The sequence below is a fragment of the Nocardioides sp. L-11A genome, assembly GCA_029961745.1.
GTDB lineage: Bacteria > Actinomycetota > Actinomycetes > Propionibacteriales > Nocardioidaceae > Nocardioides.
This window is the reverse complement of the sequence record CP124680.1, coordinates 2283410-2738986: the sequence shown is the minus strand read 5'-3', so window position 1 is coordinate 2738986 and position 455577 is coordinate 2283410. Positions and strand designations below refer to the sequence as shown.

Genomic DNA, 455577 nt, shown 5'->3' with positions numbered 1-455577 from the left:
GATTGGCCACCCACCCGGCGAGGGTGACGACCTGGCCGACGTGCTCGGCGCGCAACGCGCCGGCACTGTGCGTCCTCATTGGGAGGGTGCGGATCACGAGGATTCCCCTTCAGGAGTGGTGGTGGTGATGACCTGCGGTCGCAGGTCCTGGGTAGGAGGCTGCCAGGTCGCGGGGTCCGCCGCGACCTGGTTCCCGTCGCGGATGTCCTTGACCTCGCCGCGTCCCTCGGCGTCCGGGAACCAGACGTAGGGGATGCCGCGGCGCTCGGCGTGGCGGATCTGCTTGCCGAACTTGGCCGCGCTGGGTGCGACCTCGCACGGGATGCCCCGCGCGCGCAGGGCCGTGGCGACGGCGTCGGCCTCGGCCCGCGTCTCCTCGGCGGTGACCGCGACGACGACCACGCTCGGCACCGAGCGGTCGGCGGTCAGCACGCCGCGCTGGACGAGCGGGACGAGCAGGCGGCTCAGGCCGAGCGAGATGCCCACGCCGGGGTACGTCGTACGGCCGTCGGAGGCGAGGGCGTCGTACCGGCCGCCGGAGCAGATCGAGCCGAGCGACTCGAAACCGTCGAGACGGGTCTCGAAGACGGTGCCCGTGTAGTAGTCGAGACCGCGGGCGATCGACAGGTCGGCCTCGATCCGGGTTCGCTCGGTGACCAGCGGCGCGCAGGCCCGGACGAGCGTGGCGAGCTCGTCGAGGCCCTCGTCCAGCAGCTCGCTCGACACGCCGAGCGCGCGGACCCGGGCGACGAAGGAGTCGTCGGCGGTCCGGATGGTCGCCAGGGCGAGCGCCTTGTCGGCCTGCTCCTCGGTGACGCCCGCCTCGGTGAGCAGCAGCTCGCGGACCAAGGCCTCGTCGAGCTTGTCGAGCTTGTCGACCAGGCGCATGACCTCGTCGATCCCGTGCTCGTCGAGCCCGAGGCCGGCGTAGAAGCCCTGGATCAGCTTGCGGTTGTTGACCTGCAGCCGGAAGCCGGGCAGGAAGTCGAGCTTCGAGAGCGCCTCGAGCATCACCCGGGCGACCTCGACGTCGTGGTGGAAGGCCAGCGTGTCGCGCCCGACGATGTCGATGTCGGCCTGGGTGAACTCGCGGAAGCGGCCCTCCTGGGGCCGCTCGCCGCGCCAGACCTTCTGGATCTGGTAGCGCCGGAAGGGGAACTCCAGCTTGCCGGCGTTCTCGAGCACGTAGCGCGCGAACGGCACAGTCAGGTCGAAGTGGAGGCCGATCCCCTTGTCCTTGCCGCCCTCCTCGTGGAGGCGGCGCAGCACGTAGACCTCCTTGGACGTGTCTCCCTTGCGCAGCAGCTGGTCCATCGGCTCGACGGCGCGGGTCTCGACGTTGCCGAACCCGTGCAGCTCGAAGGTGCGCGCGAGGGTGGCGATCACCTCCTGCTCCACGAAGCGCTGGGCAGGCAGGAACTCGGGGAATCCGCTGAGCGGAGTGGGCTTGGCCATGCGGGTCGTCACAGTCCTCGGGTGACTCGTCCGGCGGACTCGCCGGCGGTCTCGATCAGGTCGAGCAGGAAGGGATTGGTCGCGCGCTCGCGGCCGATGGACGTCTGCTCGCCGTGTCCGGGCAGCACGACGATGTCGTCGGCCAGGGGCAGCACCTTGGCGCTGAGCGAGCGGAGCATCGCGGCGTGGTCGCCGCCGGGCAGGTCGGTGCGGCCGATCGAGCCCTGGAAGAGCAGATCGCCCGAGAACATCACCTCGGAGATCGGCGGACCGTCGGGAGCGTCCCACGGCGTACGGAAGGTCACCGAGCCGGCGGTGTGCCCCGGCGTGTGGTCGATGACGAAGCTCAGGCCGGCCAGCTCGAGCGCGACGCCGTCGGACAGCTCCGCGACGTCGTCGGGCTCGGTGAACTCGTAGTCGCCGCCGAGCAGCATGCCCGCCGACTCGCGCGAGATGCCGGCCATCGGGTCGGCCAGGAGGTGTCGATCGCCGGGATGGATCCAGGCCGTGGCGTCGTAGGCGCCGGCGACGGGCGTCACCGACCACATGTGGTCGATGTGGCCATGGGTCAGCAGGACGGCCACCGGCTTGAGACGGTGCTCCCTGACGACCTCCGCGACGCCGTCCGCGGCATCCTTGCCGGGGTCGATGACGACGCACTCGGCACCCGGTGCCGTGGCCGCGACGTAGCAGTTGGTGCCCCATGGTCCAGCGGGGAAAGCGGCGATCAGCACCGGCCCAGCCTATCGAGGGCTCCGGCTTTGATTAGCATGGGCCATTGTGACTACCTCCGACTGGGGCCGCGTCGGCGACGACGGCACCGTCTACGTGAAGACGACCGACGGCGAGCGGGCGGTCGGGCAGATGCCCGACGCGACGCCCGAGGAGGCTCTGGCCTTCTACACCAAACGGTACGAGAACCTCTCACTCGAGGTGGATCTGCTCCACCAACGGGTGCTGACCGGCGTGCTGTCGCCCGAGGAGGCGACCTCCTCGGTCAAGCTCGTGCGCGAGCAACTCGTCGACGTGCACGCCGTCGGAGACCTCAACGCCTTGGTGCGCAAGCTGGACGAACTCGGGCCCGTGATCGCCACCCAGCGCGACGCCCGGCGTGCGGCCAAGGCCCAGCGCGTCGCCGACGCTCGCGCCGAGAAGGAGCGACTCGCCGGTGAGGCGGAGAAGATCGCCGGCGGCCGCGACTGGCGCAACGGCGCCAACCGGCTGCGCGAGCTTCTCGAGGAGTGGAAGAAGCTCCCCCGCATCGACAAGTCCGCCGACGACGAGCTCTGGCGCCGGTTCTCCTCCGCGCGCTCGGCGTACACCAAGGCGCGCAAGTCGCACTTCGCCGAGCAGGACGAGAAGCGCGAGGGTGCCCGCGTCGTGAAGGAGCGGCTGGTCAAGGAGGCCGAGGCCCTGGCCTCGTCCACCGAGTGGGGTCCGACCTCGGGCCGCTACCGCGACCTGATGCGCGACTGGAAGGCCGCCGGCCCGGCCCCGAAGGCCGTCGACGACGAGCTCTGGCGCCGCTTCCGCGGCGCCCAGGACACCTTCTTCGGCGCCCGCGACGCCGCGAACGCCGCCCTCGACTCGGAGTTCGCCGCGAACGCCGTCGTCAAGGAGGCGCTGCTGGTCGAGGCCGAGGCGATCCTGCCGGTGCTGGAGTCCTCCGGCGACCTCGCCGCCGCCAAGGCGGCCTTCCGGGTCGTCGCCGAGAAGTGGGACGAGGCCGGCAAGGTCCCCCGCGACCGGATCAAGGACCTCGAGGGCCGGATGCGCGCCGTCGAGCAGGTCATCCGGCGCGCCGAGGACGACCAGTGGCGTCGTACCGATCCCGAGAAGTCGGCCCGCGCCGACGACATGGTCACCAAGCTCGAGTCCGCCATCGCCGAGGCCGAGGCCAAGCTCGACGCCGCCCGTGCCCGGGGCGACGAGAAGAGGGTCCGCGAGCTCGAGGAGAACCTCGAGGGACGCCGGTCCTTCCTGGAGATGGCCAAGAAGGCGTCCGCCGACTTCAGCTGAGCTGCTGACTCCTGGTGCAGGAATCGCCGGTCGACCGGCGATTCCTGCACTTGTCGGCCGTTGCAACGCAGGTCAAGCGCAGGAAACACCCGCCAAGTCGCCTCCGATCAGCTCGCGCGCCGCGTGGCACGGGCAACGGACTCGATCAGCGCGCGGATCCGAGCGGCGAGTCGTGCGGGGTCCGCGAGGTCGGTCCACGTGAGCCGCAGGCAGCGCCAGCCAGTCAGCTCGGCCACGCGGTCCTCCCTCAGCTTCTCGCGGACGACCGCATCCGCCGGCGACTCACCCGGCCGCAGGAACCTCTCGTACTTGACTCTGCCGTCGAACTCCAGCCAGATGCCGTGCTCCGGAAGCGCGAAGTCGAGCTTGGCGACGAGCTCGAGACCGTCCCAGATCTCGAACTGAGGGATGGGCTTGGGGAGGCTCGACCGGTACAGGAAGTACAAGGTCCGACTCTCCCCCACTGACTCGATCCGTGGGTCGGCCAGACGCAGGACGACCGGGGTCCCCAGCGACTGCGGCCAGTGGGCCATCACCTCGTCGTAGCGCTCATGCAGCTCTTGTGGCGTCACCAGGCCCCGATGGAGGAAGTCGTTCGCCACCACCAGCGCCGATTCCACCGACGCCACCGTGGCGCACTCGAGGACGGTGCGGGCCGGGGCGCTCACCTGGAAGTCGTGGACGGCGACCACGTCGTCGTCCCGCAACTGCCCTCGGTGCTGCCGCACGCCGCGTTCCTTGCGACCGGTCAGGCCGTCTCGGCGGGTGACGTGGACGTCCTCCAACTGCTGTCCCCAGAGGGGGCCGTCGTGGAAGGGCACGGCCGAGGTGTGACTGAGGATCACCTCGGTGCGCGCCTGGCGCTCGACCGCTCGGGCTCGCACGGCGTACCGCTGCTCGGAGGACAGCTGCGCCCACTCGGCCGCCGAGACGTAGGCACCACGCCGTGGTCGGTCCAGCTCTCCGCGGCGCACGGCTGCGGCCAGCGACCGATCGGTGTGGCCGAGGCGCACGAGGTCGGCGCGAAGATCGATCTGGAGGAGACGCGGGTCATCGGAGGGGATCTGCATGGGAACGACGGTGCACAGCGGTACCGACAGATCGGCCCCGGCAGCGCAGCGGCCTGTGGATACGCCCTGCTCACGGCCTGCTTGACGGCCAGTTCTGTCACTTGTCGCGCGTTGCAACAGCCGTCCAGTGACGGAATCGCCGGTCGACCGGCGATTCCGTCAAAGCCCGCGCCCCCTACTGCGTCACGCGGTAGGCGTCGAAGACACCGGGGACCGAGCGGACGGCGCTGAGGACCGTGTCGAGGTGCTTGGCGTCGGCCATCTCGAAGGTGAAGCGGGACTTCGCGACACGGTCACGCGAGGTCGTGAGGTTCGCCGACAGGATGTTCACGTGGGCGTCGGAGAGCACCATCGTGATGTCCGAGAGCAGCCGCGAGCGATCCAGCGCCTCGACCTGGATGTTGACCAGGAAGGTCGACTGGCCGGTGGGCGCCCACTCGACGTCGACCAGCTTCTCCGGTTGGGCCAGCAGGCTGGCGGCGTTGGTGCAGTCCTTGCGGTGGACCGAGACCCCGCCGCCCTTGGTGACGAAGCCGAGGATGGTGTCGGGGGGCACCGGGGTGCAGCACTTGGCCAGCTTCACCCAGACGTCGGGCGACCCGGTCACGATGACGCCCGCATCGCCCCCGGACGCGCGACTCGGCCGCCCGCGGCGGCCGGTGATGGTGACGGCCTCGGCGAGGTCCTCCTGGGCGCCCTCGTCGCCGCCGTGGAGCTCGATGACCCGGCGGACCACCGTCTGGGCGCCGAGATTGCCCTCGCCGACGGCGGCGTACAGGGCCGAGACGTCGCTGAGCCGGAAGGCGCTGGCGACCAGGGTCAGCGAGTCGTGGGAGAGCAGCCGCTTGAGCGGCAGGCCCTCCTTGCGCATCAGCTTGGCGATCTCGTCCTTGCCGCGCTCGATCGCCTCCTCACGCCGCTCCTTGGTGAACCACTGACGGATCTTGGAGCGGGCGCGCGGGGACTTCACGAAGTTCAGCCAGTCGCGCGACGGCCCGGCGCCCTCGGCCTTGGAGGTGAACACCTCGACGACGTCGCCGTTCTCGAGCGTCGACTCCAGCGGCACCAGACGGCCGTTGACGCGGGCGCCGATGGTGCGGTGGCCGACCTCGGTGTGGACGGCGTACGCGAAGTCGACCGGGGTCGAGCCCGACGGCAGCGCGATCACGTCGCCGCGGGGGGTGAAGACGTAGGTCTCGGCCTGGTTGATCTCGAAGCGCAGCGACTCCAGGAACTCGCCGGGGTCCTCGACCTCGCTCTGCCAGTCGAGCAGCTGGCGCACCCAGCTCATATCGTCGAGATCGCCCGGCCTGTCGGTGTCGTTGCCGGCGCGGCCGTCCTCCTTGTACTTCCAGTGCGCCGCGACGCCGTACTCGGCCCGGCGGTGCATGGCGAAGGTCCGGATCTGCATCTCCACCGGCTTGCCCTGCGGGCCGATCACGGTGGTGTGCAGCGACTGGTACATGTTGAACTTCGGCATCGCGACGTAGTCCTTGAACCGACCCAGGACCGGGTTCCACCGGGAGTGCAGGACGCCGAGGACGCCGTAGCAGTCGCGGTCCTCCTCGACCAGGATGCGGATGCCCACGAGGTCATAGATGTCGGAGAAGTCGCGCCCGCCGACGATCATCTTCTGGTAGATCGAGTAGTAGTGCTTCGGCCGGCCGGTCACCGTCGCCTTGATCTTGGCCTCGCGCAGGTCCTTCTCGACCTGGCTGATCACCTCGGCCAGGAACGAGTCGCGCGAGGGCGCCCGCTCGGCGACCAGGCGCACGATCTCGTCGTAGATCTTCGGGTGGAGGGTCGCGAAGGCGAGGTCCTCGAGCTCCCACTTGATCGTGTTCATGCCGAGCCGGTGGGCCAGCGGGGCGTAGATGTCGAGGGTCTCGCGGGCCTTGCGCTCCTGCGTGGACTGCTTGACGAAGCGCAGCGTGCGCATGTTGTGGAGCCGGTCGGCGAGCTTGATGACCAGCACCCGGATGTCGCGGGACATCGCCACGATCATCTTGCGGATCGTCTCGGCATTGGCCGAGTCGCCGTAGACGACCTTGTCGAGCTTGGTCACTCCGTCGACGAGCAGCGCGACCTCGTCGCCGAAGTCGCGGCGACACTCCTCCAGGGTGTACGGCGTGTCCTCGACGGTGTCGTGCAGCAGCGCGGCGACGAGCGTCGGCTCCGTCATGCCGATGCCGGCGAGGATGGTGGTCACCGCCAGCGGATGGGTGATGTAGGGGTCGCCGCTCTTCCGCTTCTGGTCGGCGTGCAGCCGCTCGGCGGTGACATAGGCGCGCTCCAGCAGTGGGAGGTCGGCCTTCGGGTGGTTGGCGCGGACCGCCCGGAACAGCGGCTCCAGGACCGGGTTGGCGCCCTGGCTGCGGCTGCCCATCCGGGCCAGCCGGGCACGCACACCACGGCCGCCGCCGGGCTCGCTGGGGACCGGGGCGGGCGCGGACGGCACCCGCGGCGATACGCGGGGGGTCGTGCGCTCCTCGGTCATCGCCCCAGTCTAGTGGCGCCCGCGCGGCCCCCGTCGAGCAGTGGCGCGCAGGAGCGCGCTGTGCGTGGTACGACGCCGGCGGAGCGTCACACGGTCAGCAGCGAGCTGACCGGCACGGTGCCCAGGGCGGCGCGCCCGTCGAGGAAGCCGAGCTCCAGCAGCACCGCGAAGGCGGTCGGCTCCGCGCCGCAGCGGCGGACCAGCTCACAGGTCGCGCCCGCGGTGCCGCCGGTGGCGAGCACGTCGTCGACCAGCAGCACCCGCTCCCCCGGCGCGACGGCGTCCTGATGCAGCTCGAGCACCGCCTCGCCGTACTCCAGGGCGTAGTCGACCTGGTGGGTGTGGTGCGGCAGCTTGCCGGCCTTGCGGACCGGCGCGAAGCCGACGCCGAGTGCCAGGGCGACCGGTGCGGCGAGGATGAACCCCCGCGCCTCCATCCCGACGACCTTGTCGACGACGACCTCGCCGCCCGCGCTCCGGCCGGCCTCGGCCATCGCGGCGACCACCGCGCCGAAGCCGGCCGGATCGGCCAGCACCGGCGTGATGTCCTTGAAGACGATCCCCGGCTCCGGGAAGTCCGCGATGTCGCGGACCAGCCGGGTCAGGGCGTCGACCGCGCGGTCCCGGACGTCGCGATCGCCCACCGCGCTACTTCTTGCCGCGCTTGGAGCGCGCCTGGCGCACGGGCTGCTTGCGGCCCGAGCTGCCGCTGTCGCTGACGGGGCGGCTGGCAGTGGGCACCACCCGGCCCTTGCCGACCGCATCCGTCTGCGGTGCCGTACGACGCGGAGTCGGCGGGTCGCCGCCGTCGACCTCGATCTCGAACTCGTCCTCGAGCAGCTCGTCCGGGATGGCGTCGGGGTCGTCGCCACGACGGCCCGCGACGGGTGCATCGTCGGTCGCGACCGGGACCGAGGCATACCGGTCGGCCAGCGCCCGCTGCTTCGCCTTGGCCCGCCGGGCCTGGATCTGCATCTCGGTCTCCTGCATCTTCAGGTGGACCAGGACGCGCGGGGCGAGCATGACCGAGGAGTAGACGCCGACACCCATGCCGACGAACTGCGCGAGCGCGAGGTCCTGCAGCGAGCTGGCGCCCAACTGGACCGCGCTGACGTAGAGGATCGCGCCGATCGGGATGAGCGCGACGATCGAGGTGTTGATCGAGCGCACCAGGGTCTGGTTGACCGCGAGGTTGGCCGCGTCGGCGTACGACTGCGTGTTCTTGCGCAGGGTGGTGGTGTTCTCCTTGACCTTGTCGAACACGACCACCGTGTCGTAGAGCGAGAAGCCGAGGATCGCGAGCACACCGGTCACCGCGGCCGGCGTCACCTGGAAACCGGACAGGGCGTAGACGCCGACGGTGAGCACCACGTCGTGGATCAGCGCCACCAGGGCCGCGACGGACATCCGCCACTCGCGGAAGTAGGCCCAGATGAACAGCACGACGAGCACCAGGAAGATCGCGACACCGATCAGCGCCTTCTTGGCGACCTCCTGGCCCCAGCTCGGTCCGATGTCCTGGATCGAGAGGTCGCCCTGGTCGACCTGCGGGAACTCCTCGTGGACCAGGGCGGTGATCTCACCGCGCTGCTTCTCGCTGAGGTTCTCGACCTGGATGGTCAGGGTCGAGTCGCCCTCGGTCGTGACCGTGGGGTTCTCGGCGTTCTCGATCCCCGAGCCGGCGACCTTCTCGAGCAGGTCGTCGGCGGCAGCCTGCGTGGCGTTGCCCGACCCGACGGGCACCGCGACGGTGGTGCCGCCGGTGAACTCGACGCCCATGTTGAGCGGCTTGAGGAAGAGCACCAGGATCGCGGCGGCGACCAGCACCGCCGAGATGCCGTAGAAGAGCCAGACCTTGCCGACGAAGTCGATCGACTTGCGGCCCTGGTACAGGTCGTTGCCCAGCCGGGACATCTTGCCCATCAGGCGTCACCTCCCGCGACAGCGGCGGGCCGGGAGGGCGTGACATCCATGCCCAGCGTCTCCTTGCTGAGGCCGGACAGCTTGTGCCCGGAGTTGAAGAGCTTGAACTGGGCGAGCCAGGACACCATCGGCTTGGTGAACCAGAACAGCACCGCGAGGTCGATCAGGGTGGTCAGGCCGAGCGCGAAGCCGAAGCCCTTCACCGCGCCGGTGGCGAAGATGTAGAGCACCAGCGCCGAGAGGATCTGGACCGTGTTGGCCGCGACCCGGGTGACCCGGGCCCGGGCCCAGCCGGTCTCCACCGCGACCCGCATCGACTTGCCCTCGCGCATCTCGTCGCGGATGCGTTCGAAGAAGATGACGAACGAGTCGGCGGTGATGCCGACCGCGATGATCAGACCGGCGATGCCGGGCAGGGTCAGCGTGAAGCCGGCGGTCTTGCTCAGCAGCAGCACCATGGCGTAGGTGATGATCGCCGCCACGAAGAGCGAGCTGACCACCACCAGGCCGAGCCCGCGGTAGTAGACGAGGCAGTAGAGCATGACCAGCGCGAGGCCGATCGCGCCTGCGGTCAGGCCCGCGGAGAGCTGGTTGCCGGCCAGCGACGGGCCGATCTCCTCGACGGAGGTCTGCTCGTCGTTGAACTTGATGGGCAGCGCACCGAACTTCAGGCTGTTGGCCAGGTCGAGGGCCTCCTGCTCGGTGAAGTCCCCCTCGATCTGCGAGCGGCCGTCGGTGATGACGCTGTTGAGGACCGGGTAGGTCAGCACCTGGGAGTCGAGGACGACGGCGAACTGCTCGTCGGTGCCTGCGAAGGCGCGGGTGACCGCCTCGAAGTCCGAGGCAGCACCCGGCGAGCCCTTGGGGTGCGCCCGGTCCTTGCTGTTGCCCATCTCGATGGCGACGACCCAGCCGACGCCGTTCTGCGGGGTCTGCGCGCTGGCGTCGTCGAGCTCGGTGCCCTCGACGACGGAGCGGCTCAGCAGGAACTTGATGACGCCGTTGTCCTTGTCGGGCGTCGAGCACACCACGACCGGCTGGTCGGGGTCGTCGGGCAGGTCGGCGGGCTTGCCCTCGGCGTCGACGAGGACGCCCTTCGGGTCACAGGTGTAGGAGTTGAACGCCGTGATCGCCGCCTGGTCGGGCGCGCGGGACCAGGCGATGTCGTCCTCGACGGTCCACTTCTCGCCGTCGCCGGCGGGATCGCCGGCCGCGGGCGCGTCGGTCGGGGTGTCGGCCGGCGCGTCCGTGGGAGCATCCGTGGGCGCGTCGGACGGGGCGTCCGTCGCGCCCTCGGCGGGCGCGTCGGTGGCGGCGTCGCTCGCACCGTCGGTCGGGTCGTCCTCGGCGAGCGAGAGCGGGGCCCGGCCGAGGCCGCCGCCCATCGGATCGGTGCCGGTCCCCGCGGCGCACGCTCCCGGGCGGACGTCGGAGCAGGCGACGAGACGGAAGCGCAGCTGTGCCTGGCGCTTGACGGTGTCCTCGAGCTGGCCGCGGTTCTTGGTCTTGCCGGGCACCTCGACCACGATATTGCGGCCGCCCTGGGTCGTGACCGCGGCCTCGGCGACACCGGAGCCGTTGACGCGCTGGTCGATGATCCGGCGGGCCTCGTCGAGGTTCTCCTTGGAGGGGGCCTTCTCGGCGGTCAGGGTGATGCGAGTGCCGCCCTGGAGGTCGAGGCCCAGCGCCGGGCGCCAGGGCTTCTCCGGCTCCTCGACGCTGGCCTGCGAGAGTGCGGTGAGGCCGTAGAGGATGGCGAGTCCGAGGAAGAAGACGACGAGATTGCGCCCAGGGCGCGGACGGCGGGCCGCCATGGCTCAGCGCTCCTCTTCGTCGTCGGGGAGGTCGTCGGACCGCGACTCGGCGGGCTCCGGCGCGGGCTCGGCCTCGCGGCGCACCGACGCGACGGCGCCGCGCACGACCCGGATCACGACTCCGGGCGCGATCTCGAGCTCGACGTGCTCGTCGGTGGAGCCGGTGATGGTCCCGAAGATTCCGGAGGTCAGCATCACGTCGTCACCGACCGCGAGGGCTGCCTGGAGCTCGGCTGCCTGCTTGCGCTGGCGCGAGGCGGGGCGGATGATCAGCAGCCAGAAAATGGCCGCGATCGCCACGATCGGCAGCAGGGACACAGCGTCTTTCACGGACCAACCTTCTCCACGGGGGCAAGGACGGACGCCGGAGGACATCATCGTCCCCGGGACCGACTGGGAAGTGTAGCGACGGAACCTTGCGCCGCACGGATCGACGGAGAAATCCGTGCTCCCGAGGTCGCGCCCAGCGGCTGCGGGTCAGTCCTCGAAGAGGGTCGGCCCCGACTCGTCGTACGGCAGGGCGGGCGGCGTCAGCCCCAGGTGCGTCCAGGCGGCGGGCGTCGCGATCCGGCCGCGCGGCGTGCGGGCGAGGAAGCCGTTGCGGACCAGGAACGGCTCCGCGACCTCCTCGACCGTCTCGCGCTCCTCCCCGACCGCGACGGCCAGCGTGGAGACGCCCACCGGGCCGCCGCCGAAGCGGCGGCACAGGGCGTCGAGGACGGCGCGGTCGAGCCGGTCGAGGCCGAGCTCGTCGACCTCGTACAGGTCGAGCGCAGCCTGCGCGACGACACGGGTGACGACGCCGTCGGCACGCACCTGGGCGTAGTCGCGGACCCGGCGCAGCAGCCGGTTGGCGATGCGCGGGGTGCCGCGCGAGCGGCCGGCGATCTCGGCCGAGCCGTCGGGGGTGAGCTCGACGCCGAGCAGGCCGGCGGAGCGGTGGACGATCAGGTCGAGCTCGTGCGGCTCGTAGAACTCGAGGTGCGCGGTGAACCCGAACCTGTCGCGCAACGGGCCCGGCAGCAAGCCGGCGCGGGTGGTGGCGCCGACGAGGGTGAACGGCGGGATGTCGAGCGGGATCGCCGTCGCGCCGGGGCCCTTGCCGATGATGACGTCGACGCGGAAGTCCTCCATCGCGAGGTAGAGCATCTCCTCGGCCGGGCGGGACATCCGGTGGATCTCGTCGACGAAGAGCACCTCGCCCTCGTTGAGGCCCGACAGGATCGCCGCGAGATCGCCGGCATGGGTGATCGCCGGTCCGCTGGTGAGCCGCAGAGGGGCGTTCATCTCGTGGGAGATGATCATCGCCAGCGTGGTCTTGCCGAGTCCGGGCGGCCCGGAGAGGAGCACGTGGTCGGGCGCCCTCCCCCGCTGCCGGGCCGCCTCCAGGACCAGCCCGAGCTGGTCGCGGACCCGGCCCTGGCCGACCACCTCGTCGAGGCTGCGGGGCCGCAGCGCGGCTTCCACCGCCCGCTCGTCGCCCTCGGCCTCGGCGGCCGTGAGGGAGCGGAGGTGGACCTCCTCGGCGGCTTCCAGGTCGTCCTCGTGGAAGGGCATGGCTCAGTCTCCGTCAGCTCGCCGGTCAGGCCTTCGAGAGGGTGCGCAGCGCGGCCCGCAGCAGCGCGCGTACGTCGGGCGCGGCGCCCGCCTCGCCGGCGACGGCGTCGACGGCCTTGTCGGCGTCCTTGGCGTTGTAGCCGAGACCGACCAGGCCCTGGTGGACCTGGTCGCGCCAGGCGGCGGCTCCGGCCGGCGAGCCGCCGGAGGTCGCGCCCGTCGCGGCGCCGATGCGGTCCTTGAGCTCGAGGATGATCCGCTGCGCGCCCTTCTGGCCGATGCCCGGGACCTTGGTGAGGGTGCGGACGTCGTCGGAGGCGATGGCGTTGCGGACGCCGTCGGGCGAGAGCACCGCCACGATCGCCTGGGCCAGCTTCGGGCCGACGCCGGAGGCGGTCTGGACGAGCTCGAAGATCGTCTTCTCCTCCTCGTCGGCGAAGCCGTAGAGCGTGAGGGAGTCCTCGCGCACGATCATGCTGGTCGGCAGCGTCGCGGTCGTGCCCGTGCGCAGCTGGGCGAGCGTGCCCGGTGTGCACATCAGCTCCAGCCCGACGCCGCCGACCTCGACGACGGCGCTGCTCAGGGTCAGGGTGGCGACGTTGCCGCGCACGAACGCGATCATCGGACTCCTCCAGAGGTGCGGGTGGGGATGCGGGAGCGGGTCGGGCGGGCCGCGGCGACGGCGGCGTCGATCCGGGCCTGGCTGCCCCCGCGCCAGATGTGGGTGATCGCCAGCGCGAGGGCGTCGGCGGCATCGGCCGGCTTCGGCATCGCGTCCAGGCGCAGGATCCGGGTGACCATCAGGCCGACCTGGGACTTGTCGGCGCGACCGTTGCCGGACACCGCCGCCTTCACCTCGCTCGGGGTGTGCAGGGCGACCGGCAGGCCGCGGCGCGCCGCGCAGACCATGGCGATCCCGGCGGCCTGAGCGGTGCCCATGATCGTGCTCACGTCGGAGCGGGCGAAGATCCGCTCGATCGCGACGGCGTCGGGCGCGTGCTCGTCGAGGCGGGCCTCGATCCCCTTCTCGATGAACACCAGCCGCTCGGGCACCGACCACGCCGAGGGCGTGCGGACCACACCGACGTCGACCAACGCCAACGGCCGGCCGATCGAGCCCTCGACCACGCCGAGCCCGCAGCGGGTCAGCCCCGGGTCGATCCCGAGCACGCGCACGCCATCACCTTCCGTCCGAACATGTGTTCGGAGACCAAGGTAGGCGCTTTCCGTGGGAAAGCCGGCGAGACACGCCCGGGAGCGGCGCTCACTCCTCGATCTGGTCCAGGACGTCGTCGGGGATGTCGGCGTTCGAGAAGACGTTCTGCACGTCGTCGAGATCGTCGACGGCGTCGACGAGCTTGAACACCTTGCCGGCCGCGGCCGGGTCGGCGACCGGGATGTCCATCGAGGCGACGAACTGCACCTCGGCCGACTCGTAGTCGATCCCCGCCTCCTGCAGCGCCGTCCGCACGGCGACGACGTCGGTGGCCTCGGACTGGACCTCGAAGGCCTCGCCCAGGTCGTTGACCTCCTCGGCGCCCGCGTCGAGCGTGGCCTCGAGGATGTCGTCCTCGGAGACGTCCTTGCCCTCCTGGGCCTTGGCGACGACGACGACGCCCTTGCGGTTGAACAGGCGGGAGACGGAGCCCGGGTCGGCCATGGTGCCGCCGTTGCGGGTCACCGCGGTGCGCACCTCCATGGCCGCACGGTTGCGGTTGTCGGTGAGGCACTCGACGAGGAGCGCGACGCCCTGCGGGCCGTAGACCTCGTACATGATCGTCTCGTAGTCGACGCCGCCGCCCTCGAGACCGCCGCCGCGCTTGACCGCGGAGTCGATGTTCTTGTTGGGCACCGACTGCTTCTTCGCCTTCTGGATGGCGTCGAAGAGCGTCGGGTTGCCGGAGGGGTCGGGACCGCCCATCTTGGCGGCGATCTCGATGTTCTTGATGAGCTTCGCGAAGAGCTTGCCGCGCTTCGCGTCGATCACGGCCTTCTTGTGCTTGGTGGTCGCCCACTTGGAGTGGCCAGACATGAGGACTCCTTACATCCCGACAACAGCGGAGAAGTCTACTGCTGCACCAGATCCAGGAAGATCCGGTGCACCCGTCCGTCGCCGTCGACCTCGGGATGGAAGGACGTCGCCATCAGGTGTCCCTGGCGTACGGCGACCGGATGTCCCTGCGCCTCGGCCAGCACCTCGACCCCTGATCCGGTCCGCTCGACCCACGGTGCGCGGATGAACACGGCGTGCACCGGATCGGCCAGTCCCGCGAACGGCAGGTCCGCCTCGAACGAGTCCACCTGACGTCCGAAGGCGTTGCGGCGCACCGTGACGTCGAGGCCGCCGATCGTCTCCTGGTCGGCGGTGCCGCCCTCGATCCGGTCGGCCAGCAGGATCATCCCGGCGCAGGTCCCGAAGGTCGGCATGCCGTCCCCCACCCGTGCCCGCAGTGGCTCGAGCAGCTCGAAGGTGCGCGCCAGCTTGGCCATCGTGGTCGACTCACCTCCGGGCAGCACCAGGCCGTCACAGCGGTCGAGCTCGGCCGGGCGGCGGACCGCGAACGCCTCCGCACCGAGGGCGGTCAGGGTCTGCAGGTGTTCGCGGACGTCGCCCTGGAGGGCGAAGACTCCGATGGCAGGCACAGGCACCGATCCTAGGGCCGCCGCCGCCCTCTGTTGTCAGCGGTCCAGGCCTACACGTGACCGCAGTACGCGACCCAGATGTTGCCGCCCTGGCCCTCCTCGCGGTGGATCGGTGTGACGGTCGTCGGTCCAGTGACACTGTTGTCCGAGATCAGGCGGGTCGTCACCCACACGACGAAGTTCTTCTTGTGGACCTGCCCCTGGCCCCTGGTCGTCGGGATGTCCAGCTGCACCTGCTGTCCCTGTGTCGTGCTCCCGCCGAGGACGCCACTGAGCTGCGGCGGCGGATTGGCGGTGCCGACCGGCGCCGGGGTGCCGTTGAGCTCGCGCACACTCCAGGTGTACTCGTACAGGTCGTTGACGTCGGTCCAGGTCAGCCGGGCGATCCCTCCGGGGCCGCTCTGGGCGCAACCGGGCTGCGCGTGACTCTGCAGTGCCGGGGTCGTCGCCTTGACGGTCGCCACGGCCGAGTCGGTCCAGTACGCCGAGGTGAAGGCCCAGGGCGCGACGCCGCTCGCGCCCAGGCCGGCGCCGAGCGCCACCGTCGAGGCCAGGCCGACCGGCACCAGGCGGTGTCCCCGGCCGAAGCCGATCAGCAGCACGGCCAGCACGAGCAGCGCGGCGGCGGCGAGGCCGAACGGGCTGGCCGCGGCGTTGAGCACGTAGCCGGCGTACGGGACGCCGAGGACGACGCGGTCCGCCTCCTGGACCACATACGGCTGTGCGTCGGCCACGTCGTTCGCGTCACCTCGCAGCGTGAGGACGGTGGCGTCGCCCGCGGCGTCGAGGCCGGTGATCCGGTGGGTGACCCGCCTGCCGTCGGCGTCGAGGACGCTCACGACATCGCCGACGGCCAGGTCGGAGGCGGGGACCTCGCGGGCGATGCCGAGCGCGCCCGCGGCGTAGGCCGGGCTCATCGACCCGGACGAGAAGACCAGCGGCGTGACCTGGAAGAGCCAGCCGGCGAGCAGGGAGAGCAGGCACAGGGTGCCCAGCACTCCCCCGACCCACAGGAGGGTCTCGCGGGCGACCCGCTTCGCGGCGGACATCACTGCTCCTGCCTGGCGGGGAAGGTGAACGTCACGGCTGAGGTCGCGTTCGCGGGGACGCCCGACGGCGACGGCAGCCGTACCTGGATGCAGAGGTCGTGTGACTGCCCCGGCCCGAGGTGGGCGCTGACGACCTCGTCGAATCCGTTGAGCGGGACGCCCGTCCCCCCGACCAGGCTCCCGCCGACGCAGGCGCCGGCGTTGATCGAGCCACCTTGGCGGACGGTGACCCGCAACGCCGCACCCAGGGGGTTCGTCGCGGCGGCCTCGAGGCCGTACGAGAGCGTCGCGTCGCCGATGCTGTTGTTCGAGACCTTCATCAGCGCCACCCTGATGTCGCCGTCGGCCATGCCGGTCAGGTTCAGGTCGGGCCAGTCCGTGATGGTCTCCGGCCTGGTCTGCTGGTTGTCCTCGAGGTCGATGTGGAGCTCGCCGCTGCGGACCGTGACTCCCGGCGCCACCGCGGCATCGGTCCAATAGGCCGAGGTTGCCACCGCACCGGTGCCGAGCAGCAGACCCGCGGAGAGGAGGGCGCGGGTCCGGCCGCGTCCGAACCAGCCGGGACGTGCCAGGCGGTGTCGTGGCACATGCCTAGTCATGGGCAGCCACCTCCTTGCGACGGGCGCGTCGGGGTCGGACGAGCGCGAGACCGGTGCCGACGAGACCGGCGGCCAACCAGAGCAGGCCGGCGCCGACGGCGGAGCCGGCGTCCGGCAGCACTCCGTCGTCCTGACCGCCGACCTCACCCTCGTCCTGCTCACCGGCGATGTCGCCGTCCTCGGACATCGTCAAGCGGACCTCGAAGGACGCCGTCCGGTCCAGGTGCCCCGTCGCCTCCGGTCGGAACGAGCCTCGGACCGACACCGTCGTGTCCGCGCCCCGGGGCACGTCGAGCACGGCCGGCTGCAGCCGCGTCGTGCCGTCCAGGACCTCGGTCCAGGGGCCGTCAGCGACCCGGGCCTCCAGGTGGAAGTCGGATGAGGCGAGCAGCGCCGCCGGATCGGCGGTGACCACGTCGACGGTGACCTCGCCGGCCGACGGGCCACCGTTGCGGACCCGGAAGGAGCGCTCCTCCACGTCGCCCGGCACCCAGCGGAAGCCGGCCGGGTAGAGCGGCGCGGCCAGTTGGGGAACCCAGGTGACGCCGTCCGTGCTGAGGCCGATCTCGTCGGCGGCCTGCGCCGGCGCGGCCGCGATGCCGACAGCCAGCACGGCTGCGGCCACGAGCGAGGCGGGACGGCGGATCATGATCGGGCTTCCTTCGTACGTCGGTTGGGGTGCTTCGGGTGTCGTGGGCGGTTCGGACCTGAACGGCGGGTCCGGCGATGGGCCAGGAGCAGCAGCCCCAGGACCGTCGCCGTCGCCGCGAGCACCGCGACAGGGAGATCCCGTGGGGCGGCGGCGGCCACCGGTGCGGGCGTCGCTGCCGTATCCAGTTGTGGGGTGTGGTCGATCTGCGCGGCCGTGTCGATGTCGATGTCGTCCGCGGGTGCCGCCGGCCCCCCGCGTCGCCGGTCCCGGAGGGCCCCGACGAACATGAACGCCGCATAGCCGACCAGCCCGGTCGAGACCACCAGGACGGCGACCTGCCGCTGTCCGCCGTTCAGCGCACTGTTGACATGTCCGAGATAGGGCACCGCGTACCAGAGGCGTCCCTTGACCTGGACCTCCCTGACCGGCACCGGGTCGACCACGTCGTTGGCGTCGCCCTTGGTCGTGAGGACCACTTCGCCGTCGGACCGGGTGGCCACGGCGACGACCCGGTGGGTGACGACCGTGGCCCTGCCCGACTCCCGCTGGTAGGTGATCACGTCGCCGGTGCCGATCTCATCGACGGCCGCCGGCTTGACGACCACCAGGGTGCCCGGCGGGTAGTCCGGCTGCATCGACCCGGTGAGGACGGTGTAGGGGGTGGCCCCCGCGAGCCGCGGTACGACGACCGCGGCCGCGAGGATCACCACCACGCCGATGATCACCAGCCATGCGACGACCTGACCGATCCACCCGAAGGCAGTGCGCCCACGCCGGACGGCGACCGAGGTCAGTGGAAGTCGACCTGGGTCAGCGTGACTCCGACGGCGGCGAGAGCGGCCGTGACGCCACCGCTGACGTTCGCGCCGTTGTCGATCGCGCCGGCGCCCTGTGCGGGGTCGTCGACCTGGTCGTCGAACGGCCAGGCCGCCACGAAGGTCACCTCGATCGTCTGGCCATCGCTCACCGCGACAGCGCCGCCGGCATAGGCCACGTTGTTGACCTCGATGCTCGACGAGCTGAGGTCGAGCTCCTCGAGCAGATCGGCGTTGCCGGTGAAGCCCGTGCCCTCGTCGATCGTGACCTCGGCCAGGATGTGGTCGCCCACGGCGTCGACCTCGTAGGTGCAGGTCTGGCTGAACGTGTCGCCGGGGACCAGGCGGGTCGCCCCGACGAGCGGGAACTCGTCCGGCGTACCGGCGTCGACCAGCCAGCCGTCGCCGCAGTCCGCGTTGATCAGCTTGAGGTGACCCGTGGTGACCCCGGTGCCGGCCACGGTCGCGTTGTCGGTCCAGTACGCCAGGGTGCCCGCACCACCCATGAGCAGGACGGCCGCGGTGCCTGCCGCGAGCGCGCCCTTCGTCGTCTTCTTCATTTGTTCTCCAGTCCCCATGCCCTGTTGTCCCCAGGTCTGGTTGTCATGGTCGCGACGCAGGGAGCGCCTCGCGATCCACAACGAAGGACAGCACAGGCCGGCACGGCGGGTGACCGGAATCGGGACCAATGTCCCGAGATTTAACCGAGGCCGTGGCGCTGCACGCAGCGCCACGGCCTCGGGTGGTTCGTTCAGGTCCGGCGGGTCACCCCGCCGCGGTCACCAGCCGCGCTCGGAGAGGCGGTGCGGCTGGGCCAGCTCCTCGACATTGATGCCGACCATCGCCTCGCCCAGGCCCCGCGACACCTTCGCGACCACGTCGGGGTCGTCGTAGAACGTCGTCGCCTTCACGATCGCCTCGGCCCGCTGCGCCGGGTTGCCCGACTTGAAGATCCCCGAGCCGACGAACACGCCCTCGGCACCCAGCTGCATCATCATCGCCGCATCCGCCGGAGTCGCGATCCCACCCGCGGTGAACAGCACCACCGGCAGCTTGCCGGTGCGGGCCACCTCGACCACCAGGTCGTACGGCGCCTGCAGCTCCTTCGCGGCCACGTACAGCTCGTCGTCGGCCAGCGACCCCAACCGGCGGATCTCGGCCCGGATGGTGCGCATGTGGGTCACCGCGTTCGACACGTCACCCGTGCCCGCCTCGCCCTTGGACCGGATCATCGCCGCACCCTCGGTGATCCGCCGCAGCGCCTCGCCGAGGTTGGTCGCGCCACACACGAACGGCACCGTGAACGCCCACTTGTCGATGTGGTTGGCGTAGTCGGCCGGGGTCAGCACCTCCGACTCGTCGATGTAGTCCACACCCAGCGACTGCAGCACCTGGGCCTCGGCGAAGTGACCGATCCGGGCCTTGGCCATCACCGGGATCGACACCGCCGCGATGATCCCGTCGATCATGTCCGGGTCACTCATCCGCGACACGCCGCCCTGGGCGCGGATGTCGGCCGGGACCCGCTCCAGCGCCATCACGGCCACCGCGCCGGCATCCTCGGCGATCTTGGCCTGTTCCGGGGTCACCACGTCCATGATGACGCCACCCTTGAGCATCTCGGCCATGCCGCGCTTGACCCGGGTGGTGCCGTGCTCCTGCTGCTCGCTCATGACAGCGAGTCTACGACCCCGGGCGGGCCCGCTACGCCGGAGTCTCACCCTCCGACGCGAGTGCCTGACGGCGTACCTTGAGCACCCGGAAGACCACCGTGTAGGTGCTCGCGAGGGCCAGCGCCCACAGGGTGACGTACATCAGGATCGGCAGGTCGAAGAGGGCCCCGAGACCGGTCATGACGAGGATCGAGACGAGCCGGTCGGCCCGCTCCGCGAGGCCGCCCTTGGCGTCCATGCCGAGGGACTCGGCGCGGGCCCGGGCGTAGGACGTCACCGAGCCCATCACCAGGCACCACAGGGTGACGCACAGGTAGAGGTAGCTGTCGCCCTGGTCCTTGCCGGTGCCGGCGAAGTAGAGGGCGAGTCCGCCGAAGATCGCACCGTCGCCGATCCGGTCGAGGGTGGAGTCCCAGAAGGCCCCGAACTTCGAGACCCGGCCGGTCTCGCGGGCCATCCGGCCGTCGATCAGGTCGCTGAACACGAAGGCGGTGATGAACAGGACGCCGATCAGCAGCTCGCCCTGCGGGAAGAAGATCAGTGCCCCGGCGCAGACGCCGAGCGTGCCGACGAGCGTGACCGCGTCGGGGCTGATGCCCAGCCGGATGAACAGCCGCACCACGGGGTGCAGCACGGTCCCGGCCCAGAACTCCTTGAAGCGATCCAACACGGGTCAGGAACCTACTCGATGGTCACGTCGCGGGCGCCATCTGCCAGGCGTCCGCGAGGAGGCTGCGGGTCTCGCCCAACAGCTGCGGGAGGGTCTTCGTGCCGCCGATGACGGTCATGAAGTTGGCATCGCCGGACCAGCGCGGGACGACGTGCTGGTGCAGGTGGCCCGACAGCGATCCGCCCGCGGCGCCCCCGAGATTGAGGCCGACGTTGAAGGCATGCGGTTGGGCGACCGCGCGGATGGTGCGCAGCGCGGCCTTGGTCAGCGCGGTCACCTCATCGGTCTCCTCGTCGTCGAGGTCGAGGTAGTCGGCGACGTGGCGGTAGGGCAGGACCATCAGGTGGCCGGGGTTGTAGGGGTAGAGGTTGAGCACGACATAGGCCGTGCGTCCCCGGACGACGACCAGCTCGTCGTCGGTCGAGCTCGCCGGGTCCGGCGTGATCCGGCAGAACGGGCAGGCCGGACGCGGCTCGGCGTGCGCGGCCTCCTCGGCAGACTCGGCCTCGCCCCGGACGTAGGCCATCCGGTGCGGCGTCCAGAGCCGCTCGAGCCCGTCGGGCCCGGGGACGCTCATGCCCGCTCCCCCGCGGCCGGGGACGGGGTGGGTGCGTCGGACGGCCCCAGCGCCTGGAGCAGCTCGGCCACGGGCAGATCGGGGAGGCTGAGGCCGCGCCCGAGAGCCATGCCGTTGATCTGCAGCCAGATCGACTCCGCAAGGATGCTGATGCAGGCGTCGATCCCCGGCTCGCGGACCTCGCGCTCCAGCCACCGGCGTACGGCGGCGAAGACCGCGCCGATCATGCCGAACACCCAGGGGTCCAGGGCGGCCCGGTCGTCGTCGGTGAGCTCGACGCCCATCGCCGCGACCACCACGGCCATGATCCCCTCGATGCCCTCGGCGACCTGCTCGACGGCCTGGCTGAGTGGACTCGGTCCCCAGCCGGCGAGGTCGCGCTCGGCGAACCAGTAGAGCGTGGGGTGCGCCTCGGCCCAACGGACGAAGCTGCCGACGATGCGATGGATGATCTGGTCGGGCGTGCCGTCGTAGGACAGCGCGGGCAGCAGCTCGTTGCCGACGTGCTCGCAGATCTGCCGCTGCACGGCCCGGTCGAGGTCGGCCCGGTCCTCGAAGTGACGGTAGATCACGGTGCGGCTCATGCCGGCCTGGTCGGCCACCGCCTGGACCTGGAACTCCTCCCCCGGCGCCTGGCGCTCGAGGACCGCGATCGCCGCGTCGATGATCACCTGCCGGCGCACCTGGTTGTGCTCCTGCCAGCGCCGCCGGCGGCCGTCGAGCGGCTCCGTCTCCACACCCTCCGAGGTCACTGGCAAACCCTCTCATGTCCCGTCACGGGCGCACGCGTGGTCACGTGAACCGGTGGAACCAGCGGCCGAGGTCGGCGGCGATCCCCGGACACGTGAGGTTCTGGTCGCGCTGCTGCTCGACCCACTGTCCCATCACCGCGGTGCCGCCCTGGATCGACCAGTCGGGGCCGCACCGGCTGAGCGCCTCCGCCCGGGAGGTCTGGCCCGCGGCCCGCCACTCCGGCACCCCGCCGAGACGGAGGTCGCCGACCACGCGGCGGTAGAGCGCGGGCGTGGAGTAGACCCCGATCGCGAAGCCCGCGTCGGTGTAGCCGCGGACGACGCCCTCGATCACGGCCGCGTTGGCCTGCAGGTCGCCGCTCCAGTCGAACTTCGGCACCGGCTCGATGTCGATCCACACGATCGGGCTGAGCAGGCCGACCTGGCCCATGGTGCCGATGTTGTAGCGGGCCTGCTGGTAGCCGACATTGCGCAGCCGGCCGAGCCGGTCGGTCGCGTCGAAGGGGCCGTCGGCGCCGTACTCCTCGAGCGTCGCACGGCTGGGATAGCTCGACACGGCGTAGACGGCGACCAGGACGTCGTTGTCCTTGGCCCACGCGACCTGGTCGGCCAGGCACGGGTTCGGGGTGAAGCCGGGGCCGTTGGTCAGTCCGAGGACGACGTACTCCGCCTCGGGCAGCGGCATCGGCATCCCGAGGCCCTGCTTCTCGGGGATGCCTGTGCCGGGCGGGCACTGCGGCCAGCTCACGTCGCCGCCGAGGACCTCGCCGTCGCGCGGGGCGATGTCGCTCGTCGGCCTGCCGCCCTGGCGGGCCGCCTCCTCGGCGAGCTTGGCCAGATCGCCGGCGTCGGCGCCCGGGTCACCCGCGTCGCCCGCGGGCGTCCCCTCGTCGGGGGACTCGGTCGCCGGCGGCGCGCTGGACGGCGGCCGCGGCGGCGCACCGGACGGCGAGGAGCCCCCGCACGCCGTGAGCACAGCGCTCAGCGCCAGGACGGCGCACCCGAGGCCGGCGCGGCGTACGGCGTCCCCCATGACGCCGGTCATCGCTCAGACCTGCTCGCGCGCGTCGACCGCGGCGACCACCCGAGCGACCGCCTCGGCGATCGGGACGCCGTTGTCCTGCCGGCCGTCGCGGTAGCGGAAGCTGACCGCGCCGGCCTCGACGTCCTGGTCACCGGCGATGACCATGAACGGCACCTTCTGCAGCTGGGCGTTGCGGATCTTCTTCTGCATCCGGTCGTCGGACTCGTCGATCTCGACGCGGATCCCGTGCTTCTTCAGCTCGGCGGCCACCTCGTGGAGGTAGTCGACGTGCCGCTCGGCGATCGGGATGCCCTGGACCTGGACGGGGGCCAGCCACGGAGGGAAGGCACCGGCGTAGTGCTCGACGAGCACGCCCATGAAGCGCTCGATCGAGCCGAACTTCGCCGAGTGGATCATCACCGGCTGCTGCCGGGACCCGTCTGCTGCGACGTACTCCAGGTCGAAGCGGTCGGCCGAGGGCTGGTTGAAGTCGTACTGCACCGTGCCCATCTGCCAGGTGCGGCCGATGGCGTCCTTGGCCTGGACCGAGATCTTCGGGCCGTAGTACGCCGCGCCGCCCGGGTCGGGGACGAGCTCGAGCCCGGTCGCGCGGGCGACGTCCTCGAGCACCTGGGTCGCCTTCGCCCAGTCGTCGTCGGAGCCGATGAACTTGTCCTTGGACTCGTCGCGGGTCGACAGCTCCAGGTAGAAGTCCTCGATGCCGAAGTCGCGCAGCAGGCTGAGCATGAAATTGAGCAGATGCTCGACCTCCGCCGGGGCCTGCTCCGGCGTGACGTAGGAGTGCGAGTCGTCCTGCGCGAACCCGCGCACGCGGGTCAGGCCGTGGATCACGCCGGACTTCTCGTGCCGGTAGACGTGGCCGAACTCGAACAGGCGCAGCGGCAGCTCGCGGTAGGAACGCTGCCGGGAGCGGTAGATCAGGTTGTGCATCGGGCAGTTCATCGCCTTGAGGCGGTACTCCATGCCGTCGACATCGAGGGCGGGGTACATCCCCTCGCCGTAGTACGGCAGATGACCGGAGGTGTAGAACAGCCCCTCCTTGGCGATGTGGGGCGTGCCGACGTACTCGAAGCCCTCGGCGATGTGGCGCTCGCGGACGTAGTCCTCCATCGCCCGCTTGATCACGCCGCCCTTGGGATGGAACACCGGCAGCCCGGAGCCGATCTCGTCGGGGAAGCTGAACAGGTCGAGCTCACGACCGAGCTTGCGGTGGTCGCGGCGCTCGGCCTCCTCGAGCCGGTGCAGGTGGGCGTCGAGCTCGTCCTTGCTCGGCCAGGCGGTGCCGTAGATGCGCTGGAGCTGCTTGTTCTTCTCGTCGCCGCGCCAGTACGCCGCCGCGCTGCGCATCAGCTTGAACGCCGGGATCCGCTTGGTGGTCGGCAGGTGCGGGCCGCGGCAGAGGTCCTTCCAGGCGACCTCGCCCTTGCGGTTGATGTTGTCGTAGATGGTCAGCTCGCCGGCGCCGACCTCGGCGCTCGCGCCCTCGGCCGCATCGGCGGCGCTGCCCTTGAGGCCGATCAGCTCGACCTTGTAGGGCTCGTCGGCCAGCTCGACCAGCGCGTCATCGTCGGTGGTCACCCGACGCTCGAAGCGCTGGTTCTCCTTGACGATCTTGCGCATCGCGGTCTCGAGCTTGACGAGGTCCTCGGGCACGAAGGGGGTCGCGACGTCGAAGTCGTAGTAGAAGCCGTCCTGGATCGGCGGGCCGATGCCGAGCTTCGCGTCCGGGAACACCTGCTGAACAGCCTGGGCCAGCACGTGGGCGGTGGAGTGCCGCAGGATGTCGAGGCCGTCGGGGCTGCCGATCAGCACGCCCTCCACCTCGTCGCCGTCGGCCAGCTCGTAGGAGAGGTCCTTGAGCTGTCCGGCCACGCGGGCCGCGATCACGTCCGCCTCGTCGCGGAAGAGCTCCCACGCCTTCGTGCCCGTGGTGACCGTCTGCTCCTGGCGCGCGTCAGGACTGAGTACGGCGACCTTGATGTCGGGCACGGAAGGACTCCCTCGAGTGGTTCACGGGTGGCGGCGCGACCGGTCGGCGCGCCGGTCCCGATCGTACCGAGCCGACCGCATCGGCCGCGCGGGAGTTGCCGACCCGTCTGATCGGGCGGCAACGGCGTACTGAACGTGCATGGCCCACAATCCGACCCTGCACTTCACCACGCCCGGCCTCGACGAGAAGGCCGCCGCCCGCGTCGTCGAACTGCTCCAGAGCCGCCTCGACGCCTGCACCGACCTCCACCTCACGCTCAAGCACGTGCACTGGAACGTCGTCGGTCCGCACTTCATCGCCGTCCACGAGATGCTCGACCCCCAGGTCGACACGGTCCGCGGCTTCGCCGACGACCTCGCCGAGCGGATCGCCACCCTCGGTGGCTCACCCCAGGGCACACCCGGCGCACTCGTCGCCCGCCGCCCCTGGGACGACTACGAGATCGGCCGTGCCACGACCCAGCAGCACCTGGCCGCCCTCGACGTCGTCTACCAGGGGGTGATCTCCACCTACCGCGACGGCATCAAGGAGCTGGACGACCTCGACCTGGTCACCCAGGACATGTTCATCGGGCAGACCGAGCAGCTGGAGCTGTTCCACTGGTTCATCCGCGCGCACCTGGAGGACACCGGTGGCCGGCTCAGCACCGCGGGAGACGCGACTGAGAAGGACGCGGCCGCCGACGCCTGAGCCGGCTCAGAGCTTCTCGCAGGCGATGCCGTCCTTGTCGCGGTCGCTCTTCGCGTTGGCCTTGTAGAGCTTGGCGTTGCGCGTGAAGTTGGTGACCTTGGTTCCCGACGTCTTGTCGACCGCGCCGGGCTTGCCCACGCCGTGTGGGTGCACCTTGTTGAGCGCGGTGCAGTTCCGGTAGGTCTTCGGTGCCGCGGCGTCCGCCGGCGAGGCGAGGGCGAGCGAGGCGGGGGCCACCAGGGCGACGGCGGCGAGGACGGCGGCGATACGACGGCTCTTCACGGCGCCGCAGCCTAGGCCGCCCGGTCTGTCCTGTCCCGGGAATGCGGCAGATCGCGGCGCTCCACCGTGCCGACGTCGGTCCGCCGTACTCTCGTCGCATGCGGTTCTGGGACGACCGGGTCGTGCCGGTCCTGGTCGACAAGACCCTCTCCACGGGCCCCGTGCACAGGGAGCGCCGGGCGGTGTGCGCCGGGCTCTCGGGTCGGGTGCTCGAGATCGGCTTCGGCTCCGGCCTCAACCTCACGCACTATCCGACGGCCGTGAGCGAGGTCGCCGCCGTGGAGCCGTCGGACCGCGGGTGGGAGCTGTCGGGTCGGCGCCGGGCCGCCAGCTCCGTCCCGGTCACCCGGATCGGGCTCGACGGCGAGGACGTCGCGGCCGCCGACCACGGCTTCGACCACGCCCTGGTCACCTTCTCCCTGTGCACGATCCCCGATCCCGCGCGCGCCCTGCGGGAGGTACGTCGGCTGGTGCGGCCGGGCGGCACCCTCGCGTTCCTCGAGCACGGCCTCTCCCCCGACGCCCGGGTCGCCCGCTGGCAGCACCGGCTCGATCCGGTCGAGAGGCGGGTCGCCGGCGGCTGCCACCTGACCCGTGACGTCCCGGCCCTGGTCCGGCACGCCGGATTCGGTGTTGACGACCTGGCCGCGGCGTACCTGCCCGGACCGGCGATCATGCGGCCGTGGGGCTACCTCTACCGGGGCATCGCGACGACCCCAGGATGATCGTCCTGGGAATCAGAACAGCCCCCGGGCCGCTTGCGCGAGCCGGAGGCTGTGGTTCCCGGGTGGGCGATACTGGGTTCGAACCAGTGACCTCTTCGGTGTGAACGAAGCGCGCTACCACTGCGCCAATCGCCCGGGACGGAACCGCGAGGAACCGCGGTCGGAGACTCTAACGCATCCCCCGACCGCGGTTCACATCGGGACCCTCAGCCGAGGTGGTGGACCTCCTGCAGCCGGTGCACCGGGGTGTCGATACCGACGTGGCGGGCCTTCAGCTGGAGCGCGAGGTAGAGCGAGTAGTGCCGCGACTGGTGCAGGTTGCCGCCGTGGAACCAGAGGTTCTGCTGCTGGGTCGGCTTCCACATGTTGCGCTGCTCGCCCTCCCACGGGCCGGGGTCCTTGGTCGTGTCGGAGCCGAGGCCCCACACCTTGCCCACGCGATCCGCGACCTCCTGGCTGATCAGGTCCGCGGCCCAGCCGTTCATCGAGCCGTAGCCGGTGGCGTAGACGACCAGGTCCGCCGGCAGCTCCGTGCCGTCGGCCAGGACGACGGCCGTCTCGGTCAGGTGGTCGACCTGCCCGCGGGCCAGCTTGACGTCGCCACTCGCGACCAGCTCCGCGGCGCCGACGTCGATGTAGTAGCCCGAGCCGCGGCGCAGGTACTTCATGAACAGCCCCGAGCCGTCGTCGCCCCAGTCGAGGTCGAATCCGGCCGCCGTCATCCGGTCGTAGAAGTCCCGGTCCCGCTCGCGCATCCGGTCGTAGAGCGGGATCTGGAACTCGTGCATGATCTTGTACGGCAACGAGGCGAAGATCAGGTCGGCCTTCTCCGTGGTGACGCCGGCCTCGACCGCACGCTCGGAGTAGAGGTCTCCGAGGCCGATATCCATCAGGGTGTCGCTCTTCACGATGTGCGTCGAGGAGCGCTGCACCATGGTCACGTCGGCGCCGGTCTCCCACAGCGCGCCGCAGATGTCGAAGGCGGAGTTGTTGCTGCCGACGACGACGACCCGCTTGCCGGCGTACGCGTCGGGGCCGGGGTGCTGCGAGGAGTGGTGCTGCTCGCCCCGGAACACCTCCGCGCCCGGCACGACGGGGATGTTGGGCTTGCCGGACATGCCGGTCGCCATCACCAGCTGGGTGGGCTTGAGCACCAAGGGCCTGCCCTCGCGCTCGACGTGGACCGTCCACTCCCCCGCCGCCTCGTCGTAGGCGGCCGAGGTGGCGACCGTGTTCGACCAGTACGGCACCTCCATCACCCGGGTGTAGAACTCCAGCCAGTCGCCGACCTTGTCCTTGGGCGCGAAGACCGGCCAGTTGTCGGGGAACTTGAGGTAAGGCAGGTGGTCATACCAGACCGGGTCGTGCAGGCACAGGGACTTGTACCGGTTGCGCCACTGGTCACCGGGGCGCGGATGCTTGTCGACCACGAGCGCCGGTACGCCGAGCTGGCGCAGCCGCGCACCGAGGGCGATACCGCCCTGTCCGCCGCCGATGACGAGCACGTACGGCTGCGTGTCCACGCCCAGCGCGGCGTCCTCCGCCTCGCGCTTCTCCAGCCAGGTCACGCGCTCCCGGGTGGCCCCGTGCTCGGCACCCATCGGACGCCGGGCACCGCGCGGCTCCTCGTGTCCCTTCAGCTCGTAGAGCGTCGTGAGGAAGGTCCACGCCTTGGGCCCGTCCTCGTCGACGACCCGGAGGAGCCCGCGTCCGCGGCCCACGGCGGTCTCGAACTCGAACCAGGCGGTGGTGACGCCGTCGGCGGTGTCGGCCGGCTCGGTCAGCCGGAAGCCGCGCGGGTCGACCCGGTCGAGCGTGCTCGCGAGCAGGTCGGCGACTCCGGCGGGGTCCTCGACGGTGGTGAGGTTCCAGGAGAAGGCGATCAGGTCGCGCCAGAAGCTGGTCGCGGCGAACAGGCCGGCGGCGCGGTCGACGTCGCGGGCGGTGAGAGCGTCCTCGAAGGCCGCGAACCAGGCCGTGGCCGGGTCCTCGATGGATGGAGTGTCGGCCGTCGTGACGGGCCGGTCGTCGAGCTGGGTCATGCCGAGAAGCAGACCGCCGGCGGCGGCGTGCCCGGAACCGTTGCACGTTGTTGCATGTGGCCTCGATCACATGCCAGTGCCTACGGTGGTGCCATGGCCACGCACGACCTCGCGATGCGGGCCCGCGACCTGGTCCGGATCCACGACGCGGTGCTCTCCGGCGCCGCACCGCCGGAGCGCCCGCGGGCCGTCGTCGCACGTTCGTGGAGCCGCGTGATCAGCCTCGGGATCGACCCCGACGGCCGCAACGGCCGCGACCCCCTGACGCCGGCCGACGTCGAGGAGCGGCGGCGTACGTCGCGCCTGGCACTGGTCATCGACGAGATCCGCGAGCTGCTGCTCTCGGCCGCCGACGCTTCGCACTACCTCGTGGTCGTGACCGACGCCGACGGGATCGTGCTCTGGCGCAGCGGCTCGCCCCGGGTGAAGCGCCAGGCCGACGGCCTGGGCTTCGCCGAGGGCGCACTGTGGACCGAGGGCGCGGTCGGCACCAACGCCATCGGCACCGCCCTCGCGGAGGCGGCGCCCGTGCAGCTGTTCTCGGCCGAGCACTTCGAGAACGCGCAGGTGCCCTGGTACTGCACGGCCTCCCCGATCCACGACCCCATCGACGGCTCACTGCTCGGGATCGTCGACGTCAGCGGACCCGCGCTCACCCTGCACCCGGCCATCGAGGCGCTGGTCACCGCGTCGGTCCGACTCGCGGAGGCACGCCTGTGGCGCCACCACGAGGAGCGACTCGAGCAGCTGCGACGTACGGCGGAGCCACTGCTGTCCGGCGCCGACGGACCGCTTCTCGTGGTCGACGACCACGGGTGGGTCGCCGCACACCAGGGCGTCGCCGTGCGCGACCGGGTGGCGGCTCCGCAGGCCGACCGGGCGCTCGCCGTCCCCGGTCTCGGGTTGTGCCTGCCCGAGCGCCTGCGCGGCGGCTGGCTGATCCGGCCGCCGTCGTCGGCCCAGGTGCTCACGGCCGTGCTGGACCTCACGACGTCGCCCGCAACGCTCGAGGTCCGCGGCGGCGACGCGCCCTGGCGGGTCGCGCTCACGCCGCGGCACGCCGAGCTGCTGACGGCCATCGCGGCGGCCGGGCCGGGCGGCGTGTCCGCCGGCCGGCTCAGCACCGCGTTGTACGGCGACGGCGGGCGGCAGGTGACCGTGCGCGCCGAGATCTCCCGGCTGCGCCGCGTGCTCGGCGCCCTGCTCGCCACCAACCCCTACCGGCTCGGCGACGGCGTGGCGCTGACCGTCATCGACCCTCGGGCGCGATGACACGATGACCCGGTGACCCGCGACGTCCTGCTCGTCCTCGCCACGGCGAGCACCGGCCTGTCCGCCGGCGTGTTCCTGCTCTACGCGCACACCGTCATGCCGGGGCTGCGGCGTACCGACGACCGGACCTTCGTCGGCGCCTTCCAGGCGATGGACCGGGCGATCATCAACCCGGTCTTCCTGCTCGGGAGCTTCTTCGGCGCCCCGCTGCTGCTCGCCGCCGGCGCGGCGCTGAGCCTCTCCGGGCCGGAGCAGGACGCGCTCCCGTGGCTGCTCGCGGCCCTCGTCCTGCACCTCGTCGTCGTGGCGATCACCGTCGCCGTGCACCTGCCGCTCAACGACCGGCTCAAGGCCGCGGGCGATCCGGCGGCGATCGACGTCGTCGCCGCGCGGGCGGAGTTCGCGGAGGCGCGGTGGGTACGCGCCAACAACGTCCGCGTGGTGCTGGACGTGGCGGCGTTCGTCGCGACCTGCGTGGCCCTGCTGGCCGGTCGGTGAGCCTCAGCGGTCCAGGCCGAGCAGCTCCGCCTCGCGCTCGCGCCAGGCCGCCGCGGCCTGCTGCGTGACCGGACCGGGCGCGGGCAGTTCCCGGTCGTCCCAGCGGTGCACGCCCTGCACGTCGCGGGTCGTGGACACCAGGAAGACCTCGTCGGCAGCGGCGGCCACGGCCGTCGGCTCATCGACCTCCTTCGCGCCGAACCACTCGAGCACCAGCGCCCGGGTCACTCCGGCCAGGCAGCCGCTCGCCAACGTGGGCGTCCGCACCTCGCCGTCCACCACGTAGAAGACGTTGGTCCCGGTCCCCTCGCACAGGTTGCCCGCCAGGTTGCCGAAGACGGCCTCGCTCGCCCCCTTCTCGCGCGCCGCCGCCAGCGCGACCACGTTCTCGGCGTACGACGTCGTCTTCAGCCCGGCCAGCGCCCCCCGTTCGTTGCGCGGCCACGGCACCGTGATCACCGCCGTCGTCTCCGGAGCCGGCGGCATCGGCGCGGCCACCACGATCACCGTCAGCGGGTCCTCTCCGCGCCCACTGCCCAGCGGCGCGTTGCCGCCCGTGACCGTGATCCGCAACCGGCCGAGCGGCAGCGGGTCGCCGTCGAGGACGGCAGCGACCCCCCGTCGTACGTCGTCGAGGTCGAGGCCGGCCAAGCCCAGACCGCCCGCCGAGCGGGCCAGCCGGTCGAGGTGGCGTCGTAGCGCGAAGGGCTGCCCGTCGACCACCTTGACCGCCTCGAACACCGCGTCCCCCACGGTCAGTCCGTGGTCGGTCACCGGCACCGCCGGAGCCGTCGGGTCGGACAGGACCTGGCCGTTGATCCACACACGCATGGGGCCAGCCTAGGAGGCCCCGACATGCCGAAAGTGGACCCCCGTTTTGGCGCCGTTCTCGGGATCGGCTAATGTTCTCAACCGCACCACCGAGCGGGTCGGAAGGCCAGCAAAAGGGTGCAAAGCGGACGTAGCTCAGTTGGTAGAGCGCAACCTTGCCAAGGTTGAGGTCGCGAGTTCGAGCCTCGTCGTCCGCTCGGAGTGGTCAGACCCACTGCCTGACCAGGCCAGTGTGTAGGGCCATCGCGGTGGGTTGGCCGAGAGGCGAGGCAACGGACTGCAAATCCGTGTACACGGGTTCAAATCCCGTACCCACCTCCACCACAACTCCACAAGGGCGATTGGCGCAGCGGTAGCGCGCTTCCTTGACACGGAAGAGGTCACTGGTTCAAACCCAGTATCGCCCACAGAGAGAGCGAACAGCCCCTGACCTGCGGACGCAGATCGGGGGCTGTCTCGATTTCCGGGACCCGCCATCGACCGGTCACCATCCTTGGCTCCCGGGCCGGGCCGACCGCGCTCGGCGTGGGTGTCTGGTTCAGGAGCAACGCAGGCGCGACCAGCTCCGGGGACTCGGTGAGCTTCAGCTCGGACGGGTCCGGGACCGGGGCGACGGCGGCGACGGTCACATCGGCCACGATGCCGATCCGCCGGACATGACGCTCGTGTCGCCTGGTCCGTCCGCGGGTGCGCCCGGACCCGACCGGGAAAGGCGAAAGGGAACGTTCCGGCGGGACCTCACGGCCCGCCGTCGAGAAGGGGCGACCCGGAGTGGGGTCCAGGTCGCCCCGCGTCGGTGACTGCTCCCCAGGTCAGTTCCCGACCCAAGCGGATCGGCCGCTGCTCCCCAGCACCTCGGGGGAGGTCCCGGCCGGACAAGACCCGCTTGCGGCTCGCCACGCCGATGTTGCCCCGAGGGAGGACTTCGGCGCGGTGGTGAGCCGGCGCCAGTCTCTCCCGCGTCACGGCCGGAACTCCCGGAGCGCCGGCGATCTCCCCCGCCACCTCACCCCACACCGGACACCCTAGAGGCGCGGGCCCGCCTGCCCGGAGCGGTAGGCGGCGAGTGCGGCGTCGACCTGGTCGGTGGGCACGATCTCGCGCCCGAGCGGGAGCAGGCTGACCGGGATCATCTTGAAGTTGGCCACCCCGAGAGGGATCCCGATCACCGTGATGCAGAGCAGCGCGCCGGTGACGGCATGGCCGATCGCCAGCCAGATCCCCGACAGCACCAACCACAGGATGTTCCCGATGCCACTGGGGATGCCGGCGCTCTCCCGCCGTACGACGGTCCTCCCGAACGGCCACAGCGCGTAGAACCCGATCCGGAACGACGCGAGGCCGAACGGGATGCCGATGATCGTGATGCACCACAGCGCGCCCGCGAGCAGATAGCCCAGGAACAGCCAGAAGCCGGAGAGCACCAGCCAGATGACGTTCAGCAGCACCTTCATGGCGCGAGCGTAGGGCCCCTCAGCCCGCGAGGAAGCTGAACCGCACCTCACGCTCGGGGTTGTCGACGTTCAGGTCGACCAGGCAGATGCTCTGCCAGGTGCCGAGGGCCAGGCTGCCGGCGAGCACCGGCACCGTCGCGTACGGCGGCACCAGGGCCGGCAGGACGTGCGAGCGGCCGTGCCCGCGGGTGCCGTGCCGGTGCAGCCAGCGATCATCGGCAGGGAGCACGGTCCGCAGGAGCGCGAGCAGGTCGTCGTCGCTGCCGGCACCGGTCTCGAGGATCGCGATGCCACAGGTCGCGTGCGGAACGAAGACATGGAGCAGACCGTCGCCGCGTCCGGCCGCGAAAGCGACGCAGTCGCGAGTCAGGTCGAGGACGGCGTCGCTGTCGCCGGTGCGGTAGGTGCGGGTCTCGGTGTCCACGGGACCATCATCGCCGTGCGCGCCGAGCCGCCGTCGTCCACTCCGTCACGGGCGCGCTCTTCCCGCGACGGAGCGGACACCCGGAGTTGCCGGGTCCGACAGGCGCTCAGCGGTCTCCCGGAGAGCACCCTCCCGTGGTCAGGCAGAGTGGGGACGCCTCACCATGGCCGGCACACGACAGGGAACGGTCGTGCGCCGGGGAACGGGGGACGCAGGGAACAGCCCGTCGCAGCAGTCGTCGCACGGTGCCCATGCGCGAGAGTCCCTTCATCGTCGCAACCGGTCGATCCCGAGTCCTCGCCTGGTCCTGGCCCCACCATAGGTCCGACCCGAGACACCCGCAGCGGACTCGCGAAGGCTTTACCCGGTCTTTGCCGGGAGACCAAGAACGCCCTGTCCGGCATGCCGGACAGGGCGTCCCGCGCCCGGCGAGTGTGGGGTTCGCCGGGCACGCTGTGGTTGGGGAACCGGGACCGAGAGTAACGGCCGTCGCAGGGGCGCGTGGGGAAAACGGGAGATGACGCCCGACGATTTTTCCCGGTCTCAGCCGACGTCGGAATCAGACCCCTGGCCGGGCCCCACGGGACGCAGCGCCGTGGCTGCCAGCCACTCGGTCACGGCACGGCCCTCGCGGTCGACGTAGGAGACCAGGCCCTCCCAGCCACGCGCGGTGGAGCGCCAGTCCAGCAGGAGCCCGGGCAGCTCGACCGGCACGAAAGCCAGCCTCACCCACACGTGCCGAACCCCCGCCATGGCCGCATCCTATCGAACACCTGTTCGATAGGATGCGGCGGCGAGGGTACCCCTTCGGTCAGTCGCGATCGCCGTCGAGGCGGGGCTCGACGAGGGGGTCGGTCGGGTCGGCCTCGTCCTGCACCGCCCGGGGGTACGACGACAGGTCGCTCCCCCGCGCACGCCGGGCCAGCACCGCGCCGACGACCACGGCCACGCCCACGGCCCCCAGCACCAGCAGCGCCTTGCGACGCCGGCGCCGCGGCTGGGGCAGGTGGTCGGACACCGCGTCGGGCAGTCGGTCGACGACGGAGCCCGGGAGGGCTCCGGGAATGTCGGAGAGGCGTCGTGACAGGGTCTCGGCCGCGTGGCTGCCCTTCTCGACCGCGACGGCGCGTCCCTCGCGCACCAGGGGCGGCGTCCGTTCGGCGATCGTGTGGACGGCGGACTCGACATCGGGCACGACGGCGTCGACGAGGTCGCGCAGGTCGTCCCTCAGCTGTTCGGCCGTGCTCTTGCGGTGCATGGGTGCCTCCTCCTCGGATACGGACTACGCACGCGCAGTACCCGTTCCGTCGCCGGCAACCCGGGGAGCTCAGCCGGCGACCGCGCGGCCGAGGTCCGCGGAGCACTCGTTGCATCGCACCCGGCGCTCGTGCCGCTCGTGCCGCTCGGGCGGCTCCCCCAGCGATCGTCGGTACCAGCGTGTCTGCTCGGTCAGCCGGGAGCACCGGGGGCACCAGTCATGGCACACCCACGGTCCGAAGTCCTTCCCCATGGGACCACCCTGCCGGTTGCGCACGCCCCTGTCGCGGGACGCGGCCGGGATCACCCCGGCACGGGCACAGATCTGCCCGGTCGGCGGCGTACCGCCTAGTCCCGTCGGGCCACTGGTCCCGCCGACGGTCCCGGATCAGGCCTCGTCGGCCGCGAAGTCCTCGTTGTGGGTGCCGGGCCGCGGCGCCCAGGGCAGTTCCTTCGCCGGCCGTACGACGACCAACCGGTCGCCGCGCGCGAGCAGGGTCACCACCGGGTCGAAGTAGCGGTACACCCTCTCGTCGCGGACCACCGCGATCACCTGGTCGGGCAGCGACTGGGGCGGCATGCCGACCTCGTTGACGAGCAGCTCGCGCTCGGCGACCTCGAGCCCCTCGCCATAGGTCAGCAGATCCTCCATCACCGAGCCCAGGGTCGGCGAGAGGGTGGAGAGCCCGAGGAGCCGGCCGACGGCGTCGGAGGAGGTGATGACCGAGTCGGCACCGGACTGGCGCATCAGCGGCGCGTTCTCCTGCTCGCTCACCGCGGCGACGATCCACGCGTCCGGGTTGAGCTGGCGCACGGTGAGGGCGGCGAGCACGTTCGAGTCGTCGCGCCCGGTGGTGATGATCACCTGGTCGGCCTCGGCCACACCCGCCCGCTGCAGGACGCCGCGCCGGGTCGCGTCGCCGGTGACGACGGCCAGCTGGTCGGCATGCGCGTCGGCCAGCGCGACCGGACTGGGGTCGACGACCACCACGTGCTCCCGGTCCAGCCCGTTGTTGACGAGGGTCTCGACCGCGCTGCGACCCTTGGTCCCGTAGCCGATGACGACGACGTGGTGTCCCATGTTCTTCCTCCAGCGGGTGATCCGGAACATCTCGCGACCGCGCTGCGCGAGCACCTCGAGGGTGGTGCCGATCAACAGCACGAGGAACCCGATGCGGGCCGGGGTGATGATGAAGGCGTTGACCAGGCGGGCGCCGTCGCTGACCGGAGTCACGTCGCCGTATCCGGTCGTACTCAGCGTGACGGTCGTGTAGTAGATGGCGTCGATCAGGGTGATCTCGCCATTGGGGCTGGCCTCGGTGGGCACATCCCCGCCGTCGCGGTAGCCGTGCCGGTCGAGGTAGACGAGCAGCACCGTGCCGACCAGGATCCCCAGCGCGAGGAGCAGACGGCGGCCCAGCTGCCACCAGGGCGACCGGATCCGCTCGGGCAGCGCGATCTGCCCCGTGAGGGGGGTCTCCGCCGGTCCTCCGCTCAGCACGCCCACGGCCGGGAACCTACTCCACCGGGTCCGGGTTGCGGCGCAGCAGGCGGTCCAGCAGCTCGCGGCGCGCCCGCTGGGTCGCCTCCTGCGGGAACACCTCGTCGAAGGCGGCGTTGACCCCCGCGCCGATGAGGACGGCGAGTGCCGCGATGTAGAGCCAGATCAAGATGGCGATCGGCGCCGCGAGCGGGCCGTAGATCGAGTGGGAGTCCTCGGCGGTCACCGTGAGCACCCAGCGCAGCAGGTAGGACCCGAGGATCCAGCTGGCGAGCGAGAAGACCGCGCCGGGAAGGTTGAAGCTCCAGTTGGTCCGCACCGGCACCGACACGTGGTACAGCGTCGCCAGGAAGCACACGCACATCACGACGATCAGCGGCCAGTAGAAGCCCATCAGGAACTCCGCGCGGTTCGGCAGCCAGGAGCGGACCAGCTTCGGCCCCGCCACCACGAGCGGCAGCGTGATCGCCCCCGAGATCACCGCGAGGATGTACAGGACGAAGGACAGGGCGCGGGTCCGCACGATCCCGCGGTGCCCGCCCAGCCCGTGCATGATCGTGATGGTGTCGACGAACACGTTGAGCGCCCGCGAGCCGGACCACAGCGCGAGCACGAAGCCCAGCGAGATCACGTCGAACCGGCCGCCCCTGAGGACGTCGTCCATGGTCGGCTTGATGACCTTGTTGACCGCCGTGTCGGTGAGGAAGCGCGAGAACAGGTCGACCACGGCCCGCCGTACCTCCTCCACCTGGGCGGCGGTGAAGTGCTCGGTGACGTAGCCGACGCCGCCGGCCAGGGCGAAGATCAGCGGCGGCACGGACACGACCGCGAAGAACGCGGCCTCGGCTGCCAGCCCGGTCACGCGGTATCTCAGGCACGAGCTCACGGTCGTCACGACCAGGCGCCACACCAGCCGGCCGAGCCGGCGGAGCCACGGCAGGCGCCGCGTGCCCGAGTCCTCCGCCATGGCCCTCACGCTATCCGCCCCGAGCCCCTGCCCGGGGGACCCGGGCGACGCCTCGAACCCGGCGTCGCCGTCCACCGACGTCCCGCTGTCTCGAGCAGCTCGCGGACCACGGCGCAACGACCGAATTCGCGCCCCGGAGCGCCGCGAGAGGACAGGATCGGTTGTTGCGTGGCAGGCGGACTCAGGAGAGGTCGAGACCGGGGTACAGCGGGTGCTTGTCGAGCAGCTCGGCCGACGCCGCGCGGACCCGGTCGGCCACGCCGTCGGCCAGCACGTAGGCGGCCTTCGACGGCGCACCGGCGGACGTCGTACCGGGGCGGGTGTTCTGGAGCACCTCGACGATGAGCTCGGCGACCACGTCGAACTCGGCCGCGCCGAAGCCGCGGCTCGTGAGCGCCGGCGTGCCGACCCGGATGCCGGAGGTGTACCAGGCACCGTTGGGGTCCGCGGGGACCGAGTTGCGGTTGGTCACGACACCGGCGTCGAGCAGCGCGGTCTCGGCCTGGCGGCCGGTGAGGCCGAAGGAGCTGACGTCGAGCAGCACGATGTGGTTGTCGGTGCCGTCGGTGACCAGCCGGGTGCCGCGCTTCATCAGGCCGTCGGCCAGGGCGTGGGCGTTGTCGGCGATGGCCTGGGCGTAGGTGCGGAACTGCGGGGTCCGGGCCTCGGCGAAGGCGACGGCCTTGGCGGCCATCACGTGCGGCAGCGGACCGCCGAGCACCATCGGGCAGCCGCGGTCGACGCTGGGCGCGTACTCCTCGGTGGCCAGGATGAAGCCGCCGCGCGGCCCGCGCAGCGACTTGTGAGAGGTGCTGGTGACGACGTGGGCGTGCGGGATCGGGTCCTCGTCGCCGGTGAACACCTTGCCGGCGACCAGCCCGGCGAAGTGGGCCATGTCGACCATGAGGGTGGCGCCGACCTCGTCGGCGATCTCGCGCATCTTGGCGAAGTTCACCCGGCGCGGGTACGCCGAGTAGCCGGCGACCAGGATGAGCGGCTTGAACTCCTTGGCCTTGGCCCGCAGCGCGTCGTAGTCGAGCAGCCCGGTCTCCGGGTCGGTGCCGTACTGCTGCTGGTGGAACATCTTGCCGCTGATGTTGGGGCGGAAGCCGTGGGTGAGATGACCACCGGCGTCGAGGCTCATGCCGAGCAGCCGCTGGTTGCCGAACTCGTGGCGCAGCCGCTCCCAGTCGCCCTCGGAGAGGTCGTTCATGTTCTTCACGCCGGCGTTCTGGAGCCACGGGCCCTCGACGCGGTGGGCGAGGATCGCCCAGTACGCCGTCAGGTTGGCGTCGATGCCGGAGTGCGGCTGGACATAGGCGTACTCGGCGCCGAACAGCTCGCGGGCGTGCTCGGCGGCGAGCGCCTCGACGGTGTCGACGTTCTGGCAGCCGGCGTAGAAGCGGTGACCGACCGTGCCCTCGGCGTACTTGTCGCTGAACCAGGTGCCCATCGTGAGCAGGACGGCGGGCGAGGCGTAGTTCTCGCTGGCGATGAGTTTGAGCGACGCCCGCTGGTCAGCGAGCTCCTGGCGGGTCGCGGCCGCGACCCGCGGCTCGACCGAGGCGATGACCTCGAGGGCCTGGTGGTAGGCGCTGCTGACGAGTTCGCCGTTGAAGGAGAGGTCGCTCATGGCGCACAGCGTAGTGCCGCACGCGCGGCCCGCTCCGGCGGGCGGTGCCGGGCGGGGTATGCCGAAGCTACTCGCGGGTTGGCAGGCCCCGCCTGGTGTGACCTGCATCGCAGCCCCCGCCTGAACCCACCTGGCCAGAGCCAGCGTGGTCCATATTCCGAGAATGGCATCCACATACTGAGATTCGGATTTGTGGAACAGGCGTCCGAGGGATGAGACTCGTTGACATGGTCACTGCTGCCACTCATGCGCACCTCGTGGTTCGACGCCACGTGGACTTCGGGCGCACGCGCAGCATGATGTGTTGGCCCCGCTGACGTCGCCGCCGCATCCACCCGAGCCGCGCGCCTGCCCGGCGCGCCATCAGCGAAGGACCTCCTCTCCGCATGCCTGACCTGCGCTTCCAGTCCCAGCCGCCGCGCCACACCGAGGTGCCCCGTCCCCGACGGGCCGAGGGCCAGTGGTCCTTCGGTTACAGCGAGCCGCTGAACAAGAACGAGCAGTCCAAGAAGGACGACGACCCGCTCAACGTCGAGAACCGGATCCGGTTCATCTACTCCAAGCGCGGCTTCGACTCCATCGACCCCGCGGACCTGCGCGGCCGCTTCCGCTGGATGGGCCTCTACACCCAGCGCAAGCCCGGCATCGACGGCGGCAAGACCGGGTCGATGGAGGAGGAGGAGCTGGACGACCGCTACTTCATGATGCGGGTCCGCTCCGACGGCAAGCTGCTCGGTGCCGACGCGCTGCGCACGCTCGGCGGCATCTCGACGGACTTCGCCCGGGGCACCGCCGACATCACCGACCGGCAGAACATCCAGTACCACTGGATCGACATCGTCGACGTCCCCGAGATCTGGGAGCGCCTGGCCGCGGTCGGCCTCGACACGCTCGAGGCGTGCGGCGACTGCCCGCGCGGCTTCCTCGGCTCCCCGGTCGCCGGCGTCGCCAAGGACGAGATCCTCGACGGCACGCCCGCGCTCGAGGAGATCCGCCGGCGCTACATCGGCAACCCCGACTACTCGAACCTGCCCCGCAAGTTCAAGACCTCGCTGTCGGGGCACCCGAGCCTGGACGCCGCGCCCGAGATCAACGACGTGTCGTTCGTCGGCGTGATCCACCCCGAGTACGGCCCGGGCTTCGACCTCTGGGTCGGCGGTGGCCTGTCGACCAACCCGATGCTCGCCACCCGCCTCGGCGTGTGGATCCCGGTCGACGAGGTCCCCGACGCCTGGGAGGGCGTGGTCTCGATCTTCCGCGACTACGGCTACCGGCGGCTGCGCTCGCGCGCCCGCCTGAAGTTCCTGGTCGCCGACTGGGGCGCCGACAAGTTCCGCGAGGTCCTCGAGAACGAGTACCTCGGGCGGAAGCTGGTCCGCACCGAGTCACCCGCCTACGCCACGCACAACGGCGACCACATCGGGATCCACGAGCAGAAGGACGGCAACTTCTACATCGGCATCACGCCGACCGTCGGCAGGATCAACGGCGCCGCGCTCACCGCGCTGGGCGACATCGTCGAGAAGTACGGCGTCGCCGGGGCCCGCCTCACGGCGTACCAGAAGGTCGTCGTGCTGGGTGTCGCCCCCGAGCAGGTCGACGACATCGTCGCCGACCTCGACGCGATCGGCTTCTCCGCGAAGCCCTCGCACTGGCGCCGCTCGACGATGGCCTGCACCGGCATCGAGTTCTGCAAGCTGGCGATCGTCGACACCAAGCAGCGCGCGATCGATCTGGTGGGCGAGCTGGAGAAGCGGTTCCCGGACCTCGACACGCCGATCAGCATCAACGTGAACGGCTGCCCGAACGCCTGTGCCCGGACCCAGATCGCCGACATCGGCCTCAAGGGCCAGCTGGTCCTCGACGACGACGGCAACCAGGTCGAGGGCTTCCAGGTCCACCTCGGCGGCGGCATCGGCCTGCACACGACGATCGGCAAGAAGCTGCGCGCCCACAAGGTGACCAGCAAGGGGCTCGACGACTACGTCACGACCGTGGTCTCCAACTACCTCGTCGACCGCGAAGGCCCGCAGGAGAGCTTCGCCCAGTGGGTGGCGCGCACCGACGAGGACCTGCTGCGCGGCGACAAGTCGCTGGCGACGGTCTGAGATCCCGCACGCCATGTCCGAGCGAGCACAGCCCTTCCACTGCCCCTACTGCGGCGGTGAGGACCTGTGGCCCCACGAGGCGGGTCACGGGGCCTGGGAATGCCGTTCGTGCCTGCGTGCCTTCCAGCTGAAGATGCTGGGCATGGTCCGACCGACCCGGCCCGGCACGACGGACGACGGCAGAGAGGGAGGTGCGTCATGACGACCGCCACCACCCGCGCGGCCCGCGAGTTCCGCGGGTCGCACACCGAGGGCCGCTCCCCCGAGGAGCTGCGCGAGCTGGTGTCCCACTGGGGCGCCGAGCTGGAGCTGGCCCCGGCCGAGGTCATCATCGAGTGGGCGGCCGCCACCTTCGGCGAGCGCTTCTGCATCACCTCCTCGATGGGGGACGCCGTCCTGGCGCACCTCGCCGCGAAGGTCGTGCCGGGGGTCGACGTCGTCTTCCTCGACACCGGCTACCACTTCGTCGAGACCATCGGCACGCGCGACGCGGTCGCGGCCACCATGAACGTCAACCTCATCTCGATCACCCCGGTCCAGTCCGTGGCGGAGCAGGACGCCGAGTACGGCCCCGAGCTCTACCGGCGCGACCCGGACCTGTGCTGCGCGCTGCGCAAGGTCAAGCCGCTGGCCGAGTCGCTGGCGCGGTACGACGCCTGGGCGACCGGCCTGCGCCGCGCCGAGACGCACAACCGGGTGATCGCGCCGGTCATCGGCTGGGACGCCAAGAAGCAGAAGGTCAAGGTGTCCCCCATCGCCCGGTGGAGCGACGAGCAGGTCGAGCGCTATATCGCCGAGAACGGCGTGCTCGTCAACCCGCTCGTCTACGACGGCTACCCGTCCATCGGCTGCGCGCCGTGCACCCGCCGGGTGGCCCCCGGTGAGGACCCGCGCAGCGGTCGCTGGGCCGGGACCAACAAGACCGAATGCGGGATCCACTCATGAGGTGGCCCAGTAGCGCCCGCATCCCGGAGGAGAGGGGGAACCGACGATGACCGCCCCGGCACTCATCGCCCTGGCCCACGGCAGCCGCGACCCGCGCTCGGCTGCCACCGTTTCCGCGCTCGTCGACGCGACGAAGGCGTTGCGTCCCGACCTGCGCATCGAGAAGGCGTTCCTCGACCTCGCCAAGCCGAGCTTCCACACGGTGGTCGACCGGCTGGTCAAGGCCGGGTACGACGAGATCGTCGTCGTGCCCCTGCTGCTGGTCGAGGCCTTCCACGCCCGGGTCGACGTGCCCGAGGTCATCGCCGAGGCCACGACCCGGCACCCCGGCCTGCAGATCCGCGCCACCGGCGTCCTCGGCCTCGAGGCCCGCTTCCTCGAGGTGCTCGACGAGCGGCTGCGCGAGGCGCTGCGGTCGGCCCGGGTCCGCGAGCTCGACGCGCTCGTGCTCGCCGCCGCCGGCACGTCGGACCCGCTGGCCAACCAGGCCGTCGCCCGGCTCGCCCGGCTGTGGGGCGCGCACCACAAGCTCCCGGTCACCGCGGCGTACGCCACCAGCGCTCCCCCGGCCACCGGCGAGGCCGTGCGCGCCTTCCGTGCCGAGGGCCGTCGCCACATCGCGGTCGCCTCGCTCTTCCTCGCCCCCGGCAACCTGGTCGACCGGGCCACCGAGCTCGCCCTGGAGGCCGGCGCCGTCGCCGTCTCCGAGCCGCTCGGCGCCCACCCCGAGATCGCCCGCACGATCCTCGCCCGGTACGCCGTCGGCGCGGTCGAGCTGGTCCCGGTCTGATCGACCCGTCGCATCTGAACGCCTGAGAGGTGCCGACCCGTCGCGTTTGAACGCGCCGGGTCGGCGAGGTCAGAGGACCAGCCGCTCCAGGAGGTGCTCGAGGGTCCGGTCCGGGTCGGCAGTGACCCCGCCGTGCACCGGACCGGGCTGCAGCACGGTGCTCCTCGGCGCCTTGAGGAAGCCGAACCGGCTGCTGGCGTCGTCCTTCTGGGCGCGGGAGCCGTAGGCCGTCGCGCGCACGCCCACCCCGAACCCGGCGTGGGCGTCGCCGCGACAGACCCGCTCGACCGCGTCGAGCGCCGCCCGGACCGCGGTCACGTCGATCTCCGCGTCGAGGGCCCGGATCCGCGCCGGGTCGACCGCCGAGCGGGCCCCGAGGAAGTCCTCGGCCGGGCAGTAGAGCACCACACCGACGTTGACGAACTCCTCGCGCTCGACGCGGGGGACGCAGCGCAGGGTGACGTACTGGTACGGGTGGTAGCTCACGCGTCGGCCTCCACCGCGGGCGCACCCGCGGGCAACCAGGCGCGGCCGCCGTCGCGGCGCGCGGCGAGGAAGGCGACGTACCGCTCGCGCAGGGCATCGGGCGTCTCGGCGCCGGGCACCGGCTCCAGCCAGTCGTCGCACACGTCGGCGAGCACACCGGTCAGGGCCGCGTCGGTCAGCCGCGCGGCCAGGGCGGCGTCCTGGGCCACCGCCTGCGCGGCGAACCCACGCAGGACGTGCTCGGACGCGTCGTACGGCTGGGCGGCGAAGCGCGCCGGGTCGCCCGGCCCCCCGGGCCACGAGTGGTGGAAGTACAAGGACGCACCGTGGTCGATCGCATGCAGGGTGCCCCGCCAGACCAGCAGGTTGGGGTTGCGCCAGCTGCGGTCGACATTGGCGGTGAAGGCGTCCAACCACAGCACGCGACCGGCCAGGTCGGCGTCCGGGGCGCCGGTCGGGTCATACCCGAAGGAGCCCGGCAGGAAGTCGATGCCGAGGTTGAGCCCGGTGCTGGCGTTGATCAGGTCCTGCACCTCCTCGTCGGCCTCGTAGCGCGCGATCTCCGGGTCGAGGTCGAGCACCACCTGGTCCGGGGTGGGTACGTCGAGAAGGCGGGCGAGCCCGGCGACGACGACCTCGGCGACCAGCACCCTGGTGCCCTGCCCGGCGCCGCGGAACTTGCAGACGTAGGTGCCCAGGTCCTCGGCCTCGACGATGCCGGGCAGGCTCCCGCCCTCGCGCAGGGGCGTGACGTAGCGGGTGACCCGAACCTGTTCCATGCTCACTCCGCGCTCACTCGGCGCTCACAGCGGCGACTCGTCGAGCAGCCGCCGCCGCTCGTGCTCGACGTCGAAGTCCGCCTTCGGCCAGCCGAGGTCGTAGGACCGCAGCGCGTCGTGGAGCAGGGTGCCGATCGCGAGGTTGCGGTACCACTTCTTGTCGGCGGGGACGACGTGCCACGGCGCCACCTCGGTGTTGGTGCGCTCGATCGCGATCGCGTAGGCCTCCTGATAGGCGGGCCACAGCTCCCGCTCGTCGACGTCGCCCGGGTTGTACTTCCAGTGCTTCGTCTCGTCGTCCAGCCGCGCGAGCAGGCGCTCCTTCTGCTCGGCCGCCGAGATGTGCAGCATGCACTTGATGACCGTGGTGCCCTCGGCGGCCAGCTCGGCCTCCCAGGCGTTGATGGCGTCGTAGCGCCGCTCGATCTCCTCGGGCGGTGCGAGCGAGCGGACCCGGGCGATGAGCACGTCCTCGTAGTGGGACCGGTCGAAGACCCCGATCAGCCCGACCGGCGGCAGCGCTTTGGTGATCCGCCACAGGAAGTCGTGGGAGCGCTCCTCGGGGGTGGGCGCCTTGAACGACGTGATCCGGACTCCCTGCGGGTCGACCAGGCCGACCGTGGAGCGCAGGGTGCCTCCCTTGCCCGAGGTGTCCATGCCCTGCAGGACGAGCAGGATGCTCCGCCGTCCGCCGGACTTGCCGTCGGCGAAGAGGCGCTCCTGCAGGTCGGCGAGTTCCGGACCGAGCCCCAGCAGCGCCTGCTCGCCGTCCTTCTTGTCCCCGTCGAAGCCGGGCGCGACGTCGGTCTCGAGAGCAGCCAGGTCGATGGGGCCGGGCGCGATGCGCAGCGACGCCGTGAGATCCGAGAGTGGAAAGCTCATGGCTGGACCCTAGCCGCCGGACGCGGCACGCTGCCCCGCGGCAGCGGCGCCTGGTAGCTGCCCTCCAGCCGCGCGAGCTTGAGGCCGAGGTGCACCGCGAGCCGCTCGCCGCCGTTCTGGAGATCGAGCCCGGTCAGCTCAGTGAACCGGTTGAGGCGGTAGTAGACGCTCGTCCGGTGGACGTGCAGCAGCTCCACCGTCCGGCGTACGTCGGTGGCTTGGTCCAGCCAGATCTCGACGGTGCGCAGCAGCTCGATGCCCGCCTCGGTCTGCATCAGCTCGTGGATGCCCTCCGGGACGACCCCGCTGGCCAGGCCGGCGCTGGCCAGCTCGGCCAGGGCGCGGTATACTCCGATGCCGCTCCACTCGACGTACGGGCCGAAGCCGGGGACCGCCACGGCGACGTACAGCGCCCGCCGGGACTGGAGATAGCTGTGCCGGACCCGCTGCAGGGTCGAGACCCGGTCACCGACACCGGTGTGGAGATCGCCGTCGACGCCGAGCCCGCGGATCACCTCGGTCCGGATCTGGCTGAGCGTCTGCAGCGTGAGGTCGTACTGGTCCGACGCCTTCGGGTGCAGGATCAGCACGTGGTCGGACCGGGTGAGGTGCACCGTGCCGGGCGCGTGCCGGGTCGCGCGGCGCACCAGGTGGTCGACCACCGCGGTCTGCTCCTCCACCGAGTCGGGGTCCAGCTCGTCGCGGCGCAGCTCCAGCACCGAGACCCGGAAGGGCGGGCGGATGTCGTCGTTCATCGCCGCCAGTGCCCGCCCGGCGACGTCGCGGACCCGGTCGTCCTCCTCGATCAGGTCCCGCAGCAGTGCCCGCACCCGCTCGGCGGCGATGTCGTTGAGCAGCTTCTCCCGGTGCATCACGAGGGCGGCCGAGCGCGCGGTGTCGGCGATCATCTGCCGCTCGGCATCCGAGAGGTTGTCCTCGGCGTCGATCACGATCAGCTGGCCGAGGTGCTCGCCGCCGGCGCGCAGCGGCGCGCAGGCCCGGGCCAGCATCTCCATCTCCGGCACCGCGGGCAGCCGGATGACGTCCTCCCGCTCGCCGCCCAGCCGCAGCGACCGGATGTGCCGGACCACCTCCTCGGCGGGCTGCAGATGGAGGATCGAGTCGAGCCGCACCTTGTCCACGATGCCACGGTGCGAGGTGTAGACGATCAGCCGCAGCTCGGGATCGTCGATGGTCACGCTCCGGCCGAGGCGCTCGGCCAGCGAGTCGATGAGGGCCTGCAGCTCGTCACGCACGGGAGGCAGCCTGCCCTATCTCCGACACCTGTTGGAGGGAGCGCCGCCGATGCTCGACACAGGACGGTGCTGGAGCCGGCGCGAACTGCCTAGATTCGACGCCACCCCGCCCCCTCGAGAAGGACCCGCGATGGACCGTCTGACCTGTGATGCCGTCGTCGTCGGCGCGGGGGTGATCGGCTGCAGCATCGCCTACGAACTCGGCCGTCGTGGCCGCGACGTCGTCGTGGTCGACCGGAGCCGGGGAGCCGGCTCCGGCTCGACCAGCGCCTCCTCCGCCTCGATCCGGTTCAACTACTCCAGCCTGACCGCCGTCGTCACCGCATGGGAGTCCCTGCAGCGCTGGCGCTCCTGGTCGCACCACCTCGGCGCGGCCCCCGGCGAGGATCTCGCCCGCTACCTGCAGACCGGAGGGCTGGTCCTGATGGCACCCGTGCAGGACTGGACGACGGTGCTCGGGCACTTCGACCAGGTCGGCATCCCCTACGAGCAGTGGGGTGCGGCGGAGATCCGCCGGGCGTGTCCGTGGCTGGACACCACCCGGCACTGGCCGCCGAAGCCGGTCGACGCACCGGAGTTCTGGGAGGACCCCCGGCCCGATGCGGCCGAGCTGTCGGGCATCTGGGTACCCGACGCCGGCTTCGTGGACGACCCGCGGCTGGCCGCACAGAACCTGATGCAGGCCGCGCGCCGCCACGGAGTCCGGTTCCGCTTCCGCGCTGAGGTGGTCGAGGTCCCGGCCACCTCGGGACGGGTCCAGGGGGTCAGCCTCGCCGACGGCACCGCGCTCGCCGCGCCCGTCGTCGTGAACGCCTCCGGACCGCACTCCGCGGCCGTCAACGCGCTCGCCGGCGTGCTCGACGACTTCAGCATCCGTACCCGCCCGCTGCGTCAGGAGGTGCACGAGGTGGCGGCCCCGCCGGGGTACGGCGTACCGGGTCCACTCGTCGCCGACCCCGACCTGGGCATCTACTTCCGCGGCACCCCCAGCGGCCGGCTGATCGTCGGCAGCACCGAGCCCGAGTGCGATCCCCTCGACTGGCTCGACGACGCCGACCAGGCCGACCCGCGGGTGAGCACCCGGACCTACGAGGCGCAGGTCTACCGCGCCGCGCGCCGGCTGCCGGAGCTGACCGTGCCCGGCACCCCCAGCGGCATCGCCGGCGTGTACGACGTCACCGACGACTGGGCACCGATCTACGACCGGACCCGGCTGGACGGCTACTACGTCGCGGTCGGCACCAGCGGCAACCAGTTCAAGAACGCCCCGGTGGTGGGCGAGCTGCTGACCCGGCTGATCGAGGCCTGCGAGAGCGGGCACGACCACGACCGGGAGCCGCTGCACGTGGACCTCGGCCACACCGGGCTTCCGGTCGACCTGGGCCGCTACGCGCGGCACCGCCCGGTCGGCCTCGGCACCGGCGTCCTCGGTTGAGTGGAGCACGTCGCTCAGCCTCGGGGCTCAGGGCCGGCTCGGCTCCGCGACGCGCGGTACGCCGCTGCCCAGGTAGCTCTCCACGAGGCCCCAGTCGCCGGCGAACTCGGCGGGCGGCGTCGTGCTCCCCAGCGGCATCTTGATCCCGTTGGACGTCATGATGCAGACCGCGCGGCGCGGCGCCGGCTCCCCGCTGCCGACGAGTCCGCGCAGACCGGCCACGCCGGCCGCGGCGGACAGCTCCGGCCAGAGGCCGGAGTGCGCCAGTGCCCGGGCCGCCGCGGCCAGGTCGGACTCCGCGATGCGCAGCGCCGCTCCCCCGGTCGCCCGGATCGGGTGGATCGCCCGCAGGCCGGTGACCGTGCACGCTATCGACCAGGCGTCGCTGGGCGCCGGGGCGACGCGGCCCCAGTCGGCGCCCGCCTCCATCGCGGCCGCGAGCGGCGCGAGCGCGCCGGGCTCGCAGGCGTACATCCGCGGCACCGCGCACAGGCCGACGGCCGCGAGCTCCTGGAAGCCCTTCGCGACGCCGAACAGCAACTCCCCGTAGCCGGTGGGCACGAAGACGGCGTCCGGCGCCTCGCCGAGCTGCTGGAGCAGCTCGTAGGCGATCGTCTTGTAGCCCTCGGGGCCGTAGGGGTGCCCCGTCGGGACGGGCGTGGTGGAGCTGACGCTGTGGAAGCCGTAGCGTTCGACGATCTGGCGCAGCAGCGGCCAGCGGTCGTCGACGTCAGTCTGCAGCACGAGGGCCCCGTAGGCACCCATCAGCGACGCCATCCCGGCCGGGAGGTCACGGCTGGTCACCACGATGCAGGGCAGTCCGGCCCGGGCGGCGTGGGCCGCGGCGGACGCGCCGTGGTTGCCACTCGAGGCGACCACCACGCCGGGTGCGTCGACGGCGACCGCGGCACTCACCGCGACCGCGTTGAGCCGGTCCTTGTGGCTCCACGTCGGGTTGCGGCTCTCGTCCTTGACCCACACCTCGCCTGGAGAGCCGGCGAAGCGCGCCAGTGCGTCCATGCGGACCAGCGGCGTGCCGCCGACGGCGAGGTCGACGCGCGGGGAGAGCGGCGGGAGGGTGCGCTGCCACCGGTGCAGACCGGGCAGCGGCGGATGGGTCAGGTCGGCGGCGGTGATCCGCGCGACGTCGTACCCGATGTCGAGGGGGTACTGCACCTCGGCGGTGCTGTGCACCGGATCGCCGCCGAGCAGCGGCGGGGTGAGCGGGAAGGTCGTGGTCGGGTCGAGGAGCGAGCGCTGGTGGAGCGCGGCGGACTCTGGCGGAGACAGTTCGGGCATGACACCTCAATCGGCAGGATCGGGACGGTGCGGCCACCCTAGGAACGCGCGGACCCCGGGGGCCAAGGACAGTTGTCGCAGTTCTCAACGTCCCGCTTCGACACCGGTCGGGCGGACGGGATCGGTCTCGCCGACGACCCCGACCTCACCGACCACCGCACCCGCGGCCATCCGCACCGTCCGGTCGCACAGCGCACCCAGGACCCTACGGTCGTGGCTGACGATGACGACCGCGGTGCCCGATGCGGCGGTGCGCCGCAGCACGTGCAGGATGCCCGCGGCCGAGGTGACGTCCAGGCTGGCCGTCGGCTCGTCGGCGACCAGCAGCGCCGGCCGCCCGGCGAGGGCGCGCGCGATGGCCACCCGCTGACACTGGCCGCCGGACAGCTGCGAGGGCAGCGCATGGACGTCCAGGTGCCCGAGTCCGACCTCCGCCAGCAGGCCCTGCGCCAGCTCGGCGCGCTCGGCCCGGGCCAGGCGGCGCCCGACCGTCAGGGGCTCGGTGACCGAGCGCCAGATCGGCCAGCGCGCGTCGAGGCTGGACGTCGGGTCCTGGAAGACCGGCATCACGTACCCCGGGCGCAGCCGTCCGCGCGAGCGACGCGTGCCCCACACGTCCACGCCGCCGAACAGCACGCTGCCCGAGTCGGGCCGCTCGATGCCGGCGACCAGGCGCAGCGCCGTGGACTTCCCGCAGCCGGACAGCCCGGACAGCCCGACCGTCTCGCCCGGCCGGACATGGAGGTCGAGTCCGCGCACGCCACGGATCCCCTGCGCGTCCTCCTGGTAGAGCCGGGTCGCGGCCACCGTGCGGACCACGGCGTCGGTCGGGTCGGGGCGGGTCACGACGCATCCCGGTGGTGGCAGGCGACGCCGTCGACCAGCGCGGGTACGACGCTCGTGCACGCGGAGTCGAGGTGCCCGCAGCGGTCGGCGAACGCGCACCCGGAGATCATGTCCAGGGGACTCGGCGCGGTCCCGGGCAGCTCGTCGGGCAGGCGGTCGCCGCGTGGCGTCGCCGCCAGCAGCGCCACGCTGTAGGGGTGTCGGGGAGCGGTGCGCACCTGGTGCGCGGCGCCCTGCTCGACGATCCGTCCGGCGTACATCACGGCGATCCGGTCGGCGTGCTTCGCGGCCAGGTCGAGGTCGTGCGAGACGAGGAGGAGCGAACGGCTGACCCGGCGCAGCGAGTCGAGCACCTCGTCGGCGTGGTCGGCGTCGAGGGCCGAGGTCGGCTCGTCAGCGACCAGCAGCGCCGGTCCGTAGACCGAGGCGGCCACCGTGGTCGCCCGCTGGAGCATCCCGCCGGACCACTGATGGGGCCGGTCGGCGAGGAGCCGGCGCGGGTGCGGGATGCCGAGCTCGGCCAGCCGCGCCAGATGGTCGGCGGGCGGATGTCGGTCGCCGTGGCACCGCCACGCCTCGGCCACGTGGTGACCGACGGTGCGCAGCGGGTCGCAGGCGGCGAACGGGTCCTGGGCGACATAGCCCACCACCGGCCCGCGGAGCCGGCGCCAGGACCGCGCGGGCAGTCCGAGCAGCTCGTGCTCGCCGAGCCGGACCGATCCGGTCGCCCGCGCGCTCGACGGCAGCAGGCCCACGATCGAGCGCGCCAGGGTCGTCTTGCCGGATCCCGACTCCCCCACCAGCGCCACGCACTCGCCCTCGGCGATGTCCAGGTCGACGCCGCGCAGCGCGGTACCGCCGTTGCCGTAGCCGATCTCCAGGCCGCGGATCGACAGCACCGCCGCTCCGGCCGTCGGTCGTGGCCCGGCCGGCGCCGGGCTCTGCTTGCGTCTCACCACGTTCACTACTGCCTCCTGTGCCTGGTCGGGTCGGCCACGTCACGCAGTGCGTCGCTGAGCAGGAGCATCCCGGCGATGCTCAGACACAGCCCCACCCCCGGCCCCAGCACCAGCCAGGGAGCGATGGTCAGGCTGCTGCGGGTCTCCGCGAGCATCCGTCCCCACTCGGCTGTCGGTGGCTGGGCGCCCAGGCCGAGGAAGCTGAGCCCGGCCAGGGCCAGGACCACCTCGGTGAACGCCGCCGTCACCGCCACGAGCAGGACCAGGACGACATTCGGGACCACGTGCGACCAGGCGATCCGGTACGCCGGCACGCCGGCCATCCGCGCCGCCACCACATCCGGACGGTGGCGGGCCCCGAGCACCTCGTTGCGGGCCAGCCGGGCCAGGAACGCCCAGCCGATCACGGTCAGCGCCAGCACCAGGTTCACCAGTCCCGGGCCGAGGGCGCCGACCACGGCGAGCGCGACGACCAGGGTCGGCAGGCCGAGCAGCACGTCGAAGACCCGGCTCAGGACCTTGTCGACCCACCCGCCGGCGAGGCCGGCCACGAGGCCGAGTACGAGGCCGGTGAGCAGGGTCGTGAGGGAGACCAGGCCCGCGATGCCCAGCGACAGCCGGCCGCCGACCAGCGTGCGGGCCAGCATGTCCCGGCCGGCGAGGTCGGTGCCGAGCGGGTGCTCCCATGACGGCGCGGCCAGCTTGTCGCCGTAGTCGGTGGCGTTGGGGTCGCCGAGCAGCAGCGGGCCGATGCCGATCGCGACGATCACGAGGAGCAGCAGCAGGATGCCCAGTCGACCGCCGCCGTGCCGCCACAGCCGCCGCGCGATCGTGCTGCGGTCGACCCTGCCGACCGCTCCCGTCCTGCTGGCCGCGGCCGCGGGCCGGGACAGCCGTGCCGCGGTCACGACCCGGCCCCGATCAGGGCGCGCTGGGCCGCAGGCGGCCGGACCCGGCGTCGGGGCCGGCGCGCGCCGCGGCGCGGGTCGATGGCCAGGATCGCCAGGTCGACCAGCAGACTGACCACGATGTAGACGGCCACCGAGAGCAGCGTGAACGCCTGCACCACGGGGACGTCGCGGGCAAGGATCGCATCGATCGTGTAGCGGCCGACGCCCGGCCAGGTGAAGATCGCCTCGATCACCGGCGCGCCCGCGAGCAGGCTGGCGGTGCCGACACCCACCACGGTCAGGAACGTCGGCAGCGCGTTCGGCAGCACATGGAGCACGGTCCGGCGCAGCGGGCCCGAGCCGCGGGCCGTACTGACGTCGAGATAGGTCGCCGAGGCCGCCTCCAGCAGGCTGGTGCGCAGGATCCGCGACCAGTAGCCGGCCGTGCCCAGGGCGAGGGCGAGCGCCGGAAGCCCGACGGTGGCGAAGCTGCCATCGGTGACGACGCGACCGAAGCCGAGCCGGCGGACCACGATCTCGAGGAAGACCACGGCGAGCAGGAAGTTGGGCACCACGATGAACGCGGCCGCGGCCAGCCGGGCAGTGTGGTCCAGCGAGGCCCGGCGCCACACCACGGGGACCATCGCGAGCACTGTGGACAGGACCAGCGCGATCACCAGCGCGGTGGCGGCCAGCACCACGGTCGCCGGCAGCCGGTCGAGGAACTCGCCGGCCACGGGGCGGCCGGTCCGCCAGGATGTGCCCAGGTCGCCGTGCAGCACGCCCCATGTCCAGTCGAGATAGCGATGCAGCATGCCGTCGTCCATCCCGTGCTCGGCGCGGAAATCGGCGAGCATCGCCGGGGAGGGGTCGGCGACGCCGCGGGCCTTCAGGATCCGCCGGGCCGGATCGCCCTGGGCGAACAGCTGCAGCGCCCAGACCAGCCCGCTGGCGATGAGCAGCGACACGACCGCCTCGACGACCCGGACCAGGACCGCGCGGATCATGAACCCGAGGCCGCCGTCTCGGCGTCGACCCAGAGGTTGTTCATCGGCACCACGTAGTCGCGCCAGGCGGCCGAGGCGATCACGGAGCTGCGACGCTCGGCCGGGAAGACCCCGTACATCCGCTCGCCGACGCGCTGCTGGATCTCTCGCAGCAGGTCCGCCTGTGCGACGCCGTCCGTCTCGGCCAGGGCCTGGGCGATGAGCCCGTCGAGCTCGGCGTCGTCGATGTGCCCCAGGTTGAGCCGCCCGTCCGAGGCCAGGAACCGCTGGGCGTCGCCGACGTAGTCGGCACCGTAGACGTTGGACATCAAGAACACCGCGCTCCAGTCGTCACCTTCCGTCGCCTCGTAGACGTCGGCGACCTCGTTGATGTCCACCTCCACCCCGAGCTCCTTCAACTGCCCCTGGAGCGCGACGGTCATCGCCTGGAGGTCGGCGATCTGGTCGTCGACCACGAAGGAGAGCCGCAGCCGGCGGCCGTCGCGCTCCCGGACTTCGCCCGACCCCCGCGTCCAGCCCGCGGCATCCAACAGGGCCTCGGCCTCGTCGAGGTCGCTGCGCTGCACCTGCTCCGCGAACGGCAGGTGCGCCGGGTACATCCCCGTCCCGACGTCGAACACCACCGGCAGCACCTGCTCGGCCAGCTCGTCGTAGTCGACGGCCAGACTGATCGCGCGGCGCACGTCCTCCTCCCCGAGCACCGGGTCCTCCTGGTTGAGGATCATCCGGACCGACGAGTGCGGGACCTCCGAGGTGATGAAGGCCGCCTCGTCGCTGCCCTCGAGCACCTGAGCGGCCGCGGAGTCCGGGTAGAGGGCGAGATCGGCCTCACCGCTCTGCACGGCGAGCACCCGGGCCTGAGCGTCGGAGATGAACCGCACGGTGACCTCCTCCAGGCGCGGTGTGCCGCCCCAGTAGTCCGGGTTGCGCTCCATCGTCAGGTCCTCACTGGTGATGGCCGTGACCACGAACGGACCGGTCCAGTACTTCGCGGCGATCTGCGCGGCCACGTCGTCCCCGGCCTGCTCGGCCGCCTCCAGGTCGAAGACCGGCACCATCAGCTCATGCGCGAAAGCCGCCGGGACGGTGCCCGCGGGTCGCGAGGTGGTCAGCTCGACCTCGAGCTCCGACACCGGCGTCGCCTCACCGCCCGGTACGACGGCCTGCAGGTCCTCGTTGGTCGTGAGGTGGTGGTTGAGCAGCGCGCTGAGGGCGGTGGCGTCCAGCGTCCTGCCGTTCTGGAAGGTGATGCCCTCGCGCAGGGTCAGGCGCCAGGTCGTGGGAGCGACCGGCTCCAGCGACTCCAGCAGCCACGGCTCGAGGGTCCCGTCGTCGTGGGCGCGCATCAGCAGCTCGCCGTACCCGAACTCGGGCGCCCAGTAGCCGGAGGCCGCCGGGTCCAGATCGGTGATCTCGTAGGTCGTGGCGATGGTCAGCGAGGTGGTCGAGCCGCCCTGGCCGCCGCTCGCCCCGGTCTCGCACGCGGCGAGGATCAGCGCGAGCGCCAGGGTCAGGACCGCGACGGCCTGCCGGGGTCGCGGGGCCGGTCGGGAGGGAGAGCTTCCTCGGAGCTGGGCGGCCATGTGTTCCTCGATTCGAAGGAGCCTGAACGGCGGTGGCGGGCGGGGACGGCGTTCCCGAGCTGGTGCGGTCCGTGATGCACCATGATGTGATCGGCGTCACGCGTCCGCGACCGACGGCTGTCGAAAGTGGGCCGGGGTGGTCATCGACACCGGTAGGGCGAGGAGACGCCGTTGCGGCACTAGATTCCCGGCATGTCCACCACCAACGCGCCCCGCGGCCCGGGGCCACTTCCGCCCGACCTGTCGGTGGCACCCTGGCCGCTGCCCCTGCTGGCGTCCGAGGTCGTCGAGCACACGATCGTGAGCCAGGCCCTCTGCGACAACCCCCTCGGGGACGCCCACGAGCGCCCGCTGTGGGTCCAGGCTCCGCGCGAGCCGGTGCCGGGACGGCGCTACCCGGTGGCGTACGTGCTGCCGGCCTACAACGGCCACATCACGATGTGGCGCAACCGGCTGCCGTACCGGCTGACCACCATCGAGGAGGTCGAACTGCTCACCGCCGACCCCACGGTGCCTGACCTGATCGTGGTCTACGTCGAGTCCTGGAGCAGGTACGGCGGCAGCCAGTTCGTCGACTCCCCCGGCACCGGCCGGTACGAGAGCTATCTGTGCGACGAGGTCGTCCCGTTCGTCGACGCTCACTATCCGACCCTCACCGCCCCGGAGGGGCGCGCCGTCACCGGCAAGTCGAGCGGCGGCTACGGTGCCCTGGCACTCCCACTGCGCCGCCCCGACCTGTTCGGCTGCCTGGCCAGCCATGCCGGCGACGCGCTCTTCGAGACCTGCTTCCTGCCCGGCTTCCCCCTGGCCGCCCGCGCCCTGGCCGAGTTCGACGGCGACATCCATGCCTACTGGGACGACTTCCGCTCACGGGTCTCCCGGACGAAGCCCTACGACTACCTCGTCGGCATCCTCCTCGGGGTCGCCGCGAGCTTCAGCGCGGCCGACGACGGCGCACCCATCCTCCCCTTCGACCCGCGCAGCGGGCGGCTCCGCCCCGAGGTCTGGCAGCGTTGGCTGGACCGGGACCCGGTGCGGATGCTGGAGCGGCCGGAGTACGCCGCGGCGGGCCGCGGCCTGCATGCGGTCTGGGTCGACGCCGGCACCCGCGACGAGCACTTCCTCGACCTCGGCGCCGCCGCGTTCGTCGATGCACTGACCGCCACCGGACTGCCCGGCGACCGGGTCCACTTCGAGCTGTTCGAGGACGGGCATCCCGCCGTCGAGTACCGCTATCCGCCGGCCTTGCGGTGGCTGGCCGAACGGATGTCCGGCAGCGCGCGCTGAACCGATCCGGAGCCACCTGGCGCACAGCGAGGGGGCCGCGCCTCGGGCGCGGCCCCCTCCCCGGTCAGTCCTCGATCGTGTAGCCGATCTCGGCGATGGCCGCCCTGATCGCGGCGTCGTCGACGGCACCGGTCACCTCCAGGGCGCCGGTGCTCACGTCGACGTCGACGTCGGCCACCCCCTCGACGGCCGTGACGGCCGCGGCGACCTTGTTGACGCAGCCGTTGCAGGTCATCCCGGCCACCGTGTACGTGGCCGTCGCGACGTTGCTCATCTCGTTCCTCTCCTCGACTTCTGGACGTAGATAGGGTACCCCCCTATGGTATTCACGACAAGTGGCAGAACTCTTCGTCAGGAGAACCCATGGCCGATCAGACCAGCCGTCCCGTGACCGTCAAGGCCGTCCAGGACGGACCGCTGCAGATCAAGGGAAGCTTCCGGCTCCTCGACCCGACCGGGGCGGAGTACGACCTGGAGGGGCAGCGCGTGGTCCTGCTGTGTCGCTGCGGGCGTTCTGCGGACCAGCCATTCTGCGACTCGAGCCACCGCACGACGGACTTCCGCAGCGCGGACCGTCCGGCATGCGGGGCCGACGTCGGCTGACCCGCGGCGTGCGGGCGCGGTGCTCAGCCGGCGGTCACGCCCGCACCCCGACCAGCGGCGGGCCCGACGACCAGGGGAAGTCGATCCAGGCCTCGGTGCGCCGCCAGACGTACTCGGGGCGGATCACGGTCCACGGCTTCTCGTAGATCACCGCGGTACGCGCCTCGGCCACGTGGCCGGCGAAGAAGTCCCGGACCACCTCGAGGGTCTTGCCGGTGTCTGCGACGTCGTCGGCGATCAGGACCTTCATGCCGGTCAGGTCGATGGCGGCCGGCGTCGGCGGCAGCATCATGGGCACGTCGAGACGCTCGTTGACGCCGGTGTAGAACTCGACGTTGACCGCCGACAGGTTCTTCACCTCGAGGGCGTAGCCCAGGCCCATCGCCAACCCGAGCCCGCCTCGGGCGATCGCGAGCACGATGTCGGGCTCGAAGCCGTCATCGACGACCTGCTGGGCGAGGTCGCGCACCGCGGTGCCGAAGAGGTCGTAGGTCAGGATCTCGCGCTCGGGCGCCGGGACGTCGGTCGTCACTCCCCCATTGTGCACTGCGCCTCGGCCCCGAGCTCGGACCGCACGACGGCATAGGCGAGCCCCGGGGAGTAGCCCTTGCGGGCGAGCATCCCGACCAGCCTCCGGGCGGCGACCTGCTCGTCGAGGCCGCGCATCGAGCGGAGCTTCTTGCGCACCAGGCCACGCGCCGCCGCCTCCTCCTCACCTGGGTCGACCTCCGCGAGCACCGCCTTCGCCGTCTCGTCGGCGACGCCCTTGCGGCGCAACTCGACCGCGAGCGCGGTCCGGGCCAGGCCGCGACTGCGCTGGCGCCCCTCGACCCAGGCCCGGGCGAAGGCCTCGTCATCGACCAGGCCGACCTCCTCGAACCTGTCGAGCAGCCGTGCGGCCACCTCCGGCGGCACCCGCCGCCGCGCCAGCCGGTCCTCCAGCTCCCGGCGACTGCGCGCCTTGATGCTCAGCTGGTCGAGCAGGATCTTGCGCGCCACCGACTCGGGGTCCGCATCCTCGGTCCAGCCGTCGTCGTCGGGCGGCTCCTCGTCGCGCATCGGTCACGTCCTCCTGTCAGCTGGCTACGGCGGGAACGGCGGGCGAGGAGGCGTAGGAAGCGAGGAACGAGCGACCGGAGCCGACGAGCCCGACGCTTGACGCCGAGCCGTGGTGCTGCCGCCACGCGAAGGCGAGACCTACGGAACTCGACCGCGTGGCCGGCAGCGTGGCGGAGCGAAGCGACGACACGCTCGCGCCCCCAGCGACGGCGCCGGCGGGAACGGCGGGCGAGGAGGCGTAGGAAGCGAGGAACGAGCGACCGGAGCCGACGAGCCCGACGCTTCCCACCGCGCCAACGTGCTGCCGCCACGCGAAGGCGAGACCTACGGAACTCGACCGCGTGGCCGGCAGCGTGGCGGAGCGAAGCGACGACACGCTCGGCCCATCAGAAACTGTCGACACCGATCGGCTCGTCGGAGAGGTCGGTGAACTCGCCATCGACGGTCGGGGTGACGCCGAGCTTCTCGAGGATCTTCTTCTCCAGCTCGTTGGCCAGGTCGGGGTTGTCTTTGAGGAAGCCGCGGGCGTTCTCCTTGCCCTGGCCGAGCTGGTCGCCCTCGTAGGTGTACCAGGCGCCGGCCTTGCGGATCAGGCCCGCCTCGACGCCGACGTCGATCAGGCCGCCCTCGCGGGAGATGCCCTTGCCGTACATGATGTCGAACTCGGCCTGCTTGAAGGGCGGGGCGACCTTGTTCTTGACGACCTTGACCCGGGTCCGGTTGCCGACCATGTCGGTGCCGTCCTTGAGGGTCTCGATGCGGCGGACGTCGAGGCGCACGGAGGAATAGAACTTGAGCGCCCGGCCACCCGTGGTGGTCTCGGGCGAGCCGAACATGACACCGATCTTCTCGCGCAGCTGGTTGATGAAGATGGCGGTCGTCTTGGACTGGTTGAGGGCACCGGTCATCTTGCGCAGCGCCTGGCTCATCAGCCGGGCCTGGAGGCCGACGTGGCTGTCTCCCATCTCGCCCTCGATCTCGGCGCGCGGCACGAGCGCAGCGACCGAGTCGATGACGATCAGGTCGAGCGCGCCGGAGCGGATCAGCATGTCGGCGATCTCGAGCGCCTGCTCGCCGGAGTCGGGCTGGGAGACCAGGAGGGCGTCGGTGTCGACGCCGAGGGCCTTGGCGTAGTCGGGGTCGAGCGCGTGCTCGGCGTCGATGAAGGCCACGATGCCGCCCGCGGCCTGCGCGCTGGCCACCGAGTGCAGCGCGACGGTCGTCTTGCCGCTCGACTCGGGGCCGTAGATCTCCACCACGCGGCCACGCGGGAGACCACCGATGCCGAGCGCCACGTCGAGCGCGATCGACCCGGTCGGAATCACGTCCAGGGGGGCGCGCGAGTCGTCACCGAGTCGCATCACCGAACCCTTGCCGTAGGACTTCTCGATGTTGAGCAGGGCGGTCTCGAGCGCCTTCTGCCGGTCGTCTCCAGCCATGGTCCTCAATCCTTCGTGTCGTGGTGGGCCAGGTACATCGGCGACGCTAGAGCGGGGTCCCGACACAACCTGATCAGTCGTGTCGCGGTTGTGGACAACCCGGCCGGACGTCGTACCTGTGGACAGCCGAAGGACCCGATCGGAACCCGTGCTGCCGTGCGACCCAACCTAGCCGAACAGATGTTCGAAGTCGCGTCAGGCCGGTCGGCGTGTCGTGGCGCCCCGGGACTCGGCGACCGCGCGGGCCGCGCAGCCGAGGACGCCGGCGACGAGCAGCAGGCTGGTCAGGGCGAGGGCGGGATAGCCGGCCGCGCCGACCACCACGCCGGCGACCGCGCCCGCAGCGGCGGCGGTCAACCCCATCACCAGGTCGGAGACGCCCTGCACGTCGGTCCGCACCTGCAGCGGGGCGTGCTCGGCGACCAGGGTCGAGGCCGCGACCATCGCCAGCGACCAGCCGAGACCGAGCAGGAACAGGCCGGCGGTGACCTGCCACGACATCCCGCTGGGCGCGGATGCGCACAGCAGCAGCGCCGTCAGCAGCACGACGCCGCCCGCGGCGAGGACCGGCGGGCGACCGAACCGGTCGGCGAGCATCCCGACGAGCGGCGAGAAGGCGAACATGCCGAGGACGTGCACGCTGATCACGATGCCGATGACCTCGAGGCCGGAGCCGCCGTGCTCCATGTGCAGGGGCGTCATCGTCATCACGCCGATCATCGTGGCGTGGGTGAGCGCGAGGCCCGCGATGGCGTAGCCGAGGACCGGCCGGTCGCGGACCGTCGCAGCGGTCCGGCTCCAGGAGGAGCCGGCGCGCCCGACGGCCGGCTGCCCGCCACCGCCGGCGGCCGCGCGCTGGGCGGTCAGCAGCGGGTCGGGACGCAGCAGCACCGCGACGATCACCGCGGCGGCGAGCATGCCGACCGCGCCGATGGCGAACGGGCCGGTCAGCTCCGGGATGCCGAGGGTGTCGGCGACGGCTCCCGCGGGCCCGGTCAGGTTCGGTCCCGCGACGGCGCCGATCGTGGTCGCCCACACCACCAGCGAGAGCGAGCGGGCGCGGTTGGCGTCGGTGGCGAGATCGGTCGCGGCGTACCGGGCGGCGTTGTTGGCCGAGGTCGCCGCGCCGAGCATCATCGCGCCGACGAGCAGCAGCGCCATCGACCCGACCACGCCGGCCAGCACGGCGGTCAGACCGCCGGCCGAGCCGACGACGTAGCCCGTCATCAGTCCGGTGCGCCGGCCCCGCCGCGCCATCAGCGGCGCCAGCAGGAAGGAGATCACCGCGGCTCCCAGCACCTGGGCGGTCTGGGCCAGCCCGGACTGGGCCTCGGAGCCGGACAGGTCGCGGGCGAGGAGTGACGCGGTGGCGATGCCGATCGTGATGCCGACGGCGCCGACCGCCTGGGTCAGCACGAGGACGCGCACGGTACGACGCTGCACCGCCTCGACGACGAGGTCGGGTTCGACGGGGTCGACCAGGCGGCTCATCCCCCTAGCGCTCGCTCGCCGGCAGCTCCCGGACCTCCCACACCGCGCGCCAGACCTCCTTGGGCGGGACCCCGGCGTCCAGCGCCTCGGTGGCGGTGCGGTGGTCGAGGATGCCGATCACGAAGGTGTCGGCCCACACGCGGGCGTAGCCCTCACCGAGGTGGCGGTCCATGCGTGCCCAGAACTCGGTGTGTCTCACTCCCCCATGATCCACCGCACGTCCCACCGGTGATGCACGAGGTCGTGCAGGTGGTACCGCCCGAGGGTCTCGACCGTGAACACACTGCCGTTGCTGCGGCGGCCGGGGCGATCCCAGGCGTGCGCCGGGACGGCGTCGTAGGCGTCCGCGACGGCGGCGGCCGCCGCCACCAGGTCCGGTACGACGTCCGCGGCGCGCTGCTCGTCGTACCGCTCGGTCACGGCGGTCTCGTCCTGGTCCCAGTTCGCGAACCGGGGGTCGTCCTCGGCGAGCAGCTGGGCGACCCGGCCGGTGAAGACCCGGTTGACGTCGCGCACGTGGCAGCCGTACTCGGTGGGCGACCAGACGTCCGGCGCGGGGCGGGTGCCGGCCCGCGGATCGGCCAGTGCCGTGGCCCAGAAGTCGGCGTTGTCACGGATCGCCGCGCCGAGCGCCGACCGGTCCACCGCGGCGGCGGCGAACCCGCACTCCGGGCAGGGGTGCTCGAGCACCCAGGTCCAGTCCTTGGTGTCGGGGGCGATGATGGCGCTCTCGCTGCTCACCGGGCCATCCTCGGGCGTCGAGCGCCCGGTCACGAGCCGGGTTCCGGTCAATCGCCGTCGAGGACCTGCCAGGTGCCGGTCCGGCGCCGCAGCCGCGCGACCAGACGGGCCCGGCGCTCGGACATCCGGCTCCACACGGCCTGCTGGAAGGCGAGCGTGAGCCAGCCGGCGACGGCCATGCCGGAGACGTTGAGCAGGAGCTGCAGCAGGCTGCCCCGGATCTCGTCGGGAAGCCCGAAGGCCAGGCCCAGCGCCACATTGCCGGCGGCGGGGATGGTGGTGACCGAGATGAAGACCCCGGACAGACCGCCGACCTTCGCCGAGGTGAGGGACAGGGCACCGGCCGCGGCGGCGACGACGGCGACGATGAAGGACCACGTGTCGGGCGTGTAGATGAACCCGGTCGCGGGCCGCGGGGCGGTCACCATGTCCTGGGTGATCCAGCCCAGTGCTCGCGCGAGCAGCGCGGCCGCGGTGGTGACCGCGATGGCGACGGCGAACCCGACGACGAGCGAGCGGGCCGCGAAGCGCAACAGCGACGGGCGACGCCGGACCAGCGCCAGGCCGAGTGCCGCGATCGGCACGAACTCGGGGCCGAGCACCATCGCCCCGATGACCAGGATCTGGGAGTCGAGGATGATCGCGATGCTCGCGATCAGCGTCGCCAGGCTCATGAAGGTCAGGAACGTCCAGTTGAGCTCCGACTCCTCGTAGGCACGCTGCGTCACGTCGGCCCAGACGACGGAGTCGGCCGACGAGCCCGGCGTGAGGCGCTCGGCGTCCAGGCCCGCCTGCGAGAGCCATGTGGTCACGGGGACCACGTGGATCGCCCCCTGCTTCGGAACGCCGATCTCCCGTAGCGCGTCGACGACCTCGTTCACGGCCTCACGGGGCACGTCCGCCTCGACGAGGTCGCCCTCGGGCACGAGCGCCGCTCCCCGCACGCAGGTGAGGCTGGTGACGGCCGGGTCCGCGCGGAGCGCGTCGAGGACGGCAGGGGTGAGAGCCCGCGGGGAGGTGATGCGGAGGTGCTGCACCCGCTCACACTAGAGGCGCCGGCCGGAGATCGACGTCCCTCAGCGGGTCGCCGCCGTCGACGAGCAGCCGGCCGCCCGGAACGAGCGCGGCCGCGATCCGGGGCAGCGCCCGCTCACCGGCCGTCGGATGCCTTCCGTCGAGGGCTCCGACCCGTACCGCGAAGGCCAGGTCGTACGGCGCCTCGCCGGGCAGCAGCACGAGCTCCTCCACCGCGACCCGACGCACGCTGAGTCGCCCGTCGCGGATCTCCTCCGCCGCGTTGCGGCTCGTGAGCGCGATGCCCCTGGCCGACCGGTCGACGACCAGGACGTGGCCGCCGGGGCCGATGCGTCGGGCGACCTCCCGCGCCGCGGCGCCGGGTGCCCCGCCGATCTCGAGCACCCGCATCCCCGTGCGCAGCGGCAGCGCATCGACGACCGCGGCCAGTCGTGGCGAGAGTCCGGACATGCCGGTGAGCCTAGGGATCCCTGGGTCCCGGGCACCCGACCGTTCTTGCGCTCAGCCGCCCCAGGTCCGCGCGACGAGCGGGACGCCCGGCCGGTAGGCGAGGTGGACGTGCGTGGGCGCGTCGAGCAGCATCAGGTCGGCCCGGGCACCCGGTACGACGCGGCCGACGTCGGTGCGGCCCAGCGCGGCGGCTCCGCCGGCGGTCGCTGCCCGGACGGCCTCGGCGGGCGTCATCCCCATCTCGCGCACGGCGAGGGCGATGCAGAACGGCAGCGAGCTCGTGTAGCAGGAGCCCGGGTTGCAGTCGCTCGCGAGTGCGACGGTCACACCGGCGTCGATGAGCCGGCGCCCCGACGGGTAGGGGTGCTTGGTGCTGAACTCGACACCGGGCAGCAGCGTCGCGACGGTGCCGGCCTCGCGCAGGGCGTGGACGTCGTCGTCGCCGAGGTAGGTGCAGTGGTCGACGGCGGTGAGGCCGAGCTCGGCGGCGAGCCGTACGCCGGGGCCCTCGCCGAGCTGGTTGGCGTGCAGCCGGCCCTTCAGGCCGACCGCGGCACCGGCCGCGAGGATCGTGCGGGCCTGGTCCTCGTCGAAGGCGCCGCGCTCGCAGAAGACGTCGATCCAGCGCGCGTGGGGGGCCGCGGCCTCGAGCATCGGACCCGTGACGAGGTCGACGTAGCCGGCCGGGTCGTCGGCGTACTCGGGGGCGACGACGTGGGCGCCGAGGAAGGTCGTCTCGTCGGTGAACTCGCGCGCGATCCGCAGGGAGCGGGCCTCGTCGTCGACGGACAGTCCGTAGCCGGACTTGATCTCGAGCGTGGTCGTGCCCTGACGGCGCATCTCGGCCACGTGGCGCGCGACGCCGGACGCGAGCCGGTCGTCGGACGCGGCGCGGGTGGCGGCGACGGTGGTGCGGATGCCGCCGGCGGCGTAGGACTCCCCCGCCATCCGGGCCTGGAACTCCAGCGACCGGTCGCCGGCGAACACCAGGTGGCTGTGGCTGTCGACGAAGCCGGGCAGGACGGCCCGGTCCTCGGCGTCGAACACCTCGTCGGCGGCGGGCGCGGCGGCGGCGGCGCCGACCCACGAGACCACGCCGCCGGCCAGGACGACGGCCGCGTCGGTGCGGACGCCGAGAAGGTCGTCCGGTCCGGCGGCGGCCGGGTCGTTGGTGACCAGCTCGCCGATATTGGTGATGAGCAGGCTCATGGGTCCCCCGTCGGTCATGTCCACAGCCTTCCGATCACGTCGTCGAGGGATCGCCCGACCGCGCCGTGGTCGCCCTCGAAGACCACCGCGCCGTCGACCATCACGTGCGTGACGTCGGCCGCGGCGGCGGCGAAGACGGCGGTGTGCTCGTCCCGGCCGGTCCCGGCGGTGCGGGGCGAGGCGAGGTCGACGGTGACGAGGTCGGCCCGCTGGCCGACCGCGATCGCGCCGGCGTCGGCGAAGCCGAGGCTGCGGTGCCCGTCGGCGGTGCCGGCGAGCAGCAGCTCGGCCGCCGTCCAGTGGCCGCGGGTCTGGCTGGCGAGGCGCTCGTCCATCTCGACGGCGCGCATCTCCTCGAACGCGTCGATGATCGCGTGGCTGTCGGAGCCGAGGGTGAGCACGGAACCGGCCTCCTGCAGCGCCCGGGCCGGGCCGATGCCGTCGCCGAGGTCGCGCTCGGTGGTGGGGCAGAACGACGCGAACGCGCGCGCCTCGCCCAGTAGCCGGATGTCCTCGTCGGTCAGATGGGTGGCGTGGACGGTGCTCGTCATCGGGCCGAGGACACCGTGGTCGGCGAGCAGCCGGGTCGGCGTGACGCCGTGGGTGGCGACGCAGTCGGCGTTCTCCTTGACCTGCTCGGAGAGGTGCACGTGGATCGGTACGCCGTCCGCGACGTAGGGGGCGAACGCCTTCAGCGCATCGGCCGGCACCGCGCGCACCGAGTGGGCCGCGACGCCGATCGCCCCCTCCGCCCCGAGCGGCACCGACAGCGCGGCGACCCGCTCCTGCCAGGCCTTCGCGGTGCCGTCGGAGAAGCGGCGCTGCGCGCCCTCCGGTGCGGCGCCGAAGCCGCTCGACAGGTAGAGCGTGTCGAGCAGCGTGATCCGGATGCCGGCGTCACGTGCGGCGGCGAGGAGCGCGTGGCCCATCGCGTTGGGCTCGTCGTACGGCGTCCCGTCGGGCTGGTGGTGGAGGTAGTGGAACTCCCCCACCGCGGTGTAGCCCGCCGCCACCATCTCGGCGTAGGTCGCCTTGGCCAGCTCGTAGTAGGTGTCGGGATCGAGCCGCCCGGCGACGGCGTACATCTGCTCGCGCCAGGTCCAGAACGTGCCGCGGTCGGTCTGCGTGCGCCCGCGCAGGGCCCGGTGGAAGGCGTGGCTGTGGGTGTTGGCGAGGCCGGGCAGGGTGAGCCCGCGCAGCGGGATGCCGGTGGTCGTGGCGTCGGGCTCGACGGAGGTGATCCGCCCGTGCTCGACCTCGATCCGGACCGTGTCCCGGACCCGGCCGTCGACCCAGGCGCGCTCGAGAAGGTACGCGGTCACGGCCGCTGGACCAGCCCGGTGAGCGCGTCGGCGAGGGCCTCCACGCCGGCCAGGCAGTCGGCCGTCTCGGCGGACTCGTAGGGCGAGTGCGAGACGCCCGACGGGTTGCGCACGAACAGCATGGCGGTGGGGATGCCCGCGTCCTGCAGGATCCCCGCGTCGTGACCGGCCTGGGTCGGCAGCACCGGCACTCCCCCGAGCCGCGCGACGAGCTCGTCGCGCAGGGCGGTGTCGAACGCGACCTCGCCGCTGACCGACTCGGGCGTGACCGTGACGGTCGTGCCGTCGCGGCCCGCGCGGTCCACGGCCTGCTTCTCGACGGCGGCCACGAGCGCGCCCAGCGCGTCGTCGGACGCGGCCCGGGCATCGAGCCATGCGGTGACGTGGGAGGGCACGGCGTTGGTGCCGTTGGGGCGGACGTCGATGCGGCCGAACGTCGCGCGCTGCCCCGAGAGCCGGGCCTGCTTGTTGGCCGCGAGCGCGGTCATCGCGTAGGTCAGCATCGGGTCGGCGCGGTCCTCCATGCGGGTGGTGCCGGCGTGGTCGGCGCGGCCGGCGATGTCGTAGCGGTAGCGCCCGTGCGGCCAGATCGCGTCGTGGACGCCGACCGGCGCGTCGAGGTCGATCAGGCCGCGACCCTGCTCGACGTGGAGCTCGACATAGGTCGCAACGCCGTCGAGGAGGGTGGAGGTGCCGCCCTCGATGACGTCGCCGAGACGGACGCCGTCGCGGTCGGTGAGCTCACGCGCGTCGGCCCAGGTGGTCGCGCCCACGGCGAGTCGCGAGCCGAGGCAGGCCCGGCCGAAGCGCGAGCCCTCCTCCTCGACGAACGCGGAGACGCCGAGCCGCCGGGTGGGCGCCACGCCGCGCGAGCGCATCAGGTCGAGCGCCGCGAAGGAGGAGACGACACCGAGCGGGCCGTCGTACGCACCGCCGTCGAGGACCGAGTCGAGGTGCGAGCCGGTGAGCACCTTGTCCGTGCCCGAGCCGAGGCTCTCCGGCCCCCACCAGGCGACCAGGTTGCCGAACGGGTCCTCCTCGAGCTCGAGCCCACGGGCCGTGGCGGCCTCGCGGAACCACGCCCGCAGCTCGAGCTCGGCGGAGTGCCACGGCAAGCGGTTGTAGCCGCCGGAGGACGCCGAGCGTCCGACGGGCGCGAGGTCGCGCCACATCTGCTCGAAGTCGGCAACCTGGGTCACGGCTCTCAGCCCTCCTGCATCGGGATCCGGACGCCGCGCTCGGCGGCCACCTCAGCGGCGCGGTCGTAGCCCGCGTCGACGTGGCGGATGACGCCCATGCCCGGATCGTTGGTCAGCACGGCCTCGATCTTGGCAGCAGCCAGCTCGGTGCCGTCGGCGACGCACACCTGGCCGGAGTGGATCGAGCGGCCCATGCCGACGCCGCCGCCGTGGTGCAGCGACACCCAGGTGGCGCCGGAGGCGGTGGCCGTCATCGCGTTGAGCAGCGGCCAGTCGGCGATCGCGTCGGAGCCGTCGAGCATGGCCTCGGTCTCACGGTAGGGCGAGGCGACCGAGCCGCAGTCGAGATGGTCGCGACCGATCACGATGGGCGCCTTCAGCTCGCCGTTCTCGACCATCTCGTTGAACTTGAGACCCGCCAGGTGGCGCTCGCCGTAGCCGAGCCAGCAGATCCGCGCCGGGAGACCCTGGTAGTGCACGCGCTCCTGGGCCATGCCGATCCACTTGTGGAGCCGCTCGTTCTCGGGGAAGAGCTCGAGGATCGCCTTGTCGGTGGCGGCGATGTCGGCCGGGTCGCCGGACAGCGCGGCCCACCGGAAGGGGCCCTTGCCCTCGCAGAAGAGCGGGCGGATGTAGGCCGGCACGAAGCCCGGGAACTCGAACGCCCGGTCGTAGCCGCCCTTGCGCGCCTCGTCGCGGATCGAGTTGCCGTAGTCGAAGACCTCGGCACCGGCGTCCTGGAACTCCACCATCGCCCGCACGTGCGCCGCCATCGACGCCTGCGCGTCCTTGGTGAATCCCTCCGGGTCGCGCTCGGCGGCCTGGTGCCAGTCGTCGAAGGGGACGCCGACAGGCAGGTAAGAGAGCGGGTCGTGCGCCGAGGTCTGGTCGGTGACGACGTCGATCGGCGCCTTCATCTCCAGCAGCTTCGGGAAGATCTCGGCGGCGTTGCCGAGCAGGCCGATGGACAGGCCCCGGCGCTCGTCGCGTGCGGCCACGGCCAGCTCGAGCGCGTGGTCGAGGTCGTCGGCCTGGACGTCGAGGTAGCGGTGCTCGATGCGGCGGGTGATCCGGCTCTGGTCGACGTCGACGCAGATCGCGACGCCGTCGTTCATCGTGACCGCGAGCGGCTGCGCGCCGCCCATGCCGCCGAGGCCGGCGGTCAGCGTGATCGTGCCGGCGAGCGTGCCACCGAAGCGCTTGTCGGCGACGGCCGCGAAGGTCTCGAACGTGCCCTGGAGGATGCCCTGGGTGCCGATGTAGATCCACGATCCGGCCGTCATCTGGCCGTACATCGTGAGACCGAGCTCCTCGAGCCGGCGGAACTCCTCCCAGTTGGCCCAGTCGCCCACCAGGTTGGAGTTGGCGATGAGCACACGCGGCGCCCACCTGTTGGTCTTGAAGACGCCGACCGGCTTGCCGCTCTGGACGAGCATCGTCTCGTCGTCCTCGAGGTCGCGCAGGGTGCGCACGAGGGCGTCGTACGCCTCCCAGTTGCGGGCTGCCTTTCCGGTGCCGCCGTAGACGACGAGGTCCTCGGGCCGCTCGGCGTTCTCGGGGTCGAGGTTGTTCATCAGCATCCGTAGCGGGGCCTCGGTCTGCCACGACTTCGCGGTCAGCTCGGTGCCGGTCGCGGCATGGATGGGGAGGCGCGGGTTGTCCTGCTGGGTGGTCATGCGAGTTCTCCGATCGCGTTCGCGACGGCCGCGGTGACGGAGCGGTCGGCGACGAGGTGGTAGGCGGTGTCGATCTCGGGGGCGAGGAAGCGGTCGGTGCCGGGGCCGCCGACGCCCGCGTCGCGGAGCAGGTCCACGACGGCACCGGTGGCGGGGCTGGGGGTGAGCGGGGCGCGCAGGTTGAGCGCCCGGGCCGCGGTCATCAGCTCGATGGCGAGCACGCGGGTGAGACCGTCGACGGACCTGCGCAGCTTGCGCGCGGACGACCAGCCCATCGAGACGTGGTCCTCCTGCATGGCGCTCGACGGGATCGAGTCGACGCTGGCGGGGTTGGCCAGGCGCTTGAGCTCGGAGACGATCGCGGCCTGGGTGTACTGCGCGATCATCAGGCCGGAGTCGACGCCGGGGTCGTCGGCCAGGAACGGCGGGAGCCCGTGGTTGCGGGCCTTGTCGAGGAAGCGGTCGGTACGCCGCTCCGCGATCGAGGCGACGTCGGCCGCGACGATCGCGAGGAAGTCGAGCACATAGGCGACGGGCGCGCCGTGGAAGTTGCCGTTGGACTCGACCCGGCCCTGGTCGGCCAGCACGACGGGGTTGTCGACCGCCGAGGCCAGCTCCCGGGACGCGACCGACACCGCGTGCGCGACCGTGTCCCGCGCGCCGCCGTGCACCTGGGGCGAGCAGCGCAGCGAGTAGGCGTCCTGGACCCGGTTGCAGTCGGGCCCGCGGTGCGAGGCGACGACGCCGGAGTCGCGCAGCAGCGCGGTGAGGTTGGCCGCGGACGCCGCCTGCCCGGGGTGGGGGCGGATCGCCTGCAGCTCGGGCGCGAACACGCGGTCGGTGCCGAGCTGGCCCTCGACGGACATGGCGGCCGAGATGTCGGCGACCTTGAGCAGCTCGGTGAGGTCGTGGATCGCGAGCACCAGCATGCCGAGCATGCCGTCGGTGCCGTTGATGAGGGCCAGGCCCTCCTTCTCCTGCAGCTCGACCGGCGTGAGGCCGGCCGCGGCGAGAGCGGTCGCGGCGTCGGTGAGCTCACCGTCGGCGGTGCGGACCGGACCCTCGCCCATCAGCGCGAGCGCGCAGTGGGCCAGCGGCGCCAGGTCGCCGGAGCAGCCGAGCGAGCCGTACTCGTGCACCACGGGGGTGATGCCGTGGGTGAGCAGGCCGGCGAGCAGCTCGGCCGTCTCGCGGCGTACGCCGGTGTGGCCGGTGGCGAGCGTCGAGAGGCGCAGCAGCATGAGGCCGCGAACGACCTCGCGCTCCACCTCGGGGCCGCTGCCGGCGGCGTGCGAGCGGACCAGCGAGCGCTGCAGCTGGGCGCGCAGCTCGGGCGCGATGTGCCGGGTGGCGAGGGCGCCGAAGCCGGTGGAGACGCCGTAATGGGGCGTCGGGGACGCCGCGAGGTCCTCGATGACCGCGCGCGCCTTGTCGATCGCGGCGAGGGCCTCGTCGCTGAGCACAACACCGGCGCCACCGCGGGCGACCGCAACCACGTCGTCGAACGAGACCGCGCCCGTTCCGACCGTCACTGTGTCCATGCCCTGATTCCACTCCGTCGACGTGACACTCGCCAGGGCGAACCGGCATCATGAGTCTCAGATCTGAGACAGATGGCAAGGGAGGACGACGATGGCCCAGGTTCCCGCGGCCACTCGCGCGCTGCGCGTACTGCGCTTCCTGGCCGGGCAGCCGGAGCCGGTCGCGGTCGAGCGGATCGCGCGGGAGCTGGAGATCCCGCGGTCCACGACGTACCACCTGCTCCAGGCGATGGCCGACGAGGGATTCGTCGTGCACCTGGCCGACGAGCGCCGCTACGGCCTGGGGGTGGCGGCCTTCGAGGTCGGGTCGGGGTACGCCCGCCAGGCGCCGTTGCAGCGCCTGGCTCGGCGCCCCCTCGCCACCCTGGTCGACCGGACCGGGCACAGCGCGCACCTCGCCGTACCCCACGGCCGCGACGTTCTCTACGTCGTCGAGGAGCGGGCGCCGGGCCGGCCGCCGTTGGTGACCGACGTCGGCGTCCGGTTGCCCTCTCACCTGACCGCCAGCGGACGGGCGATCCTGGCGCACCTGCCCGCGAGCCAGGTGCGCGCGCTCTACCCCGACCGCACCGCGTTCGTGGACCGCACCGGGGTCGGGCCGGGCTCCCCCACGGCCCTGCGGTCGGTCTTGTCCGAGACCCGGCAGCGGGGCTACGCCACCGAGGACAGTGAGGTCACCGCGGGCATGGCGAGCGTCGCGGCGGCGGTCCTCGACCACAACGGACTGCCGGTCGCGGGAGTGGCGGTCACCTTCCCGACCGAGGAGCTCGACCAACGCCAGCGCGAGCGGCTGGCCGATGCGGTCGTGGCCACCGCCGACGCCCTCGGCCGGCGACTCCGGGGGCGTTGACGCCCGCTCGCGGACGACCTCAGAAGTCATCAGGAGTTATCACGGGTTTCATCCGCGCTGTTCCTGGGCATCGATCGCTGCACCGCGGACTCCCCCCGAACGAGTCCCGACGAGACATCTGGAGCACCCATGCGACTTCTGACCTCAGGGCCCTCCGCCCTGCTGCTGGCCGCCTCGCTGACCCTGGCGGGCCCGGCCATCGCCACGACGTCGGAGCCCGCGGCCGGTGCCTCGGCCGGGGGGCCGGCCATCAGCATCGCCGCCAAGAGCATGCAGGTCGAGCGCGGCAAGAAGGTCGTCGTGACCGGCGCGGTCGCGAACAAGAGGATCACCCGGGTGACCCTCCAGCAGAAGCGCGTGGGCACGAAGTGGAAGGCCCAGGCCACCGCGAAGGTCAAGGCCGACGGCAGCTACAAGCTCAAGGACAAGACCACCACCGCGGTGACCCGCAAGTACCGCGTGATCAGCGCGGCGGGCCCGAAGCAGAAGTCCGCCAAGGTGACGGTCGGCGTCTACGAGTGGCGTGACCTGACCAAGATGCAGCCCCGCGTCAGGAACGGATGGACCGTCGAGAAGACCGTGAGCATCAACGGAGTCGCCTACGGCCCGGCCTACCGCGGATGGGTCTACCCCACCGTTTCGTCGCTCGTCGACTACAACCTCAACCGCGACTGCGTCTCCCTGCGGGCGCGGTTCGGTGTGAGCGACGCCTCCGACCTCGCCGGCCGCGCGACGATCTCCGTCGCCGGCGACGACGTCGCGGTCTACTCGAAGTCCTTCGGCATCACCCAGTCGGAGTACGTCACCGTGCCGCTCGGTGCGCCCTTCCGGGTCGGCATGAGCTTCACGGTGGAGAACCCCGGCGGACTCCCGACGACGCCCAACGTCATCCCGGTCGTCGCCCAGCCCGAGGTGTTCTGCACCTCGACGAAGTAGCGGCTGCCTGCCACTCACCCAGCAGCGAGGTCGGTGACGGGGTTGCCCCCGAAGCCGACCTCGTTGCCGTCGGCGTCCCGGTAGATCACCTTCCGGACGCCGTCGCCGTAGGTCTCCTCCGCGGCCGGCTCGATCCCGCGGGCGGCGATGCCGGCCACCCGGTCCTCGAGGTCGTCGACGAAGACCGTCTGTGTGCCGTAGCCCGCGCGCTCCGGGCGCTGCTCGACCACCAGCCACCGGTGCGGGGCCAGCTCCCAGACCGCCTCGGTGTCGTGAGCGAGGAACGACGGGGGCGCTCCGAGCAGCGCCTCGTACCACGGTCGTGCCTGCGCGTAGTCGCGCACGCAGACTCCCGCGAACAGCTCGACCCCGTCAGCCAGGAACTCGCTCATGCCGGGACAGACCGGGCGCGGGCACCGGACTCATCGCCGCGGCGGCGCTGAGGCCGAACCCGGCGAGCGGTTTCCGCGACCGGGGGCAGGGGAACCGATCCGCGTGGGACCGTGGCCCCCGGCCCGAGCCCCGTCCGATCTCGAAGGGAATCCCGTGCGCGCACTCGCCACCGGCTCATCGGCCCTACTGCTCACCGCCGTCCTGGTCGCGGCGATGCCGTCCTCACTCGCGGCGCTCCCGCACGCGGCGCAGACCGTCGCCACCACCTCGGAGCCCGCGCATCGCGCCGTACCGGCGATCACCATCGCCGCCAGGAGCACCGAGGTCGAGCGCGGCAAGAAGGTCGTCGTGACGGGCACCGTGAAGAGCCGGCGGATCACCCGGGTGTCGCTGCAGCAGCGACAAGCCGGCTCCCGGTGGCGAACCCAGCGCACGACGCACGTCCGGAGCGACGGCAGCTACCGGCTCGAGGACCGGACCACCGCGGCGGCCATCCGCCGCTACCGCGTGGTCAGCGCGAGCGGACCGAGGACGAGGTCAGCCGAGATCAAGGTCGGCGTCTACGCGTGGCGGGACCTCACCCTGATGTCCAGTACGCACATCGGCTCGATGGTGCCAGGGACGACACCGCCGACGACCACACAGGTCGGCGGGGTCGTCTACGCCCCCGCTCTGGTCGGGTCCTGGGAACGGCCACCCGCGGAGCAGGTCAAGAGCTACGCGTTCGCCCACAACTGCGTGGCGGTCCGTGGCCGGTTCGGTCTCAGCGACGGCTCCGACGCCCGGGTCCGCGCGACCGTGACGGTTCTCGGCGACGACCTGCCGTTCTACGCGAGGAGCTTCGGGCGGGGCGAGTCGGAGTACGCCACGGTCCCGCTGGGGCGGCCGACCCAGATGGCGCTGCGCTTCACCCTCGAGGACACCGGGCCGAGCCCGACACCGCTGACCACCGGCGGCAGCGCCGTCGTGATCGCGCCCGAGGTGTTCTGCACCTCCCGCTAGGCACGTCCGCCATCGTCGTCGGGCCGGCGCCGGACGCGCCCCCACCACCATGCGTACGACGCCGGGTCGGCGCCGTACGCAGCGCTCATCGCCCGGCCGGTGGCGGCGAGCAGGTCCGGCCGCTCCGCGTCCGTCGCCCGCTGAGCGGCGCACGCCCACGCCGCCCCCTCGGCCCAGGCTGCCTCGTCGGTCGGCAGCGGCAGGGCGGCGAGCTGGCGGGCGCTGACCTTCACCGAGCCAGGCGTGAGGCCGCTGCCGAGGTAGCGGCTCGCGGCGTGGGCGACGAGCGGTGGGGCCAGCGTGACCGCGAGCAGCCGCCACAGGTCGGCGGGGTCGTGCGGGACGACGCTCACGACGGGCACCGACGGCAGCCAGGCGCCGTGCTCGTCGGCCACGGCCTCGATGACGCGGCCCTGTCCGGCCACCAGCAGCTTGGGCACCAGGCGCGCGTCGGCCCACCTGGCCAGTGCTCCGTCGGCACGCAGCGCGGCGAGGTCGACAGACGGGGCGTCGTACTGCCGGCGGGCGAAGCGGGTCGGCACCCGTCCCCAGCGGGATTCCGCGGGCTCGATCAGGCCCGTGGTGACCAGCGGGGTGCCGTCGCGGAGACCGTCGCCGACGAAGGGCGCGAGGCCGTAGTACTGGTCCCGGAAGTCGGCGGTGCAGGTCGCCCGCTCCCCGAGCGTGCCGGTGCCGTCGGGTAGGGCGACGGAGGGGATCCCGAAGGCCGGCGCCGCGAGCGCGCCCCACCCGTCGGGGTCGGTCGCGGGGCCCGCGCCGATCCGGACCACGGGGACGCAGGTGAGCACCGGCGTCCCGTCGAAGACCGGTCGCTCGCTGCACCAGAAGTCCGTGACCGCACCGCGACCGGCGACCGCGGCGCGGACCGGTCCCGCGTCGCGAGCGGCCAGCACCGAGATCGGCTGCACCAGGGCGACCGTCCCGCCGGTGCCGGCGAGATCGAGCGCGCGGTGCAGGAACACGGCACTGGTGTCGGTGTAGGCGCCCAGGCCGCGGCGGTGCTCCTCGCTCCGTCCCGCGGAGTGTCGCCGGAGCTGCCCGAGGAAGGGCGGGTTGCCGACGACCGCGTCGAAGGTGCGGCCCTCCCACGCCGTCAGCCCGTCGGCCACGACCACCCGGCGTTCGATCTCAGCGCGCGGCACCGCCGGGTCCACCGCGTGCAGGCGGTCGCGGGCGATCCGCACCGCCTCCGGGTCGAGGTCGGAGCCGTGGACGGCGCGGACGCCGACCCGGCGGGCCGCCGCGACCAGGAAGTGTCCCGTTCCGCAGGCGGGGTCGAGCACGCTCCCCGCCGCCGGCAGCGCCCGGTCGAGCACCCAGGCGACCAGCTCGGGCGGCGTGTAGAAGGCGCCCTGGGCACGGCGCCGGTCGCGGTCGTGGTCGGCGAGGTGCCGCTCGTAGGCGTCGGCGGCCTCGTCCGCCTCCGTCCGCCGCGCCATGCTGGGGACCCTAGACGAGTCCTGTTATGGTCACAATGACTACAACATCGAGGAGCCGCGATGGACCGCCCCGTCCAGCCCACCACCGGACTGCTCACCGACCGCTACGAGCTCACCATGCTCGACTCCTTCGTGCGCGACGGCAGCGCCGGCCGCCCCGCGGTCTTCGAGGCGTTCGCCCGCCGGCTGCCCGAGGGTCGCCGCTACGGCATGCTCGGGGGGCTCGGCCGCCTCCTCGAGGCGATCGAGCGGTTCTCGTACGACGCGGCCGAGCTCGCCTGGCTGCAGGAGCAGGGTGTGATCGGTGCCGCGACTGCCCGGTGGCTCGCGGACTTCCGGTTCTCCGGCGATATCGACGGCTACCGGGAGGGCGACCTCTACTTCCCCGGCAGCCCGGTCCTCACCGTCACCGGCTCGCTCGGCGAGTGCCTGGTGCTGGAGACCCTGGTCCTCAGCGTCCTCAACCACGACACGGCGATCGCCAGCGCCGCGGCCCGGATGGTCGACGCCGCCCGCACCGCGACCGGACCGGGCCGGCCGCTCATCGAGATGGGCGGCCGGCGTACCCACGAGGAAGCGGCGGTCGCGACCGCGCGGGCGGCGTACCTCGCGGGCTTCGCGACGACCAGCAACCTCGCTGCCGGCCGACGGTACGGCATCCCGACCGCCGGCACCGCCGCGCACGCCTTCACGCTGGCCCACGACACCGAGGCCGACGCGTTCCGCAGCCAGGTGGAGGCTCTCGGCGTCGGCACGACGCTGCTGGTCGACACCTACGACATCGCCGAGGGCATCCGCACGGCCGTCGAGGTGGCGGGCCCCGGGCTCGGCGCGGTGCGGATCGACTCCGGCGACCTCGGCGAGGAGTCACACAAGGCGCGCCAGCTGCTCGACCGCCTCGGCGCGACCGGCACCCGGATCGTGGTCACCAGTGACCTCGACGAGTTCGTCATCACCGCCCTCGCCGACGCCCCCATCGACGGCTACGGCGTCGGCACCCGCGTCGCCACAGGCTCGGGCCACCCGACCGCGAGCATGGTCTACAAGCTGGTCGCGATCGCCGACGCACCGGGCGAGCCGCTGCGCGCGGTGGCCAAGAAGTCCCAGGACAAGGGCTCGGTCGGCGGGCGCAAGCAGCCCTTCCGCGAGTACGACGACCAGGGGATCCTCGTCGCTGAGTGGTTCGCCGCCCAGGACGCTCCCCCACCGGGCCCCGGCGCCCGGCCGGTCCAGGTCGCACTGGTCCGCGCCGGGGAGGTCGTGCACCGCCCGGACCTCGGCCAGATCCGCGACTTCGCGGCCGCGACCCTCGACACCCTCCCGGCCGAGGCGCGCACCGTCGCCGCCGGGCCGGCGTACCTCACCGCATCGCTACGACAGGAGAGCACGATGACCGACACCCCCACGACGGCACTGCGCGGACTGATCGTCGTCGACGTCCAGAACGACTTCGTCGAGGGCGGTTCGCTCGGCGTCACCGGCGGCCGGGAGGTGGCCGGCCGGATCAGCGCGCACCTCGCCGCCCACGCCGGCGACTACGCCGTGATCGCCGCGTCCCGGGACTGGCACCGCGGCGGTCACGAGACGGGCGAGACGAACGGCGGCCACTTCCACGCCCCCGGGGAGGAGCCGGACTTCGTGACCACCTGGCCGGTGCACTGCGTGCAGGGCGAGACCGGGTCGGCGTACGCTCCGGAGCTCGTGACGTCCGCGGTCACGCACCACGTGGTCAAGGGCATGGGCGAGCCGGCGTACTCCGCCTTCGAGGGGGTCACCCCCGCGGGCGAGCGGTTGGCGGACCTGTTGCGCGACGCCGGCGTCACCGACCTCGACGTCGCCGGCATCGCCACCGACTACTGCGTGCGCGCGACCGCGCTCGACGCGGTGCGGGCGGGCTTCCGGGTGCGCCTCCTGGACGGACTGCACGCCGGCGTCGCCCCGGACTCGTCGGTGCGGGCGCTCGAGGAGCTGGCGGCGGCCGGCGTGGAGGTGCACCGGTGAGCGCCTCCGGGCACCCGCCGTTCGCGGTCGCCGTCGACCTGGCCGTGTTCACCATCCGCGACGGCGCGCTCGCCGTCCTGCTCGTCGAGCGCGGCGAGGAGCCGTTCGCCGGCTCGTGGGCACTGCCGGGCGGCTTCGTCGAGCCCGACGAGGACGCCGAGCAGGCTGCCTGGCGCGAGCTGCGCGAGGAGACCGGCATGGAGCGCTTCCCGGGCCATCTCGAACAGCTCCGGACCTACTCCGCACCCGACCGCGACCCCCGCCAGCGGGTCGTGTCCATCGCCCATGTCGCCCTCGCCCCCGACCTGCCCGAGCCGCAGGCCGGCACCGACGCCGCGGACGCCCGGTGGTGGGTGGTCGACGACCTGCTGGAGGGGCCGGACGCGGACGGGCCGGCCCTCGCCTTCGACCACCGCCGGATCCTCCTCGACGCCCGGGAGCGGGTGCGGGCCAAGCTGGAGTACACCACCTTGGCCACCGAGTTCGTCGCCGAGCCGTTCACCCTCCCCGAGCTGCGCCGGGTGTACGCCGCCGTCTGGGGCACGCCCCCCGACCTCGGCAACTTCCGCCGCAAGGTGCTCGGCACCGACGGGTTCGTGGTGCCGACCGACGTCCGCGGCGAGGCGACCGAGGCCGGCGGGCGGCCGGCGCTGCTCTACCGGCGCGGCCCCGCGACCGTCGTACAGCCGCCGATGGCGCGCGGCTGAGCAGGCGCGGCGCGCAACGTCATACGTTCGGTGGGCTCAAGCCCACAGGACGTATGACGCTACGCACGGAACTCAACCAGATGGTTGACAAAGGCACCGCTCCCGGCATTTAATCAACCACATGGTTGAGCAAGACGACCGGCTGTCGCGGGTGTTCGGCGCCCTGGCCGACCCGACCCGGCGCGACATGGTGGCCCGACTGGCGGCGGGCGACGCGACGGTGAGCGAGCTGGCGGCGCCGTACGACGTCTCGCTCCAGGCCGTCTCCAAACACCTCAAGGTGCTCGAGGAGGCCGGCCTGGTCCACCGCAGCCGCGACGCACAGCGGCGGCCGGTCCATCTGGACGCGGAGGTGTTCGACCTGATGACGAAGTGGATCGAGCGCTATCGGCGCCAGGCCGAGGAGCGCTACCGACGACTGGACCAGGTCCTCGCCCGGATGCAGGGCAAGGACACCGGCACCACCGACCGACCGAACGACACCGAGCAGCAGCACCGACCCGAAGGAGCAGCAGGATGAACACGAGCACCGGCAGCACCGCGCCCGAGGCCCTCATCGAGGCCGACCCGGACGTCCCCACCGTACGGATCGTCCGGGAGTTCGACGCGCCGCGCGAGCTCGTCTACCGCGCCCACGTCGAGCCCGAGCTGGTGAGGCAGTGGATGGGCCCCGACTCGATCGGGATGGAGATCGACGTGTGGGACATCCGCACCGGCGGCGAATACCGCTACACCGCGGTCCGCGACGGCGTCGAGATCGCCCATTTCTACGGCGCCGTCCACCGGGTCACCGAGAACGAGAAGATCGTGCAGACCTTCGGGTTCGAGGAGATGCCCGACGCGGTCAGTCTCGAGACGATGGTCTTCGTCGAGTTGCCCGGCGGCCGCACCCGCCTCGAGGGGCTGTCGGTGGTCTACGACTTCGAGTCGCGCGCCGGCATGCTCGCCAGCGGCATGGAGGTCGGCATCAACGAGGGGTACGCCGCCCTCGACCGCCTGCTCGCCTCGCTGGCGGGAGCGCAGGGGTGATCCCCGACGACCCGGCCGAGGAGCACCGCAGCATCGCGGGCGCCTTCGGCGAGCGGGTCCGCGGGGTCCCCGCCGACGGCTGGGACGCGCCCACACCTGTCGCGGAATGGGAGGCCCGCGACGTCGTACGCCACCTCGTGGAGTGGTTCCCGGCGTTCCTCGCCGACGGCTCCGGCCTGCGCCTGCCGCCCGGACCATCAGTGGACGACGACCCGGTCGCAGCCTGGGAGCACCACGCCGCGGCCGTCCAGGCCGTCCTCGACGACCCGGCGAGCACCGAGGTGACCTTCGCCCACCCACGGCTCCCCGCGATGCCACTCCCCCGCGCCATCGCCGAGTTCTACACCGGCGACGTCTTCATGCACACCTGGGACCTCGCCCGCGCCACCGGGCAGGACGACACCCTCGACCCGGCTCGCTGCCAGCGGATGGTCACGGGCATGGAGCCGCTCGACGAGATGCTGCGGCAGAGCGGGCAGTACGGCGCGCGGGTGCCGGTCGCCGACGACGCGCCCTGGCAGGACCGGCTGATCGGCTTCATCGGGCGCGACCCGTCCTGGCAGCGGTCGTAATCGGCTGGAGCGCTGTCCGTGGCGGGTTCTAGCCTCCTGTCATGGCGTACGACGACGAGCTGGCCGGGCGGCTCCGCGACCTCCTTGCGGAGGAGCCCGCCGCGGCAGGCCTGGAGCTGACCGAGAAGAGGATGTTCGGCGGCCTGGGCTTCATGGTCGGCGGCCACATGGCCGTCGCCGCGAGCGGCCAGGGCGGCCTGATGGTCCGGGTCGACCCGGCCGCGGGCGAGCAGTTGGCGGCCACGACCCCGGCGTACCCGATGGAGATGCGGGGGCGGACGATGAGCGGCTGGCTGCGCGTCGACCTCGCGGACCTGGCCACGGACGAGGCGCTGGGCGCGTGGGTGCACCGCGGCGCGGCGTACGTCGCCGGGCTGCCGCCCAAGTCCGCCGGACGGTGAGGTCGTTCTGGGCCGCCCTGCCCACGGAGGGCCGGTGGCTGCTGTCGACCGTCGCGATCCAGACCCTGGGCCGCGGCCTGACCCTGCCGTTCACGCTGATCTACCTGCACGAGGTCCGCGGCTTCGAGCTCGGTCTGTCCGGGACCCTGATGGCGCTGATCGCCGTCGTCGGCTTCCTGGTCACCGGCCCCGGCGGTGCGCTCGTCGACAGGTACGGCGCCCGCGCGGTGCTGCTCGTCGGCATCGCCGCGATGATCGCCGGCAACCTGATCCTCGCCTTCGCGACCACCCCGGCGGTCGCGGCGCTCGCGCTCGTCCTGGTCGGCTTCAACTTCGGGGTGTCGTGGCCGGCCTTCAACTCGCTGATCGCGGCGGTCGTCACCGGTGACCTGCGCCAGCAGTACTTCGGCATCAACTTCGCCCTCGTCAACCTCGGCATCGGCGTCGGCGGCGTCGTCGGCGGCCTGTTCGCCGACGTCGACCGGCCGAGCACGTTCACCGCGATCTTCGTCGGCGACGCGGTGAGCGGACTGGTGCCGCTCGCGCTGCTCCTCGGTCCGCTGCGGCACGTCCACGGCCGAGCGACGGCACCGGAGGACGGGACGACACCGGCCACCGTCGGATACCTGACGATCCTCAAGCAGCCGGCCGTGCGGTGGCTGACCCTGCTCACCTTCGTCGGCACGTTCATCGGCTACGGCCAGCACGAGGCCGGCTTCCCGGGATTCGCCCGCCAGGCCGCCGAGGTCTCCACCCGCACGATCGGGCTGGCCTTCGCGGTCAACACGGTGGTCATCGTGGTGCTCCAGTTCTCGGTGCTGAACCGGATCAAGCGCCATCTCCGCACCCGCGTCATGGTGGCGATGGCGGCGATCTGGGCCGTGGCGTGGGGGATCCTCGGTCTGGCGGGCGTCGTCCCCGGGGGCGGCGTCGCGATCGCGGGCGTGCTCGCCTACATGGCCGTCTTCGCGCTCGGTGAGACGCTGCTCCAGCCGACGGTGCCCGCGATGGCCAACGACCTCGCCACCGACCACACCCGCGGCCGCTACAACGCGATCACCGCGGCGGCCTTCCAGGGCGGCGCGGTGGCCGGGCCGGTCGTCGCCGGCTTCCTGCTCCAGCACGACCTCGCGCCGGCGTACATCGCGGTCATGGTCGCGGGCTGCGTGGCGATCGCCGTGATGGCGCTGATCCTCGAACGCCATGTCCCGGCGGCCGCCAACGGCGGCCCGGTCGTGGCATCCGCCACAACCGGGGACGGATGACGCCGCACGATTTCCGGGCCGTCCGACGCCGGTCGTAAAGTTTTCAACCGTGAAGCACACGGTCCACGCATGATCTCGATGAAGTCGTTCTGGACCGCACTTCCCACCGAGGGCCGGTGGCTGCTGTCCACCGTCGCGGTCTCCACCCTGGGCCGCGGTCTGGTCCTGCCCTTCACCCTGATCTACCTGCACGAGGTGCGCGGGTTCGGTCTCGGCGTCTCGGGTCTGCTGATGGCGGTGATCGCCGCCGCGGCCTTCGTGGTGACGGCACCGAGCGGCGCCCTCGTCGACAGGTACGGCGCCCGCGTGGTGCTGCTCGCCGGGCAGTCCGCCATGGTGGCCGGCACCCTGCTGCTGGCGTTCGCGACCACCCCCGCGGCCGCGACGGTCGCGCTCGTCCTGATCGGCATCAACTTCGGCGCCTCGTGGCCGGCCTTCAACTCCCTGATCGCCACCGTCGTCGAGGGCGAGACGCGCCAGCAGTACTTCGGCGTCAACTTCGCCCTGACCAACCTCGGCCTCGGGGTGGGCGGCATCGTCGGCGGCCTGTTCGCGGACGTCGACCGGCCGGAGACGTTCACCGCGATCTACGTCGCGGACGCGCTCGCCGGCCTGGTGCCGCTCGCGCTCTTCCTCGGCCCGCTCCGGCACCTGCACGGCCGGGTCCTGCATCCGCCCCGCGACCTCCTGTCCGGCGCCCTCTCCGGCCCCGCCGCCGGCTACCGCGCCATCCTGCGCAGCCCGGCAGTGCGCTGGCTGACCCTGCTGACCTTCGTCGCCACGTTCATCGGCTACGGCCAGTTCGAGGCCGGGCTGCCGGCCTTCGCCCGGACCGAGGCCGGGCTGTCGACCGGCGTCATCGGGTTCGCCTTCGCCCTCAACACCTTCGTCATCGTGGCCCTCCAGTTCACCGTGATGGGCCGGATCCGCGGACGCCGCCGCACCCGGGTGCTGACGGTGATGGCCGCCCTGTGGGCGTTCGCCTGGCTGCTCGTCGGCACCGGCGCCCTCGCGCCCGGCAGCGCCCTCGCGGTGACCGGCCTGCTCGGGTTCGGCCTGGTCTTCGGGATCGGCGAGACCCTGCTGCAGCCGACGCTGCCCGCCATCAACAACGACCTGGCCGCCGACCACCTCCGCGGGCGCTACAACGCGCTCAACTCGGCCGCCGTCCAGGCCGGGACCGTCGCCGGCCCGATCGTCGCCGGGTTCCTGCTCGAGCACGGTCACGCGTCCACGCTGATCGCGCTCATGGTCGCCGGGTGCGGCGCGATCGCCATCGTCGCGACCGTGCTGGAGCGGCACCTGCCCGCTGCGGTCAACGGCCGGCCCGCCGTCGTACCTGAGCCGGTCAGGTAGCCGCCCCGGACCGACCGGCGAACCACAGGGTGCGGTGCGTCCAGTCGCCCGGTCCTCGTCGCTGCCCGGAGCAGACCACGATGACGACCTCGGCCGGCCCGTCGACCGCGTCCCAGCCGGGGAAGCCGTCGCGGGCCAGGACCTCGCTCCGCTCGGTCACCGTGTAGCAGGCGACCTGGCGCTCGGCGCCCTTCCCGGTCGCCAGCACGATCCGGCCGCCGACGGCGAGGCCGGCGAGCAGCCTGTTGCCCATCGCGGAGCCGTCGGGCCAGGTGTGGGTGTTGAGCAGCACGTGGCCCTGCGCGGAACCGGGCTCGACGCCCCCGCGGTCCCAGGCGAAGGACAGCTTGTCGGACACCGGCGGCACTCCGGGCACACCGGCCGCGTCGCGGGGCAGCGCCAGGACCCGGGCCCCCTTCGCGACCCCGGGGACGGTGATCGAGGTCGGTGCGAAGCCGCTGAGCGCCTGGCGGGCACAGGGATCGGTCGGAGTGGGTGCCGGCGCGGGGGTCGGGGTCGGCATCGCGACCGGCGTGGGTACGGCGGCCGGCGGCTCCGGCGCTTCGTCATCGCGCAGCAGCAGCCACGCGACCAGGAGCGCCACGACGAGCCCGACCACGCCCGACACCAGTGCGAGATCGCGCCGTCGATGCCCCTCCTCCACAGCCACCCGCCCATTGTGCCCCGCGACTGTCGCGGTGGTGTCGGTGCCGTGCGGGAGGATGGCGCCATGGTGGACGTCCGGCAGTCGGATCCGCCGGGCGATCCGCTCGGCCGGTTCAGCGAGGCGACGCGCGCTTGGTTCCGTGCAGCCTTCGCGGAGCCGACCGCCGCCCAGGCCGGTGCGTGGGACGCGATCGCCCGCGACCGGCACACCCTGGTCGTCGCGCCCACGGGATCGGGCAAGACCCTCAGTGCCTTCCTCGCCGGCCTCGACCGGCTGCTCACCACTGCGCCACCCGATGACCGGCTGCACCGCACCCGCGTGCTCTACGTCTCCCCGCTCAAGGCGCTCGCCGTCGACGTCGAGCGCAACCTGCGTGCTCCGCTGACCGGCATCCGGCAGACCGCGGAGCGCCTCGATCCCGGCCGCCCGCTGCCCGAGATCACCGTCGGCATCCGCTCCGGCGACACGCCCGACAGCGAGCGCCGGCGCCTCGCCACCCGGCCGCCCGATGTCCTCATCACCACTCCCGAGTCGCTCTTCCTCATCCTCACCAGCCAGGCCCGCGAGACCCTGCGCGGCATCGAGACCGTGATCGTCGACGAGGTGCATGCGGTCGCGGGCACCAAGCGCGGCGCCCATCTCGCGCTCAGCCTCGAGCGCCTCGACGCCCTCCTGCCCGGGCCGGCACAGCGCATCGGACTGTCCGCGACGGTGCGGCCCACCGAGGAGGTCGCCCGCTTCCTCGGCGGCACCGCACCGGTCGAGATCGTCGCCCCGCCCACCCACAAGGAGTGGGACCTGCGCGTCGAGGTCCCGGTCGAGGACATGACCGAGCTCGGCCAGGTGGTCGAGGACGACGACCCGACCGCACCCCCGGCCCGGGCCAGCATCTGGCCCCATGTCGAGCAGCGGGTCGCCGAGCTGATCGGCGAGCACCGCTCGACGATCGTGTTCACCAACGGACGGCGCACGGCGGAGCGGCTGACCGCGCGGCTCAACGAGATCGCCACCGAGGTGACCACAGAGGGCCTCACGCCCCCCGCCCAGATCATGGCGCAGTCCGGCGCCGCTGCGGGGGCGGCCCCCGTGCTGGCCCGCACCCACCACGGCTCGGTGTCCAAGGAGCAGCGCGCCCTGGTCGAGGACGACCTCAAGTCCGGGCGGCTCCCGGCGGTCGTCGCCACCAGCAGCCTGGAGCTCGGCATCGACATGGGCGCGGTCGACCTGGTGCTGCAGATCGCCTCGCCACCCAGCGTGGCGAGTGCGCTGCAGCGCGTCGGACGGGCCGGCCACCAGGTCGGGGAGACCTCGGCGGGCGTGTTCTTCCCCCAGCACCGCGGCGACCTCGCGCCCGCCGCGGTCGCCGTCGCCCGGATGCGCACCGGCGGCATCGAGGCGCTGCGCGTCCCCGCCAACCCTCTCGACGTGCTCGCCCAACAGGTCGTCGCCGCGACCGCGGCCGACGAATGGGACGTCGACGAGCTGTTCGCGCTGGTGCGCCGCAGCGCTCCCTACGCCCAGCTCCCCCGCTCGGCCTACGACGCCGTGCTCGATCTGCTGGCCGGCCGCTATCCCTCCGACGAGTTCGCCGAGCTCCGCCCGCGCATCACCTGGGACCGCGTCACCGGCGTGATCAGCGGCCGGCCCGGCGCCCAGCGGCTCGCCGTGACCAGCGGCGGCACCATCCCCGACCGGGGCCTCTACGGCGTCTTCCTCGCCGGCGAGGGCACCAACCGGCGCGTCGGCGAGCTCGACGAGGAGATGGTCTACGAGAGCCGGGTCGGCGACGTGTTCGCCCTCGGTGCCACCAGCTGGCGGATCGAGGACATCACCCACGACCGGGTGATCGTGACCCCGGCGCCGGGTGTGCCCGGACGGCTGCCGTTCTGGAAGGGCGACACCGCCGGGCGTCCGACCGAGCTCGGCGAGGCGATCGGCGCGTTCACCCGCGAGCTGGCCGCGGTGCCCGCCGCCGAGGCCGAGGCGCGCGCCCGCGAGGTGGGACTCGACGACAACGCCGCCGCCAACCTGGTCGCCTACCTCCGCGAGCAGGTCGAGGCGACGCGCGTGCTGCCCAGCGACACGACGGTCCTGGTCGAGAGGTTCCGCGACGAGCTGGGCGACTGGCGCCTCGCGGTGCACTCGCCCTACGGCACCGCCGTGCACTCCCCGTGGGCGCTCGCGATCAACGCCCGGCTGCGCGAGCGCTACGGCATCGACGGCCAGGCGCTGGCCTCCGACGACGGCATCGTGATCCGGATCCCCGACACCGACGCCGAGCCGCCCGGTGCCGACCTGATCGCGTTCGAGCCCGACGAGATCGAGGAGATCGTCACCCGCGAGGTCGGCGGGTCGGCGCTCTTCGCGGCGCGGTTCCGCGAGTGCGCGGCGCGCGCCCTCCTGCTGCCCCGCCGCGACCCCGGGCGCCGATCCCCGCTGTGGCAGCAGCGGCAGCGCGCGGCCTCGCTGCTCGAGGTCGCCGCTCGCTATCCCGCGTTCCCGATCGTCCTCGAGACGGTCCGCGAGGTGCTCAACGACGTCTACGACCTGCCGGGCCTGACCACGCTCCTGCGCCGCGTCGACCAGCGCGCGGTCACGGTCACCGAGGTCGAGACGACCCAGCCGTCGCCGTACGCGCGGACGCTGATGTTCGGCTATGTCGCCCAGTTCGTCTACGAGGGCGACTCCCCTCTCGCCGAGCGCCGCGCCGCCGCGCTCACCCTCGATCAGGGGCTGCTCGCGGAGCTCCTCGGGCGGGCCGAGCTGCGCGAGCTGCTCGATCCCGACGTGCTGGCCGAGGTCGAGGCCGAGCTGCAGCGCACCACCCCCGAGCGCCGAGCGCGCGACGCCGAGGGCCTGGTCGACCTGCTCCGCCTGCTCGGGCCGCTCACCGCGGACGAGGTGGCCCGGCGCGCCCGCGAGGACGCGCCGGTCGCCGAGTGGCTGGCCGACCTCGTCGCCGCCCGCCGGGTGGTCGAGGTCCGGATGGCATACGGCCACGCGTGGGCCGTCGTCGAGGACGTCGCCCGACTGCGCGACGGTCTCGGCGTCCCCGCCCCGCCCGGCACTCCCGCCGCGTTCACCGAGCCGGTCGACGACCCGCTCGCCGACCTGGTGGGCCGCTACGCCCGCACCCACGGCCCGTTCACCGTCGACCAGGTCGCGACCCGGCTCGGCCTCGGCGTCGCCGTCGTCCGGCACACCCTGCAGCGGCTGGAGGCGCAGGGTCGGGTGCTGTCCGGCGAGTTCCGGCCGGTCGCCGTGTCGTTGGACGGCGAGGAATGGTGCGACGTCGAGGTGCTGCGCCGGCTGCGGCGCCGCTCACTGGCCCGACTGCGCCACGAGATCGAGCCGGTGGAGCCGACGACGCTGGCCCGGTTCTCGACCGCGTGGCACCAGATCACACCGAGTTCGACGAGAGGGGCGAAGGGCCCGCGCGGGGTCGACGGGCTGCTGCACACCGTCGAGCAGCTCGCCGGCGCACCGATGCCGGCGAGCGCCCTGGAGTCGCTGGTGCTGCCGGCCCGGGTCCGTGACTACGAACCGGCCCTGCTCGACGAGCTGACCGCGACCGGCGAGGTCGTCTGGTCCGGGCACGGCGCGCTGCCGGGCAGCGACGGCTGGGTCTCGCTCCATCTCGTCGATCGGGCCCACCTCACGCTGCCGGAGCCCGGCCCGGTCGAGGATCCCCTCCATCAGCGGGTGCTCGACGTGCTCGCGCCCGGCGGCGCCTGGTTCTTCCGCCAGGTCGCCGACCAGGTCGCGCGCGCCTGCCGCGACGCCGGAGAGGACACTCCCCTCGACGAGGCGGTCAGCGCCGCGCTGTGGGCACTCGTGTGGGCTGGGCACCTCACCAACGACACGCTGACCCCGCTGCGGGCGCTCACCCGCTCGGGGCGTGCGGCGCACCGCACCCGCCGCGCGCCGGCACGCCCCGGCCGCGTCGCCCGCACCGGTCCGCCCGAGACGGCGGGTCGCTGGGCGCTCCTACCGGCCATCGACACCGACCCGACCCGACGCGCCCACGCCGCCGCGGAGCAGCTGCTCGAGCGGCACGGCCTCGTGACCCGCGGCGCGGTGGTCAACGAACGCGTGCCCGGCGGGTTCGCGGCGGTCTACAAGGTGCTGAGCGCGTTCGAGGACGCCGGACGCTGCCGCCGGGGCTACTTCGTCGAGGGCCTCGGCGCCGCCCAGTTCGGCACCGCCGGCGCCGTCGACAGGCTGCGCTCCTTCGGTGCCCCGGCCGGCGGCGAGGCTCCCGACGCCAAGCCGGTCGCCGTCGCCCTCGCCGCGACCGATCCGGCCAACCCCTACGGCGCCGCCCTGCCCTGGCCCGCGGCCGACCGGGAGCAGGACGGCGGGCACCGCCCCGGTCGCAAGGCAGGGGCGCTGGTCGTCCTCGTCGACGGCGCCCTGACCCTCTACGTCGAGCGCGGCGGGCGCACGCTGCTCACCTGGACCGAGGAGCCCGAGCGGCTCGGCCCGGCCGCGGAGGCGCTGTCCACGGCAGTGCGCCGCGGCACACTGGGGCAGCTGACCGTCGAGAAGGCCGACGGCACCGCCCTGCTCGGAAGCGGCGGCCCGCTGCGCGACGCGCTCGCGGCGGCCGGTTTCGTGGCCACTCCCCGCGGCCTGCGGATCCGGGCCTGAGGTGGGCCGTGCCTGAAGGAGACGCGGTCCGCCGTACTGCCGACCGGCTGGACCGGGCGCTGGCGGGTCAGCTGCTCACCGGCTCCGACCTGCGGGTCCCCCGGCTCGCGACCACCGACCTGACCGGCGCCGTCGTCGAGCTGACCGCGACCCACGGCAAGCACCTGCTCACCCGGATGACCATGCCGGACGGCGCCCCGCTCACCCTGCACACGCACCTCAAGATGGAAGGAAGCTGGCGGGTGATCGCGCCCGGCGAGCGCTGGCCCGGCCCGGCTGCGGACGCGCGCGTGGTGCTCCGCAGCGAGCGGGCCGAGGCGATCGGCTTCCGGCTCGGGCTGGTCGAGCTGCTCCCCACAGCCGCGGAGGCGTCCGTCGTCGGGCACCTCGGTCCCGACCTGCTCGGGGCGTGGACCGACGCCGACCGCGCCGAGGCGGTCGCTCGCCTGACCACCCGCCCGGACCGCGTGCTGGGCGAGGCTCTCCTCGACCAGACGGTGGTCGCGGGCATCGGCACGATCTGGCTCGCGGAGAGCTGCTTCGTCCACGGCGTGTGCCCGATCGGACCGGTCGCCGGCCTCACCGATCCCGCTCGCTTCCTCAACCGTGCGCGCCAGATGCTGCAGGCGGCGATGCGCACAGGACGCCCCCTCACGACAGGCGACCGGCGCAACCCGGTCTGGGTCTACCGGCGCCAGCGGCAGCCGTGCCTGCGCTGCCGCACGATCATCGAGGCCGGGTCGGTGGGCCAGCCCGGCCGGGAGCGCACGACGTACTGGTGCCCACGCTGTCAGCCCCGCTGACCGACCGGCCGCGGTCCGGGCGTTCGGTGGGTGCCGCTGCCGTGGGATTCATCAGGGGATGTAGGCGAATGCCCGCTTCTGTAGCGGAGTTCCCCTACAGAACCTCGGATTCGCCTACATCCCGTGATGAATCCACACCCGCCACGTGACCCGGGTCTCGCCGGACGTGCGGAACGCGGCACCCACCGCCATTCGTTGACCTGGCATGCACCGCCATTTCAACGGCCTCAAGACCGCCGGCCTGTTCGGCGCCATCTTCGCGCTGCTGCTCGCGGTCGGCGGCCTGATCGCGGCCGCGACCGGCAGCTCCGCGTTCATCTGGATCTTCGCGCTGATCGGCGTCGGGACCACGGCGTACGGCTATTGGAACTCCGACAAGCTCGCGATCAAGGCGATGCGCGCCTACCCGGTCTCGGAATCGCAGCAGCCGGCGATGTACCGGATCGTGCGGGAGCTCTCCGAGCGCGCTGGCCAGCCGATGCCGGCGCTCTACGTCTCCCCGACCCAGGCGCCCAACGCCTTCGCGACCGGGCGCAACCCGCAGCATGCCGCGGTGTGCTGCACCGAGGGCATCCTCGGCCTCCTCGACGAGCGCGAGCTGCGCGGTGTGCTCGGCCACGAGCTGATGCACGTCTACAACCGCGACATCCTCACCGGCTCGGTGGCCGCCGCCGTCGCCGGCGTGATCAGCTCGGTCGCCCAGTTCCTGGCGTTCTCGTCGATCTTCGGCGGCGGCAGCAACGAAGAGCGCCCGAACCCGCTGGTCATGATCGGCACCGCCCTGCTCGCGCCGTTCGCGGCCGCGGTCATCCAGATGGCGATCAGCCGTACCCGGGAGTACGACGCCGACGAGGACGGTGCCCGGCTCACCGGCGACCCGCTCGCCCTCGCCTCGGCGCTGCGCAAGCTGGAGACCGGCACCGCCCGCGCTCCCCTGGCGCCGACCCCGCAGCTGCAGAACGCCAGCCACATGATGATCGCCAACCCGTTCCGCGCGGCGGACGTGCAGAAGATGTTCTCCACCCACCCGCCGATGGCCGACCGGATCGCCCGGCTGGAGGCGATGGCGGGCCGCTGAGCGCGGGCCGAGCCCGTCAGGCGGCGGAGGCGACGACCTCGCCGGCCCGGCGGGGCGTGATCGGGGTGGGCGCGGCGGCCAGCAGGGCCGCGGCCTCCTCGAGCGCCACCGCGTCGGCGACCTCCCGGAGCACGTCGGACAGCGGCATCTCGAGCGCGTCGCACAGCGACGCCAGCAGCTCCGAGGACGCCTCCTTCTGGCCACGCTCGATCTCGGAGATGTAGCCCAGGCTCACCCGGGCCGACCCGGAGACCTCACGGAGGGTCAGACCCAGCTCGGCACGACGACTCCGCAGGATGTCACCGAGCGATCGGCGAAAGAGCACCATCGCGATCTCCTCTCCGTCGTTGGGCTGGGTGGGTGGTCCGGTCCTGGGCACAACGCTACCCGAGCCCCGAATCTTCCGGGGGCTGCCCGGTCCTTGAGCGCGCCGCGGCCAGCTCAGCGGCCAGTGTCTCGATCGCGGCGTCGACCGTCGCGTCCTGGATCGCGGACCGGTCGCCGGAGAGGTCCAGCGCCACGGCCCGGGTGCCGGCGGGACCGGCCAGGCCGACGTACACGGTGCCGACCGGCTGATCCTCCTGCCGGTCGGGACCGGCCACCCCCGTCGTGCTCAGCGCGTACGCCGTCCCGAGCAGCCGCCGGGCGCCGTCGGCCATCGCCTGGGCACACTCCGCCGACACCACGCCATGGTCGTCGACCACGCGCTGCGGGACGCCGAGCACCTCGACCTTGATGTGGGTCTGGTAGCTGACCACGCCGCCGGCGTACACGACCGAGGAGCCGGGCACCTCGGTCAGCCGGGCCGCGAGCCGCCCCCCGGTCAGCGACTCCGCCGTGGCCACGCTCGCGGCTGCGTCGCGCAGGGCGTGGACGAGGGCCTCGGCCGGTGACTCCATGACCGCATCGTGTCACGGAGCACCGACCGAGGCCCTGTGTCCCCAGCACCCGGTCAGTCGCGTCGGGTCAGCGGCGGACGACCAGGATCTTCTTGACGATCTTGGCCGGCTCCTGGCTGGCGCTGCCGAGGTAGACGACCTTGATCTTCTTGACCCCCAGTGAAGTGAACGCCTTCAGCTTCACCTTCGCCTTGCCGTTCACGACCGCGACGGTCCGGGCCTTCTGCCCCTTGACCTTGACCTTGACCTGCCCGGTGACCGGCTTCCCATCGGCGCCGACGACCGTCACCTTGACCTTGGGCCGGGTCTTGCCGACCTTGACCTTCTTACCGGGCTTGACCTTGGCACTCAGCGCGGCCGCCCCCTTGCTCACGGTCACCGGGACCCGGGCCTGGGTCCCGGTCTGGGCACCGACCAGGGTCAGCGTCTGCGTGCCGGCGGGCGTCGACGACGGCAGGACGACATCGACCCGCGCGGTGCCGGTCTTGTCGATCGCGACAGCGTTGACGGAGTTGTCGAGCGTCGCCTTCCCGAGCAGGCTCCCACCCAGCCGGACCTCGATCTCCGTGTCCTTGACGTCCGTCGCGTTGGACATGCTCCACGACTCGACATCGAAGGCCACCCGGCCGCCAGCCCGGTAGCTCGCGGCGACGTTGTGCACCTCGACGGCGCGCTGGGAGTAGTCGACCGGCAGCGCCGGACCGCCGGCATCGGTGTTGACGTCCATGTAGTGCGTCATCGCCTGGAGGTCGGACACACCCCATTCCGCCTTGCCCTAAGCGTTGCGGAACTCCCAGAACGAGTCACCCCCGCCGGCCAGGAAGGCATTGGCGGTCACCGAATAGGTCTGGGTGGGCACGATGGGTTCGCCGTTCAGCCACATCCCCGTGACATCGCCCACCCAGGTGTCGACCGGGGTGCCACCACCCTGCACCGGTACGGCCGGTGCCGGCACCTCACGGTAGGTGTAGGTGAAGCCCTTCGAGACACCCAGCCGCAGGAAGTAGCGGGTCAGCCCGGAGGGGATCTGGGTGCCGTCCGGCGTACGGGACCACTGCTGCTCGAGGATCTTCTCGATCTGGGCGCCGGTCAGGTCCATGTTGACCAGGCCGTTGGCGAACGGCTGGACGTTGGCCGCCTGGCGGTAGGTCAGGTTGCGGACGTCTCCGGCGACGGAGCCCTCCATCTCGGCACGGAGCCCACCCGGGTTCATGAAGGCGATCTGTGCGCCGCCCTGCTCCGCGGGCGTCTCCGCCCGCTGGACCTCGGCGACCAGATTGCCGAGGGTCGATTCGCCACCGCGGTTCTCAGAGCCGTTGGCCACCTTGGCCCGGTTGAACGGAGCGGCGATCGGGCCGAGTACCTGCTCGCCGATCGGCGTGGCGACGTCGACAGCCTCCTGCACGATCGGCACGACCAGAGGGTCGGGCGTGTACGGCGTGCAGGCGGTGTCGTTGCTGCAGGTCTTGAGGTCGATGATCGACTGGCTCTTCGCCTGGACGTCGCCGGTGTCCGGGTCGACGCTGAAGACGAGCCTGTTGAGCTTCTGGCCGTACTGACCTGCCGAGACCACCGGCCGGTCGGTGACGGGCCGAGCCGCGTCGACCCAGTCCTGGACCGGGAAGCTGCAGTCGTAGGCCAGGTGGGTGTGCCCGGACACGATGGCATCCACATCGGAGGAGACGTTGTTGATGATCTCGGCCCACGGACCCGAGTCGTCCATCGTCGCGCAGTTGGTCGACGGCGCACCCTCGTGGACCAGCATCACGACGAGGTCGACGTTCGCGTCCTCGACCAGGCGGGTCGCCTCGGCGTTGACGGAGTCGACAATGCTCTGCACCTCGATGTCGGCGATGCCGTCGGGAGAGACCAGTGTCGGCAGCGCCTCGGTCACGGCCCCGACGAAGCCGACGTCGACGCCGGCCATCTCCTTGACCCAGGACGCCGGGACGGCGTCATCACCGGTGGCGCGCATCTTCAGGTTGGCCGCGACATACTCCCACTCGGCGCCGCCTTCGGGATTCATCGTCGGGTCGTAGGCGGCCATCACGCGGTCGATGAGGTCGTCGTAGCCCTGGTCGAGCTCGTGGTTGCCCACGGCGGACACCTCGAGGCCGGCCGCGTTGAGCGCATCGATGGTCGGCTTGTCGTTCGAGACGAAGGACTCGAAGGTCGAGGCGCCGATCAGGTCACCGGCGGCGGCGAAAACCGTGTTGGGGTTCGCCGCGCGCAGCTCCTTGACCGCCGCCGACATGATCGCGGCGCCGGCAGCCGCCGAGGTCGGCTCGTTGAGGATCCGACCGTGGAAGTCGTTGGTCCCGATGATCTGGATGTCGACCGGGTCGGCGGCCCGCGCCGGCGGTGCCGCGAGCGCGCTCAGGCCGGAGACGGCTAGGCCGATCCCGAGCGAGCCGAGGAGTAGTTGTTTGGCTGATCGCATGTGCCCCTCCCGAGGACTGTTCGCTGGACTTGAGAAGACGGTGGCTGGACCGGTCGTCACCGGCCCATCTCAGCGCCGGACCACCCACACCGTCGTCACGCTCTTGGCGGGTGCGAGCAGGGCGCTGCCGGAGTAGCCGATCTTGATCCGCTTGGCTCCGGTGGAGGTGAACGCCTTCAGCTTCACCTTCGCCTTGCCGTTCACGACCGCGACGGTCCGGGCCTTCTGCCCCTTGGCCTTGATCGTCACGCTGTCCGTGACCGCGACGCCGTCCTGGGTCGTGACGGTGACCACCACCTTGGCCTTCGTCTTGCGGAGCTTGATCTTCTTGGGCTTGGTCTTGACCGCAACCGTGGCCGATCCCTTGGCCACCGGACCGACCTGGGCCGAGATCGCGGTGGCGTCGGCATGACCCGCGGCGTGGGCGGTCACCGCGACGGTGATCCTGGTGCCGACCTGCCCGCTTCCCAGGACCAGCGTGCGGCCGGTGGCGCCGGGGATCGGCGCACCGTCGGCGTACCACTGGTAGGCGACCGAGCTGGGCTGGGGCTGCCACGTACCGGCACTCGCGGTCAGGGTCTGGCCGATCCGCGCCGTTCCGGAGACCGACGGCGGCACCTGGTTGACGACGGGCGTCTCGGTCGGCTCCTGTCCACCCGCGATCTGGACGACCACGGGGATCGAAGTGCCTGTCGTGACCCCAGAGACCGTCAGCTCGGTCGCTCCGTTGAAGACGTCATTCGGAAGGGTCACCGACACCGACGAGGTGCCGTACCTGTCGTAGGGCTGGTTGCCGACGGCGTTGTCGACCGCGAAGGTGCCGAGCACAGTCCCGCTGAGCCGGACCTCCAGCTCGCTGTCGTGCTGGTCGCCCGGAGCCGACATCGTCCACGATCCGACCTCGAACTCGACCGTATCGCCCGGGCCGTACGACGCCGGGGCGTCGTCGGGCAAGGTGATCTCGACGCCGCGCTGGCTGTAGTCGACCGGCAGAGGGTCGGTGGCGTACTGCTTCATGTAGTCGACCATCGCCTCGAGGTCCACCTTGCCGGTGTCGACCTTCTGGGCGCCGTCGGCGAACGTCCAGAAGTTGTCGCCGCCACCGCCGAGGAACGAGTTGACCGTGACCGAGTAGACCTGCGCCGCGTCGACGGGCTCTCCGTCGAGCCACATCCCGGTCACCTCGCCCTGGAAGGTCTGCACCGGGGCCGAGTTCGGCGCCGTGACGGTCACGGGCGTCTCGTCGTAGGTATAGGTGAAGCCCTGGGACACGCCGAGCCGCAGGAACGGCCGCGACGGCACGCTCCCCGTCGCCGTGCGCTGCCACTGCTGCTCGAGGATCTCCTCGAGCTGGGCCCCGGTGAGCTTCATGTTGACCAGCGTGTTGGCGAACGGCTGCACGTCCGCGGCCTCACGGAAGCTGAGGTTCACGCCCGCGCCGGTGTCGGTGCCGTCCATGTCGGCGCGGAGGCCGCCCGGGTTCATGAACGCGATGTCGGTCTCGATTCCGGCCGCGTCCGTGGCCCAGCGCTGCACCTCGGCGATCTGGTTCGACAGGGTCGACTCGCCGCCCCGATTCTCCGTGGCGCCGGCCGAGGAGGTGTACGTCGCCCGCTTGAACGGCCCGGTCATCTTGCCGAGGATCGTGGCGCCCTCCGCGGCGGCGTAGTCCACCGCGTCGTCCACGATCGCCTGCACGGTCGGGTCCGGGGCGTAGCCGACACCGGCGGCGGCGATCACGTCCTGGCCGATCGCCTTCAGGTCGCCGGAGCTCTCGTCGAACTTGAAGACGAGCTGGTTGAGGTTGGTGCCGTACTGACCGGCCGAGACGACAGGCCGCTTCTTGACGGTGCGACTGCTGTCGGCCTGCCAGTCGGGCACGGGATAGCGGCAGTTGTAGGCCAGGTGCGTGTGCCCCGAGATGATCGCGTCGACGTCGGCGGACGTGTTCTGGACGATATTGCCCCACACTGTCGCCGGGTCGGTGAAGCTGGCCGAGTTGCAGTCGGTGGTCGGCGCGCCCTCGTGGACCAGCAGGATGACGATCTCCGCGCCCGCGGTCTTCAGTGCGTCCGCGGCGGCGTTGGTCGCGTCGACCACGTCGGTGACGGTGATGTCCTCGATGCCCTCGGGATTGACGAGACCGGGCAGGTCCTCGGTCACCGCACCCACGAAGCCGACCTCGACGCCGTCGAGCGTGGTCGTCCAGGTCTCGGCGAGCTTGTCGCTCTCGGCGACGTCGGGCGCGTAGTCGAGGTTGGCCGCGATGTACTCCCAGTCGGCCAGGCCCCGGATCCGGTCCGCGAGGTCGGTGTATCCCCGGTCGAACTCATGGTTGCCGGCCGCGGAGACATCGAGGCCCATCGCGTTGAGGGCGTCGATCGTCGGCTCGTCGTCCTGGATGAAGGACTCGAAGGTGGAGGCTCCGACCAGGTCGCCGGCCGCCACGAATGCGGTGGCTCCGGGCGGGAACTGACCCTCGAGGTCCTTGACGGCGGTCGCGAACGGGGCGGCACCGGCGGCGTTGCCGGCGTCGGGCAGCAGCCGGCCGTGGAAGTCGTTGGTGCCGATCACCTGGATCTCCTTGTAGGAGGTCGGGGTGAAGTCGGGGACGTCGAGGCCGACGATCTCCGGGTTGTGGTCGGAGGTCGCCCACGGCTGGTTGGGCAGCCAGAAGTCGGTGACGTTGTAGTTGTAGCGGCTGTACTGGAAGGACGCGGCCTCGTTGGCGTTGATCTCCCAGATGTCGGCGCCGGTCACCATGTCCATGGCTGCCTGGTTGCCGAGCACATGGTCGAGGGAGCCGGACAGGCCCTGGTAGGAGTAGCTCTCGTCGCCCTCGTCGTTCGACTCGATCAGCGTGTAGTCCGCCGCGGTGAGGACGCCGATCGGGTCCTCCTTCGTGTACGAGTTGAAGTCACCGGCGAGGAAGACCGCGTCGACCTCCCTCTCGGCGGCGAAGTCCTCCGCGAACTGCACCAGACGGGTCGCCTGGCGGACCCGGTCGCCGTTGAACGCGCCGACCTCGCCGTTCTGCGCGTTGTCACCGGTCGCCGGCGGGATCGGTGCCTGGTTGTCGCCCTTGGACTTGAAGTGGTTGACGATCACCGCGAAGCCGTCGCTGTCGGGCGCGCCCTTGGCCTTGAAGACCTGGGCGAGTGGCTCGCGGGCGTTGGCGAACTCGGTGGTGCCGAACAGGATGTCCGACCCGCCGACCGGCTCGACCTTCGCGACCTTGTAGATGAACGCCGGGCGGATCACGTCCTGCTCGGCGACGGCCGCCGCGGTCAGCGCCTCGCCCGGGCTCTTCACGTAGGCCCAGGTGTCTGCCCCCGGCGCGGCGTTGAGGATGTCGACCAGCCGGGCGACGGCGTCGTCCCGGTTGGTCTCGCCGGGGAGCTTGATCGAGTTCTCGACCTCCTCGAGGCCGACGACGTCGGCACCGAGCGCGTTGATCGTGTGGACCAGCTTGGCCTCCTGGCGCGCCAGGCTGGCGGCGGTCGCCGCCCCGCGGGGGCCGCGGCCGTCGTTGTCCTTCGACTCGTCCTTGTCCGGCGTCGTCGGGTCGTCGAGCAGACGGACGCCACAGGAGTTGTTGCCGATCCGAGCGCCGTTGACCGACGGCGGACCCGGGTCACCGCGGTCGGTGTAGTAGGTGCAGAAGGTGTCCAGGGGCGGTTCCTGCAGCGGTCCGGCAGCCGAGTAGGCCTCGCCGGTCGTGTTGAAGTAGTTGAGGACGTTGAAGGTCGCGATCTTGAGATCGCCGGTGCGCCCCGGCGTCATAGTCAGCACGTCAGCGGGCGTCGCGTCGGCCGCCCGCGTGTCCTCGAAGGTCGCCACGGAGGCCCCGTTGGTGGTGACCTGACTCTGGGGCTGGAACTTCCAGATGTCGTTGCGCCAGTCGAACACCACGTCGGACTGGAACTCCACGCCCGCGCCGACCCGCGGCGGCGCGGCCACCGCGTTGCCGTCCGATCCGGTGAGCCACGGGAGTGGCTGCGCCTTGGTGGCCTGGCTGGAGAGGTACCGGGTGGTCGAGCCGTCATCGAGCGCCACAGCCCGGCGCGCATTCTCGTTTCGCACCGCCTGGAGCGCATCGGGGTCTGACGCGTCGGCGAACTCGCTCGGCTGCTTGAGCGGGCCTTCTCCCGACGCGAGGGTGATCTCGCCGAAGTCGTTGGTGGAGTAGACGTTGCTGACCGTGAACGTGCCCTGCGGGTCGACCAGCTCGCCCTCGTACTTCTCCCGCTCCTCGTCGGTCGTCGGGTACGTGAAGGCGCGCGGCGTGACGGTGCCGAGCGACGTACCGAGGACAGTCACTCCCCCGGCGCCGGGCACGATCTGGGTCAGGTTGTAGAACTCCGCGATCCGGCCGGTCACCCGCACCGAGTCGCCGACCTGGATGCCCGCCGGGATGTTGGCATTGGTCGTGCCCCCGTAGACGAAAAGGCCGTCCGAGGCATCGGGCGTGTCGACGCCGGGTGTCTGGATGTACATGCCGTTGAAGCCGCCGGTGTAATAGACGGCGGTCACGACCCCCTCGGTCGCCTTGACCTCGGCGCCTTGGCCGTTGCCCGTCTCCGGCGCGAAGGGCGAGCGGGCGCCCGTGCCCTGGATCTCCGCGATCGGGGTGACCGCGAGCTGCTCGTCGATCTGGATCGTGAAGGTCGCCGTCGCGGTCGCCGGGGTCGGCGTCGCGGAGTCGGTGGCCGTCACGGTGATCTCGACGGGACTCGGGGTGACGGTCGTCGGCGTGCCGCCGATCTGGTTGCCGGCGAGCTCCAGCCCGTCCGGAAGCGTCCCTGCGGTCACAGCCCAGGTGTACGGCGACGTGCCGCCGCTCGCCTGCAGCGTGATCGGTGAGATCGCCTGGTTCCGGGTGAAGGTCTTGTTGCCGGGATTCGTGGCCGACAGCGGCTGCGCGATCGCGCCCAGCCCTTCGGGGCTGGGAGTCGCGGGCGCGTTGAAGTCGGTGGCGTTGTTGTCGCCATCGGTGGTGTTCTTGCGCTGGACCGAGGTCGTTGTCGACAGAGCGCCGGCCGGCGCCGTCTCTGATGAGCTCGCAGTGCCGTAGCCGACGAAGTCGACGACGTTGGCCGCGGTGTGCATCGACGTCCCGACCGCCGTGACCGCGGCGACCCCCTGAACCAGCATCACCTGTCCGTTGGAGCCTGCCATGTTCAAGGCTGTGCCGCTGTAGTCCGGCGCAGGCACGTCAGCGCCACCGCACGGGTTCCCACTGCAGTTGTTCGGGTTGCTCACCTGGACGAGGTACTTGCTTCCGGCAGGCACACTCACGTCCGGCAACGGCAGGACCGAGACGGTGCCGGTGCCACCGTAGGTCGCGCTCCGGTACTGCAGGCTCAGTCCGTTGAGCGGCTGCGCTGTCCCGGTCGGATTCAGCAGCTCGACGAAGTCGGACTTGTAGGCGGCCGATGCGGACGTCGAACCACCCCCGCCGTAAACCTCGTTGATGATCATCCCGGTGCTGGCGGCCTGAGCCGTGCCCGCGGTGAGAACCGCGACACCGGACAGCGCGAGGGCCGCACCGAGGGAGCCGAAGAGGAACTGCTTCGCTGAACGCATGAGCTACTTCCGAGGTCGTCAAAGCGGCAAGGGACAACCGTGCACGCGCGCACCCGAGAGAAGTTGGCGAGAACGGCAGGGAAGGGTCCTTAACCTAGGCTGATCTCAGGCACCGCTGGCAAGGGGCTGAGGAAAACCAAGTGACGAAAAGGTGACGACAAGCCGTCAGATTTTGCTCTTGCGGGATGGAGCACCGCAGGATCTACGTCGCGGGCCAGGTCGCGGTCAGGCTGAGCGCGACGTCCGGATGTCGTGGCGCTGCTTCCAGACGTCACGGAAGAACTCATAGCCCGACCACAGGGTCAGCGCGAAGGCGACGAGCAGCAGTGCGATCGCGACGCCGTAGGTGATCTCGCCGGGCACGTCGAGCCAGCCCACCTCGTCACCGACCTCGAGCAGCGGCAGGGTGAGCAGGCCCAGGGCCAGCGCCTGGGCGGCGGTCTTCCACTTGCCGCTCTGGGCGGCCGCGATGACGACGGCCTTGAGGACCGAGAGCCGCAGCAGCGTCACGGCCCACTCGCGGACCAGGACCACGACCGTGATCGTCCACATCCACCAGGTGTCCATGATGATCGACAGACCGATGAAGGCCATGCCGGTGATCGCCTTGTCGGCGATCGGGTCGGCGATCTTGCCGAAGTCGGTCACCAGGTTCCGGGCCCGGGCGATGTCGCCGTCGATCTTGTCGGTGACCATGGCGACGAAGAAGATCCCCCACGCCACGGTCCGCCAGGTGATCGAGTCGCCGCCGTCGTGCAGCAGCACCCAGCCGTAGACCGGGACCAGGATGATCCGCAGCGTCGTCAGGGCGTTGGGGAGGTTCCAGTTGCTCGGCTTGGCCGCGGCCGGGGGCGTCCCTGCGCTGGTCCCGGTCATCACTGTCCTCCTGCCGGTTCGGCGATCAGGTCGACGCCGTCGGAGTCGACCACGACGGCCCGCAGGAGGTCGCCGACCCGCGCCCCCGGTACGCCGAGCACTCGGGTGGATCCGTCGACCTCGGGACCCTGCTGGGCGGCGCGTCCCTCGACGGTGCCGTCGCCGGTGCCGTCGGGGTCGACCTCCTCGACGAGCACCTCGACGGTGCTGCCGATCCGCTCCTCCGCACGCTCCGAGGTCAGCTCGGAGACCAGGTCGTTGAGGTGCTGCACCCGGGCGCGGATCTCGTCGTCGTCGAGCTTGCCGTCGAGGTTCGCGGCCTCGGTGCCGTCCTCGTCGGAGTACCCGAAGACACCGGTGACGTCCATCCGCGCGGCGACCAGGAAGTCGCACAGCGTCTGGAACTCCTCCTCGGTCTCTCCCGGGAATCCGACGATGACGTTGGAGCGGACGCCCGCCTCCGGCGCGAGCTCGCGCACCTGGGCGAGCAGCCCCAGGAAGCTCTCCGGGTCGCCGAAGCGGCGCATCCGGCGCAGCACCGTCGCGCTGGCGTGCTGGAAGGAAAGGTCGAAGTACGGCGCCACGCCGGGCGTGGTCGCGATCGCGCGGACCAGTCCCGGCCGGGTCTCGGCCGGCTGCAGGTAGGACACCCGGACCCGCTCGACGCCGTCGACCGCGACCAGCTCGGGCAGCAGCGTCTCGAGCAGGCCGAGGTCGCCGAGGTCCTTGCCGTAGGACGTGGAGTTCTCCGAGACCAGGAAGAGCTCCTTGACGCCCTGCCCGGCGAGCCAGTGGGCCTCCTGCAGCACGTCCGAGGGACGGCGGCTGACGAAGGACCCGCGGAACATGGGGATCGCGCAGAAGGTGCAGCGCCGGTCGCAGCCGCTCGCCAGCTTGAGCGGCGCCATCGGCCCGCCGTCGAGCCGCCGCCGGATCGCGGAGCGACCGGGGATGGCGATCTCGACGTCGGTGTCCGCCGCCGCGGGCGTCTCGACCGCGGCCTGGCGCTCCGCAGGGCTGATCGGGAGCAGCAGCCGACGGTCGCGCGGCGTGTGCGGATGCGGGCGCTCACCGGCGAGGATCGAGCGCAGCCGGCCGGAGATGTCCTGGTAGTCGTCGAAGCCCAGCACGGCGTCGGCCTCGGGCAGCGAGTCGGCCAGCTCCGCGCCGTACCGCTCGGCCAGGCACCCCACCGCGACGACCGCCTGCGGTCGTCCCGTCTCCTTCAGATCTGCCGCGGCGAGCAGGGTGTCGATCGAGTCCTTCTTGGCCGCGTCGACGAAGCCGCAGGTGTTGACCACGACGGTGTCGGCGTCCGCAGGATCCTCGACCAGCGCGAAGCCGTCGGCGGCGAGCCGGCCGGCCAGCTCCTCGGAGTCGACGTCGTTGCGTGCGCAGCCGAGGGTGAGGAGGGCCACCGAGACGGGGTTCGTGGATGTGCTGGTCATGTCCGGTCGAGGATACCGGCGAGCGTGGGCCGGCCGGCATTCCTCGGTGGTGTGATCGCGCCGTCAGGGCGCCACGAGGGTCTTGGAGACCTCGGCACCGGTCTCGCCCAGCGCCTGCGGCTGCCGCCCGCCGATCGCGTAGGTCACCGAGCCGTCGGAGGCCCAGATCCGCACCGGAGGCACCACCTTCAGCTCCGAGGTCTGCCCGAAGGCCAGGTTGCCGTCGAAGACGATCTCCCCCGCCGCGTCGCGGATGACCAACTGGGCTCCGCCACCGGCGGCGGTCAGCGTGAGCTTCACCGGGTCGCCCTTCGCCGCGGCGGCCTGGGAGATGCCGCCGCTCTGGTTCAGGACCGGCGTGTCGCCGACCGGCGCCGGCCCGCCCATGACCAGCTTGGCGACCGACCACACGAGCACCGCGCCCATCACCGCGGCGATGAGTACCGACCAGTTGCGGCCGCCGCGGGTGCTGCGGATCGCACCGCCCGCGCCGGTCGCCAGCTCGGACTCGAACACCCGCCGGGGGTCGACCGGAGCGTCGGCATAGGTCTCGTCGTACGACGCCACGAGCGGTCCGGCGTCGATGCCGAGCACGCGGGCGAGGGTGCGCAGGTGCCCGCGGGCGTAGAAGTCGCCGCCGCACGGGGCGAAGTCGTCGACCTCGATCGCCTCGATGACGTGGGGCCGGATCCGGGTGCGCTCGGAAAGCTGGTCGATCGTGAGGCGGAGCCGGTCGCGGGCGGCGGTCAGCTCCGGGCCGATCACGGGCTGCGCGGCCGGCCGCACGGCCAGGTCGTCGAGGACGACGGTGACCGAGCCGGTGTCGTCGGCGACCGGCCGCGGGGTCTCGACGATCGGGGTCTCGACGATCGGGGTCTCGACGATCGGGGCCCGGACCAGGGTCGGCCGGTCCAGCTCGACCCGTGCGGGCAGCACGGTGGGGCGCTCCGGAGCGGGCGGCTCGTCCTGCTCGTCGCCGTGGTCCTCGACCGCGGCGAACTCGTCGGTGCTCTCCGTGTCGGCGGCCAGGACGACCTCACCGGTGTCCTCGAGGTCGGAGGCGTCCGAGGCGTCGGAGGCAGGCTCGTCGGGCTCGCGCCGCCCGGTCAGGCCGGCGGCGACGCGGGCCGCGATCCCCCGACGCTCCTCGGGAGCGTCGGGCGCCTCGTCGGCGTACAGGTCGCTGAGCTTGGGCACCGACGCGGAGCGCTCGGGGACGTCGTCGGCCAGGTCCGGGACGACCTCGACCACGTCGGCACGGCCGTCGGCGAGCTCGGCCAGGACGTCGCTCAGCGAGCCGGGCTCGGCGCCGACCAGCCGGGTGGCGAGGGTGAGGGGGACGACGAGCTGCTGGTCGTCGTACCCGTCGACGAGGAGGTGCCCGTCGCGAACCAGGCCGCGGCGGGGCAGGTGCTCGAGGCAGTCGATCTCGGGCCAGGCGATCCCCCGCCAGGTCGCGCCCTGGCGCAGCCGGACACCGTGCTCGTCGGCGACCAGGAGCGGCGCCCGGCCGTCGACCAGCGCGGCGAGGTGGGCCAGGGTCACCAGCGCGAGGACGCCGAAGGTCACCCAGTCGAGGGTGGTGCCGCCGGTGAAGGCGCGCACCGCGAAGGCGACCGTGAGCAGCGCGGAGAACCCGCCGACCGAGGCGGACAGGGCGACATTGCGGCGGACCTCGATCCGCTGCGGGGACGACTGGCTCACGCTCTCGGTCATCTCGCTCACCCTTCGCCCTGGATGGTCATGATCACGGCGTCGATCTCGTCGGGCTTGACCAGCACGTCTCGGGCCTTGGATCCCTCGCTGGGACCGACGACTCCTCGGCTCTCGAGGATGTCCATCAGCCGGCCGGCCTTGGCGAAGCCCACCCGGAGCTTGCGCTGCAGCATCGAGGTGGACCCGAACTGGGTGGAGACCACCAGCTCGATCGCCTGGATCACCAGGTCCATGTCGTCGCCGATGTCGTCGTCGAGCACCTTGCTCGACGCCGCCGGCGCGGTGACATCCTCGCGGTAGCTCGGCTCGAGCTGGCCCTTGCAGTGCTTGACGACCTGGTGGATCTCGGGCTCGCTGACCCAGGAGCCCTGCACGCGGATCGGCTTGGAGGCGCCCATCGGCAGGAAGAGCCCGTCGCCCTGGCCGACGAGCTTCTCGGCGCCCGGGGTGTCGAGGATGACCCGGGAGTCGGCGAGGCTGGACGTCGCGAACGCCAGGCGGGACGGGACGTTGGCCTTGATCAGGCCGGTCACGACGTCGACCGACGGGCGCTGCGTGGCGAGCACCAGGTGGATGCCGGCCGCCCGGGCGAGCTGGGTGATCCGGACGATCGAGCCCTCGACGTCACGCGGGGCGACCATCATCAGGTCGGCGAGCTCGTCGACGATCACCAGCAGGTACGGGTACGGCGTGAGCGTGCGCTCGCTGCCCGGCGGGACCTCGACCTTGCCCTCGCGCACGGCCTTGTTGAAGTCGTTGATGTGCCGGAAGCCGAAGTTGGCCAGGTCGTCGTACCGCATGTCCATCTCGCGGCAGACCCACTCGAGTGCCTCGGCGGCCTTCTTGGGGTTGGTGATGATCGGCGTGATCAGGTGCGGCACGCCTTCGTAGGCGTTGAGCTCGACCCGCTTGGGGTCGACCATGATCATCCGCACCTCGTCGGGCGTGGAGCGCATGAGCACCGAGGTGATCATCGAGTTGATGAAGGACGACTTTCCCGAACCGGTCGCACCCGCGACGAGCAGGTGCGGCATCTTCGCCAGGTTGGCGACGACGAAGCCCCCCTCGACGTCCTTGCCCAGGCCGGAGATCAGCGGGTGGTGGTCGTTGCGGGCGATGCTCGAGCGCAGCACGTCGCCGAGGGACACGATCTCCTTGTCGGAGTTCGGGATCTCGACGCCGACCGCGGACTTGCCGGGGATCGGGCTGAGGATCATCACGTCCGAGGTGGCCACCGCGTAGGCGATGTTCTTCTGGATGTTGGTGATCTTCTCGACCTTGACGCCGGTGCCCAGCTCGATCTCGTAGCGGGTGACCGTCGGGCCTCGGGTGTAGCCGGTGACCTGGGCGTCGACGTTGAACTCGTCGAGCACCGTCTGCAGTCGGGCCACGACGTCGTCGCTGGCCTTGGAGCGGGCACGGTGCGGGTCGCCCGGCTTGAGGGCGGTCGCGTCGGGCAGCGTGTAGACGATGTCGCCGGACAGTGCCAGCTGCTCGACGCGCTGCGGCAGGTCGGCGTGCGGCGGCGGCTCCAGGTCGCCGGTCTCGTCGTCGGCAGCGGCGCCCTGCGCCAACCGGCGGGCGATGAGCGCGTTCGAGCCCGCCTCGGGGTCGAGCGGCTCGTCGTCGACGAGCGGGACGTCGATGGGCTCGCGCAGCTCCATCGACTCCTCGGCCGGGCTGGGCTCGTCCTTCTTGCGCCGCCGGCGCTTGGGCTCGGCGACGACGGGCGTGTCGTACGCCGGATCGCCCATCCGCTCGAAGGTGTCGTCGAGGTCGATGGCCTGGGTCGCGTCGTCGTCGGCACCGTGGTGCCGGCCGAGCAGCAGGTCGCCCAGCTCGCGCAGCCGGTCGGGCACGCGGTAGAGCGGCGTGGCGGTGATGACGAGGACACCGAAGAACGCCAGCAGGGCCAGCAGCGGGACGACGACGGCGGGCGCGCGGAGCAGGTCGAGCAGCAGCGCCGAGACGACGTACCCGACGGCTCCGCCGCCGTCGCGCAGCGGCGTCGTGTCGCCCTGCACGGGCTCCGGGCTGCCGTTCGCGATGTGCACGATGCCGAGCAGGCCGAAGGCGAAGGCGGTCCAGCCGATCACCTGACGCCCGGCGGGACCGTTGCCGACCGGGTCGCGCATGACCCGCCAGCCGGCGGCCAGCACGAGGAGCGGGACGAACCAGCCGATCTTGCCGACCGATCCGGACACCGCCGCGCGGGTGAAGTCCATGACGCCGCCGGGCACCTCGAACCAGACCGCGGCCGCGATGACGAGCGACACCGCGACGAGGAGCAGGCCGAAGCCGTCGCGGCGCTGCTCGGGCGCGATGTCCCGGGCGCCGTGCCCGACGCCCCGGCTGACGGCGCCGACGCCGTGGGCGAAGGCGAGCCACAGCGCGACCACTCCCCTGCCGAGCGCGGTGAAGGCGCGCAGCACCGGACCGGGCCCGCTGCGCACGGCACGCGGGGCAGGCCTCTTGGCCGCCGACTTCTTGGCCGGCGGGCGCTTCTTGGTGGTCGTACTCCGGGTACGCGAGCTGGCTGTCTTCTTCACGCCCGAGCGGGAGGAAGAGCTGGTCCTGCTGCGCGACCCCGGCGGGGAAGACGTACGGGTCGCCATGACACCAAACCTAGGCGATCGCCACTCCAGTCACACGGACCACACGGCGGTGTGTCGCCGGAGCCCGGGACGTTCTCCGGTGCCCCGGTCACGGTAAAGGAGAGTTTCCGCCAGACCTCTGGACCGGCCGTATTCCTGCGTCCTAGGGTGCCTGGCAGTGTTCGGAGCGGGCAACACTCGGACCCTGCCGACGACACGTTCTATCTCGAGGAGAACTTTCGTGAGACTCAACCTTCCCGATGCCCTGAGGAAGGGCGTCGGACTCTCGCTCGTCGGGGCGGCCCTGGTCGTCATCCCGTCGGCGCCGGTGACGGCGGCGCCGAACGACCCGTCCGTCGTCCAGCAGATGCGCGGCGAGGCCAGTGGTGACGTCGCGGTGACCATGTCCCCGGCCACCGACCGGCTCGGCTTCATCAGCGCGACCAAGGACCTCTACCCCTCCGAGCGATCGGGTACGACGAGGAGCGGCGCCCAATCGAAGGCGGACGCGTACGTCGCCAAGTACGCCCGCGCGTTCGGCGCGAGCGCCGCCGAGCTCGAGCAGAGCGCGGTCTCCAAGACCGAGGCGGGCTACACCGTCGACTTCGCCCAGCGTCACCAGGGCGTCCCCGTCTTCGGCGCCAAGCTGCGCGCCCAGGTCGACCTCGACGGCGACCTCGTGTCGGTGTCCGGGTACGTCGCGCCGAAGGTCGACGTGGACGTGACGCCTCGCATCGACGAGGCGAGCGCCGAGGCGAAGGCGATCAAGCTCGCCGCGCAGGCACCCGCCGGCGCGGAGGAGGATGCCGCGGTCAAGCCGAAGGCGAGCACCCTGACCGCCGAGGCCACCTTGATGGTCTACCGGATGGGTGCCATCCAGGGCATCGAGGGCCGCAATCTGCTGGCCTGGGTGGTCGAGGTGACCGACGGCAAGCAGACCCGCGAGACCAGCGTGCTCGACGCGATCACCGGCAAGCCGGTCAACCGGTACTCGATGATCGCGCACGCGCTCGATCGCGAGCTGCACGAGCAGTCGATCGAGAACGAGCCGGTGTGGGTCGAGGCGGACGCCCCGGACTGGCCCGAGGGCACCGGGGGCGCCACGCTGACCCAGGACCAGCAGAACGAGGTCCAGGGCACGGGCGAGGCGTACTGGCTCTTCATGAACTCCTTCGGTCGCGACTCCTGGGACGGCGCGGGCGGCAAGATGATCACGGTCAACAACGATCCGACCATCCAGTGCCCCAACGCCAACTGGAACGGGCGGTCGACCAACTACTGCACCGGCGTCTCCTCCGACGACACCGTCGCCCACGAGTGGGGCCACGCCTACACGGAGAAGACCTCCGGCCTGCTCTACCAGTGGCAGCCGGGTGCGATGAACGAGGCCTACTCCGACATCTGGGGCGAGACCGTCGACATGCTCAACGACCGCTTCAACGCGCCCGACGAGGAGACCCCCCGCACCGACGGCAAGTGCTCGGAGGGCACCCGCGGCGACATCACCGTCGTCGTCACGCCGGAAGCCCAGGTCGGCGAGTGCACCGCTGTCGCGGCTTCGTTCGGTCCGATCATCGACGACGTCACCGACGACCTCGTCGTCGGCACCGACGCGGTCGAGGAGGAGGAAGGCGAGGTCGTCGGCACCGACACCGACGGCTGCTCGCCGTTCGACAACGACACCGAGATCGCGGGCAAGTTCGTGTACGTCGACCGGGGCCTGTGCCCCTTCGCCGACAAGATCGCTCACGCGGAGGACGCCGACGCCGTCGGCATCGTCTTCGGCAACAACCAGCCGGGCGTCGCGTCGGTCGCCGGATTCTCCTCCCTCTACGGGGCGATGGTCACCCAGGCCGACGGTGCGGAGATCAAGGCCGCCGCGGGCCCGCTGAGCATCACGCTGACCGACGCCGAGGTGCCGGGCTCGCGCGATGCGAGCTTCCGCTGGCTGTCCGGTGAGGACGACCCCGCCTTCGGTGGCGCCATCCGCGACATGTGGAACCCGAACTGCTACGGCGACCCGGGCAAGGTGTCCGACGAGGAGTACTTCTGCGACACCGACGACAGCGGCGGGGTCCACACCAACTCCGGCGTCGTCAACCACACCTTCGCGCTGCTCGTCGACGGCGGCACCTTCAACGGCGTGACCGTCCCGGGCATCGGGCTGGACAAGGCGGCGCACCTGTTCTGGCGCACGCAGTCCGCCTACCTCACCCCGACCTCCGGCTTCGCCGAGCTGGCCGACGGCCTCGAGGCGTCCTGCGCGATCCTGACCGGCAACACCGCGTTGAAGAAGCTGACCCTCGGCAACAGCGCCACCGGCGGCAGTGCGGCCGACGAGGGCACCATCGCGCCCATCGCCGCCGCGGACTGTGCGGCGGTGACCCAGGCGATCGCCGCCACCGAGCTGCGCAAGGAGCCGGTGCAGTGCAACTTCAAGCCGATGTTCCACGCCGGCAGGGCCGGCTGCGGCGACGACACGGTCACCAAGGACCTGTGGACCGAGGGCTTCGAGTCGGGCATCCCGGCCGGCTGGACGCAGGACGTCGAGTACGCCGACTTCGGTCCTGACGGACACGGCTCCAAGCACTTCGACGCGACGACCACGAGGGACCTCCCCGTCGTGAGCAAGGGAGGCATGCAGCACAAGGGCGGCACGTCGGTGCTCTACTTCGACGACAAGGGGGACGCCGGCAACTTCGGCAGCTGCAACCTCGACGAGGACGACTACTCCTCGCGCGTGGGGATGTCGACGCCGGTCCTCACGGTGCCGGAGGGAGCGCTGCCGCGGCTCTCCTTCGACCACTACGTGGCCACCGAGGTCTCGTTCGACGGCGGCAACGTCAAGGTCAAGGTCAACGGCGCCCCGGAGTTCGAGCTGGTCCCGGACCGGGCCTGGCTCTACAACGCCCCCGGCGGCGAGCTCGACTCCGTGGCGGCCGGCAACACCAACCCGATGGCCGGCGAGCCGGCGTTCACCGGCGCCGACGGCGGACTCCCGACCGGACAGTGGGGCTACTCGGCCATCGACCTGTCGATGATCGCCAAGCCCGGTGACACCGTCCAGTTCCGCTTCGACTTCGGCATGGACGGCTGCAACGGCAACGACGGCTGGTACATCGACAACGTCGCGCTGAGCGTCTGCACCGCGCCGGTCCCGCCCGCCCCGGGCACCGCGACCGTCGCCCCGAAGGCGAGCGCCAAGAAGGGCATCGTCACGATCAAGATCAACACCGCCGGCGGGGTCATGCCCTCCGGCCCCGTGACGGTCGCGATCAAGGGCAGGACCTACACCGGCACCGTGGTCAACGGCGTCCTCAAGGTCAAGGCCAAGAAGCAGCTCAAGAAGCTGTGGCGGCAGGGCAAGCGCAAGGTCAAGGCGACCGTGAGCTACCCCGGCGACGCCAGGATCGCGCCGTTCTCCGGCAAGGTGACGATCAAGCTGAAGGGCAAGCAGTAGCAGTACGCAGGAGAGTGCATGGGTTCTCGGTGGATCGAGGGCTCATGCACTCTCGGCGTCTTTCAGCCTGGCCTCTGCTGATGCGGTTTGGGACCAAACCGCGACAATTCGGGCCAGTCGGATGCGGTCTGTGCCCAATCGCAACACGTTCTAGCCGGCCAGCGGGGCAGACGCGGCGCATGACCATGCATGCGCCGGGGCCACCGCCTACGCCTCGACGACCACCGGGATGATCATCGGCCGCCGCTTGTGGGTGTTGCTCACCCAGCGGCCGATGGTGCGGCGCACCGTCTGCTGCAGCTGATAGGTGTCGGTGCTGCCCTCGGTCAGCGAGCGGTTGACCGCGTCGATGATCGGCTGCTTGATCGACTCGAAGTCCGAGTCGGCCCAGGCGTGGCCGCGGGCATGGATCTCGGGGCCGGCGGAGACCTTGCCGGCGACCGAGTCGACCACGACGATGACCGAGATGAAGCCCTCCTCGCCGAGGATCCGCCGGTCCTTGAGCTCGGACTCGGTGACGTCGCCGACCGACTGCCCGTCGACGAAGACGTAGCCGCACTCGACCTTGCCGACCACCGAGGCGATGCCGTCGACGAGGTCGACGACCACGCCGTCCTCGGCGTAGACGACGTTCTCGACGCCGGTGGCCTTGGCCAGGTCGCCGTTGGCGAGCATGTGCCGCACCTCGCCGTGGACCGGCAGCACGTTGCGGGGCTTGACGATGTTGTAGCAGTAGAGCAGCTCGCCGGCGCTGGCGTGGCCGGAGACGTGGACCAGTGCGTTGCCCTTGTGGACGACGCGGGCGCCGAGTCGGGCCAGGCCGTTGATGACCCGGTAGACGGCGTTCTCGTTGCCGGGGATCAGGCTGGAGGCGAGGACGACGGTGTCGCCCTCCTCGAGGTGCACGAAGTTGTGGTTGCGCTGCGCGATCCGGGCCAGCGCGCTGAGCGGCTCGCCCTGCGAGCCGGTCGAGATGAGCACCTGCCGCTCGGGGGCGAGGTCGGCGAGCTCCTTGGCCTCGACCATCACGCCGGGCGGGACCTTGAGGTAGCCCAGATCGCGGGCGATGGCCATGTTGCGGACCATCGAGCGGCCGACGTACGCGACCTTGCGGTTGTGCTTGACGGCCGCGTCGAGCACCTGCTGGACGCGGTGCACGTGGGAGGCGAAGCAGGCGACGATGATCCGCTGGGTCGACTCGGCGAAGGCCTGCTCGAGCACCGGGGTGATCTTGCGCTCGGCGGTCGTGAAGCCGGGCACCTCGGCGTTGGTGGAGTCGGTGAGGAAGAGGTCGACGCCCTCCTCGCCCAGCCGTGCGAAGGCGCGCAGGTCGGTGATCCGGCCGTCGAGCGGGAGCTGGTCCATCTTGAAGTCGCCGGTGTGGAGCACCAGTCCGGCGCCGGTGCGGATGGCGACCGCCAGCGCGTCGGGGATGGAGTGGTTGACCGCGACGAACTCCAGGTCGAAGGGGCCGAACGAGATCTTGTCGCCCTCCTTGACCGTGTAGAAGGGCGTCTGGCGCAGCCGGTGCTCGCGCAGCTTGGAGTTGACCAGCGCGAGGGTCAGCTCGGAGCCGACGAGCGGGATGTCCTGTCGCTCCCGGAGCAGGTACGGCGTCGCGCCGATGTGGTCCTCGTGACCGTGGGTCAGCACCAGCGCCTCGACCTTGTCGAGTCGGTCCCGGATGGCCGCGAAGTCGGGGAGGATCAGGTCGACGCCGGGCTGGTGGTCGTCGGGGAAGAGCACGCCGCAGTCGACGATGAGCAGCCGGCCGTCGTACTCGAAGACGGTCATGTTGCGGCCGACCTCGCCGAGGCCGCCGAGCGGGATGACCCGCAGGCCGCCCTTGGGCAGCTTCGGGGGCGCGGACAGCTCGGGGTGCGGGTGCGACATCAGAGCAGCCCCGCCGCGGCGAGACCGGTGCGGAGGTCGGCGACCTCGGCGTCGTCGAGCGCCATCAGCGGCGGTCGCACGGTCCGGTTGTCGAGGACGCCGGCGAGCTGGAGGGCGGCCTTGGCCGTCGTCGCGCCGTAGTTGGACACGCCCATGATCGCCTCGAACGCCGGCACCAGGCCGGTGTGGATGCGCAGCGCTGCGGCGTGGTCGCCGGAGCGGAAGGCGTCGATCATGGTGCGCAGCTGAGTGCCGGCGACGTGGCCGACGACCGAGACCAGGCCGACCGCGCCGTAGGCGAGATAGCCGAGGGTGTTGACGTCGTCGCCGGAGTAGACGGCGTAGCCGAGGTCGACCAGCTGGGCGGTGCGCGCCAGGTCGCCCGTGGCCTCCTTGACCGCGATGACGGTGTCCCACTCCTGGGCGGCGGCGTAGGTCTCGAGCGCGATCTTGGTGCCGGTGCGGCCGGGGACGTCGTAGAGCATGACGGGCACGCCGGTCGCCTCGACGACGTGGCGGAAGTGGTTGAGCACGCCGGGCTGGCTGGGCTTGTTGTAGTAGGGCGTCACCAGCAGCAGTCCGTCGGCACCGACCTTCTCGGCCTGCTTGGCCAGCTCGACCGAGTGGCGGGTGTCGTTGGTGCCGACCCCGGCGACGACCTTGGCGCGGTCGCCGACGGCGTCCTTGACCGCGGCCAGCGTCTCGCCGTCCTCGGCCCCGGTGGTGGTCGGCGACTCGCCGGTCGTCCCGGACACGACGATGCCGTCGTTGCCGTTGTCGACGAGGTGCTTGGCGACCTTCTGCACCCCGTCCAGGTCGACGGAGCCGTTCTCGAGGAACGGCGTGACCATGGCGGTCAGCATCGTGCCGAAGGGTGCGGAAGTCATGACCCCCAGCCTATCGTCACAGGTGCGGTAGGACCTCAGCCGCCACGAGGCGGAGGTGGTCGAGATCACCCAGGTCGAGCACCTGGAGGTAGATCCGCTGGGCGCCGAGCATCTCGTAGCGCTTGATCTTGGCGACCACCTCGTCCGGCGTGCCCGCCAGCCCGTTCACGCGCAGCTCGTCGACCTCGCGGCCGATGGCTGCGGCCCGGCGGGCGAGCTCGGCCTCGTCCTGGCCGACGCAGACGACCAGCGCGTTGGACCAGGTGATCGTCGCGGGGTCGCGACCGATCTCCTCCGCGGCCGCGCGAACCCGGCCGAACTGCGCGGCGGTCGTCTCCTCGTCGACGAACGGCAGGTTGAACTCGTCGGCGTACGCCGCGGCGAGCGCCGGCGTCCGCCTCTTCCCGAGTCCGCCGATGAGCACCGGCGGCCCGCCGCGGTGGCCGGTGGCCTGGGCGGGCTTGGGCAGCGCCGGGCTGTCCTTCAGCTGGTAGTGGACGCCGTCGAAGTCGTACCGCTCACCGACCGGCGTGGTCCACAGCCCGGTGATCAGCGCGAGCTGCTCGGCGTACCGCTCGAAGCGCTCGCGGGTGTCGGGGAACGGGATGCCATAGGCCGTGTGCTCCTGGCTGAACCAGCCCGCCCCGAGGCCCAGCTCGATCCGCCCGCCGCTCATCTGGTCGACCTGGGCGACCTGGATCGCGAGCACGCCGGGATGCCGGAATGTCGCGCTGGTCATCAGTGTGCCGAGCCGGATGGTGCTGGTGTCGCGGGCGAGACCGGCGAGCGTGGTCCAGGCGTCGGTCGAGCCGGGCAACCCGTCGCCGCTCATGTGCAGGTAGTGGTCGCTGCGGAAGAACGCGCCGAAGCCGAGACGCTCGGCCTCCTGGGCGACGGCCAGCAGGTCGTCGTACGTCGCGCCCTGCTGCGGTTCGGTGAAGACACGGAGCTCCATGGCTCCTACCCTGCCAGTCGCGTGGTCAGGCGCCCCCACACGCGAAGACGCGCTCCCACCAGACGATGGTGAAACCGTCACGTGGCTCACGTCGCACCTCGTGCCAGCGCTGGGGGCTGAACTCCGGGTAGTGGGTGTCGCCCTCGGGCGAGAGCGGGATCTCGGAGATGATCTGCTCGTCGGCGTACGGCATCGCGGCGGCGTAGACGTGCGCTCCCCCGCCGATCATCACCTGCCGGTCCTCCGGCTGTCCGGCGAGCAGCCGATCGGCCAGGGCGAGCGCGTCGGTGATCGAGTGGGCGACCTCGACGCCCTCGGCGGCGTAGTCGGGGTCGCGGGTGAGCACGACGGTGGTCCGCCCGGGCAGGGGCCGGCCGATGCCCTCGTGCGTGGTGCGGCCCAACACCAGCACGTGACCCATGGTGGTGGCCTTGAAGTGCTGGAAGTCCTCCGAGATCTTCCACGGGATGTCGGCGTCGGCGCCGATCACGCCGTTCTCGGCGACGGCGGCCACCAGGGTGACCCGCCGTCCTGCGGGAGTCGTCATCGTCGTCCTAGACCGCGATCGGGGCCTTGATGGCCGGGTGCGGGTCGTAGCCCTCGACGCTGATGTCCTCGAGCTCGAAGGCGTCGATCTCGGTGACCGCCGGATTGAGCACGAGCGTGGGCAGCGGACGCGGCTCGCGGGTGAGCTGGAGGCGGGCCTGCTCGAGGTGGTTGGAGTAGAGGTGCGCGTCGCCGAGGGTGTGCACGAAGTCCCCGACGCCCAGCCCGGCGACCTGGGCGACCATGTGGGTCAGCAGGGCGTAGGAGGCGATGTTGAACGGGACACCGAGGAAGACGTCCGCCGAGCGCTGGTAGAGCTGGCAGCTGAGCCGGCTGCGTCCCTCGGCGTCCGGGGCGACGTAGAACTGGAACAGGCTGTGGCACGGTGGCAGCGCCATGTCGTCGACCTGGCTGGGGTTCCACGCCGAGACGATGTGGCGGCGGCTGTCGGGGTTGGCGCGGATCTGTGCGATCACCTGCGCGAGCTGGTCGATGTGCCCACCGTCGGGGGTGGGCCAGGAACGCCACTGGGCGCCGTAGACCGGGCCGAGGTCGCCGTTCTCGTCGGCCCACTCGTCCCAGATGGTGATGCCGTGCTCCTGCAGCCAGCGCACGTTGGTGTCGCCCCGCAGGAACCACAGCAGCTCACCGAACACCGAGCGGGTGTGGATCTTCTTCGTCGTCACCAGCGGGAAGCCGGCGGCGAGGTCGAAGCGCATCTGGTGGCCGAACACGCTGAGCGTGCCGGTGCCCGTGCGGTCGCCCTTCTCGGTCCCCTCGTCGAGGATCCGCCGGACGAGGTCGAGGTACGCGCGCACGTCCTCAGCCTAGTTCGGGCCGGCCGGTCACAGCGCGACCGTCCCGCGGATCGTGGTCCGGGTGTCCCCGCCGACCCAGATCGTGCCGTTAGCGGCGGTGTCGACGTGGACCCGCCCTCGCCGGCCGAGGACGGTCCCCTGCGCGGCGACGTACGACGCCGGCAGCACGCCGCCCGCGAGCCACTGCGCGAGCGAGGCGTTGAGCGAGCCGGTGACCGGGTCCTCGGTGCCGGCGGCCTCGTCGGTCACGAACGCGCGGACCTCGACGGCGCACTCCGCACCGTCCGGGTAGGGGCCGACGACGCCGACCTTGCCGGGCAGGTCCGGGAGCGAGGGCCTCAGCGCGAGCACCGCGTCGGCGCTGGCCAGGCGGACGGCGACCCAGCCGGGCCCGTTGTCGGCCCAGGCGAGGTCGACGATCGCCGAGCGGTCGATGCGCAGGCCGGTCGCGATCCGCGCGGCCAGCTCGTCGTCGACCGGACCCGCGCGGATCAGGTCGGGCGCCGCGAACGCCAGTCGGTCGTCGTCGCGGCGCAGCCGGACCAGCCCGACGCCGCACTCCTGCACCACACCCTCCCCCGCCGGCGCGCCGCCGGCCTCCAGCCAGGCGTGCGCCGACCCGAGGGTCGGGTGCCCGGCGAAGGGCAGCTCCTCCTCGGTCGTGAAGATGCGCACCCGGTAGTCGGCCGCGGGGTCCGTCGGTGCGAGCAGGAAGGTGGTCTCGCTGAGGTTGGTCCAGCGCGCGAAGCGCTGCATCTCCTCCTCGCTCATCCCGTCGGCGTCGTGGACCACCGCGAGGGGGTTGCCGAGCAGGGGCTCGGCGGTGAACACGTCGACCTGACGGAAGTCCCGGGTGGGCGGCACAGTCGTCGCCAGGTCCATCAGGCCGAGAGTGACATCGGGCCGTAGACCTCGCGGTCGACCTCGAAGAGCGTCACGTGGGTGACGCCGAGCTCGGCGAGGGCCGCCCAGGTCTCACCGATCCAGGACTCGGCGTCGCCCTGGTTGGGGAACGCCTGGTCGGCGTACTCCTGGGCGTCGGCGCCGGTGAGGGTCACCTCGGCACCCGAGGCGTCCTCGAGACGCCAGTGCCAGGGGTTCTCGGCCGGGGCCGACGGACGGTAGGGAGCGGGCTGCTCGGGCAGGGTCATGGCTCAACTCTCCCTGACGGACGGCTGGACGAACGGCGGCTTGGTGATCTGGAAGACCTCGGGTCGGCCGCGGACGTCGACCATCACCTCGGCCCCGTCGTCGACCACGGTCGAGACCAGGGCGAGGCCGATGCCCTTGCGCATCGTCGGCGAGAAGGTGCCGGAGGTGACCTCGCCCAGGGGGACGTCGCGCAGCAGCCGGACGCTCATGTGCGGGCGCGGGATCGCGCGGCCGGTCGAGACGATCCCGACGAGCTTGCGGCGCGGACCCTCCTCCCGCTCGGCGAGCAGCCGGTCGCGGCCCCAGAAGGCGGGCTTCTTCCAGCCGACCGCCCAGCCGAGGCGGGCCTCGTTGGGCGTGATGTCCGGTGAGATGTCCTGGCCGTGGAGCGGGTAGCCCATCTCGGTGCGCAGCGTGTCGCGGGCACCGAGGCCGGCCGGGACCAGGCCGTGCGCCTCGCCGGCCGCCATCAGTGCGTCCCACAGGGCGGGCGCGACCTCCGACGGGGCGATCAGCTCGTAGCCGCGCTCACCGGTGTAGCCGGTGCGGCACACGACGACCTGCGCGCCCTCGAAGGGCGCCTCGACGAAGGTGAGGTAGTCGTGCCCGACCGGCAGGCCGACCCCGGCGACGACCTCGTCGGACCTCGTGCCCTGGATCGCGAGGACGGCGTAGTCGCGGTGGTGGTCGAGCACCTCGACACCCTCCGGTGCGGCCGCGGCCAGGCGGCGGCGTACCTCGTCGTTGTTGCTGGCGTTCGGTACGACGAGCACGTGGTCGTCGTCGCGGTAGTAGGTGAAGACGTCGTCGACGATGCCGCCCGTCGTGTCGTCGACGACCAGGCTGTACTGCGCCTTGCCGGGACCGATCCGGTGCAGGTCGTTGGTGAGCGTCGCGTTGAGGAACTCCACCGCACCGGGCCCGCGGACGACGAGCTTGCCGAGGTGGCTGACGTCGAAGAGACCGACCGCCTCCCGGACCGCGGCGTGCTCCTTGACCACGCCGGTGGGGTACTCGAGGGGCATCAGCCAGCCGCCGAACTCCGAGAACTTGGCACCGAGCGCCTCGTGCCGGTCGTGCAGGGGTGACTGCTGGGGTGACTGCTGGGGGGTCGCGTCCGCCATGTGGGGCAATCTATCGCCGGGCCGCCTCGATATCCTGCCAGGCGTGACGACTTTCGCGCTCCGTACGGCCAGCCCTGCCAAGACCCGCGCCGAGGCGGTGGTCGTGGGGGTGCTGCCGGACGGCGTGCTGGCGTCGGGTGCCGAGGACGTCGTGGCGGCGTACGGACGCAAGCTGTCCGGCCTGCTCGCGACGGTCGGTGCCAAGGGCGCGCCGGGCGAGGTGGCGAAGATCCCGACCGGCGGCACGATCAACTCTCCGCTCCTCGTCCTCGTCGGCCTGGGCGCCGACCCCGACGCCGCCGCGGTGCGCCGCGCCGCGGGCAACGCCGCGCGCGCCGTGACCAATGCGGCCTCGGTCGCGCTGGCCCTGCCGGCCGACACGCCGGAGCTGGTGCGCGCCGTGGTCGAGGGCTACCGGCTGGGCGGCTACGCCTTCACCTCCTACAAGAGCAAGCCGGCGACGCCGACGACGCCCGCGGAGGTCGTGGTCCTCACGCCGGCCGCGCGCCGCGCCGAGGTGGCCGCCGCCGTCGAGCCGGCCCAGGTGCTGGTCGACGCGGTCGTCGGCGCGCGGGACTGGGTGAACACGCCGCCCGGCGACCTGACGCCCCCCGCCTTCGCCGACGCCATCGCCGCGGCGGTGAAGGAGACCAACAAGGGTCTCGCCAAGGGCCGCGCGAAGGTGAAGGCCGACCTGATCGACGAGACCCGCCTGGCCGAGCTCGGCTGCGGCGGCCTGCTCGGGGTCGGCGCCGGCTCGGCGGCTCCCCCGCGCCTGGTCGAGCTCAGCTACGCGCCGAAGGGCGCGGTCGCCCACGTCGCCCTCGTCGGCAAGGGCATCACCTTCGACTCCGGCGGATTGTGGATCAAGCCCGCCGCGAGCATGGCCACCATGAAGGAGGACATGGCCGGCGCCGCGGCCGTCGTCCAGGCCACCCTCGCCGCGGCCCGGCTCGGCCTCCCCGTCCGGGTCTCGGCGTTCGCCGCACTCGCCGAGAACATGGTCGGCGAGGCCGCGATGCGCCCCGGCGACGTGCTGCGGACCTACGACGGCACCACCGTCGAGGTCACCAACACCGACGCCGAGGGCCGCCTGGTCCTCGCCGACGCGCTCGGCCGCGCCGTCGAGGCGAAGCCCGACACGATCGTGGACATCGCGACGCTCACCGGGCACATGGTGCTGGCGCTGGGTGACAAGCTCGCCGGCGTGCTGGGCGATGACGACGTGGTCGCCCAGGTCATCGCCGCCGGCGCCACCGCCGGCGAGGACGCCTGGCCGATGCCGATCCCCGAGTACATGGACGACCGGATCCACAGCTCGACCGTCGCCGACCTCGCCCAGTACGACGGCATCCGCTGGGGTGGCGGGCTGTTCGCGGCCGCCTTCCTGCGCGAGTTCACCGGGGGCCTGCCGTGGGCGCACCTCGACATCGCCGGACCGACCTTCAACAAGGGCGGCCCGTCGGGTCACCTCACGAGCGGGGCGACGGGCTACGGCGTGGCCACGCTGCTGGAGTACCTCAGGGCTCGCGCCGCTGTCGGTCCCGCTCCTTCTGCGCCTGCCTGACCCGAGAGTTGTAGTCGCGCATCCGTTGGGGCACGCCCACCACGGCGGCGTCGTACGACGGGACCTGGTGACGGTTGCAGAAGTCGTGGGCCCAGTTGATCGACGGGACCCGGCGGCGGGTCCACTCGCCGTCGTGTGCCACCAGGAGCAGGGTGATCTCACTGACCGCCGTGCGCGGCTCGACGAAGCCCTCGACACCGCGCCGCTCCTGGACCCAGGTGCGCAGATGCTCCTCGTCGGCACGGTCGGAGGCGCGCACCCGGGTCGATCCGGTGCGTGCTCCATCCTTGGCCGGGTTACTCATCCGTAGCTTGGAGCCGCCGCGGAACCGGTCGAACAAACCCATGGTTCCAGTGTGCCCGAACCGTGGGTGGCCCGTTGCCTGTTGCGTTGTCGAAGGTGCAAGGATGAGCACCATGGCGACCGAAGTCACTCTCCCCGCGCTCGGTGAGTCCGTCACCGAAGGCACCGTCACCCGCTGGCTCAAGCAGGTCGGCGACCAGATCGCGATCGACGAGCCCCTGCTCGAGGTCAGCACCGACAAGGTGGACACGGAGATCCCGTCCCCCGTCGCCGGCACGCTGGTCGAGATCCGCGCGAACGAGGACGACACGGTCGAGGTCGGCGCCGTACTGGCCGTCGTCGGTGAGGCCGGCGAGACCGCCCCCGCCGCCGAGGCCGCTCCGGCCGCCGAGGCTCCGGCCGAGCCGGAACCCGCTCCCGCAGCCGCCGAGCCCGCACCGGCCGCGCCCGAGCCGGCTCCCGCGCCGGCCGAGGAGGCGCCCGCGTCCGCCGCGCCGGCAGCTCCGGCCGGTGCCGCCGACGGCACCGCCGTCACGCTGCCCGCCCTGGGCGAGTCGGTCACCGAGGGCACCGTCACCCGCTGGCTCAAGCAGGTCGGTGACGCCGTCGCCGTCGACGAGCCGCTGCTCGAGGTGTCCACCGACAAGGTCGACACCGAGATCCCCTCGCCCGTCGCCGGGACGCTGCTCGAGATCAAGGCCGCCGAGGACGAGACCGTCGAGGTCGGGGCCGAGCTCGCCATCATCGGTTCGGGCGAGCCCGCCGCCGCACCCGCAGAACCCGCCGCGTCCGAGCCGGCCCCTGCCGCACCCGCGCCGGCCCCCGCCGCACCCGAGCCGGCCCCTGCCGCACCCGAGCCGGCTCCCGCCGCACCCGCGCCGGCCCCTGCCGCACCCGCGCCGGCCCCTGCCGCACCCGCGCCGGCTCCCGCCGCACCCGCGCCTGCCCCCGCCGCACCCGCGCCTGCCGCCGAGGCCACCGACGGCCCCGGCTACGTCACCCCGCTGGTCCGCAAGCTCGCCGCCCAGCACGGCGTCGACCTCGGCCAGGTCACCGGCTCCGGTGTCGGCGGCCGGATCCGCAAGCAGGACGTCCTCGACGCCGCCGCACCGAAGGCGACGGCCGCGCCCACCGCTGCTGCCACCCCGGCCGCCAGCCCCGCCGCCTCGGCGACTCCGTCGCCGCTGCGCGGCCAGACGGTCAAGGTCAGCCGGCTGCGCAAGATCATCGCCCAGCGGATGGTCGAGTCGCTGCACGTCTCGGCGCAGCTCACCCAGGTGGTGGAGATCGACGTCACCAATATTGCGCGGCTGCGCGAGAGCGTGAAGGCGGAGTTCCAGGCACGCGAGGGCGTCAAGCTGACCTTCCTCCCCTTCTTCACCAAGGCCGCGATCGACACCCTCAAGCAGCACCCGTCGCTCAACGCCAACCTCGACCTCGAGAAGGGCGAGATCACCTACTACGACCGCGAGAACGTCGCCTTCGCCGTCGACACCGAGAAGGGCCTGCTCACTCCGGTCGTCAAGGACGCCGGCGACCTGTCGATCTCCGGGCTGGCCAAGAAGATCGCCGACGTCGCGGAGCGGACCCGGACCAACAAGATCGGTCCCGACGAGCTCTCCGGCGGCACCTTCACCATCACCAACCTGGGCAGCTTCGGCGCGCTGTGGGACACCCCGATCATCAACCAGCCGCAGGTCGCCATCCTCGGCCCCGGTGCCGTGGTCAAGCGTCCCGTGGTGATCGACGACGACGACCTCGGCGAGACCATCGCGGTGCGCCACATGGTCTACTTCGCGCTCACCTACGACCACCGGGTCGTCGACGGCGCCGACGCCGGCCGCTTCCTGCGCGACCTGAAGAAGCGCCTCGAGGCCGGTCAGTTCGAGGTCTGAGGCCACCCGTGCACGTCGTGGTCGCCGGCTCGTCCGGCTTCCTCGGCCGCCGGCTCGTCACCGAGCTGCGCGGCCGGGGCCACGAGGTCACCTGCCTGGTCCGGCGCGCCCCGGAGCGGGGCGAGTCCCGCTGGGACCCGCAGGGCGGTGTGGTCGACGTCGGGCTGGTCCGGTCCGCCGACGTCGTCGTCAACCTCGCGGGCGCGCCCCTGATCGGCAACCCCCACTCGAAGAAGTGGGCGCACGACGTCCTCACCAGCCGGCGCGCCACCACCAGCCTGCTCGCCGGCACCATCGTCGACGCACCCTCACCGCCGGCCCTGATCAACGCCTCCGGCGTCAGTTGGTACGGCGACCACGGCCCCGCCGAGCTCACCGAGGCCTCCGACACCCGCGGCCACGCTCTCCTCACCCGGGTGTGCCGGGAGTGGGAGGCGGCCGCGCACCCCGCGACCGAGGCAGGCGCCCGAGTCGTGCTGCTGCGCACCGCGCCGGTCCAGGACCGGAGCAACCCGCCGCTGCGGCAGCAGCGCCTGCAGTTCCTCGCCGGTCTGGGCGGGCGGCTCGGCAGCGGTCGGCAGCACTACCCCGTGATCTCGCTGCGTGACTGGGTCGGCGCCGCGACCCACCTCGTCGAGCACCCGACCGCGGCGGGACCGGTCAACCTGTGCGCGCCGGTCACGCCGACCAATGCCGAGTTCACCCGCGCGCTGGCCCGGCTGGTCCACCGCCCGGCCCTGCTGCCCGCGCCGGCCGCCGCGATCCGGCTCGCCGCCGGCCCGATGGCCGACGAGGTGCTGGGCTCGCTCAACCTCCGGCCGGCCGCGCTGCTCGACCTCGGCTATCGCTTCGCCGACGCCGACGTGGACGCCGTGCTCGCCACCGGACTCCGCGGCTCGGCCGGCTGAGCCGACGCGAGCAGCCATCGCGCCCCGGCGTGGACGAGCACGAGACGCCGCGTCGTCGGCCCGTCGCGGGGCAGCGCCGTCGGCTCCCCTGGGCCGGCCCGGATCGCGGCCCCGTCGGCCAGTCGGTCGGTGACCACCAGCACGACCCGCCGGTCCGTCCGCCGCCGCAGCTCCACCGCGAGGACCTGCATCTCCAGGCGCTCCACCCGCAGCCCCCGACGCAGCCAGGCACGCAGCATCGCCACGTCGCGGGCGCCTGCCGACGAGCCGGCGACGTAGAGCCGCCGCAGCGCGGCCGGATCGCCCCGCGCCCAGGCCCGTGACCGCGCGCGGTCCCAGTCGCGGAGCACGGCCAGCGCACCCACCGCACGCGCGGCGCCGACCCGACCGGCCGCGGGACCGAGGACGACGACCGGCCCCTCCGGTGGCGGCGCGGCGGGGGCCGACCGCCCGGGCCGCAGCAGCACGCCGGCGACCACCACGGCGATCGTCACGAGGACGGCGGCGGTCCCGGCGAGGGCGGTGCGTGCGGCCGAGATCTGCATGCTCCGATCCTGTCCCGGACCTCCGACAGGCGCATCCGGTCATCCACAGGCGCCGGAGTAGGCTCGACGACGTGACGCTGACCTTCCGCGAGGACGGACTCGGGCCCGACTTCATCGACTACGTCACGGCGTGGGATCTGCAGCGCGCGTTGCACGCGCAGGTCGTCGCCGGCGAGCTGACCGACACCGTCCTCCTCGTCGAGCACCCGCCCGTCTTCACGGCCAGCCGCCGCACCGAGGCGCACGAGCGTCCCGCCGACCCCGGCGGCGCCCCGGTCATCGAGGTCGACCGCGGCGGCAAGATCACCTTCCACGGCCCCGGCCAACTGGTCGGCTACCCGATCGTCCGGCTGGCCGACCACGTCAAGGTCGTCGACTACGTCCGCCGTCTCGAGGAGGCGATCATCGCGGTGTGCGCCGAGTTCGGCGTCACCACGGCCCGGATCCCGGGCCGCACCGGCGTGTGGCTCAAGGCGGACGAGCGGGGCGGCGAACGGAAGATCGCGGCGATCGGCATCAGAGTGCGCAACGGCGTCGCGATGCACGGCTTCGCGCTCAACTGCGACGTCGACCTGAGCTGGTACGACAGGTTCGTGCCCTGCGGCATCTCCGACGCGGGCGTCACCTCACTGAGCGCCGAGCTGGGACGCGACGTACCCGTGCGCGAGGTCCTGGACGCCGTACGCCGGCACCTGGCCGACCTGCTCGCGTGGGGGCCCTACGTCCCCACCCCCGACTACGAGCCGCGTCCGGACCCGGCCAAGGCGGCGGTCCCGGTGCTGGGATATCCCGCCCGCGGAGTAGGCTGACGCAGTGAGTTCAGCACCCGAGGGGCGCAAGCTCCTGCGCCTGGAGGTCCGCAACGCGGAGACCCCGATCGAGCGCAAGCCGTCGTGGATCAAGACCAAGGCGAAGATGGGCCCGGAGTACACCGCCCTGCAGAAGCTGGTGAAGTCCGAGGGGCTCCACACGGTCTGCCAGGAGGCCGGCTGTCCCAACATCTTCGAGTGCTGGGAGGACAAGGAGGCCACCTTCCTCATCGGTGGCGACCAGTGCACCCGGCGCTGCGACTTCTGCCAGATCGACACCGGCAAGCCGCAGCCGCTGGATCGCGACGAGCCGCGCCGGGTCGCGGAGTCGGTGCAGACGATGGGGCTCAAGTACGCCACGATCACCGGCGTCGCGCGCGACGACCTCCCCGACGGCGGCGCCTGGCTGTACGCCGAGACGGTGCGTGCCATCCACGACCTCAACCCCGATACGGGCGTCGAGAACCTGATCCCCGACTTCAACGGCGTCCCCGACCTCCTCACCGAGGTGTTCGAGTCGCGTCCCGAGGTCCTGGCCCACAACGTCGAGACGGTCCCGCGGATCTTCAAGCGTATCCGCCCGGCGTTCCGCTACGAGCGCTCCCTCGACGTCCTCACCCAGGCCCGCGCCTTCGGGCTGGTCACCAAGTCGAACCTGATCCTCGGCATGGGCGAGACCCGCGAGGAGGTCTCCCAGGCGCTGCGTGACCTGCACGACGCGGGCTGCGAGCTCGTCACGATCACCCAGTACCTGCGGCCCTCGGTCCGGCACCACCCCGTCGAGCGCTGGGTCAAGCCCGAGGAGTTCGTCGAGCTCGCCGCCGAGGCCGAGGAGATCGGGTTCAGCGGCGTCCTGTCCGGACCGCTCGTCCGTTCGTCGTACCGGGCCGGACGTCTGTATCGTCAGGCGATGGCCGCGCGGGACGCGCGCGCCGAAGCGACCGCCTGACGTCCGCCGTTCCGCCTGAGGAGACCGCAGCACCCCATGTCGAACACGCCTGTCGATCCGTCCACGCTGAGCCGCCGCCGGCAGATCATCGAGACCTACAAGATGTCTCGGGAGGTCGACCCGGCGATCCGCTGGTGGATGCTCGGCTCCTTCCTGGTCTTCGGCGGTCTCGGCCTGGCGCTGTTCCGCCTGGTCCTGCCCCACAACAACTCGGTCTTCAGCTGGATCCTCGCCGGCATCTCGACCTTCCTCATCGGCCTGCTCGCGCTGATGATCGTCTTCGGCCGCCGCGCCCAGAAGGCGGCGTTCGCCCGGCTCGACGGCCAGCTCGGCGCCGCCGCCCGCGCGCTGACCATGCTGCGCCGCGGCTGGGTCATCGAGGAGGTCGTCGGTTTCACCAAGCAGCAGGACATGGTCCACCGCGTGGTCGGCCCTCCGGGCATCGTCCTCGTCGGCGAGGGCAACCCCGGCCGGCTGAAGGCGCTGATGCTCAGCGAGCACAAGAAGCACGAGCGGGTCGCGGGCGACTACCCGGTGCACGACATCCTGGTCGGCAGCGAGGAGGGGCAGGTCCCGCTCAACAAGCTCGTCCGCCACGTCCAGAAGCTCGGCCGCCAGGTCAAGCCGGCCGAGATCACCGAGATCCGCCAGCGGCTGCGCGCCCTCGACGCCCAGCGCCCGAAGGTGCCGCTCCCCCGCGGCCCGGTGCCCACCTCGATGAAGGGCATGCGCGGCAACCTCCGCGGCCGCTGAGCCACCGCGGGGTACGGGCGAGCCTCCTGGGGCTGGCCCGACCTCTACTTCACCAGGGTGCGCAGCGTCGCGAAGGTGATGGTCGACGTGCCCGCGAGGATGTCGTGCAGACCTCGGCCGTCGGCACGGAACACGAGCGGCGGGATGACCAGCGCGATCATCACCTGCCGCAGCAGCGCCTTGAACGGGTTGAGACGACGCAGGTGACCGTCGGCCGGCACGACGCACAGGCCCGTCAGCAGCTTGCCCGCGGAGCCGCCGGCCAGCCAGGTGAGCAGGGCCGACTCGACGACGTACACCGGCAGGACCAGGAACGAGGCGGTCGAGCCGGGCTCGGTGTAGTCGTCGAGGCCGAACGCCACGATGACCACCAGGGTGCACAGGGTCCAGTCGACCAACAGCGCCAGGATGCGGCGTCCCCAGGAGGCGGTGGGGACCGAGGGAATGTTCACATCAGCGACACGTGGCACGCGTCCCAGCCTAGGCGGGACCGTCGTTCGGACGACCGTCACCCCGCGTGGGGCATCTTGTTACATTCCGGAAACAAAGCGGTCATGGGTGGGAAACTGCGCGACCGGTAAGTTGCTGTCAGCGGCGCTCCGCACAGGCGCGGACCGTCTGCCGCGACCGACCACACCCCCGTCGGGTAACGCCTGAGGGCACGTCCGTAGGAGACGTGCCGAGGAGGAACGAATGTTCAACAACAGCGAAGAGCTGCTCAAGTACATCAAGGACGAGGGCGTCGAGATGATCGACGTCCGCTTCTGCGACCTGCCCGGTGTCATGCAGCACTTCACCGTGCCGGCCTCGTCCTTCGACCAGTCCGTCTTCGACGACGGACTGGGCTTCGACGGCTCCTCGATCCGTGGCTTCCAGGCGATCAACGAGTCGGACATGTCGCTCTTCCCCGACCCGACCACGGCGTACATCGACCCCTTCCGCCGGTCGAAGACGCTGAACGTGAACTTCTTCATCCACGACCCGATCACGGGCGAGGCGTACTCCCGCGACCCGCGCAATATCGCGAAGAAGGCGCTGGCGTACCTCAGCAGCACCGGCATCGCGGACACCGCGTTCTTCGCGCCCGAGGCCGAGTTCTACATCTTCGACAACGTCCGCTACTCCACCGGCGTCAACGAGGGTTACTACCACATCGACTCCGTCGAGGGCTGGTGGAACTCCGGCAAGGCCGACGACACCAACCGCGGCTACAAGACCCGCCTCAAGGGTGGCTACTTCCCCGTCGAGCCGTACGACCACTACAGCGACCTGCGCGCCGACATGGTCAAGAACCTCGAGACCTGCGGCCTCCAGGTCGAGCGCGCCCACCACGAGGTCGGCACTGCCGGCCAGGCGGAGATCAACTACCGCTTCGACACGCTGCTCAAGGCCGCGGACGACGTGATGAAGTTCAAGTACCTCATCAAGAACACCGCCTGGGAGCAGGGCAAGTCCGTCACCTTCATGCCGAAGCCGATCTTCGGCGACAACGGCTCGGGCATGCACGTGCACTCCTCGCTGTGGAAGGACGGCTCGCCGCTCTTCTATGACGAGACCGGCTACGGCGGCCTCTCCGACATGGCCCGCTGGTACATCGGTGGCATCCTCGAGCACGCCCCGGCGCTGCTCGCCTTCACCAACCCGACGGTGAACTCCTTCCACCGCCTGGTCCCCGGCTACGAGGCCCCGATCTCGCTGGTCTACTCCTCGCGCAACCGCTCCGCGTCGATCCGGATCCCGATCACCGGCAGCAACCCCAAGGCCAAGCGCGTCGAGGCCCGCTTCCCCGACCCGTCGGCGAACCCCTACCTCGCCTTCTCGGCCCTGATGCTCGCCGGCCTCGACGGCATCCAGAACAAGACCGAGCCGCCCGCCCCGGTCGACAAGGACATCTACGAGCTCCCGCCGGACGAGATGGCCGAGATCGCCCAGGTGCCGACCTCGCTCGGCGCCGTGCTCGACGAGCTCGAGGCCGACCACGACTTCCTCACCGTCGGCAATGTGTTCACCCCCGACCTCATCGAGACGTGGGTGTCCTACAAGCGCGAGCACGAGATCGCTCCCGTGCAGCTGCGGCCGCACCCTCACGAGTTCGAGCTGTACTACGACATCTGAGTCACATGTAGGACATGTATCCAAACTCAGATTCGGATCGAAGCGAAGGCCCCGGTTATCAAACCGGGGCCTTCGTCGTTCTCGAGCCGAACGCTCCCGACGCCCGAAACTCAGTCCGGCAGGTGCAGCTTCACGCTCGAACCGTGCGTGTGGATCTCGCCCGCCAACACCTCAAACGGTCAGCGAGACGCTGCCGCGACCAACTGTTCGCCCACGACCCCGGTTGCCACCGTTGTTTGCGCGGTCAACTTCTCAGCGCGTGCCAACCGCGCCTCGGCCCCGAGCACCGCGGTCGAGGAGCACTTCTCGCATTGCCGCAGACAGTTCGCTCGGAACTTGTCATCCGAACAACAAACGAACTCGAAACCGCCACCTCGGTCGGAGGCCGCCTCCTAGCCTCGCGCTCATGTACCGCTCGATCACGGCTCTCTTCGCGACGTTCGCGCTGAGCATCGCCGGCACCGCACTCACTCTCGCAACCGCGCAAGCTTCGACCGCCGCAGCAGCGGCGAAGGACATGAACTGCGACGACTTCCCCAACCAAGCAGCAGCCCAGAACTACTTCGTCAACCACGGCGGACCCAACAGTGACCCTGACGGGCTCGACCGCGACGGCGACGGCATTGCCTGCGACTCGAACCCGTGCCCTTGCTCCAGTTCCACGGGTGGTGCGAGTGGGGGCAGTGGCCACAGCACCGGCAGTGGCGGCAGCGGCGGCGCGGGCAAGACCGTTCGACAGGCGGTGAGAGTCGTGAAGGTCATCGACGGCGACACCGTGAGAGTGCGGCTTCCCTCGGGTCGACGGCCCCTGGTCGAGGTGATGGGGTTCGCCGCCCCCTTCAAGGCGGGCCATTGCGGCGTGGCCGAGTCCAAGGCGACTCTCAGCTCGTTGCTCCCGAAGGGCGCCAAGATCGTGCTGACGTCGGATCCGTCGCAGCCCGACAAGATCATCGACGGTCGGCTGTTTCGCTACATCGACAAGGGCGGGAAGGACATCGGCAAGCTGATGCTCAAGAAGGGCTGGGTCAGCCTCTACTTCCACAAGGGCAAGAAGTTCAAGCGGGTCAAGGCCTACCGGAAGGCCCAGCAGCAGGCTCAGGCACACGCGCGCGGCGCCTGGGGCCCCTGCTGACGTCGTCCGCTCTCGGCTGCATTGCCCGCGGCCACGGCACTCGCGGTGACGCCGCTCTCCCGCCTCGATGACCTCGAGCGGGTGAGCGGCGCCCGTCAGCCTCGACGCCCGACGCGCTCGGCGAAGGCGTCGAGCGCGTCGATCACCTCCTGGGCCAGCCAGACGCGGTTGCGCCTGCCGGTGCCGACGGGATCGACGATCCCGGCAGCGGCCAGCTGCTCGACCGCCCGCTGGGCGGCGGACAGGGCGACGCCGGTCGCGGCCTGGGCGTGGGCGACGGTGACGGCCGGCTGGTTGAGCAGGTGCGGGAGCAGCCGTCGCGCCGCGGAGCCTCGCCGCGACGCCAGGCGGTCGGTCCAGCCGTCGTACACCTGCTCCAGCTCGGCGACGAGCTGGCGACCGTTGCCCACCGCGCGGAAGGAGGCGCTGACGAACTGCTGGACGATGGGTTCGACGTCACCGTCGCGGTAGGCGGTCAAGGCGTCGAAGTACGCCGCGGTGTCGGTCAGCAGGCCCGCGGACACGGGCACGGTCAGGCGGCGGGTGACGTCGGAGCGGCGCAGCATCGCGTGCACCAGGGTCCGACCGACGCGGCCGTTGCCGTCGTTGAAGGGGTGGATGGTCTCGAACTGGGCGTGCGCAATCGCGCAGTGGACCAGGACGGGCAGGTCGACGCGGACCACGAAGGCGATCAGGTCCCGCATCGCGTCCTCGACCCGCGCATGGTGCGGCGGGACGAACGAGGCCGCGTGCGGGCTGATCGCGTTGCTGCCGATCCACACCTGGGTCGTGCGGAGCCGGCCGGGGGCGGCGTACTCGTGCCCGGCCAGGAGCGCGTCGTGGGCGGCCAGGATCGATTCGACGCTGATCTGGTCGGCGAGCTCGACCGCGCGCCGCATCGCCACCACGTTGGCGGTGACGAGCTGGGCGTTGGGGCCGGCCTTCGCCTCGATCGCGGCGAGCGCCAGCGCTCGGGCTCCCGCGGTGACGCCCTCGATCTCCGAGGACGAGGCGGACTCGGTCCTCAGCAGCACCGCCGCCAGCGGCGCCAGCTCGGTGGCGACGTCCTCACCCTCGACCTCGGCCCGACGCGCCGCCAGGGCGCCGACCTCGGCGTCGAAGCGGGTGATCTCTCGAACCGCGTCCTCCGCCTCGGCCTGGACCTCGGCGCCCACCCGGACCGGAAGGTCGGCGATGCGTGCGGGAACCGCGGCCTGGTAGGGCCCGCGCGCGGTCAGCCGCTGGCGGCGCGAGGCCGACTGGTCGGGGTCGCTGCGCCAGGGACGGCTCTCGAAGCCGATGGCGAAGCCTCCCTGCGACGCGGTCATACGGCGATGCTACACCACTTTAGGACATTAAAGTGGTGTAAGGACGGATGCTGTCCCTCGGACCGATGAGGAACGACCGACCGTCCGGTCTGCGCCCGGGCGGTCAGGCCGTGGACGCGCGCGGGGCAGCGAAGGAGGTCGTCCGGCGGATGGGGCTCGAGGAGCAGGTGCGCGCGGTGTGCACCCGGACCGCCGGCGCCTACGCAGTGGACGCCGACGGGAAGGTGCTGGAGACGTTCCGCGCGGACGCAGACGGGGGCGACGGGTACATCGCGGAGATCGAGGTCCTGCGCGGCGATCTCTCCCGCGTGCTGTACGACGACACCCGCGGCGACGTCGCGTACGTCTTCGGCGACCGCATCGCCGAGCTCACGCAGGACGCGGATGGTGTCGACGTCACCCTCGCTCGCGGCGGGCGGCGGCGCTTCGACCTGGTGATCGGCGCCGACGGGCTGCACTCGGAGCTGCGGTCGATGGTCTTCGGGCCGCGCGAGCGGTTCGTCCGGCATCTCGGGATGGTGCTGGCCTTCTTCACCGTCCCCGACGGGTTCGGGCTCGACGGATGGGCGCGGGACCACAACGACGCGGGGCGCTCCGCGGGCCTGCGGCCCCTCCCCGACCCCACCCGGGCGATCGCCATGCTCTCCTTCCCCAGTTCCGCCTTCAACATCGACCACCGCGACATCGAGACCCAGAAGCGGCTGTTGCGCGAACAGATGGCCGGCTTCGGCTGGGAGACGGCGCGGATCCTCGAGCACCTGGACGACGCGCCGGACTTCTATCTCGACCAGGTCGCCCAGGTGGTGATGGACCACTGGCACCTCGGACGGGTGGGGCTGCTCGGAGACGCGGCGTTCAGCGCGTCCCCGATGTCCGGCGCGGGCAGCGGCCTGGCGCTGGTCGGTGCCTACCTCCTCGCCGGGGAGCTCGCCGCCGCCGGCTGGGCCCCGGAGGCCGGGTTCACCCGCTACGAGGAGCGGATGCGCGACTATGTGGCGGCCAACCAGGAGATCGGCCGGATGCACGTGCAGATGCTCACGTCCGCCGAGCCGGCTCCCGAGCCCGACATGGAGTCGCTCACCGCCCTGATCGAGCGAGCGGTCGGAGGTCCGGAGCTGCCCGACTACGACGGCGTGGCGGACTCCCGACTCGACCGGCACCCGGACAGCTGATCCGCTCGACCGACCAGATCACCACCTGTCGCGTAGGGTCGAGTCGTCCTTTCATGGGGGACGATCCTTCCTTTCTGGGGGAAGCTGGCCCGCCCGTCTCTTCGGAGGCGGGCGGGCTCGGCAACAACTCCATGGCGTACGACAACGAGGTCGCTCGGCACGCTGACCGCTGAGGTCAAGCGCCTCATGTCCACGACGTCCTCAAGCACGTTCGACGAGTACGCGCGCCGCCGTGGAGCGGCCTGATGTATCTGCTCGCCCCTCCGTTCGACGGCCTCACGAGCGGTCAGTGAACACATGCGGCGACGAGCGCGGCCTGCGCCTCCGCGGCGTCGGAATGCTCCGTCAACGGGTAGTTGTGAGGTGCGTCGACCGCCTTCAGCAAGCGGACCGGCACGTCCGCGGCCGCCGCGGCACCCGCGAGCCTTCGGGCGTCGGGGAAGAGGAGATCAGCCGTGCCGCCGACGAGAGTCAGGGGTGGCAGGCCGGCCATCGTCCCGAGCAGAGGACTGACGGCGGGATGCGCAAGGCCGAGTTCTCCCGCGTACAACTCGCCACATCGGCGCATACCGGCGATCGTGAGCGGTGCGGAGCCCGCCTCGAGCGCAGGCTGTCCCGGATCGACCAACCGAAGGTCGACCCACGGCGAGACAAGGGCGAGCGCCGCGGGGAGCCGCAGCCCACGGCGCGCCATCTCCTGCGTGGCGGCAAGGCTCAGTCCGGCGCCGGCAGAGTCGCCCATCACGACCATGCGCTTCGCCTCGGCATCGTTCACTGCAGCGATGAGCCCGACCAGGTCGTCGACAGCCTGCGCGGCACGCACGCGCGGCAGCAGTGGATAGCACACCACCACGGCTTCGAACCCAGTCTCGTCGGCGAGCTTCTCGACCATCGCCCAGTGGGCTGCGGTGATGGCCCGGACGAATGCACCACCAGGCAGCCAGAGCAGCCGGCCGAACGGCACCAGTCGCGGGCGGTAGCGGAAGACCGACCAGCCCACGGGACTGCGCCACGCCCGGAAGACCGGGGGCGCCGCAGCCGGCGGGTCTGGTCGGACGCGTTGCGCCGCGACCCAACGATCGACCGCGGCGACGGATGCAACAGGAGAGATCATCGGGCAATTCTGCAGAATGTGTTGCAACTGCGTCAAACAGCATCTAGCGTTGCGGTTCGCGAGCGGAAGGAGTCACCTCCCTCGTCGGTCGGCACGAAAGGTCCAAGTCCATGACACGACGCAACCTGGCGATCGTCTTGCTGGGCGCCGCGGCAATCGCTGTGGTCGCCGAGGCGGTCGGTACCAAGTTCATCGACCTCGGCCCCGGCCAGGTCATCCTCTTCCCCATCGTCTGGGCGATCCTGATCGGAGGGCTGATCAGCTTCCAGCGCGTCAAGCCGCTCCCGCGCGAGGCACAACGCGACGCCCTCGAGCTCGTCTCGGTCGGCATCATGGTGTTCCTGGTCCTGGTCGGCATCACCGTGGGCGCCTCGCTCACCGTGCTGCGCGAAGTGACGTGGGCGCTGGCCCTGCAAGAGTTCATGCAGTTGTTCGGCACTGTCGTCGTGGCGCTGCCGATCGCGATCGCCCTGCGCATGGGCCGTGCCTCGATCGGCGCGACCTACTCGATCGACCGCGAGGCCAACCTGGCGTACACCGCAGAGCGGTATGGTCCATCGTCCCCGGAGTACCGCGGCACGCTCGGCGTCTACGTCTTCGGCTCGGTCTTCGGCGCGCTGTACCTGGCGCTCATCGCCGGCTATGTGTCCTCGGCCGGCTGGCTCGACCCGCTCGCACTCGCGATGGGCAGCGGAGTCGGGTCGGGGTCGATGATGGCTGCTGCCTCCGGCGCGATCGCTTCGGCACACCCGGATCTCGAGAACCAGATCCTGGCGTTCGCGGCCGCGTCGAATCTGATGACGCAGACCATCGGCACCTTCGTGACCTGCTTCATCGCGTTGCCGCTGGCCGAGCGCCTCTACCCGATGTGGTGCCGTGCCTTCGGCGTGGCGCAGCGGCTGGAGATCGACGGTGACGTCCGCGAGACTGACGGGCCGGCGAGCTCCGGCGGCGGCACCGGCCCGTCGACGACGATGACCGCCGTCGCGCAGGGTGCCGAGGTTGTCGTACGGCCGCGCATCGGGCTGGCGCGCCTGGCACAGATCCTCGCCGTCTTCGTCGCCCTGATGAGCTTGTCGAACGCGGTCGGCACCCGCTCCTTCGAACTGGACGCCGTGCTCGCCATCGCCGGCATGGGCCTCGTCACCTTCGGGGCTTTCGCGCTCAACCGCGCCGTGCCGCGCATCCCGGTGCTCGTGACGACGGTGGTCGTCGGCATGCTCGTGGCGGCCCCTTTCAGCCCGATCTCCGACCGCGTCGTCGAACTGGTCGCAGGCATCACGTTCTTGTCCCTGGTCACCCCGGTCCTCGCCCTGGTCGGCCTGTCCTTGGGTGCCGAGCGTGAGGCGCTGAAGAACCTCAGTTGGCGCGTCGTCCTGGTGGCTCTCGTCTCGTTCAGTGTGGCGTTCCTGTTGGCCGCCGCGTCCGCTCAGCTGTTCCTCTGATGTCGCGGCTCACCGCTGCGTCGTCTTTCACCAACCACCCGAAGGGAATCCTGTGACCAACGCCAAGCCTTCCGCTCCCACCCACCAGAGGAGTGTGGGCGTCCTCGGCCTGGGCACGATGGGCTCGGGTATGGCCGCCACCCTGCACTCAGCCGGGTGGGACGTGTGTGGCTACGACCCCGCCCCCGAAGCCCGATCGGCGGCAGCGGCAGACGGCGTCCCGGTCGTCGACAGCATCGCCGCGCTCCGAGGCTCGGTGATGGTGATGTCGTTGCCGGGAGCCGACGTCGTCGAGCGTTGCGTGCCGCTCCTCCTCGACGGCCGCCGAGGGCTCGTGATCATCGACACCACGACCTCGCACCCCCGCACCAGCCGGGAGATGGAGGCGCTGTGTGACGCGGCGGACTCGGTGTTCGTGGACGCACCCGTCTCCGGTGGCCGGGTCGGCGCATGGTCCGGCACGCTCACCGCCTTCGTCGGCGGCCGACCGGCCGCAGTCGATGCGGCCGAGCCGGTGCTCGCGAGCCTGACCTCCACGTGGCGACATCTGGGGCCGTCGGGCTCCGGCAACGTCGTGAAGCTCCTCAACAACCTGCTCTGCGCGGCGAATCTGGCGTCCGTGGCGGAGGCCATCGACGTCCTCGACGCGAACGGTCTCGATGTCGCGGCGGGTCTGGACGCCCTGAACGACGGCTCGGGACGCAGCGCGGTCAGTCAGGTCAACTACGCCGGCATACTGCGAGGCGAACTGGTCGGCGGCTTCGCCGTCGGGCTGATGGCACGGGACGTGCGTCTGGGCCTATCGGTCGCCAAGGACTCCGGTGCCACACCCACCGTACTCGCCGCCACCGAGCAGCTGTGGGCGCACGCGCTCGAGGTCCTCGGTCCGCAGGCGGACTGCAACATCGCCCCATCGGCGTTCACAACCGCGACCGACCGCCTCCACCCGCGCCGGCTCGGCGCAGTCGAGGATCCCAGCGCACCCGCTGCAGAGGAGGCACGGGCATGACCACCGTGAACGCCGACGCCGAGCAGCGCGCGTCCATCGTCCGCGACGTCCTCGAGAGCCATCTACCCGACGGCATCGGTATGTCCGCGGGCGCGTCCACCCGGCGCGGCCGGGGAGATTCGGTCGAGCTGCGGGACCCGACGACAGATCACCTGGTCACGACCTGGGCCGACCTGAGTGAAGACCTCGCCTCCGAAGCCGTCGAGCAGGCCGTTCGCGCGCAGCGTGCATGGTGGGCGATGGGTCCGCGCCGCCGAGGCGAGGTGCTGCGCGCCGTCGGTCAGCTGATCCGTTCCAAGGCGCAGGACCTGGCATTGCTCGAGACCCTCACCACGGGCAAGCCCGTGCGGGACACCCGTGCCGAGCTGGGTGCCATCGACCACATGTTCACGATCTACGCAGGCTGGGCAGAACGCATCAACGGCGAGACGCTCGGTGTCGAACCTTCATGGCACACCTACACGCGTCTGGAGCCCTACGGCGTCGTCGTCGCGCTGACACCATGGAACGCCCCCTTGCTGACCGCCTGCGCCAACGCGCTGCCCGCTCTCGCGGCGGGCAACGCGGTGGTCGTCAAGCCCAGCGAGATCACACCGGCCAGCACCATCCGCTTGGCCGGTCTGTTCCACGAGGCCGGCGCCCCCGTGGGCCTGCTGACCGCGGCGCCGGGGCTCGGCCCCACGGTGGGACGCGCCCTCACCGCGCACCCGGCCGTCGGCAAGGTCGTCTTCATCGGCTCGGTCGGCACCGGACGCGCGGTCGCCGCCGCTGCCGCCGGCTCCGGGACTCCCACCATCTTGGAGCTGGGAGGCAAGAGCGCGAACGTCGTCTTCGCCGACGCCGACCTCACGGCTGCTGCGGGTGGCGCCCTGTCCGCGGTCTTCTCCGGCGCCGGACAGTCCTGTCAGGCCGGCTCGCGTCTACTCGTCCACGAAACGATCCACGACGCCCTGGTCGAGAAGATCCGGTCAGGCGCTCGTCGGCTCCGGGTCGGTGACCCGCTCGACCCCGACACCGAGCTGGGACCCATCATCCACCGAGCCCAGCTCGATCGGGTCCGTGCGTTGGTTGACGCGGGCGTGGCCCACGGTGCCCGACGCCTCGACCAGCTTGCCGTGCCGACAGACATCGCCGACGGCCCGCTGCGCGACGGGAACTGGTACATGCCGACGCTTCTCGACGGGGTGGGCCCCGACCACCCTCTCAACGGCACCGAGATCTTCGGGCCGGTCCTGTGCATCGACACCTTCGCTGATGAGGAGGAAGCCCTGGCGAAGGCCAACGGCACCGAGTTCGGGCTCGCCGGCGCAGTGTGGACCAGCGACGTGGCCCGTGCGCACCGCTTCGCCGCCGGCTGCGACGCCGGGACGATCTACGTGAACTGCTACAAGGTCGGGCACCCGCTGGCGCCCTTCGGTGGGTTCAAGTCCTCGGGCTGGGGCCGGGCGAGCGGTCGGGGCGTCGTCGAGGAGTTCGTGCAGTCGAAGGTGGTGTGGCTGCCGACCGAGGCGCTTCCGGCGCCGTTCCCGTCACTGGCGGCGGATCCGATCCCATGAGCGACGGGGACGTACACGGCGACATGGTCCGCGACCTGGGCCGGCTGCAGGAACTCCGTCGCGAGCTGCACTCGATACCGGAGGTCGGCCTCGAGCTGCCGAGCACGCAGTCAGTAGTGAGCCGCGAGCTCGACGCGCTCGGGTTGGATGTCCGGCTCGGACGCCGTTGCAGCTCGGTGGTCGCCGTGATCGAGGGCGCCGAACCCGGCCCCACGGTGCTGCTGCGCGCAGACATGGACGCGCTCCCGATCTCCGAACGCAGCGACGAGCCCTTCGCCGCGACCAACGGCGCGATGCACGCATGCGGTCACGACCTCCACATGGCCGGCCTGCTCGGTGCCGCACGATTCCTCGTGCGGCGTCGCGAGACGATGGCCGGCCGGGTGGCACTGGTCTTCCAGCCTGGCGAGGAGGGCTACGACGGAGCCCAGGTGATGCTCGACGACGGCCTGTTCGACCACCTGGGTGGGCATCCGGTCGCGGCGTACGCCGTCCACGTCGGCGCCGGTGAGCCGGGCACGATGTGGACTCGACCAGGACCGTTGTTGGCGAGCCTCACGGAGCTGGACGTGGAGCTCCGGGGGTCCGGTGGGCACGGTTCGACGCCGCACCTGGCCGACGATCCGGTTGCCGCTCTCGTCGACGTCGCGGCCGCCCTCCACGCCTACGTTCCGCGCCGCTTGGATCCGCTCATGCCGACGGTCGTGTCGATCACTCAGATGAACGCCGGCTCGGCCATCAACGTCATCCCGGACGTGGCGCGGCTGGGAGGAACCGTCCGCACCCTCACCGGGTCCCTCGACTCCCTACGCGACGGACTTGTCGAGACGGTGCGTCTTGCGGCGGCCGCGCACGGGGTAGCAGCCGCGACCACGCTGGTGGAGCGCTATCCGGTCACCGTCAACGATCCGAACGAGACCTCCCGACTCGTCGCGGCCGCCCGGACGATCTGTGGCCCGGACAAGGTCGACGCCGCGCACGAACCGCTGATGGGATCGGAGGACTTCTCCAAGATCCTCCAGCGCGTGCCCGGCGCGATGCTGTTCGTCGCCACCACACCACCCGACCTCGATCCTGCGACAGCTCCCGGTGTCCACACGCCGGATGTGCGCTTCGACGACAGCGTGCTCGCCGCCCAGGCGGCGGTGCTCGCCACCGCGGCCCTGGATCGACTGCACGACTCCCCGCAGATGCGATAACCCCCTAGGAGAGGTAGACACCTATGTCACTCGGCGTACACGAAGCCTTCGAGATGCGCACCGGCTCGGTGCAGGAGACCACCCCCCGCACCGCTGAGGAGCAGCAGGTACGCACCGACCTCGCCGCTGCCTACCAGTTGTGCGCGATGTTCGGCTGGGACGACCTGATCTACACCCATCTGTCCGCACGGGTGCCGGGCAGCGACCACCACTACCTGGTGAACCCGCTCGGTCTGGCGTTCGACGAGATCACCGCGTCCAACCTGATCAAGATCGACCTCGACGGCAACATCATCGGTGACAACCCCCATGGCTTCCGTCCGAACTACGCCGGCTTCGTCATCCACGGCGGGATCCACTCCGCGCGTGAGGACGCCGGCTGCATCATGCACCTGCACACCGAGGCGCAGATGGCGTTGTCCTGCCTCGCCACCGGACTGCTCCCGCTGACGCAGCACGCCATGCGATTCCACGGCCGCGTCGGCTATCACGCCTACGAGGGCATCGCGCTCAGCGAGGACGAACGGCTCCGGTTCATCGCAGACCTCGCCGACCATGCAGTGCTCATCCTCAACAACCACGGCTCGTTGACCGTCGGGAGGACGGTCGCCCAGGCGTTCGTGGAGATGTACTACTTGGAGAAGTCGGCTCGCACCCAACTGCTGGCCCAGGCCACTGGCCAGACACTCGTGATTCCCGACGACGCCGTTGTCGACCTCACCGCCCAGCAGTGGAGCGGAGCGCTCTCGGCAGGTCTGGAGTGGCCGTCGCTGCTGCGTCGGCTGGACCGAGCCGAGTCTGTGTACGCCTCGTGAGCGGCTCGGAGATCGAACGTGCCCGCACCTTCACCGACTGCTGGGACCGGACCGTCGCCCGTGCCGGGGACCGCCCCTTCCTCGTCTTCAGCGATGGGAAAGGCACCACGACCCAGTGGACATACGCCGCCTTCGACGATGTCGTGGCCCGACTCGCGGCAACGTTGAGCGCCGCGGGTGTGGGTCCTGGAACGGGCGTCCACCTCGCACTACGCAACTGCCCGGGCTTCGTCGCCGTGTGGCTGGCGGTCGCCCGGCTCGGTGCGTGGTTCGTTCCGGTCGACCCCTCCTCATCGGCCCGTGACATCCGCAACCAGTGTGAGCGGACCAGTCCGGTCGTCGGTATCTGCGCCGCCAGCCGCGCCGACGTCTACCGCGAGGGTGCCACCTCGGTCTTTGTCGTCCTGGAGCTCTTCGAGGACGCGCGCGACCTCGACCCCGGGTCGGCCCTACTTGCCACCGACCAGCGGGTGGACCGCGCAGGAGGCGGTACCGAGCATGATCGGCTGGCGGTGATGTTCACGTCCGGCACCACCGCCCAGCCGAAGGGCGTCGTGTTGACCCAACACTCCTACGCCCACGTCGCAGCGGTGATGGCTGAGCTGTCGGGCACGACGCCACGTTCGCGATGGTTCGTCACGTTGCCGCTCTTCCATGCCAACGCTCAGTACTACTGTTTCGCGCCGGCCATCGCAGCGGGTGCCAGCGTTGCCCTGACCGCCACCTTCTCGGCGTCGAGGTGGGTGGCACAGGCGCGGGCGATCGCAGCGACGCACGCGAGCTTGTTCGCGGCCCCGATGCGGATGATCCTCGCCCGAACCCCGGCTGTCGAACAACCGCTCACCCTGGAGCACGTCTGGTTCGCCCAGAGCCTCGGAAGCCGTCACTACGAGGACTTTGCGACGCTGGTCGGCTGCCGGCCACGTCAGCTGTACGGCATGACCGAAACAGTCGCGGTCGTCACCATCGACAGCAGTGAACCAGCCACCTACGACGTCATCGGTCGACCGGTCGAAGGTCGTTCCGTCCGGATCGACGGCGTCGGGCTGCATGACGCGGCGGTCGGCGCCACCGGTGAGCTATCCGTTCTCGGCACGCCCGGACAGGACCTCTTCGCGCGGTACCTGGACGACCCTGCGACAACCGAACGAGTGTTGACGCCGGAGCAAGGGCACCGGTGCTGGTTCTCCACCGGCGATGTGGTGGCGGTGCGGGCCGACGGACAGCTCCGATTCCTCGGACGGGTCGATGACGTGGTCAAGGTGGGGGGTGAGAACGTGAGCCTGAGCGAGACCGAAGCGGCGGTCGCCCAAGCGCCTGGCGTTCTCGAGGCAGCGGTCGTGGCGCGCCCCGACCCCGTGCGTGACCACGTCACGGTCGCCTACGTCGTGCCTCGCGATCCGGCTCGCCCACCCGACCCCGATGAACTGGACGCCTGGGCCGCGCGCAACCTGACCGCCGCGGCACGTCCGCGCGAGTGGCACCACATCACCGATCTTCCGCGCACCAGCGTCGGCAAGGTACGGCGGTTCGAGGTCGGTGCCCCATGACACCTCGACCTCATCCGGCAGGGTTGCTCGGCTGTGGCCAGAGGGCCCGTCGTACCGACGGTGACGTGGTGGTCGTGACCGGCGGCACCGGCGGCATCGGACTCGCCGTCGTCGAGCGGCTCCTGGACGACGGGTGGAACGTGCTCGCCGGCGATGTCGCAGATCCTCCCCGCCCGAACTCGCCCCGGCCGGGCCTGGAGAGCACGCAGCTGGACGTTGCCGATCCCGAAGCCGTACGTCGCGTGGCCACGCGACTGGCCGAAGAGGAGCGAGGCGTGGCGGGCCTGGTGAACGTCGCGGGTCTGCTGCAAGATGTCACCGCGCTCGACGCGGTCGACCCGGCGCTCGTCGAGCGGATCTGGTCAGTGAACTATCTCGGCGCGCACCGTTGCATGGTCGAGTTCGCGCGCCTGATGCGCGGCGGTGGCTCCATCGTCAACATCACGTCCATCAACGCCCACCGGCCGCTCCCCCTGCATGCCTACGCCCCGGTGAAGGCAGCGCTCGATGCCGCCACCCGGCTCGCAGCGGGAGAGCTCGGGCGCCGCGGGATCCGGGTCAACGCGGTAGCACCGGGGTTCACCCTCACTCCGGCGCTGGCGGCGAAGATCAAGGTCGGCGCCCGAGACGCCACGTCGATGGAGAGCGCAGCCGCTCTGCAGCGGCTCGTCGACCCGGCCGAGGTCGCTGCCGTCGTTGCGTTCCTGATGAGCGATGACGCCAGCGCAGTGACCGGTACGAGTATCCCCGTCGATGCCGGATGGTTGGCGACCTCGCACTGGATGGACTTCGGGGACCGGCTCGACGGCGGTAGCTGAAGCGGGCAGCGCATCGGTGGAGTCGAGCGGGGCGCCTCAATCCCGTTCGTAGGTGTGCAGCGCCTCCCAACGGCGTCGGGCCTCGGCCAGCCGTTGTCGGGTGGCGCTCGGGTCGCGCTGTGCCAATCCGTCCACGATGCCGTACGTCAACGATGTAGCGGCGGTGACGGACTGGAAGAACGAGACGCCCTCACTCGGCACGACCAGCAGGTGGTCAGCGACCGACCGGAACACCCCCCGTGTGGAGTCCGTGATGACGACGACCCGAGCGCCGGCGTCCTTCGCGACGCGGGCGGCGTTGATCAGGTCTCGGATCGGCCGCCAGACGTTCACGACCACAAGCACGTCGGTAGGCCCGAAGCCCGCCAACGCAGCCGAGAGGTGTACCGCCCCGCGGCCTTCGAAGGCGATCGGATATCCGACCGTCGCTCCCAGATGGGCCAGGACCTGCCCCGGCGCGGTGAAGGTCCCCGTACCGATGACGAGTGTCTGCCGAGCCTCGGCGATCGCGTCGATCACGGCTCGAACCTCCTCTGCGTCGATGGACTCGAGGGCTTCTTTGAGGTTCTGGATGTCCTGGAGGACTGCGCTGTGTCCCGGTCCGGACACCGACGAATCGTGTGTCGAGAACGTCTCCTCCGAGGTCAATGACGCCAGGTATCGCGCCCTGATCTCCCGCTGCAACGCCGGCCACCCGGCGAAGCCGAGCGCCTGTGCGCACCGGACCACCGAACTCCCGTTGACGCCAGCCGTGTCCGCGATCTTCGCGACCTCGCCGTACGAGGCGAGCTTGGGATTCGTCATCAGCACCTTCGACACGCGCTCGAGCGCCGGTGACAGATCTCGTGCCTCGACGAGGTCTCCGAGCCAAGACGCCATGGTGGGTTGCTGCACCCCGCAACTGTAGGTGCAATAGGGCGGTTCTGCACGGCGCACGCCGCTTGCTCAGGACCGGGTGTGGCGGCATTCACGGCCTGGCGTGGGAGCCCATCGACCTAGGAGCGGCGGGTCGCGTCGGAGCGGCGCAGCATCGCGTGCACCAGGGTCCGGAGCTGCCCGACCACGACGGCGTGCCGGACACCGGGCGGGCCGGCCGGTCCCGGTAGCGTCCCCGGGGTGGCCCGTCCTCGCCGATCCCGCCCCCGTCGACGGGGCGCGTCCCCGCGACCGCTGCCGTTCACCGGGCCCGGCGAGCGGCTGTGGGTGCTGGACGTGCCCTACGGCACGCAGGTCGAGGGCGCGAGCTGGCACTCCGCCGTCAAGACCCACCTGTACGTCGGCGCACGGCTCCCCGCGCACCTGCAGCCCTATGCCCCGGGCCCGCACACCCTCGGCCGGTTCATCGAGAACACCCTCAACCCCGACGACCCGATCCCGAATCCCGAGCCGACCGACGCACTCGAGCCCCGGCGGATCCAGTTCGAGGCGGCCGACGCGATCGCGGCGCGGGCGGAGGCGGGCGGGCGGATGTTCCTGCTGGCCGACGAGCCCGGCGTCGGCAAGACGATCTCGGCGGTCCTCGGGGCGACGGCGGTCGGTGACCTGCGCGGCGCGCGCCGGGTGCTGGTCGTGGCCGACCGGCCCGCCGCGATCACGATCGGCCACTGGTGCCGCACGATCACGGCCTTGGGCGACGGCGGTCTCGAATGGGTCGTGATCACCTGGGACCGGTTGGAGAAGGTCAAGGACCACGGCTGGGACGTGATCATCGCGGACGAGGCCCACGCCCTGCGGCGTACGACGACCAAGCGGTGGAAGCACTGGGCGCGGATCTCCGGGCACGGGAAGCCGCACGACACGGCCCCGTTCGTCATCGCGACCACCGCGACGCCCGGCCACACGCCGCTGGAGTTGCCGTACCTCGCTCCGGCGTACGCGCAGGTGCTCGGTGAGCCGATGCGGGACTGGGCCTCCGCCACCCAGCCCGGCCCGGCGTTCGCGGCGGCGCTCGAGCGCCACGGTGTCGGCGTGGAGCAGGGCCGCTACGGCGCGACCTGGACCCCCGATCCGGCACGCCGCGCCGCCGACCTCAAGCTGGTGCGTGGCTGGCTCGCGGAGGAGCGGCCCCCGGCGATGCTGCACCGTGCCGCACCGTGGGGGCCGGTGCCGATCTCCGGGATGCCGGTGGCGCTCACCCCGGCCGAGCGGACGGCGTACGAGGCCGAATGGGGCGAGTTCTGCCGCGAGATGGACATCGCCCGCCGCGGCCGCAATGTCGCGAAGGGCCGGGCCGCGCTGCTGCGGTTCCGGCAGAAGGCCGGGCTGATCCGCGTCGACTCCACCGTCGACTGGATCGCCCAGCAGGTCCGGGCCGAACGGCAGGTCGCGTGCTCCGTCGAGTTCGTCGCGACCGCCGCCGACCCGATCGCCGACCGGCTACGCGAGTCCGGCATCGAGGTCGCCACGATCTACGGACGCGACCGGTTCGACCCCGAGGCCGAACGACTCCGCTTCCAGACCGGGCAGGCCAAGGTCTGCGTCTTCACCACCGTCGCCTCGATCAGCCTGCACGCCGGCGAGACGCTCGCCGACGGCCGCTCGGCCAGCACCGAGCCGCGCGTCGGCATCTTCCACCAGGCCCGCTTCTCAGGCATCGCCGGACGCCAGGTCACCGGCCGCACCCACCGCGACCACCAGGTCTCGCCCTGGCACATCGCCTACGCCGAGGGCACCGTCGAGGAGCAGGTCGGCAAGGTGATGGTCGAGCGGATCGCCGCCGCCTCCGACACCGTCGGCAGCGACACCACCGGCCTCACCGGCCTCGCCCAACTCCTCGGCGCGGATTGGCTGCCGGCGACGCTGTTGACCGAGGACGGTGGCTGACCCGCTCGCCCCGCGGCCTCAGCTCGGCCTCGCGTACGCCGCCACGCCGGTGTCGAGGATGACGCAGGCCTCGTCGCCGACCGTCCACGCGTCGTGGCCAGGATCGAGGTCGATGACGTCGCCGGGACCGATCTCCATCTCCTCGCCGTCGTCGGGCTTGACGGTCATCCGGCCGGAGAGGCAGATGCCGGTGTGGTGGACCTGGCAGGACTCGGTGCCGGCGATCGGCTTCACGTCGTTCGACCAGCGCCACCCCGGTTCGAAGGTGCCGCGGCCGAGGGTGAAGGCGCCGAGGGTGACGACGTCCATCTGGCCGTGTGCCTGGAACGGCCGGCGCTCGTGGGGTGTGTCGATGCTCTGCTTGTCGGACATGGGGCTCTCCTCTGCTGAACGGGGCCGCTCAGACGGTGGCCCGGGGGCGGATGTTCTGGTTGCCGGAGAAGACGTTGCCCGGGTCGTACTCCGACTTGATCGCGACGAGGCGCTCGTACTTCTCGGCACCGAAGGCAGCCCTGATCCGCTCCTCGCCCTCGTCGCCGATGAAGTTGAGGTAGACGCCACCGGTGGTGAAGGGGGCGTTGGCGCGCCGGTAGGCGCGGACCCACGCGACATTGGCGTCGTCGTCCGCGGCGTCCGCCCAGGTGGCGAAGGGGTGGCTGACCCAGCGGGCACCGCGCTGCCCGAGCGGGGTGGAGTCGGGGTCGACGCGGGCGACGGCGCCGCCCCACGGCAGCAGGAGGTGCTGGGTCAGCGGGGAGGGACGCCCCGCGCCGGCGGCGAGGAAGACATCGAGGGCGTCGTCGGGGAAGGCGTCGTGGTGGTCGGCGCTCCAGTACTGCCGCAGACCGGGCGGGTCGTCGATCATCGACTGCAGCTGCGCGTACGGCATCGGACCGACCAGGTCGACGTCCGGGGACAGGTCGCGCAGGACCTGGACCAGGTCCTCCCCCACCCGGTGGTCCCCGGACCAGCAGACAGCGACGGCGATCAGCGGCTCCCCCTGCAGGTACGGCGGGATGAACTCCTCCGGTGGACCGCTGATGACGACCAGGCCGCTGCCGAGCTCGTCGGGGGCGTCGTCGGCCCAGTCCCGGTAGGTCCGGGCGACCTCCGCGCCCCGGGCGAGCGGCCAGGCCAGCAGGCCGCCGAGGATCGTGGGCCCGACCGGGTGCAGCCGGAACTCCAGCGCGGTGACGACGCCGAAGTTGCCACCGCCGCCCTTGCACGCCCAGAGCAGGTCCTGATGCTGGTTCTCGTCGGCGCGGATCTCGCGCCCGTCGGCGGTGACCAGCTCGACCGCCAGCAGGTTGTCGCAGCTGAGGCCGTGCCGGCGCTCCAGCCAGCCCGAACCGCCGCCCAGCGTCAGGCCCGCGACGCCGGTCGTGGAGACCCGACCGCCGGTCGTGGCCAGTCCGTGCTCCTGGGCGACGGCATCGAACTCGCCCCAGGTGCAGCCGCTGCCGACGCGCGCCCGTCGGCCGGCCGCGTCGATCTCGACGCCCTTGAGCGGGCGGACGTCGACCACCAGGCCGTCGTCGTTGGTGGACTGTCCCGCCACCGAGTGCCCACCCGAGCGGACCGCCACCGCGAGGCCGTCGCGGGCAGCGCGGTCCAGCGCCTCCGCGACGTCAGCGGGACTCGTGCAGGCCGCGATGACCCGCGGCCGCCTGTCGATCATCGCGTTGAACAGCGCGCGCTGCTCGTCGTACCCGGCGTCATCGGGCCCGCACCAACGTGTCATGTCGACCTCCGAACTGGCCTCCCCGCTCCCCCCACGCTCCTCCGGCTGCGCTCACGCGGCATCCCACGGAATGGGGAAAGGTGTCGACGGCACCGGCTCAGACGGCGTGGTGGAACCAGCGCATCGCTCCGTCGACGCCCTCGCAGGTCCGCCCGAGCGCGGTCAGGGCGGTCGCCGGGACAGGCTGGGCGGTGTGCGAAGAGGCCCGGCACTACGCTGATGCCGTGCTGTACGAGGTCCTCCACACGACGGTCCCTCCGCTGGCGCGCGCCCTGTGGCGGCCGACCATCGAAGGCGTCGAGAACGTGCCGGCGTCCGGACCCGTGCTGCTCGCGAGCAACCACCTCAGCTTCGCCGACAGCGTGGTGATCCCGATCGTCGCCCCGCGCAAGGTGGTGTTCCTCGCGAAGGCGGAGTACTTCACCGGGTCCGGCCTCCGGGGACGGCTGAGCAGGGCCTGGTTCGAGGGCCTCGGCATGGTGCCGGTCGACCGCACCGACACCCGCGCCGCCCTCAACTCGCTCGATGTGGCCCTCGACGTACTCGGCCGGGGCGAGGCGTTCGGGATCTATCCCGAGGGCACCCGCTCGCGCGACGGACGGCTCTACCGTGGCCGCACCGGGGTCGCGCAGCTGGCCCTGACCGCCGGCGTACCGGTGGTGCCGGTCGGCCTCCTCGGCACCGCGGACCTGCAGCCGCCCGACGCGACCTGGCCCCGACGGGCCAAGGTGACCGTGCGGTTCGGCGCGCCGATCGACTTCACCGGACGCTTCGAGGGCCTCGCCCCCGGTCGGGCCCGGCGGGAGGCGACCGATGAGATCATGACCGCGATCCACGCGCTCACCGGCCAGGAGCTCGCGGGCGTCTACAACGAGCTCCCCGCCGAGGTGTGAGACCGCCGTGGCCGCCGCGCATCCCGCCGTCCGCGTGGCCCACGTGCGCGACGGGCGCCCGGCGACCGGAACCGCGGTCCTGGTCGACCGCCTGTGGCCGCGCGGGCAGAGCAAGGCAGCGGCCCCGTGGGACGTGTGGCTGCGCGACGTGGCGCCGTCGACGGACCTGCGTCGGTGGTACGGCCACGACCCCGACCGCCATGCCGAGTTCGTCCGCCGCTACCGCGCCGAGCTCGGCGGAGGCGAGCAGGCCGCGGCCCTGGCCCGCCTGCGCGCGCTGCTGGCCGCCGGCCCCCTCACGCTCATGACCGCGTCGCGGGACCTCGCCCTGAGCCAGGCCGCGGTCCTCGCGGACCTGCTCGGCGCCGACGCCTAGCCTGGATCAGTCCTCGGCGCGCATCCGCGCCAGCCGGGCCCGCAGGGCCGGCACCCGGTGGGCGTTGCCGTGCAGCTCGAGGTAGCGCTCCCCGTAGACCCACAGCAGGGCGTCGTCGAGGCGGCGGACCGCACCCGGCGGGTAGCGGTAGCCCATCCGCTCGCGCAGGGCGTCGTCGTCGACCGAGCGCAGCGACTCGCCGAGCGCGGCCAGGGAGGTGATGCCGAGCTCGAGGACCAGCGCGGAGATCCAGGTGTAGTGGTCGGTGCGCGACCAGCCGGCGTCGGAGTACTGACCGGCGAGGAAGGCGGCCAGCTCGCGCGGGCTCATCCGCGGGTCGCCGTCCCCCTCGTCGTGCTCGTCGTCGTCGGCCTCCGTCGGGCCGTCGCGGAGCAGGTCACGGATCGTGGAGAACTCGCGGTCGGCCAGCTCGAGGAGACCCGCCGCGAGGGTGAACCGGCGGTCGAGCTCGAGGACGTGCTCGGCGGGGACGGCGCCCTTGTAGCGGGTGTCGTGCTCGAACTCCGCCCACGCGTGCTGCAGCACGGTGCGGATCTGGATCGCCGCCTGGTGCCCCTGGAGCGGGTCGGTCTCGTCGTCGCCGGCGCGGGCGGGGTCGAGGCCGACGATGAGATGGCGACTGGAGTACCCGAAGCGTCCCTCGCTGGCGGTCTCCTGGCCCATGTCGCGGTCGTCGTGGACGACGACCTGGTCGCCGAGGAGGTCGACCACGGCCTGCACGTCGCTCTGCACATAGGTGATCACCCGGACGCCGACCTGGTCGGTGATCTCGCGCAGCGGGTCGGTGTAGAGGGGACGGCCGCCCAGGGTGCGAGCGGCCTTGGCGGCGAAGGACGAGACGCTCTTCGCCCGGCCGGTCACGGTGAGGTAGTTGATGCCGGCCTCGTCGAGGATCGCGGTCACCAGCCGCACGAAGCCGTCGGTCACGTCGCGCAGCGCGGGCTGCAGCTCGGCGTACCGGCGCACGGCGGCGCCGATGTCGGGTGCCGCGGCGGGATCGCGCGCGGGTCGCGGCGCCGGCAGGAGGCCCTCGGGCAGTGTGGGCGTGACGATATAGCCGGTCTCGAGGTCGCCGTAGGTCGTGGTGTCCTCGGGGCGTCGCTCGGCGAACAGCGCGACATAGGCGCACACGACCGCGTCGACCTGGTCCTCGACGACCCGCAGCTCGCTCTTGCGGGTGGCCGTCTCCCCGGCGGAGCGCAGCGCGGTCCACGCCGCCAGGCCCTCGACGTGCAACGGCGGCGCAGCGGCGCCGAGTCCCTCGACCAGGCCGAGCAGGACGAGCAGCTCGGCCCGCAGCTGCTCCAGGTCGCGACCGGGCTTGTTCTTGTACTTCAGGGTGCGACCGAGCCGGAACAGCGCGACGGTCGCCGGGTGCGGATAGACCTCGATCGCCCGCCGGGGCCGACGCGATCGCGGGTTGATGTCGAGCCCGAGCCGGGCGGCGACCCGCGCGGCGCGAGGTTGCTCGCGGAACTCCGGCTTCCCGGTGTTGGCGGGGTGCGCCCCCGCGTCGAAGCGTGCGAAGTCCCTGTTGAGAGCCGCCTCGGCCGGCCGGTTGCCGGTGGCGTTGACGACCACGATGGGCGCATCGATGGCGACCACGCACGCCCCCTCGACGTACGGCGCCAGGGCGGTCGCGATCTCGTCGTCGGTCTGCGCCGCCGCGACGGTCAGCAGCATCCCCTCACCGTCGACGACGGCGAGACCGGTCGGCCGGCGCTCGCCCCAGGCGAGGTCGACCCCCACGAAGTGCTCGACGACGTCGCCCTGTCCGTCCGCACCCATGGGCACGACCCTACCGATCCGCGGCACCCGCGCCCGCTGGGTGAACACGAGGTGAACCTGGCACCATCGTCCGGTGAACACGGTCCCCGTGGCGCTCTGGCGCCTCCTCGTCGCGACCTGCGCGGCGTCGGGAGTCGTCCTCGCCGCCCGGGAGTACGACGTGTGGTGGACCGCCCTCTCGCAGCTCGCCAACCTCACGGTGGCCGTGTGCTTCCTCGGCCTCGCCCTCCGCGAGCCCCGCTCCCCCTGGCTGCGCGGCGCCCTCACCACCGTGATGGTGCTCGTCGGCGTGGCCTACGTGCCGATGCAGAACGGCAACCTCGACCAGCCCTGGTCGCTGCTCGAGCATGTCGTCACCCCGACCCTGGTCGTGCTCGACTTCGTGCTCGTGGGGCGCAACCACCACGAGGTGCGGTGGTGGCACCCCTTGTCATGGCTGGTCCCGCCGGCGGCGTACCTGCTCTGGTACGTCGGGGGCGATCTCGCCGTCTACGGCGCGCTCGACGCGGGCCGGCCCGCGGAGTTCGGCCAGCGGATCACGGTGCTGCTGGGCCTGCTGCTGGCGACCGGCTACGGGCTCTACCGACTGGGCCTGACCCGGCGGGTCCCGGTCGAGTCGCGCTAGCCGGCGAGGGTCTGCGAGGGCAGCTCCTGGTAGGCCGCGCGGTAGGCCTGTGAGAAACGCCCGAGGTGGAAGAACCCCCAGCGGGCCGCGACGTCCGTGACCGAGGTGGTGCTCGGGTCGGCGTCGACGAGGTCGCGGCGCACCCGCTCCATGCGAGTGCGCCGCAGCTGCTCGAGCGGGCTGGTGCCCAGCTCGCGCTGGAAGGCCTCCTGCAGGGTGCGTGCCGAGACGCCGACGTGCCCGGCGAGCTCGGCCAGCCTCCACGCGCGCTCCGGCTCGGACTCGATCAACTGGACCACGGCGCGCACCACCCGGGAGCCCGGAACCGGAGCCGGTGCGATCGTGCCGCTGCTGTTGGGCTGGGCGGCCAGCAGACCGGAGATGAGCGTCTGCTCGAAGTGGGTGGCGGCCAGCGGCGAGCGGAACAGCGCTCCCCCGGCCTCGATGTCGTCGAGGGCGAGGTGGACCAGCCGCAGCCACGCCCGCAGGGACGGGGCCTCCAGGTCCATCATCGGGTCGAAGACCACCGGGGCCGCGCAGCCCTGCCCCTCCCCGGCCAGCTCCTCGACCGCCTGGCGCCGCAGATAGACGAGCAGCTGCTCGCAGCCGTCGCTCCAGAGCATGTCGACCGGCTCGGTCGGCGAGCCCAGCGAGGCGTGCGTGCGGTCCGAGGCCACCACCCGCTCCCCGACCCTGACCCGGGCGGTGCCGGCCAGCGGCACCTGGACCAGGTAGAAGTCGTCGAACCGTCCCGGCGTGATCCGGACCTCGTCGCCGTAGCGCAGGTAGTTGAGGGTCACGTCGCGCCCGATCGCCGCAGCGTTGTGGAGCATGTCCAGCCGTCCGGAGGCCCGGGTCAGCGTGAGCCGGTGCGCGCAGAACCGGCGCGCGACCTCGTCCCGGGCCTGCTCCAGCTCGACGGTGGCGATCTGGCGGTGCCGGGAGAGAAGGGTCGTGGCCATCGGAACGCTCCTGTGGGTCGCTGCTGCCCTATTGCCGCACCCGGAACCGCGGTATGTCAACAGATCCACGGTCGTCGCACGGCACGAATGCGAGGCTCAGCCCCTGGGGCGAACCAGCCGCTCGTCGGGGATGACCGCGACGCCCATGATCTCGATCAGCGCCTCCGGCTGCCACAGCGCGGTCGTGCCGATGCCGGCCATCGCCGGGTAGACCGGGCCGGCGAGCTCGCGCCACGCCCGGCCGATCTCACGCCCGTGGGCCTGATAGTCGGGGATGTCGGTGAGGAAGATGGTGATGCTCACCAGGTCCTCCGGGATGCCGCCGGCCTCGCGCACGGTCGCGAGCACGTTGCCGAACGCCTGGCGGAACTGCTCGACGATGCCGCCGGGGACGATCCGCATCTCCTTGTCGAGCGCCGTCTGACCGCCGAGGTAGAGCGTGTTGCCGCTCAGCGTGCCGTGCGAGAAGCCACTCGGCTCCGGCAGGGCGGCGGGGTTGACGGACAGCGGCATGAGGTCGGTCGGCATCGCGGTCTCCTCGAGGAGTCACAGGGAACTTCGGGCGATCGCCACCGTAGCAATCTATTGACATCACAGCAATGAACGTGTGCAGAATGAAATATCCGTTCGGCCATCTCAGCACACGCCCACCTCAGCAGAAGGAGCACCGGATGCGGCTCGCGAGCGTCACGACCCCCGACGGGGGCACGACCGCCGCCGTCCAGCACCAGGACGACCCCGACAGCCGCTGGCGCGCCCTGCCCGCCCCCGACCTCTCGGCGCTGATCGCCGCCGCGGACGCCGAGGGTGGCTGGGATCCCGCCCGGCTCGCCGACCGGGCCGGCGCGGTCGTGCCGGACGCCGTCCCGGTGCTGCCACTGCCGCGGCCGGGCAAGGTGGTCTGCTGCGGACTCAACTACGGCGAGCACATCGCGGAGACCGGGCGCGAGCTGCCGGCGTACCCGACGCTCTTCGCGAAGTTCGCCGACACCCTGACCGGACCCACCGACGACCTGCTGCTCCCCGCCGGCGTGCAGTGGGACTGGGAGGCCGAGCTCGCGGTGGTCGTCGGCCGGACCCTGCGTCGCGCCGGTCGCGACGAGGCGCTGGCCTCGATCGCGGGCTACACGGTCGCCAACGACCTCTCCGCCCGCGACTGGCAGTACCGCACCCTCCAGTGGCTGCAGGGCAAGGCCTGGGACGCCTCCACGCCCCTCGGCCCGGTCCTGGTCACCCCGGACGCGCTCGACCCGACCGCCGGCGTCGACGTGGTCTGCCGGGTCAACGACGAGGAGGTGCAGCGCGACAGCACCGCGACCCTCGTCTTCGACGCCGCGGACCTGCTCGCCTACGTCTCCACGTTCGCCACCCTGCGCCCGGGCGACCTGGTGCTCACCGGCACGCCCGGCGGCGTCGGCGTGGCCCGCGACCCACAGCGCTTCCTCGCCGACGGGGACATCCTGGAGACCGAGGTCTCCGGCATCGGCACCCTGCGCAACACCGTCCGCCTCGCCCCCGCCCCCACCGCCCTCACCTAGGAGCCCTCATGGAGCCAGACCTCAGCAAGTACGAGCTGATCGGGGACAACTCGGTCTACGCCGACGAGAGCGGCATCGTCGTCCCCGTCGTCACCCGGGCCGGCTTCGAGCCGGACCTGACCGGCCAGAGCGAGGGCGCCACCCGGGTCTCGGGCGTCAGCATCCAGCACACGCCGGCGACGCGGATCTGGTTCGGCAAGGTGCACAACCTCGCCGGCTACCGCTCGGTGCCCCACCACCACGGCGAGGCGGAGACCGGCGGCTACGTGCTGTCCGGCCGGGCCCGGATCTACTTCGGCGAGAAGTTCGAGGACTACCTCGACATGTCCGAGGGCGACTGGGTGTTCGTGCCGCCGTTCATGCCCCACGTCGAGTGCAACCTCGACCGCAACAACCCGCTCACCTGGATGACCACCCGCACCCCCGAGAACATCGTCGTCAACCTCGCCCAGGTCACCGACGGTGAGCTTCCCGACTGGACGGACCGCCCGTGAACCCGACCTCGCAGACCTTCACCGACGCCGTCACGCTCGAGGAGTGCGCCGCCGAGGTCTTCGACCACGCGTTCACGGCGACGACGCAACCCTGCCCGTGGCCGAAGGCGTACGGCGGCGACATGGTGGCCCAGGCACTCGTCGCCGCGTCCCGCACCGTGCCCGGTGGTCCCGGCGGCAAGAGCATGCACTCGATGCACTCCTACTTCATGCGTCCCGTCGACATCGGCGCGGAGGTCCGCTACGAGGTCGAGGTGCTCCGCGACGGCCGCGGCTACAGCACCCGGCAGGTGCGTGCCTTCCAGAACGGCAAGCCGGTCTACGTGTGCCTGGCGAGCTTCGCGGCCGGCGAGCCGGGCGGCTCCTTCCAGGCGCGGATGCCCGCGGGGCTGCCCGGCCCGGAGGCGCTGCCGACCTCGGCGACGTACCTCGCCGACCGCTCGGGCGGCACCATGACGCCGACCTCCAAGGACTACTGGCAGCACGGCCGCAGCTTCGACATGCGCCACGTGCCGGGCCCGGTCTACCTGACCGTCGACGGCGAGCGCACGCCGCACCAGGCCCTCTGGGTGCGCCCCTACGACGCACTGCGCGACGTCGAGGGACTGACGCCCGCGCAGCGCGACACCGCGGCGCTGGCCTACGTCTGCGACTACACGATCCTCGAGCCGGCGCTGCGGGTGCTCGGCCTGGCCTGGGCCGACGAGGGCCTGGTCACGGCGAGCCTCGACCACGCGATGTGGTTCCACCGGCCGGTCCGGATGGACGACTGGCTGCTCTACGCGCAGGAGGCCCTCTCGGTCGAGGACGGCCGAGGCACGGGGGTCGGCCGGTTCTTCACCACCGACGGCACCCTCGTCGCGAGCGTCGTCCAGGAGGGCATGATCCGCGCGGCGGTGCCGTCGTGAGCCCGCTGACCCCGTCGGGGTACGCCGACACCTTCGCCCGCGACCACCTGCCGCCGCGGGCCCAGTGGCCGGTGCTCGAGTTCACGACGCCCCAGCTGGCCTACCCGCCGCGGCTGAACGCGGCGACCGAGCTGATCGATGTCCCCGCGGCCCGGACGCCCGACCGGCCCGCGCTGCGGACCCCCGACGGCACCGTGTGGACCTACGGCGAGCTGCTGGCCCGGGCCAACCAGATCGCGCACGTGCTGGTCGACGACCTCGGCCTGGTCAGCGGCAACCGAGTGCTGCTGCGCTCCCCCAACAACCCGTGGACCGTGGCCGCCTGGCTCGGCGTGCTCAAGGCCGGCGGCATCGTGGTGACCACCATGGCGGCGCTGCGCGCCGCCGAGCTGACGCCCATCGTGGAACGGACCCGGCCGGCCGTCGCGCTGGTCGACCATCGCGTCGCCACCGACGTGTACGCCGTGCGGGATACTGCCGCGCCCGCGCTGACCGTCGTCACCTACGGCAGCGACGCCCCCGACGATCTCGACGACCTCGTGCACCGGTGCGCGGGCAAGCCGACCACCTTCACCGCCGTCGACACCGCGGCCGACGACGTGGCCCTCTTCGCGCCTACCTCCGGCACCACGGGCGTCCCCAAGATCACCACCCACTTCCATCGCGACGTGCTCTCGATCGACAACACCTTCGGGCGCGCCGTCCTCGGCCTCGGCCCCGACGATCTCGTCGCCTGCTCGGCGCCGTTGGCCTTCACCTTCGGACTCGGCATGCTCGTGGTCTTCCCCCTCCGGGCCGGCGCCTGCGCACTGCTCACCGAGGCGGCGGCGCCGACCGAGCTGGCCGACCTGGTCGCCGACCACGGCGTCACCGTGCTCGCGACCGCGCCGACGGCGTACAAGAAGATCCTCCGCTCCGAGCGCGCCGACCGGCTCGCCGGGCTGCGCGTCGCCGTCACCGCCGGCGAGCACATGCCCCGCACGACCCGCGAGGAGCTGCGCGCCGCCACCGGCCTCGACGTGGTCGACGGCATCGGCGGCACCGAGATGCTGCACATCTTCATCTCCGCGGCGGGCGCCGACATCCGGCCCGACACCGTCGGGCGCCCGGTGCCCGGCTTCCGCGCGGCGATCCTCGACCTCGACGGCAACGAGCTGGGACCCGGCGTCGAGGGCCGGCTCGCCGTGATCGGTCCCGTCGGCTGCCGCTACCTCGACGACCGGCGGCAGGCCGACTACGTCGTCGACGGCTGGAACGTCACCGGCGACACCTTCGTCCGCGACGAGGACGGCTACTTCTCCTATCGCGCGCGCACCGACAACATGATCGTCTCCTCGGGCTACAACATCGGCGGCCCGGAGGTGGAGATCGCCCTCGAGTCGCACCCGGACGTCGTCGAGACCGCGGTCGTCGGGCGTCCCGACCACGACCGAGGCGCGGTGGTGTGCGCGTTCGTCGTCCTGCGCGACGGCGTGGCCGGGGATGCGGCCAAGGCCGTCGAGCTCCAGGACCACGTCAAGAGCCTCCTGGCTCCCTTCAAGTACCCACGGGACGTGCGCTTCGTCGCGTCACTGCCCCGCAACGCCAGCGGAAAGCTGCAGCACTTCAAGCTGCGCGAGCTCCTCGGATCGGAGTCCTGACATGAAGATCGCCATCGCCGGCGGCGGGCCCGGGGGGCTCTACTTCGCCGCACTGATGAAGCAGCTCGACCCGGCCCACGAGGTGACGGTCTGGGAGCGCAACGCCCCCGAGGACACCTTCGGCTTCGGCGTCGTGTTCTCCGACGAGACCCTCGGCAGCATCGAGGGCGCCGACCAGGTCGTGCACGACCGGATGGAGGCGCGCTTCGCGCGCTGGACCGACATCGACGTGGACATCGACGGGACGTCGTACACGATCGGCGGGCAGGGCTTCGCGGCGATGAGCCGCAAGGAGCTGCTCCAGATCATGCAGGAGCGGGTCGCCGAGCTCGACGTCACCGTGCACTACCGCACCGAGGCGCCCGACGTCGACGAGCTGCGGGCGTCGTACGACCTGGTGCTGGCCGCCGACGGGCTCAACTCCACGATCCGCACCAAGCACGCCGACGTCTTCGGGCCGACGCTCGACCGCCGGCACAACAAGTACATCTGGCTCGGCACCGACCTGGTCTTCGAGGCGTTCCAGTTCTTCGTGAAGAACACCGAGTGGGGCACCATGCAGATCCACGGCTACCCCTACTCCGACCAGGGCTCGACGTTCATCGTCGAGATGCACGAGGACGTGTGGCGCCGCGCCGGCTTCGACGCCACCGAGCACGAAGTGTTCGCGCCGGGCGTGTCCGACGAGCATGCCGTCGCGCGGATCCGGGAGATCTTCGCGCGCGAGCTCCAGGGCCACGAGATCCTCACCAACAACTCCAAGTGGCTCAGCTTCCACACCGTGCGCAACGAGCGCTGGCACCACGAGAACGTCGTTCTGCTCGGCGACGCGGCGCACACCGCGCACTTCTCGATCGGCTCGGGCACCAAGCTCGCCATGGAGGACGCCCTCGCGCTGGCCGCCTGCCTCCACGAGCACCCGAGCGTCGCCGCCGCGCTGGAGGCCTACCAGGCCGAGCGCAAGCCGGTCGTGGAGTCGACCCAGCGCGCGGCCCAGGCGTCCCTGGAGTGGTTCGAGGACATCGGCCGGTACGCCGACCAGGACCCCACGACCTTCGTGTTCAACCTGCTCACCCGCTCGCGCCGGATCACCTTCGACAACCTCAAGGAGCGCGACCCCGGGTTCGCCGGCGTCGTGGAGCGTGCCTTCTCCGAGCGGTACGGCGCCGGGGACGGCGCGCCCGCGATGTTCCAGCCCGCCCGGATCGGCCCGCTGGAGCTGCCCAACCGGATCATCCTCTCTCCCATGGACATGTACTCCGCGGTCGACGGGGTGCCCGGCGAGTTCCACCTGGTCCACCTCGGCAGCAAGGCGATGGGCGGCGCGGGGCTGGTCATGACCGAGATGACCTGCGTGTCGCCGGAGGGCCGCATCACCCCCGGCTGCCCGGGCCTGTGGACCGACGAGCAGCGCGACGCGTGGGCGCGGATCACCCGCTTCGTGCACGACCGGTCGCACGCCCGGATCGGCGTCCAGATCGGCCATTCCGGCCGCAAGGGCTCGACGAAGCTGATGTGGGAGGGCATGGACGAGCCGCTCGACGAGGGCAACTGGGAGGTCATCGGCCCCTCCACGCTCGCGTACGGCCCCGACTGCCACCTGCCGCGGGAGGCGACCCGGGCCGACCTCGACCAGGTGGTGGCCGACTTCGTCGCCACCGCGCGCCGGGCCGTCGAGGCGGGCTTCGACCTGGTCGAGGTGCACGCCGCCCACGGCTATCTGCTCTCGTCCTTCCTCTCGCCGGTCTCCAACCGCCGCACCGACGAGTACGGCGGCTCGCTGGCGAACCGGCTGCGCTTCCCGCTGGAGGTCTTCGACGCCGTGCGCGCCGTCGTACCGGAGTCGATCCCGGTCACCGTGCGGATCTCCGCGCACGACTGGCTGCCCGACGGCAACACCGACGACGACGCGGTCGAGATCGCCCGTGCGTTCGTCGAGCACGGCGCGGCCGCCATCGACGTGTCGTCCGGGCAGATCAGCAAGGACGAGCGGCCGGCGTTCGGCCGGTCCTACCAGACCCCCTTCGCCGACCGGATCCGGCACGAGGTCGCGGCCCCCGCCGGGGTCGCCGTGATCGCGGTCGGTGCCATCTCGTCGTACGACGACGTCAACTCGATCCTGCTCGCCGGGCGCGCCGACCTGTGCGCGCTGGGGCGCACGCACCTCTACGACCCGCAGTGGACGCTGCACGCCGCGGTCGAGCAGGACTACCAGGGACCGGCCGTGCGGTGGCCCGACCCGTGGAAGGCCGGGCGCCGCCGGCCGCCGACGTCGCGCACCGACAAGATCCCGCCCCGGCTCGAGCTGCTGCGCGACGGCGGCGACGATCTCGTGCACGTGCGCTGGACGCCATGACGGTGAGCGGCACCCACCACGGCCGGGTGGAGTGGATCGACACCGACGCCGCCGGCATCCACCACAACACCGCGATCGTCCGGTACGTCGAGTCCGCGGAGGCCACGCTCGTCCGCGACCTCGGCCTCGACGGCTACTTCCCCGTGGCGCCACGGGTCCGCTACGAGGTCGACTTCGAGGCCCCGCTGCGCTTCGGCGACGAGGTCGCCGCGACGGTGCGGGTGGAGCGGGTGGGCCGCTCCTCCCTCACCCTCGGCTTCGAGGTGTGGGGCGGGCCCGCGGGCACGCCAGCGGTCCGGGTCGCGCGGGGTCGCTACGTCACGGTGCACCTCGACCCCGTCGCCGGGACGGCGGCCGCCTGGCCGGACGCCTGGCGCGCCGCTCTGGGTGCCGACACCTGAGCGGGCGCGTCGGGCACAATGCTCCCGATGAGCACCACGGAACCGGCCCCGACCGAGGCCCGCGGGCGCGGTTCCCGGACCGTGGTCGTGAGCTTCCTGGGCGCCGTCGTGCGCCGGATGGGCAACTGGATGCCCATCGGCGGCAGCATCGACCTGCTCGGCCCGCTCGGCCTCGACGGACCGTCGGTGCGGACCGCCGTCTTCCGGCTCAAGAAGCGCGGCTGGCTCGAGTCCGAGAGCCGTGGCGGGAGTCGCGGCTACGCACTCACCCCCGAGGCGCTGCGCTCCCTCGCCGCCGGTGACGAGGTGATCTGGCACAGCCGGCAGTCCGCGGCCCTCGAGGACGGCTGGTGCATCGTCAACTTCTCCGTCCCCGAGGCGGAGCGCAGCAAACGCCAGCAGTTGCGCGCCCATCTCTCCTCGCTCGGGTTCGGCAACGTCGGCACCGCCATGTGGATCGCCCCGGCCCGGATGCAGGCGGCGGCCGAGCGCGCCATCTCCGAGCTCGGCCTGGCCCGCTACAGCGCGGTCTTCGTCGGCGACCACGTGGCCGGTCAGGACCTCGCCTCGCTGCTCTACGAGAGCTGGGACCTCACCGGCATCGACGCGCGCTATCGCGCGTTCATCGACGAGTTCGGGCCGGTCGCCGATGAGATCGACGCCAGCGGAGTCGTCGACCCGCAACGCGCCTTCACGACCTACCTCACCGCGGTGGACGGCTGGCGCCGGCTCCCCTACCGCGACCCTGGCCTGCCCCGCGAGCTGCTCAGCCCGGACTGGAGCGGACCGGACGCCGCCGCGCTCTTCGAGCGCCTCGTGGCGACCCTGGAGGGCCGTGCGCTGGCCCATGCCGCGCGCCACTGGCCCGTCTCCTGAGAACCTCCCGCGGTTCGCGGATGACGCCCGCGCATTCCGGATAGTGGCGGCCGCCGCCGCTGCCTAGTGTCCCGGTCCACGCGATGTGACGTGCGTCGCAGCGAGGAGCGGAGGACCACCCATGACCGACCTGACCGGCCGGACCGCGATCGTCACCGGCGGCGCCACCCTGCTGGCCCACGGCGTGATCGGTGCCCTGGCCACGGCCGGCGCCCGCGTCGTCGTGGCCGACATCGACGAGGCCGGCGGCACCGCCGCCGAGAAGCTGGGCGACGAGGTCCGGTTCGTCCGGACCGACATCACCGACGACGCCGCGGTCGCGGACCTCGTGGCCGCCACCGTCGAGGGCTTCGGCGGCATCGACATCGTGGTCAATCTCGCCGCGACCTACCTCGACGAGGGCTTCGCGACCAACCGGGCCGACTGGCTCACCGCGCTGAACGTCAACCTGGTCAGCATCGTCGAGGTCGTCCGCGCGGCGTACCCGCACCTGCAGGCCAGCGAGCACGCGGCGGTCGTGAACTTCACCTCGATCTCCAGCAAGGTCGCCCAGACGGGGCGCTGGGTCTACCCCGCCTCCAAGGCGGCGATCGTCCAGCTCACCCGGTCGATGGCCACCGACCTCGCCGGCGACGGCATCCGGGTCAACTCGGTCAGCCCGGGCTGGACCTGGTCGAAGATCATGGACGACCTGTCGGGCAGCGACCGCGCCAAGACCGACCGCGTGGCCGCGCCCTTCCACCTGACCGGCCGGGTCGGTGACGGCGCCGAGATCGGCGAGATCGTCGCCTTCCTCGCCTCGGACGCCGCCTCGATCGTCACCGGCGCCGACTGGGCCGCCGACGGCGGCTACTCCGCGCTCGGCCCCGAGCAGACCGTCCCCGCCATCCCGCAGCTCACCGAGTGAGGACCCCTCCCATGAAGATCGCCATCGTCGGCGCCGGCTTCGCCGGCCTCTCCTCCGCCAAGGTGCTGCGTCAACTCGGGCACGACGTCGTCGTCTTCGAGAAGACCCCGGACGTCGGAGGCGTGTGGAGCGCCACCCGCCGCTACCCCGGCCTGAAGACCCAGAACAACAAGGGGACCTATGCGCTGTCCGACCAGCCGATGCCCAAGGGCTACCCCGAGTGGCCCTCGGGCGAGCAGGTGCAGAGCTACCTCACGTCGTACGCCGAGCGGTTCGGGCTCACGCCGTACCTGCGGCTGGGCACCGAGGTCGAGCTGGCCAACCCGGCCGACGGCGGCGGTTGGGACGTCACCACGGCCTCCGGCACCGAGCACTACGACCACCTGGTGCTGGCCAGCGGCATCTTCTCCCGCCCGTTCATCCCGCCGTTCGAGAACCTCGACCTGTTCGAGAAGCTCGGCGGCGAGGTGATGGCGGCCAGCGACTGGCACGAGCTCGACCAGGTGCGCGACAAGCACACCGTCGTCGTCGGCTACGGCAAGTCGGCGTGCGACATCACCGTGGAGATCTCCAAGGTCGCCGCGTCGACCACCGTCGTGGCGCGCGAGCTGCTCTGGAAGATGCCGCGCAAGGTCAAGGGCGTCCTCAACTACAAGTACCTGATGCTCACCCGGATGGGCGAGGGTCTGTTCCGCTACCGCTCGGTGGCCGGCCCGGAGCGCCTGCTCCACGCCCGGGACTCGGCGATGGCCAACGGCATGCTCGGCAGCGTCGAGAAGGTCACCACCAAGCAGCTCGGGCTCGAGGCCCTCGGGCTGGTGCCCGAGGGCCAGTTCTCCGACATCGCCCGCTCCACGGTGTCCCTGGCCTCCGAGGGCTTCTTCGAGGGCGTCAGCGAGGGCCGGATCGACGTCCAGCGCGACACGATCATCGAGCGCTTCGTCGAGCAGGACGGCAAGCCGTTCGCCGAGCTCAGCAACGGCTCGATCATCCCGGTCGACGTCGTCGTCGCGGCGACGGGCTGGTCCCAGGACCTGCCCTTCCTCCCCCAGGAGGTCATGGACAAGCTGACCGACGAGAACGGCGACTACCTGCTCTACCGGCAGATCCACCCGATCTACCTGCCCGACCTGAGCTTCGCCGGCTACAACTCGTCGTTCTTCTCACCGCTCTCGGCCGAGGTGTCGGCGATCTGGATCGGCTCGATGCTCGGCGGCAACCACACGCTCCCCAGCAGGACGCAGATGCACGTTGCCGTGCGGGACCGGCTCACCTGGATGCGGGAGCGCACCCAGGGCCAGCACGCCCGCGGCACCAACATCATCCCGTTCTCGGTGCACAACATCGACGAGGTGCTCTCGGACGTCGGCCTCAACGTCGGCCCGCTCACCCGGGCCCGCCAGTGGCTGCTGCCGATCAACCCGAGCAACTACCGCAGGATCACGCCGCGGCTGGCCCGCCGGCTCGGCGTGACGGCCTCATGAGCCGCCACTACGACACGATCGTCGTCGGCGCCGGGATCAACGCGCTCGTCGCCGCGGCCGAGCTCGCCGGCGCCGGCTGGCAGGTCGCGGTGGTCGAGGAGCGGGACCGGCTCGGCGGCTTCATCGCCTCCGACGAGCTGACCGCGCCCGGCTTCGTGCACGACACGTTCAGCTCGTGGCACCCGCTCTTCGTCGCGGGCGGCGGCTACGCCACCCTCGGCGCGGACCTGCACCGGCACGGCCTGGTCTACCGCAACGCCGAGGGACCGGTCACCGCGTCGGTCTCCGAGCGGGGCACCGTGATCGCCGACCGCGACCCGGAGAAGACGGCGGTCGACTTCGCCCACGCCGCCGACGCCCGCGCCTACGCCGAGCTGCTGGGCCAGCTCGACCAGTGGGCCCCGCACGTGTTCGGTGCGCTCGGCTCCGAGCTGCGCACCGGCGACCTCGCCCGCCTCGGGTACGGCGCCGTGCGCGGTCTCGGCCGGGACGGCCTGACCGAGCTGATGCGGGTCTCGACCCAGTCCGGCCGCGGCCTGGTCCGCGAGCGCTTCGCCGGCTTCGAGGTCGACCAACTCTGGTCGCCCTGGCTGCTGCACGCCGGCCTCGCCCCCGACCAGGCCACCGGCGGGCTGATGCTGCCGGTGATGGCGTTCACCATGCACGCGATCGGACTGCCGGTCGTCGAGGGTGGGGCGCGCAACTTCGTCGCCGCGTTCGCCGGACTGCTCGCCGAGCGCGGGGTCGACGTCCTGCTCGACACCAGTGTCGACCGGATCGTGGTCCGCGACGGGCGGGCCGTGGCCGTCGAGGCCGGTGGGGAGCGGCTGGTCGCCGGGCGCGCGGTGCTCGCGTCGACGTCGACCGGGCGGCTCTACCAGCAGCTCCTCGCCCCCGACGCGGTGACCGACGCCGGCCGGCAGGCCGTCTCCCGGCATCGGCCGGGGCGTGCGGCCACGCAGATCCACCTCGCGCTCGACCGCCCCGTCCGCTGGAGCGACAGCCGCCTCGACGCCGTACCCCTGATCCATGTCGGCAACGGCGCCGACAGCACCGCGATCGCCTGCGCCCAGGCCGAGGCCGGGCTGCTGCCCTCGGCACCCACCGTGGTGGTCGGCCAGCAGTGCGTGCTCGACCCGACCCGCGCGCCCGAGGGGCAGGCCACGCTGTGGCTGCAGCTCCAGGAGGTGCCGTGGGCACCGGGCGGCGACGCCGCCGGCGAGATCGACGTCAGCGACGGGTGGAGCGCCGAGGTCGCCGACGCCTACACCGACCGGGTCCTGGCCCGCGTAGCCGAGCACGCGCCCGGCCTGGCCGACAGCGTCATCGGCCGCCACGTCATCTCCCCCACCGCCCTCAGCGCCGCCAACGCCAACGCCGTGCACGGCGACCCCTACGGCGGCGCCGCTGAGCTCGACCAGTCGCTCCTGTGGCGCCCCGGCACGGGCACCGGTCACCGCACCGGCGTGGCCGGGCTCTTCCACATCGGGGCGTTCACCCACCCCGGCCCCGGCCTCGGCGGCGGCTCCGGCCACCTCGTCGCCCAGCAGCTCCTCACCCCTCGCGGCCTGCGCCGCCTCCCCGAAAGGTTCCGCCGATGACCACCGCCCCCAGCACCACGACCAGCAGCACCGCCCTCGACGGCCTGCTCACCGCGCTCGCGACCGGCGCCGCGGCCGTCGTCGACCTGACCGCGCCGCTCTCGTCCGAGACGCCGATCCTCCAGCTGCCCGAGCCGTTCGCCAACACGATCCCGCTCTCGCTGGAGAAGGTCAGCGACTTCGACGCCGACGGCCCGTTCTGGGGCTGGCACAACATCCACACCGGCGAGCACACCGGCACCCACCTCGACGCCCCGACCCACTGGGCCACCGGTCGCGACGGCGCCTCGGTCGACCAGATCGCGCCGGGCCGCCTGGTCGGTCCTGCTGTCGTCATGGACTTCACCGCCGAGGCCGAGGCCGACCCCGACCTGCTGCTCGGTCCCGAGCACTTCGAGGCGTACGTCGCCGAGCACGGCCCGCTGCCCGAGGGCGCCTGGCTGCTCTTCCGCACCGGCTGGAGCACGTACAGCCGCGACGCCGTCGCCTTCGCCAACGCCGACGAGAACGGCCCGCACACGCCGGGCGTCTCGGCCGCGGGCGCGCAGTGGCTCGCCGCGTCGTCGATCAGCGGCTTCGGCGTCGAGACCGTCGGCATCGACGCCGGCCAGGCCGGCGGCCTGGAGCCGCCGTTCCCGGTGCACCACTTCCTGCTCGGCGCCGACAAGTACGGCCTGACCCAGCTGCAGAACCTCGACCGGCTGCCCCGCACCGGCGCGGTGATCATCGTCGCGCCGCTCCCGATCGTCGGTGGCACGGGCTCCCCCGCCCGCGCCCTCGCGATCGTCCCGAACTGAAGGTGAGGGCCCGATGGCCGAGCGGTCCTTCGCCGACGAGGTGCTCAAGCTGCGCGCCGGGCAGGGCACGTCCTTCTCCGGCGAGGGCATCCTCGCCGTCACCAAGGCCCTGCTGCAGTCCGGGGTGGCCTACGTCGGCGGCTACCAGGGCGCGCCGATCTCGCACCTCATGGACGTGCTCGGCGACGCGCACGAGATTCTGGAGGAGCTCGGGGTCTACTTCGAGAACAGCGCCTCCGAGGCCACCGCGGCGGCGATGCTCGCCGCGTCGGTGAACTACCCGCTGCGCGGCGCGATCACGTTCAAGTCGACGGTCGGCACCAACGTCGCCTCGGACGCGCTCGCCAACCTCGCCAGCGGCGGGGTGACCGGCGGGGCACTCGTCATCGTCGGCGAGGACTACGGCGAGGGCTCGAGCATCATGCAGGAGCGCTCGCACGCCTTCGCCATGAAGTCGCAGATGTGGCTGCTCGACCCGCGCCCCAACATCAGCGCCATCGTGGACGCCGTCGAGGCGGGCTTCGAGCTCTCCGAGGCGAGCAGCACCCCGGTCATGCTCCAGCTCCGGCTGCGCTCCTGCCACCTCTACGGCACGTTCACCGCCAAGGACAACAAGCGCCCGCCGATGACGGTGACCGAGGCGATCGAGAACCCCGCGCGCCAGCTCGACCGGATCGTGCTGCCGCCGGCCAGCTTCCTGCACGAGAAGGAGAAGATCGAGAACCGCTGGCCCGCCGCGGTCGAGTTCATCAAGAGCCGCGGCCTCAACGAGGTGCTCGGCCCCGACGAGTCAGGCACCTCCGATGTCGGCATCATCGTCCAGGGCGGCGTCTACAACACGCTCAACCGGGCGATGGAGCTGCTCGGCTGCTCTGACGCCTTCGGCAACACCCAGGTGCCGATCTACGTCATGAACGTGACCTACCCGGTCGTCGACGACGAGATCCTCGACTTCTGTGCCGACAAGCGCGCCGTGCTGCTCGTCGAGGAGGGCCAGCCCGACTACATCGAGCAGAACCTCAACGCCATCCTGCGCCGGGCCGGCTCCCCGGTGGCGCTGCACGGCAAGGACCTGCTCCCGGTCGCCGGCGAGTACACCGCGACCGCGGTCACCCGCGGCCTCGACGCCTTCCTGCAGAAGTACGTGCCGGACGTCGTGCGGAGCAGCCCCTCGCTGCTCATGCCCGAGGACGACCCGCGCAGCCCCTTCGCGACCCGCGTGGACGCGGCCGTCGTACGGCCTCGGCCGCCGGGGCTGTGCACCGGCTGCCCGGAGCGGCCGATCTTCAGCGCGCTCAAGCTGGCCGAGAAGGAGACCGGCAAGCAGCACCACGTGAGCGCCGACATCGGCTGCCACCTGTTCGCGATCAACGAGCCGTTCAACCTCGGCGCCACCACGATGGGCTACGGCCTGGGCTCGGCGGGTGCCGCGGCGCTCAACTCCAAGGACGCCGACCGCCGCACGATCGCGGTGATGGGCGACGGCGGCTTCTGGCACAACGGCCTGACCAGCGGCGTCGGCAACGCGGTCTTCAACCAGAACGACCAGCTGCTGCTCGTCGTCGACAACGCCTACAGCGCGGCCACCGGTGGCCAGGACGTGCTCTCCTCCCAGGCCGACAGCGTGCTGCGCTCGACCAAGCACCCGATCGAGAAGGCCGTGCGCGGGGTCGGCGTCAACTGGGTCAGGACGGTCAGCAACACCTACAAGATCGGCGCCCTGCGCGACGTCTTCGTCAAGGCGCTGACCACCAAGGAGGCCGGCCCCAAGGTCGTCGTCGCGCAGAGCGAGTGCCAGCTCAACCGGCAGCGCCGGGTCAAGCCCCAGCGCGCCAAGGCGATCAAGGAGGGCAAGCGGGTCGTCAAGGAGCGCTTCGGCGTCGACGCCGACACCTGCACCGGCGACCACGCGTGCATCCGCGTCTCCGGCTGTCCCTCGCTGACGATCAAGGCCAACCCCGACCCGATGCGCACCGACCCGGTCGCCACCGTGCTCGACTCCTGCGTCGGGTGCGGGGTGTGTGGCGCCAACGCGCACGCGGCGTCCCTGTGCCCGTCCTTCTACCGGACCGACCTGGTCTACAACCCGACCTGGCGCGACCGCCTGCTGAGCCGGATGCGCGGCGGCTGGATCGGCCTTCTCACGTCCGGCGTCGAGCGCCGGGCCGCACGCTACGAGGTGAGTCCCTGATGTCCGCTCCCAGCAGCTGGTCCGCGGGCCGGCGGCCGATCACGATCGCGATCCTGGCGATGGGCGGCGAGGGCGGCGGCGTCCTGGCCGACTGGATCGTCGCGGTCGGCGAGAAGGCCGGCTACCACGCGCAGAACACGTCCGTGGCCGGCGTCGCGCAGCGCACCGGCGCGACCGTCTATTACGTCGAGCTCTACCCACCCTCGGTCGGCGAGCAGCCCGCCGGCGTCCGTACCGAGCCGGTGCTGAGCCTGTTCCCCACGCCCGGCGAGGTCGACGTCGTCATCGCCTCCGAGCTGATGGAGGCCGGTCGCGCCGTCCAGCGCGGGTTCGCCACCCCCGACCGGACCACGCTCATCGCCTCGACCAACCGGGTCTACTCGATGGACGAGCGGCTCGCGCTCGGCGACGGCCGGGTCGACAGCTTCGGCCTGCTGGAGGCGGCGCACGCCGGCTCCCGCAGGCTCATCGCGGCCGACTTCATGAAGCTCGCCGAGGACGCCCGCAGCGTGATCAGCGCCGCCCTCTTCGGCGCCCTGGCCGGCTCCGGCGAACTGCCCTTCGAGCGCGCCGCCTTCGAAGACGCCATCCGCGCCTCCGGCAAGGGCGTCGACGCCTCGCTCGCCGCCTTCGCCTCCGGGTACGACGCCGCCGGCCGCCCGGCGCCCGTCCCGCTGCCGGAGCCCGCCCCGGCTGCCCCGGGGTCCGGCCCGGTCCCGATCACCATCGGCCGGCGCCGTCCGGTCGACCCGGCCGAGGAGGCCGCCGCCGAGGAGGAGCGCCGCCGCGACGAGATCGCCCGGACCCGCCCCGGCCACCTCGTCGGCCCGCACCTGCAGCCCCAGGCCTCCCGGGTCGCGAACGCCTTCCCGGTCGCCGCCCGCTCGATGCTGCTGCACGGCTGCGTCCGCACGGCCGTCTACCAGGACCCGGCGTACGCCGACCGCTACCTCACCCGCGTCGCGCGGCTGGCCGCCGTCGACCCGGACGCCGAGGGTGAGGCCGCCCTGACCACCGAGGCGGCCCGCCACGTCGGGCTCTGGATGACCTACCAGGACACCATCCACGTCGCGCAGCAGAAGATCCGCCGGCGCCGGATCGAGGGCGTACGCGCCGAGGCCAAGGCCGCGCCGGGCCAGCTGGTCGACGTGCGCGAGTACCTCCACCCGCAGGTCCAGGAGATCACCGACACCCTGCCCACGCGCCTGGGCCGCTGGCTGGCCGGCTCGTCCCTCTTCGCCACGATCGTCGGCAAGGTCACCCGCAACGGCATCGTGGTCAACACCACCGGCATCATCGGCTTCACCCTGCTCTGGATGATGGCCCGGTTCCGCCCCCTCCGCCCTCGCTCGCTCCGCTTCGGCCGCGAGCAGGTCGCCATCGACGCCTGGCTCGACCGGGCCGTCGAGGCCGCCGCCACCGACGCCGACCTGGCCCGCGAGATCATCGAGTGCCAGCGCGTGCTCAAGGGCTACGGCGCCACCCACCACCACGGCCAGGAGAGCTTCGGGCTGCTCATGGCGGCCGTCGACACGCTCGCCGGCCGACCCGACGCCACGGCCGCGCTGGCCGGACTCCGCGCGGCCGCCCTCGCCGACGAGGACGGCACCGCACTGGGGATCGCGCTCAGCGCACTCCCCAGGAGTACGTCTGCTTGCGGAGCTTGAGGTAGACGAGGGTCTCGGTCGACAGGACGCCGGGGATGGTGCGGATCCGGCTCGAGATGATCTCCAGCAGGTGCGCGTCGCTCTCGCAGACGACCTCGGCCAGCAGGTCGAAGGAGCCTGCGGTGATGACGACGTAGTCGACCTCCTTCACCTCCGCGAGGGCGTCGGCGATCGGCTCGAGCTCGCCGGTCGCGCGGATGCCGATCATCGCCTGGCGCGCGAAGCCGATCTCGGTCGGATCGGTGACCGCGACGACCTGCATCACGCCGCTGTCGACCAGCCGCTGCACCCGCTGGCGCACCGCGGCCTCGGACAGACCGACCGCCTTGCCGATGGCGGCGTACGAGCGCCGGCCGTCCTCCTGGAGCTCGGCGATGATCGCCTTCGAGACGTCGTCGAGGGGCGTCGGCTTCGGCTTGGACACGGCTCCGATCCTAAGCAAGTGCGGATTTCGTTGCAATCACCTAACTTCCCTTCGGAATCGCTTGTCATGTGACCTATGTCATGTCACGATCGCCTGGTTCCGTTCCTGGGAGGAGGCGATCGGTGGTTTCTGCCCGTCTGAGTCGCAGAGCGGCGCTCCGCGGGGGTGCCGGGCTCCTGGTCGGCGGCGCCAGTCTCGGCGTCCTCCCCCTGTTCGGCACGCCCGACCGCAAGCAGGATCCCGCCTCCTGCCGGACCCGCGACCTGTCCGCCTCGGACCGGCAGCTCGTCGTCTCGAACTGGCCGGGCTATATCGATGAGGACGACGGTGACTACCTCTCGACGCTCACCGAGTTCCAGGAGCGCACGGGGATCCAGGTCAGCTACACCGCCGACGTCAACGACAACCTGGAGTTCTTCGCGAAGGTCGTCAACCAGCTCGGCTCCTGCCAGTCGTCGAAGCGCGACCTGTTCATGCTCACCGACTGGATGGCGGCGCGGATGATCCAGGTCGGTTGGATCCAGCCCCTGGACGCCGCGAAGGTCCCCAACCTGCACACCAACCTGATCGACTCGCTCCAGGGCGTCGGGTGGGATCCCGAGCGCACCTACTCGGCACCGTGGCAGAGCGGCCTGACCGGCATCGCCTACAACAGGTCGAAGGTCGACGAGGTCCGCTCCTTCGAGGAGCTGCTCTCCCGCGACGACCTGCGCGGACGGATCTCGCTGCTGACCGAGATGCGCGACACGATGGGCCTGATCATGCTGGCGCAGGGCGCCGACCCGGCCGACTTCAGCCAGGACGACTGGGACAACGCGATCGATCGGCTGCGCAAGGCCCGCAACGACGGCCAGATCCGAGCGTTCACCGGCAACGACTACATCCAGGATCTCTCGGCCGGCAACATCCTGGCCTGCGAGGCCTGGTCGGGCGACGTCGCGGCGGCGGAGAACGAGGACCTGGTCTTCGTCTCGCCCGAGGAGGGCCAGATGATCTGGTCCGACAACATGCTGGTGCCCAATCTCGCCACCCACCAGGGCAACGCCGAGGAGTGGATCAACTACTACTACGAGCCCGAGGTGGCCGCGAAGCTCGCGGCGTACGTCTGGTACATCTGCCCGGTCAAGGGCGCCCAGGAGGCGATGGAGAAGGTCGACCCGAGCCTCGTCGACAACCAGCTGATCTTCCCCTCCGCCGAGTCACTGAAGACGATGCACTCGTTCATGGCACTCGAGGAGTTCCAGATCCGCGCCTACGAAGGAGATTTCGCCGATGTCATTGGCGGCTGACAGCGGGGGCCGGAGTCTTCGGCTCGCCGCGCTCACCAAGGAGTTCGCCACCTTCACGGCCGTGCGCTCCCTCGACCTGGAGATCCCCGCGGGCACCTTCTTCGCCCTCCTCGGCCCGTCCGGCTGCGGCAAGACGACCACGCTGCGGATGGTGGCCGGCCTCGAGACGCCGACCTCCGGCACGATCCACCTCGGCGACAGCGAGATCACCTACGAGAAGCCGTACCGGCGGCCGGTCAACACCGTCTTCCAGAACTACGCGCTCTTCCCCCATCTCGACATCCACGAGAACGTCGCCTTCGGGCTGCGCCGCCGCAAGGTCAAGGACGTCGACCAGCAGGTACGGGAGATGCTCGCGCTGGTCGAGCTCGAGGCCCAGGCCCGCAAGAAGCCGCCGCAGATGTCGGGCGGCCAGCAGCAGCGGGTCGCGCTGGCACGGGCCCTCATCAACCGTCCCGAGGTGCTCCTGCTCGACGAGCCGCTCGGCGCGCTGGACCTCAAGCTGCGCCGCTCGATGCAGATCGAGCTCAAGCGGATCCAGACCGAGGTCGGCCTCACCTTCGTGCACGTCACGCACGACCAGGAGGAGGCGATGACGATGGCCGACACCATCGCGGTGATGAACGGCGGCCTCATCGAGCAGCTCGGATCCCCCGCGGAGCTCTACGAGAACCCGCGCACCACCTTCGTCGCCAACTTCCTCGGGCAGTCCAACCTGATCCCCGGCACCGTGACCAGCGCCGAGGGCGACGTCGTCCGGGTGGACATGCACGGCACCCAGGTCTCGATCCCCGCCGACCGCGCCCACGTGCACAGCGGCGCGGGCTGGGTCGGCATCCGCCCCGAGAAGGTGCTGGTCGCCCCCGTCGGCGAGCCGATCGACGCGCCCGGCAACCACATGACCGGCGGCGTGATCACCGACGTCAGCTTCGTCGGCGTCAGCACGCAGTACCTCGTGATGATGCCGTGGGGCCAGGAGCTGATGTCCTTCGAGCAGAACACCGGCCGGCGCGCCGTCCTCGCGACGGGCACGAAGGTGGACGTCTCCTGGCGACCGGAGTTCGCCTTCCTGCTGCCGGCCAGCCAGGACGTCAACGCCGGCGTCGTCGAGGAGTCCTGATGCGGCGCGGGCGGTTCACCGGCTACTGGCTGATGCTGCCGGCGGGCCTGTGGCTCGCCCTCTTCTTCGTCATCCCGTTCTACTCGCTGCTCGCGACCAGCCTGTTCGACCCGCAGGGCTCGGTGCTGACGGGCTACGACGTCGACTACCGGTTCGCGAACTTCGTCGACGCGCTCCAGCAGTTCTGGGAGCCCCTGGTCCGGTCGCTGTGGTACGCCGCGGTCGCCACCGCGATCTGCCTGGTGCTGGGCTACGTCCTCGCCTACGCGATCGCGTTCAAGGCCGGAAGGTGGCGCACCCTGCTGCTGGTCCTGGTGATCGCCCCGTTCTTCACCAGCTTCCTGGTCCGCACGCTGTCCTGGAAGCTGATCCTGGCCGACGACGGGTTCGTGGTCGACACTCTGCAGTTCCTGCAGATCCTCGGCGACGACGGGCGGCTCCTCGCGACGCCGGTCGCGGTGATCGCCGGGCTCGTCTACAACTTCCTGCCGTTCATGGTGCTGCCGCTCTACGCCAGCCTGGAGAAGATCGACGGGCGGCTGATCGAGGCCGCCGGCGACCTCTACGCCTCGCCGACCCGCGGCTTCCTCAAGGTGACCCTGCCGCTCTCCAAGCCGGGGGTCGTGGCGGGCACCCTGCTCACCTTCATCCCGGCGGCCGGCGACTACATCAACGCCGCGCTGCTGGGCAGCCCCAACCAGCGCATGGTGGGCAATGTCATCCAGAACCTGTTCACCAGCACCGGCGACTACGCCACCGCCGGAGCGCTGTCGGTGATCCTGATGGTGATCATCGTCGCGATGGTCATGCTCTACATCCGCACGGCCGGGACGGAGGAGCTGGTATGACGGGACTGCAGCGGGCCGGGCGATGGATCGGCGAGCACCTCGTGCTGGCGGCCGGTCTGCTCGTGCTGGTCTACATGTTCGTGCCGATCGCCGTCGTGATGCTGATGAGCTTCAACGACAACAGCGAGTCGCGCAACGTCTATGCGTTCCGGGACTTCACCTGGAGCAACTGGGCCAACCCCTGCCGACCCGACGGCATGTGCGAGGCGGTGGTCCGCAGCATCGAGATCGGGCTGCTCGCGACCCTCGTGGCGACCATCCTGGGCAGCCTGGCCGCCTTCGCGCTGGTCCGCCACGACTTCCTCGGCCGCTCGGTCGCCAACACGGTGATCTTCCTGCCGATGGCCTCACCCGAGATCGTGATGGGCTCCTCGCTGCTCGCCCTGTTCGTCGCCGGCGGATTCGGCGGCCGATTGGGCTTCGTGACGATCTTCATCGCGCACGTGATGTTCTGCCTGTCCTTCGTCATCGTGACGGTGAAGGCCCGACTGTCCGGGCTGGACCAGAATCTCGAGCAGGCCGCGATGGACCTCTACGCCAGCGAGTGGACGACCTTCTGGCGGGTGACCTTCCCGCTGGTGTTCCCCGGTGTCGCCGCCGCGGCGCTGCTGAGCTTCTCGCTGTCCTTCGACGACTTCATCATCACCAACCTCAACGCGGGCCAGACCGTCACCTTCCCGATGTTCGTGTGGGGCGTCGCGCAGCGTGGCATCCCGATGCAGGTCAACGTGGTCGGGACCGTGATGTTCCTGATCTCGCTGTTCCTCGTCGTCGGCAACATGCTGGTCACCCGCAAGCGGGCTGCAGTCTGACGTTGAGTTGCCGCTAACTCACCGTTGAGTTTCCCCTTTCTCGTCATTGAGTGCCCGTCTCCTTGCGAGTCGGGCAGCTCGCACGTCAGGACGCGGCAGCTCAACGGTGGGGAAGGGGCAACTCAACGACGAGGAAGGGGCAACTCAACGGTGAGTTAGCGGCAACTCAACGACGAAGCGGCGGCCCGGGTTCCCCACCTCCCGGACCGCCGCTGGATGCGGTGGTTGCTGCCGAGCGTCCCCGGTTGCTACAGCAGCCCTGCCGCCTCGGTGAGGACCGCGCGGAGCTTCTGCTCGATCTCGTCGAAGTGCTCCTGGCCGCAGATCAGCGGCGGGGAGAGCTGGATGACCGGGTCGCCGCGGTCGTCGGCGCGGCAGTAGAGGCCGGCGTCGTAGAGCGCCTTGGAGAGGAAGCCGCGCAGCAGCCGCTCGGACTCCTCCTCGTCGAAGGTCTCCTTGGTGGCCTTGTCCTTGACCAGCTCGATGCCGTAGAAGTACCCGTCGCCGCGCACGTCGCCGACGATCGGCAGGTCGAGCAGCCGCTCCAGGGTGCCCCGGAAGGCTCCCTCGTTCTCGCGCACGCCCTCGAGGACCTTCTCGTCCTCGAAGATCTCGAAGTTCTTCAGCGCCACGGCCGTGGAGACCGGGTGCCCACCGAAGGTGTAGCCGTGCAGGAAGGTCTCCGTGCCGTGGGCGAAGGGCTCGTAGACCCGGTCGCTGGCGATCATCGCACCCAGCGGCGCGTAGCCGGAGGTGATGCCCTTCGCCGAGGTGATGATGTCGGGCTGGTAGCCGTAGCGCTCGGCGCCGAACATGTGGCCCAGCCGGCCGTAGGCGCAGATCACCTCGTCGGAGACCAGCAGGACGTCGTACTGGTCGCAGATCTCGCGCACCCGCTGGAAGTAGCCCGGCGGCGGCGGGAAGCAGCCACCGGCATTCTGCACCGGCTCGAGGAAGACGGCCGCGACGGTCTCGGGGCCCTCGTTCTCGATGGCGACGGCGATCTGGTCGGCGGCCCAGCGGCCGAACACCTCCGGGTCGACGGCGCCGTCGGCGCCCTCCAGGAACGAGGGAGCGCGGTAGATGTTGGTGTTGGGCACCCGGAAGGTCGAGGGCACCAGCGGCTCGAACGGCGCCTTGAGCCCCGGGAGGCCGGTGATCGACAGGGCGCCCTGGGTCGTGCCGTGGTAGGCGATGGAGCGGCTGATCACCTTGTGCTTCATCGGCTTGCCGACCAGCTTGAAGTAGTTCTTGGCGAGCTTCCACGCCGACTCGACGGCCTCGCCGCCGCCGGAGGTGAAGAAGACCCGGTTGAGGTCGCCCGGCGCGTGCCCGGCGATCTTCGCGGCCAGCTCGATCGCCGTCGGGTGGGCGTAGGACCACAGCGGGAAGAACGCGAGCTCCGCGGCCTGTTTCGCGGCGGCCTCGGCGAGGTCGGTGCGGCCGTGGCCCAGCTGGCTGACGAAGAGTCCGCCGAGGGCGTCGAGGTACTTGCGGCCGTGGGCGTCCCACACGTAGGCGCCGTCACCGCGGACGATGACCGGCACCTCCGCGGTGTCGTACGACGACATGCGGGTGAAGTGCATCCACAGGTGATCCCGGGCGGACTGCTGGAGGGCGTCGTGCGTCGTTGTGTCTACCACCCCTCCATCTTGGCCCTTCACCTCAGAAACAGCAAGTGAATCAGTTGTGATCTGAGCAAATCGCAACGGATTTCGTTGCATCGGGCTTTCGCGGCGACGACATGGTGACTACGCTCGCCAGCCATGACCCCCCTGCGCAACGTCATCGACGGCGCGTCCGTCGACGCCGCCTCCGGAGCCACCTACGACATCGTCAACCCCGCGACCGGCCGTGCCTACGCGACCGCACCCGCCAGCGGCGCCGAGGACGTCGACCGGGCGATGCGGGCCGCCGAGCGCGCTTTCGAGGCGTGGGGTGACACCACCCCCAAGGAGCGGCAGGAGGCACTGCTGCGCATCGCCCAGGCGCTGGAGGACCGTGCCGACGAGTTCGTCCGCGTGGAGTCCGAGAACACCGGCAAGCCGCTCGGTCTGACCGCCGACGAGGAGCTGCCGCCGAGCGTCGACGAGTTCCGCTTCTTCGCCGGTGCGGCCCGCGTCCTCGAGGGGCGCAGCGCGGGCGAGTACCTCAAGGACCACACCTCCTGGGTACGGCGCGAGCCGATCGGGGTGGTCGCCCAGGTGACCCCGTGGAACTACCCGCTGATGATGGCGATCTGGAAGATCGCGCCCGCCCTCGCCGCCGGCAACACCGTGGTCCTCAAGCCGAGCGACACGACGCCCGCCAGCACGGTCCGGCTGGCCGAGCTGGCCGCGGAAATCCTGCCGCCCGGCGTGCTCAACGTCGTGTGCGGCGACCGCGACACCGGCCGCGCCCTGATCGAGCACCGTACGCCGCAGCTGGTCGCGATCACCGGCTCGGTGCGGGCCGGCATCGAGGTCGCCGGGGCCGCGGCGACCGATCTCAAGCGGGTGCACCTGGAGCTGGGCGGCAAGGCGCCGGTCGTGGTGTTCGACGACGCCGACGTCGCGGCGGCCGCGGAGGCGATCGCGACCGCCGGCTACTTCAACGCCGGCCAGGACTGCACGGCCGCTACCCGGGTGCTCGCCGCCGGGGGCATCCACGACGAGCTGGTGGCCGCACTCGCCGAGCAGGCCCGCGCCGCCCGCACCGGGCTCCCCGACGACCCCGACATCCTCTACGGCGCGCTCAACAACCCCGACCAGCTCGCCCGCGTCGCCGGGATGGTCGACCGGCTGCCCGACCACGCCCGGATCGAGGCCGGCGGCACCCGGCCCACGGTCACCGGCGGCGAGGGTGGCTACTACTACGACCCGACGGTCGTCTCCGGGCTCCGCCAGGACGACGAGGTGGTCCAGGACGAGATCTTCGGCCCGGTCATCACCGTGCAGCACTTCGCCGACGAGGCGGAGGCGGTACGCAACGCCAACGACGTGCGCTATGGCCTGTCGTCGAGCGTGTGGACCAGCGACCACGGCCGCGCGATGCGGATGTCGCGCCGGCTCGACTTCGGCGTGGTCTGGATCAACACCCACATCCCCTTCGTCTCCGAGATGCCGCACGGCGGCTTCAAGCACTCCGGCTACGGCAAGGACCTGTCCATGTACGGCCTGGAGGACTACACGCGCATCAAGCACGTGATGTCCTACACGGGGGCGTGATCCGGCGATGACCGGGATGCGGATCCTCCTCGTGGGCGCCGGCGGTGTGGGCGGTGCCTTCGCCGCGATCGCCGCCCGCCGCGACTTCTTCGAGACGATCGTCGTCGCCGACCACGACCCGGCCCGCGCCGAGCAGGCCGCCGCCGTCGACACTCGGTTCACCGCGGCCCGGGTGGACGCCTCGTCCGCGGCAGCGGTGACCGCCCTGTGCCGTGAGCACCGCATCACCCACGTCATGAACGCCGTGGACCCGGTCTTCGACATGCCCGTCTTCGAGGGGGCCTTCGCGGCGGGCGCGGACTATCTCGACATGGCGATGTCGCTCTCGCGGCCGCACCCCGAGACGCCGTACCAGACGACGGGGGTGAAGCTCGGCGACGAGCAGTTCGCCCGCGCCGGCGACTGGGAGGCCGCCGGGCGGTTGGCACTGGTCGGGATCGGCGTGGAGCCGGGTCTCTCCGACGTGTTCGCCCGCTACGCCGCGGACCACCTGTTCGCCGAGATCGACGAGCTCGGCACCCGCGACGGCGCCAACCTGGTCGTGACCGACGACGACGGCAACGAGATCTTCGCGCCGTCGTTCTCCATGTGGACCACGATCGAGGAGTGTCTCAACCCGCCGGTGATCTGGGAGGTCGAGCGCGGCTGGTTCACCACCGCCCCGTTCAGCGAGCCCGAGGTCTTCGACTTCCCGGAGGGGATCGGCCCGGTCGAATGCGTCAACGTCGAGCACGAGGAGGTGCTCCTCATGCCGCGCTGGGTCGACTGCAGGCGGGTGACCTTCAAGTACGGCCTCGGCGAGGAGTTCATCACGATGCTGCGCGTGCTCAACACGCTCGGCCTCGACCGGACCGAGAAGGTGCGGGTCAAGGGAGTCGAGGTCTCGCCGCGCGACGTCGTGGCGGCGGTGCTGCCCGACCCGGCGACGGTGGGGCCGCGGATGACGGGCAAGACCTGTGCGGGCCTGTGGGTCACCGGCACGGGCAAGGACGCCGAGGGCCATCCGACCGGCCCGCGCTCGACCTACCTCTACCACGTGGTCGACAACGCCTGGTCGATGGCGGAGTACGGCCACCAGTGCGTGGTCTGGCAGACCGCGGTCAACCCCGTCGTCGCGCTCGAGCTGCTCGCGACCGGCACCTGGCAGGGCACCGGCGTGCTCGGCCCCGAGGCGTTCGATGCGGTGCCCTTCCTCGACCTGCTGACGGCGTACGGCGCCCCGTGGGGTCAGCGCGAGCAATGACCCTCACGCCCCGGGAGGCCCACGCGCGGGCGGATGCCGCCGCGCCCGCCGTGCTCTGGCTCGACTCCCCCGACCGTCCCGACGCGCGGGTGCCCGTCGGCGATGCGGACGTCGACCTGCTGGTGGTGGGCGGCGGCTTCACCGGCCTCTGGACGGCGCTGCGCGCGCTCGAGCGCGATCCCGGACGCTCGGTGCTGGTCGTCGAGCGGGACCGGCTCGCCGAGCACGCCACCGGGCGCAACGGCGGCTTCTGCGAGGCCAGTCTGACCCACGGCGAGGCCAACGGGCAGGAGCGCTGGCCCGACGAGTACGCGGCGCTGGAGCGGATGGGCCTGGCCAACCTGGACGAGATCGAGGCGACCGTCGCCCGGTACGGGATCTCCTGCGGCTTCGAGCGCACCGGCCAGCTCTCGGTCGCGACCCGCACGCACGAGGTCGACCTGCTCGAGCCCTCCGTGCCCGGCTTCCTCGACGCGACGGCGGTGCAGGCGGCGGTCGACTCCCCCACCTACCTCGCCGGACGCCTGGACGCCGAGGGCTGCGCGATGGTCGACCCCGCCCGGCTGGCGTGGGGCCTGGCCGCCGCTGCGGAGTCCCTCGGGGCGCGGATCGCCGAGGACACGTCCGTCCTACGCCTGCGCCGCCGAGGCACGTCCGTCGAGGCGACGACCTCCCACGGCGTCGTACGGGCCCGGCAGGTCGTGCTCGCGACGAACGTGTTCACCTCGCTGCTGCGACGGATGCGGGCGCGGGTCGTCCCCGTCTACGACCATGTGCTGGCGACCGAGCCGCTCACCGCCGAGCAGCGTGCGGCACTCCGCTGGACGGCACGCTTCGGGGTCGCCGACAGCGGCAACCTCTTCCACTACTACCGGCTGACCGCGGACGACCGGATCCTGTGGGGCGGGTACGACGCCGTCTACCACTTCGGGCGCGGGATGGCGCCCGGGCATGAGCAGCGCCCGGCCACACACCGACTCCTCGCCGAGCACTTCTACGCGACCTTCCCCCAGCTGTCGGAGGTGCGGTTCACCCACCGGTGGGGCGGGGTGATCGACACCTGCACCCGATTCTGCGCGTTCTACGGGCTCGCCCACCGCGGCAGGGTGGCCTACGCGACCGGGTTCACCGGGCTCGGCGTGGGCGCCTCGCGGTTCGCCGCGGACGTGATGCTCGACCTGCTCGAGGGCACGCCGACCGAGCGGACCCGGCTGGCCATGGTGCGCGAGAAGCCGCTGCCCTTCCCGCCCGAGCCCTTCGCCTGGGTCGGCATCCAGCTCACCCGGTGGGCGTCGGCACGCGCCGACGAGACCGGCCGCCGCAACCTGTGGCTGCGGACCATGGACCGGCTGGGACTCGGCTTCGACTCATGAGCAGCCGCCGGCACGGGTGACCTCGAACGGCGGGAGCGCCGGCGGCGCCAGGTCCGCCCAGACCGGCGCGACCCAGGAGGCCACCACCTCCACGATCACCTCGCCGACGTCGAAGCCGGGCCGACCGAGTCCGGGAGCAGGCACGTCGGGCTCGAATCCGTGCTCGCCGTACGTGACACCGAAGAGGTGGCGCACGTCGTCGATCGGCCGGTTGAGCGCGAACGCGTCCGGACCGTCGAACCGGGCCCAGACATCGAAGGCCCCCTCGTCGTCGTCGCCGGGGAAGACCTCGACGGCGATACCGGCCACCGGCTCCCCGGCCGGTCCGGCGGCCACCTCGGCGATGGTGCGCAGCCGCGCGGCCAGGTCTTCGGTGTGGTCGGCCAGGACCCGGCCGAGCCGCTCGCGGTAGGTCTCCTCGTCCACGGCGACCAGCCTAGGCAGGCACTGCGATACTCCGTCCATGAGGCCTGACGCCGGACCGGACGCCTGGCGTCGCTACGACGCGCCGGGCGGTGATGCGGACTACCCGGCCTACGACCCGGCCGCCGAGCGGCGCCGGGTACGACGCCGGGCCGGTGTGCTGGTGGCCGGGGCGCTGGTCGTGCTGGGCGGCACCGGCGCCGGGATCACGGCCCTGGTCGTGAACGCCCTCGACGGCGACAGCGGCACGACCAGGTCGACCACGACCACGACGATCACCACCGACCGCACCGAGATCACGACCCGCGGCGGCGGGGCCGACCTGTTCACCACCGAGGGCACCGCGGCGATGGTCGAGGCCCTGGCGAAGGAGAGCGGGTCCACCTGGGCGTACGAGGTCGTGCTCTTCCAGGGCAACGCCGTGCTGACCGTCCCCGGGGACGGCGGTCCACGGACGCTGCTGTGGGACGGCGTGTCGATGACGGCCGCCGCGGGCGGGGTCTCGCCACGCAAGCCGTTCGATCTCGCCGACCTCGACGGCGCGGTGCTGGCGCCCCTGTGCGGCAACGAGCCGGCCAGCTGCACCGTCCTCGCCGGCCGGCCGCTGCCGGGTACCGGCGACGCCTGGCTGACGGTCGCCGGGTCGGGCGGGGTGCACCTCACCGACCTCGCGGGCAAGGCGGTCTGACCCGGTCAGTCCGCTCGGACGACCGCGGCGGCCACCTCCAGCGGGATCGGCTCCTGCTCCACCCGGCGGTGTCCGGCCCAGACGAAGGAGCACAGCGCGAGGTAGAGCGCCTGCTCCTGCGGCTCCAGCCGTTCGAGCCGGCGCGGCTCCTTCGGCTCGATCCGCGAACCGTCGTCGTTGTCGTCGACCCCGTAGCGCCCCCATCGCTCGTAGGCGGCCAGATCCATGAAGAGCGAGCGGGCCGGCACCCCGCGCACGCGGTAGCTGTCGAGGATCTCGAGCCCCTTGGCATCCATGTCGCCCCAGTACCAGACCACCGCGGCGTCCCTGAGCCACTCGAGGTCGGGGATCGCGCCCGGACCGTTGCCGTCACCCTCGACCGCGATGCCACCGTCGACGGGCGGGAAGAACTGCGCGGTGTCCCGGTTCTCGGAGATCACGACCACGCGCGGCCGATAGGCCAGCACGTCACGGTCGCCGACCGTGACCACATCGTGCCGCCGGGTGCCCGCACGGGCGTTGTGGTCGGGATCGAGATAGGTCACATGGACCCGCGACGGCCGTCCGGGGACGAGACCGAGATCGTCGAGAGCGGCGAGATGACGGACGACGGCGCCACGTCGGGCCAGCCACTTCGTCCCCATGCCCTCGACGCCGACCTGGCGGGCCGTCCTGCCACTGGTCGGGTTCGCGACGAACCAGGCGGCCGCGCGACAGGCCACGTCGAAGTCGGCGTCGGTGTAGCCGTCGACCGCCTTGAGCAGCCGGGCCGGGTCGGCCAGCCCGGGGAACCGCTCGGCCAGGACCACCCGCCGATCACGGGCGCGCGCCAATCGGTCCACCCAGTCGCCGCCCACCAGCCGCGCGGCCGCGTCGACGTCGTCGACGACCAGGCGTGCGGGCAGCCGTTGGGTGGGCGACACGTCCCGCCAGTCGAGCCGGACGCCGGGGATCGGCTCCTGCTCCCAGTCCCACCACTGCATGCGGACCGCGAAGACGTCGTCCCATCGCGCCGCCAACAGGGCGCCCTTGAGCTGCGAGCTGCCCAGGTTGACGTCCGATCGCCAGGTGCCGGTGCCGGCGGCGACCTTGTGCCAGTCGTCGTCGAGTCGCCGCGCGACGGCTCGACGTGCATCCTCAGGCGTCTTCACCGCTACTCCGGGTCGGCGCCTTCCAGCGCATCGGTGATCGGCGTGATCCAGGACTGATGGGTGGTGGTGTTCTTGGTGATCGCGAGCAGCTCGTCCATGTGCGGCTCGAGGCCGGTCACCTTGTCGAGCGGGACGCCGACGATCAGCTGGAACCCGAGGCCCTTCCACGCCTCGACGGCGCGACCGGCGAACTCGGAGTCGGCCTTCACGAAGCCCTCGTCGAGGAACACCGGCGCGAACCTCGGCCGCGAGCGCATCTCGTCGCCGAGCCGGAAACGCAGCGCCGAGCCGACGATGAAGGCCACCAGCTCCTGGCTCTCGCCGCCGGACTTCTCCCCGAGGGTCCGGTACGTCGCGCGCAGCTCGCCGGTGAGGTGGTCGTAGCGCTCGGCGCTGATCTCCACGTGCCGTCGTACGTCGAGCAGCCGGTCGCGGTCGCCGGATCCGGCCGCCTCGCCGGCACCCTGGTCCGCCTTGCGGAGCTGGCGCATGAACCGGCTGAGCTCGGTGAACCTCTTCTCCAGGTCCTCCTCCTTCAGCTCGGTGGTGGCGCCGGCGGACAGCGCGCGCAGCTCCTTCATGAACACCTGGACGTGAGCCGGGGCGAGGCGGCGCAGTCGGATCCGCAGCCGGTCGCCGGAGGCGCCGAACTCGAGCCGGCGCAGGATCGCGTTGATCGGCTCCAGGCGGTCCTCGATCTCCTCGACCGACGACGACATCGCGCCCAGCAGCGGGACGAGGTCCTGGCCGCTCCACTCGGTGAGCCGCCGGCGCCACTCGGCCCGGCGGTCGGCGAGACCCTTGCCGCGGATCTCGTCGAGGATACGGGCGTAGTCGGCGTACGACTCGGCGGTCGCACCGAGGTTGGGCGAGTCCCAGGCGAACTTGTAGCTGCGGAAGATGGTGCCGAGATCGTCGTCGCAGCGCCGGATCTCGGCCTCCGCGTCGGCGAGTGCGGTGCGCAGCCGCTCACCGAGACGCTGGGAGTTGTTGTTGAAGCGGTCCAGGTCCTCCGGGTCGTCCGGCGCAGCCGCCGCGGCGAAGTCGGCGGCCAGCGCGGCCTCCTGCTCCTCGTCGAGGACCACCGCACCGGCCTCCTCGATCGCGAAGACCCGGTCCTTGATGGCGTCCTCGGCGTCATAGAGCTCACGCTGGTCGTCGTGGAGCCGGTCCTTGCGCTGGTCGAGCGAGAAGCGCTCCTTCCGTGCCTGGCCGAGCCGCTCCTCCAGGTCGTCGATCTGCTCCTGAAGCACCTGGAGCCGGTCGTCGGAGGCGAGGATGGCCGCCCGCCGCTCCTCCAGATCGGCGATCCGCCGGTCACTGCCCGCGACGTCGACGTCGTCGAAGCGGACCATGACGATGGCGTCGTACGCCTTGCGCTGGAGGTCGATCAGGCCGGAGCGGCGACCCAGCTCGGCCAGCCGGCCGTCGATCTCGCCGAGCCGGCGCTCGACGTCGGCCAGCTGCGCGTCGATCTCGGCGATCGCATCCTCGCTGGAGAAGCCGATGATGTTGCGGACGTCGTTGCGCCCGTGCGCGCCCCGACGGCCGTTGCGGGTCTGGCCGGCCAGTGTCACCCGGAAGCCGGGCCCGTCGAGCTCGGCGGCGCTGGCGACGCAGAGCGCGTTGCGGGCGGGCTCCTCGACGTGCTGCTGGACCCACCCGGCGAACGGCGAGTCCTTGAAGAGCAGCTTGCCGGCGATCCGCTCGGGGTCGGAGGGGCCGGTGCCGGGCAGGTCGAGCTCGACGCCCTGGAAGGTCAGCCGCGCCGGCAGCCGCAGCTCGTCGATCGCGGCCGAGAAGTCGGACAGCCGGTCGAGCGGCACCAGCATCATCCGGGCACTGCCGCCGAGAACGGTCTCGACCGCGGTGCGCCAGCGGACCTCGTCGGGCGCGACGTCGATCAGCTCCGCGACGAACGGCAGCTCGTCGACGGACAGCCCGCTGGCGCGGGCGACGGCGGTGCGCAGGTCGTGGAGGTAGGACGGCACCCGGCCGGCTCGGCTCTCCAGCGAGGCCCGCTCCTGCTTGAGCACCGCCTGCTCCTGGGTGAGCGGGAACTGCTGCTCGCGCAGCACGGTCTCCCGCTCGGCCTGGAGCCGCTTCTGCTCCTTCTCCCCCGCGGCCACCCGCTCACGGGCCTGCTCCTGCAGGACGGTGAACGCGCCGGCATCCTCCAGCGCGGACTCCAGGTCCGGCGGGTCGATGTCGGGCAGACCGATCAAGGGATAGACCCGCTCCTCGAGCTCGGCGAGCCGGTTGCCGCGCTCCACCCTCAGGTTGCGCTCCGCATCGGCGAGCGCGGCCAGCCGCTGCAGGTCGCCACCACCGGCGTCCCGGTGGGCCTCCTTCGCAGCGTCGAGGTCGCCGGTCAGCTGGAGCTCGGCGGCCTGGGCCGCGGCCAGCGCCTGCACGGTCGAGGACCGGGCCTCGCGGTTGACCGTGACGGCGGTCTCGATCAGGCGCAGGTGGGTGCGCAACAGCCAGTAGCGCAGCGGCGTCTGGTCTCCGGTGAGCGTGATGCCGTAGGAATCGAGCTCGGCGAGACGTGCCGCTGCCGCCGTACGACGCTCGTGCATCTCGGTGATCGGCTCCAGCAGCTCGAGCTTCTGCTGCTCGGTGCGCATCGCGGCATGCGCCGCGTCGAGGTCGTCGAAGTGCTCGATCGCGCGGTCGGCGGCGGCGTAGGTCGCGGGGCGCTCGAGGACCATGTCCTTGTAGAGCTCGTCGACGCTGCGGACCTGGTTGCCGGCCTGGATGCGGGCCAGCAGGCGCAGCGCCTTGGAGCCGTCGCCGTTGGCGCCGATGCCGAGGCGGGCGTGCAGCACGGCCGAGAGGTCGGCGTAGGTGCGGTGGACGCGGATGCCGGGGAAGAGCTTCTTGATCGTGTGGGCGTGGAACTTCTCGGGGACCGCCGCCTCGAGCTTGTCGAGCGGCAGCGCGCCCTCGTGGGTCCACATCTGCATGAGCACGTCGCCGGAGCGCGCCGCGCGGCGGGGGACGTAGTAGGTGCGCAGGGCGGTGAACCGGCCGCCCTGGTCGGAGACGAAGGTCATCGCGACCGCGCCCCAGGTGTCCGCGCCCTTGCCGCGCAGCAGCTTCTCGACCGGCCGCCCGGTCTTGGGGTCGTCGACGACGTCGACGGCACCGCGGAGGTAGGACAGCAGGTTGCGCTGCCCGGCGCTGCGCGCCCGACCCGCGACGGCGTCGTTGGAGGCGCCGTTGAACTTGGTGTCCGACGGCATCATCAGCGCGGTGTAGGCGTCGAGGATGGTGCTCTTGCCGACCCCCGAGGCGCCGGAGATCATCGTGGCGTCGCCGGCGAGCGGCACCGTGGTGAGCCCGCCGAAGCCGCCCCAGTTGACCAGCTGCAACAGCGACGCGCGCCACTGCACGGTGTCGTCGACGGGTGCGGCGACGGTCTGCTCGGCGAAAAGCCCGTCGGCGGCCGCGCCCTCGATCTGCTCGGCCTCGTCGATGCTCATGCGCCGTCCTCCTCGAACAGATCGGCCTCCGCGGTCGCGGGCGTCTCCGGTGCCACCGTGGTGCCGTTGGCCTGCTGCAGTGCCTCCAGGAGCTCCTGGAGCAGCTCCAGCGGCAGCAGCGGCTCGACGGCCTCGCTGATCTCGAAGCGCTCCTCGGACGCGGTCGCGATCAGCAGGCCCGCCTTGACGATGGCGGTCACCGCGTTGCGGGCGCGCTTCTCGTCACCCGACTCGTCGGTCGCGTGGACGGGTCGGTAGCTGGCGACGTAGTCGACGATGTCCTCGCGGTCGACGTACACCCGGGCGTCACCGCCGGCGACCCCGGCGCGGAGGCGGTCGCGCAGGTGCACGAGGACCAGGGTCTCCTCACGCGACCAGGCCGTGTCGTGCAGGAGGGTCGGGAACCGGCCACCCCCCTCGGCCGTGGCCTGGCGCTTCCACGCGACCTCACGGTCGCGGTCGACCTGCAGGTCGAGGAAGAGGTCGTTGAGCCGGGAGCGGAAGACCCGCTCGTGCTCGACCAGCACCTGCCAGTCGCGCGGGTGCGTGCGGGCGCTGATGAACCGCTGCTTGAGCAGCGCGACCAGCGCCTGGCGCTGGGCGTACTCCAGGCCGCCCTCGTCTCCCTCGAAGAGGGACACCGAGCGGTCGTCGACGACCTCGAAGTCCTCGACCTCGTCGTACCCGGACGTGAGGTCGGGGTCGGTGTCGATGCTCATGCGGTGGACTCCTGACGGTCGAGGTCGGGGTCGGGCAGGGGCGTGCGCGGCACCGCGAAGGTCCGCTGCGACCCGTCGGGGCGGACCGCGGCGAACGACTCGACCGCGTCCTCGGTGGCCAGATCGCGGTTGGCGGCGAGGTGCAGCAGGCCGAAGATCTCCACCGGCCGCCGCAGCGACGGCTCGAGGGTGTCGAACAGCTCGCCCAGGGACGCGGCGGGCAGCAGGTCGCGCAGCGCGTCGTCGAGCCGCTGCCGCAGGGACCCGAGCTGGGGACCTCCCTGGGCCATCAGCTCGGCGAGGGACAGGGCGGGCGCGTCGGCCGGGTCGGCGTCGGCGATCCGGTCGGGCAGGACGTCGTCGGCGGGGTCGTAGAACCGCTCACGCAGGTGGTCGACGCCGACCCGGCCCGGGAGCAGCGAGACGTCGTGGGTCGCCCGCGGGCCGGTCTCGGCCATCCACGTCATCAGCTCCGACTCGACCTGGCGCAGGGTCTGCTCCAGCTCGCGGTCGCGCGCGGCGTCGTGGGAGACGATGTACTCCTTCAGCGTCGCCGTCACCCGGCTGCGCTGGGCCAGCACCCGGTCGAGGCCGTCGCGCACCAACCGGACGGTGCCGCGCAGCTCGGCCCGGTCGGCGTCCCCGAGGATCCCGTCGGACAGCGGGTGCTCCAGCAGCGCGGTGAGGTCCTCGCGGAGCTGGGTCACCAGCGCGTCGTCGCGCAGCAGCGCGAACGCCCCCTCGAACGCCCGCCCCTCGTGGGTGGCCGTGATCAGGGCGTCGGCGCGGGCGAGGTACTCGTCGATGACCTCGCCGGCCGGGCGGTCCTCGGCCCGGAAGGCGGCCAGGATCTCGCCACGGATCGTGGCGAACCGCTCCTCGACCCGCGCGAAGTCGCTGGGCAGCGCGCTGATCAGCGACAGCAGCTCGGTGAACCCCTCGACCATGTAGTCCTCGGTGGCGCTCACCAGCTCCGCGCCGTCGACGAGCCGGTCACGCTCGGCCTTGAGCCGGGCGATCTCCTCGTTGAGCAGGCTCACCCGGGCGCCACGGTCGGGGTTCGCCTCGGAGTTGAAGCGGCGTACGGTGCCCAGGATCGTGGCGATCCGGTGCTCGCTGAGGGTGGCGCGGTCGCGGGCGAGGTTCTTGACCAGCTCGAGCGCCTGCTGGGCATGGGAGGTCAGCGAGTAGACCTCGTTGCCCTGCTCGTCGAGCGAGCGCACCAGCCACTGCCCCCGCATCCACCGTTGGCAGATGTCGCGGCCGCTGCCGGCGGGCACCTCGCCCTCACCGGCGAGGGCGATCTCGGCGAGGTGCTCCTCCACCTGGGTGTGCAGCCGGGCGGTCGGAATGGGCTTGTTGTTGCGCCCGAACGCCGCGCGGAAGATCGTGATCACGACCGGCGCCTGGCGCTGATGGAGCAGGGTCAGGGTCGGCTGCGCGAAGGCGCCCTTGACCCGCGCCAGCTCACCGGCGATCTCGCTCACGTCGTCCCCACCTTCCTCCTGGCTCTCGGGGGAGGGAACAGCATTCCAGAGGGGTACGACGGATCCCGGGACCACCCCCGGCCACGGGTAGACAGGCCAGGTCGGGCTGCTTTCTCCACAGGCATGCCATGCGACCTTGACTCGAACATCTGTTCGACTATGATGAGTGGATGGTGACGGACTTCTCGGATCTCGACGCGGCGGCACTGCTCGCCGCTGAGGAGTCCGGGGTGCGCCAGCGACGCCGGAGCGATGTCGACGAGCTGCTGCGCCTGCTCGCCTGGTGCGATCTACACTCCGTCGACCCGCAGTCCCAACCCGGGGCGGTGCCGGTGCGGCTGGGCGGCGACCGGCTCTGCCGGCTCGGCGGCGAGGGCACACCGCAGGTCGCGGAGCTCTGCTTCGCCGAGTTCGCGATCGCCGGCCGGGCCGGGACGATCGCGACCACCCACCGCGCGGCCGCCGCGCTCGACCTGCGTCACCGCCTCCCCCTCCTGTGGCAGCGGGTGCAGAGCCTCGACGTCGAGGTCTGGGTGGCACGCAAGATCGCCGACCTGTCCCGGCCCCTCGCCAAGGACGCCGCCGCCCTCGTCGACGCATCCCTCGCCGCAGCCCACGACCTGCCCGCCGGCAAGCTGATCGAGCTCGCCGAGGCCCGGATCATCGAGGCCGACCCCGACGCCCACCGCGCGCGGATCGCCGCGGAGGAGGCGCGGACCGGCGTCTTCGCCCGCCGACGCCGACCCGGCCAGGCGATCGCGGCCATCGACGGTCAGGCCGACGTCCAGCCGATCACCCTCCGCCTCCCCACCGCCGGCGCCGTCGAGTTCACCACCACCGTCGAGGAGATCGCCACCGCCCTCGCCGACCAACACGTCCCCGAGCACGACGACGACGTCCCGACCATGGACCAGTTCCGCGCCCGCGCCGCCGAGCTGCTCGCCGACCCCTACGCCGCCGTCCGCTTCCTCGAAGGTGCGCGCAGTCCCGAGCCGGATCCGGAGGACACCGCAGCCACAGACTCGCCGCCCCCGCGGTCGGGCGCCGAGCGCAAGGGCGTCGTCTACGTCCATCTCAACGCCGCCGTCCTCGCCGGTCACGCGCAGGGCGTCGCCCGGGTCGAGGACCTCGGCCCGATGCTCCTCGAGCAGCTCGCCGCCCTCCTGCGCCACCGACGGATCGACCTGAAGCCGGTCATCGACCTCAACCTCGGCGCCGCCGTCGACGCCTACGAGCACCCCGCCGCCTGCCGGGAGCGCACCCTGCTCCGCACCGGAGGCGACGTCTTCCCCCACTCCACCTCCCGCACCCGGCGCCTCGACCACGACCACGTCGCCCCCTACGACTCCCACGGCCCTCCCGGCCAGACCGGCGACCACAACGACGCACCCCTCACCCGCCGACATCACCGCACCAAGACCCATCTCCCCTACCGCACCCGGCAACTCGGCCTCGGCGCCTACCGCTGGGAGTCCCCGCATGGGCTGGTCCGGGTGGTCACCCGCTACGGCACCACCCTCGTCGAGGGACTACGCGACCCCGACGGCACCCTGATCGGCGAGGTCTACCCCGCGCGCTACGAGCTGATCCTGGATGAGGCCGCGTTCGGGCGTAGGTGACGCTCGGAGTCTCGGACGGTCGGCCACCGGATCTGAAGGAAGTGGTGCGCGCTGAGACGAGCTCGGCAAGGATCCCGCCATGAACCTCGACCGCATTGCTCAACTCGTCGCCGACGGCCTGATGCCGCTCATCCGCACCGATTTCTCAGCGGACGATGCCTGGCAGCGCGTGGTCGAAGCAGTGTCTCAGGAGTCCGACGGCGTCGCTGACGGGGACGAATACGCTGCACATCAAGCGGCGATCTCAGATCTGGGCTTCGATGCCGTCACTCCGGAGACCCTCGCGAGCGTTTGGCCCAGGGAGCACCCCGGCTATGTCGTCCTCGCGGACCACCGCTCGATGCGAGAGGCGACGTCGGGCGACGATCCGACGGTGGTGTTCGTGGACCTGAGCGCTGAGGATGAGGATGAGGAGGAGTTCGGATGGGTCTTCGGTCAAGCGTTCCGGTGCGTTGCTACCGCGGTCGCCTCGATCGACGACAACCTGTCGATCGCGAACATGGACTTCGCTGAGTTCGCGGATGCCGTGGACGATGACGGAGTCTTCCGAGGCTTCTAGGCCCGCGACCCGACTCGGTCCCGGGCCTACCCAGGCCGCGCGTCGCTCCCCGGCGCGAGGCCCTGGATGCGGAGGGCGAGCGTGCGCGCCGTCAGCGGCGAACCGAGCTCGCGACCTTCTTCAGCACGCCCGCACCGGCGCCGGCACCGCGAGCGATCACGCGATGCGGCTTGCGGTTCGCCAGATCGAGGAGGGAGTCGGCGATCCCCCAGGTGAGCTTGCCCTCGGACAGCTCCACCAGGGTCTCCAGCGGAAGACCGACGGTGAGGTCCTCCAGCTCCTGACGCTCCTTCTCGGTAGCGGTCGGAGGGAGTTGGCGCACGATCATCGCCTTGAACGCGCGCCCGGGCAGAGTCGAGGACAGCTCGAGCACGGTGGACTGGCGGGTGAAGGGGCGCACGGGCTGCGACCGGCTCGGGTCCTGGGGCATGGGGTCTCCTGTCAGGGCGTCGGACCGCGGTGCGGCACCGCGCGACGTACCGCGCATCCTGCCCGACGATCCGCTTCCCCGACTCGGAAACGGCAGGGGGACGACCAGGTCGCCCCAGGACCGCCGCCTAGGCTCGGCGCAGAGCCCACCACGAGGAGGACACGTGCCGACGGACACGAAGAAGACCCAGGCCTTCGAACGGGACATGAACTACATCCCGGACCGGATCACGAAGGTCGAGGGTCGCAGCCAGGATCCGTACGGCGGCAGCGAGCTCGACGTGCCGACGTGGCCGGTGGAGCCGGGACGGTACCGGCTGGTGGCGGCGCGGGCGTGCCCGTGGGCGAACCGCGCGATCATCGTGCGCTCGCTGCTGGGGCTCGAGGAGGTCGTCTCGATGGGACTGACCGGGCCGACCCACGACGAGCGGAGCTGGACCTTCGACCTCGACCCGGACGGGGTGGACCCCGTGCTGGGGTACGAGCGGATCCAGCAGGCCTACTTCGCGCGCTTCCCCGACTATCCGCGGGGCATCACAGTGCCGGCGATGGTGGACGTGCCGACGAGGTCGGTGGTCACCAACGACTTCCCGTGGATCACCCACGACCTCTTCTTCGAGTGGCGCGACCACCATCGCCCCGACGCACCGGACCTGTGGCCCGACGAGTGCCGCGAGGAGATGGAGGAGGTGATGCAGCGGGTCTTCACCGAGCTGAACAACGGCGTGTACCGGTGTGGGTTCGCCGGGTCGCAGGAGGCGTATGAGGCAGCGTACGAGCGACTCTGGGTGGCGATGGACTGGCTCGAGGAGCGGCTCGCGGACCGGCGCTATCTCATGGGCGACCGGATCACCGAGGCCGACGTGCGGCTGTTCACCACGCTGGCGCGCTTCGACGCGGTCTACCACGGGCACTTCAAGTGCAACCGCAACAAGCTGAGCGAGATGCCGGTGCTGTGGGCCTACGCCCGCGACCTGTTCCAGACGCCCGGCTTCGGCGAGACCATCGACTTCGAACAGATCAAACGGCACTACTACGTCGTCCACACCGGCATCAACCCGACGCAGATCGTGCCCGTCGGCCCCGACGAGTCCGGCTGGCACACCCCGCACGGGCGCGACGTGCTCTGACGACCGGTCGGTCGTCAGACCACGGTCGTCCGCTCAGCGGGTCATCCGGTCGACCAGGGCGGTGTCATAGCCCCCCGCGGCGAAACCCGGCTCGGCCAGCACCTCCACGAGAAACGGCAGGTTGGTCACCAGCGGCGCGACAGCGATCTCCTCAAGAGCTTCGGCGGCACGAGCGAGGGCCTCGGCGCGGTCGGCGCCGAGGACGCAGATCTTCGCCACCAGTGGGTCGTAATGGCGCGTCACCTCGTCGCCGGCGACATAGCCTGTGTCGACGCGCAGCCAGGGCCGGTCCGGCACGTTCCAGGTCTCGATCGCTCCGGGCGCCGGGAGGAACCGATGCGGGTCCTCGGCATACAGACGCAGTTCGAGCGCATGGCCCTCGGGTACGACGGTGCCCAGGTCGACGTCCTCCGCCGCGGCGATCCGGAGCTGCAGCTCGACCAGGTCCAGACCCGTGACGAGTTCCGTTACCGGGTGCTCGACCTGGAGCCGGGTGTTCATCTCCAAGAAGACGAACTCCTCCGTCGCCGGATCGAGCAGGAACTCCACGGTGCCGGCGCCGCAGTAGCCCACCGCCTCGGCGGCGGCAACGGCGGCGGCATGCAAGGCGGCTCTGGTCCGCGCGCTCAGCCCGGGTGCCGGCGACTCCTCGACCACCTTCTGGAAGCGACGCTGGACCGAGCAATCGCGCTCTCCCAGCGCCACGACCCTTCCCTTCGCCAGTCCCACGACCTGGACCTCGACGTGACGCGCCGGGCTCACCAGCCGCTCGAGCAGCAGGTCCGGCGATCCGAACATGCGCTCGGCGCGGCCTCGGGCCTGGTCGAAGGCGGCGGCCAGCTGGGCTGGTCCGCTCACCGACGACATCCCGATGCCGCCGCCACCCGCCGCGGCCTTCAGCATCAACGGGTAGCCCACGGATGCCGCCGCGTCCAGGGCCTCCTCGACGGTGCGTGGCGCCTCCCCGCTCCCCCGGGACACGGGCACGCCGGCGGCCAGCATGGTGGCCCGCGCCCGGATCTTGTCGCCCATCGCCTCGATCACGTCCGGGCCGGGACCCACCCACACCAGGCCCGCGGCCCCGACCCGGCGGGCGAACTCCGCATTCTCACTGAGCAGCCCGTAACCGGGATGCACCGCCTCGGCCCCGGCCGCGAGCGCGACGTCGAGCACCTTGTCGAGATTCAGATAGGAATCCTGCACCGCGGCAGGGCCGACTCGCACCGCCTCGTCGGCCATCCGGACATGCAGAGCGTCGCGGTCGGCGTCGGAGTAGACGGCGACGGTGCGGATCCCCATCGCCTGCGCGGTACGCAGTACGCGGACCGCGATCTCGCCACGGTTGGCGACGAGCAGCTTGTTGAACACGTTCTTCTCCTCTGTGCGTTCTCAGGACGGAAGGTCGGCGGCGAGCTGGACAGGCCCCGCCAGGTCCCGCAACTCGGGGCGACGGACCTTCGACGTCGGGGTGCGCGGCAGTACGTCGACCACCTGGACCCAGCGCGGCACCATGAACGGCGCCATCCGCGTCGAGCACCAGTCGGTGAGCCCGGCCAGCGAGGTCCCCGGGCGGGGGACGATGACGGCCTTGACGTCGTGCTCGCCGAGCTCGGATGCGACACCGACGACGCCGACCTCGGCGACCCCGGGGTGCTCCATGAGCACCGACTCCACCTCCTGCGGCGAGACGTTCTCACCGCGGACCCGAATGAACTCGGCCATCCGGTCCCGGAAGGACAGCCAGCCCCGCTCGTCGAGAGTCCCGAGGTCGCCGGTGAGGAACCAGCCGTCCCGCCACGCTGCGGCGGTCCGCTCCGGATCGTCGAGATAGCCCAGCATCATGACGTGCTCCCGCCGGGGGCGGAAGACGATCTGACCCTCGACGCCGGGAGGGCAGAGGATGCCGTGGGCGTCGTGGATCTGGATCTCGAAGTCCGGGTTCGCGGGGCCGCAGCTGCCGTCCGGCAGGTCGAGCTCCACCCGTGGCATCGTGAGGGGTTCCGCCTCGCTCATCCCGTAGGCGTCGAGTAGGGGTACGCCGAAGCGCTCCTCGAAAGTACGCCGCAGCGCGCGCGGAACGTGTCCGGCCACGCCGAGGCGCAGGCGGTGGGCCCGGTCCAGATCGCCGGGTGGGCGGGCGTTGAGCATCTCCAGCACCGAGACGAACCCGCCGAAGACCGTGGCCCCGCTGTCGTGGATCTGCTGCCAGAACCGGCTGGCGGAGAATCCCTCGAACAGGGCGACCGACGCTCCCGCCTGCAGTGCCAAGGCGAAGACGTCGACCTGGGCCGCGACATGGAACCACGGTGCCCAGCAGTGCAGGACGTCGTCCGGTCCGATTCCCCACGCCTCCACGAGGCGGCGCGAGGAGGAGACGAACATGCCGTGCGGGATCACGACGCCCTTGGCGGTACCTGTGGTCCCGGAGCTGAACATGATGGTCGCCGCGTCTCCGGGCTGGACCTCGACGGGAGCCGGCAGCGCGACCGGTCCCTGCCTCGTCGCCGCGTCCACGCCGGAGCCCGCCGCGGAGCCGATCAGCGAGCCGACCCCGTGGTCACCGTCCAGCACCAGCACCCGCGTCTCGGGTCCGGCTGCCCCCTGCAGGGTCGGGGCGCCGTCCGGATCCGCGATCAGTACCGAGGCCCGCGAGCGGCGGACCGCCTCTGCCAGAGGCCGGCCGAGCTGTGCTCGGTTGAGCGTGACGGGCACCAGACCGGCCGCCTGGCTCGCCAGCCATACCAGCACCGCCCCAGGCGAGTTGGCGGCGTAGACAGCAATCCGTCCGCTCCCACCTCCGCGCGAGTCGTGAAGCATGAGGGCGCTGGCCAGCACGCGGACGAGCTCGTCCGCGTGTCCGTAGGTCAGCACCTCTCCTTGCCAGGTCAGGAACGGCGTCTCCGGGCCGGCTGCGGCGCGCCCGTGCAGCAGGCCGGGCAGGCCACCGTCGGTCACGGGTTCATCCGAGCCAGCAACGTCCCGGCCTCGACCGCCTCGCCCTCAGCCACGTCGACGTCTGTCACGGTCCCGTCGTGGGGCGCCTCGATGGGAATCTCCATCTTCATCGACTCCAGGACCATGATCTCCTGGCCCCGGGTCACCTCGGTCCCCGGTTCGGCCAGGATCTTCCAGACGCTGCCGGTCAACTCTGCTCGCAGCTCACTCATGTCGGTTCTCCTCTCGTGCCGACGACACTCGGGTCGGCAATGACGGGCACGCCTCGTGGCGTGCCCCGGGTCAGGGACGCATGCTCCACGGCTTCTGGCGTGGTCCCAGACGGGTACGCATGCCGTGGAGAGAGGCGTTGAGGAACTCCGCGACCACCCGCCGGGTCTCGCGGGGGTCGATCATCATCTCCATCCCGAACGCCTCGACGGTCTTCCACGGATCCGATGCCTCCAACAGCCGTTCCTCGACCTCGCGGCGGAAGGCCTCGGGGTCCTCGGCCTGCTCGATCTCGCGGCGGAAGCCTGCCTCGACGCCGCCCTCGATCGGCATGTCACCCCACTCGGAGCTGGGCCAGGCGATCCGCAGCCCGAGCGCGTCGGGGTCGGAGGTCGCCGACACGGCCATCCCGTACGCCTTGCGGACGTGGATCGTGACCACCGGGACCTCGGCCTCCACCAGCGCCTGGATGGCACGCATCCCCCACCGGACCACGTTGCCCCGCTCGGCCTCGGGACCGACCATGAAGCCGGGCACGTCCACGAAGTGCACGATCGGCAGGTGGAAGGTGGAGCAGAGGTCGGTGAATCGGATCTGCTTCTCCGCGGCACTGGCGTCCAGGGCCCCGGCGAGGTGCATCGGGTTGTTGCCCACCAGACCGACGGGAATGCCGTCGATGCGCGCGAATGCGGTGATGACGGCCCGTCCCCAGTCGACTCCCATCTCGAAGAAGGAGCCGCGGTCGACCACCTCGGCCATCGCGTCCTTCATCCGGTAGGGCCGGCGCCGGTTCTCGGGCACGATCTCCAAGATCGCGTCGCAGGGGCGATCCACCGGATCGGTCCTGCCGCCTCGTGGCGGCAGCTCCCACACGTTCTGCGGCAGGTAGCCGAGCACCGTGCGGATCTGGCTAATCGCGGCCTCCTCGTCGCCCACCAGGTTGTCGACGGCTCCCGAGACCGACGTGTGCATCCGGGCGCCGCCGAGCTCGTGCTTGTCGACGTCGCGGCCGAGGGCGCGACGTACCACCGGAGGTCCTCCGGCGAACAGGACACTGCCTTCGCTGATCACGCTGAAGTGGCTCAGCACCGTCCGGCCGGCCGTGCCGCCGGCGGCCGAGCCGAGAACGGCGACCAGCACCGGAACCTCACCCATCAGCTCGAGGCTGCGCTTCCAGCTCATAGAGCTGACCAGGTAGGAGTGCCCGACCTCGTCCTGCGCCGACACATCTCCCCCGATGCCCTCCATGAACAGGACCAGCGGGATCCGGTACTGATGGGCGAGGTCCTCCACGAAGCCGCCCATGCCCCCCTTGTAGCGGTCCAGGTAGGTCTGCGGGGCGCCGGCGCGGACCGTGAAGTCCTCGCCGCCGATCGCCACCTGCCGGCCGTCGACGGTCGCCAGGCCGCACACATAGCTCGACGAGAGCCGGCCGACGTCGGCGCCGCTGGCGTCCCGCACGGGGAAGCTGGCGAACTCGCCGACCTCGGTGAAGGACTCGGCGATCGTGGCGATCCGCTCCCGGATCGTCAGACGCCCCTGCTCGTGCTGGCGCCCGACCCGTTCCTCGCCGCCGAGGGCACGCGCGACCTGCCGGTGCTCGTCGAGGCGCTCGAGGGCCCGCTGCCAGGTGAAGCTCATCGCTCCACCTCGACGACCGCGTCGGCACCGGCGGCGTCGAGCAGGAAGGGCATGCCTCCCTCCCAGTACTCGGCCGCGTAGTGGGCGAGATAGGCGTCGGCGCCGAAGGCGGCCTCGGGGGCATGGACGCCGACCAGGGCCTCGTCGAGGTGCAGGACGCCGACCACGGCCGGGCGCGCGGTCTCCAGGCTCATCGAGCCGTCAACCGGACCGCCCGGGAACACGACCACGCCGTCGGCGACGCCGTCACGACGCCCCACGGCCGCGGCCCCGATGTTGCGGGGCAGGCGCTCGCCCCACCGGGGGGTGGCGAGATACTCGGGCGCGGCCTCCAGTGCCTCGGCGATCCCGTCGAGCGCAGCCTCGACGCTCAGCTCGCCGGCCGCGACCTGCTCCAGGAAGGGCAGCATCAGCCGGTCGGTGCCGATGTTGACGGTGCCGATGTTGATGCAGTCCCGGGCGCGCGCGGTCTGCGGCACGGTCACCGGCTCGGGGTGTCCGATGACCCGGTAGACGCCGGTCTCGCCACGCGAGGTGGACACCCGGTAGGCGGTGCGCCAGGCGCGCTCGTCGACCAGCCCGCCCGAGCGCCAGACGGGGACCAGCGAGGAGGTCTGCACGATCAGGTGGGTGTACGCCGCCCGGCCGGTGCGGAAAGCGGCGGCGAGTCCGTGGGCGAGCGCCGTCGCCTCGGCCGCCTCCATGCCCTCCCGGGAGTCACCCCAGAACGTGGCGAGCAGGTCGACTTCCTGCAGCTCGCGTGCGGCGACCACGGCCAGGAAGTTGGTCAGTCCGGGGCTGACGCCGAGCCCGACGACGGCGCGGACGCCGGCGGCCCGGGCGGCCGCGTCACGTTCCAGCAGGGCCAGCGTGGGGACGGGATCGTCACAGACGTCGACATAGTCGACGCCGCACTCGATGGCCGCGTCCAGGACGACGGTGCCCCAGCGGTCGAACGGGCCAGAGGTGTTGACGACCACGTCGGCTCCCTCCACTGCTCGGCGCAGAGAGACCGGGTCGGCCAGGTCGAGCTCGACATAGCGCTGCTCGGGGTCGGCGGGCCGCTCGCGGTCGGCGACCGTGGTCGTGACCGACTCGTGCCGGGCGATCTCGCTGACGAAACGGCGGCCGACCCGGCCGCTGCCTCCGATGACGACGACATGCATGGTGTTCTCCTCTGGTGGGTTGCGGGACGGGACGGCGCCGGTACTGGGCGTCACGGACCTCGTCCGGGCACGGCTCCGCCACGGCACCGCGCTGGCGGTGCTCGGCGGGGTAAGTCAGTTCGGTGTGCCGAGGTCCTCGAGATCGACCGTGGCGGCGGTCAGCCCGGAAGGCAGGAGGTGCTTCTGCACCGCGCCGGTGCCGGGGCCGCGGACGAGTCGGTGCTCGTCGACCAGCTCCAGATAGCGGGGGAGGGCGAAACGCGGGAGCTGGGCACGGCAGTGGGCGACGAACGTGCCGGGATCGAATCCGTCGCTCGCGACCAGGACGGCCTTGATGTCGTCCTCGCCGCCCAGTTCGTCTCGGACCGCGACCGCGGCGCACTCACGCACGCCGGGGGCGGTCCGCATGACCGCCTCGAGCTCGAAGGCGGAGATGTTCTCACCACGCCGGCGCAGGCTGTCCGAGCAGCGGCCGGCGTAGTACCAGAAGCCGTCGGCATCGCAGCGGACCAGGTCACCCGTGCGGAACCATCCGTCCGCGAAGGCTGTGGCGGTCGCCTCGGGGGCCCGCCAGTACCCCTGGGCCCGGATGTGCTCCCGGCGTGGTCTCGTCAGCAGCTCGCCGACCTGGCCGGGTTCGACATCGGCACCCTCGACGGTGACCACGCGCAGGTCGAAGTCGGCCCGGGCCCAGCCCATCGCCCCGCGGCGGCGGCGGTCCAGCGTGGAGTAGATGGGCCCGTTGGCCTCGGTCTGGCCGTACATCTGCAGCAACGGCACCTGAAGGGTGTCCTCGAAGAAGGCATACGCGTCGCTCGGGATCGGCGCGGCCAGGATGACGCGCAGCCGGTCGAGCGCCGCAGCCGGTGGCGCGTCCTGCGTGGCCAGGGCGGAGAGCATCGAACCGACGGCGCCGAACCAGGTGGCGCCGAAGTGCTCGACGTCGCTCCAGAACCGACGGACGCTGAACCTCTCCACGAACGCCATCCGGGAGCCGCGACGCAGGCTCGTCGGTACGGCGATGTGGGCGTCGACGTGGAAGAACGGCAGTGTGAAGTAGCAGGTGTCGTCCGGCCCGAGCTCGAGCACCGAGGCGAGCACCGAGGCGAAGTACGAGAAGTAGCCGTGGGGGATCATCACGCCCTTGGACGGTCCGGTCGTGCCTGAGGTGTAGAGCAGGCTCGCCAGGTCCCCTGGACCGGGCAATGTCCCCGGCGGAGTCCAGGAGCGGTCCAGGCGCAGTTCTTCGAGGACCAGTGTGCTCAGCTGGGGCGCCTGGAGGGCCGCCGTGTCGGCCAGCGTCGCGGAGACGACCAGGAGCGCCGGGGCGGAGTCCCTGAGGACGTGCGCCAGGAGCGGCCCCTTCAGCTCGGCGTTGACGGCGACCTCTACGGCGCCGAGCATCCACACGCCGTAGGTGGCGGCCAGGGACGCCGCGCTGTTGGTCGCCATCAGCGCCACGCGGTCCCCGGCGCGGACTCCGGCGTCGTGCAGCTCCGCGGCCGCGGACCGGGCCGCGGCCGCGAACTCGGCTACGGTCCACTCCCCCTCACGCCAGGCCAGGAGCGGACGGTCGGGGGCGGTGGCCTCGGCGTGGGCGAGGTCGTGCAGCGGTCCGAGCTCGCCCCGCGGCGGTTCAGGCGCGGACGAGTGGTCGTGCGTCGCAGTAGTGGTGGGGGTCATGGTGATCCTGAGCCTTCTCGGTCGGAGCCACCGGTGGCCATGCGGACGGCGAACTCGCCGTTGGCCGCTGCCACCGTGGCTGCTGTGGTCCCGCCCTCGGGCCGGAACCACAGCGCGGTGTATTCGCAGACGTTGAGCACGGCGAAAGCGAGTGCGGTGACGTCGGGGACACGGAACTCGCCGGATGCGACGCCGGCGCGCACGATCTCTCGAGCGCGGTCGATGTGCCGCCGGGTCAGGGCGCGGACCTCCTCGAGATGCTCCGGCGACAGATCCGAAGCCAACTGGGTCGACGAGTGAGTCATGGAGAGCACGGCCTGAGCTTGGTCGCGGAACTCGATCTGGGCGCTGGTATGGGCCGTGGCCACGGCCCGGAGACGATCGGTCGGGGTGTCGATCCCGTCGAGAACGGACTCCATGCGCGTGTCGAACAGCTCGAGCCGACTGCGCAGGTACTCGAAGAGGATCTCCTCCTTGGAACCGAAGTGCCAGTACAGCGAGGGCGGGGTGATCCCGACCGCCTTCGCGATGTCGATGACCTTCGTACGGGCGTAACCCCGCTCGGAGAAGAGGCGGGCTGACGCCGTGACGATCGCGTCCTTCGTCTCGGAGTCGGTGGGCTTGGCAGGCCGGTTCATGCTGCTCCCTCTAAGAATCGCTATTCGTGGGCGCAACCATGGTCCTAGACGCCGGTCCGAATCTCGGCGCGACCCTCCAGAAGAGCGAGCTCGACCTGCGTGAGCGGGCGGGGGGCCCGGCGTTCGCGGTCCCAGCCGACCAGGCGGGCTCGTGACGTGGCGTGCAGGTGACCGGTGGCGCCGGCGATCGTCTCGTGGACCTCGTAGCTCCGGGCACTGACCGGTCGTCCGGTCACGGTGATCGCGACCGGGCCGTCCGCGGGCAGGATCTCCCGGTGAAAGGTCAGCTCCTGAGTGGCGACCACATAGCCGGGCCGACCGTCCGGATCCGTCCCTGCGAGCCATTCGACCCGGTTCTCCTCCAACAGCGCGAGGTACGACGAAGCGGTCATGTGTCCCAGGTAGTCGAAGTCCCGGAACCTCAGCGGCACGGATCTGCGCCAGGCGGGCGCGGGCGTCGCGGTCATGATCTCCCCGTCCCCTTCCCCGTCCTGGCTCGGGCGGCATCGGGGGCAGGTGTGGGCGTCTCCGGGTCCTCCCGCCACAGGTACTTCGCGCTCCGCACGAAGAGGGGGATACCGAACACCACGATCAGCGCGACCGCGCCGACCAGGTAGCCGATCGCGATCAGGTCAATGATGCCGATCGCCGACAGCAGCGCCCCCGTTCCGAGCGCGGCGAAGATCACGGCGGTCCGCACGGACGCGCCGATCGCCGGACGCTGTAGCTCGGCGAGGTTGAGGTCGATGCGGACCAGCACGGACTGGATCAGGCCGACGGCCGTGGCCACCAGGGTCCAGCCCACGAGTACGCCGTACAGGACGACGACCCAGCGATCCGCGTCGCTGAGCATGGTCAGCCACGGGACAGGCGCGTCGAAGACCCGTGCCTGCGGGTAGTAGCCCATCAGGGCTACATAGGTGAGGAACCACGGGACCACATACAGGCCGCCGGTGAGCAGGGCGGAGACAGCCGCCTCGCGCCGACTGCGCAGGTGGCGAACGGTGATGAGTGTCGAGGGATAGATGACGAAGCCGAGCCCGACATAGACGGCACCGAGGATGACTGCGTCACCGATGCCGGCATCCGGCTTCAGCGCGTGGTCACCAGAGGAGAAGACGTCACCGATGTGGTCCCACCGGGCGGCAATGACGAGGATCGCGAACAGCACGTAGCCGGCCATCAGGGCGATCGTGCCGATCCCGTTGAAGCGCTCCATCATCTCGGTACCCTGGAAGATGACCCAGGCGGCGATGGCGACGATGATCAGGACTCCGCCCCAGTACGGAACGCCGAGCGTGTCATCGAGGATGTTCCCCGTCGCCGACGTGAGGACTGCCAGGATCGCGAGCGCGAACGGGATGTAGATCGCGTCGAAGAGCCAGTAGGCCCGGCCGATCAGATGCCGGGTCATCGCCCGGTAGTCGAAGAGCCCGTGGCGACGTGCGGTCTCGTAGACGAGGAACGCCAACAGCGCTCCGACCGCGGCCATCGCGGCGCCCGCCGCCCACCCCAGAGCGCCGTACGCGGCGCCGAACTCGATGATCTCCCGTCCTGTCGCGTACGCGCCCCCGATCGCCACCGCCTGGAACATCAGTGCCGGAATCAGGACGCGGGAGACGGACGAGAGTCCGCTGCGTGCCTTGCCGTTCATTCCTCGAACCACCTCGTGCGCTTCCGATCACTCCCGAATAACGAGTATTAGGGGAGAATGTAGCTGCGCATGCGACGGCGCGCAAGAGGGGCACGACGCACGCGCCCGACGCCGCCGAGGACCAGGCCGGGCCTGCTCGACGACACCTCTCGGCCCGGCCGGTCAGAGCGAGGCGGCGCCGACCTCGTTAAACAGCTGGTCGCCGCTGGCGAGGAGGTCGAGCATCGGTCCGGTCTTCGGCAGCTCGTGGGTGAGGAAGTACCGGCCCGCGGCTCGCTTGCCGTCGTAGAACGCACCCTCCTTGCCGTGGGCGGCGACGAGCTGGTCGAGCCAGAGCCACGCGACGACGATGTGGCCGGCCGCCTCCAGGCCGGTGGCGGCGTTGACCAGGGCGGTCCGCGGGTCGCCGGACTCCCAGGCGGCCGCGACGGCGGCCGCGAGCCGGTCGATGGCGGCGCCGACGTGGTCGGCGTGGCCGCGCAGCACGTCGTCACCGGTGACGCGGGCCCGCTCGACGGTCTCGTGGACGGTCTCGACGAGCAACTGCAGGCCGGCGCCGCGGTTCATCACGAGCTTGCGGCCCAGCAGGTCGAGCGCCTGGATGCCGTGGGTGCCCTCGTGGATCGGATTGAGGCGGTTGTCGCGGTAGAGCTGCTCGACGCCGTACTCCCGGGTGTAGCCGTAGCCGCCGTGCACCTGGATCGCGAGGTCGTTGGCGGCCAGGCACCACTGGGAGGGCCAGCTCTTCACGATCGGCGTGAGTACGTCGAGCAGGGCGCCCGCCCGCGCTCGGGTCTCGGCGGAGGGGTGGGTGTGCTGGTCGTCGAGGAGCAGGGCGGCGCGCAGTACGAGCGCGAGCCCGCCCTCGACGTACGACTTCGAGGCCAGCAGCATCCGGCGCACGTCGGCGTGCTCGACGATCGGGACCGGTGCGGCGGCCGGGTCCTTGGCGGCGAGCGGACGCCCCTGGACCCGCTGGCGCGCGTAGTCGAGGGCGCGGAGGTAGCCGGTGTAGCCGAGCGCGACGGCGCCTGCGCCGACACCGATGCGGGCCTCGTTCATCATGTGGAACATCACGGCCAGGCCGCGGCCCTCCTCGCCGACCAGCTCGCCGACGGCGCCGGGAGCCCCGCCGGGCAGGTGCCGGCCCTCGCCGAAGTTGAGGACCGTGTTGACGGTGCCGCGGAAGCCCATCTTGTGGTTGAGGCCGGCCAGGGTGACGTCGTTGCGCTCACCGCGAGCGCCGGACCCGTCGACGACGTACTTCGGCGTGGCGAACAGCGACAGTCCCTTCACGCCCGGCGGCGCGCCCTCGACCCGGGCCAGGACCAGGTGGACGATGTTCTCCCCCAGCTCGTGGTCGCCGCCGGAGATCCACATCTTGTTGCCGAACAGCCGGAAGGTGCCGTCCTCCTGGCGTACGGCGCGGGTCGCGACGTCGGCCAGCGAGGAGCCGGCCTGCGGCTCGGAGAGGCACATGGTGCCGGACCAGCGGCCGTCGAGCATCGGCGGCACGAACCGCGCGACCTGCTCGGGCGCGGCGTGCGCGAGCAGCAGGTTGGCGTTGGCCATGGTGAGCATCGGGTAGCCCGACGTCGCCACATTCGCCGCCTGGAACCAGGCGAAGCAGGCCTGCTGGACGACGCGCGGCAGCTGCCCGCCGCCGACCGACTCGTCCATCGCGGCCGACACCAGGCCGGCCTCGGCGAAGGCGCGCACCGCGGCACCGACCTCCGCGATGATCGTGACCGTCTCGCCGTCGAACTGCGGCTCGTGGGCGTCGCTGAGCGCGTTGTGCGGAGCGAAGTGCTCGGCCGCCAGCTCGGCCGACAGGTCGAGCACCGCATCGAAGGTGTCCCGGCTGTGCTCGGCGTATCGCTCGCGGGCGCACAGCGCCGACACGTCGAGCCACTCGTGGAGCAGGAAATCGAGGTCGCGACGGGCGAGCAGCAGGTCCGGGTTCACCCGGCCAGTCTCTACCCGATCCTGGTGAGGCCGGCGCCCGCCCACCCGGCCTAGCGTCGGGGACGTGGCCGCTCCCCGCGCGCGCGTCCTCGCCCTTCTCCTCGACGGGATCCTCGTCGGGCTGTTCGTGAGCGTGCTCGTCACGCTGCCACCGCCGACCGGGAGCGAGGGGGCCAGGACCTTCACGCCGGCTGTGGCCGGCACCCCGGGCACGCCGTACTCCTGGGGCGGGAACGCGTTCGGCGAGCTCGGCGACGGCACGACGACTCCCCATCGCACCGCGACCGCCCTCGCCGCACCGACCGACGTCGTCGACGTCCACACCGGTCGCGAGCACACCGTGGCGCTGCGTTCCGACGGGACGGTCGTGACCTGGGGCAGCAACCAGATGGGCCAGCTCGGCATCGGCGTGACCGGGGGAACCCGTCCGGCGCCGGTCGCCGTCCCGGGGCTGAGCGACATCACCATGGTCTCGACCGGCCACTACCACTCGCTTGCCCTGCGCGCGGACGGCTCGGTGTGGACCTGGGGCTACAACCACGCCGGGCAGCTCGGCGACGGCACCACCACGACCCGCAACAGCCCGGTTCGCGTCCCCGGCACCCGCACCTACACCGTCGTGGCCGCCGGGCGCGACATGAGCTACGCCGTCGCCACCGACGGCACGGTGTGGGCCTGGGGGCTCAACGGCGACGGCCAGCTCGGCGACGGTACGACGACCAGCCGCGTCACTCCCGTCCGCGTCGGCGGTCCCGGCGGTCTCAGCGGGGTGACGGCCCTCGCCGGCGGCCGGGACCACGGTCTGGCGCTGCGCTCCGACGGGAGCGTATGGGCGTGGGGCTGGAACGCCTACGGGCAGCTCGGCGACGGAACGCTCACCGACCGCACCGCTCCGGTCCAGGTGGCCGGCGACGCGACCGCGGTCGCCGCGGGGGCCCATCACTCCTACGCGCTGCGTGCCGACGGCCGGGTCCTGGCCTGGGGGCGCAACTACCGCAACGAGCTCGGAGACGGCACCACCACGCAGCGGACCCGGCCGGTCACCGTCCTCGGCGTCACCGGGGCGGTCACGATCGGATCGGGCCGCGACCACGGCCTGGCCGCCCTGGCCGACGGGACGGTGCGCGCGTGGGGACACAACTCCTCCGGCCAGCTCGGCGACGGCACGACGACCAGCCGCTCGACCGCGGTGACCGTGGCCGGGATCGCCGATGCGCGCCGGGTGAGCGGGGGCGCGGAGTTCTCGGTCGCGATCTCCGCACCGGAGCGTCCACCGCCACCCCCTCCACCTGACGGCACGACCGAGTTCCGCGCCGTGACAGGGGTGAGCCGCAACGCGACCGGCGCGACCGTCGTCGTCCCGTCCGCCGTCCGGGACGGCGACGTCCTGGTCCTGCTGGTCGCGACGAACCGGCGGGCGACGATCACGACGCCGGCCGGGTGGACCCTGCTCGGCACGGCGACCGACGACGACCTCCGCTCCTGGGTGTTCACCCGCACCGCGGCGCTCGGGACCGCCGGCTCGGCCGTCACGGTCGCCCTCGACGCGACGAGCAAGGTCGACGTGAGCCTGGCGGCCTACGACGGCGCGGCGGTGACGGCCGCGGTCTCCCGGGCAGAGCCCGGCAGCGGCGCGGGGCACATCGCGCCGGCGGCCGCGGTGACGGTGCCCGGCTCCCGGGTGCTCCACCACTGGGTGACCAAGGTCAACACCGCCGTCACCTGGACCGTCCCAGCCGACCTGGTCACACGGCGCACCGGGACGAGCAGCGGCAGCGGTCAGGCGTGCAGCCTGACCGCGGACGGCGGCCCGGCCGACACCGGCACCTGGCCGGCCCACGTCGCGACCGCCGGCGTGGCCTCCGGCAAGGCGATCGGCTGGACCGTCGTCATCGCCCCGCACTGACACCGTCCCGCCGGGTCCGGCTCAGGGCACCGACCGCACCGGCATCCCCGCCAGCGGGGCACCGGCGACCGTGACGACCCCGACCATCCGGGCCGACGGGCCGAGCAGGACGGCGCCCTGGTCGGTGCGCAGGGCCGAGCGCCCGAACCGCACCTCGAGCACCCCGATCCGGAGCCGGCCACCCTCCCGCACCAGCGCCACCTCCCCGCGGCGCGGGCGACGGTCGGTCGACACCAGCAGCTCGGTGCCGGCCGGCCAACCGTGGGAGGCGAGGGCGTCGTTGCGGAGCCGGATCCGCACGTCCTCGCCGTCGGCTATCAGCGCCTCGGGCCGCTGCCGGGCCGGACGCTCCCGGGGCGCCGACGCCACCGGCGGGGGCAGGTCGAGCGGCAGGCACTCCTGGGCCTCCGCGCCACCTCGGACCGAACGCATGTTCGAAGCCTAGCGCGGGATCCGGCCGCACGTCGCCCGCGTCCCTTGAAAGATTGGTAACCCATATGTTACCAAATTGACCATGGACGCGTTCGAGGCGATCGCCGACCCGGTCCGCCGGAGCCTGCTGGACCGGCTCGCGGCCGGGCCGGCCCGCGTGGTCGACCTCGCCGCGGAGCACCCGATCAGCCGCCCGGCGATCAGCAAGCACCTGCGCCTGCTCGTCGAGGCGGGGCTCGTCGCGGCCGAGCAGCGTGGCCGCGAGCGGCACTACCGGCTCCTGCGGGCCGGGCTCGCTCCCGTCCGGAGCTGGGCCGACGGCCTGGGCCGTACCGCTCCCCCGATCCCCGCATCGGCGCTCGACGGCCTCGACCTCGAGGTCCGCCGCACCGGTCGCGAGCGTCGCAGCACCCCGCACCCGCACACCCACGAGGAGACCGCATGACCACCCCCGGCGATCCGACGCCCCCGACCGCCACCGGCCGCCGCCGGGACCTCGACGACGAGACCTACGTCGAGCTCGTCCGCACCTTCCGCGCTCCGATCGAGGACGTCTGGGCGGCCGTGACCGAGTCCGACCGGCTGGCCCGGTGGCTCGGCACCTGGACCGGGGATCCCGCCGACGGCGAGGTGATCTTCCAGATGACCTACGAGGGCGACGACGTGCCCGGGGAGCGGTTCACTATCGACGAGTGCGTGCCGCCGTACCGGCTGCGGATCACGACCTCGATGCCCTACGACGGGGAGAACCCCGAGCAGTGGCAGCTGCGCCTCGATCTCACGGAGGCCGACGGCGTCACGTCGCTGACCTTCGCGCAGAACGTCCCCGACCCCGCCATGGCCGAGAACGTCGGCCCCGGCTGGGACTACTACCTCGACCGGATGGTCGCCGCGGAGACCGGTGCCGACCCCGCCGCGATCGACTTCGACGACTACTACCCGGCCCTCTCCGAGCACTACCGCCGCGCCTTCGGCTGAGGACCAACCGCACCCTAGGATCGACGGGATCGCCATGAATCCCGTCCCGGACCGCCCCCGCAGGCTGCTGCTCGCCGTCGACGCGCCGTCCCTGCTGCACCGCCACCACCACGCGCGCGCCCACACCCGGCACCGCGACCGCGGCGGGCGGCCCGCCTGGGCCCTGCACGGCATGCTGCGCCAGATCATCGAGTCGATCGACTCCTTCGCCCCGGACGCGGTGATCTTCGGCCTCGACGACCGGACCTCCTCCCTGCGCCGCGACACCTACCCGGACTACAAGGCCGGCCGGGCCGAGAAGGACCCCGAGCTGGTCGACCAGCTCGACCGGGCGGGCGCGCTGCTCGACGCGCTCGGCCTGGCCACGCTGACCCCGCCGGGCCTGGAGGCCGACGACGTCAACGCCTCCGCCGCGACCTGGGCCGAGGCCAACGGCTGGAACTGCGTGATCATCACCTCCGACCGCGACTCCTTCGCCCACATCAGCGAGCACACCCGCGTGCTGCGGCTGATCGACGGCGGCATCCACGGCTCTCCCCTGCTCACCCCCGCCCACCTGCGCTCGATGTACGGCGTCCCGGCGGAGCGCTATCTGGAGTTCGCCGCCGTGCGGGGCGATGCCAGCGACAACCTGCCCGGGGTGGCCGGCATCGGCGAGAAGACGGCCGCCTACCTCCTCTCCCACATCGGGTCGATGCGCGAGATCTGGGCCGACATCGAGCATGACGAGGGCCGCTCGGTGGTCGCCGCGTTGGACGCCTGGGCCGAGGAGACCGGCGCCCGCCGCACCGGCGCCACGGTCCTCAAGCGGCTGTCCGCGCCGGGCGCCCGCGCGACCTACGAGTTCAACCTGCGCCTGATGTCCGGTCGCACCGACCTCGACCTCGGACTGACCCCCGACGTGCCCGGCACGCCAGGGCTGCTGCCGCTCGACATCGAGCGGGTCGAGCGGGTGGTCGGCCACCTCAACATGGAGGCCACCACCGTCCTGGCCCTGCGGGTGCTGACCGGCGACCCGGCCTCCGTGCCGCGCGAGTGAGCCGCGGGCTCAGATCCCGTCCCGCTCCACCGGGCAGGTCATGCACCGCGGCCCGCCGCGGCCCCGGCCCAGCTCGCTGCCCGCGATGGTGATCACCTCGACGCCGTGGGCGCGCAGGTGCTCGTTGGTCGCGGCGTTGCGCTCGTAGGCGACCACCACGCCCGGCCGCACGGCCAGCACGTTGCACCCGTCGTCCCACTGCTCGCGCTCGGCGGCGCGGGCGTCCTGGCTCGGCGTCAGCACCCGGATCCGGTCCACGCCGAGCGCCGCCGCGATCGCCGTGTGCAGGCCGCCGGGCGGGTGGGCGGTGACCGCGAGCTCCTGGTCGGTGTCGCCGGGCTCGATCGTGTACGCCGGCAGGTCGCCCAGGCCGGCGTACTGGGTCAGCGTCTCCTCGTCGATCATCGTCAGCACCGTGTCGAGGTGCATGAACGCCCGCCGGCGCGGCAGCGCGACCGCGACGATCCGCCGCGCGCTGCCGGCCGCGAACAGCCGGTGGGCGAGCCGCTCGATGCCCTGGGCCGTGGTCCGCTCGCTCATCCCCACCAGTACCGCGCCGCGGCCCAGCACCAGGATGTCGCCGCCCTCGACGGTCGCCGGCGCATCCGCCGTCCCGTCGGACCACCAGCGGAACCCGGCACCGGCGAACGCCGGATGCCACCGGTAGATCGCCTCGTAGTGCACGGTCTCGCGCATCCGGGCCTGCCTGCTCATCGCGTTGACGCTGACGCCGTCGTAGACCCACGCGGAGGTGTCGCGGGTGAAGAGCTGGTTCGGCAGCGGCGGCACCAGCAGGTCGTCGGCCTCCAGGGTGCGGACGACGACCGAGCGGGGCTCCTCGATCCGCGCCAGCAGCTCGGCGCGGGTCATCCCGCCGACCAGGCAGGCGGCGAGCTCCGTGGCGTCCAGGCCGGCGAACAGGTGGTGCAGGGCGTCGGCGGCGAGCGGCCCGTAGACCCGCTCGTCGAAGGTCGAGGCGAGCACGTGCTCGCGGGCCTGCGGAATCTCCAGTGTCTCGACGAGCAGCCGGTCGAGCAGGTGCACGACCACTCCCTCGGCGCGCAGCGCCGCCGCGAAGGCGTCGTGCTCCTCGCGCGCCCGGCCAACCCACGGCAGGTCGTCGAACAGGTAGTCGTCCTTGTTGGTCGGGGTCAACCGTTCGATCTCGAGGCCCGGGCGGTGCAGGATCGCCTGGCGCAGGGTGCCGACCTCGGATCCGACGTGGAGGGTCATCACCGCACGGTACCCACTGCGCGATGATGGCCGGGTGACCGACGACGCCCCCGCCACCGGCCTGACCGAGCTGCTCGCGCGGCGCTTCCTCACGACCGACGAGGCCCGTGGGGAGAAGGTCGCCCGCTGGCACGCGCGCGGCCGTCGTACCGCCCGGGAGAACATCGCCGACCTCGTCGACGCCGGCTCGTTCGTGGAGTACGGCCGGTTCGTGACCGCGGCCCAGGAGCAGCGCCGGCCCCTGGCCGAGCTGGTCGTCGAGGCACCCGCCGACGGCATCATCGGTGGCACCGCCACCGTCGACGGGCGACCGTGCGCGGTGCTGTCCTACGACTACCTGGTCATGGCGGGCACCCAGGGCATGCGCGGGCATCGCAAGTCCGACCGTCTCGTCGAGCTGATCGGGCGGATGGGACTGCCGACCGTCTTCTTCACCGAGGGCGGCGGCGGCCGTCCCGGCGACGTCGATCTGCCGCTGGTCTCCGCGCTCGATGTGGGCTCGTTCGCCCTGTGGGGCGCCCTGGAGGGGGTGGTACCGCGGCTCGCCGTGGTGTCGGGACGCTGCTTCGCCGGCAACGCGGTGCTCGCCGGCTGTGCGGACCTGCGGATCGCGACACCGGACGCCAACCTCGGCATGGCCGGGCCGGCGATGATCGCGGGCGGCGGGCTCGGGCGGTTCGCCGCCGAGGACATCGGCCCGGTCGAGGTGCAGGCGGCCAACGGGGTCCTCGACGTCGTGGTCGACGACGAGGAGGAGGCGGTCGCCGTCGTCCGACGCATCCTCGGCTACCTCGCGGGGCCGGCTCCCTTCGCCGGAGAAGCCGCGGACCCCGCGGACCTGCGCACCATGCTGCCGGCCAACGACCGCGAGGCCTTCGACGTGCGCCCCGTCGTCGAGACCCTCGCCGACGCGGAGAGCGTGACCTGGCTGCGGGAGGGCTGGGCCCCCGAGCTGGTCACCGCGTTCGCCCGGATCGACGGGATCCCCGTCGGCGTGGTCGCCAACCAGTCGACCCACCTCGCCGGGGCGCTCACCGCCGACGCGTCCGCCAAGGCCGCCGACTTCCTGGGCCTGTGCGAGCGCTGGCGCCTCCCCGTCCTGTCCCTCGTCGACACCCCTGGCTTCATGGTCGGTCCCGATGCCGAGGAGGCCGGACTGGTGCGGCACGCGTCGCGGATGGTCAACGCCGGCGCCCGCCTCACCGTCCCTCTGGTCGGCGTGGTGCTGCGGCGCGGCTACGGGCTGGGAGCGCAGGCGATGCTCGGCGGCAGCACCCACCGGCCGCTGCTCACCGTGGCCTGGCCGGACGCGCACCTCGGTGCGATGGGCCTGGAGGGCGCGGTCCGGCTCTCCCTGGCGCACGAGCTCGCCGCCCTGTCGGAGGACGAGCGCGAGGCGGCGGTCGCCCGGCACACCGCCGAGCTGCGGGCCCACGCCAGCGCCCTCAACGTGGCGCGGGTGTTCGAGATCGACGACGTGATCGACCCGGCCGAGACCCGGGCCGTGGTCGCCGCGACCCTGCGGGCGGCGGGCTAGGAACGGACGCGCGGCACCGTCCAGACCAGCGTGGTCCCGCCGTCCGCCGCGGACTCCACCCGCAGCTCGCCCCCGCGCTGCTCGGCCCGCGCCCGCATGTTCGCGATCCCGCTCTCGGTCACCGCGCCCGCCATCCCGCGGCCGTCGTCGCTGACCGTCAGCACGATCTCGGCACCCGCCTCCAGCATCACCTCGACCGCGCTCGCGCCGGCGTGCCGACTGGCGTTCGACAGGCCCTCGGCCAGGACCGCGAGCAGGTCGGGGACGACGTCGTCGGGGATCAGGGTGCGGACCGGTCCCTCGAAGCGGAGCGCGGGCCGGAACTTCAGCGTCGACGCCGCCCGGTCGACCAGCCGGGTGACCTCCGCCTGGACGTCGCCCGCCGTCTCGACGGTGCTCAGCCCGAAGATCGCGCGCCGGATGTCCTTGATGGTGGCGTCGAGGTCGTCGACCGCCTGCTCGATGCGCGCCGCGACCTCGGGCTTCTGCACCAGGCGGGTCGCTCCCTGCAGGCCGAGGCCGACGGCGAAGAGACGCTGGATGACCAGGTCGTGGAGGTCGCGCCCGATCCGGTCGCGGTCCTCGAGGACCGCGAGCCGGCGCTGGTCCTCGCGTGCCTCGGCCAACTGCAGCGAGAGCGCCGCCTGCTCGGCGTACGCCGCGACGAGCTTCTGGTCGAGCACGTGGTAGCGGTCCTCGTGCTCCGGGGACCAGGCCAGCGACAGCGTGCCGCTCACGTCAGCGGACTGCGCGAAGGGCACCTCCAGGACCGGGCCGTCCCCGTGGTCCTCGACCCCGCTGTGGGCGATCACCGAGGCGACCTCGTCGCCGGGGGTGAGCGTGACCCAGGCGGCATCGGCGCCGGAGAGGTCCCGCGCCTGCGCGGCCAGGCCCGCGACCGGGTCGTCCGCCGGGTCGGGATCGGCCAGCGCCGGTGCGAGCGCGGCCGTGGCGCGGGCCCACGCCTCGCGGGTCGTGGTCTCCTCGTAGAGCCGGGCGTTCTCGATCGCGACGCCGGCCGCCGCGGCGAGCGCGACCACGATCTCCTCGTCCTCCGATGTGAAGTCGCCGCCCCCGGCCTTCTCGGTGAGGTAGAGGTTCCCGAAGACCCGGTCCCGGATCCGCACGGGCACGCCGAGGAAGGAGCTCATCGGCGGGTGGTGCTCGGGGAAGCCGTACGACGCCGGGTGCTCGGCGATGTCGTGCAGGCGCAGCGGCTCGGGCCGGTCGATGATCAGCCCGAGCAGGCCGTGACCGGTGGGCAGGTCGCCGATCTCGGCGGCGAGGTCGGCGGAGATGCCGTGATGGACGAAGGTGCGCAGCCGCCGGCTGCCGCCGGCGCTCAGCACCCCCAGCGCGGCGTACCGCGCGTCGACGAGGCGACTGGCGATGGCGACGATCCGCGCCAGGACGCCGTCGAGGCTGAGGTCCGCCGAGATCGTGACGACGGCGTCGAGGAGGAGCTGCAGGCGCGCCTGCTGGTCCAGCGCGCCGTGCATCCGGTCGAGCACGGCGCGCACCAGGTCCTCGAACTCGACCCCGTCCAGGTCCACCGGCCGGCCGGCGTCCGGCCCGTCCATCCCGTCCGTGCCCCTCATGCCCCCGAACGCTACCGGCAGCGGGCACAAGGACCCGCGGATCTCGGGACTCCCGCACCTGGGCCCGCGGCCGGCCACGGGACAGCATGGAGGCGTCCCCGAGGAGAGGCCCGACGAGGAGGTGGTCCCCGTGCAGGAGTACGACGCCCAGCCCGGCCGGCTGGTGGTGCTGTCCGAGGAGGAGTGCTGGGAGCTCCTCCGTTCGCGTCCCGTCGGCCGGCTCGCCTGGTCCGGCGCGGACGGCGTGTCCGTCATCCCGGTCAACTTCGCCGTCGCCGACGGCGCGGTGCTGCTGCGCACGACGCCCTACTCGCTCATGGCCCGCGACTGCGCCGACCGGGAGGTGGCCTTCGAGGTCGACGACATCGACGAGCAGCGACACGGCGGCTGGAGCGTCCTGGTCCGCGGCCGCTGCGAGCGGGAGCGGGTCGCCTCGGACGGACCGCGGCCCTGGGTGACCGGGCCCCGGGTGCTCGGGCTGCGGATCGCCGTGGGCTCGGTGACCGGCCGCCGCCTGCTCAGCTCGACGGCGGAGCGTGCTTGACCGCGTAGATGGCGGCCTGGGTGCGGCTGGACATGCCGAGCTTGGCGAGCAGCGAGGAGACGTAGTTCTTCACGGTCTTCTCGGCGAGGTGGATCTCGCGGGCGATCTGCCGGTTGGTCAGGCCCTGACCGATCAGGTCGAGGATCCGCAGCTCCTGCTCGGTCAGCGACGAGAGCTCCTTGTTGACCGGCGGGCCGGAGCGGATGCGGTCCAGCACCTGCGCGGTCACCGAGGGGTCGAGGGTCGACTGGCCCGCAGCCACCCGGCGCACGATGTCGAGCAGGTCGTTGCCGCGCACCTGCTTGAGGACGTAGCCGGCGGCACCGGCCATGATCGCGGAGAAGAGCGCGTCATCGTCGTCGTACGACGTCAGGATCAGGGCCTTGATCGACGGGTCCTGGGAGCGCACGTCGCGGCACACGTCGATGCCCGAGCCGTCGGGCAGCCGCCCGTCGAGGATCGCGACGTCCGGGCGCAGCGCGGGGATCCGGCGGGTCGCCTCGTGGGCCGACTCCGACTCGCCGACGACGACGATGTCGCCCTCGCTCTCGAGCAGGTCGCGGATCCCCCGGCGGATCATCTCGTGGTCGTCGAGGAGGTAGACCCGGATCTGGCCGTCGGCCGGCGGCGTCGCATCGTCACTCACCCCACCCACGGTAGCCGCGAACCGGCCCGCCGGGCGAGGACCGCGCACCCACCGGCTCGGGACCTTCGACCCTCCCGCCGGGCGCACCGGCCGAGCAGGCTGGTGCGGAGACCGAGAGGAGCAGTGCCATGAGCAGTCCCGCCGTGCCGCGCACCGAGCCCGCGCCGACGACCGACGTCGAGCGGCTGGTGTCGCTGGCCTGCCTGGCCCCGAGCGTGCACAACACCCAGCCCTGGCGCTGGCGGTACGCCGACGGCCTGCTCACCCTGTCCGCGGACCTCGCCCGCCGACTTCCCGTGGAGGACCCGCGCGGACGCGACCTCACGCTGAGTTGCGGGGCGGCGCTGCACCACCTGCAGTTCGCGGCGCGGGCGCTCGGCTGGGCCACCGCCGTCGAGCGGCTGCCGCCGGGGCCGGACGAGACCGTGCTGGCGCGGGTCCGGGTGCACCGGGCCGGCCGGACGGTCGTCGTACCCGAGGACCTGGAGCTGCTGCGCACCCGCCGCACCGACCGGCGCCGCTTCACCGCCTGGCCGGTCCCCGGGCACCGGCTCGACGACCTGTGCCGCCTCGCCGCGCCGTGGGGTGTGGCCGCTGCCGCGGTGATCGACGACGGCGCCCGCTTCCGGCTCGAGCTACTGGCCAACCAGGCGCTCACCGCGCTGGAGCTCGACGCCCGCCGGCAGGCGGAGCAGGACCACTGGGTGGGTCGCACCGGCGCGGACGGCATCCCCGCCGCCCTGCTGCCCGACGAGCCGGACCCGCTGCAGGCGCGCTCTCGGTTCCGCCCGGGACTGCTGGAGGACACCCGGATGGTGCTCCACGGCGGCGACCGGGTGATCGCCCTCGGCGGCGTCGAGGACGACGTGGCGGGCTGGCTGCGTTCCGGGGAGGCGATGAGCGCGCTGTGGCTGGAGGCCACGCGGGAGGGTCTGTCCGTGGTCCCGATGAGCCAGCCGACCGAGGTGGAGGAGACCCGTCGCGAGATCGGCCGCTCCGTGCTCGGCGGTGCCTTCGAGCCGCACGTCCTGCTCCGGGTGGGCTGGCAGGCGATCGGCCGCGGTGGACTCCCCCGGACCCCACGGCGCGCGCTCGCCGACGTCCTCGAGGTCTGACGGTCCCACCGCCCGGGGGGCCGAAAGTCCCATCGGGTCGGGGAATCCGGCCGTGGGGACGCAGCCCGGGCGCTTCCTAGCGTGGTGCCGTCAGCATCCGCCCCCTGCCAGGAGCACCCGTGGACCCGACCGACATCGCGCGATGGCAGTTCGCCATCACGACCGTCTACCACTTCCTGTTCGTCCCGATCACGATCGGACTCTCGGCGATCATCGCCGGCTACGAGATCACCTGGTTGCGCACCCGGGACGAGCGCTGGCTGCGGCTGACGAAGTTCTTCGGGAAGCTCTTCCTGATCAACTTCGCCATCGGCGTGGTGACCGGCATCGTGCAGGAGTTCCAGTTCGGGATGAACTGGAGCGACTACTCGCGCTTCGTCGGCGACGTGTTCGGCGCGCCCCTCGCGATCGAGGGGCTGCTGGCGTTCTTCCTGGAGTCGACCTTCCTCGGCCTGTGGATCTTCGGCTGGGACCGGCTGAACCCGAGGCTGCACGCGGCCTGCATGGTCCTGGTGCACGTCGGGACCCTGTTCTCGGCGTATTTCATCCTCGCGGCGAACTCGTGGATGCAGCACCCCGTCGGCTACGCCTTCAACCCCGACACGGGACGGGCCGAGATGAACGACTTCGCCGCCGTCCTCCTCAACAAGGTCCAGCTGGTGACGTTCCCGCACGTGGTGCTGTCGGCCTACATGACCGGCGCGGCCTTCGTGGTGGGCATCGCGCTGTGGCACCTGCGCCGGGCCCGGACCGAGGAGGACCGGGCGCTCTACCGCCCCGCGGTGCGCACCGGCGCCTGGATCGTGCTGGTCGCGGCGCTCGGTGTCGCCGTCAGCGGCGATGTGCAGGGCAAGATCATGACCGAGGTCCAGCCGATGAAGATGGCCGCGGCCGAGGGCCTCTACGAGACCGAGGCACCCGCCGACTTCTCCGTCTTCCAGCTCGGGACCCTCGACGGCGAGCACGAGACCTTCTCGATCAAGGTCCCCGGCCTGCTGTCCTTCCTCGCGACGGGGACACCGGGAGGCGAGGTCGAGGGGATCAACGACCTGCGTGAGAAGTACCGGGAGACCTATGGCGCCGACCCGGGCGCGGCGTACTACTCCCCCGGCGACTACACACCGGTGATCCCGGTGACCTACTGGTCGTTCCGGCTGATGATGGGCCTGGGCATGGCCGGCGCCGCGATCGCGGCCTGGATCCTCTGGGCCACCCGGCGGGGCCGCGCCCCTGCCGGGCGGGCCGTGCTCGCCGCGGCGATCGCGCTGCCCTTCCTGCCGCTGTTCGCGAACTCCTTCGGCTGGATCTTCACCGAGCTGGGCCGCCAGCCCTGGGCGGTCTTCGGCCTGATGACGACCGAGCACTCGGTCTCCCCCGGGCTCACGACCGGCGAGGCCTGGACCTCCCTCATCGCGCTGATGGCGGTCTACGGCGTGCTGGCCGTGGTGGAGGTGCGTCTGCTCCTCACCTGGATCCGCAAGGGCGCGGAGGAGCTGCCGCCCGACCTACCGGCCGATGCGGACCGCCCCGGCGAGGACCGCCCCCTCGCCTTCGCCTACTGAGACCTGAGGACCACGCCATGGAGCTCACCACCGTCTGGTTCGTCCTGATCGCCGTCCTGTGGATCGGCTACTTCACCCTCGAGGGATTCGACTTCGGCGTCGGCATGCTGCTGCCGGTCCTGGGCCGCGACGACACCGAGCGGCGCGTCATGATCAACACCATCGGACCCGTGTGGGACGGCAACGAGGTGTGGCTGCTGGTCGCCGGCGGCGCGACCTTCGCCGCGTTCCCGGAGTGGTACGCCACGCTGTTCAGCGGGTTCTACCTCCCGCTGCTGCTGATCCTGCTGGCGCTGATCGTCCGCGGTCTGGCGTTCGAGTACCGCGCCAAGCGCGACGACCTGCGCTGGAAGGGGCGCTGGGACCTGGCCATCATCGTGGGTTCGTTCGTGCCGTCGCTGCTGTGGGGAGTGACGTTCGCGAACATCCTGCGCGGGGTGCCGATCGACGCCGATCTGGAGTACGCCGGCGGCTTCGTCAACCTGCTGAACCCCTACGCGCTGCTCGGCGGCCTGACCACGCTGTCGCTGTTCCTCACCCACGGGGCGCTGTTCCTGGCGCTCAAGACCGACGGGGAGATCCGGCACCGGGCCCGGCGCCTGGCCGTCCCGCTGGTCGGCGTGACCGCGCTCCTGGCGGTCGCCTTCCTCGTCTGGACGCAGCAGCAGACGGGCACGGTCGGCTCCGCGGTCGCCTTCGTGGTGGCGGCGCTGGCCCTGGTCGGCGCGGGTCTGGGGGCCCGCGCCGGCCGGGAGGGCTGGGCCTTCCTCGGCACCTTCCTCGCGATCGGGATCGCGGTCGCCGGGCTCTTCCTCGCGCTCTTCCCCGACGTGATGCCGACGACCCTCGCCGACGGGGCCGGCCTGACGACGACCAACGCCGCCGCGACGGCGTACACGCTGAAGATCATGACGGTCACCGCGGTCGTGTTCACCCCGCTGGTACTGGCCTACCAGGGCTGGACGTACTGGGTGTTCCGCAAGCGGATCGCGACCCACCACATCCCGCCCGCCCCCGCGGCGACGGAGCCCGTGGGCGCCCGATGAGGCCGTCGGACCCGCGCCTGCGCGCGATGCTCACCCCCGCGCGCGCCGGCCTGGCCGGCGTCGTCGCCGCGGGCGTGCTCGGCGGCATCGTCGTGATCGCCCAGGCCTGGGTGGTGACCGGGCTGGTCGTCGCGGTGCTCCGCGACGAGGAGCCGACCGGGTGGGCGCTCGGCGTCGTCGGCGTCCTGACGCTGCGCGCGCTCACCGGCGCCGCCGCCGACCTGTGCGCGGCCCGGGCGGCCGCCGCGGTCAGCACGGCGCTGCGCCGCCGCCTGGTCCGTGCGTACGTCGAGCGGCCCGGCCTCGCCCGGGACCCGGGCGGGGCGGCGGTGCTGGCCACCCGCGGCGTCGCGGCCGCCGAGCCCTATGTCACCCGGTACCTGCCGGCACTCGTCGTCGCGGCCGTGCTCCCACCGCTGACCGTGCTCGTGATCGCCACCCAGGACCTGCTGAGCGCCGTGATCGTGCTCGCCACCCTGCCGCTGGTGCCGGTCTTCGGGGCGCTGGTCGGCCTGGCGACGCGGGACCGCGCCGAGGAGCAGTGGCGCGCGATGGCCTCGCTGTCGGGACACTTCCTCGACGTCGTCCGCGGCCTGCCGACCCTGGTCGCGCACCGTCGCGCCCGGGCACAGTCGGGGCGGATCGCGGAGGTCACCGACCGCTACCGCCGGGCCTCGCTGCGCACCCTGCGGATCGCATTCGCCTCCTCCGCGGTGCTCGAGCTGGTCGCGACGCTGTCGGTCGCGCTGGTCGCGGTCACGATCGGCGTCCGGCTGGCGTCGGGATCGGTCGGGCTGGAGACCGCGCTCGTCATCCTGCTGCTCGCGCCGGAGGCGTACTGGCCGCTGCGGCGGGTCGGCGCGGAGTTCCACGCCGCCGCGGAGGGCGCGGCGACCTTCACCGAGGCGCACGACCTGCTCGCTGGCGGCGCGAGCGTGATCGTCGACGCCGCAGCCCCCGCGGGCGCGCCGCTGGTGCTCGACGGCATCACGGTGACCTACCCCGGTCGGACCGTCCCCGCCGTGGCCGACGCCTCCGCACTCGTCCCCGCCCGCGGGATCACCGCGCTCGTCGGCCCGTCCGGCTGCGGGAAGTCGACCCTGCTCGCGGCCGTCGCCGGTCTGCTGCCGGTCACGGCCGGCACCGTGACCGCCGGCGGGGTCGCCGTGGGCGGTCCCTCCTGGCAGGCGCAGGTCGCCTGGCTGCCGCAGCAGCCGCGGTTCGTCGCCGGCAGCATCGCCGCCAACCTCCGCCTGGCGCGCCCGGACGCCGGCGAGGCCGCTCTGTGGGCGGTGCTGCGCGAGGTCGCCCTCGAGGAGCGGGTCCGCGACCTCCCGCTGGGCCTGGACACGGCGCTGGGCGAGGACGGCACCACGCTGTCGGCCGGCGAGCGCGCCCGGCTCGCACTGGCCCGGGTGGTGCTCGCGGACCGTCCATGGGTCCTGCTCGACGAGCCGACCGCCCATCTCGACGACCTGACCGAGCAGGTCATCGCCGACACCATCGTCGCCCTGGGCCGGCGCAGCGGCGTCCTCGTCGTCGCGCACCGGCCGCGACTGGTCGGGCTGGCCGAGCACCGGATCGTGCTGGCCGCGCCCGCGCCCCGGCCGGCTGCGGAGCCCGGCCCCTCGACCCCGGCCAGGTCCTCGACCGTCGCCGTCCCCCCGCGCTCGGCCGTCGTCCCGGCAGTCGTCCCGGCCGTCGTCCCGGCCGGGCACGAGCGCCGGATGCTCGCCGGTGCCGCGGTGGTCGGCGCGCTGGCCTCCGCGTCCGGGGTGGCGCTCACCGCGACGGCCGGCTGGCTGATCGTCCAGGCGTCGACCCGCCCGCCCGTGCTCACGCTGCTCGTCGCGATCGTCGGCGTCCGTGCCTTCGGCCTGGCCCGGCCAGCGCTGCGCTACGTCGAGCGGCTGCGCGCCCACGACGCCGCCCTGCGGATGCTCGCCCGCCGCCGGGTCGAGGTCTACGACGCCCTGGTCCCGCTGGTGCCCGCCCGGCTCGGCCGGCGCCGTGGCGACGTCCTCAGCGCCGTCGTGGACGACGTCGACAGCGTGGTGGACCGTCAGCTGCGGGTCCGGCTGCCACTGGTCCAGCTCGGTCTGGTCGGCCTGCTGGCGACCGCGGTCGCCACGTTGCTGCACCCGGCGGCCGGGCCGGTCGTAGCCGGCACGGTCCTCGTGGGCGCGCTCGCCTTCCTCGTCGCCCGGCACGGGGCACGCACCGCCGAGCGCCGTCTGGTGGAGCTGCGCGCCGAGCTGTCGGCGTCCGTGGTCGAGGCGGTGCAGGTCGCCGACGAGCTGCGGATGTGGCAGCGCGCGGCGCCGACCGCCGACCGGGTCGCGGCGACGAGCGCCCGGATGGGCGAGGTCGCCGCGGTCGCCGCGCGCTGGCTGACCGCCGCGCGTGGCCTGGTGCTGGTCGGCAGCGGCGCCGGCGTGGCCGCCACCGCCGCGATCACCACGGGCGCCGTCACGGACGGGACCCTCTCCGGGCCGCTGATGGCCCTGCTGGTGCTGCTGCCCCTGGCCCTCGCCGACGTCGCGCTCCCCTGCGCCGACGCGGGTCAGCTCGCCGCCCGCACCGCGGCCGCCGACCAGCGGCTCCGGGCCCTGGAGCGCACGGTGCCGGCCGTTCCCGACATCCCGAGCCGAGCGAACGCGGACGGTCACGACATCGCGCTCGACCGGATGCGCGCCCGCTGGGACACCCGCGCGCCCCTGACCGCGCCGGTCTCGCTCGACCTCGGTCCGGGTGACCGGGTCGCCGTCGTGGGGCCGTCCGGCTCCGGCAAGAGCACGCTCGCCGCCGTCCTGCTGCGCTTCCTGGACCCGGCCGACGGCACCGCGCACCTCGGCGGCGCGCCCCTGGAGCATCTCGGCCCGGACGACGTGCGTCGCCGGGTCGGTCTCGTCGACGACCATCCCCACGTCTTCGCCACCACGGTGGCCGAGAACGTCCGGCTGGCCCGTCCCGAGGCCACCGACGCCGAGGTCGCGACCGCACTGCGCCGGGCGCACCTCGGGGCCTGGCTCGACGCGCTGCCCGATGGGCTCGGCACCTGGATCGGAGCGGGGCATGCGGACGTGTCGGGCGGCGAGCGGGCCCGGATCGGCGTCGCCCGGTCACTGCTGGCCGACCAGCCGGTCCTCGTGCTCGACGAGCCGACCGCCCACCTCGACCACGGGACCGCCGCGGCGCTGGCGCGCGAGGTCCTCGGCGGAGGCCGGGAGCGGGCGGTGCTGTGGATCACCCATGGCGCCGCGGGCCTGGACCTGGTGGACCACACCGTCCGGCTGGAGCCGGGGGCCGAAGGTCCCGCCACCTCCGGGGCCTCGGCCCGTGTCGTCGGCGGCCCGGTCCAGGAAGGCTGGACCCATGACCACGACTGACACCGGCGGGCATCCCGTCGCCGCCACCAGCATCGTCGTCGCCACCGACGGCTCCGACGACGCCGACCGGGCCGTCCGCTGGGCCGCCGAGCAGGCCTTCCTCGAGCGGCGACCGCTGACCGTCGTGACCGCTATCGGCATCCCCGGCGTGCCGGCGGTCGCCTGGAGCGGCGTGGGGGCCGCCTACGCCTACGACCCCGAGCAGCTGCAGGAGAGCGGTCGCGCCATCACCAGCGCGGCGGTCGAGCTCGCCCGACAGCTCCACCCCGACCTCGAGGTCACGAGCGCGGTGCTGCTCGGAGATCCCCGCCACGTGCTCGTCGAGCTCTCCCGGGAGGTCTACCTCATCGTGGTCGGATCCCGCGGGCGGGGCGTGTTCCGCAGCAAGCTCCTGGGCTCGGTCAGCGCGGCGGTCAGCCGCGACGCCGGCTGCCCGGTCGTCGTCTGCCGGCCCCGACCCGAGGAGAGCACGGACGCCGGCATCCTGGTCGGCGCCGACGGCACGCCCGAGTCGCTGCCCGTCATCGAGTTCGCGTTCCGGCAGGCCGCCCTGATGGACCTGCCCCTCACGGTCGTCCACGCCGTCTGGGACGAGGTCGGCGCCGTGCACGGACCGACGCCGGTCTCCCCGCGAGAGGCGGGCCTGGACGAGTACCGCGTCCTCCTCGGAGAGAGCGTCGCCGGGATCTCGTCGAAGTTCTCCGAGGTCCGCGTCGAGCTCCAGCTCGCGCGCGGCATGGCCGAGGACTGCCTGACCGACACCAGTGCGACCTGGGACCTCATCGTCGTCGGGCGGCACCCAGTCGACTCACTGCTCCGTCTGGTCACCGGTGCGGTCGCCACGTCGGTCGTGGAGCGGTCCCGGACCACCGTCGCCGTCGTACCGCAGGCCGACCCGCCTGCCGAGATCTGAGGAGGACCCCATGAACACCATCCGACCGGGCAGCATCGTGGTCGCTGCCGACGGCTCCAAGCACGCCGCCCGCGCCCTGGACTGGGCCGCGCGACAGGCCGCCCTCGAGGCGCGCCCGCTGGTCGTCGTCACCGCCGAGGAGGGCGACGCGCAACGGATCAACGACGCGGCGCTCCGCCAGGCCGAGGAGCTCGCCCCAGGGGTCGACGTGGTCGGCCTGACCTTCCCCGGCGACCCGCGCGGCGTCCTGGTCGACCTCTCCCGCGACGCCCACCTGATGGTGCTCGGCTCCCGGGGCCGCGGCACGGTCCGCACCATGCTGCTCGGCTCGGTGAGCACCGCGGTCAGCCGGCTCGCCGCCTGCCCCGTCGTCGTGTGCCGGCCACAGGCCGAGGAGCAGCGGGGCAAGGGCGTGATCGTCGGCATCGACGGCACCGCATCCTCGCTCCCCGTCCTCGACTTCGCCTTCGCCCAGGCGTCGCTGCGCGGCCAGGGCATCACCGTCGTCCACGTCGTGTGGGACGTCGTGGCCGCCGTCGCCGGACTCCGCAACGTGCGGGTCGACGACCTCGACCTGGGTCCCGAGGACGAGGCGCACCTCCTCCTCGCCGAGTCCGTCGCCGGATTCGGCGAGAAGTACCCCGACGTGCGGGTCACCCTCCGCGTCACGCACGGACTGGTGGACGACGTGCTCGGCAGCCGCACCGCGGCCTGGGACCTGGTCGTCGTCGGTCGGCATCCCCTCGACACCGTCGGACGCCTGGTCACCGGGTCGATCGCCACCGCCGTCGTCGAACGGGCCCGCACCACCGTCGCCGTCGTGCCGGAGCCGTCCGACCGCGGCTGATCAGCACCACGCCCGCCGACCACCCGGGGTGAGGTCCCGGTCGCGCAGCACGATGCCGAGCCGGGCGCCGTAGACCGCGCAGGCCCGCCGGAAGTCCCGGGCGCGGTATTCGACGACCAGCACCCGGTCGCCGTACGACGCGACGTAGCGACCACACTCGTCGTAGCGACCGCACTCCTCGGCGACGGCGAAGTCGAAGCCGAGGGAGCGCCCGTCCAGGTCCGCCCAGTTCTTCTGGGCGATCGCCAGGCCGGCGGCGTGGGCCCGGGCGATCAGCAGCCGGGCATACCTCTTCGCGTGGCCGGGCCGGAGCAGGCCGTGGCTGCGGGAGAAGGAGTCCAGGTTGTCGATCTCGACGGCGTCGTACCCGGCCTGGGCGCAGCCGTCGAGCCAACGGCCCACGATCCGGGCCAGGCGCTCGCGCTTGGCTCCGGTGCGGATGTCGAGCAGCCACTCGCCCCAGGCGTCGTCGACCACCGGGCGGCCACCGTCGCGCAGGACCAGCCCGGGATGCCGGCGCCACCGCCGCCGCTCGTCCGGCTGGGTCTGGAAGCCGTTGACGTAGCAGACGTTGTAGCGCCCCGGCTCCGGCGCCGCCCGCCGGTCCCGGACGACGATGCCGACGGTCGCGGCGGGCGGGACCGCGCCACCGAGCTGGTAGTCGAGGTCCACCCCACCCGGAGGCGGAGTCACCGGCGGGGCCGCCGGCATCGACCCGAGTGCGAGCGCGAGACCGACCAGGAGCGCCGGCAGCATCAGTGGATGAGCTCGCGCCAGTTCAGCGGCACCCGGCCCCGCGGGCCGGGCGCCGGCTGGTCGTCAGGATGACTGGTCGGCCCCGCGAGCTCCGGGCCGGACCCGTAGTCCTGCGCGGCGTAGTCCCAGAACCAGTCCTCACCCGGCTCGAACGACTGGACGACAGGGTGTCCGCTCGCCCGGAAGTGCGCGCTGGCGTGCTGGGCGGGCGAGCTGTCACAGCAGCCCACGTGCCCGCACGCGGCGCACCGCCGCAGGTGCACCCACCAGCCGTCCGCCGCAGCGCAGTCGGCACAGCCAGGCCCGCTGGGTGGGACATCGGTCGCGATCGCGGGGATCTCCTCAGCCATGTCCCGACCCTAGGAACCGGATCAGGGGATGTACAGCGTCGCCTTCACCGGGTTGTGATCGGAGGCCATCGGGGTGGCGTAGCGACCACCCGCGAGCACCGCGATGTTCTCCCACCGCGGCACCGTGATGCCCGGCGAGACGAAGATTCGGTCGACGTGGGTCGGCCAGGTCGACGAGCGCGGCGGGTTGGTCTCGAAGCCGTGCGCCGAGTTGAGGTACGGGTAGGTCAGCTGCGCGGCGATGTCGACGGCGTCGGCGAAGCCGGCCGACTCCATCACCAGGCGCGGGGTGTCGGTCTGGCCGCGGCGGTCCAGGCCGCGGTGGGAGTTGTAGTCGCCCAGCAGCACGGTCGGCACGCCCGGGAACGCGGACGCGACCCGGTCGACGACGTACCTGGTCTCCTGCTGCCGCAGGCCGTCCGCGCCGCCCTTGCCGTCACGGAGGTGCACCGCGCCGACCGCGACCTGCTTGCCGGTGGCCCGGTGCTGGATCAGCGCCTGGCAGAAGCCGTGATCACGGTCGCCGAACATGGTGAACCGGGTGCCCTTGCTGTTCTGCTTCTTGCCGACGACGGCGTACTCGCTGGTGCGCACGTAGGCGGTCTGGCTGAACAGCTTGCGCTTCCTGCTCTTCTGCGTCTGGCAGGCGAGCGCGTAGCCGCGCTTCTTCATGACCTTGCCGATCCAGCGCTTCTTCTTGCCGTACTTGTGGGCGAGGTGACCCTCGACGAACACCATGATGTCGGCATTGACGCGGCCGATGTCCGCGACGACCTTCTTCTGGCGCTTCTTCCACTTCCAGCCCTTGTTGCAGTTCTTCTTGGCACCGCACGCGACGTTGAAGGTGGCCACCGTCGTCGACAGCGCGGTCGGCACCACGGCGCGCGAGGCCGGGGGCGTCACCTTGCAGGAGCGTGCGCCGCCGTTGCCATGGCCCCTGCCGTCGCCGTTGACGACGACTGCGAAGCAGTAGGTGGTGTTCGGGGTCAGCTGCCGGATGTCGGCGTGGTTCCTGGCGAGCCCGCCCAGGGTGACGCGCTGCGGGTCCTCGCCCGGGTAGGTGTCCGGTCCCGCCTTGGAGATCCAGACGTCGTACGACGAGGCGCCGGGCACCGGGTCCCAGTCGAGGTTGACGGTGACGGCACCGCCGACCACCTGCTGGCCGGAGACCCAGGGGGCGTCGGGGGTGGCCGCGGCGCGCGCCGGCGAGGCGGAGGCGAGGGCGGCCAGCCCGAGCGCGAGGGCCGTGAGGAGCACGAGGGCATGACGACGTAGGGGGGTTGTCGAGCTGGGAGCCATAGATCTACCTTCTCGTGAAGTGGCACCAAATGTGGAGCGATCGGGGAATTCCGGCCTTGCCCTGCTTTTCGGCACGCGCGTCACCAAGGTGAGGGCTGGTAGTCCTTGACGAAGCAGCCGTACAGGTCCTCGCCGGCCTCGCCGCGCACGATCGGGTCGTAGACCCGCGCCGCGCCGTCGACCAGGTCGAGGGGTGCGTGCCAGCCCTCGGCGGCGATCCGCAGCTTCTCGTGGTGCGGGCGCTCGTCGGTGATCCAGCCGGTGTCGACGGCCGTCATCAGGATCTTGTCGGTCTCGAACATCTCGCCCGACGACGTGCGGGTCATCATGTTGAGTGCCGCCTTGGCCATGTTGGTGTGCGGATGCCCGGCGCCCTTGTAGCGACGGGAGAACTGGCCCTCCATCGCCGAGACGTTGACGATGTACGCGCGGCGGGCACCGTTGCGCACGGCCGCACGCAGCGCCGGACGCAGCCGGGAGTTGATCAGGAAGGGCGCGATCGAGTTGCAGAACTGCACCTCGAGCAGCTCCAGCGGGTCGACCTCGTCGAGCACCTGGGTCCAGGAGTTGTTGTCCTGGATGTCGGGGATCAACCCGCCCGCGTCGACGGCCGTGCCGGCGAGATGGGCCTCCAGCGAGGCACTGCCGGCCTTGAGCGCCAGTGCGGTGAGGGACGCGGCGTTGTGCGTGGCGAGGGCCGACTCGACCGACTCGCCCTCGTGGTGGGCGACCGCCGTCGACGACAGGGCTCCGGCGATGGCGGCCGGATGCGCCTCGGAGATCCGGTCGAAGGTGACCATCTCCGGCAGTGCCTCCACGCCGAGGGACTCCGCGCTCGGCAACGCGGCGCTCTCGCCGTCGATGAGGTGGGAGTAGGCCCCCGGGAGGCGGCGTACCGTCTGGCAGGCGTTGTTGATGATGATGTCGAGCGGGCCGTCGGCCGCGACGTCGTCGGTCAGCGAGATGACCTGGGTGGGGTCGCGCAGGTCGATCCCGACCACCTTGAGCCGGTGCAGCCAGTCGGCGGAGTCCTCCATCGCGGCGAACCGCCGCACGGCGTCCTTGGGGAAGCGCGTGGTGATCGTGGTGTGCGCGCCGTCGCGGAGCAGCCGCAGCGCGATGTACATGCCGATCTTGGCGCGGCCGCCCGTGAGCAGCGCCCGCTTGCCGGTGAGGTCCGTGCGCTGGTCGCGCTTGGCATGGCTCATCGCGGCGCAGCGGGGGCACAGCCAGTGGTAGAACGCGTCGACGAGGGTGAAGTCCTCCTTGCAGATGTAGCACCCGCGCGGCGTGATCAGCTCACCCGCGAACGCGCCCTGCGCCGTGGAGACCAGCGGGATCCCGGCCGTCTCGTCGTCGATGCGCAGGGCCGAACCGGTCGCCGTGCGCTCGATGATCTCCTGGTCGTGGCGCTGCCGTTCCATCCGGATCTCGGCGCGCCGGGCCCGCTTGATCATCTTGTACATGTACGACGCCGCGCGCTTCACCGTGCGGATGTCGTCGTGGTCCGGGGGCAGCTGCGGCAGCTGGCCGAGGACCTTGAGCGTGATCGCGAGCTCGTCGGGGTCGATCCCGCTCAGCTGTTCGGAGGGATCGACGAAGTACGGGCTGGGCACCGGCGCATCGTACGTGCGGTGCCACCCAAGTCACGGATCCAGGCTAGGCTCGGCGTCGCACAACTGAACATCGCGCCGTTCGAACCCCAGCGGGAGAGCCCCCGTCCCACGAGGACGAGGCGCCGAAGGAGCAAATCTCCCCAAGAATCTCTCAGGCACCCTGACCGCTGGGACGAGGCGAACTCTGGAAAGTCGGGCCGGATCCACCGGCCCGCACCCACGGTGCAAGCCGTCCGATCGGGCGGTGAAGCTCTCAGGTAGCGATGACAGAGCGGGGAGGCAACCCAGCCACGAGCCGGCGTACGCCGTGCTCTCCACGAGGAAGCCTCCCGATGACCACTCCTTCAGGGACCCCGCGGCTCACCCCGCTGCACGACGTCCATGCCGCCCTCGGCGCGTCCTTCACCGACTTCGCGGGCTGGCAGATGCCGGTCCGCTACGGCTCGGAGACCGCGGAGCACCGCGCGGTCCGCACCCGGGCCGGCCTCTTCGACCTGACCCACATGGGCGAGATCGAGCTGACCGGTCCCGGCGCCGGCGCGGCGCTCGACCACGCGCTGGTGAGCCGGCCCTCCGCGATCGGCGTCGGCCGCGCGCGCTACTCGATGATCTGCGCCGAGGACGGCGGGATCATCGACGACCTCGTCGTCTACCGGCTGGCCGAGGAGCACTACCTGGTCGTCGCCAACGCGAGCAATGTCGCCGTCGTGGCACCCGAGCTCGCCGCCCGCGCCGCGGGGTACGACGTCGAGGTCCGCGACACGTCGACCGACTGGGCGCTGCTCGCGGTGCAGGGCCCGGCCTCGGCCGCCATCGTCGCCGGCCTGACCGAGCTCGACGTCCCGTCGCTGCGGTACTACGCCATCGATGCCGGCGTCCTCGCCGGGATCGACGTGCTGCTCGCCCGCACCGGCTACACCGGCGAGGACGGCTTCGAGGTCTACTGCCGGCCGGGGGACGCCGCCACGGTCTGGGCGGCGCTGACCGACGCCGGCGCGGAGCGCGGGCTGGTCCCGGCCGGCCTCGCCTGCCGCGACACGCTGCGCCTGGAGGCCGGGATGCCGCTCTACGGCCACGAGCTGGACCGGGAGACCACGCCCTTCGAGGCGAACCTGGGGCGGGTCGTCGTCCTCGACAAGCCGGAGGGCTTCGTCGGCGACACCGCGCTGGCCCGACGCAAGGAGGAGGGCCCGCAGCGGGTGCTCGTCGGTCTCGTCGCCGAGGGCCGCCGCTCGCCGCGGGCCGGCTACCCGGTGCACGACCCGGCCACCGGCGCCGAGGTCGGCGTCGTCACCAGCGGCGCGCCCTCCCCCACGCTGGAGCGGCCGATCGCGATGGCCTACGTCCCGCCCGCACTCGCCGCGCCGGGGACCCGCCTCGCCGTCTCGCTGCGCGGCACCCTCGAGGCCGCCGAGGTCGTCGAGCTCCCGTTCTACGCCCGCACCCGCTGACCCACCGACCCCACCTCCAGGAGACACCATGAGCAACCCCACGCACCTCCAGTACACGGCCGAGCACGAGTGGATCGCCGTCGACGCCGCGACCAGCGACCTCGCCCGGGTCGGCGTCACCGCGTACGCCGCCGATGCCCTCGGCGACGTCGTCTACGTCGACCTTCCCCAGGTCGGCACCGGCGTCACCGCAGGCGAGACCTGCGGCGAGCTGGAGTCGACCAAGTCGGTCAGCGACCTCTACGCCCCCGTCAGCGGCGAGATCGTCGAGGTCAACGCGGCCGTCGACGCCGACCCCGGCCTGATCAACAGCGACCCGTTCGGCGAGGGCTGGCTGTTCGTCGTCAAGGTCGCCGACAGCCCCGCGCTGCTCGACGCCGCCGCCTACGAAGCCCTCCTGGAGGCCTGAGGTGGCCGGCATGCTGGACCGGTCGCTGGCGAGCTTCGACCCCGACGTCCACACCGCGATCGCCGCCGAGCTGGCCCGCCAGCAGGGCACCCTGGAGCTGATCGCGTCGGAGAACTTCGCCCCCGTCGCGGTGATGGAGGCGCAGGGCTCCGTCCTCACCAACAAGTACGCCGAGGGCTACCCCGGCCGCCGCTACTACGGCGGCTGCGAGCACGTCGACCTCGTCGAGCAGCTCGCCATCGACCGGGTGACGGAGTTGTTCGGCGCCGAGGCCGCGAACGTGCAGCCGCACTCGGGCGCACAGGCCAACGCGGCCGCGATGTTCGCCCTGCTCGACCCGGGCGACACGATCCTCGGCCTCGACCTCGCGCACGGCGGTCACCTGACCCACGGCATGCGGATCAACTTCTCCGGCCGGCTCTACGACGTGGTGGCCTACCACGTCGACGACAAGGACTTCCGGGTCGACCTGGCCGAGGTCGAGCGACTCGCCCTGGAGCACCGGCCGAAGCTGATCGTGGCCGGCTGGTCGGCGTACCCGCGCCGGCTCGACTTCGCCGCCTTCCGCCGCATCGCCGACCTCGTCGGCGCCTACCTCATGGTCGACATGGCCCACTTCGCCGGCCTGGTCGCGGCCGGTCTGCACCCGAGCCCGGTGCCCTACGCCGACATCGTCACGACGACCACCCACAAGACGCTGGGCGGTCCGCGCGGCGGCGTGATCCTGAGCCGGGCCGAGCTGGCCAAGAAGATCAACAGCGCGGTCTTCCCCGGCCAGCAGGGCGGCCCGCTGGAGCATGTCGTCGCGGCCAAGGCCGTGGCGTTCAAGATGGCCGCGTCGCCGGAGTTCAAGGAGCGTCAGGAGCGCACGCTCGAGGGCGCCCGGATCATCGCGGAACGGCTCACCCGGCCCGACGTGGTCGAGGCCGGCGTCTCCGTGCTGACCGGCGGCACCGACGTGCACCTGGTCCTCGTCGACCTGCGCCACTCGGAGCTCGACGGCCGGCAGGCCGAGGACCGGCTGCACGCGATCGGTCTCACGGTCAACCGCAACGCGGTGCCCTTCGACCCGCGGCCGCCCATGGTGACCTCGGGCCTGCGCATCGGCACACCGGCCCTCGCCACGCGCGGCTTCGGCGCGGAGGCGTTCACGGAGGTCGCCGACGTCATCGCCGAGGCGCTCGTGCCGTCGTACGACGAGAGCGTGGGCACCCGCCTCCGCGAGCGGGTCGCGGCCCTCGCCGCAGCGCATCCGCTCTACCCGGGGTTGTCGTGACCCCCGCACCCGCCGGCGCGGCGGTACCGTCGGGTCATGGACCGCAGGAGCCCGTGATCGCATGGCGCTGAGCGTCTTCGACCTCTACTCGATCGGCATCGGGCCGTCGTCCTCCCACACCGTCGGGCCGATGCGGGCCGCCCGCATCTTCGCGGAGGGGCTCGCCGACGACGGCGAGCTCCCCCGCGTGGCGCGGGTCCGGGCCGAGCTGTTCGGCTCGTTGGGCGCGACCGGCCACGGGCACGGGTCCGTGAAGGCCGTCATCCTCGGTCTCGAGGGCGACGACCCGGCGACGACCGACACCTCGACGTACGACGACCGGGTGGCGGCGATCCTCGAGCGCCGGGAGCTGGTCCTGGCCGGTGCCCACCGGATCCGGTTCGAGGCCGACGACGTCGTCATGCACCGGCGCCGGTCCCTGCCCGCGCACCCCAACGGCATGGTCTTCACGGCGTACGACGCGGCGGGCACCGAGCTGCGTGCACGGACCTACTACTCCGTCGGGGGCGGCTTCGTGGTCGACGAGGACCAGGCCGGGGCGGACCGCGTGGTCGCCGACGAGACCGTGCTGCCCTACCCCTTCAGCACGGGCGGGGAGCTGCTCGCCCTCTGCGCGCGCGAGGGCATGTCCGTCTCCGACGTGATGCTCGCCAACGAGCTCACCTGGCGCGAGGAGAGCGAGATCCGGGCCGGGCTCCTGAAGATCTGGCGGGTGATGGCGGCCTGCGTCGAGGAGGGCTGTCACCACGAGGGCGTCCTGCCCGGCGGGCTGAAGGTGCCCCGCCGCGCGCCCGAGCTCTACGCGAAGCTCTGCCGGACCGGGAGCGACGACCCGCTCGACGTCATCGACTGGGTCAACCTGTTCGCGCTGGCCGTCAACGAGCAGAACGCCTCCGGTGGCCGGATCGTCACCGCCCCCACCAACGGGGCCGCCGGCATCGTGCCCGCCGTCCTGCACTACTGGGTGCGGTTCGCGGCGCGGGGCCGCACGCCCGAGCAGGTCGACGACGGCATCGTCCGCTTCCTGCTGACCGGCGCCGCCATCGGCATCCTGGCGAAGATGAACGCCTCCATCTCCGGTGCCGAGGTGGGCTGCCAGGGCGAGGTCGGCTCGGCCTGCGCCATGGCCGCCGGAGCGCTCGCCGAGGTGCTCGGCGGCACGCCCGCGCAGGTGGAGAACGCCGCCGAGGTCGGCATCGAGCACAACCTCGGACTCACCTGCGACCCGGTCGGCGGCCTGGTCCAGATCCCCTGCATCGAGCGCAATGCGATCGCGTCGGTCAAGGCGATCAACGCCGCGCGGCTGGCCATCCACGGCAACGGCTCGCACAAGGTCAGCCTCGACAAGGCGCTCAAGACCATGCGCGAGACCGGCCGCGACATGAAGACGAAGTACAAGGAGACCTCGCGCGGCGGCCTCGCCGTCAACGTGATCGAGTGCTGAGTCCCGACCCCTCCGGTCGGTGGTCCTCCTGCCGATGTGCCCTCTGCAGGCGCCGCTGAACGGCACCCGCAGAGGGGAGCACGAGCCGTGGCACGACACGCCTCTCGTGCGCTGCTGCCCGGGGCCGGGTTCGCCTTCGCCTACACGCTGGCCATCCTCGCCGGCCGGTCGACGCGGGTCGAGGGCAGCGAGGTCTCGCTCGCCTGGCCCGCGGCGGCGGTGGCTGTGCTCTGGTGCCTGCATGCCCGCGACCTGCCCCGCTCCCGGGCGGCGCTGCACGGGGGCGGGCTCGCGATCCTCACCTTCGGCGTCAACCTGGCCACAGGGGCCGGTGTCGGCCTGGCCGCCTGGTTCGTCCTGGTCAACGTCGCCCTCGGCGCCGTGACCGCCGCCGTCCTGCGGTACGGCGAGCGGCCGGCCGCGCTGCGCCAGCCCGCCGATCTGGGTCGGCTGGTCGCCGCGGTGGCTGCGGGGACACTGGTGTCGGCCGCGCTCGCTGTCGTGTGGTTCGCTCACGAGGGCCAGCCGGACCTGCCCCAGACCTTCGCCCTGTTCGCGGTCCGCAACGGTGTGACGGCGCTGGCCGGGGTGGCGGTCGTGCTCCGGCTGCGGGACGCGCAGTGGCGCCGCCCGTCGTTCGCGGTGCGCCGCGTGGCCGAGGCGATCACGTGCATGGGTCTGGTCGGCCTCGTCTTCGTCCGCGTCTTCTGGCTCAACCCCGGCCACCCGAACGCCTTCGGCGTGATGCTGCCCGCGATGTGGGTGTCGCTGCGGTTCTCCACCACGACGAGCACCGTGTTCCTGACCGGCTCGGGCGTCTCGATCATGGCCGCCACGCTGCTCGACCGCGGTGCCCTGCAGGGCGTCACCCCTCAGGAGCAGGCGCTCCTGGCCCAGGGGATGGTGGGCGCGCTGACGGTCGTCGTCTTGACCCTCGCCCTGTTCCGCGACTCCCGCAACGAGCTGATCGCCGAGCTGCGCGAGCTCGCCCAGCACGACCCGCTCACCGGCCTGGCCAACCGGGCGCTGCTCCACCAGCGCCTCGAGCACGCGCTCGCGCGGCATCCGGCGGGCACCGTCGGCGTGGTCCTGCTCGACCTCAACGGCTTCAAGCTGGTCAACGACGCCTGGGGGCACGAGGAGGGGGACCTGCTCCTCGTCGAGATCGCCCGCCGGCTCACCGATCTGGCCGGTCCCCGCGACACAGTCGCCCGGCTGGGCGGCGACGAGTTCGTGGTGCTGTGTCCCGGCATCGACGGCCCGGCCGACCTGGACCTGTCGGTCGAGCGGATCCGCCGCCGGGTCGCCCTGCCCTACGGCCAGTCGTCCGACGCGCCCTACGACCGGATCACGGCCAGCGCCGGTGCCGCCGTCTCGGACCGGTCGAGCACGCCGCGCTCGCTGCTCGCCGCCGCCGACCGGGCCATGTACGACGCGAAGCGGGCCGAGCGCGGCGCCGGGCTCACAGGCCGGGAAGCACCTCCCGCACGATCGCCAGCAGGGCCTCCCTCAGCAGCAGGTGCGCCTGCTCGCGGCTGAGCGTCCGCTCCCGCGACCACTCCCGGATCGCACCCCGGGCCAGCTCGCCGAACGAGCGCACGACGGCCCGTGCTGCGGGGTCCGCCGGGTCGCCGCCGACCATCTCCAGCACCCGACCCGCGGCCAGGTCGTGGGCACCGTCGAGGATCGCGCGCACCTCCGCGTCCTCGCCCACCCCCTCGGCGCCGCGGACGGTGAGATAGGTCGCCCGCTCGGGCGTGATCGAGCCGAGGAACCAGTGCACGGCGGCGTCGACCCGCTCGGTCAGCGAACCGGTCGGCAGCGGCACGTCCTCGAGCGTCGGCAGCAGTGACGCCCGCCGGACCACCTCCAGGTAGAGGGTGCGCTTGTCGCCGAAGTAGTGGTTGAGCAGACCGCGCGCGACCCCGGCCTCACGGGCGATCCCCGTCGTCGCCACGGCGGCGTAGGGCCGTTCGGCGAAGAGCCGCTCGGCGGCGACCAGGATCTGCTCCCGGCGCTGGTCCGGAGGCAGCCGCTGGCGGCGGACGGCGTCGGTCATGGGCCCAACCTACTATTGGCAGCGTGCCAACAAAAGGCTACGTTGACCCTATGGCGACCAACCTCCGGGTCCGCGATCTGCCCGTCCCCGCCGGCTTCGACATGCGCGACCACGTGTCCGGGATCGGCGCCCACCTGGCCGGGCCGGCCAACGTGGTCATGCAGCTGAGCTGGCCCGGTGTCGGGTACGGCGTGATGAACAGCCGGGTGCACGACGGCGCGGCGATGAAGCGTCCCTTCAAGCGCGGCCGGACGACCTTCACCTACCTCGCCGTCGCGCTGCTCGGCACCGACGAGGACCGGGCGGCGTTCCGCAGGGCGGTCAACCGGCAGCACGCCCAGGTCGTGTCCGGGCCCGGCGAGGCGGTCCGCTACCGCGCGATGGACCCGCGACTGCAGACCTGGGTCGCGGCCTGTCTCTACTACGGCACCGTCGACATGATCGAGCGGATGCACGGCCCGCTGCCCGAGGCCGAGGCCGACGCGCTCTACGCCCATTGCGCCCGGTTCGGCACCACGCTGCAGATGCCCGCCGACGCCTGGCCCGCGGACCGGGCGGCCTTCCGCCGCTACTGGGAGGACGCGGAGGCCGAGGTCGACATCGACCCCGCGGTCGCGGCATACCTCATGGACCTGACCCGGCTGCGCAACTTCCCGCGGCCCTTCCACCTGCTGGCCCCCTTCGTGGTCTTCGTGACGACCGGCTTCCTCCCGCCGCTGTTCCGCGACGCGATGGGCCTGTCCTGGACCGACCGTCAGCAGCGCCGCTTCGACCGGCTGCTGCGGACCGCCGGCGCGGTCGAGCGGCGGCTCCCCCGCGTCCTGCGGAACTTCCCGTTCAACCTGTGGCTCGCCGACATGCGACTGCGCCGCCGCCTGGGCCGCCGCCTCGTCTGACCCCCGACAGGAGCACGCGATGGACTTCGACCTGCCCGAGAGCGCCCTGGCCGTCCGCGAGGGCGTCGCCGCCGTCGCGGCGCGGTACGACCACGCCTACTGGTCCCGCTGCGAGGAGGAGCACCGCTTTCCCCGAGAGGTGTTCGACGACCTCGGCGCCGGCGGCTGGTTCGGTCTCTGCGTTCCCGAGGAGTACGGCGGCGGCGGGCAGGGCCTGCTCGAGCTGGCCGTCGCCAACATGACGCTGTGCGCCTCGGGGGGCGTGGCCGGCACCTTCTTCTACGTCACCACGCCGGGCTTCGGCGCGATGACGCTGACCCGGCACGGCACCGCGGAGCAGAAGCAGCAGATCCTGCCTGGACTGGCCACCGGCGACCTGCAGTTCTGCCTCGCGCTCACCGAGCCCGACGCCGGCTCCAACGCGATCGAGATCAAGACCCGGGCCCGACGGGACGGCGACGAGTTCGTCATCAAGGGCCAGAAGGTCTGGATCTCCAACGTCGAGAACGCCGACTGGATGGTCGCGGTCACCCGCACGATCCCCGCCACCGAGACCCGCGAGCGCGGGCTCCCCCGCACCGCGGGGTTCACTCTCTTCCTGGTCGACGTCAAGCAGGCGCTCGCCGACGGCACCCTGTCCTACACGCCGATCCCCAAGATGGGCAGCAACATCCTGCAGTCCAGCCAGGTCTTCCTCGACGACGTCCGGGTGCCCGCGAGCCACGTCGTCGGCGAGGTCGACGCCGGCTTCGCCGTCCTGTGGGACGTGCTCAACCCCGAGCGCATCCTCGCCGCCTCCGGCGGCATCGGCACAGCCGACGCCGCCCTCGCGATCGCCTGCGACTACGCCCGCACCCGGGAGGTCTTCGGTCGCCCGATCGGCGCCAACCAGGGCCTGCAGTTCCCCCTCGCCCAGCTCAAGGCCACGACCGAGCTCGGCCGGCTGATGACCTACCAGGCCGCGTGGCTCTTCGACCAGGGCCGCCCCTGCGGCAACGAGGCCAACGTCGCCAAGCTGACCGGCGCCCAGGTCGGCTGGGAGGCCGCCAACCAGGCCTTCCAGACCCTCGGCGGGATGGCGTACTCCAAGGAGTACCCGATCGAGCGGATCTTCCGCGACGCCCGGATCGCCAAGAACATCCCGGTCGCCGAGGAGCTCATCCTCGCCCACATCGGGACCCAGCTGCTGGGGCTGCCCCGGAGCTACTGAGGCGAGAGCGCCCGGGCCACCATGCCGAGCGACCCCGCGGGCACGCCCGGGCTGTAGCGATAGCCCTGCACCTCGTCGCACCCGCGCCGGCGCAGGTACTGCTCCTGTTCGGCGGTCTCGACGCCCTCCGCGACGACCGTCATGCCCAGAGCGTGCGCCATCACGATGATCGCGTCGACGATGGCGGCGTTCTCGGCCGTGTCGATCTCCCGCACGAAGGAGCGGTCGATCTTGATCCGATCGATGGGGAACCGGGTCAGGTAGGCGAGGCTGCTGTAGCCGCGGCCGAAGTCGTCGACGGCGATGGAGACACCGAGGGAGCGCAGGGACTGGAGCATCGCGACGACGTCGCCGTGGTCCTCGATGAGCAGGCCCTCGGTGATCTCCACCTCGAGCTGCGACGGCTCGATCCCCGCCGTCTCGATCGCGGCGGCGATCTCCTCCAGCCAGGCGCGGCCCCGCATCTGGCGCGGTGAGACGTTGACCGCCAATCGGAGCGGGCGCCCCAGCTGCTCCTGCACCTCCGCCAGCGCGGTGCAGGCCGTGGTCAGGACCCAGGCGCCCAGCTCGGCGATCATCCCGCCGTCCTCGGCGACCGGGATGAACCGGTCAGGCGGTACGGCGCCCAGGCTCGGGCTGGCCCACCGGGCCAGCGCCTCGACGCCGACCACCTCGCCGGTCCCGAGGTCGACCTGGGGCTGGTAGACCAGCGACAGCTCGTCCTGGTCCAGTGCCTGCCGCAGGGCGGCCGAGAGTGCCAGGCGGTCGTTGTTCTCCACCAGCATCGGCGGCTCGAACCAGCGGATCGCGTTCCGGCCGGCGGCCTTCGCCTGGTAGAGCGCGATGTCCACGTGCTTGAGCAGCGTGCCCGGATCGCGGCCGTCGGCGGGGAAGCGCGCCGCGCCGACGCTGCCGGTGACCGCGAGCTCGTAGCCGTGCACCACCACCGGCGCGAGCACGGCGGCCAGCAGCTCCTCCAGGCGCCGGTCCAGGTCGGCGCCGTTCCCCAGGTCCTCGAACACGATCACGAACTCGTCGCCCCCCAGTCGTGCGACGAGGTCGTCCGTGCGGGTCCAGGCCAGCAGCCGCTCCGCGACGACGATGAGCAGCTCGTCGCCGATGTGGTGCCCCAGCGAGTCGTTGACCCGCTTGAAGTGGTCGAGGTCGAGCAGCACCAGCACCAGCTCGAGCGAGCTGTGCTCGGCCCGCTCCACGGCCTGGTCGAGATGGCGCACCAGCAGCGACCGGTTCGGGAGGTTGGTGAGGCTGTCGTGGGTGGCGACGTGCTCGAAGCGCCGGCGGTCCTCGAGCCGGTGGGTGATGTCGAACGCGACGACGAGGAAGCCACCCGCCACCCCCGCCTCGGGCGCGAGCGGGACGATCGCCTCGTAGACCGGCACGGTGCTGCCGTCCGTGCGCCGGTAGGTCCACTCCGCCTCGTCGCCGCCGGCGTGGGCGAGGACCGGGGATCCGTCCGGGTAGCGCTGACGCTCGGCCGCGTCGATCTCGACGAGCGAGCGGCCGACCAGCTCGCACTGTTCGCGGCCGACCAGCGCCGCCGCAGCGGGGTTGGCGATCCGGATCCGCCCGGACGCGTCGGTCGCGAGGATGCTGAACGGGATCGAGTCGACGATCGCGCGCTCGAGCGCACTCCTCTCGCCCCCGGGATCCGTCACCTCTCCCCCATCGGCACGGGACCCGCTGATCGGAGCCGACCGGGACCTTGGTCCCCGGCCGCGTCGCCGAACGGTCGGCATCGCCCGGTTCCGCCACGTACGACGGACGCGCTGCCGGATGATCGACTCCGAAGGGAAGGGGATCTCGTGCGCTGGTTGCAGCGAGCAGTCGGACTGCTCATCCTCGGGACGGCGCTCGCGGGCGCCGGCCTGCTCTGGTGGTCGGTGTCGGACACGGCCCGGGGCCGGGCCGAGCCGTCGGACGGCCTCGTCCTCGGGGCCTGGCACGTCCTCTACGACACGGAGGCACCGACGGTGCCGACCCTCGCGGCCGCCGGGGGCCTGGCCCTGCTGTTCGCCGCGGGCGTCGCCTGGCTGGAGCGACGGATCGCGACCCGGGCCCGCCGTAGCGACGACGGCACCGGGCTCCCCCTGTCCCCCCGCCATGTGATGACCGAGACCCGCGGCGTCTTCCACGGCCCGGTCACCCTCACCGTGCTGGTGCCCGCGCACGACGAGGCGCAGGGCATCGCCGCCACGCTCGCCTCCCTCGCCGGCCAGTCCCGCCCACCCGAGCGGGTCGTCGTCGTGGCCGACAACTGCACCGACGACACCGCGGAGATCGCGCGCCGTTCGGGGGCCGAGGTGGTCGAGAGCGTCGGCAACCGCCACAAGAAGGCCGGCGCGCTCAACCAGGCGCTGGCCCGGATCCTGCCCGGGCAGGGCGAGAACGACCTGGTGATGGTGATGGACGCCGACACCGTGCTCGACGACGGCTTCCTGGACGCCGTGGTGCGCCGGATGACCGACGACCGCGCGCTGATGGCCGTCGGCGGGCTGTTCTACGGCGAGGACGGCAAAGGCCTGATCGGGCAGTTCCAGCGCAACGAGTACACCCGCTACGCCCGTGACCTGCGCCGCCGGCGGGGCCGGGTCTTCGTACTGACCGGCACCGCCACGGTGTTCCGGCCCCGCGCCCTGCGCACCGTCGCCGCGGAGCGGGGCCGGCTGCTGCCCGGCGTCCCCGGTGACGTCTACGACACCCTGGTCCTCACCGAGGACAACGAGATCACGCTCGCCCTCAAGTCGCTCGGCGGCCTGATCCTCTCGCCGGCCGAGTGCACGGTCGTCACCGAGGTGATGCCGACGTGGCGCGCACTGTGGGCCCAGCGGCTGCGCTGGCAGCGCGGCGCCCTGGAGAACCTCGGCGCCTACGGCCTGCGTCCCGCGACCTTCCGCTACTGGGCCCAGCAGCTGGGCATCGGGTACGGCGTCATCGCGCTCTTCTCCTACCTGCTGCTGATGCTCCTCATGGCACTGTCCTTCGACAGCTGGGTCTGGTTCCCGTTCTGGCTGGGCACCGGGCTGGTGTTCACCGTCGAGCGGGTCGTCACGGTCTGGCGCGGTGGCTGGCGGGCCCGGCTGCTCGCGGCGACCCTCTTCCCCGAGCTCGTCTACGCGCTCTTCCTCGACGTCGTCTACCTGAAGGGGATCATCGACATGTCGCTGGGCCGCAACGCCGACTGGAAGCACGTCGTGAGCACCCCGCGCGGCGTCCGGGCGGACGCATGAGCCGCCTGCTCGACAGCCCGCTGCTGGCGACGCTGGGCATCGTCTTCCCCGAGTCCCTGGTGCGCTCGCACGCGTTCGCGGTCCTGGCCGCGTTCGTCGCCATCAACACCATGGTCTACGTGACCCTGGCCGTGGCGAAGACGCTGCCGAAAGTCTACGCGGGCGACCATCTGCCACGGAGCTACGAGCGGTCGGAGACCCGGAGCATCCATCCCGACGGGCCCCGCTGACGGACTGGGCCACCCATGTCTGGGCGTCGGGCCGCGACCTCTGGGGGGGTCGGTCGCGGCCCGACATCGGACATCATGACATACCAACGGTTCATTTGGGCCGGTTGGGTGAGCATTACCTGACACGTGTCCACGTACGTGACCAGCGGCGCCCGGACTACTCCCAGAACACCCGATCGACGACCGCGTGGGCGTGCCGGGTGACCCGTAGATAGTCGTCGAGGAGGCGGTCCGTCTCGGTGAACTGGTAGCCGAGGATCCCCGCCACTGCGCGACGCTCGAGCAGTGCGCGGGGGAACTCGTCGCCCGCGCGCCCGCGCGCGAGGAGCACCGCGTTGCGGACCCGCGTGGCGAGCCGCCAGGAGGTGCCGAGCGTCTGCGCGTCGTCGTGGGTGATCAGGCCGGCCCCGGCCGCCGCCTCCAGCGCGGGGAGGGTCTGGGTCGTGCGCAGGCCGGGGATCTCGGCGCCGTGACGCAGCTGGAGCAGTTGGACCGTCCACTCGATGTCGGCCAGTCCACCGCGGCCCAGCTTGAGGTGCAGAGCCGGGTCGGCCCCCCGCGGGAGGCGCTCCTTGTCGACGCGGCCCTTGATCCGGCGCACCTCGACCACGTCGTCGTCGGTGAGCCCGCCGGCCGGGTAGCGCAGCGGGTCGATGAGGGTGGTGAACCGGTCGCGGAGGCCGGGATCGCCGACGACGGCATCGGCGCGCAGCAGCGCCTGCGCCTCCCACACGTGGGACCACTTGGCGTAGTAGGCGGCGTACGCGTCCAGCGTCCGCACCAGCGGGCCCTGGCGCCCCTCGGGACGCAGGTCGGCGTCGACGACGAGCGCCGGGTCGGGGCCGGGGACGGCGAGCACCCGGCGCACCTCCTCGGCGACGATGCGCGCGAAGGTCGCGGCCTCGTGGGCGTCGGCGCCCTCCTCGGGCTCGTGCACGAAGAGCACGTCGGCGTCGCTGCCGTAGGACAGCTCGAAGCCGCCGTAGCGGCCCATCGCGACGATGGCCATCCGGGTCGGCACGGCGTCGAGCCCGCGCGCCCGGAGCGTCGCCTCGACCGCGCCCTGCAGGGTCGCCTCGAGGGTGGCGTCGGTGAGCCGGGTCAGCGCGCTGCCGACCTCGGCGACGTCGACCAGGCCCAGGACGTCGCCCGCGGCGATGCGCAGCAGCTCGCGGCGGCGCACCGCGCGCAGTGCGCGCACACCCTTCTCGAAACCCTGCTGGCGACGGCCGGTGGCGAGCATCTCCTCGGTCATCGCGGCGGAGCCGAGGGGGCGCAGGTCGCCGCCGAGCAGCCGGACGCCCGCGGGCTCACGCTCCAGGAGGTCGGTGCAGTAGCGGGAGGTGGCGAGCAGGTGGGCGAGCCGCTCGGCGGCCTCGCCCTCGTCACGGAGCGTGGAGAGGTACCACGGCGTGCGGCCCAGGGCCTCGCTGATCCGGCGGAAGCCGAACAGCCCGCCGTCGGGGTCGGAGCACTCGGCGAACCACTGCAGCATCGCGGGCAGCAGGGTGCGCTGGATGGCCGCGGTGCGGCTGACACCGGCGGTCAGCGCCTCCAGGTTGCGCAGCGCGGCCTGCGGGTCGGCGTACCCGAGGGCGGCCAGGCGGGCGCCCGCGGCCTCGGAGGAGAGCCGCACCTCGTCGGAGCCGATCCGGGCCACCGCGGAGAGCAGCGGACGGTAGAAGATCTTCTGGTGCAGCCGGCTGACCTCGCGGCGGTGGTCCTGCCAGGTGTCCTCGAGCTGCTTCTGCGACTCCTTGAAGAAGCCGAGGCTGCGCCCGAGGCGCCGCAGTGACGCCTCGTCGTCCGGTACGACGTGGGTGCGCTGCAGCCGGTGGAGCTGGATCCGGTGCTCCAGCTGCCGCAGGAAGGCGTAGGCGCGGTGCAGCGCCTCGCCGTCCTCGCGGCCGACGTAGCCGCCCTCGGTCAGGCGGGCCAGCGCGCTCAGCGTCGTCGGCGGGCGGATCGACTCGTCGGCGCGGCCGTGGACCAGCTGGAGCAGCTGGACGGCGAACTCGACGTCGCGCAGCCCGCCGGCGCCGAGCTTGAGCTGACGCTCCGCCTCCCGGGCCGGGATGTGGTCGAGGACCCGGCGCCGCATCGCGCGGGCGGCGTCGACGAAGCCCTCGCGGTCCGCCGCCGACCAGACCATCGGCGCGGTCATCGCGACGAACCCGGCGCCGAGCGCCAGGTCGCCGGCGACCGGCCGCGCCTTGAGCAGCGCCTGGAACTCCCATGGCTCGGCCCAGCGCTCGTAGTAGCTCTGGTGGCTGGCGAGGGTCCGGCTCAGCGGGCCCGCCCTGCCCTCGGGACGCAGCGCCGCGTCGACCGGCCAGATGGTGCCCTCAGCGGTGTGGTCGGCGCAGACCTGCATCAGCTGGGCGGCCAGACGCGCGGCGACCCGCTCGTCGCCCTCGTGCACGAAGAGCACGTCGACGTCGGAGACGTAGTTCAGCTCGTGGCCGCCGCACTTGCCCATCGCGACCACCGCCAGCCGGACGTCGGCGGCGTCCGGGCCCAGTCGCGCCCGGGCGACCGCCAGCGCGGCGTCGAGCGTCCCGGCCGCGAGGTCGGACAGCTCCGCCGCCGCGTCGTCGACACCCAGGTGGTGGGTGAGGTCGCGCGCGGCGAGTCGCAGCAGATGACGGCGGTACTCCACGCGCAGCGCGTCGACCGCCTCCCGGTCCGGCTTCCCGGCGACGGCATCGAGGAGCGCCGCGCGCACCGCCCACGCGGCCGGGCGGGTCGACCCGAGCGCCGGATCGGCGAGCTCGCGCCAGTGCGCCGGGTGGGTGGCCAGGTGGTCGGCGAGCGCCACGCTCGCGCCGAGGACACCGAGCAGCCGCATCGCGGTCCCCTCGTCGTCGCGGACGGCGGCCAGCAGCGCGGCGCGCTCGCCGGCGGCATCGGCGGCATCGGCCAGACGGCACAGTCCCCGCAGCGCGGCGTCCGGGTCGGCGGTGCGCCCCAACAGGGCGAGCAGGTCACCGGAGCCCGGCCCCAGGTGGTCGAGATCGACCAGCGCGCGGTCCAGATCGACGAAGCCGAGCCGGAGCAGCTCGGTGCGCGGAGTCGCCCGGTTCACCAGAGCCCCTTCCCTGGTGTTGCCGCCAGGCGGTCGCAAGCATGGGCCCGAAGGGTCCGTGCGCAGCCTTCGATAGCCGACACGCTCGGCCCCAGCATCACAGGACCGGGAGCATGCGGTCCCGTTCGAAGGCCGAGACCTGGCCGCGGTACTCGTCCCACTCGGCGCGCTTGTTGCGCAGGAAGAAGTCGAAGACCTGCTCCCCCAGCGTCTCGGCGAGCAGCTCGGAGTGCTCCGCGATCGCGATCGCGTCGTGCAGGCTCTTCGGGAGGGGCTCGATGCCGAGGCTGCGACGCTCGCGCTCGGTCAGCGCCCAGACGTCGTCCTCGGCCTCGCGGGGCAGCTCGTAGTCGTTCTCGATGCCCTTCATGCCGGCGGCCAGCACGGCGGCGTAGGCGAGATAGGGGTTGCAGGCCGAGTCGATGGTGCGCAGCTCGACGCGGGTCGACTGGCCCTTCATCGGCTTGTACATCGGCACTCGCACCATCGCGGAGCGGTTGTTGTGGCCCCAGCAGATGTAGGACGGCGCCTCGCCGCCGAACATCATCCGCTTGTAGGAGTTGACCCACTGGTTGGTCACGACGCTGATCTCACTGGCGTGGCGCAGGATGCCCGCGATGAACTGGCGACCGGTGCGCGAGAGCTGGTACTCGGCGCCGGCCTCGTAGAAGGCGTTCTGGTCGCCCTCGAACAGGGACAGGTGCGTGTGCATGCCCGAGCCGGGGTGGGTCGTGAACGGCTTGGGCATGAAGGTCGCCCAGATGCCCTGGTTGAGCGCGACCTCCCGGATCACCGTGCGGAAGGTCATGATGTTGTCGGCGGTGGTCAGCGCGTCGGCGTAGCGCAGGTCGATCTCCTGCTGCCCCGGACCACCCTCGTGGTGGCTGAACTCGACCGAGATGCCCATCGCCTCGAGCATCGTGATCGCCTCACGGCGGAAGTCCGAGCCGTGCGAGTGGGCGGCGTGGTCGAAGTAGCCGCTGCGGTCGATCGGCACCGGCTCGTCACCGGCCCGCGGCTCGTCCTTGAACAGGTAGAACTCGATCTCGGGGTGGGTGTAGAACGTGAAGCCCTGCTCGGCCGCCTTGCCCAGGGTGCGCTTGAGCGCGTTGCGCGGGTCGGCGTACGACGGGGACCCGTCGGGCATCACGATGTCGCAGAACATCCGCGCCGTGGCCGGCCCCTCGCTGCTGCGCCAGGGCAGGATCTGGAAGGTCGTGGGGTCGGGCAGCGCGAGCATGTCGGCCTCGTAGACCCGCGCGAAGCCCTCGATCGCGGACCCGTCGAACCCGATGCCCTCGGAGAAGGCGCCCTCGAGCTCCGCCGGGGCGACCGCGACCGACTTGAGGAACCCCAGGACGTCGGTGAACCACAGGCGCACGAACCGGACGTCACGCTCCTCGAGAGCGCGCAGGACGAAGTCCTCTTGCTTACCCATGGCCGCAGCCTAGTGTCGGTCCGTGACCGCCGTGTTGCAGCACGGTGGTTTCTTGAAACATTCCAGTGACGACCCCCGCCCACCCAGGACCATGGTCCCGGCCGGGCACTCCCGGCCCTCGAAGAACCATCAGTGGGGAGAACGCATGTCTGTCTGGAAGAGCCGCACCATCGCTGTCGCCGTCGGAGCCACCCTGGTCGTCGGGCTCGGCGCGAGCGGCTCCGTCGCCGCCGGGCTGATCACGTCCAAGGACATCAAGAACAACACGATCACCTCGAAGGACATCAAGAACGGCGCGATCAAGGCGAAGGACGTCAAGGACGGCTCGCTCGAGGTCGCGGACCTCGCCCCCACGGCCAAGGCCGCGCTGACCACCGGCGTCGGCGGCGTCCAGGTCGCGACGCTGGCCGCGGACACGACGATCGCGAAGATCGGTGGACCGATCAACGACAACAACACCAACCTCAACACCGGCCTGACCCTGCCCGCCGGGAAGTACGTCGTCACGGTCGACGGAGCCTTCGAGAGCGCCGTCGCCTCGTCCTCGGCCGCCGACGTCTTCCCGCAGCTCTCCCTGTGGCTCGACAAGAACGGCGACAACAAGTTCCGCTGGCAGGACGGCGAGGGCGACATCAGCCCCAACGCGCTGATGCCGACCGCCAAGAACCTGCACATCTCGGTCAGCGGCACGACCGTGCTGACGCTGACCCAGCCGACCAGGGTCGGCCTGCTCGCGTTCGGCTACGCCAGCGACCAGAGCGAGGCCCGCAGCGGCGAGATCAAGGTCATCGACGCGACGCTGACCGCGACTCCGCTGTCCTGACACAGCATCCCGGACCGGGGGCGACGGTCTCGACCGCCGCCCCCGGATCCAGCCGGCGGGCCAGCGCGGCGACGAAGCCGTGGTTGACACCGCAGACCAGGCCGCGGTGGTCGGCCGCGAGCCGGTCGAAGGGGCAGTTCGCCAACGCCAGACCGTCCGTGTCGGCGCGGGGCTCGTACCCCAGCACGCTCAGCGCGTCGCCCAGGGAGCACCCGGGCTGCTGCCGCAGTGCCACCTGCTCGGCCGCGTCCTCGGCGGCGGCCGCCAGCGCTTCGGCCATCGGCGCCCCGGACAGGGTGCGCTCCACCGCGTCGGCCAGCACCTGTCCGGCCAGGTCGTAGCGCCGGCTCGGCACACTGACGCTCAGCTCGCGACGCGAGCGGCGGTAGAGCTTCGCCGGACGTCCCGCGCCCGGGCCGGTCCGGCCGGTCAGCCGGCGGAACTCGGCGACCAGCAGCCCCTCCGCGACGAGTCGCTCGAGGTGGAACTTCGCGGTGTGCCGGGGTACGTCGACGCCACTGGCCGCCTGGTCGCGGCTCACCGCGCCGGGCTGCTCGGCGACGAAGCGGTACAGCGCGCGTCGTACCGGATCGGCGAGTGAGCCGACCCGCGCGACCCGCTGCCCGAACGCCTCGTCCATGGCCTGCTCCCTCCCTCGTCTTCTAGCGGACAAGAGTCTTGTCGAAAGATCGCCACGGGTCTACCGTCGATCGTGATGTCCCCCACCACGGGACCGCTCGAGAAAGGGGCCGATCATGGCCAGCACCCACGCGTGGGACCACCTCACCCACGACATGCGCGAGGAGATGCACGACCTCACGCACTTCGCCACCGTCGACGCCGCCCACCAGAGCCGCGTGGCTCTCTGGGCGACCTTCGTCGCGCTCCCCGTCCTGTGGGGACTCGACATGATGACCAACGCCGTCACCGAGAGCACCACGTGGGAGAGCACGATCTCGACGTGGGCCGACAACCTGCTGCCCGGCAGCGCCGCCGACGCGGTGATGTGGGTCGGCGCGATCACCCTGCTGCTCGGACTGCTCGTCGCCGCCGTGCCGCAGTTCGGCGGGGACGTGCTCGGCATCTGGCTCGTCCTGCTCACCGCCAACCTGTTCAGCGTCGACCAGATGGCCCACCTCGGGCTGGGCATGCTCGCGCTGGCCGTGTGCTGCTTCGCGATGGCCCGAATGATGCGCGGCGACCACCGCAGGGAGGCATAGCTCCCGTCACTCCACAGGGACGTCGGCCGCCAGCTCGGCCAGCCAGGCGGCCGGGCTGGCGTCCGACGGCATCCGCCAGTCGCCCCGCGGCGACATGGTGCCGCCGGGGCTGACCTTCGGGCCGTTCGGCAGCGCCGAGCGCTTGAACTGGCTGCTGAAGAAGCGCCGGACGAACACCTCGAGCCACCGGCGGATCGTCGCGAGGTCGTACGACGCCTCGCCGCTCCCCCACGCGTGCTGGGCCAGGAAGGCGATCTTGCCGGGTCGGTAGCCGCGCCGCAGCACGTGGTAGAGCGTGAAGTCCTGCAGGGCGTACGGGCCGACCGAGTCCTCGGTGCGCTGCTCGCCGCCGGGGATCAGCTCGGGGGTGATCTCCTGCTCGAGGATCGCCTGGAGGACCTGATCGGCCTCGTCGTCGTAGTGCCCGTCGTGGAGCTGGTCGGTGTCGATCACCCAACGGATCAGGTGCTGGATCAGGGTCTTCGGCACACCGGCGTTGACGTTGTAGTGCGACATCTGGTCGCCGACACCGTAGGTGCACCAGCCGAGCGCGAGCTCGGACAGGTCGCCGGTGCCGAGCACGATCCCGCCGCGGTGGTTGGCGAGCCGGAAGAGGTAGTCGGTGCGCAGGCCGGCCTGGACGTTCTCGAAGGTGATGTCGTAGACCGGCTCGCCGTCCGCGAACGGATGGCCGAGACCTTCCAGCATGGTCCGCGCGGCCGGCTTGATGTCGAGCTCCTCGAAGGTGCAGCCGAGCGCCTGGGAGAGCCGGGTGGCGTAGGACCTCGTGGTGTCGCCGGTCGCGAAGCCCGGCATGGTGAAGGCGTGGATGTCGCTGCGCGGGCGGCCGAGCCGGTCCATCGCCTTGGCCGCGACGATCAGCGCGTGGGTCGAGTCGAGGCCACCGCTGACGCCGATCACGATCTTCGGCTGACCGATGGCGCGCAGTCGCTGCTCCAGGCCGGAGACCTGGATGTTGTAGGCCTCGTAGCAGTCCTGGTAGAGGCGCACCGGGTCGTCGGGCACGAACGGGAACCGGGCGACCTCGCGCCGCAGCCCGATGTCGCCGACGGGCGGCTCGAGCTCGAACTCCACCCAGGTGAAGTGCGCCGGCTCGACGCCCTCGGCCACCCGGTTGTCGTCGAAGGTGCCCTGGCGCATCCGCTCCTGGCGCAGCCGGTCGAGGTCGACGTCGACCACGGTGGCCCGCGGCCCGTCGGGGAATCGCTCGCTCTGCCCCAGCAGCTCGCCCAGCTCGTAGACCATGGTCTGGCCGTCCCAGGACAGATCGGTCGTCGACTCGCCCTGACCCGCGGCGGCATAGACGTACGCCGCATTGCACCGGGCACTGGCGCTGCGCGCGAGCAGGTGCCGGTCCTCCGCGCGAGCGATCGTGATCGGGCTGCCGGACAGGTTGGCGAGCACGGTGGCGCCGGCGAGCGCGGCGGTCGCACTCGGCGGTACCGGCACCCACATGTCCTCGCAGACCTCGACATGGAGATGGAGACCGCGCACGTCGCTGGCCGAGAAGATGATGTCGTTGCCGAACGGGACGTTCTCGCCGTTGAGCTCGATGACATCCTCGGCGGCGCTTCGCGTCGCCCCGGCCGCGAACCAGCGCGCCTCGTAGAACTCGCGGTAGGTCGGGAGGAACGACTTCGGCGCGACGCCCAGCACCCGCCCCCCGTGGATCACGACCGCGCAGTTGTAGACCCGGTTGCCGTTCGCCAGCGGCGCCCCGACCACCAGCACCGGGCGCAGGTCCGCCGAGGCCACGGTCAGATCGAGGATCGCCTCCCGCACCGCGTCGAGGAGGGTGTCCTGCAGGAACAGGTCGTCCACGGCGTACCCGGTCAGGCCCAGCTCCGGGAACACCGCCACCGCGACCCCGTCGTCGTGGAGGGCGCGCGCCTGCTCGAGGGTGCGGGCGGCATTGGTCGCCGGGTCCGCGATGGCGACGGGCAGCGTCACCGCCGCGACCCTGGCGAACCCGTGGGCGTAGGCCGAGTAGAAGTCCACGGGGCGAGTCTAGGGATCGGCCAGCGCGCCGACCGCGATGCTGGCCACCCGCAGCGCCTCGGAGCCGCTGGTGACCCGCTCGAAGGCGCCGGTGTCCGCATGCCAGACCGCGAGGTACCAGGTCTCGGGTCCGGGCTCCGTGGTCCGATTCGCGATGGGCGAGGCGCGCAGCAGGACGGTGTCGGCATCGAGCAGGTCGACCACAAAGAGGTAGTGCCCGTTGCCGTAGGCGCCGTTCGGGTCAGGGGCGGTCGCGGCGGCGACGAGCTCCCCGCTCGTGGCGTCGAGCAGCAGCGGTCCGGTCGTCTCCAGCGGCAGCCGGGTGCCGGCACCGACGACAGCGACCCGGCCGTACCCGGTCGCGACGCTGTTGGTCCACAGGTTCGACGGCAGGCTGCGCACCTCGCTGCTCCCCTGCCACACGTCGAAGCCGGTGTAGGCCTCGGCCTGCTCGACGATCTCGCCACCGGGCCGCGGGTCGATCCCGAGGCCGAGGCCGTAGCCCGCGCCCCACGGCGGCTTGCGCGAGGAGCCATCGAGCCCCATCACCCAGGTGTCCCGCCAGTGCAGCACGGCCAACTCCTCGCCGCCGGGGAGCCAGCGCAGCTCGGGCGGGCCGTCCGAGGGCGGTGCGATCGGGTCGGGCCAGGGCAGCAGGGTGTCCTCGCCCGTGGTCACGTCCAGCACCCGGAGTCCGTCGTCGCTCGAGAGCGCCAGCCGCCGGCCGTCGTACGCGAGGGCGGTGGTGAGCTTCCGGTCGTCGGTCCCGGGGACGCTGCGCCACTGCCCGCCGGCGCCGAGCAGCAGCACCTCCCGGTTGGGCTCCGCCCAGGCCAGCAGGGCCCGGTCGAGCGGCTGCCGGGCGATGCTCGGAGCGCTCGCCGGCGGCTCGATGCGCTCCGGCAGCAGCGACGTCCGCAGCGGGGCGTCGGGCAGCGTGTGCGGATCCCAGGCGTCGACCCGCACCTCGCTGCCGGTTTCGGTGGTCGCACCGCTCGTGGGCGCGACCGGCGGCGGCTCGGCGTCGCCGCCGCCCCGGGTGACCACCAGGGCGAGCAGCGCGACGAGCACCACGGCGAGCGCCGTACCGCCGACGACCCGCTGCTGGGTACGGCGCTGCCGGGCCTCCCGCGCGGCCACCTCGCCCCGGCCGGTCGGCCGGATCAGGTCGAGGAGCTCCGGCGCCCCGGTGCGCAGCCGGGTCAGCGCGGCGGCGTTCTGGCTCTTCACGGTGCCGACAGCGACGCCGAGGACCTCGGCGGTCTCCCGCTCGGTCAGGTCGTCGAAGTGCCGCAGCACCACGACCGCCCGCTGAGCCGGCGTCAGCCGGGCCAGCGCCTTCTGGACGACGAGCACGGCGTCGGGGTCCGAGGACACCGTGGCCGGCGGGGCGAGCGGATCCGACGCCGGGACCTCACGCCCGGTCCGGCGCCACAGGGACACGTGGTCGCGGGCGATCACCCGCCGCGCGTACGCCGTGGGGTGCCCGCTCCGCAGCCGGCGCCAGCGCAGGGCGACCTTGACCAGGGCCTCCTGGACCAGGTCCTCGGAGCGGTGCAGATCGCCGGTGAGCAGGTACGCCGAGCGCAGCAGCGGCGCCTCGGCGCCTGCGGCCCATGCGTTGAACTCGTCGTCCATCGTGCTCCCGGTGCTCCCCTGCGTCTGCGGTGCTCTGTCCATCCAACGCCACGGGCGGGTCCGATGGTTGGCACGACTTCGCGATGAGTCGGCGGCGCGGCACCGGTCTGCACCGCCATGAGCATCGCGAGCAGCCACATCCAGCCCTGCCTGTGGTTCGACGACGACCTGGAGGAGGCCGTCCGCTTCTACACCGCGATCTTCCCCAACTCCTCGATCGACCACCTCGGGGCGGGCGCCGGCGAGTTCACCCTCGACGGGCTGACCTTCCGGGCGATCAACGGCGGGCCGGCCTTCCCGTTCAGTCAGGCGGTGTCCTTCGCGATCTCCTGCGCCGACCAGTGCGAGGTCGACTACTACTGGGACTCCCTCGCCGACGGCGGCGAGGAGTCGGTGTGCGGGTGGCTCCGGGACCGGTTCGGGTTGTCCTGGCAGGTCGTGCCGGAGCGCCTCTACGAGCTGGTCGCGGACCCGGATCCCGAGCGGGCGCTCGCGGTCGGCCGGGCGATGCTGGGGATGCGCCGGCTCGTCGTCGCGGAACTGGAGGCGGCCGCCGACGCGGCGGGCCCGGGGTGACCGAGCACACAGCGCGCCCGGCCCCTCCGCGCGACTAGCCTCGTCAGTGCCCGTCACACGAACGTGGACCCGCACCAGCGGGCCGCGAGTCACCAGGAACGGAGCTCGACGATGAGCAGCAGTACCCCCGAAGAGACCGCGCCGTACGGCGGCGCCCCCACCCCGGCACCGATCCGGCGGATCCGCACCCACCACCTGCGCGACATGAAGCAGCGCGGCGAGCGCTTCTCCATGCTCACCAGCTACGACCAGCTGACCGCGCAGATCTTCGACGAGGCGGGCATCGAAGTCCTCCTCGTCGGCGACAGCGCGTCCAACAACGTGCTCGGCAACACCACCTCCCTGCCGGTCACGGTCGACGAGCTGATCCCGCTCACGCGGGCGGTCAGTCGCTCGGTCACCCGGGCCCTCGTGGTCGGCGACCTGCCGTTCGGCAGCTACCAGGCCTCGCCCGAGCAGGGCTACCTGACGGCCGCCCGGTTCATGAAGGAGGGCGGAGCCCACTGCGTCAAGCTCGAAGGCGGCGTCGAGATGGCCCCGCAGATCGAGCGGATGACCCGCGGCGGCATCCCGGTGATGGCCCACATCGGCTTCACGCCTCAGTCCGAGCACACCCTCGGCGGCTACCGGGTCCAGGGCCGCGGCGAGGCCGCCGACCGGGTGCTGCGCGACGCCCTCGCGGTGCAGGACGCCGGGGCGTTCTCGGTCGTCATGGAGATGGTGCCCGGCGACGTGGCCGCCGAGGTCACCGCCAAGCTCGAGATCCCGACGATCGGCATCGGCGCCGGCAACCGCTGCGACGGTCAGGTCCTCGTCTGGCAGGACGCCTTCGGGCTGCGCACCGGCAAGATGCCACGCTTCGTCAAGCAGTACGCCGACCTGCGCTCGGTCCTGCTCGACGCCGCGCGGTCCTATGACGCCGAGGTCAAGGACGGCAGCTTCCCCGGCCCGGAGCACACCTTCTGAAGGATCAGGCCCGGTTGAGACCGGCAGGGCGGCGTACCGTCGCTGCATGCGTGCGCGTCCCGCCGTCCTGTCGGTCCTCACCCTGGTCGCGACGCTGGTCGCCGGTACCCTCGTCGCACCACCGGCCGGCGCGACGTCGTTCCGCGTCGAGGTCGTCGCCGGGGGCCTTGACCACCCGTGGGAGGTGGCCGAGCTGCCGACGGGCGACCTGCTCGTCACCCAGCGCGACCGGAGCACCCTGACCTTCGTGCCCTCCGGCGGGGGCGCCCCGCGCGACCTCGACTTCCCGAGCTCCCGGGTCTGGAACCTCGGCGAGACCGGCCTGCTCGGCCTCGCCGTCGACCCCGGCTTCGCGACCAACCGGCGCATCTATACCTGCTCGGGCTGGCTCGCCGACGACGGCGGTCACGACATCAGGGTCAACGCCTGGACCCTCGACGCCGACCTGCGCACCGCGACCCTCGTCGGCCCCCTGATGTCCGGTCTGCCGACGAGTCGGAGCGGACGCCACGGCGGCTGCCGGCTCCTCGTCGCGCGCGATGGCTCGCTGCTCGTCGGCACCGGCGACGCCACGCGGTCCCGCGCCCCGCAGAGCCGGCGCTCGCTCGGCGGCAAGGTGCTGCGCCTCGACCGGTTCACCGGCCGTCCCGATCCGCGCAACCCGTGGGCCGACCGGTCGGGCAAGCGCCGCTACCTGCTCACCTACGGACATCGCAACGTGCAGGGCCTCGCCCAGCGGGCCGACGGCTCCCTGTGGTCGGTCGAGCACGGCACCGACCGCGACGACGAGGTCAACCTGCTGGGTCCCGGCCGCAACTATGGCTGGAACCCCGGCCCGGGCTATGACGAGACCCGCCCGATGACCGACCGCCGCCTGCCCGGGCGCCAGTACGCCGCACGGTGGCGCTCCGGACGCCCCACCATCGCCCCCTCCGGCGCCGCCTTCGTGGCCGGCCCCGGCTGGGGCCGCTTCGCGGGCTGCCTCGCCGTCGCCGTCCTCAAGCGCCAGCGGCTGCTGTTCATCAAGCTCGACGACCGCGGACGGGTGCGGTGGACCCGCGCCCCGCGGGAGCTGCGCCACTTCGGCCGGCTGCGCGACGTCACCGCCGGCTCCGACGGAGCCCTGCTCGTCACCACCGACAACGGTGACGGGCGGGACCTGGTGCTGCGGATCCGGCCGGCCTGAGCGATCCGGGTGGGCCGGCGCGAGCCTCAGGCCAGCCCGCGCCGCGCCAGCAACGGCTCGATCGGTGCCGGCCGGCCGCGCCACGCCTCGTAGGACTCCAGCGGGTCGCGAGTGCCGCCGATGCCGATGACATGGCGCAGGTAGTCCTCGCCATTCGCGCGGGTCAGCCCGCCGTGGTCGCGGAACCAGGCGACGGTGTCGGCGTCGAGGACCTCGCTCCAGATGTAGGAGTAGTACGCCGAGGCGTAGCCGGAGCTGAAGCTGTGAGCGAAGTACGGCGTGGCGTAGCGCGGGGGCACGGCCGGGTTGTCGAGCCCCGCGGCGGCCAGGGCACGTCGCTCGAAGGCGGCCACCTCGGCGGGGTCGGTCGGGACGTCGTCGGGACCGAGCTCGTGCCAGGCGAGGTCGAGCAGCGCCGCGGCGAGGTACTCGCTCGTCGCGAAGCCCTCGTTGAACGTCTCCGCGGCCCGCAGCCGCTCCACGACATCGGCGGGGATCGGCTCGCCGGTCTCGTGGTGCACGGCATAGCTGGCGAGCACCTCCGGCCACAGCACCCACATCTCGTTGACCTGCGAGGGGTACTCCACGAAGTCGCGGAAGACCGCGGTGCCGCCGAACTTCGGGTACGTCGCCCGCGCGAGCAGTCCGTGCAGCGCGTGGCCGAACTCGTGGAACAGGGTGCGCGTCTCGTCCCAGGTCAGCAGGGTCGCCTCCCCCGCGGCCGGCTTGGGCACGTTGAGGTTGTTGACCACGACGGCGGACTCGACGCCGAGCAGGCCGGACTGGGTGACGAAGCTGCTCATCCACGCGCCGCCCCGCTTGGTGTCGCGGGTGTAGAGGTCGAGCAGGTAGAGGCCGATGGGGCTGCCGTCGCGACTCACCTCGAAGACCCGCACGTCGGCGTGGTAGCCCGGCAGGTCCGGGCGCTCCTCGAAGGTCAGGCCGTAGAGCCGACCGGCGGCGAAGAAGACCCCGTCACGCAGGACCCGCTCCGCCTCGAACCACGGGCGCAGCGCGGCCAGGTCGACGTCGTAGCGGGCACTGCGCACCCGCTCGGCGTAGAACGGCCAGTCCCACGGCTCGACCGGGAAGCCGGCCAGCTCCGACACCGCCTCCTGCTCGGCACGCGCGTTGCGGGCGGCCGGGACCGCGAGCCGCTCGAGCAGGGAGCGGACCGCCTTCGGTGTGCCGGCGGTGTTGTCGGCGGTCACGGCGGCAGCGTGGTTGTCGAAGCCGAGCAGCCGGGCCCGCTCGGCGCGCAGCCGCAGGATGTCGAGGGCTATCGCGCGGGTGTCGTGCTCCCCGCCGCGGCTGCCCCGGCTGCGCTGGGCCTCGGACAGCCGGCGGCGCAGGTCGCGGTCGGTGAGCGCGGCGAGGTGCGGGTGGGCGGTCGGGAGCACCAGGGTCAGCAGGTGGCGACCGGCCAGGCCCCGGGTCTCGGCCGCGGCGGCGGCCGCCGAGATCTCCCCCGGCGTCAGGCCGTCGAGCGCGGCCGGGTCGTCGACGACGACCGCGAGATCGTTGCTGTCGGCCTGGAGCGCGAGCTCGAAGGCCGTCTCCTGGCTGGAGATCCGCTCGTTGAGCTCGCGCAGGCGGGTCTTGTCGCCGTCGCCGAGGGCGGCGCCGGCGAGGCGGAACTCGGTGACATAGCGCTCGACGAGGTAGGCCGCCTCCGGATCCAGTCCCGCGCGGTCCGCGGCGACGGCCTGCAGCCGCGACCACAGCGCCGGGTCGAGCAGGATCGCGTCGCCGTGGGCGGCGAGCCGCGGCGCGAACTCCGCGCGGACGGCGTCGACCACCGGGCTGGCGTCGGCGCTGGCCTTGTTCCAGAACACCCGGAGCACCCGCGCCAGGGTCGTCCCGCTGAGCTCCAGCGGGACGAGGGTGTTGGCGAAGGTCGGCGGCTCCGGGTCGGCGCTGATCGCGGCGACCGCGGCGAGCTGCTCCGCCATCGCCGCCTCGATCGCCGGGGCGTAGTCATGATCGTCGATGTCCGCGAACCGCGGCAGTCGGTGCGGGAGGTCGCTGGACCCGAGAAGTGCGTCCGTCGTCACGGACTCACCTTAGGAGATCGGTCCGACCTCCGGCTCGGTCCCGGGCACGATCTCGGCCTCGGCGTCGGCCTCGGCGTCGGCGTCGGTCTCGGCGTCGGTCTCGGCCTCGGTGCCCGCCTCGTCGCCGGGCTCGGTCGCGGGCGTCTGCTCCGCCGCCGTCGCGGGCACCGTGGCGGGCACGGGCTCCGGGGTGGGCTCCGGCTCGGGCTCCGGCTCGGGCTCCGGGTCGGGCTCCGGCTGGGGCTTCGGGTCCGGCTTGGGCTGCGGCGTGGGCCCGGTGGTGGGCGGCGGACCCGCGGCGACCGGTTGCCCGGCCGGCATCGGCGAGGGCTGCGGCAGGCCGACCGGGGCGTTGAGCACCGCGACGACCTGGGCCAGGGTGGAGACGATGTCGGTGCAGGCGCAGACCGGCGGCACCGCGCCATCGAGAGGTGTGGCGACGGGGACGGTCGTCGTCCGGGCGAGCGCCAGCGCGGCCGCCGACATCTCCACCGCCTCGGCCTGGTAGCCGGCGACGAGGCGGCGCACGCTGCGGGGGAAGCCCGGGGAGGCGTCGTAGCCGCGCAGTGCCGCGCCCAGCGCCTCGGCGTCGGACAGGTCCGCACCGCCCGCGCACAGCAGGACCGCCACGCCCAGCGTGGCGTCGTCGATGTCGTTGACGTCGCGCACCGAGTCGCCGTCGGCGTCGACCGCGACCCGGGACCAGACCTCGGGCAGCAGACCCATCGGGCCGACCGGTGCGTCCCAGCGCGGGTTCCCGTCGAGCGCACCGGCGTCGGTGTCGGAGACCCGGCTGCGTCCCGCCCTGCCGTTGAGCGGCCGGCCGACCGCCGGTCCCTGGCCGTGGTTCGAGGCCAGCTTGCCGAGCGCGGCCAGGACCATCCAGTCCAGGTTGCACGGGGCGGCGGCGTTGATGACCGTCGCGGCCCGCTGATAGGCCATGACGACCTCGGTGGGCGCCTCGGCCAGCCGGTCGTCGTACCGGGTGCGGGTCGCGACGCTGCGGACCACGAGGTCCGGGACGCTCTCGGCGGCGGGCTCCAGGGCGGCCGGGGGCACGGGGGCCGGGACGGCCGGGGCGGTGGTCTCCGCCGGGGTCGCGGCGGCCGGGCGGTCGGCGTCGGAGGACGTGCGCCCACCCACGACTCCGGTCGTGGTCAGCACGACGGCGACGGCGGCCAGCACCGACACGATCGTGACGACCCGTCGGACGACACGTCCGGACGGCCGGACGACGACCACCATGGATCCACCTGCTTCCTGGTCAGAGAGTCACTAGTCTCGCTCGAAATCCTGCCGCGCTCACGCAAACCGTCAGAACTTGTCCCGTTGGTCACGAAGTTGTCACCCAGGTGAGGGGCAGAGGAGGATGCGCGGGTGGCCGAGCTGATCTTCCGAACCGGGACGATGGACACGGGGAAGTCGACGCTGGCCCTGCAGACCAACCACAACCACGCGGCGCGCGGGCGGCGGGGCCGGCTGTTCACCTCCCACGACCGGGCCGGCACCGCGATGGTGTCCTCGCGGCTCGGCCTGGTGGCCGACGCGCACGAGGTGGCCCCCGACTTCGACTTCTGGCGCTCCACGGTGGACGCCCTGACCCAGGGCGCCCGGATCGACTACCTCATCTGCGACGAGGCGCAGTTCTACACCGCCGAGCAGATCGACCAGCTGGCCAAGATCGTCGACGAGCTGCAGATCGACGTCTTCTGCTTCGGCATCCTCACCGACTTCCGGACCCGCCTCTTCCCCGGCTCCGCGCGGCTGGTCGAGCTGGCCGACCGCACCGAGGTGCTCCAGGTCGAGGCCCTGTGCTGGTGCGGCAAGCGCGCCACCCACAACGCACGCACCGAGAACGGCGTCATGGTCACCGAGGGCGAGGTGATCGTGGTCGGTGACGTCGACGACGCCGCCGAGCCGGTGCCCGAGGTCGCCGACGACGTCGACGTCGCCTACGAGGTGCTCTGCCGCCAGCACCACCGCCGCGGGCTGACCGCCGCGCGGGCGCGCGCGGTCAGCCTGTCGCCGGAGCCGCTGCCGTTCACCTGACCGGCACCGGTCGCGAGTCTCAGTCGACGAGCACCGGGATCAGCATCTCCTCGGGCGTCAGCGAGCCGTGCATGCCGATCAGCTTGGTCTCATAGGGGAAGCCCTCGGTCGAGAGCACCGCGAACTCGCCCCGGCAGGCCACCACGACGTCCCCGATCCGCGGCAGGACCGACGGGTCGACCGGGCCGAACCAGCCCTGGCCGATCGCCTCGGCCCGGGTCAGCACCTCGGCCCGCTCCCCCAGCCGCTCGCGCCAGGTGGCGACGACGTCGGGCACCGCACCGCCGGTGCAGTAGAGGTGGCGGAACCGCGCCTCACCGCCGACCAGGGCGACGCCTGAGCGCAGGTCGTCGTCGGCGGACACGTCGATGCGGGCCGCTGCCGGCACGTCGACCATCCCGTGGTCCGCGATCACCACCAGCCGCCGGTCGGCCGGCAGTGCCTCGCGCAGTTGCTCGGCCTCGTGGTCGATCATGGCGAGCTGCTGGAGCCACTGGCTGGAGGCCACGCCCCAGCGATGGCCGGTCCAGTCCAGGTCGCCGTCGTAGACGTAGGTCAGGGCGGGCTGCCGCGGCGCGGGGGTGGAGGCGGCCACCACGGCGGCGATCCGCTCGCCGACCCGGTCGACGCCGACGTACTCGGCACCGCGGTGGGCGGCGACGGTGAGGCCGCTCCCGTTGAACTCCCTCTTGTTGACGACCGTGACCCGCACGCCGGCCGCCTGCAGCGACGCGAACGCGGTCGGGTGCGGCTGCCACTCGGTGGGGTCGACGTCGCCGTCCCACAGCAGGGCGTTGAGCAGGTCGCCGGTGCCCGGGATCCGGGTGGTGAAGCCGACCAGGCCGTGCGCGCCCGGGGTGAGACCGGTGCCCAGTGTGGTGAGCGACGTCGAGGTGGTCGACGGGACGCTGGCGGTCGCCGGCGGCGAGGTCTCCAGCAGAGCTGAGAGGTACGGCGCCGCGTGGGCGTACCGCTCGAGCAGCCGAGCGCCGAGCCCGTCGATGAGGAAGACGACGTACGACGACGCGTCGGGCAGCACCAGCCCGGTCGGGGCCGGGCCGAGGGGGCTGCCGAGGGCGTGCGCGGCCGCGGGGACGATGTCCCCGAGCGATCGGTCGCCGTACGCCGGCGCGCAGAAATCCGCGCCCGCCACTAGGGCGTGTCTCCCAAGTCAGCGCCGTCGCGAGCGGCGTTTCCGGCCGATCTGGCAAGGCGGTGGAGCGATGTCGTGCCGGATCGCCCTTCGAGCGACACCAACGCAGCCAGATCGAGTCGGAAACGTCGCGTAGCAGGCGGGGACTTGGGAGACATGGCCTAGGTCAGCCCCTCGTCAGCGCCGAGAGCGACGCGGCGAAGGAGAGGAGGCCGCCGACGGCGTCCTTGCCGTCGGCGGCGGCGGAGACCCGCAGCGAGAAGTCGTCGGAGGACATCGTGCCCGTGTAGCCGTGGTCGGCCTCGCACTGCGGGTCATTGCACCCGGCCGGCTCCAGGTCGACCCGGTTGACCGCGCCCCACCCGATGGTCAGGACCGCCTCGGCGGGAGGCCGCGGGCCCGCGGTGGGGTCGGTCGTCATCCGGGTGACGACGACGGAGGCCACGGAGCGCAGGGTGACCGCCTCGGTCGAGGTCGAGGTGTACGGCTCGGGCAGCAGGTCGTCGCCCGCGTGCTCGTCGGTGTGGGCCAGGATCAGCCGGGAAGGGGTCAGCACGATGACGGTCTGGTGGCGGCGCACCTCGTCGCGCTCGAACGTCGGCTCGTGGTGGACGTAGTACGACACCACCGGCTCGCCCGCGACCGCGTCGACGACCGCGTCGGTGACGACCTCCGGGTAGTAGCCGGTGCGGTTGATCGCGGAGCGCAGGTCGGCGATCCGGTCCCGGTCAGTCATGCGCGCATCCTCGCACGACGGACATGCCGCCCCTGCGGCACCTACTCCGGGATCGTGGTGACCAGGTCCGGCATCCGGCGGACCAGCGAGTCGGGGCGCGGGTCCTTCACGGCCGCGACCCGTGCCGAGGCGGTCAGCACGGACGCCGAGTCGACGCCGGCGAGCACCAGGGACAGCTCGACCGAGCTCACCTGCGGCAGGTCGTTCTGCAGGACCGCGACCCGGGTGATCAGGTCCTCGACCGCCGCGACGTCGACCGGGTCGGCGCCGCGGTAGCCGAACAGCAGCGGCGACGCCTTCACCTCGCGCACCATCGCGGCCACCTCGTGGGCGCCCAGCGGCGGGATCCGGTAGGACCAGTCCCCCACGAGGTCGATGACCGGCCCGGAGACCCCGAAGGACACGACCGGCCCGAACAGCGGGTCCTCGAAGGACCGCACCGCGATGGGTACGCCGGTCGGCGCGTTGCGCTGCACGACGAACCTGCCGACGGCAGGGTCGATCAGCCCGGCCAGGTAGTGCCAGGCCTCCTCCATGTCCTGCGCGTCGGGGATGTTGCGCCACACGTGGATCTGGTCGGGCCGCTCCCGCACCGACGCGAGCGTCGACTTGAGCACCACGTCCCAGCCGAGCCGCTCCCCCGCGGCGACCGCCGCGGGCAGGTCGGCGACCTCCTCGGAGGGCCACAGCTCGATGCCGTAGGCGCGCAGCAGCACCGCCACCTGGTCCTGGTCGAGCTCGACCTCGCGACCGGAGGCCACCACCTCGGGGTCCGCGAGGATCCGGTCCACGAGCCGCTTGGCGCTGCGGGCGTCGACCTCGCCGGCGTCGGCGGCCGGTCCGTCGGGCGCGTGCAGCCACACGGCGTACTCGACGACCCGGGCCAAGGCCCGCACCGCCGCCTCCACCGCGGGGTACGACGGCACCGAGCCGCGTCCCGCCGAGGAGCCCGCGACGTCGGGGACCCGCAGCAGCTCGGGGATGCCCTCCGCACCGAGGAAGGAGGAGACGAGCGGCTTGTCGGACTGCTCGCCCACCGCCGCGAGCACGTTGGCGACCTCCTCGCCGGAAACGTCGAGCGGCGGGATGTAGACGGCGATCACCGAGTCGACGTCGGGATCGTCGATCGCGTCGTCCAGGGCGTCCTCGAAGTCCTCGGCCGTGGCGTCGGCGCCGAGCGCGACCGAGCGGTTGACGACCAGGCCGACGGCGGACGCGGCGTCGGCGGCGAGCAGGCCGAGCGCGTCGGAGTTGCCGACGATGGCCACCCGCCGCCCCCGGGGCAGCGGCTGGTGGGCCAGCAGCTGGGCGACGTCGAACATGTCGTCGAGGGTGTCGACCTGGATCACGCCCGCCTGGCGGAACATGGCGTCGACCGCGGCCTGCGGCGCGCCGATCCGGCGGACGGTGTGGCCCATCGGCACGCCCTGCGTCGTGCGTCCGGAACGGACCGCCACGATCGGCTTGCGGGCCGAGACCCGGCGCGCGATCCGCGAGAACTTGCGCGGGTTTCCGATCGACTCGAGATACATCATGACGACCTCGGTGGCGTCGTCCTCCTCCCAGTACTGCAGCAGGTCGTTGCCGGACACGTCGGCGCGGTTGCCCGCGCTGACGAAGGTCGAGATGCCGAGGCCGCGGTTCTTGACCTTCTCCAGGATCGCCGAGCCGAGGGCGCCGGACTGGCAGAAGAAGCCCGCACGACCTCGAGCCGGCATCACCGACGACAGCGAGGCGTTGACCTGCACGACCGGGTCCGTGTTGAGCACGCCCAGGCAGTTGGGGCCGATCAGGCGCAGGCCGTAGGACCGGCACAGACCGGCCAGGTGGCGCTGACGCTTGCGGCCCTCCTCGCCGGTCTCGGCGAAGCCTGAGGAGATGACGATCAGGCCGTGCACGCCCTTGTTGGCGCAGTCGAGGACCACGTCGGTGACCGCGTCGGCGGGGACGGCGACGATCGCGACGTCGACGTCGTCGGGGATCTCGTTGACGTTCTTGTAGGCCGGGATGCCCGACACGGCGGGAGCGCTGGGGTTGACGACGTAGACCCGGCCGGTGAAGTCGCCGTTGACCAGGTTGCGCACCAGCACCTGCCCGATCGTGTCCTGCCGGCGGCTGGCACCGATGATCGCGACCGAGCGCGGGTGGAAGAAGCGGTGGATCGAGGCGGCCTCCGCGGCGTGCTCGCGGTCGCGCATGACGCCGATGGCGGTGTCGGTCGGGTCGATCGGGAACTCCAGGGTGATGACCCCGTCGTGGTAGCCGCTCACGACCCGGTAGCCCGCGTCGCGGAAAGTCTGGATCATCCGGGAGTTGTCGGGCAGCACCTCCGCGGTGAACCGCTCGACGCCGCGCTCGCGGCCGGCCTGGGCGAGGTGCTCGAGCAGGAGCTGCGCGATGCCGCGCCCCTGGTGCTCGTCCTCCACGAGGAAGGCGACCTCGGCCTCGTTGTCGCCCACGACGTCGTAGCGGCCCACCGCGATCATCCGCTCCTGGAGGATGAGGACCAGGGCCACCCGGTCGCGGTGGTCGACATGGGTGAACCGGCGCACGTCGCGCTCGGAGAGGACCGGCATCGGGGAGAAGAACCGGTAGTACTTCGACTCGTCGGAGACCCGTGCGTAGAACTCGACGAGGAGCGCGTCGTCCTCGGCGCGGATCGGGCGGATGTGCGCCGTGCGGCCGTCCCGGAGCAGGACGTCGCCCTCCCAGTGCGCCGGGGGCGCCTCGATCTCGTCGGTGGGGGTCGGGTCGACGGGGCTCACAGGGAGAAATCTATCGGGTCGCCCGCGAGCCCCCGGCCGGCTCGTCGGGGGCACCCGGAAGAATGAGGCCCATGGCACGGCGTACGAAGCAGGAGCCCCTTCCGGAGGACTTCGAGGAGCACATCCTCGACACCGACATCCGCGACGAGATGCAGTCGTCCTTCCTGGAGTACGCCTACTCCGTCATCTACTCCCGGGCGCTCCCCGATGCGCGCGACGGGCTCAAGCCCGTGCAGCGCCGCATCCTCTACACGATGAACGACATGGGCCTGCGGCCCGATCGCGGTCACTCCAAGTGCGCCCGCATCGTCGGCGAGGTCATGGGTCGCCTGCACCCGCACGGCGACGGTGCGATCTACGACGCCCTGGTGCGCACCGCGCAGCCGTGGGCGCTGCGGCTGCCGATGGTCGACGGCCACGGCAACTTCGGCTCGCCCGGCGGCGAGGATCCGCCCGCCGCGATGCGCTACACCGAGGCCCGGATGGCGCCGCCGGCGGTCGCGATGACCGAGTCGATCGACGAGGACACCGTCGACTTCAAGCCCAACTACGACAGCCGCGAGTACGAGCCGACCGTGCTCCCCTCGGCGATCCCCAACCTGATCGTCAACGGCACCACCGGCATCGCGGTCGGCATGGCGACCAATATGGCGCCGCACAACCTGGTCGAGGTGGTCCAGGCGCTGCGCCACCTGATCCAGCACCCCAAGACCGACCTCGACGGGCTGATGCGGTTCATCCCAGGCCCCGACCTGCCCACCGGCGGCAAGATCGTGGGCCTCGACGGCATCCGCGACGCCTACGAGACCGGCCGCGGCATCTTCAAGATGCGCGCGACCGCCCGGATCGAGACGATCGGCCGGCGCAAGGGCATCGTCGTCACCGAGCTGCCCTACAACATCGGCACCGAGAAGATCGTCGAGCGGATCAAGGTCCTGGTCCAGTCCAAGAAGCTGCAAGGCATCTCCGACATCAAGGACCTCACCGACCGCGAGAACGGCCTGCGGCTGGTCATCGAGGTCAAGAACGGCTTCGTCCCCGAGGCGCTGCTGGAGCAGCTCTACAAGCTCACCCCGCTCGAGGACTCCTTCGGCATCAACAACGTCGCCCTCGTCGACGGCCAGCCGCGGACGATGGGCCTCAAGGAGATGCTGGAGGTCTTCCTCCAGCACCGCTACGACGTCGTCCACCGCCGCTCGCGGTTCCGCCGCGGCAAGAAGGCCGACCGGCTCCACCTCGTCGACGGCCTGCTCATCGCGCTGCTCGACATCGACGAGGTCATCCAGGTCATCCGCACCAGCGACGACTCCGCCGCCGCCAAGGACCGGTTGATGACGGTCTTCGAGCTCTCGCAGATCCAGGCCGAGTACATCCTCGAGATGCAGCTGCGCCGGCTGACCAGGTTCAGCCGCCTCGAGCTGGAGAAGGAGCAGGAGCAGCTGCGCCGCGAGATCGAGGAGCTCGACGCGATCATCAACGACGAGACGCTGCTCAAGAAGCTCGTCTCCTCCGAGCTGGCCGAGGTCGCCAAGACGTTCGGCACCCCGCGCCGCACCGTCCTGCTCGAGTCGGCCGGCAGCACCGCCGTGGCAGCCGCGGCCACGCCCCTCGAGGTCGCCGACGACCCCTGCTTCGCGCTGCTCTCGTCGACCGGCCTGCTGGCCCGCACCAGCAACGCCGACGAGATCGGCACCGGGGGCGGCCGCGCCAACCACGATGTCGTGATCTCGGCGGTCCGGACCTCGGCCCGCTCCGACATCGGCGTGATCACCTCGGCCGGACGACTGCTCCGGCTGGGCGTGCTCGACCTGCCGGCCATCCCGCCGTCGGCGAACGAGCCGAACCTGCAGGGCGGCCTCCCGCTGACCGAGGTGCTCGAGCTCGCCGCCGGCGAGCGGGCGCTGGCCCTGACCACGCTGACCACCGAGGGCCCGGGCCTCGCGCTCGGCACCAGGCAGGGCGTCGTGAAGCGGGTGAACCCCGAGGTGCTCAGCAAGGACGAGTGGGACGTCATCAGCCTCAAGGACGGCGACGAGGTGGTCGGCGCCGTCGAGCTGCGCACCGGGCAGGAGGAGCTGTGCTTCGTCACCTCCGACGCCCAGCTGCTCCACTACACCGCCGACACGGTGCGCCCCCAGGGCCGTTCGGGCGGCGGCATGGCCGGCGTCCGGGTGACCGACGGCGAGCGAGTGGTCTGGTTCGGCGTGCTCGACCTCAACTCGCCCGGCGGCGTCGTCCTGGTGACCGCGTCCGGCTCCTCGACCGCGCTGCCCGGCACCGAGCCGGGCTCGGTCAAGGTGACCGACTTCTGGGAGTACCCCGCCAAGGGCCGGGCCACCGGCGGTGTGCGCTGCCACCGCTTCCTCAAGGGCGAGGACGCCCTGGTGTTCGCCTGGGCCGGGCCGGCGCCCGCGCGCGCCGCGGCGACCAGCGGTGCGCCGGTCGACCTGCCGGAGGCCAACGGCCGGCGCGACGGCTCCGGCGTCCCGGGCAGCCAGGCGCTCGCGGCGGCTGCCGGACCGCTCCAGGTCACCCTGGGTGTGTCAGGGTGAGCGCATGACGACCTCGACCCGCGCGGCCGCCGGCCTGCTCTCCGCACTCGTCGCCGTCGGCGGCCTGACCGCCTGCTCGGGGGGCGAGGACTCCCCCGACGCCACGTCGTGGTCCGACGCCGGCGCGAAGGCCAAGGAGCTGCTCGACGACACCAGCGGCGTCGAGGTGACCCTCTCGACGGGCGACGACCCCGGCGTCGACTACCTCAAGTCCGCGAGCGGCACGATCATCGCCGACCCGGCCGCCTTCGAGGGCGAGGTCAGCGGCAAGGTGGCCGGCTTCTCCGTCAGCGGCGTCCCCGTCATCTCGGTCGACGGCACGCTGTGGATCGAGCACATCGCGCTCGGCGGCTGGAGCGACCGCTTCCAGCCCGAGGACCTCTGCGCCCCCGACCCGGCGAAGCTCCTCGACCCCTCGGTCGGCGTCTCCTCGGTGCTGACCAGCAGCACCGACGTCGAGGCTGGCGAGTCCGAGCGCGGCGGCGAGGACAACAAGGAGGTCTTCCACACCTACTCCGGCACCGCCACGGGCGACTCGATCCGCGCGATCCTGCCCTGTGCCGAGGGCGACGACTTCGAGGCCACCTATCGCGTCGACGACGACGGCTACCTGCGCACCGCCCGGCTGACCGGCGTCTTCTTCCCCGACTCCGAGTCGGTCACCTACACGATCGACATCACGGCGTACGACGTCGAGAAGGACATCACGGCCCCGAAGTGAGGCGGCACCGATGAGCGGGGCGAACCGGCTGCTGCTGACCTTCTGCGCCGTCGCCGTCGCGTTCGCGGCCGTCGACACCTACGTCGTCGTCCTGGCACTGCCGGACATGATGGCCGGTGCCGGGATCCCGGTCGAGGAGCTGCAGCGCGCGGCGCCGATCGTGTCCGGCTTCCTGCTCGGCTACGTCGCGATGCTGCCGCTGATCGGCCGGATCGCCGACCTGCGCGGACAGGTGCCGGTGCTGGCGATGTCGCTGGTCGTGTTCGCCGCGGGCTCACTGGTCACCGCGGTCTCCTACGACCTGCCCAGCATGGTCGCGGGCCGCTTCCTGCAGGGCGTGGGCGGCGGCGGGCTGGTCCCCGCCACGATGTCGCTGGTGGCGGCGCTCTACCCCGTCGACCGGCGCGGCCTGCCGCTCGGCATCGTCTCCGCGGTCCAGGAGTTCGGCAGCGTGCTGGGCCCGCTGTTCGGCGCCTTCGTCCTCTCCTTCACCTCCTGGCGCGGTATCTTCGCGATCAACCTCGCCGTCGGCGCGCTGCTCGTCGCCGCGGTCGGACTCGTGAGCTCGTCGAGTGGACACCGGAGCGACGAAGGAGCGCAGCCGGCGTCTCGAGGCGCTCGCCGCCGCGTTCCCGACCTGGTCGGCCTGCTCCTGCTCGCCGTCACCCTCGGCGCCGGCCTCCTCACCTTCGTCCGGCCCGGCTCCCTGCAGCGCGACCTGAGCTGGGGCCGCCTGTTCATCCCGTACGTCGACGGCGGCAGCCGCTGGGTGACGCCGGTCGGGGTCACGACGATCGCCGCGTTCGTCGTACTCGTCGGGTGGTGCTGGCTGCGGCCGCGTGCCCTCGTCGACCTCCGCGGCTGGCTCGACCACCTGCGTGCGGCCGACCTGCTCGGGGCCGGTCTGCTGGCCGTCGTCCTCGGCGGCATCGTGCTCGCCTTCGCGACGGCCGACCCCGAGGTCGCCGTCTTCTCCCCGCAGGGGCCGTGGTTCCTCACCGGGTCGGCCGTGGCCGTCGTCCTCCTCGTCCTGCACCTGCGCCGGGCCCCGGCGCCGATCGTGCCGCGGGGCACGCTGCGCCCGATGCCGGCGTGGGGCGCCCTCGCGGTCAGCTTCCTGGTCGGCTGGGCGCTGATCGCCGCCCTGGTCGACATCCCGCTCTTCGCGCGCACCACCACCGAGCAGGACTCCCAGCTGGGCGCCGCGCTGGTCCTGCTGCGGTTCCTGGCCGCACTGCCCGTGGGCGCGGTCGTCGGGGGCTGGCTGCTGCGCCGGGTCGACGCCGGCGTCCTGACCGCGGTCGGCATGGCCGCCGCGGGCGGCGCCTTCCTCGCGATGGGCCAGTGGGACGCCGACAGCCTCCACGGGTTCGCCGCCAACATCCCCCTGGTCCTCGGGGGCCTCGGCTTCGGGCTGGCTCTGGCCCCGGTCAACGCCGCCATCCTGGCCGTGACCGACGACGACACCCACGGCCTGGCCAGTGCGCTGGTCGTCGTCGCGCGCATGGTGGGGATGCTGGTCGGGATCTCCGCCCTGACCACGATCGGGCTGCGCCGGCTCTACGCCGCGCAGGAGTCCGACCCCGGCCTCGGCATCACCGAGCTCGGCATCGTCCAGGAGCAGGCGGTCTTCCGGGGCGCCGCCGTCGCGGCCCTCGCCGCGGCCGTGCTCGCCGTGATCGTGCTCTCCCGCGTGCGCACCCAGAACGTGGACACCGCGGAGGCGCTGCGCGCGGGGGGATAACCTGCTGGACATGGGTGATTTCGACGATCTGCTGAAGGCCAACCGCGACTTCGCCGAGACGTTCGACCATGCCGGCTTCGACGGCAAGGCCCATGCCGGCGTCGCGATCGTGACCTGCATGGACTCCCGCATCGACCCGCTGCGGATGCTCGGGCTCGACTACGGCGACGCCAAGATCTTCCGCAACCCCGGTGGCCGGATCACCGAGGCCGCCCTCGAGGCCCTCGTCCTCGGCGCCCACCTGCTCAACGTCGACCGGGTCCTGGTGATCCCGCACACCCGCTGCGCGATGGCGTCGAGCACGGAGGCCGAGATCCACGACAAGATCGGCGCCGCGGTCGGTCACGACGTCACCTGGCACGCCTTCCACGTGATCGCCGACCAGAGGGCAGCGCTGGCCGAGGACGTCCGCAAGGTCACCTCGCACCCGCTCGTCCCCGACTCGGTCAAAGTCGGCGGGTTCATCTACGACGTCGACACCGGGCTGCTCGACCAGGTCGTCTGACCGGCTTCACCCGGGCGCGGTCAGAGCAGGTCGCGCAGGCGCTGGTCCACGAGCGCGCCGGGCAGGTCGCCCAGACGGGCGCCGAGCGCGCCCAGGTCGCCGATGGCGGTGACCCGGTCGAGGAGGGCGGTCGTGGTGCCGACCGGGTCTGCGCCGAGCGGCACGTCCATCAGCAGCGGGCAGTCGACGGCACCGCCGTCCGGCTCGGGCGGCAGCGCGGCGGTCCAGCAGCCGACCTCGAGCCGCAGCGGCGGAGTCGGCCCGTGTCCGTCAGCCAGCACGTCGACATACCAGAACAGCTCACCGGCCGGGATCCGCAGATGCCCCCGCCGAGCCTTCGCGCCCCGCGCCTTGAGCAGCTTGACGAGGGCGGTCCGGTCGGCGCTCATGTCGTCATGCTGACACAGGTCGACACCCACAGACCCGCACCGTCCGACGGATCCACCGCCGCCGCTGGCGTGGGCGTCCTACGCTCGACGTCGTGGTGCATGTCCTGCTGGTGGAAGACGACGAGGCGATCCGCCGGGCTCTCGCCCGCGGGCTGTCCGAGCACGGCGCAGCAGTGACAGCGGTCGGCACCGCGGTCGAGGCGATCAAGGCGGTGTCCACCGACCGCCCCGACGCGGTGATGCTCGACCTGGGGCTGCCCGATCTCGACGGCGCCGACGTCCTGGCCCTGATCCGGGCCCAGGGCGACCTCCCGGTCGTGGTCGCCACCGCCCGCGATGACGACCGCGAGATCGTCCGGCTGCTCAACGCCGGTGCGGACGACTACCTGGTCAAGCCGTTCTCCGCGGCCCAGGCGATGGCCCGGATCGGCGCCGTGCTCCGGCGGGTCGCCCCCAGCACCCCCGAGAGTCGGCGGATCGAGATCGGAGGCCTGGTCATCGACCCGCTCGCCCGGACCAGCACCCTCGACGGGCGCTCCCTCGACCTCAACCGCAAGGAGTTCGACCTGCTGCTCGCCCTGGCGAGTCGGGCCGGGGAGGTCGTGTCGAAGCGTCAGCTGCTCTCCGAGGTGTGGCAGCAACCATGGGGCGGCGCGGACCGAACCGTCGACGTCCACCTGTCCTGGTTGCGCCGCAAGCTCGGGGAGTCCGCGGCCGCGCCGCGGTACCTCCACAGCGTCCGCGGCGTCGGGGTCAAGCTCGTGGCGCCGGACGCGTCGTGACTCTCCGGCTGCGGATCCTCTCGCTGGCGCTCGGCGCCGCATTGGCCGTGCTCCTGCTGTTCGCCGTACCGCTGCTGCTCCTCGAGGCGCGCTCGGCGTCCGACGACCTCGAGCAGTCCGCGACGGCGACGGCGCGCGGCGTGGCCGACTACGTCTCGGCCTCCGGCTCAGACCGCAGCGAGGTCGCGGCCTACGTCGCCCGGGTCAACGAACGTGAGGACGACACCCCGGTGGCCGTCGTCGCCCCCGACGGCACGACGTACGGTGCCGACCTCCCCGGCGCCACGACCGCCGCCGTGTCCGGCACGCCGGACGACCCCGACCCCGACGCCGACGGCGATCGCGACGGCCCGTTCCTGCAACAGAGCGGAGCCGATGTCGTCACGGTCGCCGGCGGCCGCCTGATCCGTGTCCAGGTCCGCACCCAGGGTGCTCCGACAACGGTCCTGGCCTACGTCAGTGACGCTGACGTACGGTCCGCCGCGGCCGCCCACCTGTGGCCGCTGGCCGGCGCGGCCACCCTTCTGGTCCTGCTCGTCGGCAGCGCGGCCGAGCTCGTCTCTCGGCGCCTGGTGCGCGACCTCGACCGGACCGCGGACCTGGCCGACACGATCGCCGCCGGCGACATCGTCGCCCGCGTCCCCGAGACCGGCCCACCCGAGGTGCGGCGCGTCGCGCACGCGCTCAACGGCCTGGCCGGCCGGATCGACGAACTGCTCGCCGCCGAGCGAGAGACCGCCGCCGACCTGTCTCATCGGCTCCGCACACCGCTGACCGCGCTGCGCCTCGACGTGGAGCTCCTCCCGGACGGGCAGCGCACGGACCTGGAGAGCCACGTCGACAACCTCGAGCGGACTCTCACCGCGGTCATCCACGAAGCCCGTCGCACGGCGCGCGAGGGCGCCCGTGCCGGCTGCCGACCAGGACCGGTCCTCACCGCATCCGCGGCCTACTGGCAGCCGCTCATCGAAGACCAGGGACGCCCGGTCGAGGTCGCCGTCGCCGACGAGCTTCCCGAGGTCCGCTGTGCCGCGGAGGACCTGCGCGCCGCCATCGACGCGCTGATCGAGAACGCGATCGCCCACACCCCGGACCGCACTGCCGTCGCCATCCGGGCACGCGTCGATGCGGACGCGCCGCACCTGGTGGTCATCGAGATCGCCGACCGCGGCCCCGGGTTCGCCGCGGACGCCGTCCGTCGCGGACGCAGCGACCGCGGCTCGACCGGCCTGGGGCTCGACATCGCCCGACGCTGCGCTCGCGCCTCCGGCGGCGAGCTGGTCGTGGCACGCGAGGCCGGCTGGACCGTTGTGCGGCTGAGGCTGGGACCCGCGGCCCCCGGACCGGCACAGCAATCGCACAGGGGCATTTGACCTCGATTTGAGATTGCCTTGGCGGCTGTCTGACGTCGTGCGCGCCACGCTCGACGCATGACCGAGCGCCTCTCCAACCAGCGTCGCAACCTGCTCACCCGGGCCCGGGCCGCCAGCGCGGGCGTGCTGATCGCGGCCGCGGCCGCCACCGGACTCCTCACCGTCGCCGCGGCGCATGCCACATCGACCAGCCAGCACGGGGCGAGCACCAGCAGCACCTCAGACTCAGCCACCGGCACCCGCTCCGACACCGCGCCCGGCACCACGGCCGGCAGCTGGAGCAGCGACACCGGCGGCAGAGGCGGACCTGTCGCCGGGAGCCACGCATCATGACCACCCTGCAATGGCGGGACTGGTCCTGCTCGGTCCGTGTCGTCCTCGCCGACGGGCGGTCCCGCGCGTCGGCGCCCGACGAGGAGCGTCTCGTGCGCGGCCTGATGAACGACGTCGCCCGCTCCGTCGATCGGTTCACCCCCACCAGCGATCTCTCCCGGGTCAACGCCGCGGCCGGACGGCTGATCCCGGTCCGCCCGCTGACCCTCGAGCTCGTCGAGCTGGCGCTGGCCACGGCTCGCGACACCGGGGGTGCATGCGACCCGACCGTCGGCAGGCATCTCCTCGCCGCCGGGTACGACGCCGACATCGACGTCCTCCGCACCCGCCCGATCTCCCACCGCACGCCCGCGACCGTGTCGCGCCGGGCCGACTGGCGGACGGTCCGGGTCGACCGGTCACTGCGTCGGCTCGGGCTGCCGGCGGGGCTCGCCCTCGACCTCGGCGCGACCGCGAAGGCGTGGACCGCCGACGAGGCCGCCGCTCGCCTCCAGCACGCCACCGGCATGGCCGCGCTCGTGGCGCTGGGCGGCGACATCGCCGCCCGTGGGCAGGTGGACTGGCGGGTGCTCGTCAGCGAGGACGACGGCGGCCCCGGCCAGATCGTGATCGTGCGCGAGGGCGGACTGGCCACCTCGTCGACCCAGGCACGTCGCTGGCGGGGGCCCTACGGCGAGCGGCATCATGTGATCGACCCCGGCACGGGCGCTCCGACCACAGGTCAGGTACGGACGGCGTCCGTCCTGGCCCCCAGTTGCGTCGCCGCGAACGCGCTGAGCACCGCCGCCCTCGTCTGGGGTGCGACCGCGCCGGACCGGCTCCGGGCACACGCCGCCCGTCTCGTCGACGCGCACGGCTCGGTCACCACCACCGCGACCTGGCCCGTCGACCGGTCCGACGAAGGGACGGCGGCATGACACTGTGGTATCTCGCCCGCGCCGCAGGCTTCGTCGCGCTGCTGACTGCCTCGACCACGGTCGCGCTCGGCGCGCTCGGCACGTCGTCCTGGGACGGACGGCGCATCATGACGCACCTCGTCCACCGCTCCGCAGCCGTGCTCACCCTCGCCATGCTCGGCCTGCACGCGGTGCTCCTCGTCACCGACCGCTACGTCGACGTCGGCGTCGGCGGGGCACTCGTGCCGTTCACGGCCCACTACCGCGGCGTGGCGCTCGGACTCGGCACCCTCGCGGTCTACGGCTTCGCCGTGGTCTCTCTCAGCGGCGCGCTACGGGGTCGGCTGGCCACCAGCACGGCCGCGGTCCGCACCTGGCGCGGCATCCACGTCACGGCGTACGGCGCCTGGGGGCTGGCGATGCTGCACGGCATCCTGGCCGGCACCGACACCGGACTCACCTGGGCGCTTGCTCTCTACGCGGCCTGCGGCGTCCTGGTCGCCGGCGCCGCCGCCGTCCGCCTCAACCGACTGGTCCGCGACCGGCGCCGGCCCCTCGCCCGGGCGCGCCACCGCGCGGCCGTCCCTGTCTCAGGAGGAACCCGATGATCACCACCCCCGTCGCACCCGGCCCGTTGCCCGCTTTGTCGTGGGGCACTGCTCGGCTGCTGGCCGGCACCACCGCCGGCCGCGCCGACCTCGCGGCCCACCGCGCGGCCCACGACCCTGCCCACCCCTACGACCGGAACCGGCTGACCGCCGCCCTCGAGGCGGTCCGTCTGCTGGGGCGCGGCGGAGCGGGCTTCCCGGTCGCCACCAAGCTGCGCGCCACCCGATCGGGCCCCCGCACCTCGGTGGTGGTCAACGGCTCCGAGGGCGAGCCCGCCGGGCACAAGGACCGCACCCTGATGCGCCGCGCACCCCACCTGGTCCTCGACGGCGCCCTCACCGTCGCCAGGGCCCTGGACACCGACCGGGTGCACATCGTGGTGGCCGACCCTGCCGCGTACATCTCGCTCGTAGCCGCTGTACGCGAACGTGAGGACGCACGGACCGTGCGGGTCGTCCCGCACGACCACGGGTACGTCGCCGGCGAGGTCCGCGCCGTCACCCGCGCCCTCTCCGGCGCCCCGGCTCTCCCACCGGGCAGGCGCGTGCTGCCCACCGTGCACGGCGTGCACGGGAGGCCGACGTTCGCCTCGAACGTCGAGACCTTCGCCCAGATCGGGCTGCTCGCCGGCCTCGGCGTCGACGAGTTCGCCTCTGTCGGCGCCTCTGACGAGCCCGGGACGACGCTGCTGACTCTCATCGGCGACGTCCCCCACGCGGGACTGGACGGCGGGGCCGTCGTGGAGGTGCCGACGGGCCTGCCACTCGCTGTCCTCGTCGGTGCGGCGGGGGGCCCGGTGCTGGTGGGCGGCTATCACGGCACCTGGATCGACGGTCCGCGCGACCTGGTACTGAGCCGGCCCACGCTGCGCGCCGCCGGAGTTCCGCTGAACGCCGGCATCCTGGCCCGGCTGCCCACCACCACCTGTGCCCTCGGCGAGGTCACCGCGGTCGCGGGTTGGCTCGCCGGCGAGAGCGCCGGCCAATGCGGTCCTTGCTACTTCGGGCTCCCCACGCTCGCCCGCACCCTGCACCAGCTCCTCGGCGGCGCGCCCGTCGAGGACGAGGTCCGGGCCCGGACCGGGCTGCTCCGCGGTCGTGGCGCCTGTGCCCACCCCGACGGCGCCTCGGCCTTCGTGGCCTCCGCGCTCACCGTGCTGGTCGACGAGGTGCGCGCCCACCGGGCCCACGGCAGCTGCGGCCGCCCCTGGCTCGAGGTCCTGCCCACCCGAGCCACTACCGGAGGTGGGAGATGAACGCCGCCGTCCTCGAGATCGACTGGACCCGCTGCGACGGCCACGGCCTGTGCGCCCGGCTGCTGCCCGAGCGCATCACCCTGGACGAGCACGGATACCCGGTCCTCGGCGAGCGGACCATCCCCGGCCCACTCATCCCTCACGCCCGGCGCGCCGTCGCCGTCTGCCCGCAGCTCGCGCTGCGGCTCGAGCAGCCGGCCGCCCCCAGCTGATGGGCCGAGGGCTCGCACGATCCCGTGGAATCGACGCACTCTAGGCGTCGAGCGTCTCCATGTCGACCTCGTAGGCGCCCTGGATGATGAACTCCTTGCGCGGCGCCACGTCGCTGCCCATCAGCAGCTCGAACACCTCGGAGGCCACCTCGAGCTCGTCGACGGTCAGCCGTCGCAGGGTACGACGGCGCGGGTCCATCGTGGTCTCGGCCAGCTGGTCGGCGTCCATCTCACCGAGGCCCTTGTAGCGCTGGACCGGGTCCTTCCAGCGGACGTTCTTCTTCTTGAGCTCGGCGAGCTTGCGCTGCAACTCGTCGTCGGAGTACGTGTAGACGTACTTGTCCTGGCCCTTCCTGGGGTTCGAGATCTCGATCCGGTGCAGCGGCGGGACGGCCGAGTAGACCCGGCCGGCCTTGACCAGATCGGGCATGTACTTGAAGAAGAGCGTCGCGAGCAGCGTCCGGATGTGCGCGCCGTCGGAGTCGGCGTCGGCCATGAAGATGATCCGGCCGTAGCGCCGGGCGTCGAGCTCGAAGGTGCGCCCGGAGCCGGCGCCGACGACCTGGATGATCGAGGCGCACTCGGCGTTCTTGAGCATGTCGCCCACCGACGCCTTCTGCACGTTGAGGATCTTGCCGCGGATCGGCAGCAACGCCTGGAACTCGGCGTTGCGGGCGAGCTTGGCGGTGCCGAGCGCAGAGTCGCCCTCGACGATGAACAGCTCGGTGCGCTCGTTGTCGCCCGAGCGACAGTCGGCCAGCTTGGCCGGCAGGGTCGAGGACTCCAGAGCGCTCTTGCGGCGCTGGGTCTCCTTGTGCTGGCGCGCCGCGATCCGGGTCTTGGAGGCGGCGACGACCTTCTCCATGAGGAGCTTGGCCTGCGCCTTCTCGGCCCGCTTGGTCGAGGTGAGGAACTCCTTGAGCTCCTTGGCCACGACCTTGCGGACGACGGTCCGGGCGGCCGGCGTGCCGAGGATCTCCTTGGTCTGGCCCTCGAACTGGGGCTCGGCGAGGCGCACCGTGACGACGGCCGTCATCCCCTCGAGGACGTCGTCCTTGATCACGTCGTCGTCGTTGACCTTGAGCGCCTTCGAGGCGCGCATGGCGTCGTTGAAGGTCTTGGTGAGGGCACCCTCGAAGCCGGAGACGTGGGTGCCGCCCTTGGGCGTGGCGATCACGTTGACGAACGAGCGCAACTCGGTGTCGTAGCCGGTGCCCCAGCGGACCGCGACGTCGACGCTCAGCTCGCGCTCGACGTCCTGCGGGGTCATGTGGCCCTGGTCGTCGAGCAGCGGGACGGTCTCGGTGAAGACGTCGCTGCCCTGCAGGCGGAGCACCTCGGTGACCGGCTCGCCGGTGGCGAGGTAGTCGCAGAACTCGCCGATGCCGCCGTCGTGGCGGAACTTCTCCTCGGTCCACTCGGTCTGGTCGGCGGCGCGCCGGTCGCTGATGACCAGCTCGAGGCCGGGGACGATGAAGGACGTCTGCCGGGCGCGCCCGATCAGCCCGTCGAGGACGAACTCGGCGTCCTTGGTGAAGATCTGGCGGTCCGGCCAGAACCGGATCCGGGTGCCCGACCTGCCCTTCGCCACCCGGCCACCCTTGCGGCTGAGGCCGGACTGCGGGGTGAAGGCTGCCTTCGGGCCGTCGCCGTCGAAGACGCCGGGGACGCCGCGCTGGAAGCTGATCCCCTGGCTCGCCGGGGAGCGGTCGACGTCGATGTCCATCCGGCTGGACAGCGCGTTGACGACCGACAGGCCGACGCCGTGCAGGCCGCCCGTGGCGACGTACGAGCCACCGCCGAACTTGCCGCCGGCGTGCAGCTTGGTCGCCACGACCTCGACGCCGGGCAGCCCGGTCTTGGGCTCCTTGTCGGTCGGGATGCCGCGCCCGTCGTCGTACACCTCGACGGAGTCGTCGGCGTGCAGGATGACCTCGACCCGGTGCGCGTTGCCGCCGAGGGCCTCGTCGACGCCGTTGTCGATGATCTCCCACAGGCAGTGCATCAGCCCCCGGGTGTCGGTGGAGCCGATGTACATCCCGGGACGCTTCCGCACGGCTTCGAGGCCCTCGAGGACCAGGAGGTGGGCTGCGTTGTAGGTGTTGTCGGCGATGGCCGGCTCCTCACGGGTGGATCACGGGTGCTTCCAAGGACCTGAATCTACCCGCGACACGCCGGGCGTCGGTGCAGGGACACGGGTGCCGCGCGATGTCGAATGGCGACAGGACCGGGACCGGCCCCGGACGGATCACCCGATCCGCCCGACCCGATGGTCACAAGCTGGTTTCGAGCAGTGGAAAATAGCCGAACGATCCTCGGACGGGTGCTTGGATGGTCGGGAAGAACAAGTGGAATGGACCACACGCGGGCGGGAATCTTTTGCCCCGGCCGCTACGTTGATCCGGACGACACCCGATGAGGATGTCATCGCAACGATTGAGAGGGCCGAGATGACAACTGCTGTTGCTCCCAGCGCCGCGCTGACCGCGGAGGACCGCTGCGACCGTTGTGGTGCCCAGGCCTACCTCCGAGTAGAGCTCGCGTCGGGTGGGGAGCTCCTCTTCTGCGCCCACCACGCCCGCGAGCACGGAGACGCGCTGAAGGACATCGCCGTGCGGTTCCACGACGAGACCCACAAGCTCACCGACAAGCCGGCGCCCGCCGTCGACTGACCGGTCGCCGGCCGGTCAGTCGACCGAGCACCGGCCACCCCCGACCACCGCGCCAGGCCCCGAGCTCCTCGGGGCCTGGCGGCTTTTTGGGATCCCCTCACGCCGACCGCGCCGTGCAGGTTAGCCTTACCTCATGAGAACCCGCCTTGCCGTCGCCGTGGCCGCCAGCCTGGCCCTGGCCCTGTCCGCCTGCTCCTCCGACGTCGCGGACGACGACGGGGCCGAGCCTGCGTCCGGCGCGTCCGCGACGCCCGAGGGCCCGTGGAGCTTCACCGACGGCTCGGGCGAGGTCGTCGAGCTCGACGAGGTGCCGACCCGGATCATCGCGCACGCGCCCGCCGCGGCAGCGCTCATCTCCTACGGCATCCGCCCGGTCGGCATCTACGGCGACGAGCCCGTCAGCACCGACCCGAACCTCGACGGCGTCGACCTGACCGGCATCGAGATCCTCGGCGAGGAGTGGGGCTCGATCGACGTCGCCAAGGCCTCGACCCTCGACGCCGATCTCATCGTGGCCGACTGGTGGCCCGCCGAGAAGGCGCACTCCGGTCTCGAGAACAGCGTGAAGGCGAAGAGCAAGAAGCTCGCCGAGCTGGCGCCGGTCGTCGGGCCGTCGCAGGGCGGGTCCATCCTCAACCTGGCCGAGGGCTACGAGGACCTCGCCGAGAGCCTCGGCGCGGACGTCGAGAACTCCCCGGGCGCCGAGGACAAGGCCGCCTTCGAGGAGGCCCGCGACGCCTTCGCTGCAGCCATGGCCGACAAGGACCTGACCGCCCTGGCCGTCTCGCCGACGGCCGACCTGCTCTACGCCGCCAATCCGGAGTTCGCTCCCGAGCTGCTCGACTTCACCGAGTGGGGCCTCCAGGTCGTCGCGCCGGACGCGCCCGACCCGGACTTCCCGTACTGGGAGAACCTGAGCTGGGAGAACGCCGACAAGTACCAGCCCGACGTGCTCCTCATCGACAGCCGCAGTTTCGAGGAGGCCAAGAAGACCGTCGCGGCCCAGCCGACCTGGACCTCGATCCGCGCCGCCGAGGCCGGCCAGCTCATCGAGTGGCCCGCCTTCTGGCTGCACACCTACGCCGACTACGCCGACGCGTTGACGAAGCTGACCGCCGACCTCGCCGCCGTCGACGACACCATCGGCGACTGATCGCCGGGTGTCCGCAGCAACCACCACCGCCACCGCGGCACCCCGCCGGCGGCGGGCCTCCGGGCTCGCCGCCGGCCTGGCGGCGCTCATCGCGCTCGTCCCGGTGCTGGCGTTCCTCAGCGTCACCCAGGGCTCGCGCGACATCGCGCTGCGCGATGTCCTCGACGCGTTCGGGCACTTCACCCAGTCCTCGTCGGTCGACGACACCGTCACCGTGCGGCTGCGGGTGCCCCGCACCATCCTGGGCCTGCTCGTCGGCGCCGCGCTGGGACTCGCCGGCACCCTGCTCCAGGGGCTGACCCGCAACGCCCTCGCGGACCCGGGGATCATGGGCGTCAACGCGGGCGCCGCCTTCGCCGTCGTCGGGTCGATCACCCTGCTGGGCGTCAGCGGCCTCGCGTTCCACGTCGCCGCGGCGTTCGTCGGCGCCCTCGCCGCCACCGTGCTCGTGTACGCCGTCGGCTCCCTGGGCCGCGATGGCGCGACACCGGTCAAGATGGCCCTGGCCGGTGCCGCGATCACGGCCGGACTGACCGCCGTGACCACCGGTCTGCTGCTCACCGACCTCGCCGCCCAACAGCAGTACCGCTTCTGGCAGGTCGGCTCGCTGGCCGGTCGCTACGCCCCGATCGTCACCGGTGTGGCTCCGTTCCTGCTCGTCGGGCTGGTGCTGGCGCTGCTGTGCGGCCGCTGGCTCAACGCGCTGGCCCTCGGCGACGACGCGGCCCGCGGCCTCGGCGTGTCGCTGACCCGCACCCGGGTGCTGAGCTTCCTGGTCGTCGGCCTGCTCTGCGGCGCCGCGACCGCCGCCTGCGGCCCGATCGTCTTCGTCGGCCTGGTCGTGCCGCACGTCGCGCGCTTCCTGTGCGGCCCCGACTACCGCTGGCTGCTCCCCTACGCCCTGGTGCTCGGCGCGCTGCTGCTGCTCGGCGCCGACATCCTCGGCCGGGTGCTCGGCGGCACCGGCGAGCTCCAGGTCGGCGTGGTCCTCGGCATCCTCGGGGCGCCGTTCTTCGTGCTCCTCGTCCGCTACGCCCGGCTGGCGGAGCTGTGAGCGCCCCCGTTCTCGCGATGGAGTCGACGTCGGAGCCCACGCAGTCCGCCGCGACCGCGCTGCGCCGTACCCGCCGCGGGCGCCGGCTCCGGGCGCGCCTGGTCCCCGCGGCGCTGCTCGCTGTGGCGGCGCTGCTGGCCCTCCTCACGCTGTGCTTCGGCTCGGTCCGGCTCAGCCTCGACCAGGTCGTCGCCTCCCTCCTCGGGACCGGCGACAACGGCGCCGTCGACTTCATCGTCCGCGAGCTGACCGGCCCGCAGGTCAAGGCGGCGCTGTGCGTCGGCCTGGCGCTCGGCGCGGCGGGGACGATCTTCCAGCAGCTGCTGCGCAACCCGCTGGCCTCGCCCGACTTCGTCGGCATCTCGGCGGGCGCGAGCGTCGCGGCGGTGGCCGGCATCGCCGTCCCCGCCTTCGCCGGCGCGAGCCTGCCCGTGCTCGCCTTCGCCGGTGCGCTGGTGACGGCGGCGGCGATGTACGTGCTGGCCTGGCGCGACGGCATCACCGGCTACCGGTTCGTCCTCATCGGCATCGGCACCGCGGCCTTCTGCACGGGGGTCACCGGCTATCTGCTCACCCGCACCTCGCTCACCGAGGCCCGGGCGGCGCTGCACTGGCTGACCGGGTCGATCGGGCAGGCCGGGGACGCCGAGAACGACGTCCTGTTGGTCGCGCTCCTCGTCCTGGTGCCGCTGCTTCCGCTGCTCCAGCGGATGCTGCGCGCCATCGAGCTGGGCGACGACACCGCGCGCGGGCTCGGGGTGCGGATCGAGCCCACCCGGCTCGTCCTCATCGGGGCCGGGGTCCTGCTCACCGCCCTCGCCACGGCGGTCGCGGGCCCGATCACGTTCGTCGCCCTCGTCGCCGGCCCGGTCGCCGACCGGCTGCTCGGCAGTGCCCGCGGCGGGATCGTCGCCGCCGGCGCGGTCGGCGCCATCCTGTGTCTGGTCGCCGACTACGTGGCCCAGTACCTGCTGCCCGTCGAGGTCCCGACGGGTGTCGTCACCGGCGCCGTCGGCGCGCCGTACCTGCTGTGGCTCATCGCCACCACCAACCGGAGAGGAATGGGCGGATGACCCTGACCGAGTCCCCCGCGTCGCCCCGCCTGGCTGCCCGCGGCCTGTCCCTGGGGTACGACGACCGGGTGGTCGTCGACGGCCTGGACCTCGACGTGCTGGACGGCCGGGTCACCGCCATCGTCGGCGCCAACGCGTGCGGCAAGTCGACCCTGCTGCGCGGCCTCGCCCGACTGCTGCGCCCCTCCTCCGGCGAGGTGCTGCTCGACGGCACGCCGATCCTGGACCGCGGCTCCCGCGAGGTCGCCCGGATCCTCGGCCTGCTCCCGCAGACCCCGGTGGCACCCGACGGGATCACCGTCGCCGACCTGGTCTCGCGCGGGCGGCATCCGCACCAGGGGTGGTTCCGCCACTGGAGCGCCCGCGACGAGGCTGCGGTCACCGAGGCCCTCACCGCCGCCGACGTGGTCGAGCTCGTCGACCGGCCGCTGCACGCGCTCTCCGGCGGTCAGCGGCAGCGGGTCTGGATCGCGATGGCGCTGGCGCAGGAGACCGACCTGCTGCTGCTCGACGAGCCGACGACCTACCTCGACATCAGTCATCAGGTCGACCTGCTGCGGCTGCTGCGCAGCCTGAACCGGGCCACCGGGCGCACCATCGTCACCGTGCTGCACGACCTCAACCTCGCCTGCCGCTACAGCGACCACCTCGTCGTGATGGCGGGCGGCCGGATCCTCGCGGAGGGACCGCCGGCCGAGGTCGTCACCGCGGACGTGGTCGAGAGGGCCTTCGGCCTACCCTGCGTGGTCGTCCCGGACCCGGTGGCCGGCACCCCGATGATCGTGCCGGCCGGCGACTGAGCGCGACCTGCGACACGCTCGCGCCGGACGGATTCACGCGCGACCTGCGACACGCTCGCGCCGGACGGATTCAGTCGAGGTAGTCGCGCAGCACCTGGGAGCGCGACGGGTGCCGCAGCTTCGACATCGTCTTGGACTCGATCTGGCGGATCCGCTCGCGGGTCACGCCGTAGACCTTGCCGATCTCGTCGAGGGTCTTCGGCTGGCCGTCGGTGAGGCCGAACCGCATGCTCACCACACCGGCCTCGCGCTCGGAGAGCGTGTCGAGGACGGCGTGCAGCTGCTCCTGCAGGAGCGTGAAGCTGACCGCGTCGGCCGGGACGATCGCCTCGGAGTCCTCGATCAGGTCGCCGAACTCGGAGTCGCCGTCCTCACCGAGCGGGGTGTGCAGCGAGATCGGCTCGCGGCCGTACTTCTGGACCTCGACGACCTTCTCCGGAGTCATGTCGAGCTCCTTGGCGAGCTCCTCCGGGGTGGGCTCGCGACCGAGGTCCTGCAGCATCTGGCGCTGGACGCGGGCGAGCTTGTTGATGACCTCGACCATGTGCACCGGGATCCGGATGGTGCGGGCCTGGTCGGCCATGGCGCGGGTGATCGCCTGCCGGATCCACCAGGTGGCGTACGTCGAGAACTTGTAGCCCTTGGTGTAGTCGAACTTCTCGACCGCGCGGATCAGGCCGAGGTTGCCCTCCTGGATGAGGTCCAAGAAGAGCATCCCGCGACCGGTGTAGCGCTTGGCGAGGGAGACGACGAGGCGCAGGTTGGCCTCGAGCAGGTGGTTCTTGGCGCGGCGTCCGTCCTCCGCGATCCACTCGAGCTCCTCGCTGACCTTGGGCGAGAGCTTGCCGCCCTTGGCGAGCTTCTCGTCCGAGAACAGGCCGGCCTCGATCCGCTTGGCGAGCTCGACCTCCATCTCGGCGTTGAGGAGCGGCACCTTGCCGATCTGCTTGAGGTAGTCCTTGACCGGGTCGGCGGTCGCGCCGGCGACCATCACCTGCTGGGCAGGCTCGTCGGTCTCGTCGGCAGCCGACACCACGAACGAGGACGTGGCGCTGGCCTCCTCCTCGTCCTCCTTGATGGTGGGGTCGGCGGCGACGTCCTTCTCGAACTGCTCGTCGGAGATGTCCGGCAGCACCTTCTTGCCGTCGGGACCCACCGCGGGCGCCTCCGCCTCGCCGGAGCCGGCCTTCGGCGCCGCCGCCTTGGGGGCGGGAGCCGGGGCGGCCTTCTTCGCGGCCGCCGGCGGCTTCGGAGCGGCGGGCGGCTTGGGAGCCGGCGCCTTCTTGGCGGTCGTCGCGGTCGCCGACGCCGGCTTGCGCGCGGCCGCGGCCACGGCGCGCTGCTCGACCGGCGAGCCGAGCTCGACGGAGATGCCGAGGCCCGACAGGTGGGCCATCAGGGCCTTCAGCTGGGCCGGGGCGACCTCAGCGGCGGCGAATGCCTGGCGGAGGTCCTCCGCCGCGACACGACCCACCGGCGCGGCGCGCTCGATCAGCGCGGCGATCGACGGGTGGCTGAGCAGGGCGGGCGGGACCGAACGATGGCTCGAAGACACGAACACCTCTCGATGCTGATGGATCTAGGGCGCGGCAAAGACCGGAGGTGTCAAGACCGCTTCCGTCATTCTGCCACGGCACCCCCAGCCACTCGCGCATCGGGGCTCAGCGCCGGTTCAGCGTCGGCTCAGGGTCCGCTCAGGAACCGGCGGCCTTGGCCTTCGCGGCGGCCTTGATCTCCTTCTTGTGGTCGCGGACCTTCTGCAGGGACACCGGGTCGACCACGTCGGCGACCGAGCGGAAGCCGTCGAGCGCGTAGTCGCCCGCCGCCTTCTCCCAGCCCGCCGGCCGCACGTCGAGCTGCTTGGCCACCAGCGCGACGAAGATCTTCGCCTTCTGGGCACCGAACCCGGGCAGTGCCTGCAGCCGCTTCATCAGGTCCTTGCCGTCGGCGGCCTCGGTCCAGATCCGCTCCGCATGCCCGTCGTACTCCTCGACGACGATGCGCGCCAGCTCCTGCAGCCGCGCCGCCATCGAGCCCGGGAACCGATGGATCGCCGGCGTCGTCGAGCACAGCGCCGCGAACTCCTCGGGATCCGCCACCGCGATGGCGGCCGGGTCGAAGCTGCCGAACCGCCCGATCACCTTCTGCGGGCCCAGGAAGGCGTGCTCCATCGGGTACTGCTGGTCGAGCATCATCCCGACGAGCAGCGCGAACGGATTGGAGCTCAGCAGCTCGTCGGCCGCCGGATCGTCGGTGATGTGGATCGCCATGGGGACATCCTGCCCCACGCCACCGCGACCGCGGCAGCGCCCGCGGAGAGGGCGGCGGCGAGCGCGAAGGGCAGGGCCGCTCCCCCACCGGCGAGCAGTCCCGCGCCCGCGGCGCCGAGGGCGCTGCCGCTGTTGACGCCGACATTGACCCACGTCGACATCTCGGTCCGCCGCTGCGGCGCGACGCGCTCGTCCACGGCGGCGTAGGCGACCACGAACACCGGGGACAGCGCGAGGCCGCCGACCGCCAGCACGACTCCCGCGACGAGCAGGCTGTCGGCAAGCACGACGACGCCCTGGGCGAGTGCGAGGCAGGCGAGGAGCAGGGCGAGCACCCGGCCCGCGGGACGGCTGCGGCCGTGGCGGGCCCAGAGCAGGCCGCCGGCGACCGCGCCGGTGGCGAGGGCGGCCTCGACCGGACCGGCGAGGCCGGGTCGACCCGCCCGGTCCGCCAGGGCGGCGATACCGACGAAGGTGGCCGCGTTACCGGCGCCGAAGAGGAGCAGCGCGGCGACCAGCCCGAGCAGTCCGGATGGACCGGCCCGCGTCGGTACCGGCACCGGCGCGGTGGCGACGGGGTCGCTCGCCCGCGGCCGGTACGGCGAGGCGACCAGCGCGGTGGTGCCGCACCAGACCAGCGCCGCGGCGAGCAGCAGCCCGACCCAGACCGGACCGAGGGCGAGCACCATGCCGGCGACGACCGGCCCGACGAGGTACAGCGCCTCCTCGCCGACCGAGTCGAGGGCGTAGGCGCGGCGGCGCTGCCCTCCCCCGGGCGCGATCTCGCGCCACTGCGCACGCATCGACGGCCCGAGCAGCGGCCCGGTGACACCGAGCAGGAGGGACAGGCCGAGCCAGACGGCGACCGGGTGGTCGCCCTGGGCGAGGAGCGTGGCGGCGACGAGCAGCCCGGACCAGCAGCCGGCGGCGACCGGCAGCACCCGGTGCTGTCCGTGACGGTCGAGCCAGCGGGCCTGGATCGGCATGACGAGGGCCGCGAGCCCGACGGTCGCCGAGCAGGTGGCGGCGACGGCGAACGAGTCGGTCGCGTCGCGGACGGTGAACAGGAAGCAGAGCGGGAGCACGCCGTAGGCGAGCCGGCCGAGCAGCGCACACGCGAAGGTGCGCGCCACGCCGGGGCCGGCGAGAAGCAGGCGGGCGCTCCCGGCGTCGGTGACGCCGGACATGGGGATTCCTCCGGAACGGAAGGGGACGAGGGGACGGTGAAAACGCGGCCGGCGCGAGGCGTCGGGCCGCAGCGGCGTCCTAGTGGTCCCGGGAGGTCATGCCGGCGAGCCTAGCCGCTCCAGGCTCTCGAGGAGGTGCGCCCGCAGCACCGGCCAGGTGGGATGGGCGCCGGCGGCGCCGGGGATGTTGGCGACCACGACGGTGCCCCGGACGGTGGCCATCGCGATCTGGACGAAGTCGGCGAAACCCGCGCGCCCGGCGTACGACGGCAGGGCGGTCGCGGCGAGGTCCTGGACCTCACCCATGCCGCCGCACACGATCTCGGCCACGCGCTTGGCCATGGCCGGCTCGGTGCGAGCGACGTTGAAGAGCTCGAGGACGGCCGGCGTGACCGGGAGGTGGTGGATCTCCCAGATCAGGTCGAGCAGGGCGCCGGCACGTTCGGGCTCGGTGCCGACGTCCAGGCCGCGGGAGACCGCGTCGGCGAGGAGCTGGTCGACGAGGCGGACCATCGCGGCGTCGACGAGAGCGGCCTTGGTGGGGAAGTAGTGCTGCTGCGCGCCCTGGCTGACCCCGGCGCGCTCGGCGACGCGGCGGGTGGTTGTGGCGACGTACCCGTCCTCGGCGAGGCACTCGATGGTCGCGTCGAGGAGCCGTTCGGTGGTCGCGGCGCGGCGGTCGACCTGGCGCCGGCTCGCCCTCGTCCCCGTGCTCATGGCGCGATCGTGGCGCACGTCTCGTCGCATTTGCAAGTCGAATGACTTGTCAAGTCGCCTGACTGGGAACTACGTTCGCGGCCATGAAGGACTTCCGGGACAGGGTCGCCGCCATCACCGGCGCGGGCTCGGGCATCGGCCGGGCCCTCGCGCTGCAACTCGCGGACGAGGGGGCCCGGGTCGCCGTCAGCGACTGGGACGCCGCCGGCCTCGCCGCGACCGTCGCCCTCCTGGAGGGGGCCGGCGCGACGCCGCACAGCACCGTGCTCGACGTACGGGACCGGGCGGCGGTGCACGCGTGGGCCGACGCGGTCGCCGACCACTTCGGTGGCGTGAACCTGGTCGTCAACAACGCCGGCATCACCATCTTCGGCACCGTCGAGGAGAGCCCCTACGAGGACATCGAGAAGGTCCTCGACGTCGACTTCTGGGGCGTCGTGCACGGCACCAAGGCGTTCCTCCCCCACCTGATCGCGTCGGGCGAGGGCCACGTGGTCAACGTCTCCAGCGTGTTCGGGCTGTTCGGCGTGCCGACCCAGAGCTCCTACAACGCCGCCAAGTTCGCGGTCCGCGGGTTCACCGAGGCGCTGCGCCAGGAGATGCTCGTCGACGGTCACCCGGTCGGCGTCACCTGCGTCCACCCGGGCGGGATCCGGACCAATATCGTCAACAACGCCACGGCCAGCAACGCCGCCGACATCTCCGGCATCGCACGCGTCTTCGAGGAGCGGCTGACCCGGACGTCGCCCGAGGCCGCCGCACGCACCATCCTGCGCGGCGTCCGAGCTCGCCGACCCAAGGTGCTCATCGGCGCCGACGCCGTCGCGGTCGACCTCGTCGTACGCGTCCTGGGAGCGGCGTACCAACGCCCGTTCGCGGCCGTGTCCCGCCGCCTCACCGCCTCGCTCAAGGCTCCCGCCGCCCGTCCCGCGGTCCCTCGCTCCCGGAAGAAGGCCTCGGCATGACCACCCACCTCGGCTCCCCCATCGCCCTGCCGCACGGCCAGAAGCTGGCCAACCGGTTCATGAAGTCCGCACTGAGCGAATCGCTCGGCGAGCGCGACGGCGGGCCGTCCGAGCGCCTCGAGCGGCTCTACCGCCGCTGGGCGGACGGCGGCTACGGCCTGGTCGTCACCGGCAACGTGATGGTCGACCGCCGCCACCTCGGCGAGCCCGGCAACGTCGTGATCGAGGACGACCGCCACCTCGACCGGCTGCGGGCCTGGGCCTCCGGCTTCCAGGACGGCGGCACTCCCCTGTGGATGCAGGTCAACCACCCCGGCCGCCAGGCCAACGCCCTCGTCGGGCGCCACCGTCCGGTCGCTCCGAGCGCGGTCCAGGCCAAGGTGCCGGGCTCGGTGAGGCCCCGGGCGCTGGAGGACGCGGAGATCCGCGAGATCGTCGACAGGTACGCCGCCGCGGCCGCCGTCGCCGAGCAGGCGGGCTTCGCGGGCGTGCAGATCCACGGCGCCCACGGCTACCTCGTCACCCAGTTCCTCTCTCCGCGCACCAACCAGCGCGACGACGCGTGGGGCGGCGACCCCGAGCGGCGGCGTCGGTTCGTGCTCGAGGTGCTGCGCGCGATCCGCGCGACGACCTCGCGCGGCTTCGGGGTGGGGATCAAGCTCAACTCCGCGGACTTCCAGCGCGGCGGGTTCACCGAGGAGGAGTCGCGCGAGGTCGTCGCGGCCCTCGTCGCCGACGACATCGACCTGATCGAGATCAGCGGCGGCTCCTACGAGGCGCCCGCGATGATGGGCACCGTCCGCGCCTCCACCGCCGCGCGCGAGGCCTACTTCCTGGAGTACGCCGCGTCGGTGCGCGATCTCGCCGGCGACGTACCCATCGCCGTGACGGGCGGCTTCCGCTCCACCGCGGCCATGGAGTCCGCGATCGCGTCGGGCGACTGCGACCTCGTCGGCCTGGGCCGCCCGACCTGCCTGCTCCCCGACGCCCCCCGCGCGATCCTCCGCGACGGGCTCGCGACGCTGCCCAGCGCCCGGGTGAGGGCCGGCCTGCGGCCGGTGCTCGGCAAGGTGGCGAACCTCAAGCAGCTCGACGGAGCGCTCGACCTGTCCTGGCACACCGACCAGCTGCACCGGCTCGGCGCCGGCAAGGAGCCCGATCCGGGCCGGTCGTGGGCCGAGGCGGCGCTGTGGCTGGGCCTGCGCAACGGACCGGGGGCGTTCCGCGCCCAGCGCGGCTGACACCCGCCGGCCCCGGCGAGTGGGTGGGGCGTCAGGCCCGCCAGTCCAGCAGGATGCCGCCAGCGGTCACGGCGACCCACCACCACAGGAACGAGACGATCCCGAGCACGACCGTGCGCTTCGGGTGCGAGCTCCACCAGACGAAGCACAGCACGAACATGGCCAGCCAGGTCAGCAGCAGGACGACGACCGCCCACGCCGGCGCGAGGAGTCCCGCGGCGGCGTACAGGAAGAACGACGAGACCAGCAGCACCAGACCCACGAACGGCCACGGCGAGATCCGCTGCCCGGTGACAGGGTCGATCGCCACCGGGCGGATCCGGCGGCGGCGGGAGAACGCCAACGGACTACTTGTCCTCGACGTCGTCGTTCCAGGCCGGGTCCTCGTCCCACGCCTCGGTGCGCTCGGCGGCCTTCTCCAGCGCGCGGGCAGCCTCGGCCTGCGTGGGATAGGGACCGAGACGGTCCTTGTTGGGACATCCCTCGACGCCCTCGACCCGGTGGTGGGTCAGGCAGAACCAGTACTCGTCGTCCGCGGACATGACCCGAACCTACTCCAGGCGGCCCGCCAGCCGCTCGACCCGCAGTACGTCGTACTCGTGCTCGGGGTCGCCGGTCATCGCCGCCGCCAGCCGCAGGTGCGGCAGCGCCTCGGCGTACTTCGCCTGGCGCTCCAGCGCCCGCCCGAGCGCGTGCCGGCTCCAGGCGTCGGCCGGGTCGTCGGCGACCAAGCCGGTGAGCTCGTCGGCGGCCTTCTGCAGCTGGGCCCGCATCAGGTAGGCCCACGCCCGCAGCGACCGCAGTCCGCGGTTGTCGGGCTCCTTGTCCAGCGCCGGCTCGAGGACCTCGAGCGCCTCGCGCGGCGCACGGCGGGTGAGGAAGTCGTGGGCGGTCCGGTACGCCACCTCGTGCCGTGCCGTCGTACCCGGGAAGATGATCGGCGGCAGCACCTTGATCTCGGGCATCTCGTTCATGTCGGCCTCAACTGTCCCGGCGGTCCGCTTGTTCCCTAGAGTGTGCGGCGGACGGGCTGGCCGGGCGACCGCGTGATCCATCGCCGCGAGGCGTCGGATCCCGAGGAAAGTCCGGGCTCCACAGAGCAGGGTGGTGGGTAACACCCACCCGGGGTGACCCGCGGGACAGTGCCACAGAGAACAGACCGCCCCACCCCTCTCGAGGGGCGGGGTAAGGGTGAAACGGTGGGGCAAGAGCCCACCAGTGCGCCGGGCGACCGGCGCAGCTAGGCAAACCCCACCCGGAGCAAGACCAGACAGCACACGTTCGAGGGCGGCTCGCCCGAGTGTGCGGGTAGGTCGCTGGAGGCTGTCGGCAACGGCAGCCCTAGATGGATGGTCGCCCCCTTGGAGACAGGGGACAGAACCCGGCTTACAGGCCAGCCCGTCCCCTACTGGCCGGGGCGTCCTGCACCCTCGGGCCCGACGGCGACCCGCTACTCGCCCTCCGCGATCAGCAGTCCCAGCGCCTCGCTGTCCAGCCGCTGATCAGCGGCCGCCACGCCGCCGACGAGCGTCACGCCCTCCTCGCGCAGCAGGTCCGCGGGGTCGCGGTCGTCGTCCGGGTCCGACCACTGGAAGCCGGGGGCGATCCGTCCGTCGGAGGAGAGGACCCGCCACGCGTTGGCGCACTGCGTGCACTTGGAGAGGTGGGCGCCGAGCGGCTGCGGGGCGGTGCCGACGGCGTCCGCGAGGTCGCGGTACGAGGTCCACCGGCCCGGGGGCACGGCTTCGAGGATCTCGTGGAGGCTCGACCAGTCGAATCCCGCCGGCCGGTCCGCCTTCTCCCCGCGGTACTGCGCGCGGACGTCGCCGAGGCGACGACCGTCCTCCAGCAACCAGAAGTTCCAGCCGTTGGCGCCGCGGCCTCCCTTGGCGTGATAGCCGGCGCTCGACGGGCTGGTGTACGTCGTGCCCTCGAATTCGACCTGCCCGTCGGCCAGCACCGTCGCCCGGCGTCCCTCCCACTGCCCGGGACGCGAGTGCAGGACCGTGCCGGCCGGCAGCAGGCCCGCTGCGACGAGATGCTTGACCTCGACCCAGGCGTTCACCTTGGTCGAGCCGTCGCTGATCGCCCCGGTGTGTCCCTCCGGCACAGGCCAGACCGCCAACAGCAGGTCTGTCAGTACGCCAGTGCGCTCGTCGATCGTCGCCTCGTCCCAGCGGTCGGCCTCGCGGAAGTGGCGATTGAGGAGGAAGACGTCGTTCGCGACGACATGCTCCTTCTTGCTGTGCCAGGGACCGTTGGATACGGTGGTGTTGAGACTCGCCGTGAGCAGGGTCAGGTTGCCCAGCCGATGCACGTGCTCGCCCCGGGCGAGCTCGGCCTCGAGTCCCTCGACCGCCCAGTGCGTCTCCCACTTCTGCGGCAGTACGTGCTCGACGTGATAGCCGAGGCGCGGGACCTGGGGGTTGTCGTGGCGGGAGCGCAGGTGGTCCTCGACCGCCTCCAGGTAGAACCGCATCCGAGCGCGGGGGTAGCGGCGGTACGACTGCTCCGTGGCGAGGTGCGAGCGGACCTCGTCGTCGCCGGGCCAGTAGTTGGAGTTCACGTTCAGCCGGGACAGGTGGTGGCGCACGCTGTCGACCAACTCCGCGACCGGCGTGGTGCGGTTGGACTTGATGATCTCGGCGACGATCCGGCCGAGATCCGCCGACGTGAGCCGCAGCAGCTGGCGGCGTACCACCCACGACTCGAGCATCGCGAGGACGTCGTCGGCGACGTCGGACGGGATCTCCCCGGCGGGGTCGTACAGCCAGATGATCGCGGGCTTGAGCACCTCGACCCCGCCGGCGCTCATCCGGTAGAACGCCAGCTCCGGCCGGGTGAGGATCCGCGAGCTGTCGCCGGCGTGCTCGGTCCAGGTGCGATAGAGCCCCGCCTGCTCCTTGATCGCCAGGAGCAGCTCGCCCATCTTCGAACCGGCCTCGTAGTCGACGTACGTCTTGAACCGGATGAAGGTCTGTCGCGGGCTCACCTCCTCGCCGAGCCGGCTGCCCAGCCACTGGCTCAGGAACAGCGATCCGCGGCTCATCGTGTAGCGCCCGACGCTGACCTCCTGCTCCCAGAAGGCGGCCTCGAAGGGCCAGTCCTCGGCATAGGCGCGCCGGGTGTCGGCACCCTCGGCCTCCAGGCGCTGGAAGACGAAGTTCTTGATGAGGTCCGCGGCGGTCAGCGGCGTGCCACGGGCGTTGAGCGTCTCGAAGATCTCCTGCGAGTTCTCCTGCACCTGCAGGTCGATGACGACCAGCTGCAGGCCCTGGCCGACCGCCTGCGCCAGCGCGTCCGCCCGGGACCGAACCTCGTCGCCCGCACCCAGCCACTCGTCGATCCGCGCTGCGAAGAACGCGTGCGCCCGGGTGATCCGCGAGCCCGCATGCGTGAGGGAGGCATGGTGCACGGGCGCCTCCGCGTTCATCACCTCGCGGAACGCGACGCCGTCCTGGTTCGAGTGCACGAGCTTGAGACTGGCCTCGACCACCCCGCCGTAGGCCCGGTTGTGGGTCAGATCGCCGAACTGATCGGCGAGCCCGTCGAACCCCCTGCTCTCGAACACCGCCGCCGAGGCGTCGATGAACAGCTGCAGCGTCGTGAGCCGCTGCTGGCCGTCGATGACGTTCTTCGCCGGCACGGCCCCGTGCTGACCGTCGACCGCCTGCAGCACCACCGCTCCGAGGAAGTGCGACGGCTGCGTGTACGGATCCTTCAGCCGCAGCTCCGCCAGCCGCGCGATGTCCTGCCACAGCGGCAGCCACTGGTCGGCCTCGTCCCAGACATAGGGACGCTGGAACAGCGGTACGACGAGGTGCTGGGGAAGGTAGAACACGGCCTGCGGCGTGAGCACGTCGGTCTTCACGGACGCAGACTATTGAGGAGCCCGCCGGCGTCTCAGCGGTTCGGGCATTTCGCCCGGCCGGCCGCTCTAGGCCCCGTCGGCGTCCGTGAGGTTGATCTCGACCATCAGCTCGTCGGCGAGGGCCTCGAGCATCGAACGCAGGTCGTCCGTGCTCACGGTGGCGGGCGCGCCGAGAACGGCCTTCGCCTCGAACAGCCTCCCGCCGGCCATCGGCGCCTCACGGACGTCGGTGACCAGCTCCTCGATGCTCACTCCCCGGCCGGCGAGAGCGGCGGAGATCTCGGCGACGATGCCCGCGCGGTCGGCCCCCAGCAGCTCCAGGTTGATGCGCAGCGCCGGTTCGTCGACGGGTACGTCGGTCCGCTCGAGCGTCACGAGGAGACCGACGTCCTGCAGCGCGGTCAGCGCGGCGACGAGGTCGTCGGCCTTGGCGTCGGGGACGTCCAGCAGCAGGATCCCGGCGAACTTGCCACCCAGGCGCGCCATCTGGCTGCGGTTCCAGCTCGCACCGTGGGCGTGGATGGGCGCCGACAGGTCCGACACCAGCCCGGGCCGGTCGTCTCCGATGCAGGTCAGCGTGAAGGTCGCCATGAGCGCAGACTACGAGGCGCGCGCCACGAACCGGGTCAGCACCTCCGCGACGGCGACCGGCCCCTCCACCCGGTCGCACTCCACGACGACGCTGCTCTTCACCTGGTAGCCACCCCCGCGGACGTCGGCCTCGGCCACGGTCACCTGCCCCCGGATGCGAGACCCGGAGGGCACGGGAGCGATGAAGCGAACCCGGTCGAGGCCGTAGTTGACCGCCGACTCGGCATCGTCGACCGTGAACGCCTCGAAGAGGAAGCGCGACACCAGCGAGAGGGTGAGATAGCCGTGGGCGATCGTCGTACCGAAGGGACCGGTGGCGGCCCGCTCGGCGTCGACGTGGATCCACTGGTCGTCGAGGGTCGCGTGCGCGAACTCGTCGATGCGGGCCTGGTCGACCTCGATCCAGTCCGAGTGCGGCAGCGGTACGCCGACGAGGTCGGCGAGTCCCGCGCAACTGGTCGCGACCGCGCTCACATCGACATCCCGCCGTCGACGGGGAGGACGACGCCGGTGATGTAGCCGGCCTCCTCCGAGGCCAGGAAGCTCACCGCCGCGCACATCTCCTGCGGCGCGCCGAACCGGCCCAGCGGGATGGCGGCGGCGAGCTCGGCGAGCTTGTCGGCCGGGATGGAGGCGATCATCCGGGTCTCGGCGTTCGGCGAGATCGCGTTGACCGTGACGCCGAATCGGCCGAGCTCCTTGGCCGCGGTCTTCGTGAACCCGATGATCCCGGCCTTGGCCGCGGAGTAGTTCGCCTGCCCCACGTTGCCGCGCAGCCCGCTGTAGGAGGTGACGTTGATGACGCGGCCGCCGCCTTGCGCCCGGAAGTGGGGCACGGCGGCCCGGGTCAGCCGGAACGCACCACCGAGGTGCACCTGCTGGACCAGGTCCCAATCGGCGTCGGAGGTCTTCCACAGGACGCCGTCGCGCAGCAGACCCGCGTTGTTGACCACGATGTCGAGCCGACCGGTCTCCTCGACCGCGGTCGCGACGACGCGCTCGACGTCCTCGGTGTCACTCACGTCGGCGCGCACGCCCACGGCGCCGATCTCGCCGGCGGCAGCCGTGACCGCGGCCTCGTCGACGTCGGCGAGGTAGACGGCGGCGCCGCTGGCCCGCAGGGTCCGGCCGATCTCGAGGCCGATCCCCCGGGCCCCGCCGGTGACGATCGCGGTCCGGCCGGTGAAGTCGAAGCTGATGTTGCCCATGTCGTGTCTATCCCTTCGGTCAGAACCCGAGCTCGCGGCCGATGAGTTCCTTCATGATCTCGTTGGAGCCGGCCCAGATCTTGGTGACGCGGGCGTCGCGCCAGGCCCGGGCGACGCGCTGCTCGTTCATGTAGCCGTAGCCGCCGTACAGCTGGACGCAGTGATCGAGGACCTGGTTCTGGACCTCGGCCGACCACCACTTCGCCTTGGCGGCGTCCACGCTGCTGAGCTCCCCGTGGGTGTGGGCCAGCACGCACTGGTCGACGAACGCCTGGGCGACATCGATCCGGGTGACCAGGTCGGCCAGCAGGAACTTGTTGTGCTGGAAGCTGCCGATGGAGGCGCCGAAGGCCTGGCGCTCCTGGGCGTAGGCGATCGTCTCGGTCAGGATCTGGCGGGCGTGGGCGACATTGGTGACCGCGGACCCGACCCGCTCCTGCGGCAGCCACGACATCATGTGGCCGAAGCCGCCGTCGACGGTGCCGATCACGTTCTCGTCGGGGACGTGGACGTTGTCGAAGAACAGCTCGGCGGTGTCCGCCTCCGGCTGGCCGACCTTGTCGAGCTTGCGGCCACGGCTGAAGCCCTCCATCCCCTGCTCCACCACGAGCAGGCTGATCCCCCTGCTCCGGGTGCCGGGGCTGGTGCGGGCCGCGACGATCACCAGGTCGGCGTTGTAGCCGTTGGTGATGAAGGTCTTGGCCCCGTTGAGGAGCCAGCCACCCGCGACCTTCTCGGCGCTGGTGCGCAGCGCGGCCAGGTCCGAGCCGCCCGACGGCTCGGTCATCCCGATGGCCGTGACGATCTCGCCGGTCGCGCACCCGGGCAGCCAGCGGCGGCGCTGCTCCTCGGTGGTGAGCTTGACCAGATAGGGCATGACGACGTCGAAGTGGATGCCGGTGGAGGACGCGAGCGCCATGTTGACGTGGGCGAACTCCTCGTTGAGGACGGCGTTGAACCGGTAGTCCTCGGCGAGCGACCCGCCGTACTCCTCGGGGATCTCCAGGCCGAGGAAGCCCTGCTTGCCCGCAGCGAGCCAGTAGTCGCGGGGCAGCTGGCGCTGGTCGATGAACTGGTCGACGTGCGGCCAGGCCTCGCGGGCCAGGAACTCGCGGACCGCCGCACGGAAGTCCTCGTGCTCGGTCTCGAAGAGCGTGCGCTTCACCATCAGATCCTCCGGAACAGCGCGGCCAGCGCCTGGCCGCCGCCGATGCACATGGTCACGACACCGAGCTCGAGGTCGCGGCGGGCGAGGTCGTGGACGACGCGCACACTCAGGGTGGCGCCGGTCGCGCCGACCGGGTGCCCCAGCGCGATCGCGCCGCCGTAGGGATTGACCTTCTCCGGGTCGAGCCCGGCGTCGCGGATGACAGCGAGCGCCTGGGCCGCGAAGGCCTCGTTGACCTCGAAGACGTCGATGTCGCCGGGGCCGAGCCCGGTCTGGGCGAAGAGCCGCTTCAGCGCGAACACCGGCGCGTAGCCCATCAGGCCGGGCTCGTTGCCCGCGGTCGCGACGGCCTCGAGCCGCGCCAGGCCCGTCAGGCCGGCCTGCTCGGCGGCCGACGCGCGGGCGAGGACGACGGCCGCGCCGCCGTCGTTGATCCCCGAGGAGTTGCCGGCGGTCACCGAGCCGCCCTCGCGGAAGGCCGGGCGGAGGCCGGCCAGCATCTCCAGGGTCGTCTCGGGGCGGGGGTGCTCGTCGGTCGTGACGGTCGTGCTGCGCCGCCCGCCGGTCTCCACCGGCACGATCTCCTCGGCGAACGCGGCCGTCGCCGCGGGGGTGGCCGCCTTCGCCTGCGAGAGCACGGCGAACTCGTCCTGGTCGCGCCGGGACACGCCGTAGGTCTCGGCGACGTTCTCGGCCGTCACGCCCATCGGCACGTCCAGGAACGGGTCGGTCAGCATCGCGAGCGTGCCGTCGACCAGCCGCCGGTCCCCGAGGCCCTTGCGGCCGCGCGGCGTGAAGTCGTAGAACGGCATCCGCGACATGGACTCGTTGCCGCCGGCCAGCGCGAACGACGATCCGGTGACCTGCAGCTGCATCGCCGCCGACCAGATCGCCTGGAGGCCCGACCCGCACTGGCGGTTCACGCTGTACGACGGGACGCCGTACGGCAGTCCCGCCGCGACGGACACCCGGCGGGCGATCAGCCCGTCCCCGCCGACCTGGCCGATGCAGCCGACGACCACCTCCTCGATGTCCTCGGCCGCCACGCCGGAGCGGGCCAGCGCGCCGCGGGCCGCGGTCGCCCCCAGCTCATGGGCGGGGACGTCGGCGAGCGTGCCGCCGAAGCTGCCGATCGGGGTGCGCGCGCCACCGAGCACGACGATGTCTTCGAGTTCTGCCATGACGTATCCCATCGGGGTCGGAGAAGGTCGGAGAAGAGGGTGCGGCCGGACCGCGTGATTTTCTAAGCGACTGCTTAGATTCCGGGACGATTGGACCGCCTCCGCGCATCCGGCGTCAAGGACGACGGCCTGTGCCACCCGTCACAGCACCCCGGCCACTACAGTCGGCCCGTGGGTGGTCCCACCACGAGACGGGAGCGGAGAGCTGATGTCGCAGAGCCCGGCGCCCGCACGCCGCCGCCGCGGCAACGCGCGCGGCGAGCAGACCCGCTCGGTCCTCCTCGCCGCCGCCGTCCGCGCGTTCGCCGACCGCGGCTTCCACGGCACCAGCACCCGCGACATCGCACTGGCCGCCGACATGAGTCCGGCCGTCATGTACGCGCACTACGCGACCAAGGAGGATCTGCTCTTCGAGCTGTCCCTCGACGGCCACCGCTCGGTCCAGGTCCTGCTCGACGCGGAGGTCGGGCGTCACGCCTCCAACACCGACCGGCTGCGGGCCGCGGCATCCTGCTTCGGGCAGTGGCATGCGGAGTTCCACACCCAGGCGCGCGTCGTCCAGTACGAGCTCAACGCCCTCACCGCGGAGCACCTCGCCGAGGTGACGGTGCTGCGCCGGGCCATCCAGGGGCTCTTCGGGGACCTGATCCGCGCCGGCGTCGACGAGGGCGTGTTCCAGGTCGCCGACGCCGAGATGACCGCGATGAGCCTGACCTCCCTCGGCATCGACGTGGCGCGCTGGTACCGCCCCACCGGGGCCTGGACCCCCGAGCAGATCGGCCACCACCACGGCCGGCTCGCGCTGCGGGCGGTCGGCGTCGCCGACTGAGTCGCAGCCGGGTCCGGCATCCCGGAAAGTCGTGACCAGTGAACCTGCTACCCGGGTCGCCGGGACACCGAGGCTCACACCCATGACCGACATCAAGCCTGCCGCGCTGTCCCGTGCCCTGCTCGCACTGACCACCGCGGCCGTCCTCTCCGCCGGCCTCACCGCGTGCGGCTCCTCCGACGACGAGCCGGTGACCGCGGACCCGGCACCGCCGAGTGCCACCGTGGAGCCGAGCCTCACGGCAGCCCAGCAGGCGGCCTGCGACGGGCTGCTCGAGGCGGCCACGGCACTGCTCGACCTCGGCGGCTCCGGCGACGAGGGCCCGAGTGACGAGCAGCTGACCCAGCTCGGCGACCTCTTCGAGGGCCTCGCCTCCGGGCTGTCCGGCGACGAGCAGACCGCGGCGACCGCGGTCGCGACCACCCTGGACGAGGTGGTGGAGACGGGCAACACGAAGCTGCTCGAGGACGAGAGCCTCCTCGGGAGCATGCTCGCCCCCGCCGCCGCGGGGCGCACCCTGTGCGACTACGCACCCGTCGACTTCATGGCCCACGAGACGCCGGCGGCGAGCGCCGACGGCGATCCCGAGATGGCGTACATGGGCCTGCCCGACGCGCTGCCCGCCGCACGGACGAGCTTCGGGCTGACCAACGAGGGCCAGGACTTCCACGAGGCCCTGATCATGAAGGTCAGCGACTCCTACACCGGGACGATGGACGACCTGCTCCAGCTCGACGACGAGGCGATGATGCAGGCCGCCGAGATCGTCGCGGCGACGATGACCGCGCCGGGTGCGACGGCGTTCACCAACGTCGACCTGACCGCGGGCCGCTATGTCGTGCTGTGTCACATCCCCGTGATGGACGGCGCGGGTCCCGACGCGCAACCGAAGATGGGCGCATCCGGGCCGGTCTGGCACTACACCGTCGGCATGGCGCACGAGGTGACGGTCAGCTGAGCGGCGAGCCCACGGCCAGAGTGGCGCCCATCTGGTCGCGCCGCCGGCTGTTCCGCGCGGTCGGCGGCGCGACGGCGGCGCCGCTGCTCGCCCTCACCGGCTGCGACGACCGAACGGCTCCTGTCCGCCGACCCGCCCCCGCCGGCCGGGGCGGGTCGGCGGCCTACGAGGCGGGGAGCGAGCCCGGTCAGCTCGGTCCGGTCCTGCGGAGCCAGCGGCCCCGGCCCACGCCGTACGTCCGTCCGTTGCCCGTCCCCACGCCGCTGCGGCCGGTCGCCACCACGGCGACCGAGGACGTCTACGACCTGACCGCGCGCCCCGGCACGGTGCGGATCCTCGACGACGTCGACACCCCCGTGTGGGGGTACGACGGCAGCTTCCCCGGTCCGCTGTTCGAGAGTCACCGTGGCCGGTCGGTGCGGGTGCGGCTGCGCAACGAGCTGCCGGTGCCGACCGTGCGGCACCTGCACGGCGGGCACACGCCGCAGGAGTCGGACGGCTACCCCCTCGACTACGTCCTGCCCGCGGGCGCCGCGGCCACCGCCGGGGAGCATCACCTCCATCCCGGCGGCCGGGTCCACCACGGTGCGTTCGACTACGTCTACCCGCTCGACCAGCGGGCCGGGCTGCTCTGGTACCACGACCACCGGATGGACTTCAGCGGTCCGCAGGTGTGGCAGGGGCTGGTCGGGCTGCACGTCCACCGCGACGACGAGGAGGCCGCGCTCGGCCTGCCCGACGGGGACCACGAGATCCCGCTGCTGCTCTGTGACCGCTCCTTCGGCCCGGACGGTCAGCTCAGCTACCCCTCCCTGGACCCGGACCTGGCCAGCACCCCCGGCGTGCTGCCGGAGTTCGCCAACGGCGTCCTCGGCGACACCGTCCTCGTCAACGGCGTGCATGCCCCCTTCCACGAGGTCCGACAGGGGACCTACCGGCTGCGGATCGCGATCGCGAGCAACGCCCGCCACTACCGCATCGGCCTCGACCGGCCGCCCGTGGCCGGGGAGCCGTTCACGATGATCGGCACCGACGGCGGCCTGATGAGCCACCCGATGCCGGTGCGCAGCTTCGTGCTGGCGCCCGCCGAGCGCGTCGACGTGGTCCTCGACCTCACCGGCTACCCGGTCGGGGCGAAGGTCCGCCTGCAGAACCTCTCCGGCGGCAGCGGGACCACCGCCCTGGTCGAGTTCCGCGTGACCGGCCCCGACGACCGGCCGGCCTGGCGCCCGCCGGCCCGGCTCAGCCGAATCGAGCGCCTCGACCCGGCAGCCGCCGTACGCACGCGGTCGTTCTTCTTCAGCAAGGTCCCGACCGCCGGTGGACCGACCTTCCGGATCAGCCACCACATGTTCGATCCGGACCGGGTCGCGGCGGCTCCGCGGCAGGGCGACATCGAGATCTGGGAGCTCACCACGGACCAGCAGCATCCGGTCCATGTCCACAACTGCCACTTCCAGCTCCTCGGCGACGACGGGCCACTCGCCTGGAAGGACGTGGTCAGTCTCGGCGTCAACGACCGACGCCGGATCATCACCCGGTTCGACTCCTACCGGGGTCGCTTCCTGCTGCACTGCCACAACCTCGAGCACGAGGACATGGGGATGATGGCCAACTACGAGATCCGCTGAGGCGCGCTTCCCCTGCCGCGGGGGGCCGGCTCAACGGGCACCGCGCCGTCGTACCCGGCATTCCGGTCCGCCTGCCGGCACTTTCACGACCCGAACGGCGGGTACGACGAGGGCCCCCGGCACAACGGTGCCGGGGGCCCTCTCAAGCGTCAGACGGGGTACGTCAGATCGCGCGGACGTTCTCCGCCTGCGGGCCCTTCGGGCCCTGGGTGACGTCGAACTCGACCTGCTGGTTCTCGTCCAGGGACTTGTAGCCGGTGCCCTGGATGGCCGAGAAGTGGACGAAGACGTCCGGGGTGCCGTCGGCCGGGGCGATGAAGCCGAAGCCCTTCTCGCTGTTGAACCACTTGACGGTGCCCTGAGCCATTTGTTTCTCCTTGGTGTTCGTCACCCGACGACGTGTCGGGCTTGGTGCTGAAGACATCCGTCTTGCCTGATGCCCAGCTGAAACCGAAGACCAAGAGCACAAGATGAGCTGCATCCACTGTGGCTGCAGAAGGCTCCCGGGGGAACCACTTCAACGACGACAACCCTAGCACCGCATCGCCGTACGTCTAGGATCTCGACACAGTCGAAAATCGACTGCCGGACGATGGAGCCGTACCCGGAGCGCGACAAGACGGCCACGAGAGGTGTGGTCGTCGTGGCGTGGTTGGTGTTGACGGTGTCGGGAGTGCTCGAGGCGGTGTGGGCCACGGCCCTGTCCCGGTCCGAGGGATTCAGCAAGGTCGCCCCGTCGGTGGTGTTCCTCGTCGCGCTGGTGGCGAGCATGGTCGGGCTGGGGTACGCGATGCGCACCCTGCCGGTCGGGACGGCCTACGCCGTCTGGGTCGGGATCGGCGCCGCGCTCACCGTGGTCGTCGCCATGGTCAGCGGCGAGGAGCCGGTGAGCGTGCTGCGGATCCTGCTGCTGCTGGGCCTGATCGGCTGTGTGATCGGGCTCAAGCTGGCCCACTGACCGGGTTCCCCGGGCGGTCGCCGGGGTACTGCCCCGGCATGGCCGTCTTCCTCGCCTGGTCCGCCGCAGTCGTGCCCGCGGACGTGAGCGGCCCATGGACACAGCTGCTCCGGCTCGCCGACGGGCTCACGCTGGTCGAGAGCACCGAAGGCCTGTCCCGGGTCTACCACGAGCTGAAGTGGGCGCTGCCCGAGGGGACGGCCCTGCTCGTGGCCCCGCTGGCCGAACGGCCCAAGCTCAAGGGACTGCCGGACGGGACGACGACCTGGCTGCGGGACCGGATCGCCGGTCCAGCCCGCTGAGCAAGCCGTCAGCCGAGCGGCCAGCTCGCGAGGACCCGGCAATCGCCCTCGGCGTACCGGTGCAGCTCGAGCCGCTCGGCGCGGGCCCGCACCGGCAGCAGTCCCGCGAGGTCGGCCGCCACCGAGGCGGTCGACACCGCGGGGCCGAGCCGGTCCAGCGTCAGGTGGGGGACGACGTCCGCGAACTCCCCCGCATAGGGCGGGCATGCCGGGAACTCGCGCCACAGCCGGTCCGTGAGCTCGGCGAACGGCTCGGCGGGCGTGGGGACGGCGTGCACGATCCCGTCCGGGAACGCGGTCACGTCCTCGAGCACGAAGTCGAAGGCCGGGCGGGCGCGGGCGATCGCCGCGACCCGGGCCAGGTCGGTCTCCGACGGCGCCGGCAGGAAGGGCGCCAGTGCGGTGATGTGGGCGTGGGTGAAGGCCGGGTCGCGAGAGACCCAGGCCGGGTCGTAGTGCTCCCAGCGGCCGCGGATGTAGCCCTCCAGGGCGGGTACCGGGACCAGGAGCACGGTGTGGGCCACACGCGGACCTTAATGGCGCGGGGTCGTGCGACCGCCGCCGGCTCCTCGGACCGCGGCGACCGCGGGCCGCGACCAGCCTCGGACCGCGCCCCTGGGGGGAGACCATGACCGCGAAGCTGCCTGAACTGGAGGACGCCGACGAGCACGAGTGGTCGGGCCTGGTGCTCGTCCTCACCCTCCTGGCCCTCTCCGCCGCGCTGGTGATGCTCTTCACCTGAGCGCACGGCCGTGCGGGGCCGCCCCGGCGGTAGCGTTCGGCACCATGAGTGCGATCCCCGCCCCCGATCCCGACGCCCGCTCCGCAGCCGCCGAGCGCCTCGCCGGGCTGGCGACCCCGGCCGGCGCGCTGGGTCGGCTCGGCGACCTCGGCGTCTGGCTCGCGGCCACCCAGGCCGCCGTGCCGCCCCGCCCCCTGGACGACGTCCGACTGGTGATCTTCGCGGGCGACCATGGCGTCGCGCAGCATGGCGTCTCCGCCTATCCCCCGGCGATCACACCCGCGATGGTGCGCACCTTCGTGCTCGGCAAGGCCGGCGTCTCGGCGCTCGCCGCCGCCCACGGTGTCCACGTGCGGGTCCTGGACATCGGCGTCGACGACGACCTGGAGGGGGTGCCGGCGGAGGTCCGGGCCCACAAGGTACGGCGCGGCAGCGGGGCCATCCACGTCGAGGACGCGCTCACGGCCGAGGAGTGCGCACGGGCCTACGCCGCGGGTCGGGCCGTCGCCGGTGAGGAGATCGCCGCGGGCGCGCAGTTGCTGCTGTCGGGCGACATGGGCATCGGCAACACCACGCCGGCCGCCGCGATGGTGGCCGCGGCGCTAGGCCTTCCGGCGGCCGACGTCACCGGCCGCGGCACCGGCGTCGACGACGCCGCGCTGGCGTTCAAGCAGGCCCTCGTCCAGCAGGCGCTGGATCGGGTGGGCGACCGGGCCGACCCCCGCTCCGCGGATCCGCTCGACACCCTCGCCGCGCTGGGCAGCGCCGACCTCGTCGCGACCGTCGGCTACCTCGTCCGGGCGGCCGAGAGCGGCGTACCGGTCCTGCTCGACGGGCTGATGTCCGTCGCCTGCGCCCTGTACGCCGAGCGGATCGCGCCGGGCGCGTCCGCCTGGTTCGCCGCCGGTCACCGCTCGACCGAGCCCGCCCAGGCCCTGGCGCTGGAGAAGCTCGGGCTGGAGCCGGTGCTCGATCTCGGGCTGCGCCTGGGCGAGGGCTCGGGCGCGGTGGCGGCGGTCCCCGTGCTCCGCTCGGCCGTCGCCCTGCTGCGCGACGTCGCGCTGCTCGCCGACCTGATGCCCCCGGCGCAATGAGCGTCGCCGTCGTCGGTCGCAGCCTGCGGCTGTCGATCGGGATGCTGACCGCGCTGCGCGTGCCCGCGGTCCTACGGGTCACGCCCGGCGTCGCCACCGGCGCGCTCCTGCTCGCCCCGCTCGCCGTCCTCCCCCTCGGCGCCGTCGTGGGCGGCGTGATCTGGGCCGGCGGCCGTCTCGACCTGCCCGCGCTCGCGGTGGCGTTCACCGCGCTCGCCGCGCTCGCCGTCGGCAGCCGGGCATTGCATCTCGACGGCCTGTCGGACGTCGCCGACGGGCTCACCGCGTCCTATGACCGGGAGCGGTCGCTGGCCGTCATGAAGGGCGGTACGGCCGGCCCGGCCGGTGTCGCCGCCCTCGTCCTCGTGCTCGGGGCGCAGGCCGCCGGGCTGACCTGGTTCGTCGGCCTCGGCGGGGAGGTGCGCACCGCGGTCGTCGCCGGCGCCGCCGTCTGCGCCTCCCGCGCCGCGCTGTGGATCACCGCCTGCACGCTCGCTCCTCCCGCCCGCGTGGACGGGCTCGGCGTCACCTTCACCCGCCGGGTTCCGGTCCTGGTCGCGGTCGTGGGCTGGGTCGGCCTGGCCGCGCTCGCGGCGCTGGTGGACCCGGTGCGCGGGCCGGTGACCGTGGCCGTCGCGGCGCTGCTCGTCGCGGCCCTGACGGTCCACACCGTCCGCCGCTTCGGCGGGGTGACCGGCGACGTGTTCGGTGCGGGCATCGAGCTCGCGCTGGCGGTGCTGCTGATCGGACTGGCAGGGGTCTAGGACCGCGCGCTGTAACACGCTGTCTCCCCGACTACCCAACGCTTCTCAGCGGATCTCCTGCGAATCTCGGACCGATTCTGCGGACAACCGCCGGACAGACGGGCGGACAGCGTGTTACTGGGGTGGCGCGCCTGGGTCAGAGCTTCAGCACCCGCCCCGCGATCACCAGGTGCACCTCGTCGCAGACCGCCGCGACGCGCTGGTTGATCGTGCCGAGCAGGTCTCGGAAGAGGCGCGCCGACCGGTGCGCGGGTACGACGCCGAGGCCGACCTCGTTGGTCACCAGCACGACCGGGAGCCCCGTCCCCGTCACCGCGGCGAGCAGCGCGTCGAGGTGCCCGAGCACATGGGTCTCGATCTCCCCCGCCGCCGCCTCCCACAGCCCGGCGTCGTCGATCACCCCGGTCAGCCAGGTGCCGAGGCAGTCGACCAGGACGGGGCCGTCGGCCGCGCCGAGCACCCCCGCGACATCCCGGGTCTCGGCGGTGGACCAGGTGACGGGCCGGCGCGCGCGATGGACCGCGATCCGCGCCGCCCAGTCGGCGTCGTCGTACGCGGGTCCGGCAGCGACATAGGTGACGCTGGGGGCGTCGGCGAGCAGGGACTCGGCGTGGCGGGACTTCCCGGACCGGACGCCGCCGGTGACGAGGACCTTCGCCGCCCCGCTCACGGGAGCGTGAAGGCGACCTTGCGGGTCGCCAGGTCGGCGGTGGCGAGGGTGACGGTGACGTCCTCCCCGAGCGGCAGCGGCTGCTCCGAGGTGACGGGGGCCTCGACCCCGACCTCGGCGAGGACGACCACGCCGGTGGTCAGCTCGTCGTCGCGCACACTGGTGACGACGCCGTCGAACTCCTTCCCGACCCGGTCGGCCAGCACCGCCGCCTCGATCAGGTCGAGGACCGCCCGCTCGTAGGACCCGGCCCGGCTGGCGGAGTCCTGCAGCACCTTGGGCAGCCCGGGCAGCGCGGCGGACACCCAGTCGGGGACAGGCGTGCCGGCGCAGATCGCCAGGCAGATCTCGCCGGCGTACCTGTCGCCGAGGCGGCGCAGCGGCGCGGTGACGTGGGCGTACTCGGCGGCGATGGCGGAGTGGCGGCTCTGCTCGGGCAGCTCGCCGTCGAAGGCGGCGTACCCGCTGCCGCGCAGCAGGCGGGTGCAGGCGACCACCATCGCCTGGTGCTGCGAGACCTCCGGATCGAGGGAGCGCACGAACGCCGGGTAGTCCATGTCCTGCGGCCAGGAGATGCGCAGGCCCTTCGCCACGCGGCGCAGCCGGGCGACGTCGCGCGGGTCGGCCGGCGGCAGGGTGCGGAGCATCCCGACCCGGGCCCCGGCCATCAGTGAGGCCGCGGCCATGCCGGTCAGCAGGGAGATCTGCGCATTCCACAGCTCGACCGGCAACTGCTCGCGGAACACCAGCTGGAAGCCGCCGTCGGTCTCGTCGACCTCCTGCTCGGGCAGGGGCAGCGAGATGCCGCCGCGGGCGACCTCCTGCTGCTCGCGGAGCCGGCCGATCTCACGGAGCAGCTCGAGCACCTCCGTTCCGGGGCCGGCGGTGCCGTCGTCGAGCGCCCGCTGCGCCTCGACGTAGGACCACCGGGCGGTCGAGCGCACCCGGGCCCGTTCGACCCGGACATCGACCTGCGCGCCGGTCGCGTCGAGCCGGATCGTCCACAGCAGCGCCGGGCGGACCTGGTCGGGCAGCAGCGACGCCGCGTCCTCGGACAGGACGGGCGGGTGCAGCGGGATCCGGGTGCCGGCGCCGTAGAGCGTCTCGCCGCGCCTGTTGGCCTCCACGTCGACCGGGTCGCCGGGACGGACGAACGCGGCGACGTCGGCGATCGCGTAGTGGACGACGTACCCGCTGTCCTTGTCGCCGGGGCGGCCGCGCTCGAGATGCAGTGCCTGGTCGAGGTCCATCGATCCCTCGGGGTCGATGGTGAGGAAGGGCAGGTCGGTGCGGTCCAGCTCGGGGAGGACGACCTCGTCGGCCGCGCGCTCCGCCGCGGCGGTGACCTCGGCCGGGAAACCGGCCGGCAGGTCGAGCTCCGCGGCGATGGCCGCCAGGCCCTCCTGGATCTCGGGGGAGCTCGCCTTGACCCGGACCACGAGATTGCTCGGCATGCCTGCGACCCTATCCTTGCGCCCGTGCTGATCCTGCTGCCACCGAGCGAGGGCAAGGCCGTTCCGCGACGCGGCCGGGTGCTCGACCTCGCCTCGCTGTCCTCGCCCGCGCTCACCGACGCGCGCGGCGAGGTGCTCGACGCCCTGGTGACGCTGTGCCGGGAGGACCCGGCCAAGGCCGCCGAGGTGCTCGGCCTCTCCGCCGGCCAGGCCGACCTCGTCGCGCGCAACGCGGCCCTGCCCGGCGCGCCGACCGCGCGGGCGGACCGGATCTACACCGGCGTCCTGTACGACGCCCTCGACGTCGCCACGCTGTCGGCCGGCGCCAAGCGGCGGGCCACCGCGCGGGTCGCGGTCGCGTCCAGCCTGTTCGGCATGGTCCGCCTGGGCGACCGGATCCCGTCGTACCGGCTCTCCGGCGACGCCTCCCTCCCCCGCCTCGGTCCGGTCGCCGCGGTCTGGCGCGACGCACTGCCGGACGCGATGGCCGAGGCGCTCGGCCGCGGGCTGCTGGTCGACCTGCGCTCGGGGATGTACGCGAGCTTCTGGAGGCCCGGTCCCGACCTGGCCCCGCGCGTGGCGACCGTGCGGGTGCTGCACGAGCAGGGCGGCACCCGCAAGGTGGTCAGCCACTTCAACAAGGCCACCAAGGGCCGGATCGTGCGGGCATTGCTGGAGGACGGGGCCGATCCGCGCACCCCGGCCGCCCTCGCCGGCACCCTGGAGCGGCTGGGCTGGACCGTCGAGGTCGGTGCGTCCGGCCGGACCGGGACCCAGCTCGACGTGGTCGTCAGCGAACTCTGAACCGTCGTACCGGACATCCCGGTCGCGAATTCGCCCGGATCACGACAGGAATGTCCGGTACGACGGCAGACCGAGCCGCTACCAGCGCCCCGTGTCGCGCAAGGTACGCCGGCCCGGCGCGAGCGCGTTGAAGAACCGCATCGAGCCCTTCTGCTCGCCGGTGCGCGGGTCCGCGTAGAACGCGAGGACGGAGACCGCGGCGGGGGCGAGCTCCATCCGGAACAGCGTCTCCAGCGGGGCGTCGAGCGCGTGCGCGACGAGGGTCTTGATCGGGGTGACGTGGCTGACGAGCACCACGGTGCGGCCGGCGTGGGCCTCCAGCAGCCGGGCCAGGCCGGCCAGCACCCGCTGCTGCACGGTCACGAACGACTCGCCGCCCGGGGGCGCGGCCGTCAGGTCGGCGAACCACGCCTCCATCCGCTCCTTGTCGCGCTCGGCGACCTCGGCGAAGCTCAGCCCGTCCCACTCGCCGAACTCCATCTCGGCGAAGGCCGGCTCCTCCTCGACGCCGAGACCGAGCGCGGCGGCGACGATGTCCGCCGTCTCGCGGGTACGCCGGACCGGCGAGGCCACGACGACGTCGACGCTCTCCTTCAGCTCGGTGAGCCACTGCGCCACCTCGCTGGCCTGCGCGCGGCCCTCCTCCGACAGCGCCGGGTTGTCGCCACCGAGCCCACCGGAGAACCGGCGCCCGGTCGTGTGCGGGGTGACGCCGTGGCGGACCAGCACGATCGTGGTCGCCCGCCCGGGGCCGGTCGAGGGCGACGAGGCCTCCTCGGCCGCGGACTCCGGCTCGTCCGGGATGCCGTCGCCCGGCACGCTGACACCGGAGCGGGTGCCGTCGAGGGCCTCGTTCGCGAGCCGGTCCGCGTCGGCGTTGCGGGCGCGCGGCACCCAGGTGTACGTCGTACCGGCGGGGGCGAGGGCCCGTGCCTCGGCCGCGAGTACCTGCATGTCGGGGTGCTTGATCTTCCAGCGTCCCGACATCTGCTCGACGACGAGCTTGGAGTCCATCCGCACCTCGACCCGCGCGCCGGGCGCGTGCTCGACGGCGAGGGCCAGGCCGGCGACCAGGCCGGAGTACTCCGCGACGTTGTTGGTCGCGATGCCGAGCGTGCGGGCGTCCTCGGCCAGCACCGCCCCGGTGGCCGCGTCGCGCAGCAGGGCGCCGTACGCCGCGGGGCCCGGGTTGCCGCGGGACCCGCCGTCGGCCTCGACGACGACGCGCGACACGGCCCGGTCGGTCACAGACCGCTCTCGGGGGTGCGGACCAGGATCCGCTGGCACTCCTCGTGCCGCAGCACGGTCTCGGCGGGGGTGGCCCGGATGGCCGCGAGCTCGCCGGCGTCGAGGGTGAGCTGGCAGCCGCCGCACTGGCGGGCCCGGAGGGCGCCGACGCCGATGCCGCCCTTGCTGGCACGCAGCTTCTCGTAGAGGGCGAGCAGGTCCGCGGGGATCTCGGCGACGATCGTCTCGCGGCCGCCGGAGACCGTCGCGATCTCGGCGTCGAGGGCGGCGATCTTCTCGTCGCGGGAGGTGGTGAGCACGCCCAGCCTGCCGTCGAGGTCCTCGACCGCGGCGGTCAGCTCGGCCAGCGCCGACTGCGCCTCCTCGAGCTGCTCCATGACCTCGAGCTCCTCGTCCTCCAGGGTCGTGATCCGGCGCTCCAGGGATTCGAGCTCGTGCTGCATGCGCTCGAGGGCCTTGGGGTCGGCGACGGCGCCGGAGTCCATCCGCTCGCGGTCGCGGGTCCGGCGGGCCCGGACCTGCTCGACGTCGGCGTCGGCCTTGGCCTGGGCCGTGGCGAGGTCGTCGACGACGATGCGCTGGTCGCGCAGCCGGCCGTCGACGTCGACCCGCTTGCCGAGCAGGTCCTTGATCTCCGCGGCCTCGGCCGGGTTGCCGCGCTGGTGGCGCAGCTGGTCGACCTGCGCGTCGAGGGCCTGCAGATCGAGCAGGCGGAGCTGGGCGGCGGGGTCGGCGTTCACAGGTGCATCCTCACAGGCGCATTGTCCAAGGGTCGGTGGAGATCGCGCTCACCCGGGTCTCCACCGTCTCGCCGAGCGCCCCGAGCGCACCGCGCAGCAGCTGGTCGACGACGGGCAGCCAGGTCCACTCGGCCGCCCAGTGCGCGACGTCGATGAGCGCGGGGCCGCCCTTCTCGAGGAACTCCGCGGCCGGATGGTGGCGCAGGTCGCTGGTGACGTAGACGTCGGCGTCGGAGCCGGCGAGCCGGTCGAGCAGGAAGTCGCCGGCGCCCCCGCAGACCGCGACCCGGCGTACCGGGCGGTCGGGGTCGCCCGCCACCCGCACGCCGTGCCGGGTCGGCGGAAGCGCCGCGGCGACCGCCTCCGCGAAGCCGGCCAGGGTGGTCGGCTCGACGGTGCCCACGCGACCGGTCCCCACGTCGGCGAGCTGCGGGTCGGCGAGCTCCACGACGTCGTACGCCGGCTCCTCGTAGGGATGGGCCGCGAGCATCGCGCGGACCACGGCCGCCCGGCGTCCGCGTGGCAGGACGACCTCGATCCGGACCTCGTCGACGGTCTCGAGCTCACCGACCGTGCCGATCATCGGGCTGGCGCCGTCGAGAGGCCGGAACCGACCCTCACCGGGAGCGCTGGTGAAGGACGCGAAGTCGTAGTCGCCGATCCGGCCGGCCCCGGCCTCGGCGACCGCGGCCCGCACCGGCGCGGCCGCGTCGGAGGGGACGAAGACGGTGAGCTTGTCGAGCGGCCCCGAGGGCCCCGTCGGCGCCGGGATGATGGGGCTGAGGTCTTTGAGGCCCAGCGCGACGGCGAACGCCTCGGACACGCCGCCGACGGCCTGGTCGGCGTTGGTGTGGGCGGTGAGCAGCGCGCAGTCCGCCTTGGCCAGCGTGTGCAGGGTGCGGCCCTTGGGGGTGGTGGCCGCGACGCCGTGGACGCCCTTGAGGAAGAGCGGGTGGTGGACGAGCAGCAGGTCGGCCTTCCAGTCCGCAGCCTCCGCGGCGACCTCCGGGGTGGGATCGACGGCCAGCAGCACCTTCTTCACCGGCTGCTCCGGGTCGCCGTACACGAGCCCGACCGCGTCCCAGCTGTCGGCGGTCGCGGGCGGGTACCAGCCGTGGACCAGGTCGACGACGTCCTTGAGGGAAGGCATGGCGGTCAGGCTACCGAGAGGTCGCGACGCCGAGGTTGCTATGGTGCCGGTGCCAGCGAAGGGAACCCGGTGTGAGTCCGGGACTGACGCGCAGCGGTGTGGGTGACGGCCGGAGCATTGATGTCACTGGACCTCCAGGGGTCTGGGAAGACGCTCCGAACCGGGTGATCCCGAGTCCGAAGACCTGCTGGCCCTTGCGGCCACCCGTCGCGAGGTCGATGAGGGGCGATCGCGAGGAGCCCCGGCCTCGAAGGACCACCATGGCGCAGACTGCGCGGAGCCGACCCGACCGGTGCCCCGGTGTCGTGCACCCGTGGCCCGCCGACGACGGCGGGCTGGTGCGGATCCGGGTCCCCGGGGGCCGGGTCGCGCTGCCGGCGCTACGGGCGCTGGCCGAGGTCGCCGAGAGGTACGGCGACGGCCGGGTGCGGGTCACCGGGCGGGCCAACCTGCAGGTGCGGGCCATGCCGCTGTCCCCCGCGGGCCTCCTCGACGACGACGCGCTGGCCGCGCTCGAGGCGACCGGACTGCTGCCCTCACGTGCCCACGACCGGGTCCGCAACGTGCTGGTCTCGCCGCAGACCGGTCTCGCCGGCGGCCGCGCCGACCTGCGGCCCGTGCTCGCCGCTCTCGACGCGCTGCTGTTGGCCGACGACGCGCTGGCCGGCCTGCCGGGCCGGTTCCTGTTCACCCTCGACGACGGCCGTGGTGACCTCGCCGACAAGCACCTCGACCTCGGCCTGGTCGCGCTCGACGCCGCGACCGCCCAGCTGCGGGTCGGCGAGCGGTGGGGCGGCGTGGTCCCTCTCCACGACGCGCCCGCCGCCCTGGTCGCGCTGGCGCGGGCCTTCCTCGCCGCCCGCGGCACCGGGCCGCATGCCCCGTGGCACGTCCCCGAGCTGTCCGTCCCCCTCGCGCCGCCCGTCCCGCCCGCACCTGGCGCCGCCGCCGCGACCGGGCCGCTCCCCCTCGGCCCGGTCGCCGGGGGCCGGCATCTCGCCGTCCCCGACGACGGGCTGGACCCGACGACCATCGCGGCCTGGACCGCACCGACCGTGATCGTGACGCCCTGGCACGGCGTGCTCATCCCCGAGGAGAACCGATGACCGAGCTCACCGCTCCCCCGCGACGCTACGACTATGTCGCCGACGGCCCGGCGATCTACGTCGACTCGTTCGCGACCATCCGCCGCGAGTCGGACCTGTCCCGGGTGCCGGCCGAGGCCGAGAAGGTCGCGGTCCGGATGATCCACGGCAGCGGGCAGACCGACCTGGTCCGCGACCTGGTCATCCACCCACGGCTGGTGCCCGCTGCCCGGGCGGCGCTCGACGCCGGCGCGCCGATCCTGTGCGACGCCCGGATGGTCGCGATGGGGATCACCGCCGGCCGTCTGCCCGCCGAGAACCCGGTGCACTGCTTCCTCACCGACGAGCGGGTGCCGTCGCTGGCGGCCACGTGGTCGACGACCCGTACGGCGGCTGCGGTGTCGCTGTGGGAACCGCTCCTCGACGGCGCGGTGGTCGCCATCGGCAACGCCCCCACCGCCCTCTTCCACCTGCTCGAGCTGATCCTGGCCGGTGGCCCGCGACCGGCCGCCGTCGTCGGCTGCCCGGTCGGCTTCATCGGCGCCGCCGAGTCCAAGGACGCACTCGCCTCCTTCGCCGACGAGCACGGAATCGACATCCCGTTCGTCACCGTGCGCGGTCGCCGCGGCGGTTCCGCGATGGCCTCCTCGGCGGTCAACGCCCTCGCCCAGGAGGAGGAGTGACCACGGTGCCCGGCCGCTTCCTCGTCGTCGGCATCGGCCCCGGCGACCCCGAGCTGATCACCCGCAAGGCCGAGCGGCTCATCCGCGCGGCGCCGGTCGTCGCCTTCCACGCCGGCGTGCGCAAGGAGTCCCACGCGCGGCGGATCGCCGCCGGCCTGATCCCCACCGGGGCGATCGAGGAGGAGCTGCGCTACCCGGTCACCACCGGGACCACCGACCACCCCGGCGGGTACGTCGGCGCGCTGGCCGCCTTCTACGACGCCTGCGAGGACCGACTGGCCGCGCACCTGGACGCGGGCCGCGACGTCGTCCTCCTCGCCGAGGGCGACCCGCTGTTCTACGGCTCGTCGATGTACCTCGTCGACCGCTTCCGCGACCGGTTCGAGGTCGAGGTGGTGCCCGGGGTTCCGGCCTTCGCCGCCGCGACCGCGACCGTCCCGGCCCCGCTGGTGCGGCAGACCGACGTGCTCACCGTGCTGCCCGGCACGCTGCCGGAGCCGGAGCTCGCCCGGCGCCTCGCCGACACCGACGGCGCGGTCATCATGAAGCTCGGCCGGACCTTCCCCGCCGTCCGATCCGCGCTCGCCGCCGCGGGCCGGCTGGAGGGCGCGCTGTACGTCGAGCGCGCCTCCCAGCCCGAGGAGCGCTGGCTGCCGGTCGCCGAGGTGGATGCCGACGCGGTGCCGTACTTCTCGCTGATCGTGGTGCCCGGTGACGCGGCCCGCGCGGTCTCGGCGGACCGGATGCGGGCGGGCCGGGAACGCACCGATTGGGCAGAGACTGCAGCTCCAGGGCCCGAAATGTTGCGGTTTGGGACCAAACCGCAGCCCGCGGAGCTCCTCGTCATCGGTCTCGGCCCCGGCCCGGACGGCTGGCTGACCCCCGAGGCGAACGCGGCGCTGGCGGACGTCGAGCACGTGGTCGGCTACGCGCCGTACGTCAACCGGGTGCCCCAGCGCCCCGGACTCCAGCGGCACGCGTCGGGCAACACCGTCGAGGTCGACCGGGCCCGGTTCGCGCTCGACCTCGCGCTGCGCGGCGAGCGGGTGGCCGTGGTGTCCGGCGGCGACGCCGGCGTGTTCGGCATGGCCGCCGCCGTCTTCGAGGCGGCCGCCGACCCGGCGCACCCCGAGCACGCGACCGTGCCGGTCCGCGTCCTCCCGGGCGTGAGCGCGGTGCAGGCCGTCGCCGCTCGCGCGGGCGCCCCGATCGGCGCGGACTTCGCGGTCCTCAGCCTCTCGGACCGGCTCAAGCCGTGGCCGGTCGTCGAGCGCCGGCTGCGCGCGATCGCGGAGGCCGACCTGGTGCTCGGCGTCTACAACCCGGCCTCGCGCTCGCGACGCGAGCAGGTCGTCGAGATGCAGAAGATCCTGCTGGAGCACCGCTCCCCCGACACCGTCGTGATCGTCGGCCGCGACGTGGGCCGCGGCGAGGAGTCGCTGACGGTCACCAGGCTCGGGCTGCTCGACACCGACAGCATCGACATGAAGTGCCTGCTCATCATCGGCGCCTCCTCGACCCGGGTGGAGCCGAACGGCACGGTCTGGACGCCGCGATGGGTGGACTGATCACGGTCGTCGGCATCGGCGCCGACGGCCATCTCCCCCCACCTTCCCGCGGCCTGGTCGGCAGTGCCGAGGTGCTGCTGGGCGGCGAACGTCACCTGGACCTCGTCCCCGACGTGCCGGGCCAGGTACGACGACCGTGGCCGCGCCCGCTCGACGCGCTCCCCGGCGTACTGCGCGAGCATGCCGGCCGCCGCGTCGTCGCGCTGGCGTCGGGCGACCCGCTGGTGTCGGGGATCGGTACGACGCTGGTGCGCCTGCTCGGCGCCGAGGCCGTCGAGATCGTCCCCGCCGTGTCGTCGGCGTCCCTCGCCCGCGCCCGGATGGGCTGGTCCGCCGAGGAGTCCGCGGTCGTCACGCTGGTCGGCCGCGACGTCGACGCGCTGCGCCGCGAACTCGCCCCCGGCCGCCGGCTGCTGGTGCTGTCGTCGGACGAGCGCACCCCCACGGCGGTCGCCGCACTGCTCGCGGACGCCGGGTTCGGCGCGAGCGCGATCCACGTGCTGGGCGATCTGGGCGGCCCGGACGAGAGCCGCACGACGTACCCCGACGGGCCGGTCCCGCGACTGCACGTCCTGGCGATCGAGGTCGCCGGCGAGGGGTTCGCCAGCTGGGCCTCCGGCCTGCCCGACGACGCCTTCGAGCACGACGGCCAGCTCACCAAGCGCGATGTCCGCGCGAGCGCCCTCGCCCGGCTGGCCCCCGCACCCCACCAGCGGCTGTGGGACGTCGGCGCCGGCGCCGGCTCGGTCGCGATCGAGTGGCTGCGCGCACACCCGCTGACCTCGGCCCACGCCGTCGAGTGCAACGAGGAGCGGGCCGAGCGGATCGGCCGCAACGCGAGCCGGCTCGGCGTACCCCGTCTCGACGTCGTCACCGGCCGGGCGCCCGACGCCCTCGCCGCCCTGCCCACCCCCGACGCGGTCTTCGTCGGCGGTGGCGCGACGGCCGACGGACTCCTCGACCTGTGCCGTGATCGGCTCGCGGTCGGCGGCCGGCTGGTCGCGCACGGCGTCACCCTGGAGACCGAACGGATGCTGGTCGACGCCTTCCACCGCCATGGCGGTGAGCTGACCCGGCTGGGCGTCGAGCACGTGACGCCGCTGGGCGGGCGGTTCACCGGCTGGACGCCGGCCCGCGCCGTCGTGCAGTGGTCCTGGACCAAGGAGAGCCAGCAGTGAGCGCCACCGTGCACTTCGTCGGCGCCGGCCCCGGCGCGGCCGACCTGATCACCCTCCGCGCGGCGACCCTGCTCGGTGGGGCGGACGTGGTGCTCTACCCCGGCACCTATGTCGACGCCGAGGTCCTGTCCCACTGCCGCGAGGGCGCACGGCGCATCGACACCCAGGACCTCGACCTCGACCGGATCACCACCGCGATGGTCGAGGCACACGTCGCCGGGCACGACGTCGTCCGGCTGACGTCGGGTGATCCGTCCCTCTACTCCGCACTGCACGAGCAGACCCGCCGCCTCGACGCGGCCGGCGTGCCCTGGGACGTGACACCCGGCGTGCCGGCGTACGCCGCCGCGGCCGCGATCATCGGCCGCGAGCTGACCGTCCCCCTGGTCACGCAGTCGGTCGTGCTGACCCGCACCCAGGCGCGCTCGACGGCCATGCCCGAGGGCGAGTCGCTGGCGGCGTACGCCGCGACCGGCGCCACGCTGGTCCTGCATCTCGCGATCACCCGCACGGCCGCGCTGATGGCCGAGCTCACGCCCCACTACGGCGCCGGCTGCCCCGTCGCGGTCGTCTCCCGTGCCTCGCAGCCCCAGGAGCTGGTGCTGCGCGGCACCGTCGGCACCATCGCCGGCCTCGTCGAGGAGGCCGGTCTCCGCCAGGCCGCCGTGATCCTGGTCGGCCCGGCGCTCGCGCCCGACCGTCAACGGTCCGACGCCGAGTCCTACCTCTACTCGCCCGAACGCGTCGCCCGGAAGGAGCGCCTGCGATGAACCATGCCCCCACGATCGAGCACTTTCCCTTCAGCGCCGTGGTCGGGGCCGACGGTCCCGACGGACCGGACCCGATGGCCCTGGCCCTGATCCTGACCACGATCGCCCCCGATGTCGGCGGCGTACTCGTGCGCGGCGAGAAGGGCACCGCCAAGTCGACGATCGTGCGCGCGCTCGCGGCCGTCCTGCCCCCGGTCGACGAGCGCCCCGTCCCCCTGGTCGAGCTGCCGATCGGCGCCACCGAGGACCGGGTCACCGGCTCGATCAACCTCGAGAGCGCGCTGGCCGAGGGCAGGGCGGAGTACGAGCCCGGCCTGCTCGCGAAGGCCCACCGCGGACTCCTGTACGTCGACGAGGTCAACCTGCTGCACGACCATCTCGTCGACCTGCTGCTCGACGCCGCGGCGATGGGCCGCGCGACGGTGGAGCGCGACGGCGTCTCGATGACCCACGAGGCGAGGTTCGTCCTGGTCGGCACGATGAACCCCGAGGAGGGCGAGCTGCGTCCGCAGCTGCTCGACCGGTTCGGCCTGACCGTCGAGGTCGCCGCGCCGCGCGATCCGGTGCTGCGGGCCGAGGTGGTCCGCCGCCGGATGGCCTACGACGCCGACCCGGCCGGCTTCGCGGCCTCCTACGCCGACGCGGAGGCTGCCCTGCGCGCCCGGATCGCGGCCGCCCGGGATCTGCTCGGCACGGTCCGGCTCACCGACGCCGCACTCCTCAAGATCGCCGAGGTCTGCGCCGTCTTCGACGTCGACGGGCTGCGGGCCGACATCGTCACCGCCCGGACCGCGGTCGCCCACGCCGCCTGGTCCGGTCGTGCCCAGGTCACCCTCGACGACATCCGGGTCGCCGCCCGGCTGGCGCTGCCGCACCGGCGCCGGCGCAAGCCGTTCGACGCGCCGGGGATGGACGAGGACCTGCTGGAGCAGGCCCTCGGCGAGGAGGATCTCCCGCCGGAGCCCGATCCGGACGGCCCCGAACCGGACGGCCCCGAACCGGACGGCCCCGATCCGGACGGTCCCGAACCGGACGGTCCCGAACCGGACGGCCCCGAACCGGACGGATCCCAAGCAGAGGCTGACCCCACCCCCCCTGATTCGGCCCACCCGGACGTAACGTCATACATTCCGGGGGCTCAAGCCCACAGAGCGAATGACGCTACGCCGGGAGAAGCCCCGAGCAGCGTCGCACCGACCGGGTCGGCGTACCGCACCCGGCTGCTGTCGGTGCGCGGCGTCGGCGCGGGTACGGCGGGCCGCCGCAGTCGGGCCCGCACCAGCAACGGTCGCCGGATCGGTGCGACCGCCCCGAGCGGCGCGGGCGGCGGGGGCGGGGCGGGCGGGGCGATCCACCTGACCGAGACCATCCGCGCGGCGGTGCCGCACCAGTTCGCGCGGGGCCGCACCGCCGGGCCGCTCCGGCTGCGACCGGCCGACCTGCGCGTCGCCGTACGCGAGGGGAGGGAGTCCAACCTGGTCCTCTTCTGCGTCGATGCCTCGGGGTCGATGGCCGCACGACGGCGGATGGATCAGGTGAAGACGGCGGTGCTCAGCCTGCTGCTCGACGCCTACCAGCGCCGCGACAAGGTCGGCCTGGTGACCTTCCGCGACGCCGGCGCCGAGGTGTCCCTGCCGCCGACGCACTCCGTCGACGCGGCCGCGCAGCGACTGGAGGAACTGCCCTCCGGCGGCCGGACGCCCCTGGCGGAGGGCCTGCTCGAAGCCGCGCACCTGCTCGCCGTCGAGCGGACCCGCGACCCCCAGCGCCGCGCGCTGCTCGTCGTGGTCACCGATGGCCGGGCCACGTCCGGACCGCACGCGGTGGAGCGGTCGCGCGCGGCCGCGGGCCTGCTGGCCGAGGCCGGCGTCGCCAGCGTGGTCGTCGACTGCGAGTCCGGACCGATGCGGATGGGGCTGGCCGGCGCGCTCGCCGAGCACCTCGGCGCGGAGCACGTCCCGATCGGCGAGGTCAGCGCCGAGGCGCTGGTCGACGTCACCCGGAGGGCCGCGTGAGCCTTCCCGTGACCGCGGATCTGTACGACGTCATCGAGCGCCGACGCGACGTCCGCGCCGAGTTCACCGGCTCCCCTGTCCCCGACGAGATGCTGCTCCGGGTCCTCGGGGCCGCGCACCGCGCCCCGAGCGTCGGCATGAGCCAGCCGTGGGACTTCGTGGTCGTCCGCGATCCCGCACTGCGCCGTACCTTCCGCGACCACGTCGCCACCGAGCGCGCCACCTTCGCCGCCTCGCTTCCGCCCGAGCGACGCAGCACGTTCGACCGGATCAAGGTCGAGGGGATCTGCGAGTCGTCGCTCGGCGTCGTCGTGACGCACAGCCAGGCCCGCGGCGGGCAGCACGTGCTGGGCCGGCACGCGATCGCCGACGCCGGCCTCTACTCGACCGTCCTGGCGATCCAGAACCTCTGGCTCGCCGCGACCGCGGAGGGGCTCGGCCTGGGCTGGGTCTCCTTCTACCGCGAGTCCTTCCTGCAGGAACTGCTGGGGATCCCGCCCGGCGTCCGCCCGGTCGCCTGGCTCTGCCTCGGCACCGTCAGCCACCTCGAGACGGTGCCCGACCTCGAGCGGCACGGCTGGCGCTCGCGCCGCCCCCTCGCCGACGCCATCCACGAAGACACCTGGAGGAACCGTGCCTGAGGGCCAGCCGCTCGTCGTACCGGACGACGGGCTCACCACGCGCCAACGCCGCAACCGACCGCTGGTGATGGTGCACACCGGCGACGGCAAGGGGAAGTCGACCGCGGCCTTCGGGCTCGCGCTGCGCGGCTGGAACCAGGGCTGGGACATCGGGGTGTTCCAGTTCGTGAAGTCCGCGAAGTGGCGCCTGGGCGAGCAGACGGCGTTCGAGAGGCTCCCCCCGGGCAACGGCACCGTCGAGTGGCACAAGATGGGCTCGGGCTGGTCCTGGTCACGCAAGGCCGGGTCCACGGAGGACCACGCCGCCGACGCCGTCGAGGGCTGGGCCGAGATCAAACGGCGGATCGCGGCCGAGCAGCACGACCTGTACCTCCTCGACGAGTTCACCTACCCGATCAACTGGGGCTGGGTCGACATCGACGACGTCGTGGAGACGCTCGCGAACCGGCCCGGCCACCAGCATGTCGTGATCACCGGCCGCCGGGCCGATCCGAAGCTGGTCGAGCTGGCCGACCTGGTCACCGAGATGACCAAGGTGAAGCACCCCATGGATGCCGGCCAGAAGGGCCAGAAGGGCATCGAGTGGTGACCGGCCGTGGCTGAGTTGCCCCAGCTGCCCCGGCTGCCCCGGCTGCCCCGGCTGCCCCGTGTCGTCGTCGCCGCCCCGGCGACCGGGCAGGGCAAGACGACCGTCGCGACCGGCCTGATGGCCGCACTGACGGCGGCGGGACACGTCGTGAGCGGGCACAAGGTCGGGCCGGACTACATCGACCCCGGCTACCACGCACTCGCCTGCGGACGTCCCGGCCGCAACCTCGACCCCCATCTCGTCGGTGAGGACCTGGTCGCCCCGCTGCTGCTGCACGGCGCGGCCACCCCCGTGCCCGCGGACGTCGCGGTCGTCGAGGGCGTGATGGGCCTGTACGACGGCCGGATCGGCAGCGACGGCTTCTCCTCCACCGCGCATGTCGCGGCCCTGACCCGGACGCCGGTCGTGCTCGTCGTCGACATCTCCCGCTCCTCCCGCTCGATCGGCGCGGTGGTGCACGGCATGGCGACCTGGGACCCGTCGGTCGAGGTCGCCGGCGTGATCCTCAACCAGGCCGGCTCGGCGCGGCACGCCGACGAGGTCCGCTCCTCGATCGCCCTGCCCGTGCTCGGCGTGCTCCCCCGCGACGCCTCGATCGCCACCCCCTCGCGGCACCTGGGGCTGGTCACCGCCGCCGAGCGCGGCGAGTCCGCGACCGTCGTCGCGCGGCTGGCGGAGGTGGTCGCCGAGCACGTCGACCTCGACGCGGTGCTGGCGATCGCCCGGTCGGCCCCGGACCTCGACGCGGTCCCCTGGTCCACCGACCCGGCGCATCTGAACGCCCCAGGGGCATCGACCCGGCGCGTTCAAACGCGACGGGTCGCCGTGGCGGCGGGCCGGGCCTTCACCTTCCGGTACGCCGAGACCACCGAGCTGCTCGCCGCCCACGGCTGCGAGGTGGCACCCTTCGACCCGGCGCTCGATCCCGCCCTGCCGGCCGGGACCGCGGGCCTGTACCTCGGCGGCGGCTTCCCCGAGGTCCACGCCGCCGACCTCGCCGCCAACACCGCGCTACGGCGCCAGATCAGGGAGGCCGTGCTCGACGGCCTGCCGACCGTGGCCGAGTGCGCCGGCCTGCTCTACCTGTGCCGCACACTCGACGGCGCCCCGATGGCCGGGGTCCTCGATGCCGACGCCGCGATGAGCGAGCGGCTCACCCTGCGCTACCCGGCCGCCACCGCGCCCGTCGACACCCTGCTGACCCGGGCCGGCGAGCAGGTGACCGGACACGAGTTCCACCGCACGACCGTGACCCCCGCGGTCGCCGGGCCGCCCGCCCGGACCCCCGCCTGGACCGTCGATGGCGAGGACGTCGGCTTCGCGTCGGACACGCTGCACGCGTCGTACCTCCACACGCACTGGGCGGGTCACCCCCGGCTGGCCGCGCGGTTCGCCGAGGCGGTGCATGCTCGTGGCTGAGCCGGATCCGCTGCGCCACCACGGCGACGTCGAGGCCCGCGGGATGCTCGACCTCGCCGTCAACGTGTACGACGGCACGCGACCGCCCTGGCTCGACGACGCCCTGCGCGGCTCACTGGACGCGGTCGGCGCCTACCCGGACCCGAGCGCCGCGCGGACGGCCGTGGCTGCGCACCACGGGCGGGCCGAGGGCGAGGTGCTCGTGACCGCCGGTGCCGCGGAGGCGTTCACGCTGGTCGCGCGGCTGCGCTCCTGGCGGCGACCGGTGGTGGTGCACCCGCAGTTCACCGAGCCGCACGCGGCGCTGGCGCAGGCCGGCCACGAGGTGACGCCGGTGGTGCTGCCGGAGCCGTTCGCGCTCGACCCGGCGCTCCTCCCCGAGGACGCCGATCTCGTCATGATCGGCAACCCCACCAACCCGACCGGGGTCCTGCACCCGGCCGACCTGCTGGCCGGCCTGCGTCGTCCGGGCCGGCTGGTGGTGGTCGACGAGGCGTTCATGGACTGCGTCCCGGGCGAGCCGGAGTCGCTGGCCGGCGTACCGCTCGACGGGCTGCTGGTGCTGCGCTCGCTGACGAAGCACTGGGGAATCCCCGGGATCCGCGCGGGCTATGTCGTCGGCGGCCCCGCCGTCATCGCGGACCTGGCCCGGGCGCAGACGCCCTGGTCGGTCGGCACGACGGCCGTCGCCGCGGTCGTGGCGTGCACCTCGGTCGAGGCGGGCCGCGAGGCCCGGCGACGGGCCGAGCTGATCCGGGACTGGCGCGAGCATCTCGAGAAGGGGCTCGCCGACCTCGGCATCCCCCACCTGCCGTCCGCCGCGTCCTTCGTGCTCGCCCGGGTGGGCGACGGGGTGCACGCCCGGCTGCGCGCCTCCGGCATCGCCGTCCGCCGGGCCGACACCTTCCCCGGCCTCGACGGCAGCTGGATCCGGATCGCGGTGCGTCCGCCGGACACGACCGACCTCCTGCTGGCGGGCCTGGCGGGGTCGGCGGGCTAGGAGCCCCGGCCGCCCCGCCTGCCGCGGGCGCGACCACGGCCACCCAGCTCGGGCACGGCTCCGGCCGACGACAGCAGTCCCATCAGCGGACCGGTCGCCTCGTCCGGCTCGGCCCGCCCCAGCAGCGCGAGCATCGGCCACTCCCGGGACTCCGGAGGCCCTCGATTGGGCAGAAACCGCACGCAGAAGGCCTGAATTGCTGCGGTTTGGGACCAAACCGCAGCGTCCGGACACCCGCAGCCCGGACAGCTGCCCACCACCGCCCGCCATGCCCTAGGCTCGCTCTCGCAGGCACGAGGAAGCCGGTGGGAATCCGGCACAGTCGCGCTACTGTGACACCGCCTCCGCCCTCGGACGGGTGCGGTGAAGTCAGGAACGAGTGCCTGCACACCTCACATCCACTGTCCAGGGACGCTGAATCCCTGAGGAGGCACCATGTCGCAGTCCCCTGCCACCCCTCTCGCCCCGACCGCGGGCCCCGTCATCCAGGTCCCGGCCGTCGTCCCGGTCGTCCCGCTGCTGCAGCTCGGCACCTGGGTCGTCTTCTTCGGCCTGCTCGCGATGCTCGCGATCTTCTTCGTGAGCGCCGACCAGGGCGCGATCTCGATCCCGGCCGGCAACGCCGTGCACGAATGGGTGCACGACGCCCGGCACCTGCTCGGCTACCCCTGCCACTGAGTCGGGCGAAGCTGATGAGCACCGTTCCCGGGGACAGGTCTGTCCTGAGCCCGGCCGCCTTCCTCGTCCGCGGACTCGCGGTGGGGCTGGCCGCCGGCCTGATCGCCTTCGTCGTGGCCTTCGCCTTCGGTGAGCCGTACGTCGACGACGCCATCGCCCTCGAGGAGGCGGCCGCCGCGCAGACGCCCGCCGACCCCGCCGACCCCGCCGACCCCGCCGAGCACGACCACGCCGACGCAGCTGCCGACGAGGCGGGCCTGGTCGAGGTCTCCCGCGAGAACCAGAAGAGCTGGGGCCTGCTGACCGGCACCCTCGCCATCGGCACGGCCCTCGGCGGGCTGACCGCGCTGGCCGCGGCCGCCGTCCTGGGCCGCCTCGGCCTCTCCGCGCGCGGCTCCACGGCGCTGGTGGCGCTGATCGGGTTCGTGGCGGTCGCGCTCGTCCCGTTCACGAAGTACCCCGCGACGCCACCCGCGGTGGGCAGCGGCGACACGATCGGCGGCCGCACGGCGTCGTACTTCGCCCTGCTCCTGGTCTCGGTGCTCGCCGCGATCGCGGTCGTGGTGCTGGCCCACCGGCTGCGTTCGAGGTACGACGGCTGGACCGCCGCCTTCCTCGCGGCCGGCGCCTACCTGGCGATCGTGACGGTCACCGCGCTGCTGCTGCCCACGGTCGACGAGCTCGGCGACTTCCCGGCCGACACGCTCTGGTACTTCCGCCGCTCGTCGCTGATCACCCTCGCCGCCCTGTGGGCGAGCATCGGCGTCGGTCTGACCGTCCTGGTCGGCCGGCTCCACGACCGCGCGGCGGCGGACCTCGCCCGCCGCGAGCTCGCCGCGAGCCTGTGAGGGCTGCGGGACTGCTGCTCGGGTACACCGCGGACCGGCTCCTCGCCGATCCGCGGCGGCGGCATCCGGTCGCTGGCTTCGGGCAGGTCGCGGCCGCCCTGGAGCGTCGGGTCTGGCGCGACGACCGCGCCGCCGGCGTCCGGTACGCCGGCACGTTGGTCGGCGGCGCCGTCGTGCTCGGCGTCGCGGCGGAGCGGGCACTCCCCCACGCCGTCCCCCGAACCCTGGTCACGGCGGTCGCCACGTGGGCGGTGCTCGGCGGCACCTCGCTGGATCGGGAGGCCGCGGCGGTGTCCCGCCTCCTGGCGGCCGCCGACCTCCCGGCTGCCCGGATCCGGCTCACCCACCTGGTCGGGCGCGACACCACCCGGCTCGACGGGGCGGAGGTGGTCCGGGCGACGCTCGAGTCGCTGGCGGAGAACACCTCCGATGCGGTGGTCGCGCCGCTCGTCTGGGGTGCCGTGGCCGGCGTCCCGGGGCTGCTCGGCTACCGCGCCGCCAACACCCTCGACGCGATGGTCGGGCACCGTAGTGCCCGCTACGAGCGGTTCGGCTGGGCCGCGGCCCGCCTCGACGACCTGCTCAACCTGCCCGGCTCCCGGCTGACGGCCGCCCTCGCGGCGCTGCTCGGCCCCGACCCGCGCGGCGCGTGGCGGTCGTGGCGGCGCGACGCGGCGGGCCATCCCAGTCCCAATGCCGGACCGGTCGAGGCGGCGTTCGCGGGCGCCCTCGGCATCCGGCTGGGCGGCACCAACGACTACGGCGGCCGGATCGAGCACCGGGCGGTCATGGGCGACGGACCGCTGCCCGGGCGGGCCGATCTCGACCGCGCCCGCACCCTGGCCCGGCGGATCGGCACGGCCGCCGCCCTCGTCGCCGCGGCACTCGCCCTCCGGGCCCCGTCGTACCGGACAGAACGGTCGTGAATCCACCGAGAACACGACCCGGATGTCCGGTACGACGGCGTCAGCTCCCGATGATCTCGTCGGCGTGGCGCCCGACCCAGCGCAGCAGCGGAACCATCACCTCGGCCAGCTCCTCGCCGAGCGGCGTCAGACTGTAGTCGACCCGCGGCGGCATCACCGGCTGCTGCTCCCGGTGGACCAGGCCGTCGCCCTCGAGGGTCCTGAGCGTCTGGGCGAGCATCTTCTCGCTGATCCCCTGCGCGCGCCGGCGCAGCTCGCTCCAGCGCTGCGGCCCGTCGGTGAGGGACACCAGCACGAGCACGCCCCACTTGCTCATCACGTGGTCGAGCAGCATCCGGCTCGAGCAGGCGGCCGGGAACACCCCGCCGGGGAACTGCTCGAAGATCGTCTCGGTACTTTCCGCCACGGAAGTACCTTACTTCGAAGTGCGTACTATCCAATGGGAAGCAACTTCCCGAACGGTCCGTTGAGGACGTCGACAGCACGATCTCCCACCGTTCGAAAGGCGCCCACCATGTCCCTCGTCGTCACCGGAGCCACCGGCCAGCTCGGCCGACTCGTCGTCACCTCCCTGCTCGCCAAGGGCGTGCCGGCCGACCGGATCGTCGCGCTCGGCCGCGACGAGGAGCGGCTCGCCGGTCTCGCCGACCTCGGCGTCACCACCCGTCGCGTCGACTACGCCGCCCCGGCCGCACTCGCCGATGCCTTCGCGGGCGCCGAGCGCGTCCTCCTCATCTCCGGCAGCGAGGTCGGCGAGCGCCTCCCGCAGCACCAGAACGTCATCGACGCGGCACGCGCCGCCGGGGTCGACCTCCTCGCCTACACGAGCATCCCCCACGCCGACACGACCGGCATCGCGCTCGCCGCCGAGCACCGGGCGACCGAGGAGGCGATCGTGGCGTCCGGGCTCCCCCACACCTTCCTGCGCAACAGCTGGTACCTCGAGAACTACACCGACCAGCTCCCGACGTACGCCGAGCACGGCACGGTGCTGGGCGCCGCCGGGGACGGCCGGGTCAGCGCCGCCACCCGCGCCGACTTCGCCGAGGCGGCCGCGGCGGCGCTCCTGCTCGACCGGCCGAAGGCGGTCTACGAGCTCGGCGGTGCCGCGTTCAGCCTGAAGGAGCTCGCCGCCACGGTCGGCGACGTCCTCGACAGGGAGGTCACCTACACCGACCTGCCGGCCGACGAGCTCACGAAGGCGCTGGTGCGCGCCGGTCTGCCCGAGCAGTACGCCGCGATCCTGGCCGACGCCGATCTCGGCCTCGGCCGCGGTGAGCTGTACGTCGAGCCGGGCGACCTCGAGACGCTGCTCGGGCGCCCGAGCACCTCCCTGGCCGACGCCCTCCGCGCCGCACTCTGAGGCACCCCGGTCGTCGAGCAGGTCGCACAGCGGCCGTCGCGAGTCCGCGGGCTCAGGACGCGAGGCGAGGCACGTCGAACCGATCGGCGTGCTCCGCCAGCCAGTCCGCGAACGTCCGCGCCGGGCGCCCCAGCACCTGCGCGACGGTGTCGACCGGCGTCCACGACGCCGCCGGCGGGTCGGCGTGCCATCCGACGACGTACTCCGCGTCGGCCGGGGACACGCCGTCCGCGACCAACCGGGCCACCGCCTGCTCGCGGGTGATCCGGACGAGGTCGACCGGGTGCCCGATGGCCGCGGACAGCAGCGCGACGCGCTCTGACGTCCGCAGCGCCTCGGGCCCGGTCAGGTTGTAGGCCTTGCCGGCGTGGCCGTCCTCGAGCAGCGCCGCCGCCGCGACCGCCCCGATGTCGCCCTCGTGCACCACGGCGCTCGGCAGGTCGAACGGCTCGCGCACCACACCTTCGGTCCGGACGGAGTCGACCCAGGTCAGGGCGTTGGACATGAACTCCTGCGGCTCGAGCCGCGTCCAGGCGACGCCGGAGTCCGCGACCGCCTCCTCGACCGGTCCCACATAGCCGCCCCAGAGCACGGTGATCCGGCGCACCCCGGCGGCCACGGCCCGGCGCACCAGCTCCGGCCCGGTCTCCACGAGTCCCGCCGTCGCCGTGATGTGGAGGCGGTCCACCCCGTCGAGTGCGCCGCCGAGCATCGCGAGATCGGTGTGTGTGCCGGCCACCAGCTCGACGCCGTCCGGCAGCACCGAGGCCGCCCGCCCCGGGTCGCGGGTCAACGCCCGCACGCCTTCCCCGCGTCGAACCAGCTCTGCCGTCACGTGGCGCCCGGTGTTGCCGGTCGCACCTGTCACGAGTGTCGTCATCGTCGATCTCCCTTCGTCGGGATCGACGCTAGAACCTCAAGTGATCTTGAGGTCAACGGCCACCCGTGTGCCGTGCCGGCCGGTGGGCATCATCGATGCATGGCGAGCGACGAGGAGCACACCCGGCCCGAGGGCGTCGACGACCTGACGGTCGAGGCGCTGGGCAACATCTCCGAAGCCCTGGAGGCGGTGGAAGTGGCTCGCGGCCATCTCTACGCCTTCCACCGGCTCAGCGGCACCGCCGACCTCACCCTCGGCAAGGGCGTCGAGCAGCTGCGGGCGGCCGGCCACGGCGCGCTCGCCGACCGGATCGAGACCGAGCTGGTCGGCCGCAACGTGCTGCGGGGCCGGTGGACCTTCCAGATCGTCGAGGAGTACGACGACGGCTACTACGCCGACTTCAAGCGGCTCGAGGGCGCCGCCCGGGACGAGCTCGTCGCCGGGCGGCGCCACCTCTACGAGGCCGAGATGAAGGAGGACCGGCGTACCCACGGGCGCCCCGGCCACGAGCGCGAGCCCGCGGCCGGGGACTGATCGGTCGAGTCCGTCAGCCGACGACGAGCACCAGGTCGCCGCCCTCCGCCGCCTTCGGGCCGGCCAGCGCGACCCGCTGGACGGTGCCGTCGACCGGGGCCGTGATCGCGGCCTCCATCTTCATCGCCTCGATGGTCGCGACCGTGTCGCCGGCGCTGACCTGGTCACCCTCGGCGACCACGACCGACACGACCCCCTGGAAGGGCGCGGCGACGTGGCCGGGCTGCGCGGGGTCGGCCTTCTCGGCGGCGGCGACCTCGGCGGACACCGAGCGATCCCGCACGCTGACCGGGCGGATCTGGCCGTTGAGGGTGCAGAGCACCGTCCGGTAGCCGCGCTCGTCCGGTTCGCCGACCGCCTGCAGGCCGAGCAGCAGCTGCTTGCCCTCGGCGAGCTGGACGACGTGCTCCTCGCCGGCCTGGAGGCCGTAGAGGAACTCCCGGGTCGGTACGACGGACAGGTCGCCCCACTGCGACCGCGCCTCGTCGTACTCCCGGGTGGGGCCGGGGAACAGCAGCCGGTTGAGGGTCGCCCGGCGCACCGGCGCGTCGCCCGCCAGATCCGCCTCGTCCTCGGCGGCCAGCACCTCGTCGGGCGGCGTCCAGGAGCGCCCGGCGATCGCCTTGCTGCGGAACGGCTCCGGCCAACCACCGGGCGGGTCGCCCAGCTCGCCGTGCAGGAAGCCGATCACCGACGCCGGGATGTCGTACGACGCCGGGTCGGCCGCGAACGCCTCCGGATCGGCTCCCGCCGCGACGAGCGCGAGCGCGAGGTCGCCGATCACCTTCGAGGAGGGAGTGACCTTCGGGACCCGACCGAGGATGTCGTTCGCCGCGGCGTACATGTCCTCGACCTGCTCGAACTTCTCCCCGAGCCCCAGCGCGATCGCCTGCTGGCGCAGGTTGGAGAGCTGGCCGCCCGGGATCTCGTGGCGGTAGACCCGGCCGGTCGGCGCCGGGAGCCCGGACTCGAAGGGGGCGTAGAGCCGTCGGGCCGCCTCCCAATAGGGCTCGAGCGCGTTGACCGCGGCGAGGTCGAGGCCGGTCGACCGGCCCTCCTGGGCCGGGTGGTCGGTCGCCGCGACCAGCGACGACAGCGGCGGCTGGGACGTCGTCCCGGCCATCGATGCGGTCGCCGCGTCCACCGCGTCGACGCCGGCCGCGATGGCGGCGGTCAGCGTGGCGAGCTGCCCGCCGGCGGTGTCGTGGGTGTGCAGGTGGACGGGCAGGTCGAACCGCTCGCGCAGCGCCGTGACCAGCGTGGTCGCGGCCGGGGCGCGCAGCAACCCGGCCATGTCCTTGATCGCGAGCACGTGGGCGCCGGCCTCGACGATCCGCTCGGCCAGGCGCAGGTAGTAGTCGAGCGTGTAGAGCTGCTCGCCCGGGTCGGACAGGTCGCCGGTGTAGCACAGCGCGACCTCGGCGACACTCGTGCCGGTGGCCCGGACCGCCTCGATCGCGGGGCGCATCTGCTCGACGTCGTTGAGGGCGTCGAAGATCCGGAACACGTCGATCCCGGTCGCGGCGGCCTCCTCGACGAACGCGTTGGTCACGCTGGTCGGGTACGGCGTGTAGCCGACCGTGTTGCGCCCGCGCAGCAGCATCTGCAGACAGATGTTCGGCACGGCCGCACGCAGCTTGGCCAGCCGGTCCCACGGGTCCTCGGAGAGGAAGCGCAGCGCGACGTCGTACGTCGCCCCGCCCCAGCACTCCAATGACCACAACTGGGGCGTGGTCCGGGCGACGTGCCCGGCGACGCCGAGCAGGTCGTGGGTGCGGACCCGGGTGGCCAGCAGCGACTGGTGGGCGTCGCGGAAGGTGGTGTCGGTGACCGCGACCGCGGTCTGCGCCCGCAGCTCCGCGGCGAACGCCTCCGGTCCCACGGCACGCAGCCGCTGGCGGGTGCCGTCCGGCGGCGTCAGCGACAGGTCGATGGCCGGCAGCTTGGCGCGCGGGGCCACCGAGACCGGTACGGCGCCGTGCGGCTGGTTGACGGTGACGTCGGCCAGGTAGGTCAGCAGCCGGGTGCCGCGGTCGCCGGAGGCCCGGGCGGTGAGCAGCTGCGGGTGGGTCTCGATGAAGCTGGTGGTCACCCGGCCCGATGCGAAGTCCGGGTCGTCGAGGAGCGCCTGCAGGAACGGGATGTTCGTCGCGACGCCCCGGATCCGGAACTCCGCCACGGCACGCCGCGCCCGGCCGACCGCATCGGCGAAGGTGCGTCCGCGGCAGGTGAGCTTGGCCAGCATCGAGTCGAAGTGGGGGCTGACCTCGGCTCCGGTGAACGTCGTACCACCATCGATCCGGACCCCCGCACCTCCCGGCGAGCGGTACGCCGTGATGGTGCCGGTGTCGGGACGGAACCCGTTGGCGGGGTCCTCGGTCGTGATCCGGCACTGCAGCGCGGCCCCGCGCAGCCGCACACTGTCCTGGGACAGGCCCAGGTCGGCGAGCGTCTCGCCCGCCGCGATCCGCAGCTGGGACTGGACCAGGTCGACGTCGGTGACCTCCTCGGTGACCGTGTGCTCGACCTGGATCCGCGGGTTCATCTCGATGAACACGTAGTTGCCGTCAGGGTCGAGCAGGAACTCGACCGTACCGGCGCACGCGTAGCCGATCTCGCGCGCGAAGCGCACGGCGTCGGCGCACATCCGGTCCCGCAGCTCGGGCGCGAGGTTCGGCGCCGGCGCGATCTCGACCACCTTCTGGTGGCGGCGCTGCACCGAGCAGTCCCGCTCGAAGAGGTGGATCACGTTGCCCTGACCGTCGGCGAGGATCTGCACCTCGATGTGCCGCGGGTCGACGACCGCCTGCTCGATGAAGACGGTCGGGTCGCCGAAGGCGCCCTCGGCCTCGCGCATGCAGGTCTCGATCGCCTCCCGCAGCTGCGAGCGGTCGTCGACGCGGCGCATGCCGCGCCCGCCGCCGCCCGCGACGGCCTTGACGAACAGCGGCGCCGGGATCGCCTCCGCCGCGACCAGCAGGGCCTCGACGTCGGTCGACGGATCGACGCTCTGCAGCGTCGGCACACCCGCCGCCTTGGCGGCCGCGATGGCGCGGGCCTTGTTGCCGGTGAGCTCGAGCACGGCCGCGGACGGTCCGACGAACGTGATGCCGGCGGCGGCGCACGCCTCCGCGAGCGCCGGGTTCTCCGACAGGAACCCGTATCCCGGATAGATCGCGTCGGCGCCGCACTGCACGGCGGCCGCGACGATCGCGTCCGGGTCGAGGTAGCTGCGGACCGGGTGTCCCCGCTCACCGATCTCGTAGGCCTCGTCGGCCTTGAGACGGTGCTCGGAACCCCGGTCCTCGTACGGGAAGACGGCCACGGTGGTGGCGCCCAGCTCGTACGCCGCGCGGAACGCTCGGATGGCGATCTCTCCGCGATTGGCGACCAGAACCTTCGAGAACAAGTGGATGACTCCTCGCTGTACGTGTGGGTGGGGTTCCATCCCACCAGTCGTGCGCCCGGTCATCGAGGCGTGCCCACCTGTTGGAGACCCCTCGTCGGACTCCTGTCAGCCGTCGAGGAAGCGGCGCGCGTTGTCCCGCAGGACGAGCCGGCGGTCGTCGGCGTCGAGGAAGGTCGACCGGTGCACGACGCTGCCGACCGGCCGCTCGCCGAGCGGGTAGGGGTAGTCGCTGCCCACCATGACCTGGCGGGGGCCGAGCACGTCGACCAGGGTCCGCAGGGCGGCGGGCTCGAAGACCACGGAGTCGACGGAGAAACGCCCGACGTACGCCGACGGCGGCTGCGCCGACGTGCCGATGACGTCGTTGCGGTGGTGCCACGCGTTCTCGAACCGGCCGAGCCAGAAGGCGAAGGAACCGCCGCCGTGGGCGAAGCAGATCCGCAGGCTGTCCGGCACCCGGTCGAACACGCCGCCGAGGATCATCGCGATGACCGAGAGGTGGGTCTCGGCGGGCATGCCGGCGAGCCACCGCGCCATCCATCGGTCGAGCCGCGGGGACGACGCCATGTCCCACGGGTGCACGAACACCGGTACGCCGAGGGCGGCGGCGTGCTGCAGGAAGGTGACGATGCCGGCATCGTCGAGATCCCGGTCGCCGACGTGGTTGCCGATCTCGACACCGCGGTGCCCGGCGGCCACCGCACGCTCGAGCTCGCGGCAGGCGGCATCGGTGTCCTGGAGCGGGACCTGGCAGAACGGCACCAGCCGCCCGCCGCCGGGCGCACAGATCTCCAGGGCGAGGTCGTTGAAGATGCGAGCGACCTTCTCGGCCTCGCCGCTCGGCTGCTCGTACCCGAAGAAGACCGGGGTCGGGGAGACGACCTGCACGTCGACGCCGTCGGCGTCCATGTCGGCCAGACGGACGTCGGCGTCCCAGCAGTCCGACTGGATCCGACGGAACTCCCGCGAGCCGACCATGATCATCGCCTCGGCCTCCGACTCCACCCGGAGCCAGGGCTGGTGCTCGCCGAGGTCGGGCCAGCCCTGGGGCACATAGTGGGTGTGGACGTCGATGACGCCCGAGACGTCGTCGGCGTCGCTCGGACCGCCCACCGCGGCCGTCAGCCCTTCCCGGGGTGGAGGGCGCCGCAGTGGCCGCAGGTGCGCGCCTCCTCGGAGGCGTAGAACTGCTCGAAGACCGGCGGCAGGTCGGCGACGATGTCGCGGACCTGGAGCTCGACCTCGTGCACGAGGCGGTCGCACTCCATGCAGAACCAGTTGAACTTCTCCAGCGTGCCCTCCTCGCGGATCCGCTCGATGACGATGCCGATCGAGTTCGGGTCGGGACGCTGCGGCGAGTGGTAGACGTTGCGCGGCAGCATCCACATCTCACCCTCGCGGATGTCGATCCGGCGCGGCCCCTCGTCAGTCATCAGGTCGACATGCATGTCGCCGCGGTACTGGTAGAACCACTCCTCGTACGGGTCGAGGTGGAAGTCGGTGCGCTGGTTGGGGCCGCCGACGACCTGCACGATGAAGTCGCCCATCGGCTCCCACATCTGCTGGTTGTTGACCGGCGGCTTGAGCTGGTCCTCGTGCTCGGCGATCCAGCGCTCGAAGTCGAGGACGGGCGGGATGGCGGTCATGGCTTCTCCTGTGCGTGGGTGGGGGCGGGCAGGCAGGCGATCGCCTGCATCTCGATGAGCAGGTGCGGGTGCGGGAGCTGGTGGACGGCCACTGTGGTGCGGGTCGGTCCGGTCTCGTCGAAGTGCTCGCCGTAGACCTCGTTGTAGCCGCCGAAGTCGTTCATGTTCACCAGGTACGTCGTGACCTGGACCAGGTCCTCGAGCCGCGCGCCGACCGCGGCGAGCAGGTCGCCCATGTTCGCGATGACGGCGCGGGTCTGCTCACGGATGTCGAGGTCGGTCACGCCGAGCTCGTCGACGCGGACGCCGGCGAAGGTGTTGTCGGGGCGACGGCTGCTGGTGCCGGACACGAAGACCAGGTCGCCGACGACCTTCACGTGCGGGAACCGGCCGCGGGGGGTGGCCTTGCCCGCGACCACGTGGGCCTCGGGGGACCCGTGGGGACCGGTCATGAGGCTTCTCCTCGGGTGCGTAGGGTGACGGATCCGAGTCCGGCGATCGCCGCGGTGACGGCCACTCCGGCCGGCAGGGGTACGGCGGCCGTGGCCGCCCCCGCGAGCAGCACGCCGCCCCGGCGCAGGGCCTGGCCGTGACGACGCGCCATCCGGTGCACGGCGGGCAGCGCCGCCCAGGGATCGCCCAGGATGTCGGCGGTGGAGCCCTGCGCGACGTCGGCGCCGTCGATGGTGAGGATCACGTCGAGCGCGGCGAGGTCCAGCCGCTCGCGCACCTCGGCGACCGGGACCCACGCGCCGAGGGCGTAGGCACAGGCCGAGGTGTTGTCGGCGACCACGTCGGCGAGGCTGAACCGGAAGTCGCGGTAGCGGCTGTCGATCACCTCGAGCGCCGGGGCCACGTGGGTCACCGCTGCGGCCAGCTCATCGGCGGTGGCCACGGCCGGGTCGACGTCGCCGCCGAGCAGGAAGGCGATCTCCGGCTCGACCCGCGGGTGGATGGCGCGGCCGAGGTCGAGCTCGGCTCCCTGCGGAACCGCCATCGCGTCGGTGAGCACACCGATGATCACGTCGGAGACGCCCATCTGCTCGGCCTTCGCCCTGCTCGTGAAGCCGAGCTTGGCACCGCTGACCAGCTCGCCGCGGGCGGTCCGCAGCACGACGCCGGCCCGCTGGACGGCGTACGCGTCGTCGAGGCCGAGGGCCGGCTGACCGGCCTCGGCCGCGAGCTGGGGAATCGCCGTGCCGCCGCGCACGGCCGCGTCGAGCCGTGCGGCGAGGTCCTCGATCCGGGCGCTCACAGCTGCACGCACACGTTCGTGGGCTCGGCGTAGAAGTGCAGCGAGTGGGTGCCGCCCTCGCGGCCGATGCCCGAGAGCCCGACGCCACCGAAGGGTGAGCGCAGGTCGCGCAGGTACCACGTGTTGACCCAGGCCATGCCGACCCGCATCTGCTGTGCCACCCGGTGGCCGCGCTCCAGGTCGGTCGTCCAGACGGCGGCGGCCAGGCCGTAGTCGGTGTCGTTGGCGAGCCGGATCGCCTCCTCCTCGGTGTCGAACGGGATGAGCGCGGCGACCGGCCCGAACACCTCCTCGCGCACCACCCGGCTGCTGTTGTCGAGCCCGACCCAGAGGGTGGGCTCGATCCAGGCGCCGTCGCGGAGGTCCTCACCGAGCTCGGGGACGCCGCCGCCGACGACCACCTTCGCGCCCTCCTCGATCGCGAGGTCGAGGTACGACTGCACCTTCGCGCGGTGCTGGCGGGAGATGAGCGGTCCGGTGGTGGTGCCCTCGGCGTCCGGACGACCGAGCCGGAGCGCCCGGGCCCGCTCGGCGAGGCCGTCGACGACCCGGTCGAAGATCGAGCGTTCGACGTAGACGCGTTCGGTGCACAGGCAGACCTGACCGGTGTTGAGGAAGATCGAGCGGGTCAGTCCGTCGAGGGTGCGCTCGAGGTCGCAGTCGGCGAACACGACGGCCGCGTTCTTGCCGCCGAGCTCGAAGGAGACCGGTCGCACCCGCGGGGCGACCGCCCGCATGATGGCCGAGCCGGTGCGGGACTCGCCGGTGAAGGTGACGCCGTCGACGCCCTCGTGTGTCGTCAGCAGCTCGCCCGCCGAGTCGGGACCGAACCCGTGCACGACGTTGTAGACGCCGTCCGGCACGCCGGCCTCGGCCATCACCTCGGCGAGCAGGGTGGCCGTGGACGGTGTCTCCTCCGACGGCTTGACCACCACTGCGTTGCCGCAGGCGAGGGCGGGCGCGACCTTCCAGGTGAGCAGCAGCAGCGGCAGGTTCCAGGGGACGATGATCGCGACCACGCCGAGCGGCTTCGGGACCGCGTAGTTGAGCGCCTGGCGGCCGTCGGCGAGGTCGGTGAGATAGGCGTCCAGTCCCTGCGCCGCGATCGTGTCGGCGAAGGAGCGGAAGTTGAGCGCCGCCCGGGCGACGTCCAGCTGGCGGACCAGGTGCTCCGGCTTGCCGGTGTCGCGGACCTCGGCGGCGACGAAGTCCTCGAAGCGCGCCTCGATCCGCTCGGCGACCCGGCGCAGCACCGTGGCCCGCTCGCCGACGGGCAGGCTCCCCCAGGGGCCGGCCAGGGCCTCGCGGGCCGCGGCCACGGCGGCGTCCACGACCTCCGGCCCGGCCTCGTGGACCTGGGCGACCAGGGCGCCGTCGACCGGGCTGTGCTTGGGGAAGGTACGCCGCCCGTCGACCGGCCGCCCGGCCACCACGTTGCGCAGCTCGACTGATGTCATGACACCGAGCGTAGGAACCGGGGGCATGCCTGACCAATGCTCTTTGCAGGGTTTGCCATGTCCTGTGGGCATGGCAACCGGCGCGGGCCTGTCGTAGCGTTCGGCCATGCACAGCCCGCGACTGCTCGACGGCCGGCTCAAGCTCCGGCACCTGCTGATCGTCGACGCGCTCACCGAGCAGGGCAGTGTGGTCGGCGCGGCCGCCGCGCTGCACGTCACGCAGCCGGTCGTGACCCGGGGGCTGCACGACCTGGAGACGATCCTGGGGGTGCGGCTCTACGACCGGGGTCCGCGCGGCATCAGCCCGACCGAGTTCGGCACCGCCTTCACCGGCCACGCCCGCGCGGTCCTCGCGCAGCTGACCCAGGCGACCCGCCACGTCGAGGAGATCGCGGACGCGCGACGCGGCCACGTCGTCGTCGGCACCCACCTGGCCGGCTCCAACCTGCTGCTCCCCCGGGCGATCGCCCACCTGAAGACGTCGCGCCCGCTGCTGACCGTGATCGTGCGCGAGGGCACGCCGGACTCCCTCCTCGTCGAGCTCACCGCCGGCCGCGTCGACCTCATCGTCGGGCGGCTGACCGGCCCGGTCGCGGAGGGCACCCGCCGCCGCACCCTGTACGACGAGTCGATCCGCCTCGTCGTCGGCGCCCACCATCCGCTCGCCGGGCACGCCGAGCTCGCGCTGGCCGACCTCGCGGCGTACCCGTGGATCCTGCCCGGGGCCGAGACGGTGCTGCGCGAGGAGCTGGAGACCTTCTTCGCCGCGCGCGGGTTCGAGGTGCCGCGCAACCGGGTCGAGGCGACGTCCTTCCTGACGGTCCGCGAGCTGCTCAACGAGACCGAGATGATCGCCGCACTCCCCGGCCTGATCGGCGCCGACGACCCGCGGCTGACGACGCTGCCCGTCTCGCTGGAGCCGATCGGCCACAGCGTCGGGATGACCCTCGCGGCGGACCGGCGCCTGGGCCCGGCCACCGAGGCCCTGATCGCCTCGCTCGACACGGCGGCGGCCCGGCTGCGTGAGGACCAGCGGCACCGCTAGCTGCTGGACCGGGTGTGCGCGGTTCACCTACCGAATTCGTCGTCCCAGCTCCGCTCTCACGACAAATCCGGTAGGTGAACGGCACCGCTGAGCCCGCCCAGCCAGACCATGACCTCGTCGACACCGGCCACCGTGACCACACCCTCCGGAGCGGCCGACCGGCGGACGACGACGACCGGGATGCCGAGCTGCGCCGCGACCGCCATCTTGGGCCAGGTGTGCTCGCCGCCGGAGTCCTTGGTGACCAGGACGTCGCGGTCGGCCATCAGCTCCCGCTCACGGTCGAACGTGTAGGGCCCCCGCGATGTCAGCAGCTCCCAGGCCGCGGGGATCGTCAGGCCCGGCGGATCGACGACCCGGGCCAGCACCTGTCGCTCGGCCAGGGCCGGGACGAACCGGCCGAGCTCCTGGCGCCCGACGGTCAGGAAGGGCCGGCTGCCGAGCTCGCCGGCCACCGTGGCGGCCTCCTCGTGGCTGCGCACCCAGATCCACGACGGCGTGGCCCGCTCGGCCCAGCCGGGCCGTTCGAGCCGCAGCAGCGGTACGCCGGCCGCGGCACAGGCCGCTGCCGCGTTGCGGGAGATGCCCGCGGCGAACGGGTGCGTCGCGTCGACCACGGCATCGAAGCCCGCGAGTGCGGCCTGCAGTCCGGGCACTCCCCCGAAGCCGCCGATCCGCACCTCACCGACGGGAAGCCGTGGCCGCGCCACCCGGCCGGCGAGCGACGACACGACCGGGACGCCGTCCGCGACCAGGCGCGCGGCGAGATCGCGGGCCTCGCCGGTGCCGCCGAGCAGCAGCACCCTCATCGGGTCAGCTCCAGGATCGCGTCGAGGTCCAGGTGCTCCTCGACCAGGTCGCCGAGCAGGTCGAGCCGGGCCGACCGCGCCGCCGGGAACGACGCGCCGCTCGTGACGCCGAGATACGTCATCAGGTACGCCGCCCGGGTGGCGTCGTCCTCGAGGCTGCCGTGCACCATCGTGCCGGTCACCGTCGCGTTCGTGGTCGTGCCGGTGACCCGACCGTGGTGGATCTCGTAGCCGGCCGGCTCGTGCACGACCAGCCGCTTCTCGGGACCGAACCGGGTGGTCAGGTCCAGCAGGCCGAGCCCGTCCACGGCCGCGCCGGGCGTGCCCTCCACGCCCTCGGGGTCCTCGATCACACGGCCGAGCATCTGGCAGCCGCCACAGATCCCCAGCACCGGCCGTCCCGCCGCGGCATGCCGTCGGATCGCCACGTCCAGCCCGCGCGAGCGCAGCCACGCCAGGTCGGCGAGGGTCGCCCGGGTGCCGGGCAGCACCACGAGATCGGCGTCGGCCAGGCGCGCCGGGTCGGAGACGAACTCCACGTCGAGCCCCGGCTCGAGGCCGAGCGCGTCGACGTCGGTGAAGTTGCTGATCCGCGGCAGCCGGACGACGGCCACCCTGCGCACGTCCGCGCCCACCTCGGCCCGGCGGCCGGCGAGGTCGAGCGCATCCTCGGAGTCGAGCCACAGGTCGGGGTGCCAGGGCAGCACGCCGTACGTCGGGCGGCCGGTGCGCCGCTCCAGGTCGGCCAGTCCGGGCCTCAGCAGGTCGACCTCGCCGCGGAACCGGTTGACGACGTACCCCTTCACGAGCGCCTGGTCGGCAGCGTCGAGCAGCAGGAGGGTCCCGTAGGCGGAGGCGAACCAGCCGCCGCGGTCGATGTCCCCGACCACGATCGTCGGGACGTCGCCGTGCCGGGCCAGTCCCATGTTCACGTAGTCGCTGGCGCGCAGGTTGATCTCGGCCGGGCTCCCCGCACCCTCGGCGACGACGAGGTCGAAGCGCGCGCGCAGGTCGTCGAACGCGGCGAACGCCGTCTCGGCCAGGTGCGCGCGGCCGTCCTGCCAGTTGCGCGCGGACACCTCGCCCGCCGGCTGACCCATCAGCACGACGTGGCTGCGCCGGTCGCTGCCGGGCTTGAGCAGCACCGGGTTCATCGCGACCTCGGGCGTGACGCCGGCCGCGATCGCCTGCACCCACTGGGCGCGGCCGATCTCGCCGGGCTCGCCGTCGGGGCCCGTGACGACCATCGAGTTGTTCGACATGTTCTGTGCCTTGTACGGCGCCACCCGGATCCCGCGCCGCGCGAACGCCCGGCACAGCCCGGTGGTCACCACGCTCTTGCCGGCATCCGAGGTCATCCCCGCCACCAGCAGCGCCGCGCCCCTCATCGCGGGCTCCCGGCGGGGTGCAGGAATCGCCGGTCGACCGGTGATTCCTGCACTCGTCGGCCGTTGCAACGCCCGACAAGTGCAGGAAATGCCCGTCCAGTGGGATGCCTGGTGCCCCTGTGACTCATGCCCGCTTCCCCCGGAACACGTGCCGGGCCAGCGCGTCCGGCACCGGCCCACCCGCGCGCACCCAATCGACGACCGCCTCGGTGGCAGCACCCGAGAGGACGCCACCGAGCCAGAAGTCCCGGGGGCGCCGGCCGCCGGGGAACCAGGTGAAGTCCCGCACCAGGACGACGTTCGACCGGTCGCACTCGTCGAGGCAGTCGACGACGCGCACCCGCACCCGCGGCCCGCGCCGTCCGGCCGGGTCGTCGAGCGCCTCGATCTCGTCGCGCTGGGCGGCGTGGTCCGCGTCAGGGTGCTTCGCACTCGTCCCGCAGCAGCAGTCGCGACAGAGCAGGACGTCGCGCTCGGGCAGGCCCACCTCAGGCCTCCGGCCCGCGGAGCAGGAAGAGGTCCATCACCCAGCCCGCCTCGACCTTCGCCGCGGTCCGCGCGGCCTGGATCTCCCCCACGACCGAGCCGACCCGGCCCGCGACGAGCCGCTCGCCGGCGCCGCCGAGATTGGCCCCCCACCAGATGTCCCAGTCCGCGAAGCCGTCGAGGTCGACCCCGGCCGTGAGCATCACGACGAGATTGCGCTGCCCGGCCGCGACGTCGGCACGCAGCCGGCGGGCGGTCGTGACGTGGACCGCCTGGCCGACCTCGTGCAGCACGATCCGGTGCCGCGCCGCGAGCACCTGCGGCGCGCTGACACCGGGGAACACGTCGAACGGCACGCCGAGCTCGCGCGCGAGGCGGATCGTGCCGTCGTACAGGGAGGGATCGCCCCAGACCAGGAACCCGCAGACCCCGCCCCGCTCCGACAGCACCGCACGGTAGGCGGCCAGCCGGGAGGCGTACCAGTCGGCGACGGCGCCCTCGTAGCCCGCCCGGTCCAGGCCGGGTGAGCGGTCGCGCTCCGGGTCGCGGACGACGACCAGCTCGATCCCGTGCGCGTCACACACCGCCTGCCGTACGGCGAGCAGCGGGTCGTCCTCGCTCTTGGCCACCGCCAGTGCGTAGTCGCACTCCCCCAGCGCCGTGGCCACCTCCGGCGTGACGTGCTGCGGCCCCATCCCGACGCCGAGGATGCGCACTCCCGTGGCGGTCATCGAACTGGTCCGACCAGTCCGGGATTGGGCACAAACCACAGGCTCGTACGGCGTGTCGTTGCGGATTGGTCCCAAACCGCGGTCCTCCGAGCGGCACTCATCGGTCCTCCAGATCTCCCTCGACCTCGAGGTACGCCGCCTGCAGCGCGGCGAGCACCTCGGGATCGGGCGACTCCCACAGCCCGCGGTCCTTGGCCTCGTGCAGCCGCTCGACGATGCTGCGCAGCGCCCAGGGGTTGGACTTCCGCAAGAACTCCTGGTTGGTCTGGTCCAAGACATAGGACTGAGCCAGCGACTCGTACATCCAGTCGTGCACCACACCCGCGGTCGCGTCGAAGCCGAACAGGTAGTCGACGGTCGCGGCCAGCTCGAAGGCGCCCTTGTAGCCGTGCCGCTGCATGGCGCCGATCCAGCGCGGGTTGACGACGCGCGCGCGGAAGACCCGGTTGGTCTCCTCCTGCAGGGTGCGGGTGCGGACGGCGTCGGGCGAGGTCGAGTCGCCGACGTACGCCTTGGGGTCGGCGCCGGTCAGCGCGCGGATCGTGGCGACCATGCCGCCGTGGTACTGGAAGTAGTCGTCGCTGTCGGCGATGTCGTGCTCGCGGGTGTCGATGTTCTTGGCCGCGACCTTGATCCGCCGGTAGTTGGCACGCATGTCGTCCGAGGCCGGTACGCCGTCGAGGTCGCGTCCGTAGGCGAAGCCGCCCCACGCGGTGTAGACCTCGGCGAGGTCGGCGTCGTCGCGCCAGGAGCCGGACTCGACGGCCTGCAGGATGCCGGCGCCGTAGGAGCCGGGCTTGGAGCCGAAGATCCGGGTCCGGGCGCGCCGCTCGTCGCCGTGCTCGGCCAGGTCGGCGGCGGCGTGGGCGCGCACGAAGTTCTGGTCGGCGGGCTCGTCGAGCTCGGCGACCATCCGGACCGCGTCGTCGAGCATCGCCACGACGTGCGGGAAGGCGTCGCGGAAGAAGCCGGAGATCCGCACGGTGACGTCGATCCGCGGACGGCCGAGCTCCTCGAGCGGGATCACGGTGAGCGTGTGGACCCGCTTGGACGCCTCGTCCCACTCGGGCCGTACGCCGAGCAGCGCGAGCACTTCGGCGATGTCGTCGCCGGACGTGCGCATCGCCGACGTACCCCAGACGGAGAGGCCGACCGACTCGGGATAGCCGCCCTCCTCATCGACATAGCGCGCGAGCAGCGACTCGGCCATCGCCTGGCCGGTCTGCCAGGCCAGCCGGGACGGGACCGCGCGCGGGTCGACGGTGTAGAAGTTGCGGCCGGTCGGCAGCACGTTGACCAGCCCGCGCAGCGGCGAGCCGGACGGCCCCGCGGGCACGTAGCCGCCGTTCAGCGCGTGCAGGGTGTGGTCGAGCTCGTCCGTCGTACGGGCCAGGCGCGGGACGACCTGCGTGGCCGCGAACGCCAGCACGGCGCGGACGTCGGCGTCCTCGTGCAGGTCGTCGACGCGGGCCGGGTCCCAGCCCGCCTTCTCCATCGCCTCGACCAGCTCGCGCGCCTCGGCCTCGACCCGGTCGACCTCGGTGGTCGGCGCCTCGGGCGCGAGGCCGAGCGCCGCCCGCAGCCCCGGTACGGCGTGCGACCGCCCGCCCCAGACCTGCGCGGCGCGCAGGATCGCGAGCACCAGGTTGACCCGGGCCTCCCCCTCGGGCGCCTGCCCGAGGACGTGCAGCCCGTCGCGGATCTGGACGTCCTTGATCTCGCACAGCCAGCCGTCGACGTGGAGCAGGAAGTCGTCGAAGTCGTCGTCCCCGGGCTGGGCGTCGAGGCCGAGGTCGCGGTGCAGCTCGGCGGCGTGCATCAGCTGCCAGATCTCGCCGCGGATCGCGGCCAGCTTGGCCGGGTCCATCGCGGAGATCTTGTCGTACTCCTCGAGCAGGCCCTCGAGCCGCGCGATGTCGCCATAGCTCTCCGCACGCGCCATCGGCGGCACCAGGTGGTCGACGATCGTCGCGTGGGCGCGGCGCTTCGCCTGCGCGCCCTCACCCGGGTCGTTGACGAGGAACGGGTAGATCAGCGGCATGCTGCCGATCGCCGCGTCGGTGCCGCAGGAGGCCGACAACGCGGCGTTCTTGCCCGGCAGCCACTCCATCGAGCCGTGCTTGCCGAGGTGCACGACGGCGTGCGCGCCGAAGCCGTGCTCCACCCAGCGGTACGCCGCCAGGTAGTGGTGCGAGGGCGCCAGGTCGGGGTCGTGGTAGATCGCGACCGGGTTCTCCCCGAACCCACGGGGCGGCTGGATCATCAGCACGACGTTGCCGGCGCGGAGCGTGGCGAGCACGATCTCGTTGCTGTCGTTGACGAAGAGCGTGCCGGGCGACTCGCCCCACGCCTCGACCATGTCGGCGCGCAGGTCGGCGGGCAGGTCGGCGGTCCACGCGTCGTAGTCGGCCTTGGTGATCCGCACGTGCGCGTCGGTGAGCTGGCCGGACGTCAGCCACTCCTCGTCCTGGCCGCCGGCCGCGATGAGCGCGTGGATCAGGGTGTCGCCGGCGACCGTGTCATCGTCCAGGTCGAGGACGCCGAAGCCGTCGCCGACGTCATAGCCCGCGTCGCGCAGCCGGCGCAGCATCCGCACCGCCGAGACGGGGGTGTCCAGGCCGACCGCGTTGCCGATCCGCGAGTGCTTGGTCGGGTAGGCACTGAGCATCAGCGCGATCCGCTTCTCGGCGTTGGGCACCCGGCGCAGCCGCGCGTAGTTGACCGCGAGACCAGCCACGCGCGCGGCGCGCTCCGGGTCCGCGACGTACGACGGCAGGCCGGCCGGGTCGCTCGGGTCGATCTCCTTGAACGAGAACGGCGCGGTGCTGATCCGCCCGTCGAACTCGGGGATCGCGACCTGGTTGGCGTAGTCGAGCGGCGAGACGCCGTCGTCGGAGGCCTCCCACTCGGCCCGGCTGCTGGTCAGGCACAGGCCCTGGAGGACAGGAATGTCGAGCGCGGCGATCCGCTCCACGTCCCAGGTCTCGTCGTCGCCGCCCGCGCTTGCGCCGGCCGGGACGCTGCCGCCCGCGGCGAGGACCGTGACGACCAGCGCGTCGAACTCGCCGAGCGCGGTGAACAGCTCGTCGGGCGCGGCGCGCAGCGAGCCGGCGAAGATCGGCACACCCGCCGCCGTCCCGGTCGCGTCGATCGCGTCGCACAGGGCGTGGACGAAGGCGGTGTTCCCGCTGGCCTGGTGGGCGCGGTAGAAGAGCACCCCGACCCGGGCCTTGGTGTCGCCCGTGGGCGCGCCGGGCCGCTCGACCAGGCCCCAGGCGGGAATCACCTCCGGCGCCTCGAAGCCCTCACCGGTGAGCAGCACCGTGTCGGAGAGGAAGGCGTGGAGCTGGGCCAGGTTCCGCGGGCCACCCTCGGCCAGGTAGCGGTGCGCCTCGGCGGCGACGCCGACCGGGACCGTCGAGGTCTCCATCAGCTCCGCGCTCGGCGTCTGCTCGCCGCCGAGCACCACGAGCGGGCGCCCGGTGGCCCGCAGCGCGGCCAGCTCGGCGTCGTACTGCTGGGGGGAGCCGAGCAGCCGGATCACGGCCAGGTCGCTCTCACCGGCCAGCGCGACGAGCCCGTCGAGCGCCGAGCGGCTCGGGTTGGCCCAGCGGTAGTCGGCGCCGCTCGCTCGCGCGGAGAGCAGGTCGGTGTCGGACGTGGACAGCAGTGCGATGCGCGCCATGACGCTCAAGGCCTCCTCGGGGTTCTCGCCCCTCATCGGTAGGTGTGTCCGCGGCCAGTGTCTGGCTGCCCGGCAGCGCCCTCGCGGAGGCTGACAGGGTCACAGTGGCGGAACCGCCCCGGTCTCACACCGGGTTCCTGGGCCGCGGACCTGTGGGGGCTCAGCCTACGGTGGTCCCGTGACTTCCCCGCAGGCGCCCGGCATCCCCGTGGCCGTGCACGGCCACCCCAACCTGGACACCCTCCTGCTGTGGCACCCCGCGGTCCGCACCGACGCCGACGCCGTCGGCGCCCTGGCGAGCCGGATCGCGACCCGCGGCGGGGTGCGCGTCGTCGTGCCGACCTGGGAGGACGGGCGCGACCTGCTGCGCTCGGTGCGCTACGCCCGGGGGTCGGCGGTGCACCCGCCGGACCAGCTCACCGTCGTCGGGTACGGCGAGGCCGGCGTCGCCGCGCTGAGCCTGGCCCAGCACCAGCGCCGCCTCGGGATCGGTCTGCGCCGCGTGACGTGCGTCGACGGCGCCGCGGACCTGAACGACCCGATCAGCGGCGAGCCGCTCGGCGTACCGGCGGCGCGGCCCGACCAGGTGACGACCGAGGTCGACGTCGTCGCGTCGGGCGACGGCGCATGGCCGGACACGACCGTGACGGCGTGGCGGGCCGCCGGATGGGCCGCCACGCTCGTGCCGGCCGATCAGTTCACCTGGCGGGTGAGCCCCTCCCAGTAGGGCGCGCGCAGCTTGAACTTCTGCAGCTTGCCGGTCGCCGTCCGGGCCAGCTCGTCGCGGAACTCCACCGACGTCGGGGCCTTGTAGCCGGCGAGCCGGTCCTTGCACCAGCGGATCAGCTCGGCCTCCATCTCAGGTCCGGCGGTCGCGTCGGCGGTCAGTACGACGAGCGCCTTGATCGTCTCCCCCCACTTCTCGCTCGGCACGCCGATCACGGCGACCTCGGCGACCGCGGGGTGCGAGAAGAGCGTGTCCTCGACCTCGATCGAGGTGACGTTCTCGCCGCCGGTGATGATGACGTCCTTCTTGCGGTCGGCGATGGTGAGATAGCCGTCGTCGCCCAGGTAGCCGCCGTCACCGGTGTGGAACCAGCCGTCCTTCAGCGCCGCGGCGGACTCCTCGGGCTGCTCCCAGTAGCCCTCGAGGATGACGTTCGACCGGGCGAGCACCTCGCCGGAGCCCTCGTCGGACTCATCGATCGCCAGCCGGACGCCGATCGCCGGCGCGCCGGCCCGGGTGAGCCGGGTGGCGCGCTCCTCGGCGGACAGGTCGTCCCACTCGGCGCGGGTGCGGTTGATGGTCAGCAGCGGCGAGGTCTCGGTGAGGCCGTAGATCTGGATGAACTCCCAGCCGAGCTCCTCCTGGACCCGGATGACGGTCTTCGTCGGCGGGGGCGCGCCGGCCATGATGATCCGCACCTTGTCCCGCCCGGGGATCTCGCCCTCCCAGGTCGCCGCCGCCTCGAGCACGGCCGCCGCGACCGCGGGCGCCGCGCACATCACGGTCACGCCGTGGTCGCGGACCCGGCGCAGGATCTCGGCGCCGTCGACCTTGCGCAGGATGATGTGGCGCGCACCGACACCGGTCATGGCGAACGGCATGCCCCAGCCGTTGGCGTGGAACTGCGGGAGGGTGTGCAGGTAGACGTCGCGGTCGCTGATCCCGGCGTGCAGGCCGAAGGTCAGCGCGTTGACCCAGATGTTGCGGTGGGTGATCTGGACGCCCTTGGGGCGCGCGGTCGTGCCCGAGGTGTAGTTGATCGTCGCGGTCGCGCTCTCGTCGTACGCCCAGGCCTTGGGCTCGGCGCCCGGAGCGGCGTAGAGGGCGTCGTCGTCACCGAGGACGTACTTCTGCTCGCAGGTGACCCCGGCCAGCGACTCCTCGAGCTCGGGGTCGAGGTAGAGCACGCGGGCGCCGGAGTGCTCGACGATGTACTGCACCTCGTCGGGGCTGAGCCGGAAGTTCACCGGCACCAGCACCCGACCCCAGCCGCTGACGCCGAAGAAGGACGTGAGCAGCCGACTGCTGTTGTGGCTGACGACGGCGACCCGCTCGCCCACGCCGATCCCGAGCTCGTCGAGCTTGGCGGCCTGGCGGCGGGCGAGCTCGCCGATCTGTGCGTAGGTGAGCTCGCCCTGGCTCGGCGCGGGCTGCATCGGCTCGTCGACGACACCCACCCGCTCGCCGTACACCTGGACGGCCCGGTCGAGGAAGTCGTTGACGCTGAACGGGACGAACACGCGGGGCCTCCCAGGGCAGACGGATGTGACGCCTACCACCCTAGGCCCCGCTGCCCCTCCTGCGTGCCTTCGAAAGGAGGCATCCGCGGTCCGAGCGCAGCGCGGCCGGCAGCGTGGCGGACGGCGGCGCAGCCGCATCGACCGAAGCCCGCGGTCCGAGCGCAGCGCGGCCGGCAGCGTGGCGCCCGCGCGCAGCGCATCGAGGGCAAGGGCGGGCCCGAAGGGTCTGTCCGCAGCGCTCGATGGGCGACACGCTCGGCCCATCAAGAGATGAGAGGACTCTCATCGGCCTCTCACCGGCGGCCCACGATCAGGCAGGATGGTGGCGTCATGAGCCGGGTGGGGAAGGTACTGCTGCCGGTCGCCGTGCTGTTGCTGCTGGCCGGGTTCGTCGTCGCGGCCGTGGTCCGCGCGGGAGCCGACGAGCCGGCCCCGCGGCCGCCGGTCGACCTCGGCTCGCTGCCGCCTGGTGACCCGGCCGCGCCGCCCGCCTCGCCGCCCGCTCCGCCGGCGAGCGAGCCCACGCCGTCGCGGGCCACGGTGATCACTCCGCAGCCCGAGATCGACGACGACGATGACGACGATGACGACGACCGGCGGGGCCGCGGCGACGACCGGCGCGGCAACGGCGACCGCGACGACCGGGGCGACCGCGACGACGAGCCCGACGATGCCGACGACGACCCCGACGAGCCCGACGAGCCCGATGACGACTGAGCGCCGACCGGACCGGGCGGGCCTGTCGGTCCGGACCCGGATCACCGCGGCCGTGGCGCTCCTGGTGACGGTCGCTCTCGCCGGCGCCGGGCTGATCGTCTACTGGGTCGAGAACCGTGCGGTCACCGACGCCGTCCAGCGAGAGGTCGAGCAGGAGCTCGACGAGTTCGTCGCGTTGCAGCGCACCGGCGACTTCGCCACAGTCCAGGACCTGCTGGAGGGCTTCCTCAAGCGCAATGTGCCCGACGACGACGAGCTGCTCGTCGGCTGGATCGGCGACGGCCGGCTGGTCCAGTTCCCGAAGGACGCCCTGGTCGAGGACCCGGCCTTCCTGGAGGCGGTGGCCCCGCTGGTCGTCGACGGCGGCACGACCTATCTCGACACCGACCGCGGCGACGTGCGGATCACCGCCCAGCCGGTCACCCAGGGCAGCCAGCGCGGTGCGCTGCTCGTGGCCACCTTCCTCGCCGAGGACCGTGACGAGCTGCTCCAGACGATGCGGACCTACGCGCTCGTCGCCGCCCTGTCCGCCATCCTCGTGACCGGGACCGCGGCCTGGGTGTCGGGGCGGCTGCTCCGCCCGCTGCGCACGCTGCGGGTCGCCGCCGAGGCGACCAGCGCCACCGATCTGTCGCGGCGTCTGCCTGAACGCGGCAATGACGACATCACCGCGCTCACCCGCACCGTCAACGGCATGCTGGACCGGCTCGAGCACGCCTTCGCCGGGCAGCGCCAGTTCCTCGACGACGCCGGGCACGAGCTGCGCACCCCGCTCACGGTGCTGCGCGGGCACCTCGAGCTCCTCGACGTCGGTAGTCCCCAGGAGGTCGCCGAGACCCGGGCCCTGCTGCTCGACGAGGTGGACCGGATGGCGCGGCTGGTCGGCGACCTGATCGTGCTCGCCAAGAGCGACCGGCCGGACTTCCTCTCCCCCGGGCCCACCGATCCGTCTGCGCTGCTCGCCACGGTGCTCAGCAAGGCCAGCGCCCTCGGCCGCCGCGACTGGGTGCTCGAGGCATCCCCCGGCCTGCCGACCGAGGTCGTGCTCGACGGCCAGCGGATCACCCAGGCGCTGCTGGCTCTCGCCGACAACGCCGTCAAGCACACCGCAGCGGGCGGCCGGATCGCGATCGGCGCGGCCGTCGTCGGCGCCACCCTCCGCTGCTGGGTCCACGACGACGGCGCCGGTGTGGCCCCGGAGGACCGGGAGCGGATCTTCGGCAGGTTCGGCCGCGCCGCCGTCCCGCCGGGCGACGAGGGCTTCGGCCTCGGCCTGTCCATCGTCAGTGCCATCGCCCAGGCCCACGGCGGCACGGCGTACGTCGACCCGCACCGGGCCGGTCCCGGAGCGCGGTTCGTGCTCGACGTACCCGCGGTGCTGCCGGTCGTCCCGCCCGCGCCCGCGGATGCCTCCACCGACACCGCCACGGGCGCCGCGGCGCCGAAGGGAGCCCCATGGCCCACATCCTGATCGTCGAGGACGAGGAGCGGATCGCCTCCTTCGTCGCGAAGGGCCTGCGCGCCGAGGGGCACCGCACGACGGTCGCCGCCGACGGCACCACCGGCCTCGACCACGCGCTGGCCGGCGACGTCGACCTGGTCGTGCTCGACATCGGCCTGCCCGGGATCGACGGCTTCGACCTGCTCGACCAGCTGCGCTCGCAGGGCTCGCGGATCCCCGTCATCGTGCTCACTGCGCGGGACTCGGTGACCGACACGGTGACCGCACTGGAGGGCGGCGCCGACGACTACATGCCCAAGCCGTTCCGGTTCGCCGAGCTCAGTGCCCGGGTGCGGCTGCGTCTGCGTCAGTCCACCGCGGCCGCGGCGGCCGGGGCGAACGGGACCGGCGACCAGCTCGTCGCCGGGGGGATCGAGCTGGACCTACGCACCCGCCGCGCGAGCGTGGCCGGGGACGAGGTGGAGTTGTCGGCACGGGAGTTCGCGCTCGCCGAGATCTTCCTACGCAACGCCGGCCAGGTGCTGTCCCGCGAGCAGCTTCTCGACCACGTCTGGGGCCTGGACTTCGACCCGGGCTCCAATGTCGTCGACGTCTACGTCGGCTACCTGCGCCGCAAGCTCGGCGCCCGCTCGATCACCACCGTGCGCGGCATGGGCTACCGCTTCGACCGTTGAGTTTCCCCATCCTGACCGTTGAGTTTCCCCATCCTGACCGTTGAGTTGCCCCATCCCGACCGTTGAGTTTCCCCATCCTCACCATTGAGCTCGCGACTCGACCATCAGGATGCGGCAACTCAACGGTCAGGATGGGGCAACTCAACCCTTCCAGTGCAGCCGGGGGGCGGGCAGCGCGGCGATCTCGGGCTCGAGCGCCTCGGCGACCTCCCGCGGCAGCGGTCGGTCGGCCGGGTCCGGCTCGAGCAGGGCGTGGACGACCTTCGCCACCGCGCCCGGTACGTCGTCGGGCAGCTCCGCCGGCGCCTCGAGCAGCTGCGGGAAGCGGTCCCGGGCCTCGGGCGCGTCGGGATCGCCGACCCGGAACGGGCGATAGCCCGCGATCGCGTGGAACAAGGTCGCCCCGAGGCCCCACAGATCACTCGCGTGGCCGGGCGCGCCGTACGCGGCGCCAGGGGCGGCCTGCTCCGGCGCCATGTAGGCGTCGGTGCCGATGTGGCCGGTGATCTCCGCCGCGTGCGTGGCCTGCCGGGCGACCGAGAAGTCGATCAGCCGCGCCGGCGAGCCCATGATCACGTTGCTGGGCTTGAGATCGAGATGGCACACGTCGGCGTGGCGGAAGAAGTGCAGCGCCGAGGCGAGGTCGACCGCCAGCGGCAGGTACTGCTGCGGCGAGAGCCGTCGGTGCCGGCGGATCAGCGCGGACAGACTGGGACCCTCCACGTGCTCGAGCACCAGGTGCGGGCGGGCCCCCTCCACGTCGTACCGCAGGCCGCGGACCGTGACCGGATGGTGGGCCACGTCCAGGGCGGTGGCCTCCCGGACCAGGTTGTCCAGGGTGTGCCCGTCCTCGACCTCCGCCGGGCGCACCACCTTGACCACCACCGGGCCGTAGGTGATCTCGTCGAAGGCGAGATAGGCCTCGTAGGCCGAGCCACCCCCGAGCAGCCGCAGCGCGGTCAGCTCGGGGGTGATCGCGTCACCCTCGGCGAGGTCCCAGGACGACAGCGAGGCGCTCATCGCAGGTCAGCCCCGGGTGTTGTTACGGCTGCGGTCATTGGTGTGGTTGCGCGACCAGTCGCGGGTCTTGGGCCCCGGGCCGTCGTTGGTCCAGTCCACCTTGGCCCGGCCGGTGCGGCTGTTGTCACGACCACTGCGGTTGCCGGTCCGGCTGCGGTCGCTGCGCGTGTTGGCCGTGTTCGCCGTGTTCGCGGTCCGGGTGTCCTCGTTCGTCGCGTTGGTGTCGTCATCCGCGGCCCGGGCCCGCAGGTCATCGCCGTCCGGGTCGTCGTCATCGGCGACGAGCACGATGTCCGGCGTGTCCTGCTCGCGCTTGACCGCGACCTTCGTCTCACCGCCCGCCTGGGCGGGCCACGCCAGCACGCTGACCGCGACGCCCGTCGCCGTCACGCCGGCCAGGCCGCTGACCGCGAGCATCAGGGGCTTCTTCATGGGTTCCTCCTCGATCGGTGGGTGTCGACTCCTCGTCGACACCGCAACCCTCCCTAGCGGGGGTGAGGCAGGCATGAGTCCCCGATGAGAGGGTTCTCATCGGGGTGCCTTCTACAGTTCCGCCATGGACGCGAAGCGGTCGGAGGAGCACCGGCGTCGGCGGATCCCACGCCGGTGGGTCCTCCGCACCGCCATCGTCGTGACGGTCGCGGGCTTCCTCCTCACCGTCATCCACCCGACGATCGACGAGGGACGGCAGGCACGAGGTAGCGCCGAGGAGCCGTCCTCCTGCGAAGCGCCGTTCCACACCGTGCTCGATGGAGCCGACAACCTTCCGGGCGGGGAGCTCCCGCTCAACAGCGAGTCGATCGCCGCGAAGTGCCGGGAGGCCGGCCGGACCCGCTACCGGCAGGGCATCGTCCTGATGGGCGTCGGGGGTCTGGCCGGGCTCGGCGTCGCGATCACCGTCCTGCGCTCACGGGTCCGGGAGCGCAGGCACCGGCTCAGCGCTTGATCTTCGGCGACATCGCCGCGTTGCCGTACAGGGACGTCCCGGTCGCCAGCGCGTCGTCGTCGTAGCTCGCGTCGGTGAAGAGGGCGACGGTCGTCAGCATCGCGCCGAACTTGAACCACCGCGGGTTGCCCAGGCACGAGCGGGGGACGGTGATCCGCACCGACATCCGGTCGCCGGCGACGGTGCGCTTGATCCCGCGGCAGCGGGACGCGTCCTCGTCCATCGAGAGCTCCATCAACTCGGTGCTGGAGAACCCTGGCATCTTCGGGGCCATCACCATGAACCGCTTGCCCGGGACGCGCAGCATGGCGCTGACCATGAACGGCCCGGTGAGCGGCGCGCGCATCCGCATGGTGATGCTCACCTTCCGGGCCTTGTGCGTGCCCGTCACCTGGACAATGTCCCCGTTCGCCTGCTCAAGCACGGGGGTGACGGTGATCGAGGTGTCGGTCGTCGCCTGCGTCGTGACGTCGCCGACCGCGTCGTCGTACGTCCAGCGGTCAGCCCGGGCCGGTCCCGCCACCGCGACGGCGGCCCCGGTCAGCACGAGCGACAGGAGCAGGGCGAAGGCGGCGCGGGGCAGAGAGCGGCTCATGGCGGTCACCCTGACACAGTTCTGACGACCTGTTGGCAGAACTCGGGCGATCGTCGCCACGACTCAGACGAACGGCGACGCCAGCCTGGCCGACCGGTACCCGCTGCCGTCCCGGGTGAGGGTCCACCGCCGCCAGTGCTTGGCCGACAGTCGGACCGGCGCGTGCTCCTGCACGCGGGCGGCGGCAGACTTGAGTCGCTCGTCGTCGGGCAGTGAGAGCCACAGCGACAGGGACGAGGCCGCCGTGCCGAGCGTCGCCCGCACGCCGGAGGCGCCGAGGACGCGTCCGTAGCCGTCGGTCGCGAAGCGACCGGTGGCCTCCGCCGAGACCCCGGCGTACGACGCGCCCCCCTCGGCCGCGACGAGCCGGACCGGCGCGTTCAGGACGAGGCAGGCGAGCGATCGTTCGTAGCGGGTGACGTCCGCGGGGCCGGCGTCGTCGAGCGCGTCGAGGACGGCGTCCAGTCGGTCCGGACGCACGCCCCACTCCCGATGGGTGCGCTCGCTGCGCCGCGGACCACCGAGCAGGTCGGCGGCGAGCCCCCGCCAGCGCTCGGTGGCCTCCTCGGTGCCGCCGGCCCAGACCTGGAGGCTCAGCGTCGGCTCCGCGGCCGGCTCGGTGCACGCCGCCAGGAACGAGCGCACCTTCGCGTACGCCGCCGAGGGGCGCCGGGTGCGCAGTCCGTGGGCGCCGCCCGAGGCGGCGGGCAGGCCGTCGTACGTCACGACGCTGGGGATCCGACTCACCGCGGCAGGCTAGCCGGGCGATCGGTGCGCGCTAGATTTGGACACTGATACAATTTGTATCCATGTACAATTTCGATCCCAGGAGAAGCCGATGCGCCCCCTGACCCGTGCCGAGGTGCGCGACTGCATCGTGAACCTGTACCCGGCGACCGCCCGGGTCCGGCTGCCCGCCTGGTTCGACGACACCCGCTGGGATCGGATCGACTACCTCGGCTGGCGCGACACCCGGGCCCAGCAGCGCGCGTACCTGGTCGCGGACATCGACGGCGCGGCCCAAGGCGTGATGCTGCGCCAGAACCCCAGCCAGCCCGCCCTCGCCACACGCGCAGTAATGTGCGATCTGTGCCGGTTCACCCGCAGGTTCAACGAGGTCGCGCTCTTCACCGCTCCGCGCGCCTCCACGGACAAGCGTCGGCGGCTGAGCGCCGTGGGACTCCTGTTGTGCGCTGACCTGGACTGCGTCCGCAACGTGCACCGCACGCCGACGACCGGGCCGCACGACCCGCCGGCCGAGCAGATCGTCGCGGCCCGGCGCAGCGGCCTGCGCGAACGCACCGCCGACTTCCTGCGCTCGGTTCCCGACACCGCCGCGACCCGACGGTCGAGCCGATGACCTACCTGGCCCGCGAGGACCGTCGCCGTTCGATCGTGGCGGCGGCCGCCTCCGTCGTGGCCCGCGACGGCCTGAGCGCGGTGACCGCCCGGACCGTCGCCGAGGAGCTCCGCGGCTCCCCCGGCCAGATCCACCACCACTTCGCCTCGACCGACGAGCTGGCCGCGGAGGCCTGGCGTCACTTCGCGCAGGCGGAGATCGAGTCCTACCGTGACGAGATCGCCGGCCTCGACCCCAAGGCGGCGCTCACCCTGTTCTTCGCGGACCTGCTGAGCGACGGCAGCGACGGCGAGGACGGGACCGCGCTGGCGCGCTGGGCCGAGGCGGGGGCGCACGCCCAGCTGCGTCCCCTCGTCGGCGCCGGCTACCTCGAGACGCTCGCCCAGCTCACCGACGTCCTGGCCGCGGTCCTGGCGCACCTCCACCCCGACCCCGCGCCGGCCCGCGACGCGGCCGCCCGGCTGCTCATGCTCGGCGTCGGACTCGCCGGGACGACCCGCATCCACGGCGCTCCGCCGGTGCCGGTGCACACGGTGATGCGCTCGGCCATCGACGCCGAGACCACGTGACATCCACATGACCGGCCATGGTGGGCGCAGAGGGGATCGAACCCCCGACCACCTCGTTGTAAGCGAGGGGCTCTACCGCTGAGCTATACGCCCCGAAGCCGGGACAGCGTACCGAAGCCCCGGCCCACCGCCGAAACGACCAGCGAGCGCCCAGCGCGGCAGCGTGGCGGACGGCGGCGCAGCCGCTCGGGCCGGCAGCGTGGCGCCCGCGCGCAGCGCATCGGGTGGGGCCCAGCGCGGCAGCGTGGCGGACGGCGGCGCAGCCGCATCGAGCGACGGCCGCAGGCCGAGCGCAGCGAGGTCTGTGCGGCGAGCTCGATCTCCGACACGCTCGCGCCAAAAAAGGCTGAGCCGCTGGCGTCTCGGGTCACCAGCGGCTCAACGAGATGAACAGTACCGGCCGGATCCGGTCCTTCCAACCGATCACGAGGAAATAGTTGAAAAATGACCCAAACGGACTAGGCGGACAGGCCGAACGGCCTAACCCGCGGCGGCCCGGAGCGCCGCGAGCAGGTCGTCGGCGCTCCGCGCGGCGGGCTTCGGGTTGTGCACGGCCCAGCTCAGCCGGCCCGCCCGGTCGATGACGTACGACGACCGCTCGGGACTCCCGCCGCGCTCGTCGAAGACGCCGTAGGCCCGGGCCACCTCGCCGTGCGGCCAGAAGTCGCTGAGCAGCCCGAAGTTCAGGCCGTCGGCGTCGCTGAAGGCCCGCAGGGCGTAGACCGGGTCGCAGGAGATGGCGAGCACCTCGGTGTCGAAGGTCAGGAACTCGTCGAGCCGGGTGCGGATGCCGTGCATCTCGCCGCTGCACACGCCGCTGAAGGCGAACGGGTAGAAGACGAGCGCCACCGCCTTCACCCCGCGGTACGACGACAGGGTGACGTCCTGGCCGAACTGGTCGCGCAGCGTGAAGTCGGGAGCGAGGCCGCCGAGGTCGATGCCCGTCGCGGCGCTGGCCGGCCCCGCCACGTCCGGCCTCACGCGGTGGCCCCGGAGGCGTCGTCGGTCGGGTCGAGGGCGGCGAGCTCGCGCTTGAGCACCTTGCCGGTCGCGTTGCGGGGCAGCTCGTCGAGGAAGACGATCTCGCGCGGCACCTTGAACCGGGCCAGGCTCTGCTTGACGAGCTCCTTGAGCTCGTCGGCGGAGACGGGCTCGGTCTCGGGGACCCGGACCACGAAGGCCCGCAGCCGCTTGCCGAAGTCGGGGTCGTCGATGCCGATGGCGGCGACCTCGGCGACCCGCTCGTGAGCGGCCAGGCAGTCCTCGACCTCCTTGGGGAAGACGTTCTCGCCGCCGGAGACGATCATCTCGTCGTCGCGGCCCTCGACGTAGAGCCGACCCTCGGCGTCGAAGCGGCCGACGTCGCCGGAGGACATCAGGCCGTCGATGACCTCCTTGCCGCCACCGCCGGTGTAGCCCTCGATCTGCAGGCTGTTGCCGACGAAGATCCGCCCGGACTCCCCCACCGGCAGCTCGCGGCCGTCGGCGTCGAGGATCCGCACCACGGTCTGGTGTGGCAGCCGCCCGGCGGTGCCGGGGGCCTCGCGCAGGTCCTGCGGGGACGCGATCGACGCCCAGGCGACCTCGGTCGAGCCGTAGATGGAGTAGAGGTTGTCGCCGAAGCGGTCCATCCACTGCGTCGGCAGGTCGCCGGGCAGTGCGGAGCCGGACGACGCGACCGCCACCAGGCGCGGCAGCGGATAGCGGTCCAGCACCTCGGCGGGCAGGGCCAGGATCCGCTGCAGCATCACCGGGATGACGGCGAACGAGTCGCACTCCTCCTCGTGCAGGATGCGCAGCGCGTCCTCCGGGTCGAACCGGCGGGTGAGCACCAGCGTGGTGCCGAGCATCATCGCGAGCTGGTAGTGCGCGAACCCCCACGTGTGGAACAGGGGGGCTGCCACGTGGCACTTCCAGCCGCTCTTGAGCGGCATCCGCGACAGCAGCGAGATCGCCGCGGGGAGACCGCCCTGGGGGCGCGGCGCGCCCTTCGGCGTACCGGTCGTGCCCGAGGTCAGGATGATGGTGCGTCCCTTGGCTGCCGGCGGTGCCAGGTCGTCGGTGCGGCCGGCGGCCAGCCCGGCGGAGATCAGGCCCTCGAGGCTGTCCGGCACGTCGTCGTCGGTCCAGCCGAGCACCCGGTCGGCGATGTCGGCGCCGGCGAGCAGCCCGGTGAACTCCTCGTCGTGGACGACGACCCGGGGCTTCTCGCGCTCGATCACGTCGGCCAGCTGGGGCCCCGCGAAGGCGGTGTTGAGGTAGAGGACGTCGGCGCCCAGCTTGCTGATCGCGATGGACGCCTCGATGAACCCCCGGTGATTGCGGCACATGACGGCGACGCCGTCACCCGGGCGGACGCCGCGGGCGCGCAGACCGTGAGCGAGAGCGTTGGTGCGGGCCTGCAGTTCACCGAAGGTGAGCGAGCCGCGCTCGTCGATGATCGCGGTCTGCGCCGGCATCCGCAGCGCGATGGTCTTGAACCCGCCCGCGGGAGTGGTGCTCCACTGGCGCAGGGCGTTCGCCATCCCGGCGACGACGACCGGCGAGTAGGGGCGGACGATGCCCGACTCGGTCAGGATCCTGAGGCTGGTGCCGGCGTCCTTGACCCGGCCGGTGAGCCGGTTGGCGAGGTTCCCCATGCCTCTATTAGAGCCCACCGACTCAGGTGATCGACTTCGGTGCCACCAGTCGGGTCGCCGCCCAGTCCTTGCTGACGGCCGCGGCGGTCGTCTGGGAGAGACCGGCGATGGGCGCCGCCTCGGCGATGTCGGCGGCGTCGACCGCTCCGGGGCGCCCGATCTTGGGGGTCAGCAGCCAGATCACGCCACCGCCGACGAGGTCGGTGAGCGCGTCGACCAGGCCGTCGACCAGGTCGCCGTCGTCGTTGCGCCACCACAGCAGGACGGCGTCGACGACGTTGCCGTAGTCGCCGTCCACGAGGTCGCCGTCGATGGCGTCCTCGATCGCGACGCGCAGCTCGTCGTCGGTGTCGTTGTCCCAGCCGAGCTCCTGGACCACCTGCCCCTGCTGGAGGCCCATCCTCTCGGCGGGTCCGGTCGGGCCGGATGCGCTGGTGCCGCCGGTGGCGGTCGAAGTCACGGTGTTTCCTCCAGGGTTTCGGGTACGACGAACATCCCGCTGCGTGCGGGTTGGGGAGTAGTCCAGCGGAGTCAGGGTGCGCGGCGCAACCCTCTCGCCCGCAGAACGGCCCACTTCGGGTACTGGCGGGTAGATTTTCCGCCCACCAACGAGGTGCAACGATGGGGCACGTGACCTCCGACACCCACTCCGACGGCACCACCCCGGCCGTGCGCGCGGCGTCGACGCCCTCCGTCATCCACGAGGGCCTGCCGACCCAGCTTCCCGACATCGACCCCGACGAGACCCAGGACTGGATCGACTCGTTCAACGCACTGGTCGACGAGCGTGGCCGCGAGCGCGCCCGCTACGTCATGCTGCGCCTGCTGGAGCGGGCCCGCGAGGCCCAGGTCGGCGTGCCGGCGCTGCGCAGCACCGACTACATCAACACCATCCCACCCGAGCGCGAGCCGTGGTTCCCCGGCGACGAGGACGTCGAGCGCCGGATCCGGGCCTTCATCCGCTGGAACGCCGCGGTGATGGTCTCCAGCGCCAACCGCAAGGGGCTCGAGGTCGGCGGTCACATCGCCACCTACCAGTCCAGCGCCTCGCTCTACGAGGTCGGCTTCAACCACTTCTTCCGCGGCAAGGACCACCCCGGTGGCGGCGACCAGCTGTTCATCCAGGGCCACGCCTCCCCCGGCATCTACGCCCGCGCCTTCCTCGAGGGCCGGCTGAGCGAGGAGCAGCTGTTCCGCTTCCGCCAGGAGGTCCAGCACGGCAAGGGCGCCGGCCTCCCGTCGTACCCGCACCCGCGGCTGATGCCGGACTTCTGGGAGTTCCCCACGGTCTCCATGGGCCTGACCGGCATCAACTCGATCTACCAGGCGCGATTCAACCGCTATCTCCACAACCGCGGCATCAAGGACACCACCCAGCAGCACGTCTGGGCCTTCCTCGGCGACGGCGAGATGGCCGAGCCGGAGTCGCTGGGCGCGATCCGGATCGCGGCTCGCGAGGAGCTCGACAATCTGACCTGGGTCGTCAACTGCAACCTCCAGCAGCTCGACGGACCGGTGACCGGCAACGGCAAGATCATCCAGGAGCTCGAGGCCAACTTCCGCGGCGCGGGCTGGAACGTCATCAAGGTCATCTGGGGCCGCGAGTGGGACGCCCTGCTCGCCCGTGACGTCGACGGCGTGCTGGTCAACCAGATGAACTCCACACCTGACGGCGCCTTCCAGACGTTCTCGGTCGAGAGCGGCGCCTACAACCGGGAGTTCTTCTTCGGTCCCGACCCGCGGCTGCGGGCCATGGTCGAGCACATGAGCGACCGGCAGATCGAGAAGCTGCCCCGGGGCGGCCACGACTACCGCAAGGTGTACGCCGCGTTCGACGCCGCCACCAAGCACGTCGGCCAACCGACGGTGATCCTGGCTCACACGGTCAAGGGCTGGACGATCGACGCCCTGGAGGGCAAGAACGCCACCCACCAGATGAAGAAGCTGACCCAGGACGACCTCAAGAAGTTCCGCGACCGGCTCTACCTGCCGATCAGCGACCGGGACCTCGAGTCGGCCTACGAGGCCACCGGAGCCGCGCCCTTCTTCCACCCGGGCGCGGACTCGCCGGAGATGGAGTACATGATGGAGCGGCGTCGCCAGCTGGGCGGGTCGCTCCCCCGGCGCGTGGACCGCTCGACGATGCTCACCCTGCCCGGCGACAGCGTGTACGCCGAGCTGAAGAAGGGCGCCGGCAACAACAAGGTCGCCACCACGATGGCCGCGGTCCGGCTGCTCAAGGACTGGATGAAGGACCCGGGCATCGGGCAGCGGATCGTCCCGATCGCCCCCGACGAGTACCGCACCTTCGGCATGGACGCGATGTTCCCCTCGGCGAAGGTCTACGACCCGCACGGACAGCAGTTCGAGTCGGTCGACCGCAACATGCTCCTGCAGTACAAGATGTCGACGCAGGGCCAGATGCTGCACGAGGGCATCTCCGAGGCCGGGGCGATGGCGTCCGCCACCGCCGCCGGGTCGGCGTACACGACGCACGGCGAGCCGATGATCCCGTTCTACATCTTCTACTCGATGTTCGGCTTCCAGCGCACCGGCGACTCGATCTGGGCGATGGCCGACCAGCTCGCCCGCGGCTTCCTGATCGGCGCCACCGCCGGCCGCACGACGCTCACCGGCGAGGGTCTCCAGCACGCCGACGGCCACTCGCCGCTGCTGGCGGCGACCAACCCCGCGGTCGTCCACTACGACCCGGCGTTCGGCTACGAGGTCGGCCACATCATGCGGGCCGGCCTGGAGCGGATGTACGGCGCGAGTGCCGAGCATCCTCGCGGCGAGGACGTCATCTACTACATCACCGTCTACAACGAGCCGGTCGCGCAGCCGGCTGAGCCCGCGGACCTCGACGTGGCCGGCCTGCTCAAGGGCATGTACCGCGTGAGCGGGCTCGAGAGCGCCGCGGGCCAGGGCCCGATGGTGCGCCTGCTCGCCTCCGGCGTGGGGCTGCCGTGGATCGACGAGGCCAAGCGGATCCTCGCCGACGACTGGGGCGTCCGCGCCGAGACCTGGTCGGTGACCTCGTGGAACGAGCTGGCCCGTGACGGCATCGCCGCGGAGAAGTGGAACCTTCTCCACCCGGGCGAGGCGCACCGCACGCCGTACGTCACCGAGGTGCTGGCGGCCGGCGAGGCCGGCCAGGCGCCGGTCGTCGCGGTCTCCGACTACATGACGGCGGTGCCGCTGCAGATCGCGCAGTGGGTGCCGGCGGACTACCACGTCCTCGGTGCCGACGGCTTCGGCTTCGCCGACACCCGCCCCGCCGCGCGCCGGTTCTTCCAGGTCGACGCGCAGTCGGTCGTCGTCCGGGCGCTCGCCGCCCTCGCCGACGCCGGCGAGATCGACCCGGGCCGGGTCAAGGAGGCCGTCGAGCGCTACCGCATCGACGACCCGACCGCCGTCTCCGGCGTCCTCCAGGAGGGCGGGGACGCCTGACGTCGCCCGGGCCGGAGCCCGCACACCCCACGAGGGGCGGTCACAGCCAGCCGGCTGCGACCGCCCCTCGTGTCGTCACCAGCAGGGCGACCAGGAAGACGACGTTGACGAGCGTGAAGACGCGCAGGAAGGCGCCCGTTCCCCCGGGCCGCAGGGCGGCGTAGTGGCGCAGCGCGATGAGGCTCGCCAACGACGCGACGACCGTCCCGACCCCGCCCACGTTGACGCCGACCAGCAGCTGCGCGTGCTCGGCGGTGAACGGCGCGGCCAGCACGGCGGTCGGCACGTTCGACAGCACCTGGCTCGCCAGCGCGCTCACCAGCAGTGGGTCGTGGGCGAGCAGGTCGCCCAGGGCCGCGGCGATGCTCGGCACCCGGGCCAGGGCCTCGGCGACCATGAAGAAGAGCGCGAGGACCCCGATCAGGAGATAGTCGACCTTCAGCAGAGCCGACCGGTCGGCCACGAGCAGCACCGCGACGACGCCGAGACCCGCCCACCACGGCAGCACCCGCAGCACGATCGCGACCGTCACCGCGAACAGCGCGAGGTAGAGCAGGCTCCGGCCCACCGCCGTCCGGTGTGGGAAGGCGACCGGCTCGTGCGGCGTACGGCGTATCGGCAGGCAGGCGAGCACGATCAGCACGACCGACGCCGCGAAGGGCAGCGCCATGATCCGCAGGAAGTCGCCGATCCCGAGCGCGTAGTGCTGGTAGAGGTAGAGGTTCTGCGGGCTGCCGAAGGGCGTGATCATCCCGCCGAGGTTCGCCGCGACCGCCTCCAGCACGAAGACGTACGCCAACAGGTCGTCGTTGCCGGTCGCGCGCAGCGTCACGGCCGTCAGCGGCAGCAGGGTGAGCAGCGCCATGTCGTTGGTGATCAGCATCGACGCCAGCAGCGTCAGGAGGACCAGGCCCAGCACCAGCGAGCGGCGGGTGCGCAGCAGCTCGACGATCCGCTCGGCGACCGCGCCGAAGAAGTGCACTCCGTCCAGCGCGCGCACCACCGCGAGCAGGCAGAAGACGCTCGCCAGGGTCGTGACCACGGGACGGTCAGGCGGGGGTGACCGCCTCGTCGCGGGCCTCGGCCGCGGCGACGGCGGCCAGTGGGCCGAGGGGGGCGGTGGCGCCGGCCTTGAGCATCCGCCGGAACCGGGCCCGGTTGTACGACGCCGGCTCGGTCGTCGACACGAAGTCGTCGAGGAGGCGCACGAACTCCTCGGGATGGTCCTTGTGGGGGAAGTGCCCGGCGTCGGCCAGCACGTCGACGCGTACGTCGGGCGCCAGGGTCCGGGCGTTGCCGGCGTGCCCGACCGGGATGACCTGGTCCTCGGCGCCCCACAGCACGGCCATCGGCATGGCCTCACTCAGGTAGGCGCGGTCCGACATGGTCACGATCTGGCCCCGCCAGTCGATGACCGCCCGCACCAGGTGCCGGATGGCGAACCTGGTGCGCCGGTCCTTCCAGGACTCGACGATGTCGGCGATCTCGTCGAGGTCGCGGGTGTACTTGCGCAGCGGCCCGAAGGTGAGGTGCCCGGCCGCCGAGCGCAGCGCGAGGGTCTCCACGTGCCGGATGCCCGGCAGCGTGAGCAGCCCGACGACCCGGAACCAGCCGGGCACCTGGATCAGCTTGATCAGCGACGTCACCTCGGCGCCGAGGCCGCCGGTGGACACGAGCATCACCCGCTGGGTGCGCTCGGGGAACTGGTAGGCGAACTGCATCGCGACCCCGCCGCCGAAGCTGTGCCCGACGACGGTGACCTTGTCGATACCGAGGACGGTCAGCAGGTCCCGCATGCCGTTGGCGTAGCCGCCGAGCGTGTAGTCGGCGCGCGGCTTGTCGGACAGGCCGTGCCCGAGCAGGTCCGGGGCGATCACGGTGTAGCGCTCGGCCAGCTCGTCGATCACCGGCGCCCACGTCGTGTGGTCGCAGGCGAGACCGTGCAGCAGCAGGACCGCGGGCCCCGAGCCCTTGTGGACGTACGCGCGGCGCTTGCCGTGCAGCGTGACGTACCGGACGTCCTCGCTCCCCACCGACATCGCCGCGCCCCCTCGCTCTCGGCTAGCAAATGCGTACTCCTGCTAGCGGTCGTGCACGATTCAACCACGGGTCCCGGGGCCTCGACACCCCGCCTCCGGCACCGGCCGGGGCGGCGCGCAATAGGCTGGCGCCATGTCCCCCACCGGTTCGGCACAGCGGGCCGAGGCCACCCGGCAGCTGCGTGCGGCCACCGGCTCCCTGAGCACGGCGGCGACGTCGCGGATGGACGCCGACCTGCCGTGGTTCCGCGACCTGAGTGCCGAGGAGCGCTCGTACGTCGGGATGATCGTCCAGGCCGGTGTGCGGGGCTTCGTGGACTGGTTCGCCGACGGCGGCGGAGCCGACCCGCAGGACCACGCCCTGGTCGGCCAGGTGTTCGGCGCCGCGCCCCGCGCGATGGCCGGCACGGTCGACCTGCACCAGACCGTCGAGCTGATCAAGCTCACCATCGACGAGGTCGAGGCCAATATCGAGCGGCTGCTCGCCCCCGAGGTGCTGCCCGACGTCCACGCGGCGGTGCTGCGCTACGGCCGCGAGGTCGCCTTCGCGACCGCGGAGGTCTACGCCCGCGCCGCCGAGGTGCGCGGCCGCTGGGACGCCCGCCTCGAGGCCCTGGCCGTCGACGCGGTGCTCCGGGCCGAGACCGACGAGGCCGTCCTGTCCCGCGCCAGCGCGGTCGGCTGGTCCTCCCGCGGCGAGGTCGCGGTCGTCGTCGGCACCGCCCCTCCGGAGGCCTCGGGCGCCACGACCGGCGTCTTCGAGGACGTGCGGCGCGCGGCCCGCGAGCACGGCCTCGACGCCCTCAGCGCCGTCCAGGGCCACCTCCTCGTCGTCATCCTCGGCGGCGTCGACCAGCTCGAGAAGGACGCGAGCGCGGTCGCACCGCTGTTCGGCGAGGGCGCCGTCGTCGTGGGCCCGACCGCCGCCGACCTCGCCCATGCCCACCTCTCGGCCCGGGTCGCGCTCGACGCGCTGCGCGCGGCGGTGGGCTGGCCCGACGCACCCCGTCCGGTCTCGGCCCACGACCTCCTCCCCGAGCGGATCCTCGCCGGCGACGACCGCGCCCGGCGCGAGGCGGTCGACGACCTGTTCCGCCCCCTCGACGACTCCCGCGGCGAGCTCGTCGAGACCCTTGTCGCCTACTTCGCCAACGGCGGCGGGATCGAGGCCACCGCCCGCTCGCTGTTCGTGCACGCCAACACCGTGCGCTACCGCCTCGGCCAGATCGCCGATCTCACCGGCCTCACACCCTCCGTCCCCCGCGACGCGCTCACCCTCCAGCTCGCGCTCGCCCTGGGCCGGCAGGCGGCCGCGGGCTCCAACCGCGGCACCGCGCCGCCCTCGTCGGCGTAGCCTTCGGCCGGTCGCCCACGGCCTTGTAGGACTCCCACAAGGTCCGGCCGTCAAGTTCGTGGACGGTGCAGGCGCGGTTCTCACCACCCGGGCGGCAGGCTGGTGGGGTGCTCGTGATCGTGGCCCCCGGACAAGGTGCGCAGACCCCAGGCTTCCTCACCCCGTGGCTGGAGGACCCGGCCGTCGCCGCGTACGTCGACTGGCTCTCCGCGGTCTCGGGCCTGGACCTCGCCCACTACGGCACCCAGGCCGACGAGGACACCATCCGCGACACGAAGATCGCGCAGCCGCTGCTCGTCGCCGCCGGCCTGATCGCCGCACGCCGTCTGGCTCCTGCCGTCGCCGGCGCGGTCGCGGGTCACAGCGTCGGTGAGATCACCGCCGCGGTCGGTGCCGGGGTGATCACCGCCGAGCAGGCCATGGTCCTGGTCCGGGAGCGGGGCAACGCGATGGCCGACGCCGCCGCGGTCACCCCCACCGGCATGACCGCCGTCCTCGGCGGCGACCGCGACGAGGTCCTCGCCGCGATCGCAGCCCAAGGCCTGACCGCCGCCAACGACAACGGCCCCGGCCAGATCGTCGCCGCCGGCACCACCGAGCAGCTCGCCGCGTTCGCCGATGACGCGCCTCCGGGCGCCCGGCTGCGCTCCCTCTCGGTCGCCGGCGCCTTCCACTCGCCCCACATGGCGCCCGCCGTCGACCACGTGACCGGTCTCGCGCGGTCCGTGGCGGTCGGCGACGCACGCACCCCCTTCATCAGCAACTCCGACGGGTCGGTGGTCCGCGACGGCCGCGACGCGCTCGACCGCATCGTGGGCCAGATCGCCCGCCCGGTGCGCTGGGACCTGTGCCTGGAGACGATGGCGGGCCTGGGCGTCACCGGCGTCCTGGAGCTGCCGCCGTCCGGCACCCTGACCGGCATCGCCAAGCGCTACTTCCGGGGCCGCGAGCCGGGCGTCGAGCCCTTCGCCCTCGCCGGACCCGACCAGCTCGACGACGCACGCGCCTTCTGTGAGCGGCACGCCGCTGCCACCCGTCCCGAGGTCGTGTCCGCATGAGCCTCCAGGTCGCCGACACCGCGTCCGCCCACGCCGCGATCCTCGGGATCGGCGCCTACCGCCCGGCGCGCGTGGTCCCCAACGCCGAGATCGTCGACGCGATCGACTCCAGCGACGAGTGGATCCAGCAGCGCTCGGGCATCCGCACCCGCGGCATCGCCGGCGAGTCCGAGACCGTCGTGTCGATGTCGGTCGAGGCGTCGAAGGTGGCCATCGAGCGTGCCGGCATCGACGTCCAGCAGGTCGATGCCGTCATCGTCGCGACCGTCAGCCACCTGATGCAGCTGCCGTCCGCCGCGGCGATGATCGCCCACGAGCTCGGCGCCGCGCAGCCGGCCGCCTTCGACATCTCCGCCGCGTGCGCCGGCTTCTGCCACGGCGTCGCCCTCGCCAACGACATGGTCCGGGGCGGCACCGCCCGTCACGTGCTGGTGATCGGTGTGGAGAAGCTCTCCGACATCACCGACCCGACCGACCGGGGTTCGGCCTTCATCTTCGCTGATGGCGCGGGTGCGGTGGTCGTCGGTCCCGCGGAGCGGCCCGGCATCGGACCGGTCGTCTGGGGCTCCGACGGGGAGCACTACGACCACATCCGCTCACGCAGGGACTGGAAGGAGGTCGTCGCCTCCGGCGACCTCAGCCAGGCCGCGATCACGATGAAGGGCAGTGAGGTCTTCCGGTGGGCCTCCTACGGGATGGCCAAGGTCGCCCAGCAGGCGCTCGACCGCGCGGGCATCACCGTCGACGAGCTCGACTGCTTCGTCCCGCACCAGGCCAACAATCGGATCACCGACGCGATGGCGCGCGCGCTGCGGCTGCCCGACACCGTCCGGATCGCCCGCGACATCATCGACGCCGGCAACACCTCCGCCGCCTCCGTCCCGATGGCGCTGCAGCGCATGGTCGACGACGGCGACGCGAAGTCGGGCGACACCGCCCTGCTCATCGCCTTCGGCGCCGGGCTCGCGTACGCCGCGCAGGTCGTCGTCATCCCCTGACGGGCTCCGGCCCGCCCACGTATCCGCACCACCCAGCACCACCCATCAACCACGGGAGAACACGAAGAATGAGCACCGAAGAGATCCGCGCCGCCCTCGCCGAGATCGTCAACGAGGTCGCCGGCATCCCGGCCGACAGCGTGCAGCTGGACAAGTCGTTCAGCGACGACCTGGACGTCGACTCGCTCTCGATGGTCGAGGTCGTCGTCGAGGCCGAGGAGAAGTTCGGCGTCACCATCCCCGACGACGAGGTCAAGAACCTCAAGACCGTCGGCGACGCCGTCGCCTACATCGAGCGCAACCGCGCCGCCTGATCGTTCTGATCCGCTGACTCACCAAGGGAGACCGACAGCCATGTCCCGCACTCGTGTCGTCGTCACCGGCCTGGGCACCACCAGCCCGCTCGGCGGCGACGTCGCCAGCACCTGGGAGGGCCTCCTCGCCGGTCGTTCGGGGGTCCGCCCCCTCGGCGACATGGCTGACGGTCTGCCCGTGACCATCGGCGCCACGGCCGCCGTCGACCCGTCCGAGGTCCTCGACCGGGTCGTGGCCCGGCGGCTCGACCGTTCCTCGCAGTTCGCGCTCGTCGCGGCGCTCGAGGCGTGGGCCGACTCCGGCCTGGAGGCGGCCCGCGAGTCCGGCGCCCTCGACGGCGACCGGTTCGGTGTCGCCTTCGCCTCGGGCATCGGCGGCGTGCACACGCTGTTGTCCAACCACTCGACGCTGCTCGAGAAGGGACCGCGACGGGTCTCCCCGATCGCGGTCCCGATGTTGATGGCCAACGCGCCGGCTGCGACCATCAGCCTCAAGCTGGGCGCCCGCGGCCCGGTCAACACGCCCGTCTCGGCATGCGCGTCGGGCAACGAGGCGGTGTCCCTGGCCGCCGACCAGATCCGGCTCGGCCGGGTCGACGTCGCGATCGCCGGTGGCACCGAGGCGGCGATCCACCCGCTGCCCATCGCTGCGTTCGCGAACATGATGGCCCTGTCCAAGAACGACGGCGACCCGACGACGGTCTCGCGTCCGTTCGACACCGGCCGCGACGGCTTCGTCCTCGGCGAAGGTGCCGGCGCCCTGGTGCTGGAGTCCCTCGAGCACGCCCAGGCCCGCGGCGCCCGGATCTACGCCGAGGTGCTCGGCACCGGCATCACGGCCGACGCGCACGACATCGCGCAGCCCGACCCCGCCGGCCGGGGCGGCGCCCGCGCGATCCGTGCCGCGGTCCAGGACGCCGACGTGGCCCCCGGCGACATCGCCCACGTCAACGCGCACGCGACCTCGACCCCCCAGGGCGACGTCGCCGAGTCGCTGATGCTGCACGCCGTCCTCGGCTCGGCGGCCGACGACCTCGTCGTCTCCGCCACCAAGTCGATGACCGGGCACCTGCTCGGCGGCGCCGGCGCGCTCGAGGCCGTCGCCACGGTGCTCGCGATCCACCACCGCACCGCGCCGCCCACGATCAACCTCGACGAGCAGGACCCTCAGGTCGAGCTCGACGTCGCCACGAAGCCCCGTGACCTGCCGATCGGGGACATCGCCGCGATCAACAACTCCTTCGGATTCGGCGGCGCGAACGTCGCCGTCGTGTTCGGCTCGCCGAGCTGACTCCCGTGCGTCCGGCTCGGCGGCCGTCCCCAGCGCTTCACCGCGCTCCACGTGCCAGGGCCGCTGGAACACCTCCCGTCCAGCGGTCCTGACTACGGATTGCTCCCCCAGACGAAAGCGCCCCGGCTCACCAGAGCCGGGGCGCTTTCGGGTTGCTGCGGACGGATCGGATCAGACGACCTGGTGCAGCCAGCGGACCGGGGCGCCCTCGCCGGCGTGCCGGAAGGTCTCCAACTCGTCGTCCCAGGGCTTGCCCAGGAGCTTGTCGATCTCGTTCTCGAGGGTGACCTCGCCGAGCGCCGCGCGGACCACCGATGCCTTGAGCCGGTCCTCCGGGATCATGATGTCGCCGTGCAGGCCCATCACGGCGTGGAAGACGCCGAGGTCCGGGGTGTAGGAGAACCGGGCGCCCTCGGTCGACGACGTCGGCTCCTCGGTCACCTCGAAGCGCAGGTGGTTCCACCCGCGCAGCGCGGAGGCCATCTCGGCGGCGGCGCCGACCCTGCCGGTCCAGGAGAACTCGGCCCGGTAGGTCCCCGACTGCGCCGGCTGCGGCGTCCAGTCGGGGTTGACGGGCACGCCGAGGACACCGCCCACCGCCCACTCGATGTGCGGGCACAGCGCGGACGGCGCGGAGTGGACGTAGAACACGCCCCTGGCTGCACTCATGCTTCCGGTCACCACGATCCCTCGCTTCTTCCTACCTCCGGCGTGAGATACGCCTTCCCCAGCGGTCTCGACGGAGGTGTCGGATTCGCGAACGCGTGCGGGCACCGTTTGCTGAGTGACACCTGTGTTGTTGTGCTTCCATTGTGGCCCATGGGGCGGCGTGACACCAGCGCCACGTCCGCGTGTCTGGCCTCACACCACGCGCGAGGAGCCCCCGAGGGCCAGCAGCTCCTCGAGGACCGATCTGCCGATGCCGAGGCCGCCCAGATGGCTCTCGCCGTCGATCGTGGTCATCGTGGCGTCCGGCAGACGCTCCACACAGTGCAGGCCGTGCCGGAACGGCACGATGTGGTCGTCGTCGCCGTGCCACCAACGCACCGGCACGGCGACGTCGGCCAGCCGGAAGCCCCACTCCCGCGTGAAGAGCAGCAGGTCGGCCAGCGGCGCCGAGGTCTGGAAGCGGCTGCCGTTGAGCAGGTCGTCGAGGAACATCGCCTTGAACTCCGGGCGCCCCAGGAGGTTCCGGTCCCCCGGTGGCTGCACCGCGGCGTACAGGTCCAGCGCCGGTCCGGCCAACGGCTTGACCGTGCGGATGGCTCCGGTGAGCGCCACGCCGAGTGGCACCCGGGTCGCTGCCAGCAGCGGCGCCGCGTGGACGGCGAGCCGGATGATCCCGCCCTCGGCCGCGTCCGGCCCCCGGGTCGGCGCCACGCCTCCCAGCACGCCGACCCCCGCGACCCGCTCCGGTAGCGCAGCCCCGGCCGCCAGCGCGTACGGCCCACCGCCGGACAGCCCGATGACACGCAGGGTGTCGACCGCGAGCGCATCGAGCAGCAGGCCGAGGTCCGCGGTCCAGTCCAGCACGTTCTCGTACAGGTGCGGCGTCGAGGAGCCGATCCCCGGGCGATCGATCCCGATGATCCGCACGCCCGCCTCCTCGGCGAACGCCCGCGCGTCGACGGGGATCTGCCGGCGCGCTCCCGGCGTCCCGTGCATCCACACGATGGCCGGTCCGCGCGGCGAGCCGTACTCCGCGAAGCTCAGCCGGCGCCCGCCCCGTACGGCGACGCTGCCCTCCAGCGTGGGCCGCTTGGGCTGCTGCGGAATGCGGGGTGCCGGGAACGTCATGCGCAGGAGTGTGACAGGTGCGCCGTCACCGGCTCCGGGTGTCCTACGCTTCGGCCATGACCGACGCAGGATCCGCGCCCAGCAGCGCGTCCGCACCGGGCCGGCGCCGCGCCGAGCGCCCCGCACGCCGCCGCCCGGGCGGCCTGGGCACACCACGGGTGCCGCGTCCGTCCTTCCAGTCCCGCGGCTGGCGCATCGGCCTGCTGGCCGTCGCCCTGGCGCTCGTCGTCACGTGGCTCGTCTGGTACGCCACGACACCCGAGGAGCTGCCCGTGAGCGAGAAGGTCGTGAACGCCAACGGCGTCGTCGGGACCCCGCTGTACGTCGGCATGTTCGCCGCTCCCGCCGAGTTCGGCCGCACCCTCCGCGTCGCCGGCGTCAAGGTCCGCACCACCAGCGACGTCGACCTCGAGGTCACCCCCCTGCTCTGCCGGCGGGGGACCATCGGCGTCACCACGCAGCCCGACCAGTTCTGCAGCGACCTGGTCGATCCCGAAGGCCAGCGCCTCGTCGCCGGCGACTCGATCGTCGTGCGGATCGAGTCGGACACGGCCGCCCTCGCCGTCGTCGATCGGATCAGGATCGCCTATCGCGAGGACGTCCGCTGGGACACGCAGCCCGCCGGCCACCGGCAGGCGATCGTGACGATCGCCGGGCGGCCCTAGCGGCCGTCTCCCGCGGGGACGCTCAGTCCCGCTCGACCCGCTTCTCCAGCGCCTCCGCGCGGTCGGCGGCGTCGGTGATCTCCTCCGCATCGATCGCATTGGTCTTGTGGAACCAGGTCAGCGCATCGTTGAGACGTCCCGCCTCCTCCAGCGTGTCGGCGTACGCGTACCGGAGCCGGACGACCCACGACTCCCTGCTCTTGCTGTTGAGGGGCGCCACCTCGAGGGTCCGCAGCGCGGCGTCGAACTGACCCAGGTCACGTCGCGCACCGGCCTCGACGAGCGTCATCTCCGCCTTCGCCGCCGGCGCGAACTTCACGACCGACGGACTCTTGGCGAGCTCGAGGGCGCGCGTCGGGTTGCCGAGCGCACGATGGCAGTCCGCCATGATCGGGAGGTACGCCGTGGCGCCGTTCATCCGCTTGGCCGCACGCAGCTCTGCCAGCGCCTCCGCGTAGTGACCGGCGGCGTAGGCCGCCTCGCCCACGGCCTCCCGGACCACCGCGATCCGCGGCGCCCGTGCCTTCGCGGCCAGCGTGTGCTGGTAGGCGACCTCCGGCTCGTCGTCGACCAGCTGTCCGGCCGCAGCCATGTGCCGGGCCACCCGGGCGGCGAGCTTCTCCGGCAGGCCCTTGAGATGGGCGCGCACCGAGGCGCTCAGCTCAGACCCGGTCACCTCGTCCGGCAGCGGAGGTCCGTCGTAGATCGCCTGCTTCTCGGACCGGTCCGCAGCCTCCGGCCGCGACCTGCGATCCGAATCCGCACGAGGCGCGCGCCGCTGGTCGGCGCCGGGCCGGCTGCCCCGACCCGCCGGCTTGCGGTCGCCGCTCGGCTTCCGGTCGTAGGGCTTCCGCTCATCGCCGCTCTTGCCGCCGCCGGACCGGGCGCTCGTACCCTTCCGGGGAGCGCCTCCCTGACGGGGGCCGCCCTTCCGGGGAGCGCCGGCACCGTCACGACGGCCACGCTGGTCTGCCACGTTGTCTCCTGGGAGTCGAGATCGCTATTGAGGAATCTAGGTGCAAAACAGCGTAGGGGCCACCCGATGGGTGGCCCCTACCTGAATGTATGTCCGGCGGCGTCCTACTCTCCCACATCCTCTCGGTTGCAGTACCATCGGCGCTGGCAGGCTTAACTTCCGGGTTCGGGATGGGACCGGGTGTTTCCCTGCCGCTATGGCCGCCGTAACTCTATGAACCCCTGTCAGGCACACCCCCCAAGCAGAACAGCGGGGTGGTCGGGGTTGGATCTTCATCGTGGACGCGCGCACCAACACTGTGGTGTCTCGTGAGGAGTTTGTTGAGTGTGTTGGGGGTTTGTTGTGGCAAGTCTTCGGCCTATTAGTACCGGTCGGCTAGGCATTACTGCTGTACACCTCCGGCCTATCAACCCAATAGTCTGTTGGGGGCCTTAACCCACAAAGGGGTGGGAAACCTCATCTTGAAACGTGCTTCCCGCTTAGATGCGTTCAGCGGTTATCACTTCCGAACGTAGCCAACCAGCCATGCACCTGGCGGTACAACTGGCACACCAGAGGTTCGTCCATCCCGGTCCTCTCGTACTAGGGACAGCCTTTCTCAAGTTTCCTACGCGCGCGGCGGATAGGGACCGAACTGTCTCACGACGTTCTAAACCCAGCTCGCGTGCCGCTTTAATGGGCGAACAGCCCAACCCTTGGGACCTACTCCAGCCCCAGGATGCGACGAGCCGACATCGAGGTGCCAAACCATCCCGTCGATATGGACTCTTGGGGAAGATCAGCCTGTTATCCCCGGGGTACCTTTTATCCGTTGAGCGACCACGCTTCCACTCGCAGTGGCCGGATCACTAGTTCCGACTTTCGTCCCTGCTCGACATGTCTGTCTCACAGTCAAGCTCCCTTGTGCACTTACACTCAACACCTGATTGCCAACCAGGCTGAGGGAACCTTTGAGCGCCTCCGTTACATTTTGGGAGGCAACCGCCCCAGTTAAACTACCCATCAGGCACTGTCCCTGAACCAGATCATGGCCCTAGGTTAGACATCTAGTACGACCAGAGTGGTATTTCAACGATGACTCCACAACCACTGGCGTGACTGCTTCAAAGTCTCCCACCTATCCTACACAAGCCGAACCAAACACCAATGCCAAACTATAGTAAAGGTCCCGGGGTCTTTCCGTCCTGCCGCGCGTAACGAGCATCTTTACTCGTAGTGCAATTTCGCCGAGTCCATGGTTGAGACAGTAGGAAAGTCGTTACTCCATTCGTGCAGGTCGGAACTTACCCGACAAGGAATTTCGCTACCTTAGGATGGTTATAGTTACCACCGCCGTTTACTGGGGCTTAAATTCTGAGCTTCGAACTTACGTTCTAACCCGTCCTCTTAACCTTCCAGCACCGGGCAGGAGTCAGTCCGTATACATCGTCTTACAACTTCGCACGGACCTGTGTTTTTAGTAAACAGTCGCTTTCCCCTGGTCTCTGCGGCCTCCGGCGCTTCCCCAGCAAGTGGGTACACGCCTCGGGCCCCCCTTATCCCTAAGTTACGGGGGCATTTTGCCGAGTTCCTTAACCATGGTTGTCTCGATCGCCTCGGTATTCTCTACCTGATCACCTGAGTCGGTTTCGGGTACGGGCGGCTCATGGCTCGCTAGAGGTTTTTCTCGACAGCATAGGATCACCCACTTCCCCCCTACGGGGTCGGCATCACATCTCAGACTCACCCACCAAAGGGCTGTGACCCGGATTTGCCTAAGTCACGTCCTACATGCTTACCCGCCGTCTACCATCGCGGCGGTTGGGCTACCTTCCTGTGTCACCCCATCGCTTGACTACTACCGGATCGGATCCCACGCTCCACACCAAGCCCTCACCCCGAAGGGATCGGTACAAAGTGCTTCGGGTGGTTAGCATCACCGGGCTCGTCATGGGCGCCATTTCGCCGGTACGGGAATATCAACCCGTTGTCCATCGACTACGCCTGTCGGCCTCGCCTTAGGTCCCGACTTACCCAGGGCAGATTAGCTTGACCCTGGAACCCTTGATCAATCGGCGCACGGGTTTCTCACCCGTGATTCGCTACTCATGCCTGCATTCTCACTCGTGTCACATCCACACCTGGATCACTCCGGCGCTTCACCCGTGACACGACGCTCCCCTACCCAGCCCCACCCCTGGACACCCCACAAAGAGATGCCTGGGTCCTGTACTCAAACAGATGGAACTGCCATGGCTTCGGCGGATGGCTTGAGCCCCGCTACATTGTCGGCGCGGAATCACTTGACCAGTGAGCTATTACGCACTCTTTCAAGGGTGGCTGCTTCCAAGCCAACCTCCTGGTTGTCACTGCGACTCCACATCCTTTTCCACTTAGCCACCTCTTAGGGGCCTTAGCCGATGGTCTGGGCTGTTTCCCTCTCGACTATGAAGCTTATCCCCCACAGTCTCACTGCCACGCTCTCACTTACCGGCATTCGGAGTTTGGCTAACGTCAGTAACCTGGTAGGGCCCATCGGCTATCCAGTGCTCTACCTCCGGCAAGAAACACGCAACGCTGCACCTAAATGCATTTCGGGGAGAACCAGCTATCACGGAGTTTGATTGGCCTTTCACCCCTATCCACAGGTCATCCCCTCCATTTTCAACTGAAGTGGGTTCGGTCCTCCACGCCGTCTTACCGGCGCTTCAACCTGCCCATGGATAGATCACTCCGCTTCGGGTCTAGAACACGCGACTCAAACGCCCTATTCGGACTCGCTTTCGCTACGGCTACCCCACACGGGTTAACCTCGCCACGTATCGCTAACTCGCAGGCTCATTCTTCAAAAGGCACGCCGTCACCCCAGCCACAAGGACCAAAGCTCCGACGGATTGTAGGCACATGGTTTCAGGTACTATTTCACTCCCCGCCAGGGGTACTTTTCACCTTTCCCTCACGGTACTGGTCCGCTATCGGTCATCGAGGAGTATTTAGGCTTAACGGGTGGTCCCGCCAGATTCACACACCATTCCAGGAGTAGCGTGTTACTTGGGAAATGCTGAACACAGCTCCAACCTATCGTCTACGGGGCTATCACCCGCTACGGCACCGCTTTCCAACGGACTTCGACCTCGTTTGAAGTTTCTTACTGTGCGTCACCCCGGCAGAGACGACAACAACACTCCCACAACCCCCACACCGCAACGCCTGCCGGCTATCACACGACATGGGTTTAGCCTCATCCGATTTCGCTCGCCACTACTCTCGGAATCACTTTTGTTTTCTCTTCCTACGGGTACTGAGATGTTTCACTTCCCCGTGTTCCCTCCACACACCCTATTTTATTCAGATGCGGGTAACTGGACATAACTCCAGCTGGGTTTCCCCATTCGGACATCCCCGGATCAACGCTCGGTTGCCAACTCCCCAGGGCATATCGCAGGCTCCAACGTCCTTCATCGGCTCTCGATGCCAAGGCATCCACCATGTGCCCTTAACAACTTGCCCACAACAAACCACCAACACACACAACAACAGTCACCCATCGCATGCACACCAGCAGCCACCCACAAGAAGCCCCCTCACAAAACAGAGGCCCTCACAAGCAATGTGGAACAAACCAATTAAGAGAACACACAAAACAATCACGAAACAAACACTAATATTAATGCTCGCGTCCACTATGAAGAAGTCAAACAACCAGAAGCCAACCAGCCCCACACCCACAAACATGGGCAGGCGTCTGATGCCTCAGACACCCAACAGCGTGCCACACCTACCAGACAGAACAACACCCCAGAACAACATCCAGAGCACTACCCATCCAACGATCGTTGCGTTCCACTATCCGAACACCCCATACACGACAACACATTCGGTCATCGACGCGGGTGTGCTCCTTAGAAAGGAGGTGATCCAGCCGCACCTTCCGGTACGGCTACCTTGTTACGACTTCGTCCCAATCGCCAGCCCCACCTTCGACGGCTCCCCCCACAAGGGTTAGGCCACCGGCTTCGGGTGTTGCCGACTTTCGTGACGTGACGGGCGGTGTGTACAAGGCCCGGGAACGTATTCACCGCAGCGTTGCTGATCTGCGATTACTAGCGACTCCGACTTCATGGGGTCGAGTTGCAGACCCCAATCCGAACTGAGACCGGCTTTTTGGGATTCGCTCCCCCTCACGGGATCGCAGCCCTTTGTACCGGCCATTGTAGCATGCGTGAAGCCCTGGACATAAGGGGCATGATGACTTGACGTCATCCCCACCTTCCTCCGAGTTGACCCCGGCAGTCTCCCATGAGTCCCCACCATCCCAAAGGACGTGCTGGCAACATGGAACGAGGGTTGCGCTCGTTGCGGGACTTAACCCAACATCTCACGACACGAGCTGACGACAGCCATGCACCACCTGTACACCAGTATCAAAGAGACCCCCATCTCTGGGGGCTTCCGGTGTATGTCAAACCCAGGTAAGGTTCTTCGCGTTGCATCGAATTAATCCGCATGCTCCGCCGCTTGTGCGGGCCCCCGTCAATTCCTTTGAGTTTTAGCCTTGCGGCCGTACTCCCCAGGCGGGGCGCTTAATGCGTTAGCTACGGCACGGAACCCATGGAATAGGCCCCACACCTAGCGCCCAACGTTTACGGTGTGGACTACCAGGGTATCTAATCCTGTTCGCTCCCCACACTTTCGCTCCTCAGCGTCAGGTAATGCCCAGAGAACCGCCTTCGCCACCGGTGTTCCTCCTGATATCTGCGCATTTCACCGCTACACCAGGAATTCCATTCTCCCCTGCATACCTCTAGTCTGCCCGTATCGAAAGCAAGCCATGAGTTAAGCCCATGGTTTTCACTCCCGACGCGACAAACCGCCTACGAGCCCTTTACGCCCAATAATTCCGGACAACGCTCGGACCCTACGTATTACCGCGGCTGCTGGCACGTAGTTGGCCGGTCCTTCTTCTGTACCTACCGTCACTCACGCTTCGTCGGTACTGAAAGAGGTTTACAACCCGAAGGCCGTCATCCCTCACGCGGCGTTGCTGGATCAGGCTTCCGCCCATTGTCCAATATTCCCCACTGCTGCCTCCCGTAGGAGTCTGGGCCGTGTCTCAGTCCCAGTGTGACCGGTCACCCTCTCAGGCCGGCTACCCGTCAAAGCCTTGGTGAGCCATTACCTCACCAACAAGCTGATAGGCCGCGAGCACATCCTGCGCCGAAAAACTTTCCACCACCACCACATGCGCGGAGTGGTCATATCCGGTATTAATCACCGTTTCCGGTGGCTATCCCAGAGCACAGGGCAGATTACTCACGTGTTACTCACCCGTTCGCCGCTCGAGTACCCCCGAAGGAGCCTTTCCGCTCGACTTGCATGTGTTAAGCACGCCGCCAGCGTTCGTCCTGAGCCAGGATCAAACTCTCCATAAGAAAACTCGATACCCAGCAACAGAAACTGCTGACAAACTGTCATCAGAATCATCATTGCCGAAAACACACACCCAAACCCCAAAGGACCTGAGTGCACACAAACGTCACAACAATCTATGCATGACACACTGTTGAGTTCTCAAACATCACACGCCGCGAAGTTCCCCGTTGCCGGTTCTTCTTCGAGCTGATGCAGTCCGAAACCTTAGGGCCTGACCCCGGTCTGTGCCAAACCCGCAAGGGCTTGCTTTTCTGACCGGCGCCCGAACCAGGTGTTCGAGACTAGGTGGTCGCGGGGCCGGAAACCCCCCGGCTGACTGCCGTGTTGTTTCCCGCCGCACCCGGCGACAGAGAGAACATTACGCACAGCCGACCCAGTTGCACAAATCGAAACGACGTGACCCGGGCCACAGGGCTCCGAGGGGTGCTCCGCGGCCCCCCGGAACCACTCGTGGGCGGCCCCGGAAGGCCGCCCACGAGGGACTCGCTCAGCGCACGCGCACGCCCGCGAACCGCTTCTTGCCGCGCCGCAGCACGAGCCACGACGAGGCGATCAGGTCAGCGCGCGTGGGCACGTGCTCCGGGTCGTCGACCCGGACGTTGTTGACGTACGCACCGCCCTCCGTGACGGTGCGGCGCGCCTCGCCCTTGGACTTGGCCAGACCGGTGAGGGTCAGCAACTCGACGACGTCCGGGATGCCGGACGTGCCGTCGACATCGAAGCTGCCGGCCTCGCCCAGGGCCGCCTCGAGGGTGACCGCCGACAGGGTCGTGACGTCACCGCCCCCGAAGAGGGCCTCGGCGGCCGCCTTCGCGCTCGTGGTCTCCCCCGCCCCGTGGACCAGGGTCGTGACCTCGTCGGCGAGGACCTTCTGCGCCTCGCGCAGGAACGGCTTCTCCGCGTGCCGGGCCTCGATCTCCTCGATCTGCGCGCGCGGCAGGAAGGTGAAGACCCGCAGCAGCTCCCCGACCTTCTCGTCCTCGACGTTGAGCCAGAACTGGTGGAAGGCGTACGGCGGCATCATCTCGGCGTCGAGCCACAGCGCCCCACCCTCGGTCTTGCCGTACTTGGTGCCGTCGGCCTTGGTGATCAGGGGCGTCGCGAACGCGTGCGCGGTGGCGCCCTCGGCCCGGCGGATCAGCTCCACGCCGCCGGTGAGGTTGCCCCACTGGTCGGACCCACCGAACTGGAGCGTGACACCACGCTCGCGGAAGAGAGTCAGGTAGTCCATCGACTGCAGCAGCACGTAGGAGAACTCGGTGTAGCTGATGCCGGACTCGAGGCGTCGCCTGACCGTGTCACGCGCCAGCATCCGGTTGACCGGGAAGTGCTTGCCGATGTCGCGGAGGAAGTCGATGACCGACAGCCCGGCGGTCCAGTCGTGGTTGTTGACCATCGTCGCCGCGTTCGTGCCCTCGAAGGACAGGAACGGCTCGATCTGGCCGCGCACCCGGGCCGTCCACTCCTGGACCGTGTCCAGGGAGTTGAGCGTGCGCTCGCCCGAGTCGCGGGGGTCGCCGATCATCCCGGTGGCGCCGCCGACGAGGGCGAACGGCGTGTGGCCGGCGCGCTGGAGCCGCATCGCGGTGACGATCTGGACCAGGTTGCCCATGTGCAGGCTCGGTGCGGTCGGGTCGAAGCCCACATAGAACCGGACGCTCCCCTCGCTCAGCGCTGAGCGCAGCGCCTCGCGGTCGGTGGACTCGGCCAGCAGGCCGCGCCACTCGAGGTCGTCCAGAAGCGTGGTGTCGACGGACACGTCGATCCTTTCGTCGTGCGGTGAGATGGGACGGTTCCCGCACCAAGGGTGCCCCATGGGCGGCAGGAGCGCCCACTGGGATCGGCCCGGCGGACGCGGGTACGTTGCGAGGACGATGACCACCAACCAACGGGTAGCGGGGCGATACACGCTCCACCACGAGATCGGGCGCGGCGCGGGCGGCGCGGTCTGGGCGGCGCACGACGAGATCCTCGGCCGCCGGGTCGCGCTCAAACGGCTCGCCTCGACCTCCGCGCTCGGCGGCGACGCGGTGCGTGCCGAGCGCGAGGCCCGGCTGGCCGCCCGGCTGACCCATCCCAGCGTCGTCGCCGTCTACGACCTGGTGACGGAGTCGGACGGCAGCTGGCTCGTCATGGAGTACGTCGAGGGCCGCGCCCTGTCGGCCGTCGTACGCGACGCGCCCCTGTCGGCCGACGACGCGGCGCGGCTGCTGGCGCCCGTGGCCGACGCCCTCGCCCAGGCCCACACGCTCGGCATCGTGCACCGCGACGTGAAGCCCTCGAACATCCTGGCCGGCGTCGACGGCGCGAAGCTCACCGACTTCGGCATCGCCCGCGGGGCCGGCGACGCGACGCTCACCCGGACCGGACTGGTCACCGGATCCCCCGCCTATCTGGCGCCCGAGGTGGCGATCGGCGGTCAGGCGACGCCCGCGAGCGACGTCTGGTCGCTCGGCGCGACGCTGGTGCACCTGCTGACGGGGCGTCCGCCCTACCACCGCGACGACCTCGACAACGGTCCCCTGGCCGTGGTCTACCGGATCGCCCACGAGGAGCCGCCGGTCGTTGCGGACGCCGGCTGGCTGGCGCCGCTACTGTCCCAGGTGATGGCCAAGGACCCCGAGGCGCGGCCCACGATGGCGGAGGTCCGCGACGTCTTGGACCGCACCGCCGTCGCCGCCGATCGGACGATGACGCTGCCCGCTCTCCCCCGTGCCCGGCGGGTGACCGGGGTGGCCACCGGGGTCGCGGCGGTCGTGGTGCTGGTCCTGCTCGTCACGGCCGTCCTGCTGCTGCGGCCCGACGGCGACGACGGCGCGCCCGCCGGCACCGACAGCCCCACCGGCGCCGGTGGGCCGACCGCGGCGGCCACCCCCACGCCCACGTGGACGGCCGCCGAGCTCGAGCAGTTCGCGCGGGACTACGTCGCCACGGCCAGCGGCGACCCGGGCGCCGGCTTCGCGATGCTCACGGCGGCCTACCAGGCGAGCAGCCCTGACTACGCCGGGTTCTGGGGCAGGATGAGGAACCCGAGGATGCTCGACGTCACGGGCGATCCCGGCGCGATGACCGTGTCTTACCGCTACTCCTACGTCCTGCCCGGCGAGGGCCGCCGTACCGAACGGGTCACCCTGCGGCTCGTCGACGAGTTCGGAAAGCTCCTGATCGACGGCGCCGCCGCTGGGTAGCCTGCTCGCAATGAGCGGGTACGGCGTGCTGTCAGCGGACGACGCGGCCCGGCTGCTGCTGCCGGTCGCCGAGTCGCTCGCCTCGGTGCACGCCGCCTCCGGCCGGCACGGCGCGATCTCGCCCGCGGCGATCGAGGTCGACGCCGGCGGGCGGGCGCTGCTGGTCGACCGCACCCGGGTCGCGCCCGATCCCGACTACACCGCACCCGAGGGGGCCGACGACGTCTGGTCGCTGGCAGCCGTGCTGCTGCACGCCACGACCGGGCGTCCGCCGACAGCCGTCGGCGCGCCGCCCGACGTCCCCCGCACGACCGGGTGGCTGGCGCCGCTGATCGAGCTCGGGCTGCGCCCGGAGTCGCACGAGCGGCCGTCGGCCGCCGAGTTCGCCGACTACCTCCGTGCCCGGGTGGCCCCTCCCGCCGCACCGCGGGGGCTCCCGGTCGGCGCGCTGGTGCTCGCCGGCGCCGCAGTGCTCGCACTCCTGGGGGTCGTGGGCGCCGCCCTCCTCTTCGCCGGTGGGGACGAGGAGCCGCGGACCCGGCCCGAGCGCCCCGCCGCGACGAGCGACGAGCCCGAGGAGGACCCGACGAGCGCCGAGCCCTCGGAGGGCCCGGCACCGCCGACCGCAGCGGAGCTGGCGAACTTCGCCCGCGACTACGTCGCGACCGCGAGCGGGGACCCGGAGCTGGGCTACACCTGGCTCACCCCGGCCTACCAGCAGCGCAGTCCGCGGTACCGCGAGGTCTGGTCGTCGATCCGCGACCCGCGGGTGCTGTCGGTCAGTGCCGACCCGCGGGCGATGTCGGTGAGCTACACCTACGCCTACCGGCTCGCGGGCGGGGGCTCGCGCACCGAGGACATCACCCTCTTCCTCGTGCAGGACGGCCCGCGGCTGCTCATCGCCGACGCCACCGCCCGCTAGGCCGTGGCGTCCTGGGTCCGGATCGCGGCCTCGACCCGGTCCCGCGGCCCGGCGACGAAGACGTACTCGACGTTGCGCAGCCGGCCGACCTGACCGACCCGCTCGCCCGCCGCGTTGTGGATGCCGATCTGCGCGCCGACGTACCGCTTGCGGTCGAAAGCGAGCACCTCGACGCTGCGGTGGCCCGCGTCGTGGAGCCAGCGGGTCATCTCCTCGGGGCTGACCCACGACTCGTCGTTGTAGGAGACCAGCACGACCTCCGCCCGCAGCCGGCCGAGGAGATCGGCGAGCGCGCCGGGCATCGCGCGGCGGTTGTTGAAGACGCTGCGCCGCTCGCGGACGTCGATGCGCTTGCAGGCGATGCCGTAGTGCTCGGGTGCGTCCCAGCGGACCAGGGTCTCCCAGATGTGGTAGTTCGCGAAGTACCGGTGCTGGTTGTACGGCGGGTCGACGTAGGCGAGGTCGACCGGCTCGAGCTCGTCGACCACGCTCATCGCATCACCGTGGACGGTGCGCCCGGGCCCGGGCAGCAGCGCGGGCCGCCGCAGGTCGAGCTCGGCGTTCGAGCGCGGCGCCCACTGCTTGAGGTAGGCCATCTGCACGCCGGTCGTGGAGTCGACCCGGTCCGCCGCCAGCAGCAGGCTGGTCAGCAGCAGCGGACGCAGCGGGCTGCCCGGCGGGTGGTCGCGCTCGATCGCGTCGCGGATCGCGTCGATCCGGCGGCCGTTGCGCGGCTGGAAGAAGCGCGCCTGCTCGCAGAAGGTCGCGGTCACATACCCGCGCTCGCCGGGCAGCGCCGCCAGACGGGTCAGCTCGGCGTCGAGGGCCGCCTCGTCGATGCCCGCGGCGTCGGTGGCGACGAAGCAGTCGCTCAGCACCGCCGAGTACGACGCCAGATCGGCCGCCGTCACGTGCATCCCCTGCCGCTTGAGCTCCTGCGCGACCCGCGTCGTACCGGTGAACAGGTCGACCGCGGTCCGGGCCCCGGTCGCGACCGCCAGCTCCCCCAGCACGGGCACGAGCGTGCGCTTCGAGCCGAGGTACTTGATCACGCCCCGCAGCCTAGGGTGCGGCCGCCCGGGTACCGCGGGTCGATGGGTCGCATCCGTGTGGGCACGTCGGGCTGGGCGTATGCCTCCTGGCGCGGCGACTTCTACCCGAAGGGGCTGGTGCAGCGCGAGGAGCTCTCCTACCTGGCCGCTCGGATGTCGTCGATCGAGATCAACGGCTCGTTCTACGCCCTCCAGCGCCCCTCGACGTACCGCAGGTGGCGCGACGCCGCACCCGACGACTTCGTGTTCGCGGTCAAGGGCAGCCGGTTCATCACCCACCTCAAGCGGCTGCGGGACGTGGAGCAGGGCCTGACCCGCTTCTTCGACTCGGGCGTGCGCGAGCTGGGGCCGAAGCTCGGGCCGGTCCTGTGGCAGCTTCCCGCGTCGCTGCCCTACGACGCCGACCTGATGGGCTCCTTCTACGGGTTGCTGCCGGGGGACATGCGGCACGTCGTCGAGTTCCGGCACCGCAGCTTCTGCGTCGACGAGGCGTTCACGCAACTGCGCCGACACGGCGTCGGCTGTGTCGTCTCCGACTCCCCCGGACGCTGGCCGATGGCCGAGGTGGTGACCAGCGAGGTCGTCCACGTGCGGCTGCACGGTCACACGCAGCTCTACGCCAGCGGCTACGCGCCGCGCTCCCTCGACCGGTGGGCGGAGAAGTGTCGGCGCTGGGCGGAGCGGGCCGATGTCTTCGTGTACTTCGACAACGACGCCCGGGGCCGCGCGCCCCACGACGCCCTGGCGCTGCGCGAGCGACTCGACAGATGACATGCTCGGTGCATGGCCGAGACCCCTGCACCCCTCCTGCCGCTCGACGAGGACTGGCAGCGCGCCCTGTGCGTCGTGGCGCACCCTGATGACATGGAGTTCGGCGCCGCGGCCGCGGTCGCGCGCTGGACCGGACAGGGCAAGCACGTCGTCTACTGCATGGTGACCAGCGGCGAGGCCGGCATCGACGGCCTCGACCCGGACGCCTGCCGCGAGGTCCGCGAGGCCGAGCAGGTCCGCTCCGCCGAGGTCGTCGGCGTCGACGTGGTCGACTTCCTGCGCCGGCCCGACGGCGTCCTGGAGTACGGCGTCGCGCTGCGGAGCGTGATCGCCGCCGAGGTCCGGCGGCACCGGCCCGACATCGTGATCACCGGCAACTTCCGCGACACCTGGGGCGGCCGGAACCTCAACCAGGCCGACCACATCGCGGTCGGACGGGCCGTCCTGGACGCCGTACGGGACGCGGGCAACCGGTGGGTGTTCGCCGACCAGCTCGGCGACGGGCCGGACGGACTCGAGCCGTGGGGCGGCGTACGGGAGGTGTGGGCGTTCGGCTCCCCCGAGGCCACCCACGCGGTCGACACGACCGACACCTTCGACGCCGGGGTGGAGTCGCTGAAGGCACACGCGGCCTATATCGACGGGCTGGGCTGGGAGAACTGGGACCCGCGGGAGTTCCTCGAGGGCATGGCGCGGGTGGCGGGATCGCGGCTGGGTGTCGCGTTCGCCGCGCCGTTCGAGGTGTTCCCCATGGGCTGGGGAGCGTGAGGCCGCACTAGGGTGGGGTCCCTCGGGGCGGTAGCTCAGTCGGTCAGAGCAGAGGACTCATAATCCTTGGGTCGTGGGTTCGAGCCCCACCCGCCCTACGCAGCCGCGCCACCTCGCGCACGCCGAGCGCCAGCACCGCCAGGGCGGTCACCAGGACGGCGAACCCGCCCGGTCGGTCGGACGGCGCACCGTCCAGCAGCGGCCCGGTCCCGACGAGGACCATCAACAACCCCAGGACGAACAGCGGCGCGACGTGCCAGCGGCGGGTCTCACCCCGGGGTGCGAGCCACATCAGCGCCAGGTTGCGCGCCAGGCAGTAGGTGAGCCACAGGGCGAGCAGGATCGTCAGGGCGTCGTACGTCCACGAGTCGTGGCCGAACGCGCGGTCGCCGAGCATGCCCACCGCCGCCGGCAGGAGCAGGCCGCCCTGGAGGAGGACCCAGGGCAGGCATCGGCTGACCGCGGTTCCCTGCTGTCGTCCCACACGCACAACCTAGGTCCGCAGCGGCGCGGGGTCGAGCAGCGAGGCCAGGCGGAGGGCGGGCGCGGAGCCGAACTCCGCCCGCTCGAGCTCCGTCATCGTGGCGACGCAGCGCCGCCAGGACTCGACGCGGGCGAGCCGGCCGAGCTGCAGCGCTGCGGGCAGGGCGGCGCGCAGCGCGGCCGGCGGGGCGAGGTCGGACCAGACCTCCAGGGCGGCGTCGGCGATCCGCCGCAGCCGGCGGTCGTCGGTGGGCAGGCCGAGGGTCTCCTGGGCCACGGCGAGGGGGACGTAGAGCCCGGCGAGCGGGTCGCCGAGGAGGGCGTCGCCGAGGTCGAAGCAGCGCAGTGTCCCGTCAGCGGCGGTCACGAGGTTGTCGGCGTGCAGGTCGTTGTGGAGCAGGGTCGAGGGCAGGTCGAGGTCCTCGACGACCTCGGCCCACTGCCGCACCGTGGGCAGCAGGCTCTCGAGCAGGATGGCGACCTCGGGGGCCAGCCGGCGCGGATCGGCGGGCGGCAGGGCGGCGAGGCGGCCCACGGCATCGGCGACGTAGGTCAGTGCGTCGCCGGGCGGCAGCACCGTGAGGCCGAGGTCGTCGACGGCGCCGACCAGCCTGCGCTGCAGGAGCGCGGCGTCGGAGGCGATCCGGGTCCAGGTCGCGAGGTCGGCACCCCCGCGGGCGCCGACGGTGGGACCGAGGTCGGCGGTCAGCAGCAGGTCGCGGTCGGGATCGGCGGCGAGGACCGGGACGACGTACTCGGGGGCCAGCCGCGCCAGGCGGACCATCAACCGCGCCTCGTGGGCCTGGCCCGGACAGTTCTGCTTGGCATACGACGTCAGGCCGCCGGCCGTGACCCGCCACACCGCCGACCAGGGCCGGTGGCTGACCAGCTCGACGCGCTCGGGGACGCCGACAGCGGCGGTCAGGAACGCGCCGAGCTCGGCGCGGAACTCCTCCGTCGCCCACACCGCGCTCGTCCACGTGCTCGTGCTCACCCCTCCAGCGTCACCCCGCAGGGCCCGGCGGCGCCACCGGTTTCCTCACGGGAGCTGTCGGAGCTACCGGCGGACCGTGATGCCGCCACCCGGCGGTCCCATCCGCACGCCGCCACCGAGGCCACCGAGGCCACCGCCGCCGAAGCCGCCGGGGCCCTGGTCCTGACCGTCGCCGGAGGGCAGGTCGGCGTCGAGGTCGGCCAGGACGATCTCGGTCCCGGCGTCCACCCCGTCGAGGATCTCGACCGCGGTGCCGCCCACGATGCCGGTCGTGACCCGCACCTGCCGCACCGCTCCGTCGACCAGCGTCGTCACGGTGCCGTCGGTGACCGCCGACGCGGGCACGGTGACGGCGTCCGCGGCGCGCGCGACGACGACCTCGACCGCGGCCGGCAGGCCGTCGGGGAGGGTCAGGTCGTGCCGGTCGAGCGCCACCTCGACGCGGTAGGTCGGCTCGGCGCCCGGGTCCGTGCTGCTGGTGGGGACCCGGGCGACCCGGCCGACCACGCCGGACAGCGACTTGCCCGCGCCCGCGGGGGTGGCCGCGACCGGAGTGCCGACGGCGAGCTGCGCGGCCTGCGACTCCGTGGCCTCCAGCGCCACGGTCGTCACGCCGGGAGCGACCACCACGGCGGCCGCGGCGCCGGCCGCGACGTCGTCGCCCGGCGCCACCGACAGCGCGGAGACCGTGCCGCCCGCCGGCGCCCGGACCACCGCGGCCCGCAGGTCGGCCCGGGCGGACGTCAGGTCGGCGCGGGCGCGGTCGATGGCGGCCTGGTCCTCGGCCAGGGTGGCCGCGGTGACCGTGCGGGAGCTGCCGCCGGGCGTCGGCGAGCCGCTGTCGGCGGTGGACGGGGCGGCGGTGCTGGACGGGGCGTTACCGGCGTTCCCGGCGTTCCCGGCGCCGACGGTGAGGTCGCCGAGCGCGGCGGTGAGCGTCGTCGCCAGGGTGCTGAGTGCCCGTTGGAGCGCGTCCTGGGCCGCGGCGGTCGCCGCCTGGGTGGACTGGACGATGGCGAGGGCCTCGGCACAGGCGTCGTCGGTCGGATCCGCCGCGGACTCGTCAGCGGGCGCGGTGGCGTCGGCGGGGGTCTCGGTGGCGACCGGCGCCTCGGTCGCGACACACGCCGCCTGCTGGGTCCGCAGGGCCGTCGTGGAGGTCGCCAGCGCCGTGCTCGCGGAGGTCTGGGCGGCCAGGACGGCGTCCTGCTGCGCGGTGAGCGCGCCGAGGTCGGGCGTGGCGGCCGGCGCCGCGGCCTTGGACTCCTTCGACGTCACGGCGCCGGGGGTCGGCCCGGTCCCGGTCGTCGCCGCGGTCGTGGCTGTCGTGGCCACCGCGGCGGTCTGGGCGTCCCGGTCGTCGGCGAGCTGCGCCTTCGCCGACGCCAGATCGGCCCGGGCCCGGTCGACGGCAGCGCGCAGCGACGCCCGGTCGAGGACGGCGATCACGTCACCCGGTTCGACCCGGTCGCCCACGGCGACGGGGACCCTGCTCACCTCACCGGCCGTGCCGAAGGACAGATCCGCCCGTCCGGTGGCCGCCACGACCCCCGTCAGGTCGAGGACCTGCTCGACGTCGCCCACGGCGGCCTGAACGGTGCGGTAGCGGACCGGGTCGCCCGCGACCGCGCCGTACGCCGCGAGGCCGGTGCCGGCGACCGCGAGGAGCGCCAGCGGTACGACGAGCCGCCGCGGCCTGTTCAGCGTCCGCACTGGCCGTCCACCCCGTCGCTGACCTGGATCGCCGTCGCGGTGATCGCGCCGGCGTCGTCGGCGTCGCCCTCCACCCGCACGCAGCGCCCCCGGGTGAGGGCGTCGGCGTCGGCGGCGACCTGGCGGCCGTACGTCGTGTCGCCACCGACGCTCACCGTCACCGTGCCGTTCCCGCCCTCGATGACGAAGCCGTCGTCGGTGAGCGCGCTGACCTCGCCGGCGGCCCCGAACCCGCCGGTCATGCCCGGCGGCCGGTCGGTGGACAGGTCGGAGGGCAGCGCGCTCGGCCGCGGTCCGTCATCGGGACCGCCCCGATCGCCCCGATCGCCCCGATCGCCGGGACCGCCGGGACCGCCGGGACCGCCGGGACCGCCCGGTCCCGCGCACCCGTCCTCGGTCGCCGCCGTCACGGCCACGGAGGTGGCGGCGATCGGTCCGGTCGCCGTACCGGTGTCGGCGGAGCGGACCACGACGCAGGCCCCCGGCCGGACGTCGGCGAGGCTGCCCGCGACCTGGTCGGTGACGGTCGTGCTGTCGGTGACCGTGACGGCCGTCTGGCCGGACAGCTGGCCGCGGACCTGGAGGACCCGGCCGTCGACGGCGGCGATCTGGCCGAAGGTGCCGGGCATCACGCGCATCCCCGCTGCGTCGTCGGTCCCGGCGCCGTCGCCGCCTCCGCCGGCGTCGTCGGTGCCGGTCGCGGCGGGTTCGTCACTCCCGCAGGCGGTGAGCAGGACGGCGAGGGCGAGGCCGGCGGCGGTGGCCGCGAGCGGGCGGGCGAGGGTGCGGGTCATGATGACTCCTCGGTCGGGGTGGGACATGGTCATTCGCTGCGCAGGGCGTCGATGGGGGTCAGCCGGGCGGCTCGGGTGGCGGGATAGACGCCGAAGCCGACGCCGAGCGCGAGTGCGGTGGCGAGAGCTGCCGTGGTCGCGAGCAGCGAGACCGCGACCGCCTGGTCGATGAACCGCGGCAGCACCTGGGCGCCGACGATGCCGATGAGGACGCCGACGATCCCACCGGTCAGGCCGAGCAGGGACGCCTCGACGAGGAACTGGCGCCGGATCACCCGAGGGGTGGCGCCGAGCGCCTTGCGCAGGCCGATCTCGCGGACCCGCTCGGTGACCGAGACGAGCATGATGTTCATGACGCCGATGCCCCCGACCAGGAGCGAGATGCCGGCGACGCCGGCGAGCAGCACCGTGAAGGTCCGGTTGGTCTCGTTGGCGGTCTCGACCAGGGAGTCCTGGGTGGCGATCGAGAAGTCGGCCTCGGCCGCGGCGACGCCGTGCCGGGTGGCGAGCAGCGCCTCAACCTCCTGGTACGCCGCCGCGAGGGTCGCCGCGCTGCGGGCCTCGACGTAGATCGTCGAGACCGCGGTCGAGGTCGAGCCGGTGAGGCGGCTCGCCGTCCCCACGGGGACCACGGCCAGGTCGTCCTCGCTCGTGCCCGTCGCCGACGCACCGGAGGAGGCGAGCACGCCGACGACCGTGACCCGGGTGCCGTCGACGGTGACCTGCTGGCCGACCGGACTCAGCTGACCGAACAGCTCCGCCGCGGTGTCGGCGCCGATCACCGCGACGGCGGCGCCCTCCGCGGCCTCGGCGACGGTGAAGAACCGCCCCGCGGAGAGCTCGCGGCTGCGGACGTCGAGCCACGGGGGCGTCGTACCGACGAGCGAGGTGGTCCAGTTGGTGGATCCGTTGACGAGGGAGACCGAGCTGGTGACGGCTGGGGCCACCGCGGCCGCGTCGGGGACGACCTCCGGGTCGGCGATCGCGGTGGCGTCGGCGATGGTCAGGGTCGAGGCCGAGCCGAAGCCACCACGCACGCCCGCGCCGTTGGTGCTGCTGCCCGGCGAGACGATGAGCAGGTTCGAGCCGAGCGCGTCGATCTGCTCCTCGACCTCACGCTGGGCCCCCTGGCCGAGACCGACGGTGAGGATCACCGACGAGATGCCGATGACGATGCCGAGGACGGTCAGCGCGGAGCGCAGTCGGTGCGCGCGGATGGCGGCCAGGCCGGAGCGGACCGTCTCCCACCAGCTCATCGGGTCGCTCCGGCGACGGCGGTGGCACGGTCGACGGTGATCAGGCCGTCGTCGATGACCAGGTTGCGCTGGGCGCGGGCCGCGACCTCGGGCTCGTGGGTGATCAGCACGATCGTGCGCCCGGCGGCGTGCAGCTCGTCGAAGAGACCGAGGACGTCGCGGGTCGAGGACGAGTCGAGGTTGCCGGTCGGCTCGTCGGCGAGCAGCAGGTCCGGCTCGGTGACCAGGGCGCGGGCGACCGCGACCCGCTGCTGCTGACCGCCGGACAGCTCCCCCGGACGGTGGTCGACGCGGTCGGCCAGGCCGACCCGGGTCAGCGCCGCCACCGCACGCTCGCGACGCTCGGCGCGCGGGACGCCGGCGTACACGAGCGGGAGCTCGACATTGCGCCACGCCGGCATCGACGCGAGCAGGTGGAACTGCTGGAACACGAAGCCGATCCGGCGGTTCCGGATGACCGCCAGCGCCGACTCGTCCAGCGCGGCGGTGTCCTCCCCGGCGAGGACGTAGTGCCCCTCGGTCGGCACGTCCAGGCAGCCCAGCAGGTTCATCAGCGTCGACTTGCCGGAGCCGGAGGGGCCGATCACGGCGACGTACTCCCCCACCGCGACGGACGCGTCCACACCACGCAGGGCCTCGAACTCGACCGATCCGGAGCGGTAGGTCTTGCGGACACCGGTGAGCTCGATCAGCGCGCTCACCGGGTCGCTCCGGCCGGGCCGCCGTCGATCACGATCCCGCCCGGTGGCATCCCGCCGCCCTGCTGCATCTGCTCCCGGAACTGCTGCATCCGCTCCTGCATCTCCCGGTCGCCGCCGGCGCCGCCCGGGCCGGAGAAGCCGGGGACGACGACGAGGTCGCCCTCGCCGAGACCCGACAACACCTCCGTGGCCATGCCGCTGGTCTCGCCGAGCTCGACCTCGGTGCGGGCGGACGCGCCGGTGGCCGCGTCGGTGACCTTCTCGACGTAGGTGCCGTCGCCGTCGGTACGGATCGCGCGGCTGTCGACGGTGAGGACGTCGGCGCGCTGGCTGACGACGATCGTGACATCGGCCGACGTACCGCCGAAGAGGTCGTCGCGTCGGTCGGTGACCTTGATCGTGACGGGGAAGACCGCGGCGCCGGCGGAGTCGGTCTCGGCGACGAGTCCCACCTCCTGCACGGTGCCGTAGACGGTCTCGTCGACGCCGCTGACCGCGATCTCAGCCTGCAGTCCGGTCGTCACCTTCGCGACGTCACCGCTGGAGACCGTGGCCTCGACGACGAAGGCGCCGGTGGACACGACGGTGATCGTGCCGGCGCTGTCGTCGCCGGTGCCACTGCCGGCGCCGCTACCGGTGCCACTGCCGGTGCCGCCGCTGCTGCCGCCGACCGTGTCGGAGACGGCGATGCCGACGTCGGTGACGGTGCCCTTGGCCGTGGCCCGCAGGACGGCGTCCTCCACCGCCGCGCGAGCCTCGACCAGCCGGGACTCGGCGGCGAGGACGGCGGCCCGGTCGGCGGCGACCTGCTCGGTGGAGGCGCCGTCCGCGACATGCTCGGACCTGGCCGCCTCGGCCGCGTCGAGCGCACTGTCCGCGGCGTCGAGCTCTGCCTGGAGCACCTCGTCGTCGACCGCCGCGAGCCGTTGGCCCTTCGTCACGGAGTCGCCGGGACGCACGTACACCGCGGTCACGGTCCCGCTCACGTCGAACGCCAGCTCCGCCGTCCGCGCGGCGGCGACCGTGCCGGCCGCGGTCACCGTCTGCCTCAGTGTCTGGGTGCCGACCGTGGCCGTGCTCGACGTGGCGGCCGCGGGCTCGTCGCCGCGCAACAGCAGCCATCCACCGGCGACGGCGGACAGGGCGACCAGGGCGGCGAGGGAGACGACGAGGCGGCGGCGTCCGCGCCACGGGGGGCGGACCCGTCGGAGTAGGGAGACGATCACGCGGGCGACGATGTCGGCGCGGACTGTGCCGGGGTTCGGGTCCCTCTGTGAGCGACCTGTGAGTCGCCGGGTTCAGAGGCGCACGGTGACCAGGGTGTCGCCGGGCGTGCTCCGCAACGCGACGGAGCCCCCGTGGGCGCTGACGATCGCCTGCACGAGGGCCAGGCCGAGACCGGCCCCGCCGTCCGAGCGATGCCGTGAGCTGTCGCCGCGGGTGAACCGCTCGAAGGCCGTGTCGACCAGGTCGGCCGGGAAGCCGGGGCCGTCGTCGTGCACCTCGAAGCCGTCGGCACGCACGGTCACGGTGACCGTCGTACCGGCCGGGGTGTAGGTGCGCGCGTTCGCCAGGAGGTTGGTGACCACCTGGTGCAGCCGGTGCTCGTCGCCGGCCGTCTCGACCGGGTCGCCGCCGTCAGGCAACACGATCCGCCACCGGTGGTCGGGCGCGACGACGCGGGCGTCGTCCACCGCCTCGAGCAGCAGCCGGGTCAGGTCGACGGGCTCGGTGGCGAGCGGTCGGCCGGCGTCGAGCCGGGCGAGCAGCAGCAGGTCCTCGACCAGGGCCGTCATCCGGCCGGCCTCCTCCTCGACCTTCGCCAGCGCCACGGCAGCGGTATCGGTGTCACCGCGGCGACGAGCGAGCTCGGTGTAGCCGGCGATCGTGGTCAGCGGGGTCCGCAGCTCGTGGGACGCGTCGGCAACGAACTGGCGGACCTGCTGCTCGCTGCGATGTCGCGCCGACAGGGACGACTCGACGTGCGCCAGCAGCTGGTTGAGCGCCAGGCCGACCTGGCCGGCCTCGGTCCGCGGGTCGGTGAGCCGCTCGGGGACGCGCTCGGTCACCCCGATCTCCCCCTCGTCCAGCGGCAGCTCCGCCACCGCGTGCGCGGTGGCGGCGACCTCGGTGAGCGGCCGCAGCTGGCGGCGTACGACGGCGGTGCCGGCGAGCGCCGCGACCACGATGCCGAGGAGGGCGAGAACGATCTCCAACTGGATGAGGGAGGAGGTGGCCTCGTCGACATCCTGGGTGGGGAGGCCGGCCACGACAGCGATGCCGTCCCGGGTCTCGCGGGACCGGACGACGCGATAGCTGCCGAGGCCGGGCAGGTCGACGGTGGTCGGGTCGTGGCCGCTGTCCGCGAGGAGCGCAAGCACGTCGGGCTCCAGCGTCCGCTGCTGGATCCCGTTGCCGGTGAAGGAGAGGACCGATCCCTGCTGCACCCCGTCGGCGTAGAACGCGCGCACGGTGCCGTCGGCGCCGAAGATGTTGGGCAGCCCACCCCCGGGTCCCCCCGCAGGACCGCCCCGGGTCAGGGAGGCGACGTCGGAGTCGAGCCGGTTGGTCAGCCAGGCGCGCATGCCGAGCGTGGTCACGGTGCCGACGAGCAGCGACACCACGGCGACCAGGGCCACGGAGGTCACGACGAGGCGCGACGTCAGCGACCGCGGGACCAGGTCGGTCATCAGCCGGCCGGCTTCAGCACGTAGCCGGCGCCCCGCATGGTGTGGATCATCGGCGCTCGTCCGGCATCGACCTTCTTGCGCAGGTAGGAGATGTAGAGCTCGACGACATTGGCCTGGCCGCCGAAGTCGTAGTTCCAGACCCGGTCGAGGATCTGCGCCTTGCTCAGCACCCGCCGCGGGTTGCGCATCAGGTAGCGCAGCAGCTCGAACTCCGTCGCGGTCAGCGCGATCTCCTCGCCTGCCCGGGTGACCTCCCGGCTGTCCTCGTCGAGGACCAGGTCGCCGACCACGAGCGCGGACCGGCTCTGCTCGACGGCCGTGCCGGCCCGGCGTACCAGCGCCCGGAGGCGGGCGACGAGCTCCTCGAGGGAGAACGGCTTGGTCACGTAGTCGTCGCCGCCGGCGGTGAGGCCGGCGACCCGGTCCTCGACGGCGTCGCGGGCGGTGAGGAAGAGCACCGGCACGGTCGGGTCGCCGGCGCGGATCCGGCGCAGCACCTCCATCCCGTCCAGGTCGGGCAGCATCATGTCGAGGACCACCACGTCGGGGCCGTGGCTGCGCACCGCCGTCACCGCGTCCCCGCCGGTGTGGGCGGTCTCGACCACCCAGCCCTCGTAGCGCAGCGCCATCGCCACCAGCTCGGCGATGTTGACCTCGTCGTCGACCACCACGGCACGCAGTGGGGTGCCGTCCGGGCGGGTCGCGATCTGGTTCATGGCACCAGACTGTGCCAGCAACCTGTGCGGATCCTGTGGACCGCTTGTGCGGATCCTGCGGCTCTTCACGGGCCGGTCACAGGGTCAGCACAGACAGCCGGACCAGCGTGGAGGCATGACCCAGCGCGACGAGCCCACACCGGACCCCACACCCGATCCCACGGCTGCACCGGAGCCCTTCCACCCGGCCGACGCGGCACCGCCGACCGAGCCGGCCCCGATCCCCGCCGCAGGTCCGCCGCCGCCCAGCCCGGCACCGATGACCGCCCCGCCGACGGCCGCCCCGCCGGCGGCCGGGACCCGGTGGCGCGATCGGGTGTTCAGCTTCCGGGCGACGCTCGCGGTGGCCCTCGCCGGGCTCGTCCTCGGCGCCGGGGCGGGGGCCGGCACGGCCCTGGCGGCCGGGGACGACCACGACGGCCCCGGCTTCCGGCAGGAGCGGATGGGCGGCCCCGGCCAGGGCGGGTTCCCCGGGTGGGGCGGGCGCAGCGGCCAGGACGGCCCGCCGCCCGGGATGGGCCAGCTGCCGCCCGGGACCACGCCCCAGCAGGACGACGAGCTGCCCCAGGGCGGGTCGTCGGAGGGCAGTTCCAGCAGCTGAGAGAGACACCACCGGCCGACGACGTGCAACGTCGCCGGCCGGTGGCCTTGGAGCCCGGGTGCCCGCTAGCGGCGGGGCACCTTGAGCTTCACCGTCGTCACCGAGCCCTCCGCGGACGCGCTGCCCACGTAGGTGACGGTCACCTTGTGCTTGCCGGCCTTGGCCTTCGGCAGCTTCACCGTCACGGCACCGTCGGCCCCCACCGCGGTGGTGGCGACCTGCTTGCCGTCCACCGCGACGGTGACGGTGCCCGCCAGATCTGCGCCGGGGGCCGCGACCGCGACCTTCAGCTTCGGCCGCTTGCCGACCGTGAGCTTCTTGGCCTTCTTCACCTTGGCGGTGACGGTCGAGGCGGTCTTGCCGACCACCAGGGTGACGGGTGCCGAGACGCTGGGCTGGAAGTTGGCGTCGCCGCCGTACTCCGCCGTCAGCGACCTCGACCCGGCCGAGGGGAATGCCTTCAGCGTGAGCGTGGCTGCGCCGTCGGCGCCGATCTCGCCCGTCCCGACCACGGTGTCGCCGTCGCGGACGGTGACCACGCCCGAGGGCGTCTCCTGGTCACCGGGACCGGTGGCCGTGACCTGCACCCGGGCGGTGACTCCGGTCGCACCGACCGCGACCTTCGCCGCGCTCAGCGTGAGCGACGTGCCGCTGGAGGCCAGCGGCTCCTCGTAGCCGACCTCCGCCTTCCAGGCTCGGAAGTTGCCGGCCTCCCCGGGAACCAGGTGTCGCTCGACGTTGCCGCGACTGTCGACCGTGATCCAGCGGATCTCGGCCCCTTCGTCGACCTTCAAGCGCTCGCCCCGGGTGTTGCGGAGGCCCGCGGCGTCGTAGCGCTCGGAGTCCAGCGTCGGGACGGTGCCGTCGAGGGTGTAGAAGATGGCGGCCGGCTCGTTGGTCTCGAACTCGACATTGACCTTGCCCGCCTCACTCGACGGCGTGACCGCGACGGTCGAGACCGGCGGAACGTCGTCACGCTCGTGGTCCAGGGCGACCTGAGCCATCTCGATGAGCCCGTTCGCGAACTCCTGGCTCTCCGCGTGGGCGGAGAATCCGTTGGGATCCACGTTCTCGAACGGCGGCTGGAAGGTTCCACCCACCTCGAAGTCCCAGGCGTAGATGCCGTACTTGTACCAGAGCAGGTCGCCGGAGTTGCCGGCCGCCGAGTAGAGCACGTCGACGACCTGGCCGGTCTTCGCGGGCGTGACACTCAGACCGCGGTGCCGCTTGATGGCGGTCAGGATCCGGGACGACGCGCCCCAGAAGAGCCCCTCCTCCTCGAGCGTCGGGACGGGCGCGGTCTCGCGACCGGCCGCCTTGTACGACGCCGGCGACCACATGAAGTAGTTGCCGGAGCTGTGCACGTTCATCGAGAAGGTGATGTTGGGGTTGCTCTTCGCCACCCAGTCCACGTTCTTCGCCTCGGGCTCGGTCAGCTCGCCGGGGCCGGCCGACGTACCACTGGTGCAGCTGGTCGTCGAAGCGCCGCTGTAGCCGTCGAAGGCGCTGTACTCGGTGTAGTTGCGGTTGACGTCCACGCCCCAGCTGTTGCGGCCGTTGAAGTCGCCGCTGTCGGCGACAGCGCAATGACGGGTCATGTTCTTGCGCTGGCTGGCGAAGTCGTAGAACGAGTAGTGCCCGCCGTCCGGGTTGACCGACGGCAGGATCCAGATCTCCAGATTGTCGACCAGGTCCCGCGTGCCCGCGTGCGAGCTGTAGTTGCGCAGCAGCCGCTCGGCGGTCTCGATCGTCACCAGCGGCGGCACCCACTCGCGAGCGTGCTCCTGCGCGTAGTAGAAGACACCCGGCTTGGAGCCGTCCCGCACCTTGCCGATCTTGATGGCATAGACCTGCTGCGGGTCCCGCGAGACCGAGGCCGGGGCACCCAGGCCGTCGGTGAGCGTGACCGGGAGCGCCGTCGCCGGCGTCACGCCGGCACCCGCGTCATTGCGGTAGGTGTAGGCGGTGACCAGCGTGCGGGCCACGACGTTGGCGTTGATCGCCGCGACGATCTGCGCGGCGGTGCTGGTGAGTGCGCCGGTGCCATCGGTCGCCGCGGAGACCTTGATCGCCTTGCCGACCACGTGGACGCTCAACGGGGAGTCGGGCGCACCCGGGTCGGCCACCTCGACCGTGATCCCGTTCCCGCCCTGGTGGCCCCAGGCCTTGGAGTCGACGCCGAAGCGCTGCGAGATGGCCGTCGGGTTGTTCGCCGTCGGGCCGACCAGCGCCTGAGCCAGCCGGCGATAGCCGTTGGTCTTGTACGGCAGCTCGACGATCTCGGCCAGGTCGGGGTAGGTGTCGGCGAGCTGCTTGATCCGGTCGTAGAGCTGGGTCGGGTCGAGGTAGGACTGGATGAAGTCCTCCTGGTAGCCCGGACCCTTGAACGGGTCCTCCTCACCGTCCGCGGTCGGCAGCCAGTCTGCGACCTTCGCGATCGCCGTGTCGCCGCTGGGACTGGTGATCCGGACCCGATCGGGTCGCGTCGTCAGGCCACTCGAGCTGGCGCCCATGTGGTACATGTACACGCCCGCGTCGTTGAAGGGCGCGAGGTTCTGGGAACCGCCACTGCCGAACGCGGTGCCGGGACCGCTGTCCCGCTCGACGGTCAACGTCGGCAGGCTGCCACCGTTGGCGACCTGGGCCTCCACGGAGAGGACCGGAGTACCGAACGAGGTGTAGTAGTCCGCGCGCAGGATCTTGACGTCGCTGACGTCGGGGTCGGTCGCCTCGGCGTCGAACGCGTCGGCCGCCTGCTGGTTGGCCGCGATCGTCGCGTCGCGCCCCTGGACAGCCGCCTGGCTGTCCTTGGCACTCATCAGGGTCTCACCGACCTCGAACCCGAGGGCCTCGAGCTGGCGGATCTCGCCAGGCGTGACGACCGCCCGGACCGCGAGGCCGTCCGGCTCCTGGTGGACGCCGTGGTCGAGGTCGACGCCGGTCGCGACGAGACGGTCGAGCTCGGCGGTGCCCGGCACCACGATCTCGACGACCCGGGGCGTCTCGTCGGCGTCGCGCTCCAGGACGGCGTCGTCCTGCGGTGCCGCGGTCCGGGGCGCGGGGGCGGCGGTCGACTCACTCGGCAGGACGCCGACGGCGAGCCCGAACAGGGCCAGTCCGGCGGCGTAGGCGGCGAAGCGTTTCCTTCTCAGATGTGCAGACACGATCAGCCTTTGCGTGTGGGGGGACGGATGATCACACTCCCGAGATGTGAGCGACCTCACAAAAAGTGTGTGCTCACACAAGCGGTCGGTCGGCTGCTTCGTCAACCGTGGACAGCGGAATCGCGGACGATTCTGGACGAATGGCCGGGATTGGCCCCCTCGGAAGGACAACAGGACCGCCAGGACGCCGTGGCGCGCTACAGGGTCCAGCGGACGAGCGACGAGCGCACCTGTCAGTGGACGGGCGCAGTCGCGTCGGCGATCCGCCACGTCGGGCCGCGGCCGGGGCGGCCGTCCTACAGCAGGGCCCCCGGATTGAGGATCCCCGCCGGGTCGAGGGCGCTCTTGACGCGGCGGTTCAGCGCGAGCGCCTCCGGGCCGAGGTAGGCACCGAGCCAGGGCCGCTTGAGTCGCCCGACCCCGTGCTCGCCGGTGATCGTGCCGCCGAGCGCCAGGGCGAGATCCATGATGTCGCCGTACGCGAGCTGCGCCCGCGCCGCCTCGTCGGCGTCGGTGGGGTCGAACACGATCAGCGGATGGGCGTTCCCGTCCCCCGCATGGGCGATCACGGCCACGAGCACCTCCCGTTCGCGCCTGATCCGCTCGATCCCCCGCACCAGCTCGCCCAACCGCGGCACCGGGACGCCGACGTCCTCGAGCAGCAGCGAGCCCAGCTTCTCGATGGCGGGAACCGCCATCCGCCGCGCCGCGACGAACATCTCGCCGGTCTCGGGATCGTCCGTCGCGTAGACCTCGTCCGCGGCGTGTCCGGTGCAGATCTCCTCGATCCGCGCGATCTCCTCGGCGGCGTGGGCCCCCGGCTCGTCGGACTGGATCACGAGCATCGCGGCCGCCGCGCGGTCGAGCCCCATCCTCGCGACGTCCTCCACGGCGTTGATGGAGGTCCGGTCCATGAGCTCGAGCATCGAGGGCCGCATCGCGCGCTTGATGTCCAGGACCGCGGCGGTCGCGGCGTCGAGGGAGTGGAAGGTCGCCACCACCGTGGACGGCGACCGCTGTGCCGGGACGAGTCGCAGCACGATCCGGGTGATGATGCCCAGCGTCCCCTCGCTGCCCACGAACAGCTGGGTCAGGGACAGCCCCGCGACGTCCTTGAGGCGCGGCCCGCCGAGGTCGACCGCGATGCCGTCAGCGAGGACCACCGTCAGGCCGAGGACGTAGTCGGCCGTCACGCCGTACTTGACGCAGCACAGGCCGCCGGCATTCGTCGCGACATTGCCTCCGATGCTGCAGAACTCGAAGGACGCCGGATCAGGGGGGTACCAGAGCCTGTGCTCGGCGGCAGCCGCCTTGACCTCGGCGTTGAGCAGCCCGGGCCCCACCGTCGCGGTCGAGGTCCGTGGATCGATCTCGAGCTCGCGCATCCGTTCGGTCGAGATGACCATGCAGCCGTCGACGGCCGAGGCGCCACCGGAGAGGCCGGACCCCGCCCCACGGGGAACGACGGCGATGCCGTGCAGGGCCGCGAACCGGACGGCGACCTGGACGTCGTCGGTGGACTCCGCACGCACCACCACGAGCGGGACACCTGCCCCCAGGTCGTTCGCGCGGTCCCATCGATAGCCCGCCATCCGATCGGGATCGACGATCACCTGACCCTGGCCCAAGGAGTCGACCAGCACCGACAGATCCGGCGCCCGGCCGGCGACGTGGTTGTCCACTGACATGTGACTTTCCCTCGTGTGGAGCGTTCGCCCGCGCGTGCTGGACTCGTCTAGGAGCGCATCTGGTTGCCGAGCGCCCGGGCCACCTTCGCCAGGCTGCGGGCCACCTCGGGGATCCGGTCGACCGGAAGCCGGTCGTCGGGAGCGCTGATGCTGACACCGGCCGGGAACGACAGGCCCTCGATGGCGACCGCGACGCATCGGCCCGAGGGCTGGTTCTCCCCCTCATCGATGCCGTAGCCCTGCTCGCGGGTCCGCGCGAGCTCCTCGAGATAGCGGTCCGGGTCGGTGATGGTCGTCTCGGTCGCCGCCGGCATGCCCGCCATCTGCAGGATGGCCCGCACCTGCTCCTCCGGCAGCGTGGCGCACATCGCCTTGCCCAGCGCCGTGGAGTGCACGGCTCCGCGCTCACCGACCCGGGCGGCCAGCCGCATCATGTGGGGCGACTCCGAGACCACCGTGTGCACGACGGACCCGCCGTCCAGCACGCCGAGGTTGGCCGTCTCGCCCAACTGGTCGCGCAGTCGGTCCAGCGCGGGCTTGGCCAGCTCGGCGAGCTTCTCCAGACCCCTCGTGTCCTGCGGCCGGAAGGCCAGCCCGAGGCGGTAGCTCGCACCGTCGTCACAGCGCTCGACGTAGTGTCGGGCCTCCAGCGCGGTGAGATAGCGGAACGTCGAGCTCTTCGGCATCCTGGTCGCCTCGGCGAGGTCGGACAGCGAGACGCCGTCCTTGCTGTTCGCCAGCGTGTCCAGGATGTCGCAGACCCGGTCCACCGCCCGGATGGGATACGCCGTGGTCCCGTTGTCGGCGTCACCGCTCATCGTCGCCGCCTCCTTCACTCGTTGACCCGCCCCAGTGAATGGTACGTCATTTCCGCCTGCTGAAACGGGACGGGGCGGGACTCCGGCCCCGGTACGACGCACCCCGTCACCGGCTCACCCGGCGCCTGCCACGGCGTCCACCGTGTTGGTCAGGGTGCCGATGCCCTCCACCCAGACGCTCACCCGGTCGCCGTGGCGCAACGAGCGTTGCGGCGACATGAACTCCCCACAGCCCCAGGGCGTGCCGGTGAGGATCAGGTCCCCCGGCTCCAGGGTGAAGGCACGGGAGCAGTGGGCGACGATGCGAGCCACGGAGAAGACCATCTCCCCGGTCGAGGAGTCCTGCACCCGCTCCCCGTTGACGTCGGTCCCCATCCGCAGTCGTTGGGGGTCCGGCACCTCGTCGGCGGTCACCACCTCCGGGCCCACCGGGCAGAAGGTGTCCAGGTTCTTGCCGCGCGTCCACTGGCCGTCGGCGAACTGCAGGTCGCGCGCGGAGACGTCGTTGGCGACCGTGTAGCCGAGCACGTGCGAGAGCGCCTCCTCCTCGCCGACCTTGCGGGCGGTGCGTCCGATCACGACGCCCAGCTCCACCTCCCAGTCGACCCGCGTGGCCAGCTCCGGATCGAACCGGATCGCATCGCCGTCGCCGATCAGGGTCGAGGGGAACTTGGCGAACAGCAGGGGCTCGGTCGGCAGTGCCATGCCGGTCTCCCGGACGTGGTCGAGGTAGTTCAGCCCGATCGCGATGATCTTCCCCGGCGTGACCGGCACCAGGCGCCGCCCCTCGCCGGACACCAGGTCGCCGGGCGTGGCCGACGCGGCCGACACCAGGTCGCGGGCGGGGCCCTCTACCGTCCCGAGCAGACGCAGCGCGTCGCCCTCCACGGCGGCGTACCTCCGAGCGCCGGCGACCTCGATCGCGGTGATGCGCATGCCTATGCCCCCTTCGTGGATCCGGCCAGCGCCACGGGCTGCTCGGCGACCGTCGCCGCCAGTGCCTCCCCGAACGCCGCCAGGGTCTGGTCGATGTGCGCCTCGGTGTGGGCGGTCGACAGGTACCACCGGCCGCCGGGAAGCACGAAGATCCCGCGCCCCAGGAGCTGCACGGTCAGCCGGTCGTAGAACCCCTGGTCCGTGGCCAGGAACCCGTCGAAGGTGTCCGCCTCGCTCACGCCGGGCGAGCACTGGACGACCGGGCCCACCTGACGCACGGACGCGGGCAGCCCCTGCTCGGCGAAGGCGGCGCGCAGCCCGTCGGCCAGCCTCGCGCCGAGCCGCTCGAACGACGCGTAGACCCCGGGGGCCGACAGCGCCTCGATGGTGGCACCGGCCGCGGCCAGGACCACCGGGTTGCCGTTGTAGGTGCCGGCGTGCACCACGCCGCGCTGACTCTGGTCGATCAGCTCGGCCGAGCCCGCGACCGCAGCCAGCGGGTAGCCGCCGGCGATCGCCTTGGCCAGGGTGATCAGGTCCGGTCGTACGCCGTACCGGCTCACCGCGCCCCCGGAGTCGATCCGGAAGCCGGTGATCACCTCGTCGAAGACCAGCACGGTGCCGCTTCGGTCGCAGAGCTCGCGGAGACCGGCCAGGAAGCCCGGGGGCGGCTCCAGCACCCCGGAGTTGCAGAGCACCGGCTCACAGAACACCGCCGCGCAGTCGTTGTCGGGATCGGTCAGCACCCGGCGCACGGCCTCCAGGTCGCCCCACGGCACGATCACGACGTCGTCCAGGACGCCGGCGGGCTGGCCCAGGCTGCCCAGCCCGAGCTCACCGTCGGCCCCGGGCCGGTAGCCGACCAGGAACGGGTCGGACCAGCCGTGGTAGTGCCCGGCGAAGCGGACGTAGCGACGGCGCCCGGTGGCCGCCCGCGCCAGCCGCAGCGCGACCTGGGCGGCCTCGGACCCGGTGTTGGTCCACAGCAGCCGCTCCGCGCCCGGGATCCGGGCCAACACCTGCTCGGCCACCTCCGGCTCGAGCAGGTGGCCCGCGCCGTAGGACGCACCCCGCGGGATCTGCCGAGCCACCGCCTCGGTGAGGCCGGGGTGGCCGTGCCCGAGGATCACCGGGCCCCAGCCGAGCACGTAGTCGAGGTAGTCGTGCCCGTCGAGATCGGTCAGCCGGGCTCCGGATCCCCCGCGGAAGAAGAGGGGGTGCGGCTTCATCTGCGCGCGCAGTCCGGTGGATACACCTCCCCCCACTGAACGCTTGGTTCGTTCCCATGCCTCGGCCGAGGCGGGCCATGAGGTGATCGGCATCTCAGTCCTTCTGTTTCCTTGGGTGGGTTGGCGGTAGACGCACAGGGGCTAGCTCGGGTCCGGCGGCTCGCGTCGCGGCGAGTACGCGACGACGTCCACCTCGAACTTGATCTCGCCCAGGCAGTGCTGGATCGTCGTCCGGGCCGCGCCGGGTCGGGCGAAGAAGGTCGGGAAGAGGGCGTTGTACTCGTCCTTGTGGCGTGGGTCTCCGAGATAGGCCCGCACCTGGACGACGTCGTCCATCCCGGAGCCGGCCAGGGCCAGCGCCTGCGCGACCTTGCCCATCGCGAAGGTCATCTCCTCGGCGAAGGGCCGGGGGTCGTAGGCCCCGCTCTCGTCGACGCAGGCGTGCCCGGAGACGAAGACGAAGTCGCCGGCGCGGACCGCGGGGGGATACAGGTGGGGCACCGGCCCCTCCCCGATGTTCACGGCGCCGTTGGCGCGCTCGGCGGTGGTGGCTCCCTGTCGGGAGGGAGCGGACGGGTCAGGCATAGGTGGCCTCCGGCTCATAGGGGTACATGGGGCGCATGCGGTGGGAGTAGCTGAACTCGTGGACGGAGAGCCGGGTGACCCCCGGCGTGTCGACGACCAGCACCTCGCCGCAGACCGGCGCGTAACCGGCCCGCGGGCCGTTGACGCCCTTGGCGACGATGGCGCGCAGCCGCGACGGCTCCAGGCCGACGGCGGTGAGCTGGGCGGGGGTGATCGGCTGCACGAGCTTCGAGGTCACCACGACCAGGACGCCGCTCCGGTCGCGGAGCGCGACCATCGCGCCGGCGTCGAAGTACCGCAGCCCGCCGTGCGCCATCCGCGGCTCCTCGTAGCGACCGTCGGAGCGCCCGACCAGGCGGGCCCGCAGCGCGACCGGGCTCCCGTCCTGCTCGATGCTGCGCCCACCGACCTCGACCTCGACCTGCTCGCCCACCGTCGCGGCGTCGAGCGAGGCCACGGCGGCCGGGTCGTGGATCACCACGGCGACGTCACCGGCCTCGCGGCGTACCAGCTCGGCGAGCAGCACCGTGGAGTCGCCCGGCCCTCCCCCGCCGACGTTGTCGCCGACGTCGAGGACCAGCATCGGGCGCCCGTCGCGGTGCGCGAGGATCCGGTCGATCGCGACCTCGATGCCGAGCCCGTCGCCGCGCAGCTCCTCCCGCCGGCCCCACACCTGACGGGCCAGGCGACGGGCGACGTCGCGCGCCGCGTCCGGCCCGTCCCGATGGCACGCGACCACGGACATCCCCATCTGGGGCACGTCGGCGTAGGGGAAGCCCTCGACGAGGCTGCAGTCGAGGACGCCGTCCTCGGCCTCCAGGTCGGCAGCGATCGCCAGCAGATCCGCCATCGGCCCGTGGGCGGTGTCCTGGCTGGTGATGCCGACGACGAGCGGCAGCCGCTCCAGGGCCAGGCCGGGCCGCTGCCCGGACCGGATGATGTCCAGCACCAGGTCGCGGCACTCCCGGCCGCGCGCGCGGGCGTCCACGTGGGGATTGGTCTGGTAGGGCACCAGGACGTCGAGCTCGGACACCATCGCCTCGGACAGGTTGGCGTGCATGTCGACGACCGCGCCCACGGGGACGTCGTCGCCGACGACCTCGCGGACCCGCCTGGTGATCTCGGCGTCCGCATCGGCGCAGCCGTCGGCGACGGCGGCGCCGTGCAGGCCGAGCAGGACCCCGTCGAAGGGGCCCTGCTCGGCGAGCACCGTCACCATCTCGCCGACGATCGCGGTGAACGCCTCGGCCGTGATCGGTCCCCGGGGGTTGACCCAGGCACTGACCAGCGGCACCAGCCGGACCGATGCCTCGAGCCCGTCGGGCTCCAGGAACCCGGCGAACGTCGTCTGGGCGTCCCCGTGGTGGGCGACCAGCTCCGCTCCGCGGTGCAGGCCGCCGTCCTGGTAGAGCGCCAGGTCGGCCTTCTGCGAGGAGAAGGTGTTGGTCTCGTGGCCCAGTCCGAGGACGGCGAGGGTGACGGTAGGGGTCACGGCAGCGTCACCGTCACCTCACGGTTGGTGCGGACCGCCCGGAGCAGGGTGCGCTCACCGGTGTGCGGGGCGATCAGCTCCACCGCCACCACGCGGGCACGGCCGACCCCGGCGTACAGCTCGTACGGGACGCCGCCGCCGTAGCTCTCGTTGGGCGTGAACTCGCGGCTGTAGACCAGGTCGCGGGCCTTCGGCCGGTTTCCGGGGCTGTCGTAGATCCGTACCGTCGTGCCGGGGGCCAGCTCGGTGGTGGGCAGCTTGATGGTCAGCCAGTTGCCGTTGCGCTCGGTGCGGTTGTCGAAGTAGCGCGAGGGCAGCTCGGGGAACCACTCGGCCATGAACGAGTCGACGTCGCCGTCACGGTCGAAGTCGCCGTTCACCCCGGTCGGCCAGTAGCGAGGGATCTTGGCGTTCTCCCACTGGCTGAACTCGGGCGTGGGCACCCGCTCGGAGCCCAGCCCGGTGGGCGTGGCGAACTGCGGAACGCCGCCGGAGACGCCCAGGTGCTTGAACACCGCGGGCGTGGTGCCGTCCTTGACGGACACGCCGGAGACGATGTCGAGCCAGCCGTCCTGGTCGGTGTCGACCAGCGTGATGTGCGCGGACTTGCTGTCGATGGCGCCGATGCCGGTCTCCTCCGTCACGTCGCGGAAGCGCGGGTTGCCGTCGGTGTCGTTGCCCTCGTTGAGGTAGATGTGGATCGGCTGCGGCCACACCGTGGTCAGCCCGGGATAGGGGTGCGCGCCGATCACCACGTCCGGCCGGCCGTCGCGGTTGAGGTCGGCCACGGCCATGCCGGCGGACTCGTCGTTCCAGCCGCCGGTGCGCATGGTGAACATGCTCGCGTCGGCCTCGGTGAAGCTCCCGGAGCCGTCGTTGACGAACAGCCGCGCCCGGCCGTAGGTGCCGGCGCCGGCGGGGTCGGACTGCTTGCGCAGCGTCCCGCTGACCAGCAGGTCCGGAGCGTGATCGCCGTTCAGGTCCGCCGCGGACGCACCGAGTCCGCTGATGTCGGCCGGCAGACCGGACTCGGCGGTGGCCTCGTCGAAGGTGAGGTCGCCGTTGCCGAGATAGAGCCGGCTGGACGACGGGCCGAGCTGGGTCTGGTAGTAGATGTCCTCGACCACGAAGAAGTCGAGGTTGCCGTCGGCGTCGTAGTCGGCCACCGCGACGGTGCGCGCACCGATCTCGGATGCGACCCGGCGCGGCTCGGCGAAGCTGCCGTCCACGTTCTCCAGGACCACGACGCTCTGCCCGTTGGTCGGCGGCGGCACGTTGTTCACGTACTCGTAGGGGTAGTACTGGCTCACCAGCAGGTCGAGGTCGCCGTCGCCGTCGAAGTCGGCGAAGGAGCTGCCGCTCGAGTTGCCGTCGCGCAGCTCGGGGAAGGAGTCGTCCGCGGTGAAGCCGTCCGGACCGCCCAGCAGGAGCCGGTCGGGCGAGATCTCGGTGGCACCGCGGGTGCCGAACCGGAAGAACTTGTCCCAGGCCATCTGCTGATAGAAGCCCCCGACGTACAGGTCGAGGTAGCCGTCGCCGTTCACGTCCGCGGATGCCGCGGTGTGGGCGAACATCCCCAGCAGCGGCTCCCACAGGCCCTTCTCCCGCGTCTGGTCGACCAGGACGGCCTCCGTCGGCGTCGCCGGGCCGTCGACCTCGGCGACGGCCGTGGGGACCGCCGTCGCGGCCATCCCCAGACACAGGGCGGGGCCGAGGAGGCGACCGGCAGTTCGTCGTACTGACATGACTTTCCTTTCATTGGGAGTTGCTTGATTGACTTGATCGACTTGTGGGAGCGCAGCGCGCAACAGGCCGCGGGCCGCTCGGGCCCGGGCTGCGGCAAGGCGTCGTCACCGGCGGGCGGGAGGCTCCTTCGCCAGCGCCCGGCAGTACTCCTCGGCGCGCTCGAGGGCCGTGGCGAGGATCCGCTCACCGCGCTCCGTGCTGGCCGAGCGCGGGTCCCCCCACACGCCGTCGGGGGTGAGCTCGTCGAAGGAGTAGGCGGTGTCCACGAGCGCACGCGGCGGCATCGCGTGCAGTACGTCGATGCGGGCGCCCACCGGGGCCCGGACCCGGTCGGGCCGGAGCAGCTCGGGGGCCAGCACCATCGCCAGGGAGGTCTCGTTCTCGCAGGCGTGTCCGTAGGCGGATCCGGCGGTGCCCTCGGCACAGACGTCGTGGGCCAGCCGCGCCCACATCAGCGAGCCGACCCGGACCCCGTTGCGGGCCCGCTGGTCGCGCGCCACCAGGGAGAGGGCCTCCATGTTCCCGCCGTGCCCGTTGACCAGGACGACCTTGTCGAACCCCTGCGCCGCCAGCGAGTCGATGATGTCGCCGACCAGGCTGATGAAGGTGGCCGGCCGCAGCGTCACCGTGCCGGCGAAGGCCGCATGGTGCTCGGACAGGCCGTAGGGAAGCAGCGGGCACAGCAGTGCGGTGCCGTCCAGCCGCTCGGCCAGCAGGCCGGCGAACCGTTCGGCGATCCGCGCATCGGTCAGCACCGCGAGGTGCGGGCCGTGCTGCTCCACCGCGCCGACGGGCACGATGGCGAGCCGGAAGTCGGCCGCCGCCACGTCCTCCGTGGTGAGCTCGCCCAGCACGTGCCCGCTCACGGCAGTCTCCTCGCGGGCAGTACGAAGGTCTGGAGCTGGCTGAGCGCGTCCAGCGTGTAGGCACCCCCTAGCCGACCGACGCCGCTGCGCCGACCGGAGAACCCGCCGAACGGCGTGTGCGGCTGCCAGGCGGTCGCCACCGCGTCGACGTTGACCATGCCGACCTCGAGCCGTCGTCCGATCTCGAGGGCACGGTCGATGTCGTCGCCGATGATCCCCGCGATCAGGCCGAGCCGGTGGTCGTTGACCATCCGCACCGCGTCCGCGTCGTCGGCGAAGGGCACCAGCATCGCGACCGGGCCGAAGGTCTCCTCGGTGAAGGCGTCGAGGTCCGGGCGGACGCCGCTGAGGACGGTCGGCTCGTAGAACAGCTCCGTCGCGGCGCCCTGGGGTTGCCGCCCACCGGCCACCGCCACGGCACCACCGTCCAGTGCCTGGCGCACATGCCGCTGGACCTTCTCCAGCACCGCCGCGTTGTTGAGGGGCCCCATCCGGGTCGTCTCGTCCAGCGATGGTCCGACCCGCCGGTCCCGCGCGGCCTGGGCCAGGGCATCGCGCAGCTCGTCGTGGATCGACTCGTGCACCAGGATGCGCTCGGTGGAGCTGCAGATCTGGCCCGCGTTGGCGAAGGCGGCCTCGGCGAGCGCCTCCGCGGCCTGCGCGATGTCGGTCTCCGGCAGGACGACCGTCGCGTTGTTGCCACCGAGCTCCAGCAGCAGGGGCTTGGTGCCGGCCGACCGGGAGATGGCGTCACCGGTCTCCGGGCTGCCGGTGAAGCCGACCGCATTGACCCCGCGATGACCGACCAGCGCCGCCCCGACGGAGCCGCCCGTCCCCGTCACCAGATTGACCGCCCCTGCCGGGAAGCCGGCCTCCTCGACGCACTGCAGGATCCGGTCGGCGGTGATCGGGGTCAGCTCCGAGGGCTTCCACACGATGGCGTTGCCCATCGCGAGCCCGGCGCAGAGATACTCGGTCGGGATCGTCGCCGGGAAGTTCCACGGGGTCACCACCGCGAGCACGCCATGCGGCCGCCGCCGTACGACGATGGCGCGGGCGGGGTCGTCGCTCGGCAGGATCTCCTCGGTGAGGTGACGGACCAGCTCCGCCGCGTCACGCCACATCTCGACCGCCGCGGAGAGCTCTCCCCTCGCCTCACCGATCGGCTTGCCCTGCTCGGACGCCAGGTCCCGGGCGATCGGCTCCTGCTGGTCCCCGAGCAGGTCGGCGACCCGGGCCACGAGTCGCGCCCGGCCACGCGGCCCGAGCTCGGCCAGCGCCGCGGTCGCCTCGCCCGCGGCGGAGACCGCGGCGTCCACATCGGACGGGGACGCGCACGACATCCGCGCCAGCAGCTCGCCGGTGGCGGGGCTGCGTACATCCATGGTGGTGCCGTCGGCGGCCGGAAGGCGCTTGCCGCCGATCGCCAGCAGGATCTCCCTCACGGTGCTGTCTCCTCCAGTCGAATGCGGGTTCCACGCTGCGCCGATCGCTCGATGGCGAGGGCGGCCCGGACCGCCTCGGTCCCGTCGGCGGCGCTGCACAGGGGCTCTCGCTCTCCCCGCGCCACCTCGACGAGATGGCGGGCCTGGTAGCCGATCGCTCCGGACGTCCGCCCGTGCATCGTGGGCGCGTACCAGCTGTCCACCGGCACCGGGCCTGCTGCGCCGTGCACGGACAGCCCGGTGCCGCCCTGGACGATCGTCAGGTAGCCGTGCTCGCCGATCACGCTGAGGCCGGTCAGTCCGGCGCCCAGGGAGGCGTCCGGCAGCACCCAGCCCAGCATCGAGGTCCCGTGGGCACCCGAGGCGAAGCTCAGGCGGACCGAGTACAGGTCGTCCACGTCGAAGCCCTGGGAACGCAGCACACCGCCGCTGCTGACCGCGTCGACCTCGGCGATGTCGCCGGCGAACCAGCGGGCGATGTCCATCTCGTGGGTGCCGTAGTACAACGGCACGCTGACCCGGCCGCCCAGCACCTTCTGGTCGCCGAGCAGCCCGATCCGCTCACTGCGGATCGCCAGGACCCGACCGATCTGCCCGTCCGCGACCGCCGCCTGCGCAGCCGCGTAGCGTGGCTCGAACCGGAGGAGGTGACCGGCCAGGACAGGGACGCCGGCGGCCGCCGCGGCGTCCCGGATCTCCGCGGCCGTCGCGATGTCGTGCGCGAAGGGCTTCTCGACCGCGACCGGGAGCCCCGCCCGGATCGCCTCGAGCGCGGCATCGCGGTGCAGGTGGTCCGGTGTGCAGACCACGACCGCGTCCACCCGCGGGTCGGCCAGGGCCTCGAGTCCGGTGGCCCACCGAGCGCCGCAGGTGTCGGCCACCTTCCGTGCCCGCTCACCATCGACGTCGCAGACCGCCACGACCCGGGCACCGTCGTGGTCGGCCAGTGCCCGCACCCACCGGGTGCCCATGAACCCCAGGCCCACGACGGCCACGCCGACCGGAGCCGGTCCGCCGCTCGCCGGGGCCATCAGCGCACCCGCCCGAGCGTGTCCGTCGACGCGCTCCCGGCCCGCTGACGCTCCTCCATCGACGCCAGCTCCTCGGGTCCGAAGTGACACGCGGCGCTACCGCCGCCGCTCCGGGGAGTGAGGGTCGGCCGCTCGGTGCGGCAGATCTCCTGGGCGAAGGGACAGCGCGGGTGGAAGGCGCAGCCGGCCGGCGGATCGAGAGGATCCGGCGGATCACCGTGCACTTCGATCCGGGGCCGCCCCCGGCGGGAGATGGTGGGCACGGCATCCATCAGCACCCGGGTGTAGGGATGCAGGGGATGGTCGTGCACCGCGTCCGCCGGACCGACCTCCACGATGCGACCGAGGTACATCACCGCGATCCGCTGACACAGGAAGCGCACCACGTCGATGTCGTGGGAGACGAACAGCAGCGCGAGTCGCCGCTTCCGCTGGAGCTCGGCCAGCAGGTTCAGGATCTGCGCCTGCACCGACACGTCCAGCGCCGAGACCGCCTCGTCGGCGACGATCAGCGACGGGTCGAGCGCCAGCGCGCGGGCGATGCCGACGCGCTGGCGCTGGCCGCCGCTCAGCTGGCCGGGGAGCTTCTCCTCGGTGCCGGCCGGCAGGCCCACGTCGCGCATCAGCTCGGCGGCCCGGCGCAGGGCGGTCGCCTTGTCGCTCACCGTGCGATGGATCAGCATCGGCTCGGCGACGATCCGGCCGGCCGTCATGTGCCGCGGGAGGCTCGCGTACGGATCCTGGAACACCATCTGCACCTGGCGCCGGTAGGCCGCCTCGTCCATCTCCGGCAGCGGCCGTCCGTCGAACAGGATCTGCCCGGCCGTCGGCTCCTTGAGCCGCAGGATGGTGCGGCTGAGCGTCGACTTGCCGCAGCCGCTCTCACCGACCAGTCCAACCGTCTCACCCGGCTGGATGGTCAGGTCGACACCGTTCACCGCGTGCACGGTGACCGGCGCGCGCAGCCCGCGGCGCACGGTGTATCGGGAGTCCACTCCTCGAAGCTCGAGCAGCGGGGTCATCGCTGTCCCACCTTCCCCATCGTCGGTTCGCTCTCGCCCTCCGCCGCCTGCAGGTGGCATGACACCGCCCAGGCCGGCGCGTGCTCCACGGCCGGCGGGGCGATGCTGTGGCAGATCGTCATGGCCTCCGGGCAGCGGTCGGCGAAGGCACAGCCCTGCCGCGTCGTCGCCGGGTCCGGCAGGTCGCCGGGGATCGTGGCCAGCACGCCGCTCCGGGGCCGACCGGCCCCGGGGGCGGAGGCCAACAGCGCACGGGTGTAGGGATGCGCCGGGCTCGCCAGGACGTCCTCGGTACGGCCCGCCTCGCAGACCTCGCCGGCGTACATGACGACGATCTCGTCGGCCACCTCGGCCATCAGCCCCAGGTCGTGCGAGATGAGGACGACGCTGGTGCCCAGGTCGTCGCGCATCGCGGCGATCTGGTCGAGGACCTGCGCCTGGGTGGTCACGTCCAGGGCCGTCGTCGGCTCGTCGGCCAGCAGCAGGTCCGGCGCCGTCAGCATGGTCATCGCGATCATCACCCGCTGGTTCTGCCCGCCGCTGAGGCGGAACGGATACCGGGCCATCACGGTCTCCGGGTGGCCGAAGCCCACCCGGCGCAATGCCTCGACCGACCGCGCGACCGCCTCCGACCTCGACACCTGCTGGGAGCTCCGGAGGGCCTCCACGAGCTGGAAGCCGACGGTCAGGACCGGGTTGAGCGAGCTGGACGGGTTCTGGAAGATCATCCCCAGCCGGCGTCCGCGCAAGGGCCGCAGGCTGGCCTCGGAGGCCCCGACCAGGTCGACGCCGTCGAACCGGACGGAGCCACCCGTGACGGTGCCACCGCCCGACAGCAACCCCATCACGGCGTAGGCGGTGACCGACTTGCCCGAGCCGCTCTCCCCCACGATGCCGACGATCCGGCCCCGGCGCACCTGGAACGAGACGCCCCGCACGGCCTGCACCGCCCGTCCGTCGCGTCCCGGGAACTCCACACGCAGGTCCCGGACGGACAGGACCACGTCGGCGTCGGTGCCCTCCTCCGCGGCGGTCCCCTCGGGTGCGACAGCGGCGGTACGGGAGGCCGTACGACGCGGACGGGCACGGCGACGGCGTCGCTCCCCCGGCTCGGCGGCCAGGTTGATGGCCAGCACGGCGAGCATGATGGCCACACCCGGCAGCACCGGGAGCCAGGGCGAGCTCTCCATGTTCTGGCGTCCCTCGGCGAGGATCTGCCCCCAGGAGACCGCTGGCGCGGTGAGGCCGAAGCCGAGGAAGCTCAGCGTCGACTCCATGATGATCAGGTGGCTCAGGTCGACCAGCGCGACCGGGGGGACGACCGAGCGGACCTGCGGCCACACATAGGTCGTCATCTGCCGCAGCCGGCTGGCGCCGAGGGTCCGCGCGGCCAGCACGTAGTCCTGGGAGCGCTCCGCGAGGACCCTGCTGCGGACCACCCGGGCGTAGACGATCCACGCGGGCAGGCCCAGCACCAGGATCAGGTGGATCGGCCGCCGATCGGTCATCATCCCGAGGACGACGATGGCGACGAGGATGAACGGCAGTGCCAGCTGGATGTCGCCCAGGCGCATCAGCACCGTGTCCACCACCCGACCCAGGAATCCGGCCGCCATCCCCGTGAGGACCCCGAGACTCGCCCCGAGGAGCATGGCGAACACGCTGATCACCACCGAGGAGCGAGCTCCCAGCAGCATCCGCGACAGCACGTCGCGACCGAGCGAGTCGGTGCCGAACGGGTGCGACCAGTCGCCGCCGTCCCACACCGGTGGGCGCAGGGTGTGGGCGATGTCCTGGGCGTGGGGGTCGTGGGGCGCGAGCCACGGGGCCAGTGCCGCCACCAGCAGCAGGACCAGGATGCCGATCCAGCCCACCAGGCGCAGTCCCCGCGGCGCCCGGCGCCGCCGGGTGCCGACAGCGTCGGGAGCGGCCATTCCCTCCGCCTGCTCGATCAGGGCGCTCATCAGGTGTTCTCCGCTCGTACGCGCGGGTCGAGCACGCTGTAGGTCAGGTCGACCAGCGAGTTGACCAGGACGAAGGTGACCGCGGCGACCAGCACCGCCCCCTGCACCATGGGGAAGTCACGGGAGTTGAGGGAGTCGACGGCCAGCTTGCCGATGCCCGGCCAGTTGAAGATGACCTCGATCACGTAGGAGCCGGCCAGCACCACACCGAGCTGCATCCCGATCAGCGTGACCAGGGGCAGGGAGGCCACCTTGAGCACGTGGATGCCGACGATCCGGAGGGGTGCGATCCCACGGGCCCGCGCCGCCCGGACGTAGTCCTGGTCCAGCGTCTCGAGGAAGGACTGCCGCACGGTCCGGATCAGGATCGGGGTGAGCACCACCGTCATGGTCGTCACGGGGAGGACGAAGCTGACCGGGCCGGTGAAGTCGACCGCGGGGAACCAGCCGAGGTTCACCGCGAAGATCAGCACCAGGATCACCGCCAGCCAGAAGTTCGGCGTCGCCTGCGCGAGGGCGACGTACACCTGGACGCATCGGTCCCACCAGGACCCCGCGGCCAGGGCCGAGGAGATCCCGAGCACCAGCGACAGGACGGTCGAGCACGCGATGATGGCGATGGCCAGCATGATCGTGTTGGGCAGCGCGCCGAAGACGATCGAGCTCACGTCGTACCCACCGAGGTAGGAGCTGCCCAGATCGCCGCGGAGCACCTGGCCGAGGAAGCGGAAGAACTGGACGATCACGGGATCGTCGAGGCCGAGCCGCTCGCGGGTCGCCGCGATGGTCGCCTCCGAGGCGTCGGCGGAGTTCAGCAGCCGGGCCGGGTCGCCGGCCAGTCGCAGCAGGAAGAACACCAGCGCTACGACGGCCAGGGCGACCGCGACCATCTGTGCCACCCGGCGCAGGATCAGTGACAGCATCAGTGGGTGCCGACTACTCGCCGAGGGTGGCCGGGTAGAAGTAAGTGTCGTAGTTGGGCAGGATCTGCAGGCCCTCGACCCTCTCGGACCGGGCGACGGTGAAGTCGCTGTAGTAGAGAGGCAGCGACGGGAGGGTCTCCCACAGGCGCGCCTGGAGCTCCGCGTAGACGCCCTCCCGCTGCGCCGGATCGACCGTCCGCTTGCCCTCGGCGACGAGCTCGTCGACGGTCGGGTCGGCGAGGTGCCAGCGATTGGCGCTGGTGTAGATGCCGACGGCGGAGGCCGGCTCACCGCCGCTCGCCCAGCTGATGTGGTAGAGCAGGCCGGTGCCGTTCTTCTTGGTGGAGTCGTCCACGAGGCCCGCGACGTCCGCGGTCACCAGCTTCGGCTTGAGCCCGACCTTCTCCAGCATGGCCACGATCGCCTGGCCGACCTTGTCCGCCGCGGGAAGGAAGCCGGGAGCGGCCCAGATCTCGAACTCCAGCCCCTCGGCACCGGACTCCTTGACCAGCCGGCTGGCCTCCTCGACGTCCTGCTCGTAGCTCGGTCGGTTCTCGACGTAGTACAGGGTCTCGCTCGGCATGTGGCTCATCGCCGGCCGGCTCTCTCCCTGTACGAGGTTCTCGGTCAGCGACGCCCGGTCGATCGCCAGCATGATCGCCCGCCGCAGATCGGGGTTCTCATCCCAGGCGGCCACCCGGCCAGGGATCGACCACAGGTTGACCTGCTCCGCAGCGGTCATCGACTCCACGGCGATGCCGTCGGTCGACGCCAGGCTCTCGTGGTGCTCGGCCGGGACCCGGTCGATCACGTCGGCCTGGCCGGCCTTGAGCGCGTTCACCCGCGTCTGCGCGTCCCCGACGTACTCCCACACGAGGGTGTCGATGGCCGCCGGGTCGCGCCAGTAGTCCTGGTTGGCGACCATCGTCTTCTTGGTTGGCGTCTCCTTCTCCAGCTTGAACGGACCGGTCCCGTTCGGCTCGGAGGCCATCGCGTCGGCTCCCGCCGCGACGTCCTCCGCCGCGATGATCGGGGTCTGTCGGATCGCATCGAAGATCGACGCCAGCGGCGTCTCGGTGACCAGTCGGACCGTGTTCTCGTCGACCACCTCGACCTGGGTCGGGACCCAGCGGTCGACGAGGATCGACTCCTCCCCGGTGGCGCCCGACGCCCACTCGAACGACGCCTTCACGTCGTCGGGCCCGAACTCCTGGCCGTCGTGGAAGGTCACGTCCTCGCGCAGCTCGAACTCCCAGGTGCGCTCGTCGACCTGCTCCCAGGACGTCGCCAGCATCGGCTCCGGAGCATCCAGCCGACCGGTCGGGAAGTCCATCAGGGTGTCGTAGATCTGGCGGTTCAGGCGGTGCTGGCTCTGTGCCGTGCTCGCGTAGGGCGTCCAGTCGGCCCAGAAGTTCTCGGCGATCAGGAACCGGACCTCGCCGTCCGCAGGACCGCCCGCATCGTCCGTGGAGCCGCCGGTCGGCGAGCAGGCAGCGAACAGAGTCAGGGAGAGCAGAACCCCTGCTCCCATCGTGATCCTCGAGCGCATCGGATAACCACCGTGTTCTACTAGATGGAATGGTCGTTTCACAAAACGTAGAGCGCGGCCACCACAGAAGTCAATGGGCAGTTCGCGAGCCTGGGTCCCGCGACGCGTGAAGGGGGACGGGCGCCGCGCGCGGCGCGGACACGGGGCGCCGGCGGCGGGACGGACGACGCCCACGACCGGACAGCGGCGCATCGGGCGCCCCGGGGGATGCAGAAGGGCCCCCGACCCGCGTCTGCGCGGGTCAGGGGCCCTCATCCGGCTCCCCCGACTGGACTCGAACCAGTAACCCTTCGATTAACAGTCGAATGCTCTGCCAGTTGAGCTACGGGGGAATGCTCGACTCCACCGCGAGGTGGAGCGGGGAAACCCTAGCAAGGCGGGGGCTGCCCCCAGAAATCGAGGTGCCTCTGGAGCCGCGGTCCTCAGACCTCGACATCGGCCCGGGCCGCGGCGAGGGCGTCCTGGACCACCGCGTCGACCCGAGGATCGGCGGGATCCAGGCCGTCGTCGTACTCCACGAACCAGGCCAGCTCACCGCGGGTGCCGGGTGCCCGGCGCGCCAGGATCCGCACCGAGCGACGGCCGGCGACGGGGACGTGGCGTTGGACGGCGATGCTGGCGGTGACCCGCTCGCGGACCAGCTGCAGCAGGCGGCCGGCGTCGTCGAGAGGCAGCTCGTGGACCGGGCTGGACGTGCCGAAGCGGGCGACCTCGACGACGCGCAGCGTCGACTCCTCCTGATCCCAGTCGGCGCTGGCGACCTGCTCCCACGGCACCCGAGCGGGGAGGTAGAGCGCGTCGCGGGTGCCGCCGACCAGGGCCGGGCCGTCGCCCGGGCGCCGCACCTCGGCCCAGGCGAGCAGCCGCTCCCCCGGACCGACCGGGAACGGCGGGCGGCGCGACGGCAGCGGGGCCCACCTCATCGGATCGGCCTCACGGAGCACCCACGATCTTCTCGCGCAGGGTGCGCCGGTGCTGCTCGAGCGCCGCGAGCTCGCCGAACATCTTGTTGTAGTCGGCGGCGTTGTCGAGGGGGTTGGTGCGCTGGAGCCGGGAGCGGACCTCGTCGATCCGGCGCAGCACGGTCAGCTCCTGGAGCCGGTAGACGTGGTGGGCGACGTAGCCCGCGTCGATGTCGCGGTTGACCGGGATCGGCTCGACGGCGAGCGCACTGACGAGTGACGACACCGCCGGGTCGGTGGCGGCATCGCGCAGCCGGGCCACCCAGCCGGGGTCGTTCTGGCCGGCGACCGTGCCGCCGGCGGCGGCGACGAGGTCCCACACCGCCCGGTAGCTGGGGTGGGTGAAGTCGTTGCTTCCGATGTCGGCGGTGGTCCGCCCGATCGCGAGCGGCGCCTGGAGCACCAGCTTGAGGGTCTCGCGCTCGATGCCGAAGCGCGGCTCCCGGAGGTCGGGTACGGCGGAGCGTGGCGCCGGCGCGGCCACCGGCTCCGGCGCGGCCCCGTTGCGGTCGGGCCGACCCGCGGGGGCACTGCCCCGGGCGGCCGCGCGGCGTACCTCGGTCCGGGCCTGGTCGATGTCGGCGCCGACCATCCCCGCCAGCTCGCGGGCGAAGGCGTCGACCTTGGACCGGTCCCGGACGCTGGCGACCAGCTTGGCTCCCGCCCGGAGCGCGTCGACCCGGCTGTCGGCCCGGTCGAGGTCGTAGCGGCCGATGACGTTCTCGAGGACGAAGCGGTAGAGCGGGCGGCGACTGGCGATCAGCTCGCGGACCGCGTCGTCGCCCTGCTGGATCCGCAGCTCACAGGGGTCCAGGCCCTCGGGCGCGACCGCGACATAGGTCTGCGAGACGAACCGCTGGTCGCCCTCGAAGGTGCGCAGCGCGGCCTTCTGACCCGCCTCGTCGCCGTCGAAGGTGAACACGACCTCGCTGCGCAGCTCGGCATGGTCGTCGAGGAAGCGGCGCAGGACGCGGGCGTGGTCGTCGCCGAAGGCGGTGCCGCAGGTGGCGACGGCCGTCTCGACGCCGGCGAGATGGCAGGCCATCACGTCGGTGTAGCCCTCGACGATGACGGCCTGCGACTTGAGCGCGATCGGCTTGCGGGCCAGGTCGATGCCGTAGAGCACCTGGCTCTTCTTGTAGATCGGCGTCTCCTGGGTGTTGAGGTACTTGGCCGTGATCCGATCGTCGTCGAAGATCCGGCGGGCCCCGAACCCGATGGTGTCGCCGTTGGTCTCGCGGATCGGCCACAGCAGGCGCCCCCGGAACTTGTCGTAGAGCGAGCGCCCCATCGCCACCAGTCCGGCGGCGATGGCCTCCTCGGAGCTGAACTTCCGACCACTCAGGTGACGCCACAGCGCCTCGCCGTCGCGCGGCGCGAAGCCGATGCCGAAGGTCAGCGCGGCCTGCTGGTCGAACCCGCGCTCGGCCAGGAACTGCCGCGCCACCAGTGCGTCGGGCGTGCCGAGCTGCTCGGCGTAGAACTCCTGGGCCACCGCATGCGCCTCGACCAGGCGACGCCGCTGCGGCCCCTTCGGCCGGTCGTCGTGGCCGGCCTCGTCGCGGCGCAGCTGGATGCCGTACTTGTCGGCCATCCGCTCGACGGCCTCACCGAAGCTGAGCCCGTCGATCTTCATCAAGAAGGTGAAGACGTCGCCGCCTTCCTGGCAGCCGAAGCAGTTGCCGGTGAGGATGTTGTCCTCGAGCGTGAACGCGTGACCGTCCTCGACCTCCGCACAGAACACCTCCTCGATCCGATCGGTCTCCTCGACGCTCTCGACCACCCAGCCGCGCCGGGCGAAAGCCTTGGCGTTCGCCTCGAACCGCCGGCGATGCGGCTCGAGGAGGAAGAAGCCCCCGTCGAGGTCCTCGTTCACGAGGTGGATGCGGTACAGCTCCGACGGCACCTCACCCAGCCCGACCCGCAGCTGGGACGTGATGCCGTAGGTGGCGATGCCGAGCCGGGTGCAGACCGTGCGGAAGAACTCCAGATCGTCACGATCGGCGGAGTTCATGATCACCGTGCCATCGGCGGCCACGCACCCGTCGGCGGCGAAGTAGCCCGCCAGCCAGCCGTAGAGATAGGGCACCGACTCGTCCATCGACGGCCGGTCCTTGAAGAACCTCGGCAGGTGATGGACCAGGAGGTTGCCGTCACCGCGGTCCGTGGTGTGGCTGTTGGGGAACCACTTGAGCATGCCCTCGTCCTTCGGCGGGCAGATCAGGGCCATCGATCCGGTGCCGTTGCGAGTGCCGTCGCCATAGGTGAATCCGTGCGCGATGCCGAACGGCGACGGGGTGGTCCTCCGGATCCGGGACCGTGGGAACTTCGAGACCAGCCGGTCACCGGACTTCAGCGCGGTCGTCAGCACCTCCCGTGCATTCTTCTGGGTCTTGCCGGACCGGATGAACCATCGATGGCCGTCGGTGGCGTAGAGCTCCTTGCGCTGGCGGTTGCGGGTCACGGTGATCCGATGCAGCCGCTGGACTCCGTAGGATTTGAAGGGGGCCTCGATCCAGTCGCCGCGCGCGCCGAGGATCCGGTGCGTGGCGCCGGCCAGCTCGCGGATCTCGCGGGGCCCGTCCCAGGTCAACACCCGGGTCTCCCCGGCCAGACAATGGAAGAAGCCCCGACTCGGGGTGACATGGAACGACGGGGACTTCTCGTCGTGGAAGGGGCACAGGCCCTTCATCGAGCCACCGCCGGCGTTGCGGAGGGTGACGTACGACGACACCACCTCGTCGATCTTGACCCGCTCGCGGACCGCGGCGATGTCCTCGTCACGAATCCGGCCGGCCATGCCGTGATCCTACTGACGGGGTGCGACCGGACCGCAGGCAGTGGACGGGGCTGTGGACGACCCGTGGATCGGGCCGGGATCCGGCTCCCGCCCGTGACCTCGGCCACGGGTGACTCGTTGGCTTGCCGGGAGGACCGCACGAAGGGGTCATCGGGTCATGAGCGTTCGGGGAGGGACCGGGCATGGAGCAGGCGCCGGCGCGCAGCCGCACCAGCTGGCCGGTGACCCTGATCGTGCTGCTCTTCGCGGTCTCCGCACTGGTCATGGTGCTCAAGGACGGCGAGGACGACACGACGCCGCAGGCCGCGCCGATCTCCTCGCTCGACCTGGACCTGAAGGACCTGCCGTCCAGCTCCACGATGACCACGATCGCGGCCGCGCCGTCCGATCCGCGGCCGATGAACATGCCCAAGGGCACGGTGGTGCACCCCAAGCGGACGACCGCGCTGTACGACGAGCCCGAGGGCACGCCGTTCGCGAAGATCAAGGCGACGCAGTTCGGCGACACCTGGCTGCCGGTCATCACCCGCAACCGCGACTGGGTGCAGGTGCTGCTGCCCTCGAAGCCCAACGGCTCGACGGGGTGGATCCGCGGCTCGGAGCTGACCGAGGCCCGCAGCCGGTTCCTGATCAAGGTGCACCTCGGCGAGCGCTCCCTCGAGCTGTTCGAGGACGACGCGCTGGTCGGCTCCTGGACGGTGGCGATCGGGGCGAGCGGCACCCCGACTCCGGTCGGGCGGACCTTCGTGCTGGGGCAGATCATCGACGACAAGCAGCCGTTCTCACCGGTGATCCTGCCGCTGGGCAGCCACAGCGAGACCCTCGACTCCTACGGCGGCGGCCCCGGCACCGTGGCGCTGCACGGCTGGACCGACCCGTCGGTGTTCGGCAAGGCGGTCAGCCACGGCTGCGTGCGGGTGCCCGATGACGCCCTCGAACTGCTCCGCACCGTCCCCCTCGGGACCGTGGTCATGGTCGACGAGGCCTGACCCCGACGTACTGCTCGATCTCGGGGACCAATGATGAAGATGAAGGGAACACCCATGAAGAACAAGCGGCACCTGGCTCCGGTGGCCGGCGCGCTCCTCCTGGTTGCGGGGACGGCGGCGTCCGTGTCCCTCCTCGCGGGCAGCTCGGCGACCGCGGCGGGCACCCCGTCCTCAGCCTTCGGTCTCGAGCTCTCGATCGCCGGCAACTCCGTGATCGAGCCGCTCCCTGCCGTCACCTCGACGGACGGCGCACCCAAGAGCGACTCCCTCGTGGGTCTTCCCAAGAACCCGGTCGCCAGCGGCGGCATCATCAACGCCTCCGCCCAGAACGGCGCGGCCACGGCCAGCGTCACGGACCTCGCGGTCGGCGACGGCCTGCTCGCCATCCCGCAGCTCGACGCGCTGACCCAGCCGCTCGGCGCGGCCTGCGACGACCTGACCGCAGCCCTCGGCCAGCTGACGGAGCCGCTCGACACCACGCTGCTCGCGCCGCTGCTCACCAACCTGCAGGGCGTGCTCGACCAGGTCGGTACAGCGACCAAGGGGACTCCCCTCAACCTCAGTGCCCTCGGCGCGCTCGACATCAGCAAGCTCACGAAGCTCGAGCTCAACGGGCTGTGCGACGTGCTCCGGGGCAAGCTGAGGATCGTGGGCGCCGGTGCGGTCGAGGCGAGGTGCACGGGCAACACCGGCGCCACCACCGTCGCCGACCTCGCCGCCCTCGGCCTCCCGGTCAAGATCGACACGAAGCAGGCCAACCAGTCCATCAAGATCCCCGACGTCGCGGGCGTGCCGCCCATCATCGAGCTGGTCGTGAACCGCCAGACGGCCAACGCCGACGGCACCTTCACCGTCGACGCGCTCTACCTCAACGTGCTCGACCAGATCAAGCTGACCGTCGCCTCGGCGACCTGCGGCAATGTCACCAGCGACCGGGCCCCCGCGCCCGACGACGCCCCGGCTCCGAAGCCGGTCAAGGACCACGTCCCCGTCACCGGCTGACCTCCACCCGATCGACCCGTCGCGTTCAAACGCGACGGGTCGATCCCTTTTCGACCGGCCCGGCTCGAGCCGGCACGTCCGCGGCCGGGTCAGCCGAGCAGGCGCTGGTGCCAGGCGACCGCACTGGCATCGGTGAGCGAGGCCACCTGGTCGATCACGACCCGGGTGCGCGCCGCGTCGTCGCCCGCGGCCTGCCAGTCGGCGGCGTACATCTCGTCGAGGGCGTCCGGGCCCCGGTCGAGGAGCACGTCCACCAGCGCGGCGAGGAGCTCGCGTTGACGCACCTGGAGAGCGACCCTGTCGGCGTCCTCCATGACGTAGTGGGCGGCGATCCCCTTGAGGACGGTGATCTCGGCCCAGGTGGCGTCCGGGATCACCAGGTCCCCCGCGTAGCGGACGAACGGGCCCTCCGCCGCGGCGAAGGTGGCCTGCTGGACCGCGCCGCAGAAGCGGCCGATCAGGTCGCTGGTGAGGTTCTTCAGAGCCGCGAGGCCCGCCCGTCCGCCGTCGTACGGCGCACGCGGCCAGCTGCCGACCACCCGCAGTCGGTCGAGGACGTCGTCGAGCTCGGCATCCGACGCGTCGGGCTGGTACCACGCCCGCACGGTGTCCCACACCGCGGCCGGGTCCAGCCGGGTGAGGTCGACCTTGCCGGCGACGGTGCCGTCCTCGACGTCGTGGACGGAGTAGGCCACGTCGTCGGCGAGATCCATCACCTGCGCCTCCAGGCACCGCCCGCCCGATGGTGCGCCGGCGCGCAGCCAGTCGAACGCGGGCCGGTCGTCGTCGTACACGCCGAACTTGCCGTTCCCGTCGGTGGCCTCACCGCGACCCCAGGGGTACTTCGTGCAGGCGTCGAGCGTCGCGCGGGTGAGGTTGAGTCCGGCGCCGGGCGTCTTGGCCTCGAGCCGGGTCAGCAGTCGCAGGGTCTGCGCGTTGCCCTCAAAGCCGCCGCACCCGACCGCCAGCTCGGCCAGCGCCCGCTCGCCGTTGTGGCCGAACGGGGGGTGGCCCAGGTCGTGGGCCAGCGCGGCCGTCTCGGTGATGTCGGGATGGGTGCCCAGCGCGCGGGAGAGGTCGCGCGCGATCTGGGCCACCTCCAGGCTGTGGGTCAGCCGGTTGCGGACGAAGTCGTCGCTCTGCGGGCCGACGACCTGCGTCTTGGCCGCCAGCCGCCGGAAGGACGCCGCGTGCACCACCCGTGCCCGGTCACGCTCGAACGGCAGCCGTTCGGGCGCCTCCACGCGCTTCGGCGGCTCGGGCACGATCCGCTCCCGCGCGTGCGCGTCGTACCGCCGCTCCACCTGATCCACGCAGCGACCCTATCGACGGGTACGCCGGCGGGCCGACCGGTCGTTCAGATGTCGAAGGCACGCGCCGGCAGCGCGTCGAGCGGGAGTGGGCGCACCTCGGCCCCGACGCCGAGGTGCACGACCTCGCACGCCACGGCCGCGCGGCGCGCCGCGGCGTGCAGGGACGTCGCCCAGTCCTGGTCGCGCTCGTCGACGGCCTCGTCGCCGGACCGGGACATCAAGAAGGCGACGCGCCAGCCGTCGGTGTCCTCGAGGACACCCCGGATCCACCGGGCCAGACGACACACCTGCAGGTCGTCCAGCGGGCCGTCGAGGTCCGTGAACGTGACCGCGCGCCGCGTGGCCCTCCCGTCGACGAACACGAACAGGCAGGTGGTGCCGGCGGGCGGACGGTCGAGGCGGCGTAGCCAATCGCGCCAGGTCCAGTCCAGGTCGCGCTGATTGCGGATACGCGGCCGAGCATCGCGTCGGATCATGCGTGCAGCATGCCCCGCGGCGGCGGACCGGGTGAACGGCTATCCACAGGCCGCGGCCGAGTGCGTCAAGCGGACCCGTCGCCCAAGCTCTCGATGCCGATCAGAGCAGCGAACCTGGCGTAGTGGCGCATGTTCTCCGTAACGATGGCGCCGGCACCGTGCGCCAGGGCCACCGCCACGACGTTGGCATCATGGACCTGCTTGCCCAGCACCTCGTGGGGGTCAAGCAGGTCGCGAAGCCACCGCAGCGAAGCATCACCCTCGGACAGGAGGCTCATGTCGACAAGGAAGTCATCAACATTCCCCAACGCCTGTGACATCGACAGGCCGAGCCCGTTCACCTCCGGCGGACGAGTGCCCACGACGACGTACTCTCGCACGATCTGCGGAGTGATGGCGAGCCGACGCTCGTCATAGCGGACCAATTCGAGCGCCTGGACATGGTTGCGGCGCCCGGCATCTGTTGCAGCGAGCAGCACGTTGGAGTCGAGCACCACATCGACCGCTGCCGGCCGGTCAGCGCCCGTCGTCGCCATAGATGTCTGCGCGGTCGAAAGGCATGTCGTTGCCCGAGTCGACGATGGTCAGGGCAAGGCAGCGGGGCGGTCGGCCGCGTTCTGGCTCATGGGCGAGGCGCTCCAATGCGTCGCGCAACTCCTGCTGCACCGAGTGACCGTGCCGAGCCGCGCGCCTCTTGATGGCGGCCACGGTCTCCTCGGGAACGTCCCTGATGTGCAGTGCAGGCATGACTGCATGCTACCAATGGGTGCTAGCATGCCCGGGGTTTCAGAAGACCGAGACGTGCACGTGGTCGTAGTGGTTGGCGGTGACCGAGCCGCGGTTCGACATGCCCCGCCAGCCCTCGCCGCCGCGCTCGACCGACCAGATCTTCTGTGAGTAGATGACATAGGAGACGCCGAGGGCCGCGTAGTTGGCCCGGACGAACTCGGCGATCTCCCAACCGACGCCGCCCGAGATCATGATGTCGACCGCCCGGCCGCGCGGGTGATCGCCGCCACCACCGCGCAGCGTGCCGTAGACGCTGACCTCGGGGAAGTTCGCGCAGACCGCCGCGTGCACCTTCTTGATGCTGGCGCTCACGTTCGCGGGCACCGAGGTGCCGTTGGTGCACGCGCCACCGAGGGTCGGGGGCTTCTCGTCGGTGAAGTAGCCGGTGGTCACCCAGCGCGACTTGCCCTCGACGACGACCTCGGCGCGCTCGCCGTAGGTGCGGCCGGTGACGAGGATCTTCTCACCCTCCTCGATCTCGCCGACCTCCTTGGCCCGCTTGTCGGGGCGGGTCCACAGGTTGAGCGGCGCGGAGGTCCACTGCTGCTTCTTGGCCGTGGCGATCGCCTGCGCGGTCGCGCTGTCGGCGAGCAGGGCGTCGAGCTCGGTACCGATGGCGTCGGCCGAGCGGTCGGTGCTGCGGGACAGGACCGGCACGCGGGCGCCGCTGTCGCCGACCGAGCCGGCGGCGGCCTTCGAGCGGTCCACCGCGACCAGGTCGGCGTCGGGGGCCGGGGAGTTGACGACGCCTCCCGCGACGACCGCGGTGGTCGCGAGGGCGGCGAGGGAGCCGGCCAGGACGGCGGCTCGGGGCGTACGTCGCGCGGTTTCCCGCTTGTGGCTGGTGGCCACGCGCTGATTCCTTTGCTGTCGCTTACAGATTCATCCCGAGGACTCTGACCTGCGCCAGAGCATCGTGCGAGTAGAGCACAGAGATCAAGCCTTCAACCAATTGGTGAGACCGCTCGGGCGGTGAGCCGAGTCACCCGGTCCGGCCCGGGGGCTCAACCGCCGGTGGTCTCGTCGACGTCCTCGAGGACGCCGGCGCCGCCTGCGCAGAGCCCGTCGGTGTCGTCCAGCCAGCCCTCCGGGAGCACGACCCGGTGCCGCGGCGCTCCCTGGCGCCCTCGGGGCGCCCCGAGCTCGGAGGCGGGGAACGGCTCGGTGGGGTCCAGGTCGGCGAGGAGCCGGTCGAGGGAGGCGAGCGAGTCGACCAGCCCCAGCGAGCGGCGCAGCTCGCCGCCGGCACGGAAGCCCTTGAGATACCAGGTGACGTGCTTGCGGAACTCCTTGCAGCCCCGCTCCTCCCCCATGTGCTCGCACAGCAGCTCGGCGTGGCGGCGCATCATCGCGGCCACCTCGCCCAGCGTCGGCAGGGTGGTCGCGCCCGGGCCGTTTGCGGAGAAGGCCGCGGCGAGGTCGCGGAACAGCCACGGCCGGCCCAGGCAGCCGCGCCCGACCACGACGCCGGCCGCGCCGGTCTGCTCGACCATCCGCAGGGCGTCGGCGGCCTCCCAGATGTCGCCGTTGCCGAGGACGGGGATGTCGACATGGTCGACCAGCTCGGCGATGGCCGACCAGTCGGCCTGGCCGGAGTAGGCCTGGGCGACGGTCCGGCCGTGCAGCGCGATCGCGGCGACGCCGGCCTCCTGGGCGATCCGGCCCGCGTCGAGGAAGGTCAGGTGGTCGTCGTCGAGGCCCTTACGGGTCTTCATCGTCACCGGAACGCCGTACGGCGCCGCGGCGGCCACCGCCTCCTCCAGGATCCGTCCCAGCAGGTTGCGCTTCCACGGCAGCGCGCCGCCGCCGCCCTTGCGGGTGACCTTGGGCACCGGGCAGCCGAAGTTGAGGTCGACGTGCGCGACGGCGTACTCCTCGCACAGGATCCGGGTCGCCTTGCCGACGTAGACCGGGTCGGTGCCGTAGAGCTGGACCGAGCGGACCTGCTCGGCGTCGTCGAACACGAGCATCCGACGGGTGGTCTCGTCACCCTCGACCAGTCCGCGGCTGGTGATCATCTCGCAGACGTACAGGCCGGCGCCGTGCTCGGCGCAGAGTCGACGGTAGGCGGCGTTGGTGATGCCCGCCATCGGCGCGAGGACGACCGGGGTGGGCACCTCCAGGGAGCCCAGGCGCAGACCGCTCACGATGCCGGCTCGTCCTGCTCGCCCTTGCCCTTGCCGCCCTTCTTCCCGGGCTTGCCCACCGGGCTCAGGTCGCCGCTCCACGCGACGGCGTCGAGGCCGCCGAACGGGGAGAACGAGACCCGCTCCAGGCTCCGGGTCGGGGCGATGAAGTAGACCTGGCACAGCTCGGCGGTCGCGCCGGCCGCGAACGGCGTCGGCAGCGGGTCGCCCGAGCACACCGGCAACTGCTCGGCGGTGTAGTAGTTGGGCGCTTCCAGCGTGGTGCCGTCGTCGCCCCACAGCACGTTGTCGAGGCGCATCCCACCGAGGTCGACGTCGCCGACGTTGGTCACCGCGACCCGCACGAAGTACGGCGTACGCGCGGCGGTCACGTCGTCGACGTTCCAGCCCGGGAAGGACTCCTCGAACGAGGTGCGCTCGATCCGCCGCACCGTGACCCCCAGGACGCCGACCTCGTCCTGGCGGCGCTGGAACGCGACGACGCCCTCCTCCCCCAGGCCCAGGGCGGTCCCCGGCTCGGTGAGCGTGACGTCGTCGGGCACCGGGAGATACGTCTCCGGCGCGGCGCTGGTCGCCGAGGGGCTCGGCTTCGCCTGCTCGGCGTCCTTGCCGTCGTCCGATCCGCACGCCGCCAGGCCGGCGGCCACCGCGAGGGCGAGCGCCGGCACGGCGAGCGGACGGACGACGGTCAGCATCCGACGAGCCGCTCGGCGAAGTACGTCGTGAGCTTGTCGAGCGCGACCCGCTCCTGGGACATCGTGTCGCGGTCGCGCACGGTGACCGCCTGGTCGTCGAGCGTGTCGAAGTCGACGGTGACGCAGTACGGCGTGCCGATCTCGTCCTGACGGCGGTAGCGCTTGCCGATGGCCCCGGCGTCGTCGAAGTCGACGTTCCACAGGGCGCGCAGCTCCGTGGCGACCGCCTTGGCCCGCGGCGTGAGGTCCTCGTTGCGGCTCAGCGGCAGCACCGCGGCCTTGATGGGCGCCAGGCGCGGGTCGAGCCGCAGCACGGTCCGCTTGTCGACGCCGCCCTTGGTGTTGGGCGCCTCGTCCTCGGCGTAGGCGTCGACGAGGAAGGTCATCAGGCTGCGCGAGAGGCCGGCCGCCGGCTCGATGACGTAGGGGACGTAGCGGGTGTTGGACGCCTGGTCGAAGTAGGACAGGTCCTTGCCCGAGTGCTGCGCGTGCGTCGACAGGTCGAAGTCCGTGCGGTTGGCGATGCCCTCGAGCTCGCCCCACTCGGAGCCGGTGAAGTTGAACCGGTACTCGATGTCGGTGGTGCCCTTCGAGTAGTGGCTCAGCTTGGCCACCGGGTGCTCGAAGTGACGCAGGTTGGCGGGGTCGATGCCGAGGTCGACGTACCAGCGGGTGCGCTCCTCGATCCAGTAGCGGTGCCACTCCTCGTCCTCGCCCGGCTTGACGAAGAACTCCATCTCCATCTGCTCGAACTCGCGGGTGCGGAAGATGAAGTTGCCCGGCGTGATCTCGTTGCGGAAGCTCTTGCCGATCTGGGCGATGCCGAACGGGGGCTTCATCCGCTGGGAGGTGACCACGTTGGCGAAGTTGAGGAAGATGCCCTGAGCGGTCTCGGGACGCAGGTAGTGCAGGCCCGACTCGTCCTCGACGACGCCGAGGTGGGTCTTGAGCATGCCGGAGAACTCACGCGGCTCGGTCCACGCGCCGCGAGTGCCGCAGTTGGCGCACACGACGTCCTTGAGGTCGACGTCGTCGGGGTTCGCGATCCCCTTCTTCTCGGCGTACTGCTCCTGCAGGTGGTCGTAGCGGTAGCGCTTGTGACACGACAGGCACTCGGTGAGCGGGTCGTTGAAGGTCGCCACGTGCCCGGACGCCTCCCAGGTCTGCCGCGGCAGGATCACGCTGGAGTCGAGGCCCACGACGTCGTCGCGGCTCTGCACCATCGAGCGCCACCACTGGCGCTTGATGTTCTCCTTGAGCTCGACGCCCAGCGGGCCGTAGTCCCAGGCGGAGCGGGTGCCGCCGTAGATCTCCCCGCAGGGGTAGACGAAGCCTCGGCGCTTCGCGAGGGAGACGACCTGATCGACGGTGGACGGGGGCGGCTTGGCCACTGGAGTTCCTTATGGGACGAGCCCGGCTGGCTGCCGAGCGGGTGTGTGAGCTGACTCGCGGAGCAACCACCTAGGTTACGCGAGACTCCACCACATTGAGGACGCCACCGGGCTCCACCACCTCGTAGGCGCCGGGCTCGTCGATCGCCCGGCTCAGCACCGGGACGCCGTGCAGCTTGAGGTCGTACGCCGACAGGGCGCGCCGGTACGCCCCGACGTTGACCCAGTGCGTGGTCAGTGTCCACAGGTCCGGGTCGTCGACATTGCGCCCGACCCAGCCGCCGGCGTACCCGGGCTGCTCGGCCAGCAGGCCGTGGACGAGCTCGAGGTCGGCACGGAGGCCGACCGGGTCCTCCCCGGCACGGAAGCGGTTCACGACGAGCACGGCCGCACTCTACGCGGGGCCGGGCCGGCCGACTTGACGCCCGGGGCCGCGTCCGATGAGAATGATTCTCATGCGCTCTTGGAAGGCCCTCACCGCTGTCACCGCCCTCGCCCTCTCCGCCACCGGCTGCTCGGCACTGTCGGAGGACGGCGACGGCGGGTCCGATGCCGGCGGGGGCGCGATCGACGTCGTGGCCGCCTTCTATCCGCTCGAGTACGTCGCCGCGCGGGTGGCCGGCGACCACGCGAAGGTCACCTCGCTCACCAAGGCCGGCGTCGAGCCCCACGACCTCGAGATCAACGTGCAGGACACCGCCCGGATCGCCGACGCCGATCTCGTCGTCTTCGAGAGCGAGTTCCAGCCCGCGGTGGACGAGACGGTCGCCGAGAACGCCGGCGGCGCGACCCTCGATGTCACCGACGTGGTCGACCTGGAGCCGTTCGAGGAGCACGCCGACGAGCACGCCGACGAGCACGCCGAGGAGGAGGGCGGGGAGGGTCACGAGCACGAGCACGGCGAGTCCGACCCGCACTTCTGGCACGACCCGATCCGGGTGGCGGCGTACGGTGACGCGGTCGCGGCCTCGCTGGCGGAGCTCGACCCCGACCACGCCGACGACTTCGCGGCCAACGCCGCCGACCTGCGCAGCGACCTGGAGGCGCTGGACGAGGAGTTCACGACCGGCCTGGCCACGTGCGAGCGCGACACGATCGTGGTGTCCCATGACGCGTTCGGCTACCTGGAGAAGTACGGTCTGCACATGGCACCGATCGCTGGCCTCACCCCCGACGCCGAGCCGACCCCGGCCGCGATCGCGGAGCTCCAGCAGCTGATCGAGCAGGAGGGGATCACCACGGTGTTCAGCGAGACGCTGGTCAGCCCCAAGCTCGCCGAGACCCTCGCCGACGACCTCGGCATCGAGAGCAAGGTCCTCGACCCGATCGAGGGCCTCACCGAGGAGACCGCGGAGCTCGACTACCTGTCGCTGATGCGCTCCAACCTGTCGGCCCTGCGCACCGCCAACGGCTGCTCATGACCACTGCCTCTGCTCCCGTCGCCGATGCTGCCGTCGCGCTGCGCGACGGCAGCGTCGCGCTCGGCGGCCGCCCGATCCTGCGCGGGGTCGACCTGGTGGTGCGCGACGGCGAGTTCGTGGCGCTGATGGGGGCCAACGGCTCCGGCAAGTCGACGCTCGTACGGGCGCTGGTCGGCCTGAACCCGCTCACCACGGGCGAGGTGCGCCTGTTCGGAGCGCCGCTCGACCGGCACGCCGACTGGCGGCGCGTCGGCTACGTCCCGCAGCGCGCCTCGGCGGCGTCCGGCGTACCGTCCTCGGTCTGGGAGGTCGTGGCCTCCGGCCGGCTCACCCGCCGGCGCCTGCTGCGACCGCTGAGCCGTGCCGACCGGGCCGCGGTGGAGCGGGCGCTCGACGTCGTCGGGCTCAGCGACCGGCGCCGGGAGTCGGTCGGCGACCTGTCCGGCGGCCAGCAGCAGCGGGTGCTCATCGCGCGGGCGCTGGCCGGAGAGCCGGACCTGTTCTTCCTCGACGAGCCGACCGCCGGCGTGGACCTCCCCAACCAGCAGATCCTCGCCGACACCCTCGGCCACCTCAAGGACGGCGGTGCCACGATCGTGCTGGTCGCCCACGAGCTCGGGCCGCTCGCGCCCCTGATCGACCGATGTGTCGTCATGCGCGACGGCAGGATCGCACACGACGGCGCCCCGCTGGCCGACCACGAGGTGCACTCCTCGTGGTTCGCCGAGCCGCACACGCACCACCATCACCCGGTCGCCGAGCCGCGCACCGATGGCCGGTCCCCGCAGATCTCCGCCCCTGTCGACACCTCCGGAACGGAACGCCCGTGAGCCCGGCCGAGCTCTTCTCCCTGCCGTTCATGCAGCGGGCGCTGATCGCCGCCCTCGTGACCGGCATCGCCGCCCCGATGATCGGGACCTATCTCGTCCAGCGCCGGATGGCGCTGATGGGCGACGGCATCGGCCACGTCGCCGTCACCGGTGTCGCGATCGGGCTCGTGACCGGCACGTCGCCGATCTGGACGGCGGTCGTGGTGACCGTCCTCGCCACCTTTCTGATGGAGCTGATCCGGGAGAAGGGCCGCACCAACGGCGACGTCGCCCTCGCGCTGATGTTCTACGGCGGGCTCGCCGGCGGACTGCTCATCACCGGGCTCGACGGTCAGGGCACGCAGACCATCGGCCGCTACCTGTTCGGCTCCCTCACGGCGATCTCGGCCGGCGACGTGCTGACGACGATGATCCTCGCGGCGGTCGTGGTCCTGCTCTGCGTGGGACTGGCGCCCCAGCTCTACGCCATCGCCCAGGATGCCGACTTCGCGCGGGTCGCCGGGCTGCGGGTGCGCGCCTACAACCTGCTCGTGGCGGCGCTGGCCGCGGTGAGCGTGACCGTCGCCATGCGCACGGTGGGGCTGCTGCTCGTCTCCGCGCTGCTGGTGATCCCGGTGGCGACCGCCCAGCAGGTGTCCCGCTCGTTCCGCACGACGATGGCCGCCGCCGTACTCCTCGGGACGCTGGCGGCCGTCGGCGGCCTCGTGCTCGCCGCGCTCGCACCCAGCGGCGTCACCGTCCAGCCGGGACCCACGATCGTGCTCCTCGCCCTCACTCTCTACGCCCTCACCTGGCCGGTCGGGATCTGGCTGCGTCGCCGCGCCCGGCTGCGCGAGCCGTTCGCGGCCGGGCAGGCCGCACCCGAGCACGACGCCTGCGGGGAGCACCCGCATGCCCACGGCCCGGGGTGCGGACACCTCGCGGTGGCCCACGACGACCACGTCGACTACGTCCACGACGGACATCGGCACGCGGTCCACGGCAGCCACTACGACGAGCACTAGTTCGATGGGCCGAGCGTGTCGCTCGTTGCTCGCGGAAGGGCGCCTCCCTGCACCTCCGGGCCGGCTTCGCTCCGCGACGACCGGCTGAAGGTACGTCACTGGCCGGAGTCAGACCTGGTTCGGCTCCGCGCCGCCGTAGCGCCGGTCCCGGCGGGCGTACGCATCGATGGCCGCCCACAGGTGACGGCGGTCGACGTCGGGCCAGAGCACGTCGGAGAAGACGAACTCGGAGTACGCCGCCTGGTAGAGCATGAAGTTGGACAGTCGCTGCTCGCCGGAGGTGCGCCAGATCAGGTCGGCATCGGGGAGCTCCGGGACGTAGAGATAGCGCCCTAGGGTGCGCTCGTCGACCTTGTCGGGGTTCACCCGCCCGGCGGCGACGTCGCGCGCGAGCGCCTTGGCCGCGTCGCCCAGCTCGGAGCGCCCGCCGTAGTTGACGCACATCGTCAGGGTCAGGACGTCGTTGTGCCGCGTCATCTCCTCGGCGACCTGCAGCTCGGTGATGACCGACTTCCACAGCCTCGGCGCCCGGCCGGCCCAGCGGACCCGGACCCCGAGCTCGTGCATCTCGTCGCGACGCCGCCGGATGACGTCGCGGTTGAAGCCCATGAGGAACTTCACCTCGTCGGGGCTGCGCGACCAGTTCTCGGTGGAGAAGGCGTACGCCGAGATGGCCTTCACCCCGATCTCGATCGCGCCCTCGACCACGTCGAACAGGCTCGACTCGCCCGCCTCGTGACCGCGGGTGCGTGGCAGCCCGCGCTCCTTGGCCCAGCGGCCGTTGCCGTCCATCACGACAGCGACGTGATGCGGGACCAGCTCCGCGGGCACGGCGGGCGGCCGGGCGCCGGAGGGGTGGGGCGTGGGCGGGCGGACCGGGCCGCGGGTGGCGGCGGCCGCCGTGGCGGCGCGGGTACGACGGGTGGAGCGGGTCACGGGGAGCAGTCTGTCAGGCGCAGCGGGAGCGTCACCTGGGCATCACCGGTGACACTTGACGGGCAGTTCTGTCACTTGTCGGGCGTTGCAACGGCCGACAAGTGACGGAATCGCCGGTCGACCGGCGATTCCTGCGACCTCAGCGCTCGACGTAAGCCAGCGACCGGAGACCCCGCTCCAGCTGCCACTGCACGAACGCCGCGATCAGACCGCTGGCCTCCCGGACGTGGCGCGGGTCGGCGGCCTCGACGACCGGCCAGTCGCCGGCGAGCAGTCCACCGAGCAGGGTCAGCGTCTCCGGGGCCGGCGTGGCGGAGCCGGGGATGCGGCAGGTGGAGCACAGCACGCCCCCCATCGACGGGTTGAACCAGCGGTGATGGCCGAGCTCGCCGGTCGCGGTGACCGGCGGGCGGGCGCAGTGGGCGCAGTCGACGAAGGCGGGTGCGTAGCCGGCGATGGCCAGGGCCCGCAGCAGGTAGGAGTCCAGGACGTGGCAGGGGTTGCGCGCACCCGCCGCCATCGCGTTGAGTCCCCCGAGCAGGAGCGCGAACTGCTGGCGCGCCGGCTCGCGCTCCTCGACGACCAGCCGCTCAGCGGTCTCCAGCATCGCGGTGCCAGCGGTGTAGCGGTCGTAGTCGGCGCCCAGCGGCGCGGCGTACGCCGCCCGGGTCTCGGCCTGGGTGATCGTGTCGAGGTTGCGGCCCTCGGCGAGCTGGAGGTCGACGTGGGTGAACGGCTCCAGCCGCGAGCCCCAGCGCGAGGTCGTCCGGCGCACGCCCTTGGCCACGGCGCGGACCACACCGTTGTCGCGGGTCAGCAGCGTGACGATGCGGTCCGCCTCACCCAGCTTGCGGGTGCGCAGGACGATCGCCTCGTCACGGTAGAGCGGCACCTCTCCATTGTGCTGCCTCGGCCGGGGGAAAGCCCGGCGCCACCCCGGTCCTCAGCCTGAGCGTCGTCCGTCGTACCCGGCGTCTCGGTCGCGGATCCGGCCCATCGACGACCCGAATGCCGGGTGCGACGTTCCGGCCCGGCGCGGGCGCCTCACGACGACCGGGTACGACGCCCCCGCCGGGCCGGGCGCGCGTGCTCCCGGACGAACCGGGTGACCACGAGGTCGAGCCGCTCGGGCCGCCGCCGCCACTCCAGGGGCGCCGCCGCCGGCTCCAGCGCCGCGCCGGGGATCTCGCCGGCGACCAGCTCGGCGTCGCCGGCCGGGTGGAACGGGTCGGCGGTCCGGGCGAGCACGAGCGTCGGCACGGTGAGCGCGGCGCGCTCGGCCGAGGACGGCGCGAACCGTCCGAAGAGCACGCCGTGCACCACGGCGGCGACCTCGCCGGGACAGGCGTCGAGGGTCTCCAGCGACAGTCGGACCCAGGCGGGGGCGAGCCGACGGGGAAGCGGCCGCGTGACCAACCGCAGCGCACTCAGGGCGAAGGGCGCGAACCGCGCCGTCGCGAGGACCGGAGCGAGCAGTGCCAGCTGCGCCCCGAGGGCGTTCTCCAGCACCGGCCCGTCGAGCAGCAGGCCGGCGACCCGATCGGGCGCGATCGCCGCCACCTCGAGCGCGACGTTGGCGCCCACCGAGCTTCCTCCCACGACCGCCCGCGCGGCGCCGACGTGGTCGAGCAGCGCGACGACCTGCTCGGCGAACGCGGTCACCGAGTAGGACAGCGGGTCGGCGGGGCGGTCGGAGCGGCCGTGGCCGAGGGGATCGAGGGCGAGGACGTGCAGCCCGTTCGAGGCGAGCATCCGCGCGGTCCGGTCGTGCACCCGCCGGGGCACCAGCAGCGGCGGGAGCAGCACGACCCAGGCCTCGCCGGCGCCGTACTCGGTGAACTCGAGGCGGTCGCGGCCGCGCCGGCCCTCGACGAAGACCTGTCCGACCTTCTCGGAGGCCAGCGCGGCGCGAGCCATGCCCGGGTCAGCCGATCGGCTCGACAGGCGCGGCCGGGATCGTGGTCGTCCGCGCGCGGTTGGCGGCACAGACCACTGCCCGCAGCGAGGCGGTGACGATGTTGTGGTGCAGGCCGATGCCCCAGACGACCTCGCCGGCGACCTCGCACTCGACGTACGCCGCCGCGACGGCGTCGCCACCCGAGGAGAGCGCGTGCTCGGCGTAGTCGAGGACCCGGATGTCGGCGCCGGCCTGGCGCATCCCGTCGACGAACGCGGCCACCGGGCCGTTGCCCATCCCGGTGAAGGTCTGCTCCTCACCGCGGACGACGAGGCGCACCTCCTGCTGGTCGTCGCCGTCCTCGCTGGTGACCGACGAGAACGACACCAGGCTGTAGGGGGCCTCGCGGTCGAGGTACTCCGCGCGGAAGATCGTCCAGATGTCCTCCGGCGTCACCTCGCCCCCCTGGGCGTCGGTGTGCTGCTGGATGACGCGGCTGAACTCCATCTGCGCGCGGCGCGGCAGGTCGAGGCTGTGCTCGGCCTTGAGCACGTAGGCGACGCCGCCCTTGCCGGACTGGCTGTTGACCCGGATGACCGCCTCGTAGGTGCGGCCGACGTCCTTCGGATCGATCGGCAGGTACGGCGCCTCCCACGGGATCTCGCCGACCGGCTTGCCCTGCTCGGCCGCGATCCGGTCGAGGTCCTCCAGGCCCTTCTTGATGGCGTCCTGGTGGGAGCCGGAGAAGGCGGTGTAGACCAGGTCGCCGGCCCACGGGTGGCGCGGGTGGACGGGCAGCTGCGTGCAGTACTCGACCGTGCGGCGGACCTCGTCGATCGCGGAGAAGTCGACCTGTGGGTCGATGCCCTGGCTGAACAGGTTCATGCCGAGGGTGACCAGGTCGACGTTGCCGGTGCGCTCGCCGTGGCCGAACAGGCAGCCCTCGACCCGGTCCGCCCCCGCCATCAGGCCGAGCTCGGTGGCCGCGACCGCCGTACCGCGGTCGTTGTGGGGGTGCAGGCTGATGATCGAGTGGGCGCGCCGGGTCAGGTGGCGCGAGAAGTACTCGATCTGGTCCGCGTAGGTGTTGGGCGTGGACATCTCGACGGTCGCCGGCAGGTTGAGGATGATCTCGCGCCCCTCCTCCGGCTGCCACACGTCGGAGACCCGCTCGCAGACCTCGATGGCGAAGTCGGTCGGGGTCTGGGTGAAGATCTCGGGGCTGTACTGGTAGCCGAAGTCGGTGCCGTCCAGCAGCTGGTCGGCGTACTTCATCACCCACTCGGTGCCGCGGGTCGCGATCGCGATGCACTCGGCCTCGGTGACGCCGAAGACGACCCGCTGGAACAGCGGCGCGGTCGCGTTGTAGAGGTGGACGGTCGCCTTGTCGGCGCCCTTCAGCGACTCGACGGTGCGGGCGATCAGGTCCTCACGGGCCTGGGTCAGCACGGAGATCCGGACGTCGTCGGGGATCCGGTCCTCCTCGACGAGCTGGCGCACGAAGTCGAAGTCGGTCTGGCTCGCGGCCGGGAACCCGACCTCGATCTCCTTGTAGCCCATCTGGACCAGGAGCTCGAACATCTTCATCTTGCGCGACGGGCTCATCGGGTCGATGAGCGCCTGGTTGCCGTCGCGCAGGTCGGTGGAGAGCCACCGGGGGGCGCGGGTGATCCGCTGGTCGGGCCAGGTGCGGTCCGGCACGGTGACGGGCTCGAAGGCGGTGTAGCGGTGGTACGGCATCCCGCTGGGCTGCTGGCTGGGGATGGTGACGCGCTGGTTCATGACTTCCTCGGGTTTCGTGAGTGACGAGATGGCACCGGGCGCACGACTCACTCCGCAGCGAGGGGGTCCGGTTGAGTCAGACCTCGCTGCGGCCGCTAAGAAGGAGGGCTCGCGTCATGATGGGAGTCACCTTAGCAGCACCCGGTCTCCGGAGCCGGCGCTCGGGTACCACGCGGGGATCCGCAACCCGAGGAGCCCCCGATGAACGCGAAGGACCCCCAGCAGGCCGTCATCCCCGGCGCACCCGCCGCCGTCCCGCCCGGCCTCGCCGAGCCGACCGACCCGGTCGACCCGCTCCCCCCGAAGCCCGACCAGGGCGCCCCCGAGCCCCGGACCCCCACCGGCGCCGCGACCGGCGCGGACCCGAGCACGGCCGGCCAGCAGGGCCGTTGGGTCACCACCGCGACCGGCACCCGTGTCCGTGACACCGACCACTCGCTCAAGGCCGGGGAGCGCGGCCCGACCCTGCTGCAGGACCACCACCTGCGCGAGAAGATCACCCACTTCGACCACGAGCGCATCCCGGAGCGGGTCGTGCACGCACGCGGCGCCGGCGCGCACGGCTACTTCGAGGGCTACGGCACCGCCGACACCGTGACCTGCGCTGGCCTCTTCGCGAAGGGCGAGCGGACGCCGGTCTTCGTGCGCTTCTCGACGGTGCTCGGCTCGCGCGGCTCGGCCGACACCGTGCGCGACACCCGCGGCTTCGCCACGAAGTTCTACACGGCCGAGGGCGTGTGGGACCTGGTCGGCAACAACATGCCGGTCTTCTTCATCCAAGACGGCATCAAGTTCCCCGACATCATCCACGCCGGCAAGCCCCATCCGGACCGGGAGATCCCCCAGGCGCAGAGCGCGCACGACACGTTCTGGGACTTCGTCTCGCTGCACACCGAGGCCCAGCACCACGCCCTGTGGAACATGTCCGACCGCGGCATCCCGCGTTCCTATCGGATGATGGAGGGCTTCGGCGTCCACACCTTCCGGCTGACCGCGGCCGACGGAACGACGTCGCTGGTCAAGTTCCACTGGAAGCCCCGGCTCGGCGTCCATTCCCTCACCTGGGAGGAGGCACAGCTGATCGGGGGCCTCGACCCGGACTTCCACCGTCGCGACCTGGCCGACGCGATCGAGTCCGGCGCCTTCCCCGAGTGGGAGCTCGGCATCCAGGTGTTCGAGGACACCGCCGAGCAGGCGTTCGAGGGCATCGACCTCCTCGACCCGACCAAGATCGTGCCCGAGGAGCTCGCGCCCGTGCAGCCGATCGGGCGGATGGTCCTCGACCGCAATCCCACCAACTTCTTCGCCGAGACCGAGCAGGTCGCCTTCCATGTCGGCCACCTCGTGCCGGGGATCGACGTCACCGACGACCCACTGATGCAGGCCCGGCTCTTCTCGTACGTCGACACGCAGCTCAGCCGCCTCGGGGGTCCGAACTTCGACCAGATCCCGATCAACCGGCCGCACGCGCCGGTCAACGACATGCTCCGCGACGGCTTCCATCAGCACGCGGTGCACGCCGGCGTGGCGCCGTACCGGCCCAATTCGCTCGACGGCGGCTGCCCGTTCCACGCAGGCACCGACCTCTCCGACGAGGAGACCCGCGCCTTCGTCGAGGCTGCCCGGGCCGTCGAGGGCCGCAAGGTGCGCGCCCAGCCGGCGTCGTACGACGACCACTTCAGCCAGGCACGGCTGTTCTGGGCGAGCATGAGCCCGGTCGAGCAGGAGCACATCATCCGCGCCTACTCCTTCGAACTCGGCAAGTGCTACGAGCAGGCGATCAAGGAGCGCCAGCTGCAGGCGCTGGCGAACATCGATGCCACGCTGTGCGCCGAGGTCGCCACCGCGCTCGGGCTGCCCGTCCCGGAGCCGAGCGCGGACGTCGCGGAGGTCGTGCCGAGCCCCGCGCTCTCGCAGCTCACCGGCGGGCCGTGGCCCGCGGACGGGCGCGTGGTCGGGATCGTGATCGACCCGGACGGCGCGCTCGACGACGTCATCGAGGTCCGCGCGAGCGTGCTCGACGCCGGCATGGTGCCGCTCCTCATCGGTCCCCACGGCGGGACCGTCGGCGAGCTGACCGTGCAGCGCACGTTCGCCACCGCCCGCTCCGTGGAGTACGACGTCGTCCTCGTCGCCGGCTGCCCGCCGCCGGCCCCCGACGCCCTCCCGGCCCGCGACGCCAAGGCCGGAGCCTCGGACGGCCCGGTCCTCGATCCCCGGGTGGTCCTGCTGCTCGAGGAGGCCTTCCGGCACGCCAAGGCGATCGGGGCCTGGGGCGCCGGCCTGGACGCCCTGGAGGTGGTCGGCATCCCCACCGACGCCGCGGGCATCGTCGCCGGCAGCACCGGCGGCGCCGTGATCGACCAGGTGCGAGACCTGCTGGGCACCCATCGGGCCTGGGAGCGGTTCGCCCCGGCCGTCTAGCCTGGTCGGGTGCCGACGCTCCTGATCGTCCACCACTCCCCCAGCCGCTCGATGCAGGCGCTGCTCGAGCAGGTGGTCGCCGGAGCGCACGACGACGAGGTCCAGGCAGGCACCCCGGTCGATGTCGAGGTGCGCCCCGCGCTCGAGGCCACCGCCGACGATGTGCTGGCCGCCGACGGCTATGTGCTCGGCACCACGGCGAACTTCGGCTACATGAGCGGTGCCCTCAAGCACTTCTTCGACTCCACCTTCCTCGCGGTCGGCGGCGCCCTCGACCCGACCGGCGCGCCCGCCGACGGCGGCGGTGAGACCGCGGGGCGCCCGTACGGCCTGTGGCTGCACGGCCGCTACGACCTTACCGGCGCCGAGCGGTCGGTGCAGTCGATCGTCGGCGCGCTCGACTGGCGCCAGGGGTACGACGTGCTCGGCGTCCTCGGCGCCGTCGACGACGCCGCACTGGAGGCGGCCTATGCCCTGGGCGCTACGATCGCGGCACTCCTGACCGACTGATCGCCGACCTGCGACCGACCTGTCAACGACCTGGATGCCGACGTCACGAGAGGGGCTCTGACACCCGGATGCTGGACCGTGCCGTCCGCCTGGTCGGGATGCTCGCGCTCCTCCTGCTGGTTCCGGTCCTGGCCGCCTGCGGCAGCGAGAGCCAGGGCAAGAACACCGACGACGACCTGGTCGACGCGCTCGAGGTCCCCGAGAGCGGCGTGTGCCGCAACCTCACCCCCGACGACGTCGCGCTGCCGGCCAACGCGACCGCGACCGTCCCCTGCTCGGAGGAGCACACCGCCGAGACCTTCGCGACCGGGGAGCTCCCCGAGGAGTTCGACGACGCCGGGTACGACGACACCGACCTCGGCCACTACGCCTACCGCACGTGCTCGACCGCGTTCGCGAAGTTCGTCGAGGCCGACGAGAGCCTGGTGCTGCGCACCACGCTGAGCTGGGCCTGGTTCCGGCCCTCGGAGAAGGCGTGGGGCAAGGGCGCCCGCTGGTACCGCTGCGACGTGCTCGGCGGCAGCACCGCCAGTCCGGCGTACCGGCCGCTCCCCGAGACCGCCCGGGGCATGCTCGCCGGCCGCCCGCCCGACGTGTGGCTCAGCTGCGCGCGCGGCCCGTCGGTCGGTGAGGGCGAGAAGGTGCCCTGCTCGCAGAAGCACGACTGGCGCGCTGTCACGACGGTCAAGCTGGGCCAGCCCGAGGACGACTACCCCGGTGACCGGGTGATGGAGAGCCGCACCCGCTCCTTCTGCTCGACCTCGGTCCAGGCGTGGCTGAACTACCCGGCGGAGTTCGAGTACGGCTTCACCTTCTTCCACCAGGCGGAGTGGGACGCCGGGGTCCGCAGGTCGGTGTGCTGGGCGAGGACGAGTGAGTGACGACATGAGCAACCGCAGCCCCTGGGCGCGCCGGGCGGGTGTCGCCGCGGCGACCCTGCTCTCCCTGACCACCCTGGTCGCCTGCAGCGGCGGCGACCAGGACGAGCCCCCCGCCCAGCCGCGGTCGACCCAGGCCACCGCACCCGAGCCCGACCCGGGTCCCGCGACCGGCGCCTGCTACCCGCTGCCGTACGACGCCGCGGTCGCCCCCACCTCGACGGTCGAGCCCGTCGACTGCGCCCAGCCGCACACCAGCGTCACCTTCGCGACCGGTGCCATCGACGCGGTCGTCGACGGCCACCTGCTCGCCGTCGACTCCGACCGGGTCCAGGCGCAGGTCTCGTCGGCCTGTCCCCACCAGCTCCTGGCGTACGTCGGAGGCTCACTGCCCCAGCTCCGGCTGTCCATGATCCGCTCGATCTGGTTCACACCGACCGTCGACGAGTCCGACGCCGGGGCGGCCTGGTACCGCTGCGACGCGGTCCTCCTCGACGGCGCCTCCAAGCTCGCCGACCTCGACGGCGACCTCGAGGGGGTGCTCGGCGGCGCCACGGTGCCGGACCGGTACGCCATGTGCGGCACCGCCGCCCCGGACGCGCCGGACTTCGAGCGGGTGCGCTGCTCGGCGAAGCACTCGTGGCGCGCCATCGACGTGGTCGCCTTCGAGGCCGCCGACTACCCGGGCGTCAAGCAGGTCCGGGCCGCCGGGCGGACCCGGTGCGAGGACGCCGCGGCCGAGGTCGCCGAGGACCCGCTGACCTTCAAGTGGGGCTACGAGTGGCCCACGAAGGAGCAGTGGGCGATGGGCCAGAAGTTCGGCCGCTGCTGGACGACCAGCTGACGGCGCGAGCGTCCTGCGCGTGACACCGACCCGGCGCGTCTGAACCTGCTGAGAGCGCCGACCCGGCGCGTTTGAACGCGCCGGGTCGGCGCGTTCTGGGCGTTCAGATGCGCCGGGTCGGTCAGAAGCCGAGCTTGCGCAGTTGGCGGGGGTCGCGCTGCCAGTCCTTGGCGATCTTGACGTGCAGGTCGAGGTAGACCGGGGTGCCGAGAAGGGCCTCGATCTGCTGGCGGGCGGCGGTGCCGACCTGGCGCAGGCGCGCGCCCTTGCGGCCGATCATGATTCCCTTCTGCGAGTCCCGCTCGACGTACAGGTTGGCGTGGATGTCCAACAGCGGCTTGTCGTCGGGGCGGCCCTCGCGCAGGCCCATCTCCTCGACGACGACGGCGATCGAGTGGGGGAGCTCGTCGCGGACGCCGTCCAGGGCGGCCTCGCGGATCAGCTCGGCGGCGAGGATCTCCTCGGGGGCGTCGGTGAGGTCTCCGTCGGGGTAGAGCGGGGGGCCCTCGGGCATCAGCCGGACCAGCAGGTCGCCGAGCAGCGGGATCTGATCGCCGCCGACCGAGGAGACGGGAACGATCTCGGCCCACTCGGTGCCGGTCTCCCGGCCCAGCTCGGCGATGTCGAGGAGGTGCTCTGCGATCCGGTCGGGCGCGGCGAGATCGGTCTTGGTGGCGACGGCGATTTTCGTGGTCCGCCGGACCTTGGCCAGCTCGGTGACGAGGAACCGGTCGCCCGGGCCGATCTTCTCGTCGGCCGGGAAGCACACCGCCACCACGTCGACCTCGGCCCAGGTGGTCTTGACCAGGTCGTTGAGCCGCTCCCCCAGCAGCGTGCGCGGGCGGTGCAGGCCGGGGGTGTCGACGAGGACCAGCTGGCCGTCGGGGCGGTGCACGATCCCGCGGACGACGGTCCGGGTGGTCTGCGGCTTGTCGGACGTGATCACGATTTTCTGTCCGACCAGCGCGTTGGTCAGCGTGGACTTGCCGACGTTGGGGCGCCCGACGAAGCAGGCGAAGCCACTGCGGTAGCCGTCGGGCACGTCGCCGAGGCCGAAGACAGGCGCCGCCGGCGGGGGCAGCGCACCGAAGTCCTCGTCGAACTCGTCGTCGTCCTCGACCTCGTCGACGTCCTCGGGCTCATGCTGGTCGTTCACTGCTCGGCAACTCTCTCCTCGTTCGACGGCTCCCGCGCCGCGTCATAGTCGGCCCAGATCTCCTCGTCGGACTTCCCGGCCGCCTTGCCGGCCCGCCAGATGGGACCGGGGTCGACGGCGCGGGGCTGCCGCCGCGCGACCGATCTCCAGTAGCCCATGACGTCGTAGTGGGTGCTGGGAAGCCGGCGCTCGCGCATCAGGTGCTTGCGGATGGCCCGCATCTGGGCGGACTCGCCGGCCATCCAGAAGTAGCCGTCGCCCGCGGGCCAGTCGATCTCCTCAACGACTCCGGCGAGCCGGCTCTCGTCATCGAGCGGGAGCCAGGTGACATCGGCGGCCGGCGGGAAGTAGCCCTGGATCCGCGAGTCGGCCGGCACCTCGGCGTGGATCCGCACCGGAAGCCGGTCGCCGTGCTCGACGGCGATCCGCGCCATCGCCGGCAGTGCGGTCAGGTCACCGACGAGGAGCAGCCATCGCGCGTCGTCCGGCGGCAGGAAGGATCCCTTGGCCTCGGTCAGCACGACCTGTTGGCCGACGGGATCACCCGACGCCCATTCGGTGACCAGTCCGACGTCGTGCACGACGACATCGAGGACCATCCGCCCGTCGGCGTAGGAGCGCACGGTGTAGTAGCGGCTCTGGAACTGGCCGGGCACGACCAGGCCCACCCACTCGTCGGAGATCCCGGTCGACACGAAGCCGGGGACGTCGAGGGTCAGCCGCACCAGGTGCGGCGTCAGCTGCTCGCGTCCACGGACGGTGGCGTCGTACTGCAGGGCGCGGGTGCTCACCCGCCCAGGCTATCGAGGCACGGCTCAGACACCGAAGTCGTGCCGCAGCGGGTACCCGCTGACGCCGTCGTCGCTCCGGGTCGCCAGCACGTGGTGGAGCTGGATCTCGTCGCGCTCGAAGGCGATCCTGGACCCCGCCATGTAGAGACCCCACACCCGGGCGGTGCCCTCGTCGGTCTCGGCGACGCACGCGTCCCAGTTGTCGGCGAGGTTCCGGCACCAGCCGGCGAGCGTCTTCGCGTAGTGGAGCCGGAAGTTCTCGTGGTGCTGGACCTCGAGTCCGGCGTCCTCGATCGCGGCCGCGATCGTGCCCGAGCCGGCGAGCTCGCCGTCGGGGAAGACGTAGCGGTCGATGAAGGCGCCGGTACGACGGTCCACGTTGTCGTGCCGGGTGATGCAGTGGTTGAGCATCCGCCCCTGCGGCTTGAGCTTGTCGCGCATGAACCCGAAGTAGGCCGGGTAGTTGGCGACGCCGATGTGCTCGGTCAGGCCGATCGAGCTGACCGCGTCGAAGTCGCCCTCGGCGACGTCGCGGTAGTCGGAGTGACGCACCTCCGCCAGGTCGTCGAGGCCCTGCCGCTTGATCTCCTCCTGGGCCCAGGTGGCCTGCTCCCGGGAGAGCGTCACGCCCAGCACGCGGACCCCGTAGTGCTTCGCGGCGTGGCGCACCATGCCACCCCAGCCGCAGCCGATGTCGAGCAGACGCTGGCCGGGCTGCAGTCCGAGCTTGCGGCAGATCAGGTCGTACTTGTAGGCCTGAGCCTCCTCGAGCGTGGCCTCCTCCGTCGGGAAGACCGCACAGGTGTAGGTCATCGACGGGCCGAGGACGTGCTCGTAGAAGGTGTTCGACACGTCGTAGTGGTGATGGATCGCGTCGGCGTCGCGCTCCTGGGAGTGGCGGCCCCACCACTGCAGCGAGCGCAGGCCCTCGAGCCGGTGCCGCCACGCCGGCAGGTGCTCCTGCGGCGGCGGCGCGGGCGGGATCAGGTGGCTCAGGCCGAGCGAGCGCAGCACGCCGACCAGCTCGAGCGGCCCCGGGATCCCGAAGTCGGTGTGGTCCTTGAGCAGCGAGAACGCGGCGTAGGGGTCGCCCGGGTGGGCGCCGTGCAGGACCAGGTCGCCGGCGACGTAGGCGCGGGCGAGGCCGAGGTCGCCGGGCGCCGTCATGATGTAGGAGAGACCGCGCTCGCTGACCAGCTCCACGCCGTAGGGCTGGGACTGGTCACCCGCCACCGAGCCGTCGTAGGCCTTGAGCCACAGGGGCAGGCCGCCCGGGAAGAGGGAAGCGATCGTGGGCGCGATGCCCCTGCCTGTCTGGACTGTCATCGGCTTCGCACCGCCTTGTCGTAGAGGGTCGTCAGTCGGTCGTCGGGATCGTGGACGCGCTTGACCGCCTCGAGCCGGTCGGTGTTGTAGAGCGCGTCGAAGCTCGCCCGGTCGTAGAAAGCATCGGAGTAGAGGGATTTATGCCCGCCCAGCTCATGGACCTTGGCCTCGATCGCGCGGTTGCGGGGGCCGTCGGGGGCGTCGGGGCCGACATGGACGGTGCCCCAGAAGCCCACGTTGACGTAGGTCTTGCCGGTCTCGAGCGGGTACAGCGGCCAGGCCCGGGTGGTGGCCAGCGGGCACATCCACACCGGTCGCATGCCGACCTCCTCGTCGAACCAGGCGAGGAACTCGCCCAACCGCTCGACCGGGACCTCGATGTCCTGCACGACCCGCTCGCGCAGCGGGCGACCGGCGCGACGGTCGAGGCGGTCGGCGATGCCGAAGCGGCGGTCGAGGTGGAGCAGCCGCATGTAGACGTCGGAACGGCGGTAGCGGCGCGGCCAGAACCGGCGGATCCGCGGGTTCTGGGCGCCGAAGGCGCCGGAGCACCAGAACCAGTCGGTGTCCCAGCGCCACAGGTAGTCGTGGAAGGTCAGCCGGTCGCGGTCGCAGGTCTGCAGCGAGCGATAGTAGATCCGCTGTCCGGCGTAGTCGGAGGTCGGACCCGGCTCGTCGGTCCATCGGGCGAGGGTGAGCACGTGCTCGCCCGGCCCGAAGGAGACGCCGTCGAGGCCGTGGACCGGCTCGCCGTCGTACTCCTGGGTCGCGGTGATCTCGGCGATCGTCTTGGCGAGCAGCTCGGGGTCGTCGATGCGCAGGTGGCGCAGCGCGACGTACGGCGGCACGGCGGCGAGCTTGATCCGCAGCCTGGTCGCATAGCCGAGCGAGCCGTAGGAGTTGGGGAAGGCGTCGAACAGGTCGTCGCCCGGGCGGGTCGTGACCACCCGGCCGCTGCCGGTGAACACGTCCATCTCCAGCACCGACTCGTGGGGAAGACCGAGCCGGAAGCTGGTCGACTCGATGCCGAGTCCGGTGACCGCGCCGCCGAGGGTGATCGTGCGCAGTTGCGGGACGACGTAGGGCACCAGCCCATGGGGCAGCGTCGCGTCCACGAGGTCCTCGTAGGTGCACATGCCCTGCACCTCGGCCACCGGGCCGTCAGGGCTCTCGGGCAGCACCTCGATGACACCGCAGAGACCGCTGACGTCGAGTCCGGGAGCATCGGTCGCCGTCCGCGCCCGGAACAGGTTGGTGGTGCGCTTCGCGAGCCGCACGGGCTGACCGGGGGGAATGGCTGCGTAGGAGTCCGCAAGCCGGCGCACGGCCCGCTCGTGCTCCTCCCAGGGAGGGTTTGCCATGACTTGCAACTTACTCCTCTCCGGGGACAACGGGATGCAGGGGTCGGCCCTCCTCCTCTCCCCGATCGCCCGCCCGGTGGTCCGCCCGATCGCCCGCCCGGTGGCCCGCCCGGTGGTCCGCCCGGTGGTCCGTAGACTGACCGGCGTGGAGTTGCTGACGGCGGCACGACCGGAGAGGGGCCGGCGAGGCACCGTCCGGTACCTGCTGCTCGGCGGTCTGCTGGGCGGACTCCTGGCCGGCGCGGTCATCGTCGGCCTGGTGACCATGCACGCCGTCAGCCTGCACGGCACGCCGGCCGCCCACGCGGCGCCGGTCTCCACGGCCGGGCCGGCGCTCGACGGCGACAGGGCCGACGAGCACGGCGCCGACGGGCACCCGGCCCACCGATCCGCCGAGCCGGCCGCGTTCGCTGCGGAGCCCGCCCCCGGCGCCTCCGGCTCTGCCGGCGGCGCTTGCGTCGGCTGCGGCGAAGGGTCGGCGGGCATGGCGGTGGCGTGCGCCCTGGCCCTCCTGCTCGTCCTGCTCGTGCTGACGCCCCCGCGGCTGGTGCCCCGGTGGATGCATGCGCCCTCCTCGCGCGCTCCCCTCGGCCGCCTCCTCCGACGGATGGCCCCCCAGGCACCGTCCTTGCACGTCCTCTGCATCAGTCGCACGTGAGCGGCAGCCGCCCGTCGCGCATCCGCGGGACGGGCGGCCGCCCCCACCTCACCCCGCGTGGCGCCGTCCCGGCCCGCGCGCCCAGCGACTGTGCACCAGGAGACACGACCCATGAAGCGACGAACGGCAGCGCCCGCTGCCCTGGCCCTGACGGCCACCCTGATCCTGGCCGGCTGCTCGTCCGAGGACGACCCGATGCCCGGGATGGACCACGGCTCCTCGGAGCGGTCGGCCGACGACCCGACCGGCCAGGCCGACACGCCCGACGCGACGGACGCGAACGACGCTGACGTCATGTTCGCGTCGATGATGATCGTCCACCACGAGCAGGCCATCGAGATGAGTGACATCGTCCTCGGCCAGGCCGGGGTCGACCCCGCGGTGGTCGAGCTGGCCGAGGCGGTCAAGGCCGCCCAGGGCCCGGAGATCGAGCAGCTCCGGGGCTGGCTGGTCGCCTGGGGCGCCGATCCCGACGGCCAGGGCATGGCCGGGATGGACCACGGCGACGGGATGATGAGCGAGGACGACCTCGCCGCCCTGGAGACGGCCGGCGGCGCCGAGGCATCCCGCCTGTTCCTGGAGCAGATGATCGTCCACCACGAGGGTGCCGTCGCGATGGCCCGTACCGAGGTCGCGGACGGGAGGAACCCGGACGCCGTGCGACTCGCGCGGACGATCATCGACGCCCAGACCGCCGAGATCCAGGAGATGAACGACCTCCTGGACGCCCGCTGACCTGACCGGACGGTCGGTGCCGGGACGCCCCGCGGTGTCCCGGCACCGACCGCCGGTCCCTCCTCGAAGGAACCGCCATGTCCCACCCCACCCGCTCCCGGCGCCGCCTCCTGATCGCCGCCGCCGCCCTGCTGCTCGCCGGGCCCGCACTCGGCGGCTGCGCGTCCGGCACGTCCGACGCCCCCGGGGCCGCCCGCTCGGCCGACGACCCACTCCTCACCGAGCACGACCTCGCCGGCCTCGACGTCAGCCAGGTGATCGACCGGCTCGACGCCCTGCCCGTCGCCGAGCGCCCGGCGGACCTGCTCGCATCGGTGCGCCCGGACAGCCTGGTGCTGAGCGACGACGCGGGTCGCGAGACCCGGCTGCCGATGCCCGAGGACCGGGTCTACGTGTCGGTGGCGCCGTACCGCGAGCAGACGCACGAGTGCCACTTCCACAGCCTGACCACCTGCCGCGGCGAGCTCTCCGGGGCCGGCGTCCGGGTGACCCTGGTGCGTTCCGACGGGGAGGTGCTGGTCGACGAGGAGCGCACGACCTACGACAACGGGTTCACCGGGCTCTGGGTGCCGCGCGGCATCGAGGCCACGCTCACGATCGGGTACGACGGACGGTCGGGCACCGTCCCCGTGTCCACGACCGACGCGGACGACCCGACCTGCCTCACCACGCTGCGGCTGACCTGAGCCGGGCCCGGCGGCGTGGCGGCGACGGCGTCACAGCCAGCCGTTCCCGACCGCGACCAGCACGGCCTCCGTGCGGTTGCCGGCCCCGGTCTTGCCGATCGCCGCGGACAGGTGGTTGCGCACCGTCCCCTCGGAGAGGAAGAGTGCGGCGGCGATGGCCGCGACCGGGGCCCCGTCGCGGGCCGCGCGCAGTACGTCGGTCTCGCGGGCGGTCAGCGGCGACTCCCCGGTCAGCAGGGAGTCGGTGGCCAGGGCGGGGTCGACCACGCGCAGTCCCTGGTGGACACGGCGTACGGCGTCGGCGAGCTGGGTCGCCGGGGTGTCCTTGACGACGAAGCCCGAGGCACCGGCCCGGAGCGCTCGGCGGAGGTAGCCGGGGCGACCGAAGGTCGTCACGATGAGCACCCGGGTGCCCGGGCTCGCCGCGCGGACCTCAGCGCACGCGGCGATGCCGTCCAGGCCGGGCATCTCGACGTCCAGCAGGGCGACGTCCGGGGTGTGCCGGCCGGCCGCCGCGACGGCCTCCTCACCGGTCCCGACCTCGGCGACGACCTCCAGGTCCGGCTCGAGGCCGAGCAGGGCGGAGAGCGCACCGCGGACCAGGGCCTGGTCGTCGGCGAGCAGCAGCCGGATCGGGTCGCTCACGACAGCACCACCGCCACCGACCAGCCCGGCTCGAGACTGCGGGTCACGAGGGTCGCGCCGCCGGCGGCCGCGCGCTCCTGGAGCCCGGTGAGCCCCGACCCGCGGCCGGCGTCGACGGGAACCCCGCGGCCGTCGTCGCGGACCTCGACCGCCTGCGACGTCAGCCGCACCTCGCAGTGCCGGGCCCCGGAGTGCCGCACCACGTTGGTGACGGCCTCGCGGACGGTCCAGGCGAACAGCTCACGCGCCTCGGTCGGGACCTCGTCGGTGCTGTTGGGGAGCGTCGCGTCGATCTGCGCTGCGGCCAGCGCGGTCCGGGCACGGGCGATCTCTCCCGGCAGGGTGAGGCCACGGAATCCCTCCACCGCGCGTCGTACGTCGGCGAGCGCGTCGCGGCTCAGCCGTTCGAGGTCGCCCAGCTCGGCGCGGGCCCGCTCCGGGTCGGCGTCGAAGAGGCGCCCGGCGAGCTCGGCCTTGATCGTGATGACGGTGAGCGAGTGACCGAGGATGTCGTGCAGGTCGCGAGCCAGCCGGTTGCGCTCGCTCTCGGCCGCCAGCGCGGCATTCGCCGCATGGGCGCGGATGAGCTCGATGTTGCGGTTCATCATCGAGCGCACGCCGAACACCGCGATCGACGCCGCCACGACCGAGAACGCGAGCCAGGTGTCGTGCTCCCAGCCCGGGACCGTGAGGCCGAGGACCAGCACGGTCGTCGTCAGCACGAGGACGAGGGGCAGGAACGCCCGGGGCGGGTAGAGCATCACGAGAGTCACCGCGAGGTAGACGACGCTCGCCATGCCGACCTGGCCGAGGGCGGCGACCATGACGACGGCCAGGGTCGCGAGGCCGAGGGTCCAGGCCAGTCGGATCCGCAGGGGCGGCGCCATCGCGAGCCGGGCGCGGCCCCGGCGCAGGGTGACCCACAGGCCGAGGTAGCCCGCGGCGAAGACCACCGTCGCGACCAGCCCGACCCAGGCGTGCGGATCGGGCAGGTCGCCCCAGGCGCTGCGCACCGGGTCGACGAGGAAGGTCAGCCAGATCGCGGCGAACAGCGGCGCCCACCGGCCCAGCGGGCGCTGGAGGGGGTGGGGGGCCGCGGTGTCCACAGGCGTCACGCTAGTCCGCCGGACGTCGTCTGGCCGGTCAGACCCGGGCGGTGTCCCTGCTCATCCGCCAGGCGGCGCCGGCCACGAAGAGCGCGAACCAGGCGACGGCGTTGACGACGGCGTACCAAGGCAGCTCGTGGGTCAGCGGCCAGCGCGCGATCTCGGCGACGCCGTACATCGGGGTCCAGTACGCGATCTGTCGGACCACCTCCGCATAGTCGTCGAGCGGGATGAAGACACCACCGAGGAAGGAGAGGAGCGCGAGACCGGGACCCAGGATCTGCATGGCGTTCTCGCCGGGGACGACGTAGCCGACGAAGACGCCGAGGGCGGCGAAGGTCAAGGTGCAGAAGAGCGTCACCACGGCGCACTCGATCCACACGTGGACGGGCATGTCGGCCTTGCCCTGAATTGCGCCGACGACATTGACGGCGGCGATCGCGAGGGCGCCCATGGCGAGGGCGACCAGCGCTTTCATCAGGATGTAGACCACCGGATGGAGGGGGGTGAGGCGCAGCTGGCGTGACCAGCCGAGGGAGCGTTCGAGGGCGACCATGGAGCCGCCGGCCGCCGCGGTGAGCGCGGCGCCGTACAGCGCCATCGAGGCCAGGATGTACGCCGCCACGTTGCCGCTGCCCGCCTTCTGCTGCCAGCCGGACTGTCCGCCGAAGGCGAGCAGCATGGCCGCCGGGAAGATCAGCGTGAACACGATGGTGCGGCGGTTGCGCAGCATCCGGCGCAGCTCGATGCCGAGGACGGTCAGGTTGAATCCGCCCATCGGCGGAACCCGGCGGGTCGTGGGGTCGACGGTGCTGGTGGTGGTGCTCATGCGGTCTCTCCGGTCAGCGTGAGGAAGGCCTCTTCGATGCCCTGGGCGGCGATCTCGATGTCGCGGGCGGCGGTCTCGGTGAGCAGGTAGCGGGCGACCGCGTCGCTGTCCTTGGCGTGGATGGTCACCGACTCGCCGCGGACGTCGACGTGCTCGACGCCGCCGAGCGCGGCGACCGCGGAGGTGACGCCGTGGTCGACGCCGGGCACCGTGGCCCGGACCGTGCGGCCCGAGGCCAGGGCGCGGATCTGCGGACCGGAGCCGTCGGCGACGATGCGGCCCCTGCTGATCAGCACGATCCGGTCGGCGTACTGGTCGGCCTCCTCGAGGTAGTGCGTGGCGAACAGGACCGTGCGGCCGGCGCCGGCGTCGGCGCGGATCGCGTTCCAGAACGCCCGCCTGCCCTCGACGTCCATGCCGGTGGTCGGCTCGTCGAGCAGCAGCAGGGCGGGGTCGGGCAGCAGCGCCATGGCGAACCGCAGTCGCTGCTGCTCGCCGCCCGAGCACTTGGCGACCCTCCGGTCGGCGATGCCGGTGATCCCGGCGCGCTCGAGGACGTCGTCGACCGCCCGGGTGTCGGCGAACAGGCTCGCCGTGTAGGCGACGGTCTCCCGGACGGTGAGGTCCTTGAGCAGACCGCCGGTCTGCATCACCGCCGACACCAGACCCCGGGCGATCGCCCGACGCGGCTCCAGGTCGAGCACCTCGACGGTGCCGCTCGTCGGTCGGCTCAGGCCCAGGACCATGTCGATCGTCGTGGTCTTGCCGGCGCCGTTGGGCCCCAGGAAGGCCACGACCTCACCGGGATGCAGCTCCAGATCGATGCCTCGGACGGCCTGCACCGGCCCGAAGTCCTTGGTCACTCCCGCCAGGCGGACCGCCCGTCGGCTGGTGCTCGTCGTCGTCATGACCCCAGCGTCGCCGCCGGTCGGGCCCGGCGCCTCGGGCAGGTGTCACGACCCGGGCATGACAGATGTCATGGCGGGAGCGGCGAATCAGCGGCCGCCCGGGCCTGCGGTCGTGGTCGCGCCGATCGTGCCGCGGGCGTCGCCGACGTGGACCACGACGCCCGCGGCGCCGGCGAAGTCGGCGAGCACGGCGCTGTCCGGCTCGGTGAGGTCCCCCGCGTCGCCGAGCACGACGCAGGCGTCGACGCCCGTGGAGCCCGAGGCGACGGCCATCGCGACGACGGCCTGCACCGCGGTGAGCCGGAGCGAGGGCAGGTCGACGGTGGCGGCGGCGTAGGTGCGGCCGTCGGTGTCGCGTACCGCCGCACCCTCGGTGGCCTGGATGCGGGCGCGGGTGGCGCGGGCGAGGGTGACGAGCTTCTGGTCCTCGGCGGACAGGTCGGACATGGATCCATCCTCTCAGCCGCTGCGGCGGGTCCGGCAGGATGGGGGCATGCCCGCCTACTGGATCAGCAGCTACCGCGCCGTCACCGACACCGAGCGGATGGCGGCCTACGCCGCTCTCGCCCTGCCCGCCCTGACCGCCGCCGGGGGACGCTTCCTCGCCCGCGGCCTGCCCGAGCAGGTCTACGAGGCCGGCCTCGAGGAGCGCGCGGTGCTCATCGAGTTCGACACCGTCGAGGCTGCGCGCGCGGCGCATGCCTCCCCGGCCTACCAGGAGGCACTGGCCGCCCTGGGCGACGGCGCCGAGCGCGACATCCGGATCGTCCCGGGCGCCTGAGATGGCGCTCGGCCTGCGGCTGCGGCTCGGGCGCCCCGACCTCGGCCGGTACGCCGCCCGGTTCGGCCTCCCGCAGGCGAGCGACGGGGTCGGGGTCACCTTCCTCGGCGTCGCCAGCCTCCTCATCGAGGACGGCACGTCGGCCGTGCTCACCGACGGCTTCTTCACCCGGCCGTCGCTCCCCCGCGTCGCACTGGGCCGACTGGCGCCCGACGAGGCTCTGATCGAGCGGACCCTCGCCCGCGCCGGCATCGACCGGCTCGACGTGGTCGCCCCGGTGCACACCCACTACGACCACGCGATGGACGCCGCGGCCGTCGCCGCGCGCACCGGCGCCCGGTTGCTGGGCGGCACCTCCGCCGCCCAGATCGGCCGGGGCGGCGGCCTGCCCGAGGATCGGATCGGCGTCGTCGTCCCGGGTGAGCCGGTCCGGGCCGGCGGGTTCACCCTGACCTGGGTCGAGGGCGAGCACTGCCCGCCGGACCGCTACCCCGGACGGATCATGTCGCCGGTCGTGCCGCCGGTGCGGACCACGGCCTACCAGTGCGGCGAGGCGTGGTCGATCCTCGTCGAGCACGACAGCGGGCGGACCGCACTGGTGCAGGGCAGCGCCGGCTTCCGGCCCGGCGCCCTCACCGGGCGGCGGGCCGACGTCGCCTACCTCGGCGTCGGGCAGCTCGGCGTCCAGGACCCGGCCTATATCGAGCAGTACTGGGCCGAGACCGTCACCACGGTCGGCGCCCGGCAGGTCGTCCTGATCCACTGGGACGACTTCTTCCGGCCACTCGACCGGCCGCTGCGCGCACTGCCCTACCTCGGCGACGACCTCCACGCGACGATGTCGGTCCTCGAGCCGCTCGCGCAAGGCCAGGGCGTGGGCCTGCACTTCCCCACCGTGTGGCACCGCGAGGACCCCTGGGCACTGCTCGGCTGAGCCGTCGGCGACGCAAGTGGTGCGTCTCACACCACTAGGGCCCGCCCACGACGGAGCGGCAGGGGATGGTCGCCACCCAGGGATGTCTCGGCGGCGCGATCGGGACGGAGATCGAACCGGCCGGCCGGCCCGCGCAGCGGGAGACGAGTTCCTGGGTGGTGGGCCATGCCTCGCCGCTCTCCCGGGCGACGCCGTGCGAGCGTCCCGTGGCCAGCCCCGCTCCGAGGACCACGACTCCGACCCCGACCGCGAGCGCCCGCTGCCACCGCACCCGGACCAGGTCGAGGGCGACCACCGGCAGCGCGCACAAGAACAGTCCGGAGGTGGTGGCATAGCGGAGCAGTCCGACGGCGCGCCACTGCTGCGGCTCCCAGGCGCCGAAGGACATCCAGGAGTCGAAGTTCAGGACCACGCTGACCGCCCACACCAGGGCCGAGGTGAGCAGCAGCCCGCCGGCCAGCGCCCGGTGCCGCGCATCGCCGTGGCGCAGCAGCACGGCCAGGGCCAGGGCAGGCGGTACGAGGAGCACCAGGAGGCCGGTCGCGCCCGCGATCTCCACGATCCGGGCGGCCAGTCCCCCGGTGTCGGTCCAGGCCGCCGACCCGGCCTGACCGGCGAAGCCGAGCGCCAGGTCAGCGGGGGACCAGCCGTCGCCACCCCGCGGCGGTCGCGGCTGCACGCGGCTCACGACCACCTGGGCCAGCCCGCCGGCCAGCAGCGCGCCGCGCGGCAGCCAGCGCTCCCGGTCGCGCCAGCCGACCACGAGGAGCGGAACGAGCAGGACGACGACGATCTCCGACAGCCCGATCAGCAGTCCGGCGACGGCCCACCACGCTGCCGCGGAACGCGTCCGGGGGCGGTGCAGGACCAACCAGAACCCCAGCCAGAGCCCGAATCCGTGCAGGTTCGCGAGATTGCCGAGCAGCTCGAACCCGGCCGCCGGCAGGAGCACCGGCACCAGGGCGACCAGGCAGCGGACCGCGACCCGGTCGAGCAGGTCCTCGGTGAGGAGGTAGGTGAGCGCGCAGACGAGGCCGACCGTCGCCACGGAGACGGCCGTCGTCGCGAGGTCGTAGCGGGCCGGCGGAATGACGGCGACGATGGCCTCGGCGAGCAGGCGCGGGACCAGGTGCAGGTAGCCGTCGTACGACGACCACGGCGGTACGCCCGCCAGGGCGTCGCTCAGGAAGACCCGGCCGTCCTCGGCCCAGAGCCGGTTGCGGGCCGCCACCGGCACCCGCCACCATCCGTACGCCGTCGCGACGACCCCGAGGACGACGGGAACGGCGACGCGGCGTGGCGGGAGCACGCCCGGAATCCTCTCAGTCGGCGGCGGGCTCGACCTGCGGAACGCGGGAGATCAGCACCGTGCCGATCTTGTTGCGCCGCCCGGCCGCCTGCTCGGCCTCGAAGCGCAGGCCGTGCGCCTCGACCACCGAGCCTGGGATCGGGACCCGGCCGAGGTGCTTGGCGAGCAGGCCGCCGACGGAGTCGACGTCCTCCTCCTCGATCGGGAAGCCGAAGATCTCGTCGAGGTCGTCGACCGGGTAGCGCGAGGACACCCGGACCTCGTCGTCGCGGCCGTCGCCGACCTGCTCGACCTCGACCTCCGCCTCGTCGTACTCGTCGGTGATCTCGCCGACGATCTCCTCGAGCAGGTCCTCGATGGTGATCAGGCCGGCCGTGCCGCCGTACTCGTCGACGACGATCGCGACGTGCAGCCGGCGCAGCTGCATCTCGCGCAGGAGGTCGTCGACCGGCTTCGACTCCGGCACCCAGACGGCGGGCCGCATGACCTCCTCGACCTTCTGGGTCAGCTCGACGTCCGGTGCCTCGAAGTCACGGCGGACGACGTCCTTGAGGTAGGCCACGCCCAGCACGTCGTCGAGGTTCTCGCCGACCACGGGCACCCGGGAGAAGCCCGAGCGCAGGAAGAGCGACATGGTCTGGCGCAGGTTCTTGTGGTTCTCGATGTAGACCACGTCGCCGCGCGGCACCATCACCTCGCGCACCGTGGTGTCACCGAGCTCGAAGACCGAGTGGATCATCTTGCGCTCGTCGGCCTCGATCAGCTCACTGGCCTCGGCGATGTCGACGAGCTCGCGCAGCTCGGTCTCGGTCTGGAACGGCCCCTCGCGGAACCCGCGTCCCGGGGTGATCGCGTTGCCGACCAGGATCAGCAGCCGCGGGATCGGGCCGAGGACCGTGGTCAGCGCCGACAGCGGCCAGGCGCACCAGACCGCGACGGTCTCGGCGTGCTGGCGGCCGACGGTGCGCGGAGCCACGCCGATGACGACGAACGACACGACCAGCATCACCCCGAGGGCGAGGCCCGCGCGGGCCCACCACGAGGCGTCGAGCCGGTCGTCGACGTACAGCGTGACGACGACGATCGCCGCGATCTCGCACAGCAGCTGCAGCAGCAGCGCGGTGTTGAGGTGGCGAGGCGCATCCTCGAGCAGGACCACCAGGCGCTGGGCGCCGGCGCGTCCCTCACCCACCATCTCCTGCGCACGGGCGCGCGAGAAGCCCGCGAGGGCCGCGTCCGCCGCCGCGAACAGCCCCGAGAGCACCACCAGGACGGCCGCTGCACCCAGCGGCCACAGACTGTCGGCGATCATCCCCGCGCCCCCGGCGTCAGGAGGCGGCCACGTGGGCGCGCCACTGGGCCAGCAGCTGGTCCTGGAGGCCGAACATCACCGCATGCTCCTCGGGCTCGGCGTGGTCGTAGCCGAGGAGATGGAGGATGCCGTGGGTGGTGAGCAGCTCCAGCTCGGCGAGCGTGCCGTGGCCGGCCGTGGCCCCCTGGCGCTCCGCGACCGCCGGGCAGAGCACCAGGTCGCCCAGGACGCCCTCCTCGGGCTCCTCGGTGACCAGGCCGGGACGCAGCTCGTCCATCGGGAAGGCGAGCACGTCGGTCGGCCCCTCCTTCTCCATCCACTTCTCGTTCAGTTCGGCGATGGTGTCCTCGTCGACCGCCTTGATGCACAGCTCGGCGAGCGGGTGGACCCGCATCTGGTCCATCACGAACCGCGCGAGCCGCGAGAAGTGCTTGACATCGAGGCCGCTGCCGGACTCGTCGAGGATCTCGATGGTCACTGCTCGCCCTTCTTCGCCGCCCGGCGGGCCGCCTTCTGCTTCTCCGACCTGGCGTCGAACTCGTCGTAGGCCGCGACGATCCGGCCGACCAGCTGGTGCCGGACGACGTCGTGGCTGGTGAGCCGGACGAACGCGAGGTCCTCGACGCCGTCGAGGATCGTCTCCACGACCCGCAGCCCGGAGTTGGTGCCCGAGGGCAGGTCGACCTGGGTCACGTCGCCGGTCACCACGATCTTGGAGCCGAAGCCGAGCCGGGTCAGGAACATCTTCATCTGCTCGGGCGTGGTGTTCTGCGCCTCGTCGAGGATGATGAAGGAGTCGTTCAGCGACCTGCCCCTCATGTAGGCCAGCGGCGCCACCTCGATCGTGCCCGCGGCCAGCAGCTTGGGGATCGACTCGGGATCGAGCATGTCGTGCAGCGCGTCGTAGAGCGGGCGGAGATAGGGGTCGATCTTCTCGCTGAGCGTGCCGGGGAGGTAGCCCAGCCGCTCGCCGGCCTCGACCGCCGGACGGGTCAGGATGATCCGGTTGACCTGCTTGGCCTGCAGCGCCTGCACGGCCTTCGCCATGGCGAGATAGGTCTTGCCGGTGCCGGCCGGACCGATGCCGAAGGTGATGGTGTGCTTGTCGATGGTCTCGACATAGCGCTTCTGGTTGAGCGTCTTGGGCCGGATCGAGCGTCCGCGGTTGCTCAGGATGTTGAGCGAGAGGATGTCCGCCGGCCGCTCGGAGGTCGCGGTCTGCACGCGCAGCATGGCCTCCACGCGCTCGACGACCTCGGGCGTGATGCCCTGGCCGGTGCGCAGGATGGCGACCAGCTCGTCGATCAGCTTCTCGGCGAGCTCGATCTCGTGCAAATCCCCGGACAGCGTGATCCGGTTGCCCCGGACGTGGACCTCGACGCCGAACCGCTTCTCGATGATGCCGAGGTGCTCGTCGCCCGGGCCGAACAGGGTGACCATGTCGATGCTGTTGGGCACGACCACCGTGTGGCGGGCGGGAGCGGGCGACGTGGCTGCGGTGACGGCGGCGCTGACTTTGGGGAGTGAGTCGGTCATGGATGCCCGAGGACGGGCGGCCTTTCAGGTACGACGATGCGGCCCCTCCATGGTACGGGGCCGGGCTGCGGCGCGCCCACTCGTTTCCCCGGTCCGCCCACCGGCGTCTCCGGGCTCAGCCCGGGGGCCAGGTCATCGACCGGCCGGCGAGCACGTGGCAGTGCGTGTGGAAGACGGTCTGCCCCACGCCGGCTCCGGTGTTGAAGACGAGGCGGTAGTCGTCGTACCCCTCGCCGGTGGCGACGGTGCGCGCCGTGGTGGCGATCTCGGCGAACATCGCCGCGTCGGCCTCGGCCGAGGCGGCGGCGTTCGCCTGATGGTCGCGCGGCACGACCAGGACGTGCAGCGGCGCCTGGGGGTTGATGTCGCGGAAGGCGACGGTGCGCTCGGTGGTGTGGACGACCTCGGCGGGGATGTCCCCCGCGACGATCTTGCAGAACAGGCAGTCGGGTGCGGCAGTCACGGGGACAACCATGCCACCATCGACGGATGCGTACTCGCCCCCGCCGTCCGCACCCCCTTCTCGCCGCGCTGAGCGTCGCTGCCTGCCTGCTCGCCGCCTGCGGCGACGGCTCCGACCCGGAGGCCGAGGAGACACCCTCGACCTCTCCCTCGACGTCGCCGGTCGCGTCCGACACCCCCGGCGCGAGCGAGGGCCCGGCCGGCCGGGTGGCCGTGACGGCCTACTACGCCGGCGACACGCCCGGAGGCGTCGCGCTGTACGCCGAGCCCCACGCCCAGGTCGCCACCGACGACGTGCTCGGCCTCCTCCTCGACGGCCCGGTCGACCCGGACTACCGCACCCTGCTGCCGGCCGGCAGCGTCGAGCCCGGCGTGAGCTTCGACGGGATCGGAGCCGACGGCCTCTTCCAGGTGGAGCTCGCCGACGCGTCGTGGACCGAGCGCCCCGACGGCATGTCCCGCCGCCAGGCGCGCCTCGCCGTCCAGCAGCTGGTGTGGACCCTCAACTCGGTGCAGGACGGCGCCACGCCCGACCCGGGCGCCCGCACCGGGGCGAGGATCGGCTTCTTCCTCGACGGCGAGGAGGTCAGCTATCTCGGCATCCCCAGCGGCGCGCAGGCCGCGCCGGAGCTCGACGTCCTCGCCGCGGTCAACATCACCACCCCGGCCGACGGCACCGCGGTCGACGACAGCGTCGCCGCGAGCGGCCTGGCCAGCTCCTTCGAGGCGACTGTGCCCTGGGAGGTGCAGGACTCCTCCGGCGCGGTGGTCGTCGAGGGCTTCGCGACCGCCGAGGGATGGATCGAGAGGCTCTATCCCTGGTCCGCGGAGATCGACGTCTCCGGCCTCGCGCCCGGCGACTACACCCTGGTCGCGCGCACCGACGACCCGTCCGGCGGTGAGGGCGGCGGGCCGACGGAGGACACGAAGCGGATCACGGTGCGGTGAGGTTCTCCCGGCTCCGGCTGAACCGGACCCTGCTGCTGCGCCAGCACCTGCTCGACCGCGCGACGATGGCACCGGCGGACCTCGTGGAGCACCTGATCGGCCTCCAGGCACAGGAGCCGCTGTCGCCGTACCTCTCGCTGGCGGCGCGGCTGGACGAGCTCGACCCGTACGCCGTCAGCGCGGCCATCGAGGACCGCTCGCTCGTGCGCGTGCTGAGCCTGCGCGACACCGTGCACCTCCACCGGCCCGCCGATGCCGTCACGCTGCCCGTGTGGGCCGCACCGGTCCGGGAGCGCGAGCTGAAGGCCAGCCAGACCGTCGGCGAGGCCCGCACGGTCGACCGCGAGGCCTTCCGGGTCGCGGTCGACGAGGTCCTCTCCGACGGCCCGCTCCCCCAACGGCAGCTGGGCGCAGCTCTGGCCGAACGGTTCCCCCAGCACACCGCCGGCCAGCTCGGCGGCGTCGCCCGGCTGCTGACGGTGCTCGCCCAGCTGCCGCCACGCGGGTGCTGGAAGCCGGCCGGCTCGACAGCCGTCGCCTACGACTTCGCCGCGCGCTGGACCGGCCTGCCCCTGGCCGAGCCGGATGTCCCCGGTGTGGTCCGCCGCTACCTGCGCGCCTACGGCCCCGCCACCGCCTCCGATGTCACCGCCTGGTCCGGCATCACCCGCCTCGGACCGGTGCTCAAGGCGATGGCCGACCTCGAGGTGCACGAGGACGAGGACGGCAGGCCGCTCTACGACGTCACCGACGCCCCCGTGGCCGACGAGGACCGGCCCGCCCCCGTGCGCCTGCTCGGCTGCTATGACAACCTCTGGCTCTCCCATGCCGCCCGGGACCGGGTCACCGCCGCCCAGCACCGCGGCCTGTGGATGGGCGTCAACGGCGCCCAGGCCATGTCGGTGTACGTCGACGGCTGGCTGGCCGGGCTCTGGCGGGTCGAGCACGGCCGGGTGGTGCTGGTGCGGATGGTCCGCGACCTGAGCCGGTCCGAACAGGCGGGCCTCGACGCCGAGATCGCCCGCACGGAGGCACTGCTGGCCCGCTGACCCGGCGCGTCTGAACGTCGTACGAGTGCCGACCCGGCGCGTTTGAACGCGCCGGGTCGGCGTCTCTCAGACGTTCAGTTGCGCCGGGTCGATTAGGCCCAGCGGGAGGTACGGGACAGCAGCGCGGCGACGGCGGCGACCCCGGCGGTGGAGGTGCGCAGCACCTCGGCGCCCAGCCGGACCGACACCGCGCCGGCGGCGACCAACCGGGCCACCTCCTCGTCGGTGAGCCCGCCCTCGGGCCCGACCACGACCAGCAGCTCGCCGTCGGACGGCAGTGCGAGGGCGGTGAGGGGCTCGGTGGCGTCCTCGTGGAGCACGACGGCGACGTCGACGCCCGCGACCAGCGCGGCGACCTCGTCCGTCGAGGCCAGCGGCACCACCTCCGGGTGCCAGGCCCGGCGCGCCTGCTTGGCCGCCTCGCGGGCGGTGGCCCGCCATTTCGCGTGCGACTTCGCGACGCGCTCGCCCTTCCAGACCGCGACGCTGCGGGCGGCCGCCCAGGGCACGATCCGGGCGACGCCGATCTCGGTGAGCACCTCGACGGCCAGCTCGCCGCGCTCGCCCTTCGGCAGTGCCTGGACGACGGTGACCGAGGGACGCGGCTCGGCGTGGTCCTCGACCGCGGCGACCAGGACGGTGAACGCGCGCTTCGCGGTGGCGCTCACCTCCGCGGTGGCGACCCGGCCGAGCCCGTCGGCGAGGGAGAGCCGCTCCCCCACCCGCAGCCGGCGTACGACGACGGCGTGGTGCGCCTCGTCGCCCTCGACGGTGACGGCGTCACCGGCCCGCACGCCGTCGAGCGACGGGACCAGGTGCTGCGGGAGGGTCATCGCTCAGTGTGCGCTGAACGCGTCGCGGAGCCGCCCGAACACGGACTTGTGTGCCGGCCGGACGTCGCCGGTGGGCCGCTCCTCGCCACGGATCGCGGCCAGCTCGCGCAGCAGCTCCTCCTGGCGGGGGTCCAGCCGGGTCGGGGTGTCGACCCCGATGGTGACCGCGAGATCGCCTCGCCCGCCGCGCAGGCCGGGGACGCCGCGGCCGCGGAGCACCACCTGGTGGCCGGACTGGGTGCCGGGCGGGATCTGGAGGTCGAAGAACCGCTCGACGTCCTCGCTGGCCGGGAGATCGGCCTCGAGCGTGGGCAACTCGATCGTCGTCCCGAGCGCGGCCGCGGTCATCGGCACCGACACCGCGCAGTGCAGGTCGTTGCCGTGCCGCTCGAAGACCTCGTGCGGGGCGACGTGGATCTCGACGTACAGGTCGCCGGCGGGGCCGCCGCCCGGCCCGACCTCGCCCTGCTCGCTGAGCTGGACCCGGGTGCCGTTGTCGACGCCGGCGGGGATCTTGACGGTGAGGGTACGCCGGGAGCGGACTCGGCCGTCGCCCGCGCACTCGCGGCAGGGATCGGGGATCACGGTGCCGAAGCCGCGGCAGGCGGCGCAGGGACGCAGGGTGCGGATCTCGCCGAGGAAGGACCGCTGCACGTGGGCGACCTCGCCCGCGCCCCGGCAGGTCTCACAGGGCACCGGGTGGCTGCCCGGCGCGGCACCCTCGCCGCCACAGGTCGTGCAGCGCACGGCGGTGTCGACCTTGAGCTCGCGGGACACGCCGAAGGCGGCTTCGGCGAGCTCCACCTCGATCCGGATGAGCGCGTCCTGGCCGCGGCGCACCCGCGGCCGGGGTCCCCGGCCGCCGCCCGCGCCGCCGGCGTTGCCGCCGAAGAAGGCGTCCATGATGTCGGTGAAGGAGAAGCCGGCGCCCTGGCCACCGAAGCCGCCACCGAAGGGATCGCCCCCGCGGTCGTAGGCGGCTCGCTTGTCGGGATCGGACAGCACCTCGTAGGCGGCGGTGACCTGCTTGAACCGCTCCTGGCTCTCCGGGTCGGGGTTGACGTCGGGGTGCAGTTGGCGGGCGAGCTTGCGGTACGCCTTCTTGATGGTGTCGGCGTCGGCGTCGCGACCGACGCCGAGCAGCTCGTAGGGGTCCTGACTCACGTGATGTGCTCTCTCAGCTCTCGTCGAGGATGCGGGAGACGTAGCGCGCGACCGCGCGCACCGCCGCCATCGTTCCGGGGTAGTCCATGCGGGTGGGGCCGACGATGCCGAGCGCGGCCAGCGCGTCGTCAGGGCCGTAGCCGGTGGCGACGACGCTGGTGGACGCCAGCTCCTGGATCGGGCCCTCGGCGCCGATCCGGACTGTGACGGCGCCGCCGCTGGTGGCCTCGCCGAGCAGCTTGAGGAGCACGACCTGCTCCTCCAGCGCCTCGAGCAGCGGGCGCACCGACGTCTCGAAGCTGTCGCCGAAGCGGGCCAGGTTGGCGGTGCCGCCCACCACCACCCGCTCGTCGGAGCGGTGGTCGCTCATCGCCTCGACCAGCGTCTCGACGACGGCGACCGTGGGCGGGGAGGCGGTGGTCGCGCCCGTGTCGTCGCGGACCAGCGCGTCGAGCGCGGCGGCGGCGTCGGCGATCACCTCACCGGTGGCGGCGAGGTTGATCCGGGAGCGCAGGGTGCCGAGCTGGTCGTCATCGATGTCGGCGTCGAGCTCGACGAGGCGCTGCTCGACCCGGCCGGAGCTGAGGATCAGCACCAGCAGCAGGCGGGCCGGCGTGAGAGCGACGACCTCGATGTGGCGCACCGTGGAGCGCGACAGGGTGGGGTACTGCACGACCGCGACCTGGCGGGTCAGCTGGGCGAGCAGGCGCACCGAGCGGTGCACGACGTCGTCGAGGTCGACGGCACCTTCGAGGAAGCCCGCGATGGCGCGACGCTCGGCCGAGGAGGTGGGCTTGACCGTCGACAGCCGGTCGACGAAGAGCCGGTAGCCCTTGTCGGTCGGCACCCGCCCGGCGCTCGTGTGCGGCTGGTGGAGGTAGCCCTCCTCCTCGAGCGCCGCCATGTCGTTGCGGATGGTCGCCGGGGACACATTGAGGTGGTGGCGCTCGACCAGCGCCTTCGAGCCGACCGGCTCCTCCGTCGCCACGTAGTCCTCGACGATCGCGCGCAGGACGGCGAGCCTGCGGTCCTCCTGCATGGCCACCTCCTTGCTGTCGTGTGCGTGGTCCCGGCGAGCACGGCCGGATCTGGCACTCCGTCACCGTGAGTGCCAATCCTAGCGCTCACCCGCGGGAGCGCCGCGTCGTGCGCACCAGCGAGCCGCGGATCCGGACGCCGGTGAGACACACCCTTCCCGCACCGTCGGCGATCCAGTAGGTTAGGCTCACCTAATCTTCCCGCCGACGATCCCGGACCCACTCCGGGGCGAAGGAGAGGACATGACGGTCGACCCCGGTCTCGACGTACGACGCATCGCCGCGGCGGCGCGCAGCATCCTGGCCTGCCCCGCCGAGGTCCAGCTGGTCGTCGACGGCATCGACGACCCCGCCGACCCCGACGACCCCGCCACCGGTCTCGACGCCGCGGGCCTGGAGATGCAGGACCACGGCGGCCGGCCGCTCCTCACCTGCACCGCCGACTCGGCACTCGCGGTCGCGGCCACCGACCGGCGCGGCGCGCTGCTCACCCTGACCAGCGGCCTCGGCGCCGCCGGGACCGCCGAGCGCGACGCGACGCTGACCCTCTCCGGGCGGCTCGAGGCACTCGGGCTCGAGCAGTGCGAATGCTGCGACGAGGTCCGGATGCGGGTCGGCCTGCACCTCGACTTCGCGCTCCTCTCCCGCACCAGCGCGCCCCGGGACGCACCCGACGAGACCCGGGTCCGGGTACCCCTCGGCGCGTTCGCCGACCCGGAGCACGAGCTCAACCGCGGCTTCCTCCAGCGCTCCACGGAGCACGCCAACCTGTGTCATCAAGACGAGCTGCGCCGTGCGATCGCGGCGATGACGCAGACCCGGCTCGGCGAGGTCGTCGGCGTCCAGCTCGCCGACCTGCACGCCGGCGGCGTCGCGCTCCGGTGGGTCGACCTCACCGGGGCCCACAGCGCCGAGCTGCGCTTCCCCCGCCCTGCCGCGTCGGCGGCCGAGCTCGGCGACCTGCTGCGCACCGAGCTGCACGCCGGCCTCTGCTGAACGATCGGCCGGGTCGGCCCAGGCTCCGCGACGAGCGCCCGTACCCTGGCCCCGTGCCGGCTTTCACCGAGGTCGCGGACCGGGTCTGGGTCCGCCGCGTCCCGTCGTACGACGTCAACCTGACCGTCGTGGGGGGTGAGCGCGGCCTCGTGGTGGTCGACACCCTGGCCTCCGCCGCCGAGGCCCGCGCCGCGATCGCGGCGATCGGCGACCTGCGCGCCGGGGCGGTGGTCGCGGTCGTCAACACCCACGACCACTTCGACCACGTGCTCGGCAACGCCACCTTCCGCCAGCGGTACGACGACCCGCCGGTGCACGCGACCGAGGACGCCGCCGCCCGCACCGATCCCGCGGCACCGCCGGCCGACCAGACCTTCTCCAGCGCGGCGGTGATCGACCTCGGCGACCGGCAGGTGGAGCTGGTCCATCCCGGTCGCGGTCACACCGCCGGCGATCTGGTCGTCCGGGTCCCCGACGCCGACGTGCTCCTCGTGGGCGACCTGGTCGAGGAGTCCGCACCACCGTCGCTCGGCACGGACTCATGGCCCCTCGACTGGCCGCAGTCCCTCGACCTGGTCCTCGGCCTGCTGACGCCCGGCTCGGTGGTCGTGCCCGGCCACGGCCGGGTCGTCGACCGGCGCTTCGTCGAGGAGCAGTGCGACGACCTGCGCGCGGTGGCCGAGACGATCCGCGACCTCGCCACCCGCGGGGTCCCGGAGGCCGAGGCGCACGGGGCGGCCGAGTGGCCGTTCCCCGCCGAGGCGCTGCACCACGCGATCGCCCGCGGCTACGCCCAGCTGCCCCGCGCCCGGCGCCAGCTGCCGCTCGCCTGACCCGTCGCCCGTCGTACCGGACGATTCGGCTCCGAATCCGGCGATCTCACGACCGATTCGTCCGGTACGACGGTGTGTCAGCGCGCGGGGAGGCGACCGCGGGTCCGTAGGCTGGTCCGTCGTGGATCGCTACGGGACCGACGTGCTGTCAGGGGACTGGAAGGTCCCGAAGCGGGGCCGCGCCGTGGAGACCCCCGCCGACGTCGGCCTGGTTGTCGAGGAGGTCACCACCGACTGGTGCGGCGAGATCGTCGCCGTCGACCGCGACCTCGACACCGTGACGCTGGAGGACCGGCGGATGAAGCGGCGCACCTTCCCGCTCGGGACCGGCTTCCTGCTCGAGGGCCGGCCGGTGATCCTGACGGCCCCGGTGACCAGGGCCGCGCCCGCGAAGGCGACGCGGACGGCGAGCGGGTCGATCGCCGTCCACGACGCGAAGGCGCGGGTGGCGCGGGCCAGCCGGATCTTCGTCGAGGGCCGGCACGACGCCGAGCTGGTCGAGAAGGTGTGGGGCGACGACCTGCGGATCGAGGGAGTGGTGGTGGAGTACCTCGGCGGCGTCGACGACCTCGCCGACCACCTGCGCGACTTCCGGCCTGGACCCGACCGCCGCGTCGGCGTCCTCGTCGACCACCTGGTGACCGGTTCCAAGGAGAGCCGGATCGCGCAGAACATCATGAGGTCGCCGGTCGGCAAGGACGTGCTCATCGTCGGCCACCCGTTCATCGACATCTGGCAGGCGGTGAAGCCGTCCCGACTCGGGTTCGCGGCCTGGCCCACGGTGCCCAAGGGCATCGACTGGAAGAAGGGCACCTGCCAGCAGCTCGGCTGGCCGCACCGCGACCAGGCCGACATCGCCCGCGCGTGGAAGCACATCCTCGGCGGCGTCCGCGGCTTCCAGGACCTCGATCCCGCGCTGCTCGGGCGGGTCGAGGAGCTGATCGACTTCGTGACGCTGGTCTGACCAGTTGCGGTTTGGTCCCCAACCGCAACGATTCGGCCCCCATTCATGCGGTTAGGGACCAAACCGCATGCTCAGAGGCCGGTGCGGAACCGATCCAGCACCTCGTCGACCCGCGCCTGATCACGGGCGTCCAACGGGATCAGCAGCTCGGCGACGACGTCGGTGAGCTCGGCGATGCGGCGGTTGAGCTGCCGGTTCTCCTGGACCTCGGCCTCCAGCGCGCGCACCCGGTCGCGCAGCGTGCCACGGTCGCGGATCCGGGTGCGCACCCGGCGGGCCAGGTCGGTGGTCGTCATCGCAGCTCCTTGCTGTCGGGTGCCGGCCAGGCGGCGCGGATCCGGCACACGGCCGGCTCGGGCAGGTCGAACATGTCCTCGCCGCGGCCGAGCGTGAGCCGCTCGACGACGCCGCCCGCGGCCTCGATCGCCGCCCGGACCCCCTCGGCCGAGACCCCGGAGGGGACGACCGGCGACCCCACGTCGTCGGTCGCGAACTCCAGGAACAGCCGCCCGCCGCCGGGACGCAGCGCCATCCGGGCCAGCAGCCACAGCTGGTCGAGCGCGGCAGGGTCGAGGCTGTCGACGAGATGGCGGGCGTAGAGGTGGTGCGGGTCGCGGGCCAGCCGGGTGCCGTGCACCAGCGTGGAGCGGAGCTCGCCGAGGATCAGCTGGTCGATCTCGACCTCCCGCCGCCGGCGCCGGGCGCCACGGCGGATCACCCCGAGGCTGCCACGGGAGAAGTCGACGGCCCCGGTACGACGCCCCGTGCGGGCGAACCACAGGGCGTCGCGACCGGTTCCGGCACCGACGTCCAGCACCGGCAGGTCGCCGAGCTGCGGCTCCACCCACCGCGCGAACGCCGACGGCCCGCGCGGGATGGCGGCACGCCGGGGGCCGTTGTAGAGCTCGGTCCAGCGCCCCATGTCGGTGCGGAAGCCACGCAGCCAGCCGTCGAGGCGCCGGACCCCGGCCGCCGGGTCGGCGTACTTGAAGGAGGGGTCGGGGGTGCGCCACCGCGGACCATAGAGGAAGGCCAGCATCGCCTCGGGGTCGCGGGGCGCGGGGAACTCGTGCCCGTGCAGGGCGACGGTCGAGAACGGCTCGATCGCCGACCGTGGCAGGCGGCCGCTGCGGTTGCCGAGCTGGAAGAAGGTGTCCCCGACGTGGAACGCCGCGAACACGTCGATGTGGCAGACCCGGCCGTCGGTGAGCGGCAGCAGCAGCTTGACGTCGCCGCCGGACATCCGCAGCATCCGCCAGCCGCGGGCCCGCATCGCCCGGGTGATCCGGTACGACTCCAACACGATGTCGGCCGGCGACGTGTGCGCCGAGAGATAGCACAGGTCGGTGTCGGAGTCGTGCGCGAGCATCCGTCCCTCGCGCACCGCGCCCAGCAGCGCCCCGTAGTTGAGGTACGCCGGCACGCCGGCGTGCTCGCGCAGGTCGTCGATCGCGCGCCTGGTCCCGCGCAGGATCTCGTCGCGCACGCCCTCGTCGGTGGCGGCGAACGAGCGGGTCAGGTGGCCGACCTTGTCGACGCTGAGCCGGTGGCCGGCCCGGTCGACCACCGCGAGCGCGCCCTCGCCGGAGCCGAGGCCGACCTCGTCGTCGTACAGGACCGCGACGCCGACGGCGTCGGTCACCCGGACCCGGCCGCGGCCGCTGAGATGGGGGCGGAGCACGCCCGGCCAGGGCACCAGGACTCCCCCGGCGGCGGGCCGACCGTCGCGCAGCGGGGTCAGCGACCAGACGTAGTGCCCGTCGATCTCGACGACCAACGGCACCTCGCCGGGCGGGACCAGCAGGCCGTCGTCGGAGACGACGACCCCGACGGCGACGCTCATGCCGTCGAGGCCCCGGTGGAGGCGCGGTGGGCGAGGGCCTTGCGCAGCGCGGTGGACGAGGTCTGCAGCGTGTAGGGGAAGTACGCGACCTCGACGCCGAGCGCGGCCATCCGCTCCTCGAGCCGACGCCCCTTGGCGGTCCCCTGCCAGTCGTCGCCCTTGAAGATCCGGTGGAAGCCGACGTCGCGCCAGGAGTCGGTCTTGTCGGCGGTGCTCTCGGCGTAGACGGCGTCGACGATGCCGATCGCCTCGACGATCTCGAGCCGCTCGGCGAGCGGGACGGTCGGCAGCACGCCCTTGGTCGCGACGCACACCTCGTCGGCCACCACGCCGGCGACCAGGACGTCGCACCACTGCCGGGCCTGGCGCAGCGCGTTGAGGTGTCCGACGTGGAACAGATCGAAGGCCCCCGGCACGTACCCGATCACCGGGCCGTTCACGGCGCCGACGGGGAAACCGGACTTCTTCATGAAGTCGAGTGTAACACTAGATTTAATAGAGGTTCAGGTGAGGAGGCGATGCACGACCCCGTCCGCGAGCAGCCGGCCGCGCCGGGTGAGCACGACCCGGTCCGGACGCTCCTCCACCAGCCCTTCCGCGGCCAGCGCCGGGAGCGCGGATCGCGCGTCCGCGTCCAAGACGTCGACAGCGAGGCCGGTGCGCAGCCGCACCTCCAGCAGCACCCGCTCCACGCGGCGGGTCTCCGCGTCGAGGATCTCCCGCGCGTGCGCCGGGGTCACGCCCTCGGCCAGCCGGCCGGCGTACGCCGCGGGGTGCTTGACGTTCCACCAGCGCACCCCGCCGACGTGCGAGTGGGCGCCCGGCCCGATCCCCCACCAGTCCGCACCCGCCCAGTAGCCCAGGTTGTGGCGGCAGCGTGCGGCGTCGTCGCGGGCCCAGTTCGAGACCTCGTACCAGCCCAGCCCGGTGGCCCCGAGCCGCTCGTCGGCCTGGACGTACTTGTCGGCCAGGTCGTCGTCGTCCGGCATCGGCAGCTCGCCGCGGCGCACCCGCCGGGCCAGGGCGGTGCCGTCCTCCACGATCAGGGAGTACGCCGAGACGTGGTCCGGCGCGCAGGCCAGCGCCGCGTCCAGGGTGACCTCCCAGTCGTCACGGCTCTCCCCCGGCGTGCCGTAGATCAGATCGAGGCTCAGCTGCTCGAAGCCGGCGGCGCGGGCCGCGTCGACGACTCCGGGCACCCGCAGTGGGTCGTGGGTGCGGTCGAGCACGGCCAGCACGTGCGGCACGGCGGACTGGACCCCCAGGGACAGCCGGTTGAAGCCCGCCGAACGGAGCCGCTCGAGGTAGCCGAGGTCGACCGAGTCCGGGTTGGCCTCGGTCGTCACCTCAGCCCCCGCAGCCAGCCCGAACTCGTCGTCGATGGCGCGCAGGATGCGGCCGAGGTCCTCGGGCGGCAGCAGCGTCGGGGTGCCGCCGCCGAGGAAGACCGTGCCGACCGGGAGGTCGTGCTCGCCCAGCACACGGCGGGCCAGCCGCACCTCGGCGACCGCCTGGTCGGCGTACGAGGATCGGGAGACACCGGGACCCAGCTCCTCGGCCGTATAGGTGTTGAAGTCGCAGTAGCCGCAGCGCACCCGGCAGAACGGCACGTGCACGTAGAACCCGAAGGGACGCGCGCCGAGCTCGGCCAGGGCGGAGGGCGGGAGCGACCCGTCGCTCGGGACGGGGTCGCCTTCGGGCAGGGCGGACGGCACGGGCTCCATCCTCCCAGCCGGACGCCTAGACCGGGACGTTCAGGGTCACGGTGTAGCCGTCCTCGACCGAGCCGGTGACCTTGGCGAGCTGCAGGGAGTAGCCGTCACTGAAGATGTTGTCGCTGTCGAGGCTGAGCCGGGACAGGTTCCGCACGCTCTGCTCATAGCCCTCGGTGGCGTAGACGTCGTCGCAGACCCCCTCGGGCAGGGCGAGCTGCGAGGTTCGCAGCTTGTTCTCCGCGCCGGTGGCCGCGGCCAGGCTCGCGTAGACCTCGAAGTGCATGTGCGGCCAGCGGCCCGCGTAGCAGGCCGGGAAGATCGTGGTGAAGGTGAGGTTCCCGTCGGCGTCGGCCTCCTGGACGCCGCGCAGGTAGTTCTCGTCGGCGACCTCGTCGTCGTACATCGAGTAGCGGCCCTCGCGATCGCAGTGCCACAGGTAGACCGCGGCGCCCGCGAGCGGCGTCACCTCGTCACCGTCGAGGTCGTAGACCCTCAGCCGGACGGTGGTCGGGATCCCCTCGGCGACACCGGAGGCTGTGCCGAAGCTGGACGTGAGGTCGCTGCGCACGACACCGGACTCGGTGAGCACATTGGGTCCGTTGCTCCCGTCGCCGGGATACGGGCCCGCGGTCTCCTCGGGGATCTCCCCCTCCGCGACGTCGACCCCGCTGTCGCCGCCCATTCCGCCCGGCGGCGCGTCCTCGGGCGGCCGGCCCTGGCCCGTCGTACCGTTCGGCGTCGTCGTGTCGTCGGCACCGCAGGCGCTCAGCGCCGCGACCGCGCCGACCCCGCCCAGGAGGCCGAGCAGCCCACGACGCGCCATGATCTTCGGCAGGTCGTGGGACAGCCCCAGGTCGTGCTCGTCGGTCTCGTCGTGCTCGTCGTGGCTGCGGTGGCTCATGCCCCGAGTCTCGGGGCCGAGTCTGTGCAGTTGCTGTGTCAGGAGTAGAAGGAGTCGATGAGCTCGGCGTTGTTGTTCTCCACCACGGTGCGCTTCACCTTCAGCGACGGCGTGAGCTCCCCGGACTCGATGCTCAGGTCGTGGTCGAGGAGCTTCCACTTCTTGATGGTCTCCCAGCGGTTGAGCTGGGTGTTGAGCTCGTCGACGTACTCCCCGACCATCGCCTGGACGGCGTCGTCGTTGACGAGGGCGGTGTAGTCCTTGCCCTCCTTGCCGTTCTCGGCGGCCCAGCCGGCGATGGCGTCCGGGTCGAGCGTGATCAGGGCCGAGACGAAGTTGCGCTCGGCGCCGAACACCATGAACTGGCTGACGTAGGGGCAGATCGCCTTGAACTTGGCCTCGATGGCCGGCGGGGCGATGTACTTGCCGCCCGAGGTCTTGAAGAGCTCCTTGATCCGGCCGGTGATCGTGAGGAAGCCGTCCGCGTCGAGCTCGCCCTTGTCGCCGGTGCGCAGCCAGCCGTCGTCGGTCAGTGCCTCCCGCGTCGCCTCGGCCCGGTTGTGGTAGCCGGCCATCACGTGCGGTCCCTTGAGCTGGACCTCGCCACCCTCGCCGATGCGCACCTCGGTGCCGGGGAACGGCTGGCCGACACTGCCGAGCTTGTAGGCGTCGGGGTGGTTGACCGTCGCGCCGGCGGCGTTCTCGGTCATGCCGTAGCCCTCGAGGATGAGGATCCCCGCCGCGTGGAACCAGGCCGCGATGTCGGCGTTGAGCGCGGCCGAGCCGGAGATGAAGAAGCGCACCCGGCCGCCGAAGCGCTCGCGGACCTTGCTGAAGACGAGCTTGTCGAAGATCCGGTGCTGCAGTCGCAGCGGCAACGGGACCGATCGGCCGGCCAGCTCGAGCGCATCGACCTTGCGGCCGACCTCGAAGGCCCTGAGGAAGATCTTCTCCTTGGCGCCGCCCTCGGCGGCCTGCATCGTGACGATGCGAGCGTAGGCCTTCTCGAAGATCCGCGGTGCGGCGCCCATGAAGGTCGGCTT

419 protein-coding genes, 7 tRNA genes, 3 rRNA genes, 1 other RNA gene, 2 pseudogenes and 5 riboswitches (2 of these 437 only partly in view) are annotated in these 455577 nt (G+C 72.1%); of the genes and pseudogenes, 183 read left to right on the top strand and 249 right to left on the bottom strand.

Features of this window, described 5'->3' with window-relative positions; translation table 11 throughout:
- The 3 genes in view from aspS to QJ852_12995 are tightly spaced (at most 14 nt apart) and all read right to left on the bottom strand, a layout consistent with a single transcriptional unit that may run on beyond the window.
- Nucleotides 1-79, bottom strand: partial view of an aspartate--tRNA ligase gene (gene aspS, locus QJ852_13005; GenBank protein ID WGX99331.1) — the start only. 1685 nt of this gene lie to the left of the window's left edge; 79 of the gene's 1764 nt are visible here — the first part of the coding sequence; its start codon is at nt 77-79; the stop codon falls past the left edge of the window.
- 14 nt (nt 80-93) lie between these two features.
- On the bottom strand, nt 94-1455 hold the full coding sequence (hisS, locus tag QJ852_13000; protein ID WGX99330.1) for a histidine--tRNA ligase: 1362 nt from the start codon (nt 1453-1455) through the stop codon (nt 94-96).
- An 8-nt stretch (nt 1456-1463) separates the two neighbouring features.
- Nucleotides 1464-2189 carry an MBL fold metallo-hydrolase gene (locus QJ852_12995; protein ID WGX99329.1) on the bottom strand — a complete coding sequence of 242 codons (726 nt, stop codon included), beginning with the start codon at nt 2187-2189 and terminating at the stop codon, nt 1464-1466.
- 46 nt (nt 2190-2235) lie between these two features.
- Here QJ852_12995 and QJ852_12990 point away from each other — a divergent pair, with 46 nt between their 5' ends.
- The gene (locus QJ852_12990; protein WGX99328.1) at nt 2236-3474 is read left to right on the top strand and encodes a DUF349 domain-containing protein; all 1239 of its coding nucleotides are present in this window, start codon (nt 2236-2238) and stop codon (nt 3472-3474) included.
- A 107-nt stretch (nt 3475-3581) separates the two neighbouring features.
- On the opposite strand, the gene QJ852_12985 is transcribed toward QJ852_12990, so the two are convergent.
- From QJ852_12985 to thrS, 22 genes are all read right to left on the bottom strand, one after another.
- The gene (locus QJ852_12985) at nt 3582-4544 is read right to left on the bottom strand and encodes a type IV toxin-antitoxin system AbiEi family antitoxin domain-containing protein (GenBank protein ID WGX99327.1); all 963 of its coding nucleotides are present in this window, start codon (nt 4542-4544) and stop codon (nt 3582-3584) included.
- Nucleotides 4545-4719: 175 nt separating this feature from the next.
- On the bottom strand, nt 4720-6930 hold the full coding sequence (locus tag QJ852_12980; GenBank protein ID WGX99459.1) for a bifunctional (p)ppGpp synthetase/guanosine-3',5'-bis(diphosphate) 3'-pyrophosphohydrolase: 2211 nt from the start codon (nt 6928-6930) through the stop codon (nt 4720-4722).
- 197 nt (nt 6931-7127) lie between these two features.
- Nucleotides 7128-7685, bottom strand: coding sequence for an adenine phosphoribosyltransferase (locus QJ852_12975; protein ID WGX99326.1), 558 nt, complete (start codon nt 7683-7685; stop codon nt 7128-7130).
- 4 nt (nt 7686-7689) lie between these two features.
- A complete protein-coding gene (gene secF / locus QJ852_12970; protein ID WGX99325.1) occupies nt 7690-8964 on the bottom strand; it encodes a protein translocase subunit SecF in 1275 nt (424 codons plus the stop codon).
- Nucleotides 8964-10778: a protein translocase subunit SecD gene (gene secD / locus QJ852_12965; GenBank protein ID WGX99324.1), complete on the bottom strand. Its 1815-nt coding sequence runs from the start codon at nt 10776-10778 to the stop codon at nt 8964-8966. The genes secF and secD overlap by 1 nt, the downstream gene beginning before the upstream one ends.
- 3 nt (nt 10779-10781) lie before the next feature.
- The gene (gene yajC / locus QJ852_12960; GenBank protein ID WGX99323.1) at nt 10782-11108 is read right to left on the bottom strand and encodes a preprotein translocase subunit YajC; all 327 of its coding nucleotides are present in this window, start codon (nt 11106-11108) and stop codon (nt 10782-10784) included.
- 147 nt (nt 11109-11255) lie between these two features.
- Nucleotides 11256-12335 carry a Holliday junction branch migration DNA helicase RuvB gene (gene ruvB / locus QJ852_12955; GenBank protein ID WGX99322.1) on the bottom strand — a complete coding sequence of 360 codons (1080 nt, stop codon included), beginning with the start codon at nt 12333-12335 and terminating at the stop codon, nt 11256-11258.
- 25 nt (nt 12336-12360) lie between these two features.
- Nucleotides 12361-12957 carry a Holliday junction branch migration protein RuvA gene (gene ruvA, locus QJ852_12950; GenBank protein WGX99321.1) on the bottom strand — a complete coding sequence of 199 codons (597 nt, stop codon included), beginning with the start codon at nt 12955-12957 and terminating at the stop codon, nt 12361-12363.
- Entirely contained in the window at nt 12954-13511 is a 558-nt protein-coding gene (gene ruvC, locus QJ852_12945) for a crossover junction endodeoxyribonuclease RuvC (protein WGX99320.1), read from the bottom strand. The genes ruvA and ruvC overlap by 4 nt, the downstream gene beginning before the upstream one ends.
- 88 nt (nt 13512-13599) lie before the next feature.
- Nucleotides 13600-14367: a YebC/PmpR family DNA-binding transcriptional regulator gene (locus QJ852_12940; GenBank protein ID WGX99319.1), complete on the bottom strand. Its 768-nt coding sequence runs from the start codon at nt 14365-14367 to the stop codon at nt 13600-13602.
- Nucleotides 14368-14402: 35 nt separating this feature from the next.
- Nucleotides 14403-14984, bottom strand: coding sequence for a pyridoxal 5'-phosphate synthase glutaminase subunit PdxT (gene pdxT, locus QJ852_12935; protein ID WGX99318.1), 582 nt, complete (start codon nt 14982-14984; stop codon nt 14403-14405).
- A gap of 44 nt (nt 14985-15028) precedes the next feature.
- Complete coding sequence (locus QJ852_12930) at nt 15029-16027, bottom strand: signal peptidase I (protein WGX99317.1); 999 nt, start codon at nt 16025-16027, stop codon at nt 15029-15031.
- Nucleotides 16027-16626 carry a SipW-dependent-type signal peptide-containing protein gene (locus tag QJ852_12925; GenBank protein WGX99316.1) on the bottom strand — a complete coding sequence of 200 codons (600 nt, stop codon included), beginning with the start codon at nt 16624-16626 and terminating at the stop codon, nt 16027-16029. Before QJ852_12925 ends, QJ852_12930 begins: the two co-directional genes overlap by 1 nt.
- Entirely contained in the window at nt 16619-17275 is a 657-nt protein-coding gene (locus QJ852_12920; GenBank protein ID WGX99315.1) for a hypothetical protein, read from the bottom strand. Before QJ852_12920 ends, QJ852_12925 begins: the two co-directional genes overlap by 8 nt.
- Nucleotides 17272-18027 (bottom strand): signal peptidase I, encoded by a 756-nt coding sequence (locus tag QJ852_12915; protein ID WGX99458.1) that lies wholly within the window; start codon nt 18025-18027, stop codon nt 17272-17274. Before QJ852_12915 ends, QJ852_12920 begins: the two co-directional genes overlap by 4 nt.
- A 41-nt stretch (nt 18028-18068) precedes the next feature.
- Nucleotides 18069-18653, bottom strand: a complete 585-nt coding sequence (locus QJ852_12910) for an alternate-type signal peptide domain-containing protein (protein WGX99314.1) — start codon at nt 18651-18653, stop codon at nt 18069-18071.
- A gap of 219 nt (nt 18654-18872) precedes the next feature.
- On the bottom strand, nt 18873-19766 hold the full coding sequence (gene pdxS / locus QJ852_12905; GenBank protein ID WGX99313.1) for a pyridoxal 5'-phosphate synthase lyase subunit PdxS: 894 nt from the start codon (nt 19764-19766) through the stop codon (nt 18873-18875).
- A gap of 31 nt (nt 19767-19797) precedes the next feature.
- Nucleotides 19798-20436, bottom strand: a complete 639-nt coding sequence (locus QJ852_12900) for a CDP-alcohol phosphatidyltransferase family protein (protein ID WGX99312.1) — start codon at nt 20434-20436, stop codon at nt 19798-19800.
- Nucleotides 20437-20458: 22 nt separating this feature from the next.
- Nucleotides 20459-21013, bottom strand: a complete 555-nt coding sequence (locus QJ852_12895) for an HIT domain-containing protein (GenBank protein WGX99311.1) — start codon at nt 21011-21013, stop codon at nt 20459-20461.
- Nucleotides 21010-21765 carry a TetR/AcrR family transcriptional regulator gene (locus tag QJ852_12890; protein ID WGX99310.1) on the bottom strand — a complete coding sequence of 252 codons (756 nt, stop codon included), beginning with the start codon at nt 21763-21765 and terminating at the stop codon, nt 21010-21012. The genes QJ852_12895 and QJ852_12890 overlap by 4 nt, the downstream gene beginning before the upstream one ends.
- A 40-nt stretch (nt 21766-21805) precedes the next feature.
- On the bottom strand, nt 21806-22810 hold the full coding sequence (locus QJ852_12885) for a hypothetical protein (GenBank protein WGX99309.1): 1005 nt from the start codon (nt 22808-22810) through the stop codon (nt 21806-21808).
- 3 nt (nt 22811-22813) lie between these two features.
- Complete coding sequence (gene thrS, locus QJ852_12880; GenBank protein WGX99308.1) at nt 22814-24799, bottom strand: threonine--tRNA ligase; 1986 nt, start codon at nt 24797-24799, stop codon at nt 22814-22816.
- Nucleotides 24800-24938: 139 nt separating this feature from the next.
- On the opposite strand from thrS, the gene QJ852_12875 reads away from it, so the two are divergent.
- Complete coding sequence (locus tag QJ852_12875; protein WGX99307.1) at nt 24939-25490, top strand: DNA starvation/stationary phase protection protein; 552 nt, start codon at nt 24939-24941, stop codon at nt 25488-25490.
- Between the two features lie 6 nt (nt 25491-25496).
- Here the strand turns inward: QJ852_12875 and QJ852_12870 are convergent, their stop codons facing one another.
- Nucleotides 25497-25772 (bottom strand): excalibur calcium-binding domain-containing protein, encoded by a 276-nt coding sequence (locus tag QJ852_12870; GenBank protein ID WGX99306.1) that lies wholly within the window; start codon nt 25770-25772, stop codon nt 25497-25499.
- A 98-nt stretch (nt 25773-25870) separates the two neighbouring features.
- On the opposite strand from QJ852_12870, the gene QJ852_12865 reads away from it, so the two are divergent.
- The gene (locus tag QJ852_12865) at nt 25871-26497 is read left to right on the top strand and encodes a class I SAM-dependent methyltransferase (protein WGX99305.1); all 627 of its coding nucleotides are present in this window, start codon (nt 25871-25873) and stop codon (nt 26495-26497) included.
- A 63-nt stretch (nt 26498-26560) separates the two neighbouring features.
- Here QJ852_12865 and QJ852_12860 read toward each other — a convergent pair.
- Together QJ852_12860 and QJ852_12855 are read right to left on the bottom strand one after the other, a co-directional pair.
- Nucleotides 26561-26632: transfer RNA gene (locus QJ852_12860), tRNA-Val, on the bottom strand.
- A gap of 71 nt (nt 26633-26703) precedes the next feature.
- Nucleotides 26704-28539, bottom strand: coding sequence for an NAD(P)/FAD-dependent oxidoreductase (locus QJ852_12855; protein WGX99304.1), 1836 nt, complete (start codon nt 28537-28539; stop codon nt 26704-26706).
- Nucleotides 28540-28632: 93 nt separating this feature from the next.
- Here QJ852_12855 and QJ852_12850 point away from each other — a divergent pair, with 93 nt between their 5' ends.
- Complete coding sequence (locus QJ852_12850) at nt 28633-29811, top strand: GAF domain-containing protein (GenBank protein ID WGX99303.1); 1179 nt, start codon at nt 28633-28635, stop codon at nt 29809-29811.
- A 12-nt stretch (nt 29812-29823) separates the two neighbouring features.
- The gene (locus QJ852_12845; GenBank protein WGX99302.1) at nt 29824-30309 is read left to right on the top strand and encodes a DUF1772 domain-containing protein; all 486 of its coding nucleotides are present in this window, start codon (nt 29824-29826) and stop codon (nt 30307-30309) included.
- Nucleotides 30310-30312: 3 nt separating this feature from the next.
- On the opposite strand, the gene QJ852_12840 is transcribed toward QJ852_12845, so the two are convergent.
- Nucleotides 30313-31140 carry an aminotransferase class IV gene (locus QJ852_12840; GenBank protein ID WGX99301.1) on the bottom strand — a complete coding sequence of 276 codons (828 nt, stop codon included), beginning with the start codon at nt 31138-31140 and terminating at the stop codon, nt 30313-30315.
- A 124-nt stretch (nt 31141-31264) separates the two neighbouring features.
- Between QJ852_12840 and QJ852_12835 the strand changes: the two genes are divergently transcribed.
- The 3 genes from QJ852_12835 to QJ852_12825 all read left to right on the top strand — a co-directional run bounded on the left by QJ852_12835 (nt 31265) and on the right by QJ852_12825 (nt 31547).
- Nucleotides 31265-31337: transfer RNA gene (locus QJ852_12835), tRNA-Gly, on the top strand.
- A 50-nt stretch (nt 31338-31387) separates the two neighbouring features.
- A tRNA-Cys gene (locus tag QJ852_12830) sits at nt 31388-31461 on the top strand.
- Nucleotides 31462-31475: 14 nt separating this feature from the next.
- Nucleotides 31476-31547: transfer RNA gene (locus QJ852_12825), tRNA-Val, on the top strand.
- On the opposite strand, the gene QJ852_12820 is transcribed toward QJ852_12825, so the two are convergent.
- The 9 genes from QJ852_12820 to QJ852_12780 form a co-directional block, all read right to left on the bottom strand.
- Nucleotides 31521-31778: a hypothetical protein gene (locus QJ852_12820; protein WGX99300.1), complete on the bottom strand. Its 258-nt coding sequence runs from the start codon at nt 31776-31778 to the stop codon at nt 31521-31523. The two genes, QJ852_12825 and QJ852_12820, sit on opposite strands and share 27 nt — an antisense overlap.
- Before the next feature lie 387 nt (nt 31779-32165).
- Nucleotides 32166-32594 (bottom strand): YccF domain-containing protein, encoded by a 429-nt coding sequence (locus QJ852_12815; GenBank protein WGX99299.1) that lies wholly within the window; start codon nt 32592-32594, stop codon nt 32166-32168.
- Between the two features lie 19 nt (nt 32595-32613).
- Nucleotides 32614-33018, bottom strand: coding sequence for a YjbQ family protein (locus tag QJ852_12810; protein ID WGX99298.1), 405 nt, complete (start codon nt 33016-33018; stop codon nt 32614-32616).
- 543 nt (nt 33019-33561) lie between these two features.
- Complete coding sequence (locus QJ852_12805) at nt 33562-33771, bottom strand: hypothetical protein (protein ID WGX99297.1); 210 nt, start codon at nt 33769-33771, stop codon at nt 33562-33564.
- Between the two features lie 58 nt (nt 33772-33829).
- Complete coding sequence (locus tag QJ852_12800) at nt 33830-34276, bottom strand: hypothetical protein (GenBank protein ID WGX99296.1); 447 nt, start codon at nt 34274-34276, stop codon at nt 33830-33832.
- Between the two features lie 69 nt (nt 34277-34345).
- Nucleotides 34346-34528: a hypothetical protein gene (locus QJ852_12795; GenBank protein ID WGX99295.1), complete on the bottom strand. Its 183-nt coding sequence runs from the start codon at nt 34526-34528 to the stop codon at nt 34346-34348.
- 135 nt (nt 34529-34663) lie between these two features.
- A complete protein-coding gene (locus tag QJ852_12790; GenBank protein WGX99457.1) occupies nt 34664-35773 on the bottom strand; it encodes a potassium channel family protein in 1110 nt (369 codons plus the stop codon).
- Between the two features lie 19 nt (nt 35774-35792).
- Nucleotides 35793-36743: a YihY/virulence factor BrkB family protein gene (locus QJ852_12785; protein ID WGX99294.1), complete on the bottom strand. Its 951-nt coding sequence runs from the start codon at nt 36741-36743 to the stop codon at nt 35793-35795.
- A 181-nt stretch (nt 36744-36924) separates the two neighbouring features.
- Nucleotides 36925-38376 carry a glycine hydroxymethyltransferase gene (locus QJ852_12780; protein ID WGX99293.1) on the bottom strand — a complete coding sequence of 484 codons (1452 nt, stop codon included), beginning with the start codon at nt 38374-38376 and terminating at the stop codon, nt 36925-36927.
- Nucleotides 38377-38762: 386 nt separating this feature from the next.
- On the opposite strand from QJ852_12780, the gene QJ852_12775 reads away from it, so the two are divergent.
- The 3 genes from QJ852_12775 (at nt 38763) to QJ852_12765 (ending at nt 42219) form a co-directional block, all read left to right on the top strand.
- A complete protein-coding gene (locus tag QJ852_12775) occupies nt 38763-40484 on the top strand; it encodes a nitrite/sulfite reductase (protein WGX99292.1) in 1722 nt (573 codons plus the stop codon).
- 198 nt (nt 40485-40682) lie between these two features.
- Nucleotides 40683-41429, top strand: coding sequence for a phosphoadenylyl-sulfate reductase (locus QJ852_12770; protein WGX99291.1), 747 nt, complete (start codon nt 40683-40685; stop codon nt 41427-41429).
- A gap of 46 nt (nt 41430-41475) precedes the next feature.
- Nucleotides 41476-42219, top strand: coding sequence for a sirohydrochlorin chelatase (locus QJ852_12765; GenBank protein ID WGX99290.1), 744 nt, complete (start codon nt 41476-41478; stop codon nt 42217-42219).
- A gap of 69 nt (nt 42220-42288) precedes the next feature.
- On the opposite strand, the gene QJ852_12760 is transcribed toward QJ852_12765, so the two are convergent.
- The 4 genes from QJ852_12760 to QJ852_12745 are packed head-to-tail and all read right to left on the bottom strand — an operon-like array spanning nt 42289 to nt 45622.
- The gene (locus tag QJ852_12760; protein ID WGX99289.1) at nt 42289-42705 is read right to left on the bottom strand and encodes a DUF3037 domain-containing protein; all 417 of its coding nucleotides are present in this window, start codon (nt 42703-42705) and stop codon (nt 42289-42291) included.
- On the bottom strand, nt 42702-43484 hold the full coding sequence (locus QJ852_12755) for a hypothetical protein (GenBank protein WGX99288.1): 783 nt from the start codon (nt 43482-43484) through the stop codon (nt 42702-42704). Before QJ852_12755 ends, QJ852_12760 begins: the two co-directional genes overlap by 4 nt.
- Nucleotides 43485-43508: 24 nt before the next feature.
- The gene (locus QJ852_12750) at nt 43509-44366 is read right to left on the bottom strand and encodes a polyphosphate kinase 2 family protein (GenBank protein WGX99287.1); all 858 of its coding nucleotides are present in this window, start codon (nt 44364-44366) and stop codon (nt 43509-43511) included.
- The gene (locus QJ852_12745) at nt 44363-45622 is read right to left on the bottom strand and encodes a helix-turn-helix domain-containing protein (GenBank protein WGX99286.1); all 1260 of its coding nucleotides are present in this window, start codon (nt 45620-45622) and stop codon (nt 44363-44365) included. The genes QJ852_12750 and QJ852_12745 overlap by 4 nt, the downstream gene beginning before the upstream one ends.
- Nucleotides 45623-45752: 130 nt before the next feature.
- Here QJ852_12745 and QJ852_12740 point away from each other — a divergent pair, with 130 nt between their 5' ends.
- Nucleotides 45753-47057: an FAD-dependent oxidoreductase gene (locus QJ852_12740; protein WGX99285.1), complete on the top strand. Its 1305-nt coding sequence runs from the start codon at nt 45753-45755 to the stop codon at nt 47055-47057.
- A gap of 27 nt (nt 47058-47084) precedes the next feature.
- Here the strand turns inward: QJ852_12740 and QJ852_12735 are convergent, their stop codons facing one another.
- From QJ852_12735 to QJ852_12710, 6 genes are all read right to left on the bottom strand, one after another.
- Nucleotides 47085-48356: a pyridoxal-phosphate dependent enzyme gene (locus QJ852_12735; GenBank protein ID WGX99284.1), complete on the bottom strand. Its 1272-nt coding sequence runs from the start codon at nt 48354-48356 to the stop codon at nt 47085-47087.
- A gap of 84 nt (nt 48357-48440) precedes the next feature.
- Nucleotides 48441-49202 carry a dipeptide/oligopeptide/nickel ABC transporter ATP-binding protein gene (locus tag QJ852_12730; GenBank protein WGX99283.1) on the bottom strand — a complete coding sequence of 254 codons (762 nt, stop codon included), beginning with the start codon at nt 49200-49202 and terminating at the stop codon, nt 48441-48443.
- Nucleotides 49199-50167, bottom strand: a complete 969-nt coding sequence (locus QJ852_12725; GenBank protein ID WGX99282.1) for an ABC transporter ATP-binding protein — start codon at nt 50165-50167, stop codon at nt 49199-49201. Before QJ852_12725 ends, QJ852_12730 begins: the two co-directional genes overlap by 4 nt.
- Nucleotides 50167-51069 (bottom strand): ABC transporter permease, encoded by a 903-nt coding sequence (locus QJ852_12720; GenBank protein WGX99281.1) that lies wholly within the window; start codon nt 51067-51069, stop codon nt 50167-50169. Before QJ852_12720 ends, QJ852_12725 begins: the two co-directional genes overlap by 1 nt.
- Nucleotides 51066-52058: an ABC transporter permease gene (locus QJ852_12715; protein WGX99280.1), complete on the bottom strand. Its 993-nt coding sequence runs from the start codon at nt 52056-52058 to the stop codon at nt 51066-51068. Before QJ852_12715 ends, QJ852_12720 begins: the two co-directional genes overlap by 4 nt.
- Nucleotides 52055-53641, bottom strand: coding sequence for an ABC transporter substrate-binding protein (locus QJ852_12710; GenBank protein ID WGX99279.1), 1587 nt, complete (start codon nt 53639-53641; stop codon nt 52055-52057). The genes QJ852_12715 and QJ852_12710 overlap by 4 nt, the downstream gene beginning before the upstream one ends.
- A 192-nt stretch (nt 53642-53833) precedes the next feature.
- Between QJ852_12710 and QJ852_12705 the strand changes: the two genes are divergently transcribed.
- Nucleotides 53834-54928 (top strand): alpha/beta hydrolase-fold protein, encoded by a 1095-nt coding sequence (locus QJ852_12705; protein ID WGX99278.1) that lies wholly within the window; start codon nt 53834-53836, stop codon nt 54926-54928.
- Between the two features lie 64 nt (nt 54929-54992).
- Here QJ852_12705 and QJ852_12700 read toward each other — a convergent pair whose 3' ends face one another.
- Nucleotides 54993-55202, bottom strand: a complete 210-nt coding sequence (locus tag QJ852_12700; GenBank protein ID WGX99277.1) for a heavy metal-associated domain-containing protein — start codon at nt 55200-55202, stop codon at nt 54993-54995.
- An 89-nt stretch (nt 55203-55291) separates the two neighbouring features.
- Between QJ852_12700 and QJ852_12695 the strand changes: the two genes are divergently transcribed.
- The gene (locus QJ852_12695; GenBank protein ID WGX99276.1) at nt 55292-55531 is read left to right on the top strand and encodes a CDGSH iron-sulfur domain-containing protein; all 240 of its coding nucleotides are present in this window, start codon (nt 55292-55294) and stop codon (nt 55529-55531) included.
- 34 nt (nt 55532-55565) lie between these two features.
- Here QJ852_12695 and QJ852_12690 read toward each other — a convergent pair whose 3' ends face one another.
- The 13 genes from QJ852_12690 to hutH form a co-directional block, all read right to left on the bottom strand.
- Nucleotides 55566-56063 (bottom strand): phosphoribosyltransferase, encoded by a 498-nt coding sequence (locus QJ852_12690; protein ID WGX99275.1) that lies wholly within the window; start codon nt 56061-56063, stop codon nt 55566-55568.
- Entirely contained in the window at nt 56060-56590 is a 531-nt protein-coding gene (locus QJ852_12685) for a regulatory protein RecX (protein ID WGX99274.1), read from the bottom strand. The genes QJ852_12690 and QJ852_12685 overlap by 4 nt, the downstream gene beginning before the upstream one ends.
- Nucleotides 56591-56976: 386 nt before the next feature.
- The gene (gene recA / locus QJ852_12680; protein WGX99273.1) at nt 56977-58029 is read right to left on the bottom strand and encodes a recombinase RecA; all 1053 of its coding nucleotides are present in this window, start codon (nt 58027-58029) and stop codon (nt 56977-56979) included.
- 195 nt (nt 58030-58224) lie between these two features.
- Nucleotides 58225-59520: an MFS transporter gene (locus QJ852_12675; protein ID WGX99272.1), complete on the bottom strand. Its 1296-nt coding sequence runs from the start codon at nt 59518-59520 to the stop codon at nt 58225-58227.
- A 4-nt stretch (nt 59521-59524) separates the two neighbouring features.
- Nucleotides 59525-59719: a DUF3046 domain-containing protein gene (locus QJ852_12670; protein WGX99271.1), complete on the bottom strand. Its 195-nt coding sequence runs from the start codon at nt 59717-59719 to the stop codon at nt 59525-59527.
- Nucleotides 59716-60261 carry a DinB family protein gene (locus QJ852_12665; protein WGX99270.1) on the bottom strand — a complete coding sequence of 182 codons (546 nt, stop codon included), beginning with the start codon at nt 60259-60261 and terminating at the stop codon, nt 59716-59718. The genes QJ852_12670 and QJ852_12665 overlap by 4 nt, the downstream gene beginning before the upstream one ends.
- Before the next feature lie 47 nt (nt 60262-60308).
- Entirely contained in the window at nt 60309-61298 is a 990-nt protein-coding gene (locus tag QJ852_12660) for a DUF389 domain-containing protein (GenBank protein WGX99269.1), read from the bottom strand.
- A gap of 4 nt (nt 61299-61302) precedes the next feature.
- Nucleotides 61303-61746: a class I SAM-dependent methyltransferase gene (locus QJ852_12655; GenBank protein ID WGX99268.1), complete on the bottom strand. Its 444-nt coding sequence runs from the start codon at nt 61744-61746 to the stop codon at nt 61303-61305.
- 51 nt (nt 61747-61797) lie between these two features.
- Complete coding sequence (gene hutI / locus QJ852_12650; GenBank protein WGX99456.1) at nt 61798-62955, bottom strand: imidazolonepropionase; 1158 nt, start codon at nt 62953-62955, stop codon at nt 61798-61800.
- A 14-nt stretch (nt 62956-62969) separates the two neighbouring features.
- Nucleotides 62970-64277: a formimidoylglutamate deiminase gene (locus QJ852_12645; protein WGX99267.1), complete on the bottom strand. Its 1308-nt coding sequence runs from the start codon at nt 64275-64277 to the stop codon at nt 62970-62972.
- Nucleotides 64274-65476, bottom strand: a complete 1203-nt coding sequence (locus tag QJ852_12640) for an allantoate amidohydrolase (GenBank protein ID WGX99266.1) — start codon at nt 65474-65476, stop codon at nt 64274-64276. The genes QJ852_12645 and QJ852_12640 overlap by 4 nt, the downstream gene beginning before the upstream one ends.
- A 5-nt stretch (nt 65477-65481) precedes the next feature.
- On the bottom strand, nt 65482-67152 hold the full coding sequence (locus QJ852_12635; GenBank protein ID WGX99265.1) for a urocanate hydratase: 1671 nt from the start codon (nt 67150-67152) through the stop codon (nt 65482-65484).
- Complete coding sequence (hutH, locus tag QJ852_12630; GenBank protein WGX99264.1) at nt 67149-68693, bottom strand: histidine ammonia-lyase; 1545 nt, start codon at nt 68691-68693, stop codon at nt 67149-67151. The genes QJ852_12635 and hutH overlap by 4 nt, the downstream gene beginning before the upstream one ends.
- A gap of 91 nt (nt 68694-68784) precedes the next feature.
- Between hutH and QJ852_12625 the strand changes: the two genes are divergently transcribed.
- Together QJ852_12625 and QJ852_12620 are read left to right on the top strand one after the other, a co-directional pair.
- Complete coding sequence (locus QJ852_12625; protein WGX99263.1) at nt 68785-69543, top strand: IclR family transcriptional regulator; 759 nt, start codon at nt 68785-68787, stop codon at nt 69541-69543.
- A 129-nt stretch (nt 69544-69672) separates the two neighbouring features.
- Complete coding sequence (locus tag QJ852_12620; protein WGX99262.1) at nt 69673-70479, top strand: hypothetical protein; 807 nt, start codon at nt 69673-69675, stop codon at nt 70477-70479.
- Between the two features lie 14 nt (nt 70480-70493).
- Here QJ852_12620 and QJ852_12615 read toward each other — a convergent pair whose 3' ends face one another.
- Nucleotides 70494-70871, bottom strand: a complete 378-nt coding sequence (locus tag QJ852_12615) for a VOC family protein (GenBank protein ID WGX99261.1) — start codon at nt 70869-70871, stop codon at nt 70494-70496.
- 154 nt (nt 70872-71025) lie between these two features.
- On the opposite strand from QJ852_12615, the gene QJ852_12610 reads away from it, so the two are divergent.
- Complete coding sequence (locus QJ852_12610) at nt 71026-71874, top strand: hypothetical protein (protein ID WGX99260.1); 849 nt, start codon at nt 71026-71028, stop codon at nt 71872-71874.
- Here the strand turns inward: QJ852_12610 and QJ852_12605 are convergent.
- Nucleotides 71871-73334: an N-6 DNA methylase gene (locus QJ852_12605; GenBank protein WGX99259.1), complete on the bottom strand. Its 1464-nt coding sequence runs from the start codon at nt 73332-73334 to the stop codon at nt 71871-71873. The two genes, QJ852_12610 and QJ852_12605, sit on opposite strands and share 4 nt — an antisense overlap.
- Before the next feature lie 60 nt (nt 73335-73394).
- Here QJ852_12605 and QJ852_12600 point away from each other — a divergent pair.
- The 9 genes and pseudogenes from QJ852_12600 (at nt 73395) to QJ852_12560 (ending at nt 80665) form a co-directional block, all read left to right on the top strand.
- A pseudogene (locus tag QJ852_12600) lies at nt 73395-74714 on the top strand (nicotinate phosphoribosyltransferase).
- 9 nt (nt 74715-74723) lie between these two features.
- Nucleotides 74724-75335 (top strand): isochorismatase family protein, encoded by a 612-nt coding sequence (locus QJ852_12595; protein ID WGX99455.1) that lies wholly within the window; start codon nt 74724-74726, stop codon nt 75333-75335.
- On the top strand, nt 75332-76042 hold the full coding sequence (locus tag QJ852_12590) for an NUDIX domain-containing protein (GenBank protein ID WGX99258.1): 711 nt from the start codon (nt 75332-75334) through the stop codon (nt 76040-76042). The genes QJ852_12595 and QJ852_12590 overlap by 4 nt, the downstream gene beginning before the upstream one ends.
- A gap of 121 nt (nt 76043-76163) precedes the next feature.
- Entirely contained in the window at nt 76164-76562 is a 399-nt protein-coding gene (locus tag QJ852_12585; GenBank protein ID WGX99257.1) for a metalloregulator ArsR/SmtB family transcription factor, read from the top strand.
- On the top strand, nt 76559-77071 hold the full coding sequence (locus QJ852_12580) for an SRPBCC family protein (protein ID WGX99256.1): 513 nt from the start codon (nt 76559-76561) through the stop codon (nt 77069-77071). The genes QJ852_12585 and QJ852_12580 overlap by 4 nt, the downstream gene beginning before the upstream one ends.
- Nucleotides 77068-77643, top strand: a complete 576-nt coding sequence (locus QJ852_12575; protein ID WGX99255.1) for a TIGR03086 family metal-binding protein — start codon at nt 77068-77070, stop codon at nt 77641-77643. Before QJ852_12580 ends, QJ852_12575 begins: the two co-directional genes overlap by 4 nt.
- 41 nt (nt 77644-77684) lie before the next feature.
- Nucleotides 77685-78044 carry a TfoX/Sxy family protein gene (locus QJ852_12570; protein WGX99254.1) on the top strand — a complete coding sequence of 120 codons (360 nt, stop codon included), beginning with the start codon at nt 77685-77687 and terminating at the stop codon, nt 78042-78044.
- Nucleotides 78041-79309, top strand: a complete 1269-nt coding sequence (locus QJ852_12565) for an MFS transporter (protein ID WGX99253.1) — start codon at nt 78041-78043, stop codon at nt 79307-79309. Before QJ852_12570 ends, QJ852_12565 begins: the two co-directional genes overlap by 4 nt.
- A 69-nt stretch (nt 79310-79378) precedes the next feature.
- A complete protein-coding gene (locus QJ852_12560) occupies nt 79379-80665 on the top strand; it encodes an MFS transporter (protein ID WGX99252.1) in 1287 nt (428 codons plus the stop codon).
- On the opposite strand, the gene QJ852_12555 is transcribed toward QJ852_12560, so the two are convergent.
- On the bottom strand, nt 80658-81335 hold the full coding sequence (locus QJ852_12555) for a class F sortase (protein ID WGX99251.1): 678 nt from the start codon (nt 81333-81335) through the stop codon (nt 80658-80660). The two genes, QJ852_12560 and QJ852_12555, sit on opposite strands and share 8 nt — an antisense overlap.
- A 60-nt stretch (nt 81336-81395) precedes the next feature.
- Between QJ852_12555 and QJ852_12550 the strand changes: the two genes are divergently transcribed.
- From QJ852_12550 to htpX, 3 genes are all read left to right on the top strand, one after another.
- Nucleotides 81396-85982: an ATP-dependent helicase gene (locus QJ852_12550; protein WGX99250.1), complete on the top strand. Its 4587-nt coding sequence runs from the start codon at nt 81396-81398 to the stop codon at nt 85980-85982.
- An 8-nt stretch (nt 85983-85990) separates the two neighbouring features.
- Nucleotides 85991-86785 (top strand): DNA-formamidopyrimidine glycosylase family protein, encoded by a 795-nt coding sequence (locus QJ852_12545; protein WGX99249.1) that lies wholly within the window; start codon nt 85991-85993, stop codon nt 86783-86785.
- Nucleotides 86786-86990: 205 nt separating this feature from the next.
- Entirely contained in the window at nt 86991-87863 is an 873-nt protein-coding gene (htpX, locus tag QJ852_12540; protein WGX99248.1) for a zinc metalloprotease HtpX, read from the top strand.
- Between the two features lie 16 nt (nt 87864-87879).
- Here the strand turns inward: htpX and QJ852_12535 are convergent, their stop codons facing one another.
- The 9 genes from QJ852_12535 to QJ852_12495 all read right to left on the bottom strand — a co-directional run bounded on the left by QJ852_12535 (nt 87880) and on the right by QJ852_12495 (nt 103443).
- Nucleotides 87880-88191, bottom strand: a complete 312-nt coding sequence (locus tag QJ852_12535) for a helix-turn-helix transcriptional regulator (protein ID WGX99247.1) — start codon at nt 88189-88191, stop codon at nt 87880-87882.
- Between the two features lie 55 nt (nt 88192-88246).
- Nucleotides 88247-88762 carry a CinA family protein gene (locus QJ852_12530; GenBank protein ID WGX99246.1) on the bottom strand — a complete coding sequence of 172 codons (516 nt, stop codon included), beginning with the start codon at nt 88760-88762 and terminating at the stop codon, nt 88247-88249.
- A gap of 67 nt (nt 88763-88829) precedes the next feature.
- On the bottom strand, nt 88830-89519 hold the full coding sequence (locus QJ852_12525; GenBank protein ID WGX99245.1) for a hypothetical protein: 690 nt from the start codon (nt 89517-89519) through the stop codon (nt 88830-88832).
- Nucleotides 89520-89537: 18 nt separating this feature from the next.
- On the bottom strand, nt 89538-91202 hold the full coding sequence (locus QJ852_12520) for a bifunctional UDP-sugar hydrolase/5'-nucleotidase (GenBank protein ID WGX99244.1): 1665 nt from the start codon (nt 91200-91202) through the stop codon (nt 89538-89540).
- A 69-nt stretch (nt 91203-91271) separates the two neighbouring features.
- On the bottom strand, nt 91272-96788 hold the full coding sequence (locus QJ852_12515) for an ExeM/NucH family extracellular endonuclease (protein ID WGX99243.1): 5517 nt from the start codon (nt 96786-96788) through the stop codon (nt 91272-91274).
- Between the two features lie 225 nt (nt 96789-97013).
- Nucleotides 97014-97664: a CDP-diacylglycerol--glycerol-3-phosphate 3-phosphatidyltransferase gene (pgsA, locus tag QJ852_12510; protein WGX99242.1), complete on the bottom strand. Its 651-nt coding sequence runs from the start codon at nt 97662-97664 to the stop codon at nt 97014-97016.
- On the bottom strand, nt 97664-99112 hold the full coding sequence (rimO, locus tag QJ852_12505; GenBank protein ID WGX99241.1) for a 30S ribosomal protein S12 methylthiotransferase RimO: 1449 nt from the start codon (nt 99110-99112) through the stop codon (nt 97664-97666). Before rimO ends, pgsA begins: the two co-directional genes overlap by 1 nt.
- A 63-nt stretch (nt 99113-99175) precedes the next feature.
- On the bottom strand, nt 99176-100828 hold the full coding sequence (locus QJ852_12500; protein ID WGX99240.1) for a helix-turn-helix domain-containing protein: 1653 nt from the start codon (nt 100826-100828) through the stop codon (nt 99176-99178).
- Nucleotides 100829-100833: 5 nt separating this feature from the next.
- Nucleotides 100834-103443 carry a DNA translocase FtsK gene (locus tag QJ852_12495; protein ID WGX99239.1) on the bottom strand — a complete coding sequence of 870 codons (2610 nt, stop codon included), beginning with the start codon at nt 103441-103443 and terminating at the stop codon, nt 100834-100836.
- A gap of 220 nt (nt 103444-103663) precedes the next feature.
- Here QJ852_12495 and QJ852_12490 point away from each other — a divergent pair, with 220 nt between their 5' ends.
- A complete protein-coding gene (locus QJ852_12490) occupies nt 103664-106882 on the top strand; it encodes a M4 family metallopeptidase (protein WGX99238.1) in 3219 nt (1072 codons plus the stop codon).
- A gap of 207 nt (nt 106883-107089) precedes the next feature.
- Here the strand turns inward: QJ852_12490 and QJ852_12485 are convergent, their stop codons facing one another.
- Genes QJ852_12485 through gcvT (QJ852_12450) form a run of 8 tightly spaced genes read right to left on the bottom strand, consistent with a single transcriptional unit; the run spans nt 107090 to nt 114257 of the window.
- Nucleotides 107090-108775, bottom strand: a complete 1686-nt coding sequence (locus QJ852_12485; GenBank protein ID WGX99237.1) for a ribonuclease J — start codon at nt 108773-108775, stop codon at nt 107090-107092.
- Nucleotides 108775-109662, bottom strand: coding sequence for a 4-hydroxy-tetrahydrodipicolinate synthase (gene dapA, locus QJ852_12480; protein ID WGX99236.1), 888 nt, complete (start codon nt 109660-109662; stop codon nt 108775-108777). The genes QJ852_12485 and dapA overlap by 1 nt, the downstream gene beginning before the upstream one ends.
- 16 nt (nt 109663-109678) lie before the next feature.
- Nucleotides 109679-110617 (bottom strand): LLM class F420-dependent oxidoreductase, encoded by a 939-nt coding sequence (locus QJ852_12475; GenBank protein ID WGX99235.1) that lies wholly within the window; start codon nt 110615-110617, stop codon nt 109679-109681.
- A gap of 25 nt (nt 110618-110642) precedes the next feature.
- On the bottom strand, nt 110643-111164 hold the full coding sequence (locus QJ852_12470) for a dihydrofolate reductase (GenBank protein ID WGX99234.1): 522 nt from the start codon (nt 111162-111164) through the stop codon (nt 110643-110645).
- 7 nt (nt 111165-111171) lie between these two features.
- Nucleotides 111172-111981, bottom strand: coding sequence for a thymidylate synthase (locus QJ852_12465; GenBank protein ID WGX99233.1), 810 nt, complete (start codon nt 111979-111981; stop codon nt 111172-111174).
- A gap of 27 nt (nt 111982-112008) precedes the next feature.
- Nucleotides 112009-112863, bottom strand: coding sequence for a PhzF family phenazine biosynthesis protein (locus QJ852_12460; protein WGX99232.1), 855 nt, complete (start codon nt 112861-112863; stop codon nt 112009-112011).
- A complete protein-coding gene (locus QJ852_12455) occupies nt 112863-113132 on the bottom strand; it encodes a hypothetical protein (GenBank protein ID WGX99231.1) in 270 nt (89 codons plus the stop codon). Before QJ852_12455 ends, QJ852_12460 begins: the two co-directional genes overlap by 1 nt.
- Before the next feature lie 3 nt (nt 113133-113135).
- On the bottom strand, nt 113136-114257 hold the full coding sequence (gene gcvT / locus QJ852_12450) for a glycine cleavage system aminomethyltransferase GcvT (protein WGX99230.1): 1122 nt from the start codon (nt 114255-114257) through the stop codon (nt 113136-113138).
- Here gcvT (QJ852_12450) and QJ852_12445 point away from each other — a divergent pair.
- Nucleotides 114256-115824: a leucyl aminopeptidase gene (locus tag QJ852_12445; GenBank protein ID WGX99229.1), complete on the top strand. Its 1569-nt coding sequence runs from the start codon at nt 114256-114258 to the stop codon at nt 115822-115824. The genes gcvT (QJ852_12450) and QJ852_12445 overlap by 2 nt on opposite strands.
- Here QJ852_12445 and QJ852_12440 read toward each other — a convergent pair.
- Complete coding sequence (locus QJ852_12440) at nt 115778-116128, bottom strand: hypothetical protein (protein ID WGX99228.1); 351 nt, start codon at nt 116126-116128, stop codon at nt 115778-115780. The two genes, QJ852_12445 and QJ852_12440, sit on opposite strands and share 47 nt — an antisense overlap.
- 112 nt (nt 116129-116240) lie before the next feature.
- Here QJ852_12440 and sucB point away from each other — a divergent pair, with 112 nt between their 5' ends.
- Together sucB and QJ852_12430 are read left to right on the top strand one after the other, a co-directional pair.
- Complete coding sequence (sucB, locus tag QJ852_12435) at nt 116241-118022, top strand: 2-oxoglutarate dehydrogenase, E2 component, dihydrolipoamide succinyltransferase (protein ID WGX99227.1); 1782 nt, start codon at nt 116241-116243, stop codon at nt 118020-118022.
- 8 nt (nt 118023-118030) lie between these two features.
- Nucleotides 118031-118930 (top strand): TIGR01777 family oxidoreductase, encoded by a 900-nt coding sequence (locus QJ852_12430; GenBank protein ID WGX99226.1) that lies wholly within the window; start codon nt 118031-118033, stop codon nt 118928-118930.
- On the opposite strand, the gene QJ852_12425 is transcribed toward QJ852_12430, so the two are convergent.
- Nucleotides 118864-119475 carry a hypothetical protein gene (locus QJ852_12425; protein ID WGX99225.1) on the bottom strand — a complete coding sequence of 204 codons (612 nt, stop codon included), beginning with the start codon at nt 119473-119475 and terminating at the stop codon, nt 118864-118866. The two genes, QJ852_12430 and QJ852_12425, sit on opposite strands and share 67 nt — an antisense overlap.
- Before the next feature lie 71 nt (nt 119476-119546).
- Between QJ852_12425 and lipB the strand changes: the two genes are divergently transcribed.
- The 3 genes from lipB to QJ852_12410 are packed head-to-tail and all read left to right on the top strand — an operon-like array spanning nt 119547 to nt 121986.
- Nucleotides 119547-120284, top strand: coding sequence for a lipoyl(octanoyl) transferase LipB (gene lipB, locus QJ852_12420; protein ID WGX99224.1), 738 nt, complete (start codon nt 119547-119549; stop codon nt 120282-120284).
- A gap of 4 nt (nt 120285-120288) precedes the next feature.
- Complete coding sequence (lipA, locus tag QJ852_12415; protein WGX99223.1) at nt 120289-121233, top strand: lipoyl synthase; 945 nt, start codon at nt 120289-120291, stop codon at nt 121231-121233.
- A gap of 36 nt (nt 121234-121269) precedes the next feature.
- Complete coding sequence (locus QJ852_12410; GenBank protein ID WGX99222.1) at nt 121270-121986, top strand: DUF4191 domain-containing protein; 717 nt, start codon at nt 121270-121272, stop codon at nt 121984-121986.
- 44 nt (nt 121987-122030) lie between these two features.
- Here the strand turns inward: QJ852_12410 and QJ852_12405 are convergent, their stop codons facing one another.
- Entirely contained in the window at nt 122031-122456 is a 426-nt protein-coding gene (locus tag QJ852_12405) for an RDD family protein (GenBank protein ID WGX99221.1), read from the bottom strand.
- Nucleotides 122457-122679: 223 nt separating this feature from the next.
- Here QJ852_12405 and glnA point away from each other — a divergent pair, with 223 nt between their 5' ends.
- On the top strand, nt 122680-124101 hold the full coding sequence (gene glnA / locus QJ852_12400) for a type I glutamate--ammonia ligase (protein ID WGX99220.1): 1422 nt from the start codon (nt 122680-122682) through the stop codon (nt 124099-124101).
- 406 nt (nt 124102-124507) lie between these two features.
- A complete protein-coding gene (locus QJ852_12395; protein WGX99219.1) occupies nt 124508-125233 on the top strand; it encodes an excalibur calcium-binding domain-containing protein in 726 nt (241 codons plus the stop codon).
- A gap of 95 nt (nt 125234-125328) precedes the next feature.
- On the opposite strand, the gene QJ852_12390 is transcribed toward QJ852_12395, so the two are convergent.
- A complete protein-coding gene (locus QJ852_12390; GenBank protein ID WGX99218.1) occupies nt 125329-126561 on the bottom strand; it encodes a Fic family protein in 1233 nt (410 codons plus the stop codon).
- 65 nt (nt 126562-126626) lie between these two features.
- Here QJ852_12390 and QJ852_12385 point away from each other — a divergent pair, with 65 nt between their 5' ends.
- Nucleotides 126627-127733 (top strand): FAD-dependent monooxygenase, encoded by a 1107-nt coding sequence (locus tag QJ852_12385; GenBank protein ID WGX99217.1) that lies wholly within the window; start codon nt 126627-126629, stop codon nt 127731-127733.
- Between the two features lie 286 nt (nt 127734-128019).
- Here the strand turns inward: QJ852_12385 and QJ852_12380 are convergent, their stop codons facing one another.
- Nucleotides 128020-128847, bottom strand: a complete 828-nt coding sequence (locus QJ852_12380) for an alpha/beta hydrolase fold domain-containing protein (protein WGX99216.1) — start codon at nt 128845-128847, stop codon at nt 128020-128022.
- Between the two features lie 110 nt (nt 128848-128957).
- Here QJ852_12380 and QJ852_12375 point away from each other — a divergent pair, with 110 nt between their 5' ends.
- From QJ852_12375 to QJ852_12345, 7 genes are all read left to right on the top strand, one after another.
- A complete protein-coding gene (locus QJ852_12375) occupies nt 128958-130292 on the top strand; it encodes a DUF3100 domain-containing protein (GenBank protein WGX99215.1) in 1335 nt (444 codons plus the stop codon).
- Nucleotides 130246-131301 carry an NAD(P)-dependent oxidoreductase gene (locus QJ852_12370; GenBank protein ID WGX99214.1) on the top strand — a complete coding sequence of 352 codons (1056 nt, stop codon included), beginning with the start codon at nt 130246-130248 and terminating at the stop codon, nt 131299-131301. Before QJ852_12375 ends, QJ852_12370 begins: the two co-directional genes overlap by 47 nt.
- Nucleotides 131298-132857, top strand: a complete 1560-nt coding sequence (locus QJ852_12365) for an aldehyde dehydrogenase family protein (GenBank protein ID WGX99213.1) — start codon at nt 131298-131300, stop codon at nt 132855-132857. Before QJ852_12370 ends, QJ852_12365 begins: the two co-directional genes overlap by 4 nt.
- The gene (locus QJ852_12360; GenBank protein ID WGX99212.1) at nt 132854-134056 is read left to right on the top strand and encodes a M20 family metallopeptidase; all 1203 of its coding nucleotides are present in this window, start codon (nt 132854-132856) and stop codon (nt 134054-134056) included. Before QJ852_12365 ends, QJ852_12360 begins: the two co-directional genes overlap by 4 nt.
- Before the next feature lie 23 nt (nt 134057-134079).
- Nucleotides 134080-134871 (top strand): class II aldolase/adducin family protein, encoded by a 792-nt coding sequence (locus QJ852_12355; GenBank protein WGX99211.1) that lies wholly within the window; start codon nt 134080-134082, stop codon nt 134869-134871.
- Nucleotides 134868-136421: an AMP-binding protein gene (locus QJ852_12350; protein ID WGX99210.1), complete on the top strand. Its 1554-nt coding sequence runs from the start codon at nt 134868-134870 to the stop codon at nt 136419-136421. The genes QJ852_12355 and QJ852_12350 overlap by 4 nt, the downstream gene beginning before the upstream one ends.
- 74 nt (nt 136422-136495) lie before the next feature.
- Nucleotides 136496-137239 (top strand): SDR family oxidoreductase, encoded by a 744-nt coding sequence (locus QJ852_12345; protein ID WGX99209.1) that lies wholly within the window; start codon nt 136496-136498, stop codon nt 137237-137239.
- Between the two features lie 36 nt (nt 137240-137275).
- On the opposite strand, the gene QJ852_12340 is transcribed toward QJ852_12345, so the two are convergent.
- Nucleotides 137276-138133 (bottom strand): MurR/RpiR family transcriptional regulator, encoded by an 858-nt coding sequence (locus QJ852_12340; GenBank protein ID WGX99208.1) that lies wholly within the window; start codon nt 138131-138133, stop codon nt 137276-137278.
- 222 nt (nt 138134-138355) lie between these two features.
- Between QJ852_12340 and QJ852_12335 the strand changes: the two genes are divergently transcribed.
- Nucleotides 138356-140062, top strand: coding sequence for a helicase (locus QJ852_12335; protein ID WGX99207.1), 1707 nt, complete (start codon nt 138356-138358; stop codon nt 140060-140062).
- Between the two features lie 18 nt (nt 140063-140080).
- Here the strand turns inward: QJ852_12335 and QJ852_12330 are convergent, their stop codons facing one another.
- Together QJ852_12330 and QJ852_12325 are read right to left on the bottom strand one after the other, a co-directional pair.
- Complete coding sequence (locus QJ852_12330; GenBank protein WGX99206.1) at nt 140081-140434, bottom strand: cupin domain-containing protein; 354 nt, start codon at nt 140432-140434, stop codon at nt 140081-140083.
- 28 nt (nt 140435-140462) lie between these two features.
- Nucleotides 140463-141803, bottom strand: coding sequence for an FAD-binding oxidoreductase (locus tag QJ852_12325; protein WGX99205.1), 1341 nt, complete (start codon nt 141801-141803; stop codon nt 140463-140465).
- 224 nt (nt 141804-142027) lie between these two features.
- Between QJ852_12325 and QJ852_12320 the strand changes: the two genes are divergently transcribed.
- Both QJ852_12320 and QJ852_12315 read left to right on the top strand, forming a co-directional pair.
- On the top strand, nt 142028-142696 hold the full coding sequence (locus QJ852_12320; GenBank protein WGX99204.1) for a lysophospholipid acyltransferase family protein: 669 nt from the start codon (nt 142028-142030) through the stop codon (nt 142694-142696).
- A gap of 7 nt (nt 142697-142703) precedes the next feature.
- Complete coding sequence (locus tag QJ852_12315; protein WGX99203.1) at nt 142704-143072, top strand: DUF488 family protein; 369 nt, start codon at nt 142704-142706, stop codon at nt 143070-143072.
- 6 nt (nt 143073-143078) lie between these two features.
- On the opposite strand, the gene QJ852_12310 is transcribed toward QJ852_12315, so the two are convergent.
- Nucleotides 143079-144881, bottom strand: a complete 1803-nt coding sequence (locus tag QJ852_12310; protein WGX99202.1) for a DUF429 domain-containing protein — start codon at nt 144879-144881, stop codon at nt 143079-143081.
- Nucleotides 144882-144954: 73 nt separating this feature from the next.
- On the opposite strand from QJ852_12310, the gene QJ852_12305 reads away from it, so the two are divergent.
- A complete protein-coding gene (locus tag QJ852_12305; protein ID WGX99201.1) occupies nt 144955-145506 on the top strand; it encodes a hypothetical protein in 552 nt (183 codons plus the stop codon).
- On the opposite strand, the gene QJ852_12300 is transcribed toward QJ852_12305, so the two are convergent.
- Together QJ852_12300 and QJ852_12295 are read right to left on the bottom strand one after the other, a co-directional pair.
- Complete coding sequence (locus QJ852_12300; GenBank protein ID WGX99200.1) at nt 145503-146468, bottom strand: AraC family transcriptional regulator; 966 nt, start codon at nt 146466-146468, stop codon at nt 145503-145505. The two genes, QJ852_12305 and QJ852_12300, sit on opposite strands and share 4 nt — an antisense overlap.
- 96 nt (nt 146469-146564) lie before the next feature.
- Entirely contained in the window at nt 146565-146996 is a 432-nt protein-coding gene (locus tag QJ852_12295) for a RidA family protein (GenBank protein WGX99199.1), read from the bottom strand.
- A 143-nt stretch (nt 146997-147139) separates the two neighbouring features.
- Here QJ852_12295 and QJ852_12290 point away from each other — a divergent pair, with 143 nt between their 5' ends.
- From QJ852_12290 to QJ852_12230, 13 genes are all read left to right on the top strand, one after another.
- Nucleotides 147140-148006, top strand: coding sequence for a fumarylacetoacetate hydrolase family protein (locus QJ852_12290; protein ID WGX99198.1), 867 nt, complete (start codon nt 147140-147142; stop codon nt 148004-148006).
- An 8-nt stretch (nt 148007-148014) separates the two neighbouring features.
- A complete protein-coding gene (locus tag QJ852_12285) occupies nt 148015-148500 on the top strand; it encodes a cupin domain-containing protein (GenBank protein ID WGX99197.1) in 486 nt (161 codons plus the stop codon).
- Entirely contained in the window at nt 148497-149408 is a 912-nt protein-coding gene (locus tag QJ852_12280) for a thioesterase family protein (GenBank protein ID WGX99196.1), read from the top strand. The genes QJ852_12285 and QJ852_12280 overlap by 4 nt, the downstream gene beginning before the upstream one ends.
- Nucleotides 149405-151048, top strand: coding sequence for an AMP-binding protein (locus QJ852_12275; protein ID WGX99195.1), 1644 nt, complete (start codon nt 149405-149407; stop codon nt 151046-151048). Before QJ852_12280 ends, QJ852_12275 begins: the two co-directional genes overlap by 4 nt.
- Before the next feature lies 1 nt (nt 151049).
- Nucleotides 151050-153404, top strand: a complete 2355-nt coding sequence (locus QJ852_12270; protein ID WGX99194.1) for a bifunctional salicylyl-CoA 5-hydroxylase/oxidoreductase — start codon at nt 151050-151052, stop codon at nt 153402-153404.
- Entirely contained in the window at nt 153401-153805 is a 405-nt protein-coding gene (locus QJ852_12265; GenBank protein WGX99193.1) for a thioesterase family protein, read from the top strand. The genes QJ852_12270 and QJ852_12265 overlap by 4 nt, the downstream gene beginning before the upstream one ends.
- Before the next feature lie 27 nt (nt 153806-153832).
- Nucleotides 153833-154681 carry a PaaX family transcriptional regulator C-terminal domain-containing protein gene (locus tag QJ852_12260; GenBank protein ID WGX99192.1) on the top strand — a complete coding sequence of 283 codons (849 nt, stop codon included), beginning with the start codon at nt 153833-153835 and terminating at the stop codon, nt 154679-154681.
- 121 nt (nt 154682-154802) lie between these two features.
- Nucleotides 154803-155588 carry an SDR family oxidoreductase gene (locus tag QJ852_12255; GenBank protein WGX99191.1) on the top strand — a complete coding sequence of 262 codons (786 nt, stop codon included), beginning with the start codon at nt 154803-154805 and terminating at the stop codon, nt 155586-155588.
- A gap of 11 nt (nt 155589-155599) precedes the next feature.
- Complete coding sequence (locus QJ852_12250) at nt 155600-157072, top strand: NAD(P)/FAD-dependent oxidoreductase (protein WGX99190.1); 1473 nt, start codon at nt 155600-155602, stop codon at nt 157070-157072.
- Complete coding sequence (locus QJ852_12245) at nt 157069-158673, top strand: NAD(P)/FAD-dependent oxidoreductase (GenBank protein WGX99189.1); 1605 nt, start codon at nt 157069-157071, stop codon at nt 158671-158673. Before QJ852_12250 ends, QJ852_12245 begins: the two co-directional genes overlap by 4 nt.
- Nucleotides 158670-159470 carry a cyclase family protein gene (locus QJ852_12240; GenBank protein WGX99188.1) on the top strand — a complete coding sequence of 267 codons (801 nt, stop codon included), beginning with the start codon at nt 158670-158672 and terminating at the stop codon, nt 159468-159470. The genes QJ852_12245 and QJ852_12240 overlap by 4 nt, the downstream gene beginning before the upstream one ends.
- A 13-nt stretch (nt 159471-159483) precedes the next feature.
- Entirely contained in the window at nt 159484-161661 is a 2178-nt protein-coding gene (locus QJ852_12235) for an indolepyruvate ferredoxin oxidoreductase subunit alpha (GenBank protein WGX99187.1), read from the top strand.
- The gene (locus tag QJ852_12230) at nt 161661-163328 is read left to right on the top strand and encodes an indolepyruvate oxidoreductase subunit beta family protein (protein ID WGX99186.1); all 1668 of its coding nucleotides are present in this window, start codon (nt 161661-161663) and stop codon (nt 163326-163328) included. The genes QJ852_12235 and QJ852_12230 overlap by 1 nt, the downstream gene beginning before the upstream one ends.
- Here QJ852_12230 and QJ852_12225 read toward each other — a convergent pair.
- Nucleotides 163288-163752: an Lrp/AsnC family transcriptional regulator gene (locus tag QJ852_12225; protein WGX99185.1), complete on the bottom strand. Its 465-nt coding sequence runs from the start codon at nt 163750-163752 to the stop codon at nt 163288-163290. The genes QJ852_12230 and QJ852_12225 overlap by 41 nt on opposite strands.
- A gap of 122 nt (nt 163753-163874) precedes the next feature.
- Here QJ852_12225 and QJ852_12220 point away from each other — a divergent pair, with 122 nt between their 5' ends.
- From QJ852_12220 to QJ852_12205, 4 genes are read left to right on the top strand one after another with little or no spacing between them, the layout of a single operon-like run.
- Nucleotides 163875-165041: a spermidine/putrescine ABC transporter substrate-binding protein gene (locus QJ852_12220; GenBank protein ID WGX99184.1), complete on the top strand. Its 1167-nt coding sequence runs from the start codon at nt 163875-163877 to the stop codon at nt 165039-165041.
- On the top strand, nt 165025-166161 hold the full coding sequence (locus QJ852_12215; protein ID WGX99183.1) for an ABC transporter ATP-binding protein: 1137 nt from the start codon (nt 165025-165027) through the stop codon (nt 166159-166161). The genes QJ852_12220 and QJ852_12215 overlap by 17 nt, the downstream gene beginning before the upstream one ends.
- Nucleotides 166161-167009 carry an ABC transporter permease gene (locus tag QJ852_12210; GenBank protein WGX99182.1) on the top strand — a complete coding sequence of 283 codons (849 nt, stop codon included), beginning with the start codon at nt 166161-166163 and terminating at the stop codon, nt 167007-167009. Before QJ852_12215 ends, QJ852_12210 begins: the two co-directional genes overlap by 1 nt.
- On the top strand, nt 167006-167821 hold the full coding sequence (locus QJ852_12205) for an ABC transporter permease (protein ID WGX99181.1): 816 nt from the start codon (nt 167006-167008) through the stop codon (nt 167819-167821). Before QJ852_12210 ends, QJ852_12205 begins: the two co-directional genes overlap by 4 nt.
- 248 nt (nt 167822-168069) lie before the next feature.
- Here the strand turns inward: QJ852_12205 and QJ852_12200 are convergent, their stop codons facing one another.
- On the bottom strand, nt 168070-169464 hold the full coding sequence (locus tag QJ852_12200) for an aspartate aminotransferase family protein (protein ID WGX99180.1): 1395 nt from the start codon (nt 169462-169464) through the stop codon (nt 168070-168072).
- A gap of 123 nt (nt 169465-169587) precedes the next feature.
- Between QJ852_12200 and QJ852_12195 the strand changes: the two genes are divergently transcribed.
- The 3 genes from QJ852_12195 to QJ852_12185 are packed head-to-tail and all read left to right on the top strand — an operon-like array spanning nt 169588 to nt 173643.
- Complete coding sequence (locus QJ852_12195) at nt 169588-171027, top strand: aminobutyraldehyde dehydrogenase (protein ID WGX99179.1); 1440 nt, start codon at nt 169588-169590, stop codon at nt 171025-171027.
- Between the two features lie 7 nt (nt 171028-171034).
- Complete coding sequence (locus QJ852_12190; protein WGX99178.1) at nt 171035-172270, top strand: saccharopine dehydrogenase NADP-binding domain-containing protein; 1236 nt, start codon at nt 171035-171037, stop codon at nt 172268-172270.
- Nucleotides 172267-173643, top strand: a complete 1377-nt coding sequence (locus tag QJ852_12185; GenBank protein ID WGX99177.1) for an FAD-dependent oxidoreductase — start codon at nt 172267-172269, stop codon at nt 173641-173643. The genes QJ852_12190 and QJ852_12185 overlap by 4 nt, the downstream gene beginning before the upstream one ends.
- Here QJ852_12185 and QJ852_12180 read toward each other — a convergent pair.
- Nucleotides 173638-174069: a DUF6389 family protein gene (locus tag QJ852_12180; GenBank protein WGX99176.1), complete on the bottom strand. Its 432-nt coding sequence runs from the start codon at nt 174067-174069 to the stop codon at nt 173638-173640. The two genes, QJ852_12185 and QJ852_12180, sit on opposite strands and share 6 nt — an antisense overlap.
- 37 nt (nt 174070-174106) lie before the next feature.
- Here QJ852_12180 and QJ852_12175 point away from each other — a divergent pair, with 37 nt between their 5' ends.
- A complete protein-coding gene (locus QJ852_12175; GenBank protein ID WGX99175.1) occupies nt 174107-174754 on the top strand; it encodes a hypothetical protein in 648 nt (215 codons plus the stop codon).
- Between the two features lie 5 nt (nt 174755-174759).
- On the opposite strand, the gene QJ852_12170 is transcribed toward QJ852_12175, so the two are convergent.
- The 4 genes from QJ852_12170 to QJ852_12155 are packed head-to-tail and all read right to left on the bottom strand — an operon-like array spanning nt 174760 to nt 181596.
- A complete protein-coding gene (locus tag QJ852_12170; GenBank protein WGX99174.1) occupies nt 174760-175905 on the bottom strand; it encodes a DUF2220 family protein in 1146 nt (381 codons plus the stop codon).
- A gap of 2 nt (nt 175906-175907) precedes the next feature.
- Entirely contained in the window at nt 175908-179390 is a 3483-nt protein-coding gene (locus tag QJ852_12165; protein WGX99173.1) for an ATP-binding protein, read from the bottom strand.
- Nucleotides 179387-180109, bottom strand: a complete 723-nt coding sequence (locus QJ852_12160; protein ID WGX99172.1) for a DUF4194 domain-containing protein — start codon at nt 180107-180109, stop codon at nt 179387-179389. The genes QJ852_12165 and QJ852_12160 overlap by 4 nt, the downstream gene beginning before the upstream one ends.
- Entirely contained in the window at nt 180106-181596 is a 1491-nt protein-coding gene (locus tag QJ852_12155) for a DUF3375 domain-containing protein (GenBank protein ID WGX99171.1), read from the bottom strand. The genes QJ852_12160 and QJ852_12155 overlap by 4 nt, the downstream gene beginning before the upstream one ends.
- Nucleotides 181597-181766: 170 nt before the next feature.
- Between QJ852_12155 and QJ852_12150 the strand changes: the two genes are divergently transcribed.
- Together QJ852_12150 and QJ852_12145 are read left to right on the top strand one after the other, a co-directional pair.
- Complete coding sequence (locus tag QJ852_12150; GenBank protein WGX99170.1) at nt 181767-183215, top strand: hypothetical protein; 1449 nt, start codon at nt 181767-181769, stop codon at nt 183213-183215.
- A 79-nt stretch (nt 183216-183294) separates the two neighbouring features.
- Nucleotides 183295-183774: a hypothetical protein gene (locus tag QJ852_12145; GenBank protein WGX99169.1), complete on the top strand. Its 480-nt coding sequence runs from the start codon at nt 183295-183297 to the stop codon at nt 183772-183774.
- Between the two features lie 91 nt (nt 183775-183865).
- Here QJ852_12145 and QJ852_12140 read toward each other — a convergent pair whose 3' ends face one another.
- Nucleotides 183866-184204: a hypothetical protein gene (locus QJ852_12140; GenBank protein ID WGX99168.1), complete on the bottom strand. Its 339-nt coding sequence runs from the start codon at nt 184202-184204 to the stop codon at nt 183866-183868.
- 205 nt (nt 184205-184409) lie between these two features.
- Here QJ852_12140 and QJ852_12135 point away from each other — a divergent pair, with 205 nt between their 5' ends.
- Complete coding sequence (locus tag QJ852_12135) at nt 184410-185333, top strand: glutathione S-transferase C-terminal domain-containing protein (protein ID WGX99454.1); 924 nt, start codon at nt 184410-184412, stop codon at nt 185331-185333.
- Nucleotides 185334-185366: 33 nt separating this feature from the next.
- Here QJ852_12135 and QJ852_12130 read toward each other — a convergent pair whose 3' ends face one another.
- The 10 genes from QJ852_12130 to QJ852_12085 form a co-directional block, all read right to left on the bottom strand.
- Nucleotides 185367-186701 carry a biotin carboxylase N-terminal domain-containing protein gene (locus tag QJ852_12130; protein WGX99167.1) on the bottom strand — a complete coding sequence of 445 codons (1335 nt, stop codon included), beginning with the start codon at nt 186699-186701 and terminating at the stop codon, nt 185367-185369.
- Nucleotides 186702-186722: 21 nt separating this feature from the next.
- A complete protein-coding gene (locus tag QJ852_12125; GenBank protein ID WGX99166.1) occupies nt 186723-188288 on the bottom strand; it encodes an AMP-binding protein in 1566 nt (521 codons plus the stop codon).
- Entirely contained in the window at nt 188285-188500 is a 216-nt protein-coding gene (locus tag QJ852_12120) for a biotin/lipoyl-binding carrier protein (protein ID WGX99165.1), read from the bottom strand. Before QJ852_12120 ends, QJ852_12125 begins: the two co-directional genes overlap by 4 nt.
- 70 nt (nt 188501-188570) lie before the next feature.
- On the bottom strand, nt 188571-190139 hold the full coding sequence (locus QJ852_12115) for a carboxyl transferase domain-containing protein (GenBank protein WGX99164.1): 1569 nt from the start codon (nt 190137-190139) through the stop codon (nt 188571-188573).
- Nucleotides 190136-191305: a saccharopine dehydrogenase NADP-binding domain-containing protein gene (locus tag QJ852_12110; GenBank protein WGX99163.1), complete on the bottom strand. Its 1170-nt coding sequence runs from the start codon at nt 191303-191305 to the stop codon at nt 190136-190138. The genes QJ852_12115 and QJ852_12110 overlap by 4 nt, the downstream gene beginning before the upstream one ends.
- 114 nt (nt 191306-191419) lie before the next feature.
- Entirely contained in the window at nt 191420-192988 is a 1569-nt protein-coding gene (locus QJ852_12105; GenBank protein WGX99162.1) for an AMP-binding protein, read from the bottom strand.
- A complete protein-coding gene (locus QJ852_12100; protein WGX99161.1) occupies nt 192985-193626 on the bottom strand; it encodes a TetR/AcrR family transcriptional regulator in 642 nt (213 codons plus the stop codon). The genes QJ852_12105 and QJ852_12100 overlap by 4 nt, the downstream gene beginning before the upstream one ends.
- A 44-nt stretch (nt 193627-193670) precedes the next feature.
- Nucleotides 193671-194093: a thioesterase family protein gene (locus tag QJ852_12095; protein WGX99160.1), complete on the bottom strand. Its 423-nt coding sequence runs from the start codon at nt 194091-194093 to the stop codon at nt 193671-193673.
- On the bottom strand, nt 194090-195280 hold the full coding sequence (locus tag QJ852_12090) for a hypothetical protein (GenBank protein ID WGX99159.1): 1191 nt from the start codon (nt 195278-195280) through the stop codon (nt 194090-194092). Before QJ852_12090 ends, QJ852_12095 begins: the two co-directional genes overlap by 4 nt.
- Before the next feature lie 162 nt (nt 195281-195442).
- Nucleotides 195443-197245 carry an acyl-CoA dehydrogenase gene (locus QJ852_12085; protein ID WGX99158.1) on the bottom strand — a complete coding sequence of 601 codons (1803 nt, stop codon included), beginning with the start codon at nt 197243-197245 and terminating at the stop codon, nt 195443-195445.
- A gap of 64 nt (nt 197246-197309) precedes the next feature.
- Between QJ852_12085 and QJ852_12080 the strand changes: the two genes are divergently transcribed.
- A complete protein-coding gene (locus QJ852_12080; protein WGX99157.1) occupies nt 197310-199151 on the top strand; it encodes a hypothetical protein in 1842 nt (613 codons plus the stop codon).
- Nucleotides 199152-199172: 21 nt separating this feature from the next.
- Here the strand turns inward: QJ852_12080 and QJ852_12075 are convergent, their stop codons facing one another.
- A complete protein-coding gene (locus QJ852_12075) occupies nt 199173-199583 on the bottom strand; it encodes a hypothetical protein (protein WGX99156.1) in 411 nt (136 codons plus the stop codon).
- Between the two features lie 82 nt (nt 199584-199665).
- Between QJ852_12075 and QJ852_12070 the strand changes: the two genes are divergently transcribed.
- From QJ852_12070 to QJ852_12060, 3 genes are read left to right on the top strand one after another with little or no spacing between them, the layout of a single operon-like run.
- The gene (locus QJ852_12070; protein ID WGX99155.1) at nt 199666-200028 is read left to right on the top strand and encodes a metalloregulator ArsR/SmtB family transcription factor; all 363 of its coding nucleotides are present in this window, start codon (nt 199666-199668) and stop codon (nt 200026-200028) included.
- Nucleotides 200025-200561 carry an SRPBCC family protein gene (locus QJ852_12065; GenBank protein ID WGX99154.1) on the top strand — a complete coding sequence of 179 codons (537 nt, stop codon included), beginning with the start codon at nt 200025-200027 and terminating at the stop codon, nt 200559-200561. Before QJ852_12070 ends, QJ852_12065 begins: the two co-directional genes overlap by 4 nt.
- Nucleotides 200562-200595: 34 nt before the next feature.
- Nucleotides 200596-201600, top strand: a complete 1005-nt coding sequence (locus QJ852_12060; GenBank protein WGX99153.1) for a 5'-3' exonuclease H3TH domain-containing protein — start codon at nt 200596-200598, stop codon at nt 201598-201600.
- A gap of 9 nt (nt 201601-201609) precedes the next feature.
- On the opposite strand, the gene QJ852_12055 is transcribed toward QJ852_12060, so the two are convergent.
- Nucleotides 201610-202833, bottom strand: a complete 1224-nt coding sequence (locus QJ852_12055) for an arginine deiminase (protein WGX99152.1) — start codon at nt 202831-202833, stop codon at nt 201610-201612.
- A 34-nt stretch (nt 202834-202867) separates the two neighbouring features.
- On the opposite strand from QJ852_12055, the gene QJ852_12050 reads away from it, so the two are divergent.
- A complete protein-coding gene (locus QJ852_12050; protein ID WGX99151.1) occupies nt 202868-204370 on the top strand; it encodes a carboxyl transferase domain-containing protein in 1503 nt (500 codons plus the stop codon).
- On the opposite strand, the gene QJ852_12045 is transcribed toward QJ852_12050, so the two are convergent.
- On the bottom strand, nt 204367-205968 hold the full coding sequence (locus QJ852_12045; GenBank protein ID WGX99150.1) for a GAF domain-containing protein: 1602 nt from the start codon (nt 205966-205968) through the stop codon (nt 204367-204369). The two genes, QJ852_12050 and QJ852_12045, sit on opposite strands and share 4 nt — an antisense overlap.
- Between QJ852_12045 and QJ852_12040 the strand changes: the two genes are divergently transcribed.
- A complete protein-coding gene (locus QJ852_12040) occupies nt 205967-206512 on the top strand; it encodes a pyridoxamine 5'-phosphate oxidase family protein (GenBank protein WGX99149.1) in 546 nt (181 codons plus the stop codon). The genes QJ852_12045 and QJ852_12040 overlap by 2 nt on opposite strands.
- On the opposite strand, the gene QJ852_12035 is transcribed toward QJ852_12040, so the two are convergent.
- Nucleotides 206487-207158 (bottom strand): response regulator transcription factor, encoded by a 672-nt coding sequence (locus tag QJ852_12035; GenBank protein WGX99148.1) that lies wholly within the window; start codon nt 207156-207158, stop codon nt 206487-206489. The genes QJ852_12040 and QJ852_12035 overlap by 26 nt on opposite strands.
- Before the next feature lie 128 nt (nt 207159-207286).
- On the opposite strand from QJ852_12035, the gene QJ852_12030 reads away from it, so the two are divergent.
- The 6 genes from QJ852_12030 (at nt 207287) to QJ852_12005 (ending at nt 216030) form a co-directional block, all read left to right on the top strand.
- Nucleotides 207287-208273, top strand: coding sequence for a hypothetical protein (locus QJ852_12030; GenBank protein ID WGX99147.1), 987 nt, complete (start codon nt 207287-207289; stop codon nt 208271-208273).
- 119 nt (nt 208274-208392) lie between these two features.
- Nucleotides 208393-209835: a cytochrome ubiquinol oxidase subunit I gene (locus tag QJ852_12025; GenBank protein WGX99146.1), complete on the top strand. Its 1443-nt coding sequence runs from the start codon at nt 208393-208395 to the stop codon at nt 209833-209835.
- 17 nt (nt 209836-209852) lie between these two features.
- Nucleotides 209853-210881, top strand: coding sequence for a cytochrome d ubiquinol oxidase subunit II (cydB, locus tag QJ852_12020; protein WGX99145.1), 1029 nt, complete (start codon nt 209853-209855; stop codon nt 210879-210881).
- Nucleotides 210878-214270, top strand: a complete 3393-nt coding sequence (gene cydD / locus QJ852_12015) for a thiol reductant ABC exporter subunit CydD (protein WGX99144.1) — start codon at nt 210878-210880, stop codon at nt 214268-214270. Before cydB ends, cydD begins: the two co-directional genes overlap by 4 nt.
- Nucleotides 214257-215183 (top strand): universal stress protein, encoded by a 927-nt coding sequence (locus QJ852_12010; protein ID WGX99143.1) that lies wholly within the window; start codon nt 214257-214259, stop codon nt 215181-215183. The genes cydD and QJ852_12010 overlap by 14 nt, the downstream gene beginning before the upstream one ends.
- A gap of 10 nt (nt 215184-215193) precedes the next feature.
- Nucleotides 215194-216030, top strand: coding sequence for a universal stress protein (locus tag QJ852_12005; GenBank protein WGX99142.1), 837 nt, complete (start codon nt 215194-215196; stop codon nt 216028-216030).
- On the opposite strand, the gene QJ852_12000 is transcribed toward QJ852_12005, so the two are convergent.
- The 4 genes from QJ852_12000 to QJ852_11985 all read right to left on the bottom strand — a co-directional run bounded on the left by QJ852_12000 (nt 216031) and on the right by QJ852_11985 (nt 220051).
- Entirely contained in the window at nt 216031-216786 is a 756-nt protein-coding gene (locus QJ852_12000) for an endo alpha-1,4 polygalactosaminidase (protein WGX99141.1), read from the bottom strand.
- Nucleotides 216786-217136 (bottom strand): UBP-type zinc finger domain-containing protein, encoded by a 351-nt coding sequence (locus QJ852_11995; protein ID WGX99140.1) that lies wholly within the window; start codon nt 217134-217136, stop codon nt 216786-216788. Before QJ852_11995 ends, QJ852_12000 begins: the two co-directional genes overlap by 1 nt.
- Nucleotides 217137-217157: 21 nt before the next feature.
- The gene (locus QJ852_11990) at nt 217158-218393 is read right to left on the bottom strand and encodes an endonuclease/exonuclease/phosphatase family protein (GenBank protein WGX99139.1); all 1236 of its coding nucleotides are present in this window, start codon (nt 218391-218393) and stop codon (nt 217158-217160) included.
- Between the two features lie 122 nt (nt 218394-218515).
- On the bottom strand, nt 218516-220051 hold the full coding sequence (locus tag QJ852_11985; GenBank protein ID WGX99138.1) for an SDR family NAD(P)-dependent oxidoreductase: 1536 nt from the start codon (nt 220049-220051) through the stop codon (nt 218516-218518).
- Between the two features lie 80 nt (nt 220052-220131).
- A riboswitch (glycine riboswitch) is annotated at nt 220132-220228 on the top strand.
- A 155-nt stretch (nt 220229-220383) separates the two neighbouring features.
- Here QJ852_11985 and gcvT (QJ852_11980) point away from each other — a divergent pair.
- From gcvT (QJ852_11980) to QJ852_11960, 5 genes are all read left to right on the top strand, one after another.
- Nucleotides 220384-221502 (top strand): glycine cleavage system aminomethyltransferase GcvT, encoded by a 1119-nt coding sequence (gcvT, locus tag QJ852_11980; protein WGX99137.1) that lies wholly within the window; start codon nt 220384-220386, stop codon nt 221500-221502.
- Between the two features lie 28 nt (nt 221503-221530).
- Nucleotides 221531-221911: a glycine cleavage system protein GcvH gene (gene gcvH, locus QJ852_11975; GenBank protein WGX99136.1), complete on the top strand. Its 381-nt coding sequence runs from the start codon at nt 221531-221533 to the stop codon at nt 221909-221911.
- 10 nt (nt 221912-221921) lie between these two features.
- On the top strand, nt 221922-223187 hold the full coding sequence (gene glyA / locus QJ852_11970; GenBank protein ID WGX99135.1) for a serine hydroxymethyltransferase: 1266 nt from the start codon (nt 221922-221924) through the stop codon (nt 223185-223187).
- Between the two features lie 61 nt (nt 223188-223248).
- Entirely contained in the window at nt 223249-224631 is a 1383-nt protein-coding gene (locus QJ852_11965) for an L-serine ammonia-lyase (protein ID WGX99134.1), read from the top strand.
- A gap of 87 nt (nt 224632-224718) precedes the next feature.
- Nucleotides 224719-226170 carry a diguanylate cyclase gene (locus QJ852_11960; protein ID WGX99133.1) on the top strand — a complete coding sequence of 484 codons (1452 nt, stop codon included), beginning with the start codon at nt 224719-224721 and terminating at the stop codon, nt 226168-226170.
- Here QJ852_11960 and QJ852_11955 read toward each other — a convergent pair.
- Nucleotides 226094-226690, bottom strand: coding sequence for a helix-turn-helix domain-containing protein (locus tag QJ852_11955; protein ID WGX99132.1), 597 nt, complete (start codon nt 226688-226690; stop codon nt 226094-226096). The two genes, QJ852_11960 and QJ852_11955, sit on opposite strands and share 77 nt — an antisense overlap.
- Nucleotides 226691-226740: 50 nt before the next feature.
- Here QJ852_11955 and QJ852_11950 point away from each other — a divergent pair, with 50 nt between their 5' ends.
- Both QJ852_11950 and QJ852_11945 read left to right on the top strand, forming a co-directional pair.
- A complete protein-coding gene (locus QJ852_11950) occupies nt 226741-227586 on the top strand; it encodes an oxygenase MpaB family protein (protein WGX99131.1) in 846 nt (281 codons plus the stop codon).
- Nucleotides 227587-227605: 19 nt separating this feature from the next.
- Nucleotides 227606-228796 (top strand): acyl-CoA dehydrogenase family protein, encoded by a 1191-nt coding sequence (locus tag QJ852_11945; GenBank protein WGX99130.1) that lies wholly within the window; start codon nt 227606-227608, stop codon nt 228794-228796.
- On the opposite strand, the gene QJ852_11940 is transcribed toward QJ852_11945, so the two are convergent.
- On the bottom strand, nt 228790-230472 hold the full coding sequence (locus QJ852_11940; protein ID WGX99129.1) for an EAL domain-containing protein: 1683 nt from the start codon (nt 230470-230472) through the stop codon (nt 228790-228792). The two genes, QJ852_11945 and QJ852_11940, sit on opposite strands and share 7 nt — an antisense overlap.
- 147 nt (nt 230473-230619) lie before the next feature.
- On the opposite strand from QJ852_11940, the gene QJ852_11935 reads away from it, so the two are divergent.
- Entirely contained in the window at nt 230620-232044 is a 1425-nt protein-coding gene (locus QJ852_11935; protein ID WGX99128.1) for a glycosyltransferase family 2 protein, read from the top strand.
- On the top strand, nt 232041-232274 hold the full coding sequence (locus tag QJ852_11930) for a hypothetical protein (protein ID WGX99127.1): 234 nt from the start codon (nt 232041-232043) through the stop codon (nt 232272-232274). Before QJ852_11935 ends, QJ852_11930 begins: the two co-directional genes overlap by 4 nt.
- Before the next feature lie 157 nt (nt 232275-232431).
- Here QJ852_11930 and QJ852_11925 read toward each other — a convergent pair whose 3' ends face one another.
- Nucleotides 232432-235362 carry a bifunctional [glutamine synthetase] adenylyltransferase/[glutamine synthetase]-adenylyl-L-tyrosine phosphorylase gene (locus tag QJ852_11925; GenBank protein ID WGX99453.1) on the bottom strand — a complete coding sequence of 977 codons (2931 nt, stop codon included), beginning with the start codon at nt 235360-235362 and terminating at the stop codon, nt 232432-232434.
- Between the two features lie 94 nt (nt 235363-235456).
- Nucleotides 235457-236797, bottom strand: coding sequence for a glutamine synthetase family protein (locus QJ852_11920; GenBank protein ID WGX99126.1), 1341 nt, complete (start codon nt 236795-236797; stop codon nt 235457-235459).
- Between the two features lie 145 nt (nt 236798-236942).
- Here QJ852_11920 and QJ852_11915 point away from each other — a divergent pair, with 145 nt between their 5' ends.
- The gene (locus QJ852_11915) at nt 236943-237620 is read left to right on the top strand and encodes a hypothetical protein (protein ID WGX99125.1); all 678 of its coding nucleotides are present in this window, start codon (nt 236943-236945) and stop codon (nt 237618-237620) included.
- On the opposite strand, the gene QJ852_11910 is transcribed toward QJ852_11915, so the two are convergent.
- Nucleotides 237583-238260 (bottom strand): transcriptional regulator, encoded by a 678-nt coding sequence (locus QJ852_11910; GenBank protein WGX99124.1) that lies wholly within the window; start codon nt 238258-238260, stop codon nt 237583-237585. The two genes, QJ852_11915 and QJ852_11910, sit on opposite strands and share 38 nt — an antisense overlap.
- Before the next feature lie 115 nt (nt 238261-238375).
- On the opposite strand from QJ852_11910, the gene QJ852_11905 reads away from it, so the two are divergent.
- Nucleotides 238376-238840, top strand: a complete 465-nt coding sequence (locus tag QJ852_11905) for a hypothetical protein (protein WGX99123.1) — start codon at nt 238376-238378, stop codon at nt 238838-238840.
- 6 nt (nt 238841-238846) lie between these two features.
- On the opposite strand, the gene QJ852_11900 is transcribed toward QJ852_11905, so the two are convergent.
- Both QJ852_11900 and QJ852_11895 read right to left on the bottom strand, forming a co-directional pair.
- Nucleotides 238847-240859 carry an NAD(+) synthase gene (locus QJ852_11900; protein WGX99122.1) on the bottom strand — a complete coding sequence of 671 codons (2013 nt, stop codon included), beginning with the start codon at nt 240857-240859 and terminating at the stop codon, nt 238847-238849.
- A 9-nt stretch (nt 240860-240868) separates the two neighbouring features.
- A complete protein-coding gene (locus QJ852_11895; GenBank protein WGX99121.1) occupies nt 240869-242497 on the bottom strand; it encodes a SigE family RNA polymerase sigma factor in 1629 nt (542 codons plus the stop codon).
- A 117-nt stretch (nt 242498-242614) separates the two neighbouring features.
- Between QJ852_11895 and QJ852_11890 the strand changes: the two genes are divergently transcribed.
- The 3 genes from QJ852_11890 (at nt 242615) to QJ852_11880 (ending at nt 245225) form a co-directional block, all read left to right on the top strand.
- Nucleotides 242615-243073, top strand: coding sequence for a VOC family protein (locus QJ852_11890; protein WGX99120.1), 459 nt, complete (start codon nt 242615-242617; stop codon nt 243071-243073).
- 111 nt (nt 243074-243184) lie between these two features.
- A complete protein-coding gene (panB, locus tag QJ852_11885; GenBank protein WGX99119.1) occupies nt 243185-244039 on the top strand; it encodes a 3-methyl-2-oxobutanoate hydroxymethyltransferase in 855 nt (284 codons plus the stop codon).
- A gap of 46 nt (nt 244040-244085) precedes the next feature.
- On the top strand, nt 244086-245225 hold the full coding sequence (locus QJ852_11880; GenBank protein ID WGX99118.1) for a PQQ-dependent sugar dehydrogenase: 1140 nt from the start codon (nt 244086-244088) through the stop codon (nt 245223-245225).
- Nucleotides 245226-245251: 26 nt separating this feature from the next.
- Here the strand turns inward: QJ852_11880 and QJ852_11875 are convergent, their stop codons facing one another.
- Both QJ852_11875 and QJ852_11870 read right to left on the bottom strand, forming a co-directional pair.
- The gene (locus tag QJ852_11875; protein ID WGX99117.1) at nt 245252-247279 is read right to left on the bottom strand and encodes a M3 family metallopeptidase; all 2028 of its coding nucleotides are present in this window, start codon (nt 247277-247279) and stop codon (nt 245252-245254) included.
- 9 nt (nt 247280-247288) lie between these two features.
- Entirely contained in the window at nt 247289-248524 is a 1236-nt protein-coding gene (locus QJ852_11870) for a hypothetical protein (GenBank protein WGX99116.1), read from the bottom strand.
- Between the two features lie 132 nt (nt 248525-248656).
- Here QJ852_11870 and QJ852_11865 point away from each other — a divergent pair, with 132 nt between their 5' ends.
- Nucleotides 248657-249328 (top strand): thymidine kinase, encoded by a 672-nt coding sequence (locus QJ852_11865; GenBank protein ID WGX99115.1) that lies wholly within the window; start codon nt 248657-248659, stop codon nt 249326-249328.
- 19 nt (nt 249329-249347) lie between these two features.
- On the opposite strand, the gene QJ852_11860 is transcribed toward QJ852_11865, so the two are convergent.
- The 3 genes from QJ852_11860 to QJ852_11850 form a co-directional block, all read right to left on the bottom strand.
- A complete protein-coding gene (locus tag QJ852_11860) occupies nt 249348-250481 on the bottom strand; it encodes an alkaline phosphatase family protein (GenBank protein WGX99114.1) in 1134 nt (377 codons plus the stop codon).
- A gap of 166 nt (nt 250482-250647) precedes the next feature.
- Nucleotides 250648-251217 carry a DUF5998 family protein gene (locus QJ852_11855; GenBank protein WGX99113.1) on the bottom strand — a complete coding sequence of 190 codons (570 nt, stop codon included), beginning with the start codon at nt 251215-251217 and terminating at the stop codon, nt 250648-250650.
- Between the two features lie 41 nt (nt 251218-251258).
- Nucleotides 251259-253982 carry a GNAT family N-acetyltransferase gene (locus tag QJ852_11850; protein WGX99112.1) on the bottom strand — a complete coding sequence of 908 codons (2724 nt, stop codon included), beginning with the start codon at nt 253980-253982 and terminating at the stop codon, nt 251259-251261.
- Between the two features lie 71 nt (nt 253983-254053).
- On the opposite strand from QJ852_11850, the gene QJ852_11845 reads away from it, so the two are divergent.
- The 4 genes from QJ852_11845 to QJ852_11830 are packed head-to-tail and all read left to right on the top strand — an operon-like array spanning nt 254054 to nt 259504.
- Entirely contained in the window at nt 254054-256534 is a 2481-nt protein-coding gene (locus tag QJ852_11845) for a DNA topoisomerase IV subunit A (protein WGX99111.1), read from the top strand.
- 4 nt (nt 256535-256538) lie between these two features.
- The gene (locus QJ852_11840) at nt 256539-257255 is read left to right on the top strand and encodes an LppX_LprAFG lipoprotein (GenBank protein ID WGX99110.1); all 717 of its coding nucleotides are present in this window, start codon (nt 256539-256541) and stop codon (nt 257253-257255) included.
- A 10-nt stretch (nt 257256-257265) separates the two neighbouring features.
- Complete coding sequence (locus tag QJ852_11835; GenBank protein WGX99109.1) at nt 257266-258999, top strand: MFS transporter; 1734 nt, start codon at nt 257266-257268, stop codon at nt 258997-258999.
- Between the two features lie 10 nt (nt 259000-259009).
- Nucleotides 259010-259504, top strand: a complete 495-nt coding sequence (locus QJ852_11830) for a carbonic anhydrase (GenBank protein WGX99108.1) — start codon at nt 259010-259012, stop codon at nt 259502-259504.
- Between the two features lie 20 nt (nt 259505-259524).
- Here the strand turns inward: QJ852_11830 and QJ852_11825 are convergent, their stop codons facing one another.
- Nucleotides 259525-259893 carry a hypothetical protein gene (locus QJ852_11825; GenBank protein ID WGX99107.1) on the bottom strand — a complete coding sequence of 123 codons (369 nt, stop codon included), beginning with the start codon at nt 259891-259893 and terminating at the stop codon, nt 259525-259527.
- A gap of 92 nt (nt 259894-259985) precedes the next feature.
- Between QJ852_11825 and QJ852_11820 the strand changes: the two genes are divergently transcribed.
- From QJ852_11820 to QJ852_11790, 7 genes are read left to right on the top strand one after another with little or no spacing between them, the layout of a single operon-like run.
- Nucleotides 259986-260675 (top strand): response regulator transcription factor, encoded by a 690-nt coding sequence (locus tag QJ852_11820; protein ID WGX99106.1) that lies wholly within the window; start codon nt 259986-259988, stop codon nt 260673-260675.
- A complete protein-coding gene (locus QJ852_11815) occupies nt 260672-262048 on the top strand; it encodes a HAMP domain-containing sensor histidine kinase (GenBank protein WGX99105.1) in 1377 nt (458 codons plus the stop codon). Before QJ852_11820 ends, QJ852_11815 begins: the two co-directional genes overlap by 4 nt.
- A 57-nt stretch (nt 262049-262105) precedes the next feature.
- Complete coding sequence (locus QJ852_11810) at nt 262106-262381, top strand: hypothetical protein (GenBank protein ID WGX99104.1); 276 nt, start codon at nt 262106-262108, stop codon at nt 262379-262381.
- Nucleotides 262378-263298 (top strand): FAD:protein FMN transferase, encoded by a 921-nt coding sequence (locus QJ852_11805; protein ID WGX99103.1) that lies wholly within the window; start codon nt 262378-262380, stop codon nt 263296-263298. The genes QJ852_11810 and QJ852_11805 overlap by 4 nt, the downstream gene beginning before the upstream one ends.
- Nucleotides 263295-263885, top strand: coding sequence for a ferric reductase (locus QJ852_11800; GenBank protein WGX99102.1), 591 nt, complete (start codon nt 263295-263297; stop codon nt 263883-263885). Before QJ852_11805 ends, QJ852_11800 begins: the two co-directional genes overlap by 4 nt.
- Nucleotides 263882-265141: an NADH-ubiquinone oxidoreductase-F iron-sulfur binding region domain-containing protein gene (locus tag QJ852_11795; protein ID WGX99101.1), complete on the top strand. Its 1260-nt coding sequence runs from the start codon at nt 263882-263884 to the stop codon at nt 265139-265141. Before QJ852_11800 ends, QJ852_11795 begins: the two co-directional genes overlap by 4 nt.
- Entirely contained in the window at nt 265138-265353 is a 216-nt protein-coding gene (locus QJ852_11790) for a ferredoxin (GenBank protein WGX99100.1), read from the top strand. The genes QJ852_11795 and QJ852_11790 overlap by 4 nt, the downstream gene beginning before the upstream one ends.
- Nucleotides 265354-265393: 40 nt before the next feature.
- Here QJ852_11790 and QJ852_11785 read toward each other — a convergent pair whose 3' ends face one another.
- The gene (locus QJ852_11785) at nt 265394-267391 is read right to left on the bottom strand and encodes a DNA topoisomerase IV subunit B (protein ID WGX99099.1); all 1998 of its coding nucleotides are present in this window, start codon (nt 267389-267391) and stop codon (nt 265394-265396) included.
- Nucleotides 267392-267803: 412 nt separating this feature from the next.
- Between QJ852_11785 and QJ852_11780 the strand changes: the two genes are divergently transcribed.
- The 5 genes from QJ852_11780 (at nt 267804) to QJ852_11760 (ending at nt 272105) form a co-directional block, all read left to right on the top strand.
- Complete coding sequence (locus QJ852_11780) at nt 267804-268025, top strand: hypothetical protein (GenBank protein WGX99098.1); 222 nt, start codon at nt 267804-267806, stop codon at nt 268023-268025.
- A gap of 133 nt (nt 268026-268158) precedes the next feature.
- Entirely contained in the window at nt 268159-269178 is a 1020-nt protein-coding gene (locus tag QJ852_11775; GenBank protein WGX99097.1) for an ABC transporter substrate-binding protein, read from the top strand.
- A 7-nt stretch (nt 269179-269185) separates the two neighbouring features.
- Entirely contained in the window at nt 269186-270232 is a 1047-nt protein-coding gene (locus QJ852_11770) for an iron ABC transporter permease (GenBank protein ID WGX99096.1), read from the top strand.
- The gene (locus QJ852_11765) at nt 270229-271305 is read left to right on the top strand and encodes an iron chelate uptake ABC transporter family permease subunit (protein ID WGX99095.1); all 1077 of its coding nucleotides are present in this window, start codon (nt 270229-270231) and stop codon (nt 271303-271305) included. Before QJ852_11770 ends, QJ852_11765 begins: the two co-directional genes overlap by 4 nt.
- The gene (locus QJ852_11760; GenBank protein WGX99094.1) at nt 271302-272105 is read left to right on the top strand and encodes an ABC transporter ATP-binding protein; all 804 of its coding nucleotides are present in this window, start codon (nt 271302-271304) and stop codon (nt 272103-272105) included. Before QJ852_11765 ends, QJ852_11760 begins: the two co-directional genes overlap by 4 nt.
- Before the next feature lie 70 nt (nt 272106-272175).
- Here the strand turns inward: QJ852_11760 and QJ852_11755 are convergent, their stop codons facing one another.
- From QJ852_11755 to QJ852_11740, 4 genes are all read right to left on the bottom strand, one after another.
- Nucleotides 272176-273666, bottom strand: a complete 1491-nt coding sequence (locus QJ852_11755) for an RNA polymerase sigma factor (protein WGX99093.1) — start codon at nt 273664-273666, stop codon at nt 272176-272178.
- 133 nt (nt 273667-273799) lie between these two features.
- The gene (locus QJ852_11750; GenBank protein ID WGX99092.1) at nt 273800-274375 is read right to left on the bottom strand and encodes an HhH-GPD-type base excision DNA repair protein; all 576 of its coding nucleotides are present in this window, start codon (nt 274373-274375) and stop codon (nt 273800-273802) included.
- On the bottom strand, nt 274330-275562 hold the full coding sequence (locus tag QJ852_11745) for an MFS transporter (protein ID WGX99091.1): 1233 nt from the start codon (nt 275560-275562) through the stop codon (nt 274330-274332). Before QJ852_11745 ends, QJ852_11750 begins: the two co-directional genes overlap by 46 nt.
- Before the next feature lie 96 nt (nt 275563-275658).
- Nucleotides 275659-276279 carry a TetR/AcrR family transcriptional regulator gene (locus QJ852_11740; protein ID WGX99090.1) on the bottom strand — a complete coding sequence of 207 codons (621 nt, stop codon included), beginning with the start codon at nt 276277-276279 and terminating at the stop codon, nt 275659-275661.
- Nucleotides 276280-276362: 83 nt separating this feature from the next.
- Between QJ852_11740 and QJ852_11735 the strand changes: the two genes are divergently transcribed.
- Nucleotides 276363-277244 carry an SDR family NAD(P)-dependent oxidoreductase gene (locus tag QJ852_11735; GenBank protein WGX99089.1) on the top strand — a complete coding sequence of 294 codons (882 nt, stop codon included), beginning with the start codon at nt 276363-276365 and terminating at the stop codon, nt 277242-277244.
- Nucleotides 277241-278485, top strand: coding sequence for an NADH:flavin oxidoreductase/NADH oxidase family protein (locus QJ852_11730; GenBank protein ID WGX99088.1), 1245 nt, complete (start codon nt 277241-277243; stop codon nt 278483-278485). Before QJ852_11735 ends, QJ852_11730 begins: the two co-directional genes overlap by 4 nt.
- A 31-nt stretch (nt 278486-278516) precedes the next feature.
- Here QJ852_11730 and QJ852_11725 read toward each other — a convergent pair whose 3' ends face one another.
- Genes QJ852_11725 through QJ852_11715 form a run of 3 tightly spaced genes read right to left on the bottom strand, consistent with a single transcriptional unit; the run spans nt 278517 to nt 279459 of the window.
- Nucleotides 278517-278795: a hypothetical protein gene (locus tag QJ852_11725; protein ID WGX99087.1), complete on the bottom strand. Its 279-nt coding sequence runs from the start codon at nt 278793-278795 to the stop codon at nt 278517-278519.
- A 37-nt stretch (nt 278796-278832) separates the two neighbouring features.
- Complete coding sequence (locus QJ852_11720) at nt 278833-279027, bottom strand: hypothetical protein (protein WGX99086.1); 195 nt, start codon at nt 279025-279027, stop codon at nt 278833-278835.
- A gap of 9 nt (nt 279028-279036) precedes the next feature.
- Nucleotides 279037-279459 carry a tetratricopeptide repeat protein gene (locus tag QJ852_11715; GenBank protein WGX99085.1) on the bottom strand — a complete coding sequence of 141 codons (423 nt, stop codon included), beginning with the start codon at nt 279457-279459 and terminating at the stop codon, nt 279037-279039.
- Between the two features lie 52 nt (nt 279460-279511).
- On the opposite strand from QJ852_11715, the gene rnpB reads away from it, so the two are divergent.
- Nucleotides 279512-279890: RNase P RNA component class A (gene rnpB, locus QJ852_11710), an RNA gene on the top strand.
- A 45-nt stretch (nt 279891-279935) separates the two neighbouring features.
- On the opposite strand, the gene QJ852_11705 is transcribed toward rnpB, so the two are convergent.
- The 6 genes from QJ852_11705 to QJ852_11680 form a co-directional block, all read right to left on the bottom strand.
- Nucleotides 279936-282356, bottom strand: a complete 2421-nt coding sequence (locus QJ852_11705) for a DUF262 domain-containing protein (protein WGX99084.1) — start codon at nt 282354-282356, stop codon at nt 279936-279938.
- Nucleotides 282357-282422: 66 nt separating this feature from the next.
- Nucleotides 282423-282947 carry an ACT domain-containing protein gene (locus QJ852_11700; GenBank protein WGX99083.1) on the bottom strand — a complete coding sequence of 175 codons (525 nt, stop codon included), beginning with the start codon at nt 282945-282947 and terminating at the stop codon, nt 282423-282425.
- Between the two features lie 9 nt (nt 282948-282956).
- Nucleotides 282957-283421, bottom strand: coding sequence for a MaoC family dehydratase (locus QJ852_11695; protein ID WGX99082.1), 465 nt, complete (start codon nt 283419-283421; stop codon nt 282957-282959).
- The gene (locus tag QJ852_11690) at nt 283418-284155 is read right to left on the bottom strand and encodes an SDR family NAD(P)-dependent oxidoreductase (GenBank protein WGX99081.1); all 738 of its coding nucleotides are present in this window, start codon (nt 284153-284155) and stop codon (nt 283418-283420) included. The genes QJ852_11695 and QJ852_11690 overlap by 4 nt, the downstream gene beginning before the upstream one ends.
- A gap of 19 nt (nt 284156-284174) precedes the next feature.
- The gene (locus QJ852_11685) at nt 284175-285320 is read right to left on the bottom strand and encodes an acyl-CoA dehydrogenase family protein (protein ID WGX99080.1); all 1146 of its coding nucleotides are present in this window, start codon (nt 285318-285320) and stop codon (nt 284175-284177) included.
- Nucleotides 285321-285322: 2 nt separating this feature from the next.
- Nucleotides 285323-286504 (bottom strand): thiolase family protein, encoded by a 1182-nt coding sequence (locus tag QJ852_11680; GenBank protein WGX99079.1) that lies wholly within the window; start codon nt 286502-286504, stop codon nt 285323-285325.
- A gap of 208 nt (nt 286505-286712) precedes the next feature.
- On the opposite strand from QJ852_11680, the gene QJ852_11675 reads away from it, so the two are divergent.
- The 3 genes from QJ852_11675 to QJ852_11665 all read left to right on the top strand — a co-directional run bounded on the left by QJ852_11675 (nt 286713) and on the right by QJ852_11665 (nt 289922).
- Complete coding sequence (locus tag QJ852_11675; GenBank protein WGX99078.1) at nt 286713-287333, top strand: TetR/AcrR family transcriptional regulator; 621 nt, start codon at nt 286713-286715, stop codon at nt 287331-287333.
- 82 nt (nt 287334-287415) lie between these two features.
- Nucleotides 287416-288291 carry a hypothetical protein gene (locus QJ852_11670; GenBank protein ID WGX99077.1) on the top strand — a complete coding sequence of 292 codons (876 nt, stop codon included), beginning with the start codon at nt 287416-287418 and terminating at the stop codon, nt 288289-288291.
- 20 nt (nt 288292-288311) lie between these two features.
- Nucleotides 288312-289922: a multicopper oxidase family protein gene (locus QJ852_11665; GenBank protein ID WGX99076.1), complete on the top strand. Its 1611-nt coding sequence runs from the start codon at nt 288312-288314 to the stop codon at nt 289920-289922.
- A gap of 163 nt (nt 289923-290085) precedes the next feature.
- On the opposite strand, the gene QJ852_11660 is transcribed toward QJ852_11665, so the two are convergent.
- Nucleotides 290086-290289 (bottom strand): cold-shock protein, encoded by a 204-nt coding sequence (locus tag QJ852_11660; GenBank protein WGX99075.1) that lies wholly within the window; start codon nt 290287-290289, stop codon nt 290086-290088.
- 198 nt (nt 290290-290487) lie between these two features.
- Nucleotides 290488-290550: riboswitch (guanidine-III (ykkC-III) riboswitch) on the top strand.
- 15 nt (nt 290551-290565) lie between these two features.
- Here QJ852_11660 and QJ852_11655 point away from each other — a divergent pair.
- Nucleotides 290566-290880 carry a multidrug efflux SMR transporter gene (locus tag QJ852_11655; protein WGX99074.1) on the top strand — a complete coding sequence of 105 codons (315 nt, stop codon included), beginning with the start codon at nt 290566-290568 and terminating at the stop codon, nt 290878-290880.
- A gap of 38 nt (nt 290881-290918) precedes the next feature.
- Nucleotides 290919-291182, top strand: a complete 264-nt coding sequence (locus tag QJ852_11650; GenBank protein ID WGX99073.1) for a hypothetical protein — start codon at nt 290919-290921, stop codon at nt 291180-291182.
- Between the two features lie 8 nt (nt 291183-291190).
- On the opposite strand, the gene QJ852_11645 is transcribed toward QJ852_11650, so the two are convergent.
- Nucleotides 291191-291706 (bottom strand): 2'-5' RNA ligase family protein, encoded by a 516-nt coding sequence (locus QJ852_11645; protein WGX99072.1) that lies wholly within the window; start codon nt 291704-291706, stop codon nt 291191-291193.
- 262 nt (nt 291707-291968) lie between these two features.
- Here QJ852_11645 and cobT point away from each other — a divergent pair, with 262 nt between their 5' ends.
- Nucleotides 291969-293018, top strand: a complete 1050-nt coding sequence (gene cobT, locus QJ852_11640; GenBank protein ID WGX99071.1) for a nicotinate-nucleotide--dimethylbenzimidazole phosphoribosyltransferase — start codon at nt 291969-291971, stop codon at nt 293016-293018.
- Nucleotides 293015-293782, top strand: a complete 768-nt coding sequence (locus QJ852_11635) for an adenosylcobinamide-GDP ribazoletransferase (protein WGX99070.1) — start codon at nt 293015-293017, stop codon at nt 293780-293782. Before cobT ends, QJ852_11635 begins: the two co-directional genes overlap by 4 nt.
- A gap of 136 nt (nt 293783-293918) precedes the next feature.
- Here the strand turns inward: QJ852_11635 and cobU are convergent, their stop codons facing one another.
- Together cobU and QJ852_11625 are read right to left on the bottom strand one after the other, a co-directional pair.
- On the bottom strand, nt 293919-294452 hold the full coding sequence (gene cobU / locus QJ852_11630; GenBank protein WGX99069.1) for a bifunctional adenosylcobinamide kinase/adenosylcobinamide-phosphate guanylyltransferase: 534 nt from the start codon (nt 294450-294452) through the stop codon (nt 293919-293921).
- Nucleotides 294449-295906, bottom strand: a complete 1458-nt coding sequence (locus QJ852_11625; GenBank protein ID WGX99068.1) for an RNB domain-containing ribonuclease — start codon at nt 295904-295906, stop codon at nt 294449-294451. Before QJ852_11625 ends, cobU begins: the two co-directional genes overlap by 4 nt.
- A gap of 24 nt (nt 295907-295930) precedes the next feature.
- Between QJ852_11625 and yaaA the strand changes: the two genes are divergently transcribed.
- Nucleotides 295931-296710, top strand: a complete 780-nt coding sequence (gene yaaA, locus QJ852_11620; GenBank protein ID WGX99067.1) for a peroxide stress protein YaaA — start codon at nt 295931-295933, stop codon at nt 296708-296710.
- A 78-nt stretch (nt 296711-296788) separates the two neighbouring features.
- On the opposite strand, the gene QJ852_11615 is transcribed toward yaaA, so the two are convergent.
- Genes QJ852_11615 through QJ852_11605 form a run of 3 tightly spaced genes read right to left on the bottom strand, consistent with a single transcriptional unit; the run spans nt 296789 to nt 299848 of the window.
- The gene (locus tag QJ852_11615) at nt 296789-297958 is read right to left on the bottom strand and encodes a bifunctional RNase H/acid phosphatase (protein WGX99066.1); all 1170 of its coding nucleotides are present in this window, start codon (nt 297956-297958) and stop codon (nt 296789-296791) included.
- Nucleotides 297955-298698 (bottom strand): C4-type zinc ribbon domain-containing protein, encoded by a 744-nt coding sequence (locus QJ852_11610; protein ID WGX99065.1) that lies wholly within the window; start codon nt 298696-298698, stop codon nt 297955-297957. Before QJ852_11610 ends, QJ852_11615 begins: the two co-directional genes overlap by 4 nt.
- A 10-nt stretch (nt 298699-298708) precedes the next feature.
- Nucleotides 298709-299848 (bottom strand): Nif3-like dinuclear metal center hexameric protein, encoded by a 1140-nt coding sequence (locus QJ852_11605; protein ID WGX99064.1) that lies wholly within the window; start codon nt 299846-299848, stop codon nt 298709-298711.
- Between the two features lie 30 nt (nt 299849-299878).
- A riboswitch (cobalamin riboswitch) is annotated at nt 299879-300055 on the top strand.
- A 53-nt stretch (nt 300056-300108) separates the two neighbouring features.
- Between QJ852_11605 and QJ852_11600 the strand changes: the two genes are divergently transcribed.
- Genes QJ852_11600 through cobC form a run of 10 tightly spaced genes read left to right on the top strand, consistent with a single transcriptional unit; the run spans nt 300109 to nt 310796 of the window.
- Complete coding sequence (locus tag QJ852_11600; protein WGX99063.1) at nt 300109-300954, top strand: nitrite reductase; 846 nt, start codon at nt 300109-300111, stop codon at nt 300952-300954.
- The gene (locus QJ852_11595; protein ID WGX99062.1) at nt 300951-301616 is read left to right on the top strand and encodes a precorrin-8X methylmutase; all 666 of its coding nucleotides are present in this window, start codon (nt 300951-300953) and stop codon (nt 301614-301616) included. Before QJ852_11600 ends, QJ852_11595 begins: the two co-directional genes overlap by 4 nt.
- Before the next feature lie 5 nt (nt 301617-301621).
- Complete coding sequence (gene cobJ / locus QJ852_11590; GenBank protein ID WGX99452.1) at nt 301622-303184, top strand: precorrin-3B C(17)-methyltransferase; 1563 nt, start codon at nt 301622-301624, stop codon at nt 303182-303184.
- Complete coding sequence (cbiE, locus tag QJ852_11585; protein WGX99061.1) at nt 303172-304362, top strand: precorrin-6y C5,15-methyltransferase (decarboxylating) subunit CbiE; 1191 nt, start codon at nt 303172-303174, stop codon at nt 304360-304362. The genes cobJ and cbiE overlap by 13 nt, the downstream gene beginning before the upstream one ends.
- Complete coding sequence (locus tag QJ852_11580) at nt 304359-305132, top strand: SAM-dependent methyltransferase (GenBank protein WGX99060.1); 774 nt, start codon at nt 304359-304361, stop codon at nt 305130-305132. Before cbiE ends, QJ852_11580 begins: the two co-directional genes overlap by 4 nt.
- The gene (locus QJ852_11575) at nt 305129-307147 is read left to right on the top strand and encodes a VWA domain-containing protein (GenBank protein WGX99059.1); all 2019 of its coding nucleotides are present in this window, start codon (nt 305129-305131) and stop codon (nt 307145-307147) included. The genes QJ852_11580 and QJ852_11575 overlap by 4 nt, the downstream gene beginning before the upstream one ends.
- Nucleotides 307144-307788 carry a 5,6-dimethylbenzimidazole synthase gene (bluB, locus tag QJ852_11570; GenBank protein ID WGX99058.1) on the top strand — a complete coding sequence of 215 codons (645 nt, stop codon included), beginning with the start codon at nt 307144-307146 and terminating at the stop codon, nt 307786-307788. Before QJ852_11575 ends, bluB begins: the two co-directional genes overlap by 4 nt.
- A complete protein-coding gene (gene cobO / locus QJ852_11565; GenBank protein WGX99057.1) occupies nt 307781-308377 on the top strand; it encodes a cob(I)yrinic acid a,c-diamide adenosyltransferase in 597 nt (198 codons plus the stop codon). Before bluB ends, cobO begins: the two co-directional genes overlap by 8 nt.
- 6 nt (nt 308378-308383) lie before the next feature.
- Entirely contained in the window at nt 308384-309796 is a 1413-nt protein-coding gene (locus QJ852_11560) for a cobyrinate a,c-diamide synthase (GenBank protein ID WGX99056.1), read from the top strand.
- The gene (gene cobC / locus QJ852_11555) at nt 309783-310796 is read left to right on the top strand and encodes an Rv2231c family pyridoxal phosphate-dependent protein CobC (protein WGX99055.1); all 1014 of its coding nucleotides are present in this window, start codon (nt 309783-309785) and stop codon (nt 310794-310796) included. Before QJ852_11560 ends, cobC begins: the two co-directional genes overlap by 14 nt.
- On the opposite strand, the gene QJ852_11550 is transcribed toward cobC, so the two are convergent.
- Complete coding sequence (locus tag QJ852_11550; GenBank protein WGX99054.1) at nt 310793-310930, bottom strand: hypothetical protein; 138 nt, start codon at nt 310928-310930, stop codon at nt 310793-310795. The two genes, cobC and QJ852_11550, sit on opposite strands and share 4 nt — an antisense overlap.
- Before the next feature lie 124 nt (nt 310931-311054).
- Nucleotides 311055-311198: riboswitch (cobalamin riboswitch) on the top strand.
- A gap of 33 nt (nt 311199-311231) precedes the next feature.
- On the opposite strand from QJ852_11550, the gene QJ852_11545 reads away from it, so the two are divergent.
- Genes QJ852_11545 through QJ852_11535 form a run of 3 tightly spaced genes read left to right on the top strand, consistent with a single transcriptional unit; the run spans nt 311232 to nt 313248 of the window.
- Nucleotides 311232-311474 (top strand): CbtB-domain containing protein, encoded by a 243-nt coding sequence (locus tag QJ852_11545; GenBank protein ID WGX99053.1) that lies wholly within the window; start codon nt 311232-311234, stop codon nt 311472-311474.
- 14 nt (nt 311475-311488) lie between these two features.
- Nucleotides 311489-312322 carry a CbtA family protein gene (locus QJ852_11540; protein ID WGX99052.1) on the top strand — a complete coding sequence of 278 codons (834 nt, stop codon included), beginning with the start codon at nt 311489-311491 and terminating at the stop codon, nt 312320-312322.
- Complete coding sequence (locus QJ852_11535; GenBank protein WGX99051.1) at nt 312319-313248, top strand: cobalamin biosynthesis protein; 930 nt, start codon at nt 312319-312321, stop codon at nt 313246-313248. Before QJ852_11540 ends, QJ852_11535 begins: the two co-directional genes overlap by 4 nt.
- Before the next feature lie 40 nt (nt 313249-313288).
- Here QJ852_11535 and QJ852_11530 read toward each other — a convergent pair whose 3' ends face one another.
- Entirely contained in the window at nt 313289-313654 is a 366-nt protein-coding gene (locus QJ852_11530; GenBank protein WGX99050.1) for a helix-turn-helix domain-containing protein, read from the bottom strand.
- Nucleotides 313655-313762: 108 nt separating this feature from the next.
- On the opposite strand from QJ852_11530, the gene QJ852_11525 reads away from it, so the two are divergent.
- Nucleotides 313763-314611, top strand: a complete 849-nt coding sequence (locus QJ852_11525; GenBank protein WGX99049.1) for an NAD(P)H-binding protein — start codon at nt 313763-313765, stop codon at nt 314609-314611.
- Nucleotides 314612-314663: 52 nt separating this feature from the next.
- Here the strand turns inward: QJ852_11525 and QJ852_11520 are convergent, their stop codons facing one another.
- Nucleotides 314664-315491, bottom strand: a complete 828-nt coding sequence (locus tag QJ852_11520) for an NmrA family NAD(P)-binding protein (protein ID WGX99048.1) — start codon at nt 315489-315491, stop codon at nt 314664-314666.
- Nucleotides 315492-315590: 99 nt separating this feature from the next.
- Here QJ852_11520 and QJ852_11515 point away from each other — a divergent pair, with 99 nt between their 5' ends.
- Nucleotides 315591-316025, top strand: coding sequence for a hypothetical protein (locus QJ852_11515; protein ID WGX99047.1), 435 nt, complete (start codon nt 315591-315593; stop codon nt 316023-316025).
- 13 nt (nt 316026-316038) lie between these two features.
- Here the strand turns inward: QJ852_11515 and QJ852_11510 are convergent, their stop codons facing one another.
- The 6 genes from QJ852_11510 to QJ852_11485 all read right to left on the bottom strand — a co-directional run bounded on the left by QJ852_11510 (nt 316039) and on the right by QJ852_11485 (nt 323792).
- On the bottom strand, nt 316039-319434 hold the full coding sequence (locus QJ852_11510) for a pyruvate carboxylase (GenBank protein ID WGX99046.1): 3396 nt from the start codon (nt 319432-319434) through the stop codon (nt 316039-316041).
- A 105-nt stretch (nt 319435-319539) separates the two neighbouring features.
- A complete protein-coding gene (locus QJ852_11505) occupies nt 319540-320547 on the bottom strand; it encodes an amidohydrolase family protein (protein WGX99045.1) in 1008 nt (335 codons plus the stop codon).
- Between the two features lie 8 nt (nt 320548-320555).
- Nucleotides 320556-321080: a 3-hydroxyanthranilate 3,4-dioxygenase gene (locus QJ852_11500; GenBank protein ID WGX99044.1), complete on the bottom strand. Its 525-nt coding sequence runs from the start codon at nt 321078-321080 to the stop codon at nt 320556-320558.
- On the bottom strand, nt 321077-321532 hold the full coding sequence (locus QJ852_11495) for a RidA family protein (GenBank protein ID WGX99043.1): 456 nt from the start codon (nt 321530-321532) through the stop codon (nt 321077-321079). The genes QJ852_11500 and QJ852_11495 overlap by 4 nt, the downstream gene beginning before the upstream one ends.
- On the bottom strand, nt 321529-322335 hold the full coding sequence (locus tag QJ852_11490) for a fumarylacetoacetate hydrolase family protein (GenBank protein ID WGX99042.1): 807 nt from the start codon (nt 322333-322335) through the stop codon (nt 321529-321531). The genes QJ852_11495 and QJ852_11490 overlap by 4 nt, the downstream gene beginning before the upstream one ends.
- Nucleotides 322332-323792, bottom strand: a complete 1461-nt coding sequence (locus tag QJ852_11485) for a 2-hydroxymuconic semialdehyde dehydrogenase (protein WGX99041.1) — start codon at nt 323790-323792, stop codon at nt 322332-322334. Before QJ852_11485 ends, QJ852_11490 begins: the two co-directional genes overlap by 4 nt.
- A 106-nt stretch (nt 323793-323898) precedes the next feature.
- Here QJ852_11485 and QJ852_11480 point away from each other — a divergent pair, with 106 nt between their 5' ends.
- Nucleotides 323899-324837: a LysR substrate-binding domain-containing protein gene (locus QJ852_11480; GenBank protein WGX99040.1), complete on the top strand. Its 939-nt coding sequence runs from the start codon at nt 323899-323901 to the stop codon at nt 324835-324837.
- A 56-nt stretch (nt 324838-324893) separates the two neighbouring features.
- Here QJ852_11480 and QJ852_11475 read toward each other — a convergent pair whose 3' ends face one another.
- The 5 genes from QJ852_11475 to cobN form a co-directional block, all read right to left on the bottom strand.
- On the bottom strand, nt 324894-325646 hold the full coding sequence (locus QJ852_11475; GenBank protein ID WGX99039.1) for a cobalt-precorrin-6A reductase: 753 nt from the start codon (nt 325644-325646) through the stop codon (nt 324894-324896).
- Nucleotides 325643-327034, bottom strand: coding sequence for a cobyric acid synthase (locus QJ852_11470; GenBank protein ID WGX99038.1), 1392 nt, complete (start codon nt 327032-327034; stop codon nt 325643-325645). The genes QJ852_11475 and QJ852_11470 overlap by 4 nt, the downstream gene beginning before the upstream one ends.
- A 124-nt stretch (nt 327035-327158) precedes the next feature.
- Nucleotides 327159-327521, bottom strand: coding sequence for a (2Fe-2S) ferredoxin domain-containing protein (locus QJ852_11465; protein WGX99037.1), 363 nt, complete (start codon nt 327519-327521; stop codon nt 327159-327161).
- Between the two features lies 1 nt (nt 327522).
- A complete protein-coding gene (locus QJ852_11460; protein WGX99036.1) occupies nt 327523-328251 on the bottom strand; it encodes a precorrin 6A synthase in 729 nt (242 codons plus the stop codon).
- 97 nt (nt 328252-328348) lie between these two features.
- A complete protein-coding gene (gene cobN, locus QJ852_11455) occupies nt 328349-331972 on the bottom strand; it encodes a cobaltochelatase subunit CobN (protein WGX99035.1) in 3624 nt (1207 codons plus the stop codon).
- A 19-nt stretch (nt 331973-331991) separates the two neighbouring features.
- A riboswitch (cobalamin riboswitch) is annotated at nt 331992-332076 on the bottom strand.
- A gap of 38 nt (nt 332077-332114) precedes the next feature.
- On the opposite strand from cobN, the gene QJ852_11450 reads away from it, so the two are divergent.
- The gene (locus QJ852_11450) at nt 332115-332663 is read left to right on the top strand and encodes a hypothetical protein (GenBank protein WGX99034.1); all 549 of its coding nucleotides are present in this window, start codon (nt 332115-332117) and stop codon (nt 332661-332663) included.
- Here the strand turns inward: QJ852_11450 and QJ852_11445 are convergent.
- Nucleotides 332630-334183: an AMP-binding protein gene (locus QJ852_11445; protein ID WGX99033.1), complete on the bottom strand. Its 1554-nt coding sequence runs from the start codon at nt 334181-334183 to the stop codon at nt 332630-332632. The genes QJ852_11450 and QJ852_11445 overlap by 34 nt on opposite strands.
- Before the next feature lie 330 nt (nt 334184-334513).
- Between QJ852_11445 and QJ852_11440 the strand changes: the two genes are divergently transcribed.
- Genes QJ852_11440 through QJ852_11430 form a run of 3 tightly spaced genes read left to right on the top strand, consistent with a single transcriptional unit; the run spans nt 334514 to nt 337036 of the window.
- Nucleotides 334514-334900, top strand: a complete 387-nt coding sequence (locus tag QJ852_11440) for a hypothetical protein (GenBank protein ID WGX99032.1) — start codon at nt 334514-334516, stop codon at nt 334898-334900.
- Complete coding sequence (locus QJ852_11435; protein WGX99031.1) at nt 334890-336371, top strand: HAMP domain-containing sensor histidine kinase; 1482 nt, start codon at nt 334890-334892, stop codon at nt 336369-336371. The genes QJ852_11440 and QJ852_11435 overlap by 11 nt, the downstream gene beginning before the upstream one ends.
- Nucleotides 336356-337036, top strand: coding sequence for a response regulator transcription factor (locus QJ852_11430; protein ID WGX99030.1), 681 nt, complete (start codon nt 336356-336358; stop codon nt 337034-337036). The genes QJ852_11435 and QJ852_11430 overlap by 16 nt, the downstream gene beginning before the upstream one ends.
- A gap of 141 nt (nt 337037-337177) precedes the next feature.
- On the opposite strand, the gene QJ852_11425 is transcribed toward QJ852_11430, so the two are convergent.
- Nucleotides 337178-338056: a serine/threonine-protein kinase gene (locus tag QJ852_11425; protein ID WGX99029.1), complete on the bottom strand. Its 879-nt coding sequence runs from the start codon at nt 338054-338056 to the stop codon at nt 337178-337180.
- Between the two features lie 6 nt (nt 338057-338062).
- On the bottom strand, nt 338063-338488 hold the full coding sequence (locus tag QJ852_11420; protein WGX99028.1) for a hypothetical protein: 426 nt from the start codon (nt 338486-338488) through the stop codon (nt 338063-338065).
- Nucleotides 338489-338612: 124 nt separating this feature from the next.
- On the opposite strand from QJ852_11420, the gene QJ852_11415 reads away from it, so the two are divergent.
- A complete protein-coding gene (locus QJ852_11415; GenBank protein WGX99027.1) occupies nt 338613-339002 on the top strand; it encodes a hypothetical protein in 390 nt (129 codons plus the stop codon).
- Here the strand turns inward: QJ852_11415 and QJ852_11410 are convergent.
- Entirely contained in the window at nt 338992-339597 is a 606-nt protein-coding gene (locus tag QJ852_11410; protein WGX99026.1) for a hypothetical protein, read from the bottom strand. The genes QJ852_11415 and QJ852_11410 overlap by 11 nt on opposite strands.
- 63 nt (nt 339598-339660) lie before the next feature.
- Entirely contained in the window at nt 339661-340344 is a 684-nt protein-coding gene (locus QJ852_11405) for a hypothetical protein (GenBank protein ID WGX99025.1), read from the bottom strand.
- A gap of 91 nt (nt 340345-340435) precedes the next feature.
- On the opposite strand from QJ852_11405, the gene QJ852_11400 reads away from it, so the two are divergent.
- Both QJ852_11400 and QJ852_11395 read left to right on the top strand, forming a co-directional pair.
- Nucleotides 340436-340957: an FBP domain-containing protein gene (locus tag QJ852_11400; GenBank protein WGX99024.1), complete on the top strand. Its 522-nt coding sequence runs from the start codon at nt 340436-340438 to the stop codon at nt 340955-340957.
- Nucleotides 340954-341526, top strand: coding sequence for a TetR family transcriptional regulator (locus tag QJ852_11395; GenBank protein WGX99023.1), 573 nt, complete (start codon nt 340954-340956; stop codon nt 341524-341526). The genes QJ852_11400 and QJ852_11395 overlap by 4 nt, the downstream gene beginning before the upstream one ends.
- A gap of 18 nt (nt 341527-341544) precedes the next feature.
- Here the strand turns inward: QJ852_11395 and QJ852_11390 are convergent.
- From QJ852_11390 to QJ852_11375, 4 genes are all read right to left on the bottom strand, one after another.
- A tRNA-Val gene (locus QJ852_11390) sits at nt 341545-341619 on the bottom strand.
- A 387-nt stretch (nt 341620-342006) separates the two neighbouring features.
- Nucleotides 342007-342507 (bottom strand): peroxiredoxin, encoded by a 501-nt coding sequence (locus tag QJ852_11385; GenBank protein WGX99022.1) that lies wholly within the window; start codon nt 342505-342507, stop codon nt 342007-342009.
- Nucleotides 342504-344165: an AMP-binding protein gene (locus QJ852_11380; protein WGX99021.1), complete on the bottom strand. Its 1662-nt coding sequence runs from the start codon at nt 344163-344165 to the stop codon at nt 342504-342506. The genes QJ852_11385 and QJ852_11380 overlap by 4 nt, the downstream gene beginning before the upstream one ends.
- A 22-nt stretch (nt 344166-344187) precedes the next feature.
- The gene (locus QJ852_11375) at nt 344188-344565 is read right to left on the bottom strand and encodes a DUF3052 domain-containing protein (GenBank protein ID WGX99451.1); all 378 of its coding nucleotides are present in this window, start codon (nt 344563-344565) and stop codon (nt 344188-344190) included.
- A gap of 269 nt (nt 344566-344834) precedes the next feature.
- Here QJ852_11375 and aceE point away from each other — a divergent pair, with 269 nt between their 5' ends.
- Entirely contained in the window at nt 344835-347615 is a 2781-nt protein-coding gene (gene aceE / locus QJ852_11370; GenBank protein ID WGX99450.1) for a pyruvate dehydrogenase (acetyl-transferring), homodimeric type, read from the top strand.
- Nucleotides 347616-347655: 40 nt separating this feature from the next.
- On the opposite strand, the gene QJ852_11365 is transcribed toward aceE, so the two are convergent.
- Together QJ852_11365 and QJ852_11360 are read right to left on the bottom strand one after the other, a co-directional pair.
- The gene (locus QJ852_11365; GenBank protein WGX99020.1) at nt 347656-348657 is read right to left on the bottom strand and encodes an SLC13 family permease; all 1002 of its coding nucleotides are present in this window, start codon (nt 348655-348657) and stop codon (nt 347656-347658) included.
- Nucleotides 348658-348664: 7 nt separating this feature from the next.
- Entirely contained in the window at nt 348665-349654 is a 990-nt protein-coding gene (locus QJ852_11360) for an alpha/beta fold hydrolase (protein ID WGX99019.1), read from the bottom strand.
- 133 nt (nt 349655-349787) lie between these two features.
- Here QJ852_11360 and QJ852_11355 point away from each other — a divergent pair, with 133 nt between their 5' ends.
- The 5 genes from QJ852_11355 (at nt 349788) to QJ852_11335 (ending at nt 354669) form a co-directional block, all read left to right on the top strand.
- On the top strand, nt 349788-351008 hold the full coding sequence (locus QJ852_11355; GenBank protein ID WGX99018.1) for a helix-turn-helix domain-containing protein: 1221 nt from the start codon (nt 349788-349790) through the stop codon (nt 351006-351008).
- 107 nt (nt 351009-351115) lie between these two features.
- Entirely contained in the window at nt 351116-352066 is a 951-nt protein-coding gene (locus QJ852_11350) for an ACP S-malonyltransferase (GenBank protein WGX99017.1), read from the top strand.
- On the top strand, nt 352063-353064 hold the full coding sequence (locus QJ852_11345) for a beta-ketoacyl-ACP synthase III (GenBank protein ID WGX99016.1): 1002 nt from the start codon (nt 352063-352065) through the stop codon (nt 353062-353064). Before QJ852_11350 ends, QJ852_11345 begins: the two co-directional genes overlap by 4 nt.
- 68 nt (nt 353065-353132) lie before the next feature.
- Nucleotides 353133-353378, top strand: coding sequence for an acyl carrier protein (locus QJ852_11340; GenBank protein WGX99015.1), 246 nt, complete (start codon nt 353133-353135; stop codon nt 353376-353378).
- A 40-nt stretch (nt 353379-353418) separates the two neighbouring features.
- On the top strand, nt 353419-354669 hold the full coding sequence (locus QJ852_11335) for a beta-ketoacyl-[acyl-carrier-protein] synthase II (protein ID WGX99014.1): 1251 nt from the start codon (nt 353419-353421) through the stop codon (nt 354667-354669).
- Nucleotides 354670-354840: 171 nt separating this feature from the next.
- On the opposite strand, the gene QJ852_11330 is transcribed toward QJ852_11335, so the two are convergent.
- Together QJ852_11330 and QJ852_11325 are read right to left on the bottom strand one after the other, a co-directional pair.
- A complete protein-coding gene (locus tag QJ852_11330) occupies nt 354841-355338 on the bottom strand; it encodes a DUF3145 domain-containing protein (protein ID WGX99013.1) in 498 nt (165 codons plus the stop codon).
- A gap of 192 nt (nt 355339-355530) precedes the next feature.
- A complete protein-coding gene (locus QJ852_11325; protein WGX99012.1) occupies nt 355531-356466 on the bottom strand; it encodes an alpha/beta hydrolase in 936 nt (311 codons plus the stop codon).
- 56 nt (nt 356467-356522) lie between these two features.
- Here QJ852_11325 and QJ852_11320 point away from each other — a divergent pair, with 56 nt between their 5' ends.
- A complete protein-coding gene (locus QJ852_11320; protein WGX99011.1) occupies nt 356523-357131 on the top strand; it encodes a hypothetical protein in 609 nt (202 codons plus the stop codon).
- A gap of 22 nt (nt 357132-357153) precedes the next feature.
- Here the strand turns inward: QJ852_11320 and QJ852_11315 are convergent, their stop codons facing one another.
- The 5 genes from QJ852_11315 to tyrS form a co-directional block, all read right to left on the bottom strand.
- Complete coding sequence (locus QJ852_11315) at nt 357154-357807, bottom strand: hypothetical protein (protein WGX99010.1); 654 nt, start codon at nt 357805-357807, stop codon at nt 357154-357156.
- A gap of 391 nt (nt 357808-358198) precedes the next feature.
- Nucleotides 358199-358315: ribosomal RNA gene (rrf, locus tag QJ852_11310) — 5S ribosomal RNA — on the bottom strand.
- A 133-nt stretch (nt 358316-358448) separates the two neighbouring features.
- Nucleotides 358449-361596: ribosomal RNA gene (locus tag QJ852_11305) — 23S ribosomal RNA — on the bottom strand.
- A 396-nt stretch (nt 361597-361992) separates the two neighbouring features.
- Nucleotides 361993-363518: ribosomal RNA gene (locus QJ852_11300) — 16S ribosomal RNA — on the bottom strand.
- Together the 16S, 23S and 5S rRNA genes form the textbook arrangement of a ribosomal RNA operon.
- A 488-nt stretch (nt 363519-364006) precedes the next feature.
- The gene (gene tyrS, locus QJ852_11295) at nt 364007-365278 is read right to left on the bottom strand and encodes a tyrosine--tRNA ligase (GenBank protein ID WGX99009.1); all 1272 of its coding nucleotides are present in this window, start codon (nt 365276-365278) and stop codon (nt 364007-364009) included.
- Between the two features lie 115 nt (nt 365279-365393).
- Between tyrS and QJ852_11290 the strand changes: the two genes are divergently transcribed.
- Together QJ852_11290 and QJ852_11285 are read left to right on the top strand one after the other, a co-directional pair.
- Complete coding sequence (locus tag QJ852_11290) at nt 365394-366707, top strand: serine/threonine-protein kinase (GenBank protein ID WGX99008.1); 1314 nt, start codon at nt 365394-365396, stop codon at nt 366705-366707.
- Nucleotides 366708-366717: 10 nt separating this feature from the next.
- A complete protein-coding gene (locus tag QJ852_11285) occupies nt 366718-367629 on the top strand; it encodes a hypothetical protein (protein ID WGX99007.1) in 912 nt (303 codons plus the stop codon).
- Here QJ852_11285 and QJ852_11280 read toward each other — a convergent pair.
- Nucleotides 367626-368681 carry a DNA adenine methylase gene (locus QJ852_11280; protein WGX99006.1) on the bottom strand — a complete coding sequence of 352 codons (1056 nt, stop codon included), beginning with the start codon at nt 368679-368681 and terminating at the stop codon, nt 367626-367628. The genes QJ852_11285 and QJ852_11280 overlap by 4 nt on opposite strands.
- Before the next feature lie 42 nt (nt 368682-368723).
- Here QJ852_11280 and QJ852_11275 point away from each other — a divergent pair, with 42 nt between their 5' ends.
- From QJ852_11275 to QJ852_11265, 3 genes are all read left to right on the top strand, one after another.
- Complete coding sequence (locus QJ852_11275) at nt 368724-369452, top strand: DUF72 domain-containing protein (GenBank protein WGX99005.1); 729 nt, start codon at nt 368724-368726, stop codon at nt 369450-369452.
- Nucleotides 369453-369464: 12 nt separating this feature from the next.
- The gene (locus tag QJ852_11270; protein WGX99004.1) at nt 369465-370220 is read left to right on the top strand and encodes a PIG-L family deacetylase; all 756 of its coding nucleotides are present in this window, start codon (nt 369465-369467) and stop codon (nt 370218-370220) included.
- A 24-nt stretch (nt 370221-370244) separates the two neighbouring features.
- Nucleotides 370245-370318 (top strand) — tRNA-Ile (locus QJ852_11265).
- 395 nt (nt 370319-370713) lie between these two features.
- On the opposite strand, the gene QJ852_11260 is transcribed toward QJ852_11265, so the two are convergent.
- The 8 genes from QJ852_11260 to QJ852_11225 form a co-directional block, all read right to left on the bottom strand.
- Nucleotides 370714-371697 carry a phosphotransferase gene (locus QJ852_11260; protein ID WGX99003.1) on the bottom strand — a complete coding sequence of 328 codons (984 nt, stop codon included), beginning with the start codon at nt 371695-371697 and terminating at the stop codon, nt 370714-370716.
- Between the two features lie 63 nt (nt 371698-371760).
- Nucleotides 371761-373410, bottom strand: coding sequence for a biotin/lipoyl-binding protein (locus tag QJ852_11255; GenBank protein WGX99002.1), 1650 nt, complete (start codon nt 373408-373410; stop codon nt 371761-371763).
- Entirely contained in the window at nt 373398-374204 is an 807-nt protein-coding gene (locus tag QJ852_11250; protein WGX99001.1) for a DUF5666 domain-containing protein, read from the bottom strand. Before QJ852_11250 ends, QJ852_11255 begins: the two co-directional genes overlap by 13 nt.
- Before the next feature lie 29 nt (nt 374205-374233).
- Nucleotides 374234-375460, bottom strand: coding sequence for an ABC transporter permease (locus QJ852_11245; GenBank protein ID WGX99000.1), 1227 nt, complete (start codon nt 375458-375460; stop codon nt 374234-374236).
- Nucleotides 375457-376161 carry an ABC transporter ATP-binding protein gene (locus QJ852_11240; protein WGX98999.1) on the bottom strand — a complete coding sequence of 235 codons (705 nt, stop codon included), beginning with the start codon at nt 376159-376161 and terminating at the stop codon, nt 375457-375459. Before QJ852_11240 ends, QJ852_11245 begins: the two co-directional genes overlap by 4 nt.
- Nucleotides 376158-377387, bottom strand: a complete 1230-nt coding sequence (locus QJ852_11235; GenBank protein WGX98998.1) for a biotin/lipoyl-binding protein — start codon at nt 377385-377387, stop codon at nt 376158-376160. The genes QJ852_11240 and QJ852_11235 overlap by 4 nt, the downstream gene beginning before the upstream one ends.
- Nucleotides 377388-377459: 72 nt before the next feature.
- Nucleotides 377460-378851, bottom strand: a complete 1392-nt coding sequence (locus QJ852_11230; GenBank protein WGX98997.1) for a HAMP domain-containing sensor histidine kinase — start codon at nt 378849-378851, stop codon at nt 377460-377462.
- A complete protein-coding gene (locus QJ852_11225; GenBank protein ID WGX98996.1) occupies nt 378851-379567 on the bottom strand; it encodes a response regulator transcription factor in 717 nt (238 codons plus the stop codon). The genes QJ852_11230 and QJ852_11225 overlap by 1 nt, the downstream gene beginning before the upstream one ends.
- Before the next feature lie 115 nt (nt 379568-379682).
- Between QJ852_11225 and QJ852_11220 the strand changes: the two genes are divergently transcribed.
- Nucleotides 379683-380168: a hypothetical protein gene (locus QJ852_11220; protein ID WGX98995.1), complete on the top strand. Its 486-nt coding sequence runs from the start codon at nt 379683-379685 to the stop codon at nt 380166-380168.
- Nucleotides 380169-380233: 65 nt separating this feature from the next.
- Here QJ852_11220 and QJ852_11215 read toward each other — a convergent pair whose 3' ends face one another.
- From QJ852_11215 to QJ852_11125, 19 genes and pseudogenes are all read right to left on the bottom strand, one after another.
- Nucleotides 380234-383332 (bottom strand): M14 family zinc carboxypeptidase, encoded by a 3099-nt coding sequence (locus QJ852_11215; protein ID WGX98994.1) that lies wholly within the window; start codon nt 383330-383332, stop codon nt 380234-380236.
- A 296-nt stretch (nt 383333-383628) separates the two neighbouring features.
- A complete protein-coding gene (locus QJ852_11210; GenBank protein ID WGX98993.1) occupies nt 383629-385020 on the bottom strand; it encodes an FAD-linked oxidase C-terminal domain-containing protein in 1392 nt (463 codons plus the stop codon).
- 47 nt (nt 385021-385067) lie between these two features.
- Nucleotides 385068-385838, bottom strand: a complete 771-nt coding sequence (locus QJ852_11205) for an IclR family transcriptional regulator (protein ID WGX98992.1) — start codon at nt 385836-385838, stop codon at nt 385068-385070.
- 114 nt (nt 385839-385952) lie between these two features.
- Nucleotides 385953-386774: a fumarylacetoacetate hydrolase family protein gene (locus tag QJ852_11200; GenBank protein WGX98991.1), complete on the bottom strand. Its 822-nt coding sequence runs from the start codon at nt 386772-386774 to the stop codon at nt 385953-385955.
- Between the two features lie 2 nt (nt 386775-386776).
- Nucleotides 386777-388003 (bottom strand): aspartate aminotransferase family protein, encoded by a 1227-nt coding sequence (locus tag QJ852_11195; GenBank protein WGX98990.1) that lies wholly within the window; start codon nt 388001-388003, stop codon nt 386777-386779.
- A 141-nt stretch (nt 388004-388144) separates the two neighbouring features.
- The gene (locus QJ852_11190) at nt 388145-388588 is read right to left on the bottom strand and encodes a RidA family protein (GenBank protein WGX98989.1); all 444 of its coding nucleotides are present in this window, start codon (nt 388586-388588) and stop codon (nt 388145-388147) included.
- Entirely contained in the window at nt 388581-390080 is a 1500-nt protein-coding gene (locus QJ852_11185) for a M81 family metallopeptidase (GenBank protein ID WGX98988.1), read from the bottom strand. The genes QJ852_11190 and QJ852_11185 overlap by 8 nt, the downstream gene beginning before the upstream one ends.
- Nucleotides 390077-391825 carry a VCBS repeat-containing protein gene (locus QJ852_11180; protein ID WGX98987.1) on the bottom strand — a complete coding sequence of 583 codons (1749 nt, stop codon included), beginning with the start codon at nt 391823-391825 and terminating at the stop codon, nt 390077-390079. The genes QJ852_11185 and QJ852_11180 overlap by 4 nt, the downstream gene beginning before the upstream one ends.
- Nucleotides 391826-391930: 105 nt before the next feature.
- A complete protein-coding gene (locus QJ852_11175; protein WGX98986.1) occupies nt 391931-392692 on the bottom strand; it encodes a creatininase family protein in 762 nt (253 codons plus the stop codon).
- The gene (locus QJ852_11170) at nt 392689-394137 is read right to left on the bottom strand and encodes an aldehyde dehydrogenase family protein (GenBank protein WGX98985.1); all 1449 of its coding nucleotides are present in this window, start codon (nt 394135-394137) and stop codon (nt 392689-392691) included. Before QJ852_11170 ends, QJ852_11175 begins: the two co-directional genes overlap by 4 nt.
- A complete protein-coding gene (locus QJ852_11165; protein ID WGX98984.1) occupies nt 394134-395168 on the bottom strand; it encodes a Gfo/Idh/MocA family oxidoreductase in 1035 nt (344 codons plus the stop codon). The genes QJ852_11170 and QJ852_11165 overlap by 4 nt, the downstream gene beginning before the upstream one ends.
- Complete coding sequence (locus QJ852_11160; GenBank protein WGX98983.1) at nt 395168-396190, bottom strand: ABC transporter ATP-binding protein; 1023 nt, start codon at nt 396188-396190, stop codon at nt 395168-395170. Before QJ852_11160 ends, QJ852_11165 begins: the two co-directional genes overlap by 1 nt.
- Complete coding sequence (locus QJ852_11155; protein ID WGX98982.1) at nt 396187-398154, bottom strand: dipeptide/oligopeptide/nickel ABC transporter permease/ATP-binding protein; 1968 nt, start codon at nt 398152-398154, stop codon at nt 396187-396189. Before QJ852_11155 ends, QJ852_11160 begins: the two co-directional genes overlap by 4 nt.
- Complete coding sequence (locus QJ852_11150) at nt 398154-399077, bottom strand: ABC transporter permease (GenBank protein WGX98981.1); 924 nt, start codon at nt 399075-399077, stop codon at nt 398154-398156. Before QJ852_11150 ends, QJ852_11155 begins: the two co-directional genes overlap by 1 nt.
- Before the next feature lie 13 nt (nt 399078-399090).
- Entirely contained in the window at nt 399091-400608 is a 1518-nt protein-coding gene (locus QJ852_11145; GenBank protein WGX98980.1) for an ABC transporter substrate-binding protein, read from the bottom strand.
- 277 nt (nt 400609-400885) lie between these two features.
- Nucleotides 400886-400958, bottom strand: a tRNA-Asn gene (locus tag QJ852_11140).
- A 90-nt stretch (nt 400959-401048) separates the two neighbouring features.
- A complete protein-coding gene (locus QJ852_11135; protein ID WGX98979.1) occupies nt 401049-401549 on the bottom strand; it encodes a hypothetical protein in 501 nt (166 codons plus the stop codon).
- Nucleotides 401550-401559: 10 nt separating this feature from the next.
- Nucleotides 401560-403689 (bottom strand): DNA primase, encoded by a 2130-nt coding sequence (gene dnaG, locus QJ852_11130; GenBank protein WGX99449.1) that lies wholly within the window; start codon nt 403687-403689, stop codon nt 401560-401562.
- Between the two features lie 513 nt (nt 403690-404202).
- Nucleotides 404203-404388: pseudogene (locus QJ852_11125) on the bottom strand (CHC2 zinc finger domain-containing protein).
- Nucleotides 404389-404570: 182 nt separating this feature from the next.
- Here QJ852_11125 and QJ852_11120 point away from each other — a divergent pair.
- Complete coding sequence (locus tag QJ852_11120; GenBank protein WGX98978.1) at nt 404571-405377, top strand: L,D-transpeptidase; 807 nt, start codon at nt 404571-404573, stop codon at nt 405375-405377.
- A gap of 54 nt (nt 405378-405431) precedes the next feature.
- Entirely contained in the window at nt 405432-406379 is a 948-nt protein-coding gene (locus QJ852_11115; GenBank protein WGX98977.1) for a hypothetical protein, read from the top strand.
- Nucleotides 406380-406468: 89 nt separating this feature from the next.
- Here QJ852_11115 and QJ852_11110 read toward each other — a convergent pair whose 3' ends face one another.
- The 9 genes from QJ852_11110 to QJ852_11070 form a co-directional block, all read right to left on the bottom strand.
- Nucleotides 406469-407692, bottom strand: a complete 1224-nt coding sequence (locus tag QJ852_11110; protein ID WGX98976.1) for a deoxyguanosinetriphosphate triphosphohydrolase — start codon at nt 407690-407692, stop codon at nt 406469-406471.
- Nucleotides 407693-407736: 44 nt separating this feature from the next.
- Nucleotides 407737-408168: a hypothetical protein gene (locus QJ852_11105; protein ID WGX98975.1), complete on the bottom strand. Its 432-nt coding sequence runs from the start codon at nt 408166-408168 to the stop codon at nt 407737-407739.
- A gap of 65 nt (nt 408169-408233) precedes the next feature.
- Nucleotides 408234-408704 (bottom strand): PIN domain-containing protein, encoded by a 471-nt coding sequence (locus QJ852_11100; GenBank protein WGX98974.1) that lies wholly within the window; start codon nt 408702-408704, stop codon nt 408234-408236.
- Entirely contained in the window at nt 408685-408915 is a 231-nt protein-coding gene (locus tag QJ852_11095) for a hypothetical protein (protein WGX98973.1), read from the bottom strand. The genes QJ852_11100 and QJ852_11095 overlap by 20 nt, the downstream gene beginning before the upstream one ends.
- Before the next feature lie 39 nt (nt 408916-408954).
- Nucleotides 408955-409809 (bottom strand): hypothetical protein, encoded by an 855-nt coding sequence (locus tag QJ852_11090; GenBank protein ID WGX98972.1) that lies wholly within the window; start codon nt 409807-409809, stop codon nt 408955-408957.
- Nucleotides 409810-409961: 152 nt separating this feature from the next.
- Nucleotides 409962-411104, bottom strand: coding sequence for a tRNA dihydrouridine synthase DusB (dusB, locus tag QJ852_11085; GenBank protein WGX98971.1), 1143 nt, complete (start codon nt 411102-411104; stop codon nt 409962-409964).
- On the bottom strand, nt 411101-411799 hold the full coding sequence (locus QJ852_11080) for a hypothetical protein (protein WGX98970.1): 699 nt from the start codon (nt 411797-411799) through the stop codon (nt 411101-411103). Before QJ852_11080 ends, dusB begins: the two co-directional genes overlap by 4 nt.
- Nucleotides 411793-413190 carry a glycine--tRNA ligase gene (locus QJ852_11075; protein ID WGX98969.1) on the bottom strand — a complete coding sequence of 466 codons (1398 nt, stop codon included), beginning with the start codon at nt 413188-413190 and terminating at the stop codon, nt 411793-411795. The genes QJ852_11080 and QJ852_11075 overlap by 7 nt, the downstream gene beginning before the upstream one ends.
- Nucleotides 413191-413260: 70 nt before the next feature.
- The gene (locus tag QJ852_11070; GenBank protein WGX98968.1) at nt 413261-413575 is read right to left on the bottom strand and encodes an antibiotic biosynthesis monooxygenase; all 315 of its coding nucleotides are present in this window, start codon (nt 413573-413575) and stop codon (nt 413261-413263) included.
- A 70-nt stretch (nt 413576-413645) separates the two neighbouring features.
- Between QJ852_11070 and QJ852_11065 the strand changes: the two genes are divergently transcribed.
- Genes QJ852_11065 through QJ852_11055 form a run of 3 tightly spaced genes read left to right on the top strand, consistent with a single transcriptional unit; the run spans nt 413646 to nt 416445 of the window.
- Complete coding sequence (locus QJ852_11065) at nt 413646-414611, top strand: metal ABC transporter substrate-binding protein (protein ID WGX98967.1); 966 nt, start codon at nt 413646-413648, stop codon at nt 414609-414611.
- Nucleotides 414608-415441: an ABC transporter ATP-binding protein gene (locus QJ852_11060; GenBank protein WGX98966.1), complete on the top strand. Its 834-nt coding sequence runs from the start codon at nt 414608-414610 to the stop codon at nt 415439-415441. Before QJ852_11065 ends, QJ852_11060 begins: the two co-directional genes overlap by 4 nt.
- Nucleotides 415438-416445 carry a metal ABC transporter permease gene (locus tag QJ852_11055; protein WGX98965.1) on the top strand — a complete coding sequence of 336 codons (1008 nt, stop codon included), beginning with the start codon at nt 415438-415440 and terminating at the stop codon, nt 416443-416445. The genes QJ852_11060 and QJ852_11055 overlap by 4 nt, the downstream gene beginning before the upstream one ends.
- Nucleotides 416446-416553: 108 nt before the next feature.
- On the opposite strand, the gene QJ852_11050 is transcribed toward QJ852_11055, so the two are convergent.
- The 4 genes from QJ852_11050 to leuA form a co-directional block, all read right to left on the bottom strand.
- Nucleotides 416554-417381, bottom strand: coding sequence for an isoprenyl transferase (locus tag QJ852_11050; GenBank protein WGX98964.1), 828 nt, complete (start codon nt 417379-417381; stop codon nt 416554-416556).
- A 139-nt stretch (nt 417382-417520) separates the two neighbouring features.
- Nucleotides 417521-418273 (bottom strand): DNA repair protein RecO, encoded by a 753-nt coding sequence (gene recO / locus QJ852_11045; GenBank protein WGX98963.1) that lies wholly within the window; start codon nt 418271-418273, stop codon nt 417521-417523.
- 152 nt (nt 418274-418425) lie between these two features.
- A complete protein-coding gene (locus tag QJ852_11040; GenBank protein ID WGX98962.1) occupies nt 418426-419298 on the bottom strand; it encodes an alpha/beta fold hydrolase in 873 nt (290 codons plus the stop codon).
- A 7-nt stretch (nt 419299-419305) separates the two neighbouring features.
- Nucleotides 419306-421060 (bottom strand): 2-isopropylmalate synthase, encoded by a 1755-nt coding sequence (gene leuA, locus QJ852_11035; protein WGX98961.1) that lies wholly within the window; start codon nt 421058-421060, stop codon nt 419306-419308.
- A 201-nt stretch (nt 421061-421261) separates the two neighbouring features.
- On the opposite strand from leuA, the gene QJ852_11030 reads away from it, so the two are divergent.
- The 4 genes from QJ852_11030 to QJ852_11015 all read left to right on the top strand — a co-directional run bounded on the left by QJ852_11030 (nt 421262) and on the right by QJ852_11015 (nt 425716).
- Entirely contained in the window at nt 421262-423484 is a 2223-nt protein-coding gene (locus QJ852_11030) for a catalase (protein WGX98960.1), read from the top strand.
- A gap of 9 nt (nt 423485-423493) precedes the next feature.
- Nucleotides 423494-423994 carry a flavodoxin family protein gene (locus tag QJ852_11025; protein WGX98959.1) on the top strand — a complete coding sequence of 167 codons (501 nt, stop codon included), beginning with the start codon at nt 423494-423496 and terminating at the stop codon, nt 423992-423994.
- A gap of 68 nt (nt 423995-424062) precedes the next feature.
- Nucleotides 424063-424875 (top strand): septum formation family protein, encoded by an 813-nt coding sequence (locus tag QJ852_11020; protein ID WGX98958.1) that lies wholly within the window; start codon nt 424063-424065, stop codon nt 424873-424875.
- Between the two features lie 4 nt (nt 424876-424879).
- Nucleotides 424880-425716, top strand: coding sequence for a septum formation family protein (locus QJ852_11015; GenBank protein ID WGX98957.1), 837 nt, complete (start codon nt 424880-424882; stop codon nt 425714-425716).
- A gap of 121 nt (nt 425717-425837) precedes the next feature.
- Here the strand turns inward: QJ852_11015 and era are convergent, their stop codons facing one another.
- From era to QJ852_10995, 4 genes are all read right to left on the bottom strand, one after another.
- Entirely contained in the window at nt 425838-426797 is a 960-nt protein-coding gene (gene era, locus QJ852_11010) for a GTPase Era (GenBank protein ID WGX99448.1), read from the bottom strand.
- Nucleotides 426798-426868: 71 nt separating this feature from the next.
- Nucleotides 426869-427663: a siderophore-interacting protein gene (locus QJ852_11005; protein WGX98956.1), complete on the bottom strand. Its 795-nt coding sequence runs from the start codon at nt 427661-427663 to the stop codon at nt 426869-426871.
- A 24-nt stretch (nt 427664-427687) separates the two neighbouring features.
- Nucleotides 427688-428989: a cyclopropane-fatty-acyl-phospholipid synthase family protein gene (locus tag QJ852_11000; protein ID WGX98955.1), complete on the bottom strand. Its 1302-nt coding sequence runs from the start codon at nt 428987-428989 to the stop codon at nt 427688-427690.
- Nucleotides 428986-430350 (bottom strand): FAD-binding oxidoreductase, encoded by a 1365-nt coding sequence (locus QJ852_10995; protein WGX98954.1) that lies wholly within the window; start codon nt 430348-430350, stop codon nt 428986-428988. Before QJ852_10995 ends, QJ852_11000 begins: the two co-directional genes overlap by 4 nt.
- Between QJ852_10995 and QJ852_10990 the strand changes: the two genes are divergently transcribed.
- The 3 genes from QJ852_10990 (at nt 430349) to QJ852_10980 (ending at nt 432429) form a co-directional block, all read left to right on the top strand.
- Nucleotides 430349-431008 (top strand): hypothetical protein, encoded by a 660-nt coding sequence (locus QJ852_10990; protein WGX98953.1) that lies wholly within the window; start codon nt 430349-430351, stop codon nt 431006-431008. The two genes, QJ852_10995 and QJ852_10990, sit on opposite strands and share 2 nt — an antisense overlap.
- A 111-nt stretch (nt 431009-431119) precedes the next feature.
- On the top strand, nt 431120-431743 hold the full coding sequence (locus QJ852_10985; protein WGX98952.1) for a DUF305 domain-containing protein: 624 nt from the start codon (nt 431120-431122) through the stop codon (nt 431741-431743).
- 77 nt (nt 431744-431820) lie between these two features.
- Entirely contained in the window at nt 431821-432429 is a 609-nt protein-coding gene (locus QJ852_10980) for a CueP family metal-binding protein (protein WGX98951.1), read from the top strand.
- Between the two features lie 30 nt (nt 432430-432459).
- Here the strand turns inward: QJ852_10980 and QJ852_10975 are convergent, their stop codons facing one another.
- From QJ852_10975 to QJ852_10955, 5 genes are all read right to left on the bottom strand, one after another.
- On the bottom strand, nt 432460-433074 hold the full coding sequence (locus QJ852_10975) for a response regulator transcription factor (protein WGX98950.1): 615 nt from the start codon (nt 433072-433074) through the stop codon (nt 432460-432462).
- Nucleotides 433071-434180 carry a sensor histidine kinase gene (locus QJ852_10970; GenBank protein WGX98949.1) on the bottom strand — a complete coding sequence of 370 codons (1110 nt, stop codon included), beginning with the start codon at nt 434178-434180 and terminating at the stop codon, nt 433071-433073. Before QJ852_10970 ends, QJ852_10975 begins: the two co-directional genes overlap by 4 nt.
- 37 nt (nt 434181-434217) lie before the next feature.
- Nucleotides 434218-435009, bottom strand: a complete 792-nt coding sequence (locus QJ852_10965; GenBank protein ID WGX98948.1) for an ABC transporter permease — start codon at nt 435007-435009, stop codon at nt 434218-434220.
- On the bottom strand, nt 435006-435917 hold the full coding sequence (locus tag QJ852_10960) for an ABC transporter ATP-binding protein (protein ID WGX98947.1): 912 nt from the start codon (nt 435915-435917) through the stop codon (nt 435006-435008). The genes QJ852_10965 and QJ852_10960 overlap by 4 nt, the downstream gene beginning before the upstream one ends.
- A gap of 87 nt (nt 435918-436004) precedes the next feature.
- A complete protein-coding gene (locus QJ852_10955; GenBank protein ID WGX98946.1) occupies nt 436005-436364 on the bottom strand; it encodes a cytidine deaminase in 360 nt (119 codons plus the stop codon).
- Nucleotides 436365-436410: 46 nt separating this feature from the next.
- Between QJ852_10955 and QJ852_10950 the strand changes: the two genes are divergently transcribed.
- Complete coding sequence (locus tag QJ852_10950) at nt 436411-436698, top strand: DUF1330 domain-containing protein (GenBank protein ID WGX98945.1); 288 nt, start codon at nt 436411-436413, stop codon at nt 436696-436698.
- Nucleotide 436699: 1 nt separating this feature from the next.
- Nucleotides 436700-437632, top strand: coding sequence for an MBL fold metallo-hydrolase (locus QJ852_10945; protein ID WGX98944.1), 933 nt, complete (start codon nt 436700-436702; stop codon nt 437630-437632).
- Nucleotides 437633-437666: 34 nt separating this feature from the next.
- Here QJ852_10945 and QJ852_10940 read toward each other — a convergent pair whose 3' ends face one another.
- From QJ852_10940 to QJ852_10920, 5 genes are all read right to left on the bottom strand, one after another.
- Nucleotides 437667-438941 (bottom strand): hypothetical protein, encoded by a 1275-nt coding sequence (locus tag QJ852_10940; GenBank protein ID WGX98943.1) that lies wholly within the window; start codon nt 438939-438941, stop codon nt 437667-437669.
- Nucleotides 438942-438954: 13 nt separating this feature from the next.
- Nucleotides 438955-440253, bottom strand: coding sequence for a hemolysin family protein (locus QJ852_10935; GenBank protein ID WGX98942.1), 1299 nt, complete (start codon nt 440251-440253; stop codon nt 438955-438957).
- A 16-nt stretch (nt 440254-440269) separates the two neighbouring features.
- Complete coding sequence (ybeY, locus tag QJ852_10930) at nt 440270-440731, bottom strand: rRNA maturation RNase YbeY (protein ID WGX98941.1); 462 nt, start codon at nt 440729-440731, stop codon at nt 440270-440272.
- Nucleotides 440728-441693, bottom strand: coding sequence for a PhoH family protein (locus QJ852_10925; GenBank protein ID WGX99447.1), 966 nt, complete (start codon nt 441691-441693; stop codon nt 440728-440730). Before QJ852_10925 ends, ybeY begins: the two co-directional genes overlap by 4 nt.
- A 211-nt stretch (nt 441694-441904) precedes the next feature.
- Complete coding sequence (locus QJ852_10920; GenBank protein ID WGX98940.1) at nt 441905-442252, bottom strand: HIT domain-containing protein; 348 nt, start codon at nt 442250-442252, stop codon at nt 441905-441907.
- 26 nt (nt 442253-442278) lie between these two features.
- Here QJ852_10920 and QJ852_10915 point away from each other — a divergent pair, with 26 nt between their 5' ends.
- On the top strand, nt 442279-443199 hold the full coding sequence (locus tag QJ852_10915; protein ID WGX98939.1) for a Gmad2 immunoglobulin-like domain-containing protein: 921 nt from the start codon (nt 442279-442281) through the stop codon (nt 443197-443199).
- Nucleotides 443196-444248, top strand: a complete 1053-nt coding sequence (locus tag QJ852_10910) for a winged helix DNA-binding domain-containing protein (GenBank protein WGX98938.1) — start codon at nt 443196-443198, stop codon at nt 444246-444248. Before QJ852_10915 ends, QJ852_10910 begins: the two co-directional genes overlap by 4 nt.
- A 92-nt stretch (nt 444249-444340) precedes the next feature.
- On the opposite strand, the gene QJ852_10905 is transcribed toward QJ852_10910, so the two are convergent.
- Genes QJ852_10905 through hrcA form a run of 3 tightly spaced genes read right to left on the bottom strand, consistent with a single transcriptional unit; the run spans nt 444341 to nt 447284 of the window.
- Nucleotides 444341-445081, bottom strand: a complete 741-nt coding sequence (locus tag QJ852_10905; GenBank protein ID WGX98937.1) for a 16S rRNA (uracil(1498)-N(3))-methyltransferase — start codon at nt 445079-445081, stop codon at nt 444341-444343.
- Nucleotides 445082-445084: 3 nt separating this feature from the next.
- Nucleotides 445085-446245, bottom strand: a complete 1161-nt coding sequence (gene dnaJ, locus QJ852_10900) for a molecular chaperone DnaJ (GenBank protein ID WGX98936.1) — start codon at nt 446243-446245, stop codon at nt 445085-445087.
- 13 nt (nt 446246-446258) lie between these two features.
- Entirely contained in the window at nt 446259-447284 is a 1026-nt protein-coding gene (gene hrcA / locus QJ852_10895) for a heat-inducible transcriptional repressor HrcA (GenBank protein WGX98935.1), read from the bottom strand.
- A gap of 241 nt (nt 447285-447525) precedes the next feature.
- On the opposite strand from hrcA, the gene QJ852_10890 reads away from it, so the two are divergent.
- From QJ852_10890 to QJ852_10880, 3 genes are all read left to right on the top strand, one after another.
- On the top strand, nt 447526-448278 hold the full coding sequence (locus QJ852_10890; protein WGX98934.1) for a hypothetical protein: 753 nt from the start codon (nt 447526-447528) through the stop codon (nt 448276-448278).
- Between the two features lie 53 nt (nt 448279-448331).
- Nucleotides 448332-449111 (top strand): MBL fold metallo-hydrolase, encoded by a 780-nt coding sequence (locus tag QJ852_10885; protein ID WGX98933.1) that lies wholly within the window; start codon nt 448332-448334, stop codon nt 449109-449111.
- Nucleotides 449112-449232: 121 nt separating this feature from the next.
- Nucleotides 449233-450075: a DUF3097 domain-containing protein gene (locus QJ852_10880; GenBank protein WGX98932.1), complete on the top strand. Its 843-nt coding sequence runs from the start codon at nt 449233-449235 to the stop codon at nt 450073-450075.
- 71 nt (nt 450076-450146) lie between these two features.
- Here QJ852_10880 and QJ852_10875 read toward each other — a convergent pair whose 3' ends face one another.
- The 6 genes in view from QJ852_10875 to QJ852_10850 are tightly spaced (at most 38 nt apart) and all read right to left on the bottom strand, a layout consistent with a single transcriptional unit that may run on beyond the window.
- Nucleotides 450147-450371 carry a hypothetical protein gene (locus QJ852_10875; GenBank protein ID WGX98931.1) on the bottom strand — a complete coding sequence of 75 codons (225 nt, stop codon included), beginning with the start codon at nt 450369-450371 and terminating at the stop codon, nt 450147-450149.
- The gene (locus QJ852_10870) at nt 450368-451918 is read right to left on the bottom strand and encodes a class I SAM-dependent methyltransferase (protein ID WGX98930.1); all 1551 of its coding nucleotides are present in this window, start codon (nt 451916-451918) and stop codon (nt 450368-450370) included. Before QJ852_10870 ends, QJ852_10875 begins: the two co-directional genes overlap by 4 nt.
- Complete coding sequence (locus QJ852_10865; protein ID WGX98929.1) at nt 451915-452388, bottom strand: adenylyltransferase/cytidyltransferase family protein; 474 nt, start codon at nt 452386-452388, stop codon at nt 451915-451917. Before QJ852_10865 ends, QJ852_10870 begins: the two co-directional genes overlap by 4 nt.
- Nucleotides 452389-452421: 33 nt before the next feature.
- Nucleotides 452422-453633 carry a radical SAM family heme chaperone HemW gene (gene hemW / locus QJ852_10860; GenBank protein WGX98928.1) on the bottom strand — a complete coding sequence of 404 codons (1212 nt, stop codon included), beginning with the start codon at nt 453631-453633 and terminating at the stop codon, nt 452422-452424.
- Between the two features lie 25 nt (nt 453634-453658).
- On the bottom strand, nt 453659-454534 hold the full coding sequence (locus tag QJ852_10855; protein ID WGX98927.1) for an intradiol ring-cleavage dioxygenase: 876 nt from the start codon (nt 454532-454534) through the stop codon (nt 453659-453661).
- 38 nt (nt 454535-454572) lie between these two features.
- Nucleotides 454573-455577 carry the 3' portion of an AMP-binding protein gene (locus QJ852_10850; protein ID WGX98926.1) on the bottom strand. The gene runs 819 nt beyond the window's last position, so 1005 of the gene's 1824 nt are visible here — the last part of the coding sequence; the start codon falls outside the window, past its right edge; its stop codon occupies nt 454573-454575.

Excerpts from the sequence above, each read along its gene's own strand:
- hisS (WGX99330.1), bottom strand. The coding sequence starts at position 1,455 with ATGGCCAAGCCCACTCCGCTCAGCGGATTCCCCGAGTTCCTGCCTGCC.
- QJ852_12985 (WGX99327.1), bottom strand. The coding sequence starts at position 4,544 with ATGCAGATCCCCTCCGATGACCCGCGTCTCCTCCAGATCGATCTTCGC.
- QJ852_12980 (WGX99459.1), bottom strand. The coding sequence starts at position 6,930 with ATGGGCAGCCGCAGCCAGGGCGCCAACCCGGTCCTGGAGCCGCTGTTC.
- secF (WGX99325.1), bottom strand. The coding sequence starts at position 8,964 with ATGGGCAAGATGTCCCGGCTGGGCAACGACCTGTACCAGGGCCGCAAG.
- secD (WGX99324.1), bottom strand. The coding sequence starts at position 10,778 with ATGGCGGCCCGCCGTCCGCGCCCTGGGCGCAATCTCGTCGTCTTCTTC.
- ruvB (WGX99322.1), bottom strand. The coding sequence starts at position 12,335 with ATGCCCTTCCACGAGGACGACCTGGAAGCCGCCGAGGAGGTCCACCTC.
- ruvA (WGX99321.1), bottom strand. The coding sequence starts at position 12,957 with ATGATCGCGTTCGTGCGCGGCAACGTCGCCACCCTGACCCTGAGCAGC.
- QJ852_12940 (WGX99319.1), bottom strand. The coding sequence starts at position 14,367 with ATGTCTGGCCACTCCAAGTGGGCGACCACCAAGCACAAGAAGGCCGTG.
- QJ852_12930 (WGX99317.1), bottom strand. The coding sequence starts at position 16,027 with ATGTCCGCCGCGAAGCGGGTCGCCCGCGAGACCCTCCTGTGGGTCGGG.
- QJ852_12925 (WGX99316.1), bottom strand. The coding sequence starts at position 16,626 with ATGACTAGGCATGTGCCACGACACCGCCTGGCACGTCCCGGCTGGTTC.
- QJ852_12920 (WGX99315.1), bottom strand. The coding sequence starts at position 17,275 with ATGATCCGCCGTCCCGCCTCGCTCGTGGCCGCAGCCGTGCTGGCTGTC.
- QJ852_12910 (WGX99314.1), bottom strand. The coding sequence starts at position 18,653 with ATGAAGAAGACGACGAAGGGCGCGCTCGCGGCAGGCACCGCGGCCGTC.
- pdxS (WGX99313.1), bottom strand. The coding sequence starts at position 19,766 with ATGAGCGAGCAGCAGGAGCACGGCACCACCCGGGTCAAGCGCGGCATG.
- QJ852_12895 (WGX99311.1), bottom strand. The coding sequence starts at position 21,013 with ATGAGCGTCCCCGGGCCCGACGGGCTCGAGCGGCTCTGGACGCCGCAC.
- QJ852_12885 (WGX99309.1), bottom strand. The coding sequence starts at position 22,810 with ATGACCGGCGTCATGGGGGACGCCGTACGCCGCGCCGGCCTCGGGTGC.
- QJ852_12875 (WGX99307.1), top strand. The coding sequence starts at position 24,939 with ATGGCCCACAATCCGACCCTGCACTTCACCACGCCCGGCCTCGACGAG.
- QJ852_12865 (WGX99305.1), top strand. The coding sequence starts at position 25,871 with ATGCGGTTCTGGGACGACCGGGTCGTGCCGGTCCTGGTCGACAAGACC.
- QJ852_12855 (WGX99304.1), bottom strand. The coding sequence starts at position 28,539 with ATGACCCAGCTCGACGACCGGCCCGTCACGACGGCCGACACTCCATCC.
- QJ852_12850 (WGX99303.1), top strand. The coding sequence starts at position 28,633 with ATGGCCACGCACGACCTCGCGATGCGGGCCCGCGACCTGGTCCGGATC.
- QJ852_12840 (WGX99301.1), bottom strand. The coding sequence starts at position 31,140 with ATGCGTGTGTGGATCAACGGCCAGGTCCTGTCCGACCCGACGGCTCCG.
- QJ852_12815 (WGX99299.1), bottom strand. The coding sequence starts at position 32,594 with ATGAAGGTGCTGCTGAACGTCATCTGGCTGGTGCTCTCCGGCTTCTGG.
- QJ852_12805 (WGX99297.1), bottom strand. The coding sequence starts at position 33,771 with ATGGCGGGGGTTCGGCACGTGTGGGTGAGGCTGGCTTTCGTGCCGGTC.
- QJ852_12800 (WGX99296.1), bottom strand. The coding sequence starts at position 34,276 with ATGCACCGCAAGAGCACGGCCGAACAGCTGAGGGACGACCTGCGCGAC.
- QJ852_12795 (WGX99295.1), bottom strand. The coding sequence starts at position 34,528 with ATGGGGAAGGACTTCGGACCGTGGGTGTGCCATGACTGGTGCCCCCGG.
- QJ852_12785 (WGX99294.1), bottom strand. The coding sequence starts at position 36,743 with ATGGCGGAGGACTCGGGCACGCGGCGCCTGCCGTGGCTCCGCCGGCTC.
- QJ852_12780 (WGX99293.1), bottom strand. The coding sequence starts at position 38,376 with ATGAGCGACCTCTCCTTCAACGGCGAACTCGTCAGCAGCGCCTACCAC.
- QJ852_12775 (WGX99292.1), top strand. The coding sequence starts at position 38,763 with ATGCCTGACCTGCGCTTCCAGTCCCAGCCGCCGCGCCACACCGAGGTG.
- QJ852_12770 (WGX99291.1), top strand. The coding sequence starts at position 40,683 with ATGACGACCGCCACCACCCGCGCGGCCCGCGAGTTCCGCGGGTCGCAC.
- QJ852_12765 (WGX99290.1), top strand. The coding sequence starts at position 41,476 with ATGACCGCCCCGGCACTCATCGCCCTGGCCCACGGCAGCCGCGACCCG.
- QJ852_12755 (WGX99288.1), bottom strand. The coding sequence starts at position 43,484 with ATGGAACAGGTTCGGGTCACCCGCTACGTCACGCCCCTGCGCGAGGGC.
- QJ852_12750 (WGX99287.1), bottom strand. The coding sequence starts at position 44,366 with ATGAGCTTTCCACTCTCGGATCTCACGGCGTCGCTGCGCATCGCGCCC.
- QJ852_12740 (WGX99285.1), top strand. The coding sequence starts at position 45,753 with ATGGACCGTCTGACCTGTGATGCCGTCGTCGTCGGCGCGGGGGTGATC.
- QJ852_12735 (WGX99284.1), bottom strand. The coding sequence starts at position 48,356 with ATGCCCGAACTGTCTCCGCCAGAGTCCGCCGCGCTCCACCAGCGCTCG.
- QJ852_12715 (WGX99280.1), bottom strand. The coding sequence starts at position 52,058 with ATGATCCGCGCGGTCCTGGTCCGGGTCGTCGAGGCGGTCGTGTCGCTG.
- QJ852_12710 (WGX99279.1), bottom strand. The coding sequence starts at position 53,641 with ATGGCCGCCCAGCTCCGAGGAAGCTCTCCCTCCCGACCGGCCCCGCGA.
- QJ852_12705 (WGX99278.1), top strand. The coding sequence starts at position 53,834 with ATGTCCACCACCAACGCGCCCCGCGGCCCGGGGCCACTTCCGCCCGAC.
- QJ852_12700 (WGX99277.1), bottom strand. The coding sequence starts at position 55,202 with ATGAGCAACGTCGCGACGGCCACGTACACGGTGGCCGGGATGACCTGC.
- QJ852_12695 (WGX99276.1), top strand. The coding sequence starts at position 55,292 with ATGGCCGATCAGACCAGCCGTCCCGTGACCGTCAAGGCCGTCCAGGAC.
- QJ852_12685 (WGX99274.1), bottom strand. The coding sequence starts at position 56,590 with ATGCGCGACGAGGAGCCGCCCGACGACGACGGCTGGACCGAGGATGCG.
- recA (WGX99273.1), bottom strand. The coding sequence starts at position 58,029 with ATGGCTGGAGACGACCGGCAGAAGGCGCTCGAGACCGCCCTGCTCAAC.
- QJ852_12675 (WGX99272.1), bottom strand. The coding sequence starts at position 59,520 with ATGAGCCGCCTGGTCGACCCCGTCGAACCCGACCTCGTCGTCGAGGCG.
- QJ852_12655 (WGX99268.1), bottom strand. The coding sequence starts at position 61,746 with ATGTCCGGACTCTCGCCACGACTGGCCGCGGTCGTCGATGCGCTGCCG.
- hutI (WGX99456.1), bottom strand. The coding sequence starts at position 62,955 with ATGAGCCTGCTCATCACCAATATCGGCGAGCTGGTCACCAACGACCCG.
- QJ852_12635 (WGX99265.1), bottom strand. The coding sequence starts at position 67,152 with ATGACCACCCAGCAGGACAACCCGCGCCTCCCCATCCATGCCGCGACC.
- hutH (WGX99264.1), bottom strand. The coding sequence starts at position 68,693 with ATGGACACAGTGACGGTCGGAACGGGCGCGGTCTCGTTCGACGACGTG.
- QJ852_12625 (WGX99263.1), top strand. The coding sequence starts at position 68,785 with ATGGCCCAGGTTCCCGCGGCCACTCGCGCGCTGCGCGTACTGCGCTTC.
- QJ852_12620 (WGX99262.1), top strand. The coding sequence starts at position 69,673 with ATGCGACTTCTGACCTCAGGGCCCTCCGCCCTGCTGCTGGCCGCCTCG.
- QJ852_12615 (WGX99261.1), bottom strand. The coding sequence starts at position 70,871 with ATGAGCGAGTTCCTGGCTGACGGGGTCGAGCTGTTCGCGGGAGTCTGC.
- QJ852_12605 (WGX99259.1), bottom strand. The coding sequence starts at position 73,334 with ATGGCGCGGCGGACGGAGGCGGACGAGGCCGCCGACGCCTACGAGCGG.
- QJ852_12595 (WGX99455.1), top strand. The coding sequence starts at position 74,724 with ATGACCGACACCCCCACGACGGCACTGCGCGGACTGATCGTCGTCGAC.
- QJ852_12585 (WGX99257.1), top strand. The coding sequence starts at position 76,164 with ATGGTTGAGCAAGACGACCGGCTGTCGCGGGTGTTCGGCGCCCTGGCC.
- QJ852_12580 (WGX99256.1), top strand. The coding sequence starts at position 76,559 with ATGAACACGAGCACCGGCAGCACCGCGCCCGAGGCCCTCATCGAGGCC.
- QJ852_12570 (WGX99254.1), top strand. The coding sequence starts at position 77,685 with ATGGCGTACGACGACGAGCTGGCCGGGCGGCTCCGCGACCTCCTTGCG.
- QJ852_12560 (WGX99252.1), top strand. The coding sequence starts at position 79,379 with ATGATCTCGATGAAGTCGTTCTGGACCGCACTTCCCACCGAGGGCCGG.
- QJ852_12550 (WGX99250.1), top strand. The coding sequence starts at position 81,396 with ATGGTGGACGTCCGGCAGTCGGATCCGCCGGGCGATCCGCTCGGCCGG.
- htpX (WGX99248.1), top strand. The coding sequence starts at position 86,991 with ATGCACCGCCATTTCAACGGCCTCAAGACCGCCGGCCTGTTCGGCGCC.
- QJ852_12535 (WGX99247.1), bottom strand. The coding sequence starts at position 88,191 with ATGGTGCTCTTTCGCCGATCGCTCGGTGACATCCTGCGGAGTCGTCGT.
- QJ852_12530 (WGX99246.1), bottom strand. The coding sequence starts at position 88,762 with ATGGAGTCACCGGCCGAGGCCCTCGTCCACGCCCTGCGCGACGCAGCC.
- QJ852_12520 (WGX99244.1), bottom strand. The coding sequence starts at position 91,202 with ATGCGATCAGCCAAACAACTACTCCTCGGCTCGCTCGGGATCGGCCTA.
- QJ852_12515 (WGX99243.1), bottom strand. The coding sequence starts at position 96,788 with ATGCGTTCAGCGAAGCAGTTCCTCTTCGGCTCCCTCGGTGCGGCCCTC.
- pgsA (WGX99242.1), bottom strand. The coding sequence starts at position 97,664 with ATGACCGGGACCAGCGCAGGGACGCCCCCGGCCGCGGCCAAGCCGAGC.
- rimO (WGX99241.1), bottom strand. The coding sequence starts at position 99,112 with ATGACCAGCACATCCACGAACCCCGTCTCGGTGGCCCTCCTCACCCTC.
- QJ852_12500 (WGX99240.1), bottom strand. The coding sequence starts at position 100,828 with ATGACCGAGAGCGTGAGCCAGTCGTCCCCGCAGCGGATCGAGGTCCGC.
- QJ852_12495 (WGX99239.1), bottom strand. The coding sequence starts at position 103,443 with ATGGCGACCCGTACGTCTTCCCCGCCGGGGTCGCGCAGCAGGACCAGC.
- QJ852_12485 (WGX99237.1), bottom strand. The coding sequence starts at position 108,775 with ATGTCGCACCCGCACCCCGAGCTGTCCGCGCCCCCGAAGCTGCCCAAG.
- dapA (WGX99236.1), bottom strand. The coding sequence starts at position 109,662 with ATGACTTCCGCACCCTTCGGCACGATGCTGACCGCCATGGTCACGCCG.
- QJ852_12475 (WGX99235.1), bottom strand. The coding sequence starts at position 110,617 with ATGGAGCTCCGTGTCTTCACCGAACCGCAGCAGGGCGCGACGTACGAC.
- QJ852_12470 (WGX99234.1), bottom strand. The coding sequence starts at position 111,164 with ATGACGACTCCCGCAGGACGGCGGGTCACCCTGGTGGCCGCCGTCGCC.
- QJ852_12460 (WGX99232.1), bottom strand. The coding sequence starts at position 112,863 with ATGGACCTGGCGACGACTGTGCCGCCCACCCGGGACTTCCGTCAGGTC.
- QJ852_12455 (WGX99231.1), bottom strand. The coding sequence starts at position 113,132 with ATGACCCTGCCCGAGCAGCCCGCTCCCTACCGTCCGTCGGCCCCGGCC.
- QJ852_12445 (WGX99229.1), top strand. The coding sequence starts at position 114,256 with ATGTGGGGCAATCTATCGCCGGGCCGCCTCGATATCCTGCCAGGCGTG.
- gcvT (WGX99230.1), bottom strand. The coding sequence starts at position 114,257 with ATGGCGGACGCGACCCCCCAGCAGTCACCCCAGCAGTCACCCCTGCAC.
- QJ852_12440 (WGX99228.1), bottom strand. The coding sequence starts at position 116,128 with ATGAGTAACCCGGCCAAGGATGGAGCACGCACCGGATCGACCCGGGTG.
- sucB (WGX99227.1), top strand. The coding sequence starts at position 116,241 with ATGGCGACCGAAGTCACTCTCCCCGCGCTCGGTGAGTCCGTCACCGAA.
- QJ852_12425 (WGX99225.1), bottom strand. The coding sequence starts at position 119,475 with ATGCAGATCTCGGCCGCACGCACCGCCCTCGCCGGGACCGCCGCCGTC.
- QJ852_12410 (WGX99222.1), top strand. The coding sequence starts at position 121,270 with ATGTCGAACACGCCTGTCGATCCGTCCACGCTGAGCCGCCGCCGGCAG.
- glnA (WGX99220.1), top strand. The coding sequence starts at position 122,680 with ATGTTCAACAACAGCGAAGAGCTGCTCAAGTACATCAAGGACGAGGGC.
- QJ852_12395 (WGX99219.1), top strand. The coding sequence starts at position 124,508 with ATGTACCGCTCGATCACGGCTCTCTTCGCGACGTTCGCGCTGAGCATC.
- QJ852_12390 (WGX99218.1), bottom strand. The coding sequence starts at position 126,561 with ATGACCGCGTCGCAGGGAGGCTTCGCCATCGGCTTCGAGAGCCGTCCC.
- QJ852_12385 (WGX99217.1), top strand. The coding sequence starts at position 126,627 with ATGAGGAACGACCGACCGTCCGGTCTGCGCCCGGGCGGTCAGGCCGTG.
- QJ852_12380 (WGX99216.1), bottom strand. The coding sequence starts at position 128,847 with ATGATCTCTCCTGTTGCATCCGTCGCCGCGGTCGATCGTTGGGTCGCG.
- QJ852_12375 (WGX99215.1), top strand. The coding sequence starts at position 128,958 with ATGACACGACGCAACCTGGCGATCGTCTTGCTGGGCGCCGCGGCAATC.
- QJ852_12365 (WGX99213.1), top strand. The coding sequence starts at position 131,298 with ATGACCACCGTGAACGCCGACGCCGAGCAGCGCGCGTCCATCGTCCGC.
- QJ852_12360 (WGX99212.1), top strand. The coding sequence starts at position 132,854 with ATGAGCGACGGGGACGTACACGGCGACATGGTCCGCGACCTGGGCCGG.
- QJ852_12355 (WGX99211.1), top strand. The coding sequence starts at position 134,080 with ATGTCACTCGGCGTACACGAAGCCTTCGAGATGCGCACCGGCTCGGTG.
- QJ852_12330 (WGX99206.1), bottom strand. The coding sequence starts at position 140,434 with ATGTCCGACAAGCAGAGCATCGACACACCCCACGAGCGCCGGCCGTTC.
- QJ852_12325 (WGX99205.1), bottom strand. The coding sequence starts at position 141,803 with ATGACACGTTGGTGCGGGCCCGATGACGCCGGGTACGACGAGCAGCGC.
- QJ852_12310 (WGX99202.1), bottom strand. The coding sequence starts at position 144,881 with ATGGGTGCGGACGGACAGGGCGACGTCGTCGAGCACTTCGTGGGGGTC.
- QJ852_12300 (WGX99200.1), bottom strand. The coding sequence starts at position 146,468 with ATGGCCACGACCCTTCTCTCCCGGCACCGCCAGATCGCCACCGTCGAG.
- QJ852_12295 (WGX99199.1), bottom strand. The coding sequence starts at position 146,996 with ATGCCGACCGACCTCATGCCGCTGTCCGTCAACCCCGCCGCCCTGCCG.
- QJ852_12290 (WGX99198.1), top strand. The coding sequence starts at position 147,140 with ATGCGGCTCGCGAGCGTCACGACCCCCGACGGGGGCACGACCGCCGCC.
- QJ852_12285 (WGX99197.1), top strand. The coding sequence starts at position 148,015 with ATGGAGCCAGACCTCAGCAAGTACGAGCTGATCGGGGACAACTCGGTC.
- QJ852_12270 (WGX99194.1), top strand. The coding sequence starts at position 151,050 with ATGAAGATCGCCATCGCCGGCGGCGGGCCCGGGGGGCTCTACTTCGCC.
- QJ852_12265 (WGX99193.1), top strand. The coding sequence starts at position 153,401 with ATGACGGTGAGCGGCACCCACCACGGCCGGGTGGAGTGGATCGACACC.
- QJ852_12260 (WGX99192.1), top strand. The coding sequence starts at position 153,833 with ATGAGCACCACGGAACCGGCCCCGACCGAGGCCCGCGGGCGCGGTTCC.
- QJ852_12255 (WGX99191.1), top strand. The coding sequence starts at position 154,803 with ATGACCGACCTGACCGGCCGGACCGCGATCGTCACCGGCGGCGCCACC.
- QJ852_12250 (WGX99190.1), top strand. The coding sequence starts at position 155,600 with ATGAAGATCGCCATCGTCGGCGCCGGCTTCGCCGGCCTCTCCTCCGCC.
- QJ852_12245 (WGX99189.1), top strand. The coding sequence starts at position 157,069 with ATGAGCCGCCACTACGACACGATCGTCGTCGGCGCCGGGATCAACGCG.
- QJ852_12240 (WGX99188.1), top strand. The coding sequence starts at position 158,670 with ATGACCACCGCCCCCAGCACCACGACCAGCAGCACCGCCCTCGACGGC.
- QJ852_12235 (WGX99187.1), top strand. The coding sequence starts at position 159,484 with ATGGCCGAGCGGTCCTTCGCCGACGAGGTGCTCAAGCTGCGCGCCGGG.
- QJ852_12230 (WGX99186.1), top strand. The coding sequence starts at position 161,661 with ATGTCCGCTCCCAGCAGCTGGTCCGCGGGCCGGCGGCCGATCACGATC.
- QJ852_12215 (WGX99183.1), top strand. The coding sequence starts at position 165,025 with ATGTCATTGGCGGCTGACAGCGGGGGCCGGAGTCTTCGGCTCGCCGCG.
- QJ852_12210 (WGX99182.1), top strand. The coding sequence starts at position 166,161 with ATGCGGCGCGGGCGGTTCACCGGCTACTGGCTGATGCTGCCGGCGGGC.
- QJ852_12205 (WGX99181.1), top strand. The coding sequence starts at position 167,006 with ATGACGGGACTGCAGCGGGCCGGGCGATGGATCGGCGAGCACCTCGTG.
- QJ852_12195 (WGX99179.1), top strand. The coding sequence starts at position 169,588 with ATGACCCCCCTGCGCAACGTCATCGACGGCGCGTCCGTCGACGCCGCC.
- QJ852_12190 (WGX99178.1), top strand. The coding sequence starts at position 171,035 with ATGACCGGGATGCGGATCCTCCTCGTGGGCGCCGGCGGTGTGGGCGGT.
- QJ852_12185 (WGX99177.1), top strand. The coding sequence starts at position 172,267 with ATGACCCTCACGCCCCGGGAGGCCCACGCGCGGGCGGATGCCGCCGCG.
- QJ852_12175 (WGX99175.1), top strand. The coding sequence starts at position 174,107 with ATGAGGCCTGACGCCGGACCGGACGCCTGGCGTCGCTACGACGCGCCG.
- QJ852_12165 (WGX99173.1), bottom strand. The coding sequence starts at position 179,390 with ATGAGCATCGACGAGGCCGAGCAGATCGAGGGCGCGGCCGCCGACGGG.
- QJ852_12160 (WGX99172.1), bottom strand. The coding sequence starts at position 180,109 with ATGAGCATCGACACCGACCCCGACCTCACGTCCGGGTACGACGAGGTC.
- QJ852_12150 (WGX99170.1), top strand. The coding sequence starts at position 181,767 with ATGGTGACGGACTTCTCGGATCTCGACGCGGCGGCACTGCTCGCCGCT.
- QJ852_12145 (WGX99169.1), top strand. The coding sequence starts at position 183,295 with ATGAACCTCGACCGCATTGCTCAACTCGTCGCCGACGGCCTGATGCCG.
- QJ852_12140 (WGX99168.1), bottom strand. The coding sequence starts at position 184,204 with ATGCCCCAGGACCCGAGCCGGTCGCAGCCCGTGCGCCCCTTCACCCGC.
- QJ852_12135 (WGX99454.1), top strand. The coding sequence starts at position 184,410 with ATGAACTACATCCCGGACCGGATCACGAAGGTCGAGGGTCGCAGCCAG.
- QJ852_12120 (WGX99165.1), bottom strand. The coding sequence starts at position 188,500 with ATGAGTGAGCTGCGAGCAGAGTTGACCGGCAGCGTCTGGAAGATCCTG.
- QJ852_12115 (WGX99164.1), bottom strand. The coding sequence starts at position 190,139 with ATGAGCTTCACCTGGCAGCGGGCCCTCGAGCGCCTCGACGAGCACCGG.
- QJ852_12110 (WGX99163.1), bottom strand. The coding sequence starts at position 191,305 with ATGCATGTCGTCGTCATCGGAGGCAGCGGCCGGGTCGGCCGCCGTTTC.
- QJ852_12105 (WGX99162.1), bottom strand. The coding sequence starts at position 192,988 with ATGACCCCCACCACTACTGCGACGCACGACCACTCGTCCGCGCCTGAA.
- QJ852_12100 (WGX99161.1), bottom strand. The coding sequence starts at position 193,626 with ATGAACCGGCCTGCCAAGCCCACCGACTCCGAGACGAAGGACGCGATC.
- QJ852_12095 (WGX99160.1), bottom strand. The coding sequence starts at position 194,093 with ATGACCGCGACGCCCGCGCCCGCCTGGCGCAGATCCGTGCCGCTGAGG.
- QJ852_12090 (WGX99159.1), bottom strand. The coding sequence starts at position 195,280 with ATGAACGGCAAGGCACGCAGCGGACTCTCGTCCGTCTCCCGCGTCCTG.
- QJ852_12075 (WGX99156.1), bottom strand. The coding sequence starts at position 199,583 with ATGCGTTCGGTCCGAGGTGGCGCGGAGGCCCAGGAGTGCCTGCCGCTC.
- QJ852_12070 (WGX99155.1), top strand. The coding sequence starts at position 199,666 with ATGGACGCGTTCGAGGCGATCGCCGACCCGGTCCGCCGGAGCCTGCTG.
- QJ852_12065 (WGX99154.1), top strand. The coding sequence starts at position 200,025 with ATGACCACCCCCGGCGATCCGACGCCCCCGACCGCCACCGGCCGCCGC.
- QJ852_12060 (WGX99153.1), top strand. The coding sequence starts at position 200,596 with ATGAATCCCGTCCCGGACCGCCCCCGCAGGCTGCTGCTCGCCGTCGAC.
- QJ852_12055 (WGX99152.1), bottom strand. The coding sequence starts at position 202,833 with ATGACCCTCCACGTCGGATCCGAGGTCGGCACCCTGCGCCAGGCGATC.
- QJ852_12040 (WGX99149.1), top strand. The coding sequence starts at position 205,967 with ATGCCCCCGAACGCTACCGGCAGCGGGCACAAGGACCCGCGGATCTCG.
- QJ852_12045 (WGX99150.1), bottom strand. The coding sequence starts at position 205,968 with ATGAGGGGCACGGACGGGATGGACGGGCCGGACGCCGGCCGGCCGGTG.
- QJ852_12030 (WGX99147.1), top strand. The coding sequence starts at position 207,287 with ATGAGCAGTCCCGCCGTGCCGCGCACCGAGCCCGCGCCGACGACCGAC.
- cydB (WGX99145.1), top strand. The coding sequence starts at position 209,853 with ATGGAGCTCACCACCGTCTGGTTCGTCCTGATCGCCGTCCTGTGGATC.
- cydD (WGX99144.1), top strand. The coding sequence starts at position 210,878 with ATGAGGCCGTCGGACCCGCGCCTGCGCGCGATGCTCACCCCCGCGCGC.
- QJ852_12010 (WGX99143.1), top strand. The coding sequence starts at position 214,257 with ATGACCACGACTGACACCGGCGGGCATCCCGTCGCCGCCACCAGCATC.
- QJ852_12005 (WGX99142.1), top strand. The coding sequence starts at position 215,194 with ATGAACACCATCCGACCGGGCAGCATCGTGGTCGCTGCCGACGGCTCC.
- QJ852_12000 (WGX99141.1), bottom strand. The coding sequence starts at position 216,786 with ATGCTGCCGGCGCTCCTGGTCGGTCTCGCGCTCGCACTCGGGTCGATG.
- QJ852_11995 (WGX99140.1), bottom strand. The coding sequence starts at position 217,136 with ATGGCTGAGGAGATCCCCGCGATCGCGACCGATGTCCCACCCAGCGGG.
- gcvT (WGX99137.1), top strand. The coding sequence starts at position 220,384 with ATGACCACTCCTTCAGGGACCCCGCGGCTCACCCCGCTGCACGACGTC.
- gcvH (WGX99136.1), top strand. The coding sequence starts at position 221,531 with ATGAGCAACCCCACGCACCTCCAGTACACGGCCGAGCACGAGTGGATC.
- glyA (WGX99135.1), top strand. The coding sequence starts at position 221,922 with ATGCTGGACCGGTCGCTGGCGAGCTTCGACCCCGACGTCCACACCGCG.
- QJ852_11965 (WGX99134.1), top strand. The coding sequence starts at position 223,249 with ATGGCGCTGAGCGTCTTCGACCTCTACTCGATCGGCATCGGGCCGTCG.
- QJ852_11955 (WGX99132.1), bottom strand. The coding sequence starts at position 226,690 with ATGACCGACGCCGTCCGCCGCCAGCGGCTGCCTCCGGACCAGCGCCGG.
- QJ852_11950 (WGX99131.1), top strand. The coding sequence starts at position 226,741 with ATGGCGACCAACCTCCGGGTCCGCGATCTGCCCGTCCCCGCCGGCTTC.
- QJ852_11945 (WGX99130.1), top strand. The coding sequence starts at position 227,606 with ATGGACTTCGACCTGCCCGAGAGCGCCCTGGCCGTCCGCGAGGGCGTC.
- QJ852_11930 (WGX99127.1), top strand. The coding sequence starts at position 232,041 with ATGAGCCGCCTGCTCGACAGCCCGCTGCTGGCGACGCTGGGCATCGTC.
- QJ852_11920 (WGX99126.1), bottom strand. The coding sequence starts at position 236,797 with ATGGGTAAGCAAGAGGACTTCGTCCTGCGCGCTCTCGAGGAGCGTGAC.
- QJ852_11915 (WGX99125.1), top strand. The coding sequence starts at position 236,943 with ATGTCTGTCTGGAAGAGCCGCACCATCGCTGTCGCCGTCGGAGCCACC.
- QJ852_11910 (WGX99124.1), bottom strand. The coding sequence starts at position 238,260 with ATGGACGAGGCGTTCGGGCAGCGGGTCGCGCGGGTCGGCTCACTCGCC.
- QJ852_11905 (WGX99123.1), top strand. The coding sequence starts at position 238,376 with ATGGCCAGCACCCACGCGTGGGACCACCTCACCCACGACATGCGCGAG.
- QJ852_11895 (WGX99121.1), bottom strand. The coding sequence starts at position 242,497 with ATGGACGACGAGTTCAACGCATGGGCCGCAGGCGCCGAGGCGCCGCTG.
- QJ852_11890 (WGX99120.1), top strand. The coding sequence starts at position 242,615 with ATGAGCATCGCGAGCAGCCACATCCAGCCCTGCCTGTGGTTCGACGAC.
- panB (WGX99119.1), top strand. The coding sequence starts at position 243,185 with ATGAGCAGCAGTACCCCCGAAGAGACCGCGCCGTACGGCGGCGCCCCC.
- QJ852_11880 (WGX99118.1), top strand. The coding sequence starts at position 244,086 with ATGCGTGCGCGTCCCGCCGTCCTGTCGGTCCTCACCCTGGTCGCGACG.
- QJ852_11870 (WGX99116.1), bottom strand. The coding sequence starts at position 248,524 with ATGGTGGTCGTCGTCCGGCCGTCCGGACGTGTCGTCCGACGGGTCGTC.
- QJ852_11855 (WGX99113.1), bottom strand. The coding sequence starts at position 251,217 with ATGACTGACCGGGACCGGATCGCCGACCTGCGCTCCGCGATCAACCGC.
- QJ852_11845 (WGX99111.1), top strand. The coding sequence starts at position 254,054 with ATGGCACGGCGTACGAAGCAGGAGCCCCTTCCGGAGGACTTCGAGGAG.
- QJ852_11840 (WGX99110.1), top strand. The coding sequence starts at position 256,539 with ATGACGACCTCGACCCGCGCGGCCGCCGGCCTGCTCTCCGCACTCGTC.
- QJ852_11835 (WGX99109.1), top strand. The coding sequence starts at position 257,266 with ATGAGCGGGGCGAACCGGCTGCTGCTGACCTTCTGCGCCGTCGCCGTC.
- QJ852_11830 (WGX99108.1), top strand. The coding sequence starts at position 259,010 with ATGGGTGATTTCGACGATCTGCTGAAGGCCAACCGCGACTTCGCCGAG.
- QJ852_11825 (WGX99107.1), bottom strand. The coding sequence starts at position 259,893 with ATGAGCGCCGACCGGACCGCCCTCGTCAAGCTGCTCAAGGCGCGGGGC.
- QJ852_11810 (WGX99104.1), top strand. The coding sequence starts at position 262,106 with ATGACCGAGCGCCTCTCCAACCAGCGTCGCAACCTGCTCACCCGGGCC.
- QJ852_11805 (WGX99103.1), top strand. The coding sequence starts at position 262,378 with ATGACCACCCTGCAATGGCGGGACTGGTCCTGCTCGGTCCGTGTCGTC.
- QJ852_11800 (WGX99102.1), top strand. The coding sequence starts at position 263,295 with ATGACACTGTGGTATCTCGCCCGCGCCGCAGGCTTCGTCGCGCTGCTG.
- QJ852_11795 (WGX99101.1), top strand. The coding sequence starts at position 263,882 with ATGATCACCACCCCCGTCGCACCCGGCCCGTTGCCCGCTTTGTCGTGG.
- QJ852_11790 (WGX99100.1), top strand. The coding sequence starts at position 265,138 with ATGAACGCCGCCGTCCTCGAGATCGACTGGACCCGCTGCGACGGCCAC.
- QJ852_11785 (WGX99099.1), bottom strand. The coding sequence starts at position 267,391 with ATGTACATCGGCTCCACCGACACCCGGGGGCTGATGCACTGCCTGTGG.
- QJ852_11780 (WGX99098.1), top strand. The coding sequence starts at position 267,804 with ATGACAACTGCTGTTGCTCCCAGCGCCGCGCTGACCGCGGAGGACCGC.
- QJ852_11775 (WGX99097.1), top strand. The coding sequence starts at position 268,159 with ATGAGAACCCGCCTTGCCGTCGCCGTGGCCGCCAGCCTGGCCCTGGCC.
- QJ852_11760 (WGX99094.1), top strand. The coding sequence starts at position 271,302 with ATGACCCTGACCGAGTCCCCCGCGTCGCCCCGCCTGGCTGCCCGCGGC.
- QJ852_11750 (WGX99092.1), bottom strand. The coding sequence starts at position 274,375 with ATGGCGATCCACATCACCGACGATCCGGCGGCCGACGAGCTGCTGAGC.
- QJ852_11745 (WGX99091.1), bottom strand. The coding sequence starts at position 275,562 with ATGTCCGGCGTCACCGACGCCGGGAGCGCCCGCCTGCTTCTCGCCGGC.
- QJ852_11740 (WGX99090.1), bottom strand. The coding sequence starts at position 276,279 with ATGAGCACGGGGACGAGGGCGAGCCGGCGCCAGGTCGACCGCCGCGCC.
- QJ852_11735 (WGX99089.1), top strand. The coding sequence starts at position 276,363 with ATGAAGGACTTCCGGGACAGGGTCGCCGCCATCACCGGCGCGGGCTCG.
- QJ852_11730 (WGX99088.1), top strand. The coding sequence starts at position 277,241 with ATGACCACCCACCTCGGCTCCCCCATCGCCCTGCCGCACGGCCAGAAG.
- QJ852_11720 (WGX99086.1), bottom strand. The coding sequence starts at position 279,027 with ATGTCCGCGGACGACGAGTACTGGTTCTGCCTGACCCACCACCGGGTC.
- QJ852_11715 (WGX99085.1), bottom strand. The coding sequence starts at position 279,459 with ATGAACGAGATGCCCGAGATCAAGGTGCTGCCGCCGATCATCTTCCCG.
- QJ852_11700 (WGX99083.1), bottom strand. The coding sequence starts at position 282,947 with ATGGCGACCTTCACGCTGACCTGCATCGGAGACGACCGGCCCGGGCTG.
- QJ852_11690 (WGX99081.1), bottom strand. The coding sequence starts at position 284,155 with ATGGGCAACATCAGCTTCGACTTCACCGGCCGGACCGCGATCGTCACC.
- QJ852_11680 (WGX99079.1), bottom strand. The coding sequence starts at position 286,504 with ATGGCAGAACTCGAAGACATCGTCGTGCTCGGTGGCGCGCGCACCCCG.
- QJ852_11675 (WGX99078.1), top strand. The coding sequence starts at position 286,713 with ATGTCGCAGAGCCCGGCGCCCGCACGCCGCCGCCGCGGCAACGCGCGC.
- QJ852_11670 (WGX99077.1), top strand. The coding sequence starts at position 287,416 with ATGACCGACATCAAGCCTGCCGCGCTGTCCCGTGCCCTGCTCGCACTG.
- QJ852_11660 (WGX99075.1), bottom strand. The coding sequence starts at position 290,289 with ATGGCTCAGGGCACCGTCAAGTGGTTCAACAGCGAGAAGGGCTTCGGC.
- QJ852_11650 (WGX99073.1), top strand. The coding sequence starts at position 290,919 with ATGGCCGTCTTCCTCGCCTGGTCCGCCGCAGTCGTGCCCGCGGACGTG.
- cobT (WGX99071.1), top strand. The coding sequence starts at position 291,969 with ATGAGTGCGATCCCCGCCCCCGATCCCGACGCCCGCTCCGCAGCCGCC.
- QJ852_11635 (WGX99070.1), top strand. The coding sequence starts at position 293,015 with ATGAGCGTCGCCGTCGTCGGTCGCAGCCTGCGGCTGTCGATCGGGATG.
- QJ852_11625 (WGX99068.1), bottom strand. The coding sequence starts at position 295,906 with ATGCCGAGCAATCTCGTGGTCCGGGTCAAGGCGAGCTCCCCCGAGATC.
- QJ852_11605 (WGX99064.1), bottom strand. The coding sequence starts at position 299,848 with ATGCCTTCCCTCAAGGACGTCGTCGACCTGGTCCACGGCTGGTACCCG.
- QJ852_11600 (WGX99063.1), top strand. The coding sequence starts at position 300,109 with ATGGCGCAGACTGCGCGGAGCCGACCCGACCGGTGCCCCGGTGTCGTG.
- QJ852_11595 (WGX99062.1), top strand. The coding sequence starts at position 300,951 with ATGACCGAGCTCACCGCTCCCCCGCGACGCTACGACTATGTCGCCGAC.
- cbiE (WGX99061.1), top strand. The coding sequence starts at position 303,172 with ATGGGTGGACTGATCACGGTCGTCGGCATCGGCGCCGACGGCCATCTC.
- QJ852_11575 (WGX99059.1), top strand. The coding sequence starts at position 305,129 with ATGAACCATGCCCCCACGATCGAGCACTTTCCCTTCAGCGCCGTGGTC.
- cobC (WGX99055.1), top strand. The coding sequence starts at position 309,783 with ATGCTCGTGGCTGAGCCGGATCCGCTGCGCCACCACGGCGACGTCGAG.
- QJ852_11550 (WGX99054.1), bottom strand. The coding sequence starts at position 310,930 with ATGCTCGCGCTGCTGGGGCGGGCCGAGCCGGACGAGGCGACCGGTCCG.
- QJ852_11545 (WGX99053.1), top strand. The coding sequence starts at position 311,232 with ATGTCGCAGTCCCCTGCCACCCCTCTCGCCCCGACCGCGGGCCCCGTC.
- QJ852_11540 (WGX99052.1), top strand. The coding sequence starts at position 311,489 with ATGAGCACCGTTCCCGGGGACAGGTCTGTCCTGAGCCCGGCCGCCTTC.
- QJ852_11525 (WGX99049.1), top strand. The coding sequence starts at position 313,763 with ATGTCCCTCGTCGTCACCGGAGCCACCGGCCAGCTCGGCCGACTCGTC.
- QJ852_11520 (WGX99048.1), bottom strand. The coding sequence starts at position 315,491 with ATGACGACACTCGTGACAGGTGCGACCGGCAACACCGGGCGCCACGTG.
- QJ852_11515 (WGX99047.1), top strand. The coding sequence starts at position 315,591 with ATGGCGAGCGACGAGGAGCACACCCGGCCCGAGGGCGTCGACGACCTG.
- QJ852_11500 (WGX99044.1), bottom strand. The coding sequence starts at position 321,080 with ATGACCGCCATCCCGCCCGTCCTCGACTTCGAGCGCTGGATCGCCGAG.
- QJ852_11495 (WGX99043.1), bottom strand. The coding sequence starts at position 321,532 with ATGACCGGTCCCCACGGGTCCCCCGAGGCCCACGTGGTCGCGGGCAAG.
- QJ852_11485 (WGX99041.1), bottom strand. The coding sequence starts at position 323,792 with ATGACATCAGTCGAGCTGCGCAACGTGGTGGCCGGGCGGCCGGTCGAC.
- QJ852_11480 (WGX99040.1), top strand. The coding sequence starts at position 323,899 with ATGCACAGCCCGCGACTGCTCGACGGCCGGCTCAAGCTCCGGCACCTG.
- QJ852_11475 (WGX99039.1), bottom strand. The coding sequence starts at position 325,646 with ATGAGGGTGCTGCTGCTCGGCGGCACCGGCGAGGCCCGCGATCTCGCC.
- QJ852_11470 (WGX99038.1), bottom strand. The coding sequence starts at position 327,034 with ATGAGGGGCGCGGCGCTGCTGGTGGCGGGGATGACCTCGGATGCCGGC.
- QJ852_11460 (WGX99036.1), bottom strand. The coding sequence starts at position 328,251 with ATGACCGCCACGGGAGTGCGCATCCTCGGCGTCGGGATGGGGCCGCAG.
- cobN (WGX99035.1), bottom strand. The coding sequence starts at position 331,972 with ATGAGGGGCGAGAACCCCGAGGAGGCCTTGAGCGTCATGGCGCGCATC.
- QJ852_11440 (WGX99032.1), top strand. The coding sequence starts at position 334,514 with ATGAGCCGGGTGGGGAAGGTACTGCTGCCGGTCGCCGTGCTGTTGCTG.
- QJ852_11435 (WGX99031.1), top strand. The coding sequence starts at position 334,890 with ATGACGACTGAGCGCCGACCGGACCGGGCGGGCCTGTCGGTCCGGACC.
- QJ852_11430 (WGX99030.1), top strand. The coding sequence starts at position 336,356 with ATGGCCCACATCCTGATCGTCGAGGACGAGGAGCGGATCGCCTCCTTC.
- QJ852_11425 (WGX99029.1), bottom strand. The coding sequence starts at position 338,056 with ATGAGCGCCTCGCTGTCGTCCTGGGACCTCGCCGAGGGTGACGCGATC.
- QJ852_11420 (WGX99028.1), bottom strand. The coding sequence starts at position 338,488 with ATGAAGAAGCCCCTGATGCTCGCGGTCAGCGGCCTGGCCGGCGTGACG.
- QJ852_11415 (WGX99027.1), top strand. The coding sequence starts at position 338,613 with ATGGACGCGAAGCGGTCGGAGGAGCACCGGCGTCGGCGGATCCCACGC.
- QJ852_11410 (WGX99026.1), bottom strand. The coding sequence starts at position 339,597 with ATGAGCCGCTCTCTGCCCCGCGCCGCCTTCGCCCTGCTCCTGTCGCTC.
- QJ852_11400 (WGX99024.1), top strand. The coding sequence starts at position 340,436 with ATGCGCCCCCTGACCCGTGCCGAGGTGCGCGACTGCATCGTGAACCTG.
- QJ852_11395 (WGX99023.1), top strand. The coding sequence starts at position 340,954 with ATGACCTACCTGGCCCGCGAGGACCGTCGCCGTTCGATCGTGGCGGCG.
- QJ852_11380 (WGX99021.1), bottom strand. The coding sequence starts at position 344,165 with ATGGGGAACCTCGCCAACCGGCTCACCGGCCGGGTCAAGGACGCCGGC.
- QJ852_11375 (WGX99451.1), bottom strand. The coding sequence starts at position 344,565 with ATGGGCCTCCAGCAGGGGCAGGTGGTCCAGGAGCTCGGCTGGGACAAC.
- QJ852_11360 (WGX99019.1), bottom strand. The coding sequence starts at position 349,654 with ATGTCGGTGGGGAGCGAGGACGTCCGGTACGTCACGCTGCACGGCAAG.
- QJ852_11355 (WGX99018.1), top strand. The coding sequence starts at position 349,788 with ATGTCCCCCACCGGTTCGGCACAGCGGGCCGAGGCCACCCGGCAGCTG.
- QJ852_11345 (WGX99016.1), top strand. The coding sequence starts at position 352,063 with ATGAGCCTCCAGGTCGCCGACACCGCGTCCGCCCACGCCGCGATCCTC.
- QJ852_11340 (WGX99015.1), top strand. The coding sequence starts at position 353,133 with ATGAGCACCGAAGAGATCCGCGCCGCCCTCGCCGAGATCGTCAACGAG.
- QJ852_11335 (WGX99014.1), top strand. The coding sequence starts at position 353,419 with ATGTCCCGCACTCGTGTCGTCGTCACCGGCCTGGGCACCACCAGCCCG.
- QJ852_11330 (WGX99013.1), bottom strand. The coding sequence starts at position 355,338 with ATGAGTGCAGCCAGGGGCGTGTTCTACGTCCACTCCGCGCCGTCCGCG.
- QJ852_11325 (WGX99012.1), bottom strand. The coding sequence starts at position 356,466 with ATGACGTTCCCGGCACCCCGCATTCCGCAGCAGCCCAAGCGGCCCACG.
- QJ852_11320 (WGX99011.1), top strand. The coding sequence starts at position 356,523 with ATGACCGACGCAGGATCCGCGCCCAGCAGCGCGTCCGCACCGGGCCGG.
- QJ852_11290 (WGX99008.1), top strand. The coding sequence starts at position 365,394 with ATGACCACCAACCAACGGGTAGCGGGGCGATACACGCTCCACCACGAG.
- QJ852_11285 (WGX99007.1), top strand. The coding sequence starts at position 366,718 with ATGAGCGGGTACGGCGTGCTGTCAGCGGACGACGCGGCCCGGCTGCTG.
- QJ852_11275 (WGX99005.1), top strand. The coding sequence starts at position 368,724 with ATGGGTCGCATCCGTGTGGGCACGTCGGGCTGGGCGTATGCCTCCTGG.
- QJ852_11270 (WGX99004.1), top strand. The coding sequence starts at position 369,465 with ATGGCCGAGACCCCTGCACCCCTCCTGCCGCTCGACGAGGACTGGCAG.
- QJ852_11250 (WGX99001.1), bottom strand. The coding sequence starts at position 374,204 with ATGACCCGCACCCTCGCCCGCCCGCTCGCGGCCACCGCCGCCGGCCTC.
- QJ852_11245 (WGX99000.1), bottom strand. The coding sequence starts at position 375,460 with ATGAGCTGGTGGGAGACGGTCCGCTCCGGCCTGGCCGCCATCCGCGCG.
- QJ852_11230 (WGX98997.1), bottom strand. The coding sequence starts at position 378,851 with ATGACCGACCTGGTCCCGCGGTCGCTGACGTCGCGCCTCGTCGTGACC.
- QJ852_11225 (WGX98996.1), bottom strand. The coding sequence starts at position 379,567 with ATGAACCAGATCGCGACCCGCCCGGACGGCACCCCACTGCGTGCCGTG.
- QJ852_11220 (WGX98995.1), top strand. The coding sequence starts at position 379,683 with ATGACCCAGCGCGACGAGCCCACACCGGACCCCACACCCGATCCCACG.
- QJ852_11210 (WGX98993.1), bottom strand. The coding sequence starts at position 385,020 with ATGTCAGTGGACAACCACGTCGCCGGCCGGGCGCCGGATCTGTCGGTG.
- QJ852_11205 (WGX98992.1), bottom strand. The coding sequence starts at position 385,838 with ATGAGCGGTGACGCCGACAACGGGACCACGGCGTATCCCATCCGGGCG.
- QJ852_11200 (WGX98991.1), bottom strand. The coding sequence starts at position 386,774 with ATGCGCATCACCGCGATCGAGGTCGCCGGCGCTCGGAGGTACGCCGCC.
- QJ852_11195 (WGX98990.1), bottom strand. The coding sequence starts at position 388,003 with ATGAAGCCGCACCCCCTCTTCTTCCGCGGGGGATCCGGAGCCCGGCTG.
- QJ852_11190 (WGX98989.1), bottom strand. The coding sequence starts at position 388,588 with ATGCCTGACCCGTCCGCTCCCTCCCGACAGGGAGCCACCACCGCCGAG.
- QJ852_11180 (WGX98987.1), bottom strand. The coding sequence starts at position 391,825 with ATGTCAGTACGACGAACTGCCGGTCGCCTCCTCGGCCCCGCCCTGTGT.
- QJ852_11165 (WGX98984.1), bottom strand. The coding sequence starts at position 395,168 with ATGGCCCCGGCGAGCGGCGGACCGGCTCCGGTCGGCGTGGCCGTCGTG.
- QJ852_11160 (WGX98983.1), bottom strand. The coding sequence starts at position 396,190 with ATGACCCCGCTGCTCGAGCTTCGAGGAGTGGACTCCCGATACACCGTG.
- QJ852_11155 (WGX98982.1), bottom strand. The coding sequence starts at position 398,154 with ATGAGCGCCCTGATCGAGCAGGCGGAGGGAATGGCCGCTCCCGACGCT.
- QJ852_11150 (WGX98981.1), bottom strand. The coding sequence starts at position 399,077 with ATGCTGTCACTGATCCTGCGCCGGGTGGCACAGATGGTCGCGGTCGCC.
- QJ852_11145 (WGX98980.1), bottom strand. The coding sequence starts at position 400,608 with ATGGGAGCAGGGGTTCTGCTCTCCCTGACTCTGTTCGCTGCCTGCTCG.
- QJ852_11135 (WGX98979.1), bottom strand. The coding sequence starts at position 401,549 with ATGAGGTGGGCCCCGCTGCCGTCGCGCCGCCCGCCGTTCCCGGTCGGT.
- dnaG (WGX99449.1), bottom strand. The coding sequence starts at position 403,689 with ATGGACGAGTCGGTGCCCTATCTCTACGGCTGGCTGGCGGGCTACTTC.
- QJ852_11120 (WGX98978.1), top strand. The coding sequence starts at position 404,571 with ATGGAGCAGGCGCCGGCGCGCAGCCGCACCAGCTGGCCGGTGACCCTG.
- QJ852_11115 (WGX98977.1), top strand. The coding sequence starts at position 405,432 with ATGAAGAACAAGCGGCACCTGGCTCCGGTGGCCGGCGCGCTCCTCCTG.
- QJ852_11105 (WGX98975.1), bottom strand. The coding sequence starts at position 408,168 with ATGATCCGACGCGATGCTCGGCCGCGTATCCGCAATCAGCGCGACCTG.
- QJ852_11100 (WGX98974.1), bottom strand. The coding sequence starts at position 408,704 with ATGGCGACGACGGGCGCTGACCGGCCGGCAGCGGTCGATGTGGTGCTC.
- QJ852_11095 (WGX98973.1), bottom strand. The coding sequence starts at position 408,915 with ATGCCTGCACTGCACATCAGGGACGTTCCCGAGGAGACCGTGGCCGCC.
- QJ852_11080 (WGX98970.1), bottom strand. The coding sequence starts at position 411,799 with ATGCTGACCGTCGTCCGTCCGCTCGCCGTGCCGGCGCTCGCCCTCGCG.
- QJ852_11065 (WGX98967.1), top strand. The coding sequence starts at position 413,646 with ATGCGCTCTTGGAAGGCCCTCACCGCTGTCACCGCCCTCGCCCTCTCC.
- QJ852_11060 (WGX98966.1), top strand. The coding sequence starts at position 414,608 with ATGACCACTGCCTCTGCTCCCGTCGCCGATGCTGCCGTCGCGCTGCGC.
- QJ852_11040 (WGX98962.1), bottom strand. The coding sequence starts at position 419,298 with ATGGCTCGCGCCGCGCTGGCCTCCGAGAAGGTCGGACAGGTCTTCGTC.
- leuA (WGX98961.1), bottom strand. The coding sequence starts at position 421,060 with ATGAACCAGCGCGTCACCATCCCCAGCCAGCAGCCCAGCGGGATGCCG.
- QJ852_11030 (WGX98960.1), top strand. The coding sequence starts at position 421,262 with ATGAACGCGAAGGACCCCCAGCAGGCCGTCATCCCCGGCGCACCCGCC.
- QJ852_11020 (WGX98958.1), top strand. The coding sequence starts at position 424,063 with ATGCTGGACCGTGCCGTCCGCCTGGTCGGGATGCTCGCGCTCCTCCTG.
- QJ852_11015 (WGX98957.1), top strand. The coding sequence starts at position 424,880 with ATGAGCAACCGCAGCCCCTGGGCGCGCCGGGCGGGTGTCGCCGCGGCG.
- QJ852_11000 (WGX98955.1), bottom strand. The coding sequence starts at position 428,989 with ATGACAGTCCAGACAGGCAGGGGCATCGCGCCCACGATCGCTTCCCTC.
- QJ852_10990 (WGX98953.1), top strand. The coding sequence starts at position 430,349 with ATGACTTGCAACTTACTCCTCTCCGGGGACAACGGGATGCAGGGGTCG.
- QJ852_10995 (WGX98954.1), bottom strand. The coding sequence starts at position 430,350 with ATGGCAAACCCTCCCTGGGAGGAGCACGAGCGGGCCGTGCGCCGGCTT.
- QJ852_10985 (WGX98952.1), top strand. The coding sequence starts at position 431,120 with ATGAAGCGACGAACGGCAGCGCCCGCTGCCCTGGCCCTGACGGCCACC.
- QJ852_10980 (WGX98951.1), top strand. The coding sequence starts at position 431,821 with ATGTCCCACCCCACCCGCTCCCGGCGCCGCCTCCTGATCGCCGCCGCC.
- QJ852_10965 (WGX98948.1), bottom strand. The coding sequence starts at position 435,009 with ATGAGCACCACCACCAGCACCGTCGACCCCACGACCCGCCGGGTTCCG.
- QJ852_10960 (WGX98947.1), bottom strand. The coding sequence starts at position 435,917 with ATGACGACGACGAGCACCAGCCGACGGGCGGTCCGCCTGGCGGGAGTG.
- QJ852_10955 (WGX98946.1), bottom strand. The coding sequence starts at position 436,364 with ATGTCCGACCTGTCCGCCGAGGACCAGAAGCTCGTCACCCTCGCCCGC.
- QJ852_10950 (WGX98945.1), top strand. The coding sequence starts at position 436,411 with ATGCCCGCCTACTGGATCAGCAGCTACCGCGCCGTCACCGACACCGAG.
- QJ852_10945 (WGX98944.1), top strand. The coding sequence starts at position 436,700 with ATGGCGCTCGGCCTGCGGCTGCGGCTCGGGCGCCCCGACCTCGGCCGG.
- QJ852_10935 (WGX98942.1), bottom strand. The coding sequence starts at position 440,253 with ATGATCGCCGACAGTCTGTGGCCGCTGGGTGCAGCGGCCGTCCTGGTG.
- QJ852_10925 (WGX99447.1), bottom strand. The coding sequence starts at position 441,693 with ATGGTCACCCTGTTCGGCCCGGGCGACGAGCACCTCGGCATCATCGAG.
- QJ852_10915 (WGX98939.1), top strand. The coding sequence starts at position 442,279 with ATGCGTACTCGCCCCCGCCGTCCGCACCCCCTTCTCGCCGCGCTGAGC.
- QJ852_10905 (WGX98937.1), bottom strand. The coding sequence starts at position 445,081 with ATGACCCTCCCGCAGCACCTGGTCCCGTCGCTCGACGGCGTGCGGGCC.
- hrcA (WGX98935.1), bottom strand. The coding sequence starts at position 447,284 with ATGCAGGAGGACCGCAGGCTCGCCGTCCTGCGCGCGATCGTCGAGGAC.
- QJ852_10890 (WGX98934.1), top strand. The coding sequence starts at position 447,526 with ATGACGGTCGACCCCGGTCTCGACGTACGACGCATCGCCGCGGCGGCG.
- QJ852_10875 (WGX98931.1), bottom strand. The coding sequence starts at position 450,371 with ATGACGACCACCGACCTGGCCCGCCGGGTGCGCACCCGGATCCGCGAC.
- QJ852_10870 (WGX98930.1), bottom strand. The coding sequence starts at position 451,918 with ATGAGCGTCGCCGTCGGGGTCGTCGTCTCCGACGACGGCCTGCTGGTC.
- QJ852_10865 (WGX98929.1), bottom strand. The coding sequence starts at position 452,388 with ATGAAGAAGTCCGGTTTCCCCGTCGGCGCCGTGAACGGCCCGGTGATC.
- QJ852_10855 (WGX98927.1), bottom strand. The coding sequence starts at position 454,534 with ATGAGCCACCGCAGCCACGACGAGCACGACGAGACCGACGAGCACGAC.